This is a genomic window from Polaribacter pectinis (assembly GCF_014352875.1).
GTDB lineage: Bacteria > Bacteroidota > Bacteroidia > Flavobacteriales > Flavobacteriaceae > Polaribacter > Polaribacter pectinis.
The window spans coordinates 217501-678873 of the sequence record NZ_CP060695.1 but is presented as its reverse complement, the minus strand read 5'-3'; the positions used below and the strand labels follow the sequence as shown (position 1 = coordinate 678873).

414 protein-coding genes, 12 tRNA genes, 1 other RNA gene and 1 pseudogene (2 of these 428 cut by a window edge) are annotated in these 461373 nt (G+C 29.6%); 216 read left to right on the top strand and 212 right to left on the bottom strand.

Annotation, left to right across the window (positions count from 1 at the left end; translation table 11 throughout):
* The 10 genes from H9W90_RS03210 to H9W90_RS03165 all read right to left on the bottom strand — a co-directional run.
* On the bottom strand, window positions 1-480 hold the start of the coding sequence (locus H9W90_RS03210) for a TolC family protein (protein WP_187483024.1). The gene continues 909 nt to the left of window position 1, outside the view; only the first 480 of its 1389 coding nucleotides appear in the window; it begins with the start codon at window positions 478-480; its stop codon lies off the left edge, out of view.
* A gap of 155 nt (window positions 481-635) precedes the next feature.
* Window positions 636-1640: a DHH family phosphoesterase gene (locus H9W90_RS03205; RefSeq protein WP_187483023.1), complete on the bottom strand. Its 1005-nt coding sequence runs from the start codon at window positions 1638-1640 to the stop codon at window positions 636-638.
* A gap of 125 nt (window positions 1641-1765) precedes the next feature.
* Window positions 1766-2521 (bottom strand): LytR/AlgR family response regulator transcription factor, encoded by a 756-nt coding sequence (locus tag H9W90_RS03200; RefSeq protein WP_187483022.1) that lies wholly within the window; start codon window positions 2519-2521, stop codon window positions 1766-1768.
* Between the two features lie 89 nt (window positions 2522-2610).
* Complete coding sequence (locus tag H9W90_RS03195) at window positions 2611-2916, bottom strand: 2TM domain-containing protein (RefSeq protein ID WP_187483021.1); 306 nt, start codon at window positions 2914-2916, stop codon at window positions 2611-2613.
* Window position 2917: 1 nt separating this feature from the next.
* Window positions 2918-3244 carry a 2TM domain-containing protein gene (locus H9W90_RS03190; protein WP_187483020.1) on the bottom strand — a complete coding sequence of 109 codons (327 nt, stop codon included), beginning with the start codon at window positions 3242-3244 and terminating at the stop codon, window positions 2918-2920.
* Between the two features lie 33 nt (window positions 3245-3277).
* Window positions 3278-3616, bottom strand: coding sequence for a 2TM domain-containing protein (locus tag H9W90_RS03185; protein WP_187483019.1), 339 nt, complete (start codon window positions 3614-3616; stop codon window positions 3278-3280).
* A complete protein-coding gene (locus tag H9W90_RS03180; protein WP_187483018.1) occupies window positions 3600-3896 on the bottom strand; it encodes a 2TM domain-containing protein in 297 nt (98 codons plus the stop codon). Before H9W90_RS03180 ends, H9W90_RS03185 begins: the two co-directional genes overlap by 17 nt.
* A 1-nt stretch (window position 3897) precedes the next feature.
* Window positions 3898-4188, bottom strand: a complete 291-nt coding sequence (locus H9W90_RS03175) for a 2TM domain-containing protein (protein WP_187483017.1) — start codon at window positions 4186-4188, stop codon at window positions 3898-3900.
* 1 nt (window position 4189) lies between these two features.
* Complete coding sequence (locus tag H9W90_RS03170; RefSeq protein WP_187483016.1) at window positions 4190-5551, bottom strand: 2TM domain-containing protein; 1362 nt, start codon at window positions 5549-5551, stop codon at window positions 4190-4192.
* Between the two features lie 34 nt (window positions 5552-5585).
* Entirely contained in the window at window positions 5586-6002 is a 417-nt protein-coding gene (locus H9W90_RS03165; RefSeq protein ID WP_088353698.1) for a DUF2141 domain-containing protein, read from the bottom strand.
* Window positions 6003-6619: 617 nt separating this feature from the next.
* Here H9W90_RS03165 and H9W90_RS03160 point away from each other — a divergent pair.
* The 11 genes from H9W90_RS03160 to argH all read left to right on the top strand — a co-directional run bounded on the left by H9W90_RS03160 (window position 6620) and on the right by argH (window position 17775).
* Complete coding sequence (locus H9W90_RS03160; RefSeq protein WP_088353699.1) at window positions 6620-7237, top strand: GNAT family N-acetyltransferase; 618 nt, start codon at window positions 6620-6622, stop codon at window positions 7235-7237.
* 5 nt (window positions 7238-7242) lie between these two features.
* Window positions 7243-8418, top strand: a complete 1176-nt coding sequence (locus H9W90_RS03155) for an argininosuccinate synthase (RefSeq protein WP_187483015.1) — start codon at window positions 7243-7245, stop codon at window positions 8416-8418.
* Between the two features lie 2 nt (window positions 8419-8420).
* Window positions 8421-9398 (top strand): N-acetyl-gamma-glutamyl-phosphate reductase, encoded by a 978-nt coding sequence (gene argC, locus H9W90_RS03150; RefSeq protein WP_187483014.1) that lies wholly within the window; start codon window positions 8421-8423, stop codon window positions 9396-9398.
* A 131-nt stretch (window positions 9399-9529) separates the two neighbouring features.
* Complete coding sequence (gene proC, locus H9W90_RS03145) at window positions 9530-10330, top strand: pyrroline-5-carboxylate reductase (protein WP_187483013.1); 801 nt, start codon at window positions 9530-9532, stop codon at window positions 10328-10330.
* A gap of 42 nt (window positions 10331-10372) precedes the next feature.
* On the top strand, window positions 10373-11503 hold the full coding sequence (locus tag H9W90_RS03140; RefSeq protein ID WP_187483012.1) for an aspartate aminotransferase family protein: 1131 nt from the start codon (window positions 10373-10375) through the stop codon (window positions 11501-11503).
* Window positions 11504-11541: 38 nt separating this feature from the next.
* Window positions 11542-12738 (top strand): glutamate-5-semialdehyde dehydrogenase, encoded by a 1197-nt coding sequence (locus tag H9W90_RS03135; protein ID WP_187483011.1) that lies wholly within the window; start codon window positions 11542-11544, stop codon window positions 12736-12738.
* A 68-nt stretch (window positions 12739-12806) separates the two neighbouring features.
* Window positions 12807-13571: a glutamate 5-kinase gene (gene proB / locus H9W90_RS03130; protein ID WP_187483010.1), complete on the top strand. Its 765-nt coding sequence runs from the start codon at window positions 12807-12809 to the stop codon at window positions 13569-13571.
* A 45-nt stretch (window positions 13572-13616) separates the two neighbouring features.
* The gene (locus H9W90_RS03125; RefSeq protein ID WP_187483009.1) at window positions 13617-14561 is read left to right on the top strand and encodes a Rossmann-fold NAD(P)-binding domain-containing protein; all 945 of its coding nucleotides are present in this window, start codon (window positions 13617-13619) and stop codon (window positions 14559-14561) included.
* A 25-nt stretch (window positions 14562-14586) separates the two neighbouring features.
* Entirely contained in the window at window positions 14587-15363 is a 777-nt protein-coding gene (gene argB / locus H9W90_RS03120) for an acetylglutamate kinase (protein ID WP_187483008.1), read from the top strand.
* Window positions 15364-16431 (top strand): M20 family metallo-hydrolase, encoded by a 1068-nt coding sequence (locus H9W90_RS03115; protein ID WP_187483007.1) that lies wholly within the window; start codon window positions 15364-15366, stop codon window positions 16429-16431.
* A gap of 69 nt (window positions 16432-16500) precedes the next feature.
* On the top strand, window positions 16501-17775 hold the full coding sequence (gene argH / locus H9W90_RS03110; RefSeq protein WP_187483006.1) for an argininosuccinate lyase: 1275 nt from the start codon (window positions 16501-16503) through the stop codon (window positions 17773-17775).
* Window positions 17776-17846: 71 nt separating this feature from the next.
* Here argH and H9W90_RS03105 read toward each other — a convergent pair whose 3' ends face one another.
* From H9W90_RS03105 to H9W90_RS03065, 9 genes are all read right to left on the bottom strand, one after another.
* Window positions 17847-18443: a hypothetical protein gene (locus H9W90_RS03105; RefSeq protein WP_187483005.1), complete on the bottom strand. Its 597-nt coding sequence runs from the start codon at window positions 18441-18443 to the stop codon at window positions 17847-17849.
* A 5-nt stretch (window positions 18444-18448) separates the two neighbouring features.
* Window positions 18449-19237: a metallophosphoesterase family protein gene (locus H9W90_RS03100; RefSeq protein WP_187483004.1), complete on the bottom strand. Its 789-nt coding sequence runs from the start codon at window positions 19235-19237 to the stop codon at window positions 18449-18451.
* A 255-nt stretch (window positions 19238-19492) separates the two neighbouring features.
* Window positions 19493-19903 carry a DoxX family protein gene (locus H9W90_RS03095; RefSeq protein WP_187483003.1) on the bottom strand — a complete coding sequence of 137 codons (411 nt, stop codon included), beginning with the start codon at window positions 19901-19903 and terminating at the stop codon, window positions 19493-19495.
* Between the two features lie 86 nt (window positions 19904-19989).
* On the bottom strand, window positions 19990-20460 hold the full coding sequence (locus H9W90_RS03090) for a Crp/Fnr family transcriptional regulator (RefSeq protein ID WP_187483002.1): 471 nt from the start codon (window positions 20458-20460) through the stop codon (window positions 19990-19992).
* Window positions 20461-20609: 149 nt separating this feature from the next.
* Window positions 20610-21776 (bottom strand): lycopene cyclase family protein, encoded by a 1167-nt coding sequence (locus H9W90_RS03085; protein WP_187483001.1) that lies wholly within the window; start codon window positions 21774-21776, stop codon window positions 20610-20612.
* Window positions 21777-21845: 69 nt separating this feature from the next.
* Window positions 21846-22292, bottom strand: a complete 447-nt coding sequence (locus H9W90_RS03080) for a sterol desaturase family protein (protein WP_187483000.1) — start codon at window positions 22290-22292, stop codon at window positions 21846-21848.
* Window positions 22292-23134 (bottom strand): phytoene/squalene synthase family protein, encoded by an 843-nt coding sequence (locus tag H9W90_RS03075; RefSeq protein WP_187482999.1) that lies wholly within the window; start codon window positions 23132-23134, stop codon window positions 22292-22294. The genes H9W90_RS03080 and H9W90_RS03075 overlap by 1 nt, the downstream gene beginning before the upstream one ends.
* A 7-nt stretch (window positions 23135-23141) precedes the next feature.
* The gene (gene crtID, locus H9W90_RS03070) at window positions 23142-24605 is read right to left on the bottom strand and encodes a bifunctional phytoene desaturase/3,4-desaturase (protein ID WP_187482998.1); all 1464 of its coding nucleotides are present in this window, start codon (window positions 24603-24605) and stop codon (window positions 23142-23144) included.
* Between the two features lie 61 nt (window positions 24606-24666).
* On the bottom strand, window positions 24667-25563 hold the full coding sequence (locus H9W90_RS03065) for a MerR family transcriptional regulator (RefSeq protein ID WP_187482997.1): 897 nt from the start codon (window positions 25561-25563) through the stop codon (window positions 24667-24669).
* Between the two features lie 117 nt (window positions 25564-25680).
* Between H9W90_RS03065 and H9W90_RS03060 the strand changes: the two genes are divergently transcribed.
* Genes H9W90_RS03060 through H9W90_RS03050 form a run of 3 tightly spaced genes read left to right on the top strand, consistent with a single transcriptional unit; the run spans window position 25681 to window position 27288 of the window.
* On the top strand, window positions 25681-26175 hold the full coding sequence (locus tag H9W90_RS03060; RefSeq protein WP_187482996.1) for an RNA polymerase sigma factor: 495 nt from the start codon (window positions 25681-25683) through the stop codon (window positions 26173-26175).
* Between the two features lie 2 nt (window positions 26176-26177).
* Window positions 26178-26792 carry a DUF8845 family protein gene (locus H9W90_RS03055; RefSeq protein WP_187482995.1) on the top strand — a complete coding sequence of 205 codons (615 nt, stop codon included), beginning with the start codon at window positions 26178-26180 and terminating at the stop codon, window positions 26790-26792.
* Between the two features lie 10 nt (window positions 26793-26802).
* Window positions 26803-27288, top strand: a complete 486-nt coding sequence (locus H9W90_RS03050) for a hypothetical protein (RefSeq protein ID WP_187482994.1) — start codon at window positions 26803-26805, stop codon at window positions 27286-27288.
* Here the strand turns inward: H9W90_RS03050 and H9W90_RS03045 are convergent.
* On the bottom strand, window positions 27279-28304 hold the full coding sequence (locus H9W90_RS03045; protein ID WP_187482993.1) for a threonine aldolase family protein: 1026 nt from the start codon (window positions 28302-28304) through the stop codon (window positions 27279-27281). The two genes, H9W90_RS03050 and H9W90_RS03045, sit on opposite strands and share 10 nt — an antisense overlap.
* Before the next feature lie 132 nt (window positions 28305-28436).
* On the opposite strand from H9W90_RS03045, the gene H9W90_RS03040 reads away from it, so the two are divergent.
* On the top strand, window positions 28437-30908 hold the full coding sequence (locus H9W90_RS03040; RefSeq protein WP_187482992.1) for a Plug domain-containing protein: 2472 nt from the start codon (window positions 28437-28439) through the stop codon (window positions 30906-30908).
* 4 nt (window positions 30909-30912) lie between these two features.
* Here the strand turns inward: H9W90_RS03040 and H9W90_RS03035 are convergent, their stop codons facing one another.
* Window positions 30913-31437, bottom strand: coding sequence for an AAA family ATPase (locus H9W90_RS03035; RefSeq protein ID WP_187482991.1), 525 nt, complete (start codon window positions 31435-31437; stop codon window positions 30913-30915).
* Window positions 31437-33860 carry a zinc-dependent metalloprotease gene (locus tag H9W90_RS03030; protein ID WP_187482990.1) on the bottom strand — a complete coding sequence of 808 codons (2424 nt, stop codon included), beginning with the start codon at window positions 33858-33860 and terminating at the stop codon, window positions 31437-31439. The genes H9W90_RS03035 and H9W90_RS03030 overlap by 1 nt, the downstream gene beginning before the upstream one ends.
* An 87-nt stretch (window positions 33861-33947) precedes the next feature.
* Between H9W90_RS03030 and prfB the strand changes: the two genes are divergently transcribed.
* From prfB to H9W90_RS03010, 4 genes are all read left to right on the top strand, one after another.
* Entirely contained in the window at window positions 33948-35042 is a 1095-nt protein-coding gene (prfB, locus tag H9W90_RS03025) for a peptide chain release factor 2 (protein WP_187482989.1), read from the top strand.
* A gap of 43 nt (window positions 35043-35085) precedes the next feature.
* Window positions 35086-36711 (top strand): phosphoethanolamine transferase, encoded by a 1626-nt coding sequence (locus H9W90_RS03020; protein ID WP_187482988.1) that lies wholly within the window; start codon window positions 35086-35088, stop codon window positions 36709-36711.
* A gap of 2 nt (window positions 36712-36713) precedes the next feature.
* On the top strand, window positions 36714-37055 hold the full coding sequence (gene arsC, locus H9W90_RS03015) for an arsenate reductase (glutaredoxin) (protein WP_187482987.1): 342 nt from the start codon (window positions 36714-36716) through the stop codon (window positions 37053-37055).
* 98 nt (window positions 37056-37153) lie between these two features.
* Entirely contained in the window at window positions 37154-39622 is a 2469-nt protein-coding gene (locus tag H9W90_RS03010) for a TonB-dependent receptor (protein ID WP_254712522.1), read from the top strand.
* Window positions 39623-39782: 160 nt separating this feature from the next.
* On the opposite strand, the gene H9W90_RS03005 is transcribed toward H9W90_RS03010, so the two are convergent.
* On the bottom strand, window positions 39783-39956 hold the full coding sequence (locus H9W90_RS03005) for a hypothetical protein (RefSeq protein WP_036821348.1): 174 nt from the start codon (window positions 39954-39956) through the stop codon (window positions 39783-39785).
* A 153-nt stretch (window positions 39957-40109) separates the two neighbouring features.
* Here H9W90_RS03005 and fumC point away from each other — a divergent pair, with 153 nt between their 5' ends.
* The gene (fumC, locus tag H9W90_RS03000) at window positions 40110-41510 is read left to right on the top strand and encodes a class II fumarate hydratase (protein ID WP_187482986.1); all 1401 of its coding nucleotides are present in this window, start codon (window positions 40110-40112) and stop codon (window positions 41508-41510) included.
* Window positions 41511-41578: 68 nt separating this feature from the next.
* Complete coding sequence (locus H9W90_RS02995; protein WP_187482985.1) at window positions 41579-42052, top strand: nucleoside deaminase; 474 nt, start codon at window positions 41579-41581, stop codon at window positions 42050-42052.
* Window positions 42053-42111: 59 nt separating this feature from the next.
* Here H9W90_RS02995 and H9W90_RS02990 read toward each other — a convergent pair whose 3' ends face one another.
* Window positions 42112-42627, bottom strand: coding sequence for a DinB family protein (locus H9W90_RS02990; RefSeq protein ID WP_187482984.1), 516 nt, complete (start codon window positions 42625-42627; stop codon window positions 42112-42114).
* Between the two features lie 46 nt (window positions 42628-42673).
* Between H9W90_RS02990 and hutI the strand changes: the two genes are divergently transcribed.
* A complete protein-coding gene (gene hutI, locus H9W90_RS02985; RefSeq protein ID WP_187482983.1) occupies window positions 42674-43915 on the top strand; it encodes an imidazolonepropionase in 1242 nt (413 codons plus the stop codon).
* 14 nt (window positions 43916-43929) lie between these two features.
* Here the strand turns inward: hutI and H9W90_RS02980 are convergent, their stop codons facing one another.
* Both H9W90_RS02980 and H9W90_RS02975 read right to left on the bottom strand, forming a co-directional pair.
* Window positions 43930-46407: an exopolysaccharide transport family protein gene (locus tag H9W90_RS02980; protein ID WP_187482982.1), complete on the bottom strand. Its 2478-nt coding sequence runs from the start codon at window positions 46405-46407 to the stop codon at window positions 43930-43932.
* Window positions 46408-46410: 3 nt separating this feature from the next.
* Window positions 46411-47199, bottom strand: coding sequence for a polysaccharide biosynthesis/export family protein (locus H9W90_RS02975; protein ID WP_187482981.1), 789 nt, complete (start codon window positions 47197-47199; stop codon window positions 46411-46413).
* Between the two features lie 192 nt (window positions 47200-47391).
* On the opposite strand from H9W90_RS02975, the gene H9W90_RS02970 reads away from it, so the two are divergent.
* The 4 genes from H9W90_RS02970 to secA all read left to right on the top strand — a co-directional run bounded on the left by H9W90_RS02970 (window position 47392) and on the right by secA (window position 52618).
* Entirely contained in the window at window positions 47392-48069 is a 678-nt protein-coding gene (locus H9W90_RS02970) for an O-methyltransferase (RefSeq protein ID WP_367890065.1), read from the top strand.
* Window positions 48070-48168: 99 nt separating this feature from the next.
* Window positions 48169-48741, top strand: coding sequence for a cob(I)yrinic acid a,c-diamide adenosyltransferase (locus H9W90_RS02965; protein ID WP_187482979.1), 573 nt, complete (start codon window positions 48169-48171; stop codon window positions 48739-48741).
* Window positions 48742-48910: 169 nt separating this feature from the next.
* On the top strand, window positions 48911-49132 hold the full coding sequence (locus H9W90_RS02960) for a DUF2795 domain-containing protein (protein WP_077809574.1): 222 nt from the start codon (window positions 48911-48913) through the stop codon (window positions 49130-49132).
* Window positions 49133-49276: 144 nt separating this feature from the next.
* A complete protein-coding gene (secA, locus tag H9W90_RS02955) occupies window positions 49277-52618 on the top strand; it encodes a preprotein translocase subunit SecA (protein WP_187482978.1) in 3342 nt (1113 codons plus the stop codon).
* 88 nt (window positions 52619-52706) lie between these two features.
* Here secA and H9W90_RS02950 read toward each other — a convergent pair whose 3' ends face one another.
* Window positions 52707-53231: a YkgJ family cysteine cluster protein gene (locus tag H9W90_RS02950; RefSeq protein WP_187482977.1), complete on the bottom strand. Its 525-nt coding sequence runs from the start codon at window positions 53229-53231 to the stop codon at window positions 52707-52709.
* Window positions 53232-53507: 276 nt separating this feature from the next.
* Here H9W90_RS02950 and argS point away from each other — a divergent pair, with 276 nt between their 5' ends.
* The 3 genes from argS to H9W90_RS02935 all read left to right on the top strand — a co-directional run bounded on the left by argS (window position 53508) and on the right by H9W90_RS02935 (window position 57344).
* The gene (gene argS, locus H9W90_RS02945) at window positions 53508-55283 is read left to right on the top strand and encodes an arginine--tRNA ligase (protein WP_187482976.1); all 1776 of its coding nucleotides are present in this window, start codon (window positions 53508-53510) and stop codon (window positions 55281-55283) included.
* Window positions 55284-55437: 154 nt separating this feature from the next.
* On the top strand, window positions 55438-56826 hold the full coding sequence (lpdA, locus tag H9W90_RS02940) for a dihydrolipoyl dehydrogenase (RefSeq protein WP_088352871.1): 1389 nt from the start codon (window positions 55438-55440) through the stop codon (window positions 56824-56826).
* Window positions 56827-56969: 143 nt separating this feature from the next.
* A complete protein-coding gene (locus H9W90_RS02935; protein ID WP_176397523.1) occupies window positions 56970-57344 on the top strand; it encodes a LysM peptidoglycan-binding domain-containing protein in 375 nt (124 codons plus the stop codon).
* Between the two features lie 90 nt (window positions 57345-57434).
* On the opposite strand, the gene H9W90_RS02930 is transcribed toward H9W90_RS02935, so the two are convergent.
* Window positions 57435-58943, bottom strand: a complete 1509-nt coding sequence (locus tag H9W90_RS02930) for a hypothetical protein (RefSeq protein ID WP_187482975.1) — start codon at window positions 58941-58943, stop codon at window positions 57435-57437.
* 127 nt (window positions 58944-59070) lie between these two features.
* Here H9W90_RS02930 and H9W90_RS02925 point away from each other — a divergent pair, with 127 nt between their 5' ends.
* Window positions 59071-59673 carry a hypothetical protein gene (locus tag H9W90_RS02925; protein WP_187482974.1) on the top strand — a complete coding sequence of 201 codons (603 nt, stop codon included), beginning with the start codon at window positions 59071-59073 and terminating at the stop codon, window positions 59671-59673.
* Here the strand turns inward: H9W90_RS02925 and rlmF are convergent.
* Window positions 59670-60524, bottom strand: a complete 855-nt coding sequence (rlmF, locus tag H9W90_RS02920; RefSeq protein WP_187482973.1) for a 23S rRNA (adenine(1618)-N(6))-methyltransferase RlmF — start codon at window positions 60522-60524, stop codon at window positions 59670-59672. The two genes, H9W90_RS02925 and rlmF, sit on opposite strands and share 4 nt — an antisense overlap.
* A complete protein-coding gene (gene bshC, locus H9W90_RS02915) occupies window positions 60524-62116 on the bottom strand; it encodes a bacillithiol biosynthesis cysteine-adding enzyme BshC (RefSeq protein WP_187482972.1) in 1593 nt (530 codons plus the stop codon). Before bshC ends, rlmF begins: the two co-directional genes overlap by 1 nt.
* A 202-nt stretch (window positions 62117-62318) precedes the next feature.
* Here bshC and H9W90_RS02910 point away from each other — a divergent pair, with 202 nt between their 5' ends.
* Entirely contained in the window at window positions 62319-64796 is a 2478-nt protein-coding gene (locus H9W90_RS02910) for a M14 family metallopeptidase (protein ID WP_187482971.1), read from the top strand.
* Window positions 64797-64986: 190 nt separating this feature from the next.
* On the opposite strand, the gene H9W90_RS02905 is transcribed toward H9W90_RS02910, so the two are convergent.
* The 3 genes from H9W90_RS02905 to H9W90_RS02895 are packed head-to-tail and all read right to left on the bottom strand — an operon-like array spanning window position 64987 to window position 68831.
* Window positions 64987-65724 carry a Dph6-related ATP pyrophosphatase gene (locus tag H9W90_RS02905; RefSeq protein WP_187483916.1) on the bottom strand — a complete coding sequence of 246 codons (738 nt, stop codon included), beginning with the start codon at window positions 65722-65724 and terminating at the stop codon, window positions 64987-64989.
* Window positions 65725-65772: 48 nt separating this feature from the next.
* Entirely contained in the window at window positions 65773-67125 is a 1353-nt protein-coding gene (gene rimO, locus H9W90_RS02900; protein WP_187482970.1) for a 30S ribosomal protein S12 methylthiotransferase RimO, read from the bottom strand.
* 56 nt (window positions 67126-67181) lie between these two features.
* On the bottom strand, window positions 67182-68831 hold the full coding sequence (locus tag H9W90_RS02895; RefSeq protein ID WP_187482969.1) for an amidase family protein: 1650 nt from the start codon (window positions 68829-68831) through the stop codon (window positions 67182-67184).
* A gap of 118 nt (window positions 68832-68949) precedes the next feature.
* Here H9W90_RS02895 and H9W90_RS02890 point away from each other — a divergent pair, with 118 nt between their 5' ends.
* Window positions 68950-70260, top strand: coding sequence for a M48 family metalloprotease (locus H9W90_RS02890; RefSeq protein ID WP_187482968.1), 1311 nt, complete (start codon window positions 68950-68952; stop codon window positions 70258-70260).
* On the opposite strand, the gene H9W90_RS02885 is transcribed toward H9W90_RS02890, so the two are convergent.
* From H9W90_RS02885 to H9W90_RS02860, 6 genes are all read right to left on the bottom strand, one after another.
* Window positions 70257-71759 carry a DUF6770 family protein gene (locus H9W90_RS02885; RefSeq protein WP_187482967.1) on the bottom strand — a complete coding sequence of 501 codons (1503 nt, stop codon included), beginning with the start codon at window positions 71757-71759 and terminating at the stop codon, window positions 70257-70259. The two genes, H9W90_RS02890 and H9W90_RS02885, sit on opposite strands and share 4 nt — an antisense overlap.
* A gap of 34 nt (window positions 71760-71793) precedes the next feature.
* Entirely contained in the window at window positions 71794-72768 is a 975-nt protein-coding gene (ftsY, locus tag H9W90_RS02880) for a signal recognition particle-docking protein FtsY (RefSeq protein WP_187482966.1), read from the bottom strand.
* 241 nt (window positions 72769-73009) lie between these two features.
* Window positions 73010-73162, bottom strand: a complete 153-nt coding sequence (locus H9W90_RS02875) for a DUF4295 domain-containing protein (protein ID WP_187482965.1) — start codon at window positions 73160-73162, stop codon at window positions 73010-73012.
* Window positions 73163-73214: 52 nt separating this feature from the next.
* The gene (gene rpmG, locus H9W90_RS02870) at window positions 73215-73397 is read right to left on the bottom strand and encodes a 50S ribosomal protein L33 (RefSeq protein ID WP_026775116.1); all 183 of its coding nucleotides are present in this window, start codon (window positions 73395-73397) and stop codon (window positions 73215-73217) included.
* Between the two features lie 27 nt (window positions 73398-73424).
* A complete protein-coding gene (gene rpmB / locus H9W90_RS02865) occupies window positions 73425-73664 on the bottom strand; it encodes a 50S ribosomal protein L28 (RefSeq protein ID WP_077809621.1) in 240 nt (79 codons plus the stop codon).
* Between the two features lie 87 nt (window positions 73665-73751).
* Window positions 73752-74993 (bottom strand): competence/damage-inducible protein A, encoded by a 1242-nt coding sequence (locus tag H9W90_RS02860; RefSeq protein WP_187482964.1) that lies wholly within the window; start codon window positions 74991-74993, stop codon window positions 73752-73754.
* Window positions 74994-75219: 226 nt separating this feature from the next.
* Between H9W90_RS02860 and H9W90_RS02855 the strand changes: the two genes are divergently transcribed.
* Window positions 75220-79098 carry a DUF8693 domain-containing protein gene (locus H9W90_RS02855; protein ID WP_187482963.1) on the top strand — a complete coding sequence of 1293 codons (3879 nt, stop codon included), beginning with the start codon at window positions 75220-75222 and terminating at the stop codon, window positions 79096-79098.
* A gap of 142 nt (window positions 79099-79240) precedes the next feature.
* Here the strand turns inward: H9W90_RS02855 and H9W90_RS02850 are convergent, their stop codons facing one another.
* From H9W90_RS02850 to H9W90_RS02840, 3 genes are all read right to left on the bottom strand, one after another.
* On the bottom strand, window positions 79241-79849 hold the full coding sequence (locus H9W90_RS02850; RefSeq protein WP_187482962.1) for a fumarylacetoacetate hydrolase family protein: 609 nt from the start codon (window positions 79847-79849) through the stop codon (window positions 79241-79243).
* A 5-nt stretch (window positions 79850-79854) separates the two neighbouring features.
* Entirely contained in the window at window positions 79855-80724 is an 870-nt protein-coding gene (gene purU / locus H9W90_RS02845; RefSeq protein ID WP_187482961.1) for a formyltetrahydrofolate deformylase, read from the bottom strand.
* A 79-nt stretch (window positions 80725-80803) separates the two neighbouring features.
* Window positions 80804-81643 carry a 1,4-dihydroxy-2-naphthoyl-CoA synthase gene (locus H9W90_RS02840; protein WP_187482960.1) on the bottom strand — a complete coding sequence of 280 codons (840 nt, stop codon included), beginning with the start codon at window positions 81641-81643 and terminating at the stop codon, window positions 80804-80806.
* Between the two features lie 67 nt (window positions 81644-81710).
* On the opposite strand from H9W90_RS02840, the gene H9W90_RS02835 reads away from it, so the two are divergent.
* Window positions 81711-82871: an alpha/beta hydrolase-fold protein gene (locus H9W90_RS02835; protein ID WP_254712521.1), complete on the top strand. Its 1161-nt coding sequence runs from the start codon at window positions 81711-81713 to the stop codon at window positions 82869-82871.
* Between the two features lies 1 nt (window position 82872).
* Here the strand turns inward: H9W90_RS02835 and H9W90_RS02830 are convergent, their stop codons facing one another.
* The 6 genes from H9W90_RS02830 to ffs all read right to left on the bottom strand — a co-directional run bounded on the left by H9W90_RS02830 (window position 82873) and on the right by ffs (window position 87593).
* Window positions 82873-83565 (bottom strand): transporter, encoded by a 693-nt coding sequence (locus H9W90_RS02830; RefSeq protein WP_187482959.1) that lies wholly within the window; start codon window positions 83563-83565, stop codon window positions 82873-82875.
* A gap of 6 nt (window positions 83566-83571) precedes the next feature.
* Window positions 83572-84075, bottom strand: a complete 504-nt coding sequence (locus tag H9W90_RS02825) for a S1 RNA-binding domain-containing protein (RefSeq protein WP_254712520.1) — start codon at window positions 84073-84075, stop codon at window positions 83572-83574.
* Window positions 84075-85733: a 2-succinyl-5-enolpyruvyl-6-hydroxy-3-cyclohexene-1-carboxylic-acid synthase gene (gene menD, locus H9W90_RS02820; RefSeq protein WP_187482958.1), complete on the bottom strand. Its 1659-nt coding sequence runs from the start codon at window positions 85731-85733 to the stop codon at window positions 84075-84077. The genes H9W90_RS02825 and menD overlap by 1 nt, the downstream gene beginning before the upstream one ends.
* Window positions 85734-85853: 120 nt before the next feature.
* The gene (gene fsa, locus H9W90_RS02815; protein WP_187482957.1) at window positions 85854-86507 is read right to left on the bottom strand and encodes a fructose-6-phosphate aldolase; all 654 of its coding nucleotides are present in this window, start codon (window positions 86505-86507) and stop codon (window positions 85854-85856) included.
* A gap of 22 nt (window positions 86508-86529) precedes the next feature.
* Entirely contained in the window at window positions 86530-87333 is an 804-nt protein-coding gene (locus H9W90_RS02810) for an SDR family oxidoreductase (protein WP_187482956.1), read from the bottom strand.
* Window positions 87334-87494: 161 nt separating this feature from the next.
* An RNA gene (gene ffs / locus H9W90_RS02805) (signal recognition particle sRNA small type) lies at window positions 87495-87593 on the bottom strand.
* A 177-nt stretch (window positions 87594-87770) separates the two neighbouring features.
* Between ffs and H9W90_RS02800 the strand changes: the two genes are divergently transcribed.
* The 4 genes from H9W90_RS02800 (at window position 87771) to H9W90_RS02785 (ending at window position 92920) form a co-directional block, all read left to right on the top strand.
* Window positions 87771-88292, top strand: coding sequence for a DUF4199 domain-containing protein (locus H9W90_RS02800; RefSeq protein ID WP_187482955.1), 522 nt, complete (start codon window positions 87771-87773; stop codon window positions 88290-88292).
* A gap of 84 nt (window positions 88293-88376) precedes the next feature.
* Entirely contained in the window at window positions 88377-89333 is a 957-nt protein-coding gene (locus H9W90_RS02795; protein WP_187482954.1) for a glycosyltransferase family 2 protein, read from the top strand.
* 42 nt (window positions 89334-89375) lie between these two features.
* Window positions 89376-91091, top strand: coding sequence for a phospho-sugar mutase (locus tag H9W90_RS02790; protein WP_187482953.1), 1716 nt, complete (start codon window positions 89376-89378; stop codon window positions 91089-91091).
* Entirely contained in the window at window positions 91091-92920 is a 1830-nt protein-coding gene (locus H9W90_RS02785) for an ABC transporter ATP-binding protein (RefSeq protein ID WP_187482952.1), read from the top strand. Before H9W90_RS02790 ends, H9W90_RS02785 begins: the two co-directional genes overlap by 1 nt.
* A 243-nt stretch (window positions 92921-93163) precedes the next feature.
* Here the strand turns inward: H9W90_RS02785 and H9W90_RS02780 are convergent, their stop codons facing one another.
* Window positions 93164-94501, bottom strand: coding sequence for an Omp28-related outer membrane protein (locus H9W90_RS02780; RefSeq protein WP_187482951.1), 1338 nt, complete (start codon window positions 94499-94501; stop codon window positions 93164-93166).
* Between the two features lie 122 nt (window positions 94502-94623).
* Between H9W90_RS02780 and H9W90_RS02775 the strand changes: the two genes are divergently transcribed.
* Both H9W90_RS02775 and H9W90_RS02770 read left to right on the top strand, forming a co-directional pair.
* Window positions 94624-95106 (top strand): TlpA family protein disulfide reductase, encoded by a 483-nt coding sequence (locus tag H9W90_RS02775; protein ID WP_187482950.1) that lies wholly within the window; start codon window positions 94624-94626, stop codon window positions 95104-95106.
* Between the two features lie 18 nt (window positions 95107-95124).
* On the top strand, window positions 95125-96768 hold the full coding sequence (locus H9W90_RS02770) for a DUF6029 family protein (RefSeq protein WP_187482949.1): 1644 nt from the start codon (window positions 95125-95127) through the stop codon (window positions 96766-96768).
* Between the two features lie 58 nt (window positions 96769-96826).
* Here the strand turns inward: H9W90_RS02770 and H9W90_RS02765 are convergent, their stop codons facing one another.
* Window positions 96827-98245, bottom strand: a complete 1419-nt coding sequence (locus H9W90_RS02765; protein ID WP_187482948.1) for a CCA tRNA nucleotidyltransferase — start codon at window positions 98243-98245, stop codon at window positions 96827-96829.
* 4 nt (window positions 98246-98249) lie between these two features.
* A complete protein-coding gene (locus H9W90_RS02760) occupies window positions 98250-98804 on the bottom strand; it encodes an L-threonylcarbamoyladenylate synthase (RefSeq protein WP_187482947.1) in 555 nt (184 codons plus the stop codon).
* 86 nt (window positions 98805-98890) lie between these two features.
* Between H9W90_RS02760 and H9W90_RS02755 the strand changes: the two genes are divergently transcribed.
* Both H9W90_RS02755 and H9W90_RS02750 read left to right on the top strand, forming a co-directional pair.
* A complete protein-coding gene (locus tag H9W90_RS02755) occupies window positions 98891-99694 on the top strand; it encodes an alpha-1,2-fucosyltransferase (protein WP_187482946.1) in 804 nt (267 codons plus the stop codon).
* On the top strand, window positions 99691-100437 hold the full coding sequence (locus tag H9W90_RS02750) for a glycosyltransferase family 25 protein (protein WP_187482945.1): 747 nt from the start codon (window positions 99691-99693) through the stop codon (window positions 100435-100437). The genes H9W90_RS02755 and H9W90_RS02750 overlap by 4 nt, the downstream gene beginning before the upstream one ends.
* Here H9W90_RS02750 and H9W90_RS02745 read toward each other — a convergent pair.
* Both H9W90_RS02745 and H9W90_RS02740 read right to left on the bottom strand, forming a co-directional pair.
* On the bottom strand, window positions 100434-101189 hold the full coding sequence (locus H9W90_RS02745) for a glycosyltransferase family 2 protein (protein WP_187482944.1): 756 nt from the start codon (window positions 101187-101189) through the stop codon (window positions 100434-100436). The genes H9W90_RS02750 and H9W90_RS02745 overlap by 4 nt on opposite strands.
* A 13-nt stretch (window positions 101190-101202) precedes the next feature.
* Window positions 101203-102018, bottom strand: coding sequence for a 2,3,4,5-tetrahydropyridine-2,6-dicarboxylate N-succinyltransferase (locus tag H9W90_RS02740; protein WP_187482943.1), 816 nt, complete (start codon window positions 102016-102018; stop codon window positions 101203-101205).
* 120 nt (window positions 102019-102138) lie between these two features.
* Here H9W90_RS02740 and ruvX point away from each other — a divergent pair, with 120 nt between their 5' ends.
* The 4 genes from ruvX (at window position 102139) to mazG (ending at window position 104510) form a co-directional block, all read left to right on the top strand.
* Window positions 102139-102549, top strand: a complete 411-nt coding sequence (gene ruvX, locus H9W90_RS02735) for a Holliday junction resolvase RuvX (protein WP_187482942.1) — start codon at window positions 102139-102141, stop codon at window positions 102547-102549.
* Between the two features lie 54 nt (window positions 102550-102603).
* Window positions 102604-103194, top strand: coding sequence for a peptide deformylase (gene def / locus H9W90_RS02730; RefSeq protein WP_187482941.1), 591 nt, complete (start codon window positions 102604-102606; stop codon window positions 103192-103194).
* A gap of 27 nt (window positions 103195-103221) precedes the next feature.
* Entirely contained in the window at window positions 103222-103647 is a 426-nt protein-coding gene (locus tag H9W90_RS02725) for a DUF5606 family protein (protein ID WP_187482940.1), read from the top strand.
* Between the two features lie 83 nt (window positions 103648-103730).
* Window positions 103731-104510: a nucleoside triphosphate pyrophosphohydrolase gene (mazG, locus tag H9W90_RS02720; protein ID WP_187482939.1), complete on the top strand. Its 780-nt coding sequence runs from the start codon at window positions 103731-103733 to the stop codon at window positions 104508-104510.
* Here mazG and H9W90_RS02715 read toward each other — a convergent pair.
* The 13 genes from H9W90_RS02715 to H9W90_RS02655 all read right to left on the bottom strand — a co-directional run bounded on the left by H9W90_RS02715 (window position 104507) and on the right by H9W90_RS02655 (window position 119586).
* Window positions 104507-105469 carry a glycosyltransferase family 2 protein gene (locus H9W90_RS02715; RefSeq protein ID WP_187482938.1) on the bottom strand — a complete coding sequence of 321 codons (963 nt, stop codon included), beginning with the start codon at window positions 105467-105469 and terminating at the stop codon, window positions 104507-104509. The genes mazG and H9W90_RS02715 overlap by 4 nt on opposite strands.
* A 209-nt stretch (window positions 105470-105678) precedes the next feature.
* Window positions 105679-107331 carry a DNA repair protein RecN gene (gene recN, locus H9W90_RS02710; protein WP_187482937.1) on the bottom strand — a complete coding sequence of 551 codons (1653 nt, stop codon included), beginning with the start codon at window positions 107329-107331 and terminating at the stop codon, window positions 105679-105681.
* Window positions 107332-107409: 78 nt separating this feature from the next.
* The gene (gene porD, locus H9W90_RS02705; protein WP_187482936.1) at window positions 107410-108300 is read right to left on the bottom strand and encodes a type IX secretion system protein PorD; all 891 of its coding nucleotides are present in this window, start codon (window positions 108298-108300) and stop codon (window positions 107410-107412) included.
* Entirely contained in the window at window positions 108293-109504 is a 1212-nt protein-coding gene (gene coaBC, locus H9W90_RS02700; RefSeq protein WP_187482935.1) for a bifunctional phosphopantothenoylcysteine decarboxylase/phosphopantothenate--cysteine ligase CoaBC, read from the bottom strand. The genes porD and coaBC overlap by 8 nt, the downstream gene beginning before the upstream one ends.
* Window positions 109504-109824: a DNA-directed RNA polymerase subunit omega gene (locus tag H9W90_RS02695; protein WP_187482934.1), complete on the bottom strand. Its 321-nt coding sequence runs from the start codon at window positions 109822-109824 to the stop codon at window positions 109504-109506. Before H9W90_RS02695 ends, coaBC begins: the two co-directional genes overlap by 1 nt.
* An 8-nt stretch (window positions 109825-109832) precedes the next feature.
* Window positions 109833-110693, bottom strand: a complete 861-nt coding sequence (locus H9W90_RS02690) for an outer membrane protein assembly factor BamD (RefSeq protein ID WP_187482933.1) — start codon at window positions 110691-110693, stop codon at window positions 109833-109835.
* Window positions 110694-110811: 118 nt separating this feature from the next.
* On the bottom strand, window positions 110812-111327 hold the full coding sequence (locus tag H9W90_RS02685) for a ferritin (protein ID WP_187482932.1): 516 nt from the start codon (window positions 111325-111327) through the stop codon (window positions 110812-110814).
* Between the two features lie 34 nt (window positions 111328-111361).
* The gene (dapA, locus tag H9W90_RS02680; protein ID WP_187482931.1) at window positions 111362-112240 is read right to left on the bottom strand and encodes a 4-hydroxy-tetrahydrodipicolinate synthase; all 879 of its coding nucleotides are present in this window, start codon (window positions 112238-112240) and stop codon (window positions 111362-111364) included.
* A gap of 101 nt (window positions 112241-112341) precedes the next feature.
* Window positions 112342-112860 carry a DUF6913 domain-containing protein gene (locus H9W90_RS02675; protein WP_187482930.1) on the bottom strand — a complete coding sequence of 173 codons (519 nt, stop codon included), beginning with the start codon at window positions 112858-112860 and terminating at the stop codon, window positions 112342-112344.
* 38 nt (window positions 112861-112898) lie between these two features.
* Complete coding sequence (locus H9W90_RS02670) at window positions 112899-113981, bottom strand: esterase-like activity of phytase family protein (protein ID WP_187482929.1); 1083 nt, start codon at window positions 113979-113981, stop codon at window positions 112899-112901.
* A 341-nt stretch (window positions 113982-114322) separates the two neighbouring features.
* Window positions 114323-114982, bottom strand: coding sequence for a lysoplasmalogenase (locus tag H9W90_RS02665; RefSeq protein WP_187482928.1), 660 nt, complete (start codon window positions 114980-114982; stop codon window positions 114323-114325).
* 6 nt (window positions 114983-114988) lie between these two features.
* Complete coding sequence (locus tag H9W90_RS02660) at window positions 114989-118642, bottom strand: ABC transporter permease/M1 family aminopeptidase (protein WP_187482927.1); 3654 nt, start codon at window positions 118640-118642, stop codon at window positions 114989-114991.
* Window positions 118643-118698: 56 nt separating this feature from the next.
* Window positions 118699-119586 carry an ATP-binding cassette domain-containing protein gene (locus H9W90_RS02655; RefSeq protein WP_187482926.1) on the bottom strand — a complete coding sequence of 296 codons (888 nt, stop codon included), beginning with the start codon at window positions 119584-119586 and terminating at the stop codon, window positions 118699-118701.
* Window positions 119587-119738: 152 nt separating this feature from the next.
* Between H9W90_RS02655 and H9W90_RS02650 the strand changes: the two genes are divergently transcribed.
* Complete coding sequence (locus H9W90_RS02650; protein ID WP_187482925.1) at window positions 119739-120827, top strand: M42 family metallopeptidase; 1089 nt, start codon at window positions 119739-119741, stop codon at window positions 120825-120827.
* 60 nt (window positions 120828-120887) lie between these two features.
* Complete coding sequence (locus tag H9W90_RS02645) at window positions 120888-121430, top strand: NUDIX hydrolase (RefSeq protein ID WP_187482924.1); 543 nt, start codon at window positions 120888-120890, stop codon at window positions 121428-121430.
* 37 nt (window positions 121431-121467) lie between these two features.
* Here the strand turns inward: H9W90_RS02645 and H9W90_RS02640 are convergent, their stop codons facing one another.
* The 4 genes from H9W90_RS02640 to H9W90_RS02625 form a co-directional block, all read right to left on the bottom strand.
* Window positions 121468-122232 carry a DUF6503 family protein gene (locus H9W90_RS02640; RefSeq protein ID WP_187482923.1) on the bottom strand — a complete coding sequence of 255 codons (765 nt, stop codon included), beginning with the start codon at window positions 122230-122232 and terminating at the stop codon, window positions 121468-121470.
* Between the two features lie 209 nt (window positions 122233-122441).
* Window positions 122442-124208, bottom strand: a complete 1767-nt coding sequence (locus tag H9W90_RS02635) for an ABC transporter ATP-binding protein (protein ID WP_187482922.1) — start codon at window positions 124206-124208, stop codon at window positions 122442-122444.
* 92 nt (window positions 124209-124300) lie between these two features.
* Window positions 124301-125986, bottom strand: a complete 1686-nt coding sequence (locus H9W90_RS02630; protein ID WP_187482921.1) for a sodium:solute symporter family protein — start codon at window positions 125984-125986, stop codon at window positions 124301-124303.
* A gap of 10 nt (window positions 125987-125996) precedes the next feature.
* Window positions 125997-126254 carry a DUF4212 domain-containing protein gene (locus tag H9W90_RS02625; protein WP_187482920.1) on the bottom strand — a complete coding sequence of 86 codons (258 nt, stop codon included), beginning with the start codon at window positions 126252-126254 and terminating at the stop codon, window positions 125997-125999.
* Window positions 126255-126331: 77 nt separating this feature from the next.
* Between H9W90_RS02625 and H9W90_RS02620 the strand changes: the two genes are divergently transcribed.
* Window positions 126332-127108 (top strand): sulfite exporter TauE/SafE family protein, encoded by a 777-nt coding sequence (locus H9W90_RS02620; protein ID WP_187482919.1) that lies wholly within the window; start codon window positions 126332-126334, stop codon window positions 127106-127108.
* Between the two features lie 139 nt (window positions 127109-127247).
* Window positions 127248-128042: a TerC family protein gene (locus H9W90_RS02615; protein ID WP_187482918.1), complete on the top strand. Its 795-nt coding sequence runs from the start codon at window positions 127248-127250 to the stop codon at window positions 128040-128042.
* Window positions 128043-128279: 237 nt separating this feature from the next.
* Here the strand turns inward: H9W90_RS02615 and H9W90_RS02610 are convergent, their stop codons facing one another.
* The 6 genes from H9W90_RS02610 to H9W90_RS02585 all read right to left on the bottom strand — a co-directional run bounded on the left by H9W90_RS02610 (window position 128280) and on the right by H9W90_RS02585 (window position 132962).
* A complete protein-coding gene (locus tag H9W90_RS02610; RefSeq protein WP_187482917.1) occupies window positions 128280-128651 on the bottom strand; it encodes a glyoxalase in 372 nt (123 codons plus the stop codon).
* Entirely contained in the window at window positions 128644-129126 is a 483-nt protein-coding gene (locus H9W90_RS02605; protein WP_187482916.1) for a hypothetical protein, read from the bottom strand. Before H9W90_RS02605 ends, H9W90_RS02610 begins: the two co-directional genes overlap by 8 nt.
* Before the next feature lie 70 nt (window positions 129127-129196).
* Window positions 129197-130384 carry an enoyl-ACP reductase FabV gene (gene fabV / locus H9W90_RS02600; protein ID WP_187482915.1) on the bottom strand — a complete coding sequence of 396 codons (1188 nt, stop codon included), beginning with the start codon at window positions 130382-130384 and terminating at the stop codon, window positions 129197-129199.
* 12 nt (window positions 130385-130396) lie between these two features.
* Entirely contained in the window at window positions 130397-131344 is a 948-nt protein-coding gene (locus H9W90_RS02595; protein ID WP_187482914.1) for a phosphoribosylaminoimidazolesuccinocarboxamide synthase, read from the bottom strand.
* A gap of 47 nt (window positions 131345-131391) precedes the next feature.
* A complete protein-coding gene (locus H9W90_RS02590) occupies window positions 131392-132012 on the bottom strand; it encodes a hypothetical protein (RefSeq protein ID WP_187482913.1) in 621 nt (206 codons plus the stop codon).
* Window positions 132009-132962, bottom strand: a complete 954-nt coding sequence (locus H9W90_RS02585) for a PhoH family protein (RefSeq protein WP_187482912.1) — start codon at window positions 132960-132962, stop codon at window positions 132009-132011. Before H9W90_RS02585 ends, H9W90_RS02590 begins: the two co-directional genes overlap by 4 nt.
* A 129-nt stretch (window positions 132963-133091) precedes the next feature.
* Between H9W90_RS02585 and H9W90_RS02580 the strand changes: the two genes are divergently transcribed.
* From H9W90_RS02580 to gldG, 5 genes are all read left to right on the top strand, one after another.
* Entirely contained in the window at window positions 133092-133952 is an 861-nt protein-coding gene (locus H9W90_RS02580) for an SAM hydrolase/SAM-dependent halogenase family protein (RefSeq protein ID WP_187482911.1), read from the top strand.
* Between the two features lie 3 nt (window positions 133953-133955).
* Entirely contained in the window at window positions 133956-134252 is a 297-nt protein-coding gene (locus H9W90_RS02575; RefSeq protein WP_187482910.1) for a putative quinol monooxygenase, read from the top strand.
* A 78-nt stretch (window positions 134253-134330) separates the two neighbouring features.
* Entirely contained in the window at window positions 134331-134861 is a 531-nt protein-coding gene (locus H9W90_RS02570; RefSeq protein WP_187482909.1) for a GNAT family N-acetyltransferase, read from the top strand.
* Between the two features lie 69 nt (window positions 134862-134930).
* A complete protein-coding gene (gldF, locus tag H9W90_RS02565) occupies window positions 134931-135650 on the top strand; it encodes a gliding motility-associated ABC transporter permease subunit GldF (RefSeq protein WP_187482908.1) in 720 nt (239 codons plus the stop codon).
* Window positions 135643-137283 carry a gliding motility-associated ABC transporter substrate-binding protein GldG gene (gene gldG / locus H9W90_RS02560; protein ID WP_187482907.1) on the top strand — a complete coding sequence of 547 codons (1641 nt, stop codon included), beginning with the start codon at window positions 135643-135645 and terminating at the stop codon, window positions 137281-137283. Before gldF ends, gldG begins: the two co-directional genes overlap by 8 nt.
* Before the next feature lie 7 nt (window positions 137284-137290).
* On the opposite strand, the gene H9W90_RS02555 is transcribed toward gldG, so the two are convergent.
* Together H9W90_RS02555 and H9W90_RS02550 are read right to left on the bottom strand one after the other, a co-directional pair.
* On the bottom strand, window positions 137291-138055 hold the full coding sequence (locus tag H9W90_RS02555; protein ID WP_187482906.1) for an NAD(P)-binding domain-containing protein: 765 nt from the start codon (window positions 138053-138055) through the stop codon (window positions 137291-137293).
* A gap of 3 nt (window positions 138056-138058) precedes the next feature.
* A complete protein-coding gene (locus H9W90_RS02550; protein ID WP_187482905.1) occupies window positions 138059-138724 on the bottom strand; it encodes an MIP/aquaporin family protein in 666 nt (221 codons plus the stop codon).
* A gap of 112 nt (window positions 138725-138836) precedes the next feature.
* On the opposite strand from H9W90_RS02550, the gene H9W90_RS02545 reads away from it, so the two are divergent.
* Both H9W90_RS02545 and H9W90_RS02540 read left to right on the top strand, forming a co-directional pair.
* Entirely contained in the window at window positions 138837-139769 is a 933-nt protein-coding gene (locus H9W90_RS02545; protein WP_187482904.1) for a DUF2911 domain-containing protein, read from the top strand.
* Between the two features lie 186 nt (window positions 139770-139955).
* On the top strand, window positions 139956-140696 hold the full coding sequence (locus H9W90_RS02540) for a hypothetical protein (protein ID WP_187482903.1): 741 nt from the start codon (window positions 139956-139958) through the stop codon (window positions 140694-140696).
* A gap of 134 nt (window positions 140697-140830) precedes the next feature.
* Here H9W90_RS02540 and H9W90_RS02535 read toward each other — a convergent pair whose 3' ends face one another.
* The 3 genes from H9W90_RS02535 to H9W90_RS02525 form a co-directional block, all read right to left on the bottom strand.
* The gene (locus tag H9W90_RS02535; protein ID WP_187482902.1) at window positions 140831-141796 is read right to left on the bottom strand and encodes a Gfo/Idh/MocA family protein; all 966 of its coding nucleotides are present in this window, start codon (window positions 141794-141796) and stop codon (window positions 140831-140833) included.
* A gap of 12 nt (window positions 141797-141808) precedes the next feature.
* Window positions 141809-143521, bottom strand: a complete 1713-nt coding sequence (locus H9W90_RS02530) for a sodium:solute symporter family protein (protein WP_187482901.1) — start codon at window positions 143519-143521, stop codon at window positions 141809-141811.
* A 346-nt stretch (window positions 143522-143867) separates the two neighbouring features.
* Window positions 143868-146351, bottom strand: coding sequence for a PIG-L family deacetylase (locus tag H9W90_RS02525; RefSeq protein ID WP_187482900.1), 2484 nt, complete (start codon window positions 146349-146351; stop codon window positions 143868-143870).
* Between the two features lie 177 nt (window positions 146352-146528).
* On the opposite strand from H9W90_RS02525, the gene dnaN reads away from it, so the two are divergent.
* The 5 genes from dnaN (at window position 146529) to H9W90_RS02500 (ending at window position 151588) form a co-directional block, all read left to right on the top strand.
* A complete protein-coding gene (gene dnaN / locus H9W90_RS02520; protein WP_088354210.1) occupies window positions 146529-147647 on the top strand; it encodes a DNA polymerase III subunit beta in 1119 nt (372 codons plus the stop codon).
* A 119-nt stretch (window positions 147648-147766) separates the two neighbouring features.
* Window positions 147767-148324 carry an acyl carrier protein phosphodiesterase gene (locus H9W90_RS02515; RefSeq protein ID WP_187482899.1) on the top strand — a complete coding sequence of 186 codons (558 nt, stop codon included), beginning with the start codon at window positions 147767-147769 and terminating at the stop codon, window positions 148322-148324.
* An 89-nt stretch (window positions 148325-148413) separates the two neighbouring features.
* Window positions 148414-150114: a gamma-glutamyltransferase gene (ggt, locus tag H9W90_RS02510; RefSeq protein ID WP_187482898.1), complete on the top strand. Its 1701-nt coding sequence runs from the start codon at window positions 148414-148416 to the stop codon at window positions 150112-150114.
* 176 nt (window positions 150115-150290) lie between these two features.
* Window positions 150291-150716, top strand: coding sequence for a VOC family protein (locus tag H9W90_RS02505; protein ID WP_187482897.1), 426 nt, complete (start codon window positions 150291-150293; stop codon window positions 150714-150716).
* Complete coding sequence (locus tag H9W90_RS02500; RefSeq protein WP_187482896.1) at window positions 150716-151588, top strand: RluA family pseudouridine synthase; 873 nt, start codon at window positions 150716-150718, stop codon at window positions 151586-151588. Before H9W90_RS02505 ends, H9W90_RS02500 begins: the two co-directional genes overlap by 1 nt.
* Before the next feature lie 126 nt (window positions 151589-151714).
* Here the strand turns inward: H9W90_RS02500 and pdxR are convergent, their stop codons facing one another.
* A complete protein-coding gene (gene pdxR, locus H9W90_RS02495) occupies window positions 151715-153193 on the bottom strand; it encodes a MocR-like pyridoxine biosynthesis transcription factor PdxR (RefSeq protein ID WP_187482895.1) in 1479 nt (492 codons plus the stop codon).
* Between the two features lie 84 nt (window positions 153194-153277).
* On the opposite strand from pdxR, the gene H9W90_RS02490 reads away from it, so the two are divergent.
* The 11 genes from H9W90_RS02490 (at window position 153278) to H9W90_RS02440 (ending at window position 164208) form a co-directional block, all read left to right on the top strand.
* Window positions 153278-153802: a DinB family protein gene (locus tag H9W90_RS02490; RefSeq protein WP_187482894.1), complete on the top strand. Its 525-nt coding sequence runs from the start codon at window positions 153278-153280 to the stop codon at window positions 153800-153802.
* Window positions 153796-154086, top strand: a complete 291-nt coding sequence (locus H9W90_RS02485; RefSeq protein ID WP_187482893.1) for a DUF1272 domain-containing protein — start codon at window positions 153796-153798, stop codon at window positions 154084-154086. The genes H9W90_RS02490 and H9W90_RS02485 overlap by 7 nt, the downstream gene beginning before the upstream one ends.
* Before the next feature lie 3 nt (window positions 154087-154089).
* On the top strand, window positions 154090-154605 hold the full coding sequence (locus H9W90_RS02480) for a GNAT family N-acetyltransferase (RefSeq protein WP_187482892.1): 516 nt from the start codon (window positions 154090-154092) through the stop codon (window positions 154603-154605).
* A gap of 2 nt (window positions 154606-154607) precedes the next feature.
* Window positions 154608-155267, top strand: a complete 660-nt coding sequence (locus H9W90_RS02475; protein ID WP_187482891.1) for a pyridoxamine 5'-phosphate oxidase family protein — start codon at window positions 154608-154610, stop codon at window positions 155265-155267.
* Between the two features lie 48 nt (window positions 155268-155315).
* Window positions 155316-156593 (top strand): hypothetical protein, encoded by a 1278-nt coding sequence (locus tag H9W90_RS02470; protein ID WP_187482890.1) that lies wholly within the window; start codon window positions 155316-155318, stop codon window positions 156591-156593.
* Window positions 156594-157676, top strand: coding sequence for an AI-2E family transporter (locus H9W90_RS02465; protein ID WP_187482889.1), 1083 nt, complete (start codon window positions 156594-156596; stop codon window positions 157674-157676).
* 5 nt (window positions 157677-157681) lie between these two features.
* A complete protein-coding gene (locus H9W90_RS02460) occupies window positions 157682-158857 on the top strand; it encodes a class I SAM-dependent methyltransferase (protein ID WP_187482888.1) in 1176 nt (391 codons plus the stop codon).
* 202 nt (window positions 158858-159059) lie between these two features.
* Window positions 159060-159857, top strand: a complete 798-nt coding sequence (gene fdhD, locus H9W90_RS02455; protein WP_187482887.1) for a formate dehydrogenase accessory sulfurtransferase FdhD — start codon at window positions 159060-159062, stop codon at window positions 159855-159857.
* A gap of 1 nt (window position 159858) precedes the next feature.
* Window positions 159859-162150 (top strand): FdhF/YdeP family oxidoreductase, encoded by a 2292-nt coding sequence (locus H9W90_RS02450; RefSeq protein WP_187482886.1) that lies wholly within the window; start codon window positions 159859-159861, stop codon window positions 162148-162150.
* A gap of 2 nt (window positions 162151-162152) precedes the next feature.
* Window positions 162153-163694: a hypothetical protein gene (locus tag H9W90_RS02445; protein ID WP_187482885.1), complete on the top strand. Its 1542-nt coding sequence runs from the start codon at window positions 162153-162155 to the stop codon at window positions 163692-163694.
* A gap of 250 nt (window positions 163695-163944) precedes the next feature.
* Window positions 163945-164208, top strand: coding sequence for a hypothetical protein (locus tag H9W90_RS02440; RefSeq protein ID WP_187482884.1), 264 nt, complete (start codon window positions 163945-163947; stop codon window positions 164206-164208).
* 376 nt (window positions 164209-164584) lie between these two features.
* Here the strand turns inward: H9W90_RS02440 and H9W90_RS02435 are convergent, their stop codons facing one another.
* The 13 genes from H9W90_RS02435 to H9W90_RS02375 form a co-directional block, all read right to left on the bottom strand.
* Window positions 164585-166123: an N-6 DNA methylase gene (locus tag H9W90_RS02435; protein ID WP_187482883.1), complete on the bottom strand. Its 1539-nt coding sequence runs from the start codon at window positions 166121-166123 to the stop codon at window positions 164585-164587.
* Complete coding sequence (locus H9W90_RS02430; protein ID WP_187482882.1) at window positions 166113-166793, bottom strand: hypothetical protein; 681 nt, start codon at window positions 166791-166793, stop codon at window positions 166113-166115. Before H9W90_RS02430 ends, H9W90_RS02435 begins: the two co-directional genes overlap by 11 nt.
* Window positions 166790-167773 carry a response regulator gene (locus tag H9W90_RS02425; RefSeq protein WP_187482881.1) on the bottom strand — a complete coding sequence of 328 codons (984 nt, stop codon included), beginning with the start codon at window positions 167771-167773 and terminating at the stop codon, window positions 166790-166792. The genes H9W90_RS02430 and H9W90_RS02425 overlap by 4 nt, the downstream gene beginning before the upstream one ends.
* The gene (locus H9W90_RS02420) at window positions 167773-170028 is read right to left on the bottom strand and encodes an ATP-binding protein (protein ID WP_187482880.1); all 2256 of its coding nucleotides are present in this window, start codon (window positions 170026-170028) and stop codon (window positions 167773-167775) included. Before H9W90_RS02420 ends, H9W90_RS02425 begins: the two co-directional genes overlap by 1 nt.
* Window positions 170029-170145: 117 nt before the next feature.
* Window positions 170146-170793: an NUMOD1 domain-containing DNA-binding protein gene (locus tag H9W90_RS02415; RefSeq protein ID WP_187482879.1), complete on the bottom strand. Its 648-nt coding sequence runs from the start codon at window positions 170791-170793 to the stop codon at window positions 170146-170148.
* Window positions 170762-172186, bottom strand: a complete 1425-nt coding sequence (locus tag H9W90_RS02410) for a primase-helicase family protein (protein ID WP_187482878.1) — start codon at window positions 172184-172186, stop codon at window positions 170762-170764. The genes H9W90_RS02415 and H9W90_RS02410 overlap by 32 nt, the downstream gene beginning before the upstream one ends.
* A gap of 182 nt (window positions 172187-172368) precedes the next feature.
* Complete coding sequence (locus tag H9W90_RS02405; protein ID WP_187482877.1) at window positions 172369-173109, bottom strand: hypothetical protein; 741 nt, start codon at window positions 173107-173109, stop codon at window positions 172369-172371.
* Window positions 173110-173293: 184 nt separating this feature from the next.
* Window positions 173294-173539 (bottom strand): hypothetical protein, encoded by a 246-nt coding sequence (locus H9W90_RS02400; RefSeq protein ID WP_187482876.1) that lies wholly within the window; start codon window positions 173537-173539, stop codon window positions 173294-173296.
* Window positions 173540-173584: 45 nt separating this feature from the next.
* A complete protein-coding gene (locus tag H9W90_RS02395; RefSeq protein WP_187482875.1) occupies window positions 173585-174562 on the bottom strand; it encodes a DUF3871 family protein in 978 nt (325 codons plus the stop codon).
* The gene (locus H9W90_RS02390) at window positions 174546-175436 is read right to left on the bottom strand and encodes an AAA family ATPase (protein ID WP_187482874.1); all 891 of its coding nucleotides are present in this window, start codon (window positions 175434-175436) and stop codon (window positions 174546-174548) included. The genes H9W90_RS02395 and H9W90_RS02390 overlap by 17 nt, the downstream gene beginning before the upstream one ends.
* Window positions 175437-175550: 114 nt before the next feature.
* Complete coding sequence (locus H9W90_RS02385; protein WP_187482873.1) at window positions 175551-175895, bottom strand: hypothetical protein; 345 nt, start codon at window positions 175893-175895, stop codon at window positions 175551-175553.
* Window positions 175896-176117: 222 nt separating this feature from the next.
* Complete coding sequence (locus tag H9W90_RS02380) at window positions 176118-176741, bottom strand: hypothetical protein (protein WP_187482872.1); 624 nt, start codon at window positions 176739-176741, stop codon at window positions 176118-176120.
* Window positions 176742-176787: 46 nt separating this feature from the next.
* Window positions 176788-177198 (bottom strand): hypothetical protein, encoded by a 411-nt coding sequence (locus H9W90_RS02375; protein ID WP_187482871.1) that lies wholly within the window; start codon window positions 177196-177198, stop codon window positions 176788-176790.
* 88 nt (window positions 177199-177286) lie between these two features.
* On the opposite strand from H9W90_RS02375, the gene H9W90_RS15555 reads away from it, so the two are divergent.
* Window positions 177287-177508, top strand: a complete 222-nt coding sequence (locus tag H9W90_RS15555) for a helix-turn-helix domain-containing protein (RefSeq protein WP_437440067.1) — start codon at window positions 177287-177289, stop codon at window positions 177506-177508.
* An 84-nt stretch (window positions 177509-177592) separates the two neighbouring features.
* On the opposite strand, the gene H9W90_RS02370 is transcribed toward H9W90_RS15555, so the two are convergent.
* The 5 genes from H9W90_RS02370 to H9W90_RS02350 form a co-directional block, all read right to left on the bottom strand.
* On the bottom strand, window positions 177593-178777 hold the full coding sequence (locus tag H9W90_RS02370; protein WP_187482870.1) for a site-specific integrase: 1185 nt from the start codon (window positions 178775-178777) through the stop codon (window positions 177593-177595).
* Window positions 178778-178964: 187 nt separating this feature from the next.
* Window positions 178965-179038 (bottom strand) — tRNA-Arg (locus H9W90_RS02365).
* A gap of 29 nt (window positions 179039-179067) precedes the next feature.
* Window positions 179068-179142: transfer RNA gene (locus H9W90_RS02360), tRNA-Pro, on the bottom strand.
* Between the two features lie 17 nt (window positions 179143-179159).
* A tRNA-Ser gene (locus H9W90_RS02355) sits at window positions 179160-179243 on the bottom strand.
* Window positions 179244-179344: 101 nt separating this feature from the next.
* Window positions 179345-181408: an HD family phosphohydrolase gene (locus H9W90_RS02350; RefSeq protein WP_187482869.1), complete on the bottom strand. Its 2064-nt coding sequence runs from the start codon at window positions 181406-181408 to the stop codon at window positions 179345-179347.
* A gap of 215 nt (window positions 181409-181623) precedes the next feature.
* On the opposite strand from H9W90_RS02350, the gene H9W90_RS02345 reads away from it, so the two are divergent.
* Complete coding sequence (locus tag H9W90_RS02345; RefSeq protein ID WP_187482868.1) at window positions 181624-182799, top strand: acetyl-CoA C-acyltransferase; 1176 nt, start codon at window positions 181624-181626, stop codon at window positions 182797-182799.
* 24 nt (window positions 182800-182823) lie between these two features.
* Window positions 182824-183600, top strand: coding sequence for a C40 family peptidase (locus H9W90_RS02340; RefSeq protein WP_254712519.1), 777 nt, complete (start codon window positions 182824-182826; stop codon window positions 183598-183600).
* Between the two features lie 54 nt (window positions 183601-183654).
* On the opposite strand, the gene H9W90_RS02335 is transcribed toward H9W90_RS02340, so the two are convergent.
* Entirely contained in the window at window positions 183655-184905 is a 1251-nt protein-coding gene (locus tag H9W90_RS02335; RefSeq protein WP_187482867.1) for a tetratricopeptide repeat protein, read from the bottom strand.
* Between the two features lie 23 nt (window positions 184906-184928).
* A complete protein-coding gene (gene gyrA, locus H9W90_RS02330; protein WP_187482866.1) occupies window positions 184929-187460 on the bottom strand; it encodes a DNA gyrase subunit A in 2532 nt (843 codons plus the stop codon).
* 273 nt (window positions 187461-187733) lie between these two features.
* On the opposite strand from gyrA, the gene H9W90_RS02325 reads away from it, so the two are divergent.
* The 3 genes from H9W90_RS02325 (at window position 187734) to H9W90_RS02315 (ending at window position 193838) form a co-directional block, all read left to right on the top strand.
* Complete coding sequence (locus H9W90_RS02325) at window positions 187734-190292, top strand: ATP-dependent Clp protease ATP-binding subunit (RefSeq protein ID WP_187482865.1); 2559 nt, start codon at window positions 187734-187736, stop codon at window positions 190290-190292.
* 147 nt (window positions 190293-190439) lie between these two features.
* Window positions 190440-192290, top strand: a complete 1851-nt coding sequence (locus H9W90_RS02320) for a hypothetical protein (RefSeq protein WP_187482864.1) — start codon at window positions 190440-190442, stop codon at window positions 192288-192290.
* 33 nt (window positions 192291-192323) lie between these two features.
* Window positions 192324-193838 (top strand): SUMF1/EgtB/PvdO family nonheme iron enzyme, encoded by a 1515-nt coding sequence (locus tag H9W90_RS02315; RefSeq protein WP_187482863.1) that lies wholly within the window; start codon window positions 192324-192326, stop codon window positions 193836-193838.
* A 162-nt stretch (window positions 193839-194000) separates the two neighbouring features.
* Here the strand turns inward: H9W90_RS02315 and hutH are convergent, their stop codons facing one another.
* Window positions 194001-195509 carry a histidine ammonia-lyase gene (gene hutH / locus H9W90_RS02310; RefSeq protein ID WP_187482862.1) on the bottom strand — a complete coding sequence of 503 codons (1509 nt, stop codon included), beginning with the start codon at window positions 195507-195509 and terminating at the stop codon, window positions 194001-194003.
* 116 nt (window positions 195510-195625) lie between these two features.
* On the opposite strand from hutH, the gene H9W90_RS02305 reads away from it, so the two are divergent.
* Both H9W90_RS02305 and H9W90_RS02300 read left to right on the top strand, forming a co-directional pair.
* Window positions 195626-196723, top strand: coding sequence for a TlpA family protein disulfide reductase (locus H9W90_RS02305; RefSeq protein WP_187482861.1), 1098 nt, complete (start codon window positions 195626-195628; stop codon window positions 196721-196723).
* A 3-nt stretch (window positions 196724-196726) separates the two neighbouring features.
* A complete protein-coding gene (locus H9W90_RS02300; protein WP_187482860.1) occupies window positions 196727-197761 on the top strand; it encodes a TlpA family protein disulfide reductase in 1035 nt (344 codons plus the stop codon).
* Window positions 197762-197838: 77 nt separating this feature from the next.
* Here H9W90_RS02300 and H9W90_RS02295 read toward each other — a convergent pair whose 3' ends face one another.
* The 9 genes from H9W90_RS02295 to H9W90_RS02255 form a co-directional block, all read right to left on the bottom strand.
* Complete coding sequence (locus tag H9W90_RS02295; protein WP_187482859.1) at window positions 197839-198792, bottom strand: acetyl-CoA carboxylase carboxyltransferase subunit alpha; 954 nt, start codon at window positions 198790-198792, stop codon at window positions 197839-197841.
* Between the two features lie 62 nt (window positions 198793-198854).
* Window positions 198855-199769, bottom strand: coding sequence for a DMT family transporter (locus tag H9W90_RS02290; RefSeq protein WP_187482858.1), 915 nt, complete (start codon window positions 199767-199769; stop codon window positions 198855-198857).
* Window positions 199756-200847, bottom strand: a complete 1092-nt coding sequence (locus tag H9W90_RS02285) for an LptF/LptG family permease (protein WP_187482857.1) — start codon at window positions 200845-200847, stop codon at window positions 199756-199758. Before H9W90_RS02285 ends, H9W90_RS02290 begins: the two co-directional genes overlap by 14 nt.
* A gap of 47 nt (window positions 200848-200894) precedes the next feature.
* Window positions 200895-202025, bottom strand: coding sequence for a tRNA guanosine(34) transglycosylase Tgt (gene tgt, locus H9W90_RS02280; protein WP_088355308.1), 1131 nt, complete (start codon window positions 202023-202025; stop codon window positions 200895-200897).
* Between the two features lie 189 nt (window positions 202026-202214).
* The gene (gene rluF, locus H9W90_RS02275) at window positions 202215-203102 is read right to left on the bottom strand and encodes a 23S rRNA pseudouridine(2604) synthase RluF (protein WP_187482856.1); all 888 of its coding nucleotides are present in this window, start codon (window positions 203100-203102) and stop codon (window positions 202215-202217) included.
* A gap of 33 nt (window positions 203103-203135) precedes the next feature.
* A complete protein-coding gene (locus tag H9W90_RS02270) occupies window positions 203136-203738 on the bottom strand; it encodes an alpha-ketoglutarate-dependent dioxygenase AlkB family protein (protein WP_187482855.1) in 603 nt (200 codons plus the stop codon).
* A 5-nt stretch (window positions 203739-203743) separates the two neighbouring features.
* Window positions 203744-205243 carry an aminotransferase class V-fold PLP-dependent enzyme gene (locus tag H9W90_RS02265; protein WP_187482854.1) on the bottom strand — a complete coding sequence of 500 codons (1500 nt, stop codon included), beginning with the start codon at window positions 205241-205243 and terminating at the stop codon, window positions 203744-203746.
* Window positions 205244-205260: 17 nt separating this feature from the next.
* Window positions 205261-207195: a protein-disulfide reductase DsbD family protein gene (locus H9W90_RS02260; RefSeq protein WP_187482853.1), complete on the bottom strand. Its 1935-nt coding sequence runs from the start codon at window positions 207193-207195 to the stop codon at window positions 205261-205263.
* A gap of 310 nt (window positions 207196-207505) precedes the next feature.
* Window positions 207506-207590, bottom strand: a tRNA-Ser gene (locus H9W90_RS02255).
* 242 nt (window positions 207591-207832) lie between these two features.
* On the opposite strand from H9W90_RS02255, the gene aroC reads away from it, so the two are divergent.
* The 3 genes from aroC to H9W90_RS02240 all read left to right on the top strand — a co-directional run bounded on the left by aroC (window position 207833) and on the right by H9W90_RS02240 (window position 210978).
* Complete coding sequence (gene aroC, locus H9W90_RS02250) at window positions 207833-208897, top strand: chorismate synthase (protein WP_187482852.1); 1065 nt, start codon at window positions 207833-207835, stop codon at window positions 208895-208897.
* 70 nt (window positions 208898-208967) lie between these two features.
* The gene (locus H9W90_RS02245; RefSeq protein WP_187482851.1) at window positions 208968-210059 is read left to right on the top strand and encodes a heparan-alpha-glucosaminide N-acetyltransferase domain-containing protein; all 1092 of its coding nucleotides are present in this window, start codon (window positions 208968-208970) and stop codon (window positions 210057-210059) included.
* A 22-nt stretch (window positions 210060-210081) separates the two neighbouring features.
* Window positions 210082-210978: an alpha/beta hydrolase gene (locus H9W90_RS02240; protein ID WP_187482850.1), complete on the top strand. Its 897-nt coding sequence runs from the start codon at window positions 210082-210084 to the stop codon at window positions 210976-210978.
* 19 nt (window positions 210979-210997) lie between these two features.
* Here H9W90_RS02240 and H9W90_RS02235 read toward each other — a convergent pair whose 3' ends face one another.
* The 24 genes from H9W90_RS02235 to H9W90_RS02120 all read right to left on the bottom strand — a co-directional run bounded on the left by H9W90_RS02235 (window position 210998) and on the right by H9W90_RS02120 (window position 232284).
* A complete protein-coding gene (locus tag H9W90_RS02235) occupies window positions 210998-211309 on the bottom strand; it encodes a DUF3467 domain-containing protein (protein ID WP_187482849.1) in 312 nt (103 codons plus the stop codon).
* 130 nt (window positions 211310-211439) lie between these two features.
* Window positions 211440-215714, bottom strand: a complete 4275-nt coding sequence (rpoC, locus tag H9W90_RS02230; RefSeq protein ID WP_187482848.1) for a DNA-directed RNA polymerase subunit beta' — start codon at window positions 215712-215714, stop codon at window positions 211440-211442.
* A gap of 79 nt (window positions 215715-215793) precedes the next feature.
* The gene (rpoB, locus tag H9W90_RS02225) at window positions 215794-219603 is read right to left on the bottom strand and encodes a DNA-directed RNA polymerase subunit beta (protein WP_187482847.1); all 3810 of its coding nucleotides are present in this window, start codon (window positions 219601-219603) and stop codon (window positions 215794-215796) included.
* A gap of 134 nt (window positions 219604-219737) precedes the next feature.
* Window positions 219738-220112 (bottom strand): 50S ribosomal protein L7/L12, encoded by a 375-nt coding sequence (gene rplL / locus H9W90_RS02220; protein WP_187482846.1) that lies wholly within the window; start codon window positions 220110-220112, stop codon window positions 219738-219740.
* 50 nt (window positions 220113-220162) lie between these two features.
* Window positions 220163-220678, bottom strand: coding sequence for a 50S ribosomal protein L10 (gene rplJ, locus H9W90_RS02215; protein ID WP_187482845.1), 516 nt, complete (start codon window positions 220676-220678; stop codon window positions 220163-220165).
* Window positions 220679-220697: 19 nt separating this feature from the next.
* Complete coding sequence (gene rplA / locus H9W90_RS02210; protein WP_187482844.1) at window positions 220698-221387, bottom strand: 50S ribosomal protein L1; 690 nt, start codon at window positions 221385-221387, stop codon at window positions 220698-220700.
* Window positions 221388-221406: 19 nt separating this feature from the next.
* On the bottom strand, window positions 221407-221844 hold the full coding sequence (gene rplK / locus H9W90_RS02205; protein ID WP_187482843.1) for a 50S ribosomal protein L11: 438 nt from the start codon (window positions 221842-221844) through the stop codon (window positions 221407-221409).
* Window positions 221845-221915: 71 nt separating this feature from the next.
* Window positions 221916-222467: a transcription termination/antitermination protein NusG gene (nusG, locus tag H9W90_RS02200; protein ID WP_187482842.1), complete on the bottom strand. Its 552-nt coding sequence runs from the start codon at window positions 222465-222467 to the stop codon at window positions 221916-221918.
* 2 nt (window positions 222468-222469) lie between these two features.
* A complete protein-coding gene (gene secE, locus H9W90_RS02195) occupies window positions 222470-222667 on the bottom strand; it encodes a preprotein translocase subunit SecE (RefSeq protein WP_187482841.1) in 198 nt (65 codons plus the stop codon).
* 18 nt (window positions 222668-222685) lie between these two features.
* Window positions 222686-222757: transfer RNA gene (locus H9W90_RS02190), tRNA-Trp, on the bottom strand.
* Between the two features lie 80 nt (window positions 222758-222837).
* Window positions 222838-224025, bottom strand: coding sequence for an elongation factor Tu (tuf, locus tag H9W90_RS02185; protein ID WP_187482840.1), 1188 nt, complete (start codon window positions 224023-224025; stop codon window positions 222838-222840).
* A 61-nt stretch (window positions 224026-224086) separates the two neighbouring features.
* Window positions 224087-224159: transfer RNA gene (locus tag H9W90_RS02180), tRNA-Thr, on the bottom strand.
* A 15-nt stretch (window positions 224160-224174) separates the two neighbouring features.
* A tRNA-Gly gene (locus tag H9W90_RS02175) sits at window positions 224175-224247 on the bottom strand.
* Window positions 224248-224260: 13 nt separating this feature from the next.
* Window positions 224261-224342 (bottom strand) — tRNA-Tyr (locus tag H9W90_RS02170).
* A gap of 41 nt (window positions 224343-224383) precedes the next feature.
* Window positions 224384-224457 (bottom strand) — tRNA-Thr (locus H9W90_RS02165).
* A gap of 104 nt (window positions 224458-224561) precedes the next feature.
* Window positions 224562-224870, bottom strand: a complete 309-nt coding sequence (hpf, locus tag H9W90_RS02160) for a ribosome hibernation-promoting factor, HPF/YfiA family (RefSeq protein ID WP_187482839.1) — start codon at window positions 224868-224870, stop codon at window positions 224562-224564.
* A gap of 3 nt (window positions 224871-224873) precedes the next feature.
* Window positions 224874-225761 (bottom strand): tyrosine-type recombinase/integrase, encoded by an 888-nt coding sequence (locus H9W90_RS02155; protein ID WP_254712518.1) that lies wholly within the window; start codon window positions 225759-225761, stop codon window positions 224874-224876.
* A gap of 103 nt (window positions 225762-225864) precedes the next feature.
* Entirely contained in the window at window positions 225865-226062 is a 198-nt protein-coding gene (rpsU, locus tag H9W90_RS02150) for a 30S ribosomal protein S21 (RefSeq protein ID WP_026777225.1), read from the bottom strand.
* Window positions 226063-226366: 304 nt separating this feature from the next.
* Window positions 226367-227533: an acyl-CoA dehydrogenase family protein gene (locus H9W90_RS02145; protein ID WP_187482838.1), complete on the bottom strand. Its 1167-nt coding sequence runs from the start codon at window positions 227531-227533 to the stop codon at window positions 226367-226369.
* A 20-nt stretch (window positions 227534-227553) separates the two neighbouring features.
* Window positions 227554-228462, bottom strand: a complete 909-nt coding sequence (locus H9W90_RS02140) for a helix-hairpin-helix domain-containing protein (RefSeq protein WP_187482837.1) — start codon at window positions 228460-228462, stop codon at window positions 227554-227556.
* Between the two features lie 9 nt (window positions 228463-228471).
* Window positions 228472-230076 carry an alanine/glycine:cation symporter family protein gene (locus tag H9W90_RS02135; protein ID WP_187482836.1) on the bottom strand — a complete coding sequence of 535 codons (1605 nt, stop codon included), beginning with the start codon at window positions 230074-230076 and terminating at the stop codon, window positions 228472-228474.
* A gap of 86 nt (window positions 230077-230162) precedes the next feature.
* Complete coding sequence (locus H9W90_RS02130; RefSeq protein WP_187482835.1) at window positions 230163-231062, bottom strand: SDR family oxidoreductase; 900 nt, start codon at window positions 231060-231062, stop codon at window positions 230163-230165.
* A gap of 1 nt (window position 231063) precedes the next feature.
* Window positions 231064-232062: a potassium channel family protein gene (locus H9W90_RS02125; protein ID WP_187482834.1), complete on the bottom strand. Its 999-nt coding sequence runs from the start codon at window positions 232060-232062 to the stop codon at window positions 231064-231066.
* Window positions 232063-232065: 3 nt separating this feature from the next.
* On the bottom strand, window positions 232066-232284 hold the full coding sequence (locus tag H9W90_RS02120; RefSeq protein WP_187482833.1) for a PspC domain-containing protein: 219 nt from the start codon (window positions 232282-232284) through the stop codon (window positions 232066-232068).
* Window positions 232285-232457: 173 nt separating this feature from the next.
* Between H9W90_RS02120 and uvrA the strand changes: the two genes are divergently transcribed.
* The 5 genes from uvrA (at window position 232458) to H9W90_RS02095 (ending at window position 244045) form a co-directional block, all read left to right on the top strand.
* Window positions 232458-235280 carry an excinuclease ABC subunit UvrA gene (gene uvrA, locus H9W90_RS02115; protein WP_187482832.1) on the top strand — a complete coding sequence of 941 codons (2823 nt, stop codon included), beginning with the start codon at window positions 232458-232460 and terminating at the stop codon, window positions 235278-235280.
* A gap of 49 nt (window positions 235281-235329) precedes the next feature.
* Window positions 235330-236037, top strand: coding sequence for an LOG family protein (locus tag H9W90_RS02110; protein ID WP_187482831.1), 708 nt, complete (start codon window positions 235330-235332; stop codon window positions 236035-236037).
* Window positions 236038-236051: 14 nt separating this feature from the next.
* Window positions 236052-238865: a gluzincin family metallopeptidase gene (locus H9W90_RS02105; RefSeq protein WP_254712517.1), complete on the top strand. Its 2814-nt coding sequence runs from the start codon at window positions 236052-236054 to the stop codon at window positions 238863-238865.
* A 164-nt stretch (window positions 238866-239029) separates the two neighbouring features.
* The gene (locus H9W90_RS02100) at window positions 239030-241486 is read left to right on the top strand and encodes an alpha-ketoacid dehydrogenase subunit alpha/beta (RefSeq protein WP_187482830.1); all 2457 of its coding nucleotides are present in this window, start codon (window positions 239030-239032) and stop codon (window positions 241484-241486) included.
* A gap of 135 nt (window positions 241487-241621) precedes the next feature.
* Window positions 241622-244045 carry a zinc-dependent metalloprotease gene (locus tag H9W90_RS02095; protein WP_187482829.1) on the top strand — a complete coding sequence of 808 codons (2424 nt, stop codon included), beginning with the start codon at window positions 241622-241624 and terminating at the stop codon, window positions 244043-244045.
* Window positions 244046-244047: 2 nt separating this feature from the next.
* Here the strand turns inward: H9W90_RS02095 and H9W90_RS02090 are convergent, their stop codons facing one another.
* Entirely contained in the window at window positions 244048-245340 is a 1293-nt protein-coding gene (locus H9W90_RS02090) for a DUF2851 family protein (protein WP_367890064.1), read from the bottom strand.
* Between the two features lie 98 nt (window positions 245341-245438).
* Between H9W90_RS02090 and H9W90_RS02085 the strand changes: the two genes are divergently transcribed.
* The 9 genes from H9W90_RS02085 (at window position 245439) to H9W90_RS02045 (ending at window position 253559) form a co-directional block, all read left to right on the top strand.
* Complete coding sequence (locus H9W90_RS02085) at window positions 245439-246071, top strand: NAD(P)H-dependent oxidoreductase (RefSeq protein WP_187482828.1); 633 nt, start codon at window positions 245439-245441, stop codon at window positions 246069-246071.
* A 24-nt stretch (window positions 246072-246095) separates the two neighbouring features.
* A complete protein-coding gene (locus tag H9W90_RS02080; protein WP_187482827.1) occupies window positions 246096-247556 on the top strand; it encodes an aminoacyl-histidine dipeptidase in 1461 nt (486 codons plus the stop codon).
* 192 nt (window positions 247557-247748) lie between these two features.
* Window positions 247749-248513 carry a ParA family protein gene (locus tag H9W90_RS02075; protein ID WP_187482826.1) on the top strand — a complete coding sequence of 255 codons (765 nt, stop codon included), beginning with the start codon at window positions 247749-247751 and terminating at the stop codon, window positions 248511-248513.
* A gap of 1 nt (window position 248514) precedes the next feature.
* Window positions 248515-249399, top strand: coding sequence for a ParB/RepB/Spo0J family partition protein (locus H9W90_RS02070; RefSeq protein WP_187482825.1), 885 nt, complete (start codon window positions 248515-248517; stop codon window positions 249397-249399).
* Complete coding sequence (locus tag H9W90_RS02065) at window positions 249400-249990, top strand: DUF5683 domain-containing protein (RefSeq protein WP_187482824.1); 591 nt, start codon at window positions 249400-249402, stop codon at window positions 249988-249990. It begins immediately after the preceding gene.
* A gap of 1 nt (window position 249991) precedes the next feature.
* Complete coding sequence (dapB, locus tag H9W90_RS02060; RefSeq protein ID WP_187482823.1) at window positions 249992-250693, top strand: 4-hydroxy-tetrahydrodipicolinate reductase; 702 nt, start codon at window positions 249992-249994, stop codon at window positions 250691-250693.
* A 79-nt stretch (window positions 250694-250772) separates the two neighbouring features.
* A complete protein-coding gene (gene lepB, locus H9W90_RS02055) occupies window positions 250773-252476 on the top strand; it encodes a signal peptidase I (RefSeq protein ID WP_187482822.1) in 1704 nt (567 codons plus the stop codon).
* A gap of 5 nt (window positions 252477-252481) precedes the next feature.
* On the top strand, window positions 252482-253078 hold the full coding sequence (locus H9W90_RS02050; RefSeq protein ID WP_187482821.1) for a WbqC family protein: 597 nt from the start codon (window positions 252482-252484) through the stop codon (window positions 253076-253078).
* 172 nt (window positions 253079-253250) lie between these two features.
* A complete protein-coding gene (locus H9W90_RS02045) occupies window positions 253251-253559 on the top strand; it encodes a DUF6122 family protein (RefSeq protein WP_187482820.1) in 309 nt (102 codons plus the stop codon).
* On the opposite strand, the gene H9W90_RS02040 is transcribed toward H9W90_RS02045, so the two are convergent.
* Genes H9W90_RS02040 through H9W90_RS02015 form a run of 6 tightly spaced genes read right to left on the bottom strand, consistent with a single transcriptional unit; the run spans window position 253550 to window position 260710 of the window.
* Entirely contained in the window at window positions 253550-255037 is a 1488-nt protein-coding gene (locus tag H9W90_RS02040) for a lipopolysaccharide biosynthesis protein (protein WP_187482819.1), read from the bottom strand. The genes H9W90_RS02045 and H9W90_RS02040 overlap by 10 nt on opposite strands.
* Window positions 255038-255041: 4 nt before the next feature.
* Entirely contained in the window at window positions 255042-256301 is a 1260-nt protein-coding gene (locus H9W90_RS02035; RefSeq protein ID WP_187482818.1) for a glycosyltransferase family 4 protein, read from the bottom strand.
* 2 nt (window positions 256302-256303) lie between these two features.
* Window positions 256304-257542, bottom strand: coding sequence for a glycosyltransferase (locus H9W90_RS02030; protein ID WP_187482817.1), 1239 nt, complete (start codon window positions 257540-257542; stop codon window positions 256304-256306).
* Entirely contained in the window at window positions 257529-258044 is a 516-nt protein-coding gene (locus tag H9W90_RS02025) for a class I SAM-dependent methyltransferase (RefSeq protein ID WP_187482816.1), read from the bottom strand. The genes H9W90_RS02030 and H9W90_RS02025 overlap by 14 nt, the downstream gene beginning before the upstream one ends.
* Window positions 258037-260451 (bottom strand): YfhO family protein, encoded by a 2415-nt coding sequence (locus H9W90_RS02020; protein WP_187482815.1) that lies wholly within the window; start codon window positions 260449-260451, stop codon window positions 258037-258039. The genes H9W90_RS02025 and H9W90_RS02020 overlap by 8 nt, the downstream gene beginning before the upstream one ends.
* Before the next feature lies 1 nt (window position 260452).
* On the bottom strand, window positions 260453-260710 hold the full coding sequence (locus H9W90_RS02015; protein WP_187482814.1) for a DUF4834 family protein: 258 nt from the start codon (window positions 260708-260710) through the stop codon (window positions 260453-260455).
* A gap of 177 nt (window positions 260711-260887) precedes the next feature.
* On the opposite strand from H9W90_RS02015, the gene H9W90_RS02010 reads away from it, so the two are divergent.
* From H9W90_RS02010 to H9W90_RS01955, 12 genes are all read left to right on the top strand, one after another.
* Complete coding sequence (locus H9W90_RS02010) at window positions 260888-261901, top strand: transporter (RefSeq protein ID WP_187482813.1); 1014 nt, start codon at window positions 260888-260890, stop codon at window positions 261899-261901.
* A 20-nt stretch (window positions 261902-261921) separates the two neighbouring features.
* Window positions 261922-263040: a GTP cyclohydrolase gene (locus H9W90_RS02005; RefSeq protein ID WP_187482812.1), complete on the top strand. Its 1119-nt coding sequence runs from the start codon at window positions 261922-261924 to the stop codon at window positions 263038-263040.
* A gap of 146 nt (window positions 263041-263186) precedes the next feature.
* On the top strand, window positions 263187-263894 hold the full coding sequence (locus H9W90_RS02000) for a 16S rRNA (uracil(1498)-N(3))-methyltransferase (RefSeq protein ID WP_187482811.1): 708 nt from the start codon (window positions 263187-263189) through the stop codon (window positions 263892-263894).
* A 60-nt stretch (window positions 263895-263954) separates the two neighbouring features.
* A complete protein-coding gene (locus H9W90_RS01995; protein WP_187482810.1) occupies window positions 263955-265088 on the top strand; it encodes a helix-turn-helix domain-containing protein in 1134 nt (377 codons plus the stop codon).
* Window positions 265089-265210: 122 nt separating this feature from the next.
* Window positions 265211-265747: a DUF3575 domain-containing protein gene (locus H9W90_RS01990; RefSeq protein ID WP_187482809.1), complete on the top strand. Its 537-nt coding sequence runs from the start codon at window positions 265211-265213 to the stop codon at window positions 265745-265747.
* A gap of 137 nt (window positions 265748-265884) precedes the next feature.
* Complete coding sequence (locus H9W90_RS01985) at window positions 265885-266421, top strand: Riean_0653 family protein (protein WP_187482808.1); 537 nt, start codon at window positions 265885-265887, stop codon at window positions 266419-266421.
* A gap of 284 nt (window positions 266422-266705) precedes the next feature.
* Window positions 266706-267302 (top strand): Riean_0653 family protein, encoded by a 597-nt coding sequence (locus tag H9W90_RS01980; protein ID WP_187482807.1) that lies wholly within the window; start codon window positions 266706-266708, stop codon window positions 267300-267302.
* Window positions 267303-267435: 133 nt separating this feature from the next.
* Entirely contained in the window at window positions 267436-267963 is a 528-nt protein-coding gene (locus tag H9W90_RS01975) for a Riean_0653 family protein (RefSeq protein ID WP_187482806.1), read from the top strand.
* A 251-nt stretch (window positions 267964-268214) separates the two neighbouring features.
* Entirely contained in the window at window positions 268215-268580 is a 366-nt protein-coding gene (locus H9W90_RS01970) for a hypothetical protein (protein WP_187482805.1), read from the top strand.
* Between the two features lie 72 nt (window positions 268581-268652).
* The gene (locus H9W90_RS01965) at window positions 268653-269294 is read left to right on the top strand and encodes a DUF4159 domain-containing protein (protein ID WP_187482804.1); all 642 of its coding nucleotides are present in this window, start codon (window positions 268653-268655) and stop codon (window positions 269292-269294) included.
* Window positions 269278-270213 carry a bile acid:sodium symporter family protein gene (locus tag H9W90_RS01960; RefSeq protein WP_187482803.1) on the top strand — a complete coding sequence of 312 codons (936 nt, stop codon included), beginning with the start codon at window positions 269278-269280 and terminating at the stop codon, window positions 270211-270213. Before H9W90_RS01965 ends, H9W90_RS01960 begins: the two co-directional genes overlap by 17 nt.
* 3 nt (window positions 270214-270216) lie before the next feature.
* Window positions 270217-271299 (top strand): lysophospholipid acyltransferase family protein, encoded by a 1083-nt coding sequence (locus tag H9W90_RS01955; protein WP_187482802.1) that lies wholly within the window; start codon window positions 270217-270219, stop codon window positions 271297-271299.
* Between the two features lie 148 nt (window positions 271300-271447).
* Here H9W90_RS01955 and H9W90_RS01950 read toward each other — a convergent pair whose 3' ends face one another.
* The 4 genes from H9W90_RS01950 to H9W90_RS01935 all read right to left on the bottom strand — a co-directional run bounded on the left by H9W90_RS01950 (window position 271448) and on the right by H9W90_RS01935 (window position 276732).
* Entirely contained in the window at window positions 271448-274366 is a 2919-nt protein-coding gene (locus H9W90_RS01950; protein ID WP_187482801.1) for a serine hydrolase domain-containing protein, read from the bottom strand.
* 141 nt (window positions 274367-274507) lie between these two features.
* Window positions 274508-274993, bottom strand: coding sequence for an ABC transporter ATPase (locus H9W90_RS01945; RefSeq protein ID WP_187482800.1), 486 nt, complete (start codon window positions 274991-274993; stop codon window positions 274508-274510).
* Window positions 274994-275045: 52 nt separating this feature from the next.
* On the bottom strand, window positions 275046-275873 hold the full coding sequence (locus H9W90_RS01940) for a 3'-5' exonuclease (RefSeq protein ID WP_187482799.1): 828 nt from the start codon (window positions 275871-275873) through the stop codon (window positions 275046-275048).
* Between the two features lie 4 nt (window positions 275874-275877).
* Window positions 275878-276732 (bottom strand): PPK2 family polyphosphate kinase, encoded by an 855-nt coding sequence (locus H9W90_RS01935; RefSeq protein ID WP_187483909.1) that lies wholly within the window; start codon window positions 276730-276732, stop codon window positions 275878-275880.
* A gap of 127 nt (window positions 276733-276859) precedes the next feature.
* Between H9W90_RS01935 and H9W90_RS01930 the strand changes: the two genes are divergently transcribed.
* The 4 genes from H9W90_RS01930 (at window position 276860) to H9W90_RS01915 (ending at window position 279139) form a co-directional block, all read left to right on the top strand.
* Window positions 276860-277363: a flavodoxin family protein gene (locus tag H9W90_RS01930; RefSeq protein WP_187482798.1), complete on the top strand. Its 504-nt coding sequence runs from the start codon at window positions 276860-276862 to the stop codon at window positions 277361-277363.
* A gap of 100 nt (window positions 277364-277463) precedes the next feature.
* On the top strand, window positions 277464-278069 hold the full coding sequence (locus H9W90_RS01925) for a pentapeptide repeat-containing protein (protein WP_187482797.1): 606 nt from the start codon (window positions 277464-277466) through the stop codon (window positions 278067-278069).
* Window positions 278070-278208: 139 nt separating this feature from the next.
* Window positions 278209-278370, top strand: a complete 162-nt coding sequence (locus H9W90_RS01920) for a hypothetical protein (RefSeq protein ID WP_187482796.1) — start codon at window positions 278209-278211, stop codon at window positions 278368-278370.
* Complete coding sequence (locus tag H9W90_RS01915; protein WP_187482795.1) at window positions 278345-279139, top strand: SGNH/GDSL hydrolase family protein; 795 nt, start codon at window positions 278345-278347, stop codon at window positions 279137-279139. The genes H9W90_RS01920 and H9W90_RS01915 overlap by 26 nt, the downstream gene beginning before the upstream one ends.
* 52 nt (window positions 279140-279191) lie before the next feature.
* Here the strand turns inward: H9W90_RS01915 and H9W90_RS01910 are convergent, their stop codons facing one another.
* From H9W90_RS01910 to H9W90_RS01900, 3 genes are all read right to left on the bottom strand, one after another.
* Entirely contained in the window at window positions 279192-279449 is a 258-nt protein-coding gene (locus H9W90_RS01910) for a DUF6952 family protein (protein ID WP_187482794.1), read from the bottom strand.
* Between the two features lie 3 nt (window positions 279450-279452).
* Entirely contained in the window at window positions 279453-279761 is a 309-nt protein-coding gene (locus H9W90_RS01905; protein WP_187482793.1) for a thioredoxin family protein, read from the bottom strand.
* 73 nt (window positions 279762-279834) lie between these two features.
* Window positions 279835-280476, bottom strand: coding sequence for a peroxiredoxin (locus H9W90_RS01900; protein WP_187482792.1), 642 nt, complete (start codon window positions 280474-280476; stop codon window positions 279835-279837).
* Between the two features lie 265 nt (window positions 280477-280741).
* Between H9W90_RS01900 and katG the strand changes: the two genes are divergently transcribed.
* Entirely contained in the window at window positions 280742-282955 is a 2214-nt protein-coding gene (gene katG / locus H9W90_RS01895) for a catalase/peroxidase HPI (RefSeq protein WP_187482791.1), read from the top strand.
* A 100-nt stretch (window positions 282956-283055) separates the two neighbouring features.
* Here the strand turns inward: katG and H9W90_RS01890 are convergent, their stop codons facing one another.
* The 5 genes from H9W90_RS01890 to H9W90_RS01870 all read right to left on the bottom strand — a co-directional run bounded on the left by H9W90_RS01890 (window position 283056) and on the right by H9W90_RS01870 (window position 288191).
* Window positions 283056-283757 (bottom strand): class I SAM-dependent methyltransferase, encoded by a 702-nt coding sequence (locus H9W90_RS01890; protein WP_187482790.1) that lies wholly within the window; start codon window positions 283755-283757, stop codon window positions 283056-283058.
* Window positions 283758-283768: 11 nt separating this feature from the next.
* Window positions 283769-284932 carry a sigma-54-dependent transcriptional regulator gene (locus H9W90_RS01885; RefSeq protein ID WP_187482789.1) on the bottom strand — a complete coding sequence of 388 codons (1164 nt, stop codon included), beginning with the start codon at window positions 284930-284932 and terminating at the stop codon, window positions 283769-283771.
* 75 nt (window positions 284933-285007) lie between these two features.
* Entirely contained in the window at window positions 285008-285931 is a 924-nt protein-coding gene (locus H9W90_RS01880) for a mechanosensitive ion channel family protein (RefSeq protein WP_187482788.1), read from the bottom strand.
* The gene (locus H9W90_RS01875; RefSeq protein WP_187482787.1) at window positions 285932-287257 is read right to left on the bottom strand and encodes an ABC transporter permease; all 1326 of its coding nucleotides are present in this window, start codon (window positions 287255-287257) and stop codon (window positions 285932-285934) included.
* A gap of 4 nt (window positions 287258-287261) precedes the next feature.
* Complete coding sequence (locus H9W90_RS01870) at window positions 287262-288191, bottom strand: ABC transporter ATP-binding protein (RefSeq protein WP_187482786.1); 930 nt, start codon at window positions 288189-288191, stop codon at window positions 287262-287264.
* 178 nt (window positions 288192-288369) lie between these two features.
* Between H9W90_RS01870 and H9W90_RS01865 the strand changes: the two genes are divergently transcribed.
* The 9 genes from H9W90_RS01865 (at window position 288370) to H9W90_RS01825 (ending at window position 298622) form a co-directional block, all read left to right on the top strand.
* A complete protein-coding gene (locus H9W90_RS01865) occupies window positions 288370-288828 on the top strand; it encodes a MarR family winged helix-turn-helix transcriptional regulator (RefSeq protein WP_187482785.1) in 459 nt (152 codons plus the stop codon).
* Window positions 288829-288838: 10 nt separating this feature from the next.
* Complete coding sequence (locus H9W90_RS01860) at window positions 288839-291244, top strand: 3-hydroxyacyl-CoA dehydrogenase/enoyl-CoA hydratase family protein (protein ID WP_187482784.1); 2406 nt, start codon at window positions 288839-288841, stop codon at window positions 291242-291244.
* Between the two features lie 74 nt (window positions 291245-291318).
* Complete coding sequence (locus H9W90_RS01855; RefSeq protein WP_187482783.1) at window positions 291319-292509, top strand: acetyl-CoA C-acyltransferase; 1191 nt, start codon at window positions 291319-291321, stop codon at window positions 292507-292509.
* A gap of 150 nt (window positions 292510-292659) precedes the next feature.
* Window positions 292660-294456, top strand: a complete 1797-nt coding sequence (locus H9W90_RS01850) for an acyl-CoA dehydrogenase FadE (RefSeq protein WP_187482782.1) — start codon at window positions 292660-292662, stop codon at window positions 294454-294456.
* A gap of 236 nt (window positions 294457-294692) precedes the next feature.
* Window positions 294693-295643, top strand: coding sequence for a mechanosensitive ion channel family protein (locus tag H9W90_RS01845; protein ID WP_187482781.1), 951 nt, complete (start codon window positions 294693-294695; stop codon window positions 295641-295643).
* A gap of 145 nt (window positions 295644-295788) precedes the next feature.
* The gene (locus H9W90_RS01840; RefSeq protein ID WP_187482780.1) at window positions 295789-296691 is read left to right on the top strand and encodes a septum formation inhibitor Maf; all 903 of its coding nucleotides are present in this window, start codon (window positions 295789-295791) and stop codon (window positions 296689-296691) included.
* 54 nt (window positions 296692-296745) lie between these two features.
* Complete coding sequence (locus H9W90_RS01835) at window positions 296746-297705, top strand: M20/M25/M40 family metallo-hydrolase (protein WP_187482779.1); 960 nt, start codon at window positions 296746-296748, stop codon at window positions 297703-297705.
* Between the two features lie 24 nt (window positions 297706-297729).
* Window positions 297730-298122, top strand: a complete 393-nt coding sequence (locus H9W90_RS01830) for a hypothetical protein (protein ID WP_187482778.1) — start codon at window positions 297730-297732, stop codon at window positions 298120-298122.
* Window positions 298123-298175: 53 nt separating this feature from the next.
* Window positions 298176-298622, top strand: coding sequence for a KTSC domain-containing protein (locus tag H9W90_RS01825; RefSeq protein ID WP_088353130.1), 447 nt, complete (start codon window positions 298176-298178; stop codon window positions 298620-298622).
* Window positions 298623-298715: 93 nt separating this feature from the next.
* On the opposite strand, the gene trxB is transcribed toward H9W90_RS01825, so the two are convergent.
* The 3 genes from trxB to H9W90_RS01810 form a co-directional block, all read right to left on the bottom strand.
* On the bottom strand, window positions 298716-299663 hold the full coding sequence (gene trxB / locus H9W90_RS01820; protein ID WP_187482777.1) for a thioredoxin-disulfide reductase: 948 nt from the start codon (window positions 299661-299663) through the stop codon (window positions 298716-298718).
* 122 nt (window positions 299664-299785) lie between these two features.
* The gene (locus H9W90_RS01815) at window positions 299786-300223 is read right to left on the bottom strand and encodes a c-type cytochrome (protein ID WP_187482776.1); all 438 of its coding nucleotides are present in this window, start codon (window positions 300221-300223) and stop codon (window positions 299786-299788) included.
* Between the two features lie 10 nt (window positions 300224-300233).
* Entirely contained in the window at window positions 300234-301322 is a 1089-nt protein-coding gene (locus H9W90_RS01810) for a PQQ-dependent sugar dehydrogenase (RefSeq protein WP_187482775.1), read from the bottom strand.
* Between the two features lie 85 nt (window positions 301323-301407).
* On the opposite strand from H9W90_RS01810, the gene H9W90_RS01805 reads away from it, so the two are divergent.
* From H9W90_RS01805 to H9W90_RS01655, 32 genes are all read left to right on the top strand, one after another.
* Window positions 301408-301482 (top strand) — tRNA-Pro (locus tag H9W90_RS01805).
* Window positions 301483-301713: 231 nt separating this feature from the next.
* Window positions 301714-302970 carry a site-specific integrase gene (locus H9W90_RS01800; RefSeq protein WP_088353011.1) on the top strand — a complete coding sequence of 419 codons (1257 nt, stop codon included), beginning with the start codon at window positions 301714-301716 and terminating at the stop codon, window positions 302968-302970.
* A gap of 82 nt (window positions 302971-303052) precedes the next feature.
* The gene (locus tag H9W90_RS01795) at window positions 303053-303469 is read left to right on the top strand and encodes an HYC_CC_PP family protein (RefSeq protein ID WP_187482774.1); all 417 of its coding nucleotides are present in this window, start codon (window positions 303053-303055) and stop codon (window positions 303467-303469) included.
* Window positions 303470-303580: 111 nt separating this feature from the next.
* A complete protein-coding gene (locus H9W90_RS01790; RefSeq protein ID WP_187482773.1) occupies window positions 303581-307288 on the top strand; it encodes an efflux RND transporter permease subunit in 3708 nt (1235 codons plus the stop codon).
* Window positions 307285-308502 carry a TolC family protein gene (locus tag H9W90_RS01785; RefSeq protein WP_187482772.1) on the top strand — a complete coding sequence of 406 codons (1218 nt, stop codon included), beginning with the start codon at window positions 307285-307287 and terminating at the stop codon, window positions 308500-308502. Before H9W90_RS01790 ends, H9W90_RS01785 begins: the two co-directional genes overlap by 4 nt.
* Window position 308503: 1 nt before the next feature.
* Entirely contained in the window at window positions 308504-309061 is a 558-nt protein-coding gene (locus H9W90_RS01780; protein ID WP_187482771.1) for a helix-turn-helix domain-containing protein, read from the top strand.
* 75 nt (window positions 309062-309136) lie between these two features.
* Window positions 309137-311485 (top strand): multicopper oxidase domain-containing protein, encoded by a 2349-nt coding sequence (locus H9W90_RS01775; RefSeq protein ID WP_187482770.1) that lies wholly within the window; start codon window positions 309137-309139, stop codon window positions 311483-311485.
* Window positions 311486-311529: 44 nt separating this feature from the next.
* The gene (locus tag H9W90_RS01770; RefSeq protein WP_187482769.1) at window positions 311530-312138 is read left to right on the top strand and encodes a DUF3347 domain-containing protein; all 609 of its coding nucleotides are present in this window, start codon (window positions 311530-311532) and stop codon (window positions 312136-312138) included.
* Window positions 312139-312591, top strand: a complete 453-nt coding sequence (locus tag H9W90_RS01765) for a heme-binding domain-containing protein (protein ID WP_187482768.1) — start codon at window positions 312139-312141, stop codon at window positions 312589-312591.
* Between the two features lie 260 nt (window positions 312592-312851).
* Window positions 312852-313409 (top strand): potassium channel family protein, encoded by a 558-nt coding sequence (locus tag H9W90_RS01760; protein WP_187482767.1) that lies wholly within the window; start codon window positions 312852-312854, stop codon window positions 313407-313409.
* Window positions 313410-313429: 20 nt separating this feature from the next.
* The gene (locus H9W90_RS01755; RefSeq protein ID WP_187482766.1) at window positions 313430-313921 is read left to right on the top strand and encodes a YybH family protein; all 492 of its coding nucleotides are present in this window, start codon (window positions 313430-313432) and stop codon (window positions 313919-313921) included.
* Between the two features lie 6 nt (window positions 313922-313927).
* Window positions 313928-314761: a universal stress protein gene (locus H9W90_RS01750; RefSeq protein WP_187482765.1), complete on the top strand. Its 834-nt coding sequence runs from the start codon at window positions 313928-313930 to the stop codon at window positions 314759-314761.
* A gap of 1 nt (window position 314762) precedes the next feature.
* Window positions 314763-316112: an APC family permease gene (locus H9W90_RS01745; RefSeq protein WP_187482764.1), complete on the top strand. Its 1350-nt coding sequence runs from the start codon at window positions 314763-314765 to the stop codon at window positions 316110-316112.
* Between the two features lie 12 nt (window positions 316113-316124).
* On the top strand, window positions 316125-318602 hold the full coding sequence (locus H9W90_RS01740) for a heavy metal translocating P-type ATPase (RefSeq protein WP_187482763.1): 2478 nt from the start codon (window positions 316125-316127) through the stop codon (window positions 318600-318602).
* Between the two features lie 2 nt (window positions 318603-318604).
* Window positions 318605-319315: a PepSY domain-containing protein gene (locus H9W90_RS01735; protein WP_187482762.1), complete on the top strand. Its 711-nt coding sequence runs from the start codon at window positions 318605-318607 to the stop codon at window positions 319313-319315.
* 11 nt (window positions 319316-319326) lie between these two features.
* A complete protein-coding gene (locus H9W90_RS01730; protein ID WP_187482761.1) occupies window positions 319327-321096 on the top strand; it encodes an efflux RND transporter periplasmic adaptor subunit in 1770 nt (589 codons plus the stop codon).
* 30 nt (window positions 321097-321126) lie between these two features.
* Entirely contained in the window at window positions 321127-321525 is a 399-nt protein-coding gene (locus tag H9W90_RS01725) for a heavy-metal-associated domain-containing protein (RefSeq protein WP_187482760.1), read from the top strand.
* A gap of 112 nt (window positions 321526-321637) precedes the next feature.
* Entirely contained in the window at window positions 321638-321949 is a 312-nt protein-coding gene (locus H9W90_RS15510) for a DUF6660 family protein (protein ID WP_367890063.1), read from the top strand.
* A gap of 120 nt (window positions 321950-322069) precedes the next feature.
* Window positions 322070-326404, top strand: a complete 4335-nt coding sequence (locus H9W90_RS01720; RefSeq protein ID WP_187482759.1) for a CusA/CzcA family heavy metal efflux RND transporter — start codon at window positions 322070-322072, stop codon at window positions 326402-326404.
* Between the two features lie 4 nt (window positions 326405-326408).
* Window positions 326409-327614 (top strand): efflux RND transporter periplasmic adaptor subunit, encoded by a 1206-nt coding sequence (locus tag H9W90_RS01715; RefSeq protein WP_187482758.1) that lies wholly within the window; start codon window positions 326409-326411, stop codon window positions 327612-327614.
* A 3-nt stretch (window positions 327615-327617) separates the two neighbouring features.
* Window positions 327618-328034, top strand: coding sequence for a Fur family transcriptional regulator (locus tag H9W90_RS01710; RefSeq protein WP_088352994.1), 417 nt, complete (start codon window positions 327618-327620; stop codon window positions 328032-328034).
* 123 nt (window positions 328035-328157) lie between these two features.
* The gene (locus H9W90_RS01705; protein ID WP_254712516.1) at window positions 328158-328682 is read left to right on the top strand and encodes a methyltransferase family protein; all 525 of its coding nucleotides are present in this window, start codon (window positions 328158-328160) and stop codon (window positions 328680-328682) included.
* A 29-nt stretch (window positions 328683-328711) separates the two neighbouring features.
* Entirely contained in the window at window positions 328712-330670 is a 1959-nt protein-coding gene (locus H9W90_RS01700; protein WP_187483908.1) for a heavy metal translocating P-type ATPase, read from the top strand.
* 114 nt (window positions 330671-330784) lie between these two features.
* Window positions 330785-331630, top strand: coding sequence for an RteC domain-containing protein (locus H9W90_RS01695; RefSeq protein ID WP_187482756.1), 846 nt, complete (start codon window positions 330785-330787; stop codon window positions 331628-331630).
* A gap of 307 nt (window positions 331631-331937) precedes the next feature.
* Complete coding sequence (locus tag H9W90_RS01690; protein ID WP_088352991.1) at window positions 331938-332216, top strand: helix-turn-helix domain-containing protein; 279 nt, start codon at window positions 331938-331940, stop codon at window positions 332214-332216.
* Between the two features lie 244 nt (window positions 332217-332460).
* Window positions 332461-333147, top strand: a complete 687-nt coding sequence (locus H9W90_RS01685) for a hypothetical protein (protein WP_187482755.1) — start codon at window positions 332461-332463, stop codon at window positions 333145-333147.
* A gap of 357 nt (window positions 333148-333504) precedes the next feature.
* Window positions 333505-334167 carry an ATPase gene (locus H9W90_RS01680; RefSeq protein WP_187482754.1) on the top strand — a complete coding sequence of 221 codons (663 nt, stop codon included), beginning with the start codon at window positions 333505-333507 and terminating at the stop codon, window positions 334165-334167.
* 51 nt (window positions 334168-334218) lie between these two features.
* The gene (locus tag H9W90_RS01675; protein ID WP_187482753.1) at window positions 334219-335121 is read left to right on the top strand and encodes a sce7726 family protein; all 903 of its coding nucleotides are present in this window, start codon (window positions 334219-334221) and stop codon (window positions 335119-335121) included.
* Window positions 335082-336020, top strand: coding sequence for a sce7725 family protein (locus H9W90_RS01670; RefSeq protein WP_187482752.1), 939 nt, complete (start codon window positions 335082-335084; stop codon window positions 336018-336020). Before H9W90_RS01675 ends, H9W90_RS01670 begins: the two co-directional genes overlap by 40 nt.
* A gap of 2 nt (window positions 336021-336022) precedes the next feature.
* Window positions 336023-337060, top strand: coding sequence for an RES family NAD+ phosphorylase (locus H9W90_RS01665; protein ID WP_187482751.1), 1038 nt, complete (start codon window positions 336023-336025; stop codon window positions 337058-337060).
* Between the two features lie 1178 nt (window positions 337061-338238).
* Window positions 338239-338643 (top strand): DUF6943 family protein, encoded by a 405-nt coding sequence (locus H9W90_RS01660; RefSeq protein WP_187482750.1) that lies wholly within the window; start codon window positions 338239-338241, stop codon window positions 338641-338643.
* A gap of 11 nt (window positions 338644-338654) precedes the next feature.
* Window positions 338655-339026 carry a DUF2493 domain-containing protein gene (locus H9W90_RS01655; RefSeq protein ID WP_187482749.1) on the top strand — a complete coding sequence of 124 codons (372 nt, stop codon included), beginning with the start codon at window positions 338655-338657 and terminating at the stop codon, window positions 339024-339026.
* A gap of 39 nt (window positions 339027-339065) precedes the next feature.
* Here H9W90_RS01655 and H9W90_RS01650 read toward each other — a convergent pair whose 3' ends face one another.
* Genes H9W90_RS01650 through H9W90_RS01635 form a run of 4 tightly spaced genes read right to left on the bottom strand, consistent with a single transcriptional unit; the run spans window position 339066 to window position 340634 of the window.
* Complete coding sequence (locus H9W90_RS01650; protein WP_187482748.1) at window positions 339066-339254, bottom strand: hypothetical protein; 189 nt, start codon at window positions 339252-339254, stop codon at window positions 339066-339068.
* 3 nt (window positions 339255-339257) lie between these two features.
* The gene (locus H9W90_RS01645; RefSeq protein ID WP_088352981.1) at window positions 339258-339476 is read right to left on the bottom strand and encodes a hypothetical protein; all 219 of its coding nucleotides are present in this window, start codon (window positions 339474-339476) and stop codon (window positions 339258-339260) included.
* Window positions 339454-339876: a DUF5675 family protein gene (locus tag H9W90_RS01640; RefSeq protein ID WP_088352980.1), complete on the bottom strand. Its 423-nt coding sequence runs from the start codon at window positions 339874-339876 to the stop codon at window positions 339454-339456. Before H9W90_RS01640 ends, H9W90_RS01645 begins: the two co-directional genes overlap by 23 nt.
* A gap of 2 nt (window positions 339877-339878) precedes the next feature.
* Entirely contained in the window at window positions 339879-340634 is a 756-nt protein-coding gene (locus tag H9W90_RS01635; RefSeq protein ID WP_187482747.1) for a hypothetical protein, read from the bottom strand.
* Window positions 340635-340793: 159 nt separating this feature from the next.
* On the opposite strand from H9W90_RS01635, the gene H9W90_RS01630 reads away from it, so the two are divergent.
* The 8 genes from H9W90_RS01630 (at window position 340794) to H9W90_RS01595 (ending at window position 350323) form a co-directional block, all read left to right on the top strand.
* Complete coding sequence (locus H9W90_RS01630; RefSeq protein ID WP_187483907.1) at window positions 340794-340991, top strand: hypothetical protein; 198 nt, start codon at window positions 340794-340796, stop codon at window positions 340989-340991.
* A gap of 367 nt (window positions 340992-341358) precedes the next feature.
* Window positions 341359-341781: an HYC_CC_PP family protein gene (locus H9W90_RS01625; RefSeq protein ID WP_254712515.1), complete on the top strand. Its 423-nt coding sequence runs from the start codon at window positions 341359-341361 to the stop codon at window positions 341779-341781.
* A gap of 109 nt (window positions 341782-341890) precedes the next feature.
* Entirely contained in the window at window positions 341891-345664 is a 3774-nt protein-coding gene (locus H9W90_RS01620) for an efflux RND transporter permease subunit (protein ID WP_187482746.1), read from the top strand.
* A gap of 1 nt (window position 345665) precedes the next feature.
* Window positions 345666-346901 carry a TolC family protein gene (locus H9W90_RS01615; RefSeq protein ID WP_187482745.1) on the top strand — a complete coding sequence of 412 codons (1236 nt, stop codon included), beginning with the start codon at window positions 345666-345668 and terminating at the stop codon, window positions 346899-346901.
* A gap of 2 nt (window positions 346902-346903) precedes the next feature.
* On the top strand, window positions 346904-347626 hold the full coding sequence (locus H9W90_RS01610) for a heavy-metal-associated domain-containing protein (RefSeq protein WP_187482744.1): 723 nt from the start codon (window positions 346904-346906) through the stop codon (window positions 347624-347626).
* A 12-nt stretch (window positions 347627-347638) separates the two neighbouring features.
* Window positions 347639-348133 (top strand): DUF305 domain-containing protein, encoded by a 495-nt coding sequence (locus tag H9W90_RS01605; RefSeq protein WP_187482743.1) that lies wholly within the window; start codon window positions 347639-347641, stop codon window positions 348131-348133.
* Entirely contained in the window at window positions 348123-349889 is a 1767-nt protein-coding gene (locus tag H9W90_RS01600) for an efflux RND transporter periplasmic adaptor subunit (protein WP_187482742.1), read from the top strand. Before H9W90_RS01605 ends, H9W90_RS01600 begins: the two co-directional genes overlap by 11 nt.
* A 32-nt stretch (window positions 349890-349921) precedes the next feature.
* A complete protein-coding gene (locus tag H9W90_RS01595; protein WP_187482741.1) occupies window positions 349922-350323 on the top strand; it encodes a heavy-metal-associated domain-containing protein in 402 nt (133 codons plus the stop codon).
* Between the two features lie 82 nt (window positions 350324-350405).
* On the opposite strand, the gene H9W90_RS01590 is transcribed toward H9W90_RS01595, so the two are convergent.
* The gene (locus H9W90_RS01590; RefSeq protein WP_187482740.1) at window positions 350406-351497 is read right to left on the bottom strand and encodes a formylglycine-generating enzyme family protein; all 1092 of its coding nucleotides are present in this window, start codon (window positions 351495-351497) and stop codon (window positions 350406-350408) included.
* A gap of 210 nt (window positions 351498-351707) precedes the next feature.
* On the opposite strand from H9W90_RS01590, the gene H9W90_RS01585 reads away from it, so the two are divergent.
* The 37 genes from H9W90_RS01585 to H9W90_RS01405 all read left to right on the top strand — a co-directional run bounded on the left by H9W90_RS01585 (window position 351708) and on the right by H9W90_RS01405 (window position 384503).
* Window positions 351708-352331 carry a flavin reductase family protein gene (locus tag H9W90_RS01585; protein WP_187482739.1) on the top strand — a complete coding sequence of 208 codons (624 nt, stop codon included), beginning with the start codon at window positions 351708-351710 and terminating at the stop codon, window positions 352329-352331.
* Between the two features lie 5 nt (window positions 352332-352336).
* The gene (locus H9W90_RS01580) at window positions 352337-353758 is read left to right on the top strand and encodes an SDR family oxidoreductase (protein WP_187482738.1); all 1422 of its coding nucleotides are present in this window, start codon (window positions 352337-352339) and stop codon (window positions 353756-353758) included.
* Between the two features lie 2 nt (window positions 353759-353760).
* Entirely contained in the window at window positions 353761-353901 is a 141-nt protein-coding gene (locus H9W90_RS01575; protein WP_187482737.1) for a DUF2256 domain-containing protein, read from the top strand.
* A complete protein-coding gene (locus H9W90_RS01570) occupies window positions 353871-355181 on the top strand; it encodes a DASH family cryptochrome (RefSeq protein WP_187482736.1) in 1311 nt (436 codons plus the stop codon). The genes H9W90_RS01575 and H9W90_RS01570 overlap by 31 nt, the downstream gene beginning before the upstream one ends.
* Window positions 355182-356666 (top strand): cryptochrome/photolyase family protein, encoded by a 1485-nt coding sequence (locus H9W90_RS01565; RefSeq protein ID WP_187482735.1) that lies wholly within the window; start codon window positions 355182-355184, stop codon window positions 356664-356666. It begins immediately after the preceding gene.
* Entirely contained in the window at window positions 356659-358137 is a 1479-nt protein-coding gene (locus H9W90_RS01560; protein ID WP_187482734.1) for a cryptochrome/deoxyribodipyrimidine photo-lyase family protein, read from the top strand. Before H9W90_RS01565 ends, H9W90_RS01560 begins: the two co-directional genes overlap by 8 nt.
* 121 nt (window positions 358138-358258) lie before the next feature.
* Window positions 358259-358693, top strand: coding sequence for a hypothetical protein (locus tag H9W90_RS01555; protein WP_187482733.1), 435 nt, complete (start codon window positions 358259-358261; stop codon window positions 358691-358693).
* 11 nt (window positions 358694-358704) lie between these two features.
* Window positions 358705-358977: a TIGR03643 family protein gene (locus tag H9W90_RS01550; protein ID WP_187482732.1), complete on the top strand. Its 273-nt coding sequence runs from the start codon at window positions 358705-358707 to the stop codon at window positions 358975-358977.
* A 60-nt stretch (window positions 358978-359037) separates the two neighbouring features.
* Window positions 359038-359730, top strand: a complete 693-nt coding sequence (gene folE / locus H9W90_RS01545; protein WP_187482731.1) for a GTP cyclohydrolase I FolE — start codon at window positions 359038-359040, stop codon at window positions 359728-359730.
* A gap of 2 nt (window positions 359731-359732) precedes the next feature.
* Window positions 359733-359960 (top strand): hypothetical protein, encoded by a 228-nt coding sequence (locus tag H9W90_RS01540; RefSeq protein WP_187482730.1) that lies wholly within the window; start codon window positions 359733-359735, stop codon window positions 359958-359960.
* 78 nt (window positions 359961-360038) lie between these two features.
* The gene (locus H9W90_RS01535; RefSeq protein WP_088353194.1) at window positions 360039-360254 is read left to right on the top strand and encodes a hypothetical protein; all 216 of its coding nucleotides are present in this window, start codon (window positions 360039-360041) and stop codon (window positions 360252-360254) included.
* A gap of 7 nt (window positions 360255-360261) precedes the next feature.
* A complete protein-coding gene (locus H9W90_RS01530; protein WP_187482729.1) occupies window positions 360262-360945 on the top strand; it encodes an SDR family NAD(P)-dependent oxidoreductase in 684 nt (227 codons plus the stop codon).
* A gap of 3 nt (window positions 360946-360948) precedes the next feature.
* Window positions 360949-361422 (top strand): glutathione peroxidase, encoded by a 474-nt coding sequence (locus tag H9W90_RS01525; protein WP_187482728.1) that lies wholly within the window; start codon window positions 360949-360951, stop codon window positions 361420-361422.
* Complete coding sequence (locus tag H9W90_RS01520; RefSeq protein WP_187482727.1) at window positions 361422-361595, top strand: Lacal_2735 family protein; 174 nt, start codon at window positions 361422-361424, stop codon at window positions 361593-361595. Before H9W90_RS01525 ends, H9W90_RS01520 begins: the two co-directional genes overlap by 1 nt.
* A gap of 2 nt (window positions 361596-361597) precedes the next feature.
* A complete protein-coding gene (locus H9W90_RS01515; RefSeq protein WP_187482726.1) occupies window positions 361598-362059 on the top strand; it encodes a TspO/MBR family protein in 462 nt (153 codons plus the stop codon).
* A 1-nt stretch (window position 362060) separates the two neighbouring features.
* Window positions 362061-362525 (top strand): SRPBCC family protein, encoded by a 465-nt coding sequence (locus H9W90_RS01510; RefSeq protein ID WP_187482725.1) that lies wholly within the window; start codon window positions 362061-362063, stop codon window positions 362523-362525.
* Between the two features lies 1 nt (window position 362526).
* Window positions 362527-363831, top strand: coding sequence for a cryptochrome/photolyase family protein (locus H9W90_RS01505; RefSeq protein ID WP_187482724.1), 1305 nt, complete (start codon window positions 362527-362529; stop codon window positions 363829-363831).
* A gap of 36 nt (window positions 363832-363867) precedes the next feature.
* The gene (locus tag H9W90_RS01500) at window positions 363868-364230 is read left to right on the top strand and encodes a nuclear transport factor 2 family protein (RefSeq protein WP_187482723.1); all 363 of its coding nucleotides are present in this window, start codon (window positions 363868-363870) and stop codon (window positions 364228-364230) included.
* A 122-nt stretch (window positions 364231-364352) separates the two neighbouring features.
* Window positions 364353-364426: transfer RNA gene (locus tag H9W90_RS01495), tRNA-Thr, on the top strand.
* A gap of 267 nt (window positions 364427-364693) precedes the next feature.
* Window positions 364694-366529 (top strand): wax ester/triacylglycerol synthase family O-acyltransferase, encoded by a 1836-nt coding sequence (locus H9W90_RS01490; protein WP_187482722.1) that lies wholly within the window; start codon window positions 364694-364696, stop codon window positions 366527-366529.
* Window positions 366530-367462, top strand: a complete 933-nt coding sequence (locus H9W90_RS01485; protein ID WP_187482721.1) for an alpha/beta hydrolase — start codon at window positions 366530-366532, stop codon at window positions 367460-367462.
* Window positions 367463-367472: 10 nt separating this feature from the next.
* The gene (locus tag H9W90_RS01480) at window positions 367473-368633 is read left to right on the top strand and encodes an alpha/beta fold hydrolase (RefSeq protein ID WP_187482720.1); all 1161 of its coding nucleotides are present in this window, start codon (window positions 367473-367475) and stop codon (window positions 368631-368633) included.
* A 2-nt stretch (window positions 368634-368635) separates the two neighbouring features.
* Window positions 368636-371881, top strand: coding sequence for an HAD-IB family hydrolase (locus H9W90_RS01475; RefSeq protein ID WP_187482719.1), 3246 nt, complete (start codon window positions 368636-368638; stop codon window positions 371879-371881).
* Between the two features lie 19 nt (window positions 371882-371900).
* Complete coding sequence (locus tag H9W90_RS01470) at window positions 371901-372902, top strand: NAD(P)H-dependent glycerol-3-phosphate dehydrogenase (protein ID WP_187482718.1); 1002 nt, start codon at window positions 371901-371903, stop codon at window positions 372900-372902.
* A 10-nt stretch (window positions 372903-372912) separates the two neighbouring features.
* Window positions 372913-373428 carry a hypothetical protein gene (locus H9W90_RS01465; protein ID WP_187482717.1) on the top strand — a complete coding sequence of 172 codons (516 nt, stop codon included), beginning with the start codon at window positions 372913-372915 and terminating at the stop codon, window positions 373426-373428.
* An 8-nt stretch (window positions 373429-373436) separates the two neighbouring features.
* Window positions 373437-374240, top strand: coding sequence for a bacterial transcriptional activator domain-containing protein (locus tag H9W90_RS01460; protein ID WP_187482716.1), 804 nt, complete (start codon window positions 373437-373439; stop codon window positions 374238-374240).
* An 87-nt stretch (window positions 374241-374327) separates the two neighbouring features.
* Entirely contained in the window at window positions 374328-374585 is a 258-nt protein-coding gene (locus H9W90_RS01455) for a hypothetical protein (RefSeq protein ID WP_187482715.1), read from the top strand.
* Window positions 374586-374660: 75 nt separating this feature from the next.
* Window positions 374661-375536, top strand: coding sequence for a helix-hairpin-helix domain-containing protein (locus tag H9W90_RS01450; protein WP_187482714.1), 876 nt, complete (start codon window positions 374661-374663; stop codon window positions 375534-375536).
* A 27-nt stretch (window positions 375537-375563) separates the two neighbouring features.
* Window positions 375564-375845: a hypothetical protein gene (locus H9W90_RS01445; RefSeq protein ID WP_187482713.1), complete on the top strand. Its 282-nt coding sequence runs from the start codon at window positions 375564-375566 to the stop codon at window positions 375843-375845.
* A gap of 108 nt (window positions 375846-375953) precedes the next feature.
* Window positions 375954-376610 (top strand): TetR family transcriptional regulator C-terminal domain-containing protein, encoded by a 657-nt coding sequence (locus H9W90_RS01440; protein ID WP_088353211.1) that lies wholly within the window; start codon window positions 375954-375956, stop codon window positions 376608-376610.
* A gap of 6 nt (window positions 376611-376616) precedes the next feature.
* Window positions 376617-377927 (top strand): ABC1 kinase family protein, encoded by a 1311-nt coding sequence (locus H9W90_RS01435; RefSeq protein ID WP_187482712.1) that lies wholly within the window; start codon window positions 376617-376619, stop codon window positions 377925-377927.
* 37 nt (window positions 377928-377964) lie between these two features.
* Window positions 377965-378570 (top strand): uridine kinase, encoded by a 606-nt coding sequence (gene udk / locus H9W90_RS01430; RefSeq protein WP_187482711.1) that lies wholly within the window; start codon window positions 377965-377967, stop codon window positions 378568-378570.
* A 5-nt stretch (window positions 378571-378575) separates the two neighbouring features.
* On the top strand, window positions 378576-378893 hold the full coding sequence (locus H9W90_RS01425) for an FtsB family cell division protein (RefSeq protein WP_187482710.1): 318 nt from the start codon (window positions 378576-378578) through the stop codon (window positions 378891-378893).
* The gene (locus H9W90_RS01420; protein WP_187482709.1) at window positions 378893-380248 is read left to right on the top strand and encodes a methylmalonyl-CoA mutase subunit beta; all 1356 of its coding nucleotides are present in this window, start codon (window positions 378893-378895) and stop codon (window positions 380246-380248) included. Before H9W90_RS01425 ends, H9W90_RS01420 begins: the two co-directional genes overlap by 1 nt.
* A gap of 10 nt (window positions 380249-380258) precedes the next feature.
* Entirely contained in the window at window positions 380259-380594 is a 336-nt protein-coding gene (locus H9W90_RS01415) for a hypothetical protein (RefSeq protein WP_187482708.1), read from the top strand.
* The gene (gene scpA / locus H9W90_RS01410; RefSeq protein ID WP_187482707.1) at window positions 380587-382650 is read left to right on the top strand and encodes a methylmalonyl-CoA mutase; all 2064 of its coding nucleotides are present in this window, start codon (window positions 380587-380589) and stop codon (window positions 382648-382650) included. The genes H9W90_RS01415 and scpA overlap by 8 nt, the downstream gene beginning before the upstream one ends.
* Before the next feature lie 110 nt (window positions 382651-382760).
* Window positions 382761-384503 carry an APC family permease gene (locus H9W90_RS01405; protein WP_187482706.1) on the top strand — a complete coding sequence of 581 codons (1743 nt, stop codon included), beginning with the start codon at window positions 382761-382763 and terminating at the stop codon, window positions 384501-384503.
* 70 nt (window positions 384504-384573) lie between these two features.
* Here H9W90_RS01405 and H9W90_RS01400 read toward each other — a convergent pair whose 3' ends face one another.
* A complete protein-coding gene (locus tag H9W90_RS01400; RefSeq protein ID WP_187482705.1) occupies window positions 384574-384900 on the bottom strand; it encodes a hypothetical protein in 327 nt (108 codons plus the stop codon).
* A 187-nt stretch (window positions 384901-385087) separates the two neighbouring features.
* Between H9W90_RS01400 and H9W90_RS01395 the strand changes: the two genes are divergently transcribed.
* The 3 genes from H9W90_RS01395 (at window position 385088) to H9W90_RS01385 (ending at window position 388913) form a co-directional block, all read left to right on the top strand.
* Window positions 385088-386608 (top strand): GH3 family acyl-acid amido synthetase, encoded by a 1521-nt coding sequence (locus tag H9W90_RS01395; protein ID WP_187482704.1) that lies wholly within the window; start codon window positions 385088-385090, stop codon window positions 386606-386608.
* 271 nt (window positions 386609-386879) lie between these two features.
* Window positions 386880-388142, top strand: coding sequence for a putative DNA modification/repair radical SAM protein (locus H9W90_RS01390; protein WP_187482703.1), 1263 nt, complete (start codon window positions 386880-386882; stop codon window positions 388140-388142).
* Window positions 388143-388913, top strand: a complete 771-nt coding sequence (locus H9W90_RS01385; RefSeq protein WP_187482702.1) for a TIGR03915 family putative DNA repair protein — start codon at window positions 388143-388145, stop codon at window positions 388911-388913.
* A 1-nt stretch (window position 388914) separates the two neighbouring features.
* Here H9W90_RS01385 and H9W90_RS01380 read toward each other — a convergent pair whose 3' ends face one another.
* Window positions 388915-389475: a hypothetical protein gene (locus H9W90_RS01380; RefSeq protein ID WP_187482701.1), complete on the bottom strand. Its 561-nt coding sequence runs from the start codon at window positions 389473-389475 to the stop codon at window positions 388915-388917.
* 111 nt (window positions 389476-389586) lie between these two features.
* Between H9W90_RS01380 and H9W90_RS01375 the strand changes: the two genes are divergently transcribed.
* Entirely contained in the window at window positions 389587-392715 is a 3129-nt protein-coding gene (locus H9W90_RS01375) for a cytochrome c biogenesis protein (protein ID WP_187482700.1), read from the top strand.
* A gap of 75 nt (window positions 392716-392790) precedes the next feature.
* The gene (locus H9W90_RS01370; RefSeq protein WP_187482699.1) at window positions 392791-393306 is read left to right on the top strand and encodes a DUF2892 domain-containing protein; all 516 of its coding nucleotides are present in this window, start codon (window positions 392791-392793) and stop codon (window positions 393304-393306) included.
* Window positions 393307-393399: 93 nt separating this feature from the next.
* On the opposite strand, the gene H9W90_RS01365 is transcribed toward H9W90_RS01370, so the two are convergent.
* The 7 genes from H9W90_RS01365 to porU all read right to left on the bottom strand — a co-directional run bounded on the left by H9W90_RS01365 (window position 393400) and on the right by porU (window position 403334).
* Window positions 393400-395013, bottom strand: coding sequence for an amino acid ABC transporter substrate-binding protein (locus H9W90_RS01365; protein ID WP_254712514.1), 1614 nt, complete (start codon window positions 395011-395013; stop codon window positions 393400-393402).
* Between the two features lie 5 nt (window positions 395014-395018).
* On the bottom strand, window positions 395019-396554 hold the full coding sequence (gene guaA / locus H9W90_RS01360; protein WP_187482697.1) for a glutamine-hydrolyzing GMP synthase: 1536 nt from the start codon (window positions 396552-396554) through the stop codon (window positions 395019-395021).
* Window positions 396555-396656: 102 nt separating this feature from the next.
* Window positions 396657-397721 carry a 3-oxoacyl-ACP synthase III family protein gene (locus H9W90_RS01355; RefSeq protein ID WP_187482696.1) on the bottom strand — a complete coding sequence of 355 codons (1065 nt, stop codon included), beginning with the start codon at window positions 397719-397721 and terminating at the stop codon, window positions 396657-396659.
* 94 nt (window positions 397722-397815) lie between these two features.
* Complete coding sequence (locus H9W90_RS01350) at window positions 397816-398199, bottom strand: group III truncated hemoglobin (RefSeq protein ID WP_187482695.1); 384 nt, start codon at window positions 398197-398199, stop codon at window positions 397816-397818.
* Window positions 398199-398681 carry a cytidine deaminase gene (gene cdd, locus H9W90_RS01345; protein ID WP_187482694.1) on the bottom strand — a complete coding sequence of 161 codons (483 nt, stop codon included), beginning with the start codon at window positions 398679-398681 and terminating at the stop codon, window positions 398199-398201. Before cdd ends, H9W90_RS01350 begins: the two co-directional genes overlap by 1 nt.
* Window positions 398682-398762: 81 nt before the next feature.
* Window positions 398763-399899, bottom strand: coding sequence for a type IX secretion system outer membrane channel protein PorV (porV, locus tag H9W90_RS01340; protein ID WP_187482693.1), 1137 nt, complete (start codon window positions 399897-399899; stop codon window positions 398763-398765).
* A 39-nt stretch (window positions 399900-399938) separates the two neighbouring features.
* Window positions 399939-403334: a type IX secretion system sortase PorU gene (porU, locus tag H9W90_RS01335; RefSeq protein ID WP_187482692.1), complete on the bottom strand. Its 3396-nt coding sequence runs from the start codon at window positions 403332-403334 to the stop codon at window positions 399939-399941.
* A gap of 200 nt (window positions 403335-403534) precedes the next feature.
* Between porU and gldJ the strand changes: the two genes are divergently transcribed.
* Together gldJ and H9W90_RS01325 are read left to right on the top strand one after the other, a co-directional pair.
* Window positions 403535-405202, top strand: a complete 1668-nt coding sequence (gldJ, locus tag H9W90_RS01330) for a gliding motility lipoprotein GldJ (protein ID WP_187482691.1) — start codon at window positions 403535-403537, stop codon at window positions 405200-405202.
* Window positions 405203-405268: 66 nt separating this feature from the next.
* Window positions 405269-406525 carry a UDP-N-acetylmuramoyl-tripeptide--D-alanyl-D-alanine ligase gene (locus H9W90_RS01325; RefSeq protein WP_187482690.1) on the top strand — a complete coding sequence of 419 codons (1257 nt, stop codon included), beginning with the start codon at window positions 405269-405271 and terminating at the stop codon, window positions 406523-406525.
* On the opposite strand, the gene H9W90_RS01320 is transcribed toward H9W90_RS01325, so the two are convergent.
* On the bottom strand, window positions 406518-407369 hold the full coding sequence (locus tag H9W90_RS01320; protein WP_187482689.1) for an N-acetylglucosamine kinase: 852 nt from the start codon (window positions 407367-407369) through the stop codon (window positions 406518-406520). The genes H9W90_RS01325 and H9W90_RS01320 overlap by 8 nt on opposite strands.
* Window positions 407370-407485: 116 nt before the next feature.
* Between H9W90_RS01320 and H9W90_RS01315 the strand changes: the two genes are divergently transcribed.
* Entirely contained in the window at window positions 407486-408223 is a 738-nt protein-coding gene (locus H9W90_RS01315) for a tyrosine-protein phosphatase (protein WP_187482688.1), read from the top strand.
* Between the two features lie 37 nt (window positions 408224-408260).
* On the opposite strand, the gene H9W90_RS01310 is transcribed toward H9W90_RS01315, so the two are convergent.
* The 38 genes and pseudogenes from H9W90_RS01310 to H9W90_RS01125 all read right to left on the bottom strand — a co-directional run bounded on the left by H9W90_RS01310 (window position 408261) and on the right by H9W90_RS01125 (window position 449304).
* Entirely contained in the window at window positions 408261-410654 is a 2394-nt protein-coding gene (locus tag H9W90_RS01310; protein ID WP_187482687.1) for a GumC family protein, read from the bottom strand.
* A 6-nt stretch (window positions 410655-410660) separates the two neighbouring features.
* A complete protein-coding gene (locus H9W90_RS01305; RefSeq protein WP_187482686.1) occupies window positions 410661-411446 on the bottom strand; it encodes a polysaccharide biosynthesis/export family protein in 786 nt (261 codons plus the stop codon).
* Between the two features lie 38 nt (window positions 411447-411484).
* Window positions 411485-413380, bottom strand: coding sequence for a polysaccharide biosynthesis protein (locus tag H9W90_RS01300; RefSeq protein ID WP_187482685.1), 1896 nt, complete (start codon window positions 413378-413380; stop codon window positions 411485-411487).
* Between the two features lie 24 nt (window positions 413381-413404).
* Window positions 413405-414535 carry a DegT/DnrJ/EryC1/StrS family aminotransferase gene (locus H9W90_RS01295; protein ID WP_187482684.1) on the bottom strand — a complete coding sequence of 377 codons (1131 nt, stop codon included), beginning with the start codon at window positions 414533-414535 and terminating at the stop codon, window positions 413405-413407.
* Window positions 414536-414537: 2 nt separating this feature from the next.
* The gene (locus tag H9W90_RS01290) at window positions 414538-415137 is read right to left on the bottom strand and encodes an acetyltransferase (protein ID WP_187483905.1); all 600 of its coding nucleotides are present in this window, start codon (window positions 415135-415137) and stop codon (window positions 414538-414540) included.
* A 1-nt stretch (window position 415138) separates the two neighbouring features.
* Window positions 415139-415744, bottom strand: coding sequence for a sugar transferase (locus H9W90_RS01285; protein ID WP_187482683.1), 606 nt, complete (start codon window positions 415742-415744; stop codon window positions 415139-415141).
* Window positions 415737-416990, bottom strand: coding sequence for a glycosyltransferase family 4 protein (locus H9W90_RS01280; protein ID WP_187482682.1), 1254 nt, complete (start codon window positions 416988-416990; stop codon window positions 415737-415739). The genes H9W90_RS01285 and H9W90_RS01280 overlap by 8 nt, the downstream gene beginning before the upstream one ends.
* A gap of 5 nt (window positions 416991-416995) precedes the next feature.
* Complete coding sequence (locus H9W90_RS01275; protein WP_254712513.1) at window positions 416996-418873, bottom strand: alginate lyase family protein; 1878 nt, start codon at window positions 418871-418873, stop codon at window positions 416996-416998.
* A 34-nt stretch (window positions 418874-418907) separates the two neighbouring features.
* Window positions 418908-421022: a bi-domain-containing oxidoreductase gene (locus H9W90_RS01270; protein WP_187482681.1), complete on the bottom strand. Its 2115-nt coding sequence runs from the start codon at window positions 421020-421022 to the stop codon at window positions 418908-418910.
* A 106-nt stretch (window positions 421023-421128) separates the two neighbouring features.
* Entirely contained in the window at window positions 421129-422247 is a 1119-nt protein-coding gene (locus H9W90_RS01265) for a glycosyltransferase family protein (protein ID WP_187482680.1), read from the bottom strand.
* Between the two features lie 22 nt (window positions 422248-422269).
* Window positions 422270-423238 carry a hypothetical protein gene (locus H9W90_RS01260; protein WP_187482679.1) on the bottom strand — a complete coding sequence of 323 codons (969 nt, stop codon included), beginning with the start codon at window positions 423236-423238 and terminating at the stop codon, window positions 422270-422272.
* Window positions 423239-424441, bottom strand: a complete 1203-nt coding sequence (locus H9W90_RS01255; protein ID WP_187482678.1) for an O-antigen ligase family protein — start codon at window positions 424439-424441, stop codon at window positions 423239-423241.
* Window positions 424442-425479 (bottom strand): glycosyltransferase family protein, encoded by a 1038-nt coding sequence (locus H9W90_RS01250; protein WP_187482677.1) that lies wholly within the window; start codon window positions 425477-425479, stop codon window positions 424442-424444.
* A complete protein-coding gene (locus H9W90_RS01245) occupies window positions 425443-426627 on the bottom strand; it encodes a glycosyltransferase family 4 protein (protein WP_187482676.1) in 1185 nt (394 codons plus the stop codon). Before H9W90_RS01245 ends, H9W90_RS01250 begins: the two co-directional genes overlap by 37 nt.
* 47 nt (window positions 426628-426674) lie before the next feature.
* A pseudogene (locus tag H9W90_RS15550) lies at window positions 426675-426854 on the bottom strand (LbetaH domain-containing protein); the annotation flags it as partial.
* A 332-nt stretch (window positions 426855-427186) separates the two neighbouring features.
* The gene (locus H9W90_RS01235; RefSeq protein WP_187482675.1) at window positions 427187-428650 is read right to left on the bottom strand and encodes a lipid II flippase MurJ; all 1464 of its coding nucleotides are present in this window, start codon (window positions 428648-428650) and stop codon (window positions 427187-427189) included.
* Window positions 428651-429877 (bottom strand): hypothetical protein, encoded by a 1227-nt coding sequence (locus tag H9W90_RS01230; RefSeq protein WP_187482674.1) that lies wholly within the window; start codon window positions 429875-429877, stop codon window positions 428651-428653. It lies immediately after the preceding gene.
* The gene (locus H9W90_RS01225; RefSeq protein ID WP_187482673.1) at window positions 429867-430580 is read right to left on the bottom strand and encodes an acylneuraminate cytidylyltransferase family protein; all 714 of its coding nucleotides are present in this window, start codon (window positions 430578-430580) and stop codon (window positions 429867-429869) included. The genes H9W90_RS01230 and H9W90_RS01225 overlap by 11 nt, the downstream gene beginning before the upstream one ends.
* Window positions 430581-430584: 4 nt before the next feature.
* Window positions 430585-431745 carry a UDP-N-acetylglucosamine 2-epimerase gene (gene neuC, locus H9W90_RS01220; protein WP_187482672.1) on the bottom strand — a complete coding sequence of 387 codons (1161 nt, stop codon included), beginning with the start codon at window positions 431743-431745 and terminating at the stop codon, window positions 430585-430587.
* Window positions 431745-432746, bottom strand: a complete 1002-nt coding sequence (locus H9W90_RS01215) for an N-acetylneuraminate synthase family protein (protein ID WP_187482671.1) — start codon at window positions 432744-432746, stop codon at window positions 431745-431747. Before H9W90_RS01215 ends, neuC begins: the two co-directional genes overlap by 1 nt.
* A 3-nt stretch (window positions 432747-432749) precedes the next feature.
* Window positions 432750-433961: a UDP-N-acetyl-D-mannosamine dehydrogenase gene (wecC, locus tag H9W90_RS01210; protein ID WP_187482670.1), complete on the bottom strand. Its 1212-nt coding sequence runs from the start codon at window positions 433959-433961 to the stop codon at window positions 432750-432752.
* Window positions 433962-433965: 4 nt separating this feature from the next.
* Entirely contained in the window at window positions 433966-435084 is a 1119-nt protein-coding gene (wecB, locus tag H9W90_RS01205) for a non-hydrolyzing UDP-N-acetylglucosamine 2-epimerase (RefSeq protein WP_187482669.1), read from the bottom strand.
* 8 nt (window positions 435085-435092) lie between these two features.
* A complete protein-coding gene (locus tag H9W90_RS01200; RefSeq protein WP_187482668.1) occupies window positions 435093-436415 on the bottom strand; it encodes a UDP-glucose dehydrogenase family protein in 1323 nt (440 codons plus the stop codon).
* The gene (locus tag H9W90_RS01195) at window positions 436415-436846 is read right to left on the bottom strand and encodes an adenylyltransferase/cytidyltransferase family protein (RefSeq protein WP_187482667.1); all 432 of its coding nucleotides are present in this window, start codon (window positions 436844-436846) and stop codon (window positions 436415-436417) included. Before H9W90_RS01195 ends, H9W90_RS01200 begins: the two co-directional genes overlap by 1 nt.
* A gap of 3 nt (window positions 436847-436849) precedes the next feature.
* A complete protein-coding gene (locus tag H9W90_RS01190) occupies window positions 436850-437272 on the bottom strand; it encodes an adenylyltransferase/cytidyltransferase family protein (RefSeq protein ID WP_187482666.1) in 423 nt (140 codons plus the stop codon).
* Window positions 437273-437310: 38 nt separating this feature from the next.
* Window positions 437311-438246: a Gfo/Idh/MocA family protein gene (locus tag H9W90_RS01185; RefSeq protein ID WP_187482665.1), complete on the bottom strand. Its 936-nt coding sequence runs from the start codon at window positions 438244-438246 to the stop codon at window positions 437311-437313.
* 2 nt (window positions 438247-438248) lie between these two features.
* A complete protein-coding gene (locus H9W90_RS01180; RefSeq protein WP_187482664.1) occupies window positions 438249-439532 on the bottom strand; it encodes a nucleotide sugar dehydrogenase in 1284 nt (427 codons plus the stop codon).
* A 4-nt stretch (window positions 439533-439536) separates the two neighbouring features.
* Complete coding sequence (locus H9W90_RS01175) at window positions 439537-440517, bottom strand: SDR family oxidoreductase (protein WP_187482663.1); 981 nt, start codon at window positions 440515-440517, stop codon at window positions 439537-439539.
* Between the two features lie 32 nt (window positions 440518-440549).
* The gene (locus H9W90_RS01170) at window positions 440550-441131 is read right to left on the bottom strand and encodes an acyltransferase (protein ID WP_187482662.1); all 582 of its coding nucleotides are present in this window, start codon (window positions 441129-441131) and stop codon (window positions 440550-440552) included.
* Window positions 441132-441257: 126 nt separating this feature from the next.
* A tRNA-Val gene (locus tag H9W90_RS01165) sits at window positions 441258-441335 on the bottom strand.
* Window positions 441336-441394: 59 nt separating this feature from the next.
* Window positions 441395-442603: a bifunctional folylpolyglutamate synthase/dihydrofolate synthase gene (locus H9W90_RS01160; protein ID WP_187482661.1), complete on the bottom strand. Its 1209-nt coding sequence runs from the start codon at window positions 442601-442603 to the stop codon at window positions 441395-441397.
* Window positions 442604-442623: 20 nt separating this feature from the next.
* Window positions 442624-443055 (bottom strand): adenylyltransferase/cytidyltransferase family protein, encoded by a 432-nt coding sequence (locus H9W90_RS01155; protein WP_187482660.1) that lies wholly within the window; start codon window positions 443053-443055, stop codon window positions 442624-442626.
* A 61-nt stretch (window positions 443056-443116) separates the two neighbouring features.
* The gene (locus H9W90_RS01150; protein ID WP_187482659.1) at window positions 443117-443947 is read right to left on the bottom strand and encodes an energy transducer TonB; all 831 of its coding nucleotides are present in this window, start codon (window positions 443945-443947) and stop codon (window positions 443117-443119) included.
* A 149-nt stretch (window positions 443948-444096) separates the two neighbouring features.
* Window positions 444097-444492: an ExbD/TolR family protein gene (locus H9W90_RS01145; protein ID WP_187482658.1), complete on the bottom strand. Its 396-nt coding sequence runs from the start codon at window positions 444490-444492 to the stop codon at window positions 444097-444099.
* An 88-nt stretch (window positions 444493-444580) separates the two neighbouring features.
* Window positions 444581-445270 (bottom strand): MotA/TolQ/ExbB proton channel family protein, encoded by a 690-nt coding sequence (locus H9W90_RS01140; protein WP_187482657.1) that lies wholly within the window; start codon window positions 445268-445270, stop codon window positions 444581-444583.
* Between the two features lie 138 nt (window positions 445271-445408).
* Window positions 445409-446818 carry a sodium:proton antiporter NhaD gene (gene nhaD / locus H9W90_RS01135; protein ID WP_187482656.1) on the bottom strand — a complete coding sequence of 470 codons (1410 nt, stop codon included), beginning with the start codon at window positions 446816-446818 and terminating at the stop codon, window positions 445409-445411.
* Window positions 446819-446832: 14 nt separating this feature from the next.
* Window positions 446833-448065, bottom strand: coding sequence for a Glu/Leu/Phe/Val dehydrogenase dimerization domain-containing protein (locus H9W90_RS01130; protein WP_187482655.1), 1233 nt, complete (start codon window positions 448063-448065; stop codon window positions 446833-446835).
* A gap of 180 nt (window positions 448066-448245) precedes the next feature.
* Window positions 448246-449304 (bottom strand): anhydro-N-acetylmuramic acid kinase, encoded by a 1059-nt coding sequence (locus H9W90_RS01125; protein WP_187482654.1) that lies wholly within the window; start codon window positions 449302-449304, stop codon window positions 448246-448248.
* A gap of 90 nt (window positions 449305-449394) precedes the next feature.
* Between H9W90_RS01125 and H9W90_RS01120 the strand changes: the two genes are divergently transcribed.
* Window positions 449395-450537 carry an acyl-CoA dehydrogenase gene (locus tag H9W90_RS01120; protein ID WP_187482653.1) on the top strand — a complete coding sequence of 381 codons (1143 nt, stop codon included), beginning with the start codon at window positions 449395-449397 and terminating at the stop codon, window positions 450535-450537.
* A 163-nt stretch (window positions 450538-450700) separates the two neighbouring features.
* On the opposite strand, the gene H9W90_RS01115 is transcribed toward H9W90_RS01120, so the two are convergent.
* A complete protein-coding gene (locus H9W90_RS01115; protein ID WP_187482652.1) occupies window positions 450701-451483 on the bottom strand; it encodes a tRNA pseudouridine synthase A in 783 nt (260 codons plus the stop codon).
* A 267-nt stretch (window positions 451484-451750) separates the two neighbouring features.
* Between H9W90_RS01115 and H9W90_RS01110 the strand changes: the two genes are divergently transcribed.
* The 6 genes from H9W90_RS01110 to H9W90_RS01085 form a co-directional block, all read left to right on the top strand.
* Window positions 451751-452731, top strand: a complete 981-nt coding sequence (locus H9W90_RS01110; RefSeq protein WP_187482651.1) for an outer membrane beta-barrel protein — start codon at window positions 451751-451753, stop codon at window positions 452729-452731.
* A 27-nt stretch (window positions 452732-452758) separates the two neighbouring features.
* Window positions 452759-453097, top strand: coding sequence for a P-II family nitrogen regulator (locus H9W90_RS01105; protein WP_187482650.1), 339 nt, complete (start codon window positions 452759-452761; stop codon window positions 453095-453097).
* 19 nt (window positions 453098-453116) lie between these two features.
* A complete protein-coding gene (locus H9W90_RS01100) occupies window positions 453117-454358 on the top strand; it encodes an ammonium transporter (RefSeq protein ID WP_187482649.1) in 1242 nt (413 codons plus the stop codon).
* 214 nt (window positions 454359-454572) lie between these two features.
* A complete protein-coding gene (gene gltB / locus H9W90_RS01095; protein WP_187482648.1) occupies window positions 454573-459084 on the top strand; it encodes a glutamate synthase large subunit in 4512 nt (1503 codons plus the stop codon).
* A gap of 4 nt (window positions 459085-459088) precedes the next feature.
* The gene (locus H9W90_RS01090) at window positions 459089-460552 is read left to right on the top strand and encodes a glutamate synthase subunit beta (protein ID WP_187482647.1); all 1464 of its coding nucleotides are present in this window, start codon (window positions 459089-459091) and stop codon (window positions 460550-460552) included.
* A 234-nt stretch (window positions 460553-460786) separates the two neighbouring features.
* Window positions 460787-461373, top strand: the 5' portion of a protein-coding gene (locus tag H9W90_RS01085; protein WP_187482646.1) for a DNA topoisomerase IB. Its footprint extends 397 nt past the window's final position; 587 of the gene's 984 nt are visible here — the first part of the coding sequence; its start codon is at window positions 460787-460789; its stop codon lies beyond the right edge, outside the window.

Genomic DNA, 461373 nt, shown 5'->3' with positions numbered 1-461373 from the left:
ATTAAAAGTGTCTATTACATCTTTTATTATTGTCGATTTTTCTGCTGTAAGCATGTAATTCTTTGCTTTAATTTTCTCCTCTGAGGCTTTAGAACCATAACTGACTTGCAAACCTGAAAACAATAGAGCTTTCGCAGTTAAATTCGCATTAAAAATTTGACTCCGAGCATCGAACCTTGTTTCGCCTTCGAATAATTCGATTCCTGTAATTGGCAATTTTACTGTGGGAATATCTACATTTATTCTGGTGGCTCCATAACCATACAAAGCATCAAATTCTAAAGTGGGTATAAAATTCTGACGAATGGCTTTCGTTTCTATACTATCGATGGAAAGTTTATGAATAGATTTTTTTAAAGCATAACTTTTATTTAAGCTACGATTAATAAGATCAATTTCTATATCACTTAAATTTTTTTGAGCAAATGTTGAGCAAAAAGAAAAGAAACTAAAGAAACTTATTAATAGCGATTTTTTCATAAAACAAGAAATTGAATTACTTTTTAAGCAATTAAAAAATTGTATTTAAACTAAGATAGTCTAAAAACCTACGTTTCTAATAGCCTATATAAGCTTTAGCTAAATTAATATTTTTAGATATAATAGCAAACCAATACTTGTATAATTATAAATCCTTAAGCTTTACTAAAGTAATTAGGAATTACTTCTTTTAGTTTTTCTAATGTTTCTGTTACCGATAAATCGCTCATTCCTCCTGAAGCATTTGCATGTCCACCACCATTAAAATTTTCTTTTGCTAACATATTTACAGGGTTTTCTGCACCTTTAGATCGGAAAGAAATTTTCATAATTCCATCTCTTTCTGTAAAGACAATAGCTGCTTTTATTCCTTTTATTGATAAAACTAAATTTGCTAAACTATCTGTATCACCTTTTTTGTAATTATATTTTGCCAATTCTTCTTTAGATAAAGAAATAATAGCCACATTATAATCATACAGAATTTCTAATTTTTCGCTCATGGCAAAACCTTGCAAACGCAAACGGGATTCTGTATTATTATCGCTTAATTTTTCATGAATTAAATGATGTTCTACTCCAGAGTTTAAAAGCTTCGCTAAAACTTCATGAGTTCTTGGCTTTACAGAATTGAATCTAAAACTACCAGTATCTGTTAGAATTCCTAAATATAAAGGAGTTCCTATTTTTTCGTCTAATAAATTTAAATGACCAGATTGTTCTATCAATTCTACAATTAATTCTGATGTTGATGAAACTGTTGGTTCAGAAACTATTATTTCAGGGAAATCTTCAGGGTTTAAATGATGATCTATCATAATTTTCTTACAAGTTGCTTCTTCTAATAAAACTTGCATTTCTGGTCCTACTCTATTGGTTGCATTGTAATCTAAACAAAAAATTAAATCCGCTTCTTCAAATAAACTTGTTACTGCTTTAGGGCTTTCTTCCATTAAAATAATAGAAGAAGTATCTAACCAGTATAAAAAATCTGGTGCTTTATCTGGATGACAAATAGTTGCCTTTTTACCTAATTTTTCTATGAAATATAACAAACCTAATGAAGAACCTATTGAATCTCCATCTGCAGATTTGTGTGCTGTAATAACTATGTTTGAAGCAGACTGAATTTCTGCTTCTATTTGTTTGTAAATATTCATGAATTGTGTTTTTCAACTGCAAATAAAAATAGCAGTTGTGACTTTTTTTATTAGGGCGCGAAGTTAGGTTTATTATTGTAGTGAAGAAGAAAACTAATAATAACTTTTAAGTATAAATATAGAATTTAATCAATCCAATTCTTAAAATCCTTAACACGCTCTCTACTTACAATAATTTCAGTTTCGTTGTAAGAATTCAAAATTAATTTTAAACGTGAATTTGAATACGCAATAATATCTTTTATAGCATTTATATGAACGATAAAAGTTCGGTTGACTCTAAAAAACTGTTCTGGGTCTAATTGTTCTAGCCAATTTTCTAAAGAGTGATCTAATAAGAAATTTCTGTTTTCTGAAGTAAGAATATAAGTGGATTTATTTTCGCTATAGAAACACTCAATTTCATCGATATTTATAATTTTTATATGCTGACCAACCTTAATCGAAATTCGTTTTTTGAACTTTCTATCCACAGGATTTATCAGTAATTTTCGAATATCATCTAAATTTACTTGAACATCTGTTTTTGTAGGTTGATGTTCTTTAAACTTATCTACAGCCACCTTTAATTCGTCTTCGTCTAAAGGTTTTAACAAATAATCGATACTATTTAATTTGAATGCTTTCAACGCATATTCATCATAAGCAGTTGTAAAAATAATTGCCGATTTTACGTCAATTTCTTCGAAGATTTCAAATGATAATCCGTCTGACAATTGAATGTCTAAAAAAATTAAATCTGGATGCTCGTTATTCTGTAACCAATTTAAAGATTCCTCCACAGAATGCAACATTTGCTGAACTTCGATATCTAAAGCACCCAACATTCTGTTTAACCTTCTTGCTGCTGGTTTTTCATCTTCGATTATTAGTACGTTCATTTTTTATTAGATGTTTAGATTATTGGATAGTTGGTTTTTTAGACTCATCAACTTTGTAACTTTAATACTTTGTGACTAAAATACAAAAACTATTTCTTCATCATTTCGTCAATCTTTCGTTGTTCCCAATCTTTGCTAAATATTTTGGGTGCTCCAAAAACTAACATTCCGTGAATTATTAAGCCAACTCCCCACCAAAAGAAAAAATTATAATTATTGATGTCTGTAAATGCATCTATTACTGAATCTCCACGATCTATATCTTTGTAAATTCTTCTTCCAATAAAGAACAAATTAATAATTAAATAGGCAGAAAAGTGTTTGTAGAATTGTTTAATTTCATGAATTCTCTTTTTTACTTTCTTGTATTTTTCTGAATCAAAATCTCTTTCCATTTTATTGTTTGTTTTTTTTCATTAATTCGTTCATCTTCTTTTGTTCCCATTTATCAATAAAATTAGCTTTGAATTTAAAGACATAAATTCCATGAATAATCAAACCAAAAAGCCATAAACCAGAATTTACCCAAATGTTTGTTTTTATCCAATTGATTGAATTTGGATTCGAAATTCGAGCTTCAAAAAAACTGATAATCATATCAGAAAAAAGCAATAAAACCAGCATCATTATTACAAATATCTGTAAATGATTGTAAAAGTTTTTGATTCTTTTTACATTATTTTCAGCTTCTTTATAAGTAGTATTTTCTATGTTGTTTTTCATTATAATGTATTTGTAATAGTTTGATTTTCAAAATTAATGATCCTGCATATATTTTTCAATCTTCTTTTTCTCCCAATCTTTTCCGAAAAATAGGTTGGTTCCAAAAACGCCCAACCAATGGAAAAATAATCCTATTCCCCAAAATAACCAAGTAGAATACGTTCCAAAATGAGTAATTGCTCCTGTAAAACCATATTCGCCATCACTATCATTTGTTAATCCGTAAATAATAATTGCGCTGATAAAAATATTTACAACAATATAAACTGCTAAATGAATGTAAAATCCTTTTATTTTTTCTACTCTTTTCTTCGCTAATAAATATTTATGCTCTTCTGTAAAATTACTTTTAGTATTATCTATTCTTTCCATTTTCTGTCATTATTTGTTTAATTTTTTTCTCTTCCCAATCGTTTCCTAATCCTAATTTAGAAAACCCAAATACTTGCACCCAATGTATGGCTACTGAAAATAACATTCCAAATCCTGCCAACCAGAAAAAGTGGAAATGTGGAACAAACATCAAGTTTACAGTTACAACTATAGGAAATGCAAAAATCATAACTGCTAAATGCATGTAGAAATCTTTTATTTCTTTTACCTTCTTTTTTGCTTTGATGTATTCTTGTTCTTCTATGTAATTATGTTCCATTTTATTTTTTTTCTTCGTTCATAAATTCTTTAATTTTTCGGTCTTCCCAGTTTTTTTCTAAACCTAATAACCGAATCCCGAAAACACTTAACCAGTGGCAAAAAAGCCCTAAACCCCAACCTACTAAAGAGAACCAAAACCAATGAAAATGAGGTTCAAATTTTAAATTTGTAAAAATAATGACTGGTATAATTACACAATAAACTGAAAGATGTGTGTAAAAAGCTTTTATATCTCTAACTCTTTTTTTTGCTTTTGCATATTGTTGAGCTTCAACGAAATCTTGCTTCATTTTAATTGTATTTATTATTGTTGTTCTGCTCCATCATTTCCTTAATCTTTCTGTCTTCCCAGTTTTTTCCCAAGAAAATATTGTAATTATTCACTTCTAAAAAATGAAAAGTCAAGCCTATTCCCCATCCAAAAATTGGAAACCAAAACCAGTGAAACCCAGGAGAGAATCTTAAATTGATGAAGATTAAAAACGGAATTACCAAACAGTAAGACGCTAAATTCTGATAAAATTCTTTCAATTTTTCTACTCTTTCTACTGCTCTAACATATTTGCTATTTTCTAAATTATCTTGGTACATAATATTGTTCATTTTAATTAAGAGAGGTAAACTCACCTTAAATGTTTTGTTGTTATTTTCTATTTTCACTCCTTTATTAGTGATTAATCCATATCTATCAGCAATGTTTTGCAAACCAACTTTGGTGCTTTTTCCGATTGCTTCTTTAGGATTGATGTTGTTTTCTATAATTAAATAATTATCTTCTTGATAAATATTAATTGTTAAGGGTTTAGAGGTGGAAACCACATTGTGTTTCACTGCATTTTCTAATAAAAGTTGTAATGATAAAGGCACAATTTTCAACTCATTATTTTCAATAGAATCAGGAATATTGAATTTTACAGCATCTTCAAAACGCATTCCTAACAATTCCATATATGTTTTTGCAAACTTTAATTCTTCTTCAATAGGTACTAAATCTTTATTTCTTTGCTCCAAAACATATCTATAAACTTTAGATAATTTTGTGGTAAATCTTTCAGCTTGATTCGGGTTTTCGCCAATTAAACTCGTTAATACATTTAAACTATTGAATAAAAAATGCGGATCTAATTGGTTTTTTAAAGACTCAAATTTTGCAGTTTCTGTTTTTGCAACAATTTCTTGTTTGGTAGTTTCTTTTGTCATTGCTAACTTCCAATTCTGCATAAAACCTCTTGCATGTAAGAATGTTGAAATTCCTAAAGAAAGAATGATATAAAACAAGTGAATCCAAAGAAAATTACCTTTAAAAAAATTATCAGCTTGGTTACCATTTATTATCACAAACACCACATAATCAATTAATAAAACAACAGGAATTGTATATAAAACTGTGGCTATGATTCCTGCCCAAACTCTTTGATTTGTTTGTGTAATCCAACTCCATTTAGAAGATAAGTAATTGTTTATAAAACCGTTACCAAAACCAATTCCAAAAGAATACATTCCAGAGATTATAAAAGACCACATAATGCCCTCTACAGTTGTTTGACCGAAAATAATACTAAATAAGATTCCAAAAATTATGGTTAGTTTCAAACAAAGAATTGCTCCTTTTTTAATACTTCTTATCGTGTAAACCTCTTGATTGGTATTCATTTTTATCTTTTATTAAGTTTGATAAAGTTAAATATTAAAATTTAATTTCTAATTTTAAATCTTCATCTTTCAACATAAACTTTGCATTTTCGAAACTTGGTGGCGCAAAAGCCATTACGTTATTAGAAGAACCATAATCTTCTAAAGGCATTCTGTTTGCAGAAAAATCCATTTTATCATTGTTATTTTTGTCATGATAACAAGTAACTGCATATTCTCCTGAAGGAACATTTTCGAAAACAATAGTTGACTTTCCATTTACAATTTTACCGTTTTTACCTTGAATTGGTTTCCCCATAAAATTGTCTTTAGTATATAATGCATATCCTATTTTCCCAGCATCTGAAGTTGCATTTACAACAGTAACAGTAATTGTTTGTGTGTTTTGAGCAGTAATCGAATTTGTAATTGATAACATTGCTACGACTAAAATTGATAGTAAAAATTTCATAATATTTGTGTTTAAGTGTTCCTATTAATTGTTATTGATGGTACAAAGATGCAACACAACCACAGTTTTTTAAATTAAAGAATACCCAACTGTAATTTTTTTATGCTGAATTGTAGTTTTCTTTTAAAATGAAGATGTTTTCGTTTAAAATATTCAATAATTAGATGAGAACATCAATAATATGAATTACTTAAAAGTAGCTTTTTCTAAAAATTCAATAATTATAAACTTCTTTTTTTATCAGATTGATAAAAATTAATAAAAACTCTTCATTTATAACCATTCAATCAAAAATTAATTTACATTTACACCATGTTTACAACAAAAAATAAAACAAATACTATAGTTCCCAGATTGCGCTTTCGCAGTCAAATTCGCTAATTCTTAAATTTAGCAAAAAGGAAACTATAATTTTTATTTTTTATCATGTATTACAATCACACAACAAACATCAAAAGCAAACAAAACCAAGTTATTACTTCTAATAACAATACTTTTGTACGCCGCTTTTTCTCTACACGCCCTTTGGGTGTTTAAAAAATTATGGAATTAGGTGAGTCCAATTCTGCATCTCAAAACAACAAAACAAATACATTTAACATTAAAACATCAATACAATGCAAATTGTAATTGCCAACAAATCTCATAGTATTTACGCAGAAACTATCTGTAAAACTATAGAAGAAGCTTCTAAAGTTAGAGGAACAGGAATTGCCAAACGTAAGCCAGAATACATTACAACCAAAATGGAAAATGGAAACGCAGTTATTGCTTTAGATGGCGATAAATTTGCAGGTTTCTGTTATATAGAAGCTTGGGGACATGGAAAATTCGTTGCCAATTCTGGTTTAATTGTACATCCAGATTTCAGAAATTTGGGTTTAGCAAAAAAGATTAAACAAGTCGTTTTTGAACATTCAAGAACAAAATTTCCAGACTCAAAAATCTTTAGTATTACAACTGGTTTAGCAGTTATGAAACTAAATAGCGATTTAGGGTACAAACCTGTTACTTTCTCGGAACTTACAGACGACCAATCTTTCTGGAAAGGTTGCCAAACTTGTAAAAACTACGATGTTTTAACAAGAACAGAACAAAAAATGTGTTTGTGTACAGGAATGTTGTACGATCCAAAGAAAGAAATAAAAGAAGAATCTAAAGAGGTTAAAAAAAACCGATTTGAAAGAATAAAGAATTTTAGACAAAACTTGTTTTTAAAAAAAGATAAAAAATAATTAAGATGAAAAAATTAGTAATTGCTTATAGTGGTGGTTTAGATACTTCATATTGTGCAGTAAGTTTATCAAAAGAATACGATGTACATGCAGTTAGCGTAAATACAGGTGGTTTTTCTGATGAAGAAATAAAAAATATAGAAAGTAATGCTTATAAAATGGGCGTTTCTACTTATAAAAATATTGATGCTGTTGCAACTTTCTACAACAAAGTAGTAAAATATTTAATTTTTGGAAATGTATTAAAAAATGCAACATATCCTTTATCAGTAAGTGCTGAAAGAATTATACAAGCCATAGAAATTATAGAATACGCAAAAAGTATAAATGCAGAATTTATTGCGCATGGAAGTACTGGTGCAGGAAACGACCAAGTTCGTTTCGATATGATTTTTCAAACATTGGCTCCTGGAATTAAAATTATTACGCCAATTAGAGATGGAAAATTAACAAGACAAGAAGAAATAGATTATTTAAAATCTGAAGGTATTGATATGCCTTGGGAAAAATCGAAGTATTCTGTAAATAAAGGACTTTGGGGAACAAGTGTTGGTGGAGTTGAAACTTTAAAATCAGAAAAACCGTTGCCAAGTGAAGCATATCCTTCTCAATTAGAAAAAAATGGAGAAGAAAAAGTAACAATTACTTTTAAAAACGGAGAATTTGTAGCTTTAAATGGTGAAAAAAATAAACCAGAAATAAATATTGAAAATCTAAATGAAATTGCTTCTAAATATGCAATTGGTAGAGATATTCATGTTGGAGATACTATTGTTGGTACAAAAGGAAGAGTTGGTTTTGAAGCTGCTGCTGCTTTAATTACAGTAAAAGCACATCATTTATTGGAAAAGCACACTTTAACAAAATGGCAATTACAACACAAAGAGTATTTATCGAGTTTTTACGGAATGCATTTGCATGAAGGTCAGTATTTAGATCCTGTAATGAGAGATACTGAAGCTTTTTTACAAAGTTCACAAAAAATGGTTTCTGGAAATGTGGTGGTTACTTTAAAACCATATCATTTTTCTTTAGACGGAATTGTTTCTAATCACGATTTAATGTCGAGCGCATTTAGTACATATGGTGAAGAAAACAAAGCTTGGACTGCAGATGACGCAAAAGGTTTTATCAAGATTTTAGGAAATCAGAATAAGATTTATCAACAAGTAAATAAATAAGGATGTTAGAAGTAGGAATTATTGGTGGTGCAGGTTATACAGCTGGTGAATTAATAAGATTATTATTGAATCATCCTGAAACAAACATCAATTTTGTTTTTAGCACCTCAAATGCTGGCAATAAATTATATAAAGTGCATCAAGATTTAATTGGAAGCACAGAAATTGTTTTTTCTTCGGAAATTAATAAAAATGTGGATGTATTATTCTTGTGTTTAGGTCATGGAAATTCAAAAGCATTTTTAGAAAAGAATTCATTTTCAGAGAATACAAAAATCATCGATTTAAGTAACGATTTTAGATTGACTGCTGATAAGAATTTCGAAGGAAAAGAATTTATTTATGGCTTACCAGAATTGCAAAAAGAAGCGATAAAATCTGCAAAATATATTGCAAATCCTGGTTGTTTTGCAACGGCTTTGCAATTGGCTATTTTACCTTTGGCAGAAAACGGATTGTTGAAAAAAGACATTCATATTAATGCTGTAACTGGTGCCACTGGCGCTGGAACTTCTTTGTCTGCGACTACACATTTTACATATAGAGATAATAATTTTTCTCATTATAAAGCATTTACGCATCAGCATTTGGGAGAAATAAACCAAACAATCAATCAGTTACAAAGCGATTATAATGATGATGTTATTTTTATTCCAAATAGAGGGAATTTCTCAAGAGGAATATTTGCAACTGTTTATACAAAATATGATGGAAGTGTAGATGATGCAAAAAAAATCTATAAAGAATTTTACAAAAACGCTGCTTTTACATTTGTTTCTGATGATGAAATTCATATGAAACAAGTCGTAAATACCAACAAATGTCTGATTCACTTAATGAAATACGATAACAAATTATTGATTACAAGTACGATAGATAATTTATTAAAAGGAGCTTCTGGTCAGGCAATTCAGAATATGAACTTAATGTTTGGTTTTGAGGAAACTACAGGAATTAATTTAAAAGCGAATTATTTTTAAACAAAAGCCCCTCCTAACCTCCCCAAAAGGGAGGAACTCTTACTCTTGTGAAAATATTTTTAAGAGTTTAATCGCAAGAGTAAGTGTTCCCTTCCTTTGGAAGGGTTAGGGTAGGCTAAAAATATAATATTATGAAAATAGCAATCATAGGAACAGGGAATTTAGGAAAATCTATTGCGAAAGGTTTAATTACCAACAACGCAATTACATCTTTGTACTTGACCAAAAGGAATTTAGAGGAACTTGAAGATTTAGATGGTTACAAAAACGTATTCTTAACAACTGACAATCAAGAAGCTGTAAAAAATTCTGATATTTTAATTTTCGCAGTTCAACCTGCTCATTTTGAGAAGATTTTAAATGATATTAAACCTTTATTGACAGAAAATCACACGATTGTTTCTACAATTACTGGTTTTGTAATTCCTAAAATTGAGGAAGAAATTGGTGCAGATAAATTTATTATTAGAGCAATGCCAAATACAGCAATTGCTGTTGGGAAATCGATGACGTGTATTTGTTCTAATACACAAGGTAAAAAGAGAGTTCAATTAGCAGAAGCAATTTTTAACAGATTAGGACATTCTTTAGTAATTCCTGAAGCTCAAATGCAAGCTGCAACTGTGATTTGCGCAAGTGGAATTGCTTTTTGGATGCGTTTAATTCGTGCGACAACTCAAGCTGCAATTCAGTTAGGTTTCGATGCAAAAGAAGCGCAAGAATTGGCAATGTTTACCAGTGAAGGTGCTGCGAATTTATTAATTACAAATGGAAATCATCCAGAAGAAGAAATAGACCGAGTTACAACTCCAAAAGGTTGTACAATTACAGGTTTAAATGAAATGGAACATAAAGGTTTGAGTTCTTCATTAATTCAAGGAATGGTGGCTTCTTTTAATAAAATTAGTAATATTAAAAAAGAACAAATATAAAAGTACAACAAGGGGTTTAAACCCCTTGTAAAAACAAAAATTATGAGTTTATTTAATGTATATCCGTTATTCGACATCACTCCTGTAAAGGCAAAAGACGTGTATGTTTACGACGAAAATAATACCGAATATTTAGATTTATATGGTGGACATGCTGTTATTTCTATTGGACACTCGCATCCAAAATATGTAAAAAATATTAGTGAACAAGTTGCAAAAATGGGATTTTACAGCAATTCTATTCAAAATCCGATGCAAGTTGAATTAGCAAACAAATTAGAAGAAATTTCTGGTTGTAAAGACTACGAATTATTTTTATGTAATTCTGGGGCTGAAGCAAATGAAAACGCTTTAAAACTCGCTTCTTTTCATACCAATAAAAAGAAAGTTGTTGCTTTTAAAAATGGTTTTCACGGAAGAACTTCTGCAGCTGTTGCTGCAACTGATAATCCTAAAATTATTGCGCCAATAAACGCACAGCAAGAAGTCGAAATTTTAGAATTGGGCGATTTAGTTGGTTTGGAAAAAGCATTGGCAAAAAACGATGTTTGTGCAGTTATTATAGAATTTATACAAGGTGTTGGAGGTTTAGACGAAAGCACTGCTGAATTTTACGAGACTGCTGATAAATTATGTAAGAAATACAATACGTGTTTTATTGCGGATGAAGTGCAGTCTGGTTTTGGTAGAACTGGCGATTTTTTCGCTTTTCAAAAATTTAATGTAACTCCAGATATTATTTCGATTGCTAAAGGAATGGGAAATGGTTTTCCTGTGGGTGGAATTTTAATTCATCCTTCTATTAAAGCTTCTTTTGGTTTGTTAGGAACCACTTTTGGAGGAAATCACTTGGCTTGTGCTGCTACTTTAACGGTTTTAGATGTGATTAAAGAACAGAAATTGATGGAAAATGTGAAAGATATTTCAACATATTTTATTGAAAAGTCAAAGGAAATTCCACAATTAAAAAATTTAAAAGGAAGAGGATTAATGTTAGGTTTGGAATTTGATTTTCCGATTGCAGAATTGCGTAAAAACCTGATTTATAATCATAAAATATTTACTGGAAGCGCAAAGAACCCTAATTTAATTAGAATTTTACCTTCTTTAACTGTCAAGAAAAAACATATTGATGTGTTTTTTGAAGCTTTAAAAAGTGAATTGAAAGGTTAAGTAATTTTAAAGCCCTAACTGAATCCTGAATTAAAAATATGAACACATTACTTTCCATAGAAACAAGAAATAAAGTATTGCTAACAATGGCAGCACTTTTAGATGAAGAAAGAGAAGCAATTATCAACATCAATAAAAAAGATTTAGACGCTTATAATGGTAATGATATTTCTATGTTTGATCGTTTAAAAGCAGATGATGCAAAAGTAAACGAAATGATTACTGCTGCTAAACATTTGGCTTCTCAAGAAGATCCTGTTGGTGTAGAACGTTTTAGTTTTAAACATGATAATGGTATGCAGGTTTATAATAAAACTGCTTCTTTTGGAACTGTTTTAATCATTTATGAATCGAGACCAGATGTAACTGTAGAAGCTGCAGGAATTGCATTTAAATCTGGAAATAAAATTCTTTTAAAAGGCGGAAAAGAGTCTTTAAATTCCAATTTAAAAATAGTTGAGCTTTGGCACAAGGCATTAGAAACACACAATGCTTCAAAAGACTGGGTAGAATATTTACAGTTTAACAGAATAGAAACACAAGCTTTTTTAGAAAACCCTTCGCAAAAATTAGATTTAATTGTGCCAAGAGGTGGCGAAAAATTAATTGCTTTTGTAAAACAACATGCAACTTGTCCTGTAATTATTAGCGGACGTGGAAATAACTTTGTCTATGTTCAAAAAGAAGCAGATTTACAAATTGCTATTGATGTTATTATCAATGGAAAAAGTAAAATATCTGCTTGTAATGCTGTAGATAAGGTTTTAATTGATAAAAATCTTCCAAATAAAGACAAATTTATAGAAACCTTAATTTCAAAATTAAAAGAAGTTAAAATTGAAGTTTTAGGGGATGAAATTGTTGCAGGAAATCACAATTTAAATGTCATAGATTCTGATGCAGTTTGGTCTGAAGAATTTTTAGATTATAAAATTGTAGTTGGAGAAATTTCTTCCACAGAAAAAGCTATAGAAATGATTAACAAATATTCTGGTGGACATTCTTCTGCAATTATTACAAAAAATGAAATTGAAGCAAAATTATTTATGGAAAATGTAGATACTGCTGCAGTTTATCATAATGCTTCCACAAGATTTACAGATGGTGGTCAATTAGGTTTGGGTGGCGAATTAGCAATAAGTACAGATAAATTACACCAACGTGGCCCAATTGGTTTGCAACATTTGGTAACTAATAAATGGTACATTTTTGGAAATGGACAAATAAGAAAATAGTTAGCAGTTTTTCAGTCGGCAGTTGGCAGTCAAAAGCTATGTGACTTTGTGAGAAAAAAATAAATACAATGCAAAAAAAGAAAAGAATTTTACTAAAAGTTGGTTCTAATACTTTAACAAAAGAAACCAATAATATTTCAAGAGGGAAAATTGAAGATATTGCAAATCAGATTGCAAAATTAAAAGATTCTTGTGAGTTTGTTATTGTAAGTTCTGGTGCAATTGCAGTTGCGAAACAGTTTGTAAAATTAGAAAGTAAACACGAAGAAGTTTTTGTAAAACAAGCTTTGGCATCTATTGGTCAGCCACATTTAATTAGAATTTATCAAGAAATTTTTAGAGAATATGGTTTGTTAACTTCTCAATGCCTTCTCTCCTATTCAGATTTTGAAAAACAAGAAAGTAAAACAAATATTGTAAATACAATTAATGTTTTAGTGAGCAATAACTATATTCCTATTATCAACGAAAATGACACTGTTGCTACAGATGAAATAAAATTTGGTGATAACGATAAATTAGCCGCTTTAACAGCGTCTTTATTAGAGGTAAATTTATTAGTAATTGCTACAAATACAGATGGAATTTACACAAAAGAATCCATCAAAAATAATGCACCAAAAACGATAGAAACAGTATCAAATTTTGAAGACTTAAGAAAAGAGGTTGTCAATTCTAAATCTTCTTTGGGAACTGGGGGAATGGAATCTAAAATTGAAGCTGTTGCAGTTGCAAAAAAAGCAAATATAGAAACTTGGATTGTAAATGGTTTAAAGGATAATTTTATTACAAATGCGTTTGAAAATAAAATTCCGTTTACTAAGATAAAGTAATATTTATTGCAAGGGATTTAAACCCCTTGTCGAAAAAATAAGAACATGAAAAATTACACACACATAAACGATATCGACGATATTAATTCTTGGATTAAAGAAGCAAAAGCGCTTAAGAAAAATCCATTAAAAGATATTGAATTAGGAAAAAACAAAACATTGGGATTGTTATTTTTTAATTCAAGTTTAAGAACACGTTTAAGTACTCAAAAAGCAGCATTAAATTTAGGAATGAATCCTATTGTAATGAATGTTTCTGGTGATGCTTGGGGAATTGAATTTTTGGACGGTACAATTATGAATGGAAATACAGCAGAGCACATTAAAGAAGCTGCGCAAGTCGTTTCGCAGTATTGTGATGTAATTGCAGTTAGAGCTTTCCCTACTTTAATTGAGAAAGAAAAAGACGAAAGTGAATTGGTTTTATCTTCTTTTGTAAAATATGCTTCTGTACCGGTTATAAATATGGAGAGTGCTACTGGGCATCCTTTACAAGGTTTTACAGATGCAATTACAATTTCAGAAAACGCCACAAAGAAAAAACCAAAAGTAGTTTTAAGTTGGGCACCACATATTAAAGCATTGCCTCATGCAGTTGGAAATAGTTTTGTACAAGCGATGCAAAAAATGGATGTTGAATTTGTAATTACAAATCCTGAAGGTTATAATTTAAATCCAGAAATTACAAAAGACACACCTATTTATCACAATCAAAAAGAGGCTTTAAAAGATGCCGATTTTGTTTATACAAAAAACTGGAGTTCTTACGACGATTATGGAAAAATCCTGAAAACAGATTCAGATTGGATGATTACTAATGAAAAAATAGGTAATGCAAAATTTATGCATTGTTTGCCAGTTAGAAGAAATCTTGTGGTCGAAGATGCTGTTTTAGATGGAGAAAATTCTTTAGTGATTGAACAAGCAAACAATAGAACTTTTGCAGCGCAATTGGTTTTGAAAAAGATATTACACAACAAGGGGTTTTAACCCCTTGTCAAAATTAAAAGGAAATATGGAAAAACTATCAATCATAAAAATTGGAGGAAATATTATTGAAGATGCAACTACTTTAGATGCTTTTCTTGAATTATTTTCTAATTTAGAAGGAAAGAAAATATTGGTTCATGGAGGTGGAAAACGCGCTACAAGTATTGCATCAAAATTAGGTATTGAATCTAAAATGGTGAATGGTAGAAGAATTACAGATAAAGAAACTTTGGAAGTAATTACAATGGTTTATGGTGGTTTAGTCAATAAAAATGTAGTTGCAAAATTACAAGCTTTAAATATTGATGCAATTGGTTTAACTGGTGCAGATATAAACAGTATTCAATCAGAAAAAAGACCTGTAAAAGAAATAGATTTTGGTTTTGTTGGTGATGTAAAAAAAGTAAATCATACAAATATTAATAAATTAATTCAGGCTGATTTTACACCCGTTTTTTGTGCGATTACACACGATGGAAATGGACAATTATTAAATACAAATGCAGATACAATAACTTCTCAGGTTGCAGTTGGAATGAGTAATTTATACGAAACATCTATTTATTATTGTTTTGAATTGAATGGTGTTTTACAAGATTTTAACGATAAGGAATCTGTAATTAAAAATATAAATACTGATAAATACAAACAACTTTTAGAAGATAATATTATTGTAGATGGAATGATTCCTAAAATTGACAATTGCTTTGATGCTTTACAAAACGGAGTTGAAAAAGTACATATTGGAAACACTTCTATGTTCACAAAAGAAAATAATAACTTTACAACAATTACTTTATAAATGGAAATTCAACAATTAACAGAAAATGCGATTTCACTTTTAAAAAGATTAATTGAAACGCAATCTTTTTCATCAGAAGAAGATAAAACGGCTCTTTTAATAGAAAACTGGTTTACAAACCATAATATTCCTTTTACAAGAAAAAAAAACAACGTTTGGGCAACCAATAAATATTTTGATGAAAGCAAGCCTACAATGCTTTTAAACTCTCATCACGATACTGTAAAACCGAATTCAGCATACACAAACGACCCGTTTGAAGCTTTTGTGGAAGATGGCAAATTATTTGGTTTAGGTTCGAATGATGCAGGTGGATGTTTGGTTTCATTAATGGCAACTTTTACACATTTTTACCAGCAAAAAGATTTAAAATACAATTTGGTAATTGTGGCTTCTGCTGAAGAAGAAAGTAGCGGACCAAATGGCTTAAATTCTATGCTATCTATAATTCCACATATTGATGTTGCCATTGTTGGAGAACCAACCTTAATGAATTTAGCAGTTGCAGAAAAAGGTTTGGTGGTTTTTGATGCTGTTGTAGAAGGAACTCCAAGTCATGCAGCACATCCAAATAATAACAATTCCATTTATAATTCGATTGAAGTTTTACAATGGTTTAAAGATTTTAAGTTCGAAAAAAGTTCAAAAGCTTTGGGTGATGTAAAAATGACAGTTACACAAATTAAAGCAGGTTCTCAACATAATGTTGTTCCTGCACATGTAGATTTAGTTGTTGATGTTCGTGTAAATGACGCTTATTCTAATCAAGAAATTGCGGATATTTTACAAGAAAAATCTCCTTGTACAAAAATAACTCCAAGAAGTTTAAAATTAAATTCTTCAGCAATTTCTGTGGAACATGATTTAGTAAAAGCAGGAATTGCCATGGGAAGAGAAACTTATGGTTCTCCAACATTATCTGACCAAGCTTGCTTAACTTGTCAATCTTTAAAATTAGGACCTGGAGACAGCACACGTTCTCATTCTGCAAATGAATTTATTTATGTCGCAGAAATTGAGGAAGGAATAGAAATATACGTGGAATTGTTGAATCGTGTAATTGTTTAACAGAACATACTCGAAATAAACACTCAACAATTACACAATTAAACAAATACACAATTAAACATTTTTCACATGAAACTTTGGGATAAAGGATTTTCAATAGACGAACAAATAGAACTTTTTACAGTTGGTAACGATCGAGAAATTGATATACATATTGCAAAATATGATGTTCAGGCTTCGTTAGCACATGCAATTATGTTAGAATCTATTGGAATTATAACTGCAGATGAGCTAAAAGACTTAAAAAGAGGCTTGCAAGAATTAGCAACAGATATCGAAAATGGAGAGTTTGTTATTGAAGAATCTTTTGAAGATGTACATTCTAAAATTGAATGGGAGTTAACAAACAAATTAGGTGAAGTTGGTAAAAAAATTCACACTGCACGTTCCAGAAACGACCAAGTTTTGGTGGCACTTCAATTGTATTACAAAGAAAATTTATCAATAATAAATGATAAAACAAAATCACTTTTTGATACGCTTTTAAATCTTGCAGAAACTCATAAAGAAAGCCTTTTACCAGGTTATACACATTTGCAAGTAGCAATGCCATCTTCATTCGGATTGTGGTTTTCTGCCTACGCAGAATTGCTAATTGACGATGTTTATATGCTTAATGCTGTCGCAAAAGTTGTAGACCAAAACCCTTTAGGTTCTGCTGCCGGTTATGGAAGCTCCTTCCCTATTGACAGAGAATTAACCACCAAAGAATTAGAATTTTCAACTCTAAAATACAACGTGGTTGCTGCACAATTAAGTCGTGGAAAAAGTGAGCGTTCAATTGCATCTGCTTTAGGTGGATTATGTAACACTATGTCTCGTTTTGCAATGGATGTTTGTTTGTATATGAGTCAGAATTTTGGTTTTATAACTTTCCCTGATGAATTAACAACAGGAAGTAGCATTATGCCACATAAGAAAAATCCGGATGTTTTTGAGTTGATTCGCGGAAAATGTAATAAAATTCAGGCTTTACATACAGAAATGGTAATGATTACCAACAATTTACCAACAGGTTATCACAGAGATTTTCAATTATTAAAAGAAAATATCATCAATGCTTTTGAGGATGTAAAAGATATTTTAGACATTTTTAATTACTCTATTCAGCAGGTTATTGTAAAAGATATCGATTTGAATGATGAGAAATATCAATATTTATTTACTGTAGATTCTATAAACAATTTAGTGATTGAAGGAATGTCTTTTAGAGAAGCCTACCAACAAATTGGAGGTCAAGTTCAAGCAGGAACTTACAAACCAGATTTAGGAAAACAACATTCTCACGTTGGAAGTATACATAATTTAAGTTTGGATAAGATTGCTGAGAAATATCCGAAATAATTAAACTCGTAAAAGTTTAAAATTCAAAATAAAAAAAGCTCTATTTATATATTTTAAATAGAACTTTTAATTTATAAGTAAAAGTTTACACCCACATCAAAACTAAAAATATCTTTCATTTTTACTTCTTTTGTTGTAATAGCGTACCATAAATAAGATTCTACAGTTCCTACTTCAAAATAAAAATCGGCGCCTTTAAAGATTTTAGTGTTTTTAAAATTTTGATGTACAGATGCACCTGCATACAGTGTAAAGTGAATAGCTGTAGGAACATAATAACCTTCTGGATATTTACTTGGAAGTGTAGTAAATGTATTAGTTCCAATATCTAAAGTGGCTGCAAAACCAGCAATTGGAGATAAAGTTAAGTTTTTACCAATCTCTTTTTTAAATATTGGAAAAGTATTTTTTATTGTTATTAAATGTATTCTATCAGCTTGTGAAACAGATTTTGGTACGTAACCATATAATAGTTCTGAAAATAATACATTCTCGAAAACTTCATACCCAACACCAAGAGAAACAAAACCAATATTCCCTCCAAACTGCATTTTTACATAATCTGGCGTGTACCAAGATTTTTTATCTTTAGCAGTAGGCTCTTGTGCATTAAAAAAAGTAACAAATAATAATGCTATAGATACTATAATATTTTTTTTAGTCTTCATTTTGTTTATAGCTCTATCAATTCAACATTAAAACTTTTATCTTGTACAGATACAATTCCATAACCTAAATCTTTTAGTGATGGTACCGTAAAATAACTTACATCTCCTTGTTCAAAAGAATATGTGTGAGTATGACCGTGTAATGACAAAGGCACATTATTTTCTTGCAATATTGTTCTATATTTTTGTTCCATTTCATCATCAAATTGATCACCATTTGGAGGAATATGTGCAATTACAAATACTTGATTATACTTCTCATTTCCAAGTAATTCATTAGACAACCAATTAAAATCTGGATCTTTATCACTCTCCCAAACTATATCATCAAAAAGCACAAATTTGTTATTATTAAATTCGAAAGAGTAATTATAATCGCCAAACATTTTTTTGTAGATAAAACCTCCGTTTGAATTATAATCGTGATTTCCAATAACTGTAAAGTATGGTTTTTTTAAAGTTTTCATTATATCATAAAAAAACTCATACTCTTTTAATAATGCTTGATCTGCAATATCACCACCAAAAACTACAAACAAAACATCTTCTCTTTTGTTAATATCATCTATAACTGCTTTAAGATCATCATAATAATAGTGAACATCAGAAAGAAATGCGAACTTAAACTCTTGAGATTGAACTGTAATATTTTCTAATAATTGTAGATTTTTAGAGGTTGTATTTTTATTTGAAGCTTTCACATTTGCTTCATAGACACTAAATTCAAAAAAGTGTTCACAGGAAGAAAAAAAACCTGTAATCACCAATAGTATTATTATTCTAAAATATTTCATTTTTTATTATTATTTTAAAGACACTCATTATCAAACCCATAGATATTTGTTGGATTTTTAAAAGTTTACATTCGAATAAATAGACGTCTTAAACCTAAAATCTTACAGAAATAATTAATTTATTTAGCAAATTCACTGCTTTTAGTAAGTTATTTAGATAGTAAAAATTAATAGTGATTTGATATATAAATCAAATCACTATTAATAATAAACACAGTTATTTACTTTTACATTTAAAATACTATAATGTCCTTATTAACTCTTGGCAAGTATAGGTGCTTTTTTATCTCTTCCCCAAGCAATGAATAAAAAGATAGCAATTAAAACTATATTAACTCCTATCGCAGAAAACTCACCTCTCGAAGCGTGAAAACCAGCTGCTAAAAGCATGACTATAGAAAGACCTATAGCAGCCCAAACAGCTAAAAATGGTTTGAAACGAAAAATTGAAGGGACTATTAAACCCAAACCACCAAATAATTCGCTAATACCAATAAATCTTACCAATCCTAATGGTGTAGATTTTACCCATGGTAAAGATTCTAACAATGTTTCTAAAGGTTGGGTAGTTTTCATAATACCAGCCATTATAAACATGATAGCTAATAATCCTTGAGCAATCCATAATATTATATTAATTGCCTTGTTGTTTTTTTGATTTGTCATTATTATTTCTTTTTATTTTATTCTACAAAAATCATCGCTTTATAAAACGTATGCATTGATGTAGATCAAGAAATAACATTAGACTATTATTTTTGAATAAGTTCATTTCGAACACGACTTAAAGCTTCAGGTGTAATTCCTAAATAAGAAGCCACCAATTTCAATGGAACTCTTTGAGTAATGCTTGGATAAGTTTTAATAAAATGCTGGTACCTTTCTTTTGCACTATAACTCATTAACATAATAATTCTATTTTGCATTATATTTAATCGTTTTAACAAGGCTTTAAGATCTGGACTTCCTTTTAATAATTCTTCTTTTGAAGTAACATTGATAATTGAATTTTCAATAGCATCTATAAATAATTGACTAGGTGTATTGGGTTCACAATTGTCAGTAACTAACCAGTTTTCAGGTCCAAACATATAAACATGCTCTTTTCCTTTATCATCAATCGTATAACTACGTAACAAACCACTCTCAACAATATATACTCTATTGCTTATATCTCCTTTTCGCTGTAAGACATCGCCTTTTTTTACGTTTATTTTTTTCAATTATAAAAGTTCTATTAAATTTTATTAAAATGGTATACAATGTTAAAACAATAAGGTATCATTTTAATGATATATATTGGTAGTTAGCGAAATTATAAGAAAATAAACTTATAAACAAACCAAAATATTATTCAAATTTTTAAATCAAATCAATCGTTCTTTCCTCGATTAAAATGATAAAAAATTCTATGAAAAAGTGCCTTAATAAAATTACTCGGTGGCATTTTTAAAGTAATCTGTAAATCTTCAATTAAAGAAGTTTCTTCATCTAAAAACTTTAATATTTTTTTAGGATGATTTTTTTGAAACATTTTTGCAAAAATGTATGCACCAATTTGGTTCTTTTTAGATAAAATATCCAATAATAATAAATCGTAAAACCAAAATTTATCAATTTTATGAAAGCTTGTTAATGGTTTATTTTGCTTTATATGAGAAATGAGTTTAGCCGTATTTCTTGTTGTGTTTTTAAAAGTAAAACCAGTACTTGCTTTACTCCAACCTCCTGCTGTACCAATGTAAATAATATTTTTAGAATTGTTTTTCCAAAATTTATAACTAGTCATTGGTATAGAACCTTGTTCCTTTTCTACAATTTCATAATTGGTAATATTTCTATCAGATAAATATTTTTCAATTTCGTTTTTATATTCATCATAAGATAATAAATCCTTTGAAAACAAAGTATATTCGAACAAGGCTTCGTTTTTTTTGTATGGTAAAATATACATAAAACGTGTATTCTTTCTTTGTTCTACTGTAAAATCCATAAAAGTTGCAGCGGAATCATCAAAAACATTTTCTTTAGTTTTAATGAAAAAACCTACAAAATGTTGTTGTAAAACTGGGTATTTTGTTTGCGTTTTATATTCATTAGAAAATAGAATACTATTTAAAATTGTTTTGGTTTTATAAGATTTATCAGTAGTAATTACTTCAGCTTCATTTTCTAATTGCTGAATATTAATAACATTTGCTTCTTGAAAAGTAATATTCGATGTTGTTTCTAAATGATTCCAGATTTTCGAGTAAAATTCTTTACTACGAATCATTTTATATTGGTAAGGAGTAATATTTTCTTGCGCGGAATGAATATCACTTTTAAAAATAATGTTTTGCCAAGATTTACTTACAATATCATTCCATTCATCATTTTCAGTTTCCCAATAACACCAAGTTCTGTCGTTTGTGTTTTTCTTTACTTTGTCTAGAATTAAAATAGATTTATTGTCGAAAAATACATCTTGAGACATTCTATACGCCATCATTAAACCAGATGCACCTCCACCAACAATTATATAATCGTAATAATTCATTTTATAAATATAGAATTCTTACACATATTAATTGTGATAAAGTATTAATTAAATTTATGGTTAAAGATTTTAAAGAAATTCCTTAAAGTATTTTATGGGCACAAACAACATTCCAAAACATTGGCTGTCTTCTTTTCCCATATTTTTATGGTGCACTTTGTGCGCTTTACGCAATGCCTTTAAATACCAATTATTAGTACGTTTAAACCATTTAAAACGTTGATGAATTAAAACATCATGCACTAAAAAATAAGCGATTCCGTATAAAAGAATTCCTAAACCAATATAAAATAAATAGGTTTGTGGTGTATATGTCCCTAAAAAGAAAAGTGCCATACTTGGTATTGCAAAAACAATAAAAAAAGCATCATTTTTTTCAAAAACGTGTGGATAACCAGGTTCATGATGATCTTCGTGCAAAAACCAACCAAAGCCATGCATTACATATTTATGTGTGAGCCAAGTAACACACTCCATCAATAAAAAAACAACTAAAGTTATGAGTGCGTATATCATTAGATTATGTTCAATTTGTATTTTACGTAACTTCTTGCTAAAAGATTGATTTTCATTGGGTCAGAAATACGGATTCTTGTATCCATAATTTTTTCTGAAGGAACATTACTCAATTTTTTTAATAATCTTCTGTAATATCTATATGCCATATAAACACCAAACTTTGCTTCTGATGGCAAATTTAAGATTCCGTTTTTAAATGCGAAATTAAAATCGGCCTCAATATCATCAATAATTAATTTTTTAGAGGCTTTATCTAACTTTCCTAAATCGATATTTGGAAAGTAAGAACGGTTTAAAACTTCGTAATCGTCTTTTAAATCTCTTAAGAAGTTCACTTTTTGAAATGCAGAGCCTAAACGCATTGCTGCATCTTTTAGGTTATCATACATTTTATCATCACCATTTACAAAAACCTTTAAACACATTAAACCAACCACATCTGCAGAGCCATAAATATACTCATCATACTCTTCTTTGGTGTTGTATTCTGTCTTGTACAAGTCTGCTTTCATACTTTTTAAGAAAGCTTGTACCATTTCATCTGGTATTTTGTATTTACTTACAGTTTGCTGAAAAGAGTTTAAAATAGGGTTTAAACTAATTCCTTGTTCTTTCGCCATGTAATAATCACGCTCAAAATGCGTCATTAATAATTCTTTATCATAATCATGAAACGTATCTACAATTTCATCAGCAAAACGAACAAATCCATATATATTATAAATATCTGTTCTAATTTTTGGCGATAGCGTATTTACGGCCATAGAAAAAGAGGTACTGTATTTTTCAGTAACCAATTTACTACACGCGTTAGAAACATTATCAAATAACTCTTTCATCTACTGCCTACTGTTTTTTTATAATTAATTCTGATGCAATTTTTCCTGAAATTAATGCAGGAGGAACTCCTGGACCAGGAACCGTTAATTGCCCTGTAAAATACAAATTATTTACTTTACTACTTTTTATATTTGGTCTTAAAAATGCAGTTTGTAAAAGTGTATTTGCCATTCCGTATGCATTTCCTTTGTAGGAATTGTATTCTTCTTTAAAGTCCTTAACACAAAAAGCCCTTTTAAATAATACGTATTTTTTTACCTCTTGGTTTGTTAATTTTTCGAATCTGTCTAAAATTTTATGAAAGTACTCTTCTCTTAACTCTTTTGTATCTTCGATTCCTGGAGCTAAAGGTATTAGAAAAAATCCAGCTTCTTTACCTTCTGGAGCAGAAGTTTTATCTGTCATAGAAGTAAAGTTAGCATAAAATAATGGATCTGTTGGCCATTTAGGATTGTCGTAAATTTCTTCTGCATGTAAATCGAAATCCGTATCAAAAAATAATGTGTGATGACTTGCGTTTTCTATTTTTTTATCGAAACCAACATAAAATAACAAAGATGAAGGTGCAAATATTTTTTTGTCCCAATAAGATTCTGAATATTGTCTTAAGTTTTCTTTTAATAAAGTTTCTGTATGATGATAATCTGCACCACTTAAAACTAAATTAGCATCAATAACTTCTCCGTTTACAAGTAATCCCGTAACATTATTGTCTTTATCTGTTATAATTTCTTCTACATTGGCATCTACTTGAAATTTTACACCTAAAGTAGTTGCTAAAGTTACCATTCCTTCAATAACTTTATACATTCCTCCTCTTGGATGCCAAGTTCCCAATCCAAAATCTGCATAATTCATAAAGTTGTAAAATGCTGGGGTATTACTTGGTTTAGCGCCTAAAAACAATACTGGAAATTCTAGAATCTGAATTAATTTAGAACTTTTTATATTTTTTCTTACTTGTTTTCTAATAGTCGAAAAAAACTGGGTAACTCTTGCTACCGTTTTTGTAGTTACTAATTCTAAAGGTGAAATTCCTGGTCTGTAAACCAAGTCTAATATAGCTGTTTCGTAATTTGATTTTGCAGAATCTAAAAAAGTTTTTAAATGCTTTGCACTTCCTTTTTCTTCTTCTTCAAACATTTTATAAATATCCTCCAATTCATCAGAAATTTTTAGTGAAGAGTTTTCTCCAAAATAAACTTCGTAACCAGGACTTAATTTATCTAGCGTATAATAATCTGAAGGTTTTTTACCAAAATCAGCAAAAAATCGCTCAAAAACATCTGGCATCCAATACCAAGATGGACCTAAATCGAATGTAAATCCGTCTTTTTTGTATTGTCTTGCTCTACCTCCTAGCGTATCATTTTTCTCGAAAACAGTTACATTATATCCCGCTTTAGACAAATAACAAGATGCAGCCAAAGCTGAAAATCCAGAACCAATTATATGTACAGTTTTTTTCATTGTATATTTTGTTTAACAAATGTAATTAATTATTAAACATATTTATTAAGTTATAAGAAATTTATAATACTTTTAACAAGTCGGAAATTGATGGGTAAAAAATTATTTTAGAAGCGTAGCTATTACCCTTTACCAATTCTGTTTTATGGCCAATAGCTATAAATTGGTGTTTTTTATCTTCTAAAATTGTATCAATGGTTTTAAAATAATCTTCAATCTTATCATCATAAGGCATAATTGTTAGTGAAGTAATAAAACAAATTTCTTTATTTGTACTCTTAAAAAAAACATCTAAATTATCTAAAGGTAAGCTCTGCCCCAGATAAACAGTAGAAAAGCCTCTTAAAACGAGTTCATAATTCAAGTATAGTAAACCTAATTCGTGAATTTCGTTTTGTGGTAAAAACAAAACATATGTTTTTTCTTTATTTGTAGCATTATACTGTATTTTTTCAGTGTTAATATGAATCTTTTGACTTATTAAATTTGAAACAAAATGCTCATGCGCTGGTAATAAAGTATCAGTTTGCCATAACAATCCAATATGATTTAAAAATGGAATAAAAACATCTTTAAAAATTTCTCTAAAACTCTTTTTTAGTAATAAATTATTATAAGTATTATTAAACCTAAATTTATCAAACTGAAACATAGCAAGCTTAAAAGAGTTTATTGCTTCATCATTGGCTGCAATTTCAAGTGCTAATTCTCGAGACTTAATTATTAAGTCTTCATCAGACATTTTAGCAATTTTAGAAATCTTAAAATTGTTTTTATTCAATAAAACAATATTTAAAAGCTTCTGTAAATTTTCATTAGAATAGTACCTAATATTAGTATCTGTTCTTTGGGGTTGAAGTAAATTATATCTTTTTTCCCATATTCTTATAGTATGAGCTTTAATTCCTGAAATGTTTTCAAGATCTTTAATTGTAAAGTCCTGCTTAATATTGTTCAATTTATTTGTTTTTTAACTGAACAAATCTAATTAAATTTATTTAATTAAAAATTTAATGAATAAAATTGTAACATTCTTTAATTTTATGCTACTTATAAACAAACTAACTAATTACAAGTGCAGAAAGATTTAGAAACTAAATTTTTAGCGGACTTTGAACAAAATCAAAACATAGCGCATAAAATTTGTAGGTTATATACTACAAACCAAGATGCACATAATGATTTGTTTCAAGAAATAACCATACAGGTTTGGAAAAACTACCCAAAGTTTAGGGGAGATTCTAAATTTAGTACATGGATGTATAGAGTAGCTTTAAATACAGCAATTTCATTGTATAGAAAGTCTACTAGAAAGGTAAAAACACAAGATTTTAGTGATGTTGCTTATAAAATTAAAGCCACTGATTATGATGATACTGAAGAAATACAATTAAAGGCACTTTACAATGCCGTTCGTCAATTAAATGATATAGACAAAGCGCTCATATTTCTATATCTAGAAGACAAACCTTATAAAGAAATTTCGGAAACACTTGGTATATCTAGTGTAAATGCAAGAGTAAAAATGAACAGAGCAAAAGAAAAATTAAAAAATATTTTAAACCCATAACTATGGATTTATTAGACAATTATAAAAAAGCCTGGGAAAATCAACCAGAAGAAGCAAGTAAATTTTCTTCATTAGAAATTTACAAATTAGCGCACTCAAAATCATCATCAATTGTAAAATGGATTTTTATAATTGGTATTTTAGAATTTGTAATCTTAAATTCTTTGTACTTTTTTGTTGATATGGATGAAGCTTATGCAGAGTATAAAAAAATAGGCCTAGAAAGTTTTATTTTCTACTCACAAATATTAGCTTATGTAATTATTTTTTATTTTTTAATAATGTTTTATTTAAACTATAAGAAAATATCAACTTCAGATTCTACTAGAGTTTTAATGAAGAAAATTATTAAAACAAGAAAAACAGTTAGAAACTACGTGATTTTTAATTTGGGTTATATGGCTCTAATTATGTTTATTGTAATGATTGCTGAAATAAATTTAAAATTTGAAGACTTAAATACAAAACAAATATTGCTAATTATATTGTTAACCTTGGTAATAACACTAGTAGCTTTAGGTATTTTATGGTTGTTTTATCAACTACTTTATGGAATTTTATTAAGAAAATTAAAAAGAAATTATAAAGAAATTGCTAAATTGGGAAACATTAATTAAAATGTAATTTATGAAAAAGTTTCTATGTTTATTCTTATTTATTCTCTCAATTAATGCTTTCTCACAAAAATCTGACTTTTGGAGCGATGTACAATTTGGAGGTGGTTTTACTTTAGGTTTTGGTAATAATCAAACTACAGTTGGTATTTCACCAAGTGCTATTTATAACTTTAACAATGGTTTTTCTTTAGGTACAGGTGTAAACTATTTGTATTCAAAAATTAATGATTTCTCTACAAATGTTTATGGTGCTAGCATTATTTCTTTGTATCAAACTAATTTTGGTGTACAGTTTTCTGGAGATCTAGATTACTATTTTGCTAATCAAAAAAACTTAAATGGAAATTCTTACAGCACAAATTTTCCTGCGTTGCATTTAGGTATTGCCTATAACCAAGGTAGATTTGCTGTAGGTATAAGATATGATGTTTTATATGACGAAAACAAAAGTGTGTTTGCTTCACCAATTTCGCCAGTTGTTCGTTTTTATTTTTGATAATTTTTCAGCTCACTTAACAAAATTTTGTGCATTTCATCTGTATAATCTAAATGCGTAACAATTCTAATTCTGCCTTCACCCATTGGAGTTAGTAAAATATTTTTATCTTTCATTTTATTGATAAAATTGTCTGCTCCAATTTTTTCATCAACATAAAAAATGATGATATTTGTTTCTATGTTTTCTACTTTTGTTACGTAAGAAACAGACTTTAAAACGGCACCAATTTCTTGCGCTTTTTTATGATCTTCTGCCAATCTTTCTACATGATTATCTAAAGCATAAATTGCTGCAGCTGCTAAAAACCCAACTTGCCTCATAGCACCACCAAACAATTTTCGAATTCTTAATGCCTTTGCAATGTGCTCTTTAGAACCTAACAAAATAGAACCAATAGGTGCGCCCAAACCTTTGGATAAACAAATTGAAATTGTGTCGAATAACTGCCCATATTGTTGTGGAGTTTCATTTTTTGCCACCAAAGCATTAAACAAACGCGCACCATCTAAATGAAAAGCCAAGTTATTTTCTTTAGAGATTTTTTGTAATTTTTCTAATTCAGCAAAATCCCAACAAGCTCCACCACCTTTGTTTGTTGTGTTTTCTATACAAACTAAACTAGAAAACGGAACATGAATATCATTTCTTCCAGAAACGGCTTCTTGTAATTGCGCTGCTGTAAACATTCCTCTATTTCCATCAATTAACTTACACGTTACTCCAGAATTGAATGCTGCTCCTCCACCTTCGTAATTATAAACATGCGCGTATTTATCGCAAATTAATTTATCTCCAGGTTGGGTGTGCAATTTTATAGCTGCTTGATTTGCCATGGTTCCAGAAGGAAAAAATAACGCATCTTCCATTCCGAACATTTTGGCTACTTTTTCTTGCAACTCATTTACGGTTGGATCCATTTTAAAAACATCGTCACCAACTTTTGCATTCATCATTGCAGCCAACATATCTTTTGTTGGTTTTGTTACGGTATCTGAAATTAGGTCTATTATCATATTTCTTATATATCTGCTAAAATTATGCTATTTTAAAAAAAACACAAACAAAATTGCGTTATTTTTAAGATTTATAATTTTTAATATCATATAGTTAATGGTATTTTTGATATGACCAATATCCTCTTTTTTATGATGAAGAAACTTAAATTATTTTTAATTATTGTACTTTCTTTTCTAGCTATTTCAACAAATTCTCAAAATTATTTTAATGAAACAATTTCAGAGAACCTTCTTAGATATAGTTCAGAAAATTATCCAGAGAAAATATATGTTCATACAGATAAAACGTATTATTCTAACGAAGATACTGTTTGGTATTCTGTGTATTTAGTAAATGGTGTCACGCATGAAAAAACGAATAAAAGTAAAGTACTTTACACAGAATTATTAAATGAAAAGGATAGCCTTATAGATAGAAAACAGCTTTACATTAATGGTTTAAATACTGCTGGAGATTTTAAATTATCTAAAAAATTAACTTCTGGAAATTATAAGCTAAGGGCCTACACTAATTATATGAGGAACCAAGGTGCAAACTATTTCTTTCAAAAAGAGATTACAATTTGGTCTTCAAAACAATTAATTAATGATACGGAATTAGTTAAAAATGATAGTATTTATGATAATAATTCTAGTTTTAAACCAGACTTAAACTTTTACCCACAAGGTGGTTATTTAGTAAATAACCTAATTAATAAAGTAGCAATAAAATTAAAAGACGATCTTTATAATTCTATAAATGTTACAGGTGTAATAGTAGATGACAACAACCATGAAATTACAAAATTTACATCTGCGGAATTTGGTTTGGGAGAATTTTCAATCATTCCAGAAAAAGGAAAAAATTATTTTGCAGAAGTAACTACAAACAACAATACGTACAGATATAAATTACCAGATGCTCTAGAAAATGGTTTTGTTTTAAATGCTATCAATAATCAAAAACAGATAGTGTTAGAATTAAATTCTAATACCATTAATGGATTATTAGGAACTTCATTAGTAATTCATGAACGTGGGAAACTTATATTTAATCAAAATTTTAAAGAAGCCAAAAATAATAGTATTTTAAGAATTCCTATTCAAAAATTGAATAGTGGAATACTCCATCTAACACTATTTAATTCTAATGGCCAAGCAGTTTGTGAACGATTAGTTTTTGTGGAAAACGATTTTAAAAAACCTACAATAACCATTAAGAAGCCTAAAGAGTATTTTGGAAATAGAAAAAAAGTTACGCTAAAATTAAATGTTGAGAACAATTTAAAGGAAACATTACCAAGCATACTTTCTATGACTGTTAAAGATATTAATGCTTCACCAAACATTAAATATTCTGAAAACATAAAAACTTGGTTATTACTAAATTCAGACTTACGTGGTAAAATTAAAAACCCTAATTATTTTTTCGAAAATGAAAATGTAAGAAAAAGACAATATTTATTAGATTTATTAATGCTAACTCATGGTTGGAGAAGGTTTACTTGGCAAGAAATTATTTCTAATTCAGTAACAGAAAAAAAATATAGCGAAGAAAAAGGACTTTTTATCTCCGGAAAAACACTAGACATGAACGCTCCTTACAGCATAAAATCTGTACCAACAAGATTAACTTTTGTAGGAGAATCTGTTCATCAAGAACCAATTAAAAAATCGAATAACAAAGGAGAATATTCTTATGGCCCCTTTATTTTTCATGACAGTATTCCTGTATTATTAGAGGCTAGACTTACAAATTTCAAGTCAGAAAAAGATACTGATAGAAAAATATTAATTGTACCAAATACAAGTAAAAGTATTGCAGAAGTATTTTTAGATGATTCAGTAATAAAAAATAAAAAAACTAAAACAGATATTGATACATATTTAAAACTACAAAGATATTTGGAAGAAATTAACGATAAATTTAAACAATATGAAAATGTTTTAGATGAAGTTATTATAAGTTCTAAATTAAAAAGTAAAGAAATAACTAGAGATGATGAAATGAGCTCTAGAGCTTCTTATGGAGATGCTTTTAACAGATATGATGTTTCTGATAAAAATAGTATTGGAAGCGGAAGAGCTATCGATTTATTTTTAGGACTTCCAGGAATTAGAATTATAAATGATTCAATTTATTTAAGTAGATCTGCTAATGTTAGTCCTTTAATTTTATATGATGAAACACCAATTGAAATAGGTGATTTATCTGTAATTTCTTCTAATGAAATTTCATTTATAGATGTTTTAACGGGTGGAGATGCTATGATGTTTAGTAGTAATGGCGCAGTAATTTCTATCTATTCTAAACAAGGCAATGGCTTTAAATCGAATAGAAACATTAAAAGAAAACCAGGAATTATAGATTATAAAGCTGTTGGTTTATACACAGCAAAAGAATTTTATGCACCAGATCATATAAATGGAATTGAGGAACAAACTAAAGCAGATATAAGAACTACTTTACATTGGGTACCAAGTATTATAATTAATAATGAAAAATCTGTAGAAATTTCATTTTTCACTTCAGATGCAGACAGTAAATATCTTATAGAAATACAAGGAATTACTTCTACTGGAATTCCACTTTACCAAACAACAGAAATTACTGTAGACTAGATATTTATAAAATATTTTTAAGCATTTTTTCTTCTTTGGGAGATTCTAAAACAATCCAATTTTTATGAGAAAATAATGTAGATTTCCAACTTTTCATTCTTCTTTTTCTGTGCCAATAGGTTTTAAAAATCCATAGAAATAAACTTTCTTTAGAGAAGGTTTTAGCTAACGTTTCATAATTTTCACCACAACATATTTCTTTTAGAAATACTCTCCTATATGTTCTAATAAAATACCTTCTTATAATTAAATTTAAAGGATAATCTAACCAAATAATAGTATTTGCTTCTTGCCAAACCGTATCTTTTAAAAGTGATTGATAACTTCCAGAAACAATCCATTCATCATATTTTTGTATTTCCTTATTTACATCAGACACAAAAACAGCATTTTCCTTTTCTACCCAATTTGGCAGAAAATGTATATCGTCTAAATCTACTTGTTTAATCGATAATTCTTTTGCTAATTTTCTTCCTAAAGTTGTTTTTCCTGTACAAGTTGTTCCTGTGATTATTATTTTTCTTATCATTAATATTTATCACTCCCAATTGGAGAACCATCTGGAATTTGAAGTGCTTTAGTTTTCTTAAATGAAGTTGGATTTTTCTGAAAATCTTCAATCATTTTAATCATGGCTTTGTTGTACATATTTTGGATTCCTGCTGAATTTCCATTTTTTAGAAGTGATTTAATTTCATCAACCTTAAAATTTACAATTGCATTTACTTGTGCATATTGGTTTTTATTAGCGCCCAAAGCAAATAACTGTTCTAAAACTTTCACATTTACAACATTCTGTAGTTCTTGATAATAAGTGTCTTTATATGTTTTTTTTATGGTTTTATTTACCAATTCATCAATTAATTCATCTAAACCTAATTGTCTTTTTTGTAAGCTTTTATGTGCTATTAATCTTGAAGCTCTTTGTGGATTCAATAATAAATTCAAAGTCATTTCAGAAGCTGTTTCAACCGCAGAAAAAGCATCAAAAGCAACACCTAACTTACTATTAAAAGATTCTCTACTTCTACCATAACCCATTGCTCTTGGAGGAAATAATTCTAATTTTTCTTTCGGAATTGCAATTTCATCAACATTAATAGTTTGCAAAACAGCTTGTAATGCTATTCTTTCTGTGGTTCCAGAAACTCTTTTTACAATGGATTGGTTATCGCCTTTTACAGCATAAGAATAATCTAAACCACCAATTAATTTTACGGTAGCTTCTGTTTGAAAACGATGGAAAAAATACAGCGGAACAAACACATCTTCCAAAACAGAATAAGGTTCGTTTGTTTTAATATTATCCTTAGAAAATTTTTCAATGGCTGTTTTTCTGATTTTCAGAATATTGTATAATTCATCATGAATATTACCTCCATTATCCCACAAATGAGCAGAAGCACTTGCACTTCCTTGACTTCTTGCATCTTGGTCTGATAAATATTTTAATCCGTTTTTTGTAGCATTTTCTAAAATGGAATTCAACTCATTTTCTTCATTTTTATCCGAAGGAAAATCTTGATAAAAATAAGCAACTGTTACTTTATCCCAATCTCCAATTTTTGTATCATAAGCATCAGAAAAATCAATTTCATCATTTTTTAAACTGAATTTTGGATGCGGATAATCCATCACAGAAGCTCTACCATTTGTACTTGCAGAAAAATTATGTGCAAAACCTAAAGTATGCCCTATTTCATGTGCAGATAATTGTCTAATTCTTGCAATTGCCATTTGTAACGCAAAATCATCATCAACTGAATTATTTTTGTAAGGAGCATGCAACGCTTGTGCTATTAAGAAATCTTGACGAATTCGTAAACTACCTAAACTTACATGACCCTTAATAATTTCGCCCGTTCTTGGGTCAGAAATACTTGCACCATAACTCCAACCTCTGGTAGATCTATGCACCCATTGCACCATATTATAACGAATATCTAAAGGATCTGCGCCTTCTGGCAACATTTTCATTTGAAAAGCATCTTTATAACCAGCAGCTTCAAAAGCTTGATTCCACCATTTTCCTCCATCTAATAAAGCTGAACGAACTGGTTCTGGAGTTCCTCTGTCTAAATAATAAATAATTGGTTCTTTTGCTTCAGAAATTGCAGCATTTGGGTCTTTTTTTTCTAATCTGTGTCTGTAAATAAAACGTTTTGTAATTGATTCATTTACTGGCGTTGCATAATCTAAATAAGACATTGGGTAACCTCCAGAACGTGTATCAAATTTTCTTGGTTTGTAATTATTATTTGGTAATTCTACTAAAGAATGATGCTGATTTACAGTAACCAAACTTGCATTTGGCGCTACACTTCTAATATTATATCCTTTTGGAGAACCTTTAAATGTTAGCATCACATCAAACTCTACATTTTTAGGAAATGCTTTTGTTCTCTCAATATTAAAAGCAGATTTACTTTTATCTAAACTGTAATTTCCTTGGTTATTTCTTGCTAAAGTTCTAGCAACACCATGTGCATCTTGCATAAAAAATGAAGTTGCGTCTACTAAAAAAACACCATTTTTTTCTTCTTTAATAATAAAACCATGTAAAACCGATTTTGCAAATGCTTCTTTTACAGATTGTTTTTCTTCTTTGTTATCTGTAATTGCTCTAAAATCTTGATTCGGCTGAATCATCATAATTTTATTACCAGCTTTTTTAAAATGCACTACTACTCCACCACCTAATTGTCCACGATCTAAACCAATATCGTTAGAACCAATTCCTTCAGAAAGTGAACGTACATATAAGAATTCATTCCCTAAATTTTCAATTTGAAGAAAAATTTCATCCTTATTTTCATCATAATAAAAAGTAAAATAACCTTCGTATTTAGCAATTCCTTTTTGAAGTTTATTATTAGATTTTTCTGTAAAAAACTGTGAAAACCCATCAAAAGAAAATGAAATTAATAATAGAATTAGTAGAGATTTTTTCATGGTTGGTATATTTTCTATAAATCTATAAAATAAGAATCAGCTTTTAAAAGAAGAGTTCTTAAAATTTCATTTATTTTTGTTCGACTTATGATTACACAAGACCAACTTAAAGATATTGCAACAAGAATTGAGAAATTGAAATCTTATTTAGAGATTGATAAAAAACTCATTGAAATTGCCAATGAAGAGGAAAAAACAGCAAACCCAGATTTTTGGAACGACCCAAAAGCTGCGGAAGTTGTTATGAAGGAACTTCGTTTTAAAAAACAATGGGTAGAAGATTACAGAAAAGCAATAACTTTAAATGAAGATATTATTGTTTTGTATGAATTTTACAAAGAAGGTGAAGTTGAAGAAAGTGAAATCGAAGAACAATTCGAAAAAGTAAGTACTTTTTTAGAAGATATTGAGTTTAAAAACATGCTTTCGGAAGAAGGAGATTCTTTGTCTGCAACCATACAAATTACTGCTGGTGCTGGAGGAACAGAAAGTTGCGATTGGGTAGAAATGCTTTCAAGAATGTACACAATGTGGGCAGAAAAGCAAGGCTTTAAACTAAAAACACTCAATTATCAAGCTGGAGATGTTGTAGGAATTAAAACAATTACTATTGAAATTGATGGCGATTATGCTTTTGGTTGGTTAAAAGGTGAGAATGGCGTGCATAGATTGGTACGTATTTCGCCTTTCGATTCTAATGCAAAAAGACACACTACTTTTGGTTCTGTTTATGTTTTTCCTGTTGCTGATGATTCTATAGAAATTGAAATAAATCCTGCAGATATAGAAATTGTTACAGCAAGATCAAGTGGTGCTGGAGGACAAAATGTAAACAAAGTAGAAACGAAAGTTCAGCTGACTCATAAACCAACAGGAATTCAAATTTCTTGTTCTAATTCGCGTTCTCAACATGATAATAGAGCAACAGCAATGAAAATGCTAAAATCTCAATTATATGAAATTGAACTGCAAAAACAACAAGCAGCAAGAGATGAAATTGAATCTGGAAAATTAAAAAATGAATGGGGAAGCCAGATTCGAAATTATGTAATGCATCCTTATAAATTGGTGAAAGATGTAAGAACTGGTCATGAAACTGGTAATGTAGATAATGTAATGAATGGAGATATCAATCCGTTTTTAAAATCTTATTTAATGTTGAATGGACAAAAAGAATCTTAAAAAAAACCAATACTTTTATATTGCATCATTAATTTTATTTTTAATGATTCCTAATCTTTTGTTTATTCTAATTGGTGAAGATTCAGCAGTAGGAAGCTTACTTAAAAAAGGTGTTTTCTTTTTAATTTCATTATCAATTATTTCAATTCCATTAACATTTTTAAAGCCAAAATATTTTAGTTATTTAACTATTTTACTTTTTCCGGTTGTTATTTTTGAAGCTTCACATATTCTTCAATTTAAAACAGCTTCTTCTCAAGAATTAGTAGCATCAATACTACTAACAAACTATAATGAAGTTAAAGAAACAGTTTTATTAAACTTCTTATCTGTACTAACTCTAATTTCTATTTTTGCCTTAATATTAATCATTTCAAAAAAAATAAAGCCATCATTTTTAATAAGTAAAAAAACAAAAAAGAGTATTTTATTGGTTTTTGTTTTTACTTTTATTGCTTTAGGAATTAGAAATACTAAACTTGCTTTTACTTTTAATAATAAAAGTTCTGAAATTATTAGAGCTGTAAATTATTCTTTTAAAGTACAAATGACTAAAAATTTTCCTGTTGGTTTTTTTATAAAGTCTTATGAGGTTCATAAGGGACTTCAAAAGAAAAAAAAATATTTTAAAAACACTAAAAACTTTACTTTTAATGCTAAAAAAATGGATTCTTTAACTGAAGATGAAATTTATGTTTTAGTGATTGGAGAAACGGCTAGAAAACATAATTTTCATGTATATGGCTACCCAAAAAATACAACTCCTAATTTAGATACAATCAAAAATCTGTTGGTATATAAAGACGTAAAAAGCAATGCGAATGTTACCTCTTTAAGTATTCCTTTTATGTTAACGCGTGCAACACCAGAAAATCCAGAAATTAAATTTAACGAACCAAATATTGTAAAAGCATACAAAGAAGCTGGGTTTTCTACCTATTGGATTAGTAATCAGCAAATAGGAATTGGAAGTATTTTTGGCTTATATTCTAAAATTACTGACACTTATATTAATACCTCTAAACCTTTGGATGCCGCAGGTTTTGACGAAAATATTTTACCCGTTTTAGATAATGTTTTAAAGGATAAAAACAAAAAGAAGTTCATAATAATTCATACTGTTGGAAGCCATTTTAGGTATAATTACAGATATCCAGAAAAATATACAGTTTTCTCTCCAACTTTAGAAAAAGGGTTGTCTATTGAAAGTACAAGTGATTTTAATAATCGTATAAAAACTATAAATAGTTATGATAATTCTATTTTATATACAGATTTTATTTTGGGAGAAATAATTCAGAAAATAAAAAATAAGAAAGCAAATTCTTTTATGTATTATATTTCTGATCATGGAGAAAATTTATTTGACACAGATGATAAAAAACTATTACACGGTTTCGAAAATCCATCTAAATACGAAACAGAAATACCTTTATTAATTTGGACATCAGATAAATACAATAAGAATTTTACTAAAAAATATAACTTTTTAAAAAAGAATACAACTAACAAAATAGCAACTACAAATACTTTTTTTACGTTGTTAAATATGTCTAACATTACATATCCTAATTTTGAAAAGCAAAAAAGTTTTGCTAATAAAAAGTTCGACTCACTTCAAAAAAGGACGTTTTATTCCGTTAATAAATCAATCATAAAAATAGATTAAAAATGATAAAAATATACCACAATCCACGTTGTTCTAAATCGAGACAAGGAGTTGCACTATTAGAAAATTCTGGTAAAGAATTCAAAATTGTAAAATATTTAGATGCAGTTCCTTCAGAAAAAGAACTAACAGAAATTATTAAATTATTAAATATTTCTCCTATTGAGCTGGTTCGTAAATCAGAAAAAATTTGGAAAGAAAATTACAAAGGAAAAGAATTGTCTGATTCTGAAATTATAAAAGCAATGATACAAAACCCAAAGCTGATTGAAAGACCTATTATCATTAATAAAAACAAAGCAGTTATAGGTAGACCAACTGAAAACATTTCTACCATCATTTAATGTTTAACATTTAGATTTTTTTCTTTAACTTTTATTTAACTAAATCTATTTAAACTAAAAGTAAACTTTGCTGTCTTAAACTAAAAAACCAACTAGTTTTGATAAAAAAAATTACTATTTTAATTTGTTGCCTATTTTCGGCAACATTTTTATTTGCACAAAGACCATCAAACGCAGCTAACATTTCTATTACTGGAAAAATTGTTGATGCAAAAACAAATCAGCCTTTAGAATACGCAACTGTTGTTTTAAAAAACACAAAAACAGCTAAAATATCTGGAGGAATTACTGATGAAAAAGGAAACTTCAACATTCAAACTCCAAAAGGAACTTATGAAATAAGTGTTGAGTTTATCTCTTTTAAAACTAAAAAATTTCCTGTTGAAGAAATTACAGCAAATAAAAATTTTGGAGTTATAAAGTTATCTGAAGACACAAATAATTTAGATGAAATTGTGGTTATCGCAGAAAAATCTACAGTTGATATTCGTTTGGATAAAAAAATCTATAATGTTGGTAAAGATATGACTGTAAAAGGTGGTACTGCATCAGATGTTTTAGACAACGTACCATCTGTAGATGTAGATGCAGAAGGAACTGTAAGTTTAAGAGGAAGTGAAAATGTACGTATTTTAATTGATGGTAAACCATCTGCTTTAGTAGGTTTAAGTGGTACAGATGCTTTAAGACAATTACCCTCAGACGCAATCGAAAGAATAGAGGTTATTACTTCTCCATCTGCAAGATATGACGCAGAAGGAACTGCAGGAATTTTAAATATCATTTTAAGAAAAGGAAAAGCAACAGGTTTTAACGGTTCTGTAAACGTAACAGTTGGTGATCCTAAAAATTATCAAGGAGCTGTAAATTTAAATTTACGTTCAGAAAAAATAAACCTTTTTTCTAATTTTGGTTATAGTGACAGAGGTGGTCCAGGAACATATAATTCTGATATTACTTACTTAACTGGCGGTATAATAGACAGCACAAGAATTGAAAACAGAGATAATAATAGAAACAGAAAAGGTTTTAACGCAAACATTGGTTTGGAGTATTTTTTAAATAAAAAAAGTTCTATTACAGGTACTATTTTTGTGAGAGATTCAGACGGTTTAGATACTTCAGTAAACAACATTAGTTCTTTTGATCCTTCAGGTAATAACTTATATAATTCTACTCGTATTCAAGATGAAAGCGAAGTAGATCAAACATTGCAATTTTCTTTAAATTACGTTAATAATATTGACGACAAAGGTCAGAAATTAACATTAGATTTTCAGCATAGTGCAAGTAAAGAAGATGAAGAAGCTATTATTACAGATATTAACCCAGAAACAAACACTACAAACGAACTTTCTATAGATAATTTAATTCAAGCAGATTATGTGTTGCCAATAGGAAAAGAATCTCAATTCGAAGCTGGTTATCGTGGGAGTTTTCAAGATTTAACATCAGATTATTTAGTAATTGCACCTAATTTAGATCCAAGTAACAATCCTTCTAATAATTTAGAATTCACACAAAATGTAAACGCATTCTACACACAATTCGGAAGTAAAATTGACAAGTTCTCTTATCTTTTTGGTTTACGAGCAGAAATTACAGATTTAGATATTAAATTGCTAAATACTGCTGAAAGCTTCACCAAAAAGTACACAGATTTTTTTCCAACTGTAAACTTTGGTTATGAATTATCAGACAAACAAAGTTTTACTTTAGGGTATAGTAAAAGGTTAAGAAGACCACGTTCTAGGTATTTAAATCCGTTTGAAAACAGAGCAAGTGAGACTATAATTTCTAAAGGAAATGTAGATTTAGATCCAACATACACAAACTCTTTCGATTTAGGATACTTAAATAGATGGGGTAAATTAACCCTTAATTCTTCTATCTATTATCAACATTCAACAAACAATATTACAAGAGTTAACAGCCAAGAAGTTAGAATTATTAATGGTAAAGAAACTAATGTTTTAGTAAGACAACCAATTAATTTAGCGTCAGAAGACAGAGCAGGTTTCGAGTTTACAGCTAATTATAATGCAAGTAAAAAAGTTCGTTTTTCTGGTAGTTTTAACTTTTTTCAATTCGAAACAAAAGGAGAATACTCTTATGATGTTACTGATCCTACAACAAATGCAGTATCTACAATTACCCAAAACTTCGACACCGAAAACACATCTTGGTTTACACGTTTCGATGCAAAAATTACGCTTCCTTGGGACATTCAATCACAAACAAGATTGTTTTACATAGGCCCGAGAAACGATGCACAAAGTTTTACCAAAGGTATTCTTTCAACAAATTTAGCATTCAGTAAAGACATTTTAAAAGACAAAGGAACCTTGGTTTTAAATGTAAGTGACCTTTTTAACTCAAGAAAATATGAAATAAATAGTTTTGCTCCAAGTAGAGAAAACCCTACAAATATTACCAACCAATCATTTCAATGGAGAATTCGTCAAGTATCATTAACATTTACTTACAGATTCAATCAAAATAAAAACCAAAAAGACAGAAGATCTGGCAGAAATGGTGATGATGATGGTGGTGGAGAAGATTTTTAATTTGGGCGTTTTAACGGGCTTTCAGCACTCGCTTTTTTTAAGAAAAATAAAAAAGAGCTCAAACAAATGCTTCAATCCCTAACGCACTCACTCAAACCCACAAAAAAACTCGTTCAATTAAATTGAACGAGTTTTTTATTAAAATATATTTTTTTTAAAACTACTTACCTTCAGCAGCTTTTCTTGCTTCCTTCTTTAATTTCATATTTTCCCAAATAGTTCCACCAATCCAATAAGGCACTACAAATGTTAATAAGAAAATTAACAACCAGAAACCAGCTGTAAAAATAAACATGAATAAAACCAAACCTGAAAATTCTGAAAAATCTAACATTTATAATTATTTGAAAAAATTTATACTACAAAAATAATATATATTTTTAGATTCTACTACTTAAATTCAAAAATTTTCAAGAGTTTTTAACCAAAATGTTTAGAGGCTTTTGCGCTACTTTTCGTAAATTTGTATTCCTAAAATTCAATAAACATGACAATGTATAGAATAGAAAAAGACACAATGGGGCAAGTAAATGTTCCTGCAGATAAATATTGGGGAGCACAAACAGAACGTTCTCGTAACAATTTTAAAATAGGCGCACCAGCTTCAATGCCTCTAGAAATCGTTTATGGCTTTGCATATCTTAAAAAAGCTGCTGCATACACAAATACAGAATTAGGAGTTTTAGCAGAAGAAAAAAGAGATTTAATTGCTAAAGTTTGTGATGAAATTTTAGAAGGAAAGCATGACAATCAGTTTCCTTTAGTAATTTGGCAAACAGGTTCTGGTACACAATCTAACATGAACGTGAACGAAGTTATTGCAAACAGAGCTCACGAAATTGCAGGAAAAGTTATTGGCGAAGGCGAAAAAACCATTCAACCAAATGACGATGTAAACAAATCTCAATCTTCTAATGATACATTTCCTACAGGAATGCATATTGCCATCTACAAGAAAATTGTAGAAACAACAATGCCAGGAATCATTAAATTAAGAAACACTTTACACGACAAAGCTGTTGCTTTTAAAGATGTTGTAAAAATTGGTAGAACGCATTTAATGGATGCTACTCCACTTACATTAGGTCAAGAATTTTCTGGTTATGTAGCACAATTAGATTTCGGTTTAAAAGCTTTAGAAAACACATTGGCACATTTAAGTCAGTTAGCTTTAGGAGGAACTGCAGTGGGTACAGGTTTAAATACACCTAAAGGATATGATGTTTTAGTAGCAAAATACATTGCAGAATTTACAGAATTGCCTTTTATAACTGCAGAAAATAAATTTGAAGCTTTAGCGGCACACGATGCTTTAGTAGAAACACATGGTGCTTTAAAACAAGTGGCAGTTTCTTTAAATAAAATTGCAAACGATATTAGAATGATGGCTTCAGGACCAAGATCTGGAATTGGAGAAATCATTATCCCTGCAAATGAGCCAGGTTCTTCAATTATGCCAGGGAAAGTAAATCCTACCCAAGCAGAAGCAATTACAATGGTATGTGCACAAGTTATGGGGAATGATGTTGCTGTTACAGTTGGAGGAACGCAAGGTCATTACGAATTAAACGTTTTTAAACCAATGATGGCTGCAAACGTTTTACAATCTGCTCAATTAATTGGAGATGCTTGTAATTCTTTCGAAGAAAATTGTGCTGCAGGAATTGAACCAAATCATTCAAGAATTGCAGAATTGGTAAGTAATTCTCTAATGTTGGTAACTGCCTTAAATACTAAAATTGGTTATTACAAAGCTGCAGAAATTGCAAACACTGCACACGAAAACGGAACCACTTTAAAACATGAAGCTGTACGTTTAGGCTACGTAACTCCAGAAGAATATGATGCTTGGGTAAAACCAGAAGAAATGACAGGAGGATTAAAATAAACAGAATTAAGTTAATAATTTAAAAAGCTGTAATTAATTTTACAGCTTTTTTTATCTAGAATATAGAAATGACAAATCACGAAGAATTTATGAGTGAAGCAGTAAAAGCTGCTTTAACAGGAATGAGTAATAATGAAGGTGGACCTTTTGGTTGTATTGTTGTGAAAAATGGAGAAATTGTAGGTCGTGGAAATAATAAAGTAACTTCTACAAACGACCCAACAGCACATGCAGAAGTAACTGCAATTAGAGATGCTTGTAAAAATTTAGAATCTTTTCAATTAGATGGTTGTATCGTATATACTTCTTGCGAACCTTGTCCAATGTGTTTAGGTGCAATTTACTGGGCAAGACCTGATAAAGTATATTATGGAAGTAATCAACAAGACGCAGCTAATATTGGTTTTGATGACGAATTTATCTACAAAGAAATTCCCCTTCCGTATGAAAAAAGAAGCATTCCTTTTGAACAAATTGGTCGAGAAATTGCTTTAGAACCTTTCCAAAAATGGTCTGAAAAAGAAGATAAAACAGAATATTAAACTATTTCATAAGCCTCATTTACGTGAGGCTTATAATTTTTAAAATACTTGTTGTTAATTTAATTATCTAACAAATAACGTTCTTTAATTACATTAAAATGATGTAATTGATGCCCTGAAAACAAACATCCTAAAGCTCTTACAGATATTTTATTATCTGAAGCTACTCCAATTCTTAATAATGCTTCTTCAGAAAAACTTTTAAACAATTGTATGGTAGACTTTCTTAAAGTTGCCATTTCTTCTAATAAATCGAAGTAATCTAATTGATTGGCATTTCCATAATCAACAAAAATATCTTGATCAAAACCAGGTAATGATGTTTTATCATTTCTTGCAAAACAAAGTGCTCTATAACAGAAAATACGTTCTGTGTCTATAGTATGTTGTATTAATTCCTTTAACGTCCATTTTCCTTCAGCATAAGAAAAATTGTGTTTTTCTTTTGGAATATTTCTTAATAAAGTATCAAATTGATTTTGAGAATCTTCTAAATTTTCAATTATTGATTTGTCTTTAGAAACAAGTTGAATATATTGTTCGAAGTAAGGATTGTATTCTTCTTTTGGAATCATTTCAGTAGATTTATGTATGTTTGTTTAACTAATTTAATCAATTTTTATGACTCAATTATTCATCAATATTAAAGAATTAATTCAAGTTAGAGATAAATTTGTTAAAAAAGTTTCTGGTAAAGAAATGAAGATATTACCAACAATTAAAGGTGCTTTTTTAATAATAAAAGATGGACTTATTTTTGATTATGGAAAAATGAGCGATTTATTAGAATCTACTTTTGATGATAAGATTGATTGTACAGGAAAAATGATACTTCCAACTTGGTGTGACTCTCACACTCACATCGTTTTTGCTGGAAATAGAGAACAAGAATTTGTAGATAGAATTAATGGTTTGTCTTATGAAGAAATTGCAAATAATGGTGGTGGAATTTTAAATTCAGCAAAAAAACTTCAAGAAACTTCTGAAGAAGATTTGTATATACAATCTGCAAAAAGATTAGAAGAAGTAATTATATTAGGCACAGGAGCCATTGAAATAAAATCTGGTTATGGTTTAACGGTAGAGGCTGAATTAAAAATGCTACGAGTTATTAAAAAATTGAAAGAAAATTATGATATTCCTATAAAAGCAACATTTTTAGGTGCTCATGCAATTCCGAATAAATTTAAGAACAATAAGGAAGGTTATATTAATTTGATTATTAATGAAATGCTACCAAAAATAGCAGCAGAAGATTTGGCAGATTTTATAGATGTTTTTTGTGAAGTTGGTTATTTCTCTGTAGACGAAACAGATAAAATTTTATCCGCAGGAAAAAAATATGGATTGATTCCTAAAGTTCATGTCAATCAATTTAACTCTATTGATGGGATTGAAATTTCAATTAAACACAAAGCATTATCTGTAGATCATTTAGAAGTTTTATCGGATACGGATTTAAAAGTTCTAATAAGTGCAGAAACAATGCCTGTAGCACTTCCCTCCTGTTCATATTTTTTAAGTATTCCTTACACACCAGCAAGAAAGATAATTGATGCTGGTTTACCTTTAACTTTAGCTACAGATTACAACCCAGGCTCAACACCTTCTGGAAATATGAATTTTGTAGTAGCAACTGCTTGTATAAAAATGAAAATGACTCCAGAAGAAGCTATAAATGCAGCTACAATTAATGGTGCTTTTGCTATGAATTTAGAAAACAAAGTTGGCAGTATAACTAAAGGTAAATTCGCTAATTTCATGATAACTAAAGAAATTCCTTCTTTTGGGTTTATTCCTTATAGTTTTGGAAACAACTTAATAGAAACTGTATATTTAAAAGGCAAAAAAGCATCGAATTAACGATGCTTTTTTTATTATTTTTTAGGTTTAAAGAAATTAAATGCTCTAGATAAAAAGCTTTCTGGATCTTCGTTTTCGTGATATCCGTAACCATATTTACCATAGCCGTAACCATAACCGTAACCATAGCCATAACCGTAACCATAGCCATAACCGTATTTATTTTTAATAGAGAAGTCATTTAAAACATAACTAATGTTTGTTACTTCTTTATTTCTGTATTTATCATCAATCATTTTCATCATTCCTCTTTCAGAATAATTTTGACGAATTACATACACAATGGCATCTGCATATTTAAATAATTCTAAAGCATCAGATACTAAACCAACTGGAGGTGTATCTATAATAAGATAATCGTAATCTTCTTTTAATTGATTTATCATATCATCAGCAACTTTATTTAAGAGTAGTTCTGATGGATTTGGTGGAATTGGACCAGATAAAATAACATCTAAATTTGGTATTTTAGTAGGTCTAATTATTTCTTTTAATGTTTTTTGATTAATTAGATGGTTTACAACTCCAACTTCATTTGTTAAATCAAAATCTGCATAAATTTTCGGTTTTCTTAAATCCAACCCAAGTAAAACCGTTTTTTTTCCACTCAAAGCAAAAACAGTTGCCATATTTATAGAAATCATTGTTTTACCTTCTCCACTTACAGATGATGTTAGTAATAACGTTTTACATTTATCTTCTTGTGCATTTTTAAATAAAAATTGAATATTGGACCTTATAGCTCTAAATGATTCTGCCACAGAAGATTTTGGTCTTTCAAAAACAGCTAAATTGTTGTTCCCTTGATTTCTACCAACAACTCCCAAAACTGGTATTGCATAATTATTCTGGATTTCTTCAGCCGTATGAATTTTATTATCTAATATTTCTTTTAAAATAATATAAAATAATGGAATAATAACACCAATCATTAAAGCTACTAAATAATTAAAACTAGGTTTTGGGTAAAAAGGCCCTTCTCCTAAATCTTTAGCAGTGTCTATAATTTTTACATCAGAAACATTGGCTGCTATTGCAGTTCCTGCCTCATAACTTTTTTGTTTTAAGTAATTATAGTTAGCTTCTGATATTTCATAATTTCTTTGATAACCAATTAAACTTTGTTCTTTTCTTGGAAGCTTTTTTAATTCGTTATTATAACTTAAAAGCCTACTACTTATTTTACTTAAACTATTAATATTAACTCTTTTTAAAGTAGAAATGTTTTCAAATAAATTGTTTTTAGCTATCTTAATTTCGTTATTTAATTTTATTAAATCTGGATGTTTTTCTGTAACAGAATTACCAAGAGTTTCTCTTAAACTAGATTTTGTTATTAAAACACTAATTTCTTCTGCAATCTTTGGGTCTTGTATTGTAATTAATGCAGGAACAGGTATAGTTTCTGTATACTTATTATGTGTTAAGATATAAGTTCTTAAATCATCTAAATATTCATTAAATTCTTGGAGTTCTTTTTTTTCTTTTTCTAAAACTAATATCTCACTAAAAACATTACTTCCTTCTGTAGATAAATTATATATATTATTAGATTCTTTAAATTTACCTAATTCTCTTTCTATCTTTTTTAATTTTGTGGCTTCCTCAATAAAAAGTGTATCTATATATTCTTTAGTTTTTACTGCATAAGCAATTTTCTGTTCCTTTTTATCATTTTCTAAAACTTGTACTGTTGCATTTAAATAATCTACAATTCTTCTCTTATTAGGCCCTTGTTTTGTTAATACAAGCATAGAGGCTGCATTTGTTATTGTATTTACACTAATACCTCTGTTTGCACCTACAACTCCATCAAAACTAGTAAATCTTATATAATATTTTTCTCCAACATTAAAATTACTAACTTTATTCAATACAAAGTTTAAATATGGTGTTTCTATCTTTTCATTTACTTTAAATTCTTTCGAAAAATTAGCTTCAGAAGAGTTATAATTACTTACAGTATTTGTATCATAAGTAATTAAACTATTAGAGCCATTAGGATTAAAATCAAAAGACAATTTATAGGTATCTTCACTAGTTGTCTCTATTTCTATTAATTTCCCATATAATTGTGCCTTGTCAGTTTTTAAATCTATTGTAAATGGTGTATAACCATAAACATCTTCTAACCTATACCTACCCTCTTTTAAATACTCAATAAAAAAGTTAAGCTTATTAACCACTTTCTCGTTATGAGATCTAGATGTTAAAATAACTCTTACTGTTTCAATTTCATTACTTGCTCCACCCCAATTAAAAGCAATATTTGTTCCTGTTGAAAATAAAGGATTATTTTCTTCTTTAACAGAAATAGTAGTGTTTAAACTAAAAATTTCTTGTTTATACCCAGTTAAAAATTTTGCTACTATAAACGAAATAATTATAGTTACTAAAAAAAGTTTCCAATAAGCTAAAACTTTAAATAGATACCCTTTTATATCTATGTTATTTTGAGCAGGATTGGCAATGTTCTTTGTTTTACTATCCATATTTTAAAGGTTTCTAGCTATTACAATAGTAGATGTTATTAGTGTAAAAATAGAAATAATTGTTGTGAAAGATTGTAATCCAGTTGTACCTGTACCCCACGATTTTTGCTTTAGGGCTCTAACATTAATATAATCGTTTGGCTTAATGTAAAATACATCAGAATTTAAAACATTTATATCGGTTAAATCTACAGTAAACTTTTCTATTCCATTAATAGATTTTCTAATTATCTCTACTTCTTTTCTATTACCAACAGTAGTAATGTCTCCAGAATTAGCAATTGCATCTATAATAGATACTTTATTCTGAAAAATAATTTTTGGCCCAGGACTATTAATTTCACCAATGATGGTATATTTAATTCCTGATAATTTTACATCAACAAAAAGGTTTTCTTTACTTTTAATATACTTTTTTAGATCGTTTTCAATTTTTTTTCTAACTTCTAAAGTTGTGTAACCTAAAACATTTATTTCTCCTAATGTTGGCATTCTAATGTTTCCATAACTATCTACACTATAATCAGAAAAGTAATTGGAACCTCCAGAAAAACTTTGTCCATTACCATTTCCACCTCCAGTAGATTTTTTAAAAATATTTACTAAATCTTCATCAGACGATTTAATATCAATATTAATCATATCATCTACTTGAAGTTTATAAGGAATATCATTAATTCTACTTATATTATTTTTTTGAGCAGGCTCACCTTGAAGATATATTAAATCTTTATTAGGCACACAAGAAAAAAATAAGATTGTAAGTAAAATTAGTAATGTAAAATTTTTCATTTTAATTATGTTATTCATAGAGTAGCCACAAATATACTTTTTATCAACGGATTGATATAATTTTATTTTATTTTCGTTTTTCATTTCTACCAAATGCTTTACCAACAAATTAAGTACATAAATTTTTTATTAAAATCTAGTAACCAACATGGAGTTCACTCTCCCTTTGTTTATAAACTAGTTACTAATTGTTTGTACAAAAAAACAGTTAAAAAAAAATGGCATAAGTTCATTTATACCAAACAACAATTATTAGACAACAAAAAATCTATTAAAGTCACAGATTTTGGTGCTGGTTCAAAAGTTTTTAAATCTAACTGTCGTGAAGTTTCAAAAATTATTAAAATTGCAGGAATTTCTAACAAAAAAGCTAAATTATTAATAAAAATCACTTCATATTTTAAACCAAAAAGTAGTTTAGAGATTGGTACTTCTTTAGGTTTAGGAACAACCGCAATAAAAATAGCAAATGAGAATTCTAACATTGTTACTTTAGAAGGTTGCCCAGAAACCAGCAAAGTAGCTTCCAAATTATTTACAAATAATAATTTTAATAATATTGATGTGATTGTTGGAGATTTCCAAAAAACTTTACCTAAAATAGTTCAGAATAAGCAATATGATTTTATTTATTTCGATGGAAATCACACAAAAAAAGCAACTCTAGACTATTTTAAAACTTGTCTTGGTTCGATTCATAATGATTCTTACTTTATTTTTGATGATATTTATTGGAGTAAAGAAATGCACGAAGCTTGGCAAGAAATAAAAAATAATGCTGCCGTAAAAGTAACTGTAGATCTTTTTTATTTTGGAATTGTTTTCTTCAGAAAAGAACAAGAAAAAGAACATTTTAAAATTAGGGTATAAGAAAGTTTTTATGTTAAATTGTTAAACTCTCTTAATTAGAATACCTACAATTTTTAAACTTCGTAACTTTGAGTTTATCAAACTTTGAAACCCATTTAAATGAAAATATATACAAAAACTGGTGACGCAGGAACTACTGCCCTATTTGGCGGAACAAGAGTAAAAAAATACAATCTACGAATCGATTCTTATGGAACTGTAGATGAATTGAACTCTTATATTGGTTTAATTAAAGATCAAGAAATATCAACATATATAAAAGAATCGTTGTTAAATATTCAGAATGAATTATTTACTTTGGGCGCAATGTTAGCAACTCCACCTGAAAAAGAAACCTTAAAATCGGGAAAAGAACGTTTGAATATTCCTAAAATAGATGAGGCATCAATTCTATTTTTGGAAAATGAAATCGATAAAATGGATACAGAGCTTCCACAAATGACTCATTTTATTTTACCTGGAGGTCATCAAGCTGTGTCATTCTGTCACGTTGCAAGATGTGTTTGTAGACGAGCAGAACGTCTTTCTGTAGAATTAAATGACGAAGAAAACATTAATAATGACATTTTAAAATACTTAAACCGACTTTCTGACTATCTTTTTGTGTTGGCACGAAAGTTGTCTAAAGACTTACAAGTAGACGAAATCAAATGGATTCCTACTAAAAATTAAAACGTTCTTTTTTTATCGATTTGAAGAAATTTTAAATTTTATTTTCAAATTAAACACTTAATATTTAATTGAATAAAAAAATAAAAATGATCTTCGCAATAAATTTCTTAAAAAAGACTTGCATAATTCAGCAAAAAAATTATTTTTGCACAAAATTAAACAATAAGAAATGTATTGGACATTAGAATTAGCATCTTATTTAGCAGATGCGCCTTGGCCAGCAACCAAAGACGAGTTAATAGATTACGCAATTAGAACTGGATCTCCGTTAGAAGTAGTAGAAAACCTACAAGATATAGAAGATGAAGGTGATGCTTATGACTCAATTATAGAAATCTGGCCAGATTATCCAACCGAAGATGATTATCTTTGGAATGAGGATGAATACTAAACATAACAATTAAAATATAAAAAGTCTCTAAAGAGGCTTTTTTTTTGTTTTCTTTTAATCAAGAAAAAAATATTTTTCAGGCTTTTAAAAAACCTGATACGGAACTATAATACAGTTATTAATTTAACTGAAAACAACATAATAATGAGTATTTTAAATTCAGTAATAAAACTTTTTGTAGGAGACAAACAGCAAAAAGATTTAAAAGGTTTACAACCTGTTGTAGAAGATGTTAGAAAATTTGAAGCGGCATTTTCTAAATTATCTAATGATGAATTAAGAGCAAAAACAATCGAATTCAAAGAAAGGATTAAATCGGCAACAAAACAGTTCGACGATAAAATTACTTCTTTAGAAGAAGAAGCTGTAAAAGCAGATATAGACAGACAAGAAGATATTTATACAGAAATAGACGCTTTAAAAGACCAAGCATATATAGTTTCTGAAGCTACATTATTAGAAATTATGCCAGAAGCTTTTGCTGTTGTAAAAGAAACAGCAAAGCGTTTTGTAGAAAACAAAGAAATTGAAGTTACTGCAACTGCTTACGATAGAGAATTGTCTGGCGAAAGAGATCATATTGTTTTAGAAGGAGACAAAGCATTTTGGGCAAATTCTTGGGATGCTGCAGGAAAACCTGTTACCTGGGACATGGTTCACTATGATGTTCAATTAATTGGTGGTTCAGTTTTACACCAAGGAAAAGTTGCAGAAATGATGACTGGTGAAGGAAAAACATTAGTTTCTACTTTACCTGTGTACTTGAACGCTTTAACAGGAAATGGAGTTCATTTAGTAACTGTAAATGATTATTTAGCAAAACGTGATAAAGCTTGGATGGGACCAATTTTTGAGTTTCACGGTTTTACAACAGATTGTATCGATTATCATCAACCAAATTCTGATGCGCGTAGAAAAGCTTACAATGCAGACATAACTTACGGAACAAATAACGAATTCGGTTTCGATTATTTGCGTGATAATATGGCAAGTTCTAAAGACGATTTAGTTCAAAGACCACCAAACTATGCAATTATTGATGAAGTAGATTCAGTTTTAATTGATGACGCAAGAACGCCATTAATTATTTCAGGTCCAGTACCACAAGGAGATAGACACGAATTTAACGAACTTAAACCATTAGTAAACGATATTGTTGGTATTCAAAGTAAATATTTAATTGGTGTTTTAGCAGAAGCAAAAAAGTTAATTGCAGCTGGAGATACTAAAGAAGGAGGATTTCAATTATTAAGAGTTTACAGAGGTTTACCAAAAAATAAAGCATTAATTAAGTTTTTATCTCAAGAAGGAAATAAACAAATTCTTCAAAAGACAGAAAACTATTATATGGCAGATAACAACAAGTTAATGCCAGAAGTAGATGAAGCTTTATGGTTTGTTATTGAAGAAAAAAATAATCAAATTGATTTAACCGATAAAGGAATTGCACATTTATCTGAAAAGACAGAAAATGAAAGTTTCTTTGTTTTACCAGATATTGGAGTAAAAATTGGTGAAATTGATAGCGCTGATATTTCAAAAGAAGAAAAAGCAGTTCAAAAAGAAGAATTGTACAAAGATTTTAGCATAAAAAGTGAGCGTATTCACACCATGAATCAATTGTTAAAAGCATATACTGTTTTTGAAAAAGATGTTGAATATGTGGTAATGGATAATAAAGTAATGATTGTTGATGAACAGACAGGTCGTATTATGGATGGTCGTCGTTATTCAGATGGTTTACACCAAGCAATCGAAGCTAAAGAAAATGTAAAAATTGAAGATGCTACCCAAACTTTTGCAACTGTTACACTTCAAAATTACTTTAGAATGTATCGCAAACTTTCTGGTATGACAGGAACAGCGATTACTGAAGCAGGTGAATTATGGGAAATTTACAAATTAGATGTTGTAGAAATCCCTACAAACAAGCCAATTCAAAGAGATGATAAAGATGATTTAGTTTACAAAACCGCTCGTGAAAAATACAACGCAGTTATAGATGATATCGTAAAATTAGTTGCAGAAAAAAGACCAGTTTTAGTTGGTACAACTTCTGTAGAAATATCAGAATTATTAGGTAGAATGTTACAAATGCGTAAAATTCCACATAATATTTTGAATGCAAAATTACACAAACGAGAAGCAGATGTAGTAGCAGAAGCAGGTAAACCTGGTGTAGTAACAATTGCAACAAACATGGCTGGTCGTGGTACAGATATTAAGCTTTCACCAGAAGTAAAAGAAGCTGGTGGTTTGGCAATTATTGGTACAGAAAGACACGATTCTAGACGTGTAGACAGACAGTTAAGAGGTCGTGCAGGAAGACAAGGTGATGTTGGTTCTTCTCAATTCTACGTTGCTTTAGACGACAATTTAATGCGTCTTTTTGGTTCTGATAGAATTGCAAAAATGATGGACAGAATGGGATTAAAAGAAGGCGAAGTAATTCAGCATTCTATGATTTCTAAATCTATTGAAAGAGCGCAAAAGAAAGTTGAAGAAAATAACTTCGGAATTAGAAAACGTCTATTAGAATATGATGATATTATGAACGCTCAACGTGAGTTTGTTTATAAAAGAAGAAGAAATGCTTTAGATGGTAAACGTTTGCAAGTAGATATTGCAAATATGATTTACGATACTTGTGAATCTATTACAAATGCAAACAAAGCAGCTAAAGATTTTCAGAATTTCGAATTCGAATTGATTAAGTTTTCTTCAATGACTTCTCCTTTTTCTGAAGAAGAATTCGAGAAAATGTCTGAAAAAGAAATTACAGACAAATTATACGAAATTGTAACTGCACATTACAAAAACAAAATTGAGAGAAATGCTGTTTTAGCCTTCCCTGTAATTAAAGATGTTTTTGAAAATGAAGGTGATAAATATGAAAGAATTGTAGTTCCTTTTACAGACGGAACAAAATCTTTACAAGTTGTTACAAATTTAAAAGATGCTTATGAAAGTGAAGGAAAAAGTTTGGTTACAGACTTCGAGAAAAACATCACTTTAGCTATTATAGATGAAAACTGGAAAGAGCATTTACGTAAAATGGATGAATTAAAACATTCTGTACAAAATGCATCTTACGAACAAAAAGATCCTTTATTAATCTATAAATTTGAAGCTTTTGAGTTATTTAAATTAACTGTTGATGAAATTAATAAAGAAGTATTATCTTTCTTATTTAAAGGAGAATTACCTGCGCAAGATAGATCTCAAATTTCTGAAGCTCGCCAACAAAAAAGAGAGCGTTTAAATACTAGTAAAGCAGATGTGCAGAATTCTACGGAACAAGCCATAGAAAACTCTCGTCAACAATCTTCAGAACCAATTGAAACAGTTGTTAGAGAACAACCAAAAATTGGTAGAAACGAAAAAGTTACAATTAAAAATGTAATGAGTGGCGAAGAAAAAGAGGTTAAATTTAAACAAGCAATTCCTTTAATTGAAAAAGGAGAATATGTTTTAGTGAATAAATAAAACACAACTTTAAACTAGTAATTACATAAAAAGTCCTGAATTTCTTTATGATTAGAAATTCAGGACTTTTATTTTAAAATAATAATTATTAAGATCTTTTAACCTTCTTATTTCCTTCTAAAGGTAAAACTTTCTTTAAGGTTTCTACGATATTGTAAGCTGCAGGACAAATAGCTGTATTTGCAATGGTTAAATCTGTAATTCCAATAAACTTTTTACGATTTGTATGCGGATATTCTGCACATGCTTTAGGTCTTACATTATAAATAAAACAAGTATTATCAGATTCGTCAAAGAATGAACATGGAGCTGTTTTTAACACCATAAAATCATCTTCATCTCTTTGTAAATACTGATCTTGAAAAGCTGCAACCTTCATTTTTAAAGACTTTGCAATTCTTTCTACATCTGTATCTGTAAAAATCGGACTGGTTGTTTTACAGCAATTCCCACACGTTAAACAGTCTGTTTTTTCAAACTCTTTGTCGTGCAATTCTTGCATTAAATAGTCCAATCTTTTTGGCGTTCGTTTCTTTAATCTCGCAAAATATTTTTCGCTTTCTTTCTTTGCTTCTTGCGCTAATTTTGGTAGTTCTTGTAAACGTTTTTCCATCTTGCAAAATTACGAATTAATGATGACAATGGTTTGCTTTTTATGATGTTTAAAACGAATCCTTTTCATTAGTTATAAGTAAAGAATAATCTAAACTGAATAAATATTATTTCATTAAGTAAGCTGAACTCACTAATATAAATTTAATCAAAATGAAAATTGATAATGAATTTACAACTAAAAATAACCACCTAAATTTCTCTAAACAATCTTGACATTTCAGCTCCCAAAAAACAAATAAAATCCTTAATTTTGCAATTCAATTTTCGAAAGTAAATGAATATCCAAAACATAATAGAAGCCAAAGTAAAAGAAGGTTTTTTAGCATTATATGACGTAGAAATTCCAACTGTGGAATTTCAAGCAACCAGAAAAGAATTTGAAGGAGATATTACAGTTGTAGTTTTCCCAATGTTGCGCTACAAAAAAGGGAATCCTGTGCAAATAGGAGAAGATTTAGGTAAATATGTTGTTGAAAATGTTCAAGAAATCACCAATTACAATGTTGTAAAAGGTTTTTTAAACTTGGTAATTGACGATGCTTTTTACACAAATTTCTTCAATTCCATTTATACTGATGCAAATTTTGGTTTTGTTTCGCCAAAAGCGAATGAAAAAGCAATGATGGTTGAATATTCTTCGCCAAACACCAACAAACCTTTACATTTAGGGCACGTTCGTAATAATTTATTAGGGTATTCTGTTGCTGAAATTATAAAAGCAGCAGGAAAAAAAGTTTACAAAACTCAAATTATTAACGATAGAGGAATTCATATTTGTAAGTCGATGTTAGCTTGGGAGAAATTCGGAAATGGAGAAACTCCAGAAAACACAGGTTTAAAAGGCGATAAATTAGTTGGAAATTACTACGTAAAATTCGACCAAGAATATAAGAAAGAAATTGGCAACTTAGTTGCATCAGGTATTTCTGAAGAAGAAGCTAAAAAACAAGCGCCACTTTTAGTCGAAGCACAAGAAATGTTGCTAAAATGGGAAGCAGGTGATACTGTAGTTGTTAATCTTTGGAAAGAGATGAACTCTTGGGTTTACAAAGGTTTTGACGCAACTTACAAAAATATGGGTGTCGATTTTGATACTTTATATTATGAAAGTAATACGTATTTATTAGGAAAAGATGTAGTTGCACAAGGTTTAGAAAAAGGCGTTTTCTATAAAAAAGAAGACGGTTCTGTTTGGTGCGATTTAACGGATGATGGTTTAGATGAAAAAATTGTGTTGCGTTCAGACGGAACAGCAGTTTATATGACGCAAGATATTGGAACTGCGATTCAGCGTGTAAAAGATTTCCCAGATGTTGGTGGAATGGTTTATACTGTTGGAAATGAGCAGGATTATCATTTTCAAGTATTGTTTTTAATTTTGAAGAAATTAGGATTCGATTGGGCAAAACAACTGCATCATTTAAGTTACGGAATGGTAGACTTACCTTCTGGAAAAATGAAATCGAGAGAAGGAACTGTTGTAGATGCAGATGATTTAATGGTAGAAATGACAGCTACTGCCAAAGAAATTTCTGAAGAATTAGGAAAGTTAGATGGTTATTCTGATGAAGAAAAAGCCGAATTATACGAAACCATTGGTTTAGGTGCTTTAAAATATTTTGTTTTAAAAGTAGATCCTAAAAAGAGAATTTTATTTGACCCGAAAAGTTCTGTAGATTTTCAAGGAAATACAGGTCCTTTTATTCAATATACATATGCTCGAATTCAGTCTATTATTAGAAAAGCAGATTTTGATTATTCGAAACCAGTTTCGATTGAATTACACGAAAAAGAGAAAGAATTATTGAAACAATTAGAGTTGTTTCCTGAAACGATTCAGCAAGCGGCTACCAATTATTCGCCAGCAATTATTGCAAATTACACATACGACTTGGTAAAGGAGTTTAATTCATTTTACCAAAATGTGCATATTTTAGGTGAAGATAATTTAGATAAGAAAGTATTTAGAGTTCAGTTATCTAAAAAAGTAGCAGATACTATAAAACAAGCATTTTCTTTATTGGGAATTCAAGTTCCAGAGAGAATGTAGAAAAAGTTGGCAATTACATTTTGTAGTTGGCTGTAAAAACAAAAGTTAGTAAATTAGCACGCGTTAAGGATTGAAGTGACATCCTTTTTGCTTTTTAGCAAAAAGATATAACGGAAAGCCTGTTAAAACGCCCAAAAAATATAAACACAGAAAAATGAAATACGACATCATTATTATCGGAAGTGGACCTGGAGGTTACGTAACTGGAATTAGAGCAAGTCAATTAGGCTTTAAAGTTGCGATTGTAGAAAAGGAATCTTTAGGTGGAATTTGCTTAAACTGGGGTTGTATCCCAACAAAAGCTTTGTTAAAATCGGCGCAAGTTTATGACTATTTAAAACATGTGGATCAATATGGTTTAAAAGCAGAAGCAATAGACAAAGATTTTGATGCTGTAATTAAGAGAAGTCGTGGTGTTGCTGAAGGAATGAGCAAAGGTGTTTCTTTTTTAATGAAGAAAAACAAAATCGATATTATTAACGGTTTTGGAAAAATAAAAACAGGTAAAAAAGTAGATGTTACTGCTGAAGATGGAAAAGTAACTGAATATTCAGCTGATAATATTATTATTGCAACTGGTGCTCGTTCTCGTGAATTGCCAAACTTGCCACAAGATGGTAAAAAAGTGATTGGTTACAGACAAGCAATGAGCTTAAAAAGTCAGCCAAAATCTATGATTGTTGTAGGTTCTGGTGCAATTGGTGTTGAGTTTGCACATTTTTATAATTCAATGGGAACTGATGTTACGATTGTAGAATTTATGCCAAATGTGGTGCCAGTAGAAGATATTGATATTTCTAAACAATTTGAAAAATCAATTAAAAAAGCAGGTATTAAAGTTATGACAAATTCTTCTGTAGAATCTGTAGATACTTCTGGTGAAGGTGTTGTTGCAACTGTAAAAACGAAAAAAGGAGAGGAAACTTTAACGGCTGATATTTTATTATCTGCAGTTGGAATTAAATCGAATATCGAAAATATTGGTTTAGAAGATGTTGGAATTATTACTGACAGAGACAAAATCTTGGTAAACGATTTTTATCAAACAAATATTCCTGGTTATTATGCAATTGGAGATGTGGTTCCTGGACAAGCTTTAGCACACGTTGCTTCTGCTGAAGGAATTACTTGTGTAGAAAAATTAGCTGGTTTACATACAGAAGCAATCGATTATGGAAACGTTCCTGGTTGTACGTATGCAACTCCAGAAATTGCGTCTGTTGGAATGACAGAAGCGAAAGCAAAAGAGGCTGGTTACGATTTAAAAGTTGGTAAATTCCCTTTTTCTGCTTCTGGTAAAGCAACTGCAGCTGGAACAACTGAAGGTTTTGTAAAAGTGATTTTTGATGCAAAATACGGCGAATGGTTAGGTTGCCACATGATTGGTGCTGGTGTTACAGATATGATTGCTGAAGCAGTTTTAGGACGTAAATTAGAAACAACAGGTCATGAAGTTTTAAAAACAATTCACCCTCACCCAACCATGAGTGAAGCTGTAATGGAAGCTGTTGCAGATGCTTATGATGAAGTGATTCATTTGTAAAAATTATATTATTCTTGATTTCCTAATATGATAAAAGGATTTCAACGACTAAATAGATACATTTATCGAAAACCGAAGTAATTTACTTCGGTTTTTTTGTATATTTAAATTATTAAAATAACAATTAAAAAAAAAGAATTAAAATGAGAGCAAAATATCAAAACGTTTTAGATTTAGGTGAAGAATTAGCGATTAAAAATGGTGATGTAAAGGAAGAAAACGGAAAATTACATATTAGTGGAACAGCTAAAAATCAATATGAGAAAAACTTACTTTGGGATGAAATTAAAAAGTCTGGTGGAGAAAATCCTGCTGATTTAGTTGCTGACATTAAAGTTGAAGATACTTCTGTGTTTGCAAACCATACTGTAAAAAGTGGAGATACTTTAGGTAAAATTGCAAAACAATATTATGGAAATGCTTCTAAATATACAGAGATCTTTAAAGCGAATGGAAACATCTTAAAAAACCCAGATGTTATTCATCCTGGTCAAGAATTAGTGATTCCTAATTTATAGGAATTTACTTTTAACGTATAAAAAAACCGAAGCAAATTTGCTTCGGTTTTTTTGTATCTAATAATTGATAAAAACTATTATTTCGAAGTATTATATCAAAGATTTTTGCAATCCTTTTTCGATATTTTTCCAAAAGTAATTCCAAAACGATTTTGTTTTGTCTCTTTCCAATTTCTCAACTTTTGCTTTAACCATTCCGTGTTTGGAAGTGTCTTTTACAAATAGATTTGCTAACCAGCTTAAAAACTTCTTTTTCTTCTTTTGTTCGTCTAAAATTTTAATACTAAAGTTTTTAAAATCAATATTTAATTTACCATTTGAAACAGAATTATTTCCTTCAAAATCGAAGAACATTTCATTGATATAGCCATCCATTTTTACATTAAAAGCTGGCAAAATAAAAGAACTCATGTTTTTAGAATTCACATTAAATAGACTTCCTGAAATTCTAAAATCGTCGTTTTTGTTGTTGATATCAAACGTCCATTTTATTTTTAGTGGAGAACTGTCCATAAACTTGGTTTTAATATCTACAACCGTAAGTTTTTCTTTTTTTGATTCATTATTATTAATGTTTTTGATTTGTGCATTCAGCTCATCAAAAACTAAAATACCTGGCTTGTGGTTTTTCTTTGTTTGTTCTTCGTAAATTAATTTCGAATTTTTAATATCTAAACTTTTTACATCAATATTAAAAGGTAAGTCACGTAAATTTTTACTGTATAAATACTTGATTTTTTTTGAAGATTCTAAAACAGCACCATTCAAATATAAATCGAAAAAAACATTATCTACCAAAATATGATTTACTGTAAAAGATAGACTTGGCTCCTCCTCTATTTTAAAATCAGAAACTTTAATTTGTTTTACAACAAGATCTAATAATTCTTTTTCATAATCTACATGATAAATATAACTTTTCCTTGATTTTAAAGGTACAATTTGCAAGCTATCTATAACAATATCATCATTTTCTAATTTAAATGTCTTAAATTTTATGGCTTGAACTTCAGAAGTTTTTTTGTAGAAATTGTCTATTTCAACAAAAATATTATCATAAGAAAAAGGAAGTTTTTTATTACCATCTTTTGATAAATCGAAATCTTTAATTTCTAAATTTATATTAGATATTTTTATGGGATGTAAATCTTCATCAATAACTGAAACATTCAATTTATTTAACGCGATGGATTTTATAAAAATCTCTTCTTTTTTATGTTGAACTGTATCTTTTTTAGAAGTCTTTTTTGATGCTTTTTTAAGTAACTTTCCTTCTATTGAAGAAGAACTCACTTCAACTTCTCCGATTGAAATTTTATCGTTCACCAAAAATGAATAATAAGAAAAATCGTTTACAGAAATCTCATCTGATTTTAGTTTTAAACTATCTTTAGAAAGTTCAATATTTTTTATAGCTACATTTCCAAACAATACATTTACAGAAATATCTCCAGAATACTGAAAGCCTTTTTCTGCTATTTTTTGTTGAATAACTTTATCAATTTTATTCTTTGCATAAAAATTTAAACCAAATAAAATAATCGCTATAATTGATATTACAACTAAAAATTTCTTGTAAAATGATTTTGTTACTTTCATAAAAACTGCGATTATTCTGCTCTTTAATTTAGAAAATGAAGATACAGAAATTAATAAACAATCATAATTTTGAGGACAAAAAAATAGTACTTTTACAAAAGTTTTAAATAAACATCATTCCAATATTTTGATTACTCACAAAAAACAATTTTCTTTAGAAATACTAAAAGCACTTATAAAACTAATAATTGCTGGTGTTTTAATTGGTTTATTAAAAAAATATGATGCAATTATTGCTGGAATTTTAATTCTAAAAATCATTCATAATATCTATAAAGAGGTTATAAAGCCTGAATCTAATAAAAATTGGTTGTTATTGGTAGGAATGTTATTAACTGGTTTTGGCGGTATTGTTGGCGAAACTTGGGGCGTAACAAATGGTTATTGGGAATATCATGAAGTTACAAGAGAATTACCTTTATGGTTACCTTTTGCATGGATGTTGGCTTTCCATTATTTATATAAATTAGAGCGCAATTTAATTCCACTTTTAAAAAATCAAAGTCATAAAAATAAAATTATTTTAGCAATTTTACTCGCATTAATTCTACCTGCTTTTGGAGAAGTAATTACTATTTATTTAGGAGTTTGGACATATTATTGGCCATATCAGCTTTTTGGAGTTCCCTTATATGCGTTTATTTGCTTGGTTTTTGTGCATATGTTGGTCTATACTATTTTACATTTTGTTTGTAAAAAGTATAAAATTAATGATGTTGTTTTTAATTAAAATTTCCAACAAACAATTCTAGTTACTTTATTACCTTGACTTAATGGAATTACTTTAAATTCTTTTGCTCCTAATTTTTTAGATGATTTTTCTAAACTCTCAACATTTTCCTTTTTAGAAACTAAACTTGTAAACCATTTACTTGAAGTTTTATACAAAGAACTTTCATATAAATAATTGTGTAAAAAAGCTTTTTCTCCTCCAACATACCATAATTCATTGTTGTTTCCAGAGAAATTTCTAACTGCACTATTTCCTAAATTTCTATTTTTACGCTTGTTTGCTCCTTGTGCTTCTTCTGCAGATTTGTAAAAAGGCGGATTACACATGGTTGCAGTAAATGAATCACCATCTTCTAAAATTCCATTTAGAATATTGTTTTCATCTTTTTGCTGACGTAAGGTAATATTCGATTCTAATTTATTATCGTAAATAATATCTTGTGCTGTATCCAAAGAATCTAAATCGATGTCTGTGGCAACAAAATTCCAATTGTATTCAGCAACTCCTAAAAGTGGATAAATACAGGTTGCTCCTGTACCAATATCTAGAATTTTTACGTTTTCTTCTTCAGCAAGTAAATCTGCTAAATGATGCACATAATCTAATCGACCTGGAATTGGCGGACATAAATTCTCATCAGGAAAATCCCAAACAGAAATTTTATCAAAAGAAAAAAGTAAACCTTTATTGAGTTCTTTTACCGCTTTTGGATTGGAAAAATCGATGGTTGTTGTACCATATTCGTTTTCGGAAACAAATTCTTTTATGGCTGGGTTTACTTTGATTAATTCATCAAAATTATAACCTTTATTAAATTTATTTTTTGGGTGAAGTCCTTTGTCTTTCATTACATTTCAAGTATTGTAAATTCTAATTCTAAAGGTTTTAACCCTTCTTTTAAAGCCTCTATAAAAGCGCTTCCATATTCTAAATAATATTCAGAAAAGTTACGTTGTCTTTCTTCTAAACTTTGGTTTGGTAAAATCTGGTTTTGAAGTGCTGTTATTCTTTCAACCAAATCGTTTTGTCTTCTTTTTTCCGCTTTTAATAAACGTTTCTCTAAATTCTTTAATCCTTTTATTTGTTTTACTTCTTGGGCTTTTACAGCGCCAATAAAAGAAATATCTGTCTTTTCTGCGACTTGTTTTAACTCGGAAAATTGCTCTTCTAAATATTTAATTTTATCTCCAAAGCTAATTTTAATATCAGAATTTTCTACTACTTTTTTTGATAGTAATTTATGTAGATTCATAAATAATTCTTTGTGAGAAATATCTAAATTATGTAACTTTTTTTGTTGCTTTTCAGATACAACTTGTACAGAATTTCGCAATAATAAAATGGGAAAAGGCATATTTACTTTTTCGAAATAGTTTTTCAGCTCAAACCAATAAGCCATTTCTCCTCCTCCACCAATATAACATAAGTTTGGCAAAATAACTTCTTGGTATAAAGGTCGCATAATTACGTTTGGTGAAAATGCTAAAGGGTTTTCATCTACTTCTTTTAAAATTTCATCTTTCGAAAAAGTGATTTCTGTATTATTTACTTTGTAAACTCCGTCTTCAAAAACAATACGTTCACGAGAATTTCCAATCAAATAAAACAAATTGATTTCTCTCGGATTTACTTGTATTTTATAATCCTTTTCTAATTTAGTAATTGTTTTAGAAACTTCTTTAAAAGAAGTTTCATGCTCTAATTCGTCTTTTACAAACGGAATAAATAATTCTTTTAAAGCTTTGTCATCTCCATCAACAATAACCAAACCATGTTCTTTAAACAATTCGTTAGCAATAAAACGTGTGGCATCTGCTAAATTAGTATGCTCTAAATATCCTTTTTTGAAAAGCTCTTTTAATTGTTCTGCATTTTTAGAATTCCCTAATTGATTAGAAAAAACTTCAAAAACAGTTTCTAATCCTTCCGTAGAAAATCTCCCAACTGCACCACCATCTTTTCTGTTCCACAATACTTTTTTCCCTTCAAAATTGAAGTAATTAATTTCATCAAAATCATGGTCTTCTGTTGCCATCCAATAGATTGGAACAAAATTTTTATCAATAAATTTTTCTGATAATTCTTCAGCTAAATTAATTGCAGAGATTATTTTATATAAGAAGTATAAAGGACCCGTAAATAAGTTTAATTGATGTCCTGTAGTTACTGTAAATGTATTTTGTTGTTTTAATAATGCTATATTTTCAGAGATTTTTTCTGAAACATCAAAATTTTTGTATTGATTTCCCAAAGCATTTACCAAAGTCAATCTAGATTGCAATCTGTAAGATTTCTCTTTTTCTTCAATTTGATTATGAAAACCAGTAATATCTGGAAAATTATTGTAAAACGGCTTTATAGCTTCTTTTTGCTCTAAATAATCGAGCATTGTTTTAGAGAAAAAACCAGTGTCTTTAAAAGGAATTTGTGTTAATTTCATTATATACTAACACTTTTATGGCAACAATCAATTTCTGATGTTAAGTTCATTTGGCACGTTTAATTTTTTATAAAAATACGAATATTTTATGCTTTGTCGGAACTTCATTTTCAATCTAACAAAGTTTTAACAAGTTAGAAAAAGAGTTTTAAAATATTGAAAAAAATAATCCTTACTTTTGGTTTTCTAATCAGTTATTTACATGAAAATTAAAGCATTTTTAGTCATTCTAATTCTTTTCACAGGATCCCTTTTTTCTCAAACTTTACAATCTCCATCCGAATTTTTAGGTTACGAAATTGGTTCACGTTTTACAAGACATCATAGAGTTGTAGACTATTTCCAATATGTTAGCAAAACTTTGTCAAACGTTAAAATGGAAAAATATGGAGAAACAAACGAACACAGACCTTTGTATTTGAGTTATATTTCTTCACAAGAAAACATTAATAATTTAGACCAAATTAGAAAGGACAATCTTTCTCAAACTGGAATTGTTTCAGGAAATGCTAATAATAAAAAAGCAATTGTTTGGTTGAGTTATAATGTTCATGGTAATGAAGCTTCAAGTACAGAAGCATCCATGTTAACACTTTACGAATTGGTTACCAATAAAAAAGCGTGGTTAGAAAATACGATTGTAATTATAGATCCATGTATAAATCCTGATGGAAGAGACCGATATGTAAATTGGTACAATCAAGTAAAAAGTACGCCTTTTAACGTAGATCAAAACGCAAAAGAACACAGAGAACCATGGCCAGGAGGAAGACCAAATCATTATTTATTCGATTTAAATAGAGACTGGGCTTGGGTTACACAAGTGGAATCTGCACAAAGAATTAAAATGTACAACAAATGGATGCCTCATATTCATGTCGATTTTCACGAACAATACATTAACAATCCTTATTATTTTGCACCAGCTGCAGAACCTTTTCACGAAATAATTTCAGATTGGCAACGTGATTTTCAAACACAAATTGGTAAAAATCACGCAAAATATTTCGACAAAGAGGGTTGGTTGTATTTTACAAAAGAAAGTTTCGATTTATTATACCCAAGTTATGGAGACACCTACCCAACTTATATGGGAGCAATTGGAATGACCTATGAACAAGCAGGACATGGAATGGCTGGTTTGGGAATAAATACAGACGAAGGCGAAATTTTAACGCTAAAAGACAGAGCAATTCATCATATGACAACTGGTTTATCTACTGTTGAAATTTCTTCACAAAATGCGGAAAAATTAAATATCGAATTCAATAAATTCTTTAATAATAACAATTTAAATTATAAAAGTTATGTTCTAAAAAACGATAACGAAGATAAAATAAATCGTCTAAAAACATTATTGGACAAACACGAAATTAAATACGAAAATGCTAAAAAAGGTTCTGTAAAAGGGTATAATTACGGAAATCAAATAAATGAAAAATTTGATACTTCTACCAACGATTTGGTGATTCATACAAATCAACCAAAAGGTAAAATGGTAAAAGTTTTATTCGAGCCAAAAGCAAAAGTAGTAGATTCTTTAACCTACGATATTACAGCTTGGTCTTTGCCTTACGCACATGGAATTAATGCTATTGCATCTAATTCTATAGTAAATTCGTCTGTAAAAAACAGTAAAAATTTAATTAATAATAGTATTAATAAATCGGCCTATGCTTACATTTCTAAATGGAATAGTATCGATGATGCTGCATTTTTAGCAGATTTATTAAAAAACAATATCGTTCCAAGATTTACACAAAAAACATTTTCTGCGGATGGAAAATCGTACAAAGAAGGAACTTTAATCATTTTAAGAAATGATAATAGAAATGAAGAATTTGACTCTGAATTAATAAAGATTGCCGATAGAAATATGCGTCAATTAACCGCTGTTTCTACTGGTTTTTCTCAATCTGGAGTAGATTTTGGTTCGTCTTCTGTAAAACCAATCAACAAACAAAAAATTGCGGTTATTTCAGGTAAAGCAACATCATCTTTAAGTTTTGGTGAAGTTTGGCACTTTTTTGAAACACAATTAAAATACCCAATCACAAACATAAATTCTGATAATTTCTCTTATACAGATCTTTCAAAATACGATGTAATTATCATGCCAAGTGGTTATTATAGTTCGGTTTTAAATAAATCTACTTTAGAAAAAGTAAAAAAATGGACACGTTCTGGAGGAACTTTAATAGCTATTGGAAATGCTGTAAATAGTTTTGCAGATAAAGAAGGTTTCTACTTAAAAAAGAAAAAAACAAATGTTAAAAAAGATAGCAATAACCTTATTCCTTTTGCAGATAGAGAAAGAAAAGGCGTTGCAAATTTAATTACAGGAAGTATTTTTAAAAGTACTTTAGACAACACGCATCCTTTGGCTTTTGGGTATGGAAAAGAATATTTTTCGTTAAAATTAGGTGGAACTTCTTATAAGTATTTAAAGGACGGCTACAATGTTGGTTATTTCGATGAAAACACGAAAAATGTTTCTGGTTACGCTGGAAGTAAAGCTGTAAAAAACGTGCCAAAATCTTTATTTATTGGCGAGCAACCAATGGGAAGTGGAAGTGTAATTTATATGGTAGACAACCCTTTATTTAGAGCTTTTTGGGAAAATGGAAAGTTATTTGTTGCAAATGCCGTTTTCTTATTGAATTCAGATAAATTGAAATAAAATTTTTATTTGGGCGTTTTAACGGGCTTTCCACTATATCTTTTTGCTAAAAAGCAAAAAGGATGTCGTTTCAATCCCTAACGCGAAGTGCATCTTTGGTGGCTTTCAGTAAGCAAAAAAAATGTAGAATATTAATTTTTATAAACCTCAAAAGGATTTGAAACACTTTTGGGTTTAAATAACAAGCAGTTTATTTAGAAATCAAATCGCAATACCAAAAACTGGTATCGTAGTTTTTTTCTTCTACTTTGTCTTTTGATTGATGGCAATTGTCATCATCATTATCATGCAAAGTATAGGAACGTAAAGTTTTTTCACCAATGGTAAAATCTACAGGTTTGCTAAAGTTTGGCCCATCAAAAACAAACGTATGAAACTCACCATTTTCTCCACAAACATCTACATTTTCTGGCAAGTCTTTTATAAACTGTTCGTCTATAATTCTACCGACAAATTCTTCGCCTAATAATTTTGCATTCACACAAACTGTAATTGCTTTAAAACCCAATTCTAAAAATTCGGTTATTATTTCTTTCGTGTCTTTTTTCCAAAGTGGATATAAACCTTTAACGCCGACTTCTTTTAATTTCGAATCACGATATTCTTTTAAATCTTCCAAGAAAATATCTCCAAAAACTGCATGTTTATATTCTTTTTCAACTAAAGAATCCATTGCTATTTTCATAGTTTTTGAATACGAATCCATGGTAACATTTGCAGGAAAAGAAATTTTATAAAGTGGAAGTTCTAAAGATGCTGTTTGTTTTTCGAGTAGTTCTTCTCGCAAACCGTGCATAGAAACACGTTTATAATCTTCATTTACAGTCGTAACCAACAAACTAACATCGTAATCAGTATTTTGTTGCATTTTGTACAATGCCAAAGCAGAATCTTTCCCTGAACTCCAATTAAAATAAGTTTTTTTCATCATTTCATTAGGCATAAAAAAATCCTACACAAGTAGGATTTTCAAAATTTATTTTTTTCTTTGATTTAAAGGAACTGGTCTTTCTTGCTTTTTAACAGGCGTTCCATGTAAATCGTAATCTCCAGCATCGTGAATCTTTACATCTATAAACTCCCCTATTTTAATATAATGTTCTTTAGCGTCTACAATAACATCATTATCTACATCTGGCGAATCCGATTCTGTTCTTCCGTAGAAATATTCTCCGTCTTTTCTATCGAACAAACATCTAAATGTTTTTCCAATTTTTTCTTGATTCAATTCCCAAGAAATTTGAGACTGAATTTCCATAATTTCGTTCACACGTCTAAACTTCACATCTGCAGGAACATCATCTTCTAAAACATAAGCACCAGTATTTTCTTCATGTGAATATTCAAAAGCTCCCAAACGTTCGAAACGCATTTCTTCTACCCAATCTTTCAATTCTTGAAACATTTCTTCAGTTTCTCCAGGATAACCAACAATTAAAGTTGTTCTAATTGCCATATCCGGAACAGCTTCTCTAAATTTATGAATTAAAGCCGTCGTTTTTTCGTGTGTAGTTCCACGTTTCATCGACTTTAGAAGTTCTGTATTAATATGTTGCAAAGGAATATCTAAATAATTACACACTTTTGGCTCACGTTTCATTACCTCTAAAACATCCATTGGGAAACCTGTTGGAAATGCATAATGCATTCTTATCCATTCAATTCCATCTACTTTTGCCAATGCTTCTAACAAATCTGCCAAAGCACGTTTTTTGTAAATATCTAATCCGTAATATGTTAAATCTTGTGCGATTAACATAATTTCTTTAATTCCTTTTTCTGCTAATTTTGTTGCTTCTGTAACAATATCTTCAATAGGTGTAGAAACGTGTTTTCCTCTCATTAAAGGAATTGCACAAAAAGAACAAGGTCTATCACAACCTTCTGCAATTTTTAAATATGCGTAGTGTTTTGGAGTGGTTGTTAAACGTTCTCCTATCAATTCGTGCTTATAATCTGCTTCTAAAACCTTTAATAAATTAGGCAAATCGTGCGTACCAAAATATTGATCTACATTAGGTATTTGCTCTTCTAAATCTGGTTTGTAACGCTCACTTAAACATCCTGAAACAAAAACTTTATCTATTTCTCCTGCTTCTTTTCTGTTTGCGTAATGTAAAATTGTATCAATAGATTCCTCTTTTGCTTTTCCAATAAAACCACACGTATTTATAACAACGATATTTCCATCATCATTTTCATCTTCATGTACAACGTTTTTACCATTCGCTTTCAACTGTCCCATTAACACTTCTGAATCGTAAATGTTTTTAGAACAACCTAAAGTAACAACGTTAATCTTATTTTTTTTGATGGTTTTTGTACGCATTGTCTTTTGTTTTAAGCAAGTGCAAAAATAGTTCTTTTAAAAGGAATACAAATTTTCTATTGATAGTTTTTAGGCATTTTTCTAACTTTAGTTAATTGCTCGAAAGCATAACCAATTTCTAACAATTTTCTTTCTGAAAAAGGAACACCTATAAATGTTAAACTTACGGGTTCTCCAGACTCTTTATATCCCATAGGGACTGTTAATGTTGGAAATTTTGCAACTGAAGCAATTGCAGAATGGTAATTATTAATAGATAAAATTGCGTCTAATTTTTCTGGTTCCATAATTTTAAAATAATCTAATGAATTCTTTTTTAGTAGCAATTTAATCATGGACAATTCTTTAAGAGTAGTTTTGTCCTTTACAATTCCTTCAAATAATTGTTGTCCATAAGGTGCTCTTAAAATGGAATCCTTTTTATTAAAAAGTACAACATCATTTACATTCTTTACTTCTAAAGTTTCAATTGCATTGTTTTTAAGATACTTTGGTAAGTCGTGTTTCATATCTATATTTAACAATGTTATAAAACCATCAAAAGAAATTTCTGGAGGTGTAATTTCTATAATTTCAACGCCAACTTTTTTTAGTTTTTCAACAGTAGAGTTATAAATAGAGTCCGACAGTAGTGGCTTTAAAACACCTATTCTTCTGTTTTCGAACTTATTTCTAAATCCGTTTTGTATGTAATCTTCTTCTATTTTTTTTGAAGCGGTATCACTTTTATCAAAACCTCTCATGGCATTCATAAAAATAGCATTGTCAACAACATTTTTTGTCATAGGTCCAGGTGTATCTAATGTTGATGAAATTGGAACAATTCCAGTTCTACTCAAAACTCCAATAGTTGGCTTTAAACCTACCACAGAATTCTGACTTGATGGCGAAGTTATAGAACCTGCAGTTTCTGTACCAACTGCCGCAACTGCAAAGTTTGCTGCAACTGTAACTCCACTTCCTGCAGAACTTCCTCCAGTTTCGATTTTTCCTCTTCCATAAGGGTTTAAGGTTTGTCCGCCAATTGCAGAATAACCCAAAGGACATCCAGAACAGAAAAAATATGCCCATTCACTTAAATTGACTTTCCCTAATATAATTGCGCCATTTTCTCTCAATTTCTTTACAATAAAAGCGTCTTCAGAGGTTTTATTATCTGCCAAAGCAATTGCTCCTGCAGTTGTTTTCATATCTTTTGTGTTGATATTATCCTTTAATAAAATTGGCATTCCGTAAATAGAAAATTCTGAAACATCTGTTTTATTTTTATCTTTTTCTCTTGCTTCATTTAAAACGTTTGGATTTAAAGCAATAATACTATTTAAAGACAATGTGGAATCACTTTCGAATTTTCGAATTCTGTAGAGATAAAAAAGTGTCAGTTTTTCGTAAGATAATTTACCTTCTTTTACATTTTTTTGAAGTTGAGGAATGTTTTGTTCTAAAATAAAAGGTTTTAATTCTTCATAATTTTCTTCAGAAAAATTAGCTAGTTCCTTTTGAAATGGTTTAAAAACTGCATTCATATCTAAATATTTAGATTGAATTAATTTAAACTTCATTCGTTCGAACTCGTTCTCTTGAGATTGAGCTATCGCTTCTGTTTCATCATATTTTTTAAACGAATTTTTAAAAACAGTTTCTCCTTTTTGCTGACAACTAACAACAATAGATATTAATAAAACAAGTAACAGTATTTTTTTCATTGTTATAATTTTTATCAAAGATACTTCTTTAATTTTTTTTTGTAAAAAATGCACATTTAGAAAAGGTTATTACCCTTTTTTAAAAATAAAGTATCTTCGTCTTTTCAAAAAAAATAAAATGATAAAAAAAATTGCAATTATTTCTATTTTACTTTTTTCAATAACTTTTAGCTCGCAGAATTTAAGATTAATTGACACTACAGATTTTGAGTTAAGAAAAAATCTTACAAAAAACTTAAAAACAAAACATACCTTTATTTATAAGAGTTTAAAGAAAGAATATAGAGGAAAATTAAGAACAGAAATTACTAGTTTGTATAAAAGCAAACACAAAGAGTTTTTGAAAAATTTAAATAAAGACAAATTTATTTTTGATACACTTTTTACAAAATATAGCGATAGTTTAACTCAATTAATTGTAAAAAATAATCCAAAACTAAAAAGGAAAAATATTTCTGTTTTTATATCTAAAAACCCCACCATAAATGCTTTAAACGTTGGAGAGGGAATTGTTGTTTTAAATATTGGGTTATTTAAATATTTCGAAAATGAAGATCAGTTAGTTTCTGTTTTAGCACATGAAATTGCTCATGAAAGTTTAAATCATGTTAGTAATAACATTCTACATATTGCAGAATTAAGGACTTCTAAATTAAGAAAAAACCAAGCTAAGAAAATTAGAAAAGAGAAATATAACACCTATGATAAATCTTTTAAAATTTTAAAAAACTTAATGTATTCTGATAGTAAAACCCACAGAAAAAAAGAAATGCAAGCAGATTCTGTTGGTTATTTATTATATAAAAATACAACACTTAACAAACCAAATTATTTAAGCGCTCTACAATTATTAGCAGATTATGAAACATTGCCAACAATTAATTTAGATTCTACTGTTTATAAAAGATTTTTTAATATTCCTAAACAACCTTTTAAAGATTCTTGGCTAAAAGTGGAGAAGTTTTCTGATTATGATTATTCTAAATATACTGAAAAAATTAATAAAGATTCAGTTAAATCTCATCCAGAATTTACCGAGAGAATTTTAAAATTAAAAAAAGATTTTCCAGAATTATCTATAAATGACTCACTTTCTAAAAGTTCTAAAGGAAGCTCTTTTATAAAGTTACAACAATTAGCTCGTAAAGGAGATATTGTAAATTTTTATGATTTAGAAGAATATGGATATAGCATTAGACTTATCTTAAAAAAATTATCTAAAGATTCTACAAATACCTATCTTAAAAAGTGGTTGGGTAAAAACTTTTTAAGCTTGTATAAAGCAAAGAAAAAATATAGACTGAATAGATATATAGAAAGAATAAACCCAAAAGAGCAAACAAAAGAATACCAACAATTCTTAAGTTTTATATGGAATTTAAACTTAAATGAAATTAAAAATATTGGTGATTATTATTCTGAAATTTAGTAGTTTAACTTCTCTAATCTAATTTCATCATGATCACTATCCTTATTAAATTCTCTTAATAATATGTAACCTTCTTTGGCTATATAAGGAGAAATAAAGTGTTCTTCAGAAGACATAGGAATTTGTTCTTGTTGCATTTTACCATCAATAATAGTAACGATTCCTAAAACCCAATTCTTCTTTTTGGTTTCTTCATCTTTTTTATAATCTCTATAAAAGAAAACAACACCATTTCCATCTTTAATTCTTTGGGAATACAAATAATCTGAACTCGAATAATAAGATTTATCTTTTTCTATCTTTTCTACATTATTTAGAGCAAATTCTTTATCGAAGTTTAATACTAAAAAATCTGTTGTTTTAGGAGCTAATGCTACTACAACATAATATTGAGTGTCTTTAAACTTTTCAGTTAGAAAAGCTGTAGTTCCGTCTTCAAAAATGAAAAATTGTTTTGCTAATAAACGATAACCATCTTCCTTTAACTTACCGTTCTTTTTTATATCAAGAATATTGCCAGCATCTTCCCATTTAAAATACTTTTTAAAGGTTTCATTTCCGTTATTATCTAATACAATTTTAAAAAAACCTGTTGCCTTTTTATAGTTAAAACCTGAAAGCTTATTTTTACTTGTCATTCCTACAATAACAGTTCTATCCTTAAACTTTCTAACTTTATAAAAATGATTGAATTCAGATTTTTTATTTTCTATCTCATATTTAAAATCTGCTTTCCCAGTTTTTGGATTGATAAAATGTAAAACTTGAGATTTAGTTTTAGTACTCATAGCCCATAAAACAATTATTTCTTCATTAAGAAACTCAATTCTAGTATTTACAACGTGTTCTTCAGGATTGTAATTGTATTGCCAGTTTTTAGAATTGTCTATATTATAAGCTTCTAAAGTGGCTATTTTTTTAGTTCTAAAAGAGTTCTTCTGTAATTTAGATTGTTTAAAAAGTAAATATCCTCCATCTATTGCTAAAGGATACTGGATAAATATATTTTTTTTAATTCTTTTATCAATCTTTTCTGTAGCTCTTTCTCCTTCTACTACCAATTCATTTTCAAAATAAAAAGGTTTAGATATTTTATTGGTTGTAAGATCTAAAATTCTATTAGAAACAAATTTATAATCTGAATTATTACCAAAAACTTGTTGTTGCCATCTATAGTATATTTTGCTTAAAATAATCTTGTCACCTACTTTTTCTGGCGTCATAAACTCTGAAGCATATTTTTTATAACTTGCATCTATAAACTCGCCATTAGCAACTTTATTAAGATTTTTATCTAAAAAAACATATTCGAATTTTTGCTCTGTTTTACTAACATCATCTAGTTTTACCACCATAAAATATCCATAAATACTTTTATCCATTTCGTAAATTGGATTAAAAAGTTGAATATCTCCAGAAGCTAATTCGGCTAAACTAGATATTTGAGAATTGATAGAAAAACTAATAAGTAAAACAAAAAACGTAATTATTTTTTTCATAACTATTTTAAAAAAAGGTAAGGTTTGGTAATTTCTACTTAAAAAAAGAATCTACAAATTCATGTTTGTTAAAGACTTGTAAATCATCTATTCCTTCTCCTACTCCAATATATTTTACAGGAATTTTAAATTGATCGGAAATACCAATAACAACTCCACCTTTTGCAGTTCCATCTAATTTTGTAACTGCTAAAGAAGTAACTTCTGTTGCTAAAGTAAATTGTTTTGCTTGTTCGAATGCGTTTTGCCCAGTAGAGCCATCTAAAACTAATAAAACATCGTGTGGAGAATTATCTACCACTTTCTGCATTACACGTTTAATTTTAGTTAACTCGTTCATTAAATTAACTTTATTATGTAATCTACCAGCAGTATCTATAATTACAACATCTGCATCTTGATTTACTGCTGACTTTAACGTATCAAAAGCTACAGAAGCTGGATCTGAACCCATTTCTTGACGTACAATTGGTACATCTGTTCTGTCTGCCCAAACTTGTAATTGATCTATTGCTGCTGCTCTAAATGTATCTGCTGCCCCTAAAACTACTTTTAAACCTTGTTTTTTAAATTGACTTGCCAACTTACCAATGGTTGTTGTTTTACCAACTCCATTTACACCAACAACCATTAAAACATAAGGCATTTTGTTACCAGCTGCGTTTTTTGGAATTTCTGGAATTGTAAATTCAGTTTCGTTACCAACATTGGTTTCCGACAGTAAACCTGCAATTTCTTCTCTTAAAATTTTATTTAACTCGTCTGTACCAACATACTTGTCTTTGGCAACACGCTCTTCTATTCTAGTAATTATCTTTAGTGTGGTATTTACACCAACATCAGAAGCTACTAAAACCTCTTCTAAATTATCTAAAACATCATCATCTACTTTAGATTTTCCTGCAACTGCTTTAGAAAGTTTATCGAAAAAATTAGTACTTGTTTTTTCTAAACCTTTATCTAATGTTTCCTTTTTTTCTTTTGAAAATATATTTTTAAAAAAACTCATTTTATTATTTTATAACTATAAAACAGTACATTAAAAAACGTGCCATTTGTTTGGTTTGGTCAAATTGTCATTAAAAATGCCTTTTGCGTTAGCGATTGAGGCTTTGTTGGAGCTCCTTGAAAAGAGCGACTGCCGAAAGCGCGACCTGAAAGGTAACGCCCAAAAATACGTAAATATAAGGCACAAAAAAAACTACTTTCTAAAATTAGAAAGTAGCTTTGTAAATTTTATAAGTAAACGGTTATTTTTTTGCTAAAAACGCGTCTACAGCTGAAGGATCCATAATAGATTCTACAAATGTATAAGCTCCTGTTTTTGGAGATTTTATCATTTTTATAGCTTTACTTAATCTTTTTGATCCTGTTTGTAACGATGCTACTGATTTCTTTGCCATTGTCTAAATGTTTTTAATCTATGTGCTCTGTTCTGAGTTCTAGATATTATAATTATTTAATTTCTTTGTGAACAGTCATTTTCTTTAAGATAGGATTGAATTTTTTAATTTCCATTCTATCTGGAGTGTTCTTTTTGTTCTTTGTTGTAATGTATCTAGAAGTACCTCTTTCTCCTGAAGCTTTATGCTCTGTACATTCTAAAATTACTTGAACTCTGTTTCCTTTTTTTGCCATCTGTATAAAATTTTAAATTGCTTGAGCTTATTTAGTTAAAAATCCGTTAGCTCTCGCTTCTTTTATAACTGCAGAAATTCCTTTCTTGTTAATATTTTTTAAAGCAGAAGCAGATACTTTTAAAGTAATCCATTTATCTTCTTCTGGAATGTAAAAACGCTTTGTCATTAAATTAGCGTCAAACTTTCTTTTAGTTCTATTTAAAGCGTGAGAAACGTTGTTCCCAACCATTGCTTTTTTACCTGTTAATTCACAAACTCTAGACATCTTTTCGACAGTTTTTTAGTGTTATCTCTAAACGAGGTGCAAATCTACAAATAATTATAATATTGAACAAAACTATTTTGCAAATTTTTACATCATTTCTTTCTGTAAAATTTCTAAAGATTTGCTAACGGTTCTATTAATTACTTTTTCTCTTGGTTGCCCAAAATTAAATTCGTGCACAATCTCTTTATTATCAGTAACTAACGCAATAAAAACGACTCCAACACTTTTATCTGTTATGTCTGTTGTTGGCCCAGCATTGCCTGTTACTGCAATTGCAAAATTTGTATTTAATTTAATTTTAGCTCTTTTAGCCATTTCTAAAGCAACTTCTTTACTTACAACTGTATGTTTTTTAATAGTTTCTGGTAATACACCTAACATATTTATTTTTGTTTCTGCAGCATATGCTACAATACTACCTTTATAATATGCAGACGAACCTGCAACTGAAACTAAATTTGCTGCTATTTTTCCACCTGTTATACTTTCTGCTGTACAAATTGTTTTATTATTCTTCTTTAAAAGCTCTCCTATTCTTTTCTCTAAAGAAGCATCATCATCTAAACCAGTAATAATTTCTGGTATTAATTTGTAAACAGCCTCAACTTTATTATTTAATTCGTTTTCTAAAATTTCTTTATGTGCTCCAATAACAGATAATCTTAAACGAACTTTACCAAAAGATGGTAAATAAGCTAACTTTATATAACTTGGTAAACTATTCTCGAAATCTTCTATTCTTTCTGCAATTGTACTTTCTCCTGCACCATAGGTCATAATTGTTTTATGAATGATAAATGGAAGTTTAAATTGCTTTTGAATTCTTGGTAAGACTTCTGAAGATATTAAACCTTTCATTTCATAAGGAACTCCTGGAAGCGACACAAAAACAGTGTTATTTTCGAAAAACCACATTCCTGGAGCTGTTCCATAATTGTTCATTAATAATGTAGCTTTAGATGGTAATTGCGCTTGAGTTCTTTGTATTTCTTTAAATGGATGATTTATTTTTTTGAATAAGCCTTTTATATGTGCTACAACTTCTGGATATTCTATAATTTTATCATCTTTAAAAAATTCTGCAATTGTTTTTTTTGTGATATCGTCTTTAGTGGGGCCTAAACCTCCTGTTATAATAACTATATCTACTCTTTCTTGCGCTTCTTTAAATGCGTTTAAAATATGCTGTTTATCATCTTGTATAGAAGTTATTTGATATACAGAAACGCCAATTTTATTTAATTGTTGACCAATCCATTGAGAGTTTGTGTCTACAATCTGACCAATTAAAATCTCATCTCCTATAGTTATTATTTCTGCTTTCATTTATTTCTATTTTCTTTTTGCAAATATAAGCACACATTGTGTAAGAATATAGTTTCTACCAAACTTGTAAAAAACAAAATCATACATCATCTCGTAATTATAATCATACTATTCTTACTTTTTACTTCAAAAGTTCTCAAAGAAACATCACTAAAAAATTCAGAAATTAAATTTAGTTATTATTTTTTTTTAAAGTATTACCTTTGCCGCTATTAAATTTTTTATTATGACAAAAAAATATTTCTTTTTAATAGTAACATTATTATTAAGTACAATATCAATAGCACAAGTAACTTGGACTTTTAACGACAATACAATTCAGGGTTGGACTGTTGCTAATCTAGATGTTGATACAACTCCAAATACACATATAAATTTAAAAACAAATACAGGTAACAATCCAAAGTTTTCACAAACTGCTGCTAGTGTAGATGCAGTTGCATTAAAGTTTGCGATTATAAAAATGCGTGTTGCTACTGGTGGACCAGATTTTTTACAAGTTAAATATGGCTCTAAATTCAGTGCTACAACTTTAACACCTGGAACTGGTAATTTTGAAACGTACGTGGTTAATATGACAAATGGCAATTGGACTGGAATACAAAACGATATCCAATTAGCTTTTAGAAAAAAAGACAACACAGCTAGTGGAGCTGCTTATACTAGTGACGACATAGATATTGATATTCAAGAAATTTCTTTTGTAGAAAACATTTTTGATGGCGCAACAGAACTTTATGTAGATTTAGAATCTGGTAATGATAATAGTTTTGGTACAAGTGCCTCACCACTTAAAACTATTAAATATGCCTTAAATACTGCTGCAGCAAATAACATCGCTAATGTTTATGTTAAAAGTGGCACCTACAATTTAACAAAATCAATAGAAATAACCGCTGCTGCTACAACACCAATTGTATTAAGCCCAGAACCAAATGGAACTGTTAAAATCAATACTATAGCACAAAAAGGTATTACTATTGATGGTGCAAAAAATATTGAAATTAAAGGTTTTGAATTAGATGGAAAATCTAACAATACAAATCATTGGGTTTTTGTATCTCAATATGTTTGGTTACCACAAAATACAACAGACGAAATTACAGGGTCTGGTATTGCTATTAGAGTCCAAAATGGAGAAGACATTAAGATTACTAACAATGTATTTCATGATTTTTACCAAAAAGCAATAAATATAGAAAACGGAAGATATTTAAAAATTGAAGGTAACATCATACATAATATTGGTTTAACCTCTTTAAGTGGTGGTCATGGTATTATGCGTCAACAAGGCTTTGGTAGTTTTGATGATGCTGATGATGTAAATAAATATCGTTGGGAAATTGACGGAAATTTAATATTTAATGTACACCAACGTATTTATTCTTGGGTACCAGCAAAAGGTTTTTTAAACATGACTTTAGATGAAGGAAAACCTATTTTAATTGATGAAACTCCTAAACATGATACAGGAATGAAAGCAAGAATTAACAATAATGTTGTTGCTTACGCAAAAATTGATGCAATTAGATTAAAGCCAACCAATAATTTAGAAGTAACAAATAACACTGTTTACACAAGAGGTCATCATGCAGATGGTATTACAGACACAGCAAACGGATTTGATGAAGCTAAATATGGAACTCCTTATTTAAATTTCCAAGCTAATAATAATGCCGTAGATGTTTACGACCAAAAACAAACGTACGAGTTAGGAGACGCTGATGGTTCAACAGGTAGTTCTTTTTCAGGTAATATTGCTGCATTTGGCACTGTTACAGCAACCCCAGCATCTGTTGCAACTGTACAAAACGCAACACTTTTTAAAAATCCAGAAAATGGAGATTTCTCTCTTTCTGATGCTTCATTATCTGGTGTAGGAATAGATCCTGCAGTATTAAGTAGCTTAATAGCCAGAGCAGATGATTTTAAAGTAACCGTTGAAAATGATAACTGGGAACACGAGCACAAAAAAATGATGCAAACGTTGCTTGATAATATTCCTGGTTTAGAAGATGGTGTTTCAGGCAACGAAACAAAATTCACAGATTCCGGAACCTATGGTGATTCAGATTTAGAAGATGGAAAAGGAAGAAAATCTTTATATTTTACTGTTAACGCAACTTGGTGGGCGGCTACTGATAAGCCTGATGACGGTTTTGATTTAGACAGAGTAGGAACTTACGCTGCTTACGATGGTAAATATGAAATTGTTGTACCAGAAGATTATAGTGATTGGTATGATAAAATTATTGTTGATCATAAAAGAGGCGGTACTGGAGGCACAACTTACGAAAGATTAAGATATGGAGAAAGTGTAATTCATCAAAATAAAATATTCCCTGACAATAATTTATATGTGGTAGAAATAGAAACTAACACAAAATATCATAAAACAGAAGCTAAAGGTTTCGATATTACTTTAGATGGAGATATCTTTTTCGATTTTAAATATATACCAGAAGGTTATGAGGTTTTCGATATTATGACGGCTGATAATATTACAACTGCCAACACTACAGGTGATCTATTTGATAATGTAAAATTTAAAGATTACACTGGTTCTTATGATTTAATAGTTGTTCCTGCAACAGCTACAGAACCTGCAAAACTGCGTTTAAAACTTACTAATATTGCAACTACAACTTGGACAGGTGGAGATGACACTAATGATTGGAATACAGCAGCAAATTGGGATACAAATGCGGTACCACCAACAACAAGCCATGTCGTTATTCCTTCAGGATTAAGTAAATATCCAACAACAAATGGAGATATTACTGTAAATTCAATAGAAATAAATTCTGGAGCAAGTTTTGTACTTGGAGGTGCAGTTACTGGAGAAGTAACTTATGAAAGAGATTTACCAACTACAGATTGGTATTTAGTAGCTTCTCCTGTTTCTGGAGAAACTATTAGTAATTTTAGAACTAATCATGATTTGGCACAAAACAATACAAAAACTATATTTGGTTTTGCACCTTTTTTAAATAATGGATCAACACCCTGGGATTATATTACCAGCAGCACAACTGGAAATATCGAAGAAGGAAAAGGATATTCTATGAAACTAAAAGAATCTAATTCTGTTCGTTTTACAGGAACAGCAAATTCTGCAAACTTAGATTTTGGTATAACTACAGGTGATAGAAATAATTTTAATCTTTTAGGAAATCCTTATACTGCATATTTGAATTCCAATACTTTTACAAATAATAATAGCACATTTCTTACTGAAAAAACTGTTTGGATTTGGAGTCAAGATAAATATAAAGCATATAACTCATTAAATTCTATTGAAATTGCACCTACCCAAGGTTTCTTTGTTGAAGCCTCTGGTAATAATGATGTAACTTTTAATATTGGTAATCAATCACACAATAATTCTTCAGATACTTTTATGAGGCAAACATCTGAAGAATATATAAATTTTGAATTATTTGTTGCGAATGACAAAACAACTGAATCTACTAAAGTTTTTTATGTTGAAGATAAAACTACTGGATTTGATAACGGTTATGATAGCAGCATATTTGGTGGAACAAGCTATGATTTTAGGTTATTCACAGAATTGGTATCTGACAATGATGGAAAAAAATTAGGTATTCAAGCCTTACCTAATTCAAATTATGAAAACATGGTTGTTCCAGTGGGTATAATTGCAGAAAATGGCGAAGAAATTACTTTTTCTGCCAACATAAACAATTTTCCAACAAATATTAATGTTTTTTTAGAAGATAGAACTAACAATATTTTTACTAATTTATCTGAAAGTAGTTATAAGACTACTTTAAATTCAGCTTCAAACGGAATTGGTCAATTCTATATTCATACAGGTCCTAGTACTTTAAGTATTAACAACATAAAGACTGTAAAAAACATAAACCTTTATAAATTAGACATCTCTACAATTAAAATTGTTGGTTTACCAGAAGGAAGAACATATTTTAAACTCTATAATACTTTAGGGAAAGAAGTTTTTTCTTCTACTTTTGAGTCTAATGGTGTTCATGAAATCTCTTTACCGGACTTTGCTAAAGGTTTATATATAGTAAAACTAAATACAGAAATTGGATTGGTAAGTAAAAAGGTATTTTTAGAATAATATTAATAATACGTAGTAAAAACTTCTAAGGAGTTTTTAAAATTTAAATATTAAAATCCTTCAAATTTTACAATTTGAAGGATTTCTTTTTTTAATTATTTTTACTTATTGTAGATAAATTTTTAAATTAAATATTGAAACTTTATTTCACTCTTATATTAAAAGCTTCTTTACCTTCAATTATTCCTTTTAAATTGTCATTTTCTACAACTTTACCAACTCCTGCTGGAGTTCCTGTAAAAATAATATCTCCTTTTTTTAATGTGAAGTATTGCGAAACATAAGAAATTAATTCATCTGTTTTCCAAAGCATTGCATTGGTATTTCCATCTTGTACTATTTCATCATTTTTGTACAGTTGAAATTTTAAGTTTTCTAAATCGAATTGTTCCTTCGGATAAAACTCACCAATAACTGCACTTCCATCAAATGCTTTTGCTTTTTCCCAAGGCAAACCTTTCTCCTTACACTTTGCTTGAACATCTCTTGCTGTGAAGTCGATTCCTAAACCAATTTCATCATAATATTTATGAGCAAATTTTGCATCTATATGTTTTCCTACTTTATTAATCTTCACCAAAACTTCAACTTCATAATGTACATCATCAGAAAAAGGTGGAATAAAAAATGGATTTTTTCTCGGTAAAATAGCAGAATCTGGTTTTAGAAAAACAACAGGGTTATCTGGTTTTTCGTTTGCCAATTCTTCTATATGTTTTGCGTAATTGCGCCCAATACAGATTATTTTCATAAAAATTACTCTCCTGCTTCTGGAAAAACAATGGCTCTATTTCCTGAAACAATTATTTGATTGTTTAAATGATTTTTAACAGCTCTTGCCAATACCAATTTTTCGATATCTGCACCAATTCTTTTTAAGGTTGTTGGCGTACTTTCATGAGTTACAGGTTTTACGTCTTGCTCAATAATTGGCCCTTCATCTAAATCTTCAGTAGCATAATGTGCAGTTGCTCCAATTAGCTTCACTCCTCTTTCATACGCTTTTTTATACGGATTTGCTCCTTGAAAAGCTGGTAAAAAAGAATGATGAATATTAATAATGCGTTCTGGATAATGGTTTATAAATTCTGATGACAAAATTTGCATATATCTTGCCATAATTACTAAATCTACATTATTAGAATCTAAAAGCTCTTTTACTTGTACCTCTTGTTCTAGTTTGGTTTCTTTAGTAACAGGTAAATAATAATAAGGAACATTAAACATCTCTGCAATATGCCTTAACTTATTATGATTACTGATAATCATTTTTACATTACAATCTAACCTACCTTCTTTTGCACGTTCTAACAAATCATATAAATTATGACTTGTATGCGAAACCATAATGGCAACATTTTGTTTTTTATCTCCGTAATTTACAGACCAATTAAACTGTAAAGGTGTTGCCAACTTTAAGAAATTCTTCTCTAAATCTTCTTTAGAGATAACAGTTCCTTCTGCATTTAAACGAACTCTCATAAAATATGTATCTTCTATAGAGTTAACGTATTGCTGACAACTTACAATATTGAATCCTTGTTCATAAAAAAAACTGGTTATTTTAGCTACCAATCCTTTTTGATCTGGACATTTTATTAAAAAAGTTACTATTTGTGATTTCATTCTAATTAATTATGAATTACCAATTTATAATTACGAATTCTGACAATTCGTAATTTTTCTTTTTAAAATTAATAATTGTCTATGGTATCCATTTTTTAGGAAAATTAGGCTTTCTCTTTTCAAGAAAAGCATCTCTTCCTTCTTTTGCTTCATCTGTCATGTAAGCAAGTCTTGTTGCTTCACCTGCAAAAACTTGTTGCCCAACCATTCCATCATCTGTTAAATTCATAGCAAATTTCAACATTTTTATAGAAGTCGGGCTTTTTTCTAAAATTTCTTGCGCCCATTCAAAAGCTGTACTCTCTAATTCTTCATGAGGAATAACTGCATTTACCATTCCCATTTCATAAGCTTCTTGAGCTGAATAATTTCTTCCTAAAAAGAAAATTTCTCTCGCTCTTTTTTGTCCAACCATTTTAGCCAAATAAGCAGAACCATAACCACCATCAAAAGAAGTTACATCTGCATCTGTTTGCTTAAAAATAGCGTGTTCTTTAGAAGCTAACGTTAAATCGCAAACCACATGTAAACTGTGTCCGCCACCAACTGCCCAACCAGGAACAACGCAAATAACTGCTTTTGGCATAAAACGTATTAATCTTTGAACTTCTAAAATATTTAACCTGTGATAACCATCTTCACCAACATAACCTTGGTGACCTCTTGCTTTTTGGTCTCCACCAGAACAGAAAGAATATACTCCGTCTTTTGTACTTGGTCCTTCTGCAGACAATAAAACCACACCAATATTTACATCTTCTCCAGCATCATAAAAAGCATCGTATAATTCTTTTGTAGTTTTTGGTCTGAAAGCATTTCTAACATTTGGTCTGTTAAAAGCTATTCTTGCAACACCATTACATTTTTTATAAGTAATATCTTCATACTCTTTAACAGTTTTCCATTCGGGTTGTATCATATTTTTGTATTTTAGACGTTCTTTAATAGAGAAATAAAATAATTGTTTACAAAAATAAACATTCTATATGATGATTAAGAAATCGATAACATTAATATTTATACTTTTTTGTTTTTTAGGTTATTCACAAAAAATAATTGATAAAAACATTGAGTCTGACATACTTGAAACGACAAGGAATTTAAAAATTTATCTTCCTCAAGGATATGAAAAAGACAGTGTTAAAAATTATCCTTTGGCGGTAGTTTTTGACGCAGAGTATTTATTTGATGCGTACGTGGGTAACTCTGTGCTTTTTGCAGCTAAAGACAAAGCACCCAAACAAATAATTGTTGGTGTTTCTATGGGAAAAACTAGAAAAAAAGACACTTATTTTGATATAAATACGGGGAATTTAACTGCTGAAAACAACGCTTTTTATCAGTTTATTAGAGATGAAGTTATTTTTTACATGGAAAGTAATTACAGAACTTCTCCTTTTATCTCTTTAGTTGGCGAAGGAACTTCTGCAAATTTAATTACACATTATTTAAGAGAAGACAAACCTTTTATAAACACTTATATCTGTATTAATCCAACTTTTTCAGATTTTGTAGGACAACAATTTCAATCTTACAATTTGCAAAAATTCTTAAAAGAAGACAACACATTTTACCTTTACACAAATAATTCTACTTCCTTTTCATCAAAAAAGCAAACACAAATTGGTGAATTACAAAGAGGACTTGCTTCATTAGAATTAAAAAATTTTAATGTTGTAAACGACACTATTACAACAGCTAGCAGCATTTCTGCAATTAGCGAAGCAATACCAAGAGCTTTAACAAAAGTCTTTGAAATTTACTCTTCCATTTCTAAAGAGGAATTTGATAAAAACATTAAAGACCTTTCTCCTATAGACGCGATTGCTTATTTAGAAAACAAATATTTAGAAATTGAATTTCTTTTTGGAAGTGATTTAGGAATTAGAGAAAGAGATATTTATGCCGTAGAAAAAATTGTAATCGAAAAAGAGAATGGAGATCAATTACGTGAATTTGGTAAAATGATTTTAAAACTTTTTCCAACTTCTCCTTTAGGTGATTATTATCTTGGAAGGTATTATGAAAGCGGAAAACAAACTAAAAAAGCATTAAAATATTATAAAATTGGTTACGGAAAAATGGATCCTTCTGACCCAAATTCCGATAAATTTTATGAAAACATTTTAAGATTAGGTGGACAGTAAATTAATTATTTTTTGAAGGAATTCTCCAAGTAATTCCTGCTCCAGTAAAAAAACCATTGCTTTCTCCTATTAAAAAATCTAGTTGAAAATTATTGTTCACAAGATAATAGACGCCAGAATCAAGATTAAATTGAAAATCACCCTTTAAAAAGGTTCCAAAAGGTTCTAGAAAAACACCCACTTTTTCATTTAAGACATAAGATAAATTAAAAATATAAATTCCGTTATTTAGTGCAAAATCTTCATTAAAGTTAAGTCCTAAATTTATAGTATAAGAAAGGTTTTCAGAAAAAGAACTTCCTAAAATATAAGTTATTTGAGAACTTTTATTAGTTGCACCAACATCATAAGAAAACTGTAAACTAGATTTTAAATTAGCTTCTGGATTGCTGTTTAAAACATACCTTGCTCCCAATGTTAGAGATTCTAAATCACTAGCAAATTCATTTCCAGATAAAATAATTCCTGAATTTAATTCGAATCTTTCTGAAAGACCATATCTAAAAAATGAACTAGGATAAAAATCTGAAGAACTTTCAAAATAATCAATTCCTGCCTGAATTTGAAAAACTTTTTTTCCAACAACGCTAGAAGACAATGCTTGACCAGGCCTATCTGAAGACAAGGTTTCTGTAAATTGAGCATTCGCAAACGCTGAACTCAAAATGAAAATTCCTAATAACAACTTTTTCATAATAACTTATTTTACAAGCTCTATTCTGTCTTCTTTTATTACAATTAATTTTTGTTTGTATAAATTTCCAACAGCTTTTTTAAATGCTTTTTTGCTCATTTTCATATGAAAACGAATAGAATCTGGCGAACTTTTATCTGTCAACAATAAAAAACCCTCTCTACTGTCTTTTAATTTTGTCAGTACTTTATCAACATCAGAATCAATAACATTTCTAAAACCTTGTGGACGAAGAGAAACATCTACTTTACCATCTTCTCTAATTTGTTTTATGTACCCAACAACTTCCATGTTTTCTTCCAATTCTTGGAAAACCTCACTCCTAAAAAGTAAGCCATCAAATTCTTCATTAATTAAAACAGTGTAACCTAAACCAGTTTCAGTTTCAATAACTAAATTTACTTTATCTCCTTCTTTAAAATCATAATCATGTTCTTGATAATCATTTTCATTTTCTTGTGAATTGTTTTCAAATTCTTCAGAATTGTTTTCTTCTTCGTGTAAACTCATTATTTTATATATTTAAAATATTCTTTTAAAATTAAATCATTTTCTTCACTTGGCGTAAAGATTTCTAATATTTTTGGTTTTTCTGATGTTTCAAAAAATCCATCCAATCCTTTTTCTACACTTTCTTTTGAATCTGCTTTTACATATTCAAAATTATACATTTTAGATAAATGTTCTGCCGTTAAATTATGTGGTGTTTCAAAATACTGGTGTGCATTTGTAGTTCTTGGGCCAGGAATTATTTTAAAAATTCCTCCACCAGAATTATTAATTAAAATAATTCTAAAATTCTTTGGAATGTTATTATTCCAAAGTGCATTAGAATCATAGAAAAAACTTAAATCCCCAGTAATAAAAACAGTTGGGTTTTTATTCGCAAAAGCAGCGCCAATTGCTGTACTTGTGCTTCCATCTATTCCACTTGTTCCTCTATTACAAAAAACTGTAAATGAATCTTTTATTGTAAAAAGTTGCGCATATCTAATAATAGAACTGTTGCTAATTTGTAACTGACTATTATTTGGAATACTTTCTAAAATCTGCTCAAAAACTTTAAAATCTGAATGTTTGGTTTCTGCTAAAAATTGTTGATGTTTTTCGCGTTTTTCATCACGAATTTGCAACCATTTTTGCTGATAATTACTTTTTTTATTTCTGATAATTTTATTAAAGTTTAAAAAGAAATCTACCGGTTTTGTTTGTATAAATTCTGACAAACAAAAGAACGTATTTGTAGCTTTTTTTTCGTCTATATTCCAATGATGCTTTGGCTGATAATATCTTAAAAACTGTTTTATTTTTTTAGAGACTATCATTCCTCCAAAAGTTATCAATACACCTGGTTTTAAATCATAAAATTGATTTTCATCCAAAGAAAAAATTAATTGATCTATTGAATCTATAGCTTTCTTATGATGTAAATTAGAAGTTGTTTCTGTTAAAATTAATACAGAATCATCTTCTGCATATAAATCCATTAATTTGTGTAAATCATCATTTGGGTAATTAACACCAACTAAGATCATTTTTTTATCAGAAGTATTCCAAATCCCGGCTAATTCTTCATAATTTATATGAGAATTATCCAATGAACTCATAGAAATATGTGGAAAGTGAAATTCTTCCATTTTTTCTACAGTTTCATACAAAGGCTCATCAAAAGGAACATTTACATGAACAGGACCTTGTTGTGAAATTGAAATTTGTAAAGCTTCGCCAATTAATTGCGCGTTTCTTGTTTTAAATTTCGGGTTTTCAATCAAATTCGCAGAAAACAAGATATGATTTTCAAAAACGTTTTCTTGTCTAATTGTTTGTCCATCACCAATATCAATTAGGTGTTTTGGTCTGTCCGCAGAAATTACAACTAAAGGAATATTACTATAAAAAGCTTCAGCAATAGCTGGATAATAATTTAATAAAGCAGAACCAGAAGTACATAAAACTGCGATTGGTTTTTTAGTTTGTTGCGCGATTCCTAAAGCAAAAAAAGCTGCACAACGCTCATCTACAACACTTAACGTTTCAATTTCTGAATGATTGGAAAAACCAACAGTTAAAGGTGCATTTCGTGAACCTGGAGAAATTACAATAGTGCCAACATTAAATTGTTGACATGCAGAAATTACAAGTTGAGCGAGTTCTTTTTTTGGATACATCAATATAGGTTACAAAGTAGCAAAGTTACAAAGTCAAAAAGTTATTAACCACAAAAAAATCAGAAAGTAAAAAATAACTTTTCTACTTTCTGATTTTATTATAAAAACCAACAGAGTTGATTAGTTCCCTTTCTTATAATCTGCCAAAAATTGAGCCAAACCACTATCTGTTAAAGGGTGTTTTAACAAGCCTTCAATTGCACTTAAAGGACCAGTCATTACGTCTGAACCTAATTTTGCACAATTAATAATATGCATTGTATTACGCACAGAAGCTGCTAAAATTTGAGTTTCGAAATTATAATTATCATAAATCAAACGAATTTCTGAAATTAAATTCATTCCGTCTGTAGAAATATCATCTAAACGACCAAGAAAAGGAGAAACATAAGTTGCACCCGCTTTTGCTGCTAATAAGGCTTGCCCTGCAGAAAACACTAAAGTTACATTTGTTTTAATTCCTTTAGAAGAAAAATATTTACACGCTTTTACACCATCTTTTATCATTGGTAATTTTACCACAATTTGCGGATTTAAAGCAGCTAAAGCTTCACCTTCTCTAACCATTCCATCGAAATCTGTAGAAATAACTTCCGCAGAAACATCACCATCTACCAACTCACAAATTGCTTTGTAATGGTTAATAATGTTTGTTTCACCAGTAATACCCTCTTTTGCCATTAAAGATGGGTTTGTAGTAACTCCGTCTAAAATTCCTAAAGCTTGCGCTTCTTTAATTTGATCTAAATTTGCTGTGTCAATAAAAAATTTCATGTGTATTTATTTAGTTGTGATTTTATAATTTATAATGATTCATTAGTATTTTCTCAAACCAAGTATCTGGTAAAACTCGTTTTAAAACTATAGAAAACTTTTCTAAAAACCCACCCACTTTGTAATGTATTTTTGGGTTTTTAGTATTGATTATTTCGTAAACTTTTTTTGCCATTTCAATTGGATTTTTCCCTGTATCTACATGGGCATCCATTAAATCTAAATTAGCTTTGTAATTTTCTTTATATGCAGAGTCTTCAAAAATCGGTGTATGGTATCTTCTTGAAATAATATCAGTAGCAAAATCTCCAGGAGCAACATTTACAATGTTTATTCCAAATCTCTTAACTTCCATTCTTGTAGCTTCAGTTACCAATTCTAAAGCTCCTTTAGACGAAGAATAGATTCCTCTAAAAGGTAAACCCATATAACCAGCAATAGATGTAGTATTTACAATTACACCATATTTCTGTTTACGCATATGCGGTAAAACTGTTTTAATTACATCTATAGCACCAAAAAAGTTTGTATTAAATGCATTTCGCATTTCTTCTGTTGGTGTATCTTCTATAGATCCAGTTATTCCAATTCCTGCATTATTTACTAAAACATCTATTTTCGATTCTTTTTTTATAATAAAATCGACAGCAGTTTTTATTGTTTCAATTTTTAAAACATCTAATGCAATTAATTCAAAAGAAAAGGTTTCTTGATTTTTTGGACTTCTACTAGTTCCATAAACTTTATACCCTTTTTCAGATAAAAAAGTAGCAATTGCTTTTCCAATTCCAGAAGAAGCACCAGTAACTAAAACAACTTTAGACATAAAATATTAAAAAATAGAAGTTTTACAAAATTAAAAAATCCTATTTAATCTTTTAATTTTTAATCTTTTAATTCGTTTGCAAATATCTTAAAAGTAAATGAAGAAATCTAAAATTTAACGAGGTAAATTTAGGAAGTTATGCCGAAACTTTAAGGCATAAAAAATGGCAAGCTATCTACATCACACTGCTACAACCTAATACCTTTGCTGCGTTCCCGCCCTGGAGGATTCAAAGGGAGCTAGTTGTGTAGGACTTGCCGATGCAAATTTACAACACATTTTTCTTATGGCAATAAAAAAAATATCAAAATTTCTGTAACATTTTTAAAACTTTGATTACTAATTAATTGTTTAGATAGTTTACAAACTTTATAAATATTAAAAACTATCTAAATGAAATCAATATATTTGTAACACTAACTAAATTTCAAACACAAATGGAAAATCAAACAAATAGTAAAAGTTTTATTGTAAACAACGGATTAATATTAGGTGTAGCTAGTATAATTTTATCTCTTGTTATGTTCGCTACAGGTAACCATTTAGACCCACATTGGTCTACTTCTGTGGTTTCTGCAGCTTTATTTATTGGATTAATTATATACGGCACAAAACAGTTCAAAGCAGCTAATGGTGGTTTTATGTCTTGGGGACAAGGAGTAAAAATTGGTGTTGGTATTGCTATTTTAGCAGGCTTAATAGTTGTTGTTTACAACTATATTTTCATGAATTTTATTGAACCAGATTTTATGAATCAAATGATGGAAATTCAAAATCAAAAATTTTTAGATCAAGGTATGACTGAAGAGCAAATTGAAGCTGCTAATGAAATGGGGAAATCTTTTCAATCTCCTGGAATAATGGCTGCAATGGGTATAATTGGTTATGCAATTGGTGGTTTTATTGTAGCTGCAATAACTTCGGCAATTATGAAAAAATCTGAAGAAGAAACTTATTAAAATTAGGTTAAAGTTTATTGTTTTTAGGTAAGTTTTATAAATAAAAGTACCTTTGCTAACCAACAAGACTTACAATTTTAAAATATGGATATTTCGGTAGTAATACCACTTCTTAATGAAGAAGAATCTTTACAAGAATTACACGATTGGATTGCAAAAGTTATGCAATCCAATCGTTATTTATATGAAATTATTTTTATTGATGATGGTAGTTCTGATACTTCTTGGAACGTAATTGAGAAACTATCTGAAGAAAACAAATCTGTTAAAGGAATTCGTTTTCAAAAAAATTACGGTAAATCTCAAGCATTAGACGCAGGATTTGAACTTGCTAAAGGTGATGTAGTTATTACTATGGATGCAGATTTACAAGATAATCCTGATGAAATTCCAGAGTTATATGATCTTATTATTAAAGATGATTTCGATTTAATTTCTGGTTGGAAAAAGAAACGTTATGACAATGTCATTACAAAAAATATTCCCTCAAAACTATTTAATGCAGCAGCAAGAAAAACTTCTGGATTAAAATTACACGATTTTAATTGCGGCCTAAAAGCCTATAAAAATGAAGTAATTAAGACTGTTAAAGTTAGTGGTGAAATGCACAGATATATTCCTGTTTTGGCAAAAAACGAAGGTTTTACTAAAATTGGCGAAAAAGTTGTGCAACATCAAGCAAGAAAATACGGAGTTACAAAATTTGGAATGGACAGATTTGTAAACGGATTTCTTGATTTAATTACGATTTCCTTTTTATCAAAATTTGGTAAACGGCCAATGCACTTTTTTGGTTTATGGGGAACTTTTATGTTCTTATTTGGAACTACAAGTGCTTTTTATATTGGTGTTTATAAACTTTACAAGGTCTACAATGGTATTAAAACCATATTAGTTACTGACAATCCTTGGTTTTACATAGCATTAACTTCTATGATTTTGGGAACTCTATTATTTTTAGCAGGTTTTATTGGCGAATTAATAATTAAGACCAAAAGCAACGAAAAACACTATTCTATTAAAGAAAAACTCAATTTCTAATCTGTATATTTGTATTATATTAAGTCCTAAAAATCAACTAAAATGAGCAAAATTCTAGACAAAGCAAAACAGTGGTTAACTGCTACTTTCGATACTGAAACTCAACAAGAAATTCAGCAATTAATAGAAACTAATTCTTCAGATTTAGACGACAGATTCTACAAAGACATGGAGTTTGGTACTGGTGGAATGCGTGGTATAATGGGTGCAGGAACTAATAGAATTAACAAGTATACTTTAGGTAGAGCAACACAAGGTTTATCTAATTACTTAATAGAAAATGTAAAAAAAGAACAATTAAAAGTAGTAATTGCTTATGATTGTAGACATAATAGTAAAAAGTTTGCGAAAACTGTAGCAGACGTTTTTTCTGCAAATAATATAAAAGTATTTCTTTTTGAAGATTTAAGAGCTACTCCAGAATTATCTTTTGCGGTAAAACATTTAGGATGTGATGCTGGTATTGTTTTAACAGCTTCTCATAATCCGCCAGAATATAATGGTTACAAGGTTTATTGGGCAGATGGTGGACAAATTGTACCTCCTCATGATAGTGGAATTATTGGGAATGTAAATACTTTAGAATTTTCTGAAATTAAATTTAATGCAAATGAAGATTTAATTGAAATTATAGGTAAAGATGTTGATGATGCCTTTATTGAAGCTTCAGTAAAAAATGGAAAAATTTCTAACCAAGTAGACCGAAAGAATTTAAAAATAGTTTTTACATCTTTGCACGGAACTTCTATTGTTTCTGTGCCAGATGCCTTAGCAAAAGCTGGTTATACAGATGTACATATTGTTGAAGAACAGAGAGAACCTAATGGAGATTTCCCAACAGTAAAATCACCAAACCCAGAAGAACCAGAAGCTTTAAAAATGGCAACTGATTTAGCTAATAAAATAGATGCTGATATTGTTATTGGAACAGACCCAGATTGCGATAGATTAGGTGTGGCAGTTAGAGATTTAGATGGTAACATGAAGTTGATGAATGGGAACCAAACCATGGTTGTTATGACTGAATTTCTATTAAAAAAATGGAAAGAAGAAGGCAAAATTAACGGAAATCAGTTTGTGGGTTCAACTATTGTTTCTACAGAATTAGTAAATCAAGTTGCAGCAAGTTATGGTGTAGAAACAAATGTTGCTTTAACTGGTTTTAAATGGATTGCTAAAATGATTAGAGACAACCCTAGTAAAGACTTTATTGGTGGTGGTGAAGAAAGTTTTGGTTATATGGTTGGTGATTTTGTTAGAGATAAAGATGCTGTTACAGCAACTTTATTAGCATGTGAGGTTGCTGCGTTAGCCAAACAAAACGGAAGTTCTTTTTATGAAGAATTACTAAACATTTATGTTAGAAACAATTTTTACAAAGAACATTTAATTTCTATTACCAAAAAAGGTATGGATGGTGCTGCAGAAATTCAGCAAATGTTAAGCGACATGAGAAGCAACCCCGTTTTAGAAATTGATGGTGAAAAAGTGGCAACACTTTCAGATTATGATTCTTCAATTCAAAAAAACTTAATTACTGTAAAAGAAACTGCAATAGATTTACCAAAATCTAACGTGTTAATTTATCAGACAGAAAACGGAACTAGAGTTGCCGCAAGACCAAGTGGAACAGAACCAAAAATAAAATTTTATTTTAGTGTAAATGCACCTTTAGATAAAATAGAAAATGCGGAAAAAGTAGAAGCTGAATTAGATGCTAAAATTCAGAGAATTATAAAAGAAATGAAACTTAATTAATGGGTTATTTTAAAGACATTTTAAAATACGAGAAAAAATATAGAAAGTTTACGGTTCTAAATATTGTATTTAATATTTTTTACGCTCTTTTTAATGTCTTATCTGTTTTAGCTTTTATACCTGTTTTAGGTATTCTTTTTGGTACTGATAAAAAAATTACCAGTAAACCAAGTTATGAAGGAATTACAAAAATAGGTACGTATTTAAAAGAAAGTTTTTATCATTTTATATCTGAAAAAATAGACACTGAAGGTGATGTAAAAACACTTGTTTTTATCTGTCTTTTAGCCTTGTCTTTATTCTTTCTTAAAAACTTATTTCGATATTTAGCTTCTTATGTAATTACATTTTCAAGAACTGGTATTGTTAAAGATTTAAGAGACAAATTGTACAAAAAAATTGTAGAGTTACCTGTCTCCTATTTTACAGAAAAAAGAAAAGGAGATATTATAGCACGTATGACATCTGATGTACAAGAAGTTGAAAATTCTATTTTAACCTCTATAGAAGTCATAGTAAGAGAACCTCTTACAGTTATAATTTCGATATCAATTATGCTTTTTATGAGTGTAAAACTGACACTATTTGTGTTTGTTTTATTACCAGTTTCTGGTTTTATTATTTCTTTTATTAGTAAAAAATTAAAAGCAAACTCTATAAAAGCGCAAAAAGAAACAGGTAATTTTTTATCTTTTATTGAAGAAACTTTAACTGGTTTAAGAATTATTAAAGGTTTTAATGCAGAAAAAGTAATTGAAAACAAATTTAATAACTCAACTTTAAATTTCAAACAATTGATGACTAGTGTTTTTCACAGACAAACATTAGCGTCACCTATGAGTGAGTTTTTGGGTTCTGCAACAATTATAGCCATACTTTGGTATGGAGGAACAGAAGTTTTATCTAATACTAGCGCCTTACAACCAGATGAATTTTTTGGATATATTGTATTGTTTTACACAGTTTTAAATCCAATAAAATTAATTACAACTACATTTTATAATATTCAGAAAGGAGAAGCTTCTGCAGAAAGAATAATGCAGGTACTAAATACAGAAAACAGTATTAAAGACAAACCAAATGCAATTGTAAAAGAAGATTTCGAAAATGAAATCGAGTTTAAAAATATTTCTTTTAAATATAAAAAAGAGTATGTCTTAAAAGATTTTTCTTTAACTATTAAAAAGGGTGAAACTGTTGCTTTAGTTGGCCAGTCTGGTAGTGGAAAATCTACTCTTGCAAACCTTATTACTCGTTTTTACGATGTTAATAAAGGAGAAGTTTTTATTGATGGTTTGAATATTAAAGACATTACAAAAAAATCTCTCCGAGATTTAATGGGTATTGTTTCTCAAGATTCTATTTTGTTTAATGATACAATTGCAAACAATATTAAATTGGGTACACAAAATGCAAGTAATAAAGCTATTTTAGAAGCTTCAGAAATTGCCAATGCCAATGAGTTTATACAGAATTTACCAGAAAAATTCGACACTAACATTGGTGATAGTGGTGGTACACTTTCTGGAGGGCAAAAACAACGTTTATCTATTGCTAGAGCTGTTTTAAAAAACCCACCAATTATGATTTTAGATGAAGCTACTTCCGCTTTAGATACAGAATCAGAACAATTAGTTCAAGTTGCATTAGAAAAGATGATGCAAAATAGAACATCTTTAGTTATTGCCCATAGGTTGTCTACAATACAAAAAGCAGATAAAATTGTGGTAATGAAAAAAGGAAAAATTGTAGAACAAGGTAAGCATGAAGAACTTCTTGCAAAGAAAGGCGAATATTTTAAATTAGTTACTATGCAGAGTTTAGCATAAAACAATAACTGAATATCAATCAAAAAAACTATTTAATACTTCTTTAAAGTGAAGTTTAAATAGTTTTTTTTTTAAAAGCAACTGGGAAGTCAAAATCAATTAAACTTAAATTGACACTAGTTAATCTCTCTTTTTAAATTATTTATTTCTCAAATATAGTTTTAGATAGTTTGTGCTAAAAGAAAAAGCTCAAAGGTTTAGAACCTTTGAGCTTTTATTATTTAAAATAAGACTATTTATATTTTAGTCAAAATCTTTTCTAGTATTAACTTTAGCATATTGTGCATTTAACACAACTTTTCCAGAAGCATCTACTAACATTGCAATTACTGCTGTATTATTTACGTTAGCAATACCTACAAAACCTAAATTAACATTAAATGATGTATGGTGAATTCCCGTAGTTGAATCAGTAGGATCTCCCAAAACATCTGTTGCTGCATATCTTAAAACATGGTTATGCTCGAAACCAACAATAGGATCTGCTCCTGCATAATAACTTGTATAGTTAGCTTGATTATAAATAATTTTATCCTCTAAAACAAAAACAACCAATTTTGTTCCTGATAAGTTTTGAGTAAAACCTGTACTTACAACAATATCCATAAAATCTCCAGTTAACATAGAGTTTATTGCTAAACCAGCATTTGCATTTCCGCTAGCTTGATTTACTGCTTCATCTATATTACTTGGTTCAGGATAAGTCCAAACAGAACCTCTATTTACATAAGCAGTTGGAAAACTATTTACACCAAAAGCACTTCTTAAAGCTCTAGAAGCATCATTCTCCATAGGCTCATTATTTGCCACGTGTGCTGCAACTGTAAAAACTTTATCTGTTTGCGCTTCTACCAAACTTACGGCATGAGAAACTCTAGGACACCATCCACACCAAGTTCCTGTATAGTCTTCAATAATTGCTTTTTTAGTATATGTTGTTGGCGTAGATACTTGAGATACTTGAATAACGATTTCATTACTAGTAACATTGTTATAAACCGCTTTAGCTTTAACATCACCTACTTTATCTGCAATGTATTTGTTTCCTGTAATTACTTTTCCATCAACAGAAAAATCACTATCTGAAGTTTTATCTAATTTAGAACCATCACTTAAAGTTGCTTCTGCATTAAAAGTTATAATATCTCCAGCAGTAGCCGAAGACACATCTGATGTAATTGTTACTGAAGAAACCGTTACAACATTATTAACTGTAATTGTTAATTCGTTACTAGTTAAACTATTAAAAGTTGCAACTACTTTAAAAACACCGTGTGTAGAAGGAGTATAAGTACTTCCTGAAATTGCTGTTCCATCAACTTTTAAAGCTGCTTGCGAAGTTACATTTGTATTTTGATTCGTTTTAACTGTAAAACTAACTGTTCCTCCTACATCAAAAACAGATTTGTCAGATGTTAATGTAATTGAAGTTGGTGGTGTTTCTTCTCCTCCAGAACCTGATCCACTTCCAGAACCACTTCCAGAACCCGAACCACCTGGATCACTTTCAGATGATGAACAAGACATAATAAATACGGCTGCTAAAAGAGTAATAAAATTAAATAATTTAGTTGTTTTCATAGATTGAATTGTTTGAGTTTTATAAATTTTCGCTAAAGATAGTATATTTTTCTTCGCTAAAAACCATTTTTTTTATTGAATAGTATATATTTGTCGCAAATTTTTAACAAATATTCATAATTATGAGAAAATTCTTAACTGTCATTTGTGTAATAATTTCTAGCTCTATTTATTCGCAAAAAACAATACCAAACGTAAATTTAAAAACTTTAGATGGTAAATCTGTAAATATAGAAGATGAAGTTTCTAAAGATAAAATTACTGTATTAAGTTTTTGGGCAACTTGGTGCGTACCATGTATTAATGAATTAGATATTATTAGTGAAGTTTACGAAGATTGGCAAGATGAAACTGAAGTAGAAATCATTGCTATTTCTATTGATGATGCTAGGACTCAAAAAAGAGTAAAACCATTAATAAATGGAAAAGATTGGGACTATAAAATTCTAATTGATAAAAACCAAGAATTAAAAAGAGCTTTAAATATATCTGTAATTCCGCATGTAATTATATTAAAGGGATCTGAAATTTTATATAGACATACAGGTTACGCTCCAGGAGCAGAAAACGAACTTTATAAAAAAATTAAAGAATTCTCTAAATAATTTTCACAAATTCAAATTATGAAAAAAATACTATTATTTACTGTTTTATTAATTTCAGCAATATCTTTTGCACAAGAAAATAGTTTTTTCTCTGTTGGTTTTGAGTCTAATTCTCAATATTATTTAGATGACGAAAAAACAGGAGATTTCTTGTTCCCAGAAAGATTTAGATCTAATAATTATCTAAAGGTAGATTATGGAATAAATGACTTTTATTTTGGTGTACAGCTAGAAAGTTATGAACCTATGGCATTACTTAATTATTCGCCTGGTTTTAATAAAACTAACCTTGGTCTTTATTTTGCTGGTTACAAAACCGAAAAATTAGATATTACTTTAGGTCATTTTTATGAACAGTTTGGTAACGGTTTAATTTTAAGGTCTTGGGAAGATCGACAAATTGGTATTAATAATGCTTTAAGAGGAGCAAGAGTAAAATATAGTCCAACAGATTTTATTCATTTTACTGGTTTGTATGGTAAACAAAGAATTGGTTTTGGAGTTTCTGATGGAGATATTTATGGTTTCAACTCAAATATTAATTTAACATCTTTTTTAAAATCAGAAAACTCTACATTAAATGTAGGCTTTAGTTATGTTGGTCGTTCGCAAGAAAAAGAACCTTCTAATTTCGAATACAACAAACTAACAAACTTATTTTCTTCTCGTTTAGAATTTTCTAAAAACAACTTTTATGTAAATACAGAAATGGTTTCTAAAAGTAAAGATGCTGTAATTCTTGTAAACCAAATTAAAAACGCAAAAAAAGGAAATGCCTTTTTAGTTAATTTTGGTTATTCTGAAAAAGGATTAGGAATAGATGCTACATTTAGAAGGATGGAAAACATGAACATTTATTCAGAAAGAGAAGCTTCTGGAAATGTTTTTAATGAAGCAATTGTAAACTACTTACCCGCATTAACAAAACAACACGATTATTTATTAACTAATATTTATGTGTATCAGGCACAACCCCAAGTTTCTTTTCAAGATCCTAGTCTAATTAAATCTGGAGAAATTGGCGGACAAATAGACGTTTTTTATAAAATTAAAAAAGGGACTTTTTTAGGAGGTAAATATGGTACAAAACTAGCCGTAAATACTTCTTTTTGGTATGGTTTAAAAGGTGAAAATGATTTTCAAAATTTCGATTTCGACAATGAATTTCTTGGTTTTGGAGAGAAGTATTTTTCTGATGTAAGTTTAGAAATTAGAAAAAAATGGAACAAAAGCTGGAATTCTATTTTTTACTTTGTAAACCAGTCTTACAATAAAAGGTATATTGAAGAAACAAACGGAAAAATAAATGCCAATATTGTAGTTGCTGAATCAACTTACAGAATGGGTAATGGAAAATCTTTACGTTTTGAAGCACAACATTTATCTACAGATGATGATAAAAAGAATTGGGTTGGTGCTACTGTAGAATTTAATATTACTCCAAGATTGGGTGTTTATGTAAACGATATTTATAATTATGGAAATGATGTAGCATCTAAACAAATACACTACTACAACGTTGGTGGAAGTTATTCTGTTGGCGCACATAGATTTGCTGTAAATTACGGAAGACAAAGAGGTGGACTCGTTTGTGTTGGTGGTGTTTGTAGATTTGTGCCAGAAAGTACAGGAATTTCTGCAAATATTATTATGTCTTTTTAAAACATAAAATTCTCAATAAAAAAATCCATAATTAAATATTTAATTATGGATTTTTTTATTATTTTTTTAAACCTAAAGATTCTCCTTTTTCAATCATAAAATCATAAGAAGCTTTGTGTTCATTAGGTATTTCACCTTCTAAAATTGCTTCTTTTATAGCTTCTTTAATTTGTCCTATTTCTCTACAAGGTTTTAAATTAAAAGCTTCCATAATTTCTTCTCCTGTAATTGGAGGTTGAAAATTTCTAACTCTATCTCTCTCTTCTACTTCTTTAATTTTTTCTCTTACTTGCTCAAAATTCTGATGATATCTTTTAAATTTCTTCGGGTTTTTAGTAGTAATATCTGCTTCACAAAGTGTCATTAAAGAATCTATATCTTCACCAGCATCAAAAACTAAACGTCTTACAGCAGCATCTGTAACATCACTTGCTAATACAATGGGTCTAGAACTTAAAAGAACCATTTTCTGAACAAACTTCATCTTATTATTCAAAGGCATTTTTAACCTTTTAAATAATTTATATACCATTTTAGAACCAACAAATTCGTGTGAGTGGAAAGTCCATCCAACTTTTTTGTCAAACCTTTTTGTAGGTGCTTTTCCAATATCGTGTAACAAAGCTGCCCATCTTAACCAAACATCATTAGTGTTTTCAGAAATATTGTCTACAACTTCTAATGTATGATAAAAATTATCTTTATGCTTTTGTCCTTCTACTTCCTCTACTCCTTTTAAAGCTATTAATTCTGGTAAAATCTGCTTTAATAAATTTGTTTTTTCTAATAACAAAAATCCAATAGAAGGTTTTACTGATGACATTATTTTGTTCAATTCATCAACTATTCTTTCTCTCGTTATAATTTTTAGTCTTGCAGCATTTTTTGAAATTGCAGAGAGTGAATTTTCTTCAATTTTAAAGTTTAATTGTGTTGCAAATCTAATTGCACGCATCATTCTTAAAGGATCATCTGAATAAGTAATATCTGGTTCTAGAGGAGTTCTAATTATTTTGCTTTCTAAATCTTCAATCCCTTCAAATGGATCTAATAATTCTCCAAAACTATCTTCATTTAAACTTAACGCTAACGCATTTATAGTAAAATCTCTTCTGTTTTGGTCGTCTTTTAAACTACCCTCAGTAACTTCTGGGTTTCTACTTTCTTCAGAATACGATTCTTTTCTTGCGCCAACAAACTCAATTTCAACATCTTTGTAGCGCAACATTGCTGTTCCGTAAGTTTTAAAAATTTGTACTTTAGGTTTATTAGACAGTAAACTAGCAACTTTTTTTGCCAATTCAATACCACTACCAACAGCTACAATATCTATGTCTTTTGCAGTTCCTCTTTTAAGAAAAAAGTCACGAACAAAACCTCCTATTACGTAGCTTTCTACAGCTATTTGCTTTGATGCTTCTGATATTACACTAAATATTTCTGATGAAATTGCTTCTTTAAAAAATTGTTTCTGCATGAATCTACGCTCTTAAAACTTGAATATCTTCTCCTACAATCTTTAAAATAGTTGATGATTTTATATTCTCTTTACTTTGATGCAAATTTACTATATAATCTACTCCATCCAAAATTGGTTGACTAATTTCTTTAAATGATTTTGGTGTATTTTCTCCACTAACATTTGCAGACGTAGAAACTATTGGTTTGCCAAATCGTTTTATTAATTTTCTACAAAATTCGTCTTTTACAATTCTAATAGCAATGGTTTTATCTTCTGCAATTGTATTTTTAGCAAAACCTTTTGGGTTGTTATAAATAATGGTAGTTGGTTTGTTTGTGTTTTTTAGAATTTCTAATGCTTTATTAGGTACAGAAACATATTTTTTCAACATAAATATAGAGCTAACTAATACAATTAAACTCTTACTTTCTTCTCTATTCTTTAGTTTATAGATATTAGAAACTGCTTCAAAATTTGTAGCATCACAACCTAAACCCCAAACAGTATCTGTAGGGTATAAAATTGTTTTTCCTTGTTTTAAAAATTCATTTGTATTTAAAATTTCTGTCAACATTTAATTTTCAAACTTTTATTATAACAATTAAATTGTATTTTTACAACGGGTACAAAAATACCATATTCTTATAGAAAAAACCTAAAATGATTGTTGTTAGAATTCTTGGTGGTTTAGGAAATCAAATGTTTCAATACGCATATGCGAAAGCATTAGAACAGAAAGGTTTTAATGTAAAATTAGATATTTCTAAATTTAAAAAATACAAATTACATGGTGGTTATCAATTAAATAAATTCAATATAGACATTAATGTTGCCGATACTTTACCTATTTTACTAGGGAAAATTGGTGTTAAAAAATCTTTAAAAGAAAAAAGTTTATTATTTGATAAAAACTTGCTTTCTCTTAAAGGAAATGAATATGTAAAAGGATACTTTCAAACAGAGAAATATTTTTTAGAAATTAGAGAAATTTTATTGAAGAATTTTAAGATTAAGCAAAAAATAGCTCCTTCAACAAAAAAGTATGTAGACGCTATTTTATCTTATAAAAACACTTGTTCTTTACATATTAGAAGAGGAGATTACATTACTGATAAAAAAGCAAATAGCGTACATGGAACTTGTAGTTTAGAGTATTATAAAGAAGCAATAGAAATAATTTTAAAACAAAATTTAGATACTCATTTTTTTATTTTTTCTGATGATATTGCTTGGACAAAAGAAAACTTAAAAATAGAAAACGCTATTTTTATAGAACACAAAACAATACCTCATGAAGACATCTATTTAATGAGTTTGTGCAAAAATAACATTACAGCAAATAGTAGTTTTTCTTGGTGGGGAGCTTGGTTAAACAACCACAAAAGTAAAACTGTAATTGCGCCAAAACAATGGTTTGTAGATAAAGAAAATGAGATTGCTTGCTCTAATTGGGTTAAAATATGAGTTCATACAAAGTATATTATATAAATCTAGATAAGAGTCTTGAGAGAAGAACCTTTATGGAAAATCAATTTAAAGAATTGAATATTCCAATAACAAGAATTACTGCAGTTTATGGAAAAAAACTAGACAAAGCACTTTTAAAAAATGAGAAAAGTAAACATAAAATTTTAGCTCATTTTCCGTATCCAAATGATGGTGAAATTGGTATCTGTTTAACTCATTTTAAACTTTGGGATTTTCTATCTAAACAACCAGAAGATTTCTCTATTGTTTTAGAGGATGATGCCGAAGTTCACAAAGATTTTTTTACGGATTTAAAACAACTTTTAGAACAAATAACCATTGACGATTTTTTAGATATTTCTGGTAAAAAAGGGTTCTTTTCACTCAATAAAAATGACTTAATTACCAAATTCTTAATGCCACCAGTTTTAATGATTGGGCAAATTATTGGTAGAAATGCAGCTAAAAAGCTATCTGATAATTTAAGTGATTACTATGCCCCTATTGATGTTATGAAACAAGATGTTTATAAACACAAGGTAAAGCTATATTCTACTAACAAAAAATACGTAGAAAGTATTGATAAGAAAATGGGTGGAAGTACAATTCAACAAAACAATATGATTGTTTGGAAAAAAGTAATTAGAGAAATTATTCGTCCTTTCTGGCAAATTATATCTTTATTTACTTATAAACTAAATAGATGTGTTAGAAATTATATTTTCTACAAAAAAAATTAATTTTCTTTAATTCCTTTATTTAGTAACCAAAGTTTAATATATCTAGTTAAAACTCCATATGCTTGAGTTTTTGCCACTAAAAAACCAGTAAATCCATCTAAAAAACCTAACCTAATTATATAATGAATAAAAAATCTTGCTGCAGGTTTTATCATTACATGATAAATGTTAACAGTTTTTCCTTTTTGATGTAATTCTTTTGCTCTAATGGCAGCATAATGATTCATTTTAGAAATATAATGATCATAATTTCTGTATGAAAAATGATCAATTTTATTTTTAAAAAAACCAATTTCTCCTTTAGCAACTATCTTTTCATGGACAAGCCCAGTATATTTACAATTTTCTTTTAAAAATAAACGAATTACTTTATCTCTTTGAAAACCACTGTAGTTTACTTTTCTTCCACAAAAATAGAAGGTTCTTCTTACATAAAAGCCAACAAAACCATTAGGTTTTTTAACCGCTTTTAAAATTTCGTCCTTAACCCCTGGAGTTACTCTTTCATCTGCATCTAAAATATAAATCCAAGCGTTTTTAGCTTGTTCAATAGCAAAGTTTTTTTGAGAAGAAAAATCATCAAACTTTCGCTTGATGATTTTTACATTATACTTCTCTGCTATTTCTATAGTTTTATCTGTACTAAAAGAATCAATCACAATTATTTCATCAGCAAAACTCACAGATTCAATTGCTGCTGCAATATGAATTTCTTCATTTAGAGTTGGTATAATTGCGGTAATTTTAGTCATAGATTTTTAAATCTTATACGGCTACGTCATATTCACGTAAAGCATCGTTTAAAGATGTTTTCTTATTTGTACTCTCTTTTCTTTTTCCAATAATTAATGCACAAGGTACATTGTACTCTCCTGCTGCAAATTTCTTCGTGTAACTTCCTGGGATTACTACAGATCTTGCAGGGACTCTTCCTTTCATTTCAATAGGTTCATCTCCAGTAACATCAATTATTTTTGTGCTCATAGTTAATACAACATTTGCACCTAAAACTGCTTCTTTTTCTACTCTTACTCCTTCAACAACAATACATCTAGAGCCAATAAAAGCACCATCTTCTATAATTACTGGTGCAGCTTGTAATGGTTCTAAAACACCACCAATTCCAACTCCACCAGAAAGGTGTACATTTTTACCAATTTGTGCACAAGAACCAACTGTAGCCCAAGTATCTACCATAGTTCCTTCATCTACATAAGCACCAATATTTACATAACTTGGCATTAAAATAGTTCCTGCAGAAATATATGCTCCATGTCTTGCAACTGCATTTGGCACTACTCTAATTCCTCTTTCTGCAAAATTTCTTTTCAAAGGAATTTTATCATGATATTCAAAAATACCAGCTTCTAAAGTTTCCATTTTTTGAATTGGGAAATATAAAACAACCGCTTTTTTAACCCATTCATTTACTTGCCAACCATCAGTTGTTGGTTCTGCAACTCTTAATTCTCCTTTATCTAATAAATCAACTACTTTTCTAATGGTATCTATCGTGTTTTGTTCTTTTAATAACTCACGGTTTTCCCAAGCTGATTCTATAATTTCTCTAATATCTTTCATTGTAATAAATTAATTTCTGCAAATATAAATGTATCTGTAAAAATAGAAAGCGAAGATACATTTTTTAAACAGATATTTCTGCTTTGTTTAAAAAACGTATTTTTGCAAAAACAATTGTAAATGGCTAGAATTTTAGCAATAGATTTTGGAAAAAAAAGGACAGGAATAGCTGTTACAGATGAAATGCAAATAATTGCATCTGGCTTAACAACAGTTAATACAGAAGAATTAATTCCGTTTTTAAAAGAATATACTACAAAAGAAAAAGTAGAATTATTTTTAGTTGGTAAACCGAAACAAATGGATAATTCTGACAGTGAAAGTGAAGCATTGATTCTTCCTTTCTTAAAAAAACTTGAAAAACAAATTCCACAAATTCCAATAATAAGAATTGATGAGCGCTTTACTTCTAAAATGGCTTTTCAAACAATGATAGATAGTGGAATGAAGAAAAAACAACGTAGAAATAAAGCAATGGTAGATGAAATCAGTGCAACAATTATTTTGCAGTCGTATTTATATAGCAAATAATTTTCTACAACCTACAATCTTTGTATTTTTGCATTCCTTTAAAATGAATATTAAATGATATTACCAGTTGTTGCTTATGGAGATCCTGTTTTACGCAAAATGTGTGTAGAAATAGATGCAGATTATCCAGATTTAGAAAAGTTAATTGCTAACATGAAAGAAACCATGTACAATGCTTCTGGTGTTGGTTTGGCTGCCCCACAAATTGGTAAAGCCATTCGTTTGTTTTTAATTGACGCATCTCCTTTTGCTGATGATGAGGAATTATCAGATGAAGACAGAGAAGTTTTAAAAAATTTTAATAAAGTTTTTATAAACGCGCAAATTGTAAAAGAAGAAGGTGATGAATGGGCTTTTAATGAAGGATGTTTAAGTATTCCTGATGTTAGAGAAGACGTTTTTCGTCAACCAAAAATTACAATTGAGTATCAAGATGAAGATTTTAAAAAACATACAGAAGTTTTAGACGGTTTAGCAGCCAGAGTTTTTCAACATGAATATGACCATATTGAAGGTGTTTTGTTTACAGACAAACTTTCTACTTTAAAGAAAAGGTTGATAAAAAAGAAATTAGAAAATATTTCAAAAGGAAAAATTAGAGCAGATTACAGAATGCGTTTTCCAAATTTAAAAAAAGGTAAATAGTCTTAAAAAAGACAAAAAAATATACAAATGGAATTTAATAAAATTATTGCTGTTACAGCAAAACCAGGTTTATACCAAGTAGTTTCTCAATCTAAAAATGCTATTATTGTAGAAGCTTTAGCAGACAAAAAACGTTTAGCAATTAACACTACACAAAATGTTAGTTTGTTAGAAAATATTGCAATTTACACCTACGAAGAAGACATGCCATTGTTAGATGTTTTTAAAGCTATTTCAGCAAAAACTGTAGGTAAAGAAGCAATTTCTCATAAAGAAAGTGGCAAAAAATTAGAAGCATTTTTTCTAGAAATTTTACCAAATTACGATGATGAACGTGTGTATACTTCTAACATTAAGAAAGTAATTCAGTGGTATAATCTTTTAGTAAAAGCTGGAATGGATTTTACTAAAATTGAAGCGCCAGCAGAAGAAAATTCTGAAGAAGTTAAATAGTTTTAAGAACCAGTTGTAAGTTTTTTAAAACGAAAAATTTACGGCTTTTATCTTTGGTAATAATTGCTTTGTAACTCAAAATAATGAACTCTAGAAAAGAACAATTAGCCGCTTTTAATCGTTTGTTAGATATTATGGACGAGCTTCGAGAGCAGTGTCCTTGGGATAAAAAACAAACATTAGAAAGCTTACGTCATTTAACAATTGAAGAAACGTATGAGCTTGCAGACGCTATTCTAGACAACGATTTACAAGAAATAAAAAAAGAATTAGGCGATGTGCTTTTGCACATCGTTTTTTATGCAAAAATTGGAAGCGAGAAAAAAGCTTTCGATATTGCTGATGTTGCCAATTCAATTTCTGATAAATTAATAGATAGACATCCTCATATTTATGGAGATGTTATTGTTGAAAATGAAGAAGAAGTTAAACGTAATTGGGAACAATTAAAACTAAAAGAAGGAAAAGAATCTGTTCTAGAAGGAGTTCCTAAAAGTTTACCTGCTGTTGTTAAAGCTAGTAGAATTCAAGAAAAAGTTGCTGGTGTAGGTTTCGATTGGGAAGTACCACAACAAGTTTGGGAAAAAGTACAAGAAGAACTTTCTGAATTAAACGAAGAAATTAAAGCTGGTAATAAAGAAAATACCGAAAAAGAATTCGGCGATGTTTTATTTTCTATGATAAACTACGCTCGTTTTATAGGTGTAAATCCCGAAAATGCTTTAGAAAAAACGAATAAGAAATTTATAAATCGTTTTCAATATCTAGAAAAAGCTGCTAAAAAAGAAGGAAAACAACTTGCAGACATGTCCTTAACCGAAATGGATGTTTATTGGGAAGAATCTAAAAAATTCTTTCGTTAATTGTCTTTCTTCGGATAAAATTGAGACTCTAAAAAGCCTAATCCGTAACCTAAAAATTGGGTTAATGAAGTAATCATACTCAAAAAAGAAACGTATAAATTTTTATTTTGAAATAAAGAATCTACAAAGATTAGTAAAAAGTAAAAACCGTAGAAATATAAAAGCTGATTGTAGCCAAAAATTGCAGCAATTATACTTAAATCGAATCCGATTATAAATATACTTGGAAACCAATACGTCAGTTTTGCTGTTTCTGGATATTTTTTATTTAATAAAGGCCTTGCTGTTCCAAAACCAAAAGTCTGTTTAAAAAATTGCTGAATTGTACTTCTACGTTTATGATACACAAATGCTTTTTCTATCAACTGTGTTTCGAATTCATTTTCCCAAAGTCTAAAAGTTAAATCGATATCTTCTCCGTTTTTCATTTTAGAAAAACCTTTTGTTTTTTTAAATGCTTTTTTAGACATGCCAAGATTAAAACTTCTTGGTTGAAATTTACCAACTCCTTTTTTCTTTCCACGAATTCCACCTGTTGTTAAAACGGAAGTCATAGAATAGTTAATTGCTTTTTGCAAAGATGTAAAACTTTTATGTGCAGCATCTGGCCCACCAAAAGCATCTGTATAATTAATTTCTAAAGCTTTTTTAACTTCCGATAAATATTGGGTTGGAACAATAACATCTGAATCTAAAATGATAAAATAGCTTCCAGAAGCTTTTTCCATTCCAAAATTTCTGCTTGCTCCTGCTCCACTGTTTTCCTTGAAATAATATTTTAAATCAAGCTGATTATTATATTTATTTACAATTTCTTTTGAAGAATTTTCTGAACCATCTTCAATTATTAAAACTTCGAAAGCATCAGAAAAATCTTGTTTTGTAAGACTTTCTAATAACTCGTCTATTTCTTGTGGACGATTGTAAACGGGAATTATTATGGAGAAATTTAGGTTCAAAGTTCTTTGTTCTGGTTTCTGAATTCAAAAGTAGTGAAATTAAAAAAGTTGAATGGACTTATTTTACCCTTTCAACTTTAAAATATAATTTAATAATTGGTTTATCTGAAAGTTTGCAAACAAGTTTAGCCCTGATTGAACGGTTTGTTTGAGCTCTTTTTTGCATTTTTCTTGCAAAAAAAGCGAGTAGTGAAAGCAGGAAATAGCTTCTAACCTAACAATTCTTTTGCGTGCGTTAAAGCTGAATCTGAAATATCTTTTCCACTTAACATTTCTGCAATCTCAACAATCCTTTCTTCATTGGAAAGTTGTTTTAAATTGGTGGTTGTAATTCCTTTTATTTCTTCTTTATAAACTTTGTAATGGTTGTTACCTTTTGCTGCAATTTGTGGTAAATGCGTAATTGCAACAACTTGCATATGATTGCTCATTTGTTGCATAATTGCTGCTATTTTGTTGGAAACTTCACCAGAAACTCCTGTATCAATTTCATCGAAAATAATAGTTGGCAAATGAATGTTTTCTGACAATACTTTCTTTACTGCCAGCATTATTCTTGACAATTCTCCACCTGAAGCTACTTTTTTAAGCTCGCCAAAATTACCACCTTTATTTGCTGAAAATAGAAACTCTAAATTGTCTTTTCCATTAGGGAAATAAATAATAGTTTGTTTTACTTTTATTGAAAAACGTGCGTTTTGCATCCCTAAATCCGCCAATAAACTTTCTAATTCTTTGGTTAATTTTGGAATTGCAGTTGTTCTAGATTTTGTAATTAAATCGGCAACTTTGTCTAGTTTTTCTGAAACTGAATGAATTTCTTGTTTCTTCTTATTGATTGTGTCTTCTGCAGATTCTACTTGTTGTACTTTATCTGATAATTCTTCAAAAACCACCAACAGTTCTTCAATAGTACCTACTGTATGTTTCTTTTGTAAATTATAGATTAATTGCAATCTATCGTTAATTTCTTCAGCTTCATTAGGGTTGAAATCTACATTTTCATTTGCATCTTCTAATTCTGCAACAACATCGTCTATTTCTATTTTTACAGAAGTTATTCTTTCTGATATTTGTTGGTATTCTTTAGAAAAAGAAGCTATTTTAGACAACCTATTTTCTAATGTGTTTAGCAAATTCTGAATTCCTATTTCCTCATTAATAGAGATTTCTAACGCTTCAGATAAGTTTGTTTTAATATCTTCAATATTATTTAACTTCTCTAATCTTTCTTCTAAATCTTCTTGCTCATCAGCCTTTAAATTTGCTTCCTCCAATTCTTTAAACAAATGCAAATTATAATCGTATTGCTGATTTGCCTCTTTTTGAATTCTTTCTAATTCTTTAAGCTCTTTTTCTAAATACTGTAATTGTAAGTAACCTCTTTGGTAAGATTCTATTTTCTTTTTATTATTTGCTAAAGCATCAATTATAGAAAATTGAAAAGCATTATCTGACAATTCCATTGTTTGATGTTGCGAATGCACATCAATCAACTTATTTCTTAATTCGTTTAAAACGGATAAGTTTACAGGCGTATCATTTACAAAAGCACGCGACTTACCAGAAGGAAGAATTTCTCTTCTAATAATGGTTTCTGCTTCGTAATCTAAATCTACTTCATTAAAAAAATCTTCTAAATTGTAATTTGCAATTGCCATTTTGGCCTCTACTATACATTTTTGCGAAGTATCTTTTAAAGAAGACAAATCTGCTCTGTTTCCTAAAACCAAACCTAAAGCTCCTAAAAGTATAGATTTACCTGCTCCTGTTTCACCCGTAATTATGGATAAACCCGAAGAGAAATCAATTGATAATGAATCGATTAATGCGTAGTTGTTTATGGAAAGTTGTGTTAGCAAATTCTCTAATTTTTAAAGAATAAAAGTAGCTATTTTAAATTAGAAATAATAGTAAAAAACAAAGTAGAATTAAGAATTCTACTTAATGTTTTTCCACTTACTATTATTGTTAGGAGAAATTTTTCTTAAAACCTCTGTTAACCTAGAAATATTTCTAGTTTTTGGTCCATCTGAATAGATGTTTACAATTTCATCTGCCTTTGCATCAAAAAAGAGCCTTATTAGATAATTACCTACGGTTTTATTATATATGTTTTCCATAGATAAAACTGAATCTTCTAAACTTTGTTTGGCTATATTTTTATTTGAAAGAAACTCATCTAACCCATTTCTATGGTATGTATACATTACATTCCTATAGTTTTTCAATTTAGGAGATAACATATTATCTATCAATAAATAACGGTTTTGTTTACCTACAACATTCTGCCAAGAAGACAAACCACTTTGTTGCGCTTGTAACATTACATTTTGCGCTTCTTTTAAATGACTTTCTCCACCATATTTAGAAAATGTATCTGCATCTGCACCTAAAATAACATTCACATAAAAAACAATTGTAGAAACTAAATTGCTATCAAAAGAGTTTTTATTATAAATTAAAGGATCGAACTCATTATACTTAAAGTTAAATTCATTGTCTTTTATATTTAAAATTGGTGATGCATAACTAGAACCAAAAACAGGTCTTGTAGATTGTACTTGTAAAGTTGCTTTAAAGTTATTAGCGTCTCTAGAAGTAATTATAATTGTCATTGCACAATCAATCCTTTCTTCTGGTTTTACGGTCTTATTTGTCCATTTAGTTTGGTTTAAATATTCTGTTAAAGACTGTTGTAAAGTATTAAAAACTTGCTTATTTGAACCTGCAACTTGTTCTGAATTTACTGTAACTAAACAGTTTAATTCTTGCGAATTAATACTTGAAATTGTAAATATTAAACTAAAAAGGAAAATAAGTTTACGCATTTATTTTTTTTATGATTTCGTTTATAATATCAGTTGCAACTTCTTTTTTAGACTTTAACTCGAAAGATTTTTCATTAAAATCTTTATCAATAATAGTAATTTTATTTGTGTCTGTTGCAAAACCTGCTCCTTTATCTTGCAGTGAATTTAATACAATTGCATCTAAATTTTTACGTTTTAATTTACTTTTTGCATTTTCTATTTCATTATTGGTCTCTAATGCAAAACCTACTAAAAACTGTTGTTTCTTTATTTTACCTAAAGATGCTAAAATATCTTTAGTTGGTGTTAACTCAATCTCTAACGCTGCTTCTGTCTTTTTTATTTTCTGATTGGCAACATTTTTTGGTTTGTAATCTGCAACTGCAGCAGAAAGAATAGCAATATCTACGTCTTTAAAGTAAGTATGAGAAGCTTTGTACATTTCTTCCGCAGAAACTACATCTATTCTTTTTACTAAAGAGTGATTTATTTTTTGATGACTTGGTCCAGAAATCAAATACACTTCTGCTCCTAAATTAGCTGCTGCATTGGCTATAGAAAACCCCATTTTACCAGAGGAATGATTTCCTATAAAACGAACAGGATCTATGGCTTCGTATGTTGGACCGGCAGTAATTAATACTTTTTTACCTTTTAAAGGCAATTTTGATAAAATATCATTTTGTATGAATGAGACAATATCTTCTGGTTCTGACATTCTTCCTTCACCAACCAAACCACTAGCCAGTTCTCCAGAAGTTGCCGGAATTAAAATATTACCAAAACTTTGTAATTTGTCTAAACTTTCTTTTGTAGATGGATGGATGTACATATCTAAATCCATTGCCGGAGCAAAATAAACAGGACATTTTGCTGATAAATAAGTAGCCAATAGCAAATTATCGCAAGTTCCATTAGACATTTTAGACAATGTATTTGCTGTTGCTGGTGCAACCAACATATAATCTGCCCAAAGACCTAAATCTACGTGATTATTCCATAGTTCATTTTCATCTTCTTTATCATAAAAAGTTGTATGAACTGGATTTTTAGAAAGTGTGGAAAGTGTAAGAGGTGTTATAAAATCTTTAGACGCAGGAGTCATAATAACTTTGACTTCTGCGCCTAATTTTATAAATAAACGAACTAAACTAGCCGTTTTATAAGCAGCAATTCCAGCAGTAATTCCTAATAGAATTTTTTTACCACTTAAAACAGACATTATTCTGTTTCTGGAGTTCTAAAATATACTTTGTCATTTAACCATTCGTCAACAGCAATAGCAGTTGGTTTAGGTAATCTTTCGTAAAATTTAGAAACTTCTATTTGTTCTTTGTTTTCAAAAACTTCTTCTAAACTATCATTGTAAGTAGCAAACTCATCTAATTTATCTACCAATTCTCTCTTTAAATCAGAGTTTATTTGCTCTGCTCTTTTAGAAATAATAGAAATTGCCTGATAAATATTTTCAGTAGGCGCCTCAATTTCATTTTTGTTATAAGTAATAGTACTTAATGCTGCTTTTGTGTCTTTATAATCCATAATAATAATTATTTCTTTTTTGAATTTTCGTATTCTTTTTGCTTTGCTACCAAAGCATCAATTCTTACCTTTTCTTTTTCTAAAGTTGCTAACATTAAATTAGCATCTTCCATAAATTGAGATTCTGGAAAGTTTCTTTTTAACTTTTCATAAGCTTCAATTGCATCTTTAATACGTTCTGGTTTTCTTCTATCGAAACTTTTTAGCACAAAATCATGCGCTGCTTTTAGTCTGTAGTATAGTGCTTCCTCTTTAAATTCTGATCCTAAAAAATCTGACAATAAATTATCGAAAGCTTGAATTGCTGCTTTGTAATTTCTTAAGTCGTAATCTGCAGTTCTATAATAAGTTTTTGCAATTTCGAAATATTTCTTTTCTAACTTGTAACGTAATTCTTTATAATGCTTGTTCGCCTCAGGAATTTTATCTGAATCTGGATACGTATTTATGAAACTTTGAAAAGATTCTAATGCTTTATTTGTATCTGTAGGATCTAAACTAAAAACTGGAGAAGCTAACTTGTAACTGTAAGCAGACAAAAATGCAGCTTCTTCTTTTTTAGAACTTTTAGGATAGTTTTTTGCAAAACGATCGAAATAATATCCAGAAATACTGTAATTTTTTTCGTTAAAGTTAGATTGAGAAATCATAAATGAAATTCTTTCCATTTGTGGTTTTCCTCTATAAGCTGGCGTAATTTTTTCGAAAAGGCGTAACGCTTTTCCATATTTATTACTTTCGTACATTTTAACAGCCATTTTATACTGCTCTTCTGTAGTACCTTTATTTAATACTTTTTGATACTCACCACATGAAAACAACAGGAGTGAGAACATCAATAAAAACGCTAAATTTTTAATTTTTTGCATCGGGCAAAATTAGTGATTAATAATGGATAAATAAAACGATTTTTCACACAGTTAATTGTGCTGTGTAATAATCATTACAAAACAACAAAAATTTGCGCTATTTGATACTAAAAGTTTGTTAATTTTGCCCTTGGTCTGGAGCAACAGTAATTAATTGTTTTATATCATTATCAAAAAGATAGAAACCACTTTTATCATCACCAATTAAGTTTATTTTATCTAAAATATTTCTGGCTAATGCTTCTTCTTCTATTTGTTCTGAAACATACCATTGTAGAAAATTATGAGTAGCATAATCTCTTTCTTCTAAAGTTATATGAACCAAATCATTAATAGATTTAGATACAAACACTTCATGTTCAAAAAGAGTTTGAAAAACTTCTTTAAAAGAACCAAATTCTGATGGTGGTGCTGTTAATGCAGATACTTTTGCATGTCCTCCGCGTTCATTTATAAACTTTACCATTTTTAACATGTGCATTCTTTCTTCGTCTGAATGTGCATACATAAATTGAGAAACACCTTCAAAACCTTGTGTTTCTGCCCAAGAAGCCATTGCTAAATATACTTGTGAAGATTCTGCTTCTATTGTTACTTGTTTATTTAATGCGTCTTGAATTTTTGCTGATAACATGTTTATTGATTGTTTTTAAATTACGAATTCTATTCTACTTATAGTTGGATACAAAATTAGCAATTTTTGATTGAAGTTCATGAGTTGCTTTTACTAAAGGTAAACGAACTTCATTTTTACAAATATTTAATTCTTGTAAAACAGTTTTTATTCCTGCTGGGTTATTTTCTTCAAAAATATAATCGATAATATCCATCATTTTAAAATGAATATTATATCCTTCTTTATTGTTTCCTTCTAAACCATGGTTTATCATTGTAGAAAATTCTTTAGGATATGCTTGCCCAATAACCGAAATTACTCCAGAACCACCTGCTAAAGTTACACCTAAAGCCAAATCATCATCACCAGAAATAACTAAAAAACCTGCTGGTTTATTTTTAATTAAGCCTAAATATTGTTGAGTATTATTTCCTGCTTCTTTGACTCCTACTATATTTTTAAAATCTTTAGCTAAACGAATTGTTGTTGCAACATCCATATTTTTAGCAGTTCTTCCAGGAACATTGTATAGAATAATTGGTTTTTCTGTAGCTTCTGCTATTGCTTTAAAATGCTGATAGAATCCTTCTTGTGTAGGTTTACTATAATAAGGTGCTACTGAAAGAATACCATCTATATTAGATAAGTCTCTAGTTTTAAGCTCTTCTACAACTGTTAAGGTATTATTACCGCCAACTCCTAAAACTAAAGGTAATCTGTTATTATTTGTTTTTACAATAACCTCTATAATCTTTTGTTTTTCTTCTGCAGTAATAGTTGCGCTTTCGGCAGTTGTACCATTAATTACTAAATAGTTAGTTCCGTTTTCGATGTTGAAATTCACTAATTTTATTAATGCATCAAAATCTACACTTAAATCTTCTTTAAAAGGTGTAATTAACGCAACTCCAGTTCCAATAAATTCTTGCATTCTATATTATTTTTATAAAGCTGTAAAATTACAATATTCAATTAGATTAAATACTGAAATAATAGATTCTTAAAAAGAATACACAACTTTATATTTAAAGTTTAAATTTTCAACTTTTTTAAGATAATTAAGTATTTTTTTAATTCTGATAAAAATTGATGAAGATTTGAAACGTCTTCTGAAATTTCCAACTCATATAATTTAGAGTTTACTTTAGAAAAACCAACCTTAAATGTGGCATTAGATTTTAATACTGCCGTTTCTAAATAAAGATTATTTGTATTAAAGTAGCCAATTAATAAATCGAAAGGTTGTTCTAAAAAACTTTGTAAGTTTTCTTGTGTAAACTCCCCTTTCCAATTAATATCGTTCTCTGAAAAATGTTTAAACGAAACCTCATCTAGTTTATTAAATTTTCTGAAGCTTATTATTTTAGTATTCCTAACATTTAAAAGCGTTTCAACTTCTTTTTGAATATCATTTTTTGATGAAATCTCTTCTGAAGTTAAAATTCCTACCGATAAAATTTCTTTTTGAGAAGTTTTTCTATTTTGTACAAATTTTAATAATGAAGCATCAAACTTTTTTTCTAAAATAGACTGTTTTAATTTTGCAAACATTGGCAACTTTTAAAGTTTTAACGTCGTAAAAATAAGTATTATTTATCTGATATTTCTAACAGAATAAATTGATTTAATTGTTTACCATAAATCTGAAAATTATCATCTGAAATTAACAGAATTGTTTTATTTCCGTTTTCTAATTCTGGCCCAAAAGTTATTCCTTCTATATTATCAATTATTCTTTCTGTTAAATGCTTTTTTACATCTTCAAAATTTAACAACAATCTTTTTTTAAGAGGTGTAAATTTTGTGTTTTTTAAAGAGTCTATTTCTAAAACATTAGTAGTTTCTTTATCTATTGAAGCTTCAAAAACTCTAACAATATTTCCGTAAGATCCATAGCCACTTTGGTAAGTTCTTTCAATTATAAAAAAGTTATTTTCTTTATATTCTAAAATAGCTGTTAAGCCATTTAAGTTGATGTTTGCTTTTGCTGGTTTTGTAATATGTTCTAATTGATATGCAAACTGTTTTGTAGCTTTTTGAGAGTTTTTGTCAAAATAAGTGATTCTTATTGGTGATGACGTTTTTGTGAAAGTTGGTTCTTCACCATCAGTTTTTAATGGACCTTCCATGGCAACCCAAAAACCTTTTTTATCGATACTTTTAGAAGAACCTTCAAAAACAGCATTGTGTTTTATAGCTTTTAGGTTTGTTAAATTATTTGGAAGCTGAAATTCTTTAACAAAATTACCTTTATCATCCGTTTTAAAAACAGTTGGTAATTTATTCTTTCTGATAGAACCTTCACTTACAAAATAAACTTCTTGTGTTTCTTCATCTATAAAAATGGATTCTAAATCTAGTGCGTTTTCTTTGTAAAAAACTTCTGAAGAATCATTTAAAAAAACAACGTCTTTAAAGTTTATACTTTGAATTTTGTTTTGATGAATATCTATTTTAGCTTTTAAAAACCTTGGACTTCTTGCATCATCTACCACTAAATAATAAAGTCCTTTAGAATAATCTATCCCAGATAGCCCACCTATAATGGTATTTTTAAACTGAATTGAGTCTTGCAAAACATATTCATCTAAAAATTTAAGACTTGTTTGTTTTTTAACAGAACAAGAAAATAATACAATGGTTATTATAAATAAGGTACAAATGTTCTTCATCTATTTTTTTAGCAAAGTTATTTTATTTATTTCGACATTGAGTAAACATCTCAATGTCAGGAAGTTTTTTATTAATTTGATAAAGAAATTTAAAAAAAATTACTTTTTTGTTGTTTTATATTATTTTTCTTTATACTATTGTAATGTAATTATGAATTATGTTAGTGATTTTTAATTATTGTTTTCCCCTAAATAATACATATGAAGTAAATTTATTTTTGAGTCATCCCCCTAATTATTAGTCCCCCCTAATTTAACTGATAATTGATAAAAAAAATAAAAAAAACTATATCTATTTATTTAGAATCAAAAAAAAGCAGTTACATTTTGTAACTGCTTTTTTACTTTTTAGATTCTTTTACAATTACTGCTTTACAAATTAAATATTGAGCAACAATATAAGTTAGCATTATAGAAATACTATATATAACTTTTGGTTCGTGAAATTTATTAATTGCTATTAAACTATCAGAAATTATAAAAATAAAAGCTCCTAGAAAAAGCCACATATTTTCTGTTGTTTTTTCTTGAATATAATTTAGCAAAGTAACAATACCAAAACAAGAAATAGTAACTCCGTAAATAAGAACCGGAATTAACATTTTTCCAAGATTTTCTTCTATAATATATAGTAAACCAAGTAAATATAGCACAAATGGTAACGAAATTAACACTACTTTTTGGATACTAATTTTCTTTAAAAACCCAGCAGAAATTTTTATGAATAAAATGTGAGCCAATAAGAAAGATGCTAAACCAAATAAGAAAAACTCATCTTTAAATAGCAAAAACACATCTCCCCAAAAAGAAAAAAACAGTGCAGAAACATACCAAAAATTTGGCCTTTTTACAGATACTAAATAGACCAAAACCAACGTAACCATTAACAATGGTTTTGTAAAAAATGCTAATATTTCTTTATCTATAAGTCCATAAATATGTAATACAACAACTATTAAAAATAAAATTGAAGTAATTGTAATTCTAGTTTGTCTCTGCATTTTTTTTTATAGTTTTCTCCTATTGTCTTCAGATTGCGTGTCTATTAATTTATTGTAAGGATCTACACCAACTTCAGTAGGTTTTTTATCAACTATAATAGTTATTTTATTATTGATAGCAGTAATTTTATGTTTTTTAAAATAAAGTTCTTTTTCTTCTTTTTTTCCATCAATTTCTTCTTCAGTAAAAATACCAATATCTATATAGTCTGCTAAAGGAACTGACAAAATAGGCTTCTTCATTTTATCTGTTTTGTAAGACAAAGTATCTCCTACTTTTTCACCATAATAACGTTTTCCTTTTTCATCATTTCTATATTTAGAAACTTCAAACTCTATATCTACTTGATATTTACCGTTTTCTAATTCGGTTGTTTTTGCATCGATAATTCTATTTCTATATAAAGTAATGGTTTCAAACATGTCTTTAATTACATACTTTAAAGAATCTGGAGTTACTTCTCTTATATAATCTACCATTTCAATTGAAGTTGTATATGGAGCCTCTTGAAACTTCACTTTTTCTACATATTTCTTTAATGCATTATTTAGAGTTTCTTCACCTATATAATCACTTAAAGCGTAAAACACCAAAGATCCCTTTTGGTAACGAATATAACCTTGTCCGTCATTATACATTAATGCATTTTCTCTTTTACGTTCTAACGTTCTTTGCAACAAATAACCATCTAAAGCTTCTTTAAGAAAAGTTCTCATTTTTTCTTTACCTAATTGATGTTCCAATACTTTTAAAGTAACATATTCAGACAAACTTTCAGACAACATTGTTGCTCCTAAAACATCTGCTCCAATAACTTGATGTGCCCACCATTGATGTGCAACTTCGTGAACTGTAATTGCAAACGGATAATCTACACCATCATCATTTGTATCATCTACATCTGCAATAAAACCAAGTCCTTCAGAAAAAGGAATTGTATTAGGAAAAGATTGTGCAAAGCTTCCTCCTGTTCTTGGAAATTCTATAATTCTTGCTTGTTTATGTTGATAAGGACTAAAGTTTTTAGAGTTGTAATCTAAAGAAGCTTTCATTCCTTTCATCATTCTATCTAAATTAAACTCGTGACCTTTATGATAATAAATTTCTAAACTTATTCCTTTCCAGTTTTCCTTTTTAACTTCATATCTCGCAGAATTAAATGCGTAGAAATTTAAAATTTTACTGTCCATTTTGTAGTTGAAATATCTACGATTTCCTTCTGTCCATTCTTTTTGCAAATAACCAGGAGCAATTGCAATTTGATCTTCAGAAGTTGAAACAGTTGCTTCGAAATCGATCCAATCTGAATCTTTAGAAATATAGGTATCTCCTAAAGCTGATGAATCTGATGGATGAGGACGTAAATCATTTGGTGATAAATTGTATTTTTTACGTGTTTTATTATCCGTTAATTCTCCTTGAGATGAATAACCTAAAGAAGGAAACATTTCAAAATTATTTATAAATGTTCCGTTTTCTCTAACTGGAGAACGTTTTCTATAATTAGTATTTTGCTTGCTTTTTACCGAAAACGAGAGTTGCAAAGTATCTCCAGGCAATATTTTTTTATCGAATTTATAAATATCAAAATTATTAATAGTGTCTTCTAAAACCAATGTATTTGGTCTATTAAATTCAAAAGTACTTTCTAAAGAATTATGATTTAAAAATAAACTATCTATTTCTTCAGCAGTTTTATTTACCATTATATAAGACCCAGAAGCATCAAAAAGTCTTTTCTTTGGAAAAATATTTACATCGGTTTTAACAGCAATAATTCTTGGTTGCGCATAACCTTCGAACTTTTTGTAAGTTTTTTCCCAGTTTACGCGTTGCAATTCTGCCTCTTTAGATGAAGTTCTTTTCGATTTTGTACCTGTTTCTTGATAAATTGAATATCCTAGTGAAATAAAAGCGATAAAAAACACAATAAAACTGATGGCAGCAAAACCTTTAAAACGAGATTTTGCAATCGTTATTCTTTCTACAAATGAACTCGGAATTCCACGAACCCAGAATAAAAAAGAAGCAATTAACAAAATAGTACCAGCTAACAACCAGTATATTTTATATGATAAATAAGGCGCTAAAAAAGAACCATAACCATTAATATCTGAATAACTAAAACCTGGTCCTTCATTATATTTAAAGATAGATTGTTCTATACCTGCTAATGATAAAAATGGCATTCCAATAGAAATTACCAATAATATAAACAATCCTAAATATGGGTTCCCTATTAAGGTTTGAATAAAAATAGACAACAATGCCCAGATTAAAAAACTAATAAAACTTAACAAATAAAGTTCTGTTAAATAATGACCAATTTCAAAATTATAATACCCATTATACATTTGAAATAACATACCAGCAACCATAATTACTGCCAATAAAACCAATTGCATTTTTACCAACGCAATAAATTTAGAGAGTAACAATGTCCAGTTAGGAATTGGAGTTGCATCTACCAAATGATTTACTTTGGCAATTTTTGCTCTATGTACCAACATACCAGCATATAAAAATGTACAAATATTTATAGATGCAGTAAAAACACCACCAATATTTAGCATTTTCCAAGTAACAGGTAATGTTGCTGTTCCAAAAATATTACCTATTTCAGACAAACCAACAATCATTAAAACCAAGCCAACCAATACAATAGATATAAATGCCCAACTTTTAACAATGTATTTAAAATCGATATTAGATAAGGTCCAAGTTGATTTTAAATTCTGAAAAAAGGAATAATTATAATCTACTTTTGGAAGCGTAATTCTTGTAATTCCGCTAAAATTAGTTTTCGTAATTCTTTCTCCTTTTGGTTTTCTAAATGAAAAAGAAATTGCATTCTGACTAAAAGTGAAGAATTTATAAACCAACCCAAAAATTAAGGTAGCAATTACCAACCACAATAAACGATTGTAAATAATCATTTCTTTAATAGGAATCTGTAATTCGTTTTGTTCAGAAGGTGTCCAATATTTAGTATAATAACTTGAAGCTGCTGAACCAAAAGGGTCTAAAATAGCTGCTAAAGTTCTATGTTCTGGTTCAGAAAGTAAACTTTCTAAAACTCCTTGCCCAAACATTAAAATAATAACTGTTATAAAACCTGCTGCTATATTTCTTGTAAATGCAACTACTGCAAAAACAATAGCTCCAAACAATAAAACATTGGGTAAAATAAAGACAAAATACGTTTGTAAGTAGGTAACAGCATTAAAAGGACCTACAATATCTGGGTTTGTTCCTGGAAATCTGAATCCAATTATCATTCCTAATGCAATCGAAAAAACAATTAAAGAAACAATTACAATAGAACTAAAAAACTTAGCAAAAAGATAATTAGCTTTTGTAAATGGGTAGGAATATAAAATGGTATGCATTTCACTTTTATAATCTCTGTAAATAGAAACCCCAACAATAGATGGAAATAAAAAGAATATAAAAATGGAAAGTGCATTAAATAAGCCTGAAACTCCAATTGGTGAGTTTACAATTCTAGAAGAGCCAGTTGTGGCTGTTATAGAATCGAAAAAACCAGCAGTTGAAGCCGATAAGAAAAAAGCTAATAATAAGAAAATTGATACATAAATATAGAATGCTGGTCTATTAAACCAGTATTTTAATTCTTGTTTGAATATTGTTGAAAACATTTATTTAGATGTTTAGATTGTTAGATGAATAGGTTTTTTTTTAGATTAAATTTCTGTTAATTTAAAACTGGTTCATCTTGTTTTAATGCGATAAAATAAACATCGTCTAATTGTGGAGTTGCAGCTACAAAATCATCCGCAGGTTTTTCTGTGGCATGAACTCTAATATTTAACGTATTATCTTGATTGTAATTTGAAGATAAAATATTGAAATTTTTCTCATTCTCTTCTAAATCATCTCTACTAATTATTTTTTTCCAAATAGTACCTTCAATTTCTTTGGTAGCTTCTTGTGGAGTTGTATGATTTAAAATTCTACCTCCATTTAAAATTGCCATTTCATTACACAATTCTTTTACATCTTCTACAATATGAGTTGAAAAAATTACAGTACAATTAGTACCAACTTCACGTAAAACATTTAAAAAACGATGTCTTTCTGCAGGATCTAAACCAGCTGTAGGTTCATCTACAATAATTAACTTTGGATTATTTAAAAGTAATTGTGCAATTCCAAAACGTTGTTTCATACCACCAGAATAACCAGCAACATGTTTTCTTCTAACATCATATAAATTGGTTATTTCTAAAACTTCTTTCACTAGTTTTTGTCTATCAGATTTAGAAGCTATACCTTTTAAAGTTGCAAAATAATCTAACAAATCTTCTGCTGACATTTTTGGATATACACCAAAAGATTGTGGCAAATAACCTAGTATTTTTCTCAAAGACATGTTATCTTCTAAAACATCAATATCACCAAATTTTATAGAACCAGAATCTGGACTTTGCAAAGTTGCAATTGTTCGCATTAAAGAAGATTTTCCTGCACCATTTGGACCTAACAGTCCAAACATTCCTGTACCAATTTCAATACTTAAATTATCTATAGCTTTTACACCATTTTTATAAGTCTTTGTCAAATTTTCTATTACTAACTTCATGTTCTTGGTTTTTAATGATTTTACTTTTGAGATTAGTGTAAAAGTAACAACTTTTGTTACACTTTTTTGTGATTATTTTAATGCAAATCATAAAAATTCGCTTTATTTTTACATTCATCAAGAATATATCAACTTTTATAAATATATAAATAATGGCAAAAAAATCAATTTTAAATAAAGAATCACTTACATTTTTAGAAAAATATCTAAACAATGCAGCTCCAACTGGTTACGAATGGGAAGGTCAAAAAATCTGGATGGAGTATCTAAAACCTTATGTGGACGAGTTTATTACAGATACGTATGGTTCTGCTGTTGGGGTAATAAATCCTGATGCAAAATATAAAGTAGTTATTGAAGGTCATGCAGACGAAATTTCTTGGTATGTAAATTATATTTCTGAAAACGGATTAATTTATGTGATTAGAAATGGTGGTTCAGATCATCAAATTGCCCCAAGTAAAATTGTAAATATTCACACAAAAAACGGAATTGTAAAAGGTGTTTTTGGTTGGCCAGCTATACATACAAGAGATAAATCTAAAGAAGAAGCGCCAAAACCAGACAACATTTTTATTGATACTGGTTGTGCAACAAAAAAAGAAGTAGAAGCTTTGGGAATTCATGTTGGTTGCGTAATTACGTACCCAGATGAATTTCATATTTTAAACGGAGATAAGTTTGTTTGTAGAGCATTAGACAATAGAATGGGTGGTTTTATGATTGCTGAAGTTGCTCGTTTATTAAAAGAAAACAAAAAAGAATTACCTTTTGGATTGTACATAACAAATTCTGTGCAAGAAGAAATTGGTTTACGTGGAGCTGAAATGATTACTCAAACAATAAAACCAAATGTAGCAATTGTAACAGATGTTACTCATGATACAACAACTCCAATGATTGAGGAAAAAAAAGCCGGACTTTTAGAAATTGGTAAAGGGCCAGTTGTTGCTTATGCACCTGCTGTACAACAAAAATTACGTGATTTAATTACAGAAACTGCAGAAGAAAAAAACATTCCTTTCCAACGTTCTGCATTATCTAGAGCAACAGGAACAGATACAGATGCTTTTGCTTATAGCAATGGTGGTGTTGCTTCTGCTTTAATTTCTTTACCTCTACGTTATATGCACACAACTGTAGAAATGGTGCATAGAGATGATGTTGAAAACGTTATTAAAATGATTTATGAAACGTTGTTAAAAATTAAAGACGGAGAAACTTTTTCTTATTTCGAATAAAATATTCAATTATGAATTACGAATTGTTAATTAATAATTCGTAATTTATAATTATTTATCATGGATGAACTTATTGATATTTTAACTCCTGAAGGAAAACAAACAGGAAAAACGGCATTAAAATCGGAAGCTCATAAAAATGGTTGGTTTCACGCAACTGTGCATATTTGGCTTTTTACTTCAGACAAGAAAATACTTCTTCAAAAAAGAGCCTTGACAAAAAAAGTATTTCCGGGTTTGTGGGATATTTCTGTTGCAGGACATGTTGCTGCTCGAGAAGAAATTTTATCATCAGCAAAAAGAGAAGTTTTTGAAGAAATTGGACTTGAATTACAAGAAAAAGAGTTGGTTAAAATTGGCACAAGAATTCATCAAGTTTCACATGCTAACGGAATTCAAGACAATGAACATCATCATGTTTTTATTGCGGAATTAAAAGTTCCTGTAGAGAGTTTAACCATGCAAATTGAGGAAGTTGCTGGTTTACAATTATTCGATTTAAAAGTTTTAAAAGACACAAAAAACCTCGAAAACGTTTTGCTCCCGAGGTTTCACGAATATTATGTTTCTGTTTATGAGAAAATTATTTCACTTTTAAAATAATTTAACAAACTGTAAATAGACACAGTTTTCTAGACACTTATTTTACTGGATTTTCAAAAAACGAATCTGCTAATTTACCTTGGCTAATTAATGGCAATGTAAATTCTGTTGCCGGTTTTGCAGGTTCTGTTGGAATTCCGTTTTCATCTTTTTTATACCAAGTAATTGCTTTTGGTAAAAGTAATCCGTTTACGTTTTCCCAAGAATTGTATTTTATAATATTGAATTTTTCACTTGGCTCTTTAGACTTAAACGTAACTGTATATGCTAACCATTCCATTTGATACGTTTTAGGGTTGTAATACACTATGTAATTATCATCTGGTGAAGTACCAACATTAGATTTGTAAGAAATTTTAAAACCAGGATAATTTGTTCCTTCAAAAACTAAATCGTCTACTTTATCATAAATAATTCCATCATCTGACAAGACAAAAGGCATTGCATAAAAGTAGAAATATAAATTATAGTAAAAAGTTGGGTTTCCTTTATAAGAACCTTTTACCTCTTCATCTAACCAAACTTCTTTACCATCGAAACCTAAAGAATATGTTGGTGAATTCACTACTGTTTTTCTTGAATGTAAATCTGCTGTATGAACTTCTTCTCCTTTATTAAAAGACAAAACCTGTGCTTTTCTCCAAGTATCAATTCCACCGTGTTTTTCAAAAACTTTTCCTAATTCTGTTGGGAAATTTTCTTTTTTAACCTCAACATTTTTTACTTTTTTAGTTTCTTTTTTTGATTCATTTTTACAAGAAACTGTTACTGCAATAATTAGTAATAAAATTATTTTTTTCATTTTTTAGTTTGATTTTATTTTATGATAAAGTCGATTTTTAAATTTGATAATTACAAAAATACAATGAATTTATTATTAAGAAAATTTATTCCTTTTTTAAGGATTGAGTATGCGCGTTAGGGATTGCAGTGGAAATCCTTTTGCCTTTTTCTGGCAAAAGATTGTAGCGTAAAGCCCGTTAAAACGCCCAAAAAACCAAAGTTATAAAATTATATTTTCGCTTGGTAGGTATACAAATCGAAATATCTTCCTTCTAATTTTATCAACTCATCATGCGTTCCTCTTTCTACAATATTACCAGCTTCTACAACCAAAATTTGGTCTGCTTTTTTAATGGTACTTAACCTGTGCGCAATTACAATTGTGGTTCTATCTTTTACCAATTCAGACAAACTTTTCTGAATTAAAGCTTCACTTTCTGTATCTAAACTCGACGTTGCTTCGTCTAAAATAATAATTTTTGGATTTGCCAAAATGGCTCTTGCAATTGCCAAACGTTGTCTTTGTCCGCCAGAAAGTTTTACACCTCTTTCGCCAATTAAAGTATCTAAACCATCATCAAATCTGTCTGTAAATTCGTTTACATAAGCAGCTTTTACAGCATTTTGCAATTCTTTTTCTGTGGCATTTGGTCTTGGAAATAAAATGTTTTCTCTAATAGTTCCTTCGAATAAAAATTCGTCTTGTAAAACAACTCCTAAATATTTTCTAAAACTCGATAATTTAACTTTAGACATATCTTGATTATCGACAGTAATTTTACCCGATTTAGGATTTAAAAATGTTGCGGATAAACCTGCAATTGTAGATTTCCCAGAACCAGAACTCCCAACCAAAGCTGTTACCGAGCCAGAAGGAACTTTAAAATTGATATTATTTATTACCTCTTTTCCCTCTTCATAGGCAAAAGAAACATCATCAAAAATAATTTCTCCTTTTAAATCTTCTAACACAATATTTCTTTCTTCATTATCTTCTTCTGCTGGCATATTCATTAGCTCTTCTGTTCTATCTAAACCTGCCAATGCTTCTGTTAATTGACTACCAATATTACTCATTTGCACAATTGGTGCCACCATAAATGCCAAGAGAAAAGTAAATTGAATAAAATCTCCAAATGTCATTGTGCCTTGCATCATGTAATAACCACCAATTCCCATAACTCCTGTGGTTGCTAAACCGATTAAGAAAGTCGAAGAACTTGTCATAATTGCTGTTGCTGTCATACTTTTCTTTACATTCTGAAAAATATTATCCACTCCTTCTTCAAATACTTTGCTTTCTTGTTCTTCTGCATTAAATGCTTTTATGACACGAATTCCGCCTAAAGTTTCTGTTAAACGACCTTTTACTTCTGCATTAATTTTTCCTCTGGCTCTAAAAATCGGGCGAATATATTTGAAAGATTTTAAAGCTATAAGTCCGAAAATTGATAATGGAACAAAAGTAAAAAGTGTCATCCAAACATTCATTTTTAAGAGTATAACCAAAGTTAAAATTGCCGTAAATGAACCACCAATTAATTGTACCAAACCTGTACCAATAAGGTTTCTAACACCTTCTACATCGCTCATAATCCTGGAAACTAATGCGCCAGATTTTGTGTTATCGAAAAAACTAATTGGTAAAGACAATACCTTTTTTTGTACCTGCGCTCTTAATTCTGATATTAAATATTGTGCTTGAATACTTAATACTTTTGTCAATAAAAAAGAAGTTATTGCTTGAATTGAAATAGCTGCAATAACAACAAATATTACTGTATATAATTGACTATAATCTTTATTAGGTACAACCTCATCTAACAGCACTTTACTTTGTAACGGCAAAACAAAACCAGATAAACTGCGTATAATTATAAGAATTAATCCTACAAAGATTATGTTTTTTCTTGGCCAAATAATGGTTTTAAAAGCTTGTTTTAAGGTTACTTTTGGTTTCTTTTTATGTTCTTTTTTATCTTGTAGATGTTGCATTTATATATTTTATAGATTCATTTAACAGTCAAAAAATATGCCATACAAAAGTGTATGACATATTAGCAAAAAAATAAAAAAAATACTTTTATTTAATGTGTAGCTTCTCCTGCTCCACTTGGTATTCTAATATTTTCTACTATTTCTTGAACGTCTTCTGGAGGATTTGGCGTGCATCTTGAAACTACTATTGCAATTACAAAGTTTGCCAACATTGCAATTGTACCAAAACCTTCTGGAGAAACACCAAACCACCAATCTTCTTTTGTACCTCCACCAAACCAATCGAATTTGAATTTCATCATATAGTAAAGCATTAGTAAAATACCAATTACCATTCCAGAGATAGCTCCTTCTTTATTCATTCTTTTACTAAAAATACCTAAAATTATGGCTGGGAAAAACGAAGCTGCTGCCAGGCCAAAAGCTAAAGCTACTGTTGCTGCTACAAAATCTGGCGGATTAATTCCAAAATAACCAGCTACACAAACAGCAACTACTGCAGCTAATCTTGCAGCAATTAATTCGCCTTTTTCTGTAATATTAGGATTGATCATTTTCTTGATTAAATCGTGAGAAACTGATGCCGAAATAACTAGTAATAAACCTGCAGCAGTTGACAAAGCAGCTGCCAATGCTCCTGCTGCAACTAATGCGATTACCCAATTTGGTAAACCTGCAATTTCTGGATTTGCCAAAACCATAATATCTTTATCAACTACTAATTCATTTTTTGAAGTATCTGCCAAATACTGAACTTTACCATCGTTATTTTTATCATCAAAAGTAATTAAACCCGTTTTTTCCCAATTAGAAAACCATTCTGGCAATTCTGCATATTCTTTATTGCTTACAGTCTCAATTAAATTTGTTCTGGAAAATACTGAAATTGCTGGTGCAGCTGTGTATAAAATAGCAATTAAAAGTAACGCCCAACCAGCAGATTTTCTTGCATCTGCAACTTTTTTAACTGTAAAAAAACGTACAATTACATGTGGTAAACCTGCTGTCCCAAACATTAATGCAGCAGTAATTAAAAACACATCTAATGTAGATTTACTACCAGAAGTATATGCTGCAAAACCCAATTCTCTATGCAAACCGTCTAATTTATCTAATAAATAAACGCCATTTTCATCTGCGCCACCAAAACCTAATTGAGGAATTGGATTTCCAGTCATTTGAATAGAAATAAAAATTGCTGGAACCATAAATGCAAAAATTAACACGCAATATTGTGCAACTTGTGTATATGTAATTCCTTTCATTCCGCCTAAAACAGCATAAAAAAGTACGATTATCATTCCTATAATTACTCCTGTATTTATGTCTACTTCTAAAAAACGTGAAAACACCAAACCTACTCCACGCATTTGACCTGCTACATAAGTGAATGAAACTAAAAGTGCACAAAAAACAGCAACACTTCTTGCAACGTTAGAATAATAACGATCTCCAATAAAATCTGGAACTGTAAATTTGCCAAACTTTCTTAAATATGGTGCTAACAATAAAGCTAATAAAACATAGCCACCAGTCCAACCCATTAAATATACAGAACCATCATAACCATTAAAAGAGATTAAACCTGCCATTGAAATAAATGATGCTGCAGACATCCAATCTGCTGCAGTTGCCAAACCATTTGCTAATGGCGAAACGCCACCACCTGCTACATAAAATTCTTTAGTTGAGCCAGCTCTCGACCAAATTGCAATTCCTATATAAAGTGTAAATGTTATTCCAACTAAAATCCACGTCCAAACTTGAATACTCATAATCTATCTTTTATTTTTCGTTGAAACCAAATTCTTTATCTAACTTATTCATCAACCTTATATATACAAAAATGAGAATTACAAAAACATAAATAGACCCTTGTTGTGCAAACCAAAAGCCGAGTTTAAAACCACCCATTCTTATTGTATTTAGTTCATCTACCAGAATAATTCCAAAAACAAAAGAAACCAAAAACCAAATGCTTAATAATATTGTCAAATACTGCAAATTCTTCTTCCAGTATTTTTTTTTATTTTCTGAAACCATAAGTATGTTGTTAAATATTAATGAATTGCAATATAAATTAATTTGTATACTTTTATATGCCTAATTCTATCTAATTAATGTCATTATTAAACATTGAACTTCTTCAAACTAACTGGATTATTATTTTGCTCTTTTTTACAGTTGCAATTTTTTATGCTTCTGTAGGTTTTGGTGGTGGCTCAAGCTACCTGGCTATTCTTGCTTTAACAGGAATTGTTTTTACACAAATTAGAGCAACTGCTCTATTATGTAATATTGTTGTGGTTTTTGGAAATGTATTTTTATATAATAGGAGAGAAAAATTAAATTTCAAAAAGATTCTTCCGCTCATTTTGTTAAGTATTCCTTTTGCTTATTTGGGTGGCTATTTAAAAATAAGTCAGCAATTCTTCTTTATTTTATTAGGTTTTACTTTGTTATTTGCAGCAATTACAATGTGGGTTTCTAAACGAATTGTTTCTACACATGAAAATAAAATTGACACAAAACCCGTGAAAAATGCAACTTACGGTGGAATTATTGGATTTATTTCTGGTATGGTTGGTATTGGAGGTGGTATTTTTTTAGCGCCGCTTTTACACTTAACTAATTGGGATACACCTAAAAGAATTGCTGCAACTGCAAGTTTTTTTATTCTTGTAAACTCTGTTGCTGGTTTGATAGGGCAATATTCTAATCCAGATTTTTATATTGATTGGAATTTAACTTACATCTTATTAGTTACCGTTTTCTTTGGTGGACAAATTGGTAATAGAATAAGTAATAACTACTTTACTCCTATTCAACTTAAAAAAGCAACTGCCATTTTAATAGCTGTTGTGAGTATTCGAATTTTGATTAAATATTTAGTTTAATATAAAACTTAACCACCTAGAAACATTGAATTCTTGTTTCTTGCTTTATGTTTCTTGTTTCCAAACTTATCAAAAAATAATATTGTGTATCTAATCCATTCCAAATATCTTTGAAGCCATCAATCAAAAAAAATAAAAAATGTTAGAAAATATTTTTACGCTACTAATGTTAGTAATGTTACAAGCTGTTCTAGGTTTTGACAACTTATTATACATTTCTTTAGAATCTAAAAAAGCACCTGAATCTGATCAAAAAAAAGTTAGAAAAAATGGAATTTTAATTGCAATCATTTTAAGGATTGTACTTCTATTCTTGTTAGTTTCTATTATCGATTATTTTCAAGAACCATTTTCTTTTTTAACAGGAAAAATTGAAGATATTGTAAGTTTTGCTTTTAACGGACATAGTATTATTGTTCTTTTAGGTGGAGGATTTATCATTTACACAGCCATTAAAGAAATTTGGCACATGATTTCTACCAAAGGATTGGAAGTATCTGAAATGGCAACAGAAAAAAGATCTAAATCTTCTAAAGCAGTTATTTTTAGTATTGTTTTAATGAATTTAGTTTTTTCTTTTGATTCTATTTTAGCAGCAATTGGTTTAACTAGTGAAATAGAAAACTCTACTACTGCATTTATTATTATGGCAATTGCCATTGTTATCAGTGGATTATTGATGCTTTTTATGGCAGATAAAATTTCTGTTTTCTTATCAAAAAATAGAATGTATGAAGTTTTAGGATTATTTATACTTTTTATTGTGGGTATAATGTTGGTTACTGAAGGTGGACATTTAGCGCATTTAAAATTATTTGGAAACGAAATTGTACCAATGAGTAAAACTACATTTTACTTTGTATTGGCAATTTTAATTATTGTTGATGTTGTACAAGGAAGATATCAAAAGAAATTATTGGCTGAAAAGAAATAAATTAAGTACAAAATTACAAAAGAGCGTTATTTGATAACGCTCTTTTTTTTGCATTAAAATTAAAAAACATTAACAAATGTTTAATTATTTATTCAACAAATTAAACAAAACAAGCTTTATCTTTGTGTTAGAAAATATTGCTTCTAAAAGTGATAATTCAATAGTAATATTGATTTTTTCTAATAAGAAGTTTTTTTTGGTTGATTGATAAGCCACTATAGAAATATGGTGGCTTTTTTATGATAATATTTCTTGAAAACTATCTTGAATTCTTTTCGTTATAATTTGTAGAATTCTTCTATTTATTTCTGAAGAAACTGGTTTATAAAACTCAAATTCTTCCATAGAAAAATGAGCTATAATTAAACCTAAAGTAAAGTTTTTATAATTATTATCCGTCTTAAAAATAGCAGCAACTCTACCTCTTCTCTTTTGTTCTGATAATGCTGGAAAATCTATTTTTCTCTTTAGAAGATAATTTTTAAAAGAGCTAATTAGCAACTGATGTTGCATTTTAATAACGGGTCTTAAAGTTTTATTTTGAAACTCTTCCGTTTCTGAAGTTCCTTTATTTACTAATCCGCTTAAAACTGGTCTTTCTTTATTCATTATCTAACAATTCATTTAATTCTATCTGAAAATCGTATTGCAAATCTTCATGTAATTTATCTATTGCTTTTGTTGCCATTCTAATCTGCGAATCGAAAACATTTTGCAAACGTGTACTCCTTTTTATAGAAGGTCTAAATGTTTTTAACTTTTTACAGAAATACAATAATAATTCTGCTTCAGTTTCTTTCTTTTTAGAATAACGAATGTGTTTTTTTATGGATGATAATATTTTTCGAACACTCTTTCTAATATAATAAAAACTATTGGTGTTTACTTCATCGAACTGAAAATCCATTTCTTCTTTTATCGTTTGAATATACCTTTCTTCGTCATGTGATTCAAACAATAAATAAGTTAGCAATTCTTTATTTTCTTTTTTAAATCTTGCCAAATGTAAACACAACTCTTTTAACTCATTCGCAGATTTATGCGAGAGTTCATCTTTTAATTGTTTAATGGTTACAGCTTTCAAATTTTATTCTATTTAATAAAAAAACCTCACAGTTTAAATAGCTGTGAGGTTTTTTAGTAATCTCTAAAAATTATTTTTCACTAGGTACTACAACTAGTTCATTTACATCTTTATCATAATCTACACCAGGAACTTTAAAACCAAATAGGCTAAAAAACTCATCACTATAGCCTTTTAAATCTCCTAGTTCAGATAAGTTTTCTGTTGTTGCTTTTTTCCAAAGTTCAGCAATTTCTTCCTGAACATCTTCTCGCATTTCCCAGTCATCAATTCTAATTCTTCCTTTATCATCTAAATCTAAATCGCCACCAAATAAACGTTCTGAATATAAACGTTGAATTTGCTCAATACAACCTTCGTGTATTCCTTTGGCTTTCATGATTTTATACAACAAAGAAATGTACAATGGAATTACTGGAATTGCAGAACTTGCTTGTGTAACCAATGCTTTGTTTACAGAAACATATGCTTTTCCACCAATTGATTTTAGTTCGTCTGTAATTTCAAAAGCAGTTGCTTCTAGATGATCTTTTGCCGCACCAATTGTACCATTTCTATACACAGGTTTTGTAACTTCTGGGCCAATGTAAGAATAGGCTACTGTTGTTGCTCCTTCAGAAAGTAAATTTTCTGCTTTTAAAGCATCTATCCACATTTTCCAATCTTCACCTCCCATTACAGTTACTGTATTTTTAATATCATCTCCTTCAGCAGGATTTATAGATATTTCCGATACTTTTCCTGTATGAAAATCTACCGTTTTATTTGTAAAAACTTCTCCTATTGGTTTTAAAACCGACTTAAATCTTTCTCCTGTATTTGGATGTGTTCTAACTGGCGAAGCCAAACTATAAATAACCAAATCTATCTGACCTAAATCTTCTTTTATTAAGTCTACAACTTGTTGTTTAATCTCGTTAGAAAACGCATCTCCATTTATACTTTTTGCATATAAACCTGCTGCATGAGCTTCTTTTTCGAAAGCTGCAGTATTATAATAACCTGGTGAAGCTGGTCTTCCTTCAGTTGCTGGTTTGTCAAAAAAGACACCAATTGTTGCTGCGTCAGATCCAAAAGCACTTGTAATTCTTGATGCTAAACCAAAACCTGTTGAAGAACCTAATACTAAAACTTTTTTAGCGCCTTCAATTTTTCCTTTAGATTTTACATATTCTATTTGATTTTTTACGTTTTGTTCACAACCTGTTGGATGTGAAGTTAAACAGATAAAGCCTCTTGTTCTTGGTTCTATAATCATTGTTGTTTATTTTTAGTTTGATAAAAAAGAATTTACATTCTCTTCAATTCTATTTAATACATTTTCTGTAGAAGCTTTTACAAAAGTTTCTCCAGTAATTTGTTCGAATAATTCTATATATCTATTTGAAATTTCTGTGATTTTGGCATCAGACATTTCTGGTATTTGCTGATTATCTTGTCCCTGGAACCCGTTTTCAATTAACCATTGTCTTACAAACTCTTTAGACAATTGTTTTTGAGATTCGCCTTTATTTTGTCTTTCTTGATATCCTTCAGCATAAAAATATCTTGAAGAATCTGGCGTATGAATTTCATCAATTAAAACAATTTTACCGTCTTTTGTTTTTCCGAATTCATATTTAGTATCTACCAAAATAAGTCCTCTTTTTGCAGCAATTTCTGTTCCTCTTTTGAATAATTTACGCGTATAATCTTCTAAAATTAGATAATCTTCTTCAGAAACAATTCCTTTTGCTAAAATATCTTCTCTTGAAATATCTTCATCATGTTCTCCATTATCTGCTTTTGTAGATGGTGTAATTATAGGATTTGGAAATTTATCATTCTCCTTTAAACCTTCTGCCATTTCAACGCCACACAAAACTCTTTTACCTAATTTGTATTCACGAGCTGCATGACCAGACATATAACCTCTAATAACCATTTCTACTTTAAAAGGCTCACATAAATGACCAACTGCTACGTTTTCATCTGGGTTTGCAATTAACCAATTAGGCACAACATCTGCTGTGTCATTCATCATTTTAGTTGCAATCTGATTCAATATTTGACCTTTAAAAGGAATTTGACGTGGCAAAATTACATCGAAAGCAGACAATCTATCTGTTGCAATCATTACTAGAAGCTCGTCATTAATATTGTAAATTTCTCTTACTTTACCTTTGTAAACAGAATTTTGGTTCGGAAACTTAAAATTCGTTTCGTTAATTGTATTCATTATAATTGTTGTGTTGTTTGTTGTTGCAAAAATAGTGATTTAAAAAGTTATTTTTTCTTCTTTTTTAAACGTTTTATTTGCTTTAAATTATCTGTAATTGGTGTTGCTGTTATTTCTGTTTCACCAGGAATAAAATAGAAGAAATAAGCAGAATTTTGTCCTATTTTACGTACATCTAATCTTTCATTATCTTTAAAAACTAATGTGTAATTAGGAACAATTTCTTCTGACTTAATTTTTTGCTTTGTACCAATTCCCATTCCTGTTCTCATTGAAATAAACAATAAGAAAAAGATAAACATCATTCCTGGAAGTTGATTTTTCCTCTTACTTAACGCGTCATATTTTTTATCCCATTTTTCTATGTTATATACTTTTTGATACCATTTTTTAACTCTTAAATATGCATAAAACTTAAACATCCATTTTGTAAAGTATAAATGCATCAACCAAAACATTAAAGCAAGAAATAGAGAGATTTTCCAGTTATTAGTTAATAAACTTATTGGAGAAATTAAGGCATCTAAAATTGTGGTGTAATTCAAATAAGAAACTCCAAAAATTCCATAGAAAATTGCATCACTTATAATTCCTAAAATAATTAAATATAAATAACCGATATAAAAATAATCTTGTAGACCTAATTTACTCTCTTCTATTTTTATCATTCTGTTTCTATACTTTTATATGCTGATATAATTTTTTTAACGAGTTTGTGTCTAACCACATCTTTATCATCTAGATAAACTTGTGCAATTCCGTCAATATCTTTTAAAGCTAATAAAGATTCTTTTAAGCCAGAAACTTGCTTTCTAGGTAAATCTATTTGCCCTGGATCTCCAGTAATAATAAACTTTGCACTTTTTCCCATTCTGGTTAAAAACATTTTCATTTGATTGTGCGTTGTGTTTTGTGCTTCATCTAAAATTACAAACGCATTGTCTAAAGTTCTACCACGCATAAATGCCAAAGGTGCAATTTGAATTACGCCTTTTTCTAAATGAGATTCTAAACGTTCATGCGGAATCATATCTCTTAATGCATCATATAAAGGTTGCATATAAGGGTCTAATTTTTCTTTTAAATCACCAGGAAGAAACCCTAAATTTTCTCCAGATTCTACTGCTGGTCTTGTTAAAATAATTCTTCTAACTTCTTTTTCCTTTAATGCTTTTACAGCCAAAGCAACTGCTGTATATGTTTTACCTGTTCCTGCAGGTCCTACTGCAAAAAGCATGTCATTTTTTGCCATTAAAGTAACCATTTTACGTTGGTTTTCTGTTTGCGGTTTTATCAACCTTCCACTAACACCATGCACTAAAACGTCTTTTGCTTTTTTAGAAGCTGCATTTTTTTCATCATTTCCAGAAGAAGTTAAAATACGTTCTATACTATTTTCGTCTAACTTATTATATCTGTTGTAGTACTTTATTAATCTCTCGATTCTAATTTCAAATTCATCTAAAAGATCAGATTCTCCATAAATCTTCATTTTAGAGCCTCTTGCTACAATTTTAATTTTAGGAAAGTATCTTTTAAGCTGTTCTATTGTACTGTTTTGTGCTCCAAAAAATTCACCAGGATTAATTTCTGTTAGTTCTATAATGCGTTCGTTCAAATGTTTATTTTTATATGTTTGACACTAATTATATTTCAACTAAAAATAGCGAATAAAATCTCTAAATTGATTAGATTTGCGTAAAATAGTTAACAACTTTTACACAACTAATTAACAGCAAAAATTCTTATGGCATTTATAACGCTTACTACAGATTTTGGAACCAAAGATCATTTTGTGGGTGCTGTTAAAGGAGCTATTTATTCTGAATTGGAAGATGCTAAAATTGTAGATATTACTCATGAAATATCTCCATTTAACATTACAGAAACTGCGTATATTTTAAAAAATTCTTACAAAAGCTTTCCTAAAGGAACCATACATATAATTGGTGTAGATTCAGAATTAAGTGATGAAAATAAACATATAGCATTAGAATTAGATGGTCATTTTTTTGTGTGTCCAGACAATGGTTTAATCTCTATGATTGCTTCAGAAATTAAACCAACAAAAATTGTTGAAATTAATATTCATGATAGAATAGAAAGTAGTTTTCCTGTATTAGATGTTTTTGTACAAGTTGCCTGCTTTATTGCTAGAGGCGGAAATTTAACTGTTATTGGAAAAGAAATTAATGAGTTTAAAAAGATTATTGAGATTCAACCAAAAGCAAATCAGGCAGAAACTCAAATAGTAGGTGGTATTATATACATAGATAATTATGGAAACGTAATTACCAACATCAGTAAAAAAATGTTTAATGACATTGGCAAAGGAAGAAATTTTAAAATTACAGCTAAAAAGCATTCTTTTACTAAAATCTTCTCAAAATATAATGAAGTTGCAACTAATAGCGCTTACAGTAATCAACAGTATGAGGGTCATAAATTAGCCATTTTTAATTCTGCCGAATATTTAGAAATTGCTATTTACAGAAGTAATTTAGACACTGTTGGTGGTGCTTCTTCTTTATTAGGCTTGGCCTATAGAGATACAGTAGTTATTGATTTTGTTAATCAACCAGAACAAGAATTTACCATTTTAAATTAAACAATGTTTGTACGAATTGTAAAGATGAGTTTTCATCAAGAACATATTAAGGCTTTTCAAGAAATTTTTGAAGAAAAAAAAGAATTTATAAGAAATTCTGATGGTTGTAAATTACTAGAGCTTTATCAAGATAAAAATAATCCTGAAATATTTTTCACCTATTCTTATTGGGAAAAAGAAGAAAATTTAGAAAACTACAGAAATTCTGAACTCTTTAAAACAGTTTGGGCAAAAACAAAAATATTATTTAACGACAAACCGGCTGCATGGAGTGTAGATAAAAAAGTTTCATTAGCTTAAATATAAATAAATTGAGTTTCTACCAACAATAAAACAAATTAAACAAATAACTTAAATATTGATTTTTTATAAATAATTATGACATACAATTTTACCCCTTTTCCAGTTTTAGAAACAGAAAGACTAACTTTAAGAGCATTAACATTAGAAGATGCAAAACCTTTATTTGCCTTAAGATCTAACAAATCTATTAACAAATTTATAGAAAGAAAGGTACCAAGAAACTTATCTGAAATAAGAGCTTTTATCGAAAAAATTGCTATCTCAATAGAGAATAACAAACGCGTATTTTGGGTTTTAGAATCTAAAAACAGTAATGAACTTTTAGGGTCTATTAGTTTGAGTTACTTCGATTTTGAAGATAATTATGCAGAAATTGGTTATGAAATTCATCCAGATTATCAAGATAGAGGTTATATGACAGAAGCCTTAAATGAAGTTGTAAAATTTGGTTTCGACAATTTAGAGTTAAAAACTATAGAGGCTTTCACGCACCAAAATAATAATGCTTCTATTGCGTTATTAGAAAAAAACAATTTTGTTTCTTTTCCAGAAAGAAGAGATGAAGGTTTTGAAAACAACAGAAGTTGGATGATAGAGAAAAATTAAGAGCAGAAATTCAAGGAAAAAAGCGAATATATATCGTTCGAAAACTTAAATTTAAAAATAAACACAAATTTGATAGCCATATTAAAAAAAGAATTCAACTCATTTTTCTCAAGCCCAATTGCTTATTTAGTAATTGGTGTTTTCTTGTTGATTAATGGTTTATTTCTTTGGATTTTTAAAGACGATTTTAATATTTTAAATGCAGGTTTTGCAGATATCAATCCGTTTTTCTTTTTAGCTCCTTGGGTTTTTCTATTCTTAATTCCTGCAATTACTATGAAGAGTTTTGCTGATGAGTTTAACAACGGAACCATAGAACTTTTAAAAACAAAACCAATTTCTGATTGGCAAATTGTCTTAGGGAAATTTTGGGCTTCACTCCTACTAGTTGTTGTTGCTTTAGTTCCCACTTTAACTTATGTTTTTACGGTTAATGAATTAGGAAACCCAGTTGGAAATCTAGATTTCGGGAGTACAATTGGCTCTTATATTGGTCTATTGTTTTTAGCATCAACATATACAGCAATTGGTTTATTTACTTCTACTCTATCTAAAAATCAGATAGTTGCCTTTATTTTAGGTGTTTTTATCACTTTTATATTATTTTATGGTTTCGATTCGATTTCTAATTCATTTGGAAACGATTCTATCACCATAAAAAAAATAGGAATTAACGAACATTTTAAAAGCATTTCACGTGGTGTTATTGATACAAGAGATGTAATTTATTTTTTAAGTGTTACTTTTTTCTTTTTATTCATTACTAAAACACGTTTAGAAAATGAATAAAAACACAAAATATATAATTTATTTAATTCTTGGTTTAATAGTTTTAAACGTTATAAATCAATCTTTTTATAAACGTTTCGATTTAACTGCCGACAAACGTTACACACTTTCTAAAACTACAAATACAATTATTTCTAATGTTGATAAAATTCTCTTTATAAATGTATATTTAGAAGGCGATTTTCCATCAGAATTTAAACGATTACAAGTAGAAACCAAACAATATTTAGAAGAGTTAGCAGCAGAAAATTCTAACATAAAAATACATTTCGAAAATCCCGATAACCAAAGAGAAAACTTGGTTAAAAAAGGAATGTTACCAAGTCAATTAACAGTAGAAGAAGAAGGAAAACTTTCTGAAGCCATAATATTTCCATGGGCAGAAATTAACTACGGAGATAAAATAGAAATTGTTTCATTACTGCCAAATGCAATTGTGGCCTCGCAAGATGAGCAATTGCAGAAAGCAATTGAAAATCTTGAGTATAGTTTTTCGAATGCAATTAATTCCATCACTCAAAAAAAACAAAAAAGTATTGCCGTAATTACTGGAAATGGCGAACTACCAGACATTTATCAATATAGTTTTTTAAATGAAGTTGCTAAAAAATATCGTTTGGCAAAGTTCACTTTAGATTCTGTTGCTACAAATCCGCAGCAAACTTTAAAAGATTTAGCATCAATAGATTTGGCAATTATAGCCAAACCAACTCAATTATTTTCTTCGGAAGAAAAGTTTGTTTTAGACCAGTTTATTGCAAATGGCGGAAAAACACTTTGGATGATAGATAATGTACAAGCAGACCAAGATAGTTTGTTTAACGGAGGAAAAATGTTAGCATATCCAAGAGATTTAGGGTTAACAGATTTGTTATTTTCATACGGAATTAGAATCAACACAACATTAGTTAAAGATTTATATGCAGCAAAAATACCTGTTGCAACTGGCCAAGTTGGTAACCAAACACAGTTTCAAAATTTAGAATGGTTTTACCATCCTTTGGTTGGAGGAAATCCAAATCATCCAATCACAAAAAATGTTTCTCCTGTAAGATTACAGTTTGCAAATCAGATTGATACTTTAAAAAATAACATTAAAAAAACACCTTTATTAGTTAGCTCTTTATTAACTCAAAAAGTAGGAACGCCAACTTTTATAGAATTACAATCTATTGCTGATGAAGTTTTAGAAACTGATTATAAAAGCGGAAATCAATTATTTGCAGTGTTGTTAGAAGGTAATTTTAATTCAGCTTATAAAAATCGAGTAAAACCTTTTGAAACATCTCTTTTTAAAGAAAATGCAATTAATAATAAAATGATTGTAATTGCTGATGGTGATGTTGGGAAAAATCAGATTTTAAAAGAACAACCTTTTGATTTATCTAGAGATAAATGGACAAACGAACAATTTGGGAATAAAGATTTCTTACTAAATTCAGTTGATTATTTATTAGATGATGTTGGTTTGATGAATTTAAGAAACAAGTCACTACAAATAAGAATGTTAGACAAACAAAAAGCCTTTAAAGAAAGAACTTATTGGCAATTCTTAAATGTTGTTTTACCGCTAATTTTATTATTTATTTTTGGGTTTGTTTTTAATTATTTAAGAAAAAGAAAATATAGTTAGTAGTAAACTAAATCTTCATTAAATTATCATGAATAAACTCATAGTCTAAAACGTTTTGTAACTTTTTAGAACTAATAATTTTCCATTCGTATGTGTCATTTTCTTCAAAAACTGGTACTTCTAAACCTTTGCTCATTCTAGCATTTACATAAAACTCTTCCCTTGTAGGATGATGATTAGAACACGCATTAAATGTTTCATTCCAGCAATTCTTAGCAATAATTGTATGCATAATTTCAATACAATCTTCTCTATGAATCATATTTACAAAACCTTTTGGTTGCGGAATTTTCTTTCCGTTTTTAAACCAGTTAGCTGGATGCCTTTCTCCACCAAACAAACCAGCAAAACGAATAATTGTTGTTTCGAAAAAAGTGTTTTCTCTAAATAAATTTTCAATTTCTACCAACGGATTATTTTCTACAACAATATCTTCTTCCGTCATTTTTTTATTAATTCTAGGATATACTGAAGTAGAACTAATAAAAATCACTTTTTGCACAGAAGAATTCTGTATTTGAGAAATCAAGTTTTCAAAACCATCTAGATCTTTAGATGTGATTGCAATAATTAAAATATCAGTATTTAAAAAATCGTCAAACTCTTCAAATTCAGAGATATTTACTAAATAAGTTTCAATTCCTTCAGCTTCTAAAATTGCTATTTTTTCTTCCGAAGTTGTAGAACCCTTAACAGATAACCCATCTTCTAACAATGAAATTGCTAGTGGTTTTCCTAGCCAACCACAACCTAAAATACTTACTCTATTCATTATTTAACAACTTGCATTATCACAACAATTATCATCTTTTACTAATTTACAAGAAACTACTGCCAACAAAGCTCCTAATACTGGCGCAATCATATACAACCACAATCCTTGTATATTTCCAGAAACAATATTTGGCGCTAAAGAACGCGCAGGATTCATAGAAGCATTTGTAATTGGCCCAGCAAACATTGCTTCTAACAAAACCACAGAACCAATTGCAATTCCAGCAATAATTCCTATTTCTTTGCTTCCTGTAGAAACGTTTATAATGACTACCATTAAGAAAAAAGTTAATAACAATTCTAACACAAATGCTCGCCAAACATCTACAGTTGGTATAGTTGCTCCTAAATTTTCACTTGCAGGAAACAGAAACCATAGTATTAAACTCGCAGCAAAAGCTCCTAAAATTTGAGCAATTATATATTTTGGTACTTCTTTCCAAGAAAACTTTTTAGCATACGCAAAAGCGATTGATACTGCAGGATTAAAATGCGCTCCAGAAGTTTCGCCAAAAGCGTAAATCATTGCCATAACAATTAAACCCCAAGTAATTGCAATCCCAACATGGGTAACTTCTCCACCAGTAACTTCGTTAACAGTCATTGCTCCTGTTCCACAGAAAATCATTGAGAAAGTTCCAATAAATTCAGAAATATATCTTTTCATACTTATAAATAAGTACAAATATACATTGCTTTATTTTAAGGTTTTGTTAACATTTACTGTTTTTTGAAGTCGTAATTTTGATATAACTATTAACTAATTATAATAACGAATCATGAAAAAAATTTCAATTAAATTTTTAAGTACGCTAACTGTTTTTACGTTAGTTTTCTTTACAAGTTGTCAGAATAAAGAAACAAATGAAGAAACTGTAAAAGAAGTGAAAGAGGAAATTAAAAAAGCTCCAGCTGCAAGAATTGCTTCTCCTGCTCCAAGTCCTTTTTCTACATTAGAGCAAAAAGTTGGTTTAACAGATGTTACAATTGAGTATTCTAGACCAAATATGAGAGGTCGTACTATTTTTGGCGATTTAGTTCCTTATGGAAAAACTTGGAGAACTGGTGCAAATGCCAATACAAAAGTTACTTTTAGTACAGATGTTACTGTAAATGGTACAAATGTTGAAAAAGGATCGTATGCTTTATATACAGTTCCAAACCAAAAATCTTGGGACATTATGTTATATAGTGATGCTAATAATTCTGGATTACCAAAAGAATGGGATGATGCAAAAGTTGTTGCAAAAGTTTCTGCTGAAGTAGTAAAAATGCCAATGAATATTGAAACTTTTACAATTACATTAGACGATTTAACAAACAATTCTGGAGTTATTGGACTTCTTTGGGAAGATGTTTATGTTGGTTTGCCAATTACAGTAGATACAGATAAAGCTGTTATGGCTTCTATTGATGAAGTGATGAAAGGTTCGCCAAACGCAAATGCTTACTATACAGCTGCAGTATATTTTAAAACTGAAAATAAAGATATAGACAAAGCGTTAATTTGGGTAGATAAAGCGATTGAAATGACTAAAGAAGATCCTAAATTTTGGATGTTAAGACAACAATCTTTAATTCATGCAAAAGCTGGTAAAACCGAAACTGCAATTGCTGCAGCTAAAAAATCTTTAGAATTAGCTAAAAAAGCTGGTAATGACGATTATGTAAAAATGAATGCAGATTCTTTAAAAGAATGGGGAGCAAAGTAAATTGATTTCTCTTTTAAAATATTAAAAAAAACTCAAGTGTAAGCTTGAGTTTTTTTTTGACAACAAATGTTTTCAGTATTGATTATCTCCTCAAAAAAATATAACTTAGCTAACTATGAATATAAAAAATTAAAACGTTACATAATTCGTGTTAACGTTGGCAGTAATTAAAAACTGAAAAATAAAATGAATAAAACACTCTTTTTAATCCAAGTAATACTTTTTTTAAGTTGTAATAACCAAAATAAAAACAAAGTACCAAAGGAAATAATATCAAAACATAAAATTCAAAAAACTGAGACTTCTAAAGTTACAACTAAATTTAAAATAGTTTTTGATTCTAAACAAGTTTCAAACTATAAAGTAAAGAAATCTGAAACTGAATTTATAAAAATAATGTTTAAAAAAATTTCTGAATATAGTTACAGTGAATTACAAAATCTAACAAAGTACAGGCGACTTACCTTGTCAATTATAGTTCCTTCAGACATTTCAAAATCAAGTTTGGAAAACACAATGAAATCCATTGTATATGATACAACAAAGCAGAACGAAGATATTGATGAAATTATTATTTTTGCTTACGACAACAAGAATGATATTGATAATGGTTTTACATTTGGAAAATTATTGTGGACTCAGAAAGGAGAACAAGGTAATATAACACCTTATATCGTTTGGGAAAACATTCGAGACAATTATGATTTTAACATATCAATTAAAAATAAAGTAGGAAACATTAACAAAACTAATCTACCTACTAAAAGAGAATTAGAAATTTATAGTGAAATCGTAAATGAAAATGGTCAGTACAATGGAAAAAGTGAGGAACAAATTAGAAAAATTATAATGAAAAAATACAAAATTAACTCGAATAATGAATACGACAGTATTTATTTAAAAGTAGGAGTTTATAAAATATTCTAAATAACTACTGCCAACACAGTAAAGAATTAATTGCTTACTTTTTGCTTACTTACGAAAATCCTTGCGGATTTTCTTTGTTAGTAATTAAACCACGCAACTAACCATACAAAAAACACGTTAGCGAATATTCTTAATTAATACTCCAAACCAATAATCTCTCTAACATCATCCAAGGTTTTCATTAAGTTTTTAGAGAAATCGAAAGTCATAATATTGCTTTCTTTTTTACCATCTCTTAGAAGCTGATTAAAATGTTCTATTTCGAAATTATAACCATTGGTTTTATTTTCAAACTGAATAGTTTCTTCTTTTTCTTCGGAAATAATAGTTACAGAACTTGGTGCGTGAAATTGTCTGTTAATAATTAGTTTTCCTTTTTCGCAAGTAAAAATTGCTTCTGTTTTTGTTTCTTCTAACAACGTACTTTTTAGAATTGCCTTTGAGTTTTCATATTGAAAAACCATAGAGCAACTCGAATCTGCTCCATTCTCGAAAAAAGTGGCATTTGCTTTTATATTTTTTGGGTTTCCTAAAGTTGATAAAGCTGCAAAAATTGGATAAATGCCAATATCTAACAAACTTCCTCCACCAACTTCTTTCTTAAAAACTCTGCTCTCTTCATTGTAGGTTGGATGGAAACCAAAATCGGCTTGTAATTCAATCACTTTACCTAATTTTTCTTGTTGCAAAAATTCTAAAGCAAATTTATAGTGTGGCAAAAAATAAGTCCACAAAGCTTCCATTAACAAAGTATTATTTTCTTTGGCTATTGCAATCATTTCAGCAACTTCCTTTGAGTTCATTACAAATGGTTTCTCACATAAAACTGCTTTTTTATTTTGCAAACAAAGTACAGCATGTTCTTTATGAAAACTATGTGGAGTTGCAATGTAAATAGCTTCCACTTCTGGGTCTTTTGCTAAATCTTTATAAGAATTATAGGCTTTTTTTGCATTGTATTTCTTTGCAAATTCGTTTGCATTATCCATGTTTCGAGAAGCAACTGCAACTAATTCTGCATCTTTAATTGTTCCTAAATCTTCTGCAAATTTATTGGCTATTTTTCCTAAACCAATGATTCCCCATTTAATCTTTTTCATTTTATTTTTTTTTTAAACTTCACTCAATTTTAATTTTGGCTTTTTTGGTAAAAACGATTGAATTACAATCGCAATTCCCATTACCAACGCACAACCCAATAAGTTCAACCATAAATAAGGCAACCAATCTAAAAAATACACTGCAATAATAATTGCTTGTGTAATTAAAGCCGCAATAAAAACAGCATTTCCTTTTACAAATTTTATAAAAAATGCGAGTAAGAAAATTCCCAGTACATTTCCATAAAAAATAGAACCAATAATATTTACAAGCTGAATTAAATTATCAAACAAATTGGCAATACAAGCCACAGAAATGGCAATAATTCCCCAAGCTAAAGTGAACCATTTAGACGCTTTTACAAAATGCTCATCGCTCTTTTCTCCTTTTACATTTCGCTTGTATAAATCCATTGCAGTTGTGCTCGCCAACGCATTTAATTCAGATGCTGTTGAAGACATTGCTGCAGACAAAATTACCGCTAACAAAAGTCCTATTAATCCTCTTGGCAAATTGTTTAAAATAAAATGAATAAACACATAATCTTTATCATTTGACTCTATTTTATCAAGCGTATTTTCTTCGTCAATTTTATCGATAATTACTTTCGATTTTGCTTTTAAAGCCAAATCTCTTGTATTTAAATCTAAAATTTGTTGTTTTTCTTCTGGCTGAAAACCATCAGCAAAAATTATTTTTTTAGCGTTTTCAATTTTAATATGTTCGTCTTGTAATTGCTGATATTCATTCGCGTATTTAGATTTTATAACTTCTTCATTTGCGCCAGGATTAAAATTTAAAGGCGAAGGATTAAATTGATAAAACACAAAAACCATTACACCAATCAGTAAAATAAAGAATTGCATTGGCACTTTTAAAAGTCCGTTAAAAATTAAACCCAACTGACTTTCACGAACAGATTTCCCTGACAAATAACGCTGCACCTGACTTTGATCTGTCCCAAAATAAGACAACATTAAAAAGGTTCCACCTAAAATCCCTGTCCAAACTGTGTAACGATTACTCAAATCGAAAGAAAAATCTAACACTTCCATTTTTCCACTTGCACCAGCAATTTTTAATGCTTTTGTAAATGTAATATCAGCAGGAAGTTGACTCATAATCATATAAAAAGCGATTACCATTCCACAAAAAATGATAATCATTTGTTGTTTCTGCGTAACATTTACTGCTTTTGTTCCTCCAGAAACTGTGTAAATAATCACCAAAAAACCGATGATAATATTCAACGTTAATAAATCCCAACCAAGAACTGCGCTTAAAATAATTGCAGGCGCAAAAATGGTAATTCCTGCTGCCAAACCACGCTGAATTAAAAACAAAATCGCTGCCAAACTTCTTGTTTTTAAATCGAATCTTCCTTCTAAAAATTCGTAGGCTGTGTAAACCTTCAATTTGTGATAAATAGGTATAAAAACCACGCAAATTATAATCATGGCAATTGGCAAACCGAAATAAAATTGCACAAATCCCATTCCACTATGAAACGCTTGTCCTGGCGTCGATAAAAACGTGATTGCACTCGCTTGTGTTGCCATAACCGACAATCCTATCGTCCACCATTTGGAGTCACTTCCACCTTTTATATAGTCAGTTACGTTCTTGCTTTTTCGTGTCACATACGTTCCGTAAGCAACTATAAACAAGAGCGTTATTGATAACACAATCCAATCTACTGTGGCTAATTTGCTTTCTATTTCCATAACTAAACTGTAAAATAATTAGTAATTAAATAAAACGCAATCAAATACACCAAATTTGCCACTAAAACCAGTGTGTACACTTTTTTCCAAACGTATTTTTGTTCTTTCATTTTGTATTATTTTTTTGAAGCTATTTCCTGCTTTCGCTACTCGCTTTTTTTATTTTTTTCAAACAAAAAAATAAAAAAGAGCTCAAACAGACCGCTCAATCAGGGCTAAACTTGTTTGCCAGCATTCTGCTTTTTCGAATAACAGATTGCTTCGTACCTCGCAATGACGCTTATTTATAGTTGTTCCTTAACAAGTCGAATCCCGTACTTTAAACTCGAAATATTAAACCTTGAACTTATTTCCCTACAGACAACATATTCGCAAACAATTTATACGCACCAGAAACTCCAGCAGGTAATTCTCTAAAGAAACTTAAACCTGTATAGATGTAATTTCCTTTCCCGTATTTTGCTATTAATAAACTTCCGTTTTTTGGGGTTTCTCCTTTATCATTCATCGATAAAATTGATGTATAATTTGCATCCCAAGAACTTGGAAAATACAAACCTCTTTCTTGTACCCAACCTTTAAAATCTTTTGGCGTAATTTTATTAGGAAAGTTCAATAAAGAATTGCTTTTATCTAAAATTCTAATTTCAGCAAATTCGTCTGTAACTCTGTCTCTGGATAATTGTAATGGAAATGGAGGAGCCACATCTACTCCTCTGTTTGTATTGTATTGCACAATCATATTTCCGCCATTTTTTACATATGCTAACAAAAATTTCTGCTTGAATTTCAATTCTTTTACCACATTGTAAGCTCTAATTCCCAATACAATGGCGTCGTATTTTTGTAAATTTTCAGCATTAATTTCTAACGGATTAATTTCTTCTACAGTATACCCAATTTGACGTAAATTATCTGGCACAGTATCTCCTGCTCCTTTTATATATCCAATATTATTGCCAACTTTTTCAATATTTAAGCGAACAATTTTTGCTTCAGAATTTAATAAAACAGATTGTTTAGGAATGTGATTGTAATTAATTTCCACTAATTCTTTATTGTATTCTTTTCCATCAGAAGTTACAATTACTTTAAGCTTTCCTTCAGATTGATTTTTTGGAGGAAAAACTAAAAATTCAACTTTATGAACATCCCCTTTCTCTTTAATTCTAAAAATTTTAGTTCGAGTAGAAGTTTTCCAACCATTAGGAACTTCAATTTTAACATTTCCTACAACATTTTTTTCTCCAGCTAGAATTTCAACAAATATTCTCTCTGGTTTTTCTGAAGAAAAAATAATCACTTTATCTTTTAGTTTTGTAATTACTTTTGGCAGAATTTCAAAAGGCTCATAAATTTCTCCTTTGTCTCTTTCAGCATATCTTCTTACCACCTGTTTTGTAATGGAAACAGGCACGTTTTCCATCATTAAATTAAACGTAATTTTTGTTGGTCTTGGTGTTTCTGGTTTCCCAATTAATAACTGATTTTTTACAGTGTACATTCCTAAAGAAGCATTTTCTCTTAACCAATAAGGATCTGAATATGTATTCGTTTTTAATTGAATCGTTTCTTTAAAATTTGACTTTTTATTACTTTCTAATTCAATATTTTTAGCAATCTTTTTTCCGTCAATCGTAGAATAAATAGAAGTTAATTCAATTGGAAAATTACTTCTATTTAAGGCTTCAAAATTAATTTCTATTGAAGAATTTGGAGTTCCTGAAGAACTCACTGCAGAAGCTTCTAAATACAAACCTGCACAAGCTTCAATAATTTCTAACAGCTGCTTTTCTTTAATTTTTCTCCAATGATTGTCTTTTAATTTCAGAATTTTCTGATACGCTTCTAACAACATTGGTAAATGTTTAGACGGATTTACAAAATCGAATTTTTCTTCAACTTCATATAAAATATCGCCAATTTCGCCACCATTTTCTAAACGATTCCAAGTGGTGTTTATTCCAGAAAAAATATCGTTTTTATCTTTTGGTTTATCGCCTTTTAAAAACTCTGCATATTCTGTTTGTTCTCCTCTTGTTGTTAATCTTCCAAAACCTTGGCACAAATGCTGACTACTTGCCATCGAAGCTAATTCGTTGTTAGATAAACCTTTTAACGGATAATACACACCAATATCGAACTTTGTAAAATCTTTTGCAATTTCTTTAAATTTCTCTTTATCTCTGTAAAACCATGAAGAAGTATTCTGAAATAATCTCTTTGGTTGCCAAGTTTCAGTATATTTTAATTGCTCTGGAAATTGTCTTTTATCACCAACTTTATCAAAAGCTTCTACACTTAAAATTGCAGAACTTGTATGATGTCCATGAGTTGTTCCTGGAGTTCTGTGATCAAACCTGTTGATAACTACATCTGGCTTAAATGTTCGAATTGCCCAAACAACATCGCTTAAAACTTCATTTTTATTCCAAATTTCTAAAGTTTCATCTGGATGTTTAGAATATCCAAAATCATTCGCTCTTGTAAATAATTGTTCACCTCCATCAACTCTTCTTGCTGCTAATAATTCTTGCGTTCTAATTACGCCTAACAATTCTCTAATTTCGGGACCAATTAAATTCTGACCTCCATCTCCTCTTGTTAAAGACAAATAACCAGTTCTTGCTTTTACATTGTTAGCTAAATAAGCAATTAAACGTGTATTTTCATCATCTGGATGTGCAGCAATGTATAAAGCAGTTCCTAAAAAGTTTAGTTTTTGAACTTTCTCGTAAATCTGATTTGAAGTTAATTTAGCTGGCTTTTGTGCAAATATTGTAGTAGAAATCAGCAAAAAAACTGATAATATTGGTAGAATTCTCTTCATTTTAACGGTTTAGTAAGCAAACAAATGTACTTTTTTTATCAACCAAAATAAGCGAATTAACATAATTATAACGTTTGTAAAATCATCAACAAAATTGCTCATAACCTGTTGATAAATTAATTTTCAGAATAACATATTAAGGTTATATTTGTAATACTAATTAAGATAAGAAAATCAATGAAATTTATTGTATCGAGTTCGCAATTACTAAAACAATTACAGGTTTTAGGTGGCGTTATAAATAGTAATAATACATTACCAATTTTAGACAACTTTTTGTTTGAATTGTCTGAAAATCAACTAAAAGTTTCTGCATCAGATTTAGAAACTACAATGAGTTCTGTTGTAGATGTAGAAAGTGATAGCGAAGGTTCTATTGCTGTTTCTGCACGTTTATTGTTAGATACTTTAAAGACGTTTCCAGACCAACCTTTAACATTTAAAACGGAAGGAGACAATACAATTGAAATTAGCTCTGACCAAGGAAAATACGATATGGCATATTTTGGTGGTGATGAATTCCCAAAAGCGGTTTCTTTACCATCTCCAAGCCAAACAGTTGTTCCTGCACATATTTTAGGAACTGCAATTTCGAAAACTATTTTTGCTGCTGGAAACGACGATTTACGTCCAGTTATGAGTGGAGTTTTCTTTCAGTTTAGCTCTCAAAGTTTAACGTTTGTGGCTACTGATGCTCATAAATTAGTGAAATATTCCAGAACAGATGTTACTGCAGATCAAACTGCAGAATTTATTATGCCAAAGAAACCTTTAAATTTATTAAAAGGAATTTTAGGTGGTTCTGATAGCGATGTAACTATTGAATATAATGACGCAAATGCAAAATTCACTTTTGACAATGTGGTTTTAGTTTGTCGTTTAATTGATGGGAAATATCCAAATTACGAAGCAGTTATTCCAAAGGAAAATCCGAATAAATTAACTGTTGATAGAGCTTCTTTCTTAAATTCTGTAAGACGTGTTTCTATTTTCTCAAGCAAAACAACACACCAAATTCGTTTAAAAATGGCAGGTACAGAACTAAATATTTCTGCGGAAGATTTAGATTTTGCAAACAAAGCAGATGAGCGTTTAAGTTGCGATTATCAAGGTGATGATATGCAAATTGGTTTCAACTCTCGTTTTTTAAGCGAAATGTTAAATAATTTAAGTTCAAACGAAGTTTTAATTGAAATGTCGCTACCAAACAGAGCAGGAATTTTAACTCCAATTGATGGAACAGACGAAGGTGAAAAAATTACAATGTTAGTTATGCCAGTAATGTTGAATAACTAACAACGAATTCACTTATAAATATTTAAAAACCACAATCAAATGATTGTGGTTTTTTGTTTACATTTACTTTTATGAACTTCCTCGCCCATTTATACCTATCACAAAACGATACCAATATTATGATTGGCAATTTTATTGCAGATCATATTAGAGGAAATAATTACACAAATTTTTCAAAAGAAATTCAACAAGGAATATTCTTGCACAGAGAAATAGACACGTTTACAGATGCACATGAAATTGTAAGAAAAAGTAAACGTAGATTGCACGCACGTTACAGGCATTATGATGGTGTAATTATCGATATTTTTTACGATTATTTTTTAGCTAAAAATTGGGCAGATTATTCTGCAATTCCATTGAATGTATATACTGATGCAATCAATAAATTATTTTTAGAAAAATCTGCTGAATTACCTTTAAAATCTCAAAATTTCATCAAATATATGATTGAATATAACATTCTATACAATTATCAATTTGAAGAAGGAATTGAAAAGGTTTTAAACGGAATGAATAACAGAACCAAAGGAAAATCTCAAATGAATTTAGCCATTGAAGATTTACGAGAATTAGAATCAGAATTACAAGAAGATTTTACGCTCTTTTTTAAAGATTTAATTAATTTTTCTAATCAGAAATTCAAAAAATTAACTGTCATTTCGAACGAAACGTAGTGGAGTTGAGAAATCTTATTTATTAAGTTATTCTCTTAAGATTTCTCCATAAAGTCGAAATGACAATTGGAATTAAAAACCATCAAAAAATGAAAACAAAAAACATCTTTATAACATTCCTATTCCTTTCTTTATTAATAATTTCGTGTAAAACATCAGAAAAGAAAGAGAAAATTATCGGTAAAATAACAGAAAAAGCAATGGTTGTTTCTGCAAGAATGGAAGCATCTAAAATTGGTTCAGATATTTTACAAAAAGGTGGAAATGCCTATGACGCAATGGTTGCAACACATTTAGCTTTGGCTGTTGTATATCCTGTTGCAGGAAATATTGGTGGTGGTGGTTTTATGATTTACAGAAATAATGATGGCACAAAAGGCGCTTTAGACTTTAGAGAAAAAGCACCAATTACTGCCCATAAAGACATGTATTTAGATTCACTAGGAAACGTAATTGAAAATAAAAGTGTTTTAGGCGCACATGCAGTTGGCATTCCAGGTTCTGTTGCTGGATTGTTTGAGGTTCACGAAAAATTCGGAAGTTTACCTTTTAAAGATTTAATTCAGCCTGCAATTAATTTAGCAAGAAACGGAATAACAATTACCAAAAACCAACAAAGCGATTTAGAAAATGCGAAAGAGAGATTCAATAAAGTCAACAATTATAAAAGTGTTTTTAATGAAGATTGGCAAGAAGGAGACGTTTTAAAACAAGAAGAATTAGCACAAACTTTAGAGCGCATTCGAGATTTTGGTAAAGACGGATTCTACAAAGGCAAAACCGCAGATTTATTGGTAAACTACGTTACAGAATTAGGTGGAATTATCACCCACGAAGATTTAGAAAAATACCAAGCAATTTGGCGCAAACCAATTTCTTTCAACTATAAAAATTACACAATAAACACCATGACTTTACCTTCAAGTGGAGGCATTTGTTTGGCACAAATTTTAAAATCTATAGAACCATTTGATGTTTCAAAACTAGAACATAACTCTACAAAATACGTTCAATTATTAACAGAAGCAGAAAGAAGATCTTATGCAGATAGAGCCAATTATTTGGGCGATATCGATTTTGTAAAAGTCCCAATTGATAGTTTAACAGACCAAAATTACATCAACAAAAGAATGAGTTCTTTTTCTTGGGACAAAGCAACACCTTCATCAGAAATTTCTCACGGAAAAATTTTAGGTTACGAAAGCGATGAAACCACGCATTATTCCATTGTAGATCAATTTGGAAACGCAGTTTCTGTGACCACAACTCTAAATACTGGTTATGGTTCTAAAGTAGTTGTAAAAGGAGCAGGTTTCATTTTAAACAACGAAATGGACGATTTTTCCAGCAAACCTGGTGTGCCAAATGTGTATGGTTTGGTCGGTTCTAAAGCCAATGCAATTGCTCCAGAAAAACGAATGTTAAGTTCTATGACGCCTACTATTGTTGAGCAAAATGGAAAATTGAAAATGGTTTTAGGAACTCCTGGAGGCTCCACAATTATCACTTCTGTGTTGCAAAACATCCTAAATGTTACCGAATTTAATATGGGAATGCAAGAATCTGTAGACAAACCGAGGTTTCATCACCAATGGTTGCCAGACGTTATTCGAATGGAACCAAATGGATTTAACGCGCAAACGAAAAGCAAACTCGAAACTTTGGGGTATGAAATTTTGGAGAAAAATTCTTTAATTATTGGTAGAGTCGATGCTATTTTGGTTTTACCAAACGGAAAATTAGAAGCTGGCGCAGACAAACGTGGAGACGATTCTGCAGTTGGATTTTAGAAAATTATTCGGTTTATTTTTTTGGGCGTTCGAGCGGGCTTTTCGCTACAATCTTTTAACTTAAAAAAGGCAAAAGGATTTCCACTTCAATCCCTAACGCGCTCACTCAAAACAAAACTCAAACGGAAATTAAGACTAATAAATTTTCTTAACTTTGAATATAAAATTTTAAACTTGTGAAAACAAACGTACAACCATTCCACCTTGCAATTCCTGTCCAAGATTTAGAAAAATGTAGAACTTTTTACAGAGACATTTTAAACTGCGAAGAAGGTCGTTCAACAGAAGATTGGGTAGATTTTAATTTCTTCGGACATCAATTGGTAATTCACGTAAAAGAAGACTTTAAACCGCAAAGAATTTCAAATTCGGTTGACGGACATAATGTTCCTGTTCCGCATTTTGGCGTTGTTTTAACCTGGGAAGATTGGAATTCTTTAGCAGACAGATTAAAAGAAGCTAACACAAAATTCGAAATAGAACCTTGCATTCGCTTCAAAGGAAAAGTGGGTGAACAAGCGACTATGTTTTTCATGGATCCAGAAAATAATGCGTTAGAATTTAAAGCCTTTAAAGATATTGGGCAATTGTTTGCTAAGTAATGAAATTATCAGAAACTCATATTGCCAAAAAATTAGAGAAACCTATTCGTTTTCAAGAATATGGTGTTGGAATTTTTAAAACAATTCCAACAAAATCTGCCATTAAAAAAGCCATCAAAAAAGAACTTGTTTTTATTGATGGAGTTTTAGCAACCACTTCTAAATTTATTTCTGGAGGAGAAAAAATAGAATTGTTCGAATCAGAGAAATCTTCCAGTTTCGAAAGACTAAAATTAGATATTGAAGTTTTATTTGAAGACGATTTTTTAGCAATTATTTACAAACCTGCAGGAATATTAGTTAGTGGAAATAAGTTTGTAACCATTGCAAACGGATTGGCGCAAAACTTACAAAAAAGCAATCAGCAAGATGCTGTAAAACCACAACCAATTCACAGATTAGATTACCCAACAAGCGGATTATTATTAATAGGAAAAACAAGTTCATCAATTCTCGAATTAGGAATTTTGTTTAAAAATAAAGAAATTAGTAAAACCTATTTTGCAATTACAATTGGCAAAATGAATTCTGGAGGAATTATAAACTCTCCAATTGACGAAAAAGAATCAATTACAAAATACACTGTTTTACAAACCGTAAAATCGGAACGTTTTGAGTTTTTAAACTTGGTAAAATTAAACCCAAAAACAGGAAGAAAACATCAATTAAGAAAACATTTATTATCTATTGTAAACCCTATTTTGGGAGATAAAGAACATTATTTAGAAGGAAAAGTTTTAAATGGAAAAGGGTTGTATTTACATGCTTCAACATTAGAATTTGTGCACCCTTTCACAAAAAAGAAAATTTTAATTTCTAAAGAATTGCCAAAGAAGTTTACAAAGATTTTTCCACATGTCATTCCTGCGTAGGCAGGAATCCATACAGAGTAACCAAAACAGCAATCAGTTTTTAATACTTCATTAATTTTTAATCTATTTAAAGCTTTCTTGTTGGATATAGTTTAGATTCCTGCCTACGCAGGAATGACAAACTCACTAAACTTTAACATCATCAATAATTTTCGAAAATCGATTCATCAACTCATAAATTTCTTCTTCGTTATAAGTAGCAAAACCCATTCTTATGGAATTGTGCCCAAAATTTGAAGCGTCATAACGTTGCCATTCTCCTATTTCTAATTTGTGTTTTTGAGTGATTTCAGCAATCGTTTTCCAAGAATACTTTTTGTTTAAAGTAACCCAAACTGCCATTCCTCCTTTTGGAATTTCAAAAGTGAAAACATCTTTGAATTTATCGTCTAAAAGCCTGCAAAACAAATCTCTTCTCGTTTTATAAACCTTCATTACTTTTTTAATATGTCTGTCTAGATCGCCATTTTTTATAAACTCTTCAAACGTTAATTCTAACAATGCATCTCCTTGTCTGTCAATAAACCTACGTTGATTTGAAGCTTCATTTACAAACTCTTTTGACGCAATTAAATAACCAACTCTAAAAACTGGTGCTACTGTTTTACAAACAGAACCAATATAAATTACGTTTCCATTTGCATCGTGACTTGCCAAAGGTAAAATTGGCGAATGATTATAATTAAAATCGTAATCGTAATCATCTTCAATAATTGCAAAACTGTATTTTTTTGCTAAATTCAATAAGTGAATTCTTCTTTCTGCCGACAAAGTTACAGTTGTTGGGTGATGATGATGAGAAGTAACATAAACAGCTTTTATGGATTTCTTTTTACAAATTTCTTCAATTTCTTGAATATTTAAACCATTTTCATCCACAGAAACTCTTGCTAAATTTGCTTCACTTTGTAAAAATGTGGAGTCAGCTGATGAATAATTTGTTTCACCAATTACAATGAAGTCATCCTTTTTCAACAATAATTTAGAAGACAAATATATTCCCATTTGACTTCCTCTGGTTATTAAAATATTTTCATAAGAAACAGATAAACCTCGTGTTTTATTCAAGTAGTTTGCCAATGTTTTACGCAACTTTTCATTTCCGAATAAAGAACCATAAGACATTTCTTTATAAATGTGTTTTCTGCTACAAATTCTTCTGTAAATTCTTGCAATGTCTTCTGTTGGTGTTAATCTTGCATCAGAAATCCCATCATTCAAATACATAAAACCATCCTTCATTTTAGGAGATTTTCTTGCCAATTCTTCATTTTTATAAAAACTAAAACCAGTTGTATTTGTTTCTTTTCCCTGATTATCAAACTTAAAATCTTGTACATTTAATTCTGGTAAATTGGCATTTACAAAAGTTCCTTTTTTGGCTATACTTTCTACCCAACCTTGTAATAATAACTCTTCATAGCAAGCTACCACAGTTTTTCTGTGTACATTTAAATTTTCAGCTAAAGCTCTGCTACTTGGTAATTTTGTTTCCGGTAATAATTTTCTGCTTTTAATCAGCTCTATAAATGTGTTTGATAATTGCAAATACAATGCTTGTTTGCTTTTTCTTTCTATTTTTAAAATCGTTTTATTTGGAAACATAATCTGGACTATTATTTATTTTAATTCTGGACGATTATAACAGTCCATAAATATATTATTTTTGAACTAACAAACAACAGAGTTATGATAAAAAAAGATTTACAACCAAAAGAATACAACGAATATTTCTCAAGGTATATTCATAAAGTTTCAAACGAAACCGCATTAATTTCTGGGTTTGAAGAAGATAAAAAAATGGTTATTGATTTCTTTACATCAATCCCAAAAGAGAAATTAGAATATCGTTATCAGCCTGAAAAATGGACAATTAAAGAAATGCTACAACATATTGTAGATACTGAACGCATTTTTATGTATCGTTTATTGCGAATTGCAAGAAAAGATACAACTGCTTTGGCTGGTTATGAGCAAGATGACTATGTTGATCCTTCTGAAGCAAACCAAAAATCTTTGGAAGAATTAATACACGAGTTTACAATAACACGCTTGTATTCCATCAATTTAATAAATAGTATTTCTGATGAAAATTTAAAGAATTTAGGAAAAGCAAGTGGTTCAACAATTTCTGCAAGAGCTTGTGCTTTTATCCTTTTAGGACACAGTATTTGGCATATAGAAGTTATTAAAGAAAGATATTTACAATGTTAGAAATTAGACCAAATTGCGAACACTGCAACAAAAATTTACCAAACACATCAACAGAAGCAATGATTTGTTCTTTCGAATGCACGTATTGTAAAACCTGTGCTTTAGAAGTTTTCGAAAATGTTTGCCCAACTTGTACAGGCAATTTTGTGGAACGTCCAATTCGTCCATCAAAATATAAAGGGAAATATCCAGCTTCTAAAAAGAGCGTTTTTAAACCAAAAGATTTAGAAGAAGCGAAAAAAAAGAGCAATCGATTCAAAGAAATTCATCCTTCAGAAAGATAAATTATGATAGAAATTAGAAAAGCAAAAGTATCTGATGCTACTCATATTTCTTTATTAGGACGAATTACCTATACAGAATCGCATGGAGATTATATCGAAGAAAAAGAAGACTTATTGAAATTTTACGATACTAATTATTCAGTTTCTAAAATAAGAGAAGAATTAAATGATGCAGAAAATATCTTTTGGATTGTTATCAAAGATGAATTACCAATAGGTTTTGCAAAACTTTCTTTGAATGAAAATTTTTCTAAACTTGATAAAAGTAAATCTTGTAAACTGCAAAGATTATATATTTTGAATGATTTTATCGGTCATAAAATTGGTTCTCAACTTCAAGAAATCATCTTAAAAACTGCTATCGATTTGAAATTTGAAAGCATTTGGCTAACAGCCTATTATAAAAACACAAAAGGAATTAAATTTTATCAAAAATATGGTTTTCAACAAGTTGGAAGCATCGATTTTTTTGTGGGAAAAACAAATTATGAAAATTTAATATTTAGTAAAAAATTATAGTGATGAGTGAATACGAAAAATCGAAATTAAACCGCGTAAAAAGAGGCGCAAATAGAGCCACTTACGATGTTGAAAAAATAAACACCATTTTAGATGCTGGTTTTTTATGCTATGTTGGTTATATCTATGAGGGAAAACCGATTACAATTCCTATGGCTTACGCCAGAAGAGAAGATAAAATTTACATTCATGGTTCTACCGCAAATAGAATGTTATTATCAATATTAGAGAGTGAAGAAACCTCAATAACAGTAATGCATTTAGACGGATTGGTTTTAGCACGTTCTGGTTTACACCACTCTGTAAATTACAGATCTGCAACACTTTTTGGAAGCTTAAAAAAGGTTGAAAGTGATGACGAAAAAACAGAAATTTTAAAATGGATTGTCAATCAAATGGTGCCAAATCATTGGGATTCTTTAAGACCAATGTATAAGAAAGAATTAGACAGAACTTTAGTTGTGGAGTTTACTATTGAAACTGCTTCTGCAAAAGTTAGAGATGTTGGTGTTGCTGATGAACCAGAAGATTATGAGTTACCAATTTGGGCAGGAATTGTACCAATAAAACAAGTTGCAGAATATCCTATTGCAGATAAAGGTGAGCCAGAAAAAATGGAAATTCCGAAACACATTTTAGATTATTACGAGCAAAACAAATAAATTCCTTTAAAATGTAATAAATTAGCTTCTTTATTTTAAATTTTATAAATGAAGCAATTTTTTAAGTTTTTAGGAGTCATTATTTTATTATTAATTGTTGCTGGAACAATTTTTTATTTTGCAAAAAATGAAGAATTTCCTGAAGGAAAACAAGGAAAAGAGGCAGATGCTTTAGCTATTAAAATGTTTAATGCGATAAATAACGATGCTTTTGAAAACACAGAAGTTATAGAATGGAGTTTTAGAAACGAACATCATTACAAATGGCTAAAACAAGAAAATATTGTACACGTTTCTTGGGATGATAATAAAGTAATTTTGAATACAAAATCTCCTGAACAATCTAAAGTTTTAGTAAATGAAGAAGAAACCAATAATCCTGATTTAATTAAAAAAGCGACCGGTTTTTTTAACAATGATTCTTTTTGGTTAGTGGCACCTTATAAAATTTTTGATGCTGGTACAGAAAGAAGAATTGTAAATTACGAAGGAAAAGATGCGCTTTTAATTACCTATAATTCTGGAGGTTCTACCCCTGGAGATTCCTATTTATGGATTTTAGACGATAATTATGTACCAATTTCTTATAAAATGTGGGTAGGAATTATTCCTATTGGCGGAATTTCTGCAACTTGGAATGATTTAAAAACCACAGAATTTGGAATAAGATTACCAACAAAACACGCACTTTCTTTATTTGGTTTGGAAATGGAAATTGGAAATGTAAAAGCCTACAATCCTAAAGCGAACGAATTGGCTAACAAAATTTTAAAAGCTATAAAACACGAAAATTATAAAAACACACGTTATTTAGAATGGAGTTTTGGTGGAAGAAGAAGTTTTAAATGGGACAAAGAAAAACACATTGCAGATGTTTCTTGGGATTCTATTCGTGTGAATTTACATCCTCAAAATAAAGAAAAAAGTTCTGTTTTCTTCAATGAAAAATTACAAGAAACTGCAGATTCAACAATTGTAAAAAAAGCTTGGGATATTTTTAATAATGATACTTTTTGGTTGGTTGCTCCTCATAAATTATTCGAAAACGGTATTATTAGAACCATTCAAAAAGAAGATGGTAAAGATGCTTTATTAATTAAATACACAACTGGTGGCACAACTCCTGGAGATTCTTATTTATGGATTTTAGATGAAAATTTTGTTCCTAAAAGTTACAAAATGTATTTAAAAAACGGAAGAATGAATGGTACACCAGCAACTTGGGAAGATTGGATTACCACAGAAAGCGGAACATTATTACCTACAAATCATACATTTGGTAATGGAGGAAAGTTAAGTATGGGAGAAGTAAAAGGATATAATTAAATGACGGCAAAAACTTTATCAAACGGAATTTTAAGAGCTTTAGGGATTCTATTAGGAATTTTTCTATTAGGGTATTTCTTATATACCATTCAATCTGTAATCGTTTATATAATTATTGCAAGTGTAATCTCATTAATTGCAAGACCAATTATTTTACTTTTAAGAAGAAAATTAAAATTCCCAAATACTTTAGCTGTTGTAACTACAATGGTACTTTTCTTGGGAATTATAACAGGAATAATCATTTTATTTATTCCACTTATTACAGAACAAGGAAAAAGTTTATCGCTATTACAAAGTGATGAATTACAAGCAAATATTCAGAATATTTTTAATCAAATAACTGCGTATTTTTCTTCTAAAGGAATTGATGTTTTAGGTGAATTAAAAAGTATTGACTTTACTTCTCAATTTAAAGAAATTCCTAACTTATTAAACTCTGTTTTAGGCACATTAGGCTCTTTAAGTGTTGGTTTATTTTCAGTATTATTCATCTCTTTTTTCTTTATGAAAGATAGCAGATTATTAAAAAATGGAGTGATGACAATTATTCCGAATAAAACTGAAGGAAGATTCTCAAAATCATTAGAAACCATTAACGATTTATTATCAAGATATTTTATTGGGTTGATATTACAGATTACAATTTTGTTCGTTTTATACACAATTATTTTACTGATATTCGGAATTGACAATGCAGTTGTAATTGCTTTTTTATGTGCTTTATTAAACTTGATTCCGTATGTTGGACCAATGATTGGAGCAGTAATTATGTTTATTTTATCGATGACAAGTAATATTGGTTTAGATTTTCAAAATGAAATTTTACCAACTACAATTTATGTGATGATTGGTTACTTTATTGCTCAAATTATCGACAATTTTGTGAGTCAGCCTGTTATTTTTTCAAAAACTACAAAATCTCATCCATTAGAAATTTTCTTGATTATAATTATTGGTGGTTTACTTTTTGGTATTGTGGGTATGATAACAGCAGTTCCATTATATACTGCTTTAAAAGTGATTTTGAAGGAGTTTTTATCTGAAAATAAAATTGTAAAATCGTTAACTAAAAACATTTAGTTTTTTTGAATAATAAAACTCTAAACACTGAAGTTCAGCAATTTATATCTGAAAATTTAAAATCAGATATCACAAAATTGATTTTTAAAGGAAGTCCTTTTGAAGGAGTTTCTGTTCAAGAAATTGCGAATCAGATTTTGGCAAAACAAAAATCATTTACCAAGTTACCAACTTGGTTTTCCACTGAAAATATTTATTATCCAGAGAAAATTAGTATCGAGCAAACTTCGTCAGAAATTACTGCAAAATACAAATCAGAAATTATTTCTGGAGATTCAATTATAGATATTACTGGTGGTTTTGGAGTAGATTGTTTCTATTTTTCGAAGCATTTTAAAAACGTTTTTCATTGTGAAATAAATGAAGAATTATCTGAAATTGTAAAACATAATTATCAACAATTAAACATAAAAAATATTGTCAATTTTTCAGGTGATGGATTACAGTTTTTAAAAAATTCTACAGAAACTTTCGATTGTATTTACATAGATCCATCAAGAAGAAATGATATTAAAGGAAAAGTTTTCTTACTAAAAGATTGTCTACCCAACGTACCTGAAAATATTGATTTTTTATTTACTAAAACCAATCAAATTCTTCTTAAAAACTCACCCATTTTAGATATTACAAGTGCTATTAATGAGTTGAAATTTGTAAAAGAAATTCATATTATCGCACTTAAAAATGAGGTAAAAGAAGTCTTGTTTTTATTAGAAAAAAATTATAAAAATACAATTGAAATTAAAACAATAAATATAAAAAAAGAGGAAATAGAAACGTTTAATTTTAATTATAAAGAAGAAGTGTTTTCTAATTATTCAGAACCTCTCTCCTATTTGTATGAACCAAATTCAGCTATATTAAAATCTGGCGGATTTCATCAAATAACAAATCAGTTAAATGTATTCAAACTACAGCAACATTCGCATTTATATACATCAGAAAAAGTAGTCGATTTCCCAGGTAGAATTTTTAAAATCGAAAATGTAATTTCTTACGACAAAAAGAAAATAAGTAAACTTTTATCAGAAAAAAAAGCAAATATTACTACTAGAAATTTTCCAAAAACAGTTGCTCTAATTAGAAAAGAAACCAAAATTAAAGATGGTGGAAATGCTTATTTATTTTTTACAACTAATTCAGAAAATCATTTAATTGTTGTTTTAGGTTCAAAAATTTAAGCTTTAACTTATTGTTAATAAATTATATATACTAAAATGAATTTTATACTGTTAATATAATTATATTTGTAATAGATTAAGTGTTTTATTATTAGGGGTATAAAACACTTAAAAAAAGTCTCGGATTAATTTTCGAGACTTTTGTTTTTTTACACAACTACTTTTTCAGTAAGTTTGTATAGAAAGCTTAACTTTCTCGTTTATGCAAACTTTAGTTTATCAGGGAATAAAAATCACTCATAAAAAACAAGCAACAATTAATGATGTTTTGGTGGTAGAAGCACCACTTCAAATTAACATTAATAATGAGGCATATACTGTTGTTATGAGAACTCCTGATAATGATTTAGAACTGATTAGAGGTTTGCTTTTTGCTGAAGATATTTATAAAAATTCTATCAATTTCGATATACAAATTGATAAAACAGAAAATGGAATTCCTACTATAATTAACGTACTAATTCCCAAAGAAAAGTTAGGAAAAGGATATTTAAACAAAAGAACTTTACTTTCTGTTTCTTCTTGTGGTATTTGTGGAAAACAGGAGTTAAAAGACATAGAAGTTGAAGGAGAAAAGTTAATTAATAAAGCTACTTTTTCATCTGAAATTATTCATAAAATGTATGTTGAAATGAATACTTTTCAAGATACTTTTAAAGAATCTGGAGGAAGTCATGCAGCTGCAGTTTTCAATAAAAAAAACGAACTTTTAACCATTAAAGAAGATATAGGAAGACACAATGCAGTCGATAAAACAGTAGGAGATTTATTGTTAAAAAATAGTTTAAAAAACGCCAATTATTTACTTGTAAGTGGTCGTGTTTCTTACGAAATTGTATCCAAAGCATTTATTGCTAAAATACCTATAATTGTTGCAGTTTCAGCTTGCTCTTCCTTAGCTGTAGATTTTGCAAAAGAATTCGGAATTTGTTTAATTGGTTTTACTCGAGAAGGTAAAATGACCATTTATGCAAACCCAAGTTATATAAAATTGAATTAATATGTCTGAAAAATCAAATGCACAACCACCAGAAAAATTAACTGGAATTCAATTAAAAGAAATTCCAGATTCTGCTGTTGGTTTTAAAGCTATTAAGTCTTCTCTAAATCATATTACTTCAGAAGTTGGACTCATAAAAGGGATTGGTTTACTTAAAAACTTAAATCAAAAAGATGGTTTTGATTGCCCAGGTTGTGCTTGGCCAGATCCAGATGCAAAGCGTGCTTTTTTAGCAGAATATTGTGAAAATGGAGCGAAAGCTGTTGCAGAAGAAGCTACAAAAAACAAAGTCTCACCTTTATTTTTTGCTACACATTCTGTACAAGAATTGGCAAAATTATCCGATTACGAAATTGGTAAAAGTGGAAGAATTACCCAACCAATGTATTTGCCTGAAGGAAAAGATAATTATGAAGAAATTTCTTGGGAAGATGCTTTTAATTTAATTGGTGAAGAATTAAATTATTTAGATTCACCTGATGAAGCTATTTTTTATACATCAGGAAGAACAAGTAATGAAGCTGCCTTTTTATATCAACTTTTTGTTAGACAATTTGGTACAAATAATTTACCAGATTGCTCTAATATGTGTCATGAATCTAGTGGTGCTGCACTTTCAGAAACTTTAGGAATAGGAAAAGGATCTGTAACTTTAGATGATTTTAATCACGCAGATTTAGTGATTGTTATGGGGCAAAATCCAGGAACAAATCATCCAAGAATGTTAACTGCATTAGGTGAAACCAAAAATAATGGCGGAAAAATTATTACTATAAATCCACTTCCAGAAGTTGGTTTACTAAATTATAAAGATCCGCAAAATCCTTTAAAATGGATTGGTTCTGGGCAAGATTTAACTGACTTATTTTTACAAGTAAAAATTAACGGAGATGTAGCGCTGTTAAAAATCATTTTAAAATTAATGACGCAAAAGGAAATTGAAAATCCTGGTGCTATTTTCAATCATGATTTTATAAAAGAAAAAACAGCTGGAATTGACGAAATGTTGAATGATTTAGATAATTATTCAATAGAAGAGTTACTTCCACAAACAGGTATTGAATTTGAAGAAATAGAAAAAGCAACCGAACTTATCATCAACAATGAAAAGATTATTATTTGTTGGGCAATGGGTTTAACACAACATAAAAATTCGGTCGATAACATTAGAGAAGTTGTAAATATTTTATTACTGAAAGGAAGTATTGGGAAAAAAGGTGCAGGAACCTGTCCTGTTCGTGGACATTCTAACGTACAAGGAGATAGAACCATGGGAATTTGGGAGAAATCTCCAGATTCTTTTTTAGATAAATTAGACAAGGAATTCAATTTTAAATCTCCAAGAAAACATGGTTTTGATGTTGTAGATTCTATTGAGGCAATGCACAAAAAGAAAGCAAAAGTATTTGTTGGAATGGGTGGTAATTTTGTTTCTGCAACACCAGATACAGAATTTACTGCAGATGCTTTACGCAATTGTAATTTAACGGTTCATATATCCACAAAACTGAATAGAAGTCATTTAATTCATGGAAAAAAAGCGTTAATCTTACCTTGTTTGGGTCGTTCTGAAAAAGACTTTCAATCTTCAGGTGAACAGTTTGTAACTGTAGAAAATTCAATGGGAGTTGTTCATCAATCTCATGGACATTTAGAACCACATTCAGACAAATTATTAAGTGAACCAAAAATTGTTGCAGGAGTAGCTAATGCAACTTTAAAAAACTCTACAGTAAATTGGACGAAACTTACAGATAATTACGATTTAATTCGTGATAAAATTGAAGCGACAATTCCTGGTTTCGAGAATTTTAATAATCGTGTTAGAATTAAAGGCGGGTTTTATTTACCAAACAATGCCAGAGATAATAACTTCACTCCTACCTCTACAGGAAAAGCTAATTTTAGCGCTAATAAACCTTCAGAAATTAAGTTGGAAGAAAACCAGTTTATGATGATGACAATTCGAACGCACGACCAATACAACACTACTATTTATGGCTTAAATGATAGATACAGAGGCGTTTTAAATGAAAGAAGAGTTATTTTTATGAATAAAGAAGATATGAATTCTTTAGGTCTAAAAAAATTAGATTTAGTAGATTTAACGAGTTATTTCAACAATGATAAAAGAGAAGCCAGAGGATTTTTAGCAATTCCTTATAATATTCCAAAACAATGTACAGCTACCTATTTCCCTGAAGCTAATGTTTTAGTGTCCATTAAAAGTAAGGCAGATATAAGCAATACTCCAGCTTCTAAAACAGTAATCATTACCATTAAAAAAAGATAAAAATGAAAAAGTATTTCTCAATATTTTCAATTGTTTTATTAAGTCAATTTATTTTCTCTCAATCAGAAAATATTCCTAAAAAAAAGGAACAAAAAGGATTTGCTAAAATCGATTTTCAATCACTTGATTTACCTGTTAATCCTTTAGGTGTAGATGACCCAAACATGGGTTTTACAGGTATTCATTATAATTTAATGTTAAACGACTGGGCTTACGCTGGTCTAGGTATTTACGGTGCAGTTTCAGGAAATAAAGGTGGTTTTTTTACTTTAGGTATTAACGCAGGTATAAAAAAATATTTTTCTAATAAATTTTATGTTGATGCTGGATTTCATTTTGGTGGTGGTGGTGGTGCTAGTGCGCCAGATGGTGGAGGTGCCTTTATTTTACCTCATCTAAATTTGGGGTATCAATTTGAAAATTTCTCAATAAATTCTGGTTGGAGTTATGTCAACTTTTTTGATGACGGAAATATTAAAGGTCATCAATTAAATATTGCTTTAGAAATTCCTTTAGATTTTGAATATGCAAGTTATGAATCTTCAGAAAAAGAATATAATATAAGTGATTTAAAAATATCTGATTGGAATAAAAATTCAAGCAGAAACTCTGTAATGCTTCATTTAAACAATCTTTCTATTAAAGGCGATACTAAAGACACAAATGGAAATAAATATAATGGAGAAACAATTAAGTTAGCTGGTTTTGAATTGACTTCATACATAAATAACAATTGGTTTACATTCTTTAAAGTAGATGGTGCTTATGATGGTATTAAAGCTGGTTATATGGATGTTTTTTTAGGAGGAGGATATCATTTATCTTTGAATAAAAACAGAACAAATATTCTAGCTAAACTAGGAATTGGTGCTGGTGGTGGTGGTGGTGTAGACACCAAAGGTGGTTTTTTAATTTACCCAGATATTTCTATAGAGCAAAAACTATTTAATGATATTTATTTATCAATTAATAAAGGCTTTGTAATGTCACCAGATTCATACTTCTACACTTCAACTTTAGGGTTTGGCCTTAAATATTACATAGAAAGAAATGGAATAATTTCTGAAAAAGATACTTATACTCAAGGAAAATTTAAAGGCCTAGATGTAATAGTAAAGCACGATTTATATTTTAATGCAAAAAGAGATTCTAATCCAACTGAAAATTTACATCAAATTTCTATGCAAATTAATTTAAAATTAAATAAAAATGTCTTTGTTGCTGGACAAACTTCTTTTGCTAATTTTGGAAACGCTGGTGCTTATGCAGAAGGAATAGTTGGTTTGGGCGTTAAAACTAATCCTATTTTTAATGATTCTACTTCACTTTTTACTCAAGTTTTAGGAGGAGCAGCAGGTGGAGGAGATATTAGTACTGGTGAAGGTTTAATTGTAAAACCAAGTATAGGCTTTAATTATCAATTAAATAACACATTAGACTTTAGAAGCTCATTTGGCTATGTAAAAGCTAAAGGCGGTAGCTTAAGCAGCCCATTTATTAATTTTGGGATAAAATATAATATATCCTTTTTAAAATTAAAATAAAAATTTGTACATTTGCAAAGTTAATATCCCTCTTTATTAACATACCCTCGAATAAAATTTATAAAAGTTCATAACGATAGATTTTCTATCCGTTATTTATTTGTAAAAATTAAAGCTCCCTAACTTTATAAGTATTTTTATGTACTATTATTTTAATAGTAACTGAAAGGCTGAAAACTTAACTCCTCTACAAAGTTAGTCTCTGTTTCTATAATAATAGTTTTTTATTCATTTTTTTAAATATTTTATTATGAAAAAAGCATTATTAGCTTTCACATTTGTAGGGGGACTATTAATTAGTTGCCAACCATTAAAAACAGAATTAGAACATTATGAGTCTAATAAAGAAACTGTTGAAAAAGAATTTCCAAATTATCACATAACATCATTTAGACAGTACAGTTATGTGTTTCAAGTTTCCAATCCAGAACATGTTATTAAAGTAACATTAGACAATCAAAAAATTATCAAGAGAGATACTCTAAAAGTATTTTCTTCTATTGTAAAAAAATAACTACTCCCACAAGTATGTTTATAATGATATAATATATATCCATACATTATATCTTAAAAGAGTAATCTAATTTAGGTTACTCTTTTTTTTGTGCAATCATATTTCATTTTACAAGAAGAATTTTTGTCAAAAATGTCGCCAATTTCAATAAAAAAATACTTTTATTTTTATACAGGTAAATATTATTGAATTTCAATAAATAATAAAAAAATCAACAAAACCTATAAAAACAAAAAAGCCTCACATTTCTGTGAAGCTTTAAGTGAGCCCTGAAGGATTCGAACCTTATTTAGTTTTATCAATGTTCATAGTATTTACCTCTACTCTATTATTTTTTGTATACCTAAAAGTGTGCCATATATATTAAATTTTATTATTATTTTTCTCTAGATTTTCTAATATCCTCATATAACTTTATACTTTTAATATGTATTTCTTTTGGTATTATTAATTTTTCATTTAAAAAACTTGTTGCTAATAAAACAACTTCGTCTTTTCTTTGATCAATTAATAATTTTCTTATTTGATTAAATGTTTTAACTATTGACTTATCATTTGAAATTTTCACTAAAGCATTTTTTAAAGGACCTGGCTCCATTTTTAACATTCCCTTACCATATGTTTTTGCGTTCATTTCAATAGAAATTTGACCATAAATAGATAACATACTAACCTGTATCCATTTTTCTTCTGTTTTATTTAACTTTCTTTTGTAATAAATTCTATGAATTGAATTAGTGCTTTGAATTTGGTGATTATTGAAAAACAAATATGGTATTTTTCCAACTCTATATGGAAAAAAAGCATCTGGAACTTTAGCAGTATTAATTGAGTACCATATATTTCTATTTTTACAATGAACCCTTTTATTAAATTCTTTACCTATACCCTCTTCAATAAAATTTGAAAATTGGTTTTTATAATCTTCATTAATTTTAACTAAAAATTTTAACTTTCCCAACTTATTATTTATGTAATCAGGAATCTCTTTAGCTTTAGTTAATATCGGCATAAGATCTTTTTTTGTAAACCCATAACTTATTAATTCTTCATAAGTTCTTATAAAGTACTCATTAGCTCCTGTAACAACACCTATCCTAATTTCTACAAAATCTTCTATCTTTTGAAATCCAAACTTTTTTATTAATATTTCTTGATTTTTTTTTACTTCATTTTTTTTTGTTAAAACTATTTTATTAGAAGACCAAACTTGATTATCAATTTTTTTAAAGTTAGGCTTCGATTTTAAATCCTTTAAGTAAGAAAATAAAATCTCTGTATTCTTTTCCCCAAAATTGTAGCCCCAGAACAAAACTACTCTTTCATCTATAGATTCAAAATATGGCTTATTTAAAGCTATAACTTTAATTGTTTCAAATTTATCATATAGTAGGATTCTTAACTTTTGAGCATAATCAGCCTGAATAAAAGCCCAAGGAATTATAGCACAAAAACTTCCACCTTTATTTAAATGCAGCATAGATTTTATAATGAAATATGCCCACATATCAGCATTCTTGCCTAATAGATTCATTTCTTTAAATCTAGTCAATACAACATCAATCTCTTTTTTATCTTGATTCTGACGACGTATATAGGGAGGGTTAGAAATAATAAAATCAAATTTGTTATTTACATTGTAATCAAAAAAATTTACCTCAATTAAATTTACCTCTGGTAAATGTAATAACAAACCATTTATAGGGTGTAAATCACAACCAAATAAATTTAAATTTGATATTTTCTTTGCTTGTGCTAATCTTTCAACAGCCAATAAAAGTGCTCCTTCCCCATAAGAAGGATCTAAAATTGAGTTATTGTTTTCAATATTTAAATCATTAATAAGGTAATCAGCTAATTTGTCAGGAGTATAATATATTCCATTATTTTTTTTAAAATCTTTGTTATTCTCCATAACAGTATTCCCTGAATGTTCTTTTAGATGTATGTCCGTTTTGAAAATATCCTGCTGTATTCTTGAAATATTCTTTTAATAAAAACTTTTCATTTTCAACCATAAAATTCCTCCATCCATCTTTTTCAATTCCTTTCTTAACCTGTTCATCTATGGTTTCACTTAAAATCATATCTAAAATTAATGCTAAATTTATAGGGTAATTTACTACTCTTGGTAAAGACATCCATGGATGAAAAGGTTCTAAATCAATTTTATGTTCAGAAATTTTAGGTGTTTCTTCTCCACAATACTGAAAATGATATAACGGTTTCATTTTTTCAAATGGTGCATAATCAAAATGATATTTTCTAATTAAATTATTATCTAAATCTTTAATAAAAACTGAATATGTACATTGTTCATAGTTTTTTTGAATTAAGCTTTCTATAACAACTGTACACTTTTTTTTTTCTAAACGTAAATTAAACTCAAAACTAAAATTTAAATTTTTTATTTTTTGTTGAAGTTTTGTGCTCTTGGGAAATTGATATGACAAAAATTTAGCTTGATCTGATAATTCTTTTAAACAGTTTTTAAAAGAGGAATAAGAACCTAAAAAAGATATTGTTTTAATTTCTTTAGAGATAAAATCAGTAAATTTCGGATGAGAACTGTTTATTTTTATCATAAGCCGTTCATAACTCTTAGTTCTTCAAAAAATAAAATATTATCATATTTAGAATGAGGAATGGTTTCTCTTAACTTCATTGGTTTCCAATTTGATGATTCAGTTTCATCTTCCGCAGCTACAGTTTCTGGAAATCTTTCTCCTGTAATTGAGCATTTAGATATTAATTCTTCTTTAGATTCAACTAACTGAGCACCCAACTCCCAAGGGAAACCTACATCATCAACATAATCATTAACAATCTCTAATAATAAATCTTTCCACCATAACTTTATATCAGAATTAAAAAAAACTCCATTATATATTGCCTTTTCAAATTTTGGTTCTACTGAATCAAATCCTTGCTCATTAAGTCCTAAAAAAGTTGATGACCATATCCTATCATATAAAAAACCAGGTCTAATAAAGAACACATCTCTACACCATTGATAGAGTTCGGATACATAACCAGAGATTGAAAAGTCAGTTTTAATATTATGAGGAAGTATTTTAAGAAAATCTTGTTCTAAATCTTTAGGAACATTAAAGAATTTCACTAAATCGTTTGTGTTTTCTGGAGGGTTTGATTTTAGTGAACTAAACCCTCTAACGATACTAATAATATTTCCTAAATTATCATCTATATGGTTATCAGGTATTATTAAATCATATGTTGATTTAATTCTTGAATCTAACTCTTCAATATCAGATGATGTTACACAAATCACAGGACAATTCCTCCAAGTTTCTCTTAAAAAAACACTAACTGTGGACCCTTTTTTTAATGTGTTTGTTTCAGCATTTGTAAGCCCATGATCTAAAATCACTAAATCTGGCTCGTCTCCTTTTAGCACCTCTAAAAGAATATTATCAATGTCTTTTTTAAAGACATCAATAAAATCTATAGTTACTTCTTTTTCACCTTCAAATCTTAAAGATGTTCTTAAATTATCGGAACTTTTCTTCCTTTTGCTCTCATCGTCAATCCAAATAAACTTCATTATTTTAAATACATTTCTATTTCTGAAGACCAACCATTTCTTGGTTTTATAAACTTTACGAAGCCTTCATTATTAATAACAATTTCTTTTACAATACCTAACCCTAAACCTGATCCCGAACCAATAATCATATTGTCTCCAGGGTTAATTTTATTCTCTAAATTTTCATATAATTTCCCTTCAGGATCTGCTATAAATGGAATAAACACCTCTTCAAACTTATCTTCTGAAAGTCCAATTCCTGAATCCAATATATTAATTTTAACAAACCCATCCTCTACAGATGCATTAATTTCTATCTCCCTCTTCTTGCCTCCTTTTGCTATTATCGATTTTATAGAGTTAGAAATAATATTTAGAAAAATAGAGTAAACTTCAGCTTCAAGTATGTTTTTAAAAATAATATTAGGTTTAATACTGTCATAATTAATCTTAATTTCATACTTTCCTAATATTAGTCCTAATACTTTTTCGATTTTTATTATTTTAGGTTTTAATGCTACTCTTCCCCTTTTATATTTTTTCTTGTTACTACTTACTAAAGAAGTCATTTCTAATAACTCTTCTAAACGATCGTTTAAATCTGAAAAATCATTTGAAATACTTACTAATTCCTTTTTACTTGAATCATTTAGTTTTTTAGCGACATTCAATATTGCTGTTTTATTTTGTGCCAACAAACCCAATAAAGATTTTACTTCATGTGAAAACACAAGCAACAAAGTAGATGTTGAAGCTATTAGCCTTAAATGTGCTAATTCATAATTTATAGAATCATTATGGCTTTTAATTGCTTCAGTTGCTTTAAAATAGACCTCTTCAAGTTGTTTCCTTTCTTCTGGCTCTAATTTATCTGCAACCGTATTAATTTGTTTACCAATATAACCTAATGCGGAATCAACAATTCTATTTTTTGAAATATCTTCAGCTACAAAATTCTCGAATTCTTCTCTAGCTCTGAATGCTACTTTTAAAGACTCTTGTCTCTTATGATAATCTCTCAAGATTGTAGACCAATCAATAGCAAAACGCACAAATTTTTTTAGTTCTAGTGTAGCCTCAGATTCGACAAACCCCTCTCTACTAGCTTTCATTTCAAATCCCGTTGCCCTCTCTCCAATTTTTACATCACCAATATAGTTTTTCATTGAAAGCATATTCAGTAATGACCTATCAGCTTCCACACCTTTTAAAGCATCTGCAAAATCTAATAATTGATCTTTTGGAGAAGCTAATCTTCTTGCTCTATCTTTATCTAAATCCAACCAATCTACATCACCGTAATCAGCAACTCTAAAATTTCTGTACTTTATTTGTACCCCACCCCAATCTCTTACTAAAGGAACTAAATTTTGTTTTGAAAGAATACTCACGTCTCTCATCTCCGCTCTTTCAACTAGCATTATACCTAATTTCAGAGAAATATCTCTTAAACTTTTGAATTTAAAATCAGATACAATTTTACGTTTTCCTATACCTAAAGCGTTTAGCTCGCAAACTGCTTGATTATTTTTATTTATAAATGCTGTTAACGTACCCCAACCAGCATTTAACAAATCCTCTCTTAAATCAATGATATCTTCGTTGAAATCCGGTGCTGTTAACATTATTAAAAACCCCTTATCTTCTTTAAAACCATCTCTATGAACACCTCTATTTGCAGTTAAAACAGCTAATTGCCTTTTTAACCAATTAAAACCTCTATGATTCCATTCGTCAGAAATTCCTTCAATTATTAAAGTTGTTCCCGTATAACCTTCTTTTATGATTGTCTCTTCTCCAACGCATTCTATTGTAGTAACATCAGAACCTGACTCAAATTCAGTCCAAGGGAAAACAACTTCTGTTCTTTGAATTTCTTTCTGTAATCCCAACTTATTTCCAGATGATGTACCATTTGTTATTAAAGTTAGTTTTTGTCCTAATCTTCTACAGGAAAATCTCCCAACACCTTTAGCTCCTGTGAGGTATCTCCCATATACTTTAGACTGATTAGACTCTCGCTTGTTAGTTGTGGCAATCCTCATCCAGTAATTTTTTACTGCCTCAAAGTTCATTCCCACACCGTTATCAACAATCTTAATCAAGTCATTTCCTTCAGAATCACTTTCAAAAATAATTTCAACTTCCGTAGCATCAGCATCATATGAATTCTTTACTAATTCAGATAATGCTAAATGTACAGTTTCCACCAACTTCTCGCCTAACTCTTTGAGTAATGCGCTATCAACAGTAAATTTTAATATTTGCTTCACTTTCTAAAACTATCATTTATTAATTTGACAAAGTAGGAATAATAAAATTATTTTGGAAAGATTTTTAAAGATAATCAGTTTTAAAATTACAAAAAGAGGCTTTTACACCTCTTTTTATTAATCAAAACACCAATAAAAACCTCCACTACTTTTCCGTTCACCTCTGCAAACTTTAGCAATACAACATTTATTACAACCAGTTATTTTTGAAGCTTCAGATATAGATTCAAATTCCACTATAAATTCACCTTGTAAAGAAAATTGATAAACTGTCTTTTTTCTACAATCCTTTAAAGGAATAAAATTATCTACAAAATCATAAGTCCAATAAAAGCCTTTACTGACTTTATTAACACTCAAACAAACCTTTGACAGGTCTTGCTTATTCAAACCAATTATAGCCCCTGCATTGGTTAAATTAGAGTACTTATCTATTAAAGATCCTGTTATAATATCATATTGGTATACCGTTTTTTGAATTCCACCTCCACTATCAGAATTATAGCCTTCTTCTTTTGAATTATACTCTAAAATATATTCTTTTTCTTTTTTAGCTAATTCATCTGTTGTGACAGCTGTATCAATCTGTTCCCACTTAAAAGCTTCTTCCCCATAAGTAGAAATAGCATTCTGAAATGTATAGCTTTTACCTCTTTTTGATTTTTTTAAATGGTCTTTTTTTCTCTCTTTTAAAGATTTAGTTGTTACTCCAACATAAATTTCTTTTGTTTCTTTATTTGTTACTTTGTACACAATCTTCTTCATCTCCTTTTACATTTTTAGTCATTTTAAATAAGTAATTACTTCCTGTTGACTTTGTTTCTAATTCTGCATCGTTCTCAAAACAATACTCTTTTAACCACTTATTGAATCTATGTGGAGATATTGTTTCTTCTGGATAACATTCTTTAAAAAGTGCTTCCGCTTCTCTTTTATCATCCCAAAAATTAAAATCTAAAAAATCATCTGCAAACTCAAGAAATTCTTTTGATGTATTCATTTCTAATTTCTTTTGATTATAATTGATCGGTGTTGCTTTCACTAAACCATACTTCAAATAAGAAGTTAAACATTCCATTAAAAAGTGATAGAACTTCTGCCATTCTTCAATTCCCCAATCTTCGTTAAAAAACATGTTACCAAATTCTTTTTCTGGAGTAAATTCTTCGTCATAATAATTAGCCACTTCAAATTCAAATCTTCTTCTTAAATCTGAAGAACCTCCAGGACCTTTTACTGGATAATTTGAAGTAATTATTATTTTTGGAGAATCTTCGTGTTTAATATAAAACGCATCTTTTCTTTTTTTCTCCACTTCGACACCTGTAGTTATCATAGAATAAAACAATTCCAAACTTGTAGTCTTGTTCAAATCGTCATATGTTATGATGTCAGTTGTTAAGTTTATTCTTTGATTTTTAAACCAACTATCATTTTTTATTGATTTACCATCAAACAATTCTAAATCTCTAACTTTGGATAAAGCAATAGATAGTAACGTTTTCCCAGTACCTCCATTTGTCTTATCATTTAACACCATATTTTCATCATATAGTATTATTGCTTTTGCCTCATCTTTTATTTTACATCGATGGAGTAAATAGCCTAAAATTGTTTTTAGTGATAAAAATCTGTTTTCATCTTTTTTTGAGATATTAAAACAAAACTGTTGAAACTGACCAATTGACTTATCTTTGTCCTGAACGTAATCGTGCTTTATTATTCTGCTTTCCCAAATTACATAGGGCAATTCGCTATATTCTTTAACTTCAATTCCATCTTCAGAAATTACACTATAGCAATTTTGATAGTAAAAAATACCTGAATCTTTTCTATCCCTATCTCTTGGTAGCTCATCAACTGGTAAAAAGCTTAGTTTTTTGTTGTTTATTAAGTTACCTACACTACTAACAAACATCTCGTAGACTTTATTTTCTTTTATCTTTTTAAGATAATCCCCAACAAAAGCAATCATTTCAGCTTCTGAAGTTATTCTAATTCGATTATTATTATTTTTAACTAATATATGGTTAGCATCTGCTAATTTTATTCTTACAAATCCATTATCCGCTAAAAACTTTAATAATTCTGAATTAACTATTTTTATATTCCCTTTATCATCATTCCTCCAAAAAGGAGTTTCTCTCTCTAAAATCATTTTTTTGAATTTTTTAATTATTTTAAATGTTTTAGCAAGGAAAGTTCTAATTTGATATTCGCTTTTGCATTTTTAGAGCGACAATTTACATTAACACAGAACTTACTGTTGCTACTGCAAAGTTACGATGGATTTTAAGTTTTTATATGGGACAAAGCGATGTCCCCCGTTAGTTAAATTAGCTATTTTAATTCAAAAAAATCAGCTTCTTGGAACTTATCTTTTAATCTATTTAAAGCTTTGGCAATACCTTTATCTCCATTTTTAAAACCATATAAAGTCCTTCTATTGATTTCAAAATTTTCATAAGTTTTAGTTACTTTATCAAAAAATCTACAATTATTCTCAATTAGTATTTTTAATTCTGGAAAATCAGTCCATTTAATGATTTCATTTTGACGAAGAATATAGAATAAAGCTAAAACATCATAAGAAGAAATTCTAAAATTTATTTTATCTCCACGATATACATCTTCTTTATAATTAGTTTTTTGTATTTCTTCAAGACATATTTCAAACTCTTTAAATACCAAATCTTTAATTTCTTTATTTAAATGAGTTATACTTTCTATTAGCTCAAAATATGATAAAAGTTCATTTGTTTTTTGCTGGTAGCACAATTCTAAATTTCCATTTGAAAGTTTTAATATCTCAAATTGTTCTTTATAATGAGACATAAAATTTATACTTAAATATTCTATTTTTGGAATTAAATAATCTTTAAAAAAATACTCTTTATGTTCTTCATTTATTCCTGTTTCTGTATTTAGACCCCCATATAGAATTGAAAATTCATCTAAAATAGGTTTGCTAAAAAAAGATTTTTCTTTGTTTATTCTAATATCATAATATTTAAATAAATTTTGTACACTTAAATATCTATCAGAATCTAAAATGTCAATAAAATCTAATATTTTATTCATAGTTAAAAGTTGATAAGTTGACTTGACAAGTTTGACAAGTTTTTTCTATAAAAATACACAACATATAATAATTGAATATGTTGTGCATAATTTAGCTATCTTTTTAAGTATTTCTTTAATTATATAGGAGGAAAAGTCTCAAAAGCTTGAATATCCAAAATACAACATAGACTCCTTTGTTAATTTAAATAATTATAAAATGCTGACTATAATAAGCTTTATTCCTGATGACATAAACAGATTGTAAGTCTTTGGTAATTTTTACTTTATTTACAAGTACAACATCATCTTTATACAACTCTCCAATATTATACTTTAATTTAACCCTAAAAGGGCATTTCAAGCATTCTAACTTACCATTTCCATTTACAATGTAAAGTTCATTAGGAGAGCTATATTTCATTAATTCAGCTATTTCTTCATCAGTCATTTTTAAGTTATTTAAATTTAAATATTATCCCAAATAGCTATAATATTAATGATGCAGATACCAATTTGGAATTCTATTTTCTATTGAATTACCTATGCTTTGTATAAACTCATACGCATTTACATTTCTCTCCAAATTATTATCTATATATGAACTCTTGTTAGCTTCTGTGAATAAATTATAAACATTCCATAAACTTATCTGATTATCTGATCTTCTAAAGTTTTCATCATTGAAATAGTCTTTTACTACAGAGCCAATTTGTGAATCTGTCAATTGTATTGGAAACTTTCCTTGTTTCTCAATTTTAGATAAAAAGTGGTACATCCTCATTTTACCAACAAAATGCGCAAATTGTTTTTCACTAAATGAGTATTTACTTAATTTCTCCATATTACCAAGATGCCTATCTTGATTATAGTTATTTATTAGGTTATGAATAGCTTCTTGTAGTTCTTGAATGCTACTAACTCTTATTTCTGAATTTAAACCATCTGTTGCAACGCATAAATTTGTGCAAACCGTATTTTTAAACCCGATGAATACTTTAAACTTTTCAATAGATTTTTTAGAAAACAGGTTCTCTTGATTGTAGGCTCTTACACCTCCTACTGATAAATTTAATATCTGATTATTAACAACAATCTGTTTATTAGGAATTTCTATCATAAAAGCCATTCTTTCATAATAAGTAGTTTTCTCGTGTTCTAACAATTCTTTCACAGGTTTACCTATTGCTGAAGGAATCCTACCTTTTATTTGATGAGATATTCTAATAGATGGATTTATTGAATTTACTTTAAAATAGTTTTTTGCTATTTCTTTTGTAGCATCAATGAATTCATAATGTGAAATTGTACATTCATTATCTTTAGCAAAAACAGGTATTATACATTCATTTTGTAAATGTTCTAAACTGACTTCTTTTGTATTTGCTTCAATAAATTTACTTGAAGATTTCTGGATTATTGTATTCGTTTCTTGAATGATATCTTCTACTTGATGATTAGCTATTAATTCCATTTTCTGATATTTTATTAGGTTGAATAATTTCTTTTTGTTCTATAATCATAGATTTCATCGTTTCAATTTCTTGTTTCCGATTCAAGATAGTTGAGTTTAATTCTTTTTTAAGTCCAGAATATTTTTGATATAAATGTCTCAATCCTTCTATAGTTGTACATTCTGCTATTTCTTTTTTAGCTTCTTCTATGGATACACCTTGATTACACCATTGAATTAACATTTTACCAACTCCTTTAGTAATTATAATCTCTGGTTTATCCATGAATAGACCTGTTCTATCTTTAGATGCTTTTGCTAAATGTTTATCATTAACAAGTTCAAAATTTACTGTAAGTTCATACTCAAATCCTTCTCTTGTAATCTCTTTTGTACCGTGTTTAATTACTTTAGTTCTTCCATTAGAACCAGTATCTAAAGAGTAATCTATTTTTCTTCTCGCTGTAGTTACTATATGACATGTTGATTGTAAAATAGCATCTATAAAAGATTGATGACGTGGCGTTATTTTTGCCCAATCTTGAAACCTACCTCCTAATTGTTCGTGTAATTGCAAACAACCACCTTTTCCTTGCCATTCGTGAGTAATGGAATCGATAATAATTACTTCCATTTGTTCTTTTTCACATAGCCTAATAGCCTCTATATATCGCTCTGGACTATATGGTTGGTTTAAAGAAACTACATTAAATTTCCCCAAATGAGAATATAAAGAAGCACTGTTATTTTCTGTATCAATAACAGCAACTTTAGTCCAATCTTCTGTAATACCATAAGCTAATAATAATGCTGAATAAGTTTTACCAAACCCACTTGCTCCTGACAATCCTAATCTTAATTTAACCTGATGTCTTTGTGCTTTTTGTAATTGCATAATTTTAATTGTTATTCGTTATAATTTATTAAGTGAGACTTTCTCACAAAAAAAAGACATAAAAAAAGAGCCTATATTTCTATAGACTCTCAATTTATATCTGGTAAGAAGTTGTTAAAAAACCTCTTCCTTTTTTACAAGGTTATCTTGTAAAATAGCTTCTTCTTCACTCACAAATTCATTTCTTTCTGTAAGTGTAATAATTTCTCCAGTACTTGGAACGGTGTATTCATAAGGTTCAACACTTATTTTTCTAATTGTTCCCGATAATTCTGAACCAATTAATGCTTCACAAGTAGCTTGATTGAATGTACAAGGAACACTTGCTGTTCTTGCTGTTAAATACATTTTTCCCGTTTCTTTACTTTTTACAGCTTCTACTCCTGCTTGTACTTTTAGTGTACAAAATTCTGTCCCATCTTCTTTTTGATAGGTTTTGAAATCTACAATTTTTACCATAGTTTTTTAAATTTAAAGATTAATGTTAACGGGGGGATACCCCAAAAGCAAAAATGAGTGGGGGCCTGATATCTATGTTATCCCACGCTATCATTGATGATAAAAATTTAAAACTAAAAAACCACTTATCCCGCCGAGCTAAAAAGGATAAGGGGGGGGGTATTCATAAAACTGAAACTTTATGTTTTTAAAAAAAAGTTGTCAAAAAAAATTAGAAAAAAATTATTTTTTAAAACAATATTCTGTCAATTCGCCAAAAAAAACTTCTCTTTCTAAAAACGTGCCTAAATTAGGAGTTCCGCTTATAATTATTGTATTATGACCTTTTTCAGTTAGTTCTCTAACTGTTAAAGCATTTCCAAAAATAGGATGCAATACAATAAATATTTTTTTTACTATTTCATTTGAATTAAATAAAGTTATTATTGAATGTACATTTTGAAAGAGAGTTTCATTCTCAAATGTATTCATTGTTGTTTCTATGTTAACTACTTCAAACTTATGATTCTCAATAGAATCTTGATAAAAGGTAGTAAAAAACATAGTATTGACAATCTCTAAATCTTTAATTTTATCTCCAGAAGAATCAAACCTAGTAAAATCTTTTTCACTTAAATCTAAACTAAAAAGATTAATAATACTTGATATTTGATTCTCAATTATAGCTTTAACATTTGCTGTATCTTCTACTTTATTAATTGAACTTTTTTTATTAATATAGTTTATATAAAAATCACTGAAAAATAAAAATTCATAAAGTAATAACTCTAGTGATTTATTATGAACTGATAAATTTAAATCTTCATTATTCTTTTTTTGTTTATACTTTGGATAATATTTATCCATCAGGTAAAAAATCAATAGTATTCCTACAATATAAAATAACCACATATTATTTCAGAATTTGAGTTAATAGTAAAGTAAAAAATAACAATACACCAAAACACCCTACATTGGTTTTAGTGTATCCATTTTTTAATGCCAAATATTCTTCACTAGAAAAATGTTTCATAACTAGTGTGAAAATTATGTTTTCCCATTCCTTTGAACTTAAATCGTTATTAATTATAGGTGAACTGGTTTTTTTTATTGTTTTCAAGCCTAAAGTTGTAACTACTTCAAAAATTACTCCACCATTACTTGTCGGATTTAATTCATAATAGTCATAACCTAGTTTATGAGAAGACAATGGTATCATAAAACTTAATTTTATTGAATCATCTGATACTAATGAATAATTTTTATCATTTATAAAGAACAATAGCGCTTCTTTGAAGTTTGGATATTTTGTTGATATTTTCATAGTTAAAATTTTGTTTAAATATAATTAATTATTCTTTACGCGACCTTTAGTCCGCGTTTTTTCTTTTAACAACTTATTCCTTTGTTAAATGGTTAGCATAAACAAAAGAATATGTAATTTTATAGCTAAAGAATGGATAACTTGTAGCAAATCCAATAGGTCTTTTGCTATTAACCATAACATTGATGAGAAAACTGTAAGGAAGATTTTAAAAGAAGATGGTTACAGGATACCAGTAAAAACTCTTCAAAAAATCTGTGAAGCAAAAGAAATTAAGTTGTCAACTTTTTTTCAGCTTATTGATGAATAATTTTTACTATATTTGAATTGAAAGAAATTTCTTTTTCTTTTTCATAGCAATTTACTCCACCTCTCTAAAGAAGTGGAGTTTTTACTAATTATAGAGTTTATTAACCTCATCACTAACTTTCTTTTGTACAACCTTTCCATAATGAGATTGTGTAATATTCATATTAGAATGACCCAATAATTCAGATACAATTTCCATTGGTACATTGTTAAATAAAAGTACAGTTGTAGCAAAGGTTTTTCTTGCTGTATGATGAGTTAACTTTTTATCAATTCCAATTAATTCAGAAATCTCTTTTAAATAAGAGTTAAACTTCTGATTACTTATACCAGGTAAAGTATCATTGTATTTATCTAAAATAGCTCTTGCTTTTGGCAATAGTGGAATAGATATCTTTCTATTCGTTTTCTTTCTAATCATCTGAATCCACTCTTTATCATCAAACCCAATTTCTATGTTTTTAGTTGACAAAGTTGACATTTCAGCATAAGCTAATCCTGTATAACAGCAAAAAATAAATAAATCCTTTACTTGTTGTAATCTCTCTTGACTAAAATTGTGTTTCTCTAATCTCTTTAATTCTACATCAGTCAAATAAATAATTACAGTTTTGTGCTTCTTATTTTTATATAGATGAAAAGGGTCTTTCTTTAAGTAGTTCTCTGAAATAGCAAACTGAATTACCTTCTTTACTCTTTGAATGCTCCTATATACTGTAGCTTGTTTTAACTTTAATTCTGTTTTATAGAAATATTCTAAATCTTGGATAAACTTTAAATCCAAGTCTTTCAATCTAACATCTTTCTTTTTATAGAATTTAGATATAAATAAAGCAACTTTTCTTCTGCTCTCCACATACCTGCTCCAAGATAATTTATTAAAGTCAATTCCTATTAATTTCTCTGTCTTCTGATTATGTAAATCATAAGCTCCTAAAATGGTGATTTCTTCTTTAGAATCTTCTCCTTTATATTTTCTATAAATATCATCTACATCAAAGTCATTTGGTAAGATTTGAAGCATTAAAAAAGCCTTATCTATCTGTTGATGAATAAGGCTTAGTTTGTTGTTTAAAAGGGTGTTTTCTTGACTGGGTGGAATAGCTTTCTGCTTACCACTATCCCAATTGTCTGGATTGATAAAAATACCTGTGGAGAATTCTTTTCTACTTTTTAAAAATGTAATTCTACATCTTATTGGGCATTTACCCATTTTATTTATCCTGTTTCTCTGTAGAAAAAAGAGTACAGCTAATTTAAAATTATTCATAGATTTTGATTTTATAAAAATGGTACACCAGAAGAAAAAGTGGTACACCAGAAAGTGCACCTAAAAAGGCATACATTGATTAATAAATTGATTGATGTGATAGTATATAAAAGAATAGAAAGTGTCTTTAAACCCTTACAAAACCTATAGAAAACAAAAAAGCCTCACATTTCTGTGAAGCTTTAAGTGAGCCCTGAAGGATTCGAACCTTCGACCGCCTCCTTAGAAGGGAGGTGCTCTATCCAGCTGAGCTAAGAGCCCGTAGTTTTTATGTTTCTACGAAAACAGTGTCGGGGTGGCAGGATTCGAACCTGCGACCTCCTCGTCCCAAACGAGGCGCGATGACCGGGCTACGCTACACCCCGAGTTTACTAAAAATTTGCGGAGAGACAGGGACTCGAACCCTGGCGACAGTCACCCGTCGACAGATTAGCAATCTGCTCCATTACCACTCTGGCACCTCTCCGGTTTTTAAGAACTTAATAGCACTTCTTTAAAAATGCGAGTGCAAATGTAATACTACAATTACAATTTAGCAAGATGTTTTTAACTTTTTTTAATATTTTTTTATTCAGGGTATTCTACTCGCAAATGATAAATATTCATTAACTTCTTTTTAATGACTTTTTTTATAGTTTCTATCTCTCTAAACGTGATGTTTGAATTCAAAAATTGATGATCTGACTTCTGTTTATCAACAATTTTCTCAATTAAATTATCTATGGTTTGTGCTGTTGGTTTTTTTAAACTTTTGGAAGCAGCTTCCGCAGCATCACACATCATTAAAATTGCTGTTTCCCTAGAAAAAGGTATTGGACCTTGGTATTGAAATTTTTTAATATCAACCTCACCATCAATATTCATTTCTTTTTCTTTAGCATAAAAATAATACGTTGTACTAGTTCCATGATGTGTTCTAATAAAATCTATAATTCTATCTGGCAATTTGTGCTTTTTAGCTAACTCTATTCCTTTTATAACATGGTCTGTTATTATTTCCGAGCTATCTCTTGGTGATAAATCGTTATGCGGATTTACACCAGTAGATTGATTCTCTATAAAATATTGCGGATTAATCATTTTACCAATGTCATGATACAAGGCACCAGTTCTAACCAACATCGAGTTTGCTCCTATTTCATTAGCAGCAGCTTCCGCTAAATTTGCAACTTGCATAGAATGTTGAAATGTTCCTGGTGCTTTCTCATTTAATTCTCTTAATAATTTTGTGTTTGTATTTGATAATTCTAGCAAAGTAACATCAGAAACCAAACCAAATATTTTTTCATACATGTAAATTAAAATTATTGATAAAAAAGATAACAATCCATTTGCTGCAAAAAGCATGAAATAATCCCAGTTTATTTGTGATGCATTTCCCATTTTTATAATTGAAAATGCAAAATAAGTTATCATATATATTCCTGTTATTTGAGCAACTGAAATAAATAAATTTGCTCTCTTATACAGTTCAGAGACGGATAGAATTGTTACAATACCTGCAATAATGTGTAAATAAATAAACTCGAAACTATTAGGAACAATATAACCTAAAAGCAATACAGTTAAAACATGTGTAAATAATCCTAAACGAGCGTCAAAGAAAGCTTTTAATACAATTGGAAGGACACTTAATGGTACAACATATAAATAGTCTGAATTATATTTTATAACCAATGTTTGTATAAAAATCATTGAAAAAACATTAAAAAATATAAAGGTAACCTTGTTATTATTATTATAAATTTCTACTCTATATTTTTGAAGAAATAAAAGCAACATCAATAAGGCTAGTGCTACTAAAATGGTGTAACCGAAAATAATCCAATTGTAATTATTATCTGTCCAAATTTTAGATTCAGACTCACTCTTTAAGGAATTTAAAATAGCCAGCTTATCCCCTTCTACAGTATCTCCTTTTAAAATAATTAATTTTCCTTCAGATATTTTTCCTTTGGTATAAGAAATGTTTTTAATATCATTCTCTATTATTTTTTGAGTAAACTTATCATCATAAGAAATATTAGGCTTTATAATTTCAGATAAAATATTCATTAATACTCTTTGAGAGTAATCGAAAGGTTTAACACCTACATTTTTTTCAATTTCTAATAAAACTTTTCTAGAATTATAAAGATTTTTAAAAAGAATATCTTGTACTTCATTTTCTTTTCTAAGTGCTATCATTTCATCTTTATTAGAAACTCTATCTTCACTTATAACTTCTAAAAAACCTGTATTATAAATTTTATTAATTACATTTTCACCTTTAACGTCTAAACTTTTTATAACATCATATGTAAGTGAATCGGATGGATTTAAAGCATTAATTCTTCTTTTAAATGTTGCATTTACACCAGTAACAACATCAAAATCATATGAAAAATATAACTTTGCATTAACTTCAATTTCTTTTTTCTCTATCTTAATTTCTTCATCAGTTTTTTGAATAGCAAAATCAAAAGGTGCATATAAGTTATCATATTTCCAAAGTTGACCGTTATTAAAATCGTATTGAAATTGCGTGCCTTTTGGAAATAAATAAACAATAGCAATAGTGGTTATTAAAAATAATATTGCCTTGTATATTGTGGTATTATTTTGATATAATTTATTAACTATTTTACTCATTTTATTTTTCTTCTAACAACAAACTTACAGTAAAAATTTCAAGGTCAAAAATTAGGTTTGCAGAATCAAACTAAAATTGATTAAAAATGGTTATTTTTGTAGGATAAATCTTAAAGTTTATAATTTTTAAATTTATCATAATAGAAAAGCTATTTTATTAAATAAAATTCAATATAAAATATTTTTTCTTCACAAAATAAATACCCAAACAATATATGAAAGAAGTAGTAATAGTTTCTGTAGCTAGAACACCAATTGGAAGTTTTATGGGAAGTTTATCGACAATTCCTGCTCCAAAACTAGGTGCAATTGCAATAAAAGGCGCATTAGAAAAAATAAATTTGAATCCAAATTTGGTTCAAGAAGTTTTTATGGGAAATGTAGTTTCTGCTGGTTTAGGACAAGCTCCTGCTAGACAAGCTGCAATTTACGCAGGTATTCCTGATACAGTTCCTTGTACAACTGTAAATAAAGTTTGTGCTTCTGGTATGAAATCTATTATGTTGGCTGCTCAAACCATTGCTTTAGGTGATGCAGATGTTACAGTTGCTGGTGGTATGGAAAACATGAGTTCAATTCCTCATTATCAACATGCAAGAAATGGTTCTAAATTTGGGCCAATTACCATGGAAGATGGCATGCAAAAAGATGGTTTGGTAGATGCTTATGGAAATGTTGCTATGGGTGTTTGTGCAGATGAATGTGCCACAGAATATAAGTTTTCTAGAGAAGACCAAGATGCTTTTGCTATACAATCTTATAATAGATCTGCAGCTGCTTGGAAAGAAGGGAAATACAATGATGAAATTGTACCTGTAGAAATACCTCAAAGACGTGGAGAACCAATCATTTTTTCTGAAGATGAAGAGTACAAAAATGTAAAAATGGAAAAAATCCCTGCTTTAAGACCTGCATTTACAAAAGACGGAACTGTTACTGCTGCAAATGCCTCTACAATTAATGATGGTGGAGCTGCACTTGTTTTAATGTCTGCAGATAAAGCAAAAGAATTAAATATTACACCAATTGCAAAAATAAAAAGTTATGCAGATGCAGCGCATGAACCTAAATGGTTTACAACCGCACCTGCAAAAGCATTACCAAAAGCTTTAGCTAAAGCAAATATTTCTATTGATGATGTAGATTATTTTGAATTAAACGAGGCGTTTTCTATAGTTGGATTAGCAAATATGAAAATTTTAGGAATTACAGATGATAAAGTAAATGTTAATGGTGGTGCCGTTTCTTTAGGACATCCTTTAGGTGTTTCTGGAGCAAGAATTGTAATTGCTTTAACCTCTATTTTAAAACAAAATAATGCAAAAATTGGCGCAGCTGCAATCTGTAATGGTGGTGGTGGTGCTAGCGCAATTGTTATTGAAAAAGCATAAATCTTAAATTTAGAATTTTAAATTTTGAACGTTTTCTACGGTATTTGTAATTTAAGTATAGTTCCTTTAAGAGCTGAAGATTCTGATAAATCTGAAATGATTAGTCAGTTGCTTTTTGGCGAACATTTTACAATAATTGATAAACAAAAAAATTGGAGTAAAATAAAATTAGCCTTTGATGATTATGAAGGCTTTATTGACAACAAGCAATATGTTGAAATACCAGAAGAGACCTACTATAATTTAAATAATAATGCTGTGTTTTATTCTGGTGAAATCATAGATTTTATTACAAATACAAAAAATGAGTTAACGACCATTCCTTTAGGATCTAACTTACCTTTTTACAACGTAAATAAACTTCAGATAAATTCTACTTATTATCTCTACGAAGGAAGTGTTTTATCAGAAAAAAAAGATAAAAACGAAATTCTAAATATAGCTTTTACTTATTTAAACTCTCCTTTTTTATGGGGAGGAAAAACTCCTTTTGGTATTGATTGTTCTGGATTTACACAAATGGTTTATAAAATGTGTGGATATCCATTATACAGAGATGCTAAACAACAAGCTACACAAGGTGAAGTTTTAAGTTTTATTGAAGAAAGTGAACCTGGAGATTTAGCTTTTTTTGATGATGATGAAGGAATAATAACACATGTTGGTATTATTTTAAATGATTACAATATTATTCATGTTCATGGTAAAGTTCGAGTAGACACTCTAGATCATAGTGGTATTTTTAATTCAGATTTACAAAAACATACTCATAAATTAAGGGTTATAAAAAAGATAATATAAAAAAAACCGAAACTTTAAAGTTTCGGTTTTTTTTTGTTTTGTAAGTTTACGTTTTTATTGACCTCTCATTTCTTTATAGATAGGTCTTAACTTATCTCCTTCTGCCTCCATTTCAAGATTATCATAAATATTTAACAGTGTTCTAACTGTATCTTCGCTTCTTTTTAAACTATCTGCTTTTTCTAAATATGGTAATGCTTTTTTATAGATAGCTCTTTGCTTAATTTCAAGCTCATTATATTTCTTACCATTATTAAGATTTTTGTTCATCTCATCAACGATATCTTTATCACCTGCTAAAATAGCAATTGATAAGTTTAAATACGCATCTGCATAATCTGGTTTTAATTCAATTGCTTTCATATAGTAACCTTCTGCTTCATCTACATTACCTTGATTTTGATTTATTACACCTAAATTAAAAAATAAACTAGGATTAGTTGGATCTAACTTTACAGCTTCTTCCATTAACTCACCGAACTTGTCCATTTTTTCTAATTTAATGTACATTTGAGCTTCATTTAAAATCAAATTTATATCAGTAGGATTTGCTTTTCTAGCTTCTTGCAAAGCTTCAATTGCTAACTCAGGCTTTCCTTGGTTTACATATATATAACCAATATTCTTAATAATATCTGGTTGTTTAGATTCAGAAGTCTTTTGAGAAGGACTATTATATTTCCCAAACTTAACCATAGCATCTCTATTAGCTTTAGTTCCTAAATTCTCTTCTACTCCAGTCTCCTTATTTATTGCAAAATATTGAGTAGAAATACCTGTATAACCAACTTCCTTAACCTCTTTATAATACTTTAAAGACGCATCGAAATCTTTTGCTTGAGAAGCACTTATTGCTGCATTGTATAAAAATATTGTATCTGTAGGACTTAACTTATAAGTTAAATAAAAACTTTTTGCTGCTTCCGCAAAGTTTTTATCATCATTATACAACTTAACTGCTTTTTCTGATACTTTTTGCACAATACCATCTAACATTGGTTTTGCTTCTTTAGTATACTTTTGCTTACCAATTTCATTTTCATAAGCTAACAGTTTATTAAACGCATCTGCCGCAGCTTCATAATCATTTTTACCTGCTAAAGCTTGTCCTTTTAAAAAAAAGTACTTTGCTTTATATTTAGCATCCATAGCTCCTAAAGTAGATTCTAAAGGTGTAATTGCAGAAAGTGCAGCTGCAAATTGATTTTTCTTAATTGCTTTTTCAGCTGTTTTTAATTCGTTCTTTTGTGCAAAAGCTCCAATGGTCATCAGTCCTAAAGCTATTGCTAATATTTGTTTTTTCATTTTAATGAGTATTTAATTTATTGTTATTCTTGATTTTCGTTTGAATCATTTTCAATATTCGTGCCATTTTCTGTTTCAGCTTCAGAATTAGCTATAGAATCCTCTTCAATTTCCTCTTCTTCATGCATCACTTTAGCAACAGCTGCAATACTATCGTCTTCTTTAATGTTAATTAAACGAACACCTTGTGTTGCACGTCCCATTACACGTAAATCTTCAACAGCCATTCTAATTGTTAAACCTGATTTGTTAATAATCATTAAATCATTAGAATCATCAACATTCTTAATTGCTACTAATTCTCCTGTTTTTTCAGAAATGTTTAAAGTTTTTACACCCTTACCACCTCTATTGGTAACTCTATAATCTTCTAATTTAGAACGTTTACCATAACCTTTTTCAGAAACAACTAAAATATTACTTTCCATGTCGTTTACAGCTACCATTCCAATTACCTCATCTTTGTCATGCTGTAAAGTAATTCCTCTAACACCAGAAGCTGTTCTTCCCATTGGTCTTGTTTTCGCCTCTTCGAAACGAATAGACTTACCAGATTTTAATGCCAACATTACTTGGCTATCTCCGGTTGTTAATTTTGCTTCTAATAATTCATCACCTTCTTTAATGGTAATTGCATTAATACCATTTGTTCTTGGGCGAGAATATTGCTCTAAAGAAGTCTTTTTAACTTGACCTTTCTTTGTTGCCATAATCACATAATGGCTATTGATGTATTCTTCGTCTTTTAAATCTTGTGTTACCAAAAATGCTTTTACAGAATCGTCTTGTTCAATATTGATAAGGTTTTGCATTGCTCTACCTTTGGTATTCTTCCCACCTTCAGGAATCTCGTAAACGCGCATCCAGAATACTTTTCCTTTTTGTGTAAAGAACATCATATATTGATGATTGGTTCCTACAAATAAGTGTTCTAGGAAATCTTCATTTCTAGTTGTTGCTCCTTTTTGACCTCTTCCTCCTCTATTCTGAACCTTATATTCATCTAGATTTGTACGTTTTAAATATCCTGCATTCGAAATTGTAACTACAACTTTGGTATCAGGAATCATATCTTCAATACGCATGTCTCCTCCAGCATATTCTATAACAGATCTACGCTCGTCTCCATACTTTTCTTTGATATGTAGTAATTCTTCTTTTATAATTTCGTAACGTCTTGGCTCGTTAGATAAGATATCTTTTAAGTCTGCAATCGTTAACATAATTTCGTCATACTCTGCACGTAATTTATCTTGCTCTAAACCTGTTAACTGACGCAAACGCATTTCTACAATTGCCTTCGCTTGAATTTCTGTCAGTTCGAAACGCTCAATTAAGCTTTCTCTTGCTTCATCTGCATTAGAAGAAGCTCTAATAATTTTTATTACTTCATCTATATTATCAGAAGCAATAATTAAACCTTCTAAAATATGTGCTCTTGCTTCTGCTTTCTTTAATAAAAATTCTGTTCTACGAACAATAACTTCATGTCTGTGTTCAACAAAATAATGTATTAATTGTTTTAAATTTAATTGCTCTGGTCTACCTTTAACCAATGCAATATTATTCACACTAAAAGAAGTTTGTAATTGTGTGTATTTGAATAGTTTATTTAAAACGATATTTGGAATTGCATCACGTTTTAATATATATACGATACGCATACCGTTTCTATCAGATTCATCACGAATATTCGCAATTCCTTCTAATTTCTTTTCGTTTACAAGATCAGCAGTTTTCTTAATCATGTCTGCTTTATTGACTTGGTAAGGAATTTCCGTAACAATAATACACTCACGTCCCTTTACCTCTTCAATAATTGCTTTAGCACGCATTACAATACGTCCACGACCAGTATGAAAAGCATCTCTTACACCATCATAACCATAAATAATTCCACCTGTTGGAAAATCTGGTGCTGTTACGTGTTGCATTAACTCGTCTATTTCAATATCATTGTTTTCGATATATGCAATGGTTCCATTGATAACTTCTGTTAAGTTATGAGGCGCCATATTTGTTGCCATACCTACTGCAATACCAGAAGCTCCATTTACTAATAGATTAGGAATACGAGTTGGTAATACAGTTGGTTCTTGTAAAGTATCATCAAAATTTAAACGATGATCTACAGTATCTTTTTCAATATCAGCTAACATATCTTCTGATATTTTCTGCATTCTAACCTCTGTATAACGCATTGCTGCAGGGGAATCTCCATCTACGGAACCAAAGTTCCCTTGACCATCTACCATCATATAACGAACACTCCAATTTTGCGCCATACGCACCATTGAATCGTAAACGGAAGTATCTCCATGTGGGTGATACTTTCCTAAAACTTCCCCAACAATTCTTGCTGACTTTTTATAAGATCCAGTTGCTTTAATTCCCAATTCGTGCATTCCAAACAAAACCCTTCTGTGTACTGGTTTTAAACCATCTCTTACGTCTGGTAACGCTCTTGAAACAATTACTGACATTGAGTAATCAATGTAAGCAGATTTCATCTGCTCTTCAATATTAATAGGAATTAACTTTTCTCCGTCTGCCATATATATTTTCTATTAAAATTTAATCATTTTTTTAAAACAAGGCAAGATACTATTTCTTATAGTTTTTACAAAGGTTTTCGTATTCAGAATTGAGCAGAGTTATCAACATTTTTTGATAATTTTTAACACTTTTTTATTTGCTTGATTTATAAGAGTTTTCTACCTTGTAATGGAAGTCAAACTGACAGTTTTTATGTCTTGGCATCTTTTTTGTAATTATCTACAAAAAAAAGGACTAAATTTACAACACATCAATTATAGATAGAAAGAAATATGGACGATAATTTTTCACCAAAAGTTAGAGATGTAATTACTTTCAGTAAAGAAGAAGCACTACGTTTAGGGCATGAATTTATTGGAACAGAGCATCTTCTATTAGGTTTAATTAGAAAAGGAGAAGGAAAAGCAATAGAGATATTAACAGCGTTTGATGTCGATTTAGTATTGTTACGCAAAAAACTAGAACAACTTAATCCTGCAAACCCAACCTTTAATGAAGCCTCAGAAAAGAAGAGTTTACACCTAACTAGACAAGCAGAAAAGGCTCTAAAAACTACATTTTTAGAAGCTAAATTATATCAAAGTGAATCTATAGACACTGCTCATTTATTGTTGTGCGTTTTAAGAAATGAAAACGACCCAACAACTAAATTAATTCATAAATACCATGTAAATTACGATGAAGCAAAAGCTTTATATAAACAATTACATGTAGATGATCTAGACTTACCAACAAACCCAATTGCAGAAACTCCTTCTGATGATGAATTTGCATCAGAAAAGTCAAACCCTTTTGAGCAACCTCAAAAAGGAAAATCTGTTAAAAAATCTAAAACACCTGTTTTAGATAATTTTGGGCGCGATTTAACACACCTTGCTGAATTAGGTAAGTTAGACCCTGTTGTTGGTAGACAAAAAGAAATAGAGCGTGTTTCTCAAATTTTAAGTAGACGTAAGAAAAACAACCCGATGTTAATTGGAGAACCTGGTGTTGGTAAATCTGCCATTGCTGAAGGTTTAGCTTTAAGAATTGTGGAACGTAAAGTTTCTAGAATCCTGTTTGACAAAAGATTAGTTTCTCTAGATTTAGCAAGCCTGGTTGCAGGTACAAAATATCGTGGTCAGTTTGAGGAGCGTATGAAAGCCTTAATGAATGAATTGGAAAAGAACGATGACATTATTCTTTTTATTGATGAAATTCATACTATAGTTGGTGCTGGTGGAGCAACTGGTTCATTAGATGCTTCTAACATGTTAAAACCTGCATTGGCAAGAGGAGAAATACAATGTATTGGTGCAACAACTTTGGATGAATTTAGAACAAATATCGAGAAAGATGGCGCATTAGAACGTCGTTTTCAAAAGGTAATTGTAGACCCAACTTCTGTTGAAGAAACGATTCAAATTTTACAAAATATTAAAGGTAAATATGAAGAACATCATCATGTAAATTATACAGACGATGCTTTAGAAGCTTGTGTAAAATTAACCAATAGATACATGACAGACAGATACTTGCCAGACAAAGCAATTGATGCTTTAGATGAAGCAGGTTCTAGAATTCATATCACAAATATTGTAGTTCCTAAACAAGTTTTAGAACTAGAATCGCAATTAGAAATAATTCGTGATCAAAAAACGAAAGCTGTAAACGGACAAAAATACGAGGAAGCTGCCAAATTGCGTGATGACGAAAAAAATATGGAAGCTGCTTTAGATTCTGCTCAAAAACAATGGGAAGATGACTCTAAATTGAATCGTGAAATTGTAACAGAAGATAACGTTGCTGAAGTGGTTTCTATGATGACAGGTATTCCTGTTAATAGAGTTGCAGAAGCAGAAAGCCACAGATTACACGAATTACCAGACCTAATTAAAGGTAAGGTTATTGGTCAAGATGTAGCTGTTACCAAAGTTGTTAAAGCTATTCAAAGAAATAGAGTTGGGTTAAAAGACCCAAATAAGCCAATTGGTTCTTTTATTTTCTTGGGGCAAACAGGTGTTGGTAAAACTCAATTAGCTAAAGTTTTAGCTCGTGAATTATTCGATTCAGACGATTCTTTAATTAGAATTGATATGAGTGAATACATGGAAAAATTTGCTATTTCTCGTTTAATTGGAGCACCTCCAGGTTATGTTGGTTATGAAGAAGGTGGCCAATTAACTGAAAAAGTGAGAAGAAAACCATATTCAGTTATATTATTAGATGAGATTGAAAAAGCACATCCAGATGTATTTAATATGTTGTTACAGATTTTAGATGACGGACATATTACAGACAGTTTAGGTAGAAAAATTGATTTTAGAAATACCATTATTATAATGACTTCTAATATTGGTGCACGTCAATTAAAAGATTTTGGTGGTGGAGTTGGTTTTGGAACTGCTACTAAAGCAGCACAAGCAGACGAACATGCAAAATCTGTTATTGAAGGTGCTTTAAAGAAATCTTTTGCTCCTGAATTTTTAAATAGAATTGATGATGTAATTGTATTTAATGCGTTAGAAAGAGAAGACATACATTCTATTATAGATATTGAATTAGATAAATTATTAAACAGAATTTCTGATTTAGGTTACACATTAGAATTAAGTGAAAAAGCAAAAGACTATATCGCTGATAAAGGTTTTGACAAGAAATATGGTGCAAGACCACTTAAAAGAGCTATTCAAAAATATATAGAAGATGCTTTAGCGGAAGAAATAGTAAATTCTAAACTTTCTGAAGGTGATACCATCTCCATGGATTTAGATGATGAGAAAAATGAGCTCACCATCAAAATTGAAAAAGGAGAAAAAAAGCCTGAAACAAGAACAGAAACTGAGTCTTAAATATAAAATCCCAAACTAACGTTTGGGATTTTTTTTTATTAAATAATAGATTGAAATTATTTAATACCTCTATAATATCACCTTCAAAGTAATTGTCTTTTCTATTAGAGGAATTTATTCATTATATTTGATTCTATTTTATTTAAGATGAAACAGATTTTATTACTTTTTATCGTATATTTTTTTATTCCCATTGAAGGTTTTTCTCAACAACTACAAGAGCCTAATTACCCTAACTGTAGTAGTCTTCGAGAAAAAAATGAAAACTATGCTGCTGCAGATGGCAAGTATACAACTTGGTGCGAAATGAAAAAGCAAACCCCTTATGTACGCTGTCAATGTAAAAGAGAGCAAATGATGGCGAATTTCAAAAAACAAATAGACGATCTAAATGATAAAATAGAACAAGTAAATAAACAAGCAAGTAGCTATAGAAGCAAGTACGATAGTAGCTATAAAGATGCTCAAGATTACAAAGGAAAACTTTATGAAGATGATAATTCTAACTTTGAGAGCGACAGACAAAACGCTTTAAGATTTCTTAAAATTTCGTTACAAAATAAAGAACAGCAACTTAAATATTTAGAAGAAAGTAAGCGATTAAATGATAGGAAACCAAGTTATGGAAATGCTGGTTTTGATTATAAAGATCAATCTATTAGATATGCCAAAGATGCAATCGAAAATTTAAAAAAAGAAATAGAAGAAGTAACTAATAAACAGAAAAAACAAAAATTATCAATTTCATTTGGTAACAATAACTCTAATTCTTCTTCAAGAAACTCTAGTAGCAATTCAAATTCTAGTAACAACAACGCTAATAGAAATCAAAATAATAGCAACTCAAACACTTATCAGCAAAAATATCAATCAAATAATATTAAAAACTCAAACAGTAATAATAGAAAAGAGACCTATCAACAAAAACAAGCTCGTTTACAACAAGAAAAAAAGAATAGAGAAATTGAAGAAAATAACCGTAGATATAAAGCTCAATTACAACGTATAGAAGCAAATAAAAGGTTTCATGCAAAAATGGAAAGTTATAGCAAAAATGCTATGGCAAAATTCGATCAAGCTGCTCAAGGAGATCTATTGGCTGCAGGAATTATGAAAGGTTCTTATGCCATTGCAATGGCGTCTCAAGGTTACACAGATAAAACAGCAATTGTAGGTGCTGCAACAAACATAATTGGCGGACTTTTAGCAAATGCAGAAAGAAAAAGAGCCGAAGAAGCAAGACTAGCTGCTATAGAAGCTGAAAAAAGAAAAAGAGAAGCTGCCAAACGTAAATTTATAGCTAAACTGGTAAAAAACAGAAAACTTACCTTAACAAGAATGCCTGGTTTTAAGTACCCAAGTTTCTTAACTAATAATTCTTCTACTTCTGTTTTCTTTTTTGCTATGATTGCTAATGAAGAAAAACTAAAAGAAGATTTACCAGAAATAAAGATAACAGACATTGTAGAAGTTGCAAGATATTCTGATGGCACATGGCCTTCAGAAAATACGTTTAAAGAAAAAATGACAAAATACGGAAGTTATGATGTTAGAATTTTTGGTGCTTTTACCAACTATAATATTGCTAGCAAAAAATTAGAACAACTTATTAAAGGTTTAGCAGAAAATGGAGTTAAGATAAAATTAGTAAATGCAGCAAAAGATTTTATTGTTGAAAAAAGAGAAAATAGCACAACCTCTACAGGAAGCAATAATTTTTGGGGAAAATCAATTTCTGATGATAAAAAAGAGATTAAAAAAGCAATACCAAAAAAAGATGTTTCCAATACAACTAAAAAAGAATCTAACCTAAAGGAAAATGGCTTTTGGGGAAAATCTATAACATTAGAAACAAAGAAAGATTCTTTATTATCTAAAAAAGAAAAAGCGCAAAAGAAAAAGATTACAAAGAAAAAAGATTTTTGGGGTAAGTCTATTAAAGTTGAAAAAAAGAAAGACTCTACAACCAAAAAGAAAACAATTAAAAAAGGATTTTAAAAAACAAATTAAACAAAAAACTAAAGTATTCTTATGAAATTATTTACCCTAATTAGCTTTTTCTTATTACTTACATTTTCCTCTACAGCCCAAAGCTCTCTAGCTAAAATAGAATATAGCTATGCAGAAGAAGCATACCGTGCTAAAAACTATGCAAAAACTATAAAACATTTAGAAGAAGTAAAATCTTTACTTGGTGGCGAAACCAATGGTTTAGTTATGTATTTAGAAGTCATGTCTCGTAATCACCAACGTGTTTCTTTATATCAAATTTTACAACAATCTGTAGGTACAAATTTAGATGGTTCTTTTGGTAGCGAATCAGATTTACAAAATGTAAATCTAATAAACAAAGCTAAAAATGGAGATACTCAAGCTAAATTTAATGTCATTATTGCACTTACAAGAGAGCAATATAAAAAACAGGGCTTAAAGTTTAATGAAGATATGCTAAAGAACCAAATATTTGTAAAGCATGTAAATAAAATTGCAGATACTATGAATTTCGAGCGCATAAAACAAGCTACAGACTTGGTTACAAAAGGCAATGAAGAATCTATAAATACATGGTTAGCGTCAAATGTTAAAATTGATAATTTGTGTAATATCTATTTAAAAAACTTCGAAAATGAGGTTCCTTTAGAAAAACTAAAACAAGTTTATGAAATCAAAAAGGAGATTCGTCCGTTTATAGAAAATAACGATTTAATTACTGAAGCTTGGACATTAATAAAGGACAAAAAATACGAAGCTGCTTACACAAAATTTAGCGAATTAAATTCTAAAGGGTTAGATAACAAAATAGTTTTAGATAAACTGAAACCTGTAATTGCCAAAAACAAAAAAGATGCAGAATCTTTAAAACTACAACAAGAAACCTTAAAAAGTATCGAAGAAAATATGGTTTTGGTAAAAGGTTCTTTAAGTGTTTCTGAATCTATAGACCCAGAAGGAAACACCGTTTTAAAATCTATTCCAGATTTATATGTAAGTAAATACGAGTTAACACAATTAGATTATTGGGCTATAATAGAAACAGATAGATTAAGAGTTTCTACCTGTAAAGAATGCCCTATAACATTTACTAAAAGAAGTTATATTGATACTTATATTAAAAAATTAAACGAATTAACTGGTAAAAAATATAGACTACCAACCAAAGCAGAATGGTTTTGGTTTGCTACAGGAGGAAGAGAAACTACCGATGAAAAAAGAGGTATAAATAAAGAAAAAGCAGATAACATAGAAAAATATGCTTGGTTTAAGAAAAACAGTAGCGAAAGAAGACAAAAAGTAGGTTTAAAAGAACCTAACGAGTTAGGCTTGTTTGATATTTGGGGTAATTTATCTGAATACACTAAAACCAATGCCGTTGGTGGTGCATACAACACAGTAAAAAAATACTTTAGTTCTGGAGATGACTACAAAATATTATTTGATATAAATAACGAAGATAGAGTCTTAAATAAAAGGTTTAATTTAAGTCTTACTGGCGGAAATGATGAAGACAAAAAAATAGGAATTCGTTTGGTTAGAGATTTAGATTAAAAAACTAAAAAACATTAATTAATAAAAAGCTCAAATTTACATTTGGGCTTTTTTTATAAAATGGTAATTTCACTAATTTTTTTCTACTTAAAAAAAACGAACTTGGCTAACGACGCTTATAAAACATTATAAAGTTGAATTAACGCGCTAACATTAACAAACCTACCCAAACAACTCTAAACTATCAATTTCTAAAGATGTAATAAATTCAGAAGCGTTCATAATATCAGTATGCATTACTCTGTCTTCTTCTACAATAGAAACTTCTTGTCTAAACATTGTTATTATAGATTCTAAAAATGGAGAACTTTTTCCGTTTCCAAAACTTAATGCTTGTGAGGCTGTAAACAATTCAATAGCTAAAATAGTCTGTAAATTATCTACTATTTTTTTACATTTTGTAGCTGCATTTGCGCCCATAGAAACATGATCTTCTTGTCCGTTACTAGATTCTATAGAATCTACACTTGCAGGAGTTGCATATTGCTTATTCTGACTTACAATACTTGCTGCAGTATATTGTGGAATCATAAACCCAGAGTTTAAACCAGGGTTAGTAACCAAAAATGGAGGTAAATGTCTATGTCCAGAAACTAATTGGTAAGTTCTTCTTTCAGAAATGTTTCCTAATTCTGACAACGCAATTGCTAAAAAATCTAGTCCTAAAGCCAAAGGTTGACCATGAAAATTTCCTCCAGAAATAATCTCATCTTCATCTACAAAAATATTAGGGTTGTCTGTAACAGAATTTATTTCCGTTAAAAAAGTGTTTGTAACAAACCTTATGGTGTCTTTTGTTGCTCCATGAACTTGTGGCATACATCTAAAAGAATATGGGTCTTGTACATGCTGTTTTTCTTGAGAAATCAACTCACTTTCCACCAAAAAATCTTTAATTCTTTGTGCTGTTTTTATTTGTCCATTATGTGGCCTTGCAAAATGAATCAATTCATTAAAAGGCTCAATTCTACCATCAAAACCTTCTAAAGAAATGGTACCAATTAAGTCTGACAGGTAAGATAGTTTATGCGCTTTTAGTAAATTGTAAATTCCGTAAGCAGACATAAACTGCGTTCCATTTAACAAAGCCAAACCTTCTTTAGATTGTAGATTTATTTTGTTCCAAGAAAAAAGTTTTAATAATTTTTCTGATGCCATTATTTCTCCTTTATAAGACACTTTTCCTAAACCAATTAATGGTAAAGATAAATGTGCCAAAGGCGATAGATCTCCAGAAGCACCCAAAGAACCTTGGGTAAAAACAACAGGAATAATATCATTATTATAAAAGTCTATCAATCTGTTTACAGTTGCCAATTGCACACCAGAATGCCCATAACTTAATGCTTGTATTTTAAACAAAATCATAAGCTTTACAATCTCTTTTGGCACTTCATCACCAGTTCCACAAGCATGACTCATTACTAAATTCTCTTGTAGTTTTTGTAAATTTTCACCTTTAATCTTCACATTATAAAGTGCACCAAAACCTGTATTAATTCCGTAAATAGGCTTCGAAATCGATTTCGTTTTTTCATCTAAAAAAGCTCTGCATTTTTCAATTTTCTGAATTGCAGAATCTGACAATGCTATTTTTTTATCTAAAGAGATAATTTCTTGAATTTTAGATAAATCTAAAGCCGAATTATCTATGTAATGAAATGTGCTCATTTGTTGTTTGATTGGTTGTCAAAAGTGCAAATTCGCTTCTGTATATGCAAATGAATTTAACTATTTTTTGCAATTTAATGTTCTATATTTGTAGGCTTAAAATCAAATTCATAAAAATGAAGAATAGTTGGTATATCCTTTCTTTTATAATTGTTCTGTTTTCGTGTCAGAAAAAAGAAGGAGCTAAAGAGAAAAAGAGTCCTGTAAAAACGGAAGCTAAATCCTATGCCATTATCTCTGGTACAATTAAAAATAGTAAAGAAGATTATTTTATTTTTTTAGGTAAACATATAAATCAAAGAATCGATTTAAGAGAAGATGGTTCTTTTTTAGATACTTTAAAAATTAGTGTAGTTACCACAAACGGAATTAAAATAAATAAGACTCAAATTCCCATTTACATAAAAAATGGTGATAACCTTAACATTACAGCAGATTTAAATAATTTTCCAGAATCTATTTCTTATAACGGAATTGGTGCTATTGAAAATACTTATTTATTAGCTCAATACATGTACGGTTTAAACCAAGGTAGATCTTCTGACACAAGTATTTACCAACTAGACCAAGAGAGTTTTAACAAAAAAATAGAAGAATATAAAATTGGTTTAGACAGTATAGATGGTTTATACCAAAACATAAATCCTAACTTATTAGAGCTTACAAAAAAACAAAATATAAAATCTATTGGCTTTATTCAAAACTTATATAAAACCACAAAAGCTAGTTTTAAAAATCAAAGAGAAGTTTTAAAAAAATTAGTAAAAGGTGTACCATCTCCTAAATTTACTAATTATGAAAACCAACATGGAAAACTTGTAAGTTTAGACGATTTTAAAGGAAATTATGTTTTTATAGAAGTTTGGGGAACTTGGATAAAAGAGTATACAGAAAACTCAAAAATCTTAAATGATTTTAAGGGAAAATACGCTCATAAAAACATCCGTTTTATAACGCTTTGTGCAGATAATAAAGCCAGTTCTGGTACAATTTCATTTGCAAAACAAAAATGGAAAAACGCTATTGAAAAAAATAATCTTAATGGTAACCATCTTTTTATAGGTAATGATAGACAGTTTTTAATAGATTATCAAATCTTAACTTTACCAAGATATATTCTAATAGATCCAAAAGGTAAAATTATTGATGCACAAGCTCCATCACCAATAAAACCTGAATTAACAAAATTATTCAATACATTAAATTTAAAATAAGAAATGAAAAAATTAAGCTTAATATTTTTAACTCTTTTAGTAGCTTTTTCTTGTACCAAAGAACACTCTAAAGACTATTTAACACTTTCTGGTAAAATTGATAATAATAAAGATTCTATTATTAGTATTTTCGGAAGAAGTGGTTTACTAAAAACCATTAAAATAAATAACGATGGTAGTTTTAAAGACACCTTAAATGTAGATAAAGGAGAAATCTATACACTACAAACAAGTCAAACTAAAAGAGTACCTATTTTTTTAAAAAATGGTTTTAACCTATCTATAAATGCAGATGATAGTAAAGATGATATTATGTCTGACCTTAAAATTTCTGGAGAAGGATCTTCTAACACTAACTTTATTGTTGCACAAATAAATAAAAGTAGAAATTTAGGAAATCCGCAATTAATTTTAAATTTAGAAAAGGAAGCTTTTGACAAAAAATTAGCTAGTATTAAAGGGGAATATGATAGCATATTAAATTCTTATGCAAATATTGATAGTTCTATTGTTGAAATGGCAAACCAACAAACAAAACAATTAGTTAATTATTTTGAAAGCACATATTCGAATAATTTAACAATGGGAAGAGGAAAACCTTCTCCTAAATTTGAAGAATATGTAGATTTTAGTGGTGGAAAAAAATCGCTGGATTCATTTAAAGGTAAATACGTTTATATAGATGTTTGGGCAACTTGGTGTGGGCCTTGTATTAGAGAAATTCCGTCTTTAAAGAAATTAGAGAAAGAATATCATAATAAAAATATAGAATTTATAAGTATTTCTACAGATGAAGCTAGAAGGAACGGAAATTCTTGGGAAGCAGCAGAAAAAAAATGGAGAAATTTTGTGAAAGAAAAAGAATTGTCTGGAGTTCAATTATGGTCTGGACAAGATTATTCTTTTCAAAGAGCTTATCAAATAAACGGAATTCCAAGGTTTATTTTAGTTGATCCACAAGGTAATATAGTTGAAGCAAATGCACCAAGACCTTCTGACCCAAGATTAAAAACTTTATTTACATCTTTAGGATTATAGGTTTAAATTACACATATAAAAAAAGCGAAATTCTCTTCAGAATTTCGCTTTTTTTATATATAAATATTGCTATTTTTTTACTCTTTATAAACACCCATTTCTGCGTACTTATCCATTCTTTTTGAAACTAAATCTGCATCAGACAAATCTTTTAATTCATCAAAAGCAGCAATAATTTGATTTTCTACAGCCTTAAAAGCTCCATCTCTATTAGAATGTGCTCCACCAACTGGCTCTTGTATAATTCCATCAATTAACTTCAGTTTTTTCATATCTGTACCAGTTAATTTTAATGCGGCTGCAGCTTGTTCTTTAAACTCCCAACTTCTCCATAAAATAGAAGAACAAGATTCTGGAGAAATAACGGTATACCAAGTATTTTCCATCATATAAACTCTATCTCCAACTCCTATTCCTAAAGCTCCACCAGAAGCTCCTTCACCAATTACAACTGTAATTATAGGTGTTTTTAAGCGAGTCATTTCAAAAATATTTCTTGCAATTGCTTCTCCTTGTCCACGTTCTTCTGCTTCTAAACCAGGATATGCACCAGGTGTATCTAATAAAGTAACAACAGGAATTCTAAATTTTTCTGCCATTTTCATTAAACGTAAAGCTTTTCTATAACCTTCAGGATTTGCCATCCCAAAGTTTCTTAACTGACGAGTTTTTGTATTGTATCCTTTTTGTTGACCAATAAACATAAAAGATTGATCTCCAATTTTACCCAAACCACCAATCATGGCTTTATCATCTTTTACATTTCTATCTCCATGAAGTTCCATAAAAGTATCTCCGCAAATAGCTCTTATATAATCTAAAGTATAAGGCCTATTTGGGTGTCTAGACAATTGAACTCTTTGCCAAGGTGTAAGGTTTTTGTAAATATCTTTTCTGGCTTTTTCTAGCTTTTTTTCTATTTTTTTACAAGTAGCAGTAACATCTACTTCGCTTTCTTCCCCAATAATTTCACATTTTTCAAGTTGGTCTTGAAGTTCTTTAATGGGCATTTCAAAATCTAAATATTCCATTTTTTGTAGTTGTTTGTAATAACAAACATACTATAAAATTTGTTTTTTAAGGCAAAAAGCAACTACTTTTTTCTAACAGTTTTTTCTTTAAATTTCTTTTTTATTAAAGCTTTGTTTTTAATAATACCGTTTAATAAAACCACAAATAACACAATAAAAGCGCCTAAATAAAAGGCTGGGTTCATTTTTTCTTTATCGCCAAAAATAAATAAAGCTAAAATTATTGCATAAATTGGTTCTAAATTTACTGTTAACATTACAGTATATGGAGAAATAAATTTCATGATTTTTACAGAAGCCATAAAAGCATAAGCTGTACAAATACTACTTAAAACAAATAAATAAACCCAATCTGAAATTTGTAACATAAAGAGTTCTTTAGAAAAACCATTTATAAACAAAAGATACAAAGTGATAAAAAGTGCTCCAAAAAACAACTGATATAAGGAAATAGTATCTGCTGAATATTTTTTAATAAAAAGTCCATTTAAAACTGCAAATAATGCTCCCAAAAATGAGGAAATTAAAGCGTAAATTACACCTAATTTATATTGACTTTCAAAATTAAAAATAATGTATAAACCAACTATAACAAGTAATCCTAGAAATATTTCTATTGTTTTAATTCTTCTCTTAAAAAAAACAGGTTCTATTAAAGAAGTAAAAAAAGCACCAGTACTCATAGTTACTAATGCTACTGACACGTTAGAAACTTTAATAGCTTTAAAAAAGAAAATCCAATGAAGCGCAATAATAATTCCTGTTATAAAAAATTTTACAACTCCTTTAGTGTCAATTTTAAATGATTTATTTTTTATAATAAAATAAATAATTAAAAAAGCAACAGCCAAAGACATTCTAAACCAAACTAATGGAATAGCATCAATGGTTATTAATGCTCCTAAAATAGCAGTGAAACCCCAAATAAAAACAATGAAGTGAAGTAAAAGGTAATTTTTTAGCTTATTTTCTTGCATTTAAATACAGATAAACTGCCAAACACCCAAATACTATATTAGGAATCCAGACATATATAAATGAGTTTACCCCAGCAACAGCACCCAAAACTTCTGCTATTTTCATTAAAAAAACATATAAGAACATAATACCAATACCTAAAGCCAAATTAACTCCAGTACCTCCTCTTCTCTTTCTAAAAGCTAAAGCAACTGCAATAATTGTTAAAATATAAGAAGCAATTGGCATGCTTGTTCTTTTATAAAGTTCTACTAAATAAGCGTTCAAGTTTTTTACACCTCTTTTTTTAGAAATATTTATATAATCAATGAGTTCACCTGAAGGCATTTCTTGAGCAAAAGCAGATTTATAGATTAAATCTCTTGGTGTAAAATTAAAAACTGTATCAATTTTATTTCCAGAAAAAATACTATCTCTATTCTTAAAAATTTTACGTTCTCTCCAATCTGTAAGACTAAAAGTAGAATCTTTTTCATTGTAAGTTATAGTTCTAGAAGCTAATTTAGATTTCAGCTTTAAACCATCATAAACTTCAGATGTAAAATCATACCCTGTTTTCCTTTCGGTATCGAAACTTCTTATAAAAACATAAGTGCTATCTGTTAACTGTAAACTAAAATCACTTACATGTTTTAACTCATTTTTTTGCGCTCTATTTTTTATGTATTCTTTTTCGAATTTTTTGCGCTCTTTACTACTGCTTGGCACAACAAAATGATTCATTACTAGAGAAATAACAGTTATCAATGTGGCTCCAAGAAAGTAAGGATATAAAAATCGTGTAAAAGAAACTTTAGCGTTTGTTATTGCTATAATTTCGGTATTATTAGAAAGTTTAGAGGTAAATAAAATTACAGCAATAAATAATGCCAAAGGCATAAAAGTATTGGCATAATAAATAATAAAATTAGTATAATATTCATCTACAATTTGATAAAAACCTAAATTTGCATGTTCTAGAAAATTATCAATTTTTTCTGATATATCTATAGCAATGGCAATAGGAATCAAGATTAGTAAGGTGAACAAAAATGTTACCAAAAACCTTTTTAATATGTACCAATCTATTATTTTCAAAAGCGCAGCCTTTTTATTGTATTAAAAATTTTATTAAACTTTAAAAACTATAAACGTTTGTCCATTTGTTTTACCATTTTATCTTTCCATTCTCTAAAATCTCCAGCTAAAATGTGTTTTCTTGCTTCTCTTGTTAACCAAACATAAAAACCAAGGTTATGAATCGACGCAATTTGTTTTCCTAACATTTCTTTTGCAGCAAAAAGATGACGTAAATACGCTTTGGAATACATAGTATCTACCCAAGTAATTCCCATGTCGTCTATTGGAGAAAAATCATCTTCCCACTTTTTATTTTTTATGTTGATAGAACCATGTGCTGTAAACAACATTCCGTTTCTTGCGTTTCTTGTTGGCATTACACAATCGAACATATCTATACCTAAAGCAATATTTTCTAAAATATTTATTGGTGTTCCAACTCCCATTAAATAACGTGGCTTGTCTTCTGGTAACACTTCACAAACAACTTCTGTCATTGCATATAATTCTTCTGCTGGTTCCCCAACAGAAAGTCCGCCAATTGCATTTGCTTGCTGACCAGAATTTGCTATATATTCTGCAGATTGTCTTCTTAAATCTTTATACGTACTTCCTTGAACAATTGGCATAAACGTTTGTTCATAACCATATTTAAAAGGCAGTTTTTCTAAATGATTTATGCATCTGTCCAACCATCTATGTGTCATGTGCATAGAACGCTTTGCGTAATTATAATCACAAGGATAAGGTGTACATTCGTCAAACGCCATAATAATATCGGCACCAATTGTACGTTGCGTTTCCATAACGTTTTCAGGTGTAAAAAAGTGCATAGAACCATCTATATGGCTCTTAAATTTTACGCCTTCTTCGTTAATTTTTCTTCTTCCAGAAAGTGAATATACTTGGTAACCCCCAGAATCTGTAAGGATATTACGATCCCAGTTCATAAACTTGTGTAAACCACCAGCTTTTTCTAATATTTCCATTCCTGGTCTTAAAAAAAGGTGATAGGTATTTCCTAAAATAATATCAGGGTTTATCTCATTTTTAAGTTCTGTTTGATGAACTCCTTTTACAGTTCCAACAGTTCCCACAGGCATAAAGATTGGCGTTTCAATTTCTCCATGATCTGTAGTAATTGTTCCTGCTCTTGCTTTACTTTTTGGGTCGGTAATTTTTAAGTCAAATTTCATTGGTGGCAAAGATACTATTATTTAAGAATTGATAAATAAAATGAACTGTTATATAAAACCAAAAGTTAAAATATTGATTTTGTTGGCAAATAAGCGCGTTAAGGATTGTAGTGGAAATCCTTTTTTATTTATTTAAATAAAAAAGATTGCAACGAAAAGCCTGACCTGAAAGGGAACGCCCAAAAAATTTTACCAACGTTTCTTTTTAGTAGAACTCGAATTATTTCTCTTGTTTTTTGGTGAAGATTTTCTAAATGAAGCACTTTTTTTATTGAAATCGTTTTTTGAAGGTGCTAATTTTCGCTTAGGTCTAGATGTTTTTGGAGCAGTTTTAACTTTTGATGCTTCTTCGGTTTTAGAGGATGTGGAAATCATTTTATTGATTTCTTTCATCTCTTCATCCGTTAACTCACGCCAATCTCCAGATTGTAAATAGCCCAACTCGACATTCATGATTCGGGTTCGTTTTAACTTGGTTACTTCATAATCTAAATATTCGCACATTCTACGAATTTGGCGATTTAAACCTTGTGTTAAAACGATTTTGAAAATTTTATCGCTTACTTTTTCTACCAAACAATTTTGAGTAACAGTGCCTAAAATAGGGATTCCATTTCCCATTTTTTCTATAAAATCTGGTGTGATTGATTTGTTTACTGAAACAAAATATTCTTTCTCGTGATTGTTTCCTGCTCGTAAAATTTTATTGACAATATCACCATCATTTGTAAGAAAAATTAAACCTTCAGAAGGTTTATCTAATCGTCCAATTGGAAATAATCTTTCTGGATAATTAATGTGTTTTACGATGTTATTTGGCTCTCTATCATCAGTCGTAGAAACGATTCCAACAGGTTTGTTTAAGGCAATATAAAGCGTTACGTTTTTTGGAGTTACTAACCGTCCGTCTAATTTTACAACATCTTTTTTGGCAACTCTATTTCCTAATTGCGTAGGTTTTCCATTGATGGTAACTCTGCCTTCTTTAATAAATTTTTCTGCTTCTCTTCGAGAACAAATCCCTGAAGAACTGATGTATTTATTAAGATTGATGGTATTTTGTGAATTAGAATCCAAATTGTAAAATTTTATGCAAAAGTAAAGATTAGATTACAATTCTATGGTTCTAAACGTCAAATTAATTCGTGGTGTAAAAACCATTTTTGTTGGTGGTAATCTGTGCAACCAATTGGTTTGTGTAAATTCTCTCATTACCAACAAACTTCCTCTTTCTAAAATAATATCTATTCGTTGTTTGTTTTCTTTATGTTTGAAAGAAAATTTACGTTCTGCTCCTAAAGAAAGTGAAGCTATTGCTCCGTTTTTCTTCAACATTTTTTCTCCATCTGAATGATAAGCCATTCCTTCTTCTCCTGAATGATATAAATTTAACAAACAAGAATTATACGTTTCTCCACTTTCTTTTTCTACAACTTCTTTGAGTTCCAACAACTCTTTTGTGAAAATATTTGCCGTTTTTGTAACTCCTGAATATTTGTAAGAAAATTCAGAAATACCATACCAAGCTACTTTTCTTTTTGTGATTATTTTCTTACCAAAAATAATGGCTTCGTCATTTTTCCACTCAATAGTTTCGAAGAGTTTTTGGTAGAAAAAATCACATTGATTTTTATCTAAAACAATACCATGATAATTGGTAACACCATCGAAAGGTAAAATGTTTTTTATTTTTTCTGAAGAGAATAAATCCATAGTTATTAAACAGCAAACCAGCTTTTAACCAATTCTTTTTCAATTGGTTCAACTGTTTTATGAACATAATCGTTTTTAATTGGATCGTACTTATAATCTTTAGACCATTCTTCAATATTCTCAGATAATTCTTTTAGTGAATGGCAGATAAACTCTAATTCTTCTGAAGTTATTGTTGGATGAATTGATAAACGAATCCAACCTGGTTTGTCAGTATTACAGCCGTGTAAAATTTCGTCTTTAATTCTATTAGATGTTTCCTGGTCTACATTCAGTAAAAAATGTCCATACGTTCCTGCACAAGAACAACCTCCTCTTGTTTGAATTCCGAATCTATCATTTAACAACTTAACAATTAAATTAAAGTGAACTTTTTCAAAATAGAAAGAAAAAATACTTAATCTATCTTTTATTTTTGGTGCTAAAATTTTCACATTTGGTAAACTTTCTAATGTTTTAAACATTATTTCGTTTATCTCATCTTCTCTTTTTTTAATGTTTGCAACGCCCATTTTATCTTTCAACTGAATAGAAAGTGCAATTTTTATGGCTTGTAAAAAACCTGGTGTACCACCATCTTCTCTGGTTTCTACATCATCGAAATAATCATGTTGCCCCCAAGGATTTGTGTAACTTACTGTTCCTCCTCCTGGATTGTCTGGAACTACATTTTTATATAATTTTTTATTAAAAACCAAAACGCCGGAAGTTCCTGGTCCTCCTAAAAATTTATGTGGAGAAAAGAAAATAGCATCTAAATATGCTTCTTCATCCTCTGGATGCATATTTATCTCTACATATGGCGCGCAACAAGCAAAATCTACAAAACACAAACCATTATATTTATGAATTAATTTTGCAACTGCGTGATATGCTGTTTTTATTCCTGTAACATTAGAACAAGAAGTAATTGAAGCTATTTTAATTTTTCTATGTTCATGTTTTTTAATACACTTTTCGAAGCTTTTTAAACAAAGTAAACCATCATTATCACAAGGCACAACTTCTACATCAGCTATTGTTTCTAACCAAGAAGTTTGATTAGAATGGTGTTCCATATGAGAAACAAATACAATGGGTTTTATTTCATCTGGAATATTGGTGTGTTCTTTTAAATTTTCTGAAACTTTTAAACCTAAAATCCTTTGAAATTTATTTACAACTCCTGTCATTCCTGTTCCTGAAGTTATTAGAACATCATTTTCATTAGCATTTACATGCCTTTTAATGATGTTTCTTGCTTCATGATAAGCTAATGTCATTGCTGCACCAGAAGTTGAAGTTTCTGTATGTGTATTAGCTATAAAAGGACCAAAATCATTTAATAATTTTTCTTCAATTGGGCGATATAATCTTCCACTTGCTGTCCAATCTGTATAAACAAGTTTTTTCTCTCCATTTGGAGATTGAAATGTTTGGTCTATACCAACTATGTGCTTTCTAAACTGACTAAAATAGGTTTCTAAATCAGAGATTACTTTCTTATTTTCATTTGTAGAAATCATAATTACGGAAGCTTAAGTTATTTGAATTTAGATATTCCTTCTTCTAACCAGTTAAGATATTCATCAACATCTGGAGTATATGCTACTGGTTCATTTAAATTTTCTTCATTATGGTCCATTAAAACATAAAATGGTTGTGTATTTGCTTTATATTTTATGGTTTGTAGCTCACTCCATTTCTGTCCTATATATTTTAACTTTTTCCCTGGTTTTAATTTTGAATCAACAACTTCATTTTCTGCTAAAGGCCTTTTATCATCTACATACAATGAAATTAAAACAACATCATTTTTTAGGACTTTTAAAACTTTTGGTTTTACCCAGACTTGTTGTTCCATTTTTCTACAGTTAACACATGCGTGTCCTGTAAAATCTAACATTACAGGTTTTCCTATTTTTTTTGCGTACGCCAAACCTTTATCGTAATCATTAAAAGCTAAAATATTGTGTGGTGCCATTAAGTGAGCTCCTTCTGGAATATCTACATTAGAAACGCCTCCATTTCCTAATCTCATATAACCAACTCCGTAAGGAGATTCGCTATAATGTTGTGGTGGTGGAAAAGCACTAATTAAATTTAAGGGTGCACCCCATAAACCGGGTAACATATACAATGTAAAAGTTAATGATAATAAACCTAAACTTAATCTACCTACAGAAATGTGCTTAAGTGGAGAATCATGTGGCAATTGTATTTTTCCGAAAAGGTACAATGATAATGCTCCGAATATGGCAATCCAAATTGCAATAAATACTTCTCTTTCTAACCAATGTAATTGTAAAACTAAATCTGCATTTGATAAGAATTTAAAAGCCAAAGCCAATTCTAAAAACCCTAAAACTACTTTTACTGTATTTAACCAACCTCCAGATTTTGGTAAAGAATTTAACCAACCAGGAAATGCTGCAAATAATGCAAATGGTAATGCTATAGCCGTAGAAAAACCTAACATACCTACAATTGGTCCAATTTGATTTCCACCAGCAGCAGCTTCAACTAATAAGGTTCCAACAATTGGCCCTGTACAAGAAAAAGATACAATTGCTAAAGCTAATGCCATAAAAAAGATTCCAATTAATCCTCCTTTATCTGCTTGAGAATCTACTTTATTTGCCCAAGAATTTGGCAACATAATTTCAAAAGCTCCTAAAAATGAAGCCGCAAAAATTAATAATAATATAAAAAAAGCAATGTTAAACCAAACATTTGTAGACAGCGCGTTTAAAGCATCTGCCCCAAATAATAGACTTACTAAAACTCCTAGTAGAACATATATTACAATGATTGATAAACCATAAATTATTGCATTTTTAATTCCTGCTGCTTTTGTCTTACTCTGTTTTGTAAAAAAGCTGACAGTCATTGGAATCATTGGAAACACACAAGGAGTTAATAATGCTGCAAAACCTGATATAAAAGCAATTAAGAAAATTGATAACAATCCTTTACTTGAAGATGAATTATTTTCTGAATTAAGATCATCTGTGGAAGCAATTTTGGCATTTGAAGACAACTTAAACTCTAAATCTACTTCTGTTGGAGCCATACATTGTGTGTCATCACAAACCATAAACTCTACACTTCCATTAACGATTTTCTTATTAGCTGTAAGTTTAATTTTTTGTTTAAACACTGCAGTGTTTTCAAAAAACTTAATCTTCATTCCAAAAACCTTATCATCTACTGTATGACCATCTTCTTCTATTGTTTCACCTATTTTTTTAAATGAATTTTTAGCTTCATCAAAATAAAAAGTTGTTGGAATTGGTCCATTTTCTGGAACATTTTGAGAATATAAATGCCAACTTTTTTCAATAGTTGCAGTTGCAATTAATGTGAATTCAGTTTCAGATGTTTTTTCAACAGAAGTTTCCCATTTTATTGGATCTTCTATTTGCGCAACAGTTCCTAAACTTATCATTAGAATAAGAATAGTAATGATTTTTTTCATATTTAATAATTTATATTTAAAAACTCGCAATCTATTGCGATTTTGACAGTTAAAGATAACTTTAGCAAAAATATAAATTAATTAATGAAACTAGGTTTAAGATTGTGTTGATTTTTCTGTTAAACTTTAAGGTTAAAAAACACCTTAAATAATAACTTCTAGCTATAAACATATTATTAAATTAAAAGATAATTATGGTTTTAAGCCTAAATTTTATAGAAAAGAATTGTATGTATCTAGTTAAACCTATTAAATCAGAAATAATTACAAAATTAAAAACCTCATAATCAAAAGATTATGAGGTTTTCTGCGGAGAATGAGGGATTCGAACCCCCGGACCTGTTACAGTCAACAGTTTTCAAGACTGCCGCATTCGACCACTCTGCCAATTCTCCAAGTGTCTCATCAGGTATTCCCTGAATGCGGATGCAAATATATAAAGCTTTTTTAATTCTGTAAAATAAAAAATGCTTTATTTTTTAAGTTTTTTGAATATAATTAATTTAAACTTCTATTGTATTCATTATCAAGTATTATAACAATATAGAAACTAATGAAAATCATTATAATTTATAGAAAAATATAAAATCTAATACCTACTTTAGTATATTTGTAACTTACTTAAATATTATAAACGATGTCATTTAATTCTTTTGGAAACCTATTAAGAGTAACAACCTATGGAGAATCTCATGGAAGTGCTATTGGTGGTGTTATAGATGGTTTCCCTGCTGGTTTAGTTGTTGATTTTGATGCAATTCAAGAAGAATTAAATAGACGTAAACCTGGGCAATCTAAAATCGTTACACAACGTAAAGAGCCAGATACTGTTGAATTTTTATCAGGAATTTTCGAAGGAAAGACAACTGGAACCTCTATTGGTTTTATTATTAGAAATACCAATCAGAAATCTAAAGATTACAATCATAATACTAATGTTTATAGACCTTCTCATGCAGATTATACCTATGACCAAAAATATGGTGTTAGAGATTACAAAGGTGGTGGTAGAAGTTCTGCAAGAGAAACTGCCAATTGGGTAGTTGCTGGTGCATTGGCAAAACAACTGATAGCAAGCATAAATATAAATGCTTTTACATCTTCTGTTGGAGATATTTTTATTGATAAACCTTATCAAGATCTAGATTTTTCTAAAACAGAAAATAATATTGTACGTTGTCCAGATGAGTCTTCTGCAGAAAAAATGATTTCTAAAATTCAAGAAATTAGAAAAGCTGGAGATACAATTGGAGGTACAATTACTTGTGTTGCACAAAATGTTCCTGTTGGTTTAGGTGAACCTATTTTTAACAAACTACATGCAGAATTGGGGAAAGCAATGCTTTCTATTAACGCTGTAAAAGGTTTCGAATTTGGAAGCGGGTTTTGTGGTGCAAAAATGAAAGGTTCTGAACACAATGACGTTTTTAATGCTGATGGTTCTACACAGTCTAACCTTTCAGGCGGAATTCAAGGAGGAATTAGTAACGGAATGGATATTTACTTTAGAGTAGCATTTAAACCTGTTGCTACAATAATGAGCTCTCAACAAACCATAAATTCTGATTATGAAGTTACAGAAATAACGGGTAAAGGTAGACACGATCCTTGTGTTGTACCAAGAGCTGTACCTATTGTAGAAGCAATGACAGCTTTGGTTTTAGCAGATTTCTATTTATTAAATAAATCAAGAAAGATTTAATTTTATTTGTGTTGATGGCCTTTTTGATTATCAATAAATATATGATTACATTTATTGCAAACAAAAAGACTTGAAACCTAAAAGACTCTTTTTTATTGACATAATTCGTGCATTTGCAATATTAATGATGCTTCAAGGGCATTTTATTGATACTCTCTTGGCTACAAGTTTTAGAGATGTAAATTCAATTTCTTTTTCTGTTTGGTCTTATTTCAGAGGTATAACTGCACCTACATTTTTTACAATTTCAGGTTTAATATTTACTTATTTATTGTTAAAGGCAAAAGAAAGAGGAGAAGAAAAACTTCGAATGAAAAAAGGGATTGTTAGAGGTTTATTTCTAATTTTTATAGGTTATCTTTTAAGAATTCCATTTTTAAGATGGCTACAAGGCAGTTTTAATTCCTATTTTTTAATAGTGGATGTTTTGCAATGTATAGGATTGAGTTTAATTTTAATAATTTTACTTTACTATTTATCTGCAAAAAAAACATTATTATTTTCTTTGATTACTTTAACTCTAGGGTTTATTATATTTCTTACAGAACCTTTATACAGAACTCTTAATTTAGAAAATTTACCTATTCTACTTAACAACTATATTTCTAAAGTAAATGGATCCGTATTTACCATAATTCCATGGCTCGGGTATGTTGCTTTTGGTGCATTTTTAGCAACTATATTTGATAAAAATTTAATGAAAGATCATTTTAAAAAAATTATAATATTTCTATTTATCTTTTTTGGAATTATACTTATATTTTATTCTTCCTATCTTTTATGTTTACTTTATAAACTAACAGATATTCAATTATTTTTAGACTCTGCTAGCTATAATTACCTCTTTACAAGGCTTGGAAATGTATTCTTATACTTTGCTTTCTTTTACGCTTTAGAAGAGTATCTTAAGTTTCCTCTTATTTTAAAAATTGGGCAAAAGACATTATCAATTTATGTAATTCATTTTATTATTATCTATGGTAGTTTTACTGGAATTGGCTTGAAACATATCATTGGAAAAAACCTTTCTCCCATACAAGCTATTATTGGCGCAATTTTATTTTTAACTACGGTCTGTTTTATTTCTTTTTATTACGTAAGAACAAATGCTTTTATATATGATAATTTGAGAAAGTTTTTCGATAAATTGAAAGGAAACTAATAGTTATTACGACTTATTTGCTATGAAAACCTACTTCTCATTTTTATTAATTTTTGTTTTTAAAATTTGTCCAGCACAAACTACTTATTTAGATAAAGTTACAAAAACAACAAAAAAAACATATACCTATAAAAAAACAAAAGAATACAAATTAAAATTAGATTTTTATAAACCAAGAAAACTTAAAGGAGAAGTTCCTTTAGTAATTTATGTTCATGGTGGTGGTTTTTCTGGAGGAAAACGAAATGATAAAAACACTATAAACTTTGCAACTAATTTAGCCGAACGTGGCTATGCAGTAGCATCTATTTCCTATAGATTAACTATGCAAAAATTAGGCTTTGGGTGCGCTACAAATTTTAAAGATAAAATTAATGCTTTCAATTTTGCTTCAGAAGATATAAGTTACGCAGTAAAATTTATTTTAGATAATAAGAAAAAATTCAATATTGATTCTAAAAAAATAATATTAGTAGGAACAAGTGCTGGTGCAGAAGCTATACTTAATTTGGTATATGTTTACAATAATAAAATATTAGCAAGAAATTTTAAATTTGCTGGAGTCATAAGCATGGCAGGTGCTATTGTTTCTACTGAAAACATTACCCTTAAAAATGCAATTCCCACTCAATTATTTCACGGTACAAAAGATAAATTAGTACCTTATAATATTGCTCCCCACCATTATTGTAATAAAAAAGATAAAGGTTATTTAATGCTTTATGGCTCTAAAGCAATTTCAGAAAAATTAAATAGTTTAAAAAAACCTTTTTATTTGTATACAATTAAAGATGGAGATCATAGTTGGTCTGGTAGACCTATGCAAGAGTGTACTGAAGAAATTATTGATTTCTTATATTATGATGTTCTAAAAAATAATAAAAGACAAATTAGTTTTATAAAAAAAAGTGAAACATAGATTGTTTCACTTTTAAATTTTAAGCTTGTCCTGTTGGTCCAAAATTCATTGGAATTGGAGGCTGCTCATAATCTTTAATTTCACCATGCGCTTCTTCAAACTTTCTAACATTATCTGCTAATGCTTTTGTTAATCTTTTTGCGTGTTGTGGTGTTAAAATAATTCTAGATTTTACTTTAGCTTTTGGTACACCAGGCATAATATTTATAAAATCTACAATAAATTCTGATACAGAATGATTAATTATTGCCAAATTAGAATATGTTCCTTCTGCAATTTCTTGATCTAATTCTATATTTAATTGTCCTTCTTTGTTTTTATTTTGTTCCATTATTTGTAACGTTAAATTGGATATTTGTTCAAATGTTCATAAGATACAAAAAATAAAAAAGTTGAATTGAATAATGTAATAATTTACAATAAACAATTCAACTTTAAAATTTTAATGAATTAAGGTTTCTTTAGAAACTTTTTTCCATTTCATCTTTAGAGCCAACAATTACGTTGTCATAAGATCTCATTCCTGTTCCTGCTGGTATTTTCTTACCTACAATTACATTCTCTTTCAATCCTTCTAAAGTATCTATTTTACCACTTACAGCTGCTTCGTTTAATACTTTTGTAGTTTCTTGGAAAGAAGCTGCAGAAATAAACGATTTTGTTTGAAGTGATGCTCTAGTAATACCTTGTAAAACTTGTTCTGCAGTTGCAGGTTTTGCTTCTCTAGCGGTTACTAGGTTTTTATCATTTCTTCTTAATAAAGAATTTTCATCTCTTAATTGACGTGCAGAAATAATCTGACCTGGCTTTAAGTTTTCTGAATCTCCTGCATCTTCAACAACTTTCATTCCGTAGATAGCGTCATTGTCTTTGATAAAGTCAATTTTATGAATTAATTGATTCTCTAAAAATAAAGTGTCTCCAGAATCTATAATTTTAACTTTACGCATCATTTGACGTACAACAACTTCGAAATGCTTGTCGTTAATTTTTACACCTTGCAAACGATATACTTCTTGTATTTCATTTACCAAGTATTCTTGTACTGCAGACGGTCCTTTAATTCTTAAAATATCTGAAGGAGTTGTTGCTCCATCTGATAATGGCATACCAGCTTTAATAAAGTCATTCTCTTGAACTAAAATCTGGTTAGAAAGTTTCACTAAATACTTTCTAATATCACCCGTTTTAGATTCTACAATAATTTCTCTATTACCACGCTTAATCTTACCAAAAGATACAACACCATCAATTTCTGAAACAACAGATGGGTTAGAAGGGTTACGTGCTTCGAACAATTCTGTTACACGAGGTAAACCTCCAGTAATATCTCCTGCTTTACCAGATTTTCTTGGTATTTTTACTAATGTATGGCCAGATTCTACTTTATCTCCATCACTTACCATTAGGTGTGCACCTACTGGTAAACTGTAAGAACGTAAAGCATTACCATCATTATCTTCAATAATTAAAGAAGCAATTATTTTCTTGTTTTTAGAGTCAGTCATTACTTTCTCTTGGAAACCTGTTTGTTCATCAATTTCCACAGAGTAGTTCATACCTTGCTCTAAATTGTCAAACTTCACTTTTCCTGCAAATTCAGAAACAATAACTCCGTTAAATGGATCCCACTGACAAATTACATCACCTTTTTTAATTGAAGTTCTTTCTTTATCGAAAATGTAAGAACCATAAGGAATAATGTTTGTACTTTGAATAATTCCTGTTTTCTTGTCAATAATTTTAATTTCTGCAGTTCTTGAAATTACAATTTCTACATCATTACCATCATTGTCTTTACCTGTTACAGTTCGTAAATCTTCAATAGAAACTTTTCCATCAAATTTAGCAGTTAACTTGTTATCTTCAGATATGTTTCCTGCAACCCCACCAACGTGGAATGTACGAAGTGTTAACTGTGTACCTGGCTCACCAATAGACTGTGCTGCAATTACACCAACTGCCTCACCAATTTGTACTTTGTTAAGAGTAGATAAACTCTGCCCATAACATTTTGCACAAATACCTTTGTCAGACTCACATGTTAATGCAGATCTTACTTCAACAGAATCAATTCCAGAAGCTTGTACTTTTTCTGCTAATTGATATGTTATTGGTTGATTTGCCTCTAATAATAACTCATCAGTTAAAAGATCATAAACATTATTTAAAGAAACTCTACCTTCAATTCTATCTGCTAAAGATTCTACAATCTCATCATTTTTCTTTAAAGGAGCTACTTCTAAACCTCTTAATGTACCACAATCTTCTTCGTTAATAATAACATCTTGAGAAACATCTACCAATCTACGAGTTAAGTAACCAGCATCTGCCGTTTTTAAAGCGGTATCTGCCAATCCTTTACGTGCACCGTGAGTAGAGATAAAGTATTCAAGAATAGATAATCCTTCCTTAAAGTTAGAAAGAATTGGATTCTCAATAATTTCTCCACCTCCAGCTGTAGATTTTTTAGGTTTTGCCATTAATCCACGCATACCTGTTAACTGACGAATTTGTTCTTTAGAACCCCTTGCACCAGAATCTAGCATCATGTAAACCGAGTTAAAACCTTGTTGGTCTTCTCGTAAGTTTTTCATAGATAATTCAGTTAATCTATTGTTGGTAGAACCCCAAACATCAATTACCTGATTGTAACGCTCTTTTTGCGTTAACATACCCATATTATAATTTCCTACAATGATATCCACTTCTTTATTAGCTTCATCAATCATAGATTGCTTTTCAACTGGAATAATGATATCTCCTAATGAGAATGATAAACCACCTTGGAAGGCAAATTTATATCCCATGTTTTTTATTTCGTCTAAGAAGTTTCCTGTTGTAGGAATATCTGTAGCTTTTAAAATACCACCAATAATTCCACGTAAGTTTTTCTTAGTTAATACTTCATTAATATAACCAGCAGCAGCAGGAACCTTTTCATTAAATAAAACTCTACCTACAGTAGTTTTAATAATTCTAGTTACTTGCTCTCCATTTTCATCAATATCTTGAGTTCTAACTTTAATACCAGCATTTAAGTCTACCATTTCTTCGTTAAAAGCAATAGTTACTTCTTCTGGTGAATAGAAAGTTAATCCTTCTCCTTTAATTTTAACTTCAGGAGTAGAAATTCTTTCTTTAGTCATGTAGTATAACCCAAGTACCATATCCTGTGAAGGTACAGTTACTGGCGCACCATTTGCAGGATTTAAAATATTATGAGAAGCTAACATTAATATTTGCGCTTCTAAAATAGCCTCTGGTCCTAATGGTAAGTGAACTGCCATTTGATCTCCATCGAAATCCGCATTAAATGCAGAACATGCTAATGGATGTAATTGGATTGCTTTTCCTTCAATTAATTTTGGTTGAAAAGCTTGTATACCAAGTCTGTGTAAAGTAGGAGCCCTGTTTAATAAAACTGGATGTCCTTTAATTACATTTTCTAAAATATCCCAAACAACTGGTTCTTTTCTATCTATAATTTTCTTTGCAGATTTTACTGTTTTTACAATTCCTCTTTCAATTAATTTTCTAATTACAAAAGGCTTGTAAAGTTCAGCTGCCATATCTTTTGGGATACCACATTCTGACAATCTTAATTCTGGTCCAACAACAATTACAGAACGTGCTGAATAATCTACACGTTTTCCTAATAAATTCTGACGGAAACGTCCTTGTTTTCCTTTTAATGAATCTGATAAAGATTTTAAAGGCCTGTTAGATTCAGTTTTAACAGCTGATGATTTACGTGTGTTATCAAATAAAGAATCTACAGATTCTTGTAACATACGTTTTTCATTACGTAAAATAACTTCTGGAGCTTTTATTTCAACCAATCTTTTTAAACGATTGTTTCTAATAATAACTCTTCTATATAAATCATTTAAATCTGAAGTTGCAAAACGTCCTCCATCTAATGGTACTAATGGTCTCAATTCTGGTGGAATTACCGGAACTGCTTTCATTATCATCCATTCTGGATTATTCTCTCTATTCTTTTGAGAGTCTCTAAATGCTTCAACAACATTTAAACGTTTTAATGCTTCAGTTTTACGTTGTTTAGATGTTTCTGTGTTTGCTTTGTGTCTTAATTCAAAAGACAACCCATCTAAATCGATACGTGCTAATAAATCAATTAAACATTCTGCACCCATTTTAGCGATAAACTTATCTGGGTCAGAATCATCTTTGTATTGGTTATCTTGTGGTAACTCGTCTGCAATATCTAAATATTCTTCTTCAGTTAAGAAATCCATTTTTTGTAATGGTTCTCCTTCAGGTCCTTTTGCAATACCTGGCTGAATTACTACGTATCTTTCGTAGTAAATAATCATATCTAACTTTTTAGATGGTAAACCTAAAAGGTAACCCATTTTGTTAGGTAATGATCTAAAGTACCAAATATGAGCAACTGGTACCACTAAATTAATGTGACCAACTCTATCTCTTCGTACTTTCTTTTCTGTTACTTCTACCCCACATCTATCACAAACAATTCCTTTATAACGAATTCTTTTGTATTTTCCACAAGCACATTCATAATCCTTAACAGGACCAAAAATACGCTCACAAAATAAACCATCTCTTTCTGGTTTGTGTGTACGGTAGTTTATTGTTTCTGGTTTTAAAACTTCACCTTTAGAAATTTCTAAAATAGCTTCTGGTGATGATAAACCAATTGAGATTTTGTTAAACTTTTTTACAGTGTACTTCTCTTGTTTTCTTGCCATGTCTTTTAATAAGTATTCAGTTGGCAGTATTCAATTTTCGGAAACAGTATTGTTTCCGAAAATTGGTTACTGAAAAAATTTATTCTTCTAATCTAACGTCTAAACCTAAACCTTTCAGTTCATGCATTAATACGTTAAATGATTCTGGTAAACCTGGTTCTGGCATAGACTCTCCTTTTACGATTGCTTCGTAAGTTTTAGCTCTACCCATTACATCATCAGATTTTACAGTTAAGATTTCTCTTAAGATACTAGATGCACCATATGCTTCTAATGCCCAAACTTCCATCTCTCCAAAACGTTGTCCACCAAATTGTGCTTTACCACCTAATGGTTGTTGTGTAATTAATGAATATGGTCCAATAGAACGTGCATGCATTTTATCTTCAATCATGTGTCCTAACTTAATCATATAAATGATACCAACTGTTGCTGGCTGATCGAAACGTTTTCCTGTTCCACCATCATATAAATAAGTGTGTCCAAATCTTGGTACACCTGCATCATCAGTAATTTCATTAATCTGGTCTAAAGATGCTCCATCAAAAATTGGTGTTGCATATTTAGTTCCTAATTTTTGACCTGCCCATCCAAGAACAGTTTCATAAATCTGACCAATGTTCATACGAGATGGTACCCCTAATGGATTTAAAACGATATCTACTGGAGTTCCGTCTTCTAAGAAAGGCATATCTTCTGCTCTTACAATACGAGCAACAATACCTTTATTTCCGTGACGTCCTGCCATTTTATCACCTACTTTTAACTTACGTTTTTTAGCGATGTAAACTTTAGCTAGTTTTAAAATTCCTGCTGGCAATTCATCTCCAACTGAAATTGTAAATTTTTGACGTCTTAAAGAACCTTGTAAATCATTTACCTTGATTTTATAGTTGTGAACTAATTCACCTACTAAATCATTTAATTCTTTATCAGTTGTCCAAGAACCTGTTAAATGCACATAGTCATCAACAGAATTTAACATTTTAAGTGTATATTTTTTACCTTTTGGTAAAACTTCTTCTCCTAAATCATTAAATACTCCTTGAGATGTTTTTCCACTGATTAAAGTGAATAACTTCTCTATTAATTCATCTTTTAAGCTTTCAAATTTCCCAACAAATGAAGCTTCTAAAGTAGCTACTGCTTCTTTATCTCTTAATCTCTTGTTCTTATCTTTTACAGCTCTTTTGAATAATTTTTTATCAATTACTACACCTCTTAATGATGGAGAAGCTTTTAATGATGCATCTTTTACATCACCTGCTTTATCACCAAAAATAGCTCGTAATAATTTTTCTTCTGGAGTTGGATCAGATTCTCCTTTTGGTGTAATTTTACCAATTAAGATATCACCAGGATTTACTTCTGCTCCAATTCTAATCATTCCATTTTCATCTAAATTGCTAGTAGCTTCTTCAGAAACGTTAGGAATATCATTAGTTAACTCTTCAGTTCCTAATTTTGTATCTCTAACATCTAAAGAATACTCATCAATATGTATAGATGTAAATATATCTTCACGAACCACTTTTTCAGAAATTACAATTGCATCCTCAAAGTTATACCCTTTCCAAGGCATAAAGGCTACTTTCATATTTCTACCTAAAGCTAATTCTCCTTTTTGTGTTGCATAACCTTCACAAAGAACTTGACCTTCAGAAACTCTATCACCTTTTTGTACAATTGGTTTTAGATTAATGTTTGTTCCCTGATTCGTTTTTCTAAACTTAATTAAGTTATAAGAAACTTCATCAGAATCGAAACTTACCATTTTCTCTTCATCAGTTCTATCATATTTGATGGTAATTTTATTAGCATCAACATATTCTACAACTCCTGCACCTTCAGCATTTATTAAAATACGAGAATCTTTTGCAACTCTACGTTCTAAACCAGTACCTACAATTGGAGATTCTGGACGTAATAATGGAACTGCTTGACGCATCATGTTAGATCCCATCAAAGCTCTATTCGCATCATCGTGTTCCAAGAATGGAATTAAAGACGCAGAAATCGATGCAATTTGATTTGGAGCAACATCCATATATTGAACTTCTTGCGGAGTAACAACTGGGAAATCACCACCTTCTCTAGAAATAATTTTTTCTGCTGTAAAGGCTCCTTTTTCATCTAAGTCTACATTAGATTGCGCAAAACGCATTCCTTCTTCTTCTTCTGCACTTAAATAAATTGGTTCTTCGCTTGCTACAACACCTTCATTAACCTTTCTATATGGAGTTTCAATGAAACCTAAATTATTCACTTTTGCAAATACAGAAAGTGAAGAAATTAAACCAATATTTGGTCCCTCTGGTGTTTCGATTGGACATAAACGTCCATAATGTGTATAGTGAACATCACGTACCTCAAAACCTGCTCTTTCTCTTGATAAACCACCTGGCCCAAGTGCAGATAATCTACGCTTGTGTGTAATCTCTGCTAATGGATTTGTTTGATCCATAAATTGAGATAACTGGTTCGTTCCAAAGAAAGAATTAATTACAGACGATAATGTTTTAGCATTAATTAAATCGATTGGTGTAAACACTTCATTGTCACGCACATTCATACGCTCACGAATTGTTCTTGCCATTCTCGCTAAACCAACACCAAACTGACCTGCTAATTGTTCACCTACAGTTCTAACTCTTCTGTTAGATAAGTGATCAATATCATCTACTTCTGCTTTAGAGTTGATTAATTCAATTAAATATTTAATAATTGTAATAATATCTAATTTTGTTAATACTTTTTGATCAATTGGTTCATTTAATTGAAGTTTAGTATTCATTCTAAAACGACCAACCTCTCCTAAATTATACCTTTGCTCAGAAAAGAATAACTTATCTATAATACCTCTTGCAGTCTCCTCATCTGGCGGTTCTGCATTACGTAATTGTCTATAAATATGTTCTACTGCTTCTTTCTCGGAATTGGTAGGATCTTTCTGTAATGTATTATGAATAATTGCATAATCTGCCATATCGTTATCTACTTTATGTAGTAAAACGGTTTTAGCACCTGCTTCAATTATTTCATCTATGTGTTCTTTTTCTAAAATTGTATCACGATCGAAAATAATTTCATTTCTTTCAATAGATACAACTTCTCCAGTATCTTCATCCACAAAATCTTCATGCCAAGTTTTTAGAACTCTAGCGGCCAATTTGCGACCTAATACTTTTTTTAATCCAGCTTTAGAAACTTTAATTTCTTCTGCAAGATCAAAAATTTCTAATATATCTTTATCTCTTTCAAAACCAATGGCTCTGAATAATGTTGTAACTGGTAATTTTTTCTTTCTATCAATATAAGCATACATAACTTGATTGATATCGGTAGCAAACTCTATCCAAGATCCTTTGAAAGGAATTACTCTTGCAGAGTATAATTTTGTACCGTTTGCATGGAAAGATTGTCCAAAAAATACACCTGGAGATCTGTGTAATTGTGAAACCACAACACGTTCTGCACCATTAATTACAAAGGTACCAGAATTAGTCATATATGGAATTGTACCAAGATAAACATCTTGTACAATAGTTTCAAAATCTTCATGTTCAGGATCTGTACAGTATAATTTTAGACGTGCTTTTAAAGGCACACTATGCGTTAAACCTCTTTCTATACATTCTTGAATTGAATATCTTGGAGGATCTACAAAGTAGTCTAAAAATTCTAATACAAATTGGTTTCTTGTATCTGTTATTGGAAAGTTATCCATGAAGGTTTTGTACAAACCTTCTTCACCTCTTTCTTCTGCCTTTGTTTGAAGCTGGAAAAAGTCTTGAAAAGACTTTACCTGAATATCCAAAAAGTCTGGATATTCTTTAATCATTTGAGAAGTAGCGAAGTTGATTCTTTCAGTAGTGTTTTTCGTTGCCAAAAGAGAATATTTTTTTTAATTAAAATCTTGATTAAAATAAAGAACGAATATATACACAAAATGGTTTAGGACTAAAAACATTGTTTTTAGTACCTAAACCTAAATTTGTTTGCCCGAAACTTCGGGATAAAAGCTTACTTAAGCTCTACCTCTGCTCCAGCTTCTTCTAAAGATTTTTTAAGACCTTCAGCCTCATCTTTAGATACACCTTCTTTTACTGCTGCTGGTGCGCTATCTACGATACCTTTAGCTTCTTTTAATCCTAAACCAGTTAATTCTTTAACTAATTTTACTACTGCAAGTTTAGAACCACCTGCTGCTGTTAAAATTACGTCAAATTCAGTTTGCTCATCTGCTGCTTCATCACCACCTGCTGCTGGTCCTGCTACTGCAACTGCTGCTGCTGCTGGCTCAATACCATACTCATCTTTTAAGATAGTAGCTAATTCATTAACTTCTTTTACTGTTAAGTTAACTAATTGCTCTGCGAAATCTTTTAAATCTGCCATTTTAATTGTTTTTAAAAATTTTGTTTATTATAGTTTATTTGTGCGCGTAATTATTTTTCAGATAATGTCTTAATAAGACCTGAAAGTGTTTGACCACCTGATTGTAATGCTGAAATAACATTTTTAGCTGGTGATTGTAATAATCCAACGATTTCTCCAATAAGTTCTTCTCTAGATTTAATATCTACTAAAGCATCTAATTGATCGTCTCCAATGTAAACAGACTCTTCTGCAAAGGCTCCTTTTAATAAAGGTTTCTTTGATTTTTTTCTGAATTCTTTGATTAATTTTGCTGGAGCATTTGCTGCTTCAGAAATCATCATTGAAGTATTACCTTTTAACGTTGTTGGAAGGTCACCAAAGTCTTTGTCTGATGCTTCCATTGCTTTCGCAAGTAATGTATTCTTAACAACTGATAACTGAACACCTGCTTTGAAACAAGCTCTACGTAAATTAGAGGTAGTCTGTGCATTAAGTCCAGAAATATCTGCTAAATATAACGTGTTAGTGTCTGCTAATACTGCTGTTAAATCTTGTATTACTTGTGATTTCTCTTCTCTAGTCATAATTATAAGTTTTAACGTATTAAACAGTTTTTACTTCAACAGCAATACTAGGACTCATAGTACTAGACATAAAAACGCTTTTTACATACGTTCCTTTTGCAGTTGTAGGTTTCAGTTTAAGAATTGTTTGTATTAATTCGTTTGCATTTTCTTCAATCTTTTTAGCATCAAAAGATACTTTTCCAATTGCAGCATGAACGATACCAGTTTTATCAACTTTAAAATCGATTTTACCAGCTTTTACATCTTGAACAGCTTTTGCAACATCCATTGTTACTGTACCAGTCTTTGGGTTTGGCATTAAACCTCTAGGACCTAAAACTCTTCCTAAAGGACCTAATTTACCCATTACACTTGGCATTGTAATAATTACATCTACATCTGTCCAACCTCCTTTAATTTTTTGAAGGTATTCATCTAATCCAACATAATCTGCACCAGCTGCTGTAGCTTCTGCTTCTTTATCTGGAGTTACTAATGCTAAAACTTTTACATCCTTACCAGTTCCGTGAGGTAATGTTACTACACCTCTAACCATTTGATTAGCTTTACGTGGATCTACTCCTAAACGTATTGCTAAATCTACTGATGCATCAAACTTTACATTAGTAATGTCTTTGACTAGCGCTGAAGCAGATGCTAAATCATAAGATATAGAACTATCTAATTTTGCGTAAGCTTCTTTTTGCTTTTTTGTTAATTTTGCCATTTTTTACTTTTTATAAAGTTTATGCTGGTGCATTACCTTTTACTGTTAATCCCATAGAACGTGCTGTACCTGCAATCATACGCATTGCTGAAGAAATTTCAAAGGCATTTAAATCTACCATTTTGTCTTCTGCAATTACTTTAATTTGATCCCAAGTAACCGATGCTACTTTTTTCCTGTTTGGTTCTCCTGAACCTTTCTTAATTTTGGCCGCTTCTAGTAACTGAACTGCTGCAGGAGGAGTTTTTACAAGAAAATCAAATGATTTATCTTTGAAAACAGTAATAACAACAGGTAAAACTTTACCTTGTTTGTCTTGCGTTCTTGCATTAAACTGTTTACAGAACTCCATAATGTTAACACCAGCAGCTCCTAAAGCGGGTCCAACCGGCGGCGATGGATTCGCTGCGCCTCCCCTTACTTGTAACTTAACTACTTTACTAACTTCTTTTGCCATTTTAAAAATGTTTAATGATCTATTTTAATTTGGAAGCATTAAAATAAATCGGTATATATATTTGGTAACAATTATATTTTTTCTACTTGCATATAACTTAATTCTAATGGTGTTTTTCTTCCGAATATTTTAACCATTACTTCAAGCTTACGCTTTTCTTCATTTACTTTTTCAATAGTTCCATCAAATCCATTAAAAGGACCATCTACAACTTTTACTGTTTCTCCTATATTAAAAGGAATTGCAATATTTTCGTCTTGAACTGAAAGCTCATCAACCTTACCTAACATTCTGTTTACTTCAGATTTTCTCATAGGAACAGGTTCACCACCTTTAGTTTCCCCTAAAAAACCTATAACACCTGTGATGGCTTTTATAACGTGAGGTACTTCTCCTGAAAGGTTTGCCTCTACCATTATATAACCAGGAAAATAAACTCTTTCTCTGTTAACTTTTTTCCCGTTTCTTATCTGAACAACTTTTTCAGTAGGAACAATTACTTGACTTACATAATCAGATAACCCAACTCTAGAAATTTCTGTTTCTATATAAGCTTTAACTTTATTTTCTTGTCCTCCAATGGCTCTTACAACATACCATTTCATTACTGAATCAGCTGCCATAATTAATTAGATTTAAACATTCCAAAAAAGTTATCTAATCCCGTTTGAAAAACATAATCTATACCAGCTACTGCTAATGCAAACAAAATTGTAAAAACAGCTACAGTTACAGTTGTCTTTTGAGCGTCTTCTTTAGAAATCCACGTCATATGGTTATTTAATTCGTCAAAAGAATCTTTGATATATTGAATAAAGTTCATGTTTCTTTTTATGTTTTGCACGGGCGGAGAGATTCGAACTCCCGACAGCTGGTTTTGGAGACCAGTGCTCTACCGCTGAACTACGCCCGTTTATTATTTTCATTGATAAAGGCATCCCGTAAAAACGGGATACCTTTTAAATGTTTATCAATTAAAAAATTAATGTAATATTAATCTAATAATTCAGTTACCTGACCTGCTCCTACAGTTCTACCACCCTCACGGATTGCAAAACGTAAACCAACATTTAATGCAATTGCTTGAATTAAGTCTACAGTAATTGTTAAGTTATCACCTGGCATTACCATTTCAACTCCTGAAGGTAAATTAATTGTACCTGTTACATCTGTAGTTCTTACATAGAACTGTGGACGATAGTTGTTATGGAATGGAGTATGACGTCCACCTTCTTCTTTTTTAAGGATATAAACCTCAGCCTTAAATTTAGCATGTGGAGTTACAGAACCTGGCTTACAGATTACCATTCCTCTTTTGATATCTTCTTTTGCAATACCTCTTAATAAGATACCTGCATTATCTCCAGCCTCACCTCTATCTAAAATTTGACGGAACATTTCGATACCAGTAATAGTAGATGTCATTTTTTCAGCACCCATACCAATAATATCAACAACATCTCCAGTATTAGCAATACCTGTTTCGATACGACCTGTAGCTACAGTTCCACGACCAGTAATTGAAAATACGTCCTCAACTGGCATTAAGAAATCTTTATCAACCTCTCTTAAAGGCTCTTCAATCCAAGCATCAACTTGCGCCATTAATTCTAACACAGTATCAACCCATTTTTGCTCACCATTTAATGCTCCTAAAGCAGAACCTGAAACTACAGGACCATTATCTCCATCATACTCATAGAAAGATAATAATTCTCTAACTTCCATATCTACCAATTCTAAAAGTTCTTCATCGTCAACCATATCAACCTTGTTTAAGAAAACAACGATACGTGGAATACCAACCTGACGACCTAATAATATATGCTCTCTTGTTTGTGGCATTGGACCATCAGTAGCCGCAACCACTAAAATAGCTCCATCCATTTGAGCAGCACCAGTAACCATGTTCTTTACATAATCCGCGTGACCTGGACAGTCAACGTGTGCATAGTGACGATTTGCTGTTTGATACTCTACATGAGAAGTGTTAATTGTAATACCTCTTTCTTTTTCTTCCGGAGCATTATCAATCTGATCAAAAGATCTAGCTTCAGAGAATCCTGCATCAGCTAATACTTTAGTAATAGCCGCAGTTAAAGTTGTTTTACCGTGATCTACGTGTCCGATAGTACCAATGTTTAAGTGTGGTTTCGAACGGTCAAAAGTTCCTTTTGCCATAATTATTGATTTTTAATTCTTAGTTTAAATATATTTAGTGTCTAATAATACGTATTAAATGAGCCAGCGATGGGATTTGAACCCACGACCTCATCCCTACCAAGGATGCGCTCTACCAACTGAGCTACACCGGCTTGTTGATAATTTTGAGCGAAAGACCGGGTTCGAACCGGCGACATTCAGCTTGGAAGGCTGACGCTCTACCAACTGAGCTACTTTCGCAATATGTAAATTGTGGGGAGAGCAGGATTCGAACCTGCGAAGACGTAGTCAACGGAGTTACAGTCCGTCCTCGTTGGCCGCTTGAGTATCTCCCCTTTAATTTACTATTTTAATGAACTTATTTTTGTTTTTTTTGAGCCGATGGAGGGACTCGAACCCACGACCTGCTGATTACAAATCAGCTGCTCTAGCCAGCTGAGCTACATCGGCTTTTGTTTCAAAAAAACAACCCGCTATTTCTAACGGATTGCAAATGTATAAAGTTTTTTTATATTCTAAAACTTTTTTTGTTTTTTTTTTACTTTTTTTTCACTTTATGAAGTTAAAGAATCTCTATGCTTCTCTTTTGATCTTTTTAACTGCCTTTTTAAATTGTCTACAGCCGCATTTACACCTTCTTCAAAGGTTTTTGTTTCTCTTTTTACAATTAATTCACTTCCAGGTATATTTATTTTAATTTCTGTTATTTTATTTTCTTTATCACTGGTATTTTGAACTTTTAAAAAAACCTCTGCATCTACTATCTTATCATGATACTTAACCAAAGATTCTACCTTTTTTTCTACAAATTTAATTAACTCATTATCTGCATTAAAATTAACTGACTGTGTGAATACTTTCATAAATCATACTTTTTTGTTGCTCCTAGGGTGAGCTTGGTTATACACTTTTTTTATTGCATCAAGACTATTATGTGTATAGACTTGCGTTGAAGCTAAAGAAGAATGCCCTAGCAATTCTTTAACCGAATTTAAATCAGCCCCTTCATTTAATAGGTGTGTTGCAAAAGAATGCCTTAAAATATGAGGACTCTTTTTAACCTTTGATGAGACTTCACTAAAGTAAGAATTTATAATTCTGTAGACAAGTGTTTCGTAAATTTTATTTCCTTTTTCTGTTATGAATAATTCTTCTAAACCTCTTGAATATTCTTTCTTTAGCTCTACATATTTTTTTAGTGTTTCTAAAACCGAATCCAACAAAGGCGCAAATCGCTCTTTGTTTCTTTTACCGAGAACTTTTATGGTTTTATCTGAAAAGCTAATTTGATGTTCTTTTATGTTTATAAGTTCAGTTCTTCTTATACCTGTTGAATAAAATAATTCTACAATTAATTTATTTCTAACTGAAACAAAATCGTCTTCTAAACTTATATTACTTATTACAGAATTTATTTCTTTGGAAGAAAAAGGAACTTGAACTTTTTTTGCAACTTTTAAAGCTTTGTGTTTAGCTAGAGGGTTTCCTTCAATTTGTTTTGTCTTTTGTAAAAACTTGTAGAAAGATTTTAAAGAACTTATTTTTCTATTTATGGTTCTGTTAGATGTTTCTACATTTACCAAGCTTACAATCCAGCTTCTTATTTGCGAATAGTGAACTTGTAATAAATCTACTTGTTCATATTCAGTTTGAACAAAATCTCTAAACGAAATTAGATCGTTCTTATATGCAGTAATAGTATGTACTGAATATTTTTTCTCTAAAGACAAGTATTCTAAAAAAGAATCAATCAAATTGTGTGGTATTATTTTATAGTAAAACTACAAAAAATTGCACAAAAAAACTCGTAATACATATTGTATTACGAGTTAATTATTTCAGAAAAACAAGTTATTTCTAACCTACTTCTTCTTGTGTTCTTAATCTTTGTACATAAGAAGCTTTAATTCTTTGAGCTCTTTTTGCTACAGAAGGTTTTGTGAAGTTCTTTCTATTACGTAAGTTCTTCATTGTCTTCGTACGATCAAATTTTCGTTTGTAACGTTTTAAAGCTCTATCTATATTTTCTCCTTCTTTAATAGGTATAATTAACATAAGTTGGCACCTCCCTTCATAGTATCTTTATATTTTGAATAGTATTTAAACTATTTGATTTATTTTTTGGACTGCAAATGTAATTACAAATTATGAATTGACAATTCTAAAAAGTAAATTATTTTCACATTCTGAATTTGCGTTAGGGATTGAAGTGGTATCCTTTTTTTTTTATGAAAAAGATATAACGTAAAGCCCGACCTTTTTAGGGAACGCCCAAAATGAGTTTACAGTTATTTCTTAATCAAAATATAATATCCTACAGGTGTTTGAATTCTTGTAGGATATTTTTGAGTTTTAAAAATTAAGTAGCTGGCTTATACTCTTTGTTATCAATTACCATTTTAGCTATAATCTCTTTTAAGATTTCTGAAGTTCCTCCTCCAATTGGCCCTAATCTACTATCTCTTAATAAACGTGCCATTGGATAATCTTCCATATAACCATAACCGCCCAACATTTGTAACGCATCATAAATTACTTCATCTGCCATTTTTGTTGACAGCATCTTTGACATACTCGCTTCTTTTACAACATATTGACCGTCATTTAATCTCTTTGTAATTGAGTAATTATATTCTTTACACATATCTACTCTACTTGCCATTTCAGCAATTTTGTGCCTTAAAACTTGAAACCTATCTAAAGATTTACCAAAAGCAACACGTTCTTGCATGTAACCAATTGCATATTCTACTGCGTATTCTGCTCTTGCGTGTGCGTTAATTCCCATAATTAAACGCTCTAAAGCGAAATGTTGCATAATATATGGAAAACCTTTCCCTTCTTCTCCCATTAAGTTTGAAGCTGGAATTTCTACATTATCGAATGCAATTTCTCCTGTATCTGAAGCTCTCCAACCTAATTTATCTAATTTAGTTGCAGAAACTCCTTTTGCATCTCTATCTACAACAAAAATACTAATTCCTTTATACTTGTCTGTAGGATCTGTTTTTGCAGCAACAATTAAATAGTCTGAATAAATTCCGTTTGTAATAAACGTTTTTGAACCATTTAAAATGTATTTATCTCCTTGCTTTATTGCTGTTGAACGCATTCCTGCAACATCTGACCCACCAAAAGGTTCTGTGATACACAAACAACCAATCATATCTCCTTCTACACTTGGTACTAAATATTTATTTTTGATAAAATCGTCACCTTCTTTATTAAGGTGTGTCATTGCTAAATATTCGTGTGCCCACATTGCTGCTGCAAATCCTCCAGAATTTACTTTCTGTAATTCTTCTAAAAAAATTACTGTGTAAAAAAGGTCTAACCCCATTCCACCAAATTCTTCTGGAGTATTTAAACCAAAGTACCCCATTTCTCCAAACTTTTTCCAAATGAAACGTTCTATAGTTCCTGTTTTCTCCCACTTTTCTATGTGAGGTACTACTTCTTTTTTCAAAAATTCTTTAAAACTTGCACGAAAAGCTTCGTGTTCTTCGGTAAAATACATACTATTCATGTAGCACTAGTTTGAGTTGTTTATTCTGCCATCAAATATAAGACTATTCTCTCATATTTATCTAACGGAAAACCTTCGATATTTTTTAATTCGGAAATATCTTGAAGTTCAGCAACTTCGTCTCTATAATTAAAAATTTTAACACATAAATTATAATTTATGTAAGGATTCTTAAGTAATTGTTTAAATTCAATAGTGTTAATATTTTCTTTTTTAATAATTGGTTTTTCTAAAATTTTAAAATTTGACAAAATTTTATTCGCAATTTGTTTGTCTAAACCCCAAACTTCATACAATTGACTATTCAAAGAAAAACCATGCAATTTTGTTCTGTATTTTATAATTCTTTCTGATAACCTGTCTCCTACTCCGTCTATAGATTGTAAATCTATAATTGTTGCTTTATTAATATCTGCTGTAGAAACTCTATTTATTGGCACTTCTACAGTAGATTGTTTATTTTTTAATATATGCTTATTAGAGTTTTGTCTTTCTAATTCTAGATTCCGTTTTACAACCCAATCTGGGAATTTAAAATATGGAGAAATTTTATTCAACAAACTATCTGAAACTTTCGTTATTTGCTGAAATTCTTTTTTGGAATTGACAAACTTATTCGTTTTTCTAAATGCTAATAATCTATCTATTTCACTTAAAGACATTCCTAACTGTCCACCTTTATAATCTGTAATATAATTTGGGTTGAAAGGATAGATTTTTGGTTTTCTATTTTCAAATTCAACTTTCTTTAAACTATCTATTTCAGATTGAAAAGCTAAAATTTCTGGGTTCTCTAAAACGATTTTATCATTAGAAGAAAACACATCGAAAAAGATAGCAACTTGGAATAATACTATGAGTATTATTAAAAAGAAAATCCCATTCCTTTGGCTTTTATTATACCAGAAATGGGATTTAAATATGTTCATAATTAAATTTTATGCTTTTTCTGCCTTGTCAGCTTTTATAGCATCCATGTATTTCTTTAATTCTTCTTTTACTTTTGGAGCTAAAAGGATAAGACCAATCATGTTTGGTACCATCATTGCAAAAACCATTGCGTCAGAGAAACCAATTACAGAGCCTAAACTAGCTGCTGCACCAATTACCACAAATACACAAAAAATTACTTTGTAAGCATATTCCATTTTTTTAGATCTACCAAATAAGTAAGCCCAACCTTGAAAACCATAGTAAGACCAAGAAATCATAGAACTAAATGCAAATAATACAACCGCAACAGTTAACACATAAGGGAACCAAGAAATTGCTGATTCGAATGCACCTGAAGTTAATAAAATTGCTTGAGCATCATTTAAAGAAGCGTTTTCCGCTGTTACATTTCCTGTAATAATTAAGACTAAAGCTGTCATAGTACAAACTACAACTGTATCGATAAAAGGCTCTAATAAAGCAACCATACCTTCACTTGCTGCATATTTTGTTTTTACTGCTGAATGCGCAATAGAAGCAGAACCAATACCAGCTTCGTTTGAGAAAGCTGCTCTTCTAAATCCTTGCACTAAAACACCAACTGCTCCACCAGCAATTCCTTCTGGACTAAATGCTCCGTTAAAAATTTGAGCAAATGCATCTCCAATCATGTCATAATTTGCAAAAATCACAAATAACGATGCAGCTACATAAATTGCCACCATAAAAGGAACTATTTTATCTGTTACTTTCGCTATTTTTTTTATTCCTCCAATAATTACAATTCCAACAAGAATTGCCATAACTAAACCAAACGCCCATCCTTTACCATGTAAAAAAGATTCTCCTCCTATTGGAGTTGTAATATTCTCAACTAGTTGAAAAGCTTGATTTACTTGAAACATGTTACCTCCACCAAAAGAACCTCCAATTACAAATACTGCAAATAAAGCTGCTAAAACTTTACCTAAAGTTTTATTTTTTAATCCTTTTGTTAGATAATACATTGGACCTCCATACACAGTTCCGTCTGCTTCAATATCTCTATATTTTACACCTAAAGTACATTCTACAAATTTAGAAGCCATTCCTAAAAACCCGGCAACTATCATCCAAAAAGTTGCTCCTGCTCCACCAATAGAAACTGCTATTGCAACACCAGCAATGTTACCTAAACCAACTGTTGCTGATAAAGCCGCTGTTAATGCTTGGAAATGAGAAACTTCTCCTTGATGACCTTCTACTCTAATTGTATCTGGGTTATCACCTCCATCTGTTTTAGAAACATTATCTGAAACCTCAACGCCTTTTTTACCATTACCTTCTAATTCATCATACTTACCTCTAACGATATTTATTGATGTAAAAAAACCTTTGAAATTAATAAAATTGAAGTAAAATGTAAAATATAAAGCTCCTAAAATAAGCGGAAATAAAACCCAATAAATACTAACGTTCTCTGAAAATGGTATTTGATAAAATATAATATCCACAAACCATCCTGTTGCGTTACCAAATGCTTCGTCAATTTTTTGGTCTAAACCTTTTTCTTGTGCAAATGTTAATAATGGTACTGCTAAAAATAACAGTGATAGAAGTTTTTTCTTCATAATATATTTGATTAGTTTTTTAATTAGTAGCTCGCAATATCATAAAAAAATGCTCTTTTGGCAAGTTTTGAGAGTTAAAACTAATTTTATGATAAAGTTTCCTTGAAAATTAAAAGATCTTCTTTAAATGATTTAGGATAAAAATTTAATTCATTATTGGTTTTTGATAAATTGAAACCTGTTTTTGCTGGTCTTGGCGCTGTCTGGTTTAATGTTGATGTTGATATTGGTTTTATAAAACTTTTATCTAAACCAAATGTATCTGCAATTTGTTGCGCAATTTCATAAACACTTAATAATGTATTGGACGAAATATTAAAAATTCCAATTGCTTTTTTATCCATAGAAATCTTGCATGCTATTGCTAAATCTTCTACATAAGTTGGTGTTCTATATTGATCGTCTACAATATTAATCTCTTTTTTGTCTTCCAACATTTGTTTCACCCAAAGTACAATATTACTTCTGCTCATATCAAACACTTTTCCATAAACCAAAATGGTTCTTAAAACTGTAAAATCAATCCTAGAATTGGTTAGAACTTCTTCAGATTTCAATTTAGATAATCCATAATAACTTAACGGATTTGGAGTGTCTGTTTCTTTATAATATCCTTTTTTACCATCAAAAATAAAATCTGTGGAAATATGAATAATATGTGTATTTATCTCTTCAGAAACTTTTACTAACGTTTTTACTACATCAATATTTAAAGCATCACATTCTTGTTTATTATTTTCACACGCATCAACATTTGTCATTGCTGCTGTATTTATAATAAAATCTGGTTTTACTTGTAAAAGTTCTTCTTTGAAAGATTCTTCTTTAGTAATATCAATAGAAATGTAGTTAAAATCTTCTCTTCCGCTTCTATTTTCTCCTCTTGAGAAACCATAAACTTGATATATTTCTTTTTCTTGAAGTAATAAATTCAATAAAGATTGCCCTAATAATCCGTTACTTCCTGTAATAACTACTTTTATCATTCTAAAATAATTCTCTTAATTTTATAATTTGTTCTGGTCTTCCTAAAACTATTAAATGAGAACCTTCAATTAGTTTAATATCTGCTTCAGGATTTATAACATACTCTTTATCAGGATTTTTATAGCCAATAACCGTACAACCTGTTTGTCTTCTTAAATCTAAATCTAAAATGGTTTTATTTAAATACTTTTTAGGTAAATCATCAACTGCTATTTCTTCTAAATTTGCAGTAGTTTCTCCTTCTATTGTTAATCTGTCTACAAATTCTATAACATCTGGTGTTGTTACTAGGGATGCCATGTGATTTCCACCTAATTTGTCTGGCATAATTACATTATCTGCTCCTGCAATTTTTAATTTACTGTAAGAAGATTCGTTAGAAGCTCTACTAATTACTCTACATTTTGGATTTAATTGACTTGCTGTAAGTACTACAAATAAATTATCTGCATCAGAAGGTAAAGCTGTAATTAAATTAGCTGCTTCCTCAATTCCTGCATTTATTAATGTTTCGTCTAAAGTTGCATCTCCTTGAATATTTAACAATCCTTCTGCTTCTATAACCTCAATCATTTCTTTATCCTTCTCAACAACAACAAAATCTACATTATAGTTATTTAATTTTAAAATTGCTTGTTTTCCATTTCTTCCATAACCACAAATAATAGTGTGTCCTTTTAATCTTGCTATTTGCTTTTCCACTTTTTTATGTTTAAAATGTTCAAATAATTTACCACTTACCAAATATTCTGAAAATGCAGAAACTGCATATCCAAAAACAGTTATACTTGTTAGAATTAAAAATATTGTAAAAACTTTTTCTTCTGGCGAAAAAGGGCGCAGCTCCCCAAAACCAACTGTAGTAACTGTAATTACAGTCATATACAACGCATCTATAAAAGAATAATGCGACAAAAATATGTAACCAAGAGTACCAATTGCCATAATTGAGACAACTAATAAAAGTATTTTATTAATTTTCGATTCTAAAATTCTCATAAACTATAAATCAAAAACAGAGCTTCTTTTGGTGTAAATCATATCTTTTAATTTTAATAAAAAAGCCATTGTTAAATACAAACCAAATGACAAACCAACTGTAAAAAAAGTTACATAAATAAAAAATAAACGCACATTTACAGCTCTCATACCAAGCCTATCTGCCAACCTAGAGAAAACGCCAAAACCATTTCTTTCAAAAAAATGTCTAATAGTATTCATTATTCTTATTAAAATATATGGCAAGATACTATTTTATGTGCTTTTTTTACAGGAATTTATTACGCGTTTTAAAGAAAATGAAGTTTTAAAAAACATTATTAAAGGTTGTTACAAACTCGCTTAAATTAAAATTGTATTGATTAACTTTGCGTTTTTCGATAAAATAAGCACGTTTGAAAGACCAAGAATATATAGAAGTTTACGGAGCAAGAGTCCATAATTTAAAAAATATTGATGTAAAAATACCTCGTGAAAAATTAGTTGTAATAACTGGTTTAAGCGGAAGCGGAAAATCTTCTTTAGCATTTGACACTATTTATGCGGAAGGACAAAGACGTTATATTGAAACGTTTTCTGCATATGCTCGTCAATTTTTAGGTGGATTAGAAAGACCAGATGTTGATAAAATTGACGGACTTTCTCCAGTAATTTCTATTGAACAAAAAACGACTAATAAAAGTCCGCGTTCTACAGTTGGTACAATTACAGAAATTTACGATTTCTTACGATTATTATTTGCAAGAGCAGCAGATGCTTACTCTTACAACACCAATGAAAAAATGGTAAGTTATTCTGATGAGCAAATAAAAGAGCTTATTTTAACTGATTTTGCTGATAAAAAAATAGCCGTTTTAGCGCCATTAATTAAATCGAGAAAAGGACATTATCGAGAACTTTTCGAACAAATTTCTAAACAAGGTTTTTTACGAGTTAGAGTTGATGGAAAGATTCAAGAAATTGAAAAAGGAATGAAATTAGATCGTTACAAAACTCATGATATTGAGGTTGTAATTGATAGATTGGCAATAAACGAATCATCAGAAAAAAGGTTAGACGAAACCATAAAAACTGCATTATATTCTGGTAATAACATTATGATGGTTATTGATGTTGAAGATAATAATCCAAGATATTTTAGTCGAGAATTAATGTGTCCAACAACAGGTATTGCATATCCAAATCCAGAACCAAACACATTTTCTTTTAACTCGCCAAAAGGCGCTTGTAATTCTTGTAATGGTTTAGGAATTACCAATGAAATCAACTTAAAAAAAGTAATTCCAGATGATAGTATTTCTATTAAAAATGGAGGAATTGTTCCTTTAGGAGAAGAAAAAAATAGTTGGATTTTTAAACAGCTTCAAAATATTGCAGAACGCTATAAGTTTAAACTCATAGATCCAATAAATAAAATTCCGAAAGAAGCTTTAGAAATCATTTTAAATGGTGGAAATGAATCTTTTGAAATAGAATCTAAAACTGTTGGTGTTACTAGAAATTATAAAATAGATTTTGAAGGTATTATAGCTTTTATAGATAGCCAATATAACAACGCAGAAAGCACATCAATAAAAAGATGGGCAAAAGGTTTTATGGACGAAGTTACTTGTTCTACTTGTAACGGAAAACGTTTAAAAAAGGAGGCTTTACACTTTAAAATTACTGATAAAAATATTAGTGATTTAGCACAATTAGATGTTACTGAATTAGCTAAATGGTTCAAAAATATTGAGAAAGATTTATCAGAAAAACAATTGATAATTGCTTCAGAAATATTAAAAGAAATTCGCACTCGTATTCAGTTTTTGTTAGATGTAGGTTTAGATTATTTAACGTTAGATAGAACGTCAAAATCGCTCTCTGGTGGTGAAGCGCAAAGAATTCGTTTGGCAACACAAATTGGTTCTCAATTAGTTGGTGTTTTATATATTTTGGATGAACCAAGTATTGGTTTACATCAACGAGACAATCAAAAACTAATAGATTCTTTAGTAAAATTACGCGATATCGGAAACTCTGTTTTAGTTGTAGAACATGACAAAGATATGATGGAACACGCAGACTTTGTCTTTGATATTGGCCCTGGAGCTGGTAGACATGGAGGAGAAATTGTTTCTGCTGGAACTTTTGAAGAATTAAAAAAACAAAAAACTTTAACTGCAGATTATTTAACAGGAAGAAAAGAAATAGCAGTTCCTAAAAAACGTCGTGAAGGAAATGGAAAATTCATCAAACTAAAAGGCGCTACAGGTAATAATTTAAAAAATGTTTCTGTTGAATTTCCTTTAGGAAAAATGATCTGTGTAACAGGAGTTTCCGGAAGTGGAAAATCAACATTAATAAACGAAACTTTATACCCAATTTTAAATGCTCATATTTATAGAGGAGTTAAAAAACCAATGCCTTACAAGAAAATTGAAGGTTTAGAAAATGTAGATAAAGTTATTGATATTGACCAATCTCCAATTGGAAGAACACCACGTTCTAACCCAGCAACCTATACCAAAACTTTTGATGAAATTAGAAGTTTATTTGCAAAAACTCCAGAAGCTGCAATTCGTGGCTATAAACCTGGGCGCTTTTCTTTTAATGTAAAAGGCGGACGTTGCGAGACTTGCCAAGGTGGAGGAGTTCGTGTCATAGAAATGAACTTTTTACCAGACGTTCATGTAGAATGTGAAACTTGCCAAGGAAAACGTTTCAATAGAGAAACTTTAGAAATTCGTTATAAAGGAAAATCTATTTCAGACATTTTAAATATGACGATTGAAGACGCAACTGATTTCTTTGAAAACATTCCTAAAATTCATAGGAAACTTAAAACAATAAAAGATGTTGGTTTGGGTTATATTACACTTGGGCAACAATCTACCACACTTTCTGGTGGAGAAGCGCAAAGAATAAAACTAGCTGCAGAATTATCTAAAAGAGACACAGGAAATACATTTTATATTTTAGATGAACCTACAACTGGGCTTCATTTTGAAGATATTCGAGTTTTAATGGAAGTTCTAAATAAACTTGCTAACAAAGGTAATACTGTCTTAATTATAGAACACAATTTAGATGTAGTAAAATTGGCAGATTACATTATAGATGTTGGTATGGAAGGTGGAAAAAAAGGTGGAAAAATTTTATGTACAGGAACACCAGAAGAAGTTTCTAAACATAAAACGAGTTATACAGCCAAGTTTTTGAAAAAAGAATTAATTTAGCAAGCTTTTCTTTTTTAAAAAAGCATCAAAAATTTTAAAATTACAGATTATGACAAATGACGATAGAAAAATAAAAGAAAAATTACAAACAAAAACTTGGAACGAAATTAAAACAAACGATTCTTGGGCTATTTTTAAAATAATGGCAGAGTTTGTAGAAGGATATGAAAAATTAAGTAAAATTGGCCCATGTGTTTCTATTTTTGGTTCTGCAAGAACAAAACCAGGAGATCCGTATTATAAATTAGCAGAAGAAGTTGCGTTTAAATTAACTCAAAATGGTTTTGGAGTAATTACTGGTGGTGGACCTGGTATTATGGAAGCAGGAAACAAAGGTGCTCATAGAGGAAAGGGAACTTCTGTTGGTTTAAACATAGAATTACCTTTTGAACAACATGACAATCCATGGATTGACAAAGACAAAAATCTAGAGTTCGATTATTTTTTCGTTAGAAAAGTAATGTTTGTAAAATATTCGCAAGGTTTTATTGTAATGCCAGGAGGTTTTGGTACAATGGACGAACTTTTTGAAGCAATCACTTTAATACAAACTAATAAAATTGGACGTTTCCCAATTGTGTTAGTAGGTAAAAAGTTTTGGGGTGGTTTATTAGATTGGATAAAAAACACTCTTATTGAAGAAGGAAACATTAGCGAAAAAGACTTAAACTTATTTAGAGTTGTAGATACTGCAGATGAAGCTATAGAACACCTTAATAAATTCTATTCTAAATACCAGTTAAAACCTAACTTCTAAATAAAATTAAGATCTTGTTAAAGACTCGTTTTTACATCGCATTTTTCTATAGTTTAATTTCATGTTTAGGTTTTGCTCAACAAAATTCTATCAACATAAAATCGACCTTAAATGTAGATAAAGACGAGTTATTAATTCAGCAAGAAATTGTTTATTACAATACCACAGACAGTATTTTTAATAGTATTTATTTACACAATTGGCCCAATAGCTTTAGAGATAGAAAAACCCCACTTTGTAAAAGATTTATAGAAGACTTTAATAAAGATTTATACTTTGCTAAAGAAGAAGATTTAGGTTTTTCTAAAGTAAAAAACCTTTCTGTAAATTATGATAAAGCAGCATTTAAAGAGCTAAAAAACCAAGCAGATATTTTAGAGATATTTTTAAACACTCCTTTAAAACCAAAAGAAAGTGCAAAAATACACATTACCTATACTGTTAAAGTTCCAGATGCAAGATTTACAGGTTATGGTAGAACTAAAAAAGGTTACAACCTTCGTTTTTGGTACTTAACACCAGCCATTTATCAAAATGGATGGCAGTTAATGAGCAACTTGAATGTTGACGATTTGTATGAAAAAGGAACTGATTTTAAAATAGAAATTAATGTTCCTAAAGAATACATTGTAGAAAGCAATTTGTACCAATATGAAACTAAAAAAGAACAATTAAATAGTTACTATTTAGTAGGTAAAAATAAAACTGATATTATTTTAGGTATCCACAATGAACCTCAATTAAAGACATTTAAAACAAAAAACATTAATGTTCATACAGATGTTTTTTCTAAAGAAATAGACACTAAATTATCTACAGATATTTTAAACAGAGAACTTTTATTTATCGAGAAATATTTAGGTAAATACCCGCATGTAAATATTTATATAGACAAAGCTACACAGCGTAAAAACCCAATCTATGGTTTAAATCAATTACCAAGTTTTTTAAGTCCTTTTTCTGATGTTTTTGAATGGGACATAACCATGTTTAAAGCTCTCACAAAAAGATACATAGAAAATACCATTTTGCTTAACAAAAGAAAAGATTATTGGCTTTTAGATGGAATTCAAAATTATTTATTAATAGAATATGTAGAAACATTTTATCCAGAAATGAAACTTTTGGGTAAAGCTTCTAATTCTTGGTTTTTAAAAAGGTTTAATATTTCTAAATTAGAATTTAATGACAAATACCCTTTTATTTACAGGTTTACAGCTCGTAAATTTTTAGATCAAGCACTAACAACCTCTATAGATTCTTTATCTAATTTTAACAGAAAAATTGTTAGCAAATATAAAGCTGGATTAGGTTTTAGATATTTAAAAGGTTTTGTAGGAGATAGTATTTTAAATGAATCTATTAAAGATTTCTATCAGAATAATCAATTAAAAATTATCACTAGTCATAAATTTAATGAAATTATTTCTTCTAAAACGCCCAAAGATTTAGACTGGTTTTTTAGCGATTTTATAAACTCAAATAAAAAAATAGATTACACAATTGATGAAATTGTTTCCTTAAATGATAGTCTAGAAGTAACTATTAAAAATAAAAGAAACATAACCACACCTGTTGCACTTTATGCTCTAAAAGATAAAGAAATAAAATTAAAAAAATGGGTTGTTAATGTTGATACAACAAAAACTATAAAAATTAAAAAAGGTGATTTTGACAAACTGGTTTTAAACTATGAAAACCTATATCCTGAATACAATACATTAGATAATTCTAAAAGTCTTCAAAAAAAGATATTTAACAAACCTGTAAAATTTACTTTTTTTAAGGATGTTGCAGAACCTACTTATAATCAATTATTCTACCAACCAAATTTCGATTACAATTTTTATAACGGATTAATTTTGGGTGTAAAACTGCACAACAAGCCTTTAATAAAAAGAAATTTAGAATTTAAATTAGCTCCTGCCTACGCTACTAAAAGCGGTTCTGTTGTAGGTAGTTTTTCAGTATTGTACAATCAATTTTTCGAAAAAACAAAAATTTACAAAATTGCTTATGGGGTTGCAGGCAGCACATCCGACTATGCTCCTAATTTATCCTATAAATCTTTTATTCCGTATGTAGATATTATTTTTAAAAGAAAATCTTTAAGAGAAACAAGTTTAGAATCTATAAGAGCTAAATTGGTTCATATAGATAAAGAAGTTGCTGTTTTAGCGAATAAAACACCACAAGATAATTACAGTGTTTTTAGCTTGAGCTATAATTACAGTAAACCAGATATTATTAAAGAATTAAGATACAGTTTTAGTACAGAGTTGGCAAAAAACTTTTCTAAAGCAGCAGTAGATGTTCGGTTTAGAACATTAACAACTTCAGACACACAATTAGATTTTAGATTTTTTGCAGGTGCTTTTTTGAGCAATAAATCAGAAGGAGATTATTTTAGCTTTGGTTTAGACAGAAGTAACGACTATTTGTTTCAACTAAATTATTTTGGGAGGTCAGAATCTACAGGTTTTTTTAGCCAGCAATTTATTATTACTGAGGGTGGTTTTAAGTCTGTTTTACCTACAAGGTTTGCAAATCAATACATGATTTCTTTCAATTCTAGTATCGGAATTTGGCGCTGGGTAGAAGCCTATAATGGTGTTGCTTTCTTAAAAAACAGAAATGAACCAATATTTTTCGGTTATGAAAACGGAATTCGTTTAAACTTTGTCCATAATATTTTTGAAGTATATTTTCCTTTCTACTCTAATAATGGTTGGGAAGTTTCACAAAATGCATATCCAGAAAAAATAAGGTTTACACTTACCACGGATATTAACTCTATTTACAATTTTATTAGACGCGGTTTTTTATAATCTAATTTGCAATTAAAAACATAACTAAAAACGAATATTTACTTTATAAAATTCGCAATAAAAATAAGTTATTATGGTTTTTTATTGATAAATTCTCAATGAATTAAAATATTTTTAAATATCAACTAAAAAAACTACCTTTGCAAAAGCCTAAACCTATAAAAATGTCGCAAAAAACACTTATCAATGATTCCAAAAAAGAGCTTTCATTTAAAGATTTTAAAGCGGAAGTTTTAAACGACTACAAAATTGCTAAAATTAGTAGAGAATGTAGTTTATTAGGAAGAAGAGAAGTTCTTACTGGGAAAGCAAAGTTTGGTATTTTTGGTGATGGTAAAGAAGTGCCACAATTAGCCATGGCAAAAGCCTTTAAAAAAGGAGATTTTAGATCTGGTTATTATAGAGATCAAACTTTTATGATGGCAATTGGTGAGTTAAGTGCTCAACAATTTTTTGCTGGTTTATATGCACATACAAATATAGAATTAGAGCCAATGTCTGCTGGAAGACAAATGGGTGGTCATTTTGCAACTCATAGTTTAAATGATGATGGAAGCTGGAAAAACCTAACAGAACAGTACAATTCTAGTGCAGATATTTCTCCAACTGCTGGTCAAATGCCTCGTTTATTAGGTTTAGCTCAAGCCTCAAAAATATATAGAAACGAAAAAAGTGTTCAGCATAAATCTAATTTCTCAATTAAAGGAAATGAGGTAGCTTGGGGAACAATTGGTAATGCAAGCACAAGTGAAGGTTTGTTTTTTGAAACCATAAATGCTGCAGGAGTTTTACAAGTACCAATGGTAATGAATGTTTGGGATGATGAATATGGAATTTCCGTTCACGCTAAACATCAAACCACTAAAGAAAGTATTTCAGAAATTTTAAAAGGATTTCAACGAGATAATGAAAAAAATGGATATGAAATTTTTGTTGTTAATGGTTGGGATTATGTACAATTAATAGATACTTACAACAAAGCATCAAAAATAGCTAGAGAAGAGCATGTTCCTGTTTTAATTCATGTAAAAGAATTAACACAACCTCAAGGTCATTCTACTTCTGGCTCGCATGAGAGATATAAAGGTAAAGATAGATTGGTATGGGAAAAAGACCATGATTGTATTACCAAAATGAGAAAATGGATTTTAGATTTTGAATTGGAAAACGAAAACGGAGAAACATTACGTTTTGTAGATTCTGAAGAAGAAATTATTTTATTAGAAAAAGAGGCAAAGAAAATTGTAACTACAGCTAAAAGAAATGCTTGGAATGCTTACACTAATGAAATAAAAGCTGAACTTACAGTAGCTGTAAAATTATTAGAAAGAGTTGCTGCCAATAGTAAAAATGGAGCATTTATTACAAAATATAAAAGTGATTTAGAAAAAATTGTAGAACCAATTAGAAAAGATATTTTAATTGCAACAAGAAAAGCTTTACGTTATTTAAAAGACGAAAGTTTTGCAGAAAAAATTGAACTTCAAAATTTCATAAAATCAACAATTAATGATGCTGCCAACAAATACTCTTCTTATTTATTAAGTGAAAGTAGCTTAAGCGCAATAAATGTTTTTGAAGAAAAGCCAGTTTACGCTCAAGAAAAAAATTTAGTTGATGCTAGAATTATCATGAGAGATAATTTCGATGCAATCTTAAAAAAGCACTCAGATGTGCTAATTTTTGGTGAAGATGCTGGTTATATTGGAGATGTGAACCAAGGTTTAGAAGGATTACAAGAAAAATATGGAGACATTAGAATTTCTGACACCGGAATTAGAGAAGCAACTATAATAGGACAAGGTATTGGTTTAGCAATGCGTGGTTTAAGACCTATTGCAGAAATACAATATTTAGATTACTTGTTGTATGCGCTTCAAATTATGAGTGATGATTTAGCAACACTTCATTACAGAACTTGCGGAAAACAAAAAGCTCCATTAATTGTTAGAACTAGAGGACACAGATTAGAAGGAATTTGGCATGCAGGTTCTCCAATGGGTGGAATTATAAATAACGTACGTGGAATGCACGTTTTAGTTCCAAGAAACATGACCAAAGCTGCAGGTTTTTATAATACTTTATTAGAAGGAGATGAACCAGCTATTGTTATAGAATGCTTAAATGGTTATAGATTAAAAGAAGAGTTACCTATAAATTTAGGTCAGTTTAAAACACCAATTGGTATTGTAGAGACAGTAAAAGAAGGAACAGATTTAACTGTAGTTTCTTATGGTTCTACCTTAAGAATTGTAGAAGAAACAGCCAAAGATTTATTACAAGTTGGTATAGATATAGAAATTATAGATGCACAAAGCTTATTGCCTTTCGATTTAAATAGCGATTGTGTAAAAAGTTTAGCAAAAACAAATAAATTACTGGTTATAGATGAAGATGTTCCAGGAGGAGCGTCTGCATATATTTTACAAGAAATTTTAGAAAAACAAAACGGATATGAATATTTAGATAGCAAACCAGCTACCTTAACAGCCAAAGCACACAGACCTGCTTATGGTACAGATGGAGATTATTTCTCTAAACCTTCTGCGGAAGATATTTTTGAAAAAATTTATGATATAATGCATGAATTTAATCCAACAAAATACAGAAGCCTTTACTAAATAAACATCTGAAAAAAGTATTAATAAAAGTCCTGAAATTTATAATTTTAGGACTTTTATTTTAACACAACTATAAGAACTATCCTCACTAGTTTTTAATAATTTAGTGAGCTTATTTAACAACCAACTTCAATTATGAAAAAACTACTTTTATTAACACTGCTATTAGTTTTAGTATTACCTCTAGAAAACCAAGCCCAAAGGAAAAAATCTAAAAACAAATCAGATCAAAGCATTTCAAAAGATACCAAAAATAAAACTCCAAAATATTCCGATTTTGTAAAAGACGATACAAAAACTTACGAAGGACTTTTTAAAGTTCATGAAAACAAAGATTCATTCTTATATGAAATACCAAAATCTTTTTTTGGAAAAGAAATGTTATTGGTTACAAGAATCAAAGACATTCCTGCTGGATTAGGAGGAGGTTATGTAAATGCTGGTTCAAAAATTAATACACAAGTTATTGTTTGGGAACAGTTTAAAAATAGAATCTTACTAAAAGTAAAATCTTATAATGCAGTTGCAAACGACTCTTTACCAATCTACAAGTCTGTAAGAGCAAATAACTTAGAACCAATTATTTATGCTTTCGATATAAAATCTCAAAATGCAGATTCTACAGCTGTTTTAGTTGATGTTACAAAACTCTTCTCTACAGATGTAAAAGCTATTACAGGTTTGCCATCTTTCTTTAGAAAAAACTATAAAGTAAGAAGATTAGATGCTTCTAGAAGTTTTATAAATAGCATTAAAAGTTATCCAAAAAACATAGAAGTTGTTCAAGATTTTACTTTTGAAGCAGATGCACCACCAAGTAATAGAAGTACAAATACCATTACAATACGTATCAATCAATCTATGATTTTGTTACCAGAAAATCCAATGATGCCAAGGATTTATGATGAAAGAGTTGGGTATTTTTCTTTAGGTAATGTAGATTATAGTTCAGAAGCATTAAAAGCAGATGACAAAAGATATATTAGACGTTGGAGATTGGAACCAAAAGATGAAGCCGCTTATAACAGAGGTGAATTAGTAGAACCCAAAAAGCCTATTATTTATTATCTAGATCCTGCTACTCCTAAAAAATTGAGAAAATACATTAAGCAAGGTGTAGATGATTGGCAAAAAGTTTTTGAAACGGCAGGTTTTAAAAATGCAATAATGGCAAAAATGCCTCCAACTAAAGAAGAAGATCCAGAATTTAGCATGGAAGACGTACGTTATTCTTCTATTAGATATGTTGCAAGTACCACAAGAAATGCAATGGGACCAAGTGTTTCTGACCCAAGATCTGGAGAAATTTTAGAAAGTGATATTATTTGGTACCACAATCATTTAAGATCCTACAGAAACAGATATTTATTAGAAACTGGTGCTGCAAATCCTTCTGCCAGAACTTTAGACACTCCAGATGATGAAATTGGAGATATGATGAGAATGGTAATTGCTCATGAAGTTGGACATGCTTTAGGTTTGCCACATAATATGGCTGCAAGTTTTGCATACCCTACAGATTCGCTACGTTCTGGAAGTTTTACTCAAAAGAATGGTATTGCTGCTACAATTATGGATTATGCCAGATATAATTATGTAGCACAACCTGGAGACAAAAATATTCGTTTTATTAGACAATTAGGTCCTTATGATCATTATTCAATTAATTGGGGTTACAGAAAAATACAAAATGTAAACAAACCTGAAGATGAAGTTATAACTTTAAATAAATGGATTTCAGAGAAGGCAGACAATCCTATTTATAGATTTGGCGGACAACGTTTTGATCCTTCTGCTCAAACTGAAGGAATTGGAAATGACCAAGTAAAATCTAGTTCTTACGGAATTAAAAACTTAAAAATTGTTGCCAAAAATTTACCAAACTGGACCTCTAATCAAACTAACAATTACGATGATTTAGATGAGTTATATGGTGAGCTATTAAGTGTTTGGGGTAGATACATAGGGCATGTGGCTGGAAATATTGGTGGTGTTTACGAATTCAACAAAAAGCCCGAACAATCTGGAGATGTATATGTTCCTGTATCTAAAATAAAACAAAAAGAATCTTTAAACTGGATGCTAAAAAACGTTTTTGAAACTCAAGATTGGTTACTAGATAAAAACATTTTAAATAAAATTGATGAAACAGGTTATACAAGTAAGTTAGGTCGTTATCAAGATAGAGGTCTTTCTATGTTGTTAAACTATCGAACGCTTAACAGAATGATTGAAACCGAAGTAATTAAAGATGAATTTTATAGTGCTTCAGATATGGTTCGCGATTTACGAAGAGGAATTTTTTCTGAAACCAATTCAACAAAAAATGTAGATATACAAAGAAGAAACCTTCAAAAATCATTTATTGAAAAAATGAGTATTTTAATGAATGATGATCTTGCAAAAAACACAGATATTTCATCTATTGTAAGAGGAGAATTAGAGACTTTAAAATATCAATTAAATACTGCAAGCAAAAGAGCTGTAAACAGAATTACAAAATATCATTACAAAGACGCTTTAGTGTTAGTTAACAACATTTTAAACCCTAAAAATTAATTCTATTTTCTTTTTAAAATAGTTTTTCCTATTGCGCACTCTAAACAACGTTTTGGTGCGCAATAGTTGTTTTTAAGTTCCAATAAAGCCTGCGTATCAAAAGCATTTTTAGATATTATTTTAAGTTCAGAAAATTTAGAAATAATGCTATTTTTCTCTGACTTAATATTTCTTAACAAGTCTAAAAATTCATCTTCATATACTACTTCCCTACTCTTCTTATATAAAAATTTCAAGGGAATTATTGTATTTATAATTAATAAATCTACAAACGATTTTGTTAATTTTTTAGCTGAAGATTTAGACTCTTTTTCAAAACTATAATGTGTTTTCCAAAATGGATAAACATCAACAGAAAATAGCTTATAAAAACCTTCTAGGTTTTTAACAATCATTAGTTTAGAAAATAAATTTTGATGTTTAACAAACAAAGCAATAAGTTGCGCAATTCTTATTGTAGGAAAATTATTTGGTCGCATTCTAAAGAAAGAAAATTCAGAATTCGCAATAGGCTTCAAGTTATATTTATGCTTTAAATACTTATATTCTTCTTTTAATTCTTGATGATATTCTTCTTCAAATTCCACTTCAAAAAAACCTGCTTGCCCAAACAACAGTGCAGAAAGTTGTTTCTCATTAAAACTACATTTTCTAATTATAGAAAAATCAACAGATTTTGCCAACCTTAAAAAAGATTCTCCATTTACTTTTAATCCAAAATTCTTTGCTAATAACTGAAATAAAACTGCTTCATAATTATCATTTTCAACTTTTAAACTCTTTTTTATTACATTAGATTTCCTTTCTAACCGATCAAAAAACAATCGCTCTTTCCAATTATCAAATACAAAACGATCTACGTTTGCTATTTCCGATTGGCAAGGAATCCAACGTTGTTCTTTAGAAAATAATTGTTGATAATTTGTAAATACAGCTTTGTCTACCAAATTTTTTAAAATTAAAGTTGGTAATGCTTTGTTATTTTTCATGTAAATAGTTGCATCATCTTCCCAAACAACATGTAAAATTACTGCATCGTAATTTGTGTCAATTTCATGGTTGTGCAAATACCAATCAGAAGATTTTGTATGAATTTCCACATTTCCAATCCAAACTTGATCATCAATTTTTAATTCTGAATTCAAAAAATCTGGCCCCGAATTTTTATTGTGAATACCTGATTTTAGAATAGTTAAAACCTCATTACTAGTTGTTTTTAAATCTCCTTTAGAAAACAATTTGTATTTCCATACATAATGCAGAAAATCTTCATTCATAGCTTTTTTTGATTTCAATGTACAAAAAATTATTTGATGACTTCATCAATTTTAATAATTGAAATAGGTTTACAAATGAATATAAATCGAGTATTTTTGCAATAGAAAATAGACAAATGAACACGATACAAAGTTTAGAATGGCGTTATGCTGTTAAAAAATTCGATACAGAAAAAACACTTTCACAAGAACAAATTAATACTTTAAAAGAAGCTTTTAATTTAACCGCCACTTCTTATGGCTTGCAACCTTTAAAGCTTTTAATTATAAAAAATAAAGATATTCAAAAAGAATTAGTGGCACATTCTTGGAATCAGCCACAAGTTCTAGAAGCATCTCACCTTTTGGTTATTTGTATTCCAAAAGAATATACAGCATTAGAAGTAGAAAAATACTTTGAGTTGGTTAAAAAAATCAGAAATACTCCAGATGCAATTATAAAGCCATTTAAAGAGTTTTTAACAGCAGAAATTTCCTCTAAAAAACAAGAAGAATTATTAATTTGGAATAAAAATCAAGCCTATTTAGCTTTAGGAAACTTACTTACAGTTTGCGCTTTAGAAAAAATAGATTCATGCCCAATGGAAGGTTTTATACCAGAAAAATATGATGAAGTATTAAACTTAAATAATCAAAATTTAACATCTGTTTTAGTATTACCAGTTGGTTTTAGAGCAGATGATTGTTATATGAAAGATTTAGCAAAAGTTAGGAAAAATCTAACAGAAACTGTCCTAGAAATCTCGTAAATTTACACTTAAAATACAGACATAATGAATTCAGAAATAAGAAATTTAGCACCAAAAGAAGTTTGGAACATGTTTGCAGATTTAAATGCAGTTCCTCGTCCTTCAAAAAAAGAAGAGCGTGTTATACAATTTATGGTTGATTTTGGTAAAAACCTAAATTTAGAGACTTTTGTAGATAAAGTTGGCAATGTTATCATAAAAAAACCAGCTACCAAAGGTTTTGAAAACAGAAAAACAGTTGTTTTGCAGAGTCATTTAGATATGGTTCATCAAAAAAATGCTGATACTATTTTCGATTTCGACAAAGAGGGAATTAAGATGAAAGTAGAAGGAGATTGGGTAAAAGCTAAAGGAACTACTTTGGGTGCAGATAATGGTTTAGGTGTTGCTGCAATTATGGCAGTTTTGGCTTCTACAGAAATTGAGCACCCTAATTTAGAAGCTTTGTTTACAATTGATGAAGAAACAGGAATGACTGGTGCAATGGGTTTAGAAGGAGGCATTTTAAAAGGTGATATTCTTTTAAATTTAGATACTGAAGAAGATGATGAAATTGGAATGGGTTGTGCTGGTGGAGTTGATGTTATAGCTAAAAGAACTTATGCAGAAGAAGAAACCCCAAAAAATACATCGGCCTTTGCTATTTCTGTAAAAGGTTTAAATGGTGGACATTCAGGAATGGATATTATTAAAGGTTTAGGAAATGCCAATAAAATAATGAACCGTATTTTGTTTGATGGCTTCACAAATTTTGGTTTAAGAATTTCTGAAATAAACGGAGGTAGTTTGCGAAATGCAATTCCTCGTGAAAGCTTTGCCATTATTACTGTTGACAACATTTCTAAAGAAGCTTTTCATTTTGAAACAACTACACTTATTAACAATATAAAACAAGAGTTTTTAACAATAGAACCTAATTTAAAAGTTGATATTGAAGCTATTTCTTCTCCAAAATCCGTAATGGATTTAGGGGTACAAGAAGGATTACTTAAATCTATTTATGCAGCGCTTAATGGTGTGTATAGAATGAGTCCAGATATTGCAGATTTAGTAGAAACCTCTAATAATATTGCTAGAGTAATTGTTAAAGATGGGGCAATTAAAATAGGTTGTTTAACGCGTTCTTCTTCGGAAACAAATAAATTAGATTTGGCAAATTCTTTAAAATCTGCTTTTGAATTGTCTGGTTTCGATGTCGGTTTTTCTGGAGAATATCCAGGTTGGCAACCAAATGTAAATTCAGAAATACTAGATGTAGTTGCTAATTTATATGAAAAACTACATGGAGAAAAAGCAAATGTTGCTGCTTGTCATGCAGGTTTAGAATGCGGAATTTTAGGTCAAAATTACCCCGAAATGGATATGGTTTCTTTTGGACCTACCATTAGAGGTGCACATTCGCCAGATGAGCGTGCAAATATTCCATCTACCCAAAAATTTTGGAAATTTCTAATTGAAATATTAAAAAATACTCCAGAAAAATAATCAAAACACAAAGCTTAAAACCGAAGAATATCTTCGGTTTTTTTCTTTTAAAATTTGTTTAAAAACAATTAAAAAAAATAGATAAACAGCTACAAATAAACCGTTTAAAACTTTATCTATTTGTTAACATCTTTCATTTTATAAAAACAGAAAAAAATGTAATTTTACTGTTTATAACAAGATTTATTTTTAATGGGAAAAATAATTGCAATTGCTAATCAAAAAGGAGGAGTTGGTAAAACAACAACCAGTGTAAATCTGGCTGCTTCTTTAGGCGTTTTAGAGAAAAAAGTATTATTAATTGATGCTGATCCACAAGCGAACGCTTCTTCTGGTTTAGGAATTGATGTAGAAACAGTAGAAGGTGGTACATATCATGTTTTAGAACATACGCTTTCTGCAAAAGATGCCATTGTAAAAACAGATTCGCCAAATGTAGATATTATTCCTGCTCATATAGATTTAGTTGCTATAGAAATTGAATTGGTAGACAAGCAAGAAAGAGAATACATGCTTAAAAAAGCCTTGGTAGATGTTAAAAATGATTATGATTATATTCTAATTGATTGTGCGCCTTCTTTAGGTTTAATAACTTTAAACTCTTTAGTTGCTGCAGATTCTGTAATTATTCCTATCCAATGTGAGTATTTTGCACTAGAAGGTTTAGGCAAACTTTTAAATACCATTAAAAGTGTACAAAACATTCATAACCCAGATTTAGATATAGAAGGTTTGTTATTAACTATGTTCGATTCTCGTTTACGTCTTTCTAACCAAGTTGTAGATGAAGTTAGAAAACATTTTTCTAGCATGGTTTTTGATACAATTATTAGAAGAAATACGCGTTTAGGAGAAGCACCAAGTTATGGTGAAAGCATAATTGCTTATGACGCAACTAGTAAAGGCGCTGTAAATTACTTAAATTTAGCCCAAGAATTATTAAAAAAGAATTCGTAAAATGGCAAAAGCAACTAAGAAACAAGCTTTAGGAAGAGGATTATCTGCTTTGTTACAAGATACTCCTAACATTAATTCTGCATCAGATAAAAATGCGGACAAAGTTGTTGGTAATATTATTGAGTTAGAGTTAGAATTAATTGATGTAAATCCATATCAACCTAGAACTTATTTTGATGAAGAAGCATTAAGAGAATTAGCCAGTTCTATTAGAGAGTTAGGTGTAATTCAACCAATTACTGTAAGAAAATTAGATGGTAATAAGTTTCAATTAGTTTCTGGTGAAAGACGTTTTAGAGCTTCAAAATTAATAGGAAACAAAACTGTACCAGCATATATAAGACTTGCCAACGATCAAGAAATGCTAGAAATGGCCTTGGTTGAAAACATACAACGTAAAAATTTAGATCCTATTGAAGTTGCACTTTCTTACCAACGTTTAATTGATGAAATTCAATTAACTCAAGAAGAATTAAGTACAAGAGTTGGTAAAAAGCGTTCTACAGTTACCAATTATTTACGTTTGTTAAAATTAGACCCAATTTTACAAACAGGAATGAGAGATGGTTTTATTTCTATGGGACATGGTCGTGCAATGATTAATGTAGAAAACACAGAAGATCAATTAGCTATTTATGAAAAGATTTTACGTGAAAAATTATCTGTAAGACAAACAGAAGATTTAGTAAAAAACTTAAAATCTGGTACTATTGCAAAACCAAAAAAGAAACAAGTTCCTGGTTATATAAAAAACAGTTTAAAAGATATTAGCGAATATTTTGGACATAAAATAGATGTAACTGTTGGAAGTAACGGAAAAGGAAAGATTTCAATTCCTTTTCATTCAGAAGAAGATTTTAATCGCATAAAAAACTTATTAAAATAATTGGTTTTTAAAAAAGTCATATTCGTTTTATTAATTGCATTTTATGCTTCTAATACGTTTGCGCAAAAAGATTCTGTAAACGTAAAAGGAGTAAAAATTAAAGGTGATATAAAAATTGAAAAAGGTGGTGTTTATGATGCTTTAGCACCTTCTAAAGCCGCTTTTTATTCTGCAGTTTTTCCAGGAATGGGCCAGATTTATAATAAAAAATATTGGAAAGCTCCTGTAGTTTGGGGGGCATTAGCAATACCAACTTATTATTACTTAACAAACAATAGCGATTATAAACGTTATAGAACAGCATACAAATTAAGAAAAAACGGTTTAGTAGATGAGTTTACTGTAGATGGAGTAGAAATTATTTCACTAGAAACTCTAGAAACCGCACAAAAAGGATTGAAAGAAAACAGGGATTTATCTCTATTAACTGGTGTAATTTTATATGTTTTACAAATTGTAGAAGCTAGTGTAAACGCACATTTACTTCAGTTTAACACAGACGATAATTTATCTTTAAGACCTTCTTTAATAATGAATCCTATAAAAATTGAATCACCTTCAGTTGGATTAACAATTAATTATACTTTTTAAAATGAAAATTGCACTACTTGGTTATGGAAGAATGGGAAAAGAAATTGAAAAAATTGCAGTTTCTAGAGGTCATGAAATTGTAATTAAAAAAGATGTTGATGATGTAATTGACATTACTTTAGCAGATGTGGCTATAGATTTTAGTGTTCCTAATTCTGCTTTTAATAATATTTCTAACTGTATTAACAATAATGTACCTGTTATTTCGGGTACTACAGGTTGGTTAGATAAATACAAAGATGCAGTTGCACTTTGCGAAGAAAAAAAAGGAGCTTTTATTTATGCTTCAAATTATAGTTTGGGTGTAAACATCTTTTTTGAATTGAATAACCAACTAGCAAAAATGATGAGTGCTTTAGAAGATTATGATATTTCTATGGAAGAAATTCATCATACTAAAAAATTAGATGCACCAAGTGGAACCGCAATTACTTTAGCGGAAGGAGTTATAAATAATACTTCTAAAAAAAATTGGGAATTAGGAGAAGTTACATCCGAAGAAAACATACCAATTGTAGCTAAGAGAATACCAGATGTTCCTGGCACACACACAGTTTGGTATAATTCTGAAGTAGATTCTATAGAAATTAAACACACAGCACATAGTAGAAAAGGATTTGCTTTAGGTGCAGTTGTTGCTGCTGAATGGATTCTTGGTAAAACAGGTGTTTTTAACATGAAAGATGTGTTAAATATCCGTTAATAGCTGTAACAATTTATCTTTTTTTCGCCTTATAAAAAATTAAAATTCTTCTCTCTAGAGAAAATTAAAGTATACAATTATGACATTTACAGAATGGTTTATCTTTTTTTTAGCAGTTCAAGTACTTCACTTTTTAGGAACTTGGAAATTGTATGTAAAGGCTGGTAGAAAAGCATGGGAAGCAGCAGTTCCTATATACAATGCTAATGTTTTAATGAGCATAATAAAACGTCCAAAATGGTGGGCAATTTTATTATTTATACCTATTGTAAACTTATTAATGTTTCCTGTAATTTGGATTGAAACTATAAGAAGTTTTGGTTTCAGAAAAAAGATAGATTCGTTTTTAGTTATTGCAACTTTAGGTCTTTATATTTATTATATCAATTATGCTACAGATGCAAAATACAATACAGACAGAAGCTTAAAACCTCAATCGGAATTAGGAGAATGGGTTAGCTCTATTACGTTTGCAATTATTGCAGCAACTTTGGTTCATACTTATTTTATGCAACCTTTTACCATACCAACATCGTCTTTAGAAAAATCTTTATTAGTAGGAGATTATTTGTTTGTAAGTAAGTTTCATTATGGTGCAAGAGTTCCTTCTACAGTAATTGCTGCGCCAATGGTACATGATTCTTTACCATTTACTGGTACAGCTTCTTATTTAAAAAAACCACAATTACCTTACACAAGATTACCTGGACTTCAGAAAATTAAAAACAACGATATCGTTTGTTTTAATTGGCCTACAGATTCTTTGGCAACAATGTGGGGAGATACTTCTGGAAAATACACCTACAAACCTGTTGACAAAAAAACAAACTATGTAAAACGTTGTGTTGGTATTGCAGGAGATTCTCTAGAATTAAGAGATGGATACGTATACATAAATGGAAAGAAAAACGATTTGCCATACAGAGCAAAATTGCAGTTTTATTACACGTATGAAGCTAAAACGCCAATCAACCAAAATACATACCCAAAATTTCTATTAGATAACGAAAGAACAAGGGTTTATAAAATTTCTAACGAATATTGGAATGATCCAAGAGTGCAAGATGCATTTAAAAAAGGAGCAAACTTATCTAAAATTGGTTCAGACTCTTTATACACAGAAGTTGCAGGAGGCGTTTCGCCAGATTTAGCAAGTCGTTTAAATATGACAAACGTTGCTACAAAAATAAATATCAATTTAACTGCTGAAGAAGTAGCTCGTTTAAAAAAATCTCCTTTAACTGTTTCAGTTAAAAAGATTAACCACGCAGCAGACAATGCCATTTTTCCGCATATAGAGAGTAATAAATGGAGCCAAGATAATTTTGGTCCAATATACATACCTAAAGCTGGTGCAACTGTTAAAATAGATTCTGAATCTATACCTTATTACGAGCAAATCATCAAAAATTATGAAAATAATGACCTGCAAATTGTTGGAGAAAATATTTTTATAAATGGTGAAAAAGCTGACTCTTATACTTTTAAACAAGATTATTATTGGTTAATGGGAGATAATAGACACAACTCTTTAGACGCTCGTTATTGGGGTTATGTTCCTTTTGATCATGTTCTAGGAAAACCAGTTATGGTTTGGTTTAGTTGGGATGCAAATGCTGCAACTTTTGGTGAAAAAATAAAGTCTATACGTTGGGATAGAATGTTTACAACCGTTCATGGAGATGGAGAACCAGTTTCTTACAGATATATAGTTTTTGCATTAATTGCTCTATACATTGGATGGAGTTTTTATAACGGAAAGAAAAAAACGGCTAAAAAATAAGTAAAATGTCGTTGTTTATTCCAACTTACTTCTCTCCTATTTCTCAATATTCAGAAATTATAAAATCTGATACCATTGTTTTTGAAATGGAAGATAATTTTCAAAAACAAAGCTACAGAAATAGATGTTACATTTATAACACCAATGGAAAACAGTTATTAAACATCCCAGTAAAACACCCAATTAAAGAAGGTAGAAAAAGAACAAAAGACACTTTAATAGACAATGATTCTTTATGGCAAGATCATCATTTTAAATCATTAAAAACCGCCTATAGAACTTCTCCTTTTTTTGAGTTTTTTGAACATGATATTGCACATATTTTTGAAAAAAAACACAAATACCTTCAAGATTTAAATATAGACAGCTTTCTATTTATTATGGATGCTTTACAGTTAAATTCTAATTTTACAAAAACATTAGAATATGAAACTGCAGCAATAAAAGAAGATTTTAGACATCTCTCGGAAGTAAAAAATCAACCAGAAAAATTAGTAGACACTTACATACAAATGTTTGATGATAAACATGGTTTTATACCAAATTTATCCATTTTAGATTTGCTTTTTATGGAAGGACCAAACACTATTAGTTTCTTATAAAAAAAGAAAAAAAATAATTTTAATTATATCACTTTTTAAGGACATTAAAATTAAATTTCTTTATAAATATTATATAAAAAGTAATACATTTGTTATATGATTCCCCCCAACTATTGTTAATTTAACAATTTATTTAAAGGCTTATTTTTTTAATAAGCCTTTTCTTTTTCTTATGAATTTACAATTTATTTTACATTATGGTTTGCATTTTATTGCTCCCTTAATGATTGCCCTAATATTTTTTAAAAAAAACTGGAAAACTGTTTACTTAATTTTTCTTTGCTCTATGTTAGTAGATTTAGATCATTTACTAGCAAACCCAATTTTCGATAAAAATAGATGTAGTATAAACTTCCATCCATTACACTCTTATTGGGCTATTGGCGGCTATTTTTTAGGCTTATTTTTTAGAAAAACAAGAATACTTTGTTTGGCATTGCTGTTTCACATGTTAACAGATTACATAGATTGTTACTTGTAATATTTTTTAAGAAGTATGTCTAATTCAGAAGAAATATTCAGCTTAAATATTAAAAATAAATACACAATAGTAATAAGTATACTTTTTAAAATAATGTTTATAGCAGGATGAATAGGAAGATTCCATATATAAATATTGTCTATTGGAAAATCCCAAAAATTAAATCCGAAGTATAAAACAACGATAATTGCAATCATTTTAAGCGTTTTATCTGTAAATGGAGTCATAGAAAACTTCTTTTTCACAAAATATATTTTATAGGTATTAGCAGATAAAATAACAATTAAAGTAGCTAGCGCTAAACCATTTGTACCAAAACCTAATTGATAATAAAATAGCTTGTTTAATAGATAAACAGAAAGCGCCATCATAATACTTATTGGCAGGGTAATTTTATAAAATTTAGAGTTATTTATAATTGCTCCATTATTTCCCAAAAACCCATTGTATAGTTTTAGTGAAGAAATCATAAGTACAACAAGAGTTCCTCCAGCATATTCTTTAGGTAACAAATTAAATAACTGATAAATATTTGTATTTATTAGAACAAAGAAAAGTCCGCTTATTAATAATAAATTAATAGAACTTTTCTTGTACAAAGAGGCTACTTCTTTATTATTATCTTCGTTTAATGTTTGTGACGTTAATGGTTGCAGAATATTCATCATTGCTCTGCTTGGTGCCTCTATAAAAGAACCAATAAATACAGCAACAGAATAATATGCAGCAGTTGCTATAGATTCTTTTCCAGGAATCATTACTTTATCTATATCTAAAATAATAGCTCCTGCACTTCCTGCTAAAATTATGTAACCAGAAAAACGTAAAACTTCCGTAAAATTTTCTGGTTTAGAAAATGTGAATTTTGGAAAATATAATTTAAAAGCATAAAACATCATTATAAACATCCTTAAAAAATATGCGGCTGTTAAATAATATATAAATTCTGCTTTTGTAATAAAGTCTAAATACACTGCAAATAGTAAAACCATTACTACAACCCTATTCCATAATTCTTTTAAAATATTACCAAAAACAGATTGAAAATGCACTTTAGCCCAAGCGTAAAAAATTTCGAAATAAGAACAAGCAACTGCTATTAAATAGATTACAAATGTATAATCTTTAATAACCGGATTTTCTATGGATAAATAATTACTTATTTCTTCGTAAAAAAGATTCCCAAAATACGCAAAGGGTAAAGCTATAAATAATGGTAAAAAAAGTACCGAAGATAAAAAACGGTCTTTTTCTATTTTTGTAAAATAACTTGAGTAGAATTTTATAATTGTATGATGAATTCCTAAAGCTATTAAAGGCATTAATAAGTTAGAAGCTGATAATAAGAAAGTTACCAAACCATAATATTCGTCTTCTAAAAAACGGGTATATAAAAAGAGTGTGTTTATACCACCAAAGGCAAAACCTAGATAAATAAATAAGGTGTTTTTTAATGATTGTTTAAATACAATTCCCATTATTTTATAGGTTTTTAATAATTTTTGATAATTGATTAGTTAATTCTTTTCTGTGATATTGGTTAGTATTTTTAGAAGCTACTTCTAACAATCCAAATTTGTAGCGTTCGTATAATAACTCAATTTCTAACGTTAGTTTTTCTTCATCATTGTAATCAATAACAAAACCTGAATTTGTGTTTTTTAGTATTTCTTGCAAATCTCCATCTTCTGGTCCAATTGCTAAAATTGGTCTTTTAGCAGTTAAATACTCAAATAATTTTCCAGTTAAAATTCCTTTATTATTCTTTACATCAGGAATTAAAAGTAACAAAACTTGTGCTTTTTGTTGATATTCAATTGCTTTTTTATGAGAAACATATCCTACAAAATTAGTGTTTTTTATAAGATTAGCTTTATCTATTTCATGTTTTACTTCATCAGAAATATCGCCAATGAAATTCAGTTGTAAATCATTTTTTAATTCTGAATTCTTTCTACATAATTTTTCTAAAACTCTAAACAAAATTTTTGGATTACTTTGTTTTGGCAACAAACCAATATAAGAAATCGTAAACTTATCATCTAAATTTACCTTATTCGATTTTAGAACTTCATCATCAAAACCATTAGTAATTACTTCAACATTTTTAGCAATTTTATTAAATTCTTTTTTAAGTGAATTGCTAACAGTTATTACACAATCTGCATTTTTAAGAACTGCAGTTTCTAATTTTTTATTTTTCTTTTTTGCTGAATTTCCTAGCTTAAAATCTTCGTTATAGTATAAACTTGTCCATGGATCTCTAAAATCTGCAATCCATTTTAAATTATTTTTTTGGTGTAATTTTTCTGCAATTAAGTGCATACTGTGTGGTGGACCTGTAGAAATAATTGTATCAATTTTATTTTCACTGATATATTTCTGAAGATATTTTACAGATGGTTTTACCCAAAAAATCTTTGGATCTGGAATAAAAAAGTTCCCTCTTATAAAAGATAAAAAACCACCTTTACTTACATTAGAAATTCCATCTTTAGAAGCATTTTTTTTCTTCCAAAAAAGCAAATCAGTAGGCTCCCAAATTGGCTGTTTTAAAACTTTTACGTTCTTTGGAACTTCGTTAAGCAAACTGTTATCTTCTTTAGGATAATTAGCACTATCTACAGTATAAACAATTGGCTCTATGCCAAAATCTTGTAAATATTTTACAAACTTTAACCAGCGTTGAACACCAGAACCACCAGCTGGAGGCCAATAATATGTAATTATTAATACTTTCAAGTTTATAAATTATCGTATAAATGTAAGAGTTTTTTTGCTGTATGTTCCCAATTTAGGTCACCATTAAAAGCTACGTCAAAACCTTTTGTTGCTTTTATAGTTGCTAGCTGGTAATTATTATGAATATTAACTACTTCTTCTGCAAAACTATCTGCATTTCCAGCTTTAAAAAACGAACCTATTTTGTGAGTTTCAATAATTCTTTTTAAAGGTGCACAATCTGAAACTAAAATTGGCTTCTTTGATAATAAAATTTGAAATAATTTATGCGGAATTGTACTTTCTGTATGCAAATTAGAAATATGAGGAATGATATTTATAGATGAACTTTTCATAATCTCAACCACTTTTTCAAAAGGCTGACTTCCATATATAATTACATTTTCTCTAACATTAAATTTATCAATCAAATTTTCCAAATATTCTTTTACATCTTTATTTGCTGGACCAATAAGCGCTAAAACTGAGTTTGGAATTTCTTTAGAAATTTCTTGCATTCCTTCTATAGCTGTTTGTAAACCTCTATGAGGGCCAAAACCACCAACATAAGAAATTATAAATTTATCTTCATAATCTTTAAAAAAAGTTTTTTGCTCTGTTGAAAAATTAGCTGCAAAATCTTTTTTTTCTGAATTGGTAATTACTGTAATTTTATTAAATTTTATAGAAGTATCAAGTACTATTCTAGATTTCATTTCTTCTACTACAGCAATAATTTGGTTGTATTTTTTTATAATTTTATTCTCATATTTTTGCCATCTATTATAACTAAAAAACAACTTGTTTTTTAGTCTTACAATTGGGCTTTTCCTCCAAGAAAACCATGTTAGTAGAGCTGCCGCATAATTTTCGTGCAAATCTAAAACTGATTTTAAATTGTATTTCTTTGCCATTTTTAAGCCTGTTTTAGCTAATGGTAAATCATGTACATGCAAAACATCAATTTTGTTTTCTGTAATTATTTCTGGAAGAATTTTATAAAATTTAGGGTGAATAAAATTAATTGCAATTCTAATATCAATAATCCCTTTTTCTGCAAAACTCTTGTAATGTATTTTTCTTAAAACCCTAACATTATTAATAGTTTCTTGTTGTTTTTCATCATTATTTCTACAACATAAAACAAATACAGAATGCTTTTCAGCCAGAGATTCAGCTTCTTTTCGCACTCTTATATCAGCTGGATAAAATCCATCTAACAACATTAAGACAGTATGTTTTTTGTGTTTATCTTGTTGCATAAACAGCGTAATATCTTGGCGTAAAATTTCTTAAAATGGGTCTAAAACCTATTTTTTTTATTGGGCTTGTCCATTTTTCTTTTTCCTGAATTTTCCAACCAGATTTCTCTAATAGCCAGTCAAACTGCCAATCTTCAAATTCATGATAATGTCTGTCCCACATATCTGTTTTACTTCTATAGGCCTTTGCAAACCATAAATCTAATGGTATTGTTGCTATTAATTTTGTAGATTCAATTTCTCTTAAAACATTAAAGGGAGCTAAAAGATGTTCGAAAATTTCGAAAGCAGTTACAGCATCTACTTTATGTTTTTTTACAATTTCTGGCAATACATCTAAATCTTCTCCTTCTGTATTTATAACGGTATAACCATTTTGCTCCATAATTTCAGAAAAAGGATTTCTAATTCCTAAATCTAGAATTGTTGCTGGGCTTGGTAAAACTTTTTGTAGAAACGCAAGTGTATGTTCGTATCTTTTAGACGGAATTATGTTATACATTTTTTTGTTTCTTTTTTTCATCATAAAAACACCAACCAATACCAATTAAAAATAATAATGCATAAGAACTTAAAGATATCATTTTTCCTTGCTGAATAACTTTTGGTTCGAACTTAAATTCTATGGTATGTTTTCCTGCAGGAATTGGCATTCCACGTAACACATAATTCACTCTAAAATGTGGTGTTAATTTCCCATCAACATAAGCATTCCAACCATTCTCATAATAAATTTCAGAAAATACAGCAAATTGTTCTTTTGATGTTTCTGATTGATATGTAAGCGTTGTAACATCGTAATTTAAAAGCTCTATTCTTGCTGTTGAATCTTTTTCAATTGATGTTTTTATGTTTGCTTGATTTCTAATAACAGCAACTGTTTTAGTATTTAAAGAATCTAATGCTTTTATTTCTTCATTTGCAGAATCTACTACTTTTAAAGAATTTACAAACCAAACATTACCATTTGCATCTGGGTTTTTCTGTGCTTGTAAATTTCCTTTATCATCAGGCACAATAAAATATTTTGTGTTTAACATGTTTAAGACTTGCATGTTATTTTTTGCTATTTGATACTCAAAAAGTTCCTGATAACGCATCATTTTTGCCGCATGATAACCACCAATAGATTGATGAAAATAAGAAGTGGTTCCATCATTCATAGGATCTGCCGCAAAATTACCAACTCTAAAATGACTTTTATCTTGCAGTATTAATTTGTCTGCAGAAGAAGCTGTAAATGGTTTTTCTATTTTTCTTGCAGATTTAAAATCACTTTCATTTACATACTTTTTATCAACAGAAATTAAATCAAAAAGTATTAAAACTGCCAATGCTAATATTACAGGAGTTTGCTTTATTTTTTCTTTCAATAAAAACCATAATAATCCTGCAGAAAGAAACATTAAAATTAAAGAACGAATAGAATCTGAAAGTAACATCGATTTTCTGTCGGCAATAACAGCATCTATTAAACCAGGTAATTGGTTGTATTGTTGCTCATCTCTTAAACCTTCGAAAGTAGAAAAACCATGTGCTAATAAAAACCCAACAACAATTAATCCTCCAAAAACGTACAAAGCTTTCTTTAAAGCTTCTTGTTTTTCTTCTGTTGAAACTTTAGATGAGAAAAATTCTTTTAAAGCTAAAAATCCTAGTAAAGGCACACACAGTTCTGCAATTACTTGTATAGATGAAACTGCTCTAAATTTGTTATACAAAGGAACATAATCAATAAAAAAATTGGTTAGAAATTCAAAATTTCTACCCCAACTCATTAAAATTGAAAAGATAGTTGCTGCTACTAGCCATTGTTTTAATCTTCCTTTTACAAGAAAAAATCCTAAGAAAAATAAGAAGAAAATAACAGCACCAATATATGCTGGTGCTTCTACAATAGGTTGATCTCCCCAATAGGTTAAAACTTGACTAGAATAATCATCAGCTACTTTTTTGCCAGCTTTAGATTCTATTAATTGATAAAATTCAGAATTGTCGCTCAATTCTTCAACAGTTCCTCCTCCCATAAAACGAGGAATAAATAAATTAAAAGTTTCTAATTTTGCATAACTGTATTGCGTTATATAACTCTTATCTAATCCTTTTGTAGCTTCTTTTTTAGTTCCATTAGGGCTTATTGTCAATTCAGATTTCCCTCTTGTACTGGCGTCTGCATATTCTTTCATAGACATTAAACGCGGTGCATTTGCACCAACACCTAACAAAACTGCTGCAATAATTACTGCCGCTTGTTTTATAAAAGCTGGTAGTTTTTTTTCTTTTAATGCATTTACAAACTCAACAATTCCTAGAATAAATAGACAGAAACCTAAGTAATAGGTCATCTGCGGATGATTTGTATAGATTTCTAAAGCCATTGCCAAACCTGTAACTATAAAACCAAGAACATATCTTTTCTGAAAAACCCACAAAACACCTGCTAAAACTAATGGCATGTATGCAATTGCATGTGCTTTGGCATTGTGTCCTGCTCCAAAAATAATAATTAAATAGGTTGAAAACCCAAAGGACAAAGCTCCTAGAATTGCCAACCTCCAATCTACTTTTAATGCTAACATTAATACAAAAAAACTTAGAAAATATAAGAATGTATAATCTGCTGGTCTTGGTAAAAAACGTAATGTTCTGTCTAAAGTTCTAACAAAATCATTGGGGTAATAAGCACTTATTTGATAAGCAGGCATTCCACTAAAAGAAGCGCCAGTCCAATAAGGTTCTGTGTTATTATCTGCTCTAAAATCATTAATTTCTTTCACCATTCCTTTAAATTGGGTGATGTCTGACTGATTTAATTTTTGTCCATCTAAAACAGGATGAAAATAAATAATAGAAGCCAACACAAAAATAATGATTGCAACTACATAAGGTAAGTATTTGTTAATTTTCATATTAATCTATTTCTTCGAAATCTACGTATTCTCCAACAGAATTTTTACTTTGTTGGTCTTTTCTTGGAGCTTTATCTATAATTGTTTCTCCTTCTTTAACTGTGGTGCTTTTAGGTTGCTGATTTCTAAATTGTTGTTCTGCTTTTTTCTGAATTGTTTCTGCAGCTTTTTTCATTAAGAAAGGTGCAAAAAGTCTCGCCAAAAATTTAAAAGCGTAATAAAATAATAATATAAAAAATATAGTTTTTAGTAAACCCATGTGTAATCTATGTTAAAAAAATCAATCAAAAATAACAATTTGCTTACAATTGTAACGTTAACAAACTACAAAACTTTTACAAACTTAAAAAAGTAGCCAATGCTTTTTAAAAATAGCATTTTTACCCTATGTTTGTGATAGTACTTAATTACAAAATTTAAAATGTATTTGATAGTAATGAAAAACTATAAACTAAAACTCTTTTTCGTATTTTTTATCTTTGGTTTTTCATCAATTTATAGTCAATATACAGAAGTTATCAACTCTAATAAGCCTGGTTTTTCTGAAAGTCCTTACAGTGTTGGTACTGGTGTTTATCAATTTGAAAGCAATTTCTTTTTAAGAAACACAAGTATAGAACCAACATTTTCTTTACCACAATCTTATGGGGCAGACATTTTTTTTAGAACCAGTTTTTTTCTAGAAAAGTTAGAACTAAACACACAATTAACCTATCAAAGAGATAAAGTTGCTTTTAAAAATATATTTACATCTCATTATTTTACTTCTGGCTTAAGTAAAATGACAATTGGAGCTAAATATTTATTGTATCAACCAACGTATACAGACAAATCTAAAGAAGTTAGAAGCTGGAGAAGAAGATTAGCGTTTGATAAAAAAAGACTAATTCCTTCAGTTGCGGTTTATGTTGGTATGAATACCGATTTTGTAAACGACATTCATAAAACTGGCGGAATTACTCCTAAAGTTGGAGTCTTACTTCAAAATAACTTAACTAGAGACTTTAATTTAATTACCAATTTCTATTATGATAAAATTGGTAGCGATTTTTCTGAATTTTCTTACATTGTTACAGCAACACAAAATTTTAGTGACAGATGGTCTGCTTTTTTTGAAAACCAAGGTGTTTTTAAAAAGTACCAAAATGATGGTAATATAGGTTTAGGTTTGGCTTATTTATTTAGCAAAGACTTACAAATAAATACTTCTGGCAGAATGCTTTTTGAAGGAAAATCTGAAGGTTTTTATGCTAGTGTAGGTGTTTCTTACAGAATTAATAAACACGAAGATTCTTATACCGATTTAGATGACAATGGCAAAGAAGTTAAAGACACACCAATAAGTAGGTACGAGAAAAGTCAAGGAGGTTTTTTTAGTAGAATTTTTAGCATTTTTAAGAAAAAAGACAAAAAGAAATCTTCAAGAAAAAGAAGTAGAAAGAGAAATTAAAAATAAACGTATTTTATTTGATGATTACACTAAAAAAAGTTACTTCAAAAAAAGAAATGAAAGCTTTTGTACGCTTTCCATTTTCACTTTACAAAGACAATAAATATTGGGTTCCACCAATTATTAAAGATGAAATTGACAATTTCGACCCTAAAAAAAATCCTGTTTTTGAAAATGCTGACGCACAATTTTTTGTTGCCATAAGAAATGGAGAAATTGTTGGACGTGTAATTGCAATTATTAATTGGTTTGAAGTTGAAAAACAACAAATTAAAAAAATGCGTTTTGGTTGGTTTGATGTTATTGATGATATTGAAGTTTCTAAAGTGTTATTAGAGAAGGTAAAAGAAATTGGGTTAGAAAATAATCTTGAATATATAGAAGGTCCAATAGGTTTTAATAATTTAGATAAAACTGGTGTTTTAATTGATGGTTTCGACCATTTAGGGACTATGATTACTTGGTACAATCATCCTTATTACAAAGATCATTTAGAACAATTAGGTTTTGTAAAAGAAAAAGAATATTTAGAAAATAAGTTTAAATTTAAAAATGTTGATGGTGTTTATTTTGATAGAATTAGCAACATTTTAAAAAGACGTTTTAAACTAAAAGCATTAGATTTTACAAAGACAAAAGATATTCTACCTTATGTAGATGAAATGTTTGAAGTTTTTAGTGCAGCGTATTCTAAACTCTCAACTTTTGTTCCCATTTCTGATGCACAGATTGCTTTTTTTAAAAAGAAATATATTGGTTTCATAAACCCAGAATACATAAAATTTGTGGTCGATGAAAATAATAAACTAGTAGCCTTTGCCATTGTAATGCCCTCATTTTCTGAAGCGCTACAAAAAGCAAAAGGAAAATTATTTCCATTCGGAATTTTTCATTTATTAAAAGCTAGAAAACATGCAAAAGATGTCACTTTCTATTTAATTGGTGTACATCCAGATTATCAAAACAAAGGAGTTCATGCCATAATTTTCGATCAATACACTAAAACTTTTGCACCTTTAGGAATTGAAAATTGCATAAGAACACCTGAATTAGAAGACAATGAAGCAATTAAAAAGTTGTGGGAGAATTTTAATCCTGTTACGCATAAAAGACGTAGAACTTATAAGAAAAATATTTAAACTTTAAGTTGGGAGTTGGGAGCTTGAAGTAAAATTTTAAAACAAATGTCATTTCGACTTTATGGAGAAATCTTTACCCAGAAAGCTTGAAACATTAAAATAAAATAACTTCGATAACTTTGAACAAAGAAACTTGAATAAACAGTATGCAACTATTTTACAATTCAGAAATTTCTACAGAAACCAAACAAATTACTTTCGATAAAATTGAGAGTAAACATATTGTACGCGTTTTACGTAAAAATGAAAATGATGTTTTAAAAATAACCAACGGAAAAGGTTTTTTGTTTGATGCCAAAATTACTTTTGCAAGTGATAAAAAATGCATGGCAGATATTATCAGTTTCGAAGAAAAACCAAAACCTTGGAAATATTATCTTCATATTGCTATTGCTCCCACAAAGTTGAATGATAGAATAGAATGGTTTCTAGAAAAAGCCACCGAAATTGGTATCGATGAAATTACACCAATCATTTGCAATAATTCTGAAAGACGTGTTGTAAAACTAGAGCGTTTTGATAAGATTATTCAGTCTGCAATGAAACAATCTTTAAAATTTACATTGCCTAAATTGAATGCTCCTATAAAATTTAGCGAATTTATAAAACAGAATTTAGACGGTAATGTTTGTATTGCACATTGTGAGGAACAAGACAAAAACTTACTACAATCTGTTGTAAAACCATCAGAAAAAACAACTATTTTAATTGGCCCAGAAGGCGATTTTTCTTCCGAAGAAATTAAAAAAAGTTTAGAAAAAGACTTTACTCCTATTTCTTTAGGCGAAAGTAGATTACGCACAGAAACTGCTGGTTTGGTTGCTGTAAATACAGTTTCTTTTATCAATCAATAATTTATTCTTAACTATTACCAGAATATAAAAAACTGTATCTTTAACAAAAAAAGCTAAAGATTGACAGTTAAAGATATTTTCAACCTCTTCTTATTAATTAGTGCTTTACATGGTTTTTTGTTCTGCTTGTTAATTCTCTTTTCGAAAAACGGAAGAGAGAAAAGCATGATTTTTATCAACTTATTAGTATTGATAATTTCTTTAAACAATATACAATCTTGGGTTCTCGCCAAAAACTTTTTTATAGAATATTTCTTTTTAGATTACATTCATATCCCTTGGCATTTTTTAATTGCTCCACTTTTTTACATGTTTTTAATTAATTATCTAGAAATTGAAAAGAGAAGTAAGAACATTTTAAAAATAATACTTCCGGTTTTTCTTCTTACTATTTCTATCAGAATAGGCTTTGTTTCTTTTTTTAGTGATAAAAACACAACAGATGTTGCTTATTTATTTGAAAAATATACTTCAATTGAAGAGATATTTAGTTTAATCGTTTCATTAATTATTTTTGGATATTCCTTTCAGATTTTATCAAAAAAAGAACAATTATTTACTAAAATATTATCTTTTGATAATTTAAAATGGATTTACACCTTCTTTAAATTAGGCTTATTTACGTACGTTTTTTGGATTATTGCACTCGCAATAACGGTTGCTTTAGACTTTAAAGAATTTATTTACTCTTATTATCCTTTGCGTGTTCTAACCACTGTTTTAATTTATTGGATTGGTTACCAGGCAATTATTCAATTGCGCTTATTAAAAGAAAGAAAAGATTTAAGAAAACAATTAAACTTTGCACCTATTTTAGAAGTTAAAGAACAAACAGAAGAAGAAAAAGACGCTGACAAACAACTACTTTTCGATAAAATACATTCACTTGTAGAAGACAAAAAACTGTTTATAGAACCAAAATTAAGTGCAGATTTTTTAGCAAATGAACTAGATATTAGTTCTGCAAAATTATCGAACACAATTAAACTGTTTTCAGGAAAAAACTTTAACGATTATATTAATGAGTTTCGTATAGAGTTGGCAAAAGAATTATTAACTCATGAAAACTATAAAAACTACACCATTACTTCTATTGGTTTAGAATCTGGTTTTAATTCGAAATCTACTTTTTACTACACTTTTAAAAAACATACGGGTTTAACTCCCACAGAATTTCAGAAATCTACGGTTTAAAAACTAAATAAATCTGTCCGGAATTTCACAAATGTGTCCAGAATTTCTTAAAATCGAGAAATTCTGGACACTTGTTTTTAAATTGATTTCTAATTTGGTGGAAAATTAAAAATCTATTAATTATGAAAAAAATAATTCTAGTAATTATCCTATTTACTTTTAGTAATAGCTATTCTCAAAAAACTAAAGATTCTTTAAAAATTAAGAAAAATGAATTTAAAGTAAATGTTGCTTCATTTATAGATAAGTATCCAGAATTCACTTACGAAAGACTTATAAATGATGAAACTGCTTTTGGTCTTTCTATTGGTTTTTCTATTGAAAATAATACTGACACTGAAACTGACAATACCACCAATTACAATTTTAGTATTATACCTTATTATCGATTTTTCTTTGGAAAAAAACCAGCCGCTGGCTTTTTTATTGAAGCCAATGCACCTTTGTTTTCTCAAAAATATATTGATGGTAGTTTTTTTAACAACCAAAGCGAAGGTGGATTAGGTTTTGGACTTGGTTTGTCTATTGGAGGAAAATTTATGACAAAAAGTGGTTGGATTGGAGAAATTTATTCAGGTTTAGCAAGAAGCTTTATTAATACTGATAAAGTTCGTCAATTATACCCAAGAGCAGGAATAACAATCGGTAAAAGGTTTTAATTATTAAGAAAATAATCTACTTATCATCAATACACTGTAAGTAAATATTTCCAGAATTTCTTAAATCGAGAAATACTGGAATACTAAAACTCTTAAAAATCATAATTTTATAACAACAAATCTAAAACCCTTTTATCATGAAACATTTATTTTTAAAAACAGCACTATTTCTTTTTGCATTAACACTATTTAGTTGCGAAGGCAATAACTTAAATACAAACGACTCCACTGGAGATGACACCTTTTCCTGCCTTGTAAATGGAAAACTCTATACACCTTCTGCAGGTACTGGTATTAATGGTGGAGATATTAGACCTTTTGCTTGGGCATATTCAAATTTAGGTAATTCTAATATCCCAATGTTTTTTAAAATAACGAGTGGTGGGGAATATACTTTGTCCCTTGTATCTATTGAGCCTAACATAGGAATAAATAATTTAAATCAAAAATTAGATGATACTGTAGACTTTACACATTCAGGGATGATAATTTTAAATAGTCTTATTTTTTATAATACCAAAAACAATCAAAACAATGGTACTATAATTTTTACTGAATTATCAGAAACAAAAGCAGTAGGAACTTTTGAATGTACTTTATACAATGATAATGGAGATGAACTAAAAGTTACTGAAGGTAAATTTAATCTCTCTTTAGATAGTAGAACAAATTAAAAAAGCAGTAGCGCCAACTACTGCTAAATATATTAAATACAACAAACACTAATTTATTAATATTTAACACAACAAAGTTATGAAGAAAATTACTTAAAAAATATTCCAAAATTTCACAAATGAATCCAGAATTCCATAAACATCAAAAAAATTTAAAATTCAACACGCTAAAAATCAATAAATTAAATTAAATGTGTCCAGAATTTCTTAAATAGAGAAATTCTGGACACCTAAAACAATATTTATAACTAATTTTAAAAAATACAAACCCTAAATAAACTATTATGAAAACAAAAACATTTAAAATCATCTTTACTTTAATAATAACTTTATTTTTAAGTTGTTCTGATAACGAAAATTTAGTTGAACCAATAATTGAAGATACACTACCTCCAATTACAGAAATTGGAGCAAATACATTTGGATGTCTTATTAATGGGAAAGTTTTTATACCCAAAGATAAAACAGGTTATACACCTCCAGGAGGAGGTACACCTAAAGGTCTTAAAATATCTTCAGGTGATACTAACATAGTTGATTATTATGCAATTACTGCAAGAGATTATATTTCTCATAGTCTATATATATATATACCAACAGACAGACCTGAAAAAAGAAAATATGAATTTAAACTAAGTCCTGGAGTGGCTTCAACTTTAGAAGCTCCAAATTTTCCTCATATATTCCTTATTATAAATAATAAAAAATATATTTCTTTTGATAATTCGGGATCTATAGAGTTTAATAAAGTTGATTTTATAAGTGAAGTTTGTGCTGGAATTTTTAATACAAAATTAAGAAACATAGATAATCAAAATGATATTGTTCAAATTACTAATGGACGTTTTGACTTAATATGTACAAAACCTATAGGAGATTAAAAAAAGCAGTAGCGCCAACTACTGCTAAATATATTAAATACAATAAACACCAATTTATTAATACTTAACATTTCAAAATTATGAAAAAAATTACTTTAACATTTTTACAAATTAACTCTAAAACTCTTTAATTATGAAAACAACAATCTTAAAAACAGTACTATTTCTTTTTGCACTAACACTATTTAATTGCGAAGGCAACAATCTAAATACAAACGAATCAACAGGAAACGACTCCTTTTCTTGCCTCGTAAATGGAAAACTTTATACACCTTCTGCTGGAACAGGCATTGGTGGTGGTGATATTAGACCGTTTTCTTGGGCTTTCAAAGAAAATGGCAATAATAAGAGAATTACATTTTATGGTGGTGGTGAATATACATTGTTTATGAACTTATTAAATCCTGTAACTGAAAAAAATACATTGAACGAAGAATTAAGTAGCGAGTTAGATACCAGTCATAGTGGTATGGTTCTTCATAATGAGCGTATTTTTTATAATACAAAAAGCAATCAGGAAAATGGTAATATAATTTTCACAGAATTATCATCAACAATAGCAGTAGGTACTTTTGAATGCACTTTATATAATGATAAAGGAGACGAATTAAAAGTTACTGAAGGTAAATTTAATTTATCATTAGACAGCAAAAGAAATTAAAAAAAGCAGTTGCTACCAACAACTGCCTAAAAGTTAATCATAACAAACGCTAATTTATTAATATTTAACATTTCAAAATTATGAAAAAAATTACTTTAAAAACAGTCAAGAAATTTAAAAATGTGTTTTTAAAACACTAAAAATGAGTAGATTAAAATAAATGTGTCCGGAATTTCTTAAAATCGAGAAATTCTAGACTCTTCTTTTTAAATTGATTTCTAATTTGGTTGAAAAATAAAAATCAGTTAATTATGAAAAAAGCAATCTGTGTATTATCTATCTTAATTTTATTTCAAAGTTGTTATTCTTATAAAACTTTTGATTTAAAAGATTATAAAACTTTAAAACCTAAAAAAGTAAAAATTGAATTATTAGACTCAAAAGAAATTAAAGGAAAAATAGTAGAATTTAAAAATGATAGAATTGTAGTAGAGAGTTCCAAAAAAATTATTGAAATAAATACATCAAAAATTAAAAACATCCAAAAAAGAAAATCTAATTTAATACAGTCTGTCATATCTATTTCTGTTGGAGCATATTTATTATCAATAATACTAGAAAGTCTTTTTAAATCTTTAATTAAAGGAGCTTTTAAAGGATTCAAATTTCCAGCTTAAAATTTATATGGCGTTTTTTTATTGTCAAATTGTAAATTACTATCTTGCTTCAAATCTTAATGAGGGTTCTAAATGAAGCAAATTCTATTTTTATTATTTACTTGTTTGTTTTTAAACACAAACGCACAAGATGTTGCCATATTAAAATATAATGGTGGTGGAGATTGGTATTCGAACCCAACTGCAATCCCTAATTTAGTTGAATTTGCAAACACAAACATTAAAACAAGTATCTCTAAAAATCCACAAACGGTTACTGTTGGTAGTGAAGAAATCTTTAATTTTCCGTTGGTTTTTATGACTGGTCATGGAAATGTATTTTTTTCTGATGATGAAGCAACCAACTTAAGAAACTATTTAATTTCTGGTGGTTTTTTGCACATTTCAGACAATTATGGTTTGGATAAATTTATTAGAAAAGAACTTAAAAAAGTTTTTCCTAAATTAGAATTGAAAGAAATACCAAGTAATCACGCAATTTATAATCAGACTTTTAAGTTTCCAAATGGTTTGCCAAAAATACACGAGCATGATAAAAAAGCGGCGCAAGGTTTTGGCTTATTTTACGAAGGAAGATTAATTGTTTTTTACGATTTTGAAACCGATTTAAGCGATGGTTGGGAAGATGAAATTATACACAACAATCCTAAAAGTGTTCGTGAAAAAGCATTAAAAATGGGTGCAAATATTATTGAATATGCTTTTAAAAACTAGTCCAGAAATAGACATAGATTCCATAAAAATAAACTTCGATGAAAGTGGTTTGTGGGTTTTAAACATTGCTATTGCCATTATAATGTTTGGCGTTGCTTTAGGTATAAAAATTGACGATTTTAAAAGATTGTTTAAAAAACCTAAAATTGTTTTTGTAGGTGTTTTATCGCAATTTATTCTGTTACCAGCATTTACATTTTTAGCCATATTAATTATACAACCTCACCCAAGTTTTGCTTTGGGAATGATGATGATTGCTGCTTGTCCTGGCGGAAATGTTTCTAACTTCTTTAGTAAAATGGCTGGTGGAAATGCAGCTTTATCAGTTAGTTTAACCGCTTTTGCTACTTTAATTTGTATTGTTATGACTCCGCTTAATTTACAGTTTTGGGGAAGTTTATATGAGCCTACAAACGAAATTTTAAAAACAGTTTCTTTAAATCCGTATGATTTATTTAAACTCGTTTCTCTTATTTTAGGAATTCCACTCTTTTTTGGCATGTTGATAAAGCATTATCATCCAGAAATGGCAGAAAAAATAGAAAAGGTTTTAAAACCATTATCCATGCTAGTTTTTATAGCGCTAATTTTTATTGCATTTTCACAAAATTTAGAAGTGTTTGTAAATCACATTCATCATGTAATTTTCTTGGTAATTTTACACAATATATTTGCATTTATTCTTGGTTTTTATACGGCAAAAAGTTTCGGTTTAAACAAACAAGACACTAAAACAATTTCTATGGAAACAGGAATACAAAATGGTGGTTTGGGCTTATTGCTAATCTTTGGTTTTTTTGAAGGTTTAGGCGGAATGGCTTTATTGGCTGCTTTTTGGGGAATCTGGGATGTTTTTTCTGGAATTCTTTTAGCTACTTATTGGGGCAGAAAGAAAAGTAAAATACTTAAAGAAGTATAAATTATGATTCAGAAAATTTGGTTTAGGCTTGTTTGGTGTTATATAAAAATTGGCCTTTTTTTTTACAGTAAAAAAATTAGAGTTTTAGGTAGTAAAAATATCCCCAAAAAAGGTGCTGTTTTATTCGCTGTAAATCACCCAAATGGTTTGGTAGATCCTTTATATGTGACCACCACAAATTCTAGACAAAATCATTTTTTAGTAAGAGCGGCTTCTTTTAAGAATCCTTTTATTAAAAAGATTTTAGAGTCTTTATATTTAATGCCTATCTATAGAATTAGAGACGGAATTAAACAATTGGCAAACAATCAAGAAATTTTCGAAAAGTGTTTTAGTATTTTACACAAAGGAGAAACTTTAATGATTTTTCCTGAAGGAAGTCATGACAAAAAAAGAACTGTAAGACCTTTAAGCAAAGGATTTACCAGAATTGTTTCTGGCGCTTTAGAAAAGCATCCAAATTTAGAGATAAAAGTAGTTCCTGTTGGAATTACGTATCAACATCCATCAGATTTTCCAGCTAAAGTTTGTATAAATTACGGAGCACCAATTGCAACTAGACAGATTTTTGAAGAAAATGCACAAGCAAAAGCCATTAATGTTTTAAAAGCTGAAGTTACAAAACAACTAAAAAATTTAATTGTACATATTGATGATGATGAAAATTACGAGAAAACTTTACAACAATTAAATAAAGCACAAGTAGATTTTACAAAAGTTGATGAAGTAAATGCAATGATTAAAAACAATGCCATACCTTATATAAAACCAGCAAAAAGAAACTTTTTAAAACCATTATTTTATCTCATTATATTAAATAGTATCATTCCTTTTTTATTATGGAAAAAAGCTTCTAAAAAAATTGATGAAATTGAGTTTATAGACACCTTTCGTTTTAGTTTAAACCTCTTTCTTTGCACTTTATTTTATAGTTTACAAGCTTGGGCTATCTCTTTTTTTTACGGTAATTTGGTAGGTTGGTTTTACTTAACTCTTTCTGGTTTATTGATTTTGATTTATACGAAATTTGCACCTACAAATGCAAAAAAGCATAAAGAATTCACTGAAGCTGGCAAACGAGTTTAGCCCTGATTGAACGGCTTGTTTAAGCTCTTTTTTTATGCTGAACTCGATTCAGTATCTGTTACAATAATGAAATTACTTTTTAAAAAGATGAAGTGCTGAAATAAATTCAGCATAAAAAAAAGCGAGTAGTGAAAGCAGGAAATAGCTTCTAATCCAAAATAGCATCTTGAATTATCTGCTGTATTTTAGTACGTGCATTGCTCTTAATTAAACCTCTGTTTTCCATTGTAGGATACACTCTGTTAGATAAAAACACATAAACAATTCCGCTTTGTGGATCTGCCCAAGTGTACGTGCCCGTAAAACCAGAATGCCCAAAACTTTCATCGGAAACACAACCACAGGTTGCTTTTACTCTTGGATTTAGTTGTGGTTTATCGAAACCTAAACCTCTACGAACTTTTTCGTTAGAAAAATAACGATGATTAAATTTGTCTACAGTTTCTGTTTTTAAGTAACGTTTACCTCCATAAAAACCTTTCTGTAAATACATTTGCATAATTTTTGCAACGTCATTTGCATTGGCAAATAAACCTGCATGACCTCCTACTCCACCCATCATTGCTGCGCCCATGTCATGCACATAACCTTGCAATAATTGTTTTCTGTAATAATCGTCTTTTTCAGTAGGAACAATATCGTTTCTAGTAAATTTTTTTAAGGGCAAATAAGTGGTTCTATCTGCACCTAAAGATTGATAAAACTCTTCGTCTACCAAGGTATTTAATGGCTTTTTATATTGATTTTCTAATGCTTCTTTAAACAAATAATACCCTAAATCGCTGTATTTATAACCTGTTCTTTCTCTCTGGTCTGCTTCTTTTATGTATTTATAAATACTGTCTTTGTAATTGTGTTTTAGAAATAAATTTTCTGCAACTTTAATATCGAATTTATTCGATTTTTTCTTTCTATAAAACGTAGCCAAATTTTTACCAGAAATACTGTCTTGCGTGTCTTTGTAAAAAGGAATCCAAGCTTTTAATTGTCCGAAATGCGATAAAATTTCTTTTACAGTAACCTTTTCTTTATTAGAACTTGTAAAACTTGGCAGAATATCTTTTAGGCTGGCAGACAAAGGAAGCTTATGCTCTTCTTCTGCTTTCATAATTAGAGGAAGAGACGCTAAAATTTTAGTTAAAGAAGCCAAATCATACAAATCTGAATTTTCTACAAGAATTCTTTTTTCGTCTGTATGATATCCATAACTTTTATTAAAAACAACTTTTCCGTTTCTTGCAACTAATACTTGAAAACCTGGCGCCATTTTTTCTTTTAAAATAGTGTCTGCCATTTTATCTATCAACGCTAATTTTTTTGATGATAATTTAGCCGCTTCTGGTGTTGTATATTCAAATCTACTTAAATTAGAAGTTATTAAACCATGGCCTTCTGCATATTCATCTCTAATAGAAACTGGTAATTTTCCTTTTGCTCCAAAAGCTCCAAAAATTAATTGTGCAGAAAGTTCTTGCGCCAATTTACTATTCTGATACGAAACAATAATATTCTCGATATTTGTAAAAGATTTTACTTGTAACAAACTATAAGGACTTGTAAAAACATCTAAAATAACATCTTTTTCCCTGGCAATTTCTTGCAACCAAACCAATTCTTTATTGCTAAACTTATAACTTTTCCAAGGATGTAAATTAGATTTATGAAAACCAATAATTACTGAATTGTATGGTTTTAACTTTTTAAGAACTTGGTCTAAATTTTTATCAGAAATGACATCTACTTTGGTGTAGTTCTTTAGCATTTTTACAAAAGATTCTCCAGAATCATCACCTAACTCTACATAAGCAATTTTCTTTTTTTCCAAATTTCTAATAGGGATATTTCCCTGTAAATTTTTAACAACGGTAATAGAATTTTTCACCAACTCTCTGTGTAATAAATCGTCTTCTACCGTATTTAAATCTTCTCGTAAATTTTCTAAAACTATTGGTTTATAATTATGTAAACCTGCCCAATATTTAGCTTTTAAAATTTTACGGACAGAAAAATCTAAACGTTCTTCTGAAAGCGTTTTTAAAGCAATGGCATTTTTCATCAACTTTACAGTTGCTGGCACATCTTGCGGAATTAACAATAGATCATTTCCTGCTTGTATGGCAGCCAAATCTATTTCTGCAGAGGTTGCATAATCAGTTGCACCTTTCATGTTTAAACCATCAGTAATTATCAACCCTAAAAAACCCATTTTTTGTTGCAACAAATCTGTTACTACTTTTTTAGACAAAGAAGTTGGTAAACTTGTATTTGGTTCTAAACTTGGTATGCTTAAATGTGCGGTCATAACACTTGTCATTCCTGCATCGAAAACTCTTTTGTAAGGATATAATTCTATGGAATCTAAACGAGCCATATCAAAATCTAAAAAAGGTAAGGTATGATGAGAATCTGCAGCTGTATCTCCATGTCCAGGAAAATGTTTTGCGTTGGCTAAAACGCCATAACTTTGCATTCCTTGTGTAAAAGCAATTGCTTTTTGTGTTACATTTTCTTTACTTTCACCAAAAGAGCGGTTTCCAATAATTGGGTTTTCTGGATTTACATTAATATCTACAACAGGCGCAAAGTTTACATGAATCCCCAATCGTTTGCAATGTTTCCCTAAATGTTCGCCAAACTGTTTTACCAAAGAATCGTTTCTAATAGCACCTAAAGTCATGTTCCAAGGAAATCTGTATGTATTATCTAAACGCATATCTAAACCCCATTCTCCATCAAAACCAATCATTAATGGTACTTTTGCTGCAGCTTGATATTTGTTATTTAACTCTGCTTGTTTTTCTGGAGTTCCTTGCATAAAAATTAAATTACCAACATGATATTTTGTAATCATTTCCGTAATAAAATCTTCGTGTTTTTTATCTAAATTAGAATAGGCTTGCACCATAAATAACTGTCCTATTTTTTCATCAGTAGACATATTATTTAAAATACTATCTACCCAAATTTTTTGAGCTTCAAAATCTTTCGTTCTTAAAGGATCTATACTTTGGGCTTGAAAACCGAAAACGGAAATCAATAATACTATAAGTGCTAACTTTTTCTTCATTCTTTATTTTAAATATTTTTTGGGCGTTTTAACAGGCTTTCGCTACTCGCTTCTCGCTAAAAAGCGAGAGAGCTCAAACAGACCGCTCAATCCTTAACGCAACTTGTTTGTTAACTTAATGCTGTAATCTAAAATCAAAAGTTATACCAAAAAGCGTTTGTGCCAACTTTCTTTTGCAGGAACTTCCCAATTGTTTTCAAATTCTTCTTTAGAATTTACCATATTATTAAAAACAATGGTTTCCGAGGTTACTTTTCTTTCTTTTGCAAAATTCTGAAAATCAGACAATTTCACTAAATTAATCGTGTCATTATCTTTAAAAGTAACATTCATTTTGTTCATTAAATCTAACTGTAATTCATTTTCTAATTGCTGAATAAAACGAACAGAACTATCTATAGAACAACCAGATACGTTATTAAAACTTTCATCTACTGCCAATACTAAAAACTGATTGTACTTTATGGTAAATGATCCTTTTAAATCGTCTCCATGACGCGTCCATTGATTAATGAATTCTTCTGCTTTTGCTGAAATAAACTCGATTTCTTTATTTGTAAACTCCCTGTCAGATTGATAAATCCAAACTCGAGAATTATTTGGTAAATTTTTATATGCTGTAAACATGTTTTAGATATTTAAACTGTTAGATATTTAGACTTACTATAAATCTAAAAATCTATCGTAAATTAAACTTCTGCTGCAAAGCCTGTAACTTATCTGCTTCAGACATGGTGTCTTTTGGAGCAGACATTCTTTCTTTTATTTCTTTTAAAACCTTTTTTGTATAAAGAGGAAAATCTGCATTCTGAATCCAATTATTATACCCAGGATTTTCTTTAAATACTTCTTCTACAGTTCTTCCTTTGTATTTTCCGAAAGAGAAAATTTCTTGTTTTTCTTCATTCATCAAAATAAAACCTGCAAAATCTGCTCTTTCACCATGTGTTGAAAATTCGCTTAAAGCATCTACAGAATTTCCAATATCTTCGTATTTGTCTACTTGCGCTAACAAAATTTCATACGTTGCATTGGTATCTGCTTCTGCTCCATGTGCGCCTTCCAATTCTTTTCCGCAGTAAAATTGATAGCCAGCACTTAAAGTTCTTTGTTCTTTTTTATGAAAAATAACTTGCACGTCAATTGCTTTTCTATTTTTCATATCAAAATCGATTCCAGCACGCATTAATTCTTCTGCTAAAAGTGGAATATCGAATCTATTAGAGTTAAAACCTGCCAAATCGCAACCTTCAATCATTTTACTTACTTCGCTTGCCAATTCTTTAAAAGTTGGTTCTGTAACCACTTTTTCATTGGTAATTCCATGTACATCTATTGCTCCTTGTGGAATTTCTATTTCTGGGTTTACCAACCAAGTTTTACTTTCTTTATTTCCGTTAGGAAAAACCTTTAAAATTGCAATTTCTACAATTCTATCTGAAGCAATATTAACTCCTGTTGTTTCTAAATCGAAAAATACGATTGGTTTTTTTAAATCTAATTCCATTAACTTATTCGTTATTTAATTGTGCTTTAAATTCTTCTACTTGTGCTTGCATTTTGGCTGGCAATGAAGGTTCTTTAAAATTATACTTTTTTAATTCCTCTAGTAAAATTTCTGCTAAAATTAATCTAGCAGTTGGCTTATCATCTGCAGGAATTATAAACCAAGGTGCATTTTCTTTAGAAGTTCTATTTAATAAATCTTCATAACAGAATTGATATTTATCCCACAATTTGCGTTCTTTTAGATCTCCCGCAGAAAATTTCCAATTCTTTTCAGGAATATTTAATCGTCTTAATAGTCTATTTTTTTGTTCGTCTTTAGATAAATTTAAAAAGAACTTTAAAACAATAGTTCCGTTTTTAACCAAATGATTTTCGAAATCGTTAATTCTGTCCATTCTATCATGATAAAAAGCATCGTCTAAATCGTCTAAACTTTTTACAGACGGAATATTTTCACCAAAAATATAACCAGGATGCACTCTTGTTACCAAAACATTTTCGTAATGTGTTCTGTTAAAAACAGCCACTTTTCCTTTGGCTGGCAATGCAATATAATGGCGCCATAAAAAATCGTGTTGCAACTCTAATTCTGTAGGTACTTTAAAACTGTGTACCTCTACACCACGTGCATTAAATTCTTTAAAAACCTCTCTAATTAAGCTGTCTTTACCAGAAGTATCCATTCCTTGTAAGCAAATTAACGCACTATATTTGCCTTCTGCATACATGGTGTTTTGTAATTTCGCTAACTTTTTACTGACTTTATTTAGTGCTTTTTTAGCATTTTCTTCGACTTCTTTTGTATTGAAATCTTTTAATTTAATGGTGTTATTTACTTTGTATTTCTCTAATTTCATCATCCTGCTAATTAATTCCTAAAGATAAAAAAAATAGTGGTTTATCTATTGGTTTTCTCTTAGCATTTATCAATTAAAATGATAATTATTTCATAAAAAATCGATTTTAAAGACTGACTTTTATAAAATGAATAAAACAATAATTATACAAGGAAGTTCTAAAAGTTTAGGAAACACACATAAAGTTATAAATTATCTAAACAAAAACAATCAGTTTGATGTTGTGGATTTAAAAACAAAAAATATTGGTCCTTTTGATTATGATTTTGCAAATGCTGCTGATGATTTTCTCCCTTTAATGGAAGAAATAATAGCGAATTACGATACCATAATTTTTGCAACTCCTGTGTATTGGTATAGCATGAGTGGAATTCTAAAAGATTTTTTTGATCGAATGTCCGATTTATTGCATTACAAAAAAGAACTTGGCAAACAATTACGTGGTAAAAACATGGCAATGATTAGTAACTCTACAGCAAACGATTTAAAAGTTGGTTTTACAATGCCATTTATAGAAAGCGCCAATTATTTAGGAATGAATTATCTAGGAGACACACATGCTTGGTTTTCTGGTGATGAAATTGATGAAGATGCTAAAACTCAAATTGATACTTTTAGGGAATTAGTTTAGTTTGTTTGTTGGCTTGAAAAAAATTAACTTCGCTAACTCATCATAAAGTGAATTAAAAACTCACCTTATCATTAAAGTTGGCTGTAATAAAAAAATCGAAATGGATTTAAATAGAAAAGAAATAATAAAAATTATTGCTAAACCAAGAAATCAAAGGATTAACTTCAAAGGTTTAGACTTGAAAAATATCGACTTGAACAATTTAAGTTTTATAAAAATTGACTTCAATAGAGCAAATTTATCAAATTGTAATTTAAAGAATGTTGTTATTGAAAATAGTTGTGATTTTAGTAACATAACATCGGAAAATGGAAATTTTGAAAACATCAATTTTCTAAATAAATATCAATTTTCATATTGGAGTGTTTCAGAAATGAATAATGTGTTTTTAAAAAACTGTAATTTTAAAAATTCTTTTTTAAGTCCAATTGAAATAAAAGAATCAACAATTACAGATTGTGATTTTAGCAACTCTGATTTAAGTGGAGTTAATTTTAGAGGAACAAAATTTAAGAATGTGAATTTTGAAAACGCTAATTTAGAAGGTGCTTGTTTTTATGACACAGTTTTGAATAATGTAAATTTGAATAAAGCAAAAATTTCGCAAGTACGTTTTGATAATGCTGGATTTGAAAAAGTTGAATATAATGGAGAATTATTAACGAAAGAAAACTGTACAAATTACTACAGCCAACAACATATATAATTTATTGCTGGCTTTTTGCTTACTTGCGAAAATCCTCTCGGATTTTCTTTGTCAGTAATTATTTATTAATTTAGTATAAAATCACGCTACGAGCCATATACAAGACCGTTAGCGAATCTTCAAAATCCAACCATTAAAAATGCCTAAAAAAGGAAAAGCGAAAAACACACTCAATAAAGCTAAACACACTAAATTGATGAATCGAAAAATCAATAAAGTGAAGTTAGAAAAACAGCTACACAAAGAGCGTTTAAAGGCAATTATTAAAAAGGTTAATGAAGAAAAAAATAATGATGAATAGTAAACTTCGTTATTTTTTAGGTTGTGTAATTTCCATTCCACTTTTACCTATTTTACTTTTTCAAGGAAAAAATATTAGAAAAAAAGTACCAAAACTACCTGAAGCAAAAGAACCAAAAGGTTTTGTAAATGGTAATTTCAAAAACACTTTAAACATTTTATCTATTGGTGAAAGTACTATTGCTGGAGTTGGTGTCGATTTTCATAAAAACGGATTTACAGGTGCTTTAGCAAATACACTTTCTACAGAGTTACAATGTAATATTAATTGGCGAGTGTATGCCAAAAGTGGTTTTACTGTAAAACAAGTTTCTAAAAATATCATTCCAAAAATTGAAGAAACAAAAGCTGATATTATTGTAATTGGAATGGGTGGAAATGATGCTTTTACTTTAAATTCTCCTAATAAATGGGTAAATGATATTGAAAACTTAATTAATAAAATTCAGAATAAATTCCCGAAAACTCCTATTTATTTTACAAATATGCCACCAATAAAAGAGTTTCCTGCATTTACAAAAGCCATAAAATTTGTGATTGGCAATTTAGTAGAAATTTTAGGTAAACGATTAAAAGTTACAACAGACACAAAAGAAAATGCCTTTTACAATTCAGAAATTGTAACGTTAAAAACCTGGAGTGAAAGACATTCTTTACCAAATAACGATTCTAAAATTTATTTTAGTGATGGTGTACATCCATCTGAATTAACGTACCAAGTTTGGGGTAAAGAAATGGCAAACTTTATTATTAAAAATCACCAAGCATAAAAAAATCCCAAGTTAATAAAACTTGGGATTTGTAAAATTATATTAACTAAAGTTAGTTATCTATAGATCCTAAAACACGTTTCATAAAAGTATTTAACGCATCTTTTTTAGGTGTACCTTCTTTTACCATTTTATCTACTTCAATAGCACCATACATATTAGAAATTAACTCACCAATAACATCTAATTCTTCATCTTTTAATGAAGGAACTTCAGTTAAAGCCTCTAATGTTTCAATCGTTTCTAAAACGTAATCTTGATCGTTTTCTTCAATAAAACTAGTCAAATGCTTAATTACTGGTAATTTCATAACTTAAACTAATTCGTTAACTAAATCTTTTAAAACATCAAACTTGTTCGTTTGAGTTTGATTTTTCTTTTCTCCATTTTCAAAAATTGCAAATGTTGGTAAATTACTTACGTCTGCTAATTTTCTACTTTCTGGAAACTTTTCTGCATCAACAATTACAAACTTAATTGTATCCATTTCTGTTGCCAATTTCTTAAACTTTGGCTTCATAATTCTACAATTTCCACACCATGTTGCAGAGTATTGTACAATTACTTTTTCGTTTCCATTTACAATAACTTGTAAATTGTCTTCTGTTAATTCTTGTACCATAACTATTTATTTTTTAAAAGGATTCGTGCTCTTGTCCCCCAACGCAAACACGAATGTTTTCCTTTTTAATTTATTAATGACTTGCTAAATATGCAGCTGTACCTTTTGCGTTTGGCGACATTGCATCTTTACCTTCTTCCCAGTTTGCTGGACAAACTTCTCCGTTTGTTTGAACATGAGAATATGCATCAATTAAACGTAAAAACTCATTTACATTTCTACCAACTGGCATATGATTAATTCCTTCATGAAAAACAGTTCCTTCTTCGTCAATTAAATAAGTAGCTCTATAAGTTACATTATCTCCCTCAACTTGAATTGTTTGAGAAACCTCATCAAAAGTTTCGTTTGTAATATCTAAGATCCCTAAAATTGATGATAAATTACGATTAGAGTCTGCTAAAATTGGGTAAGTTACACCTTCAATTCCACCATTATCTTTAGAAGTGCTTAACCAAGCAAAATGTACTTCTGGAGTATCACAAGAAGCACCAATTACAACTGTATTTCTTTTTTCGAATTCTCCTAAAGCTGCTTGAAAAGCATGTAATTCTGTAGGACATACAAATGTAAAATCTTTAGGATACCAAAATAATAACACTTTCTTCTTGTTATTAACTGCTTCCTCTAAAACATTTACCTTAAATGTATCACCCATTTCATTCATTGCGTCTACATTTAAATCTGGAAATTTCTTACCTACTATTGTTGCCATTTTTATATAATTTTTAATGTTAAATATTCTTTATTTCTGGTACAAATATACACTGTAAATACAGCCTAAAAAAAACTCTAAAACTTTTATTTTTTATATTACAATAAGATTTATTTATGTTAGAAATTCTTAAAATAAGATTTAAAGAAATCAACAATAAATAATTAAAATCTATTTTAATATAAAAACTATAAATAAAACTAATTGATGAATGCGTTTCAAAAAATTGTAAATTTGAAATTATTAAACTTAAAAAAATTTCACAATGAATAATACTGATAGTTTTGATATAAATGAAGATGCTAGTAAATGTCCTTTTATGGGCGGTACTCAAAAAAAATCTGCTGGCGGAGGAACAAGCAATAGAGATTGGTGGCCAAATGAATTAAAATTAAATATTTTACGTCAAAATGCTTCAAAATCAAATCCAATGGGAGAAGATTTTGATTATGCATCAGCATTCAATAGTGTAGATTTTGATGCATTAAAAAAAGATGTTACCAACTTAATGACAGATTCACAAGATTGGTGGCCTGCAGATTATGGTCATTATGGTGGTTTTATGATTCGTATGGCTTGGCACAGCGCTGGAACTTACAGAGTTGGAGATGGAAGAGGTGGTGCAGCATCTGGAAACCAACGTTTTGCTCCTTTAAATAGTTGGCCAGACAATGGTAATTTAGACAAAGCTCGTTTGTTATTATGGCCTATAAAAAAGAAATATGGAAATAAAATTTCTTGGGCAGACTTAATGATTCTTGCAGGAAATTGTGCTTTAGAATCTATGGGCTTTCCTACTTTTGGTTTTGCTGGAGGAAGAGAAGATGTTTGGGAGCCAGAACAAGATATTTATTGGGGAAGTGAAACAGGTTGGTTAGATAATGATGAGAGATATGACACAAGTGATGGTGATTTAGAAGGTCATTTAGGAGCAGCACACATGGGCTTAATTTATGTAAATCCTGAAGGGCCAAATGGCGTTCCAGATCCTTTAAAGTCTGCTCATGATATTAAGATTACGTTCGAACGTATGGCTATGAATGATGAAGAAACTGTGGCTTTAGTTGCTGGTGGTCATACTTTTGGAAAAGCACACGGAGCTGCGGATCCAGAAAAGTATGTTGGTAAAGAGCCTCATGGCGCTTCCATTGAAGAAATGAGTACAGGTTGGAAAAATTCTTTTGGAACGGGTGTTTTAGATGATACTATAACAAGTGGAATTGAAGGTGCTTGGACACCAAACCCAACAAGATGGGATAATGAATATTTTGATGTTTTATTAAATTATGATTGGGAATTAACTAAAAGTCCTGCTGGTGCTCATCAATGGACACCTACTGCTGAGTCAAATGCAAGAATGGCTCCTAAAGCTGGTGATGCAAATGGTAAACAGGCTTTAATGATGACTACTGCTGATATGGCTTTAAAAATGGATCCAACATATTTAGAAATATCTAAACGTTTTCATAATGACCACAAAGCTTTTGAAGATGCTTTTGCTAGAGCTTGGTACAAATTAACTCACAGAGATATGGGACCAATTTCTCGTTATTTAGGTCCAGAAATTCCAAGTGAAGAATTGCTTTGGCAAGATCCAATTCCAACTGTAAATTATAAGTTATCTGATACTGATATTTTATCATTGAAAAAAATGATTTTAGATAGTGGTTTAACAGTGTCTCAACTAGTTTCTACAGCATGGGCTTCTGCTTCTACTTATAGAGATTCTGACAAACGTGGTGGTGCAAATGGAGCTAGAATCCGTTTAGAACCTCAAAAAAATTGGGATGTTAATAAACCAGAAGAATTACAAATTGTATTAGCTACTTATGAAAAAATTCAAGCCAATTTTAATGGCACAGTTTCAATAGCTGATTTAATTGTTTTAGGTGGTAATGTTGGTATTGAAGAAGCTGCAAAAAATGCAGGACACTCTATTTCAGTTCCTTTTTCTCAAGGAAGAGGAGATGCTTCTCAAGAACAAACTGATGTAGAATCTTTTGCATATTTAGAACCTTTAGCAGATGGGTTTAGAAACTATGTAAACCCAAAATTAAAAAATGTGGCAGCCGAAGATTTATTAGTTGATAAAGCTAATTTATTAACGCTTTCTATTCCAGAAATGACCGTTCTTGTGGGTGGTTTACGTGTTTTAGGTGCAAATTATGACAATTCTAAACATGGTGTTTTTACTGACAAGATAGGAAATTTAACAAACGATTTCTTTGCCAATATTCTTGATTTTTCATTCACATGGAAAGCTGCTAATTCTGAAGAAAAAGAATTTATTGGACGTGATAGAAGAACAAATGCTATGAAGTTTTCTGGAACTCGTGCTGATTTAATTTTTGGTTCTAACACAGAATTAAGAGCTATTGCAGAAGTTTACGGAGCAAATGATGGACAAGAAAAATTTGTTAATGACTTTGTAACTGCTTGGACTAAAGTGATGAATTTAGATCGTTTCGATTTAAAATAAAGTTAAAAGCTTAATTAAAAAAAGCCGCTTCTAATGAAGTGGCTTTTTTTTTTAGTTTATTCCTGGTTTTATTTACTAATTAAATAATAATTGATAAACATTATTCTTTTAATTTTAAAACATAAAAAACTTGGGTATTTAAGGTTCTTAAAAAACTTAATGGCGAAAAAACTTTGTTAATTCTCTTTAAACTCTCTTTTTCAAATACATTTTCTAATTTTTTATAATTAAAACCAATGTGAGTTAAGAAATAATTATCTTTTTTAGATCTTTGTATATCCCTATAAAATAAGGCTTTTATAATATTCTTAAAATTGGTATCTCTCTCTAACTGACTAATAGAAACTCGTACTATATTTTTTAAAAGTGATGCAAAACCAACTTCCACAGGAACCGAAATTACAATCTTACCATTAGGTTTTAACTTATTTTTTATTTCATTTATTAATTTAGATTGATATTCTTCAGAAAAATGCTCAAGAACTTCTAAACAATAAATTGTATTAAATTTGTCGCTAACGTTTTCTAAATTATTAATTAAGTTGATACTTGAATCAGAAATATTGTTTTCTAATTGCTCAAACATATCATCTACAGGCTCATAACCAGATATTTTTGCTTTGGTTTTTTCTCTTAATAAACTTAAAAAATATCCATCTCCAGTTCCAAAATCTAAAACAGAGCTTTCATCATTAAAACTTACTAGTTCTAAAGCTTTCTGAAAACGTTTATTGTGCGAGAATCTTTTAAAAAAAGAACGGTTTTTAATAGTTAAATTCGAATAGATATATTTTTTGGTCATCTATTTTTTAACTATTTACTAGCAAATAATTTTACATCATTTTCTGAAACTTCTTTTTCTCCTAAAATAATTAAACGTTCTACTACATTTCTTAATTCACGAATATTCCCTGTCCAATCATATTCTTGCAATAATTTAATTGCATTTAAAGAAAATGTCTTTTTGGGTGTACCTTGTTCTTTAGATATTTTATTAGCGAAAAATTCTACTAATAAAGGAATATCTTCTCTTCTCTCATTTAAAGCTGGTACTTTAATTAAAATAACAGCTAATCTGTGATATAAATCTTCTCTAAATCTGCCTTCAGCAATTTCTTCTGTTAAATTTTTATTTGTTGCTGCCACTACTCTAACGTTAACTTTTATGTCTTTGTCAGATCCTACTCTAGAAATTCTACTTTCTTGCAAAGCACGTAGCACTTTTGCTTGAGCAGATAAACTCATATCTCCTATTTCATCCAAGAAAATAGTTCCACCATTCGCAGCTTCAAACTTACCAGCCCTATCTTTATTTGCTCCGGTAAAAGAACCTTTAACGTGACCAAAAAGTTCGCTTTCTATTAGTTCTGATGGAATGGCAGCACAATTTACTTCAATCATTGGTGCTTTTACTCTATCTGATTTTTCGTGTAACCAATGTGCTACTAGTTCTTTTCCTGTTCCATTTGGTCCTGTAATTAGAACTCTTGCATCTGTTGCTGCAACCTTTTCTATGATTTCTTTAATGTGCGAAATTGCATCACTATCTCCAATCATTTCGTAGTTCTTACTAACTTTTTTCTTTAAACGTTTATTTTCTACAACCAACACTTTTTTCTCTAAAGCATTCCTAACTGTATTTAAAAGTCTGTTTAAATCTGGTGGTTTAGAAATATAATCGAAAGCTCCTAAACGCATTGTATTAACTGCTGTATCTAGATCTCCGTGACCAGAAATCATAACAATTGGTATTTCTGGTTTTATCTTTTTAGCTTTTTCTAAAACCTCTACACCATCCATTTTTGGCATTTTAATATCGCATAAAACTAAATCATAATCGTTGTTCTTTATCATTTCGATTCCTAACAAACCATCTTCTGCTTCTTCAACCTTATAAGCATCATTTTCTTCAGAAATAATTTTTGTTAAAACTCTTCTAATTGCTGCTTCGTCTTCTATTATTAGTATTTTACTCATTTTATAGTTTCAAAATTTAAAAGTTCTATCGATAATCTTTTTATCAAAAAAAACTTTATACTTTATAAGTATGTATTAATCTTCTTCTTTTTTTAGGTTTTCTTTTGTAGTGTTTTCATTTAAAACAACTTCAGTTTTATTCAGTGGAAAAAAATGCACATCTCTCTGTGGAAAAGGTATGGTTACATTATTTTCTCTAAAAGCTTTGTCTATTGCAAAACGTAAATCACTTTGCACAAATCTTGTTTCGAAACTGTCATTTAAAGAGAAGACGAGTTTAAAATTTAATGAACTATCTGCAAAATCTGTAAATAAAACATTTGGTTCGGGAATTTTTAAAATTTTATTATGATTTTTAGTAGTATCTAACAAGATTTTTTTTACAAGTTCTACATCGCTTCCATAAGAAACACCAACAGTTACAGACTCTCTTGTTTCTGACCCATTCTCTGTCCAATTAAATAAAATATTAGTTAAGTATAAATGATTAGGAATTACCAAAACCTTATTGTCTATAGTTACAGCTCTGGTTGTTCTTAAACGAATATCTAAAACACGACCTACTTTACCTTCTAACTCAATAATATCTCCAACATGAACAGATTTATCAACTAAAATAAATATTCCAGAAATAATATCTTGAAACAATGTTTGCAATGCTAAACCTACACCAATTAACAATGCTGCTGATGCCGCAAAAACTGCTGTAACATTTACTCCTGAAGAATGCATTGCTATTAAAAATATTACCAAAAAGACAAACCATCTTATATAACTGAAAACAGTTATAAATTTATATTTATCATTTGCCGGCATATTTCTAGTAATAAACCTTCTAACCAACTTTAGAATAAAAGCTGTTAAAATTAGTGCAACCGCAACAAACAAAAGTCCTTTAACGGTTATGCTTATTTCTTTACTAAAGACAAAAGTATAGTCTAGAATAGAATTTGCTTCTTCTACAATGGTATCTGCTACTTGCTCAATTTTATCTTGCATTTATCCTTTATATTTTATCCATTTATATAAGTCTTTATAAGTTGGTTTTTTACCATACATTAAAATACCAACTCTATAAATTTTGGATGCTAACCAAACCATAAATACAAAAGTAACTAATAATAATGTCATAGAAATTGCTAATTCTGTCCAAGAAACCCCAAAAGGAACTCTCATTAACATAACTATTGGGCTTGTAAAAGGAATATGAGAAAACAGCACAGCAATAGAGCCATGTGGGTCGTTTATAACCGTTGCAAAACCAACATAAACTCCTAAAATTAAAGGTAACATAATTGGCAACATAAATTGTTGTGTGTCTGTTTCATTATCTACTGCTGCGCCAACTGCTGCAAACATAGAACTGTATAACATAAAACCTCCTAAAAAGTAAAAGATAAATAATACAAACAACTTTAAAATTGGTAATCCTAATATTTCTTGAACAATAATTTGCATTTTATCTCCACTAGCTGCTTGTTTTGCTGCTTCTAATTGATCTGCTGGTAATTTAGATGTTTGCATTTCTACTACATCTACACCAAATACTGAAGAAGCAACTGTGGTAATAATAAATAAAATAATTCCCCAAATAAAGAATTGCAACAATCCAGCAGAAGCATTACCAATAATTTTACCCAACATTAATTGAAAAGGTTTTACTGATGAAACAATGATTTCTATAATTCTACTTGTCTTTTCTTCTATAACACTTCTCATTACAGAAGTTCCGTAAATCATTACAAACATCATTAACAAATAACCTGCAATTGCTCCTACTCCAATCTTTAATCCGTTTATTAATTTTGATGATTCTTCGCCAGAAAAATTAAACATTTTAATATTTGTATTAATTTTTGATGCTTCTATTTTTTCTAAATCAATGCCAAAATTATTCAGTTTTTCATTTCTAAATTTTGTTTCAACTTTACTTTCTAATGAATTCATTACAGACATTCCAGGAGAATCTTTAGAATAAAACTCAATCGACTTTGCTAAAATCTCTAAACTATCTTGCTTCGGAATGTATAATACTCCATAATAATCTCCATCTTCAACCTTCTTTTTAGTTTCTTGTATTCCTAACGGAGTAAAGTCCTGATAGTGAACTGTTTTTGTATCTTTAAAATCGTCTTTAGAAAACAAACCAGATTCGTCTACATATACAATTTCTTTAATTTTTTCGTCGTTCTTTTTCATTAAAAAGAAAACCAAAGCTCCCATCCCAACCATTAAAATCGGACTTAAAAAAGTCATAATTAAAAATGATTTATTCCTAACCTTTGCAATAAATTCTCTGTGAATAATTAGTTTTAACTTGCTCATTTTCTTACTTATTTTTATTTATTGCTTGAATAAAAATGTCATTTGCACTTGGTATTAACTCTACAAAATGCTGTACTTCTCCTCTACTTGTTAGAAATGATAATAAGTCGTTTGCAGAATTATTCTGATTCAATTTAACATTTAAAGTCAACTCGTTTCCTAATAACTTAAAATCAGCAGGAAAAACCTCAAAATTCTCTTTTAATTTAGCCTCCACTTCTTTTGGGTTAGCTGTATTTAAACCAACTTGAAAAGTATGTGTTCTAAACTCTCGTTTAATGTCAACTAACTTTCCATCTAAAATTTTATTCGATTTATCTATCAAAGCAATTTCATCACACATTTCTTCTACAGATTCCATTCTATGTGTCGAGAAAATAATGGTTGCGCCTTCATCTCTTAATTGTAAAATTTCTTTTGCTATTAATTGTGCGTTTATTGGGTCGAAACCAGAAAAAGGTTCATCAAAAATTAATAATTTAGGATTGTGCATAACCGTAACAATAAACTGTACTTTTTGCGCCATTCCTTTTGATAATTCTTCGATTTTCTTATTCCACCATGCAGAAATATCAAACTTATCGAACCAATATTTTAAGCGTTTTTTAGCTTCAGATTTAGACAAACCTTTTAGTTGTGCTAAATACAATGCTTGTTCACCAACTTTCATAGATTTATACAAACCTCTTTCTTCTGGCAAATAACCTATTTGTGCAGTATGATGTGGCGCCAAAGCTTCTCCATCTAAAATAATAGATCCAGCATCTGGCATTGTTATTTGATTTACAATTCTAATTAATGATGTTTTTCCTGCGCCATTTGGTCCTAATAAGCCAAAAACACATCCTTTAGGAATATGAATGGAAACATCATTTAATGCTCTAAAATCTCCATAATTTTTTACAACATTATTAACTTCTAATAAATTTTTCATCGATTATTATTGGTTTTTCTGAAAGCTACAAGTAACTACAAACTTACATATTTTCTATCTATTAGTGTATAAATGATCATAAACGTTACAACTTAATTTTTTGTTAAATTTACTATGCACGCATAACTTTTTTCAAATTTACTATGCGTGCATAATAAATTTTTATATCTTTGATGCAATGAATAAGCATAAATCCATAGATCATCAATTAAGAGCAACTTGGCAAGCAGTTGCAAAGCTGTATAATGAACAGGCAGCAAATCATAACAGTACAATGGCAACAGCTTTTGTGCTATTAAATATTGATAAAGAAAACGGAACTCCTTCTACAGCTTTAGGTCCTTTAATGGGGATGGAACCAACAAGTCTTTCTAGAATTTTAAAAAATATGGAAGATAAAGGTGCTATTTGCAGAGAGAAAAATCCTGAAGATGGAAGAAGTGTTATCATAAAATTGACAGATTATGGTAAAGAAATGCGTGCAGTTTCTAAAGGGCATGTAATTCAGTTTAATGAAACTGTTGCAAAAAATGTGTCAGAAAAAGATTTGGAAGGTTTCTTTAATGTAACCTCAACTATAAATAAATTAATCGCTGACAAAGATATTTATTCAGAAGTTAGTAATAAAGCAGTATAAAATCAAACAAATGACTAGAAGAATTAAAAAAGTAGCAATTATTGGTTCCGGTATTATGGGATCTGGTATTGCATGTCACTTTGCAAACATTGGCGTAGAAGTTCTTTTGTTGGACATCGTTCCAAGAGAATTAAACGACAAAGAAAAAGCAAAAGGATTAACGTTAGAAGACAAAGTTGTTCGTAATCGTTTAGTAAACGATGCATTATCAGCTTCATTAAATTCAAAACCTTCACCTATTTATAGTAAGAAATTCGCAGACAGAATTACCACTGGTAATTTAGAAGACGATATTGCTAAAGTAGCAGATGTAGATTGGATTATGGAAGTTGTTGTGGAAAGACTAGATATCAAAAAAATAGTTTTTGAAAAACTAGAAAAACACAGAACTCCAGGAACGTTAATTACTTCTAACACTTCTGGTATTCCTATCAAGTTTATGAATGAAGGAAGAAGTGAAGATTTCCAAAAGCATTTTGCGGTAACTCACTTTTTTAATCCTCCAAGATATTTAAAGTTATTTGAGGTTGTTCCAGGACCAAACTGTAAACAAGAAGTTACAGATTTCTTAATGGAATATGGAGATAAATTTTTAGGTAAAACTTCTGTTTTAGCTAAAGATACTCCTGCATTTATTGGAAATAGAATTGGAATCTTCGGAATTATGAGTTTATTTCACGTTGTAAAAGACATGGGGTTAACTATTGAAGAAGTAGATAAATTGACGGGTCCAGTTATTGGAAGACCAAAATCTGCAACATTTAGAACAATTGATGTAGTTGGTTTAGACACTTTGGTTCACACAGCAAATGGTGTAAAAGACAATTGCCCTAATGATGAAATGAAAGATCAATTTGTAATTCCTGATTTTGTAAACCACATGATGGAAAACAAAATGTTAGGAAGTAAAACCAAACAAGGTTTTTACAAAATGACCAAAGATGCTAATGGAAAAAGAAACATTTTATCATTAGACTTAAATACTTTAGAATATAGAGAAAAGAAATCTGCAAAATTTGCAACTTTAGAATTAACGAAAACGATTGATAATGTAACTGATAGATTTAAAGTTTTAGTTGCTGGAAAAGACAAAGCTGGAGAATTTTACAGAAAATCTTTCGGAGCAATGTTTGCCTATGTTCAAAATAGAATTCCAGAAATTTCTGACGAATTATATAGAATTGATGATGGTTTAAGAGCTGGATTTGGTTGGGAACATGGTCCTTTTCAAATTTGGGATGCAGTTGGTATTGCCAAAGGTGTTGAGATTATGAAAGCGGAAGGACATGAAGTTGCAACTTGGGTTACAGAAATGTTAGCAAGTGGTAACGAATCTTTCTATACAGTAAAAGAAGGAGCAACTCATTATTATGATATTCCTTCGAAAAAACAAACTAAAAAACCAGGTCAAGATTCATTTATCATTTTAGATAATATTAGAAAATCTAGCGAAGTTTGGAAAAACTCTGGTGCAGTAATTGAAGATTTAGGTGATGGAATTTTAAATTTAGAATTCCAATCTAAAATGAATACAATTGGTGGTGATGTTTTAGCAGCAGTTAATAAAGCAATTGATTTAGCTGAAAAAAATTACCAAGGTTTAGTTGTAGGAAATCAAGCAGCAAACTTTTCTGTTGGAGCAAATATCGGAATGATATTTATGATGGCAGCAGAACAAGAATATGATGAGCTAAACATGGCTATTAAATATTTCCAAGATACAATGATGCGCATGCGTTATTCTGCAATTCCAACTATTTCTGCTCCTCATGGAATGGCTTTAGGTGGTGGATGTGAAATTTCTTTACATGCAGATAAAGTAGTTGCAGCAGCAGAAACTTATATGGGATTAGTAGAATTTGGAGTAGGTGTTATTCCAGGTGGTGGTGGTTCTAAAGAAATGGCTCTACGTGCATCAGACACTTTTAGAAAAGGAGATGTTCAGTTAAATGTTTTACAAGAAAATTTCTTAACTATCGGTACTGCAAAAGTAGCAACTTCTGCTTACGAAGCTTTCGATTTAGGTTTACTTCAACATGGAAAAGATGTTGTTGTCGTAAATAAAGATAGACAAATTGCTGAAGCAAAAAAACACGCTATTTTAATGGCTGAAGCTGGTTATACACAGCCTGTTTCACGTAAAGACGTGTTAGTTTTAGGTAAACAAGCTTTGGGTGCTTTTATGGTAGCTACAGATTCTATGCAAGCAAGTAGATTTATTTCTGAACACGATCAGAAAATTGCAAACAAATTAGCCTATGTAATGGCTGGTGGAGATTTATCAGAACCAACAAAAGTTTCTGAACAGTATTTATTAGACTTAGAACGTGAAGCGTTTTTAAGTTTATGTACAGAACGTAAAACGTTAGAGCGTATTCAACACATGTTAAAAACTGGGAAACCGTTACGTAATTAGAACCAAGAACCAAGATAAAAGAACCATGACAGTCTTGTCTCTTGATTCTTGACTCTAAAAATCTTTAAAAAAAAATGAAAACAGTATATATAGTACAAGGATATAGAACAGCAGTAGCAAAATCTAAAAGAGGTGCATTCCGTTTTAAAAGAGCTGATGAATTAGCTGCAGAAACTATTCAACATTTAATGAAAAATTTACCAGAATTCGATAAAAAACGAATTGACGATGTAATTGTTGGTAATGCAATGCCAGAAGGTTCTCAAGGACTAAACATGGCACGTTTAATCTCTTTAATGGGATTAGAAATTGTTGATGTTCCTGGTGTAACCGTAAATCGTTTTTGTTCTTCAGGAATAGAAACTATTGCAATGGCAGTTGCTAAAATTCAATCTGGAATGGCAGATTGTATTATTGCAGGTGGCGCAGAAAGCATGAGTTCTGTACCAATGACAGGTTTTAAACCAGAGTTAAACTACGATACAGTTGCAGATGGTCACGCAGATTATTATTGGGGAATGGGAAACACAGCAGAAGCTGTTGCAGAGAAATACAATGTTTCTCGTAAAGACCAAGATGAGTTTGCTTTAAATTCTCATTTAAAAGCATTAAAAGCACAAGCTGAAGACCGTTTTCAAGATCAAATTGTACCTATAGAAGTTGAAGAAACTTTTGTAGATGCAAATGGAAAAAAAGCAACAAGAAAATATACAGTAAGCAAAGATGAAGGACCAAGAAAAGGATCTAACATTGCTGGCCTAGAACGTTTACGCCCAGTTTTTGCAACGAACGGAAGTGTTACTGCAGGTAATTCATCTCAAACAAGTGATGGTGCTGCTTTTGTTATGGTGATGAGTGAAGACATGGTAAAGGAATTAAACATCAAACCAATTGCAAGATTGGTAAGTTACGCTGCAGCTGGTGTAGAGCCAAGAATTATGGGAATTGGACCCGTTGCTGCAATTCCAAAAGCATTAAAACAAGCAGGATTAAAACAAGAAGACATTAGCTTAATTGAATTGAACGAAGCTTTTGCTTCTCAATCTTTAGCTGTAATTCGTGAATTAGGATTAGATGCAGACATCATTAACGTAAATGGTGGTGCAATTGCATTAGGACATCCATTAGGTTGTACAGGAGCAAAATTATCTGTTCAATTATTCGACGAAATGCGTAAGAGAAATATGCAAGGAAAATACGGAATGGTAACAATGTGTGTGGGAACTGGACAAGGTGCTGCAGGTATTTTCGAGTTCCTTAATTAAGAACAAAGAGTTGAGAAACATAAAGAGAAATCTTGGTTTCTAATCAAAATAAAAATTAACAAGTTTCGAAGAAAAAACAGAAGATTTTTAAGATATCATCTAGAATCTATTCTCTCTTTTCTTTCTTCTAAAAATATTAAAACAACAAAAATGGCAGAATTATTAAGAGGAGGACAATTCCTAGTGAAAGAAACTAATTGTGAAGACGTTTTTACTCCAGAAGATTTTACAGAAGAGCAGCAAATGATGAAAGAAGCTGTTATGGAATTTAATGACAGAGAAATCATTCCTCATAAAGCTCGTTTTGAAGCTAAAGATTATGCATTAACAGAAGATGTAATGCGTAAAGCTGGAGAATTAGGTTTTTTAGGTGTTGCTGTACCTGAAGAATTTGGTGGATTAGGAATGGGATTTGTTTCTACAATGTTAACTTGTGATTATATTTCAAGTGGAACAGGTTCTTTTAGTACTGCTTTTGGTGCTCATACAGGAATTGGAACAATGCCAATTACTTTATATGGAACACAAGAACAAAAAGAAAAATATGTTCCTAAATTAGCAACAGGAGAATGGTTTGGAGCGTATTGTTTAACAGAACCTGGAGCTGGTTCTGATGCCAATTCAGGAAAAACAACTGCTGAATTATCTGCTGATGGAAAATCATACAAGATTAATGGACAAAAAATGTGGATTTCTAACGCAGGTTTTTGTCGTTTAATGATTGTTTTTGCACGTATTGAAGGTGATAAAAACATTACTGGTTTTATTGTAGAATATGATAAAGACAATGCAAACGGAATTACTTTAGGTGAAGAAGAGCACAAATTAGGAATTAGAGCTTCATCTACAAGACAAGTATTTTTTAATGATACTGTCGTTCCTGTAGAAAATATGTTAGCTGGTCGTGGTGAAGGTTTTAAAATTGCCATGAATGCTTTAAATGTTGGTCGTATTAAATTAGCTGCGGCTTGTTTAGATTCTCAAAGAAGAGTTGTTACTCATGCAGTAAAATATGCTACAGAACGTAAACAATTTAAAACTCCTATTGCAGATTTTGGTGCAATTAAAGTAAAGTTAGCAGAAATGACAACTGATGCTTATGTTGGTGAATCTGCTTCTTATAGAGCTGCAAAAAATATCGAAGATAGAATTGCAATGAGAGTTGAAGCTGGAAACACGCATCAAGAAGCAGAGTTAAAAGGTGTTGAGGAATATGCAATTGAATGTTCTATTTTAAAAGTTGCCGTTTCTGAAGATGTACAAAATTGTGCAGATGAAGGAATTCAAATTTTTGGTGGAATGGGATTCTCTGAAGAAACTCCTATGGAATCTGCTTGGAGAGATGCTAGAATTGCTCGTATTTACGAAGGAACAAACGAAATTAATAGAATGCTTTCTGTAGGAATGTTAATCAAAAAAGCCATGAAAGGTCATGTTGATTTATTAGGTCCTGCAACTAAAGTACAAGAAGATTTAATGGGAATTCCTTCTTTTGAAACTCCAGATTTTTCTGAATTATTTTCTGAAGAAAAACACATGATTTCTAAATTGAAAAAAACGTTCTTAATGGTAGCTGGTTCTGCACTTCAAAAATATGGAGCTGATATGGAAAAGCACCAACAGTTATTAATTGCAGCTGCAGATATCTTAATTGAAATCTATATGGCAGAATCTGCAATTTTAAGAACAGAGAAAAATGCAAAACGTTTTGGAGAAGATTCTCAATCTGTACAAATTGCAATGTCTAAATTATATTTATACCACGCAGTAGATAAGATTGAAGAAAAAGGAAAAGAAAGTATTATTTCTTTTGCTGAAGGTGATGAGCAACGTATGTTATTAATGGGATTAAAGCGTTTTACTAAATATGCGAATTATCCAGATATTGTAGATTTACGTAATGAAATCGCAGAAAAAGTAAAAGCAGAAAATAAATACTGCTTCTAAAAAGCTCTTGATGTCAAAATGAGTGTTTAGAAAATATTTTTTCTTTTCACTCATACTGACAACTTTATAAATATTGAAAATTTTCTTAAACTATCAAAGGTTTTAGAATTAGTTGTTTGTTTAGAAAAGACCATCTTAATTGATGGTCTTTTTTTGTTTTGAGTTCATGTTAAATTGATTTCAGTTAAATTATTTCTATTTGTGTCCTTAATTTTACTGCATCAAAAAACAAACTTATGTTATCATTATTTATACAAGAAACACCTAAAGATCAAAAAGGAGAATTAGATGTTAACACACAAAGTATTATAGAAAAATTAGACACTTGGTTGGATGGTTTTATAAAAAACATTCCAAATATATTAGTCGCAATTTTAGTCTTTATTGCTTTTATTTATATCGCTCGTTTCTTTGGAAGAACTGTGAAAAAACTTCTAAAAAAGAGAGGAAGAGACAATTTCGGAGAAATTTTAGGAAGTTTTACCAAATGGGTTTTATTAATAGTTGGTGTAATGCTATCATTAACGATAATGTCTCCTAATTTAAGTCCGGCTGATTTAATTGCTGGTTTGGGTGTAAGTTCTGTAGCCATTGGTTTTGCATTTAAAGACATTTTACAAAACTGGTTAGCTGGTATATTAATTTTGATGAGAAGGCCTTTTGAAATTGGCGACCAAATTGTTGTAAATGGTTTTGAAGGAACTGTAGAACGAATTGAAACGAGAGCGACAATAATCAGACAATACAATGGAAAGAGAATTGTTGTTCCTAATAGTGAAATCTATACAAATTCTGTTAAAGTAATTACTGCTAACGATTTAATTCGTTCGCAATATGATATTGGTTTAGGTTATGACCAAGACAGAGAAAAAGCTATGCAAATTTTAAAAGAAACTATTGAAAACACAGAAGGTGTAAGTAGTGAAAAACCAGTAGATGTGTTACCTTGGGATCAAGCAGATAGTTGGTTGACAATTAGAGTTCGATGGTGGACAAATAGTGACAGACCAGATGTTGTTAAAGCGTTTTCTAAAGTTATTTTAAATACACAAAATGCGATGGATGAAGCAGGAATAGATTTACCTTTCCCAACTCAAATTGAAATTAAAAATGCACATAATTTTGAAGAATTAAAAGAAAAGGCAAATAATTCTAAAGAAAATAAAGAAGAGAAAAAAGAAGAATAATTCGATTTTAAAATATTTCTGAAAGACTTTCATTGTAAATAATGAAAGTCTTTTCTTTTAAGTAGATTTTCAAATGAAAATTAATAAAAATCTATCTTCTAATCCTTTCTTTATTATTGTAAATTAGTACTTTAAATATTATACGATGAAACTTTCACTAAAAATAGCACTTCCAATTTTTGCAACCACATTATTATTCGTTTTTTGTAATAATATGGAACCTAAAAAAACGACTACAAAATCTGTAGAAGTTGCTCAAAAGCATTCAAAATTTAACAACTATTGGTATCAAGGAAAAGCAGAAATAACTTCTTATAAATTATCGCAAAATAGGTATGGAGAAATCCATGAAGGAACAGCTGTAAACATTTTTGTTACGGAAGATTTTCTGCCTGAAAAACAAGTGAAAGCAGATAATAGAAATGATAAAAATATACCAATTCTAAAACTGAATAGCACTAAAAAATATGTAACAGGAATTTATCCATATTCTTTAATGACAAGTACCTTCTCTCCTATCAACACAAACGAAAATGCGATTAAAATTACTTTTTCTGCACAAGAATGGTGTGGAAATACTTTTGTTCAATTGAATAACAGAGAACAATTTAAAATTGATTTTCACTCGTATTTCGAAAGTAATGCTGATAGAAAATTGTCTCTGGAAAAAAATATTTTAGAAAATGAATTGTGGAATGTTTTACGAATAAATCCGAAGAATTTACCCATTGGAAAATTTGATATAATTCCCTCTTTTGAGTTTTTAGCTTTGAATCATCAAAAAATAAAAGCCTATAAAGCCGAAACTTCTTTAGATGAAAAAGAAGGTTTTATTGTGTATTCAATTAATTATCTTGAATTAGAAAGAACCTTAACTATAAAAGCTACTAAAGAATTTCCATTTATTATTGAAAGTTGGGAAGAAACTTCAAAAAGAAGAGGAAAAACGTTAACGACCAAAGCTGAAAAGATAAAGACAATACAATCTGCTTATTGGAGTAAAAATGGAGTTGCAGATACCCAAGAAAGAAAAAAATTAGGTTTATAATTTTATCAAAATAAATTATATAAAACATTTATCTTCGTTTAAAATAAAATAATTATGAAAACTAAATTCTTGTTACTAACTTTATTTACAACCATATTTATTGGCTGTAATTCACCTAAAAACAATCAATTTGATAAAGATATGCTTTTAGAAAGCATTAAAATCTTATCTCACGATTCTTTGGAAGGAAGAGGTTTCTCTAAAGCTGGAAATTACAAAGCTCAAAAATTTATCGCTAAAAGATTCGAAGAAATAAGTTTAGAAAAAATGTTTGACGATTCTTACATTCAAGAGTTTCCTTATACATTTTCAGGTAAAAGAAGATTGAGAATGTTTCCAATAGCTGGAATTGAAAAAGATGCAGAAAACATTTCTGACACAACAGTTATTGGTGGAAATGTAATTGGAAAAATTTCTGGAAAAATTGACAAAACAATAGTAATTACTGGGCATTTAGATCATTTAGGCGTTAAAAATGGAGAAATTTACAATGGCGCAGATGACGATGCTTCTGGAACTGCTGCTTTGTTTGCAATTGCTTCTTATTTCAAAAAAAACAAACCAAAACATACGTTGGTTTTTGCTGCTGTAGATGCTGAAGAAATTGGTTCTTTAGGTGCAGATTATTTCTTAAAAAACTATACTGACAAACAAAATATCGTTTTAAATATTAATATGGATATGATAGCTCATAACGATTCTTTGCAATTATATGCATCTGGTTTGCATCATTATCCGCAGTTGAAAGAACCGCTTCAAAATATAGAATCTCCAATAACTTTGTTGTTCGGACATGACAACCCTACTGATAAATCAAAAGACGATTGGACGTTTTCTTCTGATCACAGAATTTTTCATAAAGAGAAAATTCCGTTTATTTATTTTGGTGTAGAAGACCATAAAGATTATCATAAAGCAACTGATACTTTTGAAAACATCAACCAAGATTTTTATGTAGATGCTGTAAAATTGATTATTAAAGCGATTGAAAATTATGATTCATTTTTAGAATAAAATCAATATTTTAAAATTTTAACTATGAAAAATACCATTACAAAAGGTTTTATTTTATCTGGATTGTCGAATATTGTTGCTGTTTTAATCCTATCAAGATTTTTTACGAACGAATTTATTCCGAAATACGACAATGTAGTAATGTCTAATTTTGGTTTATTAATGATTATTGTTTGGGGTTTTGCTTATATTTCTGTAGCTAAAAGTTATTCGAAAGTAAAATGGTTGGTGGCTGTTTTTGCTGTTGAAAAACTAATTTATGCGATTATTTGGGCTCTTTGGAGATTAAAGAATGATGTTTCTCCAATTTTCGACGAAGATATAATGGCTGGAATCTTCTATTCTATTTACGGAATTAACGATATTATTTTCTTTTTCTTCTTTTCGTACGTTTTTATAAAACTATCTAAAAAATAAATAGCTAATCTCTTTTTTATCAGTACTTTTGCACGCAATTTGAAAACAACGAAATGAAGCGCATAAAACAATACAAAAAACTTTTTAACGTAGAAGGAGCTATCGATTTAAAAGATCTTAAAAAAACCTACAGAGGTTTAGTTAAAGAATGGCATCCTGATAAATTTTTAGAAGAAGACAAAAAAGAGGAAGCAGAAATTAAAAGTACAGAAATTATTGATGGTTACCACTTTTTAGTAAGTATTGCTCCTGAAACAAAAGAAGCAAATTTAGATGCTTACAAAAAGACAATTACAGAGTTTCAAGTAGCAGATTGGCATCATAAAAGCATGTTGTTAGAAGTTACTTTTACAGATGGAAATTCTTACGAATACTTTGGTGTAAGTAAAATTTTATTCGGAAAATTTGTAAATGCAAAATCTATGAATAACTTCGGTAAAAGAAATATTTTTAATTCTTTTACTTACAGAAAATCTATGAAAGCTTCTGTAAACGCTTAATTATAAATTTCTATTGAATAGAAATTACTCAAATAAAAAAAGAGATTACTTTAAAAGTAATCTCTTTTTTTATTGCTTTCAAGTTTAAGAAACCTACTCCAAAGCTCCTAAATAACGTTCTGCATCTAAAGCAGCCATACAACCTGTACCTGCTGCAGTTACTGCTTGTCTGTATTCTTTATCTTGGATATCTCCAGCAGCAAAAACTCCTGGTAAATTCGTTTTTGTCGTTTTTCCTTTCGTAATTAAATAACCTGTTTCGTCCATATCTAAAACTCCTTTAAACAAGTCGGAATTTGGTGTATGTCCAATCGCAATAAAAACTCCAGTTACAGGAATATCATGCGTTTCTTTTGTCTGGTTATTTATTGCTCTAACACCTTCCACTACATTTGTACCTAAAACTTCGTCTATTTCAGTATTATATAAAACTTCAATATTTTTAGTTTTATTTACTCTATGCTGCATCGCTTTAGATGCTTTCATATAATCTTTACGAACCAAAATGGTTACTTTACTACAAATGTTTGCTAAATAAGTTGCTTCTTCTGCAGCAGTATCTCCTGCTCCAACCACTACTACATCTTGTCCTTTATAGAAAAATCCGTCGCAAGTTGCACATGCAGAAACACCTCCACCAATTAAACGTTGTTCACTTTCTAATCCTAAATATTTTGCAGTTGCTCCTGTAGAAATAATTACAGTTTCTGCCTCAATATGTTTGTTTTCGTCCACAATAATTTTGTGAATTCCACCAACTTCTTCGCTTAAATCTACTTTTGTAACCAATCCAAAACGAACTTCTGTTCCAAAACGTTCTGCTTGTTTTTTTAGATCTTCCATCATGGCAGTTCCATCTGTACCTTCAGCATAACCTGGAAAATTATCAACTTCTGTAGTCGTTGTTAATTGACCTCCCATTTGCATTCCTGTATACATTACTGGTTTCATATCTGCTCTTGCTGCATAAATAGCCGCTGTGTAACCTGCAGGTCCTGAACCAATAATTAAGCATTTTATTTTTTCTATATTTTCTGACATAATTAGTATTGAAAAATTTGATTACAAATCTATATTTTTAGATTTATTTATGCCACTTTTCCCTATGAATAATTATAATTAGTTAATAACAAAAACTTATAGATTGTTTATAATGAAGTAAATTACTCTTTAGAAATTTTTTCGACTTCTTTTTCAGTAATCATTTTATCGTTTTTATTTCCCCAAGAATTGGTAATATAATTCATTACATCTGCAACCTCATCATTGTCTAAACCTGGTTTAGACATTCTTTTATTATACCGAATACCATTAACAGTTATTTTACCTTTCATTCCATATTTAACTGCACGAATACTAGCTTCTCTATTTTCCATTAAATAGTCTGATTTTGCCAAGGGTGGATATATTTTAACCTTGCCTTCTCCAGATGGTAAATGACAAACTTTACACATATCAGCATAAATCATTTTCCCTCTTTTTATACTCTGTTTAAACACTAACTCTTGCTCTTCTTTAGATACATTTTTACAAGAACTACCACCTATAATTAGGCTTAAAAAAATTAAACAAACAAATGCTAAAAGAAAATTATTCTTCATTTTATAAATATTACGGATTAATTCTTACAATTCCAACACCTTCAATTCCAGCATATAAATAGCCATCATTACCTTGCTCCAAAGAACGAACTCTTCCCAATCCTTCTAAAATTTTCTCTTCGTTTATCACTTTTCCGTCTTTTAATGTACAGTTAGAAATATATTGAAACTTTAGTGAGCCAACTAATAAATTACCTTTCCAATTCGGATATTTATCAGAATTTACAAAAGCCATTCCACTTGGCGCAATCGATGGTGTCCAATAATGTAAAGGTTGTTCCATGCCTTCTTTTTTAGTGATTTCTGTAAATTTTGATCCTGAATAATTAACTCCATAACTAATTACTGGCCAACCATAATTTTTTCCTTTTTTTATAATATTTATTTCATCACCACCTTTTGGACCATGTTCATGAGACCAAATTTCGTTCGTAAACGGATTTATTTCCATTCCTTGAGGATTCCTATGTCCGTAACTAAAAATTGCTTTTTTAGCATTCTCTTCATTTACAAACGGATTGTCTTCAGGAATTGTTCCATCGTCATTTAATCTATAAATTTTACCACCATCTCTGGTAATATCTTGCGGATTCTCATCTCTATTTCCTCTATCTCCAACACTAAAATACACACGATTTTGTGCATCAAAAACAATTCGAGAGCCAAAATGTTGTCCCTTTCTACTATTTGGTGTTGCTTTGTATAAAACTTTTTTGTTGATGAGTTTATTATCCTTCAATTCGGCACTCATTAAAGCAGTATTTGCTCCTTTTCCTTCACCTTCAGAGGAAGCATATGTAAAATAAACTCGATTATTTTCTTTAAAATTTGGATGCAATTCTATATCTAACAAACCTCCTTGACCACGCAACGTAACTTCTGGCATTCCTTTAATTTCAATCTTTTTTCCATCTTTAAAATGAATTAAATGTCCTTCTTTTTCAGTAATTAATATTGAATTGTCTGGCAAGAAAGTAAATCCCCATGGAATATCGATATCCGTAATAATAATTTCATAGGTTTTATCTTTTGATTCTTGTGAATAACAAGAAGAAAACAACATTAAAAAACTGATTAATAAGAGATAAGAATATTTCATTTTAAATCGAAATTAAATTATAAAAATTTAATACAATATATAAATATTATTCTATCTTTGCAGTCCTTAAATTGATGACTATTTTCGGGGTGTAGCGTAGCCCGGTCATCGCGCCTCGTTTGGGACGAGGAGGTCGCAGGTTCGAATCCTGCCACCCCGACTAAAAGTAATACCAATAGAAACTAAAACCTTGTAAATCGTATGATTTACAAGGTTTTGTAGTTTTTAGGCTATCATAAGAATTGAATCAAAATGATTTAATTCGGTTAACAATTCGGTTCACACTTTTAAAAACCAAAAGTGTGAACCGAATGAAAACTTAAAAATCTGTAATTGAAATAGTTGATTTGACTTTCGTCTTAAATGAATGTTTAATTAAAAGACGACAACTATGCAACCACAAACCAATTTCAACCTATTATTCTGGGTTAATGCTTCACGTGCTAAAAATAATCTTGTTTCAGTTTACGCAAGAATAACAGTAAATGGTAAAAGAGCTAATATTAGCCTAAAAAGAAAAGTAACAGTTTCTGAATGGAATTCTAACAAAGGAAGAGCTAGGGGAACTAAACAAGATTCTCGATTATTAAATCGTTATTTAGATAATGTAAAAAATAGAATCTATGAAGCCCATCAAGAATTAGTAAAAGAAAAAGCTTTCATTTGTTCTCAAAGTATCAAAGCTCGTTTTTTAGGAGAAGATAATGAAGAATACTCATTACTAACATTAGTTGATTATCATAACACCCAAATGAGTGAATCTTTAACCTACGGTACTTTAAAAAATTACTTTACAACTCAAAAATACATCAAGTTATTTTTAACAAAGAAAAGGAAAATTCAAGATGTCTATTTATCACAATTAACGTATCGTTTTATAGTTGACTTTGAAAAGTTCCTTCGCTCTTATGCTCCTGAAGACCATCAAAAACAAATGGAAAACAATACAGTTATGAAACATATTCAAAGACTTCGTAAAATGGTAACATTAGCTTATAAAATGGAATGGATTGAAAAAGACCCTTTCATAAAGTTCAAGCCTACTTATATTAAAAATGAACGTGAATTTTTAAGAGAAGATGAGCTGCAAGATATTATAGAAAAAGAATTTAGCATAGAAAGATTAACCCTAGTCAAAGATTTGTTTATTTTTAGTTGTTATACTGGCTTATCATATATTGATGTTATGCAATTAAATGAGGATAATATTGCTTTAGGAATAGATGGTGGTAGGTGGATTATTACTTACAGACAAAAAACACATAATAAAGTAAAAATACCTCTACTACCAATAGCAGAAATGTTAATTAACAAATATAATGGTCACATTAAAACTAAGAAAACTAGAACGCTATTTCCTAACATTTCAAATCAAAAATTAAATTCTTATTTGAAAGAAATTGCAGATTTATGTAGAATAAAGAAAAACCTTACATTCCATATTGCTAGACATACTTTTGCCACTACTATTACCTTAAGCAATGGTGTTCCAATAGAAACTGTTTCAAAATTATTAGGACATACTAAAATTGCTACTACTCAAATTTATGCTAAAGTTATCGAAAGAAAAGTTAGTGATGATATGGCTTCATTAAGAAATAAATTAGAAAAATCAGTGTATAAAGATTACAAGTCTCAAAATCAATAAATAGTCAAACAAAGTGAGTTGTTCTTTTTTTTAACATAAAATTTAATCTTTTTTATTTCATTATTGTACCTTTGTGGTTAGAATGAAAGAATTTTCTCATAAAATATTAGCTATTTTAATGTCGTTTGTAGTTTTATTTTCTACAACTTCATTTGCAATCACAAAACATTATTGTGGTGATACCCTTGTGGATACAGCTATTTTTGAAAAAGCCACTTCTTGTGGTATGGAAGTTCAAAACACATCTTCTTTGTCTGATTGTTCCAGTTTAAAAATAGACTGTTGCAGTGATCAACAAATTGTAAAAAATGCTCAAGATGAACTTCAATCTTCAGTAGATAAAATTTCTTTTGAGCAAAAAGTGTTTATTGCTTCATTCATTTATTCTTATATAAACTTATTTGAAGGTTTAGATAAAAATGTATCTTCTTTTGAAGAATACGTCCCACCTATCGTCACGAATCAAATCTACAAGATTGACGAGAGTTATTTAATTTGATTTTTAAACAATAGACCGTATTGTCCTATAACTGCATAGTTATAAGGATAATTTGTTGTATTCGGTGTTTTTTCCAAACACCATTGTCTAATTGTTTAATTATCAAAACAAATGATAAATAAAAGTATAAAATTTTTAATAGAAAATAAACTCGTAGCAGTTCTATTACTTATTCTTTTTATAGGATGGGGAACTGTAAATGCGCCTTTTAATTGGGACACAGGATTTTTACCAAGTAACCCTGTTGCTGTTGATGCCATTCCCGATATTGGCGAAAATCAACAAATAGTATTTACCAAATGGGATGGTCGTTCTCCCCAAGATATTGAAGACCAAATTACCTATCCACTAACAACTTCATTATTAGGTATACCAGGAGTAAAAACCATACGTAGCTCTTCTATGTTTGGCTTCTCTAGTATCTATATCATTTTTGAAGAAGATATTGAGTTTTACTGGAGTCGAAGTCGAATTCTAGAAAAACTAAATTCATTACCTAGCGGATTATTACCCGAAGGTGTAAACCCTGCTTTGGGTCCAGATGCAACAGGTTTAGGTCAAATATTTTGGTACACCTTGGAGGGTCGTGATGAAAAAGGAAATGTTACTGGTGGTTGGGATTTACAAGAGTTACGTAGTATTCAAGACTACTATGTAAAATATGCTTTATCATCTGCCAGTGGAGTTTCTGAAGTAGCTTCTATTGGAGGATATGTAAAGGAATATCAAGTTGATGTCAATCCTGAATTAATGAGACAGTATAATATCACTTTAAGTCAAGTGGTAAAAGCTGTAAAACAAAGTAATAAAGATATTGGTGCTCAAACGTTAGAAATCAATCAAGCTGAATATTTAGTTCGTGGTTTAGGCTATGTAAAATCAATCTCAGATATTGAAAATGCAGTAGTAACTTCAGAAAACTTTACGGCTATAAAAATTAAAGATATAGGAAAAGTTTCCTTAGGTCCTGCAACTCGTAGAGGATTATTAGACAAGGAAGGTGCTGAGGTTGTTGGTGCTGTTGTAGTAGCAAGGTATGGAGCAAATCCTATGGAAGTTATTAATAACGTTAAAGAAAAAATTAACGAATTAAGTGCAGGTTTACCTTCTAAAGTGTTAGCAGATGGTAGAACCTCACAAGTAACTATTGTTCCATTTTATGATAGAACAGAACTAATCCAAGAAACCTTAGGAACGTTAAACGAAGCTTTAACATTAGAAATTCTAATAACAATTTTGGTGATTATGATTATGGTTTTTAATCTTCGAGCTTCAATTCTAATATCTGGCCTACTTCCTGTTGCTGTGTTAATGGTATTTATTGCGATGAAACTTTTTAATGTAGATGCAAATATTGTAGCACTTTCAGGTATTGCAATTGCTATTGGAACGATGGTTGATGTCGGCGTCATACTTTCAGAAAATATTATTCGTCACCTAGATGAAGATGATGGAACACTACCCATAAATACAGTTGTTTATAATGCAACCGCAGAAGTTTCTGGTGCGATTATTACAGCAGTAATGACAACAATTATCAGTTTCATACCTGTATTTACAATGATTGGTGCAGAAGGAAAACTTTTCCGACCATTAGCATTTACAAAAACCTTTGCTTTAACGGCTTCTATAATTGTTGCCTTATTTTTAATTCCACCTTTTGCAGCATTTTTATTCAGAAAGAAAACCGTGAAAAAGAGTTTTAATTATATAGTAAATAGCATCCTAATAATTGTCGGTTTTATAGCGATGTTATATGGCTATTGGTTAGGAATTATCTTAATAGGGTTTGGAATTACTGGAGTTTTAAAACTTCAAGAAAAAATAAATGAAAAGAAAGCAAACCTTGTTAATATCATTATTTCTGTTTCAGCAATTGTAATTCTATTAGCAGAATATTGGAGACCATTAGGAGTTGATAAAAGTATCTTTTGGAACCTCATTTTTGTAAGTATTATTTGTTTTGGTTTACTAGGTCTTTTCTCATTATTCATAAAGTTTTATACCCGTATTTTAAAGTGGTGTTTAGATCATAAATTATTATTCTTATCTGTTCCTACTGCTATCGTAATTGCAGGTGTTTTCATTATGAAAAATACAGGTAAAGAATTTATGCCATCATTAAATGAAGGTTCATTTCTTTTAATGCCAACTTCAATGCCTCATTCTGGTGTTGAAGAGAATAAAAGAGTATTGCAACAATTAGATATGGCTGTTGCAACTATTCCAGAAATAAAAACGGTTGTTGGTAAATCAGGTAGAACAGAATCTGCTTTAGACCCTGCTCCATTATCAATGTATGAAAACGTTATTCAATACAAATCAGAATACGCATTGAATGAGAACGGAAAAAGACAACGATATAAAGTAAATGAAGAAGGTTTATTCGCTTTAAAAAATGGTCAATTCATAGCAAACCCAAACAATTCTGAGAATACTACTTTCAGTAGTATTAAAAGCTCTCAATTAGTTGAAGATAATGATGGGGAATTTTATAGAAACTGGCGTCCAAAAATTGAATCACCTGATGATATTTGGAAAGAAATTGTTAGAGTAACAAAACTTCCTGGTGTTACTTCTGCTCCAAAATTACAACCTATTGAAACACGTTTGGTAATGTTACAAACTGGTATGCGTGCACCAATGGGAATAAAAGTAAAAGGGCAAGATTTAAAACAAATTGAAGATTTTGGCATTCAATTGGAAGATATTTTAAAGCAAGCTGAAGGTGTTAAACAAGAAGCCGTTTTTGCAGATCGTATTGTTGGTAAACCTTATTTATTGATTGATATAGATAGAGAGAAAATAGCACGTTATGGTATTACTATTGAAGAAGTCCAAAACGTTCTTAAAGTAGCTGTTGGTGGTATGGTATTAACCCAAACTGTTGAAGGTAGAGAACGTTATGGTATTCGTGTTCGATATCCTAGAGAATTACGTGGCAATCCAGAAGATTTAAAACAAATTTACATACCTGTTGCAAAAGGAAGTTCTATTCCATTAAGTGAAGTTGCTACTATTAGATATGAACAAGGACCACAAGTAATTAAAAGTGAAGATACTTTTTTGGTAGGTTATGTTTTATTTGACAAGTTAGATGGTTTTGCAGAGGTAAACGTAGTAGAAAATGCACAAGCACTAATTCAAGAAAAAATAGATAATGGTGAGCTAATTGTACCAAAAGGTATTAACTACAAATTCACAGGAACCTATGAAAATCAATTAAGAGCAGAAGAAACATTGTCTGTAGTTGTTCCTCTTGCGTTAGCAATTATATTTCTGATTTTGTATTTCCAGTTTCGTTCAGTCGGAACATCTTTAATGGTTTTTACAGGTATTGCAGTTGCTTTTGCAGGTGGTTTTATAATGATATGGCTATATGGTCAAGGTTGGTTTTTAAACTTTAATTTTTTTGGTGAGAATCTACGAGAACTATTCCAAATGCACCCAATTAATTTGAGTGTAGCCGTTTGGGTAGGTTTTATAGCCCTGTTTGGTATTGCTACGGATGATGGTGTTGTAATGGCAACATACCTAACTCAAATTTTTGATAGAGATACACCTAAAAACAAAAAAGAAATTAGAGCATCTATTGTAGAAGCTGGAGAAAAAAGAATCAGACCTTGTTTGATGACTACAGCTACAACAATCTTAGCATTATTACCCGTTTTAACCTCAACAGGTCGTGGTAGTGATATTATGATTCCTATGGCTATTCCAAGTTTTGGAGGAATGTTAATTGCTCTAATTACCTTATTTGTTGTTCCTGTACTATACAGCTGGAAAGCTGAAATTCAACTTAAAAAATCAGCAAAATGAAACATATAAAAATTTTAATATTCGTTCTATTTGTTTCTGTGTCTGTAAAAGCACAACAGTTAGAAAGCCTTATAGAAATAGCATTGGCCAATAATCCAGAAATTCAAAAATTTGAATTGAGGTATAAAATTGCTTCAGAAAAAATAAATGAAGTGAATACAATTCCGAATACTGAATTTGGTGTAGGTTATTTTGTTAGTGAACCAGAAACAAGAACAGGTGCTCAACGCTTTAAGGTATCTGCAAAGCAAATGATACCTTGGTTTAACACGATTGCTGCTCGTGAGAATTATGTAGGTTCATTAGCCAAAGCAAAGTATGAAGATATTGTAATTGCAAAGCGCAAATTAATGACTTCTGTATCACAATCGTATTACAATTTGTATGCTAACAAAGCGAAACAAAAAGTATTGATAGAAAATATAGAATTATTAAAAACCTACGAAACATTAGCTTTAACATCGGTTGAAGTTGGTAATGCTTCTGTAGTTGATGTTTTAAGATTACAAATGCGTCAAAACGAATTGCAGCAATTACTAGATGTTTTGATTCAACAATTTATTGCAGAACAGACTGTTTTTAACAAACTCTTAAATCGTGAGAAAGCAGTAAAAGTTACTGTTATTAATGAGTTAACAATTCCTTCAGAATCTTTTGAGGATAATTCGAAAGTTTTGGAGTTACATCCAGAGTTATTAAAATTCGATAAGCTTTATTATTCTGTAGAACAATCTGAATTGTTAAACCAAAAAGAGAGCAGTCCAATGATTGGTTTTGGATTAGATTATATAAATGTAGAAAAACGCCCAAATTTAGATTTTGGCGACAATGGTAAAGATATTATAATGCCAATGGTGTCTATATCAATTCCAATATTCAACAACAAATACAAATCGAAAACAAAACAAAATCTATTACAACAGGAAGAGATATTATCACAAAAGCAAGAACGTCTTAATAAACTTATAACTCGTTTAGATAAAGCTGTTAATGATAGAGTTTCAGCTCGTATTAGTTACAAAACACAATCAAAAAATTTAAAACAAGCAAAAAATGCTCAGGACATTCTAATGAAGAGCTACGAAACAGGAAAAATAGATTTCAATGATGTTTTAGACATTCAGGAATTGCAATTAAAGTTTCAACTAAATCAAGTAGAGTCTATTAGAAAATATTACATACAATCAACAATTATTAATTATTTAACAAATTAAGATGATGCAAACATTAAATATAAAAAATATGGTTTGTAATCGTTGTAAAACAGTTGTTAGTCAAACATTTAATAATGAAGGGTTTCAGGTTTTATCTATAGAACTTGGTAAAGTAGTATTTGAAGAAAATATAAACAACAATTTTATCAAACTTGAAGGAGCATTAAAAAAAGAAGGTTTTGAACTTATAAAAGAGACTTCTGTAGAACTGATTGAAAAAATTAAAATTGCACTTATTAAGCATATAGATATAAATGATACAGATTATATACTTTCTGAATTAGCAAATGAATTGGGGAAAACCTATTCTTTTTTGAGTAAGTCTTTTAGTAAATCCGAAGGCATAACACTTGAGAAATATTTTATAAACCTTAAAATTGAAAAAGTAAAAGAATACATACAGTTAAATCAATTAAATTTCTCTGAAATAGCATACAGTTTAAATTATAAAAATAGCAGTCATTTGGCTAAACAATTTAAAAATAGCACAGGAATTACAATGACAGATTATAAAAAATTACAAACTTGGAATAGAAAACCTTTAGACCAAATTGTATAAATATGAACCATAATTAGAATAATACACCTTTTTGTTCTGTAGTAACTTTGATTACTTATAATAATGAATAATAAAATGAAAACTAAAATAATTTCAATTTTTCTTATTGCTTTAACTACCATTGTTTTTGCTCAAGAGAAACAAGCAACAGAAGGAAATATAAATAACCTTCCAGTAAGAGAACACACAATAACTTTGCGTGAAGCAACTGTAAATAAAGCTGGTAAAGACGTTATGGGAATGACTGTAAACGGAACAATTCCTGGTCCAACTTTAGAGTTTACAGAAGGAGAATATGCTGTTATTTATGTAAAAAATGAAATGAGTGTAGAAACCTCTGTGCATTGGCACGGCCTTTTATTGCCAAATTTTTATGATGGTGTTCCATACTTAAATACACCACCTATAGAACCTGGGCATACACAGAAATACGAATTTCTAATAAAACAATCTGGTACTTATTGGTATCATTCTCACACGATGTTACAAGAACAAAGTGGTGTTTATGGTTCCATTGTTATTCAACCTAAAGAAAAAGTCTTAGACTATGACAAGGAGTTAGTCTTGATGTTATCTGATTGGACAAATGAAAAACCAATGAGCGTGCTTCGAAATTTAAAACGAGGTAATGAATGGTATGGTATTAAAAAAGGTACATCTACACCGCTAAATAAAGTCATAGCTCGTGGTGCATTTGGTGCACAGCTTAATTTTTGGAGACAACGTATGCAAGGAGCAGATATAGCAGATTTATATTACCCAGATTTTTTAATTAATGGAGAAGAAAGCATTGAGTACCCAGAATTTAAGCCAGGAGAAAAAGTAAGATTACGAATTATTGATGGAGGGGCTTCAACTTCTTTTTGGATGACCTTTGGTGGTCAAGATCCACTATTAGTTTCTGCGGATGGATTAGATGTCGTACCTGTTAAAAAGAATAAAACATTTATAGCCATTGCAGAAGCTTATGATTTTATTGTAACCATTCCAGTTGAAGGAAAAATAGAATTCAGAATTACAGCACAAGATGGTTCTGGAACAGCATCCGCATTTTTGGGTACTGGTAAAGTTTTAAAAGCACAAGAAATTCCGAAGCCAGACAAAATTGGAATGATGATAAAAATGGCTAAAATGGATATGAAAATGGGTGCACACGCATTAAAATATCGTCCAAATAAAGATGAACGTTTTAAAATGAAGGATGAATATGGTATGCAGATGGATAAAATGAAAGGAATGAAAATGGATAGAGAAATGAAGATGGATCATTCCAAAATGTCTGGGATGGATATGAACAAACCAAAAGACACAATAGCAATGAGTAAAATGAACCATTCTAATATGACAGGAATGGGTATGAAAAAAGAGAATACTATGCCAGCAATGAAAATGGAAGAAATGGATTTATTTGCTGAATATAATTACGATTATTTGAAGTCGCCAGAGAAAACCAACTACGATAAAAATGTTCCTGTAAAAGAAGTTCTATTGAACCTTACAGGAAATATGAATCGTTATATCTGGAGTATGAATGGTGTTCCGTTATCTGAAGCTGATAATATCAAAATAAATAATAAAGAGGTAACAAGAATTACGTTCAATAACCTTACAATGATGCACCATCCAATGCATTTACACGGTCACTTTTTTAGAGTATTGAATGAAAATGGAGATTATTCACCATTAAAGCACACAGTAAATGTGCCACCAATGCAAAAAGTAACTTTAGAGTTTTATGGAAATAATGGCGATGAAGCTGGCGACTGGTTTTTCCACTGCCATATTCTTTACCATATGATGGGTGGTATGGCAAGAGTAATGTCTTATGACACACCAAGAGACCCACGAATGGATGAATTTCCAGCTTCAAAAATTATCGCAGAAACAGATAAATGGTATTCTTGGGGATTGGCAGATATTGCTTCAAATAACACAGCAATTAACTTAACAACATCTAATTTAAGAAATCAATTTAATGCATCTTTCGAATACGGATGGAACAAAAATTTGGAAGGAGAATTTACTTATGAACGCTATCTACACGATTATTTAAGAGTATTTGGTGGGGTAAATATAGAAAATGAAACACGTGGTAGTTTAGATAAATTAAATACTACAGCAGTTGTTGGTCTTCGTTATTTAACACCTTACTTATTCAATTTAGATGTTAGAGTAGATAATAAATTAAGACCAAGAATTGGATTAGGAAGAAGTATAATGATTTTTCCTAAACTGTCTGTTTTCGGTTATTATGAATATCAAATAGATTTAGGTTTTGTTGACACTTTACCAACAAATAAAGATTTCACTTCAGAAACAGTTTGGAGCGCAGGAGCAGAATATATGCTATCAAGAAATTTCTCTTTAATGGCGAGTTACGACAATCGTTTTGGTGCAGGTGGTGGATTGTCATTACGATTTTAAGAATGAATAGTAATAAATCAATTATAAATTTAAAACCAATAAAAATGAAAACAGTAAGAACAACAACAGCAATTTTAGCAGTAGTGTTAATAACATTTACAGCAGTTTCTTGTAAAAACAACAAGAAAGAACAAATTAAAAAAGAAGAGAATCATTCAAAAATGAAGCATGATAATAGTGACGGCCATCATGATGGAGAGAAAAAAGAAATGACTATGAATGGCAATGAAAAAGGAAACTCTGAAGCAATTTTAACCGCTTATTTTAATTTAAAAGATGCATTAGTTTCTGATGATGAAGCAAAAGCAAAAGAACTTGGTGCTTCATTAGAAAAAAAATTAGAAAATTTAGATATTTCTAAATATACTGATGCTCAAAAATTAGAATTAAAAGATATTATTAAAGATGCAAAAGAACATGCAGAGCATATTTCTAAAAGTCCGATAGCACATCAAAGAGAGCACTTTAAAGTTTTAAGTAAAGACATGATAGATATAGTTGCTATAACTGGTACTTCTAATAAATTATATGAGCAATATTGTCCAATGTACGATAAAGGAAGTGCTTGGTTAAGTATGAATGAAGAAGTGCGTAACCCTTATTATGGGAGCAAAATGCTAAAATGCGGAAAAGTACAAAGAGAAATTAACTAAATGAAAACTGTTAAAATCATATTGTTGATTTTATTGGTCGCTTTTGTGGGAATTCAATTTGTACCCACAGAACGCAACCAAACTGATATTGTACCAGTAACCGATTTTATGTTGGTAAATAATGTGCCAAATAATATAAAAAACAAGTTGCAAGTATCTTGTTATGATTGCCATAGTAACAACACTAAATACCCTTGGTATAATAAAATACAACCAATTGCTTGGTTTTTAGAAGAACATATTAAAGATGGCAAAAAAGAATTAAATTTTAGTGAATGGGGTTCTTTAACAAATCGGAGAAAAGTCAGCAAATTACGATCAATTATTAAACAAATAGAAAGCGGAGAAATGCCATTAAATTCTTACACGTTAATTCATAAAGATGCAAAATTCTCAAGCGAAGAAACGAATGAAATAATCAATTTTATCGCCCAATTAAAAGATAATTTATAAAAATAAAAAAATAGTAAAAGATACTTGAACTTGAGAGAAAGTCTTATTTTTTTTTGGTTGATTGGATACGGTCTAACTCTCATTTTTGGGTATTATTTTAATAAGAGATTAAAATGAAAGAATGTTGTAAAAACGGTTTTCAAGACACCGAAAAAAAGTCTAATATAAAAAATGGTTCAATTATATAGTATATATAATACTATTTTTAATAGTTGGTGGTGCATTGGTACTTCAATTATTTAGTTAATAAATAAATTAAAATGCCTAAAGAAAACACTGTAGAAAAATCTAAAAGCACAGACTTTTACAAACAACTATTTAAAAAAGTAATACTTACTACCAGTATAGTTATTGCTTCATCTTTAAGTTATACCTTATGGATTGTTGTAGATTCTGACAGTATATTTCTACCTTTTTTAATTGTTAGTTTGGCATTTTTTAAAACCATTTTTATTGTAAAGTTAACTTTTACACAATTAAGCAAAATAATAGGAGAAAGTCATCAACTTACTCACGTTCTTACTTTATTTGGGATCTTATTTATTTTAATTGTGCTATCATTTTCAGCAGATTATCAGGCTTTATATGTATTAAATTCAGAAAATTTTAAATTTGAAACGATTCCAAATAACTCGTTTTTCTTACAATTTTTTGAGTTTTTGTATTTCAGTTTTATAACTTTTTCTTCTGTTGGATATGGAGATATTGTACCCATTTCTATAGCAGGAAAACTAATTGTTATTTTAGAAGTTGTTTTAAGCTTTTTCGTTTTAGTTTTTGGTATTTCAAAAATCAATAGAATCCATATAAACAAATAATCCTTTTTAAAACTTAAATTATGAAAGTACTTAAATTTATTACTCTATTAACTCTTTTCCTTTTAACAGTTAATCTTACGAATGCACAGGATACTTCTAATATTAAAGACAAAAAAGAAGTAAAATCCGTAATGAAAGCTTATAAAGATGCAATACAAAATTTAACAACAGAAGGCACTTTTGAACTTTTTACACCAGATGCTATCATATTTGAGCAAGGAAAATTAGAGGGTACATACAAAGAATACATATCGCATCATTTGGGGCCAGAATTAGGACATTTTAAAAGTTTTACTTTTTCTGATTATGCAATTCAGACAACTGTAAATTCTCCATACGCCTTTACAACTGAAAATTATATCTACACAATAGTTTTAAAAGCTAATAAAACCAAAAGCACAAAAGAACGAACTATTAAAAGTAAGGGAGTAGCTACATCAATATTGCAAAAAATAGATGGAAAATGGAAGATAATTCATTCTCACACCTCATTTAAAAAACTAAAAATCTAATTGATTATGAAAAACATTTTAGTTCCAACAGATTTTTCAGATAACTGTCAAAAAGCAGCACATTTAGCAATAAAAATGGCTGTTCTTTACAAGGCTGAAATTCATTTTCTACACCAACTACATACACCAGTAGATTGGGTGAAACTTAATAAAACTGATGAACATAATTACCCAGAAATACTTAAAAAAATTGGGAAAGCTAAAAACAGCCTAAGAGGATTAGATAAAGAAGCAGTAGATAAGGGGTTAACCTCTAGAACTTTTTTAGAATTCATCTCAGATAACAATGCTATCGCCACACATACGCACGATTTTCATCACGATTTTATAATAACTGGTAGTAAAGGAACAGAAAAAGGTTTTCTGAATGAAATTTTAGGTAGTAATGTCCAAAACATTATTCGTAAAGCACACGTGCCTATTTTGGTTGTGAAAGATGAAAAAGTAACATTCCCTTTTAAAAATATAGTCTTTGTTTCAGACTTCAACCTAGATGAGGTTAGTGCTTTTGAAAGGGTTTTGAATCTAGCAAAAAAAATCAATGCTAAGATTCATTTACTTCATATAAATACAGATTCAATTTCTAATAACATAAATAATGGATTACAATCCATAAAGAAATTTGTTAAACAATTTCCAAAATTAGAAAATTTTGAAATGCATATTTATAATTCATCTACTGTACTAGGTGGTATTGAAAATTTTGAAGAATCAAATGATGTGGATTTAATTGCAATGAATAGTCATATGAGGGATGGTGTTTTCAGTGTTTTTTCTAAAAGCATTGCAGAAAGCGTGACAAACCATTCAAAAAAACCGATAATCATAACACATCTTTAAAATGTTAAAAGAAAATACTCAAAAACTATCTTTATTAGGCTCTGTTTCGTTAGGTACAGGAGTAATGATTGGCGCTGGTATATTCGTGTTAATGGGGCAAATTGCAGAATTAGTAGGTGATTTGTTTCCAATCGCATTCATTGCAGGTGCAGTTGTAGTAGGTTTTAGTTCTTATTCTTATGTTAAGTTTTCAAATGCCTATCCATCTTCTGGTGGTGTCGCAAAATTTTTAACAAAAGCGTATGGGCCTGGAACTGCTGCTGGTTCTTTCTCTCTATTAATGTATATATCAATGGTGGTTGCAGAAAGTTTAGTTGCTGGTACTTTTGGCGCTTATACTTTACGTTTATTTCCACAAGAGTATGCTGGTTATGCATCCATATTAGGTGTAGTTCTTATTGGTACAGCTTATATCATAAATATTTCTGGTAATAAAATTATTGAAGCAACTGCTACTTTTACTGCAATTATTAAAATAGTGGGTATTGCATTGTTAGCAATTTCTGGATTGATTATTTCAGGCTTACCTACAATAACAGGAAATTATATACCAACCAATAGTCAACCATTACCCGAAGGATTTGGGTTTGTAGCTGCATTGGCACTATCAATTCTTGCTTTTAAAGGGTTTACAACGATTACAAATCAAGGAGGAGATATTAAAAATCCACACAAAAATGTTGGTCGCTCTATAATTATTTCAATTGCAGTTTGTACAATTATCTATGTTATTTTAGCATTATCAGTTGCAGGTGCATTAAGTATTGATGAAATTATTATAGCAAAAGATTATGCATTGGCAGCAGCTGCAAAACCAATATTTGGCGAATGGGGTTCTATTTTAACTATTTTTCTTGCAATTATTGCTACAGTTTCTGGAGTAATTGCTAGCGTTTATTCTGCTTCAAGAATGTTAGGAATGTTAAGTAAAATGAAACAAGTACCTAACCTAAATAGAATTAAAAATCTCAAAAACCCTGCGCTAATTTTTACGGTTTCTTTGGCAATACTTTTAACAATTCTATTCGACTTAACTCGAATAGCTTCTATTGGTGCTATCTTTTATCTAATAATGGATATTGCAATTCATTGGGGGCTTTTCAGGTACCTTAAAAAAGAAGTGAAATTTAATCCAATTATTCCAATAATAGCAATATTTATGGATATCGTTATTTTATCAGCATTCATTTATTTAAAATATGTAAACGATCCTTTTGTACTCATAGTAGCGGGTATAGGAATTGTTCTTGTTTTTCTTTTTCAATTTGTTTTTATGAAATCTCATACAGATAAAGATGGGAATATGCATATGGAAATGAAAATGGGTGATGAAGAAATGATGAAAATGTAAAACTTTAAAATTATGAAACATACATATAATATACAAGGAATGACTTGCAATGGTTGTAAAACCAATGTAGAAAATGCTTTAAGTACTCTAAAAGAGATTACAAAAGTAGAAGTATTTTTAAAAGAAAAAACAGTAGCTATAGAAATGTCTTCACATATTTCTTTAGAAAAATTACAAGAAACTTTATTGAATGCTGGGTTACATTATACAATTGAAATGCCTGGTCATAATAAGCATAAAGAAGTGAAATTTATAGAAGAAGGTAATGGTGTTTTTTATTGCCCTATGCATTGTGAAGATGATAAAACCTATAATTCTCAAGTAGGTTGCCCTGTTTGTGGGATGGATTTAGTAGAACAACCAAAACTACAAGTAACAACTGCATATACGTGTCCTATGCATTCTGAAATTATAAAGGATAAACCAGGAAATTGTCCTATTTGTGGAATGGATTTAGTCGCAATAGAACCTTCAGAAAACGAAGAAGATAAAACCTACCTAAAATTGCTTACCAAAATGAAAATTTCTGTACTATTTACAGTACCTATTTTCATAATTGCAATGGCAGATTTAATCCCAGGAAACCCATTAACAAAAATGTTTTCTCAATTTACTTGGAATTGGATTCAATTAATTTTATCTCTTCCTGTGGTATTTTATACTTGTTGGATGTTTTTCGAACGTGCCTATAAAAGTATAAAAACTTGGAACCTAAATATGTTTACTCTTATTGGAATAGGTACAGGAGTTGCTTGGTTATTCAGTTTAGTCGCAATGTTTTTTCCAGATGTATTTCCAGATCAATTTAAAACGGAAAGTGGTACAGTATTCGTCTATTTTGAAGCGACAACAGTAATTCTTACATTAGTTTTATTAGGTCAATTACTAGAGGCGAAAGCACATAGTCAAACTAGTGGTGCGATTAAAGAACTATTAAAACTAGCACCAACAGAAGCGACTTTAGTTACAGAATCAGGAGACGAAATCATCTCAATTCATAGTATTAAAAAAGGAGATTTACTTCGTGTAAAACCAGGAGATAAAATTCCGGTAGATGGTAAAATTACAGAAGGTCAGAGTAATATAGATGAATCTATGATAACTGGAGAACCTATTCCTGTGGATAAAAAAATAAATGATGCTGTAAGTTCAGGTACTATTAATGGTACAAAATCTTTTGTGATGATTGCAGAAAAAGTAGGGTCAGAAACCTTGTTATCTCAAATTATCCATATGGTAAACAATGCAAGTCGTTCAAGAGCTCCAATCCAAAAATTAGCAGATAAAATATCTAAATATTTTGTGCCAGTAGTTATTCTTGTTGCCACTATTACTTTTATCATTTGGCGTTATTTTGGACCAGAACCAGCAATGGTTTTTGCTTTTGTAAATTCTATTGCAGTATTAATTATTGCGTGTCCTTGTGCTTTAGGTTTGGCAACACCAATGTCAGTAATGGTAGGTGTGGGTAAAGGTGCACAAAATGGTGTCTTAATCAAAAATGCTGAAGCTTTAGAAAATTTAAATAAAGTAGATGTGTTAATTACTGATAAAACAGGAACAATAACAGAAGGTAAACCATCAGTAGAAAAAGTAATAAATACTGCTGGAGCATTTGATGAAAACTTATTACAAGGCATTGCTTCCTTAAACCAATACAGTGAGCATCCTTTGGCTGAAGCTATTGTGAATTTTGCAAAAGCAAAAAGTGTAAAACTGCTAGAATCAAAAGATTTTGAAGCTGTAATGGGTAAAGGTGTTATTGGTACAGTTAGAAATAAAAAAATTGCTCTTGGTAATAAAAAATTAATGGAATTAGTAAAAGCAAAAATCACTTCTGAATTTGATGCTAAAATTATTACAGAACAAGAACAAGGAAAAACAGTTTCTTACATAGCTATTAATCAAATTGTAGTGGGTTATGTTACCATAACAGATGCAATTAAAGCTACCAGTAAACAAGCAATAAGCGAATTACAAAGACAAGGTATTGAAGTAATTATGTTAACTGGCGATAATAAACGTACTGCAAAATATGTTGCGGATCAATTAAACTTGGCTAGTTTTCAAGCAGAATGTTTACCCGAAGACAAATTAAATGTCATTAAAGAATTACAATCTCAAGGTAAAATAGTTGCAATGGCTGGTGATGGTATTAATGACGCTCCTGCTTTGGCACAAGCTAATATTGGTATAGCAATGGGAACAGGTACAGATGTAGCCATAGAAAGTAGTGAAGTAACTTTAGTAAAAGGTGATTTACTAGGTATTGTTAAAGCAACAAACCTTGGTAAAGCAGTAATGAAAAACATCAAACAAAACCTGTTTTTTGCATTCATTTATAACATTTTAGGAGTGCCAGTTGCAGCAGGTTTATTATATCCAGTTTTTGGAATTTTACTATCACCAATGATTGCAGCAGCAGCTATGAGTTTTAGCTCTGTTTCTGTAATTGTAAACTCATTAAGGTTAAGAAATATTAAATTATAACAATGATAAACAGACAAGCCGCATTAAAAATTAGAAAGACACATCGTTATTTAGGATTGTTTTTAGGTATTCAATTTTTATTTTGGACGATTAGTGGTTTATATTTTAGTTGGACAGATATTGACGAAATTCACGGGGACCAATTTAAAAATTTAGAGTATCAATCAAAAGCATTTAATAATCTTATAAGTCCATCAGATTTAAAAATTCAAAATGGTATCAATACAATAGAACTGAGAGACATTAATAATTCTCCATATTATTGGATTAACAAAGAACAATTATACAATGCTATTGATGGTAGTTTAAAAACTAATATTACTAAAGACGAAGCTTTGTCTGTTGCTAAAAACTATATGAAAGATGGTTTAGAAGTAGTAGATATCAATTTAATTGATGAAACCGGAAAACATCACGAATACAGAGAAAAACTATTACCAGCTTATGTAATCTCTTACGCAAATGATGAAAGCATAAAAGCATATGTGTCCATAAAAGATGGGAAATTTCAAACAGTTAGACATCAAAGTTGGAGATGGTTTGATTTCTTATGGATGACCCACACAATGGATTATGAGGGTAGAGATAATTTTAATACTATCGTTTTAAGAGTCTTTTCACTTTTAGGATTAATCACAGTTTTAAGCGGGTTTTTACTCTGGTTTACCTCATCACCTACAATTAGAAAAATATTAAAAAAAACAAATAAATAATCAATTTAGAAATGAAAAAATACGCAATTTATATCGGAATATTAGCTATTGGTCTAGTATTAGGATGGATACTATTTGGTAATTCATCAACTCAGGAATCTGAGCACAATCATAATAAAACTGTAAAGACAAACCAAAAATGGACCTGCTCAATGCATCCTCAAATTATGAAATCAGAACCAGGAGATTGCCCAATTTGTGGTATGGATTTAATTCCTGCAGAAAGTAGTGCTGAAGGTTTATTAGCAGATCAATTTAAGTTATCAAATAATGCAATGGCTTTGGCAAACATTCAAACTTCATTGGTTGGTAATAGTAATCAGAAAGACAATTTTATAAAATTATCAGGTAAAATTGTAGAAAATGAAGAATCTAATGCTGTTCAAGTAAGTTATTTCTCGGGAAGAATAGAGAAATTAAATGTAAGTTTTACTGGTGAAAAAATTAATAAGGGGCAACTTTTGGCAACTATTTATTCTCCAGAATTATACGCTGCTCAACAAGAACTAATTACGGCTGCTAATTTAAAAGAATCACAACCTGAGCTATACAAGGCAGTTAAGAATAAATTAAAACTTTGGAAACTAAATGAAAAGCAGATAAACCAAATTGAAGCTTCAGGTAAAGTAATAAAGAACTTCCCTGTGTATGCAACAGTTTCCGGTACAGTTTCAGCAAAATTAGTAGAGCAAGGTGATTATATAAAACAAGGGCAACCACTTTTAAAGATTTCAAAACTAAGTACAGTTTGGGGTAATTTTGATGTGTATGAGAATCAAATAGACAACTTTAAGAAAGAGCAAGAAGTTGTGGTTACAACAAATGCCTATGCTAATGAAGAGTTTAATGGGAAAGTAGATTTTATAGACCCAATTTTAAATACCAAAACTAGAACTGTAACATTAAGAGTTGTTTTAAATAATAAGAAGAATAAGTTTAAACCAGGAATGTTTGTTGAAGCTAAAATTAAAAACAAAACTGGTAACAATAATAATGCTGTAAGCATACCTTCTTCTGCTGTTTTATGGACAGGAAAAAGATCTGTTGTTTATATAAAACCAGATACATCAAAGCCAGTTTTTGAAATGCGTGAAATTACGTTAGGGAAAAAACTAGGTGATAATTATGAAGTTTTAGAGGGCTTAAGTAATGGTGATGAAATAGTAACAAATGGTGTTTTCACTATTGATGCAGCAGCACAATTACAAGGTAAGAAATCGATGATGAATAAAGTGGGTGGTAAAGTAATGACAGGTCACGAAGGGCATCTAGGAATGGAAACTACGAAAACAAATAAAAAAGACCATTCTAAAATGGATGAGCGTATCAAAGTTTCAAAGATTTTTCAAAATCAGATAGAAATAGTATTTAATAGTTACATAAAATTAAAAGATGAATTGGTTAATGAGGATGCTAATAATGCAATGTTAACATCAAAAATAATATTAGAAAATATATCTAAAGTAGATATGAAACAATTAAAAGATAAGAATGCACATAATCATTGGATGACTATAGAAAAAGAAATAAAAGCGTCAGCCAATTCAATTTCAAAGAGTTCAGATATCAAAGTTCAAAGAGACCATTTTAAACACCTTTCCTCACATTTAATCAATACAATTAAATTATTTGGTATTAATAAAAAAGTCTTTGTAGAATTTTGCCCAATGGCAAATAATAATAAAGGAGCATATTGGTTAAGTAATGAAGAAAAAGTAATCAATCCATATTATGGTCAGGCAATGATATCCTGTGGTGAAGTAAAACAAATATTAGAGTAATAAAGTCAATTAATAATTAAATTTAAAACAATGAAAAAAGTAATTTTAAGTATGGTAGTTATTATAGCAATAGTTTTCACTAGCTGTAAAAACGAGGGTAAAAAGGATTCAAATACAAACAATATAGAAGCTTCTAGTAAAATGGCAATGAAAGAGATTTCTTTTGGTGTAAGAGGTAATTGTGGTATGTGTAAAAATACAATTGAGAAAGCAACAAATAATGTTGAAGGTGTTGCAACTGCAAATTGGGATAAAGATAAAAAGCAAATAAAAGTGTCTTTTGATGAAGGTAAAACAGATGTAATATCAATTCACAAAGCAATTGCAGCTTCTGGTTATGATACTGAAAAAGTTGAAGGAGATTTAAATGCTTATGAGGGTTTACCTGGTTGTTGTAAATACGATCATTCTATGGAAATGAATCAATAAAACTATTTAAAGAAGAAGTGCTTTTTTATAAAAAAGCACTTCTTCTAAAATTATTAGTTGAGCTTTATTATTTGCACAACCATTGCATTAATTTATTTATATCTTTGCTACAATGAAATATTTAACCTTCATATTATCAATTTATATTTTAGCACTTAATTTAGCACCTTGCGAAGATTATACTGCGCTTGATAATGAGGTTCAAACAGAAATTTCACAGGTAACCGACAGTAATCATCAACATCAAGGTTCAGACTTATGCTCTCCTTTTTGCATATGTCAATGTTGCCACATTAGTACAATAAATTTTAAATTCGTAGACGTAAATATTAATACATCCTACTTTTCTACACAAGATTTTTTCTACCAAAACGGTACAGAAAAAGAATTTACTACTTCAATTTTACAGCCACCAAGGGCGTAATTCAGTTTTTCACAGGATAATTATATCCAATTTAGAACCTAAGGGTTCTTTTCATATCGTATAACTCTAATTTTTATTACGAATTATATCGAAAAGTTTAACTGAATTAACACATTTTCTATGATTAATAAAATCATTGATTTTTCAATCAATAACAAATTTATGATTGGTTTGCTAACGCTTACCATTGTTGGAGCAGGTATTTGGAGTATGACCCAAGTACCAATAGATGCTGTTCCAGACATTACCAATAACCAAGTTCAAGTCATTACACAAGCACCTAATTTAGGAACAGAGGATATTGAACAAATTATAACCTACCCAGTAGAGGTAGCTATGAGTAATTTACCTAATGTTCAGGAAATTCGTTCAATATCTCGTTTTGGTTTATCTGTGGTTACCATAGTTTTTGACGATGATATGGGTACTTATCTACCACGTCAATTAGTCGCTGAAAAACTAAACGACATCAAAGGGCAAATTCCTGCAGGTTTTGGCGAACCTTCAATGGGGCCTATTTCTTCCGGTCTAGGAGAAATCTATCAATATACACTTAAAGTAAAACCAGAATATAAAGACAAATATTCAGTAACTGATTTACGTACTATGCAAGATTGGATAGTACAACGTCAAATGGCAATGGTAGAAGGTGTTGTTGAAGTCAATGCTATTGGTGGAAAAATCAAGCAGTATGAAGTAGCGGTAGATCCAAGCGTATTAAGGTCAATAGGATTAACAATAACAGATGTATTTAATGCACTTGAAGCAAATAATCAAAATACAGGGGGTGCGTATATCGAAAAAAATCATCAAGCTAATTTTATACGTGGAGAAGGATTAGTTCGTAGTTTAGATGATATAAAAAAAACTGTAGTAAAAAACACCAACAACATTCCAATTACTATAGGTGATATTGCTACAGTGCAATTTGGTGCTGCTATTCGATATGGTGCTTTAACTCAAGATGGTGAAGGCGAAGTTGTAGGTGGTTTGGTAATGATGCTGAAAGGGGCAAATTCAAATGATGTTATTGAGAATGTAAAAGTTAGAATGGCTCAAATTGAAAAGTCTTTACCAGAGGGTATTGTTATAGAGGCTTTATTAGATAGAAGCAAATTAATCGCAGAAACCACATCCACTGTAGCAACTAATCTTATTGAGGGTGCGTTAATTGTCATTTTCGTCCTTATCTTTCTATTAGGCAACTGGCGAGGTGGTTTAATCGTTGCATCAACCATTCCTCTATCATTATTATTTGCATTTATTCTTATGAATGTATTTGATGTTTGGGCGAACCTAATGAGTTTAGGTGCCATAGATTTTGGAATAATTGTCGATGGAGCTGTAATTATTGTTGAAAGTACGGTTTTCCTTATAGCCTCTCAAATATTAAAAAAGAAAAAATTAACAGCAAAAGAACGTGATAATGTGGCATCAGATGCTTCCAAAAAAATGATGAATGCTGCATTTTTCGGACAGTTAATTATCTTAATTGTGTTTCTACCAATATTAGCATTACAAGGTATAGAAGGTAAGATGTTCAAGCCAATGGCATTAACTTTTATTTTTGCAATGATTGGTGCAATGGTACTTTGTTTAACGTATGTACCAATGATGTCATCATTAATTTTAAGAGCACCAAAATCAGCAAAAAAATCTTATGGTGATAAATTTGTGCAATGGGTAGAACAAAAATATCAACCTCTTTTAGAAAAAGCCTTAAAAAAGGGAAAAGTAATAATTGGCGTTTCTGTTGTTTTATTCGGTGTTGCAGTTTTTATATTTACAAGAATGGGTGGCGAATTTATACCGCAGCTTGATGAAGGAGATATTGCTTTTCACGCAATATTAAAACCTGGTAGTTCTCTAACAGAAACTATTGAAACGACTACTAAAATTGAAAGAATTGTAAAATCAACATTTCCCGAAGTTGAAAAAATAGTAAGTCGTATTGGTGTTGCCGAAATACCAACAGACCCAATGCCTATGGATATTGCAGATGTATTTGTTATTTTGAAACCAAAAAACGAATGGACTTCTGTAACTTCTAAAGATGAACTCATTGAAAAAATGAAAGAAGCAGTAGAAACAGTCCCAGGTGTAAATTATGAATTCACCCAACCTATCGAAATGCGATTCAATGAATTACTAGAAGGTGTTAGAGAAGATATTGCTATAAAAATTTATGGTGAAGATATAAATGTACTATCTCAAAAAGCAGCCGAAATCACAAAAATCATTGCTGGAACAACTGGTATAGGTGATATGAAAGCGGAAGCTACCACAGGTTTACCACAAATGACAATTACATATAACCGTAACAAGTTAGCGCAATACGGTTTACAAATAAATTCTTTAAATCAAGTTGTTCAATCTGCTTTTGCTGGTGGTATCGCAGGAACCATTTTTGAAGGTGAAAAACGATTCGATTTAGTTGTTCGTTTAACTGCTAAAAACCGTAAAGATATTAAAGATATTCAAAACTTGTTTATCAATTTACCTTCTGGATCACAAATTCCACTCCGCGAAATTGCAGATATAAGTTATAAATCGGGTCCAATGCAAATAAGCAGGGATAATACGAATAGAAGAACCTATGTAGGTATAAATGTTAGAGGTCGAGATGTAAAATCTTTGGTAGCAGAAATAAAATCAAAATTAGATGCTAAACTTGTTTTACCTTCAGGTTATTTCATTCGTTACGGTGGTGCTTTTGAAAATTTAGAGCGTGCTAGTAATAGATTAAAAACTGTTGTTCCACTAGCATTATTACTCATATTTGTGCTTATTTATTTCGCTTTAAAATCGCTACCACAAACATTAATGATTTATATCGCAATTCCTATGGCAACTATTGGTGGTGTCGTAGCATTGTGGTTACGTGATATGCCTTTTAGTATTTCGGCAGGTGTAGGTTTTATTGTTTTGTTTGGTGTTGCAGTTTTAAATGGATTAGTAATGATTAGTGGTCTCAACGAATTAAAAGAGGAAGGCGTAACCAATTTGAAAGATAGAATCATAGAAGGTACAAAACGAAGAATAAGACCTATTATGTTAACTGCTTTTACAGATGTTCTAGGCTTTTTACCTATGGCAATTTCAGCATCTGCTGGTGCAGAAGTACAACGACCTTTAGCAACCGTAGTAATTGGAGGTTTACTAACTTCTACATTATTAACATTGTTTGTTTTACCTATTTTATATCATTGGGTAGAAAACAAATCATTCAAATTGAGAGCTAACAAAAAAATGATTGCAGCAACAGCTATGGTAGCTTTTCTATTTTTGTTACCGTTAAAAGGAATTGCACAAGAAGCTAATAATACTTTGCCAATTATTTCTATGACTGGAGCTGTTAAATTGTCAAAAGAAAACTTTCCGCTGTTAAAACAAAAACAATTAGAAATTAGTAAGCAAGAGCAATTAAAAAGCACAGCCTATGATTTTGGTACAACTCAAATTTTTACAGGTGGCGAAGAAGTAAATAATGGTAATGGTATTTATACGACTATCGGAATTGGTCAAAGCAACATTGATGTGTTTGGTATTTCTGTAAAAAAACATTTGCAAAAACAACGCATTCAATTAGCTCAAAAAGCATTTATACTTTCAGAATTAGATTTAGAATTGGAAGTGAAAAAAGCGTGGGCAAATGCACTACAAAGTAAAAGGAATTATCATTTATACAAAGAGTTAGATTCTATTTTTTCAACTTTTGAAAAAGCGGTAGCATTAAATTATGAAGTAGAAGCTATTTCTAAATTAGAATATTCTGCAGCTAAAACTCAAGTACTAAAGATTAAAAACAAGTTGATGCAATCAAAAAGAGAATATAGGATTGCATTACAACAACTAAATTTATGGCTAATTACTGATACTTTCTATACAGTTCCTAATGATTTTGAAATATCGTCTGAAATTGATGTTGATGCTTTTAACCCAGAAAAACATCCTTTGTATGGTATGGCACAATTACAATTAGCAGAAGCAGAAGCAAATTATAAGGCAGCAAAAGCAGATAATTTACCCAAACTAAATCTACAAGGTGGTTTACAAAAAGTAAATGGAAATTCAGGTTTTTACACATATCAAGCAGGAATTTCAATTCCTTTTTTATCAGGTACAAATAAAGCAAAAGTTAAAACTACAAGAATAGATAAGGAAATTGCAGACACCAACATTCGGTTTAAAAAACAAGAAGTACAATCGAAGTTTAAACAATCAAAAGAGAATTATCAAAAATGGAAAAAAGCTTGGTTCTTCTATAAAATGGAGGTGTTACCTCTAGTAAAAGAACAAAAAACGGGAGCTTTATTTGCTTATAAAGAAGGTGAAATAGATTACACGGGGTTTACACAAATCATAAAAGAAGCTATTCAATCTGAAATAGAAGCACAAGAAGCATTAATAAATTATTTAGAAAGCACATTCCAATTACAATATTTTAAACAATAAGAAAATGAAAAATACACGATATATAATCTTAACATTTCTAACTGTTTCTTTTTTACTTACTGCTTGTGGAAATAAGGAGAATCAAAAGAATGAAGAAGCACATTTACACAGCGATAATATAAAGTCAGAAACCAAAGAAGCTCATAGTGATGAGGAAGAAGTTCTGCTTTCACAAAAGCAATTTGAAACTTTAAAAATGAAAATTGATACAATAGCCTTAAGAAATTTGGTTGGGTATGTAGAAGCTAATGGTACATTAGAAGTACCTCCTCAAAACGAAGCAGCAATAACTTCAGTGGTTGGTGCAAATGTAGTATCTATAAATGTTATTGAAGGAGACAAAGTAAACAAAGGTCAAGTAGTTGCCTATTTATCACATCCTAATATCATAAAAATGCAGACCGATTATTTGAATGCAGTAAACAACAGTAATTTTTTAAAGAAGAACTATCAACGTCAACAAAAATTATATAATGCAGGAGTTGGCTCTGGTGCAAATTTTCAAAAAGCAGAAGCTGAATATGATGCCTCAAAAGCGATGGCAAACGGTTTAGAAGCACAATTAAAACTATTAAACATAAACACCTCATTAGTTAAAAATGGAACAATTGCTCAAAGTATTTCACTACGAAGCCCAATAGAAGGTTATGTTCAAAAGGTTGAAGTGAAAACAGGTCAGTATGTAGAACCACAAACCGAACTTTTTGAAATTGTAAACACACATCACGTTCACGCAGATTTAATGGTATTCGAAAAAGATGTTTATAAAGTAAAGAAAGGTCAAAAAGTAACCTTTAATGTGCAATCAATACAAGATAAAGAACTAACAGCAGAAATTTATTCAGTAAGTAAAACATTTGAAGATAATCCTAAAGCTGTTCACGTTCACGCAGAAATTGAAAACAAAAAAGGAAATTTAATTCCAGGTATGTATATAAAAGGTAAAATTCAAGTCGACAATACAGCATCAAGGGCATTACCAGAAAGTGCTGTCATAAAAGAAGGTGATAAATTTTATGTTTTTTCAGTAAAAAAAGAAAATGATGATTGGAGTTTTAAGCCTGTTGAAGTAATTTTAGGAGCTAAAGATGGTAATTGGCTAGCTGTTCAATTTACTCGAAAATTAGACAAATCCACAAAATTTGCATACAACAATGCATATTATTTAATGGCTGAAATGAAAAAAGGAGACGCAGAACACGAACATTAAACTATGAAAACAATAGAACAACTTTTAGAATCAAAAAAGATAAGGGTTACAGCAATGCGTCTATTAATTTATAAATTCCTTGCAAATAAACAAGTAGCAGTTACATTAAGTGATATAGAAAATGCTTTTGAAAAAGCAGATAGAACTACATTGTATAGAACAGTAAAAACCTTTGAAGAAAAAGCGATTGTACATCAAATAGATGATGGTACAGGTATTACTAAATATGCCTTATGTGAAAACGGATGCAATTGTGAAATTGAAACAGATTTACACTTACATTTTCATTGCAATAATTGTAACGAAACAGTGTGCCTAACAGAACATAAAATACCGCAGATAAAAGTGCCAGATGGTTTTGTTTCAGAAAATGTAAATTTAGTAGTAAAAGGGGTTTGCGATAAATGTAGTGGACAATAATTGCACTTCCATTGCATCTTTTTTTTAAGCATTTTTACCTTTTAATATTTAAATAAAAACGCAATGATGTTATTTATATACTTTCTAATATATTTTTTATTAGTTTTTGTAATTAGGTCAGTTTTGTTAAAGATAAAGACTGGCATCAATCCATTAACTTTTAACAAAACAGATGATGCACACGGTTATAACGGTAAAGTATTTACTGTAATATCTTTATTGGAACTAATTGTTGTAGGTATTTATGCTTTTAAAATTGAATGGTACAAGTATTTACTAATTTTTTGGTATTTAGAAAGTGATACCTTATTTAAAGTAGGTTGGATATTATTAATTATTTCTCTATTTGTAGTTTGGTTTGCTCAATCACAAATGGCTAATTCCTGGAGAATTGGTATTGATGAGAAGAACAAAACAAAATTAGTAACCAAAGGATTTTTTTCAATTTCAAGAAACCCGATTTTTCTCGGAATTATGATGGCAAATATTGGCTTGTTTTTAGTAATTCCAAATGCCTTTACATTATTGATACTCTCTTTATCTACAATAAGCATTAATACGCAAATTAGATTAGAAGAAGAGTTTTTAAAACGAGAATTTGGGAACGTTTATTTAGAGTATGCAAAAAAAGTAAGACGTTGGTTATAAATTTTTCTAATCTAAAGAATTAAAAAATGATAAATAAAAAGAAAGTTAGTTTAAATGACTTAAAACCTGATTCAGAAAAAGAACATAATCACAATGATGGTCACAACCATAATAATCAATCAAATAATTTCAAAGAGTATTTTCCTGCCATAATTAGTTTTACAATGCTAATAATAGGGATAGCTTTAGATTATTTTAAGGTATTATTCTTTAATGATTGGCAACGAATTATTTGGTATGGAGTTGCTTATCTCCCTGTTGGTTTCCCTGTGGTTAAAGCAGGTTGGAAAAACATAAAAAAAGGCGATGTTTTTACTGAGTTTTTCTTAATGTCGATAGCAACAATAGGCGCATTTGTAATTGGCGAATTTCCTGAAGGTGTGGCAGTAATGCTTTTTTATGCAGTTGGAGAACTATTTCAAGCTGCAGCAGTAAATAAAGCCAAGGGTAATATCAAAGCTTTACTCGACGTTCGTCCAAAGGAAGCCTTGGTTTATCGGAATAATGATTATGTTTCTGTTAACCCTGAAGAAGTTGAAATAGGCGAAAAAGTAAAGGTTCGTGTTGGTGAGAAAATTCCTTTAGATGGTATTTTATTATCCGAAAAAGGGTCTTTCAATACAGCAGCTTTAACTGGTGAAAGCAAGCCAGATACGATTTCAAAAGGTGAAAAAGTATTTGCCGGTAGCATTAATATGGATGGTGTAATAGAAATCGAAACTACAAAAGAATTTAAGGATAGTTCAATTTCTCGAATTCTACATATGGTGCAGAACGCAACAGCTCGTAAATCTAAAACAGAATTATTCATTAGAAAATTTGCTCGTATCTACACTCCTATTGTGGTTTATTTGGCTATTGCGATAACATTTTTACCATACTTTTTTGTAGATGATTATGTGTTTAGAGATTGGCTATATCGTGCATTAATATTTTTAGTAATTTCCTGTCCTTGTGCCTTGGTTATTTCTATTCCTTTAGGATACTTTGGTGGTTTGGGAGCAGCTTCAAAAAATGGAATATTGTTTAAAGGCGCTTCATTTTTAGACGCTATGACCAAGATAAATACATTGATAATGGATAAAACTGGTACTGTAACAAAAGGAGTGTTTAAAATTAAAGAAATTAAAGCCATTAATTGGGAAGAAAAAGAGTTTATGAAATACCTAATGGCAATGGAAGAACAATCTACACATCCTATTGCAAAAGCTATTTTAGAATATAAAGCAGATGGTAAAGATTTTCAAGCTTCAGAAGTATCGGAAATTGCAGGTAAAGGATTAAAAGGAAACGTAAATGGCAAACCTGTTTTAGTGGGTAATAAAGCCTTAATGACAACAAATAATATCGAAGTTTTCAAAGAAATTGAGACGATTGTAGAGTCTATTGTTTTAGTGTCAATTGATAACGCTTTTGCAGGTTATGTTGTGATAGCAGATGAACTAAAAGAAGATGCAAAAGAAACAATTACCAATTTACATAAAGTAGGTATTAAAAAAATAATGATGCTTTCTGGGGATAAGGATTCTATTACGCAAAAAGTAGCTGCAGAACTAAATATTGAAAAAGCTAAAGGCGGTTTATTGCCAGAAGATAAATTGAATGAAGTAGAAAAATTAAAACAAAATTCAGAAAATAAGATTGCTTTTATTGGTGATGGAATTAATGATGCGCCTGTTTTGGCTGCAAGTGATGTTGGTATTGCAATGGGTGGTTTAGGTAGCGATGTTGCTATTGAAACAGCAGATGTAATTATTCAAACAGATCAACCTTCAAAAGTGATAAAAGCAATTCAAATTGGTCGTTCTACAAGAAAAATTGTATGGCAAAATATTGGATTAGCATTTGGTGTAAAAGTGATTGTGTTAATTTTAGGAGCTGGTGGATTAGCTACAATGTGGGAAGCCGTTTTTGCAGATGTAGGTGTTGCGTTATTAGCTATTTTAAATGCTGTGAGATTACAGAAAATGAAATGGAATGTGAATTAAAAAATAACTCCATAAATTAAATATTAATGAAATATAAATATGTGCGATAAATAAAGTTATAACTAAAATCATACTAATTTAGATATTAGTATGATTTTTTACAGATGAAAAAAATTGAAAAAGATTGAAAAAATTGTTAAAGAATTAGATTATAATTTAGATTTTTTAGAAAAAGAAACAGAAGGAGTATTAGAAAAAGCAGAAGAAAGTATTAGAATAACAAAAAGAGCATTAGAACAAATAAGAATACTTTTTTTAAGGAAAAAATTAATCCCGAAAAACGAAGAGATTGGTTTTTTCAAAAGCATTAAACCTTATGTTTTTAGTAAACTAATATATTATGTCAAATTATTTAGTATAGAAAGTAAAAGACCAAGAAGTAGTAATAAATCTCAAGTAAAATACTTCAATAATCACATAGATAGGCTTCAAAACTATTTTAATGATAATCTAGAATTTTATCATTATTTCAGAAGAGGAGCCATTTTTTTAGATGAAGAATATTTTATGAGAGGTAAAGCAGATATTAGGCTATTTCCAGACTCATTATCATTTTTTACAGATGATAAATTTTCTACGAGTCACGATACAACTGTGGCTACTATTATGGCATATGATATGTTAATCATCTATCTAAAAAGAGAAATAGATAAACTTGAAAACAATAATAGTATGGAAACCAATTTCAATGCATTTAAAAAGCAGTCAAAACTTTTTTGGACTGGAAATAAAACCGATTTAATAGAGCTTATCTATGCACTTCATAGTTCTGGTTCCATAAATAGTGGTACTGCAGATATTAAAGAAATGGCATCAGCTTGCGAGCAAATGTTTAATATAGACCTTGGTGATTATTATAGGACATTTTTAGAAATTCGTTCACGCAAAATTAATCAAACCAAATTCATAGATAAACTTAAACAATCCTTAGAAAATAAGATGTTAGATTCTGATGAATAAATACCCAAGTTGGGTGTTTTTAAGTGCAAATTATTTACATATAATTTGCACTTTTTTGTTACCAAAAAAAAATAATGAGAATAGCAATCAATGTCAATACAACGTATTAAAAATGTAGATATAAAATTACCCAAGTTGGGTTTTACTTGTGTATAAACTTCAATAAATCATATCATATTTGCCTAACGAAAGTCAAATCGTTGGTTCATACTCACATAATAACAGAAAAATCGTGAACTAAATTAACCCAAAGAAGCTGCTTGATTGTGGGGGCATTCAACAGCTTCTTTACTAAAATTGTTAGAAAATGGCAGCAACTATTATTACTACAGAAGATTTAAGAGAGTTCAAAGAAGAATTATTAGAAGACATTAAAGCAATGATTAACCATCAATCAGGTTTCGCACCTAAAAAATGGTTAAAATCTCCAGAGGTTAGAGACTTGTTAAGTATTTCTCCAGGTACATTACAAAATTTAAGAATCAATGGAACACTCCCCTATTCTAAAGTTGGTGGTGTTATTTATTACGACTACGAAGAAATTCAAAAAGTACTAGAAGAAAATCGCATTCACAACAAGTTCTAAACGTCATTGCGAACAAAGTGAAGCAATCTCATCATAAAAAAAAGGAATATATTATATATAGTCAGAATCTAAATCCGACCTATTTTATTTTTAGTAGAAATTCAATTTTTATGGAACTGGTGAATCCAAAGAGTTTACGGTCTGGATTCGTAAGTGTAATAAAAAGTAGAATTCAAAGAAAATGAAAGTGAGTCTTGATTTTTTGAATACTTTTTGATCAAGCAAAAAAGTATTGATATAAATTATGCAAAACGTAAACTTCATAAAACACCTAAAAGGAGTTTTCTTTCAATTTTCAAAAGACAATCGTTTAAACCCAACACATATAAGCTTGTATGTAGGGTTATTCCAAATCTGGAATAATAATCGATTTCCTGAAGAATTTTATATCAATCGTGAAGAGGTAATGTGCTTTTCTAAAATTGGCTCAAAATCAACATATCATAAATGCATAAAAGATTTAAGTCATTGGAAATATATCATTTACTACCCTTCACACAATCCTTACAAAGGGAGTAAAATTAAGATGTTCAAATTCGAGACAAGTTCTGGACAAGTTGTGGTACACAACAGTACCAAAAATGAGACAAGTACTGGACAAGCACTGGTATCTATTAATAAACATATACAAACTAATAGAAACAATAAAAACAGTATTAAACTTGACCAGCCAAAAAATGAAAAAATAGTAATTGATTTTTTTAAAAAAGAAAAATGGCCAACAATTGAAGCTCTAAAATTCTTCAACCATTACCAAGGAATAGGATGGAAAGTTGGCGGAAAAACAAAAATTGTCAATTGGCAAGCAACAGCAAAAAATTGGATGATAAAAGCAGAAGAAATAAAAAACAAAGAAAACCAAAATCCAGTTAGCCAAAATCAAGACAACCTAAAGACCAGTAAAAATAAAAACTACAATGAACCGCTCTAAATGTCACCTTCTGCGTAGTCGAAAGCTCTTATTAAAACCACCTTCGTATTTACTATTCTGTTTTCTAAGGTTTAGAATCCCTTCCTCTCTGCAAATTGACGATAAAATAAAAAGAAATGAACAACTGTAAATCTAATAAAGCCAAATACAAAATGATTTCATAATGTAAACTCGACATAGGATTTGCAAGCGAGTGTCAATCATTTGAAAAAGTGTAAAAAGAAAATCTGTTTGAGCTTAGCGAGTTATTTTCTTTTAGCTTTTGAAAATTAAATTGACCGCTGAAAATCCAAGTCTTAATCTTTTGTTTCGTTTTGCATCAAGGCAAAATGAAAATAATAAGTATAAAAAGAAAAAATGAAAACAAATACACCTCACATAATCCAGGAAGGCAGCGTCCAATACCAATTAGGCGAACTAAAAGGAAATCAAATAATATACGATTTTCCAAAAATGCTAATCTATTTAGAAGCAAAAGGGAAATTATTATTTGATAAAAATTTCAAAATATATTCAGAAGATGAAGCAATTTTATACAAGTTATGTATTTATTTTATTCGTGATTTTGATGCTTGCAAAAAATTAAATATAGATCCCAATAAAGGAATTTTATTATCTGGTCCAGTAGGATGTGGTAAAACAAGTTTAATGAAACTACTACCCCACATTGTACCTCATCAAATCAAGCATATAGTTGTACCTGCAAGAAATATTACATTTAATTTCAATAAAAGCGGGTTCAAAATTATTGAAGATTATGGTGATAATGGTTTTTATTGTTTTGATGACTTAGGTGTAGAAACTACAGGTCGTCATTTTGGTAAAGATTGCAATGTAATGGGTGAAATCCTTTTATCACGTTACGATTTATTCTTAAAACGCAAAATTCGCACACACACAACTACCAACTTAAATGCACAAGAATTAGAGAGTAGATATGGGATTCGAGTACGTTCAAGAATGCGTGTGTTCTTTAATTTAATTGCTTTTGATAAAGAAAGTTCAGATAAACGAAAATAGTTTTTAAAATCCTTTAGTTTAAATTTTGTAAATTGTTAACTTTGTAAGATAATGCAAGTAGCTAAAAATATAGAAAGTTTAAGGAATTTATCTCAAATTCTATCTCCTGCTAATTTTAAAAAAATAGTAAAGGATAGAAATTATTTTGATACATTTTATCGTATAAACAAACATACTAAAATAACAGATTCTACAACTAACTTTGAAGTTATTAATGCTATTTATAAATCACTTTTGGGTACTTACAAAAATGAATATATTTATAAAAATATTCTTTTAAATCAAAAACTTCTTAAAAAGTATAGCTTAAAAAATTCAATAGCACTATCAGAATTTAAAATTGGTAATTCAATAGCAGACTTTGTTATTTTAAATGGTGAAGCTCGTGTTTATGAAATTAAAACTGAATTAGATGGTTTAGATAAATTAGACAAACAATTAGCAGATTATAAAAAATTTGCAGATAAAATCTATGTAGTTTCAAATTCAAAACATATTCCTAATTTATTAGTTAAATTTCATAACACAGAAATTGGTTTAATTGAATTAACAAAAAGAAACGCGCTTAGAACTATAAAAAAAGCAGAACAAAATTTTTCATTTTCCTACGAAACATTATTCAAAAGTTTAAGAAAAGGTGAATATATTAGTTTACTAAAAAAACATTTTGGAGCAATTCCTAAAGTTCCTAACACGCTAATTTTTAGAGAGTGTTTTAAACTTTCAAAAAAAATAGATATTTTAGAGTTTCAAAAATTAGTTATAAAAGAATTAAAATTTAGAAATATTTCTAACCCAGAATTATTTAATGATGATTTAGTCCCAGATTCATTAAAACATATCTGCTACACTTTAAATTTTTCAAAAAAAGATTTTATTGCGTTAGAAGATTTTCTTTACAAAAAAAGTAAGCTATGTATTTCCCATATGTCAGAGGTAAACAATTTGAATTAATCGCATTACGTGAATTATGTGGTTTCCTTCCAAATTTTTCAACTAAAATATCTCCAGTAATCGAACCAATTAAAGGTTCTTCTACTTTAAAATCTGCGTTAAAAACTTTAGCAGCTAAAAATGTAAATTTTAGTGTTATTATCAATCCTAAAGTAGGTGGTTTAGTAGGAGAAGGAAATAAAATTATAGAACTTCTTAAAGATGTATTGGAACATTACAACAATTATCAAATTGCAATAATTATTGATTCAAAAATAGAAGAGCAAATTCCAGCTTTAATTGAAGGTATAAATAATTTAGACTTAAACTATCAGGGTGTCACATTAATTCATAATTCTGAAATATCTGAAGTTAGTATCGCAGAAATTCAAAATAATATAAATGTTACTTACAATATAATTTACTTTAGTAATACAAGCAGGCGTTATTATAGATTATTTTCTGAAGAAAGTAGAATTTCGTTAGATGATTATTTTAAGGATATGCCAAGAAATGCAGATTATCTTGAAGTTGGTGAAAGTCCTTTTTCAGAAGAATACAGTTTTTATAAAGACGAAGGCTTTTTTGGTTTTTCTGATTTTTTAACAGTTGGCGATAATTATTCAGATTCAGGTTTTTTACCAAGAGCTGTGGCAATGCATTTATCTTATATTAATGCATCAGGCAAAATAATGGTAAAACATTTTGTTTCAGATTCAAATGGTGATGTATCTGATATAGGTGGTAAATTTGCAGAAGCGCTTGAAAAACTTGTTAATTGGTGTATTAGCAACGATATAAATACCCAAGCTGTTGAAGTTTATAAAGACCTTCATAATCGAGGACACTTTCCTGGTTTAGGTACACTAAAAAAATTATCTATAATGCATCATATCGAATTAATTGTAGATAAGATTTAATTATGAATTGTTGTATAAATTGTTTCAATAGTATATACCTAAAAAGTATTATAGATTCTTATAATGAAAAAGGTAAATGTAACTTCTGTAAATCCGATAATGTTTCAATTTATTTAGCAAAAGAATTAGCGGATTATTTTAGAAATATATTTTCTCTATACGAAGTTGACACAAAATCTAAACTTGATATTTCTGCCTGTATTAAAAAAAACTTTAACCTTACAACGGATTTAGTTGTTGATAATAAGTTTCTTTTTAAATCTATTTTTATAGATGAAATCGAAGATTTTAATCATCTATTTGAAAATCAAGTATCATCAAATATTATTCTTCAAGAAGTAACAAAGGTTCACAATATTTGGAATGATTTTAAAAAAGAAATTAAATTTGCAAACCGTTATTTTGCGAGTAATTCTTTAAATTTTGAAATTTTTAAATCGATTATACAAAGTAGTTTAATTAGAGATATTAATATAGATGAAACTTTTTACAGGTCAAGAATTTCTGATAAAATAGGTTTTGATAAAAATAATATGGGTAATCCACCTAAACCAGAATTAGCTACAGCTGGTAGAGCAAATCCTAAAGGAATATCATATTTATATATAGCAAACTCTTTAGAAACTGCTTTATACGAAACAAGAAGTACCATCTTTGATTATGTTACAATTGGTGAGTTTGCAGTAATGAAAGAATTAAAAGTTATTAGTTTTAGAAATATTGAAACAGACCCTATTTATTGGTCTGAAAGAGAGGATATAAAGAGTTACATAGAATATTTACCTTTTATTTATACTTTACAAAAAGAATTGTCTCTTCCAATAAGAAAAAAGGATAAAACATTGGATTATATTCCTACACAATATATCTGTGAATATATTAAATCATTAGGTTTTGATGGTGTAGAATATCAGAGTTCATTATTTGCTGAAGGTTATAATTTAGCAATTTTCAATCCTGATAAATTGGAATGTATTAATACAAAAGTTTATGAAATAGAAAATATAAAACTGCACCATAAATTACTTGATAATAGTTAAATTCCCCACAAACCAAAATCCAGTTTGTTGCAAAAGCAAAAAACCTCTGTCTTTTGGTTTGTTCCGCTCGCCAACGCAAGTTTAGCGTTTTAAAACTCTATAGGAAGTTGCATTTTAGAGCTTGTTCCATTCGCAAACTCATTGCACAACTCTAAAAAGCAACACGCTTTTATTATTTCATAAAACACAAAACTCCCCAAAGCTATCTTTACATAATGCGCAGTTATATACACATTCATTCACTTTCTGGTCTATAACGCCATTATGTAAAATAGCCGCTCTTCCATCTCGCAAATCCTTTATTAATAATAAAATTTAGTTATTTTAACAATATTCCGTAATTGTTGCATTGTTTTTATAAGTGCTTATTTGTAATTTTAAATTAACATTACTAAAACTATTATAATTTCAGTTTATATTACAATTATAAAGCACCCATAAAATCAAAAAAAACCAATAAGATTATTGTTTTTTATTTGCTATAAAATGAAGTTAATATTGGTTTCACTAAAAGCAAATGCAAATAGTGTTTTATTAAAATTACGTATAAAATCTCAACATTAAGTCTTGCAAAAAAAAATATAAAGCATTCACTTTTAACAAAACCAATCAAGGAAATTGGAACAAAACAAATAAAAAACAATACACTTATTCTCGCTTCTGCCCACGCACTAGGTCTTTTAATTTTTTATAATTCCTTACCTCATTCAACTGCACAAAACCATCGCTAAGTCCAAGTATTCCTTATCTCAAGTCTTTGTTTGTTTCATTTCGTTAAGTAATCACAAAAAAAATCCAGATAAAATCTATCATTTTAGATATAATAAAGGATAAAAAGAAAAACAAAAAAAAGACAGCAAAACAAATGGCTCCCTTAATGTTGCAATACTTTCAGCATCTGTTTCATTCAAGAAATAATGTAATTGTATAAAATTTGTCATTTAAAAGCCTCCGCTTTTAGCCTATAAAGGTCAAGCCCTTCGGGTTTTGAAAAAAATCTCCACCAAAAACAACTTAATACTTAAAATTCAACATTCAGTATTTGGTAGTATTTTTTTCAAAAACCTTGATAGTCTATCCTCTCCATTTAGAAACAGCTTTCTTTTTGTTGTTTTCCTTTCCAAAATTTTATGGGCAAAAAAAATAGCAAAAGAATCTAAACCTAAAAATGGATACTTATGCAAATTTTTGAAATCAAAACCCACAAAATTGGACGAACTTACTCAAACCCACATTTTTTTATTTTGAATAAAGGATTAAATTCTGGAAAACCATTAGACAAACCTTGTCCAAACTGCTTTGTAATTTCCACAACTTCTAGAGCAAATAGAGAGTCTTTGTATTACCTGTGTTTATCCTTAAAAGTTGGTCAATACTTTGGGTATTATTTAAAAGGTTCTGTCATTCCATTTATTGGTATTTCAGACGTAAAAAAAGTAATTAATACTGCACTGCTAAACTATGAAGAACAACAATGGCAATTGAAAGTTGAAAAACTCAAAAAAATAACTGCTTTTGAAGAAAACTTACAACAACAATTGTCAACTATTTCAAAACTAAAAATAGCCTTATTAAGATCTTAACAAATTAAACTATGAAAATAATTATAGCTGGGAGCAGAAACTTCAACAACTATCAAAAATTAAAACAAGAATGTGATAAATTTCTCCAGGATTATAAAAATATCGAGATTGTATCTGGAGCTCATTACAAAGGTGCAGACAAATTAGGAGAGAAATACGCATCCGAAAAAAAAATCAAAATCATAAAATTTCCGGCTGATTGGATAAAATACGGAAAAGCTGCTGGTCCAAAAAGAAATAATCAAATGGCAATATATGCAGACGTATTAATTGCTTTTTGGGATGGAAAAAGTAAAGGAACAAAAAACATAATTCAACTTGCTAAACAAAGACATTTAAAAACTAGAATAATTCTCTTTGAAAACGAAATTCTTACTACCTAGTCAATGAAAAAAAAAAAAAAAGAATACCCAGTACTAAAACTAGGTATTCTTTTTTCGCTTTCTAAAAAACAACCACTTTAATAATGTAGAAACAGAAAAACTAACAATTGCTCCAATAACAGCCATAACAACAGTAAAAAGGATATCGTCTAAACTAATAGTAAAAACTGTAGAAAGTAATGTTCCCCCAACAACACCTGACTTTATTTGAATATCGTTCTGAAACATATTTTATTCATCCTTTTTTTCGTCAGAAACAACAGCTTGACTAACTGCTGTAGCTACAGTTCCTGCAACAGTCATATAGGTTGCCACAGTAATTATTGCAGCAGGTATACTAACAGGAGCTGCAATAATAGCACCTCCTGCAGTAGCTAATGCAATACCTATATTTCTTAATACTCTAAAAAATTTCGGAGTTGGTTTTTTATAACGTTCTATAATTTTCATAATTCTGTGATTTAATTTTTAATATTATTTTTTCTTTTCGGTCTTTAGCTTGATAAACTAATGATAATAGTTTCTGTAGTGCATCCTTGGAATATACACCTCTACCAATACCATTTAAGTAAGTTACAGGAGCAATACAGCCTTGTAAATCTTTTAAGGCATTATTTGCTGGATGAAATAAAATATAGCTTCTCCCTTTGACATTTTTCAAAATCAAATGATGTTGAAATCGTTTCGAAAATCTAGGAACAACTTCATAGGCTCCTTCAGGAATACAAGAAACATTTCTCTTATTATTTAACCAGGGTAACTCAATGGTATGACAAAGAAAATTATCAGAAGAAAAGAGAGTACCGTTAGTACCCTCTTTAAAATAAGCTCTTTGAAGCACTAACTCCATTATTATGGAGTATCAATTGTAACAACAGATAAAGCATTGTAAGCACCATTTTTAAGGGCATACATTTCTCCATTTACTTCTTGATAAAACTCTACACCTAAAACCTGTACTACTGGTAATGTAGAATTAGCAGTAATTGTTGCAGATAATGCAATTGCAGCAGTATTTGCAGCAGTATAAGGCAAAATTGCTGTTTCATCATTTTCAAATGTTGAAGTTTCATTTACAAAATCTAATTCAGAAGCCCCCATTACTACTTTAAAATGGGTAGTTCCTGCAGGTGCAGCAATTCTAACAGTTGGTGAAAATGCAGCCAAATCTAAAGTTGCATCTCCAGAAACTCTGTCAAATGTTTTTGTAAATGCAGCAAATAAAGTTGCTCCTAACTTTCCATTCAAATTGAATTCAAAACCCTCTAAAAGGCTTAAATTTCCATCTTGCAACGTTCTTAAACCTCTTTCATTAGTCGTATCTGTCTTTGTGATAGCCACTAAAGATTTTGTCAAACGAGAGACAACTCTTTTGTCCTTTGCATTTTGCAAAAGCACACGAATTGCATTTCGCAATACTTTACCACCTTTACCAGCTCTTCCAAATTCAGAACCATTTTCACGAGTTCTTTGAAAGGCAGGATCATTCTGAATTCTGCTTTTATCCACACCTCCTTTTTCACGTGCAAGGTGTCCATCACTTGTTTTATAAAAAGAAATACCTCCGATAGTTCCTTTTAGTTTAATAATTCCTGTTTGTTTTGCCATAATTTTACATTTTTTATGATTAATCTTTCAAATCACGTAACTTTATGACTTACTAAAGAAAAAGAGAAACCGATTAAAACCATTCTTACCGATTAAACCTAATTACTCCTAAAATGACACTACTGGTTTTAAGTATGGTTAAAGCATAGATAAAGTATGATGATTACAAAAAGAGCTTGTATATACCCAAAGGACATTCAACGCATCACAGGACGAAGTGAGCGTTATTGTCGCAAGCTTATTAACATCATAAAAGAATATTTAGACAAAGAACCTCATCAATTTATAACAGTAAAGGATTTTGCTATTTATAGTGGTATTGAAGAAGAAATTATTAATCAATACTTAATAGATTAACCATAATATTTGATGCTATTTATCTGGTTTTAATGAAGTTAAATTCGTAAATTTGTTAAAGACGTTCTATCAAAATATACTATTTCAATTTAACTAATAGGTCAACAATTCGGTTCACACTGTTTTAGTCTTTTTCCTAAAGTATTGATTTTACTGCATAGTGGCGGTTGAGTTATCATCCTGCCACCCCGACTAAAACCAGTAACTTTGTTACTGGTTTTTTTGTGGAATAATTATATTCATTGTTTTAAGTTCACACATTTTAATATGATTTAGAAAAACATAATAAAATCTTAAAAGTCAAGATTGACTGTTTTAACATAACTTTTAATCCATATTATAACTATTTTGTACCTTTGTATTTAGAATGACAAAATTTTCTCATAAAATATTAGCTGTTTTAATGTCGTTTGTAGTTTTATTTTCTACAACTTCATTTGCTATCACAAAACATTTTTGTGGGGATACTCTTGTAGATACTTCTGTTTTTAGCCAAGCATCCACTTGTAGAATGGAAAGTCAGAAAGATACTTCTGTAGCTATTTCTGATTGTTCTGTCGTTAAAAAAGATTGTTGTACTGATGAACAATTGTTAGTTGATGGACAAGATGAAGTACAACTACAAGTTGATAACATTACTTTTAACCAAGAATTGTTTATTGCTTCATTTATCTATACTTACATAAATCTTTTCGAAGGTTTAGATAACAATGTTTCTAATTATTCAGCATACAAACCACCACTCGTCATAAAAGAACTATACAAAGTTGACGAGACTTATTTAATTTGATTTTTAAACAATAGACTGTAATATCCTATAACTGCAATGTTATAAGGATAATTTGTTGAATTCGGTGTTTTTCTAACACCAATGTCTAACTGTTTAATTATCAAAACTAATGCTAAATAAAAGCATCAAATTTCTAATAGAAAATAAACTCGTCTCAGTTTTATTACTCTTACTTTTTGTGGGTTGGGGAACTGTAAATGCTCCTTTTAATTGGAATATTCCATTTTTACCAAGCAATCCTGTTGCTGTAGATGCGATTCCAGATATTGGTGAAAATCAGCAAATTGTATTTACAAAATGGGATGGTCGCTCACCACAAGATATCGAAGACCAAATTACCTATCCTTTAACAACTTCGTTATTGGGAATTCCTGGAGTAAAAACAATCAGAAGTTCATCTATGTTTGGTTTTTCTAGTATTTACATCATTTTTGAAGAAGATATTGAGTTTTATTGGAGCAGAAGTCGAATTTTAGAAAAACTAAATTCACTACCAAGCAATTTATTACCAGAAGGTGTAAACCCTGCTTTAGGGCCAGATGCAACAGGTTTGGGGCAAATTTTTTGGTACACGCTTGAAGGTCGTGATGAAAAGGGAAATGTTACTGGTGGTTGGGATTTACAAGAATTACGAAGTATTCAAGATTACTATGTAAAATACGGATTATCATCAGCAAGTGGCGTTTCTGAAGTTGCTTCAATTGGTGGCTATGTTCAAGAATATCAAGTAGATGTGAATCCAGAATTAATGCGACAATACAAAATTGGTCTAAATCAAGTTGTAAAAGCGGTTAAAAGTAGCAATCAAGATATTGGAGCACAGACTTTAGAAATCAATCAAGCTGAATATTTAGTTCGTGGTTTAGGCTATATAAAATCGATTGAAGATATTGAAAACGCTGTGGTTACTTCCGAAGATTTTACAGCCATCAAAATAAAAGATATTGGTAAAGTTACTTTAGGCCCAGCAACAAGAAGAGGCTTGTTAGATAAAGAAGGTGCAGAAGTTGTTGGTGGAGTTGTAGTTGCAAGATATGGCGCAAATCCTATGGAAGTAATTACGAATGTAAAAACTCAAATTGAAGAATTAAAAGGAGGTTTACCAACGAAAGTTTTAGCAGATGGAAGAATATCTCAATTAACAATTGTTCCTTTTTATGATAGAACAGAACTAATTCACGAAACATTAGACACCTTAAATGAAGCGTTAACATTAGAAATTCTCATTACCATTTTAGTAATTATTGTAATGGTTTTTAATCTTCGAGCTTCCATTTTAATCTCTGGTTTATTACCAGTTGCAGTATTAATGGTTTTTGTTGCGATGAAACTATTTAATGTAGATGCAAATATTGTCGCACTTTCAGGAATTGCAATTGCCATTGGAACCATGGTTGATGTTGGCGTAATTCTCGCCGAAAATATGATTCGTCATTTAGATGATGAAAAACTACAAGCTCGTGAAGATGGAACAAAATTTACCACAGATGAGATAGTTTACAATGCAACAGCAGAAGTTTCTGGTGCAATTTTAACAGCCGTTTTAACGACGATTATCAGTTTTATTCCAGTATTTACAATGATTGGTGCAGAGGGAAAATTATTTAGACCTTTGGCTTTTACCAAAACAATGGCATTATCTGCATCTTTGGTAATTGCTTTGTTTTTAATTCCTCCTTTTGCAGCTTATTTATTCAGAAAAACATCCTTAAAAAATTCATTTAAATATCTTATAAACATTGCTTTAATAGTTGCTGGAATTGTAATTATAATTAGCGGATTTTGGTTAGGAAGTATTTTAATTGCTTTCGGAATTAATGGATTATTACTTGTTATAGGAAAGCTGAATCAGAAAAATAGCAATCTTATAAATATCATTATTTCTTGTACTGCTATTATATTTTTATTAGCAGAATATTGGCGTCCATTAGGTTTTAACAGAAGTATTTTTATCAATTTGATTTTTGTGGCTATAATTTGCTTTGGAATTTTAGGAATATTCTCTGTTTTTAGAAACTATTATTCCCAAATTTTAAAATGGGCTTTAGCGAATAAAATCTTGTTTTTAATGATTCCTACTGCTGTTCTTATTTCTGGAGGTTGGATTTTAAACAATACAGGAAAAGAATTTATGCCATCTTTAAATGAAGGTTCATTCTTATTAATGCCAACTTCATTGCCACATTCTGGTGTCGAAGAAAACAAACGCGTTTTACAACAATTAGATATGGCAGTTGCAACAATCCCAGAAGTTGAAACTGTGGTTGGTAAAGCTGGAAGAACAGAATCTGCTTTAGACCCTGCACCTTTATCTATGTATGAAAATATGATTCAGTATAAATCTGAATATATGCGTAATTCAGAAGGAAAAAGACAGCGTTATAAAATAAATAATGAAGGTGCTTTTGAATTGAAAAACGGACAATTTATTCAAAATCCGAATATTTCAGAAAATGCAAATTTTACAAAACTTGAACACAAACAACTTATCGAAGATAATGATGGCGAATTCTATAGAAACTGGCGACCAGAAATTAATTCTCCAGATGATATTTGGAATGAAATTGTAAAAGTTACCAAATTACCAGGCGTTACTTCTGCTCCAAAATTACAACCAATTGAAACAAGGTTGGTAATGCTACAAACAGGAATGCGTGCACCAATGGGAATTAAAGTTAAAGGACAAGATTTAAAACAAATTGAAGCTTTTGGTTTACAATTAGAAAGCCTTTTAAAACAAGCAGAAGGTGTAAAAGTAGAAGCTGTTTTTGCTGATAGAATCGTTGGAAAACCTTATCTATTAATTGATATTGATAGAGAAAAAATAGCTCGTTATGGAATTTCTATTGAAGATGTACAAAGTGTTTTAAAAGTTGCAGTTGGTGGAATGCAATTAACGCAAACTGTGGAAGGAAGAGAACGTTATGGAATTAGAGTGCGTTACCCAAGAGAATTACGTAACAATCCTGAATCGATAAAAGACATTTATATTCCTGTTGAAAAAGGAAATCCTGTTCCTTTAGGTGAATTAGCAACGATTAGATATGAGCAAGGTCCACAAGTAATTAAAAGTGAAGATACTTTTTTAGTGGGCTATGTATTGTTTGATAAGTTAGACGGTTTTGCGGAAGTTGATGTCGTTGAAAATGCACAGGAATTATTTCAACAAAAAATAGATGCTGGCGAATTGACTGTCCCAAAAGGCATCAGTTATAAATTTACAGGAACCTATGAAAACCAATTGCGAGCAGAAAAAACGTTGTCTGTGGTTGTTCCATTAGCTTTAGCAATTATTTTCTTGATTTTATATTTTCAGTTTAAATCGGTTTCTACTTCGCTGATGGTTTTTACAGGAATTACAGTGGCTTTTGCAGGTGGATTTATTATGATTTGGTTGTATGGACAAGATTGGTTTTTCAATTTTAGCTTTTTTGGAGAAAACATGAGGGATTTATTCAATATGAAAACCATTAATTTAAGTGTGGCAGTTTGGGTTGGTTTTATTGCATTATTTGGAATTGCAACAGACGATGGAGTTGTAATGGCAACGTATTTAACCCAAACTTTCAATCGTGAAAAACCTGCTAACAAGAAGAGTATTAGATTTTACGCTTTACAAGCTGGAGAAAAAAGGATTCGTCCTTGTTTAATGACAACAGTTACTACCATTTTGGCGCTTTTACCAGTTTTAACTTCCACAGGAAAAGGAAGCGATATTATGATTCCAATGGCAATTCCAATTTTTGGAGGAATGGTTATTGACATTACTTCCTATTTTATTGTGCCAGTTTTATATAGTTGGAGAGAAGAGTTGAAATTGAAAAGAATAGAGAAAAAAGAGCATAGAAAAAAGAGACAAGAACCAAGACAAATTGTTAATTAATATGAAAAATTTAGATATAAAATTTCAGGTAATCTTTACTCTTTGTTCTCTTTTCTTTGTTCTTAATTTTCAAAGTCAAGATTTGCAAAGCTATATAGAGCAAGCAACGGAAAACAATCCTACAATTCAAAAATTCGAATTGCAATATAATATTGCTTCCGAAAAAGTGAACGAGGTAAATACAATTCCGAATACGGAATTTGGTGCAGGATATTTTGTGAGTGAACCAGAAACCAGAACTGGAGCACAACGTTTTAAGATTTCAATAAAACAAATGTTGCCTTGGTTTGGTACAATTACTTCGAGAGAAAATTATATTTCTTCTATGGCAGATGCTAAATATGAAGATATTGTAATTGCAAAACGAAAAATAATCACCTCTGTTTCAAAATCTTATTATAATTTATATGAGAATAAAGCGAAACAAAAAGTTTTAGAGCAGAATATAAAACTACTTAAAACTTATGAAAAATTAGCGTTAACATCTGTTGAAGTTGGTAAAGCATCTGCAGTAGATGTTTTACGATTGCAAATGAGACAGAATGAAATGGCAGAATTATTAGCGGTTTTAAATCAACAATTTTTAGCTGAACAAACTACGTTTAATAAGCTCTTAAATCGTGACAAAGCAATTTCAGTAAATGTTATAAATAAGTTGAATATTCCTTCAGAAAATTTCGAAATAAATGTAGAAAATTTAGCAGTGCATCCAGAACTGTTGAAGTACGATAAGATTTATCAATCTGTAGAAAAATCAGAATTACTGAATCAGAAAGAAAATAATCCTATGATTGGTTTCGGTTTCGATTATGTAAATGTTGCAGAACGACCTAATATGAGTTTTACTGACAATGGTAAAGATATTTTAATGCCAATGGTTTCTATTTCTATTCCTATTTTCAATAATAGTTACAAATCGAAAACCAAACAAAATCAATTGCAACAACAAGAGATTTTAGCGCAAAAACAAGAACGTAAAAACAGATTAGAAACGATTTTAGACCAAGCAATAAATAACCGGATTTCTTCAAGAATAAGTTATAGAACGCAAACTAAAAATCTAAAGCAAGCGAAGAATGCTGAAGAAATTTTAATAAAAAGTTACGAGACAGGAACCATCGATTTTAATGACGTTTTAGACATTCAAGAATTGCAGTTGAAGTTTGAAATGAATCAAATTAAATCGATAAAAAACTACTATTTACAAACTACAATTATTAATTATTTAATTCAATAGAAATGAAACACACATATAAAATTACAGGAATGACTTGTGGAAACTGTAAAGCTTCCGTAGAAAAATATTTAGGCGAAATAGAAAGTGTTACCAATGTTTCTGTAAATCTCGAGAAAGAAGAAGCAGAAATTACTATGGAAAAACATATAGAAACGAAAGTTTTAAAAGATGCTTTACCTGAAAAATATACACTTTCAGAAAAGAAACAAGAAAAGAAAGAAATACCAGATGTTGCTTTTGATGGAATGGAAGAATCGAAATTTCAGCAATTAAAACCATTGTTTTTAATCATTTTTTACATTACAACAGCTGGTATCTTAATGAATTATAAAAACTGGAATTGGAGTGCATTTATGCTCGATTTTATGGGTTTATTCTACATTGTCTTTAGCTTTTTTAAAATGTTAGATTTAAAAGGATTTCCAGATTCTTTTAGAATGTACGATCCTTTGGCGAAGAGAATTCCTGTTTATGGAAAAATTTATCCATTTATAGAAACTGCTTTAGGATTGATGTTTTTGCTTCGTTTTGAAATAAACATAGCCTTAATAATTACACTTATTATTTTAGGAGTTACAACAGTTGGCGTTACAAAAACACTTTTAGATAAAAAAGCAATAAGATGTGCATGTCTTGGTACTGCTTTAAAATTACCAATGACAGAAGCCACTTTTATAGAAAATGCAATTATGATTGTTATGGCAGTTTTAATGTTAATCTTTTAAAAATCAAAAAATATGAAAAATTCAAATCAACATACAAACAAAGAAAACGGAATGAGTAATTATACAAAATTCTTTTTAATGTTAGGTTGCTCTTTTGTAGCAATGTACATCACAATGTACTTAAATACATATGAATTTGACCACGTTTATTTTAGCTTAACTCGTTTTTATATGTCTTGTTTAGGGATATCTACTATGGCTTTAATTATGTGGTTTTTTATGCGCAATATGTATCAAAATAAAAAGAAGAATATTGCTATTGTCTTTGGAAGTATTGTACTTTTTTTAGGTGCTTTAGGTTTGGTGCGTGAACAAAAATCTACAGTTGATGATGTTCTTTGGATGAAAGCAATGATTCCTCATCATTCAATTGCAATATTAACGAGTGAACGTGCAGACATTAAAGATTCCGAAGTAAAAAAATTAGCAAACGATATTATTAAAGCACAGAAAAAAGAAATTGAAGAAATGAAAGCGATGATAAAACGATTAGAAAATGAAAAATAAAAATGTAATAATTTATTTAGGAATACTTGCTTTTGGGTTGTTGTTAGGCTATTTTTTCTTCGGAAACTCTTCTGATAAAACAACTCATAATCATTCTGAAACATCCGAAAAAAATGAAATGTGGACCTGTTCTATGCATCCACAGATTATGAAAACAGAGCCTGGAGATTGTCCTATTTGTGGAATGGATTTAATTCCTGCAGAAAATAATTCTGAAGGTTTAATGGCAAACCAATTTAAGCTGACAGAAAATGCGATGGCTTTGGCCAATATTCAAACTTCTATTGTTGGCAAAGGTAAAATTGAAAAAAATGCAATTAAATTATCTGGAAAAATTGCAGAAAACGAGAACTTAAATACAGTTCAAGTTACGCATTATGCTGGAAGAATAGAGCGTTTGTTCGTTGCTTCAACTGGCGAAAAGATTAGAAATGGGCAATTAGTAGCAAGGATTTATTCGCCAGAATTATTTGCATCGCAACAAGAACTAATTACTGCATCTTCTATAAAAGAATCGCAACCAGAATTATATAAAGCGGTTCGTAAAAAGCTAAAAATTAAAAAACTGACAGATGCACAAATCAATTTGATAGAAAACTCAGGAAAACCAATTCAGAATTTTCCAATTTATGCTTCACAAACAGGAACAATTACCGAAAAAATGGTAGCAGAAGGAGATCATGTTGCTTTAGGAGAAGCATTGTTTAAAGTTTCGAATCTTTCTGTTGTTTGGGCAAATTTTGATGTGTATGAGAATCAAATTCATCTGTTCAAAAAAGGGCAAGAAATTTCTATAACCACGAATAACAATAAAGAAATAAAGGCAAAAGTAGACTTTATAGACCCAGTTTTAGATACAAAAACAAGAACTGTAAAATTAAGAGTTGTGCTTAATAATCGAGATAATGAATTGAAGCCAGGAATGTTTGTCGAAGGAAAAATTAAAGGAATCAATTCTAATGATGAAGAGATCGTAACAGTTCCATCATCTGCAGTTTTATGGACAGGAAAACGTTCTTTAGTCTATATAAAAACAAATACGAATGAAACTGTTTTTGAAATGCAAGAAGTTACATTGGGTAATAGAGTTGGTGAATTTTACGAAGTTTTAGAAGGCTTAAAAAATGGTGATGAAATTGTAACAAACGGAACTTTTACTGTGGATGCAGCTGCTCAATTACAAGGCAAAAAATCCATGATGAATAAAAAAGGTGGAAAAGTTATTACTGGTCACGAAAATCATCCTGAAATGGAAGAAAACACTTCATCAACAACAAACAATTTCAACAAAAATGAAAGAATAAAAGTATCTAAAGATTTTCAAAATCAATTAAAAAAAGTTTTTAATGAATACATAATTTTAAAAGATGCTTTGGTTGAAGATGATACAAAAAAAGTAATATCAGCATCAAAAAAAATGTTAGAAAACATATCTAAAGTAGATATGAAATTGCTAAAAGAAAATGAAACTCATAAAAAATGGATGTCTTTAGAAAAAGAAATAAAAGAAGTTGCCAATTCAATTTCTAAAACATCAAAAATAGATGAACAAAGAAATCATTTTAAAAACCTTTCGTTAAACTTAATTAGTGCTGTTCAAATATTCGGAATCAATGAAAAAGTATATGTAGAATTTTGTCCAATGGCAAATAGCAATAAAGGTGCCTATTGGTTAAGTAAAGAGGAAAAAGTAATCAACCCTTATTATGGAGAAAAAATGTTAACCTGTGGAGAAGTAAAACAAGTAGTAGAATAATAAAAATCAATTAATAATTAAATTTTAAACAAATGAAAAAAGTAATTTTAAGTTTAGTAATTATTACAGCAACAGTATTTACAAGCTGTAAAAATGAAGGTAAAAAAGAGACAAATACTAATAAAACTGAAGTTTCTAAAGAAATGGCAACAACAGATATTTCTTTTGGTGTAAGAGGAAATTGTGGTATGTGTAAAAGTACTATTGAAAAAGCAGCAAAAAATGTTGAAGGTGTTGCAACTGCAGCTTGGGATGTAGATAAAAAGAAAATTGATGTTTCTTTCGACGAGAGCAAAACAAGTGAAATGGATATTCATAAAGCAATTGCTGCCTCTGGTTACGATACAGAAAAAGCAAAAGGAGATTTAAATGCTTATGATGGTTTGCCTGGTTGTTGTAAATATGATCATAATATGGAAATGAATATTGAATAAGAATAAATTAAAACTTTAACCCAACAAAAAACCTTGATAGTACTTATTAAGGTTTTTTGTTATTCATAAAAAATAATCTATTTTATTTAGCTAATATTTCTGGAGTTGCCACTGTTCTAAAACCAATATGATCTGAACTAGAACTTGGTTCCATTCCCATTTTTGCAGAAATTCTAAAACTAGCACAATAAGATGCATGGCATAAAAAAGACCCACCCTTCATAACTCTTTCTAACTGATATGGATTTGAAGGTGTATAAGATTTATCTGCTCCTTTAGGGTTATTTAAAACTTCATTTGGGTTTAGAGATTGATAATAATTTACATTAAATAAATCTGTTGTCATTTCCCAAACATTACCAGCCATATCATAAATTCCAATACTATTCGCTGGATAAGATTTTATAGGTGAAATATATTCGAAACCATCTTTAGATTCATTTTTTATAGGAAATTGACCTTGCCAAGTATTTGCATTTGCATCTAAATCATCAAAATTATTTCCCCAAACAAAAATATCGTCAGAGTTATTACCTTGCGCTGCAGCTTCCCATTCTGCTTCTGTTGGCAATCTTCTGTTTGCCCATTTACAATATTCCAAAGCATCGAAATAACTTACATGAACCACAGGATAATTATCTTTGCCTTCAATAGAACTTCCAGGGCCTTCTGGCTGTTTCCAATTTGCACCAATCTTCCAAGTCCACCATTGCTGATAGTTATTCATAGAAACCACACCTTGTGCTTTTTTATTGAAAATTAAACTTCCTGGTTGTAAAATAGAATCAGCTGGTTTTTGAGTTTCTGCTGGTAAATCTTTTTTAATTTCGTCCCAATCAATTGGTTTTTCTGCTGTTGTAATATAATTTGTTGCTTCTACAAATTTTCTGAATTCTTGATTTGTAACTTCATTCACATCAATAAAAAAACCATCTACATGAACTTTATGAGCTGGTTTTTCTCTCATCATTGCATATTTATCACCTTCTTTCGCCCCCATTAAAAAAGTTTTAGAAGCTACCCAAACCATGCCTTCTGGGGTTTCAATTTCTGAAATATCTACTGATTTTTCAACTGCAACTTCACCTTTTGAAGCCTTCTCTTTTTTACAACCAATTATTAGTATAAAAGCTGATAAAAAAAGAAGTATTGAGTAATTTGATTTAGAGTACATAACTATAAATATTAAAAAATAATTTTAATACAAAGATACAATTGCTTTTAAAAACAAAGAGTTCGTAAATTATATTTTTTTGACCTTTTTATTTAGAAAACTTTAACTAATCTTGAATGTTATTTTGTTTAACTTTAAAGCAAAAAAAATAAACAAAATGTATCTTTGCTTTTGAGAATACTTTACAATTAAAAAAATTAAATATTACTAATGGCATTTTTTAACAGAAAAGACATAGATGAATTAGGCAAAATCTATAAAATAAATTTAATAAATAGTTGCTCTGGCTTTAAATCTGCAAATCTTTTAGGTTCTGTTTCTACAAAAGGAAAACCGAATGTTGCTGTTTTTAGCTCTGTAACACATTTAGGCTCAAACCCACCAACTTTGGGCTTTATTTTAAGACCAACAACAGTTCCAAGAAATACTCATAAGAATATAAAAGATACTGGCGTTTTTACCATCAATCATATTTTTGAAGATATTATAGAAGATGCTCATCATACTTCAGCAAAATATCCCGAAGAAATATCTGAATTTGATATGACAAATTTGGAAGAAGAATACAAAGGGAGTTTTAAGGCGCCTTTCGTAAAAAATAGCCCAGTTCAAATGAGTATGAAATTTGTTGAAGAAATTTACGTACCTTCTAACGATGTAATGTTAGTGGTTGCCCAAATTGAAGAATTATATATTAATGACAAACTTTTAGAAAAAGACGGACTCATAAATTTATCAAAAGGAAATGTAGCAACCATAAATGGTTTAGATACATATGCGATTCCTAAATTCAAAAAACAATTGTCTTACCAAAGACCAAAAAAACAACAATAAACTCTATGAAAATTCTCGTTACAGGAGCAACTGGCTATATTGGAAAACGATTAATTCCGTTATTATTAAATGACGGTCATACTGTAGTTTGTCCTGTTAGAGATTTTAAAAGAGCAGAAAATTACTTTAAAGAAAAAGAAAATGTAATTCTTGTTGAAGCAGATTTTTTAAATGCAGATAGTTTAGATAACATTCCTAAAGATATTGATATTGCTTATTATTTAATTCATTCTATGTCTAATTCTGCAAAAGAATTTCATGCTTTGGAAGAAAAATGCGCTTTTAACTTCAAAAAATTTGCAGAAACAACAACCTTAAAACAAGCCATTTATTTAAGTGGAATTACAAACGACACAAAACTGTCTAAACATTTATTATCAAGAAAAAATGTTGAAAACGCTTTAGCTTCAGAAAAATACGCATTAACCACTTTTAAAGCAGGAATAATCGTGGGTTCAGGAAGCTCATCTTTTGAAATTATTAGAGATTTGGTAGAGAAATTACCAGCAATGATTGCCCCAAAATGGCTAAATACAAAAACACAACCTTTAGCAATTAGAGATGTTTTATCATTTTTACACAATGCTTTGGACAGAAAAGAATTATACAACACTTCTTACGATATTTTTGGCCCAGAAATACTCACGTATAAAGAAATGTTATTGCAATTCGCTAAAGTTAGGAAATTAAAAAGAACCATTATTACAGTTCCTATAATGACACCCAAATTATCTTCCTACTGGTTATATTTTGTTACGTCAACTTCTTATAAACTGGCGAGTACTTTAGTAAACTCAATGGGTGTAGAAGTTATTGGAAATAAAAGTGACATTAATAAGATTTTGGATGTAAATCCTATGTCATACAAAGAAGCTGTAAAATTAGCTTTCAAAAAAATTGAACAAAATAGTATTGTTTCCAGCTGGAAAGATTCTTATGTAAGCAGTGGAAAATTAAAAAACTATGTTCATGAGTTTATAAATGTTCCTGAATATGGTTGCTTTAAAGATTTTAAGAAACGTAAAGTAAAAGACAAAGAAAGAACATTAAACAGAATTTGGGCAATTGGAGGAGAAACTGGTTGGTATTATGGAACTTTCTTGTGGAAAATACGTGGTTTTGTAGATCAGATTTTTGGTGGAGCAGGTTTGCGAAGAGGAAGAAGACACCCAACACAATTAAATGCTGGAGATGCTTTAGATTTTTGGCGAGTTATTTTTGCAGATAAAGAAAAAGGGAAACTCCTACTCTATGCAGAAATGGTTTTACCTGGTGAAGCTTGGTTAGAGTTTAAAATTGAAGATGGTATTTTATACCAAACTGCTACTTTTAGACCTCATGGATTGGCTGGAAGATTGTATTGGTATGCTGTGATGCCTTTTCATTGGTTCGTTTTCAACGGAATGATAAATAACATTAACAAGTAATTTTGAAAAAAAAGCATCTTCCTGAAAAAATATGTTTGGTCTGTGAAAAACCATTCACTTGGCGAAAAAAATGGGAAAAGAATTGGGAAGACGTAAAATATTGTAGCGAAAAATGCAGGAGAAACAAGAAAAAACAGGTTTAGTTTGGTTTCGTAATAACTTACGAGTAAATGATAATAGCTCTTTAAAAGAAGCTACAGAAAATCATAAAAAAGTAATTGCTGTTTATTTTTTTGATCCTAAATATTATAAAGTTGATGAATTTGGTTTCCAAAAAACAGCAAAATTTAGAGCAAAATTTTTAATTGAAACGATTGAAGATTTACAAAAAAACCTTTCGGATTTAAACATTACACTCCTCACCTATTTTAATGCTCCAGAAGACAAAATTCATACAATTTGTGATGAGTTTTCTATTGATACAATTTACACTCAAAAAGAATGGACAAAAGAGGAAATTGATACCAATGACTTGGTTAAAAATACGCTTTCTGATAACATTCCTTTTGTGGAAGATTACGACCAATTTTTATATCATCCTGAAACTGTTTCTAATGATTTTTCTAACACCCCAAATGTATTTACGCAATTTAGAAAGAAGATAGAAAAGACAGTTGAAATACAAGAAATAAGCTCTATTTCTAAACTTCCTGATGATAATTTAGTTGAAAACAGTACAGAAATTGTAAGTTTAAGAGATTTAGGTTTTGATGATTTCGAAGAAAATAAAAAATCGGCTTTTCCTTTTTCTGGTGGAGAAAACTCAGCTTTAGAAAGATTATATAACTACTTTTTTGAAACTAAAAAAGTTGCTTTTTATAAGAAAACTAGAAATGGTTTGATTGGGACTGATTATAGTACAAAATTTTCTGCTTGGTTGGCAAATGGCAGTATTTCTGCAAAAACTATTTATTGGAAAATTAAAGAATTTGAAGCTGAATTTGGCGCAAATCAATCTACATATTGGGTGATTTTTGAATTAATTTGGAGAGATTATTTTAAATACATTTCCTTAAAATACGATTCCAAAATCTTTAAAATAGGCGGAATTTTAGAAAAAGAATATCATTGGAACTCCGATTCAGAAATTATTCAAAAATGGATACATGGAGAAACAAAAGATGATTTTGTTAACGCCAATATGATAGAATTAAAAGAAACTGGTTGGATGAGCAACAGAGGAAGACAAAATGTTGCCTCTTATTTTGCCAAAGAGTTATTGCAAGATTGGCGAATTGGAGCTTCTTATTTCGAATCGATGTTGTTAGATTACGATGTACACAGTAATTATGGTAATTGGATGTATGTTGCTGGCGTTGGAAATGATCCAAGAGACCGAAAATTCAACACAAAATTGCAAGCAGAACGTTATGATACGAATCATAAATTTAGAAAATTATGGTTAGAAAAAACATTATTTTAAATGAGTAAGAAATCTGTACATATTATATTTCCGCATCAACTTTTTAAAACTTCTGAAGTATTAGATAAAGTGGATGATATTATTATAGTTGAAGAATATTTGTTTTTCAATCTGTATAAATTTCATCAACAAAAAATTGCTTTTCACAGAGCAAGTATGAAATCTTATGCTGATTTTTTAACCGAAAAAGGAAAAAAAGTAAATTATATTGAGGCTAAAAATGAGTTGAGCGATGTTCGAAAATTACTCCCAAAATTAGCAAAAGACGGTGTTACTGAAATCCATATTATCGATCCAACAGACAATTGGTTAGAAAAACACATTCAACAATCAAAAAAGAATTTAGAATTAATTTGGTATAATAATCCTTTGTTTATCAATACAAAAGAAGAGTTATCCATTTTTTTTAAACCTACAAAAAAGAAATTTTTCCAGACTTCATTTTATAAAAGTGAAAGAAAAAATAGAGATATTTTAATGGATGGAAAAAACCATGTTGGAGGTAAGTTAACTTTTGATGATGAAAACAGAAAGAAATATCCAAAGACAAAAACACCTCCAATAATTCAGTTTCCTGCGCAAAATAAATATCATAAAGAAGCTACAAAATATGTAAATGAAAACTTCTCTAAAAACTACGGAAAACTAAACGATTTTTTAGTATATCCTATCGATTTTAAATCTGCCCAAGAGTGGTTACAACAATTTTTTGAAGTCCGTTTTCACGAATTTGGCACTTATGAAGATGCTATTGTTAGAGAAGAACATTTTTTGAATCACAGTTTATTATCACCTTTAATAAATGTGGGTTTATTACACCCAAAATATGTTATTGACCAAGCTATAGCATTTGCGAATAAAAATGAGGTACCCATAAATTCAACAGAAGGATTTGTACGTCAAATTTTAGGTTGGCGAGAATTTATAAGAGGTGTTTACGAAGTAAAAGGAACTGAAGAACGCAACAAAAACTTTTGGAAATTCAACAGGAAAATTCCAAAATCTTTTTATGATGGTACAACTGGCATTCAACCCATAGATGATGTAATTAAAAAAGTAAATAAAACCGCTTACACACATCACATAGAGCGCTTAATGATTTTAGGAAATTTTATGGTCTTGTGTGAGTTTGACCCAGATGAAGTTTACCAATGGTTTATGGAACTTTTTATTGATGCTTACGATTGGGTAATGGTGCCCAATGTTTATGGAATGAGTTTGTTTGCAGATGGTGGTTTAATGAGCACAAAACCCTACATAAGTAGCAGTAATTACATCATGAAAATGAGCAATTACAAAAAAGGCGATTGGCAAAAAACTTGGGATGGTTTGTTCTGGACTTTTATGGACAAACACAGAGATTTCTTTTTAAGCAACCCAAGATTGGGAATGCTAATTAGAACTTTCGACAAAATGAATCAAGATAAAAAAGAAGAACATTTCGAAAATGCTAAATTATTTTTAAATCAATTAGACCATGAGTAACAGAGAAGAAATAAATGTTGTTTGGTTTAAACGCGATTTAAGAATCCAAGATAATGAGGCGATTTACAATGCTTTGGCATCAAAAAAAAGAGTGTTGTTTTTGTATGTTTTTGAAAAATCGCTTCAAAATGATTTGCATTATAGCGAACGTCATTGGAACTTTATAAAACAATCTTTAGTCGATTTGAACGAAGATTTAAAAGCTTTTAACTCAGAAATTTTATGCGTCTCTTCCGAAGTTACAACGACTTTTAATCAGCTTTTAAATAGTTATAAAATAAACACTGTTTTTTCGCATCAAGAAACTGGCTTATTACTAACCTATAATCGAGATAAAGATTTTGCTCGTTTTTGTAGAAATAATTCAATTAATTGGATAGAAAATAAAAATAATGCCATTTTAAGAGGCTTATTAAATAGAGAAGATTGGTTTGAACACTGGGAAGAATATATGAATTCCAATCAGATTAAAATCAATTTAAAAACGGAAAAACTTGTTTCTTCTGAAGAAATTAACGACTTAAAAAAAGGGTTTACTATTGTTGATTTAGAAACTCCTACTTCAAAAATATTTCAAAAAGGAGGCACAAAAACAGCCTGGAAATACGCAAAAACCTTCTTTGAAACAAGGCATAAACAATATATGTACAATATTTCGAAACCAGCTTTGGCAAGAGAAAGTTGTAGTCGATTATCGCCTTATATTTCTTGGGGAAATGTTTCTATCAAACAAATTTTTCAGCAAGCAAATGAAGCGAAGAATGACAATAATAAAAGACATTTAGATGCTTTTACTTCACGTTTAAGATGGCAGGCTCATTTTATTCAAAAATTTGAAATGGAACATACCATGGAAAATGCAAGTTTGAATAAAGGTTTTCAAAAATTGAAGAAAAGCATTTCAGAAAAGTACCAAGAAGCTTGGAGAAATGGGCAAACTGGTTTCCCTCTAGTCGATGCAAGTATGCGTTGTTTAAATGAAACCGGTTATTTAAACTTTAGAATGCGAGCATTATTGGTTTCATTTTTCACTCATATTTTGTGGCAACCTTGGCAAGATGCAAGCAAACATTTATCACAAATGTTTTTAGATTTCGAACCTGGCATTCACTTTCCTCAATTACAGATGAGTTCTGGCGATACTGGTTTAGACACGCTTCGCATTTATAACCCCATTAAGAACAGCAAAGAGCATGATGAAGATGCAACTTTTATAAAAAAATGGGTTCCAGAACTAGCAAATTTACCCACAGCATTTATTCATGAACCTTATTTAATGACTTCTTTAGATGAGCAATTTAATAATTTCCATTTAGGAACAGATTATCCTAAAACGATTGTAGACATTAAATTAACTCGTAAAAAAGCAACAGAAATTCTCTGGAAAATGAAAGACGACCCAGATGTTGTTGCAGAAAGCAGTAGAATTTTTAAAAAACATACCATTACAACCAGAGATAAAATGCTGTAGTTTCTATTAAAACAGAATTTTTATTACTTCCTTATTACACTGATTGTTAATACTTTCTTAATTTTTGTTTATCAATAACAAATAATAGTTAAACAAAAATATATTTTATGTATCTTTGAGTGTGATTTTTAATACAACACATAAAAATAAAGATGAAGAAGCTACTATAAATGATTTAGTAGGATCTGCTTACACTTTTTTTGAAGCTATAAAAAAGAAAGGTGTAGGTTCTAAAAGAATGATGGTTTCTGATGTAAGCCCTAATTTCAGAAATATAATGAATGTCGTTTCTGATATTAACTATGCAAATATCGAAATCAGAAAAAAAGGAATTTTAGTTCATATTAATAAAGGACTCAAAAACTTCAGTTGGGCAATTCCTTTTTATCAACTTTATATGTATAAAACAGATGGTTTTAGCATACACGCACAAGGAAACTTTGTAAGATTTACAAGTAATAAATTACTAAAAGAAAATAAAAAATTTATTGACAAATTGGTGGACTTAAAAATTGAAAACGACAAGAATTACGAGTTTTATGACGCTATAAATTAAATTGATTGAGTATGGTTTTAGATGGTATAGCAATTGATAGAATAATAGAGATGGCTTGGGAAGACAGAACAACTTTCGAAGCAATTAATTTTCAATTCGGATTAAAAGAACAAGAAGTTATCGATTTAATGCGAAGAGAAATGAAGCCGAAAAGCTTTAAAATGTGGCGAGAAAGAGTTCAAGGAAGGAAAACGAAACACGAGAAATTAAGAACTTTCGAAAAAGGAAGATTTAAGTGTTCGAGGCAAAAATCAATATCAAACAACTCTATAGCAAAAAGATAAAAACCGTGCTTTGCTTTTAAGTTTAGAGTACTTAAAGACAGCACATTAAAAAGACAAATTATGATTACAGAAATAATACCAAAAGAAATTTCAGAAAAATTAAACGGCTTTTCATTCGAAGAAGTTGGAGACGACCACTTATTTACGGGTTTACAAACTCCAATGAAAGCGAATGCATTTGAAATTTCTGATGAAAAGAAAAAAGAAAAAATAGCGCATTTATTTTCAGAAATAATGGATGTAATGGGATTGGATTTAACTGATGATTCTTTACAAGGTACTCCAAAAAGAGTTGCCAAAATGTATATTGATGAAATATTCAGCGGATTAAACCCGGCAAATAAACCAAAAGTTGCTTTGTTTGATAACAAATATCAATACAACCAAATGTTGGTGGAAAAAAATATTACTTTCTATTCTAATTGCGAGCATCATTTTGTGCCAATTATTGGAAAAGCACATGTTGCCTATATTTCATCAGGAAAAGTAATCGGACTTTCTAAATTGAACAGAATCGTACAATATTATGCAAAAAGACCGCAAGTTCAAGAAAGATTAACAAACCAAATTGCGGAAGAATTAAAAGGAATTTTAAACACAGAAGATGTTGCAGTAATAATTGATGCAAAACATTTATGTGTTTCTTCAAGAGGAATTAAAGATGATACTTCTTCTACTGTCACCTCTTATTTTGGAGGAAAATTCCAAAATCAAGAAAAAATAGCAGAATTACAAAACACTTTAAATTACTAATTATGAATTTATTAATAAAAAAAGCACTGGAATTTGAGACAAGAAAAATGAGATTCCCAACAACAAGCGATCGTATTATGGCCGCAAGAGAAGCAAAAGATTTGGTCTTGAGTTTAAACGAAATTTACAAAGAAAATAAAGACGAAAAGATTATGGATATCATGAAACGTCTAACTGTAATCAAGCAAAGAATTGAGAAACGTTTAAAGGGAAAACCTTTAACTGCATAATAAATTCACTTTTTGCTTGCTTTTCTAACAATTATAATTATATTCGAAAATTAGATAAAAAATCGAATATACAAGATAATGACATTAAAAGAAAAGGCAGTAGAATTTGAGACAAGAAAATTCTCATTTAAAACTACAAGTGATAGAATTTTAGCATCAAGAGAAGTAAAAGCTTTAGTATTAGAGCTTAACGAAGAATATAAAAAAGAAAAAGATCCAGAATTAATGGATTTGATGAAGCGCTTAACAGTTGTAAAACAAAAAATTGAAAAGCGCTTGAAAGGAAGACCTTAAAAGCACTATGAGAAAAATATTAGTTATTGGAGGAAGCAAAGGAATTGGAAATGCAATTGTAACTGCTTTAGTTGAAGAAAACTCAATTATAAACATAAGCAGATCTGCTCCTTTGCAGCCTCACACTAATCTTACTCATTATAACTGCAATATTTTAGAAGATGCTTTACCAGAAATTGAAGAAATAAACGCTTTAATATACTGTCCTGGAAGCATTAACTTAAAACCAATTTCGAGATTAAAGTTAGAAGATTTTAGAAACGATTTCGAAATTAACGTTGTTGGTGCTGTAAAAGCGATTCAACATTATTTACCTTCACTAAAAAAAGGAAACAACCCAAATATTTTATTATTTAGCACAGTTGCCGCCAAATTAGGTATGCCTTTTCACGCAAGTGTGGCTGCAGCAAAATCTGCTGTGGAAGGTTTAACAAAATCTTTAGGCGCAGAATTAGCACCCACGATTCGTGTAAATGCAATTGCACCCACAGTTACAGATACTGAACTGGCTTCAAAACTTTTAAGAAATGAACGTATGATAGAAAATATCACAGAACGTCATCCTCTTAAAAAATACTTACAACCTACTGAAGTTGCAGATTTAGCAACTTTCTTAATTTCTGACAAAGCAACATCTATTTCCGGACAAATTTTCGAATTAGATTGCGGAATTGTTAGTTTCAAAATTTAAAATATGACCAATATCTACGATATTAAAATTAATAGTTTACAAAATAAAGCTATTGACTTATCTGAATACAAAAACAAATTTATCTTGTTTGTAAATGTCGCTTCGAAATGTGGCTTTACTTCACAATATAAAGAAATGGAAGAATTGAGTAGTCAATACAAAGAAAACTTGGTGGTTATTGGAGTTCCTTGCAATCAATTTGGAAAACAAGAACCTGGAAATGCTTCTGAAATTCAAGAGTTTTGTGAGGTAAATTATGGAGTTTCGTTTCTAATTACAGAAAAAGTAGATGTGAAAGGAATTAACCAACATCCTTTATATACTTGGCTAACAAATAGAGAATTTAATAGCAAAAAAAGTTCTACTGTTAAGTGGAATTTTCAAAAATATTTGGTTTCTCCTGAAGGAAAATTAATCGATTATTATTTTTCAATTACAAAACCATTGAGTTCTAAAATTACTAAACACTTAAAATAATGTTCGGACTTTTCAAAAAGAAATCGGAAGTAGAAAAATTACAAGAAAAATATAAAAAATTGATGGAAGAAGGTTTTAAGCTTCAATCTATCAATAGAAGTGATAGTGATCAGAAATATTTAGAAGCAGATAATTTGTTGAAAGAAATAGAAAAGTTGAAAGCAAATTCTTAAAGATGAAACAATTAAAGTTTACCATATTATTTTTAATCATCAATTTTGGTGGTTTGGCAATTGGAAATTGGCTCATGGAAAATGGACCAATGACAGATTGGTACATCAATTTAAATAAAGCTCCTTGGACACCTCCAGGTTGGGTTTTTGGTGTTGCTTGGACATTAATTATGATTTGCTTTTCCATTTATTTAGGAAAATTGTTTTCTGAAGAAAATTCCAAGAAAATGAAATTATTTTTTCTACTTCAATTTATATTGAATGTAAGTTGGAATTATATTTTCTTCAACCAAAATTTGGTTTTATTTGGGTTGATAACCATTACATTATTGACTTCCCTCCTATTTTATTACTTCTTCAATTTGAGTAATAAAGTAAAATATTACAAATATTTATTACTTCCATATAAGATTTGGCTGTGCATTGCAACTTCCTTAAATCTATATATTTTAATTCATAATTAAGATGAAAATATACACGTTTCACAGAAAACAAAATCTACCAATTTCATTAGAAAAAGGTTGGGAATTCTTATCGAATCCGAAGAATTTAAAAACAATTACTCCAGATTATATGAGTTTTGATATCCTTTCAGGAGCAGACAGACCTATGTATCCTGGACAAATAATTCAATATATTGTTACTCCGATTTTAGGGATAAAAACAAAATGGGTCACAGAAATTACGCACGTAAAAGACAACGAATATTTTGTAGACGAACAACGTTTTGGACCTTATGCTTTATGGCATCACAAACATTTTATCAAAGAAATTGAGGATGGTGTAGAAATGGAAGATATTATAGATTACAAAGTTCCTATGGGAATTTTAGGGCAAATGGTACATCCTTTTTTAGTGAAACCAAAATTGGAAGAAATATTTGAATATAGACAGAAAAAATTGACAGAACTTTTTGGAGAATACAAGTAAAATGAAAGACAAAATAAATATTTTTTGGTTTAGACGTGATTTAAGATTAGATGACAATATAGGTTTTTACAACGCTTTAAAAAGTGAGAATCCTGTTCTACCTATTTTTATTTTTGATGAAAATATTTTAGACAAACTACCAAAAGACGATGCAAGAGTCAACTTTATTTTTGATGAATTGCAAAAAATGAGAAAAACCTTACAAGATGAAAACGACAGTAGTTTGGCTATTTTTCATGGAACTCCAAAGAATATTTATCAAAATTTAATAAAAGAATATAAAATTGATACCGTTTTTACAAATAGAGATTATGAGCCGTATGCAAAAGAAAGAGATGAAGAAATAGAGAAACTATTAGCTGATAGTAACATCAATTTTAAGACTTTTAAAGACCAAGTAATTTTCGAAAAAGACGAAGTTGTAAAAAAAGATGGTACTCCTTATGTGGTTTATACGCCTTTCATGAAAGTGTGGAAAGAAAAATTTAAAACACATAATTTAGATATCTACTACACTAATTCCTTCCTAAAAAATTTGGTAAAAAATACACGTTTACCAAATCTCTCATTGTCTGATTTAGGTTTTACTAAATCGAAACAAGAAATTAAAGAGTACGATGTTACGCCTACTTTAATTCAAGAATACGAAGAAACTAGAAATTTTCCAGCAAAAGATGCTACTTCAAAATTAGGCCCGCATTTACGATTTGGAACGGTTAGCATTCGAAAAATGATAAAAAAAGCCACTGCAGAAAAAAACGAGATTTTCTGGCAGGAATTAATTTGGCGAGAATTTTTTATGCAGATTTTATGGCATTTTCCACAAACTCATAAAGAAGCCTTCAAATCAAAATACGACAGAATTGAGTGGAGAAATAACGAAAAAGAGTTTAAAAAATGGTGCGAAGGTCAAACTGGTTATCCTTTAGTAGATGCAGGAATGCGTGAGTTAAATGAAACTGGTTTTATGCACAATAGAGTAAGAATGTTAGTGGGTAGTTTTTTATGCAAACATTTATTAATCGATTGGAGATGGGGAGAAGCTTATTTTGCAGAAAAATTACACGATTACGAAATGGCAAGTAACGTTGGTAATTGGCAATGGGTTGCAGGTTCTGGTGTAGATGCTTCGCCATATTTTAGAATTTTTAATCCAACAACTCAAATCAAAAAGTTCGATAAAGATTTAAAATATATTAAAAAGTGGGTTCCAGAATTTCAAGAATTAACGTATGCTAAAGAAATCGTAGATCATAAAGAGGCAAGAGAGCGTTGTTTAAAAGTTTATAAAGAAGCTTTAAATTAATTTCCCTAACTTTATTGTCAACCAAAAATAAAATATATGAATACTTTAGAAGTTGCCAATAAATGGCGCCATATGTGCCAAGAAGGAAAAAATTTAGAATGTATTACAGAGTTATATGCAGACAATGTAGTTAGTAGAGAAATGCCTGGTGTTCCTCATGGAGAAGTTGTTTCTGGAAAACAAAATGTATTCGAAAAAAGTAAACAATGGTTAGAAGATGTTGTAGAATTTCACAGCAGTAAAATTTCTGAACCAGTTGTTGCAGACAATCATTTTACAAGCAAAATGAGTTTCGATGTTACATTTAAAAGTAGAGGAAGACAACAAATGGACGAAGTTTGCGTTTTTGAAGTACAGAATGGAAAGATTGCGAATGAGCAATTCTTTTACACCATGTAAAATTTATTATTCTTGTTAGAAAACTTCAATTTATTTTGAAGTTTTTTTTATGCTAAAAAAAAACATTTTTCTTTAGGTCAATTTCATTTTTTGTATTTAATTTGCGCTCGTAAAAACAAAAAGCCGATGTAGCTCAGCTGGCTAGAGCAGCTGATTTGTAATCAGCAGGTCGTGGGTTCGAGTCCCTCCATCGGCTCTTTTTATTAAAAAGTCTCAAATTAATTTTTGAGACTTTTTTTCGTTTTAAAAGGTAGCAATTTAACCTTATTAGAGTATACGTTTGAAAATCAAAAACATAGACATCAACCTACACTAAACTATTCATATTAGAAGCTCTTTTGTTAATTCATTTTTTGCCTTAAAAATCTAACTAATTTTCTTTATCTTGCAGAGTTGCGTGGTATTCTTGCAACAATTTTTTGATCAATTTTAGACTAAAAAGTCAACTTAATTATTTTGATAAATGGCAAAAAAAGTAATAACAGAGCTTCTACAAGACGCAATTGAAACTTCAGCAGAGCAAATTTCTGGACAAGATGCAACTTTTTTATATGCAGATTCACCTTCAAGTCCTATGCACATTGCAACATTAACAATTGTGGAAGGTTCTTTAAAGTTTGATGATTTTAGAGAAATGGTCGCTTCTAAATTACATTTAATTCCGAAATTTAGAAAAAGATTGGTAAATGTGCCATTAAAATTAGATTATCCTTATTGGGCAGATGACCCAAATTTTGATATTGATTTGCATTTGAACCGATTAAAATTGCCAGATCCAGCAAACTGGAAAACCTTAAGAGATTTAACATCGAATATTTTTAGCAGTTCTTTAGATTTAAAAAGACCTTTATGGTCCGTTTATTTTATTGAAGGTTTAGATGAAATTAACCAAATACCTAAAGGTTCTGTAGGAATTGTTACCAAAGTACATCATGTAATGGTAGATGGTAGTTCTGGTGTTGGTATTATGGGATTGCTGTTTGATAAAGATGAAAAAGCAGAAGATAAAAAACCTGCAAAACCAAAACCATTTGACCCAGAACCTTTGCCAGATGAATTGAGTTTGCTTTTAAAAAGCACCTATAGTTTTCTTAAAAACCCTTTAAAAATCCCGAAATTAGTTAGCGAAACTGCTGTTTCTATGATGAAAGGAAAAATAAATGCGCAACTTAAAAACAAAAGAACATTTCAAAAAAGTGCATATCCTGTTCCTAAAACCATTTTTAATGGTTCAGTTTCACCAAAGAGAACTTGGGGAACTGCTATTTTATCTTTCGAAAGAATAAACACGCTTCGTAAAATAATGGACGTAAGTATTAACGATATTATTTTGGCAATTTGTGCTGGTGGAATTCGTAAATATTTAGAAGAAAGAGAGCAATTACCTGTACAACCTTTAGTTGCAAATGTTCCTATTTCTATTCGTGTAAAAGGCGAAAAACAAAAAATGAACAATCAAATTTCTAACATGTTGGTTAGAATTGCAACGCATATAAAAGACCCAATTGAAAGATTAGAATATATACAAGAACAAACAAATTTAGGAAAAACAAGACACAAAGCTGTTGGAGCAAAATCTTTGGCAAAAATGGCAGATGCTGTTCCTTTTGGATTGGCAAATTTAGCTGCTGGTTTGTATAGTAAATACAATATTAAAGAATTTCACAGACCACCTTTTAATGTTACAATTACAAATGTTCCTGGACCAAAAGGTTTGCTCTATTTAAAAGGTCATAAAATTGTTGGTATTTTTGGATTAACGCCTGTTTTAGATGGTTTTGGGTTAATTATTGCTGCTTTTAGTTATAATGGACAAGTAACAATTACTACAACTTCGGATGCGAAAACAATGCCAGATGCTGATAAATTCTCAAGATATATTAGAGATTCTGCAAATGAATTAGAAGAAATTATTCTAAAAAAGAAAGAAGAAAAAACAGTTTCTAAAGTCATTAAATTTAAAAGTATTTCTTTCTTTAATTCCTTTAGAAAATTCTTAAAAGAAAGCAAATCTTTAGATAAAAAACTAAAAGCTGTCTATAGTTTTGAGGTTCATCAAAATGAAACCATTGCATATTGGACATTAGATTTCTCTAAAAAAGAACCTTCTTTAAGTAAGAAAAAAACCGCAAAAGTAAATACTGTCATCACAATTGATGATACTATTTTATACGATGTTTTTAAAGGGAAATTATTATTGGAAGAACTTTTAATTCAGGAAAGAATAAAATTCACAGGAACAAAAAAAGACACAGATTTAATCTTAAAATTAATGTCAACTTTTTTAGAGAAAGCATAAATGGTGTTTATTACAGATACATATAAAACTAAAGACGAGGAAACTATTTTTTACTATAAATGGGAAGTAAAAAAAATGCCTTTAAAAGGTATTGTTCAAATTTCTCATGGAGTTGGCGAACATGCAGGTCGTTATCATTCTATTGCAAAACTTTTACAAGAAAAAGGATATGAAGTATATGCAAATGACCACAGAGTTCATGGAAAATCTGCCGAAAATAAAAACGACTTAGGTTTTTATGATGGTGATAATTATTTTGATGACGCCATAAATGACATGCGTCAATTAACAGAAATCATCAAAAACGAACATCCGAATAAAAAAATAATTCTTTTTGGTCATAGCATGGGTTCTTTGTTAAGTAGAGATTATGTAACAAAATATGGTGACGATTTAGAAGCTTTAATTCTTTCTGGAACTGCCAGTTTTATGAAAGGTTTGGGAACTTTTGGTTTGTACAGCGCAAAAGTTATCAGCAAATTTAAAGGAAGAGAAAGAAGCAATCAACTATTAAAATCGGTGTTTTTTTCTGAATTCAATAAGAAATTTAAACCTAACAGAACAAAAGTAGATTGGATTAGTAGCGATGAAAATGAAGTGGATTTATTTGAAGCAGACCCTTACAGAATAGAAGATTTTTCTTTGAGTGTCTTTTTAGATATTTTAAAAGGAAGTAAAAAAATAAACGAGAAATCAACTTTCAAGAAAACACCAAAAAAATTGCCCATTTTTATTTTTTCGGGTGATAAAGATCCTGTAGGAGAAATGGGTGAAGGTGTAAAAAGAGTTGCAGAAAATTATAAAAAAGCAGGAATTAAAGACCTAACTTTAAAATTATATAAAGGAGGAAGACATGAGATGTTGAATGAAGTGAACAAAGAAGAAGTTCAGCAAGATGTAATTAATTGGTTAGAAAAAAGGACGAAAGTCTAAAACTCAAAACATGGAAAACAACAAAACACTCTATACATCATTTACCAAATTGGCTTTAAAAGTTGCAATGTCTAAAGGAATGACATTAAAAAAAGCCAAAGAAGTAGTTATTCAAAAGTTTGAATTGCATCCTTTTGAAAAAATGATTGTTGGTCTAATTGACAGTAAAAAATTAATCAGAAAAGATGTGGACACATTATTAAAAAACTGTATTTCAGTCTGTGAAGATTTTGGGCCTGATAGAGATTATGTCACTTTAATTATTGTTTTAGAAAGAATTGATAAAATAAAAGCGACAAAAAAAGGAACAGATACTATTTCTGCAAGAATTTTATTGACGTTTAAAAATCAGATTGATACCATCAACACAAAAATTGATGCTCCTCCTCTATTCAATGCCTTATTAGAAACAAGATCTGCTATTGAATGGGTTACCATGTTTGGTATTTATCCTTTTATTCCAAAGCACAAAGCCAGCAAAAACAAACCTGTTTTATTAATGCCTCCATATTTAGGTAATGATGTTTCTACAACTTTTGTACGTAATTATTTAAAATCTGTTGGTTTTAAAACCTATAAATGGGAATTGGGTGTAAATATGATCAACTCTAAATATTTACCAAAATTGATCGAAAAATTAGATGAAATTTTCGAGAAACATCAAGAAAAAGTAAGTCTTGTAGGTTGGTCTGGTGGTGGAATTTTCGCAAAAATAATCGCCAATAGATATCCAGATAAAGTAGAACAATTAATTACTATTGGCTCGCCAGTTTGGGGAGTTAAAAACATGAAAACACCTTTGGTAAGAATGTTAGAATTTTTAAGAGGAAAAACTTTAAGAGCCAGAAATGATAAATTTATACACGAATTGGAGGAAATACCAAATGTTCCTGTAACGTGTATTTACACAAAAACAGACGGACTTTTACCTTGGAAACATTGTATGGAGGCAGAAACGTTGAGAAGTGACATCAAAAACATTGAAGTTTTTGGAAGTCATTGTGGAATGGGCGCAAATGCATCCGTTTTATTAACTGTAGCAAATTCCCTAAACAAAAACATTACTGGTAAAGAACCTAAAGGAATTATTACCAAAGTTGAAAGTTTATTTTTTCCAAAGTTTTGGGAACAAAAAGGCGTTTCTAAATTCACAAATCTATTTTTTAATTGATTATGGAACACACAATGCAAAACATTATTCAGCATGCTGAATTTAAAAATAGTCTTAAAGAAATTGCAAAAGAATTAAAATTAGACCTTTCTGAAGTTCAAAAAACGGCTGCAAATTGTATTGAGGAATTATATTCTCAACAACATCCAATTGCAAATACAGTTTCTGTAAGAGGTTTTCAATATTTGCTTTCAAAAGCTTATAATGACAAAATAGATATTGATCCAAGTGAAATAAAAAAATTAATGAAAATTATGCGACAAAACTCTGTTGCATTTATTTTAACCCATAAAACCTATTTAGATACTGTTGTTTTAGTAAGCACTTTAGCACGTTATGGAATGCCAATTCCGTTTTCTTTTGGCGGTATAAATTTAGCGTTTCCAGGATTTAAACAATTGGGAAAAAACTCTGGATTAATTTTTATAAGAAGAAGTTTTAAAGACGACATCATTTATAAAGCTGCCTTAAGACATTACATTGCTTCTTTAATTGAAAATGGCGATCATCTTACTTGGAATATTGAAGGAACGCGTTCCAGAACAGGTAAAATTGTCTATCCTCAAATGGGGATTTTAAAATACATTATGGAAGGTGAAAAGCAAAGCACCAAAGACATTAAATACATACCAGTTTCTATTGTGTATGATTTAATTCCGGATGTAAAAGAAATGATGGAAGAAGGAAAAGGCAAAGAAAAAAAGTCTGAAAACGTTGCTGCTTTTTTTAAATATTTTAAAAAATTAGGAAATGAATTTGGGAAAGCAGCCATTCGTTTTGGCGATCCTGTAGATGCAAGTGCGCATCAAAATGCCATTATTCCAGATATTGAAGAAGACAGTTATTCAGACAAAAATACGTTGCCAAGATTTGCTTTTGAATTGATTCATAAAGCAAATATGATAACTCCAGTAACAACCGTTTCTTTAGTTTGTAACGTACTTTTAAGCAGTTTTGCACTCACAAAAAAAGAATTAGAGTTTAGTGTTTTAAAGTTGATGAATTACATAGAACAACGAAAAGAAGATGTTCTAATAGACAGAGGAAATAGTATTGCAGTAACTGTGCAAAAAGCATTAAATTTATTAAAAAGTGCTGGAATTGTTCAGAAAAACAAAGCAGGTTATAAAACACAATATAGTTTAACTCAAAATGAGTTTTTAACGGCTACTTATTATGCAAATATGGCTTCTGCTCATTTGTATCACAGAGCTTTTATAGAAATGGCTTTGGTAAAAATTAAAGATGAAAAAACGGATAGAATTTTATCTTTTTGGACAGAAATAATGCGCCTTCGAAATTTATTTAAGTTTGAATTTTTCTATACCAACAAACCACAATTCAGTAGTGAAATTGAAGCTGAATTAGAATTATTTGACAAAAATTGGAGAGCAATTATTAGCAATCCAGAAGGAGATATTGATAAATTATTATCGAAACAAGAATTATTTGTTTCAAAAGCAATTCTTCAAATTTATTTGGAAGCAAATAAAGTAGTTTGTCACACCTTACATACTTGGGATTTAGAAGATGATTTTAACGATGCTGATTTTATAGAACTATGTCTTTTTAAAGGAAAAGAATTGCATTGGCAATCTCGAATTAGCAGATTAGATAGTGTTTCTAAACCATTTTTGGTAAGCGCTTTACGTTTGGCAAAAAACAGCAAACTAACTCCTATTGATAAAAAAATAGATTTTAAAGAATTAGATATTTGGATGGAATTGTTAGACAATTTAACAGAACGTCTAAATTATCTTCGTAGATTAGAAGTTGTCATCAACAAAAAAAGCATTCAACAAAACAATGAAACAGCAACAGAAATTGTTCCTGGTTCAGAATTAAATAGTGTTTCTAAACAAATCGAAAAACAAGAAGAAGGGCCACATATTGCTGCTTTTTTCGATTTAGACAGAACGTTAATCAATGATTTTTCAGCAAAGAAATTTATGCAATCGAGATTATTTAGTGGAAAATCTACCGCCAAAGAATTGCTTTCTCAATTTGCAACAATTTTAATTTATGCAGCAGGAAATAGAGATTTTGAAATTCTAACAAAAATTTCTGCATCTGGTGTAAAAGGAATCAAAGAAAAAGATTTTTACGATTTAGGTGAAGAAGTGTATGCAAATCATTTAGCAAATACAATTTATCCAGAATCGAGAGCATTAATTGCTTCACATTTAGAAAAAGGACATCAAGTTGTTATTATTTCTGCAGCAACACGTTATCAAGTAACTCCAATTGCCAACGAATTAGGAATTACTGATATTTACTGTACAGAGATGGAAATACGAAAAGGAAAATTTACAGGTTCTATTAGTGAAATGTGTTGGGCAGAAGGAAAAGCGAAAGCTGGAAGAAAGTTTGCAAAATCAAATAATATCGATTTATCTAAAAGTTTCTTTTACACAGACAGTATAGATGATTTCCCATTAATGGAAATTGTTGGAAATCCGGTTGCGACAAATCCTGACAGTAGATTATCTCAAGTTGCTTTCGAAAGTAATTGGCCTATTCTTCGTTTTAAAGAAACCAAAAAGAAACCAATTATTAATGGCGTAAGAACTGCTTTGGCAGGCGCAAGTATTTATCCATCAGCATTTAAAGGATTAGTTACAGGAACTTTAAAAATGTCGAGACAAGAAGGTGCAAATGCAACTTTTGCAAGTATTGGCGATTTAGGAACAAAATTGGCTGGATTAGATATTGCAGTAAAAGGAAAACATAATTTAGAAGATTTTAGACCCGCAGTTTTTTGTTTCAACCACCAAAGTTCTGCGGATTTTTTCATTTTGATGAAATTATTACGAAAAGACATTGCTGGAGTTGCGAAAAAGGAATTAGAATACACACCAATGGGACCAATTTTTAAAGCTATGGGTGCTATTTTTATTGATAGATCTGATAAAACAAAAGCAATTGCAGCCATGAAACCTGCAGTACAAGCTTTAAAAGACGGAATTTCTATAGTAATTGCGCCAGAAGGCACCAGAAGTGGAACTAAAACTTTAGGGAAATTTAAAAAAGGTGCGTTTCATTTAGCAATGAAAGGTGGAGTTCCAATTATACCAATTGTAATTAAAAACGCATATATGGCAATGCCAAAAGGAAGTAAAATCTTTAAACCAACGCATATAGAAGTGGTTGTTTTAGATCCTGTAGATACTTCTGAATGGAAACCAAAAAATATAGATACGTACGTGGAAGATGTTCGTAATTTATTTCAGAAAGAATTAGAAAATTAATCAACTAAAAGTACATTTTATGAAACTAAAAGTAGGATTATTAGGTGGTGGATCTTGGGGAACAACTGTTGCTTCTTTAACTGCAAAAAATGCGGAAACAATTCTTTGGGCAAGAAACCAAGAAACAGTTAACGAGATTAATGAGCATCATACAAATGAGAAATATTTGCCAAATGCTAAACTAACATCTTCCTTAAGAGCATCATCATCCATAAAAGAAACTGTAGAAGAAGCAGATGTTATTGTTATGGGCGTTCCTGCACAAAGTTTTAGAAAAGTTTTAGAAGAAGCAAAACCTCATATTCGACCTTGGGTTCCTATTATAAACTTGGCAAAAGGTTTAGAGATTAGCACAAAAATGCGAATGACAGAAATTGTTAACGAAATAATGCCTGGACATCCTGCAGGAGTTTTAACGGGTCCAAATTTGGCAAAAGAAATTCATTTTGGAAACGCTGCTGCTGCTGTTATTGCAATGGTTGACAAGTCTATTGCAACCAGATTACAAAGCGTTTTTAGTTCTGGTCTTTTTCGTGTGTATACAAATACAGATGTTATTGGTTGTGAATTAGGTGGCGCTTTAAAAAACATTATTGCCATTGCAACAGGAATGGGAGATGGCGCAAATGCAGGGGACAACACAAGAGCCGCAATTATTACCAGAGGTTTGTCGGAATTGACAAGGTTGGGAATTGCAATGGGTGGAAAACAAAGAACATTTGCAGGTTTAGCAGGAATGGGAGATTTAGTGGCAACTTGTTCGAGTGCTAAAAGTAGAAATCATCATGTTGGTTTTCAATTAGGAAGAGGAAAAAGTTTAGGGCAAATTATTAACGAAATGAATGAAGTTGCAGAAGGTGTAAAAACTGCAAAAGTTGTGGTAGAATTAGCAAAAGATTATAATGTTGATATGCCTATTTCTCAAGAAATTTATAAAGTTTTGTACGAAGGAAATACCGTAAATGATGCTTTTAAAGGGTTATTAAGATATGAAGTTGGCTCTGAAAAAGAGCCAGGATAAAATTGAGACTATGACAAAAAAACAAGAACAAACTGCCTCTTTTATGGTGCGTTTTAATCAGCAAATATTTGAAGAAAAAGGAGAATCTTCTGTGCAATGGCGTGGAAAAATCTCTCATATTCAAGATGGAGAAGAACAACGTTTTACGGATTTTAATGATGCACTTTCTTTTATGCAACAAAAATTGGCAGAATTAACAGAAGAAGCTACAAAACATGAAAGTTCAGAAAAGCAAGAAACTATTTTAGATAAAAGTCTTTCTATGTGGAAAACCATTAAAAATGTAGGTCCACAAATTATTAAAGACACTTTAAAAGACCCTAAAAAACAGCTGACGAATTTACAAGATGAAATCCAAGGAAAAATAAGTTCTTTTGGTGAAGAAATTGGCGAGAAAGTTCATATAAATGAATGGAGAAATGCATCAAGATCTGACTTTAATAAAATTCAAAATCAGATTCAAGATTTGTCATCAGAAATGAAAAAATTGACTTCGAAAATTGACAAATTGAACAAAAAGAAGTAGTTATTTATATGTCAGATTTACTTCAACAATTACAAGAATTAGAAATCTTTCAAGAGAATGCAACAATTCGCATTCAAACTTTAGGTGGTTTTAATTTGTGGAGAAATCAAGAAAAAATAGATGCTAAAGAATGGGGAAGAGATAAAACCATTCAGCTTTTACAATATTTAATTTCATACAGAAAAAGAAACGCGCTTCACAAAGAAAAAATAATGGATCATCTTTGGGAAGATTGGAACGACAGAGATTTTAAAGTGGCACTTCATGGAATTAACAAGGTTTTAGAACCCAACAGACCTTCTAGAACTGAAGCGATTTACATTACAAGGCAAGGTGTTAGTTATCAAATTGATTTGGAAAAACTTTGGATTGATGTTGAAGCGTTAGAAAAATATATCATTTTAGGAAATCAGGCTTTTGAAGTTGATAATGAAGTTGCTAAAAAAGCATATCAAAATGCTATAAATTTATACAAAGGTTCTTATTTACCAAACAGAATTTACGAAGATTGGACTTCCGAAGAAAGAGAAAGATCGCAGTTACTTATTTTAGGAGCCTATATTACTTTAGCAGAAATTTTATTGGAAGAAAAACCTATAGAAAGTATTCGTTTGGCGCAAAATGCATTGGCAATTGATGCTGCTTGGGAAGAAGCTTACAGAATACAAATGAAGGCTTATATTGTTAAAGGCAACAGACCTCAAGCAATAAAAACCTATATGAAATGTGAGGTTATTTTAGAAGAAGAGTATGGAATTTCTCCACTTCCTGAAACAAAAAAACTACTACAAGAAATAGAAGCAATTACCTAAAATACAACCTCTTACTTAATCTGCAACTCATTTGCAACTTCCATTTTTTATGTTTGCATCATAATTAGTAAATAAAACTAAAAAAAGATGAAAACTATTTCAACAATAAATATAAAAGACAATACATTAAAGTTAAATGATTTCGCTTTAGAATCTACAGAAAAAGCTGTTTTGAAAACAATAAATACAACTGAAGATTTACAAAAATTTACAGCAAAGAAATTAAAAAGCACTTTAAGTTTTACAGCAAAGCAACAAGAAAATTTCTTCAATAAAGCTGAAAATGTAAAAAGTTTGGTTTGGAAAAAAATAAACAAAACTGTAGATTTTTTCAGTAAAAACTAAAATGCAACTCATCTGCAACTAACAGAAATTATATTTGCAGTATAAATTAATAAACAACGCACAAAAACATATATTATGGCAACAAAAAAATCTAAAAAAGATAACAAATTAGGAAAAGCAAAAGCAATCGTAAAGAAAATAAATAACGATTTAATTGATGCTTCTTTTAACGCAATTGAAACTACTGTTAAGACAGGAGAAAAATGGCAAAAATTAACGGCTAAATTAGTAAAGAAAGCAGAACCATTAACAAAGCAACAAATTAATATGGTTGTAGAAACTGCAGAATCTATTAAAGGTCAGTTAGAAAACGGAACAGAGCGTTTAAAAACATTGGTTGGTTACGACCCAAAAATGTTAGAAAATGCAAAGAAAATGGTATCTGAACATCCTTTAGTTGAAAAAGCTGAAGAAATGAAAGACAAAATCGAAAAAGAAGTTTCTAACAATAAATTAGTTAAGAAAGCAGAAAAAATGTCTTCTAAATTAAAAAAGAACATCACAAATACAATTGAAGATGTTAAAGAAAAAATAGAAGATTATACAGAAGACGTTATTGATGACGTAAAAGGAAAGGTAAATAAAGCTACAGGTACAAAATCTAAAAAAGCTCCAGCTAAAAAAACTACTACTAAAAAAACGGCTCCAAAGAAAAAAGCGGTTACTAAAAAAGTAGAAGTTGAAGTAGAAAAAGTAGTGGTTGTAAAAACGGATGTAAAAGACGATTTAAAAGTAATTAAAGGAATTGGACCTGTTTTAGAAACTTCTTTAAATGATTTAGGTGTAACTGCTTATGATCAAATTGCAAAAATGACGCTTAAAAACATGAATCAATTGTTGACTGATGCAGGAATAAATGCAAAAATTTATGATTTATCTGGTTGGAAAGCACAAGCAAAATTGGCTTTAAAAGGAGATATGGAAGCAGTTAAAAACTGGGAGAAGAAATAATTTTATCAACTTTAAAAATTCATACAAATGAAAACTAAAAATATAAAAGTTACCGAAAAATTAAACAACGTAATTGATACTGCAAAAAATTCTGCAAAAAAAGCAAATGATTATGCTTTAAACACAACTGAAGAAGTAGTTTTAGAAACAATTACAATTGCTGAAAACTGGCAAAAAGTAACTGACAAAGCTTTAAAAGGTGGCGTAAAGTTAATGGCGAATCAACAAAATTTAATTTTTGATACGTTAGAATCAGTAAAAGCTCAAATAATAGATGGAAAGAAAAAGTTAAGCAAAGTTTTTGCTTAAAAAGTTCCCTAACATTTAGATAAAAACCAAGTTAAATTTTAACTTGGTTTTTTGTTTTTATATCATTTCTTATTCTTTTAACCATAAAACGTTTCGTATTTTTGTTACATGGCAAAAAAGAAAAAAGTTTCTAAATTAGACATCCTTACTTTGTACATGGATTTCGTTGTAGAACATCAAAACAAACCTTTAGATGTTGAAGATTTCTGTGAAACTGTAAAGATTGAAACAACTTCTTTTCACAAACATTTTAAGTCTTTAAAAAAAGTTGAAAAAACAGTTTTTAAAGAACTTTTTAATAATTCTTTAGAAGTATTAAATGAAAGTGAAGAATTTGTTTCTTTCGATAAAAAAAATCAACTTTTAAGTTTATACTTTACTTTTTTTGAGAACCTAAATTTAAACAGAGAATACATTGTTATTGTTTTAAAAGGTTGTAAAAACAAGATAAAATCATTCAGTACATTTTCTGATTTAAAAAAGGAATTTATTCAATTTGTTAATCATTTAGAGATTTCTGAAAGCATCTTACCTATTGATGGTCTAGAAAAAGCACAGAGAAAGTTTGTTGGAGAATCTGCCTGGATTCAACTTTTTTTAACCATTAAATTTTGGTTAGATGACACTTCTGAATCTTTTGAAAAAACCGATATTTTAATTGAGAAATCTATCAATACAAGTTTTGAGCTTTTAGAAAATAATTTTCTAAAAAACGCTTTAGATTTAGGGAAATTTATCTACAAAGAAAAGTTTCAAAAAGAATAAAACACTATGAAAAAAGCAAGCAAAATACCTATTTCTAAATTACAAAGAGCTTCTAAATTAGTTACAACAGGCGCAAAAGTTGGTGTAAATTATTTAAAATATTACGGAAATAAAATTACAGAAACTGAAGAAGAAGCAAGAGAAAAACTAAATAAATCGAATGCAGAAGATATTTACGATAGCTTAAAAGACTTAAAAGGAAGTCCGCTTAAAGTTGCGCAAATGTTAAGCATGGAAAAAAGTATTTTACCAAGAGCATACGTAGAAAAATTTTCTTTAGCGCAATTTTCTGTTCCACCACTTTCTGAAGCCTTGGTTTCTAAAACTTTTAAAAAGAGTTTTGGAAAATTCCCAAGTGACATTTACGATTCTTTTGATTTAAAAGCATACAATGCAGCAAGTATTGGACAAGTTCATAAAGCAGAGAAGGATGGTAAAAAATTAGCTGTTAAAATTCAATATCCAGGAGTTTCAGACAGTATAAAATCTGATTTAGCATTGCTAAAACCTTTTGTTATTAGAATGTTTAACATGAAAGGAAAAATGTCTGATGAGTATTTTTTAGAGGTTCAAAATAAATTATTAGAAGAAACAGACTACGTTTTAGAAGTAGAACAAAGCCAAGAAATTGTTGACGCTTGTAAAGATATCCCAAATTTAGCTTTCCCTAGTTATTACAAGGAACTGTCGTCTAAACAGATAATTACAATGGATTGGATGCAAGGAATCCATTTATCAGAATTTACAAACACCAACACAAATCAAGAAAAAGCAAATTTACTTGGACAAGCTTTGTGGGATTTTTATATGTTTCAAATTCATAATTTAAAAAAGGTACATGCAGATCCTCATCCAGGGAATTTTTTAATTTCTGAAGATGATAAATTAGTCGCTTTAGATTTTGGTTGTATGAAAACAATTCCTTTAGATTTTTACAACCCGTATTTTGTTTTAGCAAACAAAGAAACGCTTGCTAATGATACATTATTTGATGAGAAAATGTACGAATTAGAAATTTTATTGAAAGATGATAGTAAAGAAGAATTAGAATTTTTTAGAGCGATGTTTCATGAAATGCTATCTATTTTTACACAACCTTTTCACGTAGAAACTTTTGATTTTTCTGACGAAGTATTTTTTAATAAAATATCTGAATTTGGCGAACGTTATTCTAAAAGTGCAGAATTAAGATCTATGAATGGTAGTAGAGGTTCCAAGCATTTTATTTACATGAATAGAACTTTTTTCGGGCTCTATAATTTAATGTTCGATTTAAAAGCGAAAGACATTAAAATTAATAATTATCTTAAATTATAAAATCTTTACTATTTTAGTAAATTAAATACTGTTTTTTATGCTTATAATTGGAATTGCTGGTGGAACTGGAAGTGGAAAAACCACAGTTGTAAATCAAATAATTAAACAATTACCAACGGATGAAGTTTGTGTAATTTCTCAAGATTCTTACTACAATGCAACAGATGATATGCCTTATGAAGAAAGAACTAAAATTAATTTCGATCATCCAAGAGCAATAGATTTTGAATTAATTATTAAACATTTAAAAGCCTTAAAATCTGGCAAAACTGTTAACCAACCAGTGTATTCTTTTGTAACTCACAACAGAACAAAAGATACTGTAAAAACACACCCAAGAAAGGTGGTTATTGTGGAAGGAATTTTAATTTTCAATAATAAAGATTTAAGAGATTTATTTGACATTAAGATTTTTGTACATGCAGAAACAGATGAGCGTTTAATAAGAAGATTAAAAAGAGATATTTCTGAAAGAGGAAGAGATTTAGATGAAGTTTTAAGCAGATATCAATCTACCTTAAAACCTATGCATCAACAATTTATAGAACCAACAAAAAACTTTGCAGACTTAATTATACCTAATGATAGGTTTAATACTGTTGCCATAGATATTGTTAGAACTGTAATAAACGAACGTTTGTAAACGGTATGTCTTTTAACCAATTTAAAAACAATAAAGTAGTAAAAATATTTACAAATACGTATGTAATTATTTTAACCTTTTTTATCATTTGGATGTTTTTTTGGGATGACAATTCCTATTTAGTTCATCGTAGATTTAATTCAGAAATTAACGATTTAGAGCATGCAATTTCATCATATCAAAAGAAAATTAAAGAAGATAAAGCAACCATAAAAAAATTGCAAGATTCTCTTCAATTAGAACGTTTTGCAAGAGAAAAGTATTTAATGAAGAAAGAAAACGAAGATATTTATATTATTGAATTTGATAGCATAAAAAAATAATGGGTAAATTTCTATTTAATGAGTTTGAAAAAAGTTCTGCATCTGCTTGGAAACAGAAAATTCAAGTAGATTTAAAAGGAGCAGATTATAATGATACGCTACTTTGGAAAACCAATGAAGATGTAGTTGTAAAACCTTTTTACACGTCAGAAGATAGAACTCATCAAGAAATAAGTACTCCAGAAAAAGATTTTGTCGTTTGCCAAACTATTTTTATTGATGATGAAAAAATAGCAAATTCTTTAGCTCTAGATGCATTTAAAAGAGGCGCAAAAGCAATTCAATTTAAAGCAAATTCTAAATTCGATTATAAAACAGTTTTTCAAAATATTAAATTCAATAAAACACTTATTTATTTTAGTTTTTCTTTTTTGAATGATGAATTTCAGCTAGAAATCGCAAAATTCATAAGCTCAAACAATATCTATTTCCAAAATGATATTATTGGTAATTTAGCCGAAACTGGCAATTGGCATATCAACTTAAAAGAAGATCATAAAAAGTTAGAAGAGATTGTAAAATCTACTAATAATTGTATTTCAATTTCTGGAGATCTGTATCAAAATGCAGGTGCAAATATTACACAACAATTAGCATATTCTCTGGCACATGCAAATGAATATTTAAATCATTTTGGTGGAGAAATTGCCAATAAAATTCACTTTAAATTTTCTGTAGGAAGTAACTATTTCTTTGAAATTGCAAAATTAAGAGCTTTTAGAATTCTTTGGAAAACACTTTTAAAGGAATACAATATTGTAGATTCGGAAGCTCATTTATTTGTTCAACCAAGTATTCGTAATAAAACATTGTATGATTATAATGTAAATATGTTAAGAACTTCTTCGGAATATATGAGTGCTATTTTAGGCGGTTCTAATACAGTATCTACAGTTTCTTACGATGCAATTTATCATAAATCGAATGAGTTTGGAGAACGAATTGCAAGAAACCAATTGTTAATATTAAAAGAAGAAAGCGGTTTTACGAATGCACAAAATTTTGCAGATGGTACTTATTATATAGAATCATTAACGGAACAACTTTCAGAAAAAGCTCTAACAATTTTTAAAAATATAGAAAAAGGTGGTGGTTTTTTACGCCAATTAAAAGACGGAATAATTCAGAAAAAAATTAAAGAAAGTGCTATTAAAGAAGAAAATCAACTTGATAAAAAAGAAATTTCTTTGGTAGGAACTAATTTACAACAAAACAAAAAAGATACAATGAAAGATCATTTAGAATTGTATCCGTTTGTTAAACAACGAAATATAAAAACATTAATTCCCCCAATAATTAGAAATCGTCTTTCTGAAACAATAGAAAAAGAAAGGTTAGAATTGGAAAAGAATTAAAAGAAAAATTATGGATAGCAAAAGTCAGGAAATTGTTAGACAACAAAATAAGCAAAGGCAACTAAAAGATGATATAGAAGCCATAAAAAAGAAACAACCAACTTATATTATTGGTTTTATCTTATTTACCTTTCTATCATTTTATTTTTTAGAAGATAAGTTTTACAACTTTTTTGGCAACAGCGTAGATTTTTTCATCACAGGAATAATTATTTTAGGGTTGTTTTGCTTATTCTTTATTTATAGAAATCATCTTACCATCAATAAAAAAGATAAAGAAATAAAAGTAATTAGTTCGAAATTATACAAATTGATGAAGTTAGATACTAAAGATACAAATGAGTAGAAAAGAGGTTCAACATATAAAATTAATAGAAAGTAATTCTAATTCAAAACAAGAATTTTCACACGAGAATTTTATTGCAGGAATTGCTCCAAATTTACGTGGACCATATTCTACAATGTATGTTAGAAGACCTTGGACAATCAGACAATATGCAGGTTTTTCTACAGCTGAAGAAAGTAATGCTTTTTACAGGAGAAATTTAGAGGCAGGACAAAAAGGCTTATCCGTTGCTTTTGATTTAGCAACACACAGAGGTTACGATTCAGATCATGAACGTGTGCAAGGAGATGTTGGTAAAGCTGGTGTTGCCATAGATTCTGTGGAAGACATGAAGGTTTTATTCGACCAAATTCCATTGGATAAAATGTCCGTTTCTATGACAATGAATGGTGCAGTTTTACCCATTTTAGCATTTTATATTGTTGCTGCTGAAGAACAAGGAGTTTCTGTAGAACAACTTTCTGGAACTATACAAAATGATATTTTAAAAGAGTTTATGGTGCGAAATACGTACATCTATCCTCCTGCTCCATCCATGAAAATTATTGCGGATATTTTTAAATATACCAGTAATAAAATGCCAAAATTCAATTCTATTTCTATTTCTGGTTATCACATGCAAGAAGCTGGTGCAACAGCAGAAATTGAATTAGCATATACACTTGCAGATGGTTTAGAGTATATTAAAAAAGGAATTGACGCAGGAATGGACATCGATTCTTTTGCACCAAGATTATCATTTTTTTGGGCAATTGGAATGGATCATTTTACTGAAATTGCAAAATTAAGAGCAGCAAGAATGTTGTGGGCAAAAATTGTGAAACAATTCAACCCAAAAAACCCAAAATCTTTAGCATTAAGAACACATTGCCAAACAAGTGGTTGGTCTCTAACAGAACAAGACCCGTTTAATAATGTTGCCAGAACTACAATTGAAGCAATGGCTGCTGTTTTTGGTGGAACACAAAGTTTACATACAAACGCATTAGATGAAGCAATTGCTTTGCCAACAGATTTTTCAGCAAGAATTGCAAGAAATACACAAATTTATTTACAAGAAGAAACGCACATCACAAAAACTGTAGATCCCTGGGCTGGAAGTTATTATGTTGAAGAATTGACAGAAAAAATAGCCAATAAAGCTTGGAAATTAATGGAGGAAGTTGCAGAATTAGGTGGCATGACTAAAGCCATTGAAAAAGGAATTCCGAAAATGAGAATTGAGGAAGCTGCTGCAAAAAAACAAGCAAAAATTGATAGCGGACAAGATGTAATTGTTGGTGTAAATAAATATCAATTAGAAAAAGAAGATCCTTTACATATTTTAGATGTTGATAATGAAGCTGTTCGAAAATCTCAAATAGACAGATTAGATAAATTAAAAGCAGAGAGAAATACATCAGCAGTAAATATATCTTTAGAAGCATTAACAAAAGCTGCAAAAACTGGAGAAGAAAACTTATTAGATTTGGCTGTAAAAGCAGCAAGAAACAGAGCTACTTTAGGTGAAATATCAGATGCTTTAGAAGCAGCTTTCGGTAGACACAAAGCAGTACATAAAACAATTTCTGGCGTGTATAGTAAAGAAATAAAAGAAGATAAACTCTTTAAAAAAGCAAAAGATTTAGCAGATAAATTTGCTGAATTAGAAGGAAGGCGCCCAAGAATTATGATTGCCAAATTAGGGCAAGATGGTCATGACAGAGGTGCAAAAGTTGTGGCAACTGGTTATGCAGATTTAGGTTTCGATGTAGACATTGGTCCACTTTTTCAAACTCCCATTGAAGCAACAAAACAAGCTGTAGAAAATGATGTTCATATTTTAGGAATTTCTTCTCTTGCTGCTGGACACAAAACATTAGTACCACAAGTTATTGCAGAATTAAAAAAATACGGACGAGAAGATATTATGGTAATTGTTGGTGGCGTTATACCTGCACAAGATTATCAATTTTTATTTGATGCTGGAGCTGTAGGTGTTTTTGGCCCAGGAACAAAAATTGCCCAAGCTGCAATTGATATGTTAACTATTTTAATTGATAGTATTGTTGAATAGTTTGGTTTGTTTCTAAACTTAACAAAAAATTTATATAAAATAATTATTAAAATGAAACCAATCAGCATTAAGTTTTAGTTCAATTTTTAAAAAAAGTTTCAAAATAAACTATGTCTGCAAATAAAAAAAAATTAAGCCAACTTGCTGCAACTGCTATTTCTGGTAATGATATAAGTTCTTCCTGCTTATATGTTTCTGCACTTGCTATTGTATATTCTGGACAATATGCTTGGATAGCTCTTCTAATAGTTGGAGCTGTTCTTTTTTTATTTCGAAAAATATATGGTGAAGTAGTTGGAGCATTACCAATGAATGGTGGAGCTTATAATGCTTTATTGAACACTACAAGTAAATCGATGGCGTCTTTGGCAGCTACATTAACTTTACTTTCTTATATGGCTACAGCAGTAATTTCTGCAAACGAAGCAATGCATTATGCTCATATTTTATTCGATAATTTACCAATTATTTTGTCTACAATAATCCTGCTTGCATTATTTATGGGATTAGCAATAATTGGAATAGGAGAATCTTCTAAAGTTGCAATTTTCATCTTTATTTTTCACATAGTTTCACTAATTATTTTATCATTATTTACTTGCATTTATCTCTTTAACAATGGTTTTGACGTATTTACAACCAATTCTAATCTTCCTGTAAAAGGAGGAAGTGTTTCAATAGCATTATTTTTTGGGTTTTCAGCAGCAATGTTAGGTATAAGTGGGTTTGAAAGTTCAGCAAACTTTATCGAAGAACAAAAAAAGGGAGTTTTTCCCAAAACACTTCGAAATATGTGGATAGTTGTCACTGTTTTTAATCCATTAATGGCTTTTTTAGCTTTATCAGTAATACCTATTCCAGAAATTAATCAAAATCAAGAAGCGCTTTTATCCTATATGGGAAATTTATCAGGAGGTTCTTGGCTATCTGTTTTAATATCAATAGACGCTGCCCTTGTTTTAAGTGGTGCAGTTCTTACCTCATTTATAGGTGTAAATGGATTAGTTGAAAGAATGTCTTTAGATAGAGTATTGCCTCCTTTTTTATTGAAGAAAAATAAAAGAGGTAGTTCTTATAGAATTTCTATCGGTTTCTTTTTATTATGTATTTCTATTTTATTAATTACAAATGGAGAGTTAAGTGCTTTGGCTGGTGTTTATACTATTGCTTTTTTGTCTGTTATGGTTTTATTTGGAATAGGAAATATTCTATTAAAAGTAAAACGAGAAAAATTAGCAAGACCAGAGAAATCATCTTGGCCACTTTTAATAATTGCAATTATAGCGATAGTAGTTGCAATTATTGGAAATATTATTTTAAACCCGCCCTATTTACTTGTATTTTTTGATTATTTTATACCATCAATTTTGGTTGTGGGAATTATGCTAAATAGAACATTAATTCTTAAAGTTTTTTTACAAATAATAAAATATGTTTTATCACCATTTGATAATTTTTTGAAAAAAACCAATGATGAAGTGTTGAGACAAATTGATAAGATAAACTCGCAAGAATTTGTCTATTTCACTAGAGATGAAAACATTGAAACCCTTAATAATGTAATGTTATACATTAGAAAAAATGAAAACACGAAAAAACTAAAGATTGTAGCAACACTCGAGGATGGTAAAAAAGCCTCTTCTCGCTTAAAATCTGATTTAAAAGTTTTAGATAGAGAATATCCTAAAATAAAAATTGATTTTATTGAATTAGAAGATAGTTTTAGTCCAAATTTGATAAAAAAGTTATCAAAAAAATGGAACATTCCTGTTAACTTTATGTTTATGGCTTCTCCTGGTAACGATTTTCAATTTAAGGTAGAAGAATTAGGAGGAGTTCGCTTAATAATATAATGATTTGGTTTGTGTTACTTTAGATTATAAGTCAAACAAATCAAATTATAAACAAATATTTATGAAAGGTTTACATAAAAATATTCTCATCTTTAGAAACATTTTCTTCAGGAATTTCCTTAAAAAATTCTGCCGTTTCTAAATCTGCAGTTGCGCCATAAGCTGCTACTAAAGTTCCTTTTGTGTCTATGGTTTCTATTACATATAAAATCGACATATCAGAAGGATTGCTCATTCCTTCAAATCTGTGTTCCGCAACAATTTTCACATCTTTTTGTGTGTATTTTGTCTTTTCATTGTTGGCTATCAATTTAGAATCTATCACTCTATAGCTTTCAGTATATCCTTTTTCTTCATATTTTTTTATTAATTCTAACTCGTTTTTTGCATTTTCCATAATAGTTTAGTTTTCTTATTCAATTCAAAATAACAAAATATTACAGATTTAGTTTATTACAATCCATAGTTAAGTTAACTCATATAATTACAAACCCGAATAATAAAATCGAATTGAATTAATTTTTATTTCTAATGAGTTCAATTTTACTTGCAGAATAATTCATCTTTGTAAAAAATTACAACCAATGGCAATTTTAGGAAACATAATAAAAGGGATTATAGATTTAACAGACACACTTAAATCTGACACAAATCATATAGAAGCACAACAAAAAGTTCTAAAAAATCTTTTAGAAAAATCAAAGAATACTCAATTTGGAGAAGCTTATAAATTTGAAGAAGTTTTATCATCAGAAAATATAGAAAAAACATTTGCAGATGCAGTTCCTTATTTCGATTACAATTCTTTAAATGAAAAATGGTGGTACAAAATTCATGAAAATGAAGAAGATGTTACTTGGCCAGGAAATCCGTCTTATTTTGCCTTAAGTTCAGGGACTACTGGTAAAACAAGCAAAAGAATTCCTGTTACAGACGATATGATTTCAGCCATTAAAAGCTCTGGAATTAAACAAGTTACATCATTACACAATTTCGATTTACCAGCAGATTTCTTCGAAAAAGATATTATGATGTTGGGTAGCTCTACAGATCTACAAGAAAAAGACGACCATTTAGAAGGAGAAATTAGCGGAATTAGCGCAAGTAATATTCCGTTTTGGTTTAAAGGATACTACAAGCCAGGAGAAGAAATTGCAAAAATTGAAGATTGGGACGAACGCGTGCAACACATTGCAGAAAATGCTAAAAGTTGGGATATTGGTGCATTAAGCGGAATTCCTGCTTGGATAGAATTAATGATGCAGAAAGTTATTGAGCATCATAATTTAAAAAACATTCATGAAATTTGGCCAAATTTACAAGTCTATACTTCTGGTGGCGTAGCTTTTGGGCCGTATGAAAAAAGTTTCAACGCGCTTTTAGGGAAACCTGTAACTGTTATAGACACTTATTTGGCTTCTGAAGGATATATTGCCACGCAAGTAAGACCAGAAACAAATTCCATGCAATTAAATACAGAAAACGGAATTTATTTCGAGTTTGTTCCTATGAATCCAGATTACATAAATGCAGATGGTTCTCTAAAACAAAACGCGCCTTCATTCACTTTAAATGAGGTGGAATTAGACAAAGATTATATTTTAATTATTAGCACAGTTTCTGGTGCTTGGCGTTATTTAATTGGTGATACCATTGCTTTTACTGATATTGAAAGAGCTGAAATTAAAATTACAGGACGTACAAAATTCTTTTTAAATACAGTTGGTTCGCAATTATCCGTTAACAAAATGGACGATGCAATTAAAAATTTAGAGGAAGAATTTTCTACAAAAATTACAGAATATACTATTTGTGCCAAACGTTTCGAAGATGGCGAATTTTATCACTCTTGGTATTTAGGTTCAGAAATGGATGCAGATAATGCCAAAATTGTAGAAACTTTAGACAATTTCTTAAAAGATGCTAATAAAAACTACAAAGTTGCCAGAAGTAAAGCTTTAAAAGGTGTAAAAGTGCAAGTAATTCCTGTCGAAAAATTTCATGATTGGAATGACAGCAACAAGAAAAAAGGCGGACAAGTAAAAATGGAACGTGTTATGAAAGAAGATAAATTCGCAGAATGGGAAAAATTCGTAAATGATTAATTTCATTTTAAATATTTTTATTTAGGCGTTTTAACGGGCTTTTCGCACTCGCTTTTTTTCTGAAAAAGAAAAAAGAGCTCAAACAAATGCTTCAATCCCTAACGCGCTCACTCAAACTCTTAAAAGCAGCTATTTTAAATTTAAAAATAGTTGTTTTTTAATTATGTTAAATGTTCTTTTTCAGTCTAAAATCACTTTAATTATTTCGTAACTTACACTACTTTTTCTTCGGAAAAATTCTCTAATATAAAACTCAATATATCAATAATTTATGTCTTTCGACAGAACTTTAGAAAAGCTTAAAATTCTTGCAGACGCTGCTAAATACGACGTTTCTTGTTCTTCCAGCGGAAGCAAAAGAGCAAACACAAACAAAGGTTTAGGAGACGCAACAGGAATGGGAATTTGCCATTCTTATACAGAAGATGGAAGATGCGTTTCTTTGCTAAAAATATTATTGACAAATCATTGTATTTTCGATTGTGCCTATTGTGTTACCAGAAAAAGTAACGATGTAAAACGTGCTGCTTTTAAAGTGCAAGAAGTAGTAGATTTAACGATTAATTTTTACAGAAGAAATTATATTGAAGGCTTATTTTTAAGTTCTGGTATTTTTAAAAGTGCAGATTATACAATGGAACGTCTAGTTGCTGTAGCAAAAAAATTAAGACTGGAAGAAAATTTCAATGGATACATTCATTTAAAATCCATTCCAGGTGCTTCAGATGAATTAATGAGAGAAGCAGGTTTGTATGCAGATCGTTTAAGTGTAAATATAGAAATTCCAACTAAATCTGGATTAAAATTATTGGCTCCAGACAAGAATTTTGAAGATTTTATTAAACCAATGGAAAAAGTAAAAAATGAAATCATTCAATATAAATCTGAAAAGAAAATTATTAAAAGTACACCAAAATATGCTCCAGCAGGACAAAGCACACAAATGATTGTTGGCGCAAGTGGAGAAAATGATTTTCAGATTTTAAAAACCGCGGAACATTATTATAAAAGCTACAACTTAAAAAGAGTTTATTATTCTGGTTATGTCCCTATTAGTTTAGATGACAGATTACCAAAAATTGGAACAGAAGTGCCAATGTTACGTGAAAACAGATTGTATCAATCTGATTGGTTAACGCGTTTTTATGGTTTTCAAACCAATGAAATTGTAAACTTAAATCATCAAAATTTAGATTTAGATATCGACCCAAAATTGAGTTGGGCATTAAGAAACTTGCACGAATTTCCTGTAGATGTAAATAAAGCCGATAAAAGAATGTTGGCAAGAATACCAGGAGTTGGTATGAAATCTGTCAACAAAATTTTAATGGCAAGAAGATTTAGAAGATTAAATTGGGATCATTTAAAGAAAATAGGCATCGCATTTAACAGAGCGCAATACTTTTTAGTTTGCGATAGTAATTTGTTTGAAAGAAGAGATTTAACCGCAGAAAAATTAAAAGCAACTATTTTGAAGAATTCAAATAGTAAATATGATAAATTATTAAGTCCTCAATTAAATTTGTTTTCTTAAATGACAGGCAAAACGTTAATTTATGATGGCTCTTTTGAAGGTTTTTTAAGTTGTGTCTTTTACATTTTCGAATACAAATTAACAGATGTTACTATTCAAAATGAATTTGTTGTTCAAAATGGATTGTTTTCAGAAAATGAAACTATTGCTACAGACACAAAAAAAGCGGACAGAGTTTGGAAAGGTTTAAAACAAAAAGCTTCCACTATTTCTTCCACAAAAATATATTATGCTTTTTTAAGTGAACAATTGGGTGTAGAAAATATCTTGTTAAATTACATTCAATATATATTTAACAATACAAAAAAAGTTGATACAGATTTTACACAACCCAGTGTTTTAAATACTTCTCAAATTGCAAAAAACGTAAGTAGAGAAAAACATAGAATGGAAGCTTTTGTAAGGTTTAAACTAACAAAAGACAATATTTATTTTGCAAATATTGAACCTGATTTTAATGTATTACCACTAATTTCAAAACATTTTAAAAGCAGATATGCAGACCAAAAATGGGTTATTTATGATATTAAAAGAAACTATGGTTTATTCTACGATTTAGAAACATTAGAAATGATGCAAATGGAATTTCCAAAGAATTTTGATTTCTCAAAAACCGATACCAACTTTTTTGCAGATGAAGAATTTGAATTTCAGAAATTATGGCAAAACTATTTTAAAAGCACCAATATTACAGAACGCAAAAACATGAAGTTGCATATTAGACATGTACCAAAACGTTATTGGAAATATTTAAGTGAGAAGCAGCCATAAATTACTCTTTTATCAACTTATTTCTTTCTTCTACCAAAACCATAATTTCTTCCGGAGATAAATAGTATCTTTTTATTCGGTTTTTATAATTTTCAGAAATATCTGCGTGGTCTAAAATAAAATTTTTCGTTTTCAAAATATAATGCTCCATTTTATGCTTTACTGCAAAACTATCTGCAGCCCTTTCAGCTTCAACTATATGATTATCCGAAAACAAATACTTTAACCCAAACCAAATTAGGTTTAATTTACTTCTATCTTGGTAATCCATAATATGCCCTAATTCGTGCCCAATCCAACCAATAAAAATATCTGTAGGAATATCTCTTGTTGAAAACTCTCTGTCAGAAATTTTAAATTTCTCACTAATTAGAATAAGAAATTTTCTGTTCTTGTTAGATTTAAAAAAACTATCAAAAGTTGGTCTGGCTTGCATTGTAGACTTTTTAATATTTTTTTTAAACTTGAACTCTATATGAATGTTTTTTAACTGTGGATAATAATTTAGCGCAGTTTCTACTTCAGTTTTTATAGAATCTGGTATGATATGATATTTTGGCATAAATGCGTTTTGTTTTATAATTATTTAACACATAAATATACTGCTATCAGTAAGTAAATTTGTGCTTTTATGCTTAAATTTGTAACTCTTATAAAAAGCATTTCAAAAAGGATGAAAAATATATTAAATTTCCTCTACTCTACACGTCTTACAGCTGTTTTATTTATAGTTTTTGCAACAGCAATGGGTATTGCCACTTTCATAGAAAATGATTACGGAACTCAAACATCTAAAGCGTTAGTTTATAATGCTTGGTGGTTCGAAGCAATTATGGCTTTCTTTATCTTTAACTTTTTTGGTAACATTTTTAGATATCGATTGTATAAAAAAGAAAAATGGGCTGTTCTAATGTTTCACGGAGCTTTTTTATTCATTTTAATAGGGGCAGCTGTTACTAGATACATTGGGCACGAAGGTATTATGTTAATTAATGAAGGAGAAACTACCAATGAATATTTATCTGAAACTACCTATGTAAATGTTATTGTGGACAATAGTAAAGTTCAAAAAACCAAGCATAAAGAAATTATGTTATCTGCTTGGGGAAAAAATAATTGGTCTTTCTCAGATGAATTTAAAGGTACAGATTACAATGTTAATTTAGTTGATTATATCCCTTGGGCAGAAAGGAAATTAATAGAGGATGAAAATGGTGTTGAACATCTATTTTTTGTTGAATCTTCAGAAGGTACAAGACACGAACATTGGATTAAAAAAGGAACTTTACAAAATATACATGGAATTTTAGTGGGTTTTAATGCCACTGATGAAAATGCATCTATCAACTTTAAAACAGAAAATAACATTCTTAAAATGACCACTAAATCTGACGGCGATTGGTTTAGAATGGCAGATCAAAAAAGAGGGAAAATAACAAAAGACTCCGTACAAAATTTTCAATATTTAACCTTACACAATATTGCTGGTTTACAATTTGTGGTTCCTAGGCCAGCAGAAAAAGGAATTATGAAAACAGTTAGTGGGCCAAAAGATGATAAAAAATTAGACGTAATTATTTTAGATATCACTGCAAATAACGACACTAAAAGAATTGAACTTACTGGAGGTAAATTTAGCAGTGATAATGCAGAAGAAATAGCAATTGGAGGTTTAAACTTTAGACTATGGTATGGAGCAAAGACAATGCAAACTCCTTTTAGTATTAAGTTGAATGATTTTCAGTTAGAAAAATATCCTGGTTCAGAAAGTGCAGCTTCTTACGCAAGCGAAGTTACTGTTATTGACGGAGAAGAAAAGTTTGATTATAGAATTTTCATGAATCATATTTTAGATCATAAAGGATATAAGTTTTTTCAATCTAGTTATGACTTATCTGGTGAAACTGAAGAAACACACCTTTCAGTAAATCATGATTTTTGGGGAACTTTTATTACATATTTAGGATATTCGTTACTTTACACAGGTTTAATTTGTATTCTTTTTGCTAAAAATACACGTTTTGATGATTTGAAAAACGGTTTAAAGAAAATTAGAAAGAAGAAATTAACAATGTCTCTTGTTGGAGCCCTATTCTTATCAACTTTTACATTTGCACAACATACAAATCATCAAGTAGAAAAAATTACTAACCAACAAATAGATTCTATTCTACAAGCCAATATGGTGGATGCAAAGCATGCAGAAAGCTTTAATAAACTGGTTATACAAGATAATGGTAGAATGAAGCCAGCTCATACTTTTGCTTCTGAATTGGTTAGAAAAGTAAGTAAAACAGAAAAGTTTAAAGGTATGGAACCTAGCCAGGTTTTATTATCTATCATAGAAAACCCAAGACTTTGGTTTGAAGTTCCTGTAATTTATTTAGAAAAACAAAATAAAGAAATAAGAGAATTTATAGGAATAGATGAAGACGCAGCATATGCTAGCCTGTCTGATTTTATTGTGCCAAGTAGTGGCGAATATAAAATTCGAGAAAAAGTAGCAGAAGCTCAAAAGAAAAAGGTTCAAAATAAATTTGAAAAAGACCTTATAAAAATAGATAGAAGAATTGGTTTGTTATACAGTGCCATTGGAGGTGGAATTTTAAAAATTTATCCAATACCAAATGACGATAATAACAAATGGGTATCTAGACCAGAAGGTGACCAAGCTAACTTTAAAGGAACAGATTCTGTTTTTGTAAAGCAATCTTTACCGGTTTATATTCAATTTTTGCAAGACGCAAAAAAGACTAACGATTATACTGAAGCTAATAAGATTTTAGACGGAATTAAAAAGTTTCAGAAAAAATTTGGTGCAGATGTATATCCTTCTGAAAGAAAAATAGATTTAGAAATTAGCTATAATAAAATTTTACCTTTTCAAAGACTTGCAAAATATTATGGCTTTGTTAGTTTGTTTTTAATCGTTTTTGTGATTTGGCAAATTTTCACTTCTAAAAAATGGATTAATACTGTTGTTAAGGTCTTAATTGCAATTGTTGTTGGTTTATTTATTTTCCACACACTTGGTTTAATTTCACGCTGGTATATTAGTGGAAATGCACCTTGGAGTAATGCTTATGAATCTATAATTTTTGTGGCTTGGGCAACAATGTTTTTTGGTCTTTTCATTGGAAGAAAATCTGCATTAACAATTACAGCAACTGCTTTTTTAGTGGCAATTACCTTGGGGTTTGCACATCAAAACTGGTTAGATCCAGAAATAGCAAACTTACAACCAGTTTTAAATTCTTGGTGGCTTTTAGTACATACCTCTATTATTGTTGCTAGTTACGGACCAGTTTCTTTAGGAATGATTTTAGGTGTTTTCGCTCTCTTTTTAATGGCTTTTACCAATGAAAAGAATAAGAAGAAAATGGATTTAAACATTAAAGAAATTACCATTATTAATGAAATGGCAATTACTGTTGGTTTAATAATGTTGACTATTGGTAACTTTCTTGGCGGAATGTGGGCAAATGAAAGTTGGGGACGTTATTGGGGATGGGATCCAAAAGAAACTTGGGCACTTATTTCTATTATGATATATGCATTTGTTTTACACATGCGTTTAATACCAGGTTTAAGAGGTAGGTATACATTTAATTTATGGTCTATAATTGCATATTTTTCTATTATGATGACATTTTTTGGTGTTAACTTCTATTTATCTGGTTTACATTCTTATGCAAGTGGAGATAGAGTTATTACACCTGCATCTGCTTATTATTCAATATGTTTTGTTGCTGTACTAGGAACTTTCGCTTACATTAAATACCGAAAATTTTACAAAAAATAATTTTAAAGACAAGTCACTAAATATTTTCATAAGAAAATGTATTTTTGCACCTCAAAATAAATCATAACAAACACAATGTTTCATAAAAATATAAAATTAATAATAGCAGGTTTAATTACAGTTTGGTCTGTATATCAATTTAGTCAAGGAAATATAATGAACGGAATTTCTATCTTATTATTAGCTGGAATTTTTATCTTATTATACTTTAAAAATGAGTTTATCTTATTAGCTTTTTTACAGTTACGTAAACAAAATTTTGAAGGAACAAAAAAGTGGTTAGGTTATATTAAAAACCCTGAAGCTGCATTAATAGTAAAACAACAAGGATATTATAATTATTTACACGGTATTATATTAAGTCAAACTAATATTACTCAAGCTGAAAAATATTTAAGAAAAGCTGTAAAGTTAGGTTTAGCAATGGATCATGATATGGCAATGGCAAAACTGCAATTGGCAGGAATAGCAATGACTAAAAGACGTAAACGTGAAGCTACAAACTTAATGGCAGAAGCTAAAAAGTTAGACAAACACGGTATGTTAAAAGAACAAATGACAATGATGAAAAATCAGATGAAGAAAATTTAATTCCTCGTTTGTATTGATATAAAAAAAATCCGCTGAAAAGCGGATTTTTTAGTTCTATATATTTATCAATTTTATTTAATGAGGATCATAAAATTACTTTAACCTCGTTAAACTTAAATCATCATTATATTGTACTATAAATAAGCCTTTGTTTTCTGAAACTCCAAAAAGTTTACTGGTATAATCGAACTTACTTTCTACTCTAAAAGAAGCACCTTCTTTAAACGTTGCTTTTAGATTTTCGCCAGAAGCCAACCTTATTAAAATATCGTAAGTAATATCAAAACCTTTGGTTGCGTAATAAGATGGTAAAGCTTTGTTCTTATTAAAATACTGCTTGTTAAATAATTGTGTTGTATGAGATGCTTCATCTATATATTCATCACTAACATACGTAAAACCAATTTTTGCCAACTTCAAATTATCTATTCTGTCAAAAGATTTTCCTTTATCATAAGTAAAAACTTTTACACTTGTAGAATCTGGTAAACTTATTAGACTATTAATAGCATCTGCTACCATAACATTGTCATTGGTTGTTAAGATTACCCAATTTTTTTCATTTGGCTTTAATATTTTTAAAAAACGCTCTTTATCTATATAGCCATTTTTAGGTTTTAATAAATGAACTTTAGAAATAGAATCATGCGCTTCTAAAGACTGTATAATACCATTACTAGCAATATTAGAACTAGAGTTTCCATCTCCAACAACAATAAGGTTGCCTGTATTAAAATTGTCTTTTATGTAAGCAACTAATTCGTCTCTAAAAATTTCTTTCTCTGGAGCTGTTTTTATTAATTTTGATGATGAAAATTTAGATTGTTGTTTAGAATATACAGGAAATACTACTGGTTTTTTTACTTTACCTGCTACTATTTCTGCTTCTTCGGAATATAAAGGTCCAATAATTACATCATTTTTATCTAGATCATTTTCTGCAAGAATTTCTCTTATTTTTGTGCTATTTTTTTCAGTATCAAAAACATTTAATACTACATTAACACCTTGTTTTCTGATAGAATCTACAGCAACCTCTGCTCCTAAGTAAAAATCTGTAACAATATTTGCTAATGTACTTTTACTAAAGATATTTTTATGAGAAATAGAATCAAATTCACTAGTTTTAAAAGGTAATAATAACGCAACTTTTAAAGAAATATCATCTTCAATAAAATCTTCGTAAATAGAGTTCTCTACATCTTCTCCGTCTTCAATTGCCTTAATTTTTATAATTTGCCCAGTTTTTAATCCTTCTGATAATTCAGGGTTTAAAGATGTTAAGTTTTCTTGAGTAACATTATAGAAACGAGTTAAACTGTAAAAAGTATCACCTTTTTTAACTTCATAAACAACAAAGTTCTTCTTAAGTTCTTCTAAAAGATTGTCTTTAGTTTCTTTTACCTCATTAATTGTTTTTTCTTCTGTAGTTTCTTCTGTTATTGTTATTGTTTCTGTTTCTTTAACCTTTTTAGAGGTTTTTGTCATTTTTTTATTAGGAACTACAATAACCGTATTTGCATCTGGTTTTCTACTAACATCTGGGTTTAAACGCAATAAATCTTTCGTTTTTATGTCTAGATTTTTTGCAATGCTTCGCATTGTTTCACCTTCTTTAACCTTATATTCTACGTACTTTTTCTGTTGTCCACAAGAAACTGTAAACGTTAAGATACACAGAAAAACAAAAAACTTTAAATGTTTCATATATTTTATTCCCATTCTATAGTTGCAGGTGGTTTAGAGCTAATATCATAAACAACTCTGTTTACACCTTTTACATTATTTATAATTTTGTTTGACGTTTTTTGCAAAAATTCATAAGGTAAATTTACCCAATCTGCCGTCATTCCATCTGTACTTTCTACTGCTCTTAAAGCTACTACTTTTTCATATGTTCTTTCATCTCCCATTACTCCAACAGAGTTTACAGGAAGTAACATTGCACCTGCTTGCCATACTTTATCGTACAAACCATCTTCTCTTAATCCGTTAATAAAGATAGCATCTACTTCTTGTAAAATACGAACTTTTTCTGGTGTAACATCTCCCAGAATTCTGATGGCCAAACCTGGACCAGGAAAAGGATGACGTCCTAATAATTCTGGATCAATTCCCATTGAAGCTCCTACTCTTCTAACCTCGTCTTTAAAAATCATTCTTAAAGGTTCTACAATCTTCAATTTCATAAAATCTGGTAAACCTCCAACATTATGATGACTTTTAATAGTTGCTGATGGACCACCGTTTACAGAAACTGATTCAATTACATCTGGATAAATAGTACCTTGAGCTAACCATTTTACATCTTTTATTTGATGTGCTTCATCATCAAAAACCTCTATAAATGCGTTACCAATTGCTTTTCTTTTCTTCTCTGGATCAGACAAATTTGCTAAAGCAGATAAAAAACGATCGGATGCATCTACACCTTTAACGTTTAAACCCATACCTTCGTATTGCGCTAACACACTTTCGAACTCATTTTTTCTTAAAAGTCCGTTATTAACAAAAATACAATACAGGTTTTCGCCAATTGCTTTGTTTAACAAAACTGCTGCAACTGTAGAATCTACACCTCCAGAAAGTCCTAAAACAACTTTATCATTTCCTACTTTTTCTTTTATTGATGCAACAGTAGCTTCAACAAAAGAATCTGGAGTCCATGTTTGGGCAACATTAGCAATCTTTACTAAAAAGTTTTCTAATAGTTGTTTTCCATCTTTAGAGTGATATACTTCTGGATGAAATTGTATTGCAAAAGTATCTTCTCCATCAATTTTATAAGCTGCGTTTTGTACATCTTTTGTACTTGCCAAAAGTGTGCCATTTGTTGGCAGCTCTTTAATTGTATCAGAATGACTCATCCAAACTTGGCTTCCTTCAGAAATGTTTTCAAAGAAAATTTCATTATTTTTTATAAATGATAAATTTGCTCTACCATATTCTCTAGTGTTAGAAGGTGCCACTTTTCCGCCAGAAAAATGTGCTAAATACTGTGCACCATAACAAACTGCTAATACAGGTTTTTTCCCTTTAATTTCTGATAAATCTGGATGTAAAACATTTTCTCCTCTAACAGAATTTGGACTTCCTGATAAAATTACAGCTTTAAAATCTGATGAGTTTTGTGGTGGTTTGTTATAAGGATGAATTTCACAATAAATGTTTAATTCTCTTACTCTTCTCGCAATTAGTTGTGTGTATTGCGAACCGAAATCTAAAATAAGTACGTGGTCTTGTTGCATGCGCAAAAATACTATTTCAGATTAAATTTTAATACTGAAAATTAGGATTTTTTACGATTAATTAGAATTCGTTGAAAATATGAAATAATTTGTAGTGAAAATTTAGTATCTATATACAATAGCGTTAATATTCATACCTGCTCCAACAGAGGCAAAAATAATTACATCTCCTTTATTTACTTGGTGATTGTCTATCTTTCCTTTTAAAACCAAGTCTAATAATGTTGGTACTGTTGCCACAGAACTATTACCTAATTTATGAATACTCATAGGCATAATGTCTTCTGGCGTTTTCTTCTTATACAACCTATAAAACCTTTTTATAATGGCTTCATCCATTTTTTCATTGGCTTGATGAATAAAAATCTTCTTAACATCGTCTATATCAACTCCACTTTTATCTAATGCAATTTTCATTGCAGCAGGAACTTTAGTAATAGCAAATTCATAAATCTTACGTCCTAACATTTTTATATAACGTACATTTTTATCTTCTTCGTTATTAAATGATTTTCCGAAATATAAATAATTAGCTTCTTCTTTTGAAAAAGTTTGTGTTGCATGACTTAAAATTCCAGAATCAGAATCGTTTGTTTCTTCTACAATACAAGCTCCTGCTCCATCACTAAAAATCATAGAATCTCTATCATGTTTATCAATAACCCTAGACAATGTTTCTGCACCTATTACCAAACATTTTTTTGCAATTCCTGCTTTTATAAATGCTTGTGCTTGTATAACTCCTTCTACCCAACCTGGGCAACCAAAAAGAATATCGTAAGCAACACAGTTCGGGTTTTCTATACCTAATCTGTATTTAACCCTTGTTGCTAAACTTGGAAGAATGTCACTTTGGATAGCTCCTTGTTTTACGTCTCCAAAATTGTGAGCTAATATGATATAATCTAATTCTTCTGGATTTACTTTTGCATCTTCTATTGCTTTTTGTGAAGCAAAAAATGCCAGGTCTGAAGTAGTATATTCTGGTTTTGAATAACGTCTTTCTTCTATACCAGTAATGGTTTTAAACTTATCTATAATAATTTCATTCTCTGATGAGAAGGTAGAACCATCTTCATTTAAAAAATGTTCATTAGCAAATGCAGCATTTTCTTTTTGAATTGATGGAATATAAGTACCAGTACCTGTTATTTTTGATGAAATCATTATAAATATTGCTTTTTTTAAAAGTACTGTTTTTTGACTTTAATGTTGAATGCTGTTTTACTTAAAAACGAAGTTCAAAAAAACAAAAACAGAATTAGTCTTTGTAAAGTCCCATTTTTAATTGCATAACTGTCCCAATAGATCTTGCCCTATTCTTCATATTGTGGGAAATTTCACCATCGAAATTAGCATCAATTGTTTCAAATAAATACGATGTCCAAATGGTGAAATGTTCTTTTTGGAACTTTACAAAAGCATTTTTATCTAAATGTTTTTGCATGGTATTGTTCTTGTAGGTTGCTGTGTCAAATAAAATATCATTCCAAAAATCTGAAATAACTTCTAAATGTTCTTCTAAATGATTTTGTGAAACAATGTCTTCGAAAAATGGAATCATTTTTTCATCAACCAATAACAAATCGTAAAACTTTGTTATGATAAATTTAATGTCTTTACGTGAAGAAATATCTGGTTTCATTATAGATATGAGCTATCAAAAGAAAAAGGTAACAAAGAAAGTAACGATTCTGTTTTAACTATTTCACCAACTTCTCCCATAAAAATTACGGGGAAAGGTTGTTTCTGATTTATTTCGTATTCTGATAACGTTTGTCTACAAGCTCCACAAGGCCCAACAGGTTTGTCTACTTTTGTAATAGATGAACTTGCAGAAATTGCTAGTTTTTTAATTTTAATTCCTGGAAAACTAGAACCCGCTTTCCAAATAGCGACTCTTTCTGCACACATTCCTGAAGGATATGCTGCACTTTCTTGGTTGTTTCCTAAAACAACTTCGTTATTCTCTAACAACAATGCTGCACCAACATTAAATTTAGAGTAAGGTGCATATGCCGTTTTTCTTATTTCTATTGCTTTTTCCATCAGCATTTTATCTTCTGATGAAAGTTCTGAAACATCTTTATAAATTTCTGCTGATGCTGAAACTTCTATTTTTTTCATACAAACTATTTTAGTCAAAAAAAGCAGTCTTTTAATGACTGCTTTTAAATATTTTATAAACTTACTAAATTTTATCGACTTTTAATAATCTTCGAAAACTTCTCCTAAATCAAAAGATAAAGAAAAACGAAGTGAGTTTTCTAAGGGATTATTTACATCTGAAGAATTGATTAAATAGGATAAATCAATATTTAATGCATTGGTTTTAAACCCTCCACCTAAAGTAAAAAATTGTCTATTTCCTTTTGTTTCACTTTCATGAAAATAACCTGCTCTTAAAGCAAAAGCATTATTATAAAGGTATTCTGCCCCTAAGGCATATGTAAATTCTTTAATTTCTTCACTAGAACCTCCTGGAGCATCTCCAAAAGAACTAAAAATTCCTTCAATCCAACCTTTATCTTGGTCTGAACCATCTGGTTGTGGACTTGGAACTAATAGTTTTGTGAATTCAATATTAGTAGAAATGATGTTATAATCGTCTAAAATAAAATCGAAACCACCACCTAATTTTAAGTTTGTTGGAATGAAATCGTCTTGGTCAGTTCCTGGAACGTAAGATACTTTTGGCCCAATATTAGCAATATTAAAACCTAACCTGTAACGTCCGTTAAAGTTTCCGTAGTTTTCCTCTAAAGATTGGTAATATCCAGAAACATCCACAGCAAAAGAGTTTATTGGTTGTAAATTTCCCTGAACTCCTGTAAGTGTTAAATTAGAACGCAAATATTTTAAAGAAACTCCCATAGAAAAAGTTTCACTTAATTTTAATGCATAAGAACCTGTTAATGCCAATTCATTTGGGTTAATTGTTCCGTTAGAATTTCCTTGGCTATCTGTTAAGTCTATTTGTCCTAAAGAAAAATATTTTAAATCTGCTCCCCAAGCTGCATTTTCGCTAAAACGGTTCATGTACGCTAAACTTCCTGTAAAAATATCATCTGTTAAATTACGTAACCATGGAGAATATGTAATACCAGCTTTTACTTGTCTGTTACTAAATGCCATTTTAGATGGATTATGAAACAGTGAAAAAGCATCTGCAGAAGTTGCCACACCAATATCTCCCATTCCACCTGCTCTTGCATCTGGAATAATTAAAAGAAACGGCATTGCTGTTGTTATTCCGCCAACTTCTCTTGTATCAATTTCTGTTTGTGCGTTAATTTTTGCTATTCCGAAAATGCAAATTAAAATATAAATTCCTGCTTTTTTCATTCTTTAATCTTCTTAATTTATATTGCAAATATGTAACTTTTATTGAAGTATTACTAATTTTTCGTACTTCTCTGATACTAAATTGCTAATTGTTGATTTTACTTTTAACTTATATATATAGACTCCTTTTCCTATTTTATTTCCAAAATCGTCCAGTCCATTCCATGTAATACTTCTAGCTAAATTACCAGTTGTTTGTATATTTTGGTTGATTGTTTTTACCAATTTACCAGAAACAGTAAAAATTTGTACTTGAACTTCTAATGGTTCATTAGGTTTGTTATGGTTGAACCAAAATTCTGTGTAATTTACAAAAGGATTTGGATAATTTAAAACGTTTTCTAAATTTAATATAGCATCGCTTACAACCACGAAGTTTAACGTTGCTTCGGATGAATTATTGTACGTGTCCCAAGCTTTTATTTTTAATACATGTGGCCCAACTTCTAAATCTCTTAATCTGTAATTTACCTTTCCGTTGGTAAAATCGTTTAATTCTGTTTGATAAAAATCATTTAAAATTATTGGGTTTGTAGTATCTCCATCTAAAATACCTACAATATCATGATCTACAGCTGTAATAGATGTATTTATTCCGCTTGCGTCTGATAAAACAGCTATTAAATTAGGAGAGGCGTTTGTATTACCACCATCTATAAAAGATTCATCATTCATAAATAGTTTTATTTCTGGTCCCAAAGTATCATCTGGTGCGTTTTCATCAATACCTCCAACTACAACATCAAAATTATATCCTGCTTTATCTGTTTCTCCATTTTCTGCGTAAAAACTCAATTTTCCTTTTCCGTAAGCTATTTTAATATCTTTTGGCACAATAAAATCGAATTTAAAAGTACCCTTTTCTATGGTAGATTTACCTCTAAACAATTTACTATCTTGTGTATCGAAAGTCATTTTAATTCCAAAACCATCATTATCTAAAGTTGTCTTATTTAAAGATTTATCGAAAACTGTGGTAGATAAAGAGCCATTAAAATCAGTTAAAACTGCATCAGAATTATCTACAACTACACCTTCGAAACGAACTTTAGAAAGTGCTTTTAAAGTATCTAAAGATTGTGTAATATCTACATCATTCATTTTTGTGATACGAACATTTGGTTCTGGAATTGCCAATTTCATTGCTGGGTCTCCAAAAGAATAAATAAAGAATTTTTGTGTACTAGAAAACTGATTTTTTGCTTTTACTAATGATTCTGAAATGGTTAAATCTTCATCATTAAATTCTAATAAAACTCGTATTAAGTCTTCATTAAAACGTTGACCTGTAAAAATAAAAACTTCTCTTGTAGTGGTAATCATACTTGCTGCTCCACCAGATTTATTCCATAAAGTGAGTTCTCCTGCAGTAGTTCTATTTGGGTTGTCGAATCTAGAAAAGTCGCAAGTTACTGTAATTAAAAGAGGTAGTGTATTTGGGTTATTAAAACCTTGTACTTGTGGTTTATCTAAAATCTTTTCGGAAGCGAAACCATCTTCTCCTCCATGACCAAAATAATCGAAAACTAAAGTTCCTTTTTCTATGGCATTTGTAATTGCTTTATTTACTTCTGGGTAACGTTCTCCTCCAGAAGAGTTTTGCTGTACATAAGCATCAGAATAAATTTTATTGATATTAAAGATAGGTTTGTTTGCCTTAATTTCATCTGCAATAGATTCTACACCTTGCTCAAGAACTTCTTCACCAGGTTCATCTATATCATCTGCTAATAAAGTAATTGTATTACGCCAATCGCCTATAGATTGCTTACTATAATAAGAAAGAATTTTATCTACCACATCTTGTGCTTGAGTAATTGTAGAAACTGGAATTCTACTAGATGCAACATCTATTGTATGTGAAGAAAGCATATTGCCTTCATTATCATCTAACATTACAAAAAAGTCGTCTGTAACATAAGAGCTTGCCAAATTAAAACTGCTTTCTGATAATTTTACAGGAACAACATTATTATTTCCTGAAACTCTATCTTTATAATCGAAAGAAGCATCACCAAAAAAACACACATACTTTAGTTTTTTTTCTGTTGATGAATTGGTTACATACACATGTTTTAGAAAATCTCTAATTCCAGTAATATCTTTAGAACCTGAAGAGAACTCATTATAAATCTCATCTAGTTGCACAACCTTTGTAGTTAAATTAGAATTATTTTGATGGTAATCTGCCAATCTTTGTGCTTGACCAGATAATTCTGAATCTGTAATTACAATATAATTGATGTCTTTTAAACCATGTAAATTTTGATTGACAACTTTAGCATTTTGAATTGTTTTTGGAATATAAAAATCATTCTCATTTAAAACAATGTATTCTTTTAAACTACCCGCATTATCTTTAAAACTAAAACCAGAAGTTGTGTTTTCATTTGAAATATTTTCTGGGTTTATTGAATTTGTAACATCCCAAACCTGAAAAATATTATTAGCATTTTGTATTTGAAAATCTACTATTCCTGAAGAATTTGCTTGATTAAAACTTCTAAAAGAAAACTGTTTACTATCTGCAAGTAATTGCTTTTTACCTATAATTTCTATAAAGTCTAAAAATGCATTTGCAGATGGATTGCCATTATTATTATATGTTATAGAAACATCTACAACATTAGAAGAGTTTAAAAAACTGCCCAATCTTTCTGAAGTTGTTGCTTTTGTTAATGAAATTGGATTTACTGGAGTAAATGTAAGGGTAAAAACATCAATATTATTTGCTGTTACATTTAATGTAGATGAAGCAACAGAAGTAGAAACGCCTCTTACTCTAATTTTAAGGTTTTCATTAGGGACTGAATTAGGAAAAGGAATTTTAAAATTTTGTGTGTTTTCAATATTTAAATCATTATTAAAAAACCATTGTGTACCAGCTTCTAGGATATTCTTTTCTTCTTTTTCGTAAAAAGTAAAATCATCAAAATTGGTAATTTGGGTATTTGCACTTGTAGTTATTGGAGCTTTTTGCTGAATTCTCTTTCCATCATTATTGTTAACTGTTATAAAGTAATAAGCCTCATCCGAATAAATATTTTGTCTGTGTCTTGCTGTTTCATTTGCTACATCAACGTCCCAATCATGTGGTCCTTTTGCATAAAAGAGAATAAAATCAGAATTATCAAAACTTCCATCATCTTCTCCTTCAATATATATGGCATTTTCTTGTAAATCATCATATCTGAAATCAGAATTTAAAGTAGGCAATAAATTACCACCATTACCATAGATATGAATTTTTTTAGGATTTAAACCATTAGTAGAAACACCTATTTGTTGCAACAAGTTTTTATCTATTTTAAAAACACCAGTTGTATCAACAGAAAACTTATACCAATCTCCAGAAGAAAGCACAGAATTGCTAACTTGTGAATAAATTATCTGTACAAAAAAGCTAAAAAAAAGTAATAAAATATGTCTTTTCATAATCGTATTCAAATAACGCAAAATATTTATAGATATTTTAATACTTATAAAGATAAATTATACTAAATTTAAAAAGCAATCGTTTAATTATTTGTGAACTAAAAAAAGGAGCGTTAAAATTTATAATTTACTTGTTTGAATGTATAATTATTGTAAATTGCATCGCTATAACAAAAACCCTAACAATTTTCAATTAGGAAATGAGAAATATATTAAAAATATCTTTAGTTGTATTAACAACAATGCTTTTAGCTAACTGTAACAGATCTACTTCTGGTAAATCTAAATTAACAGGTTTAGCTTTTAACGACCCAAATAATGGTAACTTTATTAGAGGCAATTCTTTTGAAGGACAAAAACCACCTCTTGGTATGGTTGCTGTTGAAGGAGGTTCTTTTACAATGGGACAAGTGCAAGATGATGTTATGTTCGATTGGAACACAACGCCAAAGAAAATGCATATTCGTTCATTTTTTATGGATGAAACAGAAGTTACAAACTCTGAATATTTTCTATATATCCAGTACATGAAACAAGTTTTTCCTCCATCTGAAGAAAAATACAAGCATGTGTATAGTTCTGTTTTACCAGACACTTTGGTTTGGAGAAAAAGTTTAGGGAATACAGATATTTTATCTGATAACTATTTACGTCATCCTGCATATGCAGATTACCCAGTTGTTGGTGTTAGTTGGTTACAAGCGAACCAATATTGTAAATGGAGAACTGATGCTGTAAACTTAAAAACTTTAATTGATAAAGGCTATTTAGAAAACATTTTTAAAAATGATTCTATTAGAAACTTTTTTGATACAGATGTATTTTTAGCAGATTCAGATAAATTATTTGATGGAGATACAACAATCTATAAGCGTGGAGTTAGAACAAGAGGCTCAAAAGTTAATAGAGGAGAATTCCAAGGAAGAAAAATTACACAAGCAGATGGTATTTTAAGTCAGAAATTTAGGTTACCAACAGAAGCTGAATGGGAATTTGCTGCAAAAGCAAATATTGAAAATAGAGAATACAACAACATTAGAGGTAGAAAAAAATATGCTTGGGATGGTAAGTATTCTAGAGAGAAAAACAAAAGATTTAGAGGAGATCAATTAGCAAACTTTAAACAAGGCCAAGGTGAATACAGTGGTTTATCTGGATGGAGCTCAGACGGTTCTGATATTCCTATTAGAGTTAAAGCATACCCACCAAATGGTTTTGGATTGTATGACATGTCTGGAAACGTGGCAGAATGGGTTGCAGATGTTTACAGACCAATTATAGACAATGAAGCTAACGACTTCAATTATTTTAGAGGTAACATTTTTACTAAAAAAATGATTAATGAAGATGGTAAAGTTGTTATTGCTGGAGGTACTTCTGAAGGATCTGAAGTTGAATATGATACATTACCTAATGGTAAAATTGTACCAAAACAAATACCAGGTTCTGTAAAATACATACCAATTACTAAAGATGATACAACTTTAAGAAGAAACTTTACTGTTTCTGATAATTCAGATATTGGTGATGGAGACTTAAATTCTTCTCGTTTTTATGAAGATGATGAAGAACAATTTGGTTCTAGACCTAGTATGTATAATTCACCAAAAAGACCAACTAGAGAAACTGACTCTAATGGTAATGAAGTTTTAGTGAACGATTCTAAAAAGAGAACAACTCTTATTAGCGATAGAACTAGAGTTTACAAAGGTGGTTCTTGGTCTGATAGAGAATACTGGCTTGATCCTGCACAAAGAAGATATTTACCAGAATACATGGCTACAAACTATATAGGTTTTAGATGTGTTACTGACAAAGTTGGCCCAATGACTTATAAGAAAAGAAAAGTTAGAAATCCAAGTAGATAAAATAAATATCATAAAAAATATAACCTCATTGTTCTTTTTACAATGAGGTTTTTTTATATTTAAAAAATGAAAATTGAAGCAATCTATAAATTATATTCAGAATATTATCTAGTAGATACAGACACTAGAAAAATTCGAGAAAACACTATTTTCTTCGCATTAAAGGGCGACAATTTTAACGGTAATAAATTTGCCGAACAAGCGTTAAAACTTGGGGCAAAATACGCAATTGTTGATGAAGAAGAATTCCAAACTAATGATGCTATTATTTTAGTTGATGATGTACTAGAAACTCTTCAAAAATTGGCAAACTTTCATAGAAAGAAATTAAACACGCCAATTATAGGTTTAACTGGTAGTAACGGAAAAACAACAACTAAAGAACTTATTAATGCTGTTTTAAATAAAAAATATAAAACTACAGCAACAATTGGCAACTTAAATAACCATATTGGAGTTCCTCTAACCCTACTCTCTATGACACCAAAAACTGAAATAGGTATAGTAGAGATGGGAGCTAATCATCAAAAAGAAATTGAATTTCTTTGCAATATTTGTGAACCAGATTTTGGGTATATCACAAATTTTGGCAAAGCTCATTTAGAAGGTTTTGGAGGAATTGTTGGTGTTATTAAAGGTAAAAGCGAATTATATAAATACTTAAAGAAAAATAATAAAATTGCTTTTGTGAATCCGGCTGATAAAATTCAGATTGAAAAAACAAAAAATCTTCAGAAAATACTATTTAATGATAATTTAAAGTTTTTAGAAGCAAATCCATTTGTAAAAATATCTAACGATTCCACAATCATTAAAAGTAATTTAATTGGTAGTTATAATTATACAAATATTGCAGCAGCAATTACCATAGGTAATTATTTCAAAATAAATGGAAATGAAATAAAGAGCGCTATTGAAAAATATATACCAACTAATAATAGATCTCAAATTTTACAAAAAAAGTCTAATAAAATCATTTTAGATGCCTACAATGCAAACCCCTCTAGTATGCAAGAAGCACTTGAGAGTTTTTCTAAATCTAATGATGTATCTAAAACTATTATTCTTGGAGATATGTTTGAATTAGGAAATGAGAGTTCAATTGAACATCAAAACATTGTAGATTTAGCTACAAAATTAAATTTTGATACTATGTATTTTGTGGGTGAACATTTTCACAATACATCGACTGATTTACAGAAGTTTAAAGATTTTAAAGATTTGTATACCTACATAAAAAATAATCCTCTAGAACATCAATCAATTTTAATTAAAGGTTCTAGAGGAATGTCTTTAGAAAGAATTTTAGATCTTATTAATTAATATTATGCTTATGATATTCTAATAAATTATCTATAGGCCTTTGGATAACATCTGTAATTTGTAAGTTGTTCTTAATTGCAATTTTTTCTAAAATATCTCTAAAATAATAAGCTATTGAGCCAATAAAATACAATGGTGTTTCTGCAGTTTTATTATATGGTAATACCCTATACTTAAAAAATTCTTGAAACCCTTTCTTAATAATCCTTTTAATATATTTATCTTCTTTAAAATCGAACATAAATTTAGCAAATGAAGCTAAATACATATTAGGGTTTGGCTCTCTATAAAGATTCTTTTTTATGTAGTCTGCATCTAAATTAAATTCTTTATTAAATTTTTGTGCAATTCTTTGTGGCATATTATCATAAAAATAATCGATAATTAGTTTTTTTCCAAAGTAATTACCACTAGCTTCATCCATTAAGATATAGCCCAATGAAGATACTAACATTTCCATATTAGTACCATTAAAATAACAACTATTAGAACCAGTACCAAGAATACAAACCATTGCTGGCTCTTTACCAGAAGCTGCATAAACAGCTGCTAACATATCCTCTGCAATAAATACTTTAGCATTTACAAAAATAGATTCTAAAATGTTTTTTAAAATTTGAATTGGTTTTGCTGTACCACAACCTGCACCATAAAAATGAATTTCTTCAACTTCATCTTTAATGTTTATTAATTGAAACATATTAATAATTCTGTTATGCAATTCCTTTTCCGGAACAATAGCAGGGTTTAAACCAAGTGTTCTTGTTCTAAACTCTTCATTCTTATCCTTATTTATAGCAATCCAATCTGCTTTTGTAGATCCACCGTCAGCAATTAATATCATAATTATAATAGTTTTATCAAATATATCACAAGTAAATTGCATATACAATAGCGGAATAAACTTCAATCGTTTTCGTTTGCATTAAAATATTGTAAATTTGTATAAAACTAATTTTAATGATTTTTTTCAAAAAAAAAGAGATTCCTTTAGTAGATTTTTTTCCTAAAGATTTTGTCGATATTCACTCGCATCTACTACCAGGAATTGATGATGGTGCAAAGAGTTTAAATAGCTCTATAGAATTAATTTCTAAAATGAATTCTTATGGAATTAAGAGTTTTATAACAACACCTCATGTTTTGGGAGATGTGTACCCAAATTCATCTGATAGTATTAAAAGTAAGTTGAAAGAGGTCAGAGAAGAGCTTTTAAAAAGAAATATGAACGATATTTCTATAAATGCTGCTGCTGAATATATGATGGATGAACAATTTTCTATACTTCTAGAAAAAGATGACATCCTTACTTTAAAAGATAATTTTATTCTTGTTGAAATGTCTTATTTTAGTGCACCTCTAAATTTATTTGACATTATATTTGAAATACAATTAAAAGGATATAAACCTATTCTAGCACATCCTGAACGTTACAATTTTTATCATAATAATTTTGAAGCTTATTATAAACTTAAAAAAGCTGGTTGTCTTTTTCAGTTAAATTTATTGTCGTTAACACCTCAATATGGGAAACATGTACAAAAAATTAGCAATCAGTTATTAAAAGAAAATTTATATGATTTTGTTGGTACTGATACACATCATCAAAATCATCTAGAATTACTTAAAAAAATTGGAACCAAAAAGAATCTAGAAAAAATTGAGCATTTATTAAATAATAATAAAAAGTTTTTATAAAAAAAGCATCCTAATTGGATGCTTTTTAAATTATAATTTAACTAAATATTCTCTTATACCAAGGTTTTTTAACCTCTTCTACGTAACCATAACCATAGCCGTAACCATAACCATAACCGTAACCATAACCTCTACTCATATCTGTATCATTTAAAACTACAGACATATTTGGTAATTTTTTTTCTTTATATAGTGTTTGAGGTACAACTAACATTCTTTTATCCAAGTAATTTGCTCTTGCCACATATAAAAACATATCAGCATATTTAGATATTAATAATGTATCAGTCACTAAATTAACAGGTGCTGTATCAACAATAATATAATCATAGTCATTCTTAACTTCATTGAATAGCTCTTGAATTTTATCAGTTAATAATAACTCAGCTGGGTTTGGTGGAATTACACCAGAAGCAATAATATCTAATCCTTTAATTTCTGGTATGGAGAACTTTACATCATCTAAAGAAATACTATCATTTGTAATAAAATTTGTTATACCTTTTCTCTCAGGAATACCTAAATATTCAGTAACTTTTGGAGCTCTTAAATCCATTCCTAATAACAAAACTTTCTTACTTGATAAAGATAGTGCTGCCGCTAAGTTGATAGATATAAAAGATTTTCCTTCTCCACTTGTTGTAGATGTTATAAAAATTGTTTTTCCTTTTGAGTCTTTTAAACCTGTTAAAATAAAATCTAAATTTGTTCTTATTAATCTAAATGCTTCAGCAGTATTTGACCTAGTATCTGTACCTATTACAATTTTCTCTTTTGTTTCTGAATGAGGAACATCCCCTAAAAACGGAATATCTGTTAACTCTTCAATATCTTTTCTAGTATGAATTTTTGTATCTAATAAGTTTTTTAAATATATAACAATCATTGGAATTAATAATCCAAACATAATTGCTGCTAAATAAATTATTTTTCTATTTGGAGAAACTGGAGAATTTGAACCATAAGCAACATCTATAATTTTTGCATTAGCCACTGCAACAGCAAGTGAAATAGCAGTTTCCTCTTTTTTCTTTAATAAATAAGAGAATAAACCTGAAATAATTTCTTGCTGTCTTGCAATGTCAATAAATCCTCTTTCAACAACTGGAATTGTAGATTTCCTAAAGCTTATTTTGCCTTGTTCTTTTTTGAGCTGATTGTATTGAAGTTCTAAAGAAGATATAAGGTTTCTTAAATTCAGTTTCAAGTTTAACTTTAATCTTGCAATGTTATTATTAAGTTCTATTAATTTGGGATTTTTAGCCCCAGCGTTAACAACTAACTTATTTTTATCCATTATAAGTTCGTTATAACGATCAATAGACTCTGATATAGTTACATTTTGAAAACCTAAATTAGAAGGTAAGAGCCCTCCTTTATCAGATTGACTATCCAAACTTTCTTGAATCCAATTAGCTAAACTTAATTCAGTTTGAATTGTTAAAATATTATCGTTATTTTTTGCTAAATTCTCTAATATAAGCTCTCCTTCATTAGACACCCCTGTAAAGCCGGTCTCTCGCTTAAATTCTTTTATACTATCTTGAATTAGATTAAGTTCACTACCTACACTCCTGATACGGTCATCAATAAATCTCTTTGTTTTTCGTGAAACTTCATTTTTATCATTTATTGCATCAATATTGTATTGCTTTACTAATTCATCTAGAAAGTCCTCTGCTTTTTCAATTAAAGGGTCATTTAAAGAAAGGGTTATAACTGAAGAGTTTTTACTTACTGAAGATATATTTACTCTACTTTTATAACTGCTAATAACTTTAAATCTAGGTGTAATTTTAATGATTATTTCTTTACCTACCTCATCATCAATTAGAAATTTAGGATTTTTTTTTATTTCAAACACACCTAAACCAGTATTTAAAACTTTATTAAATGTACCTTCAGACTCAATAACACCGATAGAGTTTTTTAATTTAAAAGAATTATTATCAATTACAATAACAGATATTAAGGTATCTCTTAAGGAAAGTGCTCTCTTTTTTTCTATAAAATTTAAAAATATTGGTGATTTGGTATAAATTTCAAATTCTTTAACCCTACCTTTTGTAAAGTAAGAAATATCAAAATTTAAACTATCTACTACACTTCCAATTATTTTTCTAGACTTTAATATTTCAATTTCATTGTCTGTATTATTACTAGAACCTCCTCCGACTATACCCAAATCTTCAAAAGCAGCTAATTCAGCTGAAATTCCTGACTTATTATTGTCTTTTATTAAAATTGAAGTGGTTGCACTATATAATGGTGTTGCGTACCTTAAGTATAGGTATGACAGTGCAAATGATAAAATAGCAACAAACAAAAACCATTTCCAATGGATTAAATACTTCTCAATTTCTTCACGAATATTTAATTTATTACTATCATCACCTAATTGTGAATTAAGACTTATATGTTCTTTATTCATAGATTTTTATCGTGTTAAAATAGTTATTAATGAGATTAAGATTGAACCAATAGATATAAATAAGCCCGTATTCTGGTTATAACTAGCAGATTGTGAAGCTGCATAGTTTGGCTCAACATAGACTACATCATTTTGCTGCAAATAATAAACCGGAGAAATATTTATTTTATTAGATAATAAATTCACTCTGTATTGCACTTTTTTTCCATCCTCTTCCCTTTGAACCAAAATATTATTACGTTGACCTGATATATTTAAGTCTCCAGCTAAAGCAATAGCTTCTATAATTGTAATTCTTTCATTTGGGATGGTATAACTACCTGGCTTTCCGACATCTCCTAATACACTAATCTTATAATTTGCGATCCTTATATTAATATTTGGTTTTTTTAAAAAATCTGGTTCTAGTTTGTTTTTTAATAATTTAATAGCATTATCTCTAGACAACCCGCCAAGTTTTAACTTCCCAATGACAGGGAAGTCAATTTCACCTTTATTATCAACTAAATAATTTTGTTGTTGAGCTACTCCAATTGCTGAGTTTGATGTTGTAGAGTAGGTTACTGCTGCTAAATTAAATGGCTTAACCGCCTCGGTATCTTGCGCTGTAATAGTAATTTGCAATAAATCATCTGGTTTTATAATTGTTTCGTAACTATTACTAACTTTTGATTGATCTATCTTATCATTCTGGAAGTAAACTATATCTTTTTTTGAAACACATGAGGTGAAAAAAAATATAAATAAAAAAACTCTAAAAAAGTCTTGAGTTTTTATTTTGCTCTTGATCATATTAATTTTTTTTGCGAAAATAATATAAAAATTAAACTTTAACTAACTTTATCTAGCTTTTCAAATTTAGAATTATTTGAAATATACTCTGGTACAATTGCTTTTAATTTTGAGACTATCTGATCATTAGATAAAATTTGGTTATTCTTGAAAAGGTACTCAATAGTTTCTTTAATTTCTGTAGAATTAATTTCTGAAACTTTGGCTATCAATATTTTTTCATGATAAGTTTTTGTTGTGTCTTCTCCACTAGCTAAAAGCTCTTCATATAATTTTTCTCCTGGCCTTAATCCAGTAATTTTTATATCAATATCATCAGGGTATTTTAAACCAGATAATGATATCATTCTTTTTGCCATATCAAAAATCTTAACAGATTTTCCCATATCAAAAATATAAATCTCTCCCCCTATTCCCATTGTTCCTGCTTCTAAAACTAACCTACAAGCTTCGGGTATTGTCATAAAATACCTAGTGATATCTTTATGCGTTACCGTTAGTGGTCCACCTTTTTCAATCTGTTTCTTAAATAGAGGGATTACTGAACCGTTAGAACCTAAAACGTTACCAAATCGTGTTGTAGTAAACTTTGTATTAATTGTTTCCTTACTTAAGCAGCTGATATACATTTCTGCAGCCCTTTTTGTTGCTCCCATTACATTAGTAGGATTTACTGCTTTATCTGTAGAAACCATTACAAATCTATCAACATTAAATTCTAAAGATAAGTCTGCTATGTTTTTTGTACCACAAATATTAATTTTTATAGCTTCATATGGGCTTTGCTCCATTAATGGAACGTGTTTATAAGCTGCTGCATGAAAAACTTTTTGAGGTTTAAATTCATCAAAAATTTCTACCATTCTTTTTCGATCTCTAACATCTGCAACTAAAGCTGTAAAATTTTGAATGCCATTTTGCACTAATTCTTGTTGTAAGTCGTATAAAGGAGATTCTGCTTGGTCTATTAAAACTAATAGTTTCAAATTATATGAAGCTAATTGACGGCTTATTTCACTACCTATAGAACCTGCAGCACCTGTGACAAATACAACTTTATCTGTAACTTCTCTTTTTACAATTGGGTTGTCAATTAAAATTTGTTCCCTATCAAGTAAATCATCAATATTTATTTGCTTAATTTGATTAGCTTGCAAATCTCCTTCAATCCATTTTGATAAAGGTGGTACAATTTTAACTTTTACGTTTAAATTTAACAAACTATCTGTAATTTCAAGTAATCTACTAGATTTAATATTTTGAATTGAAATGATTACTTCAGTAATGTCATTCTTTTCTATGAATTCTTCATCTATTTTTGTAGGATCATAAATCTTAATTCGATCAATTTTTTTATTTATTTTGTTTGGATCATCATCAATAAATCCACAAATATCATAATTATTTTTAGTATCTCTATTTAGAGCTCCGTAAGTAATCATTCCAGAGTCTCCCGCTCCATAAATTAATGCATTTGTAATTGATTTTAATTCAGTTGATACTACTTCATAAAAAGCTTTAAATAAAAACCTACTTATTATTAAAAGAAAAGTACTAAGTAAGTAATGAATTAATATAATTGATATAGGAATTGTAAAAGATTCAAAAATATTAAAAACTCTATTGGTTATAACTAATAATATCCCAGAACCAGCCAATAGGGAGGTAGCTAAAAATACGTTAAACGCATCTTTTGTACCTGTGTGTCTAATGATTCCTTTATAAGAGCCTACAATTAAAAAACATACTGTAGATATTATAGCCAAAATTGGAAGTTGACCAAACAATTTATCAGTATCAAAGTCAAAAGATAAATTAAATCTAACCAAATAAGCAAATACGAAAGAAATAACAACTAAAACGACGTCAATAAATAAAACAAGCCATTTAGAGGTATATTTATTTAAGTTTTCTAAAAAAAATCTTTTAAACATAGAATGTAAAAATTGTTTAGCAATTTACAATATTTTTTTGATAGTGTCTTCAATTCTTTTTTTATCTAACTCGCTTAAATTTGAACCAGAAGGCAAACATAAACCTGTATTAAATAAGTTTTCACAAATATTTGTTCCGTAAAAATCTGAATCTTTAAAAACGGGTTGCAAGTGCATAGGTTTCCATAGTGGTCTTGACTCTATGTTTTCATCCAACAAAGCTAATCTTAATTCTTCTCTAGAAAAAGGCGCTTTACTTTCGTCTATTGTTATACAACTTAACCAATGATTTGAGAAATAATCTTCATTAGGCTCTTCAAACACGGTAACGCTATCAATATCCTTAAAAATCTTTTTATAAAATTGATTCATATCTCTCCTCAAAGAAATATGATCTTCCAAAACTTCCATTTGACCTCTACCAATTCCAGCAACAATATTACTCATTCTGTAATTGTAACCTATTTCTGAATGCTGATAATGTGGTGCTTCATCTCTTGCTTGTGTAGCTAGAAAAATTGCTTTTTCTTTTGATTTTTTTGTATTACAAACTATTGCACCACCACCAGAAGTTGTAATAATTTTATTTCCGTTAAATGATAGTGCTGCAAATTCTCCAAAAGTACCACAACTCTGACCTTTGTATGTAGAACCTAAAGCTTCTGCTGCATCTTCAATTAAGGATATATCATATTTATTAGCAATGGTAATAATTTCATCTATTTTAGCTGGCATTCCATATAAATGAACCAAAATAATTGCTTTTGGTTTTATACCTTTTAAAATTCTATCTTTAATTGCTTTTTCTAATTGTAGTGGACACATATTCCAAGTATCTTCCTCACTATCAATAAACACAGGTATTGCTCCTTGATAAGCAATTGGGTTTGCTGAAGCAGAAAAAGTCATGCTTTGGCAAATTACCTCATCTCCTGCAACTACGCCAGATAAAATTAAACCTAAATGGATTGCTGAAGTTCCTGAAGAAAGCGCGCCAACTTCTTTTTCTGTTTTTAAAAACACTTTTAAATCTTCCTCAAATCCTGCTACATTTGGGCCTAGGGGAGCTATCCAATTAGAATCAAATGCTTCCTTTATGTACTTTAATTCATTACCTCCCATATGTGGAGATGAAAGCCAAATTTTAGATTTCATATTTATTTTTTGTATTTTGTTATTTTACCTGGGTTACCAACAACAGTCGCAAAATCTGGTACATCAGAAATTATAACGGCTCCTGCTCCAATAATAGCCCATTTTCCTATTTTAATGTTAGGAATTACAATAGCTCCAGCACCAATATGTGTTCCTTCTTCAATAGATACATTTCCTGTAATTGTAGCATTAGGTGATATATGTACAAAATCTCCTATAGAACAATCATGTTCAATAACTGCAGCTGTATTTATAATTGTATGTTTACCTATGTTAACATCTGTATTTATAGTTGTACCGGCCATTATAACTGTTCCTTCTAATATTGATACATTAGTTGCTATTACAGCTGTTTTATGGATTAAAGTAGTAAACGAAACGTTTAATTTATTACTTATTTTTTTTCTTATTTCATTACTTCCAATACTAATTAAAAAACTATTGTCTAAAAAATTATTGAGTTTACTTAATGGAAGTATTGGAGTTTCATTGAGTAAATTAGCTTTAGGACTATCATCAAAAAAAACTTTAATAGTTTTATTCTGACTTAAAGCAACATCTCTTACGACCTTGCCATGTCCGCTTGCTCCAAAAAGACAAATATTACTCATTTCCTTTAAATCTAACTGTTGTTGCTTGGTTTTCTGTATTTATGCCTTCAGATTTAAAAACCTTAGCAAAAGTCATAAAAAATATTTTAGTATCTAATTGAATAGATAAGTTTTCTACATACCAAACATCAAACTCAAATTTTTGATCCCAACTTATTGCATTTCTACCATTCACTTGTGCCCAACCTGTTATACCCGGTTTTACTAAATGTCTTTTATGCTGCCTATCATTATATAATAACAAGTATTCTGGTAATAATGGTCTTGGCCCAATTAAAGCCATATCTCCTTTAATAACATTAATTAGTTGTGGTATTTCATCTAAAGAAGCACTTCTTATAGATTTACCAATTTTAGTAAGTCTAATTGAATCAGGAAGTAAATCACCATTTTTATCTTTACCGTCATTCATTGTTTTGAACTTAATAACTTTAAAAATTTTACCGTCTTTACCTGGTCTTTGCTGAAAAAAGAAAGGTGTTCCTTTATTATTGTATATCAATAGAAAAAAAACAACAATAAAGATAGGTAACAACACAACAAATGCAATTAAACCTACTAAAATATCAAAAAAACGTTTAAAAAAATATTTATACATTATTGTGGAAAGTTAATTTAATTTTCTCTAAATACTCTTTTGCTAAAATATCTCTATCAAAATGTGATCTAGCATATGTATACCCATTGGCTCCCATTTCATTTAATTCTTTTGAAGTTTTATTTGCTAGAATTTTTGCTCCCTCTACAATAGAATTAATGTTTTCAGGCTCTACATAAATACCGCAATTAGCATCATTTATTAGTTGCCTAGAAACACCGTCAATAGCTAAAAAAACTGGCTTTTTACATGACATGTAATCAAAAGTTTTATTTGAATAAATTGTTTTAAATGTGTCTACTTTTTTAAGAACAGATGCTCCTGCATCCGAAGCCAAAATATATTTAAACACTTCTTGCTTTGCAACTGGCGCCCTAAAAATCACATTATTTAACCCTCTTTTATCTACTTCTTTAATTAATTCACCTTTAAGCATCCCTGCTCCAATTAACTGAAATACAATATTAGTATCTTGTAATTTTTCTGCTGCTTCCACAAGTTGAATTAAATGATTAGCAACGCCGTGAGCACCTACGTAAGTAATTACAAACTTACCTGTTAACCCTAATAGATCTTTAAACTTTTCTGAATCAAAATCTTTTTGCATTTTTTCTGACAAAGTAAAATCTGCTGCATTTGGTATAAAAATAACTTTATTGGGTGGAACATTTTTGGCACTTATTAATTTTTCTTGAAAAGCTGGAGTTAAGACATTTATTAATTTTGCTTTTTTATATATAAATCGCTCAAACCAAAAAGCAAAATTAATAATCATTCCGTTTTTTAAAACTCCAGTATCTATTGCTGATTCTGGCCATAAATCTCTAATTTCAAAAACAAAAGGCACGCGTTTAATCAATGATAAAAAATAAGCGGTTATTCCAACAAATAAAGGAGGAGAAGTAACTAGAATAATATCAAATTTACCTTTTGTCTTAAAAAGTCCTGCATAAATACTAGAAAATACAAAAGAAAAATATGCCCACAGCCTTCCTAGAAAACTTACATTATAACTTTCAGAAACATGACACCTTAAGACATCTACATTTTTATAAAACTGAAGATCCTCATATATAAACTTACCTTTATATCTTTCTTCTTTTTTCCCAGTTGTGTAGTGAACCATACCTGCTAACACTGTTATTTCGTGACCTTGATTTGCCCATACCTGTGACATTTCATTGAAACGAGAACCTCCCCCATCTCCTTTCTCCAAAAAATATTGATGAATAAGTAGTATTCTCATAATATTTAATTAATTCTTATTGTAGTATTAAAAGTATTTTTTTCAGTTACAAATGTAAGCCTAATTGCTTTCTCTTTTATACCATAATACCCAGAAAACCATTTTTCTTCTATTTTTGGTTTAAGTATATTTCCATCACAGTCTTTTGTTACAATTTCAATTTCATTTAAATAATCAGGATTCAGGTGCCAATACTGGTATATTTTACGACTACCTTTATTGTTCACGCTATCAATTATTTTCCATGTGTTTTTCGAGATTGTCTTGTTTATTTTTCTAACATGGATTATATTTCTAGTAAGCTGTTTAAAAGCATTAATTGACCCTTCAAATTTAAAAGTATTTTGGTCTTTAACTAAATTAGCCTTAACTTTATTTATCCAATAATACCAAATAAAACGCCCTCCTTTTAACATTTGATTATACCCTTCTATACCAATAGTATTATGACCTTCAACACCTGTAAAATAATTAATATTCTCTAATGTTGTATTGTATTTATAAGAACCAGAATCTCTTAAATAATTAACTCCATTTGCCCAAATATCTAAATGTAAATTATCTGACTGAAATGGTCTATCTTTATAAGCTCCGCATCTTATAAATGTTTTTGTTGCTCCTTCTTGAATTATATAATAACCACCTTTTTTAAAAACATTAACCTCAGGTTGCTTTTGCTTTTCCTTTTGGTTTGGATTAACCCCATACCACAAATTACTTTTAGATTTATTAAACGTATATTCATTTAGAACTGCTCTTAAATCTTCTAGTTGAGATGTATAAACTCTATAATCATCATTTGTTAATTTAAAAAATAAGGCCCCATCATTTGACCCATAATTTGGTAATTTACCAGTTATTGAATCTGAACAAGCATCTAAAAAATCTAATGATTTTTGTGCCCTGTTATAAACTACATCTTTAAACTTATCTTCATTAATTTTAGCTAGTTGAATACCCCAAGTAAGCAATTGTATTACAACTCTGTGATAATTCATTGAAAACTGCAAAAAAGTTCCATCTTCATAAATTTGATAAGCAATTTCTTGCTCAAACCATTTCTTACCTTTTTTACTCCATTTCTTAACATCAGGAAAAAACGGAAAAAGTTTCTCTGAAAGATACAGCATTAGAGTTTCTGTTATTGCATGATTATTTCTTACGGTAATTCTTGAAAAATGTATGTTATGAAATACATGATGAATTTGCCAAAAAATATGATGCATTATTTTATCAAATAAAACATCTGTTAGGTTTTCGGAATCTTTGTAATAATATAAAACAAATGTCCAATTTAAAACACGTAAACTTATTTCTTGACTACATTTATAATTAGGACCTTGATTTATTGGGTTATTGTTAATAAAATCTTCAATTTCACCAAAAACATATTTAGATTGATCATCATTGTAATGATAATCATAACGAATTACATCATAAAGAAATGAAAATCTTGCTTTTTCCCAAACATACTTTATGTCTCCAGCTTCGCTTGATAAATCTTGTATTTCTGACCAATGTTTATTGATATCATATTTAAAGCCTGTATCTGGGTTTGTTAACCAATCATAATTTGCTCCTAAATCAATTTTAGTTTTATTAAAAAAAGTAAAAAACCCTTTCTGTATATCTTTAAAATTTTCAAGTAATTCACTGGACTCTCCTCTTTCTAAATTAGGTATGTTTTTTCCGTAAAAGAAAAAAGGAGGCAAATTATTTCTCCATTTTTCTAATGAGATATAACTTTCAAAATTTGGTTGAACAGGAAATTTTTTTTTCTGCCAACCAAGCTTGGTTTTTATAGTATAAAAAATCCTAAAAAAAAGATAACGAGCCCCCATATTAGATATGAGGTTGGTTATTCTTCTTATCTTTTGAATCATTTTTGTAATTTTATATTATTGAAAAATAAATTACTTATTCAACATCAACCCACTTTGCTTCTTTTAAACTTTGTATAGCTGCAAAGCTTGCTTTTGTTACATTAATTAACTCATCATAAGGAATTAGAGCAATACTTCCTTTTTTAATCTCTTCCAAAATTAGGCCAAATTGTGTTTTATGCCCTTTATCTAATTTAGTTTTCAGTTTAGAAAAACCTTTAGTTCCATAACCAGAAGTTTTTATAAAGTTATCCATTATTAATGTTTTCTCTTGTGAAAAAACTTCTAAACGTTCTTTTGAATATGATTTAGAACCATTTGCAAAATAGTTTACAACACCTGAAGAACCATTTTCCATCTTCACTAAAATAGAAGCATTATCTGTATTCTCTGCAGGATTTTCACCTAATGCATTCATACAAACTGTTTTTATTTTACTTCCAGTTAAGTATACCATTAAATCTAAATAATGACATGCTTCACCTATAATCCTACCTCCACCTACTTGCATATCGTGTACCCAAACATCAGAAGGGATAGCTCCTGCATTCATTGTTGCTACAATATTCATAGGTGCATTACCGACTAATGATTTTATTTTTTCTGTATGTGGAGAGAAACGCCTGTTAAATCCAATCATTAAAGTTCCATTGTTATTTTTATAAGTTTCTTCAATAGCTTCTAGTTCTTCATGGTTAAGTGCTAATGGTTTTTCTACAAAAACATGCTTGCCCTTATCTAAAGCTTTTGTAACCATTTTGGCGTGTAAATTATGACGAGTTGTTATCATTACAAGATCTACATCTTTATCATCTAACACTAGATCGTAATCTGTCGTGCTTTGTGTAATATTATGTTTTCTAGCAAGCGCTGTACCATTAACTCCACCAGAAGAAACTATATGTTTAATTTGAGCGCCAGTTCCTTTTAATGCAGGTAGTAAAGTCATTTTAGTGAAATTACCTGCTCCAATCAATCCAATAACACCTTTTAGGGATTTTAACTCTTTTTTATTGACGACTATTGTATTTTCAAGCTTTGTATTTTCATTATATTTTATAATGGAAGCAATTGATTTTGAACTACCAATTTCTCCATAAATTTTATCAAACTCATCTAAAGGCACAATTTCAGAAATTAAGTTTGCTACTTTTATTTTACCTGACGAAATTAACTGTAAAACAGTTTCAAAATTTCTTTTTTCCGTCCATCTAACAAATGGTAACGGGTAGTCAATTCCTTTAAACTCATAATCATCATCATATCGTCCAGGCCCATAAGAACAAGACACCTGAAAACTCAATTCTTTTTCGTAAAATTCTGCTCTAGAAATATCTAACCCGATAACTCCAACCAATGTAATTCTACCACGTTTTCTACTCATTTGAGCTGCTTGAGAAATAATATCGTTAGATTTTGCAGACGCAGTTATTAATACACCATCTGCCCCAATATTATTAGTATTTTCCAAAACGAATTTTACAGGATCATTTCCCTTTAAAGGATTAAAAGCTATAATTCCTTTTTCTTTAGCAATTTCAACTTTATTATCATCTAAATCGTAACCAATTACCTTACATCCATTTGCTACGAGCATTTCCGCAGACAACAATCCAATTAAACCTAAACCAATTACAACAATGGTTTCACCCATAGTAGGATTTATTAGGCGTATTCCTTGTAAACCTATTGAGCCAATTACTGTAAATGCAGCTTCTTCATCTGAAATATTATCTGGAACATGAGCTACTAAATTCTGTGGAATTGAGACAAATTCAGCATGTTGCCCATTAGAAGCAACTCTATCTCCTACTTTAAAATCAGTTACTTCTCTACCTACAGCAACTACTTTTCCTACGTTACAATAGCCTAAAGGAAGTGGTTGTTCTAATTTATTAAAAACAGTCTCAATGGTTGGCATTAATCCTTCTGTTTTTATTTTATCTAAAACCATTTTCACCTTGTCTGGCTGCTGTCTTGCTTTTTGTATTAAAGAAGCTTTACCAAACTCTACTAACATACGCTCTGTACCAAGGGAAACTAAACTTCTAGTAGTTTGAATTAAAACTTGTCCTGGTTTTACTTTAGGTGAAGGTAAATCTGCTAATTCTGTTATTCCTGTTTTAAAGGATTGTAATATTTGTTTCATAGTTATATAATCAATTTTATTTATGCAATTAGAAATTTAGATGTAGTTATATAAAATTATTTATTAAAAATAACATCAACTACCTCAATCTAAACAATAATCTACTCTATTTTTCAATAATTTCTAATATTGCTTTTTTTAATTCATTTTCTTCAGTTGTATATTTATAAACACTTTCGGGTAGTCTATTAATATTGTTAACCCATTCAGCAATTTGATTTCTCTCAACTATATTAAGCATCTCAACTACTTTTTTAACTTTATCTTTAGGAACACTAACACCTATATTATAATCGAGAACCGACTGCTCATCTCCACTTTTCTCTAAAACAATTAATGGTTTTTTATAACAAATACTTTCATAAAATCTATTTGTTCTTGCCCATTTCCAGTTTAAATCCTCTTCACTAGGAAAAGGGTAACATGCCCAAACAATATCAACTTTTCCATATAAATCTACTAAATCATTTGGAGACTTATATTGACCTAGAAATTTTATATTTGAAATCTCTTTAGCTTCTTCTGGCAAAGTTATTGGATTTACTGGATAACCAGCAATTAATATATCAAATTTGTTTTCATGGGTTATGGCTAAATTTTTTAGCACACTCCAAGACCAATCACATCTCAATAACCCAAAGTAACCTATTGTAATTTTACCATTATCCTCTTTTTTAATTAATAATTCCTCATCAAACGCTTTTTCCAATTTATTTTCTAAAATCAGGTATTTAATAGAGGATTTTAACCAATTTTGATAATATCCTTTTACAAAACCAATTGAGGTAGAAACTAACAAACTACACTTTTTTAAAAAAAATAAATCCAGTTTTCTAACAAACCAACCTGTAGTCCCTCTAGCAACTTGTATTCTTCGTAAATCTCCTACTTCAATTACAACAGGTCTATTCAGCCCAAATCCCGCGATTATAGATATATAGGCCATATCTGGATTTGAAGCATAAACTACGTCACAAATTTTAATTTGTTTTCTTAAAATTGGTAAAGCTTTCAAAAATTTAAAAATTCTTTCCAAATATTTCCCATGAGAAATTTTACCTAAACTAGTTACCTCACAATCAGGTAATCTACCCTTTAAATACTCTCTTTCAAATGCTACAGCTGCCAAATTAAACCCTACATTCTTAAGCATTGAAATTCTTTTTGAATGTCTAGGTTGTCCTAAAACTGGCAATACACTTAAAACTTTAATTTTATTTTCCATTTTAGTTTTCTAATTTCAGATATTAACAATTTGTATTATTTAATTCTTGAAAATAAAATGAGAACGGATCTTTGTTATTTGATTTGATAAAATACTTTCTGACATCTGAAATTTGTTTGTCATTTAGGTTTTGCTCTAAATTTAATGTTGATAATTTCATGTTATTTGTGTTTAGAATTGGTAATAAAATAGATTTTTTTCCCAATTTGGAAACTTTTGTTTTATTCAATTGAGACATTAAATTTAACCAAACATCATCCGCTAGTAAGCAATATTTCATAAACACATCTTTATTTAGTACTTCATTATAAAGAGTATTTGGGGGGAATAAGGTACCTCCCCCTGTTGTGTAGAAAAACTCGCTTGAAGGCCCCATCTCTTCTTTTAAAAGATTCCATTTATTATATGGTAACAAAATATCATTTGTGTTACTAATAATTTTAAACGCTCTATTACAAGATATTGTCTTGGGGTATAATTTATTTAAGTTTATTAGATCTTCTATTAACGTTTCTGGATAAAATAAATCATCATCAACAGTAATAATAGTATCATTTGGGTATTCTTTAAACGCATAGTAATATTTTTTATGAGATCTTAAATCCTCATCACAAAGCCTTATTTCTAGTCCTTTTTTTTGAAAAGATTTTAACTTTTTTGGAAGCCTATTAATATCTTTAAACTGTTCGGCTGATAACCATAAAATAATTTTATCTGGTTTTATTTTTTGACGTAAGATTGATTCTACTACTATCCAAATTCTTCCAATTCTTGCAGGAAATGTAGTCAATGAAACTATAATTTTTGGCGATAGCTCGTCTACCGATGGTTGTAGAGAACTAGATGGAAAACATCTAAATATCAGAGGGATAATTCCATTTGCAAATAAACGTACAGAAAACCTCACAAAAGCATAAAACTTAATTTTTACAAGAAATTTATTTTTATTTTCGATTTTGCTATATATATTATGAAATACAGTTACAATCATTTATTCAATCTTTTTAAGTTTATGATTAGAAATTATAAGTAAACTGGCTAAAAAAAGCCAGAAATTTACACCAGCAAGATACTTACTATTAATAACTGAAGTTATAGGTATGATAAGAATAGAGGTAATAATTATATACTTTGAAATTTTATCTACTTTAAATGCTCGCTTGTAAATTCTATATAATAAATAAATAAAACCTAAAAAAACAGGTAAGCCATATTGAGCCAAAATTTCCATGAATAAATTATGTGTTGCGCCTAAATTATACCCATGGTTATTAACAATGATATATTCAATATTGGCAGGGCCAACTCCTAAAAAGTTACTATTAACAAGTTCTTCAAAACTTATTTCAATTAATGTTTGTCTTGCATTGTCAGAAAAGAGTCTGTCTTTTTTATCTGTAAAAACTAATAATAAATTACTTCCTTTGGTTGTTAGATAATTAATTCCCATAACTAATACTGCAATTAATACAAATAAATTTTTTCTTTTCTTTTTAGTAAAAGATTTCCAGAAAAAACATGCTACACATATTATCGCACCTAAAAATGCCCCTCTTGAGCCATTTACTAATATTACTAAACCGCCAGTTAACAATAAGGCAAGAAGTACTACCTTAATTTTTTTTTCAAGTTTATCTAAAAGTAAAAATGAGAAAGCAAAAGGCAAAGCATAGACTATAACTACATTAAACAAATTAAAATTACCAAATGTAAGTGCTGCAAATTTTTTCAGAACTCTGTCATGGCCTCCCAGAAAAGTTCCTGCACTTACTTTTGAATTCGAAAAATGCCAGTCGAAAAATATTTCAAAAACTGCAATTGGTAGTGCAAATAACAGAAATAAGAACCATCCCCTAATTATTGAATTCTTTGGTCTTTTAGCATTATTTGCTGCAATTATTACATTAAACACCATATTAAATGATATTGCTAAATACAGAAGCTCTTTCATTGCTTCTGCTACATAAAAAGAAAAAATAGTTAAAGCTAAGCCAGAAATTAAAAAAAACACAAAAAAAACAAATTCGTACCTATAATACTTTAAATTAGCTCTACACATTAATAGTACAGGAAAAGACAGAAGTGACAAAACTCTTACTGGTTGCAGAGCACCTCCATAAATTCCAAAAAATTGAAGAGCAATTAGTAGTGTTATGTAGATATCAAATCTATTATATATAGTTCTTTTATGCATTTACGAATTTAATAGTAATTTATTAAAAGATTCTGAAATTTGTTTGCTAGCATTTTTCCAGGTGTACTTATTTTTCACTTCAATTATATTACTTTTTTCAAAACAAAAGTGCCCTTCTTCTAGTTTTATAAGTTTTTCTTTGAGGTCTTCCGAATCATCAAAAATCAAACACGATTTATCTCCGCCATGTTCTCTAAAAAAAGGAAGGTTTTTTGCTATAACTGGTTTTTCTAAAGTAATAGCTAAAAAATAAGCTCCTGAAGTTGTAATTTCTTCGTAAGGAAGAGCTACATAGTCAGAAATACTAATATAACTGGACAAATCCTCATCCTTAACAAAACCAGGGATAAAGGTTACGTTAACATTATCAGAAATTTTATTACCGAGAACTAATAACTGAATGTTTTTTAATTCAATTGAATCAAATGTTTTAGCAAACTTTAAAGAAGAATCAAAATTTTTGCCTCCACTTTTAATTAGAATAACATATTTTTCTTCAGAAATATTTAAAGCCTTTCTTGTTATTTTTAGATTTTTTTGGTCGTATTCGTTTTCATAATGTCCATGAACAGCCAACACATATTCTTGGGGTATTAATTTCTTTTCCTCAAGAGCTTTATAAGTATTATTTGCATGACCAATAAGTAAATGGAAATTTTTGGTGATAAACTTTCTAATAAAAAACTCTAATGTAGAATCTTGCTCTCCATGAGGCATAACATTATGCACAGACCACACCAATTTATATCCCAAAAATTTTGCTAATAAAACGTGATATATAAATCTTAAAACACTTAAATATTTTAAAATTATTATTTTATTTCTCCACAAAGAATTAGGCCAATGAAACCACAAAACACTAACTTCATTTCTAAACTTCAAAAGATGGAGTGTTCTAAATTTTATGCTTTTTTGAGTCCATCCAAAATCTTGCAAATGATTTAACATCAATTTTAGAAATGGATTATCATTCTTAACATATGGATATGTACAAAAATTATTCATATATCTAAATTTTTTAACGCTAAGTTTTTCCATGAATACTTTTCATTTATCAACTTTACATTGTTGCTTTTTAATATATTATATTCTCGTGAATCCATTTCAGTGAGCTCCTGCATACATTCACTCATTTTCTTAATATCAAAATCTATAATAAAACCATTTCTTTCATCAATTATTTCTGATGTAGCTGTTTGTATTTCTTTACTACTTTTCCAAGCTATTACTGGCAAACCTGTAGCTAAACCTTCTAATATTGTCTGCCCAAATGGCTCCATTATAGAGCACATTACAAAACAGTCGGAAAGCTTGTAATAAGTCTCTATATTTTCTAGAACTTTACCTACAAGTTTTACTCTAGATTTTAGACCTAATTTATCTATTTGATTCTCTAAACTTACTCTCTCTATACCTTCTCCTACTATTATTAAACTAGAATTGGTGTTTTTTATTTTTGAAAAACTCTCTACAGCATATTTAATACCTTTGTCTTTAACCAATCTCCCAACAGTTAGAAAAACAAAATGGTTATTAGGAACACCCAAGAAACTCTGTTTATCAATATCTGGAGTTTCTAAATTAAACTTACTTGAATCTACACCTGCGTTCACCAGTTTTACAGCAACAGATTTACCTGCAAAATCCTGAATTTGGTTTTTCATATTAAAGCTGAAAGCTAAAACATTTGTTGATTTTTGTAAAGCTTTTTTTTGTAGGTATGAAGTAAAAGGGATTACCAAGTTTTTAATATAAATATTTTTAAAGTCTAAAAAATTCTTGATAGACACTTTAAGTTGGGTTTTAGCTATTCCAGGAACTAAATAATTTACCTGTAAACCTAAACTTAAAGCTGCTAATATTGGTACAGGATTTCTACCTAAAATTTTTTCTATGTTGTGTTTCGATTTCAATTTTTTGAATTCAATTTTAGCACGGTGAATATCTATGATTGGTTTAATCAAATGATCTAAAAAAAATTTAGGAAAATAACTTTTGTAACGAATAATCATTACTTTATCTTCAAAATCTTTGTTAGATAGCCTTTTATTTTTTTCTAAACTTCTATCATCTACAAGAATTGCAACCTCATGCCCTAATGCTATGTACTCCCTAGATAGAAAATATAAAGAATTCTCGATTCCGCCAAAATGCGGTTTATATTTATTTGAAGTTAATACTATCATATTTATATTTACTTAAACAAGGGTTTATAGTTTAAATGATACTTCAATTCACTTTTTCGGTCTCCAATTTTTTTTGCAGGTACACCGCCAACAATAGACATTGACTCAACATCTTTTGTAACTACAGAGTTTGATGCAACAACTGCACCTCTACCAATTTTAACCCCAGGTAAAATAGTAACTCTAGAGGCTATCCAAACATAATCTTCAATTATAACATCATCTCCTTTTGCTTTATGATAATCGTCATGTACATCATGTTCTAAAGTCCATATATTTGTTTCTTGGGCTATATCTACATTATTCCCAATAATTAACTGCCCCCCTCTACCATCTAATAAAACATTTTTATTTACTACCGAATTTGAACCAATACTAATATTTTTTGGGTTTCTAAATTCTAGTCCCATTAAAAAATTTGTATTGTTCCCAATACTCTTAAATTTTAATTTGATAAAAAAAAATCTAATAAAATGAAATGGTACATACATTAACCAAGCTATTAACAAATAATTGATAAATTCTTTATAAATTCTATAAATGATTCCTATTTTTTTTTTCACTTTCTAAAAATCTTATAAATGTTAATTATTGGATATATAGATAAAACAACTGTTGTTACTAAAAAAATAGATAATGAGGCAAATCTATTATCTAAAATTAAATCTAAATTACTTTTAATTATATAAGAAATAACTATGAGAATTAGAAAAAATAGGTTATTTAAATTTAACAGGCTATATTTGATAGGTTTTTTAGTTTTATAATAGACTATTATACTCACTAAACTCATCAATAATGTGTTTACAGGTATAATTAAAAATAACCCTTTAACTTGAAAATATTTTAAAAAAGTATATGATAACAAAGCAGATATTAATTGTGAAACTACCCATAATTGATATAGTTGTTTTCCAAAACCATGAGCTACAGACATTTTTCTGTAAACCCCACCAATAGATGAGAAAAGGATTGAAAATCCATAAAACACCAAAAACACATAAGCTAATTGCACATCTTCTGATGTAAACTTTTTACCACCCCATAAAATATCAATAAAAATATCACCTAATAAAACTGTTCCTATAATTGTAACAACATTTATACAAATAATACTTTTAAAGTATTTATTAAATTCTTCTTTAACGCTTTTTAAACGGTGCAATAAACTAGAGTAAGTTGTAAAAAATATTGTCATAAATGGTTGCACAACCAATCCTTTAATTTTATTTGATAGCCCTTGAACATACTTAAAAATGGCATATGTACCTTCTGGAAGAAATGAAATTCCAGCCGTTAATACTACCATGTAAATTTGTGTAGAACCTACATATAAAAAAGTACTTTGCATTGTTTTGAAAAAAGTTGAATGATCAAAATCCAAAATAGAAAAAGTAAATTTATACCTAAACCCAATCTTGTATAGTTGAGATAAATAAAATACAAATTCAATCATTTTACCAAACAGTACAGATATAACAATTGCCCAAACACCTAAATATTTATATAAAACTAATAAAACAATAATATTAACGACAACATTAGAAATACCTAAAAACTCTGCCCTTCCATATTTTTTTTCAGCATTTAAAACAGTTATAAAAAAGGAATTAAACAATTGTAATAATAAATATGGTAAAAGAACTCTAAAAATTAAAACAGACTCTTCTTGCTCCAATTCATCAAAACCTGGGACCATTAATTTTATTAAAACAGGAGAAATTAAAAAAACCAATCCAATAATTACAATTCCCCAAATAAAAAACCTATTAATCACAACATTTAAGCCTTCAAAACCTAATCCTTCAGCTTTACTGTTTAGTTTATGATATTCTGGTAAAAAAATTTCTGCTAATTGTCCACTTTGGGTTAAAGACGTTACTAGGTAAACTAAACTTTGAGCAGCAAAATAAACCTCAATAGTACGGGAAGCTCCAAAAAGCCTAACGGTTATAATTGAACTTACAAGCCCAAGTATGGCTGAAACAAATTTTAATGAAAAAAGCTTTAGAATATCTTTCATTTAATGATTTAACCAATTAATTAAATACTCTTTATAAGATAAATTTGCCATATTTACTTCTAAACTTTTAAATTCAAAAGCATCTTTTGTGTGTAAATATTTAGTAATATGAACTCCTCTAGAATATTTACCTAAATCTCCGTAGGTATTCATATCTATTTTTATCTGTATAATTTTGCATGCAGATTCTACTAAAGCCGCATCAAATACAAAAGTTGTACCTAAATTTATTACATATTTTGCATATTTAATAATTAAATATTTATGCAACATATGTGCTTTACTAAAAACTTCTAAACCATCGGTAATTTTATTTCCAACTCCAACCTTAACATTTTGTATTTCTTGTAAAGCCAAAACATCTTTATATGGAGCCAAAGGATATGGCCTAATGTAGAGTTGAACATCTTCTCTTTGAAGCTTTAAAGCTAAATCTTTAACAAAACGTAATTCTTCAGAAAAGGCAAAATAACTAGAAGACGTACACATAGGATAAATTGCTACATCATTATTTTTTAGAAACAAAATATCTTCTAATTCTTCTTTGTTTAGGATTTTTTCATCATAATTCTTGTTATATTCTTCAATATATCTAAATTTTAGAGGTTTGCCTTTAATTGTATTTTTATAAAATTGATATTGTTTTAGTTCTTGTTCTAAAGACTTGTTCCAAGTTTCTACTACAAATGGATTTATTAAGATTGGTTCTTTTGCTGGGTGATCCCAACTCTCAATAATAAGATGTGTTTTATCTTCAAAAGGTGTAATTAAATAAGGATTGAAAATTTTTGTAACTACATAAACTTTGTCAAAATTTATTGGAAAAGTTTTAATTAAAGAAAGTTTATAAAGTAGTTGTATAATTTTACTATACATCTTATTTACTTCACTATTCTTCAAGTTAAATAACTTAAAAGAATTTGATACTTTTTGCTTAAGTCCAGAGAATTTAATTTTCTTTCGTTGTTTGTAAAATTCGGAAAAATTTTCATTTACGCACAATAATTTAAACCAATCTGTAAAATGAACCCCTATTCTACTTGTATAATCAGTAATTAATAATATTTTGTCCTCTTCAATAACAAATTCTTCTTTTATTATTGGATAATATTTTTTGTTGGTTATTATATAAACATCATAATCATTACTGTTATAACTTTTAAACAACGGTAATATATCATATAGTCCAAATGAATGGGCACAGTAAAATGCTATTTTAGTTTTCATCTTTTTGCCTAAAGATTATTTCTGCATTTTGCCAATCCTCTAAAGTATCAATATTTACATTATCCTTTGTTGGGTTAACAAAGTACCCTATTTTATCTCCATATAAGGAATTTTGATTAAGTATAACCTCTGTTTTAGTTAAATAAACACTGCCATCTCGATAATATGCATTTGGTAAATCTTGTCTTCTACTTATAATATTTTTTTCCCCTGTAGAGATTGATAAATTTCCGTGTACATTTTCTTTAAAAGTCCAATGCGGATTTAAGTGATGAGGAACATCTAAAACTGATATTAAAGAATCTAAATCAGATTCTATAAATTTTCCTAAACAGTTATTAAGAAAATCTAAAGTTCTAATTGGGGATGTAACCTGTAATAAACAAACAGCATCAAATTCTATACCTAAGTTTTTATAAAAATTTAAAGCATGTTTAATTACGGGAAGTGTTGGACTTGTGTCTTGAGCTAAATTATCTGGCCTCATAAAAGGGACTTCAACACCTACTAATTTTGATATTTCAGCAATATTAGCATCATCTGTACTAACAATTACCCTATTAAGATATTTAGATTTTAAAGCGATTTCTGAAGTATATTGAATAAGTGGCTTTCCATTTAACTTTTTTATGTTTTTATTTGGAACACCTTTAGACCCACCTCTTGCTGGAATTATTCCTAAAATTTTTGGGATAGTTTTCATAAAATTAGTATTGTAAAATTTTAGAATAAGGTAAATCTATCCTCCCTAAAATATCTGCAATAATTTCACCTGAATTTCCTTTACCATACAAATAGTCCTTTCCTGGTCTTTCTGAATTTACAAATTTTAAAACAGCTTCTTTAATTTCTTCTTTCTTATAATCTACATCGATAACATTTTTACCTCTATCTCTGCCATCTTGTCTTTTACCAATATTAACGGCCTTAACACCCAAAAATGCACATTCTCTAATACCAGCACTAGAATTCCCAATGAGACATATTGAATTATTCAATAACATAAGAAAATCCTTTGGAACCATATTTTTGAAAAAATGAACATGATTCAAATCATATTCTTCTCTATAATGTCTAATCCCAGAAGAAGTGCCATCAGACCCGGCATCTACATTAGGCCAAAACCACAATGTTGGAATTTTTAGTTCTCTTATAACGTCCAAGGTCTCACTAATATGTTTTCTTGCATTTTTATATTCATTTGTTTCTGGATGCTGCATAACAATTAGGTATCCTTTAGAAATATCTAAATCTGAACCAACGCCACCATATCTAGCTATAGGATCAAAATCTAACTTTGTATTTATTTCTATTTTAGATGCCAAGTCTAAAGATGGGCAACCTGTATTAAATACAAATTTTGGATTCTCACCCATTTTTATCACTCTTTCTTCAGCTTTTTCGGATGACACCAAGTGAATATCTGCTAATTTTGTATTTGCATGCCTTACTTTTTCATCAATATTACCTGTAATTTCACCGCCTTGAAGATGAATTAAAGGTATGTTTTGATAAGAAGCTGCAATAGAAGTTCCTAATGTTTCGTATCTATCAGCAATTGTCAAGACAGCATCTGGCTTTAAATTATAAAATACATTAGACAATTCCATAATTGCCATGCTTGTTGTTTTAGCCATTGCAGTTTCATTCTCTACTTCTAAAACATTATAAACTTTTGCATCAATTTTAAAGCCATCATCTTCCATAACTTTAATAGCATTTCCATAACGTTTGATTAATGCTGAACCAGCTACAACTAACTGTAATTCTAAATCTTTATGTTTTATAATAGACGCTAATACGGTTTTTACCCTACTATAAGATGGCCTTGCTGTTACAACAACACATATTTTTCTTTTAGTTTGCATTAGTTTATTAGATTATTTTTCTGAATGAAGTCCCACTTTTTTAAGTCTATATTTAGTTTCTTGCCAATTATAGATTCAAATTCCTTTGCTGTAATACCCATATTTGCCGGTTTCTTTGCTTCTAAATCATCAAAAGTAATAACATTGCCAGCCTTTAGGTCTTTATTAACAGCTAATGATTTTTCAAAAATTGATTTTAACTCGTTAAATTTGGAATTATCTAATTTAAAATTTGAAGAACTCTTTAAATCATTAGAGATTTGAGAAACACCTTTAGTTAATTTTTTAATTTCTGAAATTGTTAATGACGATTTTGCGTCCGGACCAAACATTTGCTTATCAAAAACTACATGAAACTCTAATAGAGACGCACCTAAAGTGGTTGCTGCCAAACAAGAGTAAATATCTCCACTGTGATCAGAAAACCCAATTGGGACATTATATTTATTGATAAAATCAGGTATTAAATTAAGTCCCCATTCTCCTGAAATTGATGGGTAACTCGTAGTACATTGAAATAAAGACAAGTCATTACCTCTTTCTTTTATGAAATCTACAGTTTTATCCAACTCATCATAAGAACTCATTCCTGAAGATAAAAGTATTGGTTTATTTGTTTTACTTATTTTTTCTAACATTAAGTAATTACTTACTTCTCCAGAACCAATTTTATACCTTTGTACTCCAATTTGTTCAAGTAAATCAACCGCTTTATTACTAAATGGAGAAGAAATAAACTCGAGGTTTTTATCTTCACAATGTTGCTTTAGACCAGCCCATTGTTCTATTGTAAATTCCATTCGCTTCCAGTAGTCAAATCTTGTTTTATCTTCGTAACTAAACTTTACCCTAAAATTTTCAAATTCAGAACTTTCTGCTTCAGCAACATGTGTTTGGAATTTTACTGCTGTAATTCCTGTTTCAGCTAAAGCATCGATGTAAGAATGCGCTATTCCTAAACTTCCTTCATGTGCTTGACCAATTTCTGCAATTATATCCATTTATTATTTATTAATACCGCAAAAGTCTAATATCACTTTTCCTTGGTTAATAATAAGGTTTTTAAATTCATTATGAGCAACTAGAAATACTATTATATCAGATTTTTCAACAGCTTCTTTATAATCAGTTAATTTAAACACATTATGTTCTTCAATATTTGGCTCAACAATAAAATATTCTCCGTTATTATCGTTTTGTAAAACTTTATTAACAATATATTTTGCAGGAGATTCTCTTAAATCATCAATATTTGGTTTAAATGCTAATCCCATTAATGCTATTTTTGGTTTTCTTCCATGGCTTAATTCAAACTTTAATTTTTCTGTTTGAATTTTTTCTGCACACCAAAACGATTTATAATTATTAACCTCTCTTGCGGTTCCTATTATTTTAGATTCCATTGGATAATCTGAAACAATAAAATATGGGTCTACTGCTATACAATGACCTCCAACACCACAACCAGGTTGTAATATATTTACTCTTGGATGTTTGTTTGCTAAATTAATTAACTCCCAAACGTTTATATCTGCTTTATCACAAATTAAAGAAAGTTCATTAGCAAATGCAATTTGTACGTCTCTAGATGAATTTTCTGTTAGTTTACACATTTCTGCTGTTCTAGCATTTGTAGCGTGTAATTCTCCTTTTACAAATTGTTTATAAAAATTTAATGCTTTTTCGGTAGATTTTTCATCTACACCACCAATAACTCTATCATTATGAACTAATTCATGCATTACGTTTCCTGGCAAAACTCTTTCAGGACAATAAGCTATGTTTAGTTTTCCTTTTAATTCTGGTCTTTCTCCATAAATTAAATTCATCATTTTTTCTGTAGTACCAATTGGTGAAGTTGATTCTATTATATATAAGTCATCTTCTTTCAATAATGACAAAATATTTCTAGTAGCAGATTCAACATAAGATATATCTGGCTCATGATTTCCTTTAAAAGGAGTAGGAACAACTACTAAATAAGTTTCTGCTTCAACAGGTTTAATGTCTGCTTTTAAGAAACCATTCTTAACAGATTCTTCTACTGCAATATCTAAACTTGGTTCGACAATATGTATTTTACCTTTGTTAATTGTATCAACTACATGTTGATTAACATCTACTCCGTGAACTTGAATTCCATTTTGTGCTATTAATGCAGATGTTGGCAACCCAATGTATCCTAAACCAATAGTAACTACTTTTACTTTACTCATTTTATTATAAATTTGAAATAAATTCAATTATTCTTTGACATGCTTTACCATCTCCATAAGGATTGTGTAAAGAACTCATTGATTTATATTTATCTGAATTATCTAATAACTCTTGTGTTTCTTTAATGATTTTACTTGTGTTAGTTCCCACTAAAATAACGGTACCTGCCTCAACTGCTTCTGGTCTTTCTGTAGTATCTCTCATTACTAATACAGGTTTCCCTAAACTTGGAGCTTCTTCTTGAACACCTCCGCTATCAGTAATTATTAAATATGATTTGTTCATTAACCAAACAAACGATGGGTATGAAAGAGGCTTCACCAAATGAATATTTTTTATATCGGCTAAAAGCTCGTTTACTGGCTTTAAAACATTAGGATTTAAATGAACTGGATAAATAATTTCAACATCAGGGTTCTGAAGTGCAATTTCTTTTAAAGCCGCACAAATATTAATAAAACCTTGACCATGATTTTCTCTCCTATGACCTGTTACTAATATAATACGCTTATCAAAATCTATTTTACTTTTAAGACTTGTAACATCTTCATTTTCTAAATCTTCTACCCTACTAGAACTTTCAAGCAAAGCGTCTATTACAGTATTTCCAGTAACTAAAATACTTTCTTTTGTTATATTTTCTTTAAGTAAATTTTCTTGAGACTTTATTGTTGGCGCAAAGTGATAAGTTGCAACTCTACCTGCAACTTGCCTATTCATTTCTTCAGGAAAAGGAGATAGCATATTATTGGTTCTTAAACCTGCTTCTACATGACAAACCTTTGCTCCTGAATAAAAACCAGCAATACTTGCAGCCATTGTTGTTGTTGTATCTCCATGCACATAAACAAAATCAGGTTTAAAAGACTCTAGTATTGGCTTTAAACCTGCTATAACTTCACCTGTTAGATTATAAAGGTTTTGATTTGGTTTCATTAAACTTAAATCATAATCCGGTGTAATATCGAAGAAGTTAAGAACTTGATCTAACATTTCTCTATGCTGTCCAGTTACACAAACTTTGGTTTCAAACCTTTCATCTTGTAAAAATTGGTTTACAAGTGGTGCCATTTTGATTGCTTCTGGCCTTGTCCCAAAAATAATTAAATTTTTCTTTTTCATAAAGTTTTTTATTTTCCGATTTGGAAATATTCAAATCCTTTTTCTTCTAATTTTAAAGAATTGTATTGATTTCTACCATCAAATATAATTGGTGAATTTAATTGAAACTTCAACTCTTCGAAGTCTGGAGATCTGAATTCTTTCCATTCAGTCAACAAGATTAATGCATCTGCCCCCTTTAAGACATCGTATTTTGATTTAAAATACTCAATATTTACTACATCTTTTAAATAAAATTCTTTTGCTTCTTCTATAGCTTTTGGATCGTAAGCTTTAATTTTCGCCCCTCTCTTAACTAATTCCTTTACAACATAGATTGCCGGAGCTTCCCTCATATCATCAGTTCCAGGCTTAAAAGCTAAACCCCACAAAGCAAAAGTTTTACCTTCTAAATTATTTCCAAACCTTTTAATAACTTTATTAGCTATAACCAGTTTTTGAGCATCATTAACATTTTCCACTGAAGTAATCAAACTTGCTTTATAACCATTCTCTTCTGCTATTTTCTTTAAAGCTTTTACATCTTTAGGAAAACAAGAACCTCCGTAACCAGCTCCAGGATAAATAAAACTATATCCTATTCTTTTATCTGAACCTATTCCAATTCTAACTTGATTTGCATCGGCACCAACTCTTTCACAAATATTCGCAATTTCATTCATAAATGAAATTTTAGTCGCTAACATTGCGTTTGCTGCGTATTTTGTCATTTCTGCAGAACGAATATCCATTGTAATAAAACGATCATGTGTTCTGAAAAATGGAGAATATAGTTGCTTCATTTTATCAAAAGCATAATCAGAATCAGCACCAATAACAACTCTATCTGGCTTCATAAAATCATCAATAGCAGCACCTTCCTTTAAAAATTCTGGATTTGAAACTACATCAAATTCCAAATTAGCTCCCCTAATATCTAATTCTTTTTGAATTGTAGCTTTAACTTTATCTGCAGTGCCAATTGGTACTGTAGATTTATCTACAACTATTAATCTTTTTTCCATCGTTACACCAATAGATTTAGCAACAGCTAAAACATATTGCAAATCTGCTGACCCATCATCTCCCATAGGTGTTCCAACTGCAATAAAAACTATTTCAGCATCACTTATTGCTAATGATAAATCTGTTGTAAAAAAAAGATTATTACTTTTTATGTTTTTTAAAACCATTTGTTCTAAACCTGGTTCAAAAATTGGTATAACACCATTATTCAACTTTTCTATTTTACCAGGATCTATATCAACACAGGTTATTTTGTTTCCCATTTCTGCAAAACAAGTCCCTGACACTAAACCAACGTAGCCAGAACCAATAACTGCTATATTCATTATTTATCTTTTGTTTTTAAATTTTCTTTTTCTTGAACCTCTTTTCTTAAACCGCTACTTGAAAAACGGTGTTCTCTTTTATTGAAATACAACTCTATTCCTTTTTCTTCACAATATTGCCTTCCTGTAAATTTCCTACTTGCATATTCTTCGCCAATTATTCGAACATCTATTTTGTATGAACGAAGAACATCTTCTAAATCTAGCTCTGTTGAATATGGAACAATTTCATCAACATATTTACATCCTTTCAACTGAATATATCTTTCTACTATTGACTGAACTGGTCTATTTTTTTCAGGTCGATCTAATGTGGGATCTGTTTGAATTCCACAAATTAAATAATCACACTGTCTTTTTGAGTCTTCTAACATTTTAACATGACCAGCGTGAAACAAATCGAAAGCACTAAATGTAATCCCTATTCTCATAAATTAATTTTCTAATAGCCAAGAAGACGATTGGATTTTATTACCCAAACCATCTATTAAACGAATATCAAGTTCTTTACAAATTGGAGCTTCTGGAATTGATTTATTATTCTGATCTCCCCCATTTGCAAATCCTAAATTATATGCTTCGCTATAAAGTTCATTAATATACTTAATGGTATCGCAAACTGTTCTATCTTTATCTATTGAAAGAATCGCTTTATCAACAGCTTTTATATTTTGAACAATAAACAAACGTTCCTCTTCTTTTTGAAATTCTTTAGACCCTTTTAACTCTCTTTGAAAATCATTATTAACAATAACAATTAACTTATCTGCAATATCTTTTGCTTTGTTAAAGTACTCTAAATGCCCCTTATGTATTGGATTAAAGTATCCTGAAACAATAATTGCATTTTTTTTCATTACTACCTCTTTCTTTTTTTTTACAAAGATAGTTTTTTTTATCCTTTTAAGAAAGGGTGAATCTCTCCATATTTAATTATTTCAGAATTTCGAATATCATGAACAATATTAATTGAAGACCTTACATCTTGTAAACCAAACCCTTTTCCAACCAAAATTTCTTTATAACTTTTGGTATGTAATTCTGTAAATCCATGACTAAATTCTAATTCTTCACCATCTATAGTTATTGATCTGTAAGTTTTTTGACCGATTTCGCGAATTGATTTTGGGACATCATTTTCATCTATCGATAAATACCACCTAACTCTAGCGTTCTCAAACTCTAAAAATCCTGAAGCTTTATTTTTATCTCTTAGATGAACGATATTTTCTTGAATCTCTCCAAAAACCCAAGCTAGCATATCATAAAAATGCACTCCAATATTTGTAGCAATTCCTCCTGATTTACTCTCATCTCCTTTCCAAGAAACATCGTACCATCTACCCCTAGATGTTATATAAGTTAAGTCTATATCATATTTTTCTTGTTTATCTTCAGCATCTATTTTTTGTTTTAATTTTATAATACTTTCATGCAGCCTTAACTGTAATATTGTATTAATTTTTTTACCAGATTCTTGTTCAATCGCAGACAAAGCTTCTAAATTCCATGGATTTAATACAATTGGTTTTTCACAAATTGCATCTGCACCTCTTCTTAAAGCCATTCTAATATGTGAATCATGCAAGTAATTTGGTGTACATATACTTACATAATCTAAAGGAATATTCTTCCTTTTTAATTTCTCAACATGTCTATCAAACCTTTCAAATTCAACAAAGAAATCTGTGTTAGGAAAATAACTATCCATAACACCTACACTATCAAACTTATCTAGCGCAACTATAAGATTGTTATTCGTGTCTTTTATTGCTTTTAAATGTCTTGGTGCAATATACCCTGCCGCACCTAATAAAGCGAAGTTTTTCATTTTTATAATGCTTTATCTATTATTTTTGATGATAAAAAACTTTTCACATCATAAATAATAGATTTGTCTTTTTTTAATAATTCAAAATCTAATTCTAAAAATTCTTTGTGGGCAACTGTTAAAATAATTGCATCAAACTTATTATTTGGCAAAGTTTTTTTAGAGACAAGATTATATTCTTTTTTTACATCTTTAGGATTTGCGTTTGGATCGAAAATTGTAACTTTAATTCCATAATCCTCTAACTCCCTAACAACATCTACTGATTTAGTATTTCTAACATCTGGACAATTTTCCTTAAAAGTTATTCCTAAAACCAAGATATTAGAGCCTTTTATAACTACATCTTTTTGAAGCATTAGCTTAACGACCTCTGAAGCAACATATACCCCCATACTATCGTTCATCTTTCTACCGGCTAAAATTATTTCTGGATGATACCCAAATTCTTGTGCTTTTTGCGCCAAATAATAAGGATCTACACCTATACAATGTCCACCTACTAATCCAGGCTTAAATGACAGAAAGTTCCATTTTGTACCTGCAGCAGCTAAAACATCTTGAGTATTAATTCCCATTAGATTAAATATTTTTGCCAACTCATTTATAAAAGCTATATTGATGTCTCTTTGAGAGTTTTCAATAACTTTTGCAGCTTCAGCGACCTTTATAGACTGAGCCAGATATGTTCCAGCAGTTATAACTGACTTATATAACTCATCAATTTTTTTACCAATTTCAGGGGTGGAGCCAGAGGTTACTTTTAAAATTTTTTCAACTGTATGTTCTTTATCGCCCGGGTTTATTCTTTCTGGAGAATAGCCTGCATAAAAATCTTTATTAAACTTTAATCCAGATTTTTTTTCCAAAACAGGAATACACTCCTCTTCTGTGGCTCCAGGATATACAGTAGATTCATATACAACAACATCATTTTTCTTAAGAGCCTCTCCAACAATTTCACTTGCTTTTAATAGAGGTGACAAAACTGGCTTATTATTTTTATCAACTGGAGTTGGAACAGTAACTATAAAGTAATTACAATCCTTAATATTATTTACAGAAGTGGAACAAAAAAGACCAACATCATTAGATGGCTTATCAACAAGAACTTCCTTTAATAGTTTATCTGAAATTTCTAAAGTTGTATCATTTCCTCTTTTTAATTCAGAAACTCTTTCCTCATTAATATCAAAACCAACAACTGAATATTTAGTCGCAAATAACCTTGCTAAAGGCAACCCCACATAACCTAATCCTATAATAGCAATCTTTCTTTTATTCATATTTTTATAAATTACTCCAATACCATTTTACAGCTTCGTTTAATCCTTTTTGCAAAGAAAACTCCGGATTATATTTTAATAATTTTTTAGCTTTAGCTATACTTGCATGAGAATGCGGTATGTCCCCCTGTCTTTTAGATCCGTAAACAACATCAACATTCTTAATTTTTGGATTATACTCTAATAATATATCTTTTAAATAATTCATTAAATCATTTAACGTGTTTCTATCTCCGTAAGCCACATTATAAACGGTATTTACGGCTTTTTTATCAGCAACAATACTTAAAAGATTTGCTTGTATTACATTATCAATGTAAGTGAAATCTCTAGAATAACTACCATCTCCATTTATTACTGGTGAATCTAAATTCATTAATTGAGCAACAAATTTAGGGATCACAGCTGCATAAGCCCCCTTAGGATCTTGCTTTCTTCCAAAAACATTAAAATATCGCAAACCAATAGTTTCTAAACCATACGTTTTTGAAAAAACATCTGCATATAATTCATTTACATATTTGGTAACTGCATATGGAGAGAGTGGCCTTCCTATTTTATCTTCTATTTTAGGTAAATCTTCAGAATCCCCATAGGTTGATGAACTTGCAGCATATACAAAACGCTTAACATCGTTATCTCTAGAAGCTACCAACATATTTAAAAACCCATTAATATTTACATCGTTAGAGGCTACAGGATCTTTAATTGATCTAGGTACAGAACCAAGTGCAGCTTGATGTAAAACATAATCAGCGCCTTTAGTTGCTTTTAAACAATCTTCTAAATTTCTAATATCTCCTTCTATTAAAATAAAACTTGAATTATTAATTACCTCAGAGAGGTTTTCTCTTTTTCCAGTTGAAAAATTATCAAGACAGACTACAGTATTATTCCTCCTTAATAATTCTTCACATAAATTAGAACCTATAAAACCTGCACCACCTGTAACAAGGATCTTTTTTTGAGAAAGGTTTATATTCATTTTTTTAATTATATATTAAAACTTAAAAGCAATTACTCTATTCTTCTTAATACATTGCCTTCTAACTTATACTCCTGCTTACTTTCCTTACATATAGCTACGTTATTTTCATTAAAGTCTAATTTATGACCATATTCACCAACCCAACCTATTTGTTTTGATGGATTTCCAACAACTAGCGCGTAATTAGGCACTTCCTTTGTAACTACACTTCCTGCTCCAATAAATGAATACTCACCAATTGTATTTCCACAAACAATTGTCGCGTTCGCACCAATGGTAGCTCCCTTTTTAACAATTGTTTTTAAATATTGATTTTTCCTAATTATAGCACTTCTCGGATTAACTACGTTTGTAAACACCATAGACGGCCCAAGAAAGACATCATCTTCGCAAATTACACCTGTATATATAGAAACGTTATTTTGCACTTTCACATTGTTTCCCAAAACAACTTCTGGAGAAACAACTACATTCTGACCGATATTACAACTTTCACCTATAATACAATTAGACATTATATGAGAAAAGTGCCAAATTTTAGTTCCACTACCAATTTTACAATCATCATCAATAATTGCTGTTTTATGTGAAAAATAATTACTTTCTTTCATTATACAACTTTTCAAAACCCAAAGTTAACTTAAATTATTACCTCTGTAAAAATCAAATTTACAAAAACCAATTATTCTTAAGTATATAAAAACAAAAAACCTCAACATTTCTGTTGAGGTTTTACTTGGTGGGCAATGAGGGATTCGAACCCCCGACCCCCTCGGTGTAAACGAGGTGCTCTGAACCAACTGAGCTAATTGCCCTTAGCGGGTGCAAATATAACACAGAATTTAATATCTCCAAAATAAAAATGACTTTTATTTTAAATTATTTCTGCAACTACAAATGTACTTCCTCCAACATAAATTATATCTTGTTGATTTGCATTGTTTAACGCATCAAAATATGCTTTTTCTACTGATGAATATTTTTTTCCAAATAAGTTAAAATCTTTTGCTTTTTCTTGTAAAACTTCTTCAGAAAGCCCTCTTGGGATGTTTGGCTTACAAAAATAATAAATTGCATCTTTGGGAAATAAAGGAAATATTTCTTCTACTTTTTTATCTGACACTACTCCTAAAACAATATGAAGTTTTTCATATTTTTCTTTTTTAAGCTGATTTAAAACAATTTGTAAACCTTCTTTATTATGTGCTGTATCGCAAATTACTTTGGGATGGTCTTGTAAAATCTGCCATCTTCCTTTTAAATTAGTATTCTCTACAACATTTAGTAATCCGTTTTTGATGTTTTCTTCGGAAATTACAAAATCTTTTAGTTGTTGAATTGCAACAACAGCAGTTTTTGTGTTTTTCTGTTGATAATCACCTAATAAATCAGTTTTGTAAGATTCTTTATTATCAGAACCAAAAAAAATATCAGAACTTGTTTCTTTTGTTTTTTTCAAAAAAACTTGTTTTACTTCTTCTTGTTCTTCTCCAATTACAACTGGAATATTGTTTTTTATAATTCCGGCTTTTTCAAATGCTATTTCAGGTAATGTTTCCCCTAAAAACTGCGTATGATCTAAACCTATATTTGTAATTACAGAAACTTCTGGAGTAATTAAGTTTGTGGAATCTAATCGACCTCCTAAACCAACTTCTATAATTGCAATATCTACTTTTTCTTTAGCGAAATAATCAAAAGCTAAACCAACTGTCATTTCAAAAAAAGACAATTTTTGTTTTTCTAAAAAGATTTTGTTTTTATTAATGAATGAGGAAACTTTTCGCTTCGGAATTTCTTTTCCGTTAATTCGTATTCTTTCTGTAAAATTTTTTAAATGTGGAGAAGTATGTAAGCCGACTTTATAGCCTGCTTCTTGTAAAATAGAAGCCAACATGTGGCTTGTAGAACCTTTTCCATTGGTCCCTCCAACATGAATGGTTTTAAACTTTTTTTCTGGAAAATTTAATTCTTTGGAAAACTCTAAAATATTGGTTAAGTCTTTTTTAAATGCAGTTCTTCCTTCTCTTTGATACATCGGAAGTTGTGCAAACATCCAATCTAAAGTTTCTTTGTAAGTCATAAAATACTTAGAAAAACAGCCTATTTATCTTTCTTTTTCAAGTTTTCTTTTTCTTGAACTTCTTTACGTAATGAAGTACTCGAAAAACGATGTTCTCTTTTATTGAAATACAAATCTATACCTTTTTCTTCGCAATATTTTCTACCAGTAAATTGCTTACTTGCATATTCCTCTCCAATAATCCTTACATCAACCTTAAAAGAACGTAAAACATCTTCTAAATCTTGTTCTGTTGCATAAGGCACAATTTCATCTACAAATTTACACCCCTTTAATTGAATATAACGTTCAACCACAGACTGAACTGGTCTATTCTTTTCTGGCCTGTCTAATGTAGGGTCTGTCTGCAACCCACAAATTAAGTAATCGCATTGACGTTTTGCGTCTTCTAACATTGTAATATGACCTGCATGTAATAAATCGAATGAACTAAAAGTAATTCCTATTTTCATATATAAATTTTTAAAATTATATTTTTGATATTGTAAAAGCTAAAAATAATGAAATTAAACATTATTTAGACAAAGAAAACTTATAAATAATAGTTCCTGTTTGTTTTGAAGGCGCTTTAGAGTCTGAATTCCATTTTGTTTTTAAAGCAGCTTCTTTTGCTGGTTTTAACAAACAAACAGCTGTATTAGTAGAACCTTTTACCCCAGGAATTGCACGAATTACTTTTCCATTTTTGTCTACAGTAATTCTTACAACCACTATACCTTCTTCTTGACAATCTGGTTGTTCTTTTGGTTTTGATAATGCTTTTCTTCCTGCTAAATTATAATTTCCACCTGAACCACTTCCTGTGTTTACATAGTATTTAGAGGAAGTTGGGTCTCCACCTTCTTTACCCTTTACGCCTTCAATATTATCATCTCCTTCGCCTTTTGGTTCTCCATCCGAAGAATTTCCATTTAATAATTTATTTAACGCATCTTGATTTTCCTTCGATGGTTTTAACTTTGGTTTTTCTTTGGGCTTTACTTCTTTTTTAACAACTTCTTTTATTGGTTCTTTCTTCTTTTCTTTTACTTTTTCTACAACAGGAACATCTTCTGTGGTATCTTCTGTAATAATTTCTTCTTTAATTATTTCTTTCGGAGTTTCCTTTACTTCTTCTACAACCTCTTCTTTTTTCTCGACAACTTTTGGTGCTGTTTTTTTTGAATTTACAACAGGTTCTCCCATTCCAACATTAGAATCGCCAAAATTTATTGCCAAACCATATTCTTCTGGCGGATCTAAATATTGCATTCCATAATTAAAAATTGCAAATACCAACAACATTAAAATTATTGCTGTTATTATTGCTGATTTACGTTTATGTCTTGTTTCTAATATTTTCATTCTCTTTTATAAAGAATTATTGTCTTGTTTAGTTTACACCATTTTTATTAAACAGGCAATTGCGTTAGGGATTGAATGGCATGTTTGAGCTCTTTTTTGTTTTTCTCAAAAAAAGCGAGTAATGAAAGCCCGTTAAAACGCCCAAAAAATTATTTACCTCCTTTTACGGCTAAAATCATTTTTAATTTGTTCTTATTTGCGATATCTATTACTTTCATTACATTTTTATAAGGCACATCTTTATCACCTCTAATTACAATCGTTTTCTTTTTATCTGTACCCACTTTATTTAAAATCGCACTTTCTAATTCTGATGAACTTACCTTTGTTTTATCGATATAAAACAACGATTTATTAGTAATTGTTACAGCCACAGAAGTATTATTTTCTGTTTTTCCTCCTGCTTTTGGTAGCAAAACGTCAATGGCACTTACTGTTACCAAAGTGGATGTTAACATAAAAAATATCAATAATAAGAAAACAATATCTGTCATGGACGACATATTGAATGTTGGATCTACTTTATTTCTTCCGCGTAAATTCATACTTCGTATTCAAAATTTAAAATTCAATATTTAAGATTTAGGATTCGGCTGGAAACTTTGAATTCTAAACTTTAAACCTTAAACTTATTTATACAGGTTCGTTTAACAAATCTAAAAACTCTACAGATTTTGCTTCCATTTGATAGACTACTTTATCTGTTCTAACTACTAAATGATTGTAGGTTATATAGGCAATAATTCCGACAATTAAACCTCCAACAGTTGTTGTCATTGCTGTGTATAATCCGTCTGAAAGCATTTTTATATCTATTTGTCCACCAGCATTTGCGATTTCGTGAATTGCAACAATCATTCCAATTACGGTTCCTAAAAACCCTATCATTGGTGCTGCACCAGCAATTGTTGCCAAAACACTTACGTTTTTTTCTAGCTGATAAACTTCTAATTTACCTGCTGTTTCAATGGCTGTACTTATATCATTTAATGGTTTCCCTATTCTTGAGATTCCTTTTCCAATTAACCTTGCAGTTGGTGTGTTTTTACTTTTACACAATGCATCTGCAGATTCTAATTTTCCATTAGAAACATAATCTTTAATCTGATTCATAAAGTTTTTATCGACTTTCGAAGCGGCTTTGATTGCAAAAAATCGTTCGAAATAAATATAAATAGCGACTGCTAATAAAACAAAAAGTATGGCGATTATTATTTGCCCTCCTAAACCACCATCCATAATTAATTTGTAGATGGATAATGTTTTTTCTTCAGAAACTGTTTCTTCTAACAATTCTTTATTTTCTTGAAAAAATGATAACATGAATATTTTTTTATGTTCTTTATATTAACGAGGAATCTTTTTTAAAATTGTTTCATTTTACGAATCAATTTATATCACATAAAAAATGTCATTTCAAAAGAAAGATGAAATGACATTTTTAAATTTATTTTTATCTAATTAAAATAGTGTTCTTGTAATCATAAACGTTGCAGAACCAACAACAAAACCGATTAAAGCCAGCCAAGATATTTTTTTGAAATACCAGAAGAAATCTATTTTTTCCATTCCCATTGCTACAACACCAGCAGCAGAACCAATAATTAACATAGAACCTCCTGTTCCAGCAGAAAATGCAATAAAATGCCATAATTCGTTGTCAATTGGTTCAGAAAACATTCCTAAACTCGCTGCAACTAAAGGCACATTATCTATTACAGCAGAACCAACTCCTAATAACATAACTACTAAATCTGATACTCCAGCAGTTCCTGCAGTATGCATTTCTGTACCCATCATTGGTATTGTTTCTTGTAAAGTAGATGCAAAATTGAATAAAATTCCTAATGATTCTAATGCAGCAACTGCCATTAAAATTCCCAAGAAGAATAAAATACTTGGCATTTCAATTTTAGATAATGATGCATGTACAGGACTGTGATGTGCTCCCAAAGCATGCTCTTCTGCTTCTTCTCCTTCTACACTTGAAATTGAGAATTTAGAGTTACTATAAATCTCTGCAAATGTTGCTACAACTGCTAAAGATAACATCATACCAACATAAGGTGGTAAATGTGTAATTGTTTTAAATATTGGTACAAAAACAATAGCTCCTAAACCTAAATATAACATTCTTCCACTATGTGGACTTTTTGGCTTATCTGCCTCTTCTTCAAAATCTATTTCTCCTTTAAAAGCTGGTAAGAAAGAAGCAATAAATGCTGGAACTATCATACATAATAAAGAAGGTAGTAATAAATACTCTATCAATTTTAAAGTAGTTACTTTTTTACCAATCCAAAGCATTGTTGTAGTAACGTCTCCAATTGGCGACCAAGCTCCACCTGCGTTTGCGGCGATAATAATTAAACCTGCAAACCAGATTCTTTCGTCTCTATTTTTAACAATTTTCTGAAGTATAGAAATTAATACAATTGTTGCTGTTAAATTATCTATAATTGCTGATAAAATAAAAGCCAAGATTGAAAAAATCCATAAGATTTTTGTCTTCTTTTTTGTTTTTATAAAGCTTTTAATGGTTGAAAAACCATCGAAATAATCAATAATTTCTACAATTGTCATTGCTCCTAATAAGAACACTAATATCTCTGCAGTTTTCCCAAGATGATGCAATAAAGTTTCTTCAACTAAATGCAATTTATCATCATGAACCATACTGCCAAAACCTTCTACTAAAGCATGTTTACTGGAATCGAACCAAGTTGTAAAATTATCTACACCAAGTGCAACCAAAGCCCAACAAACAGCCATCATAATTAAGGCCGGTATTAACTTATCTAATTTTATGTTGTGCTCTAATGTAATGGCTAAATACCCCATTACGAATACGATTATAATTATTGATTCCATACTTTTAATTTAGTTTATATTAATTGTTTTAATGCTATTTCGAATGCTGTTGAGCATATATTTGTTTTTGATGCACTTTTGGCGAATGTCTTTTGCAGGGCTTTTTTAATGATATTCGATGTATCATCAAAAATTGCTTTGTCTTGCATTGGTAATGTCACTCTTGCTTCCATTAAATATGCAAAAACCCTGGCAATTCCACAGTTGGATATAAAATCTGGTAACAAACTTAAATGACTATCTGTATATTCCATAATTGGCCCAAAGAAAATTTCTTTATCTGCAAAAGGCACATTTGCTCCTGGAGAAATTACTTCCAATCCAGTATCTATCATTTGTTGCACCTGATTTTGAGAAACCAATCTTGAAGCTGCAGCAGGAACAAAAATTTCTGCGGGCAAACTCCAAATCTTCTCATTTATTTCTTCAAAAGGAATCATATTTTTTGTTGACAACTGATTTCCATCTTTCGATAAAAACAATTCTGTCATCTCATTTTTAGTGAAACCTTTCTCATTAATTACTCCACCTTGTCTATCTATTATTCCAACAACTTTTGCGCCTAACTGCGTTAAATAATAAGCTGCTGCAGAACCTACATTTCCAAAACCTTGTACAATTGCACGTTTTCCTTCTATTCTACCACCATAAATATCATAATAATGTTTTACAGCTTCTGCCACTCCATAACCAGTTAACATATCTGCAACTGTATATTTTCTCGATAAATCTGGCGAATATTGTTTGTCTTCAATTACTTTAATAACTCCTAAACGTAATTGACCAATTCTATTAATTTTATCTGCTTCTGTTGGTTTAAAATGCCCATTAAAAATTCCTTCTTGCGGATGCCAAACACCACAATCTTCAGTAATTGGAATTACATCTTTATCTGCATCTACATTCAAGTCTCCTCCAGTTCCATAATAATGTTTTAAAAGCGGAGTAACAGCTTTGTACCAACGTTCTAAAACACCTCTTTTTCTTGGATCGTTTGGATCGAAATTAATACCCGATTTTGCACCACCAATTGCTGGCCCAGAAACTGTAAATTTCACTTCCATTGTTTTAGCCAAAGACATTACTTCGTTTTGGTCTAAACCTTTTCTCATTCTTGTTCCACCACCTGCAGCACCACCTCTTAATGAGTTTATAACCGTCCAACCTTCTGCATCCGTTTCTTGGTCTTTCCAATGAAAAACGATTTCTGGTTGTTTATTTTCGTATCTTTTTAATAATTCTTTCATTTTTAAATTTTGATGTTTTCAACTTAATTTCAATAATACTTTTTCAGCAATTTTCTACTTAATTTTAATATTAGAGAAGTTAAAGTTGATTCATTTTAAAAATTTATTTTGATTATTACTATACTACTACTTACAAACTTAATGTAAAAAAATGATTTTATAAATTTTTTAAACTAAAAACTATGGTGTAAAAATTACACCTGATGAATGATCTTTTTCAGCTCCAGTTACCGACTTTAAACAATTAACCTGATTATCAATCTTTAACAATCCCAAAAAAGCAAAAATTAAAGCTTCTTTAAAGTTGATTATTTGTTTTGAAGGCACAATTAATTCTGCCTTTTTCATTTGTTTTATTTTTGATATTAAATATTCATTAAAAGCGCCACCTCCAGTAACCAAAACTTTAGCATCTTTTGTAATCACTTTTGTGATAGCCCAAGCAATGTGATCTGTAAATGTTCTTAATAAATCTTCTGGTTTTCTTGTGGATGATTCTAATCTTGGAAAAATTTCTTTTTGAACCCATTCCAACCCTAAAGATTTTGGTGGTTTTTCTTTGTAAAATTCCAACATTCTTAAATCTGCTTCTAATTGCATTAAAAAAGTTCCATTAGAAGCTATTTTTCCTTTATCATCATAGTCAAAACCTAATTGTTGTGCGTATTTATTCAACACAATATTAACAGGACAAATATCGAAAGCAATTCTTTTATCATCTTGTTTGTAAGAGATATTTGCAAATCCTCCAAGGTTTAAGCAATAATCATATTCAGAAAACAATAACTCATCTCCTATAGGGACTAATGGCGCTCCTTGTCCACCTAATTTAACATCTTGTGTTCTAAAATCGTAAACTACTTTTTGTTTTGTAATTTTTGAAATTTCTTTACCAGAACCAACCTGTAATGTGATTCCTTTTTCTGGTTGATGCAAAATTGTATGCCCATGAGAAGCAATAAAATCTATATTTTCAATTTTAAAATTAGAAATGAAATTATTTATAATTCCACCTAAATACTTTCCGTAAACAATATCTAAATCTTCTAATTCTTTTTCTGAAGAATGTATTGCATTTTGCAAAAATTGCTTCCATTCTAACGAATATGGAATTGTTGTAGCATGTAAAATCTCAAAATCGCTGTAATTATCCTTTTCAAACTTCACATAGACTAAATCCACTCCATCCAATGACGTTCCAGACATTACTCCTATTGAAAAAACCTCTTTTTTATTCATATCTGTAAAAATAATAAAAGTCTATTGAAAATATGTTACGAAATCGATATCTTTACACTCTTAAATTACGAATATAACAATATATATACAATGGATTTTAGTTTAACAGAAGAACATATAATGATTCGCGATGCTGCAAGAGATTTTGCACAAACAGAATTATTACCAGGAGTTATTGAAAGAGATAACAAGCAAGAATTTCCACAAGAATTAGTTAAAAAAATGGGAGATTTAGGCTTTTTAGGAATTATGGTAGATCCAAAATACGGAGGAAGTGGAATGGATGCCATTTCTTATGTATTAATTATGGAAGAACTTTCTAAAATTGATGCTTCTGCTTCAGTAATTGTTTCTGTAAACAATTCATTGGTTTGTTACGGATTAGAAGCTTACGCTTCCGAAGAACAAAAACAAAAATATTTAACAAAATTAGCAACAGGAGAATTTGTAGGTGCATTTTGTTTAAGTGAACCAGAAGCTGGTTCAGACGCTACTTCGCAAGCAACAACTGCAGAAGACAAAGGCGACCATTATGTAATTAACGGAACAAAAAACTGGATTACAAGTGGCGGAAGAGCAGATGTTTATTTAGTAATTGCGCAAACAGATAGAGCAAAAGGACACAGAGGAATTAATGCTTTTATTGTAGAAAAAGGAACAGAAGGTTTTCACGTTGGTCCTAAAGAAGACAAATTAGGAATTCGTGGTTCAGACACACACACTTTACAATTTAACGATGTAAAGGTGCCTAAAGAAAATAGAATTGGCGAAGATGGATTTGGTTTTAAATTCGCAATGAAAACACTTTCTGGTGGTAGAATTGGTATTGCAGCACAAGCTTTAGGAATCGCTGCTGGAGGTTATGAGTTGGCTTTAAAATATTCGAAAGAACGTAAAGCCTTTGGTACAGAAATTTGTAATCATCAAGCAATTGCTTTTAAATTGGCAGACATGTACACAGAAATTGAAGCTGCAAGAATGCTGGTAATGAAAGCTGCCTGGGACAAAGACCAAGGTAATAATTACGACATGTCTTCTGCTATGGCAAAATTATACGCATCTAAAGTTGCCATGGAACAAACTGTAGAAGCTGTTCAAATTCATGGTGGAAATGGTTTCGTAAAAGAATATCATGTAGAACGTCTAATGCGAGATGCAAAAATTACACAGATTTATGAAGGAACATCAGAGATTCAAAAAATCGTAATTTCGAGAGGCGTTATCAAAGGATAAACTACTCATTATATATAAGATATAAAAATCCATCTTTTTAAAAGGTGGATTTTTCTTTTGGGCGCAACCTTTCAGGTCAGGCTTTTCGCACTCGCTTTTTTTGTGAAATACAAAAAAGAGCTCAAACAATTGCTACAATCCTTTGCGCAGGCTTGTCTATTAGCTAATCTTCTAATTGGATGTCAAATAATTGCAAACCAGAAGAAGGTGCAATATTTCGCATAAACATTCTATCATTATCTTCTTTTAAAGAAGCTTCAATAAAGTTTAAATCGAAATTTCCTTTTCCGACTTCAAAAAAAGTAGCCATCATTAAACGAATCTGATATCTTAAAAACCCTTTTCCCTTTACTTTTAAAACATAACTTTTTTCAGGAAAGAAATTAGCCGTTAAAATATCATTTTTTACAATTTCGCAAGAATCAATCGTTCTTTTAAGAATTGTGTTTTCTGATGGTTTTGTGCAATATTTATGAAAATAATGCTCTCCCTCAAAGAATTTTGCAGCTCTTTGCATGGTTTCAATATCTAAATCTTCTTCTAAAGAAACCATAAAAGGCGCAGAAAAAGGGTGACTTTTCTCACCAAAAGCAAAGTAATAATGATACTCCTTTACTTTAGGAACATTAATAATATTGTATTTTCTTTCAACCTTATTAATAGAAAGCGCTCTAAAATCAGCAGAAAAGTTTGAGTTTAAAGAACTTAAAAATTCATCTTCTTCAAATTCATCAACTGTAAAAAGCTGTAAATAATAACAATTTGCAGATACTTTTGCATCTGTTCTACCAACCCCTATTGTTTTATAAGTTCCTTTTTCAATTACAAAAGAAATGGTTTTATCAACCATATCATGCAAAGTCTTCGCATTTGTCTGTTTTTGCCAACCAGAAAATCTAAATCCAAGAAACTGAAGCTTAATAATGTAAGAAAATGGGTATTTCATCCTTCAAAAATACAACAAAATGAACTTTTTTTTCGAAAAGTACATTTTTATCAATATCATAAAATTACACAACATAATTTCTCAAACCTTATAATTTTGACACCTCAAAAATTCAAAAATGAAGTATTATTATTTTTACCCCCTATTTTTTGAGGGTACAATATAAAAATAGTTGATTTTAAAAAACACACCCCCTTGTTTATTTAATTTTAATATCTACATTTGACCCGTTCAACAAAAAAAAACATAACTAAAAGAACGATTATTATGAAGAAAATTATTTTTACTTTATTATTAGCAAGTAGTTTAATAATAACTGGACAGGAAAAAGAAGACAAAGGAACTTTTACTTTAAGTGGAAGCGTAGACACTTATTATTCAAGTAATTTATCAAAAAACTCATTAGGTTCAGTAGGAATCTTATCTGATGTACCTGCTAACGGGTTTGGTTTAGGTATGGCGAATACTGTTTTTACTTATGAAAAAGGAAAAGCAGGAGTTGTTGCTGATTTAGCTTACGGACCAAGAGCAAATGCAGCAAATGCATATGCTGGAGCAATTAATCAACTATATGCTTATTATAAGGCATCAGAAAAAGTTACTTTAACTTTAGGTCAGTTTAATACTTTTTATGGGTATGAAGTGATTTCTCCAACAGGAAACTTTAACTATTCTGTTTCTTACTTATTTAATGCAGGGCCTTTTTCTCACACTGGTTTAAAGGTAGACTATGCAGCTTCTGAAGATTTATCTTTTATGTTAGCTGTTACAAATCCTCATGGAATCACAGCAGGATCTAACCCGACTACAGATTATCAATTAGGTTTTCAAGCAGGTTACAAAGGTCAATACTTTAACCTTGCATACGGTGCAGATGGTTTTGGTTTTACAGATGTATTATATTTAGATTATACAGGTGGCTTTGACTTAACTGATAATTTTTATTTAGGAATAAATGCTGCTTATGCAAACTCAAGTGACGCAGATGCAGGTTACCAAGGTATAGCATTATACTTGCAAAATGCATTTTCAGAAACTTTCTCTTTAGGATTAAGACCTGAATTTTTCACAACAACTTCTGGAGCAGGAGATGCTAGTCAATCTGCATACACACTTTCTGCTAACAAAACATTAACTGAAAGCCTAAAAATAATTGCAGAAGTAAGATATGACACTTCTAAAGACGTAACTTTCTTTGGAAAAGACAATGTAACTGGAGCAACTTTAGCTGCTGTTTACTCTTTCTAATAATTTAACTAACTAATATTTATCAAAATGAAAAAAATAGAAGCAATTATCAGAAAATCAAAATTTAGTGCAGTAAGAGATGCATTACATGAAGTAGGTGTTAATTTCTTTTCTTATTGGGACGTAACTGGTTTAGGTAACGAACAAGAAGGACATGTTTACAGAGGTGTAAGCTACAGCACAAGCGACATTCAAAGAAGACATATAGCAATTGTTGTAAATGATAATTTCGAGAAAATTACCATTAATACAATAATAACTGCTGCTTCTACAGGTGAAGTTGGAGATGGTAAAATTTTTGTAAGCGACATTAATGAAGCATACAGAATTAGAACCGGAGAAAAAGGAGGAGAAACTTTAAACTAAACTATTACAAAATTTTATTATGGAATTACTTACAATAAATAACGTATGGATGATGATCTGTACAGCACTGGTTTTCTTTATGCATTTAGGTTTTGCATTTTTAGAAATCGGTTTAACGAGACAAAAAAATACAATCAATATTTTATTTAAGAACATCTTTATTATAACTGTTGGTTTATTACTATACGCATTAGTTGGTTTCAACTTAATGTACCCAGCTTGGGGAGCAAATTCAGCTGGATATTTAGGAGATTTCGTATTCGGACTTTCTTCTCCATTAAATGCTGATGGAGCTTTAGATTTAGCTTATAATGAAGGTTATACATTTTGGACAGATTTCTTATTCCAAGGAATGTTTGCTGCAACCGCTGCAACAATTGTTTCTGGAGCAGTTGCTGAAAGAATGAAAATTGGACCTTTTATGATTTTCACAGTACTTTATGTAGGATTCGTTTACCCAATTGCAGGTTCTTGGAAATGGGGTGGAGGATTTTTAGATCAATTATCAACTCCTTTTTACGATTTTGCAGGTTCAACATTAGTACACTCTGTTGGTGGATGGGCAGCTTTAGTTGCTATTTGTTTACTAGGTTCTAGAATCGGGAAATTCAAAAACGGAAAAATACAAGCAATACCTGGACACAATATTCCATTAGCAACTGCTGGAGTTTTAATCCTTTGGTTAGGTTGGTTTGGTTTTAATGGTGGTTCAGTTTTATCTGCAGACCCAACATTAACTTCTTTAACTTTAGTTACAACATGTTTAGCTGCTGCAGCTGGTGGAGTTGTTGCTGCATTGGTATCTACAATTATGTATAAAAATTTAGACTTAACAATGTTCTTAAACGGAATATTAGGTGGTTTAGTTGGTATTACTGCTGGTGCAGATCAAATGTCACCAACAGATGCAATCTTAATTGGAGGAATTGCTGGGGCATTAATTGTATTTGCAGTTAGCTTAATAGATAAATTAAAATTAGATGATCCAGTTGGTGCAATAGCTGTTCATTTAATCTGTGGAATTTGGGGAACTTTAGCCATTGGAATTTTCGGAAACTTGGCAAGTGGTGCACAATTTTTAAGCCAATTAATTGGTGTTGCATCTTACGCAGTTTTCTGTTTAGCAACTTCATTTATTATCATATTTACATTAAAGAAAACAATGGGAATACGTGTTAGTGAAAAAGAAGAATTAGAAGGATTAGATGCTCATGAACATGGTATGGATGCTTATCCAGACTTCCGTTTAAACGAACATTAATCAATAATATAACACTTATTTTACCTGCAAATCTTTACTGATTTGCAGGTTTTCCTGATTATTATCATTTTCTCAAAATAAAAAGGTTTAATTGCTATAACTGAATTATTTATAGCAAAATATTATTTTCATCATAAAAATTATATTAAAAGCACATAAACAGTACGTTTTTCCTAATAAAAAATATAAATTAGCGGATATAATTCAATATAATATGGAGAAACAAGGCTTATATTTACCAGAGTTTGAACACGAAAATTGCGGTGCAGGATTTATCTGTAATTTAAATGGAGAGAAGACAAATCAGATAATTCACGATGCTTTAGAGATTTTAGTGAAATTAGAACATAGAGGTGGTGTTAGTTCAGATGGAAAAACAGGAGATGGGGCTGGTTTATTGATAGATATTCCACACAAATATTTTCAAAGAGTTTGTGATTTTTCACTTCCTGAACAAAGAGAATATGCTGTTGGAATGGTTTTCTTGCCTAAAGCAAAGAATCAATATATATTTTGTAAATCTACGTTTGAAAACGAAATAAAAGCACAGGGACTTTCTATTTTAGGATGGAGAGATGTTCCTGTAGATTCTACTCAATTAGGACCAATCGCTTTGGCTTCCGAACCAAATATCGAGCAAATTTTTGTTGCTAAAAGTGAAGACGAAGATGAAGCTACTTTTAAAGCAAAATTATATGCTGCTCGTAAAATAGCAGAACATAAAATAAGACAATCTAAAACTTCTGAATGCGGTTATTTTTACGTTTCAAGTTTATCGATAACAACCATTATATATAAAGGTATTATTATGCCTGAAGATATTGGACCTTATTATAAAGATCTTCAAGAATTAGATTTAGTAACTCGTTTAGCGTTAGTTCACCAACGTTTTTCAACCAATACAATGCCAACTTGGGAATTGGCACAACCATTTAGACACATGTGTCAGAATGGAGAAATTAATACTTTACGTGGAAACGTAAGTAGAATGCGTGTGCGTGAAGAAATCATGAAAAGTGATGTTTTTGGCCCTCAAATCGAAGAATTATTCCCAATTATTTTACCAGGAAAATCAGATTCTGCTTCAATGGATATGGTGGTAGAATTATTAACACACACAGGTCGTTCATTACCAGAAATTATGATGATGATGATTCCTGAAGCTTGGGAAAAACATAAAACTATGTCTAAGGAGCGTAAAGCTTTTTACGAATACAACAGTTGTATTATGGAACCTTGGGATGGTCCTGCTTCTGTTCCTTTTACAGATGGAGATTACATTGGTGCTTTATTAGATAGAAATGGTTTAAGACCCTCAAGATATACCGTTACAAAAAGCGGAAAGTTAATTATGTCATCTGAAATTGGTGTGGTTGATATCGCTCCAGAAGACGTAAAAAAACACGGTAGATTAGAGCCAGGAAAAATGTTCTTGGTAGATATGAACGAGGGTAGAATTATAGAAGATGAAGAAATAAAAGCAAAAATTGTTTTAGAAAGACCTTATCAAGAATGGTTAGATAAAACGCGTTTGCATTTAAAAGATGTTCCTTATACTGGCGATACTTGCCCAATTGAAACGATTGATATTAAAACTCGTCAGCGTTTATTTAATTACACATTTGAAGATATTCAAGAAGTAATTACACCAATGGCACAAGTTGGTAAAGAAGCTTTAGGTTCTATGGGAATTGATACTCCTTTGGCAGTTTTATCTGACAGGCCTCAATTAATTTCAAACTATTTTAAACAACTATTTGCGCAAGTTACAAACCCACCTTTAGATGGAATTCGTGAGGAAATTGTAACAGATATTAGTTTAAATTTAGGAAAAGATAGAAATATTTTCAGCATTACAGAAAGACAGTGTAGAAAATTAAATATTAAAAACCCTGTTATTTCTAATGCCGATTTAGAAAAAATTAGAAGTATAGATATTGAAAGCTTTAAAGCAACAACAATCAATATTTTATATCCAAAAGCGCAAGGTTTAAATGGTTTAGAAGATGCTTTAGACAACATTATTATTCAGGTTGAAAAAGCAATTCAAAACAAAAATAATATCATCATCCTTTCAGACAGAGGTGTAAATCAAGAATTTGCTCCAATTCCTGCTTTGTTAGCGTGTTCTTTTGTAAATCATCAATTAAATCGTTTAAGAAAACGTTCTTTCTTCGATATTATTATTGAATCTGCAGAACCACGTGAACCACATCATTTTGCTACTTTATTTGGTTATGGCGCAAGTGCTATCAACCCATATATGGTAAACGAAATTATTAGAGCGCAAGTAAAAGAAGGTTTTATTGTTGATATGAATGAGCAACAAGCTGTCGATAATTTCAACAAAGCAATTGGAAAAGGAATCTTAAAAGTGATGAACAAAATCGGAATCTCAACTTTACATTCTTATAGAGGTTCTCAAATTTTCGAAATTGTTGGTTTTAATTCTCAATTTGTAGAAAAATATTTCCCATATACAGCTTCAAGAATAGAAGGTATTGGTTTATATGAAATTGAAAAAGAAATAGACCAACGTTATAAACAAGCATACCCAAATAATCAAATTGATAAAAATTTAAGTTTAAATATTGGTGGGGATTATAGATGGAGAAGAAATGGCGAACGTCATTTATTCAACCCAACTACGGTTGCAAAATTACAACAAGCAGTTCGTTTAAGCGACCAAGCAAGTTACGATGTATATGCAAAAACCATAAACGAACAAGCGGAAAGTTTAATGACAATTCGTGGTTTATTTCAGTTTGATAATTTAGATCCAATTCCTTTAGACGAAGTAGAACCTTGGACAGAAATTGTAAAACGTTTTAAAACTGGTGCCATGTCTTATGGATCAATTTCCAGAGAAGCACACGAAAATTTAGCGATTGCAATGAACAGAATTGGTGGAAAATCTAATTCTGGTGAAGGTGGTGAAGATAGAAAACGTTTCCAAAAAGATATAAATGGTGATAGTAGAAATTCTGCAATTAAACAAGTTGCTTCAGGTAGATTTGGAGTTACTTCTCACTATTTAACAAACGCGAGAGAAATTCAAATTAAAATGGCACAAGGTGCAAAACCTGGTGAAGGTGGTCAATTACCTGGCTACAAAGTTTTACCTTGGATTGCAAATGCGAGAAATTCAACGCCTTTTGTTGGATTGATTTCCCCTCCTCCACATCACGATATTTATTCAATTGAAGATTTAGCACAATTAATCTACGATTTAAAAAATGCAAATCGTGAAGCAAGAATTAATGTAAAATTAGTTTCTGAAGTTGGTGTTGGAACAATTGCAGCAGGTGTTGCAAAAGCAAAAGCAGATGTTGTTCTAATTGCTGGTTATGATGGTGGAACAGGAGCTTCTCCTTTAACATCATTAAAACACGCAGGTTTACCTTGGGAACTTGGTTTATCTGAAGCACAGCAAACTTTAGTAATGAATAACTTAAGAAGTAGAATTGTTGTTGAATGTGATGGACAGTTGAAAACAGGTAGAGATGTTGCAATTGCAGCGTTATTAGGTGCAGAAGAATTTGGTTTTGCAACAGCTCCTTTAGTGGCTTCTGGTTGTATTATGATGCGTAAATGTCATTTAAATACATGTCCAGTTGGTATCGCAACTCAAGATAAAGAATTGCGTAAAAACTTTAAAGGAACTCCAGAACATGTAATTAATTTCTTCTATTATATTGCTGAAGAATTAAGAAAAATAATGGCAGAACTTGGTTTCAGAACGTTAGCTGAAATGGTTGGTCAGACGCATAAAATAAATGCAAATAAAGCGATTAAGCATTATAAAGCAAAAGGTTTAGATTTATCGAGTATTTTACATAGACCAGTTGGTTATAATCATCTTCCTGTAAGAAATACAGAACAACAAGATCATAATTTAGAAGACGTATTAGACTTTACTATTTTAAAAGATTCACACAGAGCTTTGTATAGGAAAGAAAAAATGAATCTTTCTTATCCTATAAAAAATACAGACAGAACTGTTGGAGCAATTGTTAGTAATGAAATTTCTAAAATTTATGGTCATTTAGGTTTGCCTGAAGATACATTGAATATCAATTTTACAGGTTCTGCTGGACAAAGTTTCGGAGCTTTTGGTGCACATGGATTGACATTTATTTTAGATGGAAATACAAATGATTATTTAGGAAAAGGTTTATCAGGAGCTAAATTAATCATCAAAAAACCAGCAAAAGCAGATTTTATTGCGGAAAACAATATCATTATTGGTAATGTTTGTTTGTTTGGTGCTGTTGATGGTGAAGCATATATAAATGGAATTGCAGGAGAACGTTTTGCAGTCCGTAATTCTGGAGCAAGAACAGTTGTTGAAGGTGTAGGAGATCACTGTTGTGAATATATGACTGGTGGAAAAGTAATTGTTTTAGGAAAAACAGGAAGAAATTTCGCAGCTGGTATGAGTGGTGGAATTGCCTATGTATATGATCCAGAAAACAAATTTGTAAACGGTCTTTGTAATACTGAAACCATCGAATTTGAAGAAATTTCAGATATGGATGCATTAGATTTAAAGACAACAATAGAAAAACACGTTTTATATACAGATAGTAAAAAAGGTGCTTCTTTATTAGCAGATTGGGATGCAAGTTTAAAAAACTTTGTAAAAGTAATGCCAACAGAATACAAAAAAGCATTAGAACGTTTAGAAACAGAAGAACCAATGTTCGAAGAATTAACAAAAGCATAATGTCATGGGAAAAATAACAGGATTTAAAGAGTTTGAAAGACAAGATGAAAAATACACTTCTGTAAAAGATCGTGTAAAAAATTATAAAGAGTTTACAGTTCCTCTTTCAGAGAAAGAATTGACAAAACAAGGTTCACGTTGTATGGATTGTGGAATTCCATTTTGTCACAGTGGTTGTCCATTAGGAAATCTAATTCCAGATTTCAATCACATGGTTCATCAAGGTGAATGGAAAAAAGCGTCCTGGATATTACATTCAACAAACAATTTTCCAGAATTTACAGGTCGTTTATGTCCTGCTCCATGTGAACAATCATGTGTTTTAGGTATTATAGAAGACCCTGTTTCTATTGAAAATATCGAAAAAAATATTGTAGAACGTGCTTTTAAAGAAGGTTGGATTAAACCACAACCTCCAAAATCAAGAACAGGAAAAACTATTGCTGTTGTTGGTTCTGGACCAGCAGGTTTAGCAGCAGCACAACAATTAAATAGAGCTGGTCATACAGTTACTGTTTTCGAAAGAGATGATGAAGTTGGTGGTTTGCTACGTTATGGAATTCCGAATTTTAAAATGGAAAAAGGAATTATCGATAGAAGAATTGCCATTTTAGAAGCAGAAGGAATTATTTTTAAAACCAATGTAAATGTTGGTGTTAATTATAAAGTTGAAGATTTGAAAAGTTTCGATGCTGTAGTTTTATGTGGAGGAGCAACTGAAAGAAGAAGTTTACCAACTCCAGGAATTGATGCAGATGGTGTTGTACAAGCAATGGATTTCTTAACACAACAAACAAAAGTATTATTTGGTAAAGAAGTGAAAGACCAAGTAATGGCTACTGATAAAAATGTAATTGTAATTGGTGGTGGAGATACAGGATCAGATTGTATTGGTACTTCAAATAGACATGGAGCAAAATCTGTGGTTAATTTTGAAATTATGCCAAAACCTCCAGGGCATCGTTCGCCAACAACTCCTTGGCCTTTTTGGCCTTTACAATTAAAGACTTCATCTTCTCATAAAGAAGGTGCAGAACGTAATTGGTTGATTAATACAAAGGAATTTGTAAAAGATGAAAATGGAAAGTTAACTGCTTTAAAAACAGTAAATGTTGAATGGAAAATGGTTCCAGGACAAAGACCTCAATTGATAGAAATTGAAGGGACAGAAAAAACTTGGCCATGTGATTTAGCGTTACTTGCTCTTGGTTTTACAGGTCCAGAAAGTACTTTAGCAGATAAGTTAGGTATCAACAAAGACGCTCGTTCAAATTACAAAACTGAATACGGAAAATATCAAACAAATGTTCCCAATATTTTTGCTGCTGGTGATATGAGAAGAGGACAATCTTTAATTGTTTGGGCAATTTCTGAAGGAAGAGAAGCTGCAAGACAAGTAGATATCTATTTAATGGGAAAATCAGAATTACCATCAAAAGATGTTTCTGGTGATTTGGTTGCGATGTAATTTTAATATTAGATTTTTAAAATATAGAACTGTTTGTAATTCATTTTACAAACAGTTTTTTTATTTCTACCATTCAATTTTCTCATTCTTAAAAAGAATCCTACGAACAAATTCACTTATGACTGAGACAAACTTTCAATAAAAAAAATACATTCTTAAACAATTTCATTTGAGTTAATAATATTTCTAAATGGATTTTCATTTTTTCATAATTTAGTAATTACAAAAAAAAAGATGTATTACAGAAAAAAACATGGAAAAGGTTTTACTTATGTTGATGATCAAAATCAAACCGTAAGAGACAAAAAATTAAGAAATTGGTTTAAATCTTTAGTAATTCCTCCTGCTTGGACAAATGTTGAAATTACCTCTAAAAAAAGTGCCAAAGTATTAGTTACAGGAAGAGATGATAAGGAAAGAAAACAATACATCTATAATACTAAATATAGGGAAAAACGTGATAAACAAAAATTTGATAGAATTCTAAATTTTGCAGATCAATTAGAACACATGAGACGTGTAACAGGCCAGCATCTTAGAAAACAAAAGCCGAGTAAAGAAAAAGTGTTAGCTTGTATGGTTCGTTTATTAGAAGCCGCTTACTTTAGACCTGGAAGCGACTATTATGCAAAAGAAAATGAAACGTATGGACTCACCACAATGAGAAGTAAACACTTAACAATTGATGGAGAAGAATTAATATTCAATTACACTGGTAAATCAGGAAAAAAACAAGAACGACATATTATTGATAAAAAATTAGCAAAAACAGTAAAAGAAATCGATGAATTACCTGGCTATGAAATTTTTAAATTTATTGA

Coding starts and splice junctions, on each gene's coding strand:
- wecC (WP_187482670.1), bottom strand. CDS start 433,961: ATGAGTAAAGTAAAAGTAGTTACTATTGGTTTAGGATACATTGGGTTG.
- gldJ (WP_187482691.1), top strand. CDS start 403,535: ATGAGAAATATATTAAAAATATCTTTAGTTGTATTAACAACAATGCTT.
- H9W90_RS02990 (WP_187482984.1), bottom strand. CDS start 42,627: ATGATTCCAAAAGAAGAATACAATCCTTACTTCGAACAATATATTCAA.
- H9W90_RS02240 (WP_187482850.1), top strand. CDS start 210,082: ATGAAAACCTACTTCTCATTTTTATTAATTTTTGTTTTTAAAATTTGT.
- H9W90_RS01270 (WP_187482681.1), bottom strand. CDS start 421,022: ATGAAACAAATATTACAATCCTTTAAAACAGGAATAACAGAATTAGCA.
- H9W90_RS02145 (WP_187482838.1), bottom strand. CDS start 227,533: ATGAATAGTATGTATTTTACCGAAGAACACGAAGCTTTTCGTGCAAGT.
- H9W90_RS02325 (WP_187482865.1), top strand. CDS start 187,734: ATGGACGATAATTTTTCACCAAAAGTTAGAGATGTAATTACTTTCAGT.
- H9W90_RS01370 (WP_187482699.1), top strand. CDS start 392,791: ATGTTTCATAAAAATATAAAATTAATAATAGCAGGTTTAATTACAGTT.
- H9W90_RS02475 (WP_187482891.1), top strand. CDS start 154,608: ATGAGTGAATACGAAAAATCGAAATTAAACCGCGTAAAAAGAGGCGCA.
- H9W90_RS02800 (WP_187482955.1), top strand. CDS start 87,771: ATGGAAAATCAAACAAATAGTAAAAGTTTTATTGTAAACAACGGATTA.
- H9W90_RS02005 (WP_187482812.1), top strand. CDS start 261,922: ATGATTACACTAAAAAAAGTTACTTCAAAAAAAGAAATGAAAGCTTTT.
- H9W90_RS02465 (WP_187482889.1), top strand. CDS start 156,594: ATGACGGCAAAAACTTTATCAAACGGAATTTTAAGAGCTTTAGGGATT.
- H9W90_RS02830 (WP_187482959.1), bottom strand. CDS start 83,565: ATGAAAAAGTTGTTATTAGGAATTTTCATTTTGAGTTCAGCGTTTGCG.
- H9W90_RS03205 (WP_187483023.1), bottom strand. CDS start 1,640: ATGAATATTTACAAACAAATAGAAGCAGAAATTCAGTCTGCTTCAAAC.
- H9W90_RS03105 (WP_187483005.1), bottom strand. CDS start 18,443: ATGAAGACTAAAAAAAATATTATAGTATCTATAGCATTATTATTTGTT.
- H9W90_RS01125 (WP_187482654.1), bottom strand. CDS start 449,304: ATGAATAAAAAAGAGGTTTTTTCAATAGGAGTAATGTCTGGAACGTCA.
- H9W90_RS02305 (WP_187482861.1), top strand. CDS start 195,626: ATGAAGAATAGTTGGTATATCCTTTCTTTTATAATTGTTCTGTTTTCG.
- H9W90_RS01975 (WP_187482806.1), top strand. CDS start 267,436: ATGAAAACAACAATCTTAAAAACAGTACTATTTCTTTTTGCACTAACA.
- H9W90_RS01130 (WP_187482655.1), bottom strand. CDS start 448,065: ATGAAAGAATTATTAAAAAGATACGAAAATAAACAACCAGAAATCGTT.
- H9W90_RS02020 (WP_187482815.1), bottom strand. CDS start 260,451: ATGAAAATTAACAAATACTTACCTTATGTAGTTGCAATCATTATTTTT.
- H9W90_RS01715 (WP_187482758.1), top strand. CDS start 326,409: ATGAAAAATACACGATATATAATCTTAACATTTCTAACTGTTTCTTTT.
- H9W90_RS01680 (WP_187482754.1), top strand. CDS start 333,505: ATGAAAACAAATACACCTCACATAATCCAGGAAGGCAGCGTCCAATAC.
- H9W90_RS01460 (WP_187482716.1), top strand. CDS start 373,437: ATGTCAGATTTACTTCAACAATTACAAGAATTAGAAATCTTTCAAGAG.
- nusG (WP_187482842.1), bottom strand. CDS start 222,467: ATGGCAGCTGATTCAGTAATGAAATGGTATGTTGTAAGAGCCATTGGA.
- H9W90_RS03125 (WP_187483009.1), top strand. CDS start 13,617: ATGAAAAATTACACACACATAAACGATATCGACGATATTAATTCTTGG.
- H9W90_RS01645 (WP_088352981.1), bottom strand. CDS start 339,476: ATGAAAATTATAGAACGTTATAAAAAACCAACTCCGAAATTTTTTAGA.
- H9W90_RS03175 (WP_187483017.1), bottom strand. CDS start 4,188: ATGAAGCAAGATTTCGTTGAAGCTCAACAATATGCAAAAGCAAAAAAA.
- H9W90_RS01190 (WP_187482666.1), bottom strand. CDS start 437,272: ATGAAAAAAAATGCAATTATTGTTTCAGGATACTTTAATCCAATACAT.
- H9W90_RS01470 (WP_187482718.1), top strand. CDS start 371,901: ATGAAACTAAAAGTAGGATTATTAGGTGGTGGATCTTGGGGAACAACT.
- H9W90_RS01830 (WP_187482778.1), top strand. CDS start 297,730: ATGAAAAATACCATTACAAAAGGTTTTATTTTATCTGGATTGTCGAAT.
- H9W90_RS02425 (WP_187482881.1), bottom strand. CDS start 167,773: ATGAAGTTTATTTGGATTGACGATGAGAGCAAAAGGAAGAAAAGTTCC.
- H9W90_RS01775 (WP_187482770.1), top strand. CDS start 309,137: ATGAAAACTAAAATAATTTCAATTTTTCTTATTGCTTTAACTACCATT.
- H9W90_RS03075 (WP_187482999.1), bottom strand. CDS start 23,134: ATGAAAGAGTTATTTGATAATGTTTCTAACGCGTGTAGTAAATTGGTT.
- H9W90_RS01740 (WP_187482763.1), top strand. CDS start 316,125: ATGAAACATACATATAATATACAAGGAATGACTTGCAATGGTTGTAAA.
- H9W90_RS02580 (WP_187482911.1), top strand. CDS start 133,092: ATGGCATTTATAACGCTTACTACAGATTTTGGAACCAAAGATCATTTT.
- H9W90_RS02905 (WP_187483916.1), bottom strand. CDS start 65,724: ATGAAAAAAACTTATTTTAATTGGAGTTCAGGGAAAGATTCTGCTTTG.
- H9W90_RS02320 (WP_187482864.1), top strand. CDS start 190,440: ATGAAACAGATTTTATTACTTTTTATCGTATATTTTTTTATTCCCATT.
- H9W90_RS02890 (WP_187482968.1), top strand. CDS start 68,950: ATGATAAAAAAAATTGCAATTATTTCTATTTTACTTTTTTCAATAACT.
- H9W90_RS01915 (WP_187482795.1), top strand. CDS start 278,345: ATGAAGAAAAAAATAATGATGAATAGTAAACTTCGTTATTTTTTAGGT.
- H9W90_RS02995 (WP_187482985.1), top strand. CDS start 41,579: ATGACAAATCACGAAGAATTTATGAGTGAAGCAGTAAAAGCTGCTTTA.
- H9W90_RS02650 (WP_187482925.1), top strand. CDS start 119,739: ATGGCAAAAAAATCAATTTTAAATAAAGAATCACTTACATTTTTAGAA.
- H9W90_RS01655 (WP_187482749.1), top strand. CDS start 338,655: ATGAAAATAATTATAGCTGGGAGCAGAAACTTCAACAACTATCAAAAA.
- H9W90_RS01215 (WP_187482671.1), bottom strand. CDS start 432,746: ATGGATATAATTGCAGAAATTGGTCAAGCACATGAAGGAAGTTTAGGA.
- H9W90_RS01630 (WP_187483907.1), top strand. CDS start 340,794: ATGATTACAAAAAGAGCTTGTATATACCCAAAGGACATTCAACGCATC.
- H9W90_RS01755 (WP_187482766.1), top strand. CDS start 313,430: ATGAAAGTACTTAAATTTATTACTCTATTAACTCTTTTCCTTTTAACA.
- H9W90_RS01225 (WP_187482673.1), bottom strand. CDS start 430,580: ATGAAAACTATCCCAAAAATTTTAGGAATAATTCCAGCAAGAGGTGGG.
- H9W90_RS02290 (WP_187482858.1), bottom strand. CDS start 199,769: ATGCAAGAAAATAAGCTAAAAAATTACCTTTTACTTCACTTCATTGTT.
- rpoC (WP_187482848.1), bottom strand. CDS start 215,714: ATGGCAAGAAAACAAGAGAAGTACACTGTAAAAAAGTTTAACAAAATC.
- H9W90_RS01860 (WP_187482784.1), top strand. CDS start 288,839: ATGACTAGAAGAATTAAAAAAGTAGCAATTATTGGTTCCGGTATTATG.
- crtID (WP_187482998.1), bottom strand. CDS start 24,605: ATGAAAAAAACTGTACATATAATTGGTTCTGGATTTTCAGCTTTGGCT.
- H9W90_RS01170 (WP_187482662.1), bottom strand. CDS start 441,131: ATGAAAGAAAGTAATTATTTTTCACATAAAACAGCAATTATTGATGAT.
- dapB (WP_187482823.1), top strand. CDS start 249,992: ATGAAAATTGCACTACTTGGTTATGGAAGAATGGGAAAAGAAATTGAA.
- H9W90_RS02575 (WP_187482910.1), top strand. CDS start 133,956: ATGTTTGTACGAATTGTAAAGATGAGTTTTCATCAAGAACATATTAAG.
- mazG (WP_187482939.1), top strand. CDS start 103,731: ATGAACTCTAGAAAAGAACAATTAGCCGCTTTTAATCGTTTGTTAGAT.
- H9W90_RS02095 (WP_187482829.1), top strand. CDS start 241,622: ATGAAAAAACTACTTTTATTAACACTGCTATTAGTTTTAGTATTACCT.
- H9W90_RS01255 (WP_187482678.1), bottom strand. CDS start 424,441: ATGCATAAAAGAACTATATATAATAGATTTGATATCTACATAACACTA.
- H9W90_RS03170 (WP_187483016.1), bottom strand. CDS start 5,551: ATGAATACCAATCAAGAGGTTTACACGATAAGAAGTATTAAAAAAGGA.
- H9W90_RS02755 (WP_187482946.1), top strand. CDS start 98,891: ATGATTGTTGTTAGAATTCTTGGTGGTTTAGGAAATCAAATGTTTCAA.
- neuC (WP_187482672.1), bottom strand. CDS start 431,745: ATGCAAACTAAAAGAAAAATATGTGTTGTTGTAACAGCAAGGCCATCT.
- H9W90_RS01970 (WP_187482805.1), top strand. CDS start 268,215: ATGAAAAAAGCAATCTGTGTATTATCTATCTTAATTTTATTTCAAAGT.
- dapA (WP_187482931.1), bottom strand. CDS start 112,240: ATGCAAGAATTTATTGGAACTGGAGTTGCGTTAATTACACCTTTTAAA.
- H9W90_RS01530 (WP_187482729.1), top strand. CDS start 360,262: ATGAGAAAAATATTAGTTATTGGAGGAAGCAAAGGAATTGGAAATGCA.
- H9W90_RS01670 (WP_187482752.1), top strand. CDS start 335,082: ATGTATTTCCCATATGTCAGAGGTAAACAATTTGAATTAATCGCATTA.
- H9W90_RS01675 (WP_187482753.1), top strand. CDS start 334,219: ATGCAAGTAGCTAAAAATATAGAAAGTTTAAGGAATTTATCTCAAATT.
- folE (WP_187482731.1), top strand. CDS start 359,038: ATGATTACAGAAATAATACCAAAAGAAATTTCAGAAAAATTAAACGGC.
- H9W90_RS02745 (WP_187482944.1), bottom strand. CDS start 101,189: ATGACTAAAATTACCGCAATTATACCAACTCTAAATGAAGAAATTCAT.
- H9W90_RS03080 (WP_187483000.1), bottom strand. CDS start 22,292: ATGATATACGCACTCATAACTTTAGTTGTTTTTTTATTGATGGAGTGT.
- H9W90_RS01875 (WP_187482787.1), bottom strand. CDS start 287,257: ATGAGCAAGTTAAAACTAATTATTCACAGAGAATTTATTGCAAAGGTT.
- H9W90_RS02040 (WP_187482819.1), bottom strand. CDS start 255,037: ATGGGAATTGTATTTAAACAATCATTAAAAAACACCTTATTTATTTAT.
- H9W90_RS02690 (WP_187482933.1), bottom strand. CDS start 110,693: ATGCAAAAAATTAAAAATTTAGCGTTTTTATTGATGTTCTCACTCCTG.
- H9W90_RS01935 (WP_187483909.1), bottom strand. CDS start 276,732: ATGAAATTAGAGAAATACAAAGTAAATAACACCATTAAATTAAAAGAT.
- H9W90_RS01275 (WP_254712513.1), bottom strand. CDS start 418,873: ATGATTCAAAAGATAAGAAGAATAACCAACCTCATATCTAATATGGGG.
- H9W90_RS02295 (WP_187482859.1), bottom strand. CDS start 198,792: ATGGAATATTTAGATTTTGAAATGCCCATTAAAGAACTTCAAGACCAA.
- H9W90_RS03095 (WP_187483003.1), bottom strand. CDS start 19,903: ATGACAAATCAAAAAAACAACAAGGCAATTAATATAATATTATGGATT.
- H9W90_RS02980 (WP_187482982.1), bottom strand. CDS start 46,407: ATGGATAGTAAAACAAAGAACATTGCCAATCCTGCTCAAAATAACATA.
- H9W90_RS03040 (WP_187482992.1), top strand. CDS start 28,437: ATGATGAAGAAACTTAAATTATTTTTAATTATTGTACTTTCTTTTCTA.
- H9W90_RS02670 (WP_187482929.1), bottom strand. CDS start 113,981: ATGAAGAACATTTGTACCTTATTTATAATAACCATTGTATTATTTTCT.
- H9W90_RS01115 (WP_187482652.1), bottom strand. CDS start 451,483: ATGAAATACCCATTTTCTTACATTATTAAGCTTCAGTTTCTTGGATTT.
- tgt (WP_088355308.1), bottom strand. CDS start 202,025: ATGAAATTTGACTTAAAAATTACCGACCCAAAAAGTAAAGCAAGAGCA.
- H9W90_RS03050 (WP_187482994.1), top strand. CDS start 26,803: ATGAAAAAGTTTCTATGTTTATTCTTATTTATTCTCTCAATTAATGCT.
- H9W90_RS01180 (WP_187482664.1), bottom strand. CDS start 439,532: ATGAATAAAAGAAAGATTGCTATTATAGGATTAGGTTATGTGGGGTTG.
- H9W90_RS03160 (WP_088353699.1), top strand. CDS start 6,620: ATGCAAATTGTAATTGCCAACAAATCTCATAGTATTTACGCAGAAACT.
- H9W90_RS01725 (WP_187482760.1), top strand. CDS start 321,127: ATGAAAAAAGTAATTTTAAGTATGGTAGTTATTATAGCAATAGTTTTC.
- bshC (WP_187482972.1), bottom strand. CDS start 62,116: ATGAAATTAACACAAATTCCTTTTAAAGACACTGGTTTTTTCTCTAAA.
- H9W90_RS01785 (WP_187482772.1), top strand. CDS start 307,285: ATGAAACATATAAAAATTTTAATATTCGTTCTATTTGTTTCTGTGTCT.
- H9W90_RS02015 (WP_187482814.1), bottom strand. CDS start 260,710: ATGGGTTTACTAAAAACTATATTTTTTATATTATTATTTTATTACGCT.
- H9W90_RS01155 (WP_187482660.1), bottom strand. CDS start 443,055: ATGAAAATAGGAATTACTTTTAGTTCATTCGATTTATTACATGCAGGT.
- H9W90_RS02685 (WP_187482932.1), bottom strand. CDS start 111,327: ATGTTATCAGCAAAAATTCAAGACGCATTAAATAAACAAGTAACAATA.
- scpA (WP_187482707.1), top strand. CDS start 380,587: ATGAGTAGAAAAGAGGTTCAACATATAAAATTAATAGAAAGTAATTCT.
- prfB (WP_187482989.1), top strand. CDS start 33,948: ATGATTACACAAGACCAACTTAAAGATATTGCAACAAGAATTGAGAAA.
- aroC (WP_187482852.1), top strand. CDS start 207,833: ATGTCATTTAATTCTTTTGGAAACCTATTAAGAGTAACAACCTATGGA.
- guaA (WP_187482697.1), bottom strand. CDS start 396,554: ATGCAACAAGACCACGTACTTATTTTAGATTTCGGTTCGCAATACACA.
- H9W90_RS01845 (WP_187482781.1), top strand. CDS start 294,693: ATGTTATCATTATTTATACAAGAAACACCTAAAGATCAAAAAGGAGAA.
- rimO (WP_187482970.1), bottom strand. CDS start 67,125: ATGCGTACAAAAACCATCAAAAAAAATAAGATTAACGTTGTTACTTTA.
- H9W90_RS01490 (WP_187482722.1), top strand. CDS start 364,694: ATGGCAAAAAAAGTAATAACAGAGCTTCTACAAGACGCAATTGAAACT.
- H9W90_RS01355 (WP_187482696.1), bottom strand. CDS start 397,721: ATGATTTCATCAAAAATAACAGGTACTGGTACTTATATTCCATCAATT.
- H9W90_RS01145 (WP_187482658.1), bottom strand. CDS start 444,492: ATGAATTTACGCGGAAGAAATAAAGTAGATCCAACATTCAATATGTCG.
- H9W90_RS01745 (WP_187482764.1), top strand. CDS start 314,763: ATGTTAAAAGAAAATACTCAAAAACTATCTTTATTAGGCTCTGTTTCG.
- H9W90_RS03005 (WP_036821348.1), bottom strand. CDS start 39,956: ATGTTAGATTTTTCAGAATTTTCAGGTTTGGTTTTATTCATGTTTATT.
- H9W90_RS02125 (WP_187482834.1), bottom strand. CDS start 232,062: ATGAGAATTTTAGAATCGAAAATTAATAAAATACTTTTATTAGTTGTC.
- H9W90_RS02655 (WP_187482926.1), bottom strand. CDS start 119,586: ATGAAGTTAGTAATAGAAAATTTGACAAAGACTTATAAAAATGGTGTA.
- H9W90_RS02535 (WP_187482902.1), bottom strand. CDS start 141,796: ATGAAAAAGATTAAATGGGGAATCATTGGTTTAGGAAAAATAGCCAAT.
- H9W90_RS02540 (WP_187482903.1), top strand. CDS start 139,956: ATGAATAAAACACTCTTTTTAATCCAAGTAATACTTTTTTTAAGTTGT.
- porU (WP_187482692.1), bottom strand. CDS start 403,334: ATGAAAAGACATATTTTATTACTTTTTTTTAGCTTTTTTGTACAGATA.
- H9W90_RS01720 (WP_187482759.1), top strand. CDS start 322,070: ATGATTAATAAAATCATTGATTTTTCAATCAATAACAAATTTATGATT.
- H9W90_RS01100 (WP_187482649.1), top strand. CDS start 453,117: ATGGAATTACTTACAATAAATAACGTATGGATGATGATCTGTACAGCA.
- H9W90_RS02950 (WP_187482977.1), bottom strand. CDS start 53,231: ATGGAAAAACGTTTACAAGAACTACCAAAATTAGCGCAAGAAGCAAAG.
- H9W90_RS02850 (WP_187482962.1), bottom strand. CDS start 79,849: ATGAAAATAATCTGTATTGGGCGCAATTACGCAAAACATATAGAAGAA.
- rplL (WP_187482846.1), bottom strand. CDS start 220,112: ATGGCAGATTTAAAAGATTTCGCAGAGCAATTAGTTAACTTAACAGTA.
- argB (WP_187483008.1), top strand. CDS start 14,587: ATGGAAAAACTATCAATCATAAAAATTGGAGGAAATATTATTGAAGAT.
- H9W90_RS02635 (WP_187482922.1), bottom strand. CDS start 124,208: ATGCAACATCTACAAGATAAAAAAGAACATAAAAAGAAACCAAAAGTA.
- H9W90_RS01600 (WP_187482742.1), top strand. CDS start 348,123: ATGAAAAATAAAAATGTAATAATTTATTTAGGAATACTTGCTTTTGGG.
- proC (WP_187483013.1), top strand. CDS start 9,530: ATGAAAATAGCAATCATAGGAACAGGGAATTTAGGAAAATCTATTGCG.
- H9W90_RS01250 (WP_187482677.1), bottom strand. CDS start 425,479: ATGGAAAAACTTAGCGTTAAAAAATTTAGATATATGAATAATTTTTGT.
- H9W90_RS02550 (WP_187482905.1), bottom strand. CDS start 138,724: ATGAAAAGATATATTTCTGAATTTATTGGAACTTTCTCAATGATTTTC.
- H9W90_RS01550 (WP_187482732.1), top strand. CDS start 358,705: ATGGTTTTAGATGGTATAGCAATTGATAGAATAATAGAGATGGCTTGG.
- H9W90_RS01195 (WP_187482667.1), bottom strand. CDS start 436,846: ATGAGAATAGGGATTACATTTAGTGCTTTCGATTTGTTTCACGCTGGT.
- H9W90_RS03165 (WP_088353698.1), bottom strand. CDS start 6,002: ATGAAATTTTTACTATCAATTTTAGTCGTAGCAATGTTATCAATTACA.
- H9W90_RS02825 (WP_254712520.1), bottom strand. CDS start 84,075: ATGAGTTTACACGAAGAAGAAAACAATTCTGAAGAATTTGAAAACAAT.
- gldG (WP_187482907.1), top strand. CDS start 135,643: ATGAATAAAAACACAAAATATATAATTTATTTAATTCTTGGTTTAATA.
- fumC (WP_187482986.1), top strand. CDS start 40,110: ATGACAATGTATAGAATAGAAAAAGACACAATGGGGCAAGTAAATGTT.
- H9W90_RS02345 (WP_187482868.1), top strand. CDS start 181,624: ATGAAAGAAGTAGTAATAGTTTCTGTAGCTAGAACACCAATTGGAAGT.
- H9W90_RS02545 (WP_187482904.1), top strand. CDS start 138,837: ATGAAAAAAATTTCAATTAAATTTTTAAGTACGCTAACTGTTTTTACG.
- H9W90_RS02075 (WP_187482826.1), top strand. CDS start 247,749: ATGGGAAAAATAATTGCAATTGCTAATCAAAAAGGAGGAGTTGGTAAA.
- H9W90_RS01295 (WP_187482684.1), bottom strand. CDS start 414,535: ATGAAATCTAAAATTTGGCTTTCATCTCCACATATGGGAGGTAATGAA.
- H9W90_RS01620 (WP_187482746.1), top strand. CDS start 341,891: ATGCTAAATAAAAGCATCAAATTTCTAATAGAAAATAAACTCGTCTCA.
- H9W90_RS01350 (WP_187482695.1), bottom strand. CDS start 398,199: ATGAAACCAGATATTTCTTCACGTAAAGACATTAAATTTATCATAACA.
- H9W90_RS02640 (WP_187482923.1), bottom strand. CDS start 122,232: ATGAAAAAAATAATTTTATTACTAATTATTGCAGTAACAGTTTCTTGT.
- H9W90_RS03195 (WP_187483021.1), bottom strand. CDS start 2,916: ATGGAAAGAGATTTTGATTCAGAAAAATACAAGAAAGTAAAAAAGAGA.
- H9W90_RS01590 (WP_187482740.1), bottom strand. CDS start 351,497: ATGTACTCTAAATCAAATTACTCAATACTTCTTTTTTTATCAGCTTTT.
- H9W90_RS02855 (WP_187482963.1), top strand. CDS start 75,220: ATGACAAAAAAATATTTCTTTTTAATAGTAACATTATTATTAAGTACA.
- H9W90_RS02385 (WP_187482873.1), bottom strand. CDS start 175,895: ATGGTAAAAATTGTAGATTTCAAAACCTATCAAAAAGAAGATGGGACA.
- fsa (WP_187482957.1), bottom strand. CDS start 86,507: ATGAAATTTTTTATTGACACAGCAAATTTAGATCAAATTAAAGAAGCG.
- H9W90_RS02785 (WP_187482952.1), top strand. CDS start 91,091: ATGGGTTATTTTAAAGACATTTTAAAATACGAGAAAAAATATAGAAAG.
- H9W90_RS02620 (WP_187482919.1), top strand. CDS start 126,332: ATGTCATTATTAAACATTGAACTTCTTCAAACTAACTGGATTATTATT.
- H9W90_RS02740 (WP_187482943.1), bottom strand. CDS start 102,018: ATGAAAGATATTAGAGAAATTATAGAATCAGCTTGGGAAAACCGTGAG.
- H9W90_RS01990 (WP_187482809.1), top strand. CDS start 265,211: ATGAAAAAAATAATTCTAGTAATTATCCTATTTACTTTTAGTAATAGC.
- H9W90_RS02405 (WP_187482877.1), bottom strand. CDS start 173,109: ATGAATAAAATATTAGATTTTATTGACATTTTAGATTCTGATAGATAT.
- H9W90_RS02665 (WP_187482928.1), bottom strand. CDS start 114,982: ATGCAGAGACAAACTAGAATTACAATTACTTCAATTTTATTTTTAATA.
- H9W90_RS01640 (WP_088352980.1), bottom strand. CDS start 339,876: ATGGAGTTAGTGCTTCAAAGAGCTTATTTTAAAGAGGGTACTAACGGT.
- lepB (WP_187482822.1), top strand. CDS start 250,773: ATGACATTTACAGAATGGTTTATCTTTTTTTTAGCAGTTCAAGTACTT.
- ftsY (WP_187482966.1), bottom strand. CDS start 72,768: ATGAGTTTTTTTAAAAATATATTTTCAAAAGAAAAAAAGGAAACATTA.
- H9W90_RS02025 (WP_187482816.1), bottom strand. CDS start 258,044: ATGTATAACATAATTCCGTCTAAAAGATACGAACATACACTTGCGTTT.
- H9W90_RS01890 (WP_187482790.1), bottom strand. CDS start 283,757: ATGACCAAAAAATATATCTATTCGAATTTAACTATTAAAAACCGTTCT.
- tuf (WP_187482840.1), bottom strand. CDS start 224,025: ATGGCAAAAGGAACTTTTGACCGTTCGAAACCACACTTAAACATTGGT.
- H9W90_RS01445 (WP_187482713.1), top strand. CDS start 375,564: ATGAAAACTAAAAATATAAAAGTTACCGAAAAATTAAACAACGTAATT.
- H9W90_RS01735 (WP_187482762.1), top strand. CDS start 318,605: ATGATAAACAGACAAGCCGCATTAAAAATTAGAAAGACACATCGTTAT.
- H9W90_RS02120 (WP_187482833.1), bottom strand. CDS start 232,284: ATGAATACTATTAGACATTTTTTTGAAAGAAATGGTTTTGGCGTTTTC.
- H9W90_RS02415 (WP_187482879.1), bottom strand. CDS start 170,793: ATGAAGAAGATTGTGTACAAAGTAACAAATAAAGAAACAAAAGAAATT.
- H9W90_RS01090 (WP_187482647.1), top strand. CDS start 459,089: ATGGGAAAAATAACAGGATTTAAAGAGTTTGAAAGACAAGATGAAAAA.
- H9W90_RS01660 (WP_187482750.1), top strand. CDS start 338,239: ATGCAAATTTTTGAAATCAAAACCCACAAAATTGGACGAACTTACTCA.
- H9W90_RS02010 (WP_187482813.1), top strand. CDS start 260,888: ATGAAAAACTATAAACTAAAACTCTTTTTCGTATTTTTTATCTTTGGT.
- rplJ (WP_187482845.1), bottom strand. CDS start 220,678: ATGACTAGAGAAGAGAAATCACAAGTAATACAAGATTTAACAGCAGTA.
- H9W90_RS02515 (WP_187482899.1), top strand. CDS start 147,767: ATGATTGGCAATTTTATTGCAGATCATATTAGAGGAAATAATTACACA.
- H9W90_RS02840 (WP_187482960.1), bottom strand. CDS start 81,643: ATGATACAACCCGAATGGAAAACTGTTAAAGAGTATGAAGATATTACT.
- H9W90_RS01510 (WP_187482725.1), top strand. CDS start 362,061: ATGAAAATATACACGTTTCACAGAAAACAAAATCTACCAATTTCATTA.
- gyrA (WP_187482866.1), bottom strand. CDS start 187,460: ATGGCAGACGGAGAAAAGTTAATTCCTATTAATATTGAAGAGCAGATG.
- H9W90_RS02140 (WP_187482837.1), bottom strand. CDS start 228,462: ATGAACATATTTAAATCCCATTTCTGGTATAATAAAAGCCAAAGGAAT.
- ruvX (WP_187482942.1), top strand. CDS start 102,139: ATGGCTAGAATTTTAGCAATAGATTTTGGAAAAAAAAGGACAGGAATA.
- H9W90_RS01110 (WP_187482651.1), top strand. CDS start 451,751: ATGAAGAAAATTATTTTTACTTTATTATTAGCAAGTAGTTTAATAATA.
- H9W90_RS02445 (WP_187482885.1), top strand. CDS start 162,153: ATGAAAAAGTATTTCTCAATATTTTCAATTGTTTTATTAAGTCAATTT.
- H9W90_RS02085 (WP_187482828.1), top strand. CDS start 245,439: ATGAACACGATACAAAGTTTAGAATGGCGTTATGCTGTTAAAAAATTC.
- H9W90_RS01765 (WP_187482768.1), top strand. CDS start 312,139: ATGAAAACTGTTAAAATCATATTGTTGATTTTATTGGTCGCTTTTGTG.
- H9W90_RS01750 (WP_187482765.1), top strand. CDS start 313,928: ATGAAAAACATTTTAGTTCCAACAGATTTTTCAGATAACTGTCAAAAA.
- H9W90_RS01245 (WP_187482676.1), bottom strand. CDS start 426,627: ATGATAGTATTAACTTCAAATAAATATAAACCGCATTTTGGCGGAATC.
- argC (WP_187483014.1), top strand. CDS start 8,421: ATGTTAGAAGTAGGAATTATTGGTGGTGCAGGTTATACAGCTGGTGAA.
- H9W90_RS01710 (WP_088352994.1), top strand. CDS start 327,618: ATGAAAACAATAGAACAACTTTTAGAATCAAAAAAGATAAGGGTTACA.
- H9W90_RS01580 (WP_187482738.1), top strand. CDS start 352,337: ATGAAAATTCTCGTTACAGGAGCAACTGGCTATATTGGAAAACGATTA.
- H9W90_RS01385 (WP_187482702.1), top strand. CDS start 388,143: ATGACAGGCAAAACGTTAATTTATGATGGCTCTTTTGAAGGTTTTTTA.
- H9W90_RS01450 (WP_187482714.1), top strand. CDS start 374,661: ATGGCAACAAAAAAATCTAAAAAAGATAACAAATTAGGAAAAGCAAAA.
- H9W90_RS02525 (WP_187482900.1), bottom strand. CDS start 146,351: ATGAAGAGAATTCTACCAATATTATCAGTTTTTTTGCTGATTTCTACT.
- H9W90_RS01985 (WP_187482808.1), top strand. CDS start 265,885: ATGAAACATTTATTTTTAAAAACAGCACTATTTCTTTTTGCATTAACA.
- H9W90_RS01840 (WP_187482780.1), top strand. CDS start 295,789: ATGAAACTTTCACTAAAAATAGCACTTCCAATTTTTGCAACCACATTA.
- H9W90_RS01235 (WP_187482675.1), bottom strand. CDS start 428,650: ATGAAAGATATTCTAAAGCTTTTTTCATTAAAATTTGTTTCAGCCATA.
- ggt (WP_187482898.1), top strand. CDS start 148,414: ATGAAAACAAAAAACATCTTTATAACATTCCTATTCCTTTCTTTATTA.
- H9W90_RS01770 (WP_187482769.1), top strand. CDS start 311,530: ATGAAAACAGTAAGAACAACAACAGCAATTTTAGCAGTAGTGTTAATA.
- H9W90_RS01265 (WP_187482680.1), bottom strand. CDS start 422,247: ATGGAAAATAAAATTAAAGTTTTAAGTGTATTGCCAGTTTTAGGACAA.
- H9W90_RS01105 (WP_187482650.1), top strand. CDS start 452,759: ATGAAAAAAATAGAAGCAATTATCAGAAAATCAAAATTTAGTGCAGTA.
- H9W90_RS03055 (WP_187482995.1), top strand. CDS start 26,178: ATGGATTTATTAGACAATTATAAAAAAGCCTGGGAAAATCAACCAGAA.
- H9W90_RS01540 (WP_187482730.1), top strand. CDS start 359,733: ATGAATTTATTAATAAAAAAAGCACTGGAATTTGAGACAAGAAAAATG.
- H9W90_RS02335 (WP_187482867.1), bottom strand. CDS start 184,905: ATGAAAAAACAAATATTAGCAATAGCTTTAGGACTGATGACCATTGGA.
- H9W90_RS02260 (WP_187482853.1), bottom strand. CDS start 207,195: ATGAAAAAAATCATTACTATTCTTATTCTAATGATAAGTTTAGGAACT.
- H9W90_RS02045 (WP_187482820.1), top strand. CDS start 253,251: ATGAATTTACAATTTATTTTACATTATGGTTTGCATTTTATTGCTCCC.
- H9W90_RS02760 (WP_187482947.1), bottom strand. CDS start 98,804: ATGTTGACAGAAATTTTAAATACAAATGAATTTTTAAAACAAGGAAAA.
- arsC (WP_187482987.1), top strand. CDS start 36,714: ATGATAAAAATATACCACAATCCACGTTGTTCTAAATCGAGACAAGGA.
- H9W90_RS03135 (WP_187483011.1), top strand. CDS start 11,542: ATGAACACATTACTTTCCATAGAAACAAGAAATAAAGTATTGCTAACA.
- H9W90_RS01285 (WP_187482683.1), bottom strand. CDS start 415,744: ATGTATAAATATTTTTTTAAACGTTTTTTTGATATTTTAGTAGGTTTA.
- H9W90_RS01465 (WP_187482717.1), top strand. CDS start 372,913: ATGACAAAAAAACAAGAACAAACTGCCTCTTTTATGGTGCGTTTTAAT.
- H9W90_RS02675 (WP_187482930.1), bottom strand. CDS start 112,860: ATGTTTGCAAAATTAAAACAGTCTATTTTAGAAAAAAAGTTTGATGCT.
- cdd (WP_187482694.1), bottom strand. CDS start 398,681: ATGAAAAAAATAGAAGTTTCAGCATCAGCAGAAATTTATAAAGATGTT.
- H9W90_RS01835 (WP_187482779.1), top strand. CDS start 296,746: ATGAAAACTAAATTCTTGTTACTAACTTTATTTACAACCATATTTATT.
- H9W90_RS01980 (WP_187482807.1), top strand. CDS start 266,706: ATGAAAACAAAAACATTTAAAATCATCTTTACTTTAATAATAACTTTA.
- H9W90_RS01515 (WP_187482726.1), top strand. CDS start 361,598: ATGAAACAATTAAAGTTTACCATATTATTTTTAATCATCAATTTTGGT.
- rplK (WP_187482843.1), bottom strand. CDS start 221,844: ATGGCAAAAGAAGTTAGTAAAGTAGTTAAGTTACAAGTAAGGGGAGGC.
- H9W90_RS02080 (WP_187482827.1), top strand. CDS start 246,096: ATGAATTCAGAAATAAGAAATTTAGCACCAAAAGAAGTTTGGAACATG.
- H9W90_RS01310 (WP_187482687.1), bottom strand. CDS start 410,654: ATGAATAAAGAACATATAAGTCTTAATTCACAATTAGGTGATGATAGT.
- H9W90_RS01920 (WP_187482796.1), top strand. CDS start 278,209: ATGCCTAAAAAAGGAAAAGCGAAAAACACACTCAATAAAGCTAAACAC.
- H9W90_RS01870 (WP_187482786.1), bottom strand. CDS start 288,191: ATGAAAAATTTATTAGAAGTTAATAATGTTGTAAAAAATTATGGAGAT.
- H9W90_RS03100 (WP_187483004.1), bottom strand. CDS start 19,237: ATGAAATATTTTAGAATAATAATACTATTGGTGATTACAGGTTTTTTT.
- H9W90_RS01780 (WP_187482771.1), top strand. CDS start 308,504: ATGATGCAAACATTAAATATAAAAAATATGGTTTGTAATCGTTGTAAA.
- H9W90_RS02470 (WP_187482890.1), top strand. CDS start 155,316: ATGAAGCAATTTTTTAAGTTTTTAGGAGTCATTATTTTATTATTAATT.
- H9W90_RS02400 (WP_187482876.1), bottom strand. CDS start 173,539: ATGACTGATGAAGAAATAGCTGAATTAATGAAATATAGCTCTCCTAAT.
- H9W90_RS02750 (WP_187482945.1), top strand. CDS start 99,691: ATGAGTTCATACAAAGTATATTATATAAATCTAGATAAGAGTCTTGAG.
- proB (WP_187483010.1), top strand. CDS start 12,807: ATGCAAAAAAAGAAAAGAATTTTACTAAAAGTTGGTTCTAATACTTTA.
- H9W90_RS01305 (WP_187482686.1), bottom strand. CDS start 411,446: ATGATCAAGAGCAAAATAAAAACTCAAGACTTTTTTAGAGTTTTTTTA.
- H9W90_RS01900 (WP_187482792.1), bottom strand. CDS start 280,476: ATGGCAACAATAGTAGGTAAGAAATTTCCAGATTTAAATGTAGACGCA.
- H9W90_RS01790 (WP_187482773.1), top strand. CDS start 303,581: ATGATAAATAAAAGTATAAAATTTTTAATAGAAAATAAACTCGTAGCA.
- H9W90_RS01955 (WP_187482802.1), top strand. CDS start 270,217: ATGATTCAGAAAATTTGGTTTAGGCTTGTTTGGTGTTATATAAAAATT.
- H9W90_RS02500 (WP_187482896.1), top strand. CDS start 150,716: ATGAAATTATCAGAAACTCATATTGCCAAAAAATTAGAGAAACCTATT.
- fdhD (WP_187482887.1), top strand. CDS start 159,060: ATGCAAACTTTAGTTTATCAGGGAATAAAAATCACTCATAAAAAACAA.
- H9W90_RS01950 (WP_187482801.1), bottom strand. CDS start 274,366: ATGAAGAAAAAGTTAGCACTTATAGTATTATTGATTTCCGTTTTCGGT.
- H9W90_RS02610 (WP_187482917.1), bottom strand. CDS start 128,651: ATGAATAAAGAAAGACCAGTTTTAAGCGGATTAGTAAATAAAGGAACT.
- H9W90_RS01365 (WP_254712514.1), bottom strand. CDS start 395,013: ATGAAACATTTAAAGTTTTTTGTTTTTCTGTGTATCTTAACGTTTACA.
- H9W90_RS02660 (WP_187482927.1), bottom strand. CDS start 118,642: ATGTTTTCAACAATATTCAAACAAGAATTAAAATACTGGTTTAATAGA.
- H9W90_RS01120 (WP_187482653.1), top strand. CDS start 449,395: ATGGATTTTAGTTTAACAGAAGAACATATAATGATTCGCGATGCTGCA.
- H9W90_RS01260 (WP_187482679.1), bottom strand. CDS start 423,238: ATGATTGTAACTGTATTTCATAATATATATAGCAAAATCGAAAATAAA.
- rpsU (WP_026777225.1), bottom strand. CDS start 226,062: ATGTTAATTATACCTATTAAAGAAGGAGAAAATATAGATAGAGCTTTA.
- H9W90_RS01565 (WP_187482735.1), top strand. CDS start 355,182: ATGAGTAAGAAATCTGTACATATTATATTTCCGCATCAACTTTTTAAA.
- H9W90_RS01375 (WP_187482700.1), top strand. CDS start 389,587: ATGAAAAATATATTAAATTTCCTCTACTCTACACGTCTTACAGCTGTT.
- H9W90_RS02590 (WP_187482913.1), bottom strand. CDS start 132,012: ATGATAAAAATAGAAGAGAGTAAATTAGGTCTACAAGATTATTTTTAT.
- H9W90_RS01615 (WP_187482745.1), top strand. CDS start 345,666: ATGAAAAATTTAGATATAAAATTTCAGGTAATCTTTACTCTTTGTTCT.
- gltB (WP_187482648.1), top strand. CDS start 454,573: ATGGAGAAACAAGGCTTATATTTACCAGAGTTTGAACACGAAAATTGC.
- H9W90_RS03200 (WP_187483022.1), bottom strand. CDS start 2,521: ATGAACGTACTAATAATCGAAGATGAAAAACCAGCAGCAAGAAGGTTA.
- H9W90_RS02775 (WP_187482950.1), top strand. CDS start 94,624: ATGAGAAAATTCTTAACTGTCATTTGTGTAATAATTTCTAGCTCTATT.
- H9W90_RS02725 (WP_187482940.1), top strand. CDS start 103,222: ATGGAATTTAATAAAATTATTGCTGTTACAGCAAAACCAGGTTTATAC.
- H9W90_RS01325 (WP_187482690.1), top strand. CDS start 405,269: ATGAAAATTGAAGCAATCTATAAATTATATTCAGAATATTATCTAGTA.
- secE (WP_187482841.1), bottom strand. CDS start 222,667: ATGAACTTTATTCAATATATCAAAGATTCTTTTGACGAATTAAATAAC.
- H9W90_RS01910 (WP_187482794.1), bottom strand. CDS start 279,449: ATGAAATTACCAGTAATTAAGCATTTGACTAGTTTTATTGAAGAAAAC.
- H9W90_RS01730 (WP_187482761.1), top strand. CDS start 319,327: ATGAAAAAATACGCAATTTATATCGGAATATTAGCTATTGGTCTAGTA.
- H9W90_RS01395 (WP_187482704.1), top strand. CDS start 385,088: ATGGCAATTTTAGGAAACATAATAAAAGGGATTATAGATTTAACAGAC.
- H9W90_RS01435 (WP_187482712.1), top strand. CDS start 376,617: ATGAAAAAAGCAAGCAAAATACCTATTTCTAAATTACAAAGAGCTTCT.
- H9W90_RS03045 (WP_187482993.1), bottom strand. CDS start 28,304: ATGATAATAGACCTAATTTCAGATACCGTAACAAAACCAACAAAAGAT.
- H9W90_RS02270 (WP_187482855.1), bottom strand. CDS start 203,738: ATGGATTTATTCTCTTCAGAAAAAATAAAAAACATTTTACCTTTCGAT.
- H9W90_RS01610 (WP_187482744.1), top strand. CDS start 346,904: ATGAAACACACATATAAAATTACAGGAATGACTTGTGGAAACTGTAAA.
- H9W90_RS02435 (WP_187482883.1), bottom strand. CDS start 166,123: ATGGAGAATAACAAAGATTTTAAAAAAAATAATGGAATATATTATACT.
- H9W90_RS01160 (WP_187482661.1), bottom strand. CDS start 442,603: ATGACTTACAAAGAAACTTTAGATTGGATGTTTGCACAACTTCCGATG.
- H9W90_RS02910 (WP_187482971.1), top strand. CDS start 62,319: ATGAAAATTAAAGCATTTTTAGTCATTCTAATTCTTTTCACAGGATCC.
- H9W90_RS02895 (WP_187482969.1), bottom strand. CDS start 68,831: ATGAAAAAAATACTGTTACTTGTTTTATTAATATCTATTGTTGTTAGT.
- H9W90_RS01665 (WP_187482751.1), top strand. CDS start 336,023: ATGAATTGTTGTATAAATTGTTTCAATAGTATATACCTAAAAAGTATT.
- H9W90_RS02630 (WP_187482921.1), bottom strand. CDS start 125,986: ATGAGTATTCAAGTTTGGACGTGGATTTTAGTTGGAATAACATTTACA.
- H9W90_RS03185 (WP_187483019.1), bottom strand. CDS start 3,616: ATGGAAAGAATAGATAATACTAAAAGTAATTTTACAGAAGAGCATAAA.
- H9W90_RS01810 (WP_187482775.1), bottom strand. CDS start 301,322: ATGAAATATTCTTATCTCTTATTAATCAGTTTTTTAATGTTGTTTTCT.
- H9W90_RS02645 (WP_187482924.1), top strand. CDS start 120,888: ATGGATGAACTTATTGATATTTTAACTCCTGAAGGAAAACAAACAGGA.
- H9W90_RS02530 (WP_187482901.1), bottom strand. CDS start 143,521: ATGGAAATAGAAAGCAAATTAGCCACAGTAGATTGGATTGTGTTATCA.
- H9W90_RS02390 (WP_187482874.1), bottom strand. CDS start 175,436: ATGCAATTACAAAAAGCACAAAGACATCAGGTTAAATTAAGATTAGGA.
- H9W90_RS01570 (WP_187482736.1), top strand. CDS start 353,871: ATGCAGGAGAAACAAGAAAAAACAGGTTTAGTTTGGTTTCGTAATAAC.
- H9W90_RS01175 (WP_187482663.1), bottom strand. CDS start 440,517: ATGAATATAAACCTTTCTCAAAAAAAGATCCTTGTTACAGGTGGTGCA.
- H9W90_RS03155 (WP_187483015.1), top strand. CDS start 7,243: ATGAAAAAATTAGTAATTGCTTATAGTGGTGGTTTAGATACTTCATAT.
- H9W90_RS02315 (WP_187482863.1), top strand. CDS start 192,324: ATGAAATTATTTACCCTAATTAGCTTTTTCTTATTACTTACATTTTCC.
- H9W90_RS01595 (WP_187482741.1), top strand. CDS start 349,922: ATGAAAAAAGTAATTTTAAGTTTAGTAATTATTACAGCAACAGTATTT.
- H9W90_RS01585 (WP_187482739.1), top strand. CDS start 351,708: ATGGCATTTTTTAACAGAAAAGACATAGATGAATTAGGCAAAATCTAT.
- H9W90_RS01945 (WP_187482800.1), bottom strand. CDS start 274,993: ATGTTTACAGCATATAAAAATTTACCAAATAATTCTCGAGTTTGGATT.
- H9W90_RS02790 (WP_187482953.1), top strand. CDS start 89,376: ATGAGCAAAATTCTAGACAAAGCAAAACAGTGGTTAACTGCTACTTTC.
- H9W90_RS01850 (WP_187482782.1), top strand. CDS start 292,660: ATGGCAGAATTATTAAGAGGAGGACAATTCCTAGTGAAAGAAACTAAT.
- H9W90_RS02070 (WP_187482825.1), top strand. CDS start 248,515: ATGGCAAAAGCAACTAAGAAACAAGCTTTAGGAAGAGGATTATCTGCT.
- H9W90_RS01685 (WP_187482755.1), top strand. CDS start 332,461: ATGCAAAACGTAAACTTCATAAAACACCTAAAAGGAGTTTTCTTTCAA.
- H9W90_RS01855 (WP_187482783.1), top strand. CDS start 291,319: ATGAAAACAGTATATATAGTACAAGGATATAGAACAGCAGTAGCAAAA.
- H9W90_RS01815 (WP_187482776.1), bottom strand. CDS start 300,223: ATGAAGAATAATTTTCTTTTAGCATTTGTTTGTTTAATTTTTTTAAGC.
- H9W90_RS01650 (WP_187482748.1), bottom strand. CDS start 339,254: ATGTTTCAGAACGATATTCAAATAAAGTCAGGTGTTGTTGGGGGAACA.
- H9W90_RS02570 (WP_187482909.1), top strand. CDS start 134,331: ATGACATACAATTTTACCCCTTTTCCAGTTTTAGAAACAGAAAGACTA.
- H9W90_RS01690 (WP_088352991.1), top strand. CDS start 331,938: ATGGCAGCAACTATTATTACTACAGAAGATTTAAGAGAGTTCAAAGAA.
- H9W90_RS01150 (WP_187482659.1), bottom strand. CDS start 443,947: ATGAAAATATTAGAAACAAGACATAAACGTAAATCAGCAATAATAACA.
- fabV (WP_187482915.1), bottom strand. CDS start 130,384: ATGATTATAGAACCAAGAACAAGAGGCTTTATCTGTTTAACTTCACAT.
- H9W90_RS02100 (WP_187482830.1), top strand. CDS start 239,030: ATGTCGCAAAAAACACTTATCAATGATTCCAAAAAAGAGCTTTCATTT.
- H9W90_RS01925 (WP_187482797.1), top strand. CDS start 277,464: ATGGATTTAAATAGAAAAGAAATAATAAAAATTATTGCTAAACCAAGA.
- H9W90_RS01300 (WP_187482685.1), bottom strand. CDS start 413,380: ATGTTTAAAAGATTTTTTTTAGAAAACTTAAATAAATATACCTCTAAA.
- H9W90_RS02835 (WP_254712521.1), top strand. CDS start 81,711: ATGATGATTAAGAAATCGATAACATTAATATTTATACTTTTTTGTTTT.
- H9W90_RS01485 (WP_187482721.1), top strand. CDS start 366,530: ATGGTGTTTATTACAGATACATATAAAACTAAAGACGAGGAAACTATT.
- H9W90_RS02050 (WP_187482821.1), top strand. CDS start 252,482: ATGTCGTTGTTTATTCCAACTTACTTCTCTCCTATTTCTCAATATTCA.
- H9W90_RS01905 (WP_187482793.1), bottom strand. CDS start 279,761: ATGGTACAAGAATTAACAGAAGACAATTTACAAGTTATTGTAAATGGA.
- def (WP_187482941.1), top strand. CDS start 102,604: ATGATATTACCAGTTGTTGCTTATGGAGATCCTGTTTTACGCAAAATG.
- H9W90_RS01405 (WP_187482706.1), top strand. CDS start 382,761: ATGTCTGCAAATAAAAAAAAATTAAGCCAACTTGCTGCAACTGCTATT.
- H9W90_RS02765 (WP_187482948.1), bottom strand. CDS start 98,245: ATGCAGAAACAATTTTTTAAAGAAGCAATTTCATCAGAAATATTTAGT.
- dnaN (WP_088354210.1), top strand. CDS start 146,529: ATGAAATTTATTGTATCGAGTTCGCAATTACTAAAACAATTACAGGTT.
- H9W90_RS02410 (WP_187482878.1), bottom strand. CDS start 172,186: ATGATTTTAGAGAGAGAAACTCCTTTTTGGAGGAATGATGATAAAGGG.
- udk (WP_187482711.1), top strand. CDS start 377,965: ATGCTTATAATTGGAATTGCTGGTGGAACTGGAAGTGGAAAAACCACA.
- secA (WP_187482978.1), top strand. CDS start 49,277: ATGAGTATTTTAAATTCAGTAATAAAACTTTTTGTAGGAGACAAACAG.
- H9W90_RS02770 (WP_187482949.1), top strand. CDS start 95,125: ATGAAAAAAATACTATTATTTACTGTTTTATTAATTTCAGCAATATCT.
- nhaD (WP_187482656.1), bottom strand. CDS start 446,818: ATGGAATCAATAATTATAATCGTATTCGTAATGGGGTATTTAGCCATT.
- menD (WP_187482958.1), bottom strand. CDS start 85,733: ATGTATCCAAAAAAAGAACTCGCTCAACTTGTAATTTCTGCATGTCAA.
- porD (WP_187482936.1), bottom strand. CDS start 108,300: ATGCGTAAACTTATTTTCCTTTTTAGTTTAATATTTACAATTTCAAGT.
- H9W90_RS01960 (WP_187482803.1), top strand. CDS start 269,278: ATGCTTTTAAAAACTAGTCCAGAAATAGACATAGATTCCATAAAAATA.
- H9W90_RS02380 (WP_187482872.1), bottom strand. CDS start 176,741: ATGGATAAATATTATCCAAAGTATAAACAAAAAAAGAATAATGAAGAT.
- hutI (WP_187482983.1), top strand. CDS start 42,674: ATGACTCAATTATTCATCAATATTAAAGAATTAATTCAAGTTAGAGAT.
- H9W90_RS02375 (WP_187482871.1), bottom strand. CDS start 177,198: ATGAAAATATCAACAAAATATCCAAACTTCAAAGAAGCGCTATTGTTC.
- H9W90_RS01760 (WP_187482767.1), top strand. CDS start 312,852: ATGCCTAAAGAAAACACTGTAGAAAAATCTAAAAGCACAGACTTTTAC.
- H9W90_RS03030 (WP_187482990.1), bottom strand. CDS start 33,860: ATGAAAAAATCTCTACTAATTCTATTATTAATTTCATTTTCTTTTGAT.
- H9W90_RS01940 (WP_187482799.1), bottom strand. CDS start 275,873: ATGGAATTAGATTTAAAAAAACCAATCGTATTTTTCGATTTAGAAACA.
- H9W90_RS03020 (WP_187482988.1), top strand. CDS start 35,086: ATGATTCCTAATCTTTTGTTTATTCTAATTGGTGAAGATTCAGCAGTA.
- argH (WP_187483006.1), top strand. CDS start 16,501: ATGAAACTTTGGGATAAAGGATTTTCAATAGACGAACAAATAGAACTT.
- H9W90_RS02615 (WP_187482918.1), top strand. CDS start 127,248: ATGTTAGAAAATATTTTTACGCTACTAATGTTAGTAATGTTACAAGCT.
- rpmB (WP_077809621.1), bottom strand. CDS start 73,664: ATGTCTAGAGTTTGTGAATTAACAGGTAAAAAAGCAATGGTTGGGAAC.
- H9W90_RS01625 (WP_254712515.1), top strand. CDS start 341,359: ATGACAAAATTTTCTCATAAAATATTAGCTGTTTTAATGTCGTTTGTA.
- H9W90_RS01420 (WP_187482709.1), top strand. CDS start 378,893: ATGGGTAAATTTCTATTTAATGAGTTTGAAAAAAGTTCTGCATCTGCT.
- H9W90_RS02490 (WP_187482894.1), top strand. CDS start 153,278: ATGATAAAAAAAGATTTACAACCAAAAGAATACAACGAATATTTCTCA.
- H9W90_RS02780 (WP_187482951.1), bottom strand. CDS start 94,501: ATGAAAACAACTAAATTATTTAATTTTATTACTCTTTTAGCAGCCGTA.
- H9W90_RS02555 (WP_187482906.1), bottom strand. CDS start 138,055: ATGAATAGAGTAAGTATTTTAGGTTGTGGTTGGCTAGGAAAACCACTA.
- H9W90_RS03115 (WP_187483007.1), top strand. CDS start 15,364: ATGGAAATTCAACAATTAACAGAAAATGCGATTTCACTTTTAAAAAGA.
- H9W90_RS03035 (WP_187482991.1), bottom strand. CDS start 31,437: ATGATAAGAAAAATAATAATCACAGGAACAACTTGTACAGGAAAAACA.
- H9W90_RS15555 (WP_437440067.1), top strand. CDS start 177,287: ATGGTTAGCATAAACAAAAGAATATGTAATTTTATAGCTAAAGAATGG.
- pdxR (WP_187482895.1), bottom strand. CDS start 153,193: ATGTTTCCAAATAAAACGATTTTAAAAATAGAAAGAAAAAGCAAACAA.
- H9W90_RS03190 (WP_187483020.1), bottom strand. CDS start 3,244: ATGAAAAACAACATAGAAAATACTACTTATAAAGAAGCTGAAAATAAT.
- H9W90_RS02885 (WP_187482967.1), bottom strand. CDS start 71,759: ATGAAAAAAATAATTACGTTTTTTGTTTTACTTATTAGTTTTTCTATC.
- H9W90_RS01185 (WP_187482665.1), bottom strand. CDS start 438,246: ATGAAAAACTTCGCTTTATTAGGTGCGGCAGGGTATATTGCACCAAGA.
- H9W90_RS02350 (WP_187482869.1), bottom strand. CDS start 181,408: ATGAGTAAAATAGTTAATAAATTATATCAAAATAATACCACAATATAC.
- H9W90_RS02130 (WP_187482835.1), bottom strand. CDS start 231,062: ATGATAAAAGTAGTTATTACAGGAAGTAACGGATTATTAGGGCAATCT.
- trxB (WP_187482777.1), bottom strand. CDS start 299,663: ATGTCAGAAAATATAGAAAAAATAAAATGCTTAATTATTGGTTCAGGA.
- rplA (WP_187482844.1), bottom strand. CDS start 221,387: ATGGCAAAATTAACAAAAAAGCAAAAAGAAGCTTACGCAAAATTAGAT.
- H9W90_RS02110 (WP_187482831.1), top strand. CDS start 235,330: ATGACAAATGACGATAGAAAAATAAAAGAAAAATTACAAACAAAAACT.
- H9W90_RS01800 (WP_088353011.1), top strand. CDS start 301,714: ATGCAACCACAAACCAATTTCAACCTATTATTCTGGGTTAATGCTTCA.
- H9W90_RS01930 (WP_187482798.1), top strand. CDS start 276,860: ATGAATAAAACAATAATTATACAAGGAAGTTCTAAAAGTTTAGGAAAC.
- H9W90_RS01880 (WP_187482788.1), bottom strand. CDS start 285,931: ATGCAAGATAAAATTGAGCAAGTAGCAGATACCATTGTAGAAGAAGCA.
- katG (WP_187482791.1), top strand. CDS start 280,742: ATGAATAATACTGATAGTTTTGATATAAATGAAGATGCTAGTAAATGT.
- H9W90_RS02975 (WP_187482981.1), bottom strand. CDS start 47,199: ATGAAAAATTTTACATTACTAATTTTACTTACAATCTTATTTTTTTCT.
- H9W90_RS01140 (WP_187482657.1), bottom strand. CDS start 445,270: ATGTTATCATTTTTTCAAGAAAATAAAGAATTGTTAGAAGAAACAGTT.
- H9W90_RS01455 (WP_187482715.1), top strand. CDS start 374,328: ATGAAAACTATTTCAACAATAAATATAAAAGACAATACATTAAAGTTA.
- H9W90_RS01505 (WP_187482724.1), top strand. CDS start 362,527: ATGAAAGACAAAATAAATATTTTTTGGTTTAGACGTGATTTAAGATTA.
- H9W90_RS01415 (WP_187482708.1), top strand. CDS start 380,259: ATGGATAGCAAAAGTCAGGAAATTGTTAGACAACAAAATAAGCAAAGG.
- H9W90_RS01315 (WP_187482688.1), top strand. CDS start 407,486: ATGATTTTTTTCAAAAAAAAAGAGATTCCTTTAGTAGATTTTTTTCCT.
- H9W90_RS02695 (WP_187482934.1), bottom strand. CDS start 109,824: ATGGATTATAAAGACACAAAAGCAGCATTAAGTACTATTACTTATAAC.
- H9W90_RS01200 (WP_187482668.1), bottom strand. CDS start 436,415: ATGAATATAGCAGTTATTGGTTCTGGCTACGTTGGTTTAGTGTCAGGG.
- lpdA (WP_088352871.1), top strand. CDS start 55,438: ATGAAATACGACATCATTATTATCGGAAGTGGACCTGGAGGTTACGTA.
- H9W90_RS01865 (WP_187482785.1), top strand. CDS start 288,370: ATGAATAAGCATAAATCCATAGATCATCAATTAAGAGCAACTTGGCAA.
- hpf (WP_187482839.1), bottom strand. CDS start 224,870: ATGAAAGTATTCACACAGTCAGTTAATTTTAATGCAGATAATGAGTTA.
- H9W90_RS15510 (WP_367890063.1), top strand. CDS start 321,638: ATGAAATATTTAACCTTCATATTATCAATTTATATTTTAGCACTTAAT.
- purU (WP_187482961.1), bottom strand. CDS start 80,724: ATGAAATCACAAATAGTAACTTTTTTAATAAAATGTCCAGATCAAAAA.
- H9W90_RS01440 (WP_088353211.1), top strand. CDS start 375,954: ATGGCAAAAAAGAAAAAAGTTTCTAAATTAGACATCCTTACTTTGTAC.
- H9W90_RS01380 (WP_187482701.1), bottom strand. CDS start 389,475: ATGCCAAAATATCATATCATACCAGATTCTATAAAAACTGAAGTAGAA.
- rpmG (WP_026775116.1), bottom strand. CDS start 73,397: ATGGCAAAAAAAGGAAACAGAGTTCAAGTAATTTTAGAATGTACAGAG.
- H9W90_RS02795 (WP_187482954.1), top strand. CDS start 88,377: ATGGATATTTCGGTAGTAATACCACTTCTTAATGAAGAAGAATCTTTA.
- H9W90_RS02395 (WP_187482875.1), bottom strand. CDS start 174,562: ATGGAATTAATAGCTAATCATCAAGTAGAAGATATCATTCAAGAAACG.
- coaBC (WP_187482935.1), bottom strand. CDS start 109,504: ATGTCTGTTTTAAGTGGTAAAAAAATTCTATTAGGAATTACTGCTGGA.
- H9W90_RS03180 (WP_187483018.1), bottom strand. CDS start 3,896: ATGGAACATAATTACATAGAAGAACAAGAATACATCAAAGCAAAAAAG.
- H9W90_RS01480 (WP_187482720.1), top strand. CDS start 367,473: ATGGAAAACAACAAAACACTCTATACATCATTTACCAAATTGGCTTTA.
- H9W90_RS02930 (WP_187482975.1), bottom strand. CDS start 58,943: ATGAAAGTAACAAAATCATTTTACAAGAAATTTTTAGTTGTAATATCA.
- H9W90_RS02625 (WP_187482920.1), bottom strand. CDS start 126,254: ATGGTTTCAGAAAATAAAAAAAAATACTGGAAGAAGAATTTGCAGTAT.
- H9W90_RS02860 (WP_187482964.1), bottom strand. CDS start 74,993: ATGAAAGCAGAAATAATAACTATAGGAGATGAGATTTTAATTGGTCAG.
- H9W90_RS02810 (WP_187482956.1), bottom strand. CDS start 87,333: ATGTCTAAAGTTGTTTTAGTTACTGGTGCTTCTTCTGGAATTGGAAAA.
- H9W90_RS01520 (WP_187482727.1), top strand. CDS start 361,422: ATGTTCGGACTTTTCAAAAAGAAATCGGAAGTAGAAAAATTACAAGAA.
- H9W90_RS01280 (WP_187482682.1), bottom strand. CDS start 416,990: ATGAGAATACTACTTATTCATCAATATTTTTTGGAGAAAGGAGATGGG.
- rlmF (WP_187482973.1), bottom strand. CDS start 60,524: ATGAAAGACAAAGGACTTCACCCAAAAAATAAATTTAATAAAGGTTAT.
- hutH (WP_187482862.1), bottom strand. CDS start 195,509: ATGAGCACATTTCATTACATAGATAATTCGGCTTTAGATTTATCTAAA.
- H9W90_RS02480 (WP_187482892.1), top strand. CDS start 154,090: ATGATAGAAATTAGAAAAGCAAAAGTATCTGATGCTACTCATATTTCT.
- H9W90_RS01500 (WP_187482723.1), top strand. CDS start 363,868: ATGAATACTTTAGAAGTTGCCAATAAATGGCGCCATATGTGCCAAGAA.
- H9W90_RS02450 (WP_187482886.1), top strand. CDS start 159,859: ATGTCTGAAAAATCAAATGCACAACCACCAGAAAAATTAACTGGAATT.
- H9W90_RS02235 (WP_187482849.1), bottom strand. CDS start 211,309: ATGGAACAAAATAAAAACAAAGAAGGACAATTAAATATAGAATTAGAT.
- H9W90_RS01635 (WP_187482747.1), bottom strand. CDS start 340,634: ATGGCAAAACAAACAGGAATTATTAAACTAAAAGGAACTATCGGAGGT.
- H9W90_RS01535 (WP_088353194.1), top strand. CDS start 360,039: ATGACATTAAAAGAAAAGGCAGTAGAATTTGAGACAAGAAAATTCTCA.
- H9W90_RS01475 (WP_187482719.1), top strand. CDS start 368,636: ATGGAACACACAATGCAAAACATTATTCAGCATGCTGAATTTAAAAAT.
- H9W90_RS01525 (WP_187482728.1), top strand. CDS start 360,949: ATGACCAATATCTACGATATTAAAATTAATAGTTTACAAAATAAAGCT.
- porV (WP_187482693.1), bottom strand. CDS start 399,899: ATGAAAAAAGCAGGAATTTATATTTTAATTTGCATTTTCGGAATAGCA.
- H9W90_RS01965 (WP_187482804.1), top strand. CDS start 268,653: ATGAAGCAAATTCTATTTTTATTATTTACTTGTTTGTTTTTAAACACA.
- H9W90_RS01320 (WP_187482689.1), bottom strand. CDS start 407,369: ATGATATTAATTGCTGACGGTGGATCTACAAAAGCAGATTGGATTGCT.
- H9W90_RS02485 (WP_187482893.1), top strand. CDS start 153,796: ATGTTAGAAATTAGACCAAATTGCGAACACTGCAACAAAAATTTACCA.
- H9W90_RS02595 (WP_187482914.1), bottom strand. CDS start 131,344: ATGAATACAATTAACGAAACGAATTTTAAGTTTCCGAACCAAAATTCT.
- H9W90_RS01390 (WP_187482703.1), top strand. CDS start 386,880: ATGTCTTTCGACAGAACTTTAGAAAAGCTTAAAATTCTTGCAGACGCT.
- H9W90_RS02030 (WP_187482817.1), bottom strand. CDS start 257,542: ATGCAACAAGATAAACACAAAAAACATACTGTCTTAATGTTGTTAGAT.
- H9W90_RS01795 (WP_187482774.1), top strand. CDS start 303,053: ATGAAAGAATTTTCTCATAAAATATTAGCTATTTTAATGTCGTTTGTA.
- argS (WP_187482976.1), top strand. CDS start 53,508: ATGAATATCCAAAACATAATAGAAGCCAAAGTAAAAGAAGGTTTTTTA.
- H9W90_RS01825 (WP_088353130.1), top strand. CDS start 298,176: ATGAAGCGCATAAAACAATACAAAAAACTTTTTAACGTAGAAGGAGCT.
- H9W90_RS01400 (WP_187482705.1), bottom strand. CDS start 384,900: ATGGAAAATGCAAAAAACGAGTTAGAATTAATAAAAAAATATGAAGAA.
- H9W90_RS03085 (WP_187483001.1), bottom strand. CDS start 21,776: ATGAATTATTACGATTATATAATTGTTGGTGGAGGTGCATCTGGTTTA.
- H9W90_RS02965 (WP_187482979.1), top strand. CDS start 48,169: ATGAAAATATATACAAAAACTGGTGACGCAGGAACTACTGCCCTATTT.
- H9W90_RS02000 (WP_187482811.1), top strand. CDS start 263,187: ATGCAACTATTTTACAATTCAGAAATTTCTACAGAAACCAAACAAATT.
- H9W90_RS02370 (WP_187482870.1), bottom strand. CDS start 178,777: ATGAATAATTTTAAATTAGCTGTACTCTTTTTTCTACAGAGAAACAGG.
- H9W90_RS02300 (WP_187482860.1), top strand. CDS start 196,727: ATGAAAAAATTAAGCTTAATATTTTTAACTCTTTTAGTAGCTTTTTCT.
- H9W90_RS02135 (WP_187482836.1), bottom strand. CDS start 230,076: ATGAAGAAAAAACTTCTATCACTGTTATTTTTAGCAGTACCATTATTA.
- H9W90_RS03140 (WP_187483012.1), top strand. CDS start 10,373: ATGAGTTTATTTAATGTATATCCGTTATTCGACATCACTCCTGTAAAG.
- H9W90_RS01605 (WP_187482743.1), top strand. CDS start 347,639: ATGAAAAATTCAAATCAACATACAAACAAAGAAAACGGAATGAGTAAT.
- H9W90_RS02875 (WP_187482965.1), bottom strand. CDS start 73,162: ATGGCAAAGAAATCAGTAGCATCGTTACAAACAGGATCAAAAAGATTA.
- H9W90_RS01230 (WP_187482674.1), bottom strand. CDS start 429,877: ATGAAAACTAAAATAGCATTTTACTGTGCCCATTCATTTGGACTATAT.
- H9W90_RS02430 (WP_187482882.1), bottom strand. CDS start 166,793: ATGATAAAAATAAACAGTTCTCATCCGAAATTTACTGATTTTATCTCT.
- H9W90_RS01425 (WP_187482710.1), top strand. CDS start 378,576: ATGTCTTTTAACCAATTTAAAAACAATAAAGTAGTAAAAATATTTACA.
- H9W90_RS01885 (WP_187482789.1), bottom strand. CDS start 284,932: ATGAGTAAAATACTAATAATAGAAGACGAAGCAGCAATTAGAAGAGTT.
- H9W90_RS02265 (WP_187482854.1), bottom strand. CDS start 205,243: ATGATTTCTACAAATGAAAATAAGAAAGTAATCTCTGATTTAGAAACC.
- H9W90_RS02960 (WP_077809574.1), top strand. CDS start 48,911: ATGTATTGGACATTAGAATTAGCATCTTATTTAGCAGATGCGCCTTGG.
- wecB (WP_187482669.1), bottom strand. CDS start 435,084: ATGAAAAAGAAAAATTTAATTATTTTTGGGACAAGGCCAGAAGCAATC.
- H9W90_RS02440 (WP_187482884.1), top strand. CDS start 163,945: ATGAAAAAAGCATTATTAGCTTTCACATTTGTAGGGGGACTATTAATT.
- H9W90_RS01560 (WP_187482734.1), top strand. CDS start 356,659: ATGAGTAACAGAGAAGAAATAAATGTTGTTTGGTTTAAACGCGATTTA.
- H9W90_RS02935 (WP_176397523.1), top strand. CDS start 56,970: ATGAGAGCAAAATATCAAAACGTTTTAGATTTAGGTGAAGAATTAGCG.